General features: G+C 64.4%; 427 protein-coding genes, 7 tRNA genes, 1 other RNA gene, 6 pseudogenes and 1 riboswitch (1 of these 442 cut by a window edge). Of the genes and pseudogenes, 224 read left to right on the top strand and 217 right to left on the bottom strand.

All coding sequences use genetic code 11. The features are described 5' to 3' along the window. The first annotated feature begins 134 nt into the window (after nucleotides 1-134). From SIL87_RS18230 to SIL87_RS18100, 27 genes are all read left to right on the top strand, one after another. The gene (locus SIL87_RS18230; protein ID WP_319615566.1) at nucleotides 135-917 is read left to right on the top strand and encodes a hypothetical protein; all 783 of its coding nucleotides are present in this window, start codon (nucleotides 135-137) and stop codon (nucleotides 915-917) included. Between the two features lie 129 nt (nucleotides 918-1046). Then, nucleotides 1047-2450 carry a phage terminase large subunit gene (gene terL / locus SIL87_RS18225; RefSeq protein ID WP_319615565.1) on the top strand — a complete coding sequence of 468 codons (1404 nt, stop codon included), beginning with the start codon at nucleotides 1047-1049 and terminating at the stop codon, nucleotides 2448-2450. A gap of 3 nt (nucleotides 2451-2453) precedes the next feature. Further along, a complete protein-coding gene (locus SIL87_RS18220) occupies nucleotides 2454-3866 on the top strand; it encodes a phage portal protein (protein WP_405055246.1) in 1413 nt (470 codons plus the stop codon). Continuing rightward, the gene (locus tag SIL87_RS18215) at nucleotides 3863-4267 is read left to right on the top strand and encodes a hypothetical protein (RefSeq protein ID WP_319615563.1); all 405 of its coding nucleotides are present in this window, start codon (nucleotides 3863-3865) and stop codon (nucleotides 4265-4267) included. Before SIL87_RS18220 ends, SIL87_RS18215 begins: the two co-directional genes overlap by 4 nt. Nucleotides 4268-4425: 158 nt before the next feature. Continuing rightward, a complete protein-coding gene (locus SIL87_RS18210) occupies nucleotides 4426-5748 on the top strand; it encodes a DUF4043 family protein (protein ID WP_319615562.1) in 1323 nt (440 codons plus the stop codon). Between the two features lie 13 nt (nucleotides 5749-5761). After that, nucleotides 5762-6070 (top strand): hypothetical protein, encoded by a 309-nt coding sequence (locus SIL87_RS18205; protein WP_319615561.1) that lies wholly within the window; start codon nucleotides 5762-5764, stop codon nucleotides 6068-6070. 1 nt (nucleotide 6071) lies between these two features. After that, a complete protein-coding gene (locus SIL87_RS18200) occupies nucleotides 6072-6476 on the top strand; it encodes a hypothetical protein (protein WP_319615560.1) in 405 nt (134 codons plus the stop codon). 8 nt (nucleotides 6477-6484) lie between these two features. Continuing rightward, a complete protein-coding gene (locus SIL87_RS18195; protein ID WP_319615559.1) occupies nucleotides 6485-7129 on the top strand; it encodes a hypothetical protein in 645 nt (214 codons plus the stop codon). Continuing rightward, complete coding sequence (locus tag SIL87_RS18190; protein WP_319615558.1) at nucleotides 7129-7974, top strand: hypothetical protein; 846 nt, start codon at nucleotides 7129-7131, stop codon at nucleotides 7972-7974. The genes SIL87_RS18195 and SIL87_RS18190 overlap by 1 nt, the downstream gene beginning before the upstream one ends. A gap of 9 nt (nucleotides 7975-7983) precedes the next feature. Next, a complete protein-coding gene (locus SIL87_RS18185; RefSeq protein ID WP_319615557.1) occupies nucleotides 7984-8121 on the top strand; it encodes a hypothetical protein in 138 nt (45 codons plus the stop codon). A 3-nt stretch (nucleotides 8122-8124) separates the two neighbouring features. Next, the gene (locus SIL87_RS18180) at nucleotides 8125-9681 is read left to right on the top strand and encodes a phage tail protein (RefSeq protein ID WP_319615556.1); all 1557 of its coding nucleotides are present in this window, start codon (nucleotides 8125-8127) and stop codon (nucleotides 9679-9681) included. A 12-nt stretch (nucleotides 9682-9693) separates the two neighbouring features. After that, on the top strand, nucleotides 9694-10122 hold the full coding sequence (locus tag SIL87_RS18175) for a hypothetical protein (RefSeq protein WP_319615555.1): 429 nt from the start codon (nucleotides 9694-9696) through the stop codon (nucleotides 10120-10122). Continuing rightward, a complete protein-coding gene (locus SIL87_RS18170; RefSeq protein WP_319615554.1) occupies nucleotides 10119-10424 on the top strand; it encodes a hypothetical protein in 306 nt (101 codons plus the stop codon). Before SIL87_RS18175 ends, SIL87_RS18170 begins: the two co-directional genes overlap by 4 nt. 14 nt (nucleotides 10425-10438) lie before the next feature. Continuing rightward, entirely contained in the window at nucleotides 10439-10591 is a 153-nt protein-coding gene (locus SIL87_RS18165; protein WP_319615553.1) for a hypothetical protein, read from the top strand. Then, complete coding sequence (locus tag SIL87_RS18160) at nucleotides 10588-11601, top strand: hypothetical protein (protein ID WP_319615552.1); 1014 nt, start codon at nucleotides 10588-10590, stop codon at nucleotides 11599-11601. Before SIL87_RS18165 ends, SIL87_RS18160 begins: the two co-directional genes overlap by 4 nt. Before the next feature lie 16 nt (nucleotides 11602-11617). Beyond that, a complete protein-coding gene (locus SIL87_RS18155) occupies nucleotides 11618-12289 on the top strand; it encodes a hypothetical protein (RefSeq protein ID WP_319615551.1) in 672 nt (223 codons plus the stop codon). Continuing rightward, a complete protein-coding gene (locus tag SIL87_RS18150; RefSeq protein WP_319615550.1) occupies nucleotides 12286-12477 on the top strand; it encodes a LysM peptidoglycan-binding domain-containing protein in 192 nt (63 codons plus the stop codon). Before SIL87_RS18155 ends, SIL87_RS18150 begins: the two co-directional genes overlap by 4 nt. Next, a complete protein-coding gene (locus SIL87_RS18145; RefSeq protein WP_319615549.1) occupies nucleotides 12470-13483 on the top strand; it encodes a hypothetical protein in 1014 nt (337 codons plus the stop codon). Before SIL87_RS18150 ends, SIL87_RS18145 begins: the two co-directional genes overlap by 8 nt. After that, nucleotides 13480-14028: a phage baseplate assembly protein V gene (locus SIL87_RS18140; protein ID WP_319615548.1), complete on the top strand. Its 549-nt coding sequence runs from the start codon at nucleotides 13480-13482 to the stop codon at nucleotides 14026-14028. The genes SIL87_RS18145 and SIL87_RS18140 overlap by 4 nt, the downstream gene beginning before the upstream one ends. After that, complete coding sequence (locus SIL87_RS18135; RefSeq protein ID WP_319615547.1) at nucleotides 14028-14390, top strand: hypothetical protein; 363 nt, start codon at nucleotides 14028-14030, stop codon at nucleotides 14388-14390. The genes SIL87_RS18140 and SIL87_RS18135 overlap by 1 nt, the downstream gene beginning before the upstream one ends. A gap of 39 nt (nucleotides 14391-14429) precedes the next feature. After that, nucleotides 14430-15554 carry a baseplate J/gp47 family protein gene (locus SIL87_RS18130; protein WP_319615546.1) on the top strand — a complete coding sequence of 375 codons (1125 nt, stop codon included), beginning with the start codon at nucleotides 14430-14432 and terminating at the stop codon, nucleotides 15552-15554. A 1-nt stretch (nucleotide 15555) separates the two neighbouring features. After that, nucleotides 15556-16251 carry a hypothetical protein gene (locus SIL87_RS18125; protein WP_319615545.1) on the top strand — a complete coding sequence of 232 codons (696 nt, stop codon included), beginning with the start codon at nucleotides 15556-15558 and terminating at the stop codon, nucleotides 16249-16251. Nucleotides 16252-16297: 46 nt separating this feature from the next. Next, on the top strand, nucleotides 16298-17554 hold the full coding sequence (locus SIL87_RS18120) for a glycine-rich domain-containing protein (RefSeq protein WP_319615544.1): 1257 nt from the start codon (nucleotides 16298-16300) through the stop codon (nucleotides 17552-17554). A 13-nt stretch (nucleotides 17555-17567) separates the two neighbouring features. After that, entirely contained in the window at nucleotides 17568-18059 is a 492-nt protein-coding gene (locus SIL87_RS18115) for a phage fiber-tail adaptor protein (protein WP_319615543.1), read from the top strand. A gap of 10 nt (nucleotides 18060-18069) precedes the next feature. Further along, complete coding sequence (locus SIL87_RS18110; protein ID WP_319615542.1) at nucleotides 18070-20613, top strand: right-handed parallel beta-helix repeat-containing protein; 2544 nt, start codon at nucleotides 18070-18072, stop codon at nucleotides 20611-20613. An 83-nt stretch (nucleotides 20614-20696) separates the two neighbouring features. Next, a complete protein-coding gene (locus SIL87_RS18105; RefSeq protein WP_319615541.1) occupies nucleotides 20697-22592 on the top strand; it encodes a collagen-like protein in 1896 nt (631 codons plus the stop codon). A 10-nt stretch (nucleotides 22593-22602) separates the two neighbouring features. Beyond that, entirely contained in the window at nucleotides 22603-24063 is a 1461-nt protein-coding gene (locus tag SIL87_RS18100; RefSeq protein WP_319615540.1) for a hypothetical protein, read from the top strand. 9 nt (nucleotides 24064-24072) lie between these two features. Here the strand turns inward: SIL87_RS18100 and SIL87_RS18095 are convergent, their stop codons facing one another. Beyond that, nucleotides 24073-25341, bottom strand: coding sequence for an IS256 family transposase (locus SIL87_RS18095; protein WP_319615534.1), 1269 nt, complete (start codon nucleotides 25339-25341; stop codon nucleotides 24073-24075). 98 nt (nucleotides 25342-25439) lie between these two features. Here SIL87_RS18095 and SIL87_RS18090 point away from each other — a divergent pair, with 98 nt between their 5' ends. From SIL87_RS18090 to SIL87_RS18065, 6 genes are read left to right on the top strand one after another with little or no spacing between them, the layout of a single operon-like run. Beyond that, on the top strand, nucleotides 25440-26141 hold the full coding sequence (locus tag SIL87_RS18090; RefSeq protein ID WP_319615539.1) for a hypothetical protein: 702 nt from the start codon (nucleotides 25440-25442) through the stop codon (nucleotides 26139-26141). 40 nt (nucleotides 26142-26181) lie between these two features. Then, the gene (locus tag SIL87_RS18085; RefSeq protein ID WP_319615538.1) at nucleotides 26182-26499 is read left to right on the top strand and encodes a hypothetical protein; all 318 of its coding nucleotides are present in this window, start codon (nucleotides 26182-26184) and stop codon (nucleotides 26497-26499) included. Between the two features lie 16 nt (nucleotides 26500-26515). Next, a complete protein-coding gene (locus SIL87_RS18080) occupies nucleotides 26516-26737 on the top strand; it encodes a hypothetical protein (RefSeq protein ID WP_319615537.1) in 222 nt (73 codons plus the stop codon). Between the two features lie 2 nt (nucleotides 26738-26739). Then, nucleotides 26740-27129: a hypothetical protein gene (locus SIL87_RS18075; protein ID WP_319615536.1), complete on the top strand. Its 390-nt coding sequence runs from the start codon at nucleotides 26740-26742 to the stop codon at nucleotides 27127-27129. Further along, nucleotides 27126-27455, top strand: coding sequence for a hypothetical protein (locus SIL87_RS18070; protein ID WP_319615535.1), 330 nt, complete (start codon nucleotides 27126-27128; stop codon nucleotides 27453-27455). The genes SIL87_RS18075 and SIL87_RS18070 overlap by 4 nt, the downstream gene beginning before the upstream one ends. 24 nt (nucleotides 27456-27479) lie before the next feature. After that, nucleotides 27480-28748 carry an IS256 family transposase gene (locus SIL87_RS18065; RefSeq protein ID WP_319615534.1) on the top strand — a complete coding sequence of 423 codons (1269 nt, stop codon included), beginning with the start codon at nucleotides 27480-27482 and terminating at the stop codon, nucleotides 28746-28748. A 33-nt stretch (nucleotides 28749-28781) separates the two neighbouring features. Here SIL87_RS18065 and SIL87_RS18060 read toward each other — a convergent pair whose 3' ends face one another. The 3 genes from SIL87_RS18060 to SIL87_RS18050 are packed head-to-tail and all read right to left on the bottom strand — an operon-like array spanning nucleotide 28782 to nucleotide 32847. Then, on the bottom strand, nucleotides 28782-30965 hold the full coding sequence (locus SIL87_RS18060; RefSeq protein ID WP_319615533.1) for an RNA degradosome polyphosphate kinase: 2184 nt from the start codon (nucleotides 30963-30965) through the stop codon (nucleotides 28782-28784). Between the two features lie 30 nt (nucleotides 30966-30995). After that, on the bottom strand, nucleotides 30996-31760 hold the full coding sequence (locus tag SIL87_RS18055; protein WP_319615532.1) for a P-loop NTPase family protein: 765 nt from the start codon (nucleotides 31758-31760) through the stop codon (nucleotides 30996-30998). Next, on the bottom strand, nucleotides 31753-32847 hold the full coding sequence (locus SIL87_RS18050) for an AI-2E family transporter (protein WP_319615531.1): 1095 nt from the start codon (nucleotides 32845-32847) through the stop codon (nucleotides 31753-31755). Before SIL87_RS18050 ends, SIL87_RS18055 begins: the two co-directional genes overlap by 8 nt. Before the next feature lie 243 nt (nucleotides 32848-33090). Between SIL87_RS18050 and purM the strand changes: the two genes are divergently transcribed. From purM to SIL87_RS18035, 3 genes are all read left to right on the top strand, one after another. After that, entirely contained in the window at nucleotides 33091-34161 is a 1071-nt protein-coding gene (gene purM / locus SIL87_RS18045) for a phosphoribosylformylglycinamidine cyclo-ligase (protein WP_319615530.1), read from the top strand. Continuing rightward, nucleotides 34158-34778 (top strand): phosphoribosylglycinamide formyltransferase, encoded by a 621-nt coding sequence (purN, locus tag SIL87_RS18040; RefSeq protein ID WP_319615529.1) that lies wholly within the window; start codon nucleotides 34158-34160, stop codon nucleotides 34776-34778. Before purM ends, purN begins: the two co-directional genes overlap by 4 nt. Before the next feature lie 88 nt (nucleotides 34779-34866). Then, nucleotides 34867-35028 carry a hypothetical protein gene (locus SIL87_RS18035; protein ID WP_319615528.1) on the top strand — a complete coding sequence of 54 codons (162 nt, stop codon included), beginning with the start codon at nucleotides 34867-34869 and terminating at the stop codon, nucleotides 35026-35028. A 114-nt stretch (nucleotides 35029-35142) separates the two neighbouring features. On the opposite strand, the gene argF is transcribed toward SIL87_RS18035, so the two are convergent. Continuing rightward, on the bottom strand, nucleotides 35143-36081 hold the full coding sequence (argF, locus tag SIL87_RS18030; protein WP_319615527.1) for an ornithine carbamoyltransferase: 939 nt from the start codon (nucleotides 36079-36081) through the stop codon (nucleotides 35143-35145). Further along, entirely contained in the window at nucleotides 36078-37274 is a 1197-nt protein-coding gene (locus SIL87_RS18025; RefSeq protein WP_319615526.1) for an aspartate aminotransferase family protein, read from the bottom strand. Before SIL87_RS18025 ends, argF begins: the two co-directional genes overlap by 4 nt. 139 nt (nucleotides 37275-37413) lie before the next feature. On the opposite strand from SIL87_RS18025, the gene SIL87_RS18020 reads away from it, so the two are divergent. After that, entirely contained in the window at nucleotides 37414-38889 is a 1476-nt protein-coding gene (locus SIL87_RS18020; RefSeq protein ID WP_319615525.1) for a Ppx/GppA family phosphatase, read from the top strand. A 13-nt stretch (nucleotides 38890-38902) separates the two neighbouring features. Here SIL87_RS18020 and SIL87_RS18015 read toward each other — a convergent pair whose 3' ends face one another. The 4 genes from SIL87_RS18015 to SIL87_RS18000 form a co-directional block, all read right to left on the bottom strand. Further along, nucleotides 38903-39991, bottom strand: coding sequence for an MraY family glycosyltransferase (locus SIL87_RS18015; RefSeq protein WP_319615524.1), 1089 nt, complete (start codon nucleotides 39989-39991; stop codon nucleotides 38903-38905). A gap of 110 nt (nucleotides 39992-40101) precedes the next feature. Next, complete coding sequence (locus SIL87_RS18010) at nucleotides 40102-41151, bottom strand: glycosyltransferase family 4 protein (RefSeq protein ID WP_319615523.1); 1050 nt, start codon at nucleotides 41149-41151, stop codon at nucleotides 40102-40104. A 260-nt stretch (nucleotides 41152-41411) separates the two neighbouring features. Beyond that, entirely contained in the window at nucleotides 41412-42329 is a 918-nt protein-coding gene (locus SIL87_RS18005) for a LysR family transcriptional regulator (protein ID WP_319615522.1), read from the bottom strand. 50 nt (nucleotides 42330-42379) lie between these two features. Next, entirely contained in the window at nucleotides 42380-42790 is a 411-nt protein-coding gene (locus SIL87_RS18000; protein WP_319615521.1) for a DUF2784 domain-containing protein, read from the bottom strand. Here SIL87_RS18000 and SIL87_RS17995 point away from each other — a divergent pair. Beyond that, nucleotides 42780-44000, top strand: a complete 1221-nt coding sequence (locus SIL87_RS17995; RefSeq protein WP_405055245.1) for a BaiN/RdsA family NAD(P)/FAD-dependent oxidoreductase — start codon at nucleotides 42780-42782, stop codon at nucleotides 43998-44000. The two genes, SIL87_RS18000 and SIL87_RS17995, sit on opposite strands and share 11 nt — an antisense overlap. Here the strand turns inward: SIL87_RS17995 and SIL87_RS17990 are convergent, their stop codons facing one another. From SIL87_RS17990 to SIL87_RS17960, 7 genes are all read right to left on the bottom strand, one after another. After that, the gene (locus tag SIL87_RS17990; RefSeq protein ID WP_319615520.1) at nucleotides 44001-44663 is read right to left on the bottom strand and encodes a phosphatase PAP2 family protein; all 663 of its coding nucleotides are present in this window, start codon (nucleotides 44661-44663) and stop codon (nucleotides 44001-44003) included. Then, nucleotides 44660-45382 (bottom strand): ABC transporter ATP-binding protein, encoded by a 723-nt coding sequence (locus tag SIL87_RS17985; RefSeq protein ID WP_319615519.1) that lies wholly within the window; start codon nucleotides 45380-45382, stop codon nucleotides 44660-44662. Before SIL87_RS17985 ends, SIL87_RS17990 begins: the two co-directional genes overlap by 4 nt. Beyond that, entirely contained in the window at nucleotides 45379-46161 is a 783-nt protein-coding gene (locus tag SIL87_RS17980; RefSeq protein ID WP_319615518.1) for an ABC transporter ATP-binding protein, read from the bottom strand. The genes SIL87_RS17985 and SIL87_RS17980 overlap by 4 nt, the downstream gene beginning before the upstream one ends. Beyond that, nucleotides 46158-47099 carry a branched-chain amino acid ABC transporter permease gene (locus SIL87_RS17975; RefSeq protein WP_319615517.1) on the bottom strand — a complete coding sequence of 314 codons (942 nt, stop codon included), beginning with the start codon at nucleotides 47097-47099 and terminating at the stop codon, nucleotides 46158-46160. The genes SIL87_RS17980 and SIL87_RS17975 overlap by 4 nt, the downstream gene beginning before the upstream one ends. After that, nucleotides 47099-48001 carry a branched-chain amino acid ABC transporter permease gene (locus SIL87_RS17970; RefSeq protein ID WP_319615516.1) on the bottom strand — a complete coding sequence of 301 codons (903 nt, stop codon included), beginning with the start codon at nucleotides 47999-48001 and terminating at the stop codon, nucleotides 47099-47101. Before SIL87_RS17970 ends, SIL87_RS17975 begins: the two co-directional genes overlap by 1 nt. A 12-nt stretch (nucleotides 48002-48013) precedes the next feature. Further along, nucleotides 48014-49168 (bottom strand): branched-chain amino acid ABC transporter substrate-binding protein, encoded by a 1155-nt coding sequence (locus SIL87_RS17965; RefSeq protein WP_319615515.1) that lies wholly within the window; start codon nucleotides 49166-49168, stop codon nucleotides 48014-48016. A 150-nt stretch (nucleotides 49169-49318) separates the two neighbouring features. Beyond that, nucleotides 49319-49394, bottom strand: a tRNA-Asn gene (locus SIL87_RS17960). 162 nt (nucleotides 49395-49556) lie between these two features. Here SIL87_RS17960 and SIL87_RS17955 point away from each other — a divergent pair. Beyond that, nucleotides 49557-49856, top strand: coding sequence for a hypothetical protein (locus SIL87_RS17955; protein ID WP_319615514.1), 300 nt, complete (start codon nucleotides 49557-49559; stop codon nucleotides 49854-49856). Here the strand turns inward: SIL87_RS17955 and SIL87_RS17950 are convergent. From SIL87_RS17950 to gltX, 4 genes are all read right to left on the bottom strand, one after another. Then, nucleotides 49839-50597, bottom strand: coding sequence for a hypothetical protein (locus SIL87_RS17950; protein ID WP_319615513.1), 759 nt, complete (start codon nucleotides 50595-50597; stop codon nucleotides 49839-49841). The genes SIL87_RS17955 and SIL87_RS17950 overlap by 18 nt on opposite strands. 38 nt (nucleotides 50598-50635) lie before the next feature. Then, a complete protein-coding gene (locus SIL87_RS17945; protein ID WP_319615512.1) occupies nucleotides 50636-51166 on the bottom strand; it encodes a hypothetical protein in 531 nt (176 codons plus the stop codon). Further along, on the bottom strand, nucleotides 51163-51702 hold the full coding sequence (locus tag SIL87_RS17940) for a hypothetical protein (protein WP_319615511.1): 540 nt from the start codon (nucleotides 51700-51702) through the stop codon (nucleotides 51163-51165). The genes SIL87_RS17945 and SIL87_RS17940 overlap by 4 nt, the downstream gene beginning before the upstream one ends. Before the next feature lie 218 nt (nucleotides 51703-51920). Then, nucleotides 51921-53267 carry a glutamate--tRNA ligase gene (gene gltX, locus SIL87_RS17935; protein ID WP_319615510.1) on the bottom strand — a complete coding sequence of 449 codons (1347 nt, stop codon included), beginning with the start codon at nucleotides 53265-53267 and terminating at the stop codon, nucleotides 51921-51923. Between the two features lie 92 nt (nucleotides 53268-53359). Between gltX and SIL87_RS17930 the strand changes: the two genes are divergently transcribed. The 6 genes from SIL87_RS17930 (at nucleotide 53360) to SIL87_RS17905 (ending at nucleotide 59211) form a co-directional block, all read left to right on the top strand. Beyond that, the gene (locus SIL87_RS17930; protein ID WP_319615509.1) at nucleotides 53360-54562 is read left to right on the top strand and encodes an MFS transporter; all 1203 of its coding nucleotides are present in this window, start codon (nucleotides 53360-53362) and stop codon (nucleotides 54560-54562) included. Between the two features lie 145 nt (nucleotides 54563-54707). Further along, nucleotides 54708-55931, top strand: coding sequence for an amino acid ABC transporter substrate-binding protein (locus SIL87_RS17925; RefSeq protein ID WP_319615508.1), 1224 nt, complete (start codon nucleotides 54708-54710; stop codon nucleotides 55929-55931). A gap of 67 nt (nucleotides 55932-55998) precedes the next feature. Continuing rightward, the gene (locus SIL87_RS17920; protein WP_319615507.1) at nucleotides 55999-56880 is read left to right on the top strand and encodes a branched-chain amino acid ABC transporter permease; all 882 of its coding nucleotides are present in this window, start codon (nucleotides 55999-56001) and stop codon (nucleotides 56878-56880) included. Beyond that, entirely contained in the window at nucleotides 56873-57808 is a 936-nt protein-coding gene (locus tag SIL87_RS17915; protein WP_319615506.1) for a branched-chain amino acid ABC transporter permease, read from the top strand. Before SIL87_RS17920 ends, SIL87_RS17915 begins: the two co-directional genes overlap by 8 nt. Then, entirely contained in the window at nucleotides 57798-58505 is a 708-nt protein-coding gene (locus tag SIL87_RS17910; protein ID WP_319615505.1) for an ABC transporter ATP-binding protein, read from the top strand. Before SIL87_RS17915 ends, SIL87_RS17910 begins: the two co-directional genes overlap by 11 nt. Nucleotides 58506-58509: 4 nt before the next feature. Further along, entirely contained in the window at nucleotides 58510-59211 is a 702-nt protein-coding gene (locus SIL87_RS17905) for an ABC transporter ATP-binding protein (protein ID WP_319615504.1), read from the top strand. Nucleotides 59212-59267: 56 nt separating this feature from the next. Here SIL87_RS17905 and SIL87_RS17900 read toward each other — a convergent pair whose 3' ends face one another. The 8 genes from SIL87_RS17900 to SIL87_RS17865 form a co-directional block, all read right to left on the bottom strand. Then, nucleotides 59268-59933: a hypothetical protein gene (locus SIL87_RS17900; RefSeq protein ID WP_319615503.1), complete on the bottom strand. Its 666-nt coding sequence runs from the start codon at nucleotides 59931-59933 to the stop codon at nucleotides 59268-59270. A gap of 164 nt (nucleotides 59934-60097) precedes the next feature. Continuing rightward, nucleotides 60098-62806 carry a glycosyltransferase family 2 protein gene (locus SIL87_RS17895; protein WP_319615502.1) on the bottom strand — a complete coding sequence of 903 codons (2709 nt, stop codon included), beginning with the start codon at nucleotides 62804-62806 and terminating at the stop codon, nucleotides 60098-60100. Between the two features lie 166 nt (nucleotides 62807-62972). Next, nucleotides 62973-64154, bottom strand: coding sequence for an IS256 family transposase (locus tag SIL87_RS17890; protein WP_319612316.1), 1182 nt, complete (start codon nucleotides 64152-64154; stop codon nucleotides 62973-62975). A 288-nt stretch (nucleotides 64155-64442) separates the two neighbouring features. Next, complete coding sequence (moaC, locus tag SIL87_RS17885) at nucleotides 64443-64916, bottom strand: cyclic pyranopterin monophosphate synthase MoaC (protein ID WP_319615501.1); 474 nt, start codon at nucleotides 64914-64916, stop codon at nucleotides 64443-64445. Continuing rightward, nucleotides 64913-65722, bottom strand: coding sequence for an indole-3-glycerol phosphate synthase TrpC (trpC, locus tag SIL87_RS17880; RefSeq protein WP_319615500.1), 810 nt, complete (start codon nucleotides 65720-65722; stop codon nucleotides 64913-64915). The genes moaC and trpC overlap by 4 nt, the downstream gene beginning before the upstream one ends. Beyond that, nucleotides 65719-67344 carry a bifunctional anthranilate synthase component II/anthranilate phosphoribosyltransferase gene (locus SIL87_RS17875; RefSeq protein ID WP_319615499.1) on the bottom strand — a complete coding sequence of 542 codons (1626 nt, stop codon included), beginning with the start codon at nucleotides 67342-67344 and terminating at the stop codon, nucleotides 65719-65721. Before SIL87_RS17875 ends, trpC begins: the two co-directional genes overlap by 4 nt. Beyond that, nucleotides 67341-68852, bottom strand: coding sequence for an anthranilate synthase component I (gene trpE, locus SIL87_RS17870; RefSeq protein ID WP_319615498.1), 1512 nt, complete (start codon nucleotides 68850-68852; stop codon nucleotides 67341-67343). Before trpE ends, SIL87_RS17875 begins: the two co-directional genes overlap by 4 nt. A gap of 9 nt (nucleotides 68853-68861) precedes the next feature. Then, the gene (locus SIL87_RS17865; protein WP_319615497.1) at nucleotides 68862-70748 is read right to left on the bottom strand and encodes a peptidylprolyl isomerase; all 1887 of its coding nucleotides are present in this window, start codon (nucleotides 70746-70748) and stop codon (nucleotides 68862-68864) included. 145 nt (nucleotides 70749-70893) lie between these two features. Here SIL87_RS17865 and tpiA point away from each other — a divergent pair, with 145 nt between their 5' ends. Then, nucleotides 70894-71622, top strand: coding sequence for a triose-phosphate isomerase (gene tpiA, locus SIL87_RS17860; protein WP_319615496.1), 729 nt, complete (start codon nucleotides 70894-70896; stop codon nucleotides 71620-71622). 48 nt (nucleotides 71623-71670) lie between these two features. Here the strand turns inward: tpiA and SIL87_RS17855 are convergent, their stop codons facing one another. From SIL87_RS17855 to SIL87_RS17825, 7 genes are all read right to left on the bottom strand, one after another. Next, nucleotides 71671-72024 carry a DUF971 domain-containing protein gene (locus SIL87_RS17855; protein ID WP_319615495.1) on the bottom strand — a complete coding sequence of 118 codons (354 nt, stop codon included), beginning with the start codon at nucleotides 72022-72024 and terminating at the stop codon, nucleotides 71671-71673. Then, on the bottom strand, nucleotides 72021-72206 hold the full coding sequence (locus SIL87_RS17850; RefSeq protein ID WP_319615494.1) for a Trm112 family protein: 186 nt from the start codon (nucleotides 72204-72206) through the stop codon (nucleotides 72021-72023). Before SIL87_RS17850 ends, SIL87_RS17855 begins: the two co-directional genes overlap by 4 nt. A 26-nt stretch (nucleotides 72207-72232) precedes the next feature. Continuing rightward, nucleotides 72233-72309, bottom strand: a tRNA-Arg gene (locus tag SIL87_RS17845). Between the two features lie 71 nt (nucleotides 72310-72380). Continuing rightward, nucleotides 72381-74825, bottom strand: a complete 2445-nt coding sequence (gene gyrB / locus SIL87_RS17840; protein ID WP_405055244.1) for a DNA topoisomerase (ATP-hydrolyzing) subunit B — start codon at nucleotides 74823-74825, stop codon at nucleotides 72381-72383. 61 nt (nucleotides 74826-74886) lie between these two features. Then, complete coding sequence (locus tag SIL87_RS17835; protein WP_319615493.1) at nucleotides 74887-76323, bottom strand: efflux transporter outer membrane subunit; 1437 nt, start codon at nucleotides 76321-76323, stop codon at nucleotides 74887-74889. 167 nt (nucleotides 76324-76490) lie between these two features. Further along, nucleotides 76491-79502 carry an efflux RND transporter permease subunit gene (locus tag SIL87_RS17830; protein WP_319615492.1) on the bottom strand — a complete coding sequence of 1004 codons (3012 nt, stop codon included), beginning with the start codon at nucleotides 79500-79502 and terminating at the stop codon, nucleotides 76491-76493. Further along, nucleotides 79499-80674: an efflux RND transporter periplasmic adaptor subunit gene (locus SIL87_RS17825; protein WP_319615491.1), complete on the bottom strand. Its 1176-nt coding sequence runs from the start codon at nucleotides 80672-80674 to the stop codon at nucleotides 79499-79501. The genes SIL87_RS17830 and SIL87_RS17825 overlap by 4 nt, the downstream gene beginning before the upstream one ends. 424 nt (nucleotides 80675-81098) lie before the next feature. Here SIL87_RS17825 and SIL87_RS17820 point away from each other — a divergent pair, with 424 nt between their 5' ends. The 12 genes from SIL87_RS17820 to SIL87_RS17765 all read left to right on the top strand — a co-directional run bounded on the left by SIL87_RS17820 (nucleotide 81099) and on the right by SIL87_RS17765 (nucleotide 91924). After that, nucleotides 81099-81800, top strand: a complete 702-nt coding sequence (locus tag SIL87_RS17820; RefSeq protein ID WP_319615490.1) for a Crp/Fnr family transcriptional regulator — start codon at nucleotides 81099-81101, stop codon at nucleotides 81798-81800. A gap of 78 nt (nucleotides 81801-81878) precedes the next feature. Beyond that, nucleotides 81879-82580 carry a CBS domain-containing protein gene (locus SIL87_RS17815; RefSeq protein ID WP_319615489.1) on the top strand — a complete coding sequence of 234 codons (702 nt, stop codon included), beginning with the start codon at nucleotides 81879-81881 and terminating at the stop codon, nucleotides 82578-82580. Nucleotides 82581-82740: 160 nt separating this feature from the next. Then, on the top strand, nucleotides 82741-83607 hold the full coding sequence (locus SIL87_RS17810; RefSeq protein ID WP_319615488.1) for an MBL fold metallo-hydrolase: 867 nt from the start codon (nucleotides 82741-82743) through the stop codon (nucleotides 83605-83607). Between the two features lie 167 nt (nucleotides 83608-83774). Continuing rightward, complete coding sequence (locus SIL87_RS17805; RefSeq protein ID WP_319615487.1) at nucleotides 83775-84074, top strand: alkylphosphonate utilization protein; 300 nt, start codon at nucleotides 83775-83777, stop codon at nucleotides 84072-84074. Between the two features lie 47 nt (nucleotides 84075-84121). Beyond that, complete coding sequence (locus tag SIL87_RS17800) at nucleotides 84122-84475, top strand: DUF167 domain-containing protein (protein WP_319615486.1); 354 nt, start codon at nucleotides 84122-84124, stop codon at nucleotides 84473-84475. A 132-nt stretch (nucleotides 84476-84607) separates the two neighbouring features. Continuing rightward, the gene (locus tag SIL87_RS17795) at nucleotides 84608-84865 is read left to right on the top strand and encodes a helix-turn-helix domain-containing protein (protein ID WP_319615485.1); all 258 of its coding nucleotides are present in this window, start codon (nucleotides 84608-84610) and stop codon (nucleotides 84863-84865) included. Next, nucleotides 84862-86886, top strand: coding sequence for a hydrogenase 4 subunit B (gene hyfB / locus SIL87_RS17790; RefSeq protein WP_319615484.1), 2025 nt, complete (start codon nucleotides 84862-84864; stop codon nucleotides 86884-86886). Before SIL87_RS17795 ends, hyfB begins: the two co-directional genes overlap by 4 nt. After that, nucleotides 86877-87833, top strand: a complete 957-nt coding sequence (locus SIL87_RS17785; protein ID WP_319615482.1) for a respiratory chain complex I subunit 1 family protein — start codon at nucleotides 86877-86879, stop codon at nucleotides 87831-87833. Before hyfB ends, SIL87_RS17785 begins: the two co-directional genes overlap by 10 nt. Next, complete coding sequence (locus SIL87_RS17780) at nucleotides 87833-88519, top strand: hydrogenase-4 component E (RefSeq protein ID WP_319615480.1); 687 nt, start codon at nucleotides 87833-87835, stop codon at nucleotides 88517-88519. The genes SIL87_RS17785 and SIL87_RS17780 overlap by 1 nt, the downstream gene beginning before the upstream one ends. Next, on the top strand, nucleotides 88516-89964 hold the full coding sequence (locus SIL87_RS17775) for a hydrogenase 4 subunit F (protein ID WP_319615479.1): 1449 nt from the start codon (nucleotides 88516-88518) through the stop codon (nucleotides 89962-89964). Before SIL87_RS17780 ends, SIL87_RS17775 begins: the two co-directional genes overlap by 4 nt. Before the next feature lie 7 nt (nucleotides 89965-89971). Then, the gene (locus tag SIL87_RS17770; protein WP_319615478.1) at nucleotides 89972-91372 is read left to right on the top strand and encodes a hydrogenase large subunit; all 1401 of its coding nucleotides are present in this window, start codon (nucleotides 89972-89974) and stop codon (nucleotides 91370-91372) included. Nucleotides 91373-91378: 6 nt separating this feature from the next. Next, nucleotides 91379-91924: an NADH-quinone oxidoreductase subunit B family protein gene (locus tag SIL87_RS17765; protein ID WP_319615477.1), complete on the top strand. Its 546-nt coding sequence runs from the start codon at nucleotides 91379-91381 to the stop codon at nucleotides 91922-91924. A gap of 5 nt (nucleotides 91925-91929) precedes the next feature. Here the strand turns inward: SIL87_RS17765 and SIL87_RS17760 are convergent. The 3 genes from SIL87_RS17760 to apaG all read right to left on the bottom strand — a co-directional run bounded on the left by SIL87_RS17760 (nucleotide 91930) and on the right by apaG (nucleotide 93269). Further along, nucleotides 91930-92014, bottom strand: a tRNA-Leu gene (locus SIL87_RS17760). Nucleotides 92015-92093: 79 nt separating this feature from the next. After that, nucleotides 92094-92738 carry a GTP cyclohydrolase I FolE gene (gene folE, locus SIL87_RS17755; protein ID WP_319615476.1) on the bottom strand — a complete coding sequence of 215 codons (645 nt, stop codon included), beginning with the start codon at nucleotides 92736-92738 and terminating at the stop codon, nucleotides 92094-92096. 111 nt (nucleotides 92739-92849) lie between these two features. Beyond that, complete coding sequence (gene apaG, locus SIL87_RS17750; protein WP_319615475.1) at nucleotides 92850-93269, bottom strand: Co2+/Mg2+ efflux protein ApaG; 420 nt, start codon at nucleotides 93267-93269, stop codon at nucleotides 92850-92852. A gap of 152 nt (nucleotides 93270-93421) precedes the next feature. On the opposite strand from apaG, the gene SIL87_RS17745 reads away from it, so the two are divergent. Both SIL87_RS17745 and SIL87_RS17740 read left to right on the top strand, forming a co-directional pair. Beyond that, entirely contained in the window at nucleotides 93422-95122 is a 1701-nt protein-coding gene (locus SIL87_RS17745) for a tetratricopeptide repeat protein (RefSeq protein ID WP_319615474.1), read from the top strand. 10 nt (nucleotides 95123-95132) lie between these two features. Then, nucleotides 95133-95960, top strand: a complete 828-nt coding sequence (locus SIL87_RS17740; protein ID WP_319615473.1) for a 4-(cytidine 5'-diphospho)-2-C-methyl-D-erythritol kinase — start codon at nucleotides 95133-95135, stop codon at nucleotides 95958-95960. Nucleotides 95961-96017: 57 nt separating this feature from the next. On the opposite strand, the gene SIL87_RS17735 is transcribed toward SIL87_RS17740, so the two are convergent. The 4 genes from SIL87_RS17735 to SIL87_RS17720 form a co-directional block, all read right to left on the bottom strand. Beyond that, complete coding sequence (locus SIL87_RS17735) at nucleotides 96018-96836, bottom strand: hypothetical protein (RefSeq protein WP_319615472.1); 819 nt, start codon at nucleotides 96834-96836, stop codon at nucleotides 96018-96020. A gap of 12 nt (nucleotides 96837-96848) precedes the next feature. After that, nucleotides 96849-97988 (bottom strand): NAD(P)/FAD-dependent oxidoreductase, encoded by a 1140-nt coding sequence (locus SIL87_RS17730; protein ID WP_319615471.1) that lies wholly within the window; start codon nucleotides 97986-97988, stop codon nucleotides 96849-96851. Nucleotides 97989-98110: 122 nt separating this feature from the next. Further along, nucleotides 98111-98344, bottom strand: a complete 234-nt coding sequence (locus SIL87_RS17725) for a sulfurtransferase TusA family protein (RefSeq protein ID WP_319615470.1) — start codon at nucleotides 98342-98344, stop codon at nucleotides 98111-98113. A 15-nt stretch (nucleotides 98345-98359) separates the two neighbouring features. Beyond that, nucleotides 98360-98749: a DsrE/DsrF/DrsH-like family protein gene (locus SIL87_RS17720; protein WP_319615469.1), complete on the bottom strand. Its 390-nt coding sequence runs from the start codon at nucleotides 98747-98749 to the stop codon at nucleotides 98360-98362. 350 nt (nucleotides 98750-99099) lie between these two features. On the opposite strand from SIL87_RS17720, the gene SIL87_RS17715 reads away from it, so the two are divergent. Further along, entirely contained in the window at nucleotides 99100-99567 is a 468-nt protein-coding gene (locus SIL87_RS17715) for a rhodanese-like domain-containing protein (RefSeq protein ID WP_319615468.1), read from the top strand. Between the two features lie 18 nt (nucleotides 99568-99585). On the opposite strand, the gene SIL87_RS17710 is transcribed toward SIL87_RS17715, so the two are convergent. The 15 genes from SIL87_RS17710 to SIL87_RS17640 form a co-directional block, all read right to left on the bottom strand. After that, complete coding sequence (locus SIL87_RS17710) at nucleotides 99586-100653, bottom strand: NAD(P)/FAD-dependent oxidoreductase (protein WP_319615467.1); 1068 nt, start codon at nucleotides 100651-100653, stop codon at nucleotides 99586-99588. Between the two features lie 7 nt (nucleotides 100654-100660). Then, nucleotides 100661-101158 carry a sulfur carrier protein DsrE2 gene (gene dsrE2, locus SIL87_RS17705; RefSeq protein WP_319615466.1) on the bottom strand — a complete coding sequence of 166 codons (498 nt, stop codon included), beginning with the start codon at nucleotides 101156-101158 and terminating at the stop codon, nucleotides 100661-100663. 89 nt (nucleotides 101159-101247) lie between these two features. Next, entirely contained in the window at nucleotides 101248-101730 is a 483-nt protein-coding gene (locus tag SIL87_RS17700) for a DUF302 domain-containing protein (RefSeq protein ID WP_319615465.1), read from the bottom strand. Between the two features lie 64 nt (nucleotides 101731-101794). Continuing rightward, nucleotides 101795-102016, bottom strand: a complete 222-nt coding sequence (locus SIL87_RS17695) for a sulfurtransferase TusA family protein (protein WP_319615464.1) — start codon at nucleotides 102014-102016, stop codon at nucleotides 101795-101797. Nucleotides 102017-102055: 39 nt separating this feature from the next. Then, complete coding sequence (locus SIL87_RS17690; protein ID WP_319615463.1) at nucleotides 102056-102499, bottom strand: glycine cleavage system protein H; 444 nt, start codon at nucleotides 102497-102499, stop codon at nucleotides 102056-102058. Between the two features lie 12 nt (nucleotides 102500-102511). Beyond that, nucleotides 102512-103009 carry a hypothetical protein gene (locus SIL87_RS17685; RefSeq protein ID WP_319615462.1) on the bottom strand — a complete coding sequence of 166 codons (498 nt, stop codon included), beginning with the start codon at nucleotides 103007-103009 and terminating at the stop codon, nucleotides 102512-102514. Further along, on the bottom strand, nucleotides 103006-103923 hold the full coding sequence (locus SIL87_RS17680; RefSeq protein WP_319615461.1) for a CoB--CoM heterodisulfide reductase iron-sulfur subunit B family protein: 918 nt from the start codon (nucleotides 103921-103923) through the stop codon (nucleotides 103006-103008). Before SIL87_RS17680 ends, SIL87_RS17685 begins: the two co-directional genes overlap by 4 nt. A 2-nt stretch (nucleotides 103924-103925) precedes the next feature. After that, nucleotides 103926-104708 carry a 4Fe-4S dicluster domain-containing protein gene (locus tag SIL87_RS17675; protein WP_319615459.1) on the bottom strand — a complete coding sequence of 261 codons (783 nt, stop codon included), beginning with the start codon at nucleotides 104706-104708 and terminating at the stop codon, nucleotides 103926-103928. Further along, nucleotides 104695-105570: a hypothetical protein gene (locus SIL87_RS17670; protein WP_319615458.1), complete on the bottom strand. Its 876-nt coding sequence runs from the start codon at nucleotides 105568-105570 to the stop codon at nucleotides 104695-104697. Before SIL87_RS17670 ends, SIL87_RS17675 begins: the two co-directional genes overlap by 14 nt. Next, a complete protein-coding gene (locus tag SIL87_RS17665) occupies nucleotides 105570-106622 on the bottom strand; it encodes an FAD-dependent oxidoreductase (RefSeq protein ID WP_319615457.1) in 1053 nt (350 codons plus the stop codon). The genes SIL87_RS17670 and SIL87_RS17665 overlap by 1 nt, the downstream gene beginning before the upstream one ends. Next, nucleotides 106619-107995: a heterodisulfide reductase-related iron-sulfur binding cluster gene (locus SIL87_RS17660; RefSeq protein ID WP_319615456.1), complete on the bottom strand. Its 1377-nt coding sequence runs from the start codon at nucleotides 107993-107995 to the stop codon at nucleotides 106619-106621. The genes SIL87_RS17665 and SIL87_RS17660 overlap by 4 nt, the downstream gene beginning before the upstream one ends. 151 nt (nucleotides 107996-108146) lie before the next feature. Beyond that, a complete protein-coding gene (locus tag SIL87_RS17655; protein ID WP_319612316.1) occupies nucleotides 108147-109328 on the bottom strand; it encodes an IS256 family transposase in 1182 nt (393 codons plus the stop codon). After that, nucleotides 109280-110125 (bottom strand): 4Fe-4S dicluster domain-containing protein, encoded by an 846-nt coding sequence (locus tag SIL87_RS17650; RefSeq protein WP_319615455.1) that lies wholly within the window; start codon nucleotides 110123-110125, stop codon nucleotides 109280-109282. Before SIL87_RS17650 ends, SIL87_RS17655 begins: the two co-directional genes overlap by 49 nt. Before the next feature lie 50 nt (nucleotides 110126-110175). Then, nucleotides 110176-110556 carry a DsrE/DsrF/DrsH-like family protein gene (locus SIL87_RS17645; RefSeq protein WP_319615454.1) on the bottom strand — a complete coding sequence of 127 codons (381 nt, stop codon included), beginning with the start codon at nucleotides 110554-110556 and terminating at the stop codon, nucleotides 110176-110178. A 266-nt stretch (nucleotides 110557-110822) separates the two neighbouring features. Then, nucleotides 110823-111515 carry a type 1 glutamine amidotransferase gene (locus tag SIL87_RS17640; protein WP_319615453.1) on the bottom strand — a complete coding sequence of 231 codons (693 nt, stop codon included), beginning with the start codon at nucleotides 111513-111515 and terminating at the stop codon, nucleotides 110823-110825. 71 nt (nucleotides 111516-111586) lie between these two features. On the opposite strand from SIL87_RS17640, the gene SIL87_RS17635 reads away from it, so the two are divergent. The 3 genes and pseudogenes from SIL87_RS17635 to SIL87_RS20185 all read left to right on the top strand — a co-directional run. Then, nucleotides 111587-112618 carry a radical SAM protein gene (locus tag SIL87_RS17635; RefSeq protein WP_319615452.1) on the top strand — a complete coding sequence of 344 codons (1032 nt, stop codon included), beginning with the start codon at nucleotides 111587-111589 and terminating at the stop codon, nucleotides 112616-112618. A gap of 39 nt (nucleotides 112619-112657) precedes the next feature. After that, entirely contained in the window at nucleotides 112658-113908 is a 1251-nt protein-coding gene (locus SIL87_RS17630) for a radical SAM protein (RefSeq protein ID WP_319615451.1), read from the top strand. Between the two features lie 3 nt (nucleotides 113909-113911). Then, nucleotides 113912-114508, top strand: a pseudogene (locus SIL87_RS20185) (lipoate--protein ligase family protein); the annotation flags it as partial. Nucleotides 114509-114726: 218 nt separating this feature from the next. Here SIL87_RS20185 and SIL87_RS17620 read toward each other — a convergent pair. Together SIL87_RS17620 and SIL87_RS17615 are read right to left on the bottom strand one after the other, a co-directional pair. After that, nucleotides 114727-114930: a hypothetical protein gene (locus SIL87_RS17620; RefSeq protein ID WP_319615449.1), complete on the bottom strand. Its 204-nt coding sequence runs from the start codon at nucleotides 114928-114930 to the stop codon at nucleotides 114727-114729. An 86-nt stretch (nucleotides 114931-115016) separates the two neighbouring features. Then, nucleotides 115017-115092, bottom strand: a tRNA-Ala gene (locus SIL87_RS17615). 86 nt (nucleotides 115093-115178) lie between these two features. Between SIL87_RS17615 and SIL87_RS17610 the strand changes: the two genes are divergently transcribed. After that, nucleotides 115179-115253 (top strand) — tRNA-Thr (locus SIL87_RS17610). 27 nt (nucleotides 115254-115280) lie between these two features. On the opposite strand, the gene rnpB is transcribed toward SIL87_RS17610, so the two are convergent. The 4 genes from rnpB to SIL87_RS17590 all read right to left on the bottom strand — a co-directional run bounded on the left by rnpB (nucleotide 115281) and on the right by SIL87_RS17590 (nucleotide 117332). Then, nucleotides 115281-115682: RNase P RNA component class A (rnpB, locus tag SIL87_RS17605), an RNA gene on the bottom strand. 1 nt (nucleotide 115683) lies between these two features. Further along, nucleotides 115684-116061, bottom strand: coding sequence for a hypothetical protein (locus SIL87_RS17600; RefSeq protein WP_319615448.1), 378 nt, complete (start codon nucleotides 116059-116061; stop codon nucleotides 115684-115686). Further along, nucleotides 116061-116264 (bottom strand): hypothetical protein, encoded by a 204-nt coding sequence (locus SIL87_RS17595; protein ID WP_319615447.1) that lies wholly within the window; start codon nucleotides 116262-116264, stop codon nucleotides 116061-116063. The genes SIL87_RS17600 and SIL87_RS17595 overlap by 1 nt, the downstream gene beginning before the upstream one ends. A 72-nt stretch (nucleotides 116265-116336) precedes the next feature. Further along, nucleotides 116337-117332 carry an Ig-like domain-containing protein gene (locus SIL87_RS17590; RefSeq protein ID WP_319615446.1) on the bottom strand — a complete coding sequence of 332 codons (996 nt, stop codon included), beginning with the start codon at nucleotides 117330-117332 and terminating at the stop codon, nucleotides 116337-116339. A gap of 88 nt (nucleotides 117333-117420) precedes the next feature. Between SIL87_RS17590 and SIL87_RS17585 the strand changes: the two genes are divergently transcribed. Then, entirely contained in the window at nucleotides 117421-118005 is a 585-nt protein-coding gene (locus SIL87_RS17585; RefSeq protein ID WP_319615445.1) for an LOG family protein, read from the top strand. Here the strand turns inward: SIL87_RS17585 and SIL87_RS17580 are convergent. The 4 genes from SIL87_RS17580 to infA are packed head-to-tail and all read right to left on the bottom strand — an operon-like array spanning nucleotide 117960 to nucleotide 119764. Then, entirely contained in the window at nucleotides 117960-118115 is a 156-nt protein-coding gene (locus SIL87_RS17580) for a DNA gyrase inhibitor YacG (protein WP_319615444.1), read from the bottom strand. The genes SIL87_RS17585 and SIL87_RS17580 overlap by 46 nt on opposite strands. After that, the gene (locus SIL87_RS17575; protein WP_319615443.1) at nucleotides 118112-118972 is read right to left on the bottom strand and encodes a ribonuclease E/G; all 861 of its coding nucleotides are present in this window, start codon (nucleotides 118970-118972) and stop codon (nucleotides 118112-118114) included. The genes SIL87_RS17580 and SIL87_RS17575 overlap by 4 nt, the downstream gene beginning before the upstream one ends. 10 nt (nucleotides 118973-118982) lie before the next feature. Then, complete coding sequence (locus tag SIL87_RS17570; RefSeq protein ID WP_319616011.1) at nucleotides 118983-119555, bottom strand: Maf family protein; 573 nt, start codon at nucleotides 119553-119555, stop codon at nucleotides 118983-118985. Next, nucleotides 119546-119764: a translation initiation factor IF-1 gene (gene infA, locus SIL87_RS17565; RefSeq protein WP_029311525.1), complete on the bottom strand. Its 219-nt coding sequence runs from the start codon at nucleotides 119762-119764 to the stop codon at nucleotides 119546-119548. Before infA ends, SIL87_RS17570 begins: the two co-directional genes overlap by 10 nt. A gap of 187 nt (nucleotides 119765-119951) precedes the next feature. Here infA and kdsA point away from each other — a divergent pair, with 187 nt between their 5' ends. From kdsA to mrdA, 3 genes and pseudogenes are all read left to right on the top strand, one after another. Continuing rightward, complete coding sequence (kdsA, locus tag SIL87_RS17560) at nucleotides 119952-120782, top strand: 3-deoxy-8-phosphooctulonate synthase (RefSeq protein ID WP_319615441.1); 831 nt, start codon at nucleotides 119952-119954, stop codon at nucleotides 120780-120782. Nucleotides 120783-120816: 34 nt separating this feature from the next. Continuing rightward, nucleotides 120817-121242, top strand: a complete 426-nt coding sequence (locus SIL87_RS17555) for an OmpA family protein (protein ID WP_319615439.1) — start codon at nucleotides 120817-120819, stop codon at nucleotides 121240-121242. Nucleotides 121243-121323: 81 nt separating this feature from the next. After that, nucleotides 121324-123054: pseudogene (mrdA, locus tag SIL87_RS17550) on the top strand (penicillin-binding protein 2); the annotation flags it as partial. Here the strand turns inward: mrdA and SIL87_RS17545 are convergent. After that, nucleotides 123006-125885 carry a glycosyltransferase family 2 protein gene (locus SIL87_RS17545; RefSeq protein WP_319615438.1) on the bottom strand — a complete coding sequence of 960 codons (2880 nt, stop codon included), beginning with the start codon at nucleotides 125883-125885 and terminating at the stop codon, nucleotides 123006-123008. The pseudogene mrdA and the gene SIL87_RS17545 sit on opposite strands and share 49 nt — an antisense overlap. 206 nt (nucleotides 125886-126091) lie before the next feature. On the opposite strand from SIL87_RS17545, the gene SIL87_RS17540 reads away from it, so the two are divergent. Continuing rightward, a complete protein-coding gene (locus SIL87_RS17540) occupies nucleotides 126092-127384 on the top strand; it encodes a hemolysin family protein (protein WP_319616010.1) in 1293 nt (430 codons plus the stop codon). Between the two features lie 9 nt (nucleotides 127385-127393). Here the strand turns inward: SIL87_RS17540 and SIL87_RS17535 are convergent, their stop codons facing one another. Both SIL87_RS17535 and aspS read right to left on the bottom strand, forming a co-directional pair. Next, a complete protein-coding gene (locus tag SIL87_RS17535; protein WP_319615437.1) occupies nucleotides 127394-127567 on the bottom strand; it encodes a hypothetical protein in 174 nt (57 codons plus the stop codon). A gap of 67 nt (nucleotides 127568-127634) precedes the next feature. Next, nucleotides 127635-129419 carry an aspartate--tRNA ligase gene (gene aspS, locus SIL87_RS17530; protein WP_319615436.1) on the bottom strand — a complete coding sequence of 595 codons (1785 nt, stop codon included), beginning with the start codon at nucleotides 129417-129419 and terminating at the stop codon, nucleotides 127635-127637. 83 nt (nucleotides 129420-129502) lie between these two features. On the opposite strand from aspS, the gene rnd reads away from it, so the two are divergent. Next, nucleotides 129503-130681, top strand: coding sequence for a ribonuclease D (gene rnd / locus SIL87_RS17525; RefSeq protein ID WP_319615435.1), 1179 nt, complete (start codon nucleotides 129503-129505; stop codon nucleotides 130679-130681). Between the two features lie 206 nt (nucleotides 130682-130887). Here rnd and SIL87_RS17520 read toward each other — a convergent pair whose 3' ends face one another. Further along, nucleotides 130888-131379, bottom strand: a complete 492-nt coding sequence (locus SIL87_RS17520; protein ID WP_319615434.1) for a hypothetical protein — start codon at nucleotides 131377-131379, stop codon at nucleotides 130888-130890. On the opposite strand from SIL87_RS17520, the gene SIL87_RS17515 reads away from it, so the two are divergent. From SIL87_RS17515 to SIL87_RS17500, 4 genes are all read left to right on the top strand, one after another. Then, nucleotides 131360-131581 (top strand): hypothetical protein, encoded by a 222-nt coding sequence (locus tag SIL87_RS17515; protein WP_319615433.1) that lies wholly within the window; start codon nucleotides 131360-131362, stop codon nucleotides 131579-131581. The two genes, SIL87_RS17520 and SIL87_RS17515, sit on opposite strands and share 20 nt — an antisense overlap. A 254-nt stretch (nucleotides 131582-131835) precedes the next feature. Next, nucleotides 131836-132099, top strand: coding sequence for a DksA/TraR family C4-type zinc finger protein (locus tag SIL87_RS17510; protein WP_319615432.1), 264 nt, complete (start codon nucleotides 131836-131838; stop codon nucleotides 132097-132099). A 198-nt stretch (nucleotides 132100-132297) separates the two neighbouring features. After that, nucleotides 132298-133470 carry an IS4 family transposase gene (locus SIL87_RS17505; protein ID WP_319612376.1) on the top strand — a complete coding sequence of 391 codons (1173 nt, stop codon included), beginning with the start codon at nucleotides 132298-132300 and terminating at the stop codon, nucleotides 133468-133470. A 731-nt stretch (nucleotides 133471-134201) separates the two neighbouring features. Continuing rightward, nucleotides 134202-135809 carry an ORC-CDC6 family AAA ATPase gene (locus SIL87_RS17500; RefSeq protein ID WP_319615431.1) on the top strand — a complete coding sequence of 536 codons (1608 nt, stop codon included), beginning with the start codon at nucleotides 134202-134204 and terminating at the stop codon, nucleotides 135807-135809. 135 nt (nucleotides 135810-135944) lie between these two features. On the opposite strand, the gene SIL87_RS17495 is transcribed toward SIL87_RS17500, so the two are convergent. After that, the gene (locus SIL87_RS17495) at nucleotides 135945-136229 is read right to left on the bottom strand and encodes a helix-turn-helix domain-containing protein (RefSeq protein ID WP_319615430.1); all 285 of its coding nucleotides are present in this window, start codon (nucleotides 136227-136229) and stop codon (nucleotides 135945-135947) included. Nucleotides 136230-137559: 1330 nt separating this feature from the next. Here SIL87_RS17495 and SIL87_RS17490 point away from each other — a divergent pair. The 13 genes from SIL87_RS17490 to SIL87_RS17430 all read left to right on the top strand — a co-directional run bounded on the left by SIL87_RS17490 (nucleotide 137560) and on the right by SIL87_RS17430 (nucleotide 152180). Beyond that, nucleotides 137560-138261, top strand: coding sequence for a CBS domain-containing protein (locus tag SIL87_RS17490; RefSeq protein ID WP_319615429.1), 702 nt, complete (start codon nucleotides 137560-137562; stop codon nucleotides 138259-138261). 15 nt (nucleotides 138262-138276) lie between these two features. Next, on the top strand, nucleotides 138277-140046 hold the full coding sequence (gene cydD / locus SIL87_RS17485; RefSeq protein ID WP_319615428.1) for a thiol reductant ABC exporter subunit CydD: 1770 nt from the start codon (nucleotides 138277-138279) through the stop codon (nucleotides 140044-140046). After that, entirely contained in the window at nucleotides 140034-141812 is a 1779-nt protein-coding gene (cydC, locus tag SIL87_RS17480) for a thiol reductant ABC exporter subunit CydC (protein ID WP_319615427.1), read from the top strand. Before cydD ends, cydC begins: the two co-directional genes overlap by 13 nt. A 136-nt stretch (nucleotides 141813-141948) precedes the next feature. Beyond that, entirely contained in the window at nucleotides 141949-143565 is a 1617-nt protein-coding gene (locus SIL87_RS17475) for a cytochrome ubiquinol oxidase subunit I (RefSeq protein ID WP_319615426.1), read from the top strand. 12 nt (nucleotides 143566-143577) lie between these two features. After that, on the top strand, nucleotides 143578-144717 hold the full coding sequence (gene cydB, locus SIL87_RS17470; protein ID WP_319615425.1) for a cytochrome d ubiquinol oxidase subunit II: 1140 nt from the start codon (nucleotides 143578-143580) through the stop codon (nucleotides 144715-144717). A 14-nt stretch (nucleotides 144718-144731) separates the two neighbouring features. After that, nucleotides 144732-144929 carry a hypothetical protein gene (locus SIL87_RS17465; protein ID WP_319615424.1) on the top strand — a complete coding sequence of 66 codons (198 nt, stop codon included), beginning with the start codon at nucleotides 144732-144734 and terminating at the stop codon, nucleotides 144927-144929. Between the two features lie 80 nt (nucleotides 144930-145009). After that, nucleotides 145010-145219: a hypothetical protein gene (locus SIL87_RS17460; protein WP_319615423.1), complete on the top strand. Its 210-nt coding sequence runs from the start codon at nucleotides 145010-145012 to the stop codon at nucleotides 145217-145219. 10 nt (nucleotides 145220-145229) lie between these two features. Beyond that, nucleotides 145230-145697 carry a VOC family protein gene (locus SIL87_RS17455; RefSeq protein WP_319615422.1) on the top strand — a complete coding sequence of 156 codons (468 nt, stop codon included), beginning with the start codon at nucleotides 145230-145232 and terminating at the stop codon, nucleotides 145695-145697. Between the two features lie 202 nt (nucleotides 145698-145899). After that, entirely contained in the window at nucleotides 145900-147087 is a 1188-nt protein-coding gene (locus SIL87_RS17450; protein WP_319615421.1) for a thiolase family protein, read from the top strand. An 8-nt stretch (nucleotides 147088-147095) separates the two neighbouring features. Further along, on the top strand, nucleotides 147096-148148 hold the full coding sequence (locus tag SIL87_RS17445; RefSeq protein ID WP_319615419.1) for an efflux RND transporter periplasmic adaptor subunit: 1053 nt from the start codon (nucleotides 147096-147098) through the stop codon (nucleotides 148146-148148). Continuing rightward, nucleotides 148132-149952, top strand: a complete 1821-nt coding sequence (locus SIL87_RS17440; protein ID WP_319615418.1) for an ATP-binding cassette domain-containing protein — start codon at nucleotides 148132-148134, stop codon at nucleotides 149950-149952. The genes SIL87_RS17445 and SIL87_RS17440 overlap by 17 nt, the downstream gene beginning before the upstream one ends. Continuing rightward, nucleotides 149949-151064, top strand: coding sequence for an ABC transporter permease (locus tag SIL87_RS17435; RefSeq protein WP_319615417.1), 1116 nt, complete (start codon nucleotides 149949-149951; stop codon nucleotides 151062-151064). The genes SIL87_RS17440 and SIL87_RS17435 overlap by 4 nt, the downstream gene beginning before the upstream one ends. Before the next feature lie 3 nt (nucleotides 151065-151067). Then, nucleotides 151068-152180: an ABC transporter permease gene (locus SIL87_RS17430; protein WP_319615416.1), complete on the top strand. Its 1113-nt coding sequence runs from the start codon at nucleotides 151068-151070 to the stop codon at nucleotides 152178-152180. Here the strand turns inward: SIL87_RS17430 and SIL87_RS20180 are convergent. From SIL87_RS20180 to SIL87_RS17410, 4 genes are read right to left on the bottom strand one after another with little or no spacing between them, the layout of a single operon-like run. Continuing rightward, complete coding sequence (locus SIL87_RS20180) at nucleotides 152169-152489, bottom strand: hypothetical protein (protein ID WP_405055243.1); 321 nt, start codon at nucleotides 152487-152489, stop codon at nucleotides 152169-152171. The genes SIL87_RS17430 and SIL87_RS20180 overlap by 12 nt on opposite strands. A 20-nt stretch (nucleotides 152490-152509) precedes the next feature. Continuing rightward, a complete protein-coding gene (locus SIL87_RS17420) occupies nucleotides 152510-154861 on the bottom strand; it encodes an HAD-IC family P-type ATPase (RefSeq protein ID WP_319615415.1) in 2352 nt (783 codons plus the stop codon). Continuing rightward, nucleotides 154858-156216, bottom strand: coding sequence for a hypothetical protein (locus SIL87_RS17415; protein WP_319615414.1), 1359 nt, complete (start codon nucleotides 156214-156216; stop codon nucleotides 154858-154860). Before SIL87_RS17415 ends, SIL87_RS17420 begins: the two co-directional genes overlap by 4 nt. Nucleotides 156217-156250: 34 nt before the next feature. Continuing rightward, on the bottom strand, nucleotides 156251-156778 hold the full coding sequence (locus SIL87_RS17410) for a hypothetical protein (protein WP_319615413.1): 528 nt from the start codon (nucleotides 156776-156778) through the stop codon (nucleotides 156251-156253). A 277-nt stretch (nucleotides 156779-157055) separates the two neighbouring features. On the opposite strand from SIL87_RS17410, the gene SIL87_RS17405 reads away from it, so the two are divergent. From SIL87_RS17405 to SIL87_RS20175, 3 genes are read left to right on the top strand one after another with little or no spacing between them, the layout of a single operon-like run. Next, nucleotides 157056-158846 carry a PHA/PHB synthase family protein gene (locus SIL87_RS17405; protein WP_319615412.1) on the top strand — a complete coding sequence of 597 codons (1791 nt, stop codon included), beginning with the start codon at nucleotides 157056-157058 and terminating at the stop codon, nucleotides 158844-158846. A gap of 10 nt (nucleotides 158847-158856) precedes the next feature. After that, nucleotides 158857-160269, top strand: coding sequence for a bifunctional enoyl-CoA hydratase/phosphate acetyltransferase (locus SIL87_RS17400; protein ID WP_319615411.1), 1413 nt, complete (start codon nucleotides 158857-158859; stop codon nucleotides 160267-160269). A gap of 2 nt (nucleotides 160270-160271) precedes the next feature. Continuing rightward, complete coding sequence (locus tag SIL87_RS20175; RefSeq protein WP_405055242.1) at nucleotides 160272-160511, top strand: class II glutamine amidotransferase; 240 nt, start codon at nucleotides 160272-160274, stop codon at nucleotides 160509-160511. Nucleotides 160512-160658: 147 nt separating this feature from the next. On the opposite strand, the gene SIL87_RS17395 is transcribed toward SIL87_RS20175, so the two are convergent. After that, on the bottom strand, nucleotides 160659-162950 hold the full coding sequence (locus SIL87_RS17395) for an FdhF/YdeP family oxidoreductase (protein WP_319615410.1): 2292 nt from the start codon (nucleotides 162948-162950) through the stop codon (nucleotides 160659-160661). Between the two features lie 159 nt (nucleotides 162951-163109). Between SIL87_RS17395 and SIL87_RS17390 the strand changes: the two genes are divergently transcribed. Next, on the top strand, nucleotides 163110-163739 hold the full coding sequence (locus SIL87_RS17390; RefSeq protein ID WP_319615409.1) for a hypothetical protein: 630 nt from the start codon (nucleotides 163110-163112) through the stop codon (nucleotides 163737-163739). A gap of 39 nt (nucleotides 163740-163778) precedes the next feature. Then, the gene (locus tag SIL87_RS17385; protein ID WP_319615408.1) at nucleotides 163779-167381 is read left to right on the top strand and encodes a hydantoinase B/oxoprolinase family protein; all 3603 of its coding nucleotides are present in this window, start codon (nucleotides 163779-163781) and stop codon (nucleotides 167379-167381) included. 209 nt (nucleotides 167382-167590) lie between these two features. Here the strand turns inward: SIL87_RS17385 and SIL87_RS17380 are convergent, their stop codons facing one another. From SIL87_RS17380 to SIL87_RS17370, 3 genes are all read right to left on the bottom strand, one after another. Then, nucleotides 167591-169198, bottom strand: a complete 1608-nt coding sequence (locus tag SIL87_RS17380; protein WP_319615407.1) for a glycosyltransferase family 4 protein — start codon at nucleotides 169196-169198, stop codon at nucleotides 167591-167593. A 3-nt stretch (nucleotides 169199-169201) separates the two neighbouring features. Further along, the gene (locus SIL87_RS17375; protein ID WP_319615406.1) at nucleotides 169202-170767 is read right to left on the bottom strand and encodes a Hint domain-containing protein; all 1566 of its coding nucleotides are present in this window, start codon (nucleotides 170765-170767) and stop codon (nucleotides 169202-169204) included. 183 nt (nucleotides 170768-170950) lie between these two features. Next, on the bottom strand, nucleotides 170951-172918 hold the full coding sequence (locus SIL87_RS17370) for a peptidoglycan D,D-transpeptidase FtsI family protein (protein ID WP_319615404.1): 1968 nt from the start codon (nucleotides 172916-172918) through the stop codon (nucleotides 170951-170953). 127 nt (nucleotides 172919-173045) lie between these two features. Here SIL87_RS17370 and SIL87_RS17365 point away from each other — a divergent pair, with 127 nt between their 5' ends. Continuing rightward, nucleotides 173046-173549 (top strand): hypothetical protein, encoded by a 504-nt coding sequence (locus tag SIL87_RS17365; RefSeq protein WP_319615403.1) that lies wholly within the window; start codon nucleotides 173046-173048, stop codon nucleotides 173547-173549. A gap of 160 nt (nucleotides 173550-173709) precedes the next feature. Further along, a complete protein-coding gene (locus SIL87_RS17360; protein WP_319615402.1) occupies nucleotides 173710-174006 on the top strand; it encodes a hypothetical protein in 297 nt (98 codons plus the stop codon). An 82-nt stretch (nucleotides 174007-174088) separates the two neighbouring features. Here SIL87_RS17360 and SIL87_RS17355 read toward each other — a convergent pair whose 3' ends face one another. Beyond that, on the bottom strand, nucleotides 174089-174520 hold the full coding sequence (locus SIL87_RS17355) for a CBS domain-containing protein (RefSeq protein ID WP_319615401.1): 432 nt from the start codon (nucleotides 174518-174520) through the stop codon (nucleotides 174089-174091). 142 nt (nucleotides 174521-174662) lie between these two features. Further along, nucleotides 174663-175499, bottom strand: a complete 837-nt coding sequence (pdxY, locus tag SIL87_RS17350; RefSeq protein WP_319615400.1) for a pyridoxal kinase — start codon at nucleotides 175497-175499, stop codon at nucleotides 174663-174665. A 205-nt stretch (nucleotides 175500-175704) separates the two neighbouring features. Here pdxY and lexA point away from each other — a divergent pair, with 205 nt between their 5' ends. Genes lexA through SIL87_RS17335 form a run of 3 tightly spaced genes read left to right on the top strand, consistent with a single transcriptional unit; the run spans nucleotide 175705 to nucleotide 177899 of the window. After that, complete coding sequence (gene lexA, locus SIL87_RS17345; protein ID WP_319616008.1) at nucleotides 175705-176403, top strand: transcriptional repressor LexA; 699 nt, start codon at nucleotides 175705-175707, stop codon at nucleotides 176401-176403. Between the two features lie 54 nt (nucleotides 176404-176457). Beyond that, entirely contained in the window at nucleotides 176458-177231 is a 774-nt protein-coding gene (locus tag SIL87_RS17340) for a TerB family tellurite resistance protein (protein ID WP_319615399.1), read from the top strand. Further along, the gene (locus tag SIL87_RS17335) at nucleotides 177228-177899 is read left to right on the top strand and encodes an N-acetylmuramoyl-L-alanine amidase (protein WP_319615398.1); all 672 of its coding nucleotides are present in this window, start codon (nucleotides 177228-177230) and stop codon (nucleotides 177897-177899) included. Before SIL87_RS17340 ends, SIL87_RS17335 begins: the two co-directional genes overlap by 4 nt. 102 nt (nucleotides 177900-178001) lie before the next feature. Here SIL87_RS17335 and SIL87_RS17330 read toward each other — a convergent pair whose 3' ends face one another. Beyond that, a complete protein-coding gene (locus SIL87_RS17330; protein WP_319615397.1) occupies nucleotides 178002-179672 on the bottom strand; it encodes an EAL domain-containing protein in 1671 nt (556 codons plus the stop codon). Between the two features lie 380 nt (nucleotides 179673-180052). On the opposite strand from SIL87_RS17330, the gene SIL87_RS17325 reads away from it, so the two are divergent. From SIL87_RS17325 to SIL87_RS17300, 6 genes and pseudogenes are all read left to right on the top strand, one after another. Beyond that, nucleotides 180053-181333, top strand: a complete 1281-nt coding sequence (locus SIL87_RS17325) for an ABC transporter substrate-binding protein (protein WP_319615396.1) — start codon at nucleotides 180053-180055, stop codon at nucleotides 181331-181333. 102 nt (nucleotides 181334-181435) lie between these two features. After that, nucleotides 181436-182308, top strand: coding sequence for a branched-chain amino acid ABC transporter permease (locus tag SIL87_RS17320; protein WP_319615395.1), 873 nt, complete (start codon nucleotides 181436-181438; stop codon nucleotides 182306-182308). Continuing rightward, nucleotides 182305-183291, top strand: coding sequence for a branched-chain amino acid ABC transporter permease (locus SIL87_RS17315; RefSeq protein ID WP_319615394.1), 987 nt, complete (start codon nucleotides 182305-182307; stop codon nucleotides 183289-183291). The genes SIL87_RS17320 and SIL87_RS17315 overlap by 4 nt, the downstream gene beginning before the upstream one ends. Next, complete coding sequence (locus SIL87_RS17310; protein WP_319615393.1) at nucleotides 183288-184037, top strand: ABC transporter ATP-binding protein; 750 nt, start codon at nucleotides 183288-183290, stop codon at nucleotides 184035-184037. The genes SIL87_RS17315 and SIL87_RS17310 overlap by 4 nt, the downstream gene beginning before the upstream one ends. Further along, nucleotides 184034-184744 (top strand): ABC transporter ATP-binding protein, encoded by a 711-nt coding sequence (locus SIL87_RS17305; protein WP_319615392.1) that lies wholly within the window; start codon nucleotides 184034-184036, stop codon nucleotides 184742-184744. The genes SIL87_RS17310 and SIL87_RS17305 overlap by 4 nt, the downstream gene beginning before the upstream one ends. A 1008-nt stretch (nucleotides 184745-185752) precedes the next feature. Continuing rightward, nucleotides 185753-186755 (top strand): annotated as a pseudogene (locus tag SIL87_RS17300) (thiamine pyrophosphate-binding protein); the annotation flags it as partial. Between the two features lie 525 nt (nucleotides 186756-187280). Here SIL87_RS17300 and SIL87_RS17290 read toward each other — a convergent pair. The 8 genes and pseudogenes from SIL87_RS17290 to SIL87_RS17255 all read right to left on the bottom strand — a co-directional run bounded on the left by SIL87_RS17290 (nucleotide 187281) and on the right by SIL87_RS17255 (nucleotide 198163). Beyond that, nucleotides 187281-188270: pseudogene (locus tag SIL87_RS17290) on the bottom strand (sensor histidine kinase). A gap of 203 nt (nucleotides 188271-188473) precedes the next feature. Continuing rightward, the gene (locus tag SIL87_RS17285) at nucleotides 188474-189811 is read right to left on the bottom strand and encodes a sigma-54-dependent transcriptional regulator (RefSeq protein WP_319615389.1); all 1338 of its coding nucleotides are present in this window, start codon (nucleotides 189809-189811) and stop codon (nucleotides 188474-188476) included. Beyond that, nucleotides 189804-189926 carry a hypothetical protein gene (locus SIL87_RS17280; RefSeq protein ID WP_319615388.1) on the bottom strand — a complete coding sequence of 41 codons (123 nt, stop codon included), beginning with the start codon at nucleotides 189924-189926 and terminating at the stop codon, nucleotides 189804-189806. The genes SIL87_RS17285 and SIL87_RS17280 overlap by 8 nt, the downstream gene beginning before the upstream one ends. Further along, on the bottom strand, nucleotides 189923-192346 hold the full coding sequence (locus tag SIL87_RS17275) for an ABC transporter permease (RefSeq protein WP_319615387.1): 2424 nt from the start codon (nucleotides 192344-192346) through the stop codon (nucleotides 189923-189925). The genes SIL87_RS17280 and SIL87_RS17275 overlap by 4 nt, the downstream gene beginning before the upstream one ends. 4 nt (nucleotides 192347-192350) lie before the next feature. Next, nucleotides 192351-194774, bottom strand: a complete 2424-nt coding sequence (locus SIL87_RS17270) for an ABC transporter permease (protein WP_319615386.1) — start codon at nucleotides 194772-194774, stop codon at nucleotides 192351-192353. Continuing rightward, nucleotides 194771-195517, bottom strand: coding sequence for an ABC transporter ATP-binding protein (locus tag SIL87_RS17265; RefSeq protein WP_319615385.1), 747 nt, complete (start codon nucleotides 195515-195517; stop codon nucleotides 194771-194773). Before SIL87_RS17265 ends, SIL87_RS17270 begins: the two co-directional genes overlap by 4 nt. After that, complete coding sequence (locus tag SIL87_RS17260; RefSeq protein WP_319615384.1) at nucleotides 195510-196898, bottom strand: TolC family protein; 1389 nt, start codon at nucleotides 196896-196898, stop codon at nucleotides 195510-195512. Before SIL87_RS17260 ends, SIL87_RS17265 begins: the two co-directional genes overlap by 8 nt. Further along, nucleotides 196895-198163, bottom strand: a complete 1269-nt coding sequence (locus SIL87_RS17255; RefSeq protein WP_319615383.1) for an efflux RND transporter periplasmic adaptor subunit — start codon at nucleotides 198161-198163, stop codon at nucleotides 196895-196897. The genes SIL87_RS17260 and SIL87_RS17255 overlap by 4 nt, the downstream gene beginning before the upstream one ends. Before the next feature lie 308 nt (nucleotides 198164-198471). On the opposite strand from SIL87_RS17255, the gene SIL87_RS17250 reads away from it, so the two are divergent. After that, nucleotides 198472-198864: a hypothetical protein gene (locus SIL87_RS17250; protein WP_319615382.1), complete on the top strand. Its 393-nt coding sequence runs from the start codon at nucleotides 198472-198474 to the stop codon at nucleotides 198862-198864. Here the strand turns inward: SIL87_RS17250 and SIL87_RS17245 are convergent. From SIL87_RS17245 to SIL87_RS17175, 15 genes and pseudogenes are all read right to left on the bottom strand, one after another. After that, entirely contained in the window at nucleotides 198854-199831 is a 978-nt protein-coding gene (locus SIL87_RS17245) for an ABC transporter substrate-binding protein (RefSeq protein ID WP_319615381.1), read from the bottom strand. The genes SIL87_RS17250 and SIL87_RS17245 overlap by 11 nt on opposite strands. After that, entirely contained in the window at nucleotides 199828-200673 is an 846-nt protein-coding gene (locus tag SIL87_RS17240) for an ABC transporter ATP-binding protein (RefSeq protein ID WP_319615380.1), read from the bottom strand. Before SIL87_RS17240 ends, SIL87_RS17245 begins: the two co-directional genes overlap by 4 nt. Then, entirely contained in the window at nucleotides 200670-201530 is an 861-nt protein-coding gene (locus tag SIL87_RS17235; RefSeq protein WP_319615379.1) for an ABC transporter permease, read from the bottom strand. Before SIL87_RS17235 ends, SIL87_RS17240 begins: the two co-directional genes overlap by 4 nt. Further along, the gene (locus SIL87_RS17230) at nucleotides 201518-202294 is read right to left on the bottom strand and encodes an N-acyl homoserine lactonase family protein (protein WP_319615378.1); all 777 of its coding nucleotides are present in this window, start codon (nucleotides 202292-202294) and stop codon (nucleotides 201518-201520) included. Before SIL87_RS17230 ends, SIL87_RS17235 begins: the two co-directional genes overlap by 13 nt. Nucleotides 202295-202406: 112 nt before the next feature. After that, a pseudogene (locus SIL87_RS17225) lies at nucleotides 202407-202901 on the bottom strand (cysteine hydrolase family protein); the annotation flags it as partial. A 29-nt stretch (nucleotides 202902-202930) separates the two neighbouring features. Next, nucleotides 202931-203932 (bottom strand): fatty acid desaturase, encoded by a 1002-nt coding sequence (locus SIL87_RS17220; protein ID WP_319615377.1) that lies wholly within the window; start codon nucleotides 203930-203932, stop codon nucleotides 202931-202933. Next, nucleotides 203929-205722 carry an allophanate hydrolase gene (atzF, locus tag SIL87_RS17215; RefSeq protein ID WP_319615376.1) on the bottom strand — a complete coding sequence of 598 codons (1794 nt, stop codon included), beginning with the start codon at nucleotides 205720-205722 and terminating at the stop codon, nucleotides 203929-203931. Before atzF ends, SIL87_RS17220 begins: the two co-directional genes overlap by 4 nt. Next, nucleotides 205719-209189 (bottom strand): 5-oxoprolinase/urea amidolyase family protein, encoded by a 3471-nt coding sequence (locus SIL87_RS17210; protein WP_319615375.1) that lies wholly within the window; start codon nucleotides 209187-209189, stop codon nucleotides 205719-205721. Before SIL87_RS17210 ends, atzF begins: the two co-directional genes overlap by 4 nt. A 4-nt stretch (nucleotides 209190-209193) precedes the next feature. Then, complete coding sequence (locus SIL87_RS17205; protein ID WP_319615374.1) at nucleotides 209194-209826, bottom strand: urea amidolyase associated protein UAAP2; 633 nt, start codon at nucleotides 209824-209826, stop codon at nucleotides 209194-209196. Nucleotides 209827-209834: 8 nt separating this feature from the next. Next, nucleotides 209835-210653 (bottom strand): urea amidolyase associated protein UAAP1, encoded by an 819-nt coding sequence (locus SIL87_RS17200; protein WP_319615373.1) that lies wholly within the window; start codon nucleotides 210651-210653, stop codon nucleotides 209835-209837. Beyond that, the gene (locus tag SIL87_RS17195) at nucleotides 210653-212206 is read right to left on the bottom strand and encodes an amino acid permease (protein ID WP_319615372.1); all 1554 of its coding nucleotides are present in this window, start codon (nucleotides 212204-212206) and stop codon (nucleotides 210653-210655) included. The genes SIL87_RS17200 and SIL87_RS17195 overlap by 1 nt, the downstream gene beginning before the upstream one ends. An 84-nt stretch (nucleotides 212207-212290) precedes the next feature. Then, nucleotides 212291-212403: riboswitch (guanidine-I (ykkC/yxkD leader) on the bottom strand. Nucleotides 212404-212526: 123 nt separating this feature from the next. After that, entirely contained in the window at nucleotides 212527-212958 is a 432-nt protein-coding gene (gene hpxZ / locus SIL87_RS17190) for an oxalurate catabolism protein HpxZ (protein WP_319615371.1), read from the bottom strand. Between the two features lie 120 nt (nucleotides 212959-213078). Next, entirely contained in the window at nucleotides 213079-213756 is a 678-nt protein-coding gene (locus SIL87_RS17185; RefSeq protein WP_319615370.1) for a cysteine hydrolase family protein, read from the bottom strand. Next, nucleotides 213746-214447: a biuret amidohydrolase gene (gene biuH / locus SIL87_RS17180; RefSeq protein WP_319615369.1), complete on the bottom strand. Its 702-nt coding sequence runs from the start codon at nucleotides 214445-214447 to the stop codon at nucleotides 213746-213748. The genes SIL87_RS17185 and biuH overlap by 11 nt, the downstream gene beginning before the upstream one ends. After that, the gene (locus tag SIL87_RS17175; protein WP_319615368.1) at nucleotides 214444-215757 is read right to left on the bottom strand and encodes a purine-cytosine permease family protein; all 1314 of its coding nucleotides are present in this window, start codon (nucleotides 215755-215757) and stop codon (nucleotides 214444-214446) included. Before SIL87_RS17175 ends, biuH begins: the two co-directional genes overlap by 4 nt. 169 nt (nucleotides 215758-215926) lie before the next feature. Between SIL87_RS17175 and SIL87_RS17170 the strand changes: the two genes are divergently transcribed. The 3 genes from SIL87_RS17170 to SIL87_RS17160 all read left to right on the top strand — a co-directional run bounded on the left by SIL87_RS17170 (nucleotide 215927) and on the right by SIL87_RS17160 (nucleotide 219135). Continuing rightward, nucleotides 215927-216832 carry a LysR family transcriptional regulator gene (locus tag SIL87_RS17170; RefSeq protein WP_319615367.1) on the top strand — a complete coding sequence of 302 codons (906 nt, stop codon included), beginning with the start codon at nucleotides 215927-215929 and terminating at the stop codon, nucleotides 216830-216832. A 343-nt stretch (nucleotides 216833-217175) separates the two neighbouring features. Then, nucleotides 217176-217970 (top strand): polyprenyl diphosphate synthase, encoded by a 795-nt coding sequence (gene uppS / locus SIL87_RS17165; RefSeq protein ID WP_319615366.1) that lies wholly within the window; start codon nucleotides 217176-217178, stop codon nucleotides 217968-217970. Nucleotides 217971-218049: 79 nt separating this feature from the next. Continuing rightward, the gene (locus tag SIL87_RS17160) at nucleotides 218050-219135 is read left to right on the top strand and encodes a phosphatase PAP2 family protein (protein ID WP_319615365.1); all 1086 of its coding nucleotides are present in this window, start codon (nucleotides 218050-218052) and stop codon (nucleotides 219133-219135) included. Nucleotides 219136-219297: 162 nt separating this feature from the next. On the opposite strand, the gene SIL87_RS17155 is transcribed toward SIL87_RS17160, so the two are convergent. From SIL87_RS17155 to SIL87_RS17135, 5 genes are all read right to left on the bottom strand, one after another. Next, on the bottom strand, nucleotides 219298-220071 hold the full coding sequence (locus tag SIL87_RS17155; RefSeq protein ID WP_319615364.1) for a COG4705 family protein: 774 nt from the start codon (nucleotides 220069-220071) through the stop codon (nucleotides 219298-219300). A gap of 71 nt (nucleotides 220072-220142) precedes the next feature. After that, complete coding sequence (locus SIL87_RS17150; RefSeq protein ID WP_319615363.1) at nucleotides 220143-220454, bottom strand: PepSY domain-containing protein; 312 nt, start codon at nucleotides 220452-220454, stop codon at nucleotides 220143-220145. 90 nt (nucleotides 220455-220544) lie between these two features. Beyond that, on the bottom strand, nucleotides 220545-221864 hold the full coding sequence (locus SIL87_RS17145; protein WP_319615362.1) for an ATP-binding protein: 1320 nt from the start codon (nucleotides 221862-221864) through the stop codon (nucleotides 220545-220547). Further along, nucleotides 221861-222553 carry a response regulator gene (locus SIL87_RS17140; RefSeq protein WP_319615361.1) on the bottom strand — a complete coding sequence of 231 codons (693 nt, stop codon included), beginning with the start codon at nucleotides 222551-222553 and terminating at the stop codon, nucleotides 221861-221863. The genes SIL87_RS17145 and SIL87_RS17140 overlap by 4 nt, the downstream gene beginning before the upstream one ends. Nucleotides 222554-222776: 223 nt before the next feature. Next, nucleotides 222777-223241, bottom strand: a complete 465-nt coding sequence (locus SIL87_RS17135; protein ID WP_319615360.1) for a hypothetical protein — start codon at nucleotides 223239-223241, stop codon at nucleotides 222777-222779. A gap of 394 nt (nucleotides 223242-223635) precedes the next feature. Between SIL87_RS17135 and SIL87_RS17130 the strand changes: the two genes are divergently transcribed. Both SIL87_RS17130 and SIL87_RS17125 read left to right on the top strand, forming a co-directional pair. Then, entirely contained in the window at nucleotides 223636-224391 is a 756-nt protein-coding gene (locus tag SIL87_RS17130) for a sulfite exporter TauE/SafE family protein (RefSeq protein WP_319615359.1), read from the top strand. 164 nt (nucleotides 224392-224555) lie between these two features. Next, nucleotides 224556-224759 (top strand): YgaP family membrane protein, encoded by a 204-nt coding sequence (locus SIL87_RS17125; RefSeq protein WP_319615358.1) that lies wholly within the window; start codon nucleotides 224556-224558, stop codon nucleotides 224757-224759. 269 nt (nucleotides 224760-225028) lie between these two features. On the opposite strand, the gene SIL87_RS17120 is transcribed toward SIL87_RS17125, so the two are convergent. The 4 genes from SIL87_RS17120 to SIL87_RS17105 all read right to left on the bottom strand — a co-directional run bounded on the left by SIL87_RS17120 (nucleotide 225029) and on the right by SIL87_RS17105 (nucleotide 230009). After that, nucleotides 225029-225847: an iron-sulfur cluster assembly protein gene (locus SIL87_RS17120; protein ID WP_319615357.1), complete on the bottom strand. Its 819-nt coding sequence runs from the start codon at nucleotides 225845-225847 to the stop codon at nucleotides 225029-225031. Further along, nucleotides 225844-226860, bottom strand: coding sequence for an amidohydrolase family protein (locus tag SIL87_RS17115; RefSeq protein WP_319615355.1), 1017 nt, complete (start codon nucleotides 226858-226860; stop codon nucleotides 225844-225846). The genes SIL87_RS17120 and SIL87_RS17115 overlap by 4 nt, the downstream gene beginning before the upstream one ends. A 33-nt stretch (nucleotides 226861-226893) precedes the next feature. Continuing rightward, on the bottom strand, nucleotides 226894-227937 hold the full coding sequence (locus SIL87_RS17110; RefSeq protein WP_319615354.1) for an NAD(P)-dependent alcohol dehydrogenase: 1044 nt from the start codon (nucleotides 227935-227937) through the stop codon (nucleotides 226894-226896). Between the two features lie 176 nt (nucleotides 227938-228113). Next, nucleotides 228114-230009: a sigma-54-dependent Fis family transcriptional regulator gene (locus SIL87_RS17105; protein WP_319615353.1), complete on the bottom strand. Its 1896-nt coding sequence runs from the start codon at nucleotides 230007-230009 to the stop codon at nucleotides 228114-228116. 251 nt (nucleotides 230010-230260) lie between these two features. Here SIL87_RS17105 and SIL87_RS17100 point away from each other — a divergent pair, with 251 nt between their 5' ends. The 8 genes from SIL87_RS17100 (at nucleotide 230261) to SIL87_RS17065 (ending at nucleotide 239796) form a co-directional block, all read left to right on the top strand. Further along, complete coding sequence (locus SIL87_RS17100; RefSeq protein WP_319615352.1) at nucleotides 230261-231364, top strand: WD40 repeat domain-containing protein; 1104 nt, start codon at nucleotides 230261-230263, stop codon at nucleotides 231362-231364. After that, nucleotides 231361-231540 carry a hypothetical protein gene (locus tag SIL87_RS17095; protein WP_319615350.1) on the top strand — a complete coding sequence of 60 codons (180 nt, stop codon included), beginning with the start codon at nucleotides 231361-231363 and terminating at the stop codon, nucleotides 231538-231540. Before SIL87_RS17100 ends, SIL87_RS17095 begins: the two co-directional genes overlap by 4 nt. Before the next feature lie 261 nt (nucleotides 231541-231801). Then, the gene (locus SIL87_RS17090) at nucleotides 231802-233472 is read left to right on the top strand and encodes an aromatic/alkene/methane monooxygenase hydroxylase/oxygenase subunit alpha (protein WP_319615349.1); all 1671 of its coding nucleotides are present in this window, start codon (nucleotides 231802-231804) and stop codon (nucleotides 233470-233472) included. A gap of 75 nt (nucleotides 233473-233547) precedes the next feature. Then, complete coding sequence (locus SIL87_RS17085; RefSeq protein WP_319615348.1) at nucleotides 233548-234588, top strand: NADH:ubiquinone reductase (Na(+)-transporting) subunit F; 1041 nt, start codon at nucleotides 233548-233550, stop codon at nucleotides 234586-234588. Between the two features lie 26 nt (nucleotides 234589-234614). Next, complete coding sequence (locus tag SIL87_RS17080) at nucleotides 234615-235697, top strand: aromatic/alkene monooxygenase hydroxylase subunit beta (RefSeq protein ID WP_319615347.1); 1083 nt, start codon at nucleotides 234615-234617, stop codon at nucleotides 235695-235697. A 15-nt stretch (nucleotides 235698-235712) separates the two neighbouring features. Continuing rightward, entirely contained in the window at nucleotides 235713-236078 is a 366-nt protein-coding gene (locus tag SIL87_RS17075) for an MmoB/DmpM family protein (protein WP_319615346.1), read from the top strand. Nucleotides 236079-236190: 112 nt separating this feature from the next. Beyond that, nucleotides 236191-237822, top strand: coding sequence for a chaperonin GroEL (groEL, locus tag SIL87_RS17070; protein WP_319615345.1), 1632 nt, complete (start codon nucleotides 236191-236193; stop codon nucleotides 237820-237822). Between the two features lie 36 nt (nucleotides 237823-237858). Further along, nucleotides 237859-239796 (top strand): sigma-54-dependent Fis family transcriptional regulator, encoded by a 1938-nt coding sequence (locus tag SIL87_RS17065; protein ID WP_319615344.1) that lies wholly within the window; start codon nucleotides 237859-237861, stop codon nucleotides 239794-239796. A gap of 193 nt (nucleotides 239797-239989) precedes the next feature. Here SIL87_RS17065 and SIL87_RS17060 read toward each other — a convergent pair whose 3' ends face one another. The 3 genes from SIL87_RS17060 to SIL87_RS17050 form a co-directional block, all read right to left on the bottom strand. Next, nucleotides 239990-240280, bottom strand: a complete 291-nt coding sequence (locus SIL87_RS17060; protein ID WP_319616025.1) for a hypothetical protein — start codon at nucleotides 240278-240280, stop codon at nucleotides 239990-239992. Next, nucleotides 240192-240659: an SDR family NAD(P)-dependent oxidoreductase gene (locus tag SIL87_RS17055; protein WP_319615343.1), complete on the bottom strand. Its 468-nt coding sequence runs from the start codon at nucleotides 240657-240659 to the stop codon at nucleotides 240192-240194. The genes SIL87_RS17060 and SIL87_RS17055 overlap by 89 nt, the downstream gene beginning before the upstream one ends. Nucleotides 240660-240720: 61 nt before the next feature. Beyond that, entirely contained in the window at nucleotides 240721-241200 is a 480-nt protein-coding gene (locus SIL87_RS17050) for an Lrp/AsnC family transcriptional regulator (protein ID WP_319615342.1), read from the bottom strand. Between the two features lie 147 nt (nucleotides 241201-241347). Here SIL87_RS17050 and SIL87_RS17045 point away from each other — a divergent pair, with 147 nt between their 5' ends. From SIL87_RS17045 to SIL87_RS17030, 4 genes are all read left to right on the top strand, one after another. After that, nucleotides 241348-241824, top strand: coding sequence for a siroheme synthase (locus tag SIL87_RS17045; RefSeq protein WP_319615341.1), 477 nt, complete (start codon nucleotides 241348-241350; stop codon nucleotides 241822-241824). Between the two features lie 4 nt (nucleotides 241825-241828). Further along, nucleotides 241829-243577 carry a diflavin oxidoreductase gene (locus SIL87_RS17040; protein ID WP_319615340.1) on the top strand — a complete coding sequence of 583 codons (1749 nt, stop codon included), beginning with the start codon at nucleotides 241829-241831 and terminating at the stop codon, nucleotides 243575-243577. Continuing rightward, entirely contained in the window at nucleotides 243577-244257 is a 681-nt protein-coding gene (locus SIL87_RS17035) for a phosphoadenylyl-sulfate reductase (protein ID WP_319615339.1), read from the top strand. Before SIL87_RS17040 ends, SIL87_RS17035 begins: the two co-directional genes overlap by 1 nt. Nucleotides 244258-244523: 266 nt before the next feature. Beyond that, the gene (locus SIL87_RS17030) at nucleotides 244524-246182 is read left to right on the top strand and encodes an NADPH-dependent assimilatory sulfite reductase hemoprotein subunit (RefSeq protein ID WP_319615338.1); all 1659 of its coding nucleotides are present in this window, start codon (nucleotides 244524-244526) and stop codon (nucleotides 246180-246182) included. Here the strand turns inward: SIL87_RS17030 and SIL87_RS17025 are convergent, their stop codons facing one another. From SIL87_RS17025 to SIL87_RS17015, 3 genes are all read right to left on the bottom strand, one after another. Beyond that, nucleotides 246183-246575 carry an energy transducer TonB family protein gene (locus tag SIL87_RS17025; RefSeq protein ID WP_319615337.1) on the bottom strand — a complete coding sequence of 131 codons (393 nt, stop codon included), beginning with the start codon at nucleotides 246573-246575 and terminating at the stop codon, nucleotides 246183-246185. 64 nt (nucleotides 246576-246639) lie between these two features. Next, nucleotides 246640-247725 carry a c-type cytochrome gene (locus SIL87_RS17020; RefSeq protein WP_319615335.1) on the bottom strand — a complete coding sequence of 362 codons (1086 nt, stop codon included), beginning with the start codon at nucleotides 247723-247725 and terminating at the stop codon, nucleotides 246640-246642. 200 nt (nucleotides 247726-247925) lie between these two features. After that, the gene (locus SIL87_RS17015) at nucleotides 247926-249575 is read right to left on the bottom strand and encodes a pyrroloquinoline quinone-dependent dehydrogenase (protein ID WP_319615334.1); all 1650 of its coding nucleotides are present in this window, start codon (nucleotides 249573-249575) and stop codon (nucleotides 247926-247928) included. A gap of 158 nt (nucleotides 249576-249733) precedes the next feature. Between SIL87_RS17015 and SIL87_RS17010 the strand changes: the two genes are divergently transcribed. The 20 genes from SIL87_RS17010 to thiL all read left to right on the top strand — a co-directional run bounded on the left by SIL87_RS17010 (nucleotide 249734) and on the right by thiL (nucleotide 264106). After that, nucleotides 249734-249949, top strand: a complete 216-nt coding sequence (locus SIL87_RS17010; protein ID WP_319615333.1) for a hypothetical protein — start codon at nucleotides 249734-249736, stop codon at nucleotides 249947-249949. Nucleotides 249950-250023: 74 nt separating this feature from the next. Further along, nucleotides 250024-250200: a pyrroloquinoline quinone precursor peptide PqqA gene (gene pqqA, locus SIL87_RS17005; RefSeq protein ID WP_319615332.1), complete on the top strand. Its 177-nt coding sequence runs from the start codon at nucleotides 250024-250026 to the stop codon at nucleotides 250198-250200. A 58-nt stretch (nucleotides 250201-250258) separates the two neighbouring features. Further along, nucleotides 250259-251182 carry a pyrroloquinoline quinone biosynthesis protein PqqB gene (gene pqqB, locus SIL87_RS17000; protein ID WP_319615331.1) on the top strand — a complete coding sequence of 308 codons (924 nt, stop codon included), beginning with the start codon at nucleotides 250259-250261 and terminating at the stop codon, nucleotides 251180-251182. Next, a complete protein-coding gene (gene pqqC / locus SIL87_RS16995; protein ID WP_319615330.1) occupies nucleotides 251179-251919 on the top strand; it encodes a pyrroloquinoline-quinone synthase PqqC in 741 nt (246 codons plus the stop codon). The genes pqqB and pqqC overlap by 4 nt, the downstream gene beginning before the upstream one ends. Next, nucleotides 251916-252191 carry a pyrroloquinoline quinone biosynthesis peptide chaperone PqqD gene (gene pqqD, locus SIL87_RS16990; RefSeq protein ID WP_319615328.1) on the top strand — a complete coding sequence of 92 codons (276 nt, stop codon included), beginning with the start codon at nucleotides 251916-251918 and terminating at the stop codon, nucleotides 252189-252191. Before pqqC ends, pqqD begins: the two co-directional genes overlap by 4 nt. Beyond that, entirely contained in the window at nucleotides 252188-253270 is a 1083-nt protein-coding gene (gene pqqE, locus SIL87_RS16985) for a pyrroloquinoline quinone biosynthesis protein PqqE (protein WP_319615326.1), read from the top strand. The genes pqqD and pqqE overlap by 4 nt, the downstream gene beginning before the upstream one ends. A gap of 341 nt (nucleotides 253271-253611) precedes the next feature. After that, a complete protein-coding gene (locus tag SIL87_RS16980; RefSeq protein ID WP_319615325.1) occupies nucleotides 253612-253878 on the top strand; it encodes an AAA family ATPase in 267 nt (88 codons plus the stop codon). A gap of 16 nt (nucleotides 253879-253894) precedes the next feature. Next, nucleotides 253895-254392, top strand: a complete 498-nt coding sequence (locus SIL87_RS16975) for a VWA domain-containing protein (protein WP_319615324.1) — start codon at nucleotides 253895-253897, stop codon at nucleotides 254390-254392. Then, complete coding sequence (locus SIL87_RS16970) at nucleotides 254389-255195, top strand: VWA domain-containing protein (protein WP_319615323.1); 807 nt, start codon at nucleotides 254389-254391, stop codon at nucleotides 255193-255195. The genes SIL87_RS16975 and SIL87_RS16970 overlap by 4 nt, the downstream gene beginning before the upstream one ends. Nucleotides 255196-255212: 17 nt before the next feature. Continuing rightward, entirely contained in the window at nucleotides 255213-255572 is a 360-nt protein-coding gene (locus tag SIL87_RS16965) for a hypothetical protein (protein ID WP_319615322.1), read from the top strand. Beyond that, nucleotides 255569-257128 carry a hypothetical protein gene (locus tag SIL87_RS16960; RefSeq protein ID WP_319615321.1) on the top strand — a complete coding sequence of 520 codons (1560 nt, stop codon included), beginning with the start codon at nucleotides 255569-255571 and terminating at the stop codon, nucleotides 257126-257128. The genes SIL87_RS16965 and SIL87_RS16960 overlap by 4 nt, the downstream gene beginning before the upstream one ends. Then, complete coding sequence (gene rpiB, locus SIL87_RS16955) at nucleotides 257097-257546, top strand: ribose 5-phosphate isomerase B (protein ID WP_319615320.1); 450 nt, start codon at nucleotides 257097-257099, stop codon at nucleotides 257544-257546. Before SIL87_RS16960 ends, rpiB begins: the two co-directional genes overlap by 32 nt. Before the next feature lie 11 nt (nucleotides 257547-257557). Then, nucleotides 257558-258856: a serine hydroxymethyltransferase gene (glyA, locus tag SIL87_RS16950; RefSeq protein WP_405055241.1), complete on the top strand. Its 1299-nt coding sequence runs from the start codon at nucleotides 257558-257560 to the stop codon at nucleotides 258854-258856. A 6-nt stretch (nucleotides 258857-258862) separates the two neighbouring features. Continuing rightward, a complete protein-coding gene (nrdR, locus tag SIL87_RS16945) occupies nucleotides 258863-259318 on the top strand; it encodes a transcriptional regulator NrdR (protein WP_319615318.1) in 456 nt (151 codons plus the stop codon). Then, entirely contained in the window at nucleotides 259315-260409 is a 1095-nt protein-coding gene (ribD, locus tag SIL87_RS16940; protein WP_319615317.1) for a bifunctional diaminohydroxyphosphoribosylaminopyrimidine deaminase/5-amino-6-(5-phosphoribosylamino)uracil reductase RibD, read from the top strand. The genes nrdR and ribD overlap by 4 nt, the downstream gene beginning before the upstream one ends. Further along, complete coding sequence (locus SIL87_RS16935; RefSeq protein WP_319615316.1) at nucleotides 260409-261023, top strand: riboflavin synthase; 615 nt, start codon at nucleotides 260409-260411, stop codon at nucleotides 261021-261023. The genes ribD and SIL87_RS16935 overlap by 1 nt, the downstream gene beginning before the upstream one ends. Continuing rightward, entirely contained in the window at nucleotides 261023-262144 is a 1122-nt protein-coding gene (ribB, locus tag SIL87_RS16930) for a 3,4-dihydroxy-2-butanone-4-phosphate synthase (RefSeq protein WP_319615315.1), read from the top strand. Before SIL87_RS16935 ends, ribB begins: the two co-directional genes overlap by 1 nt. Next, entirely contained in the window at nucleotides 262141-262623 is a 483-nt protein-coding gene (ribH, locus tag SIL87_RS16925; protein WP_319615314.1) for a 6,7-dimethyl-8-ribityllumazine synthase, read from the top strand. Before ribB ends, ribH begins: the two co-directional genes overlap by 4 nt. Further along, nucleotides 262620-263120, top strand: a complete 501-nt coding sequence (gene nusB / locus SIL87_RS16920) for a transcription antitermination factor NusB (RefSeq protein ID WP_319615313.1) — start codon at nucleotides 262620-262622, stop codon at nucleotides 263118-263120. The genes ribH and nusB overlap by 4 nt, the downstream gene beginning before the upstream one ends. Next, nucleotides 263117-264106, top strand: coding sequence for a thiamine-phosphate kinase (gene thiL / locus SIL87_RS16915; RefSeq protein WP_319615312.1), 990 nt, complete (start codon nucleotides 263117-263119; stop codon nucleotides 264104-264106). Before nusB ends, thiL begins: the two co-directional genes overlap by 4 nt. Nucleotides 264107-264122: 16 nt before the next feature. Here the strand turns inward: thiL and SIL87_RS16910 are convergent, their stop codons facing one another. The 5 genes from SIL87_RS16910 to SIL87_RS16890 all read right to left on the bottom strand — a co-directional run bounded on the left by SIL87_RS16910 (nucleotide 264123) and on the right by SIL87_RS16890 (nucleotide 269366). After that, nucleotides 264123-264998 (bottom strand): SDR family oxidoreductase, encoded by an 876-nt coding sequence (locus SIL87_RS16910; protein ID WP_319615311.1) that lies wholly within the window; start codon nucleotides 264996-264998, stop codon nucleotides 264123-264125. Next, nucleotides 264995-265969: an NADPH:quinone oxidoreductase family protein gene (locus SIL87_RS16905; RefSeq protein ID WP_319615310.1), complete on the bottom strand. Its 975-nt coding sequence runs from the start codon at nucleotides 265967-265969 to the stop codon at nucleotides 264995-264997. The genes SIL87_RS16910 and SIL87_RS16905 overlap by 4 nt, the downstream gene beginning before the upstream one ends. Beyond that, nucleotides 265969-267252: an acyl-CoA dehydrogenase family protein gene (locus tag SIL87_RS16900; RefSeq protein WP_319615309.1), complete on the bottom strand. Its 1284-nt coding sequence runs from the start codon at nucleotides 267250-267252 to the stop codon at nucleotides 265969-265971. Before SIL87_RS16900 ends, SIL87_RS16905 begins: the two co-directional genes overlap by 1 nt. Before the next feature lie 98 nt (nucleotides 267253-267350). Next, nucleotides 267351-268331: an aldo/keto reductase gene (locus tag SIL87_RS16895; protein ID WP_319615307.1), complete on the bottom strand. Its 981-nt coding sequence runs from the start codon at nucleotides 268329-268331 to the stop codon at nucleotides 267351-267353. A gap of 225 nt (nucleotides 268332-268556) precedes the next feature. Continuing rightward, a complete protein-coding gene (locus SIL87_RS16890) occupies nucleotides 268557-269366 on the bottom strand; it encodes a pentapeptide repeat-containing protein (RefSeq protein ID WP_319615306.1) in 810 nt (269 codons plus the stop codon). Between the two features lie 20 nt (nucleotides 269367-269386). Here SIL87_RS16890 and SIL87_RS16885 point away from each other — a divergent pair, with 20 nt between their 5' ends. Further along, complete coding sequence (locus SIL87_RS16885) at nucleotides 269387-269770, top strand: RidA family protein (RefSeq protein ID WP_319615305.1); 384 nt, start codon at nucleotides 269387-269389, stop codon at nucleotides 269768-269770. A 27-nt stretch (nucleotides 269771-269797) separates the two neighbouring features. Here the strand turns inward: SIL87_RS16885 and purB are convergent, their stop codons facing one another. The 12 genes from purB to SIL87_RS16825 form a co-directional block, all read right to left on the bottom strand. Next, entirely contained in the window at nucleotides 269798-271132 is a 1335-nt protein-coding gene (gene purB / locus SIL87_RS16880) for an adenylosuccinate lyase (protein ID WP_319615304.1), read from the bottom strand. Nucleotides 271133-271243: 111 nt separating this feature from the next. Next, entirely contained in the window at nucleotides 271244-271936 is a 693-nt protein-coding gene (locus tag SIL87_RS16875) for a hypothetical protein (RefSeq protein WP_319615303.1), read from the bottom strand. Between the two features lie 157 nt (nucleotides 271937-272093). Next, nucleotides 272094-272378, bottom strand: a complete 285-nt coding sequence (locus tag SIL87_RS16870) for a hypothetical protein (protein WP_319615302.1) — start codon at nucleotides 272376-272378, stop codon at nucleotides 272094-272096. Nucleotides 272379-272527: 149 nt separating this feature from the next. Further along, complete coding sequence (locus SIL87_RS16865; RefSeq protein ID WP_319615301.1) at nucleotides 272528-273229, bottom strand: P63C domain-containing protein; 702 nt, start codon at nucleotides 273227-273229, stop codon at nucleotides 272528-272530. 2 nt (nucleotides 273230-273231) lie between these two features. Further along, nucleotides 273232-274392: an IS4 family transposase gene (locus tag SIL87_RS16860; protein ID WP_405055207.1), complete on the bottom strand. Its 1161-nt coding sequence runs from the start codon at nucleotides 274390-274392 to the stop codon at nucleotides 273232-273234. A 167-nt stretch (nucleotides 274393-274559) separates the two neighbouring features. Further along, nucleotides 274560-274979 carry a hypothetical protein gene (locus SIL87_RS16855; protein WP_319615300.1) on the bottom strand — a complete coding sequence of 140 codons (420 nt, stop codon included), beginning with the start codon at nucleotides 274977-274979 and terminating at the stop codon, nucleotides 274560-274562. A 248-nt stretch (nucleotides 274980-275227) separates the two neighbouring features. Then, entirely contained in the window at nucleotides 275228-277330 is a 2103-nt protein-coding gene (locus tag SIL87_RS16850) for a TonB-dependent receptor family protein (RefSeq protein WP_319615299.1), read from the bottom strand. Continuing rightward, nucleotides 277330-278439 (bottom strand): S-(hydroxymethyl)glutathione dehydrogenase/class III alcohol dehydrogenase, encoded by a 1110-nt coding sequence (locus SIL87_RS16845; RefSeq protein ID WP_319615298.1) that lies wholly within the window; start codon nucleotides 278437-278439, stop codon nucleotides 277330-277332. The genes SIL87_RS16850 and SIL87_RS16845 overlap by 1 nt, the downstream gene beginning before the upstream one ends. Nucleotides 278440-278458: 19 nt before the next feature. Beyond that, nucleotides 278459-279031 (bottom strand): S-(hydroxymethyl)glutathione synthase, encoded by a 573-nt coding sequence (gene gfa / locus SIL87_RS16840; protein WP_319615297.1) that lies wholly within the window; start codon nucleotides 279029-279031, stop codon nucleotides 278459-278461. Between the two features lie 35 nt (nucleotides 279032-279066). Beyond that, on the bottom strand, nucleotides 279067-279816 hold the full coding sequence (locus SIL87_RS16835; protein WP_319615296.1) for a c-type cytochrome: 750 nt from the start codon (nucleotides 279814-279816) through the stop codon (nucleotides 279067-279069). 30 nt (nucleotides 279817-279846) lie between these two features. Next, entirely contained in the window at nucleotides 279847-280719 is an 873-nt protein-coding gene (locus SIL87_RS16830; RefSeq protein WP_319615295.1) for a transporter substrate-binding domain-containing protein, read from the bottom strand. A 119-nt stretch (nucleotides 280720-280838) separates the two neighbouring features. Next, the gene (locus SIL87_RS16825; protein WP_319615294.1) at nucleotides 280839-282689 is read right to left on the bottom strand and encodes a methanol/ethanol family PQQ-dependent dehydrogenase; all 1851 of its coding nucleotides are present in this window, start codon (nucleotides 282687-282689) and stop codon (nucleotides 280839-280841) included. 275 nt (nucleotides 282690-282964) lie between these two features. Here SIL87_RS16825 and SIL87_RS16820 point away from each other — a divergent pair, with 275 nt between their 5' ends. Next, on the top strand, nucleotides 282965-284932 hold the full coding sequence (locus tag SIL87_RS16820; RefSeq protein WP_319615293.1) for a sigma-54-dependent Fis family transcriptional regulator: 1968 nt from the start codon (nucleotides 282965-282967) through the stop codon (nucleotides 284930-284932). A 589-nt stretch (nucleotides 284933-285521) separates the two neighbouring features. After that, entirely contained in the window at nucleotides 285522-286574 is a 1053-nt protein-coding gene (gene tnpC, locus SIL87_RS16815; protein WP_319613188.1) for an IS66 family transposase, read from the top strand. Nucleotides 286575-286757: 183 nt separating this feature from the next. Here the strand turns inward: tnpC (SIL87_RS16815) and SIL87_RS16810 are convergent, their stop codons facing one another. From SIL87_RS16810 to SIL87_RS16775, 8 genes are all read right to left on the bottom strand, one after another. Further along, a complete protein-coding gene (locus SIL87_RS16810; RefSeq protein WP_319615292.1) occupies nucleotides 286758-287372 on the bottom strand; it encodes a 2-dehydro-3-deoxy-6-phosphogalactonate aldolase in 615 nt (204 codons plus the stop codon). Further along, nucleotides 287363-288244: a 2-dehydro-3-deoxygalactonokinase gene (locus tag SIL87_RS16805; RefSeq protein ID WP_319615291.1), complete on the bottom strand. Its 882-nt coding sequence runs from the start codon at nucleotides 288242-288244 to the stop codon at nucleotides 287363-287365. Before SIL87_RS16805 ends, SIL87_RS16810 begins: the two co-directional genes overlap by 10 nt. A 27-nt stretch (nucleotides 288245-288271) precedes the next feature. After that, on the bottom strand, nucleotides 288272-289042 hold the full coding sequence (locus SIL87_RS16800; RefSeq protein WP_319615290.1) for an SDR family NAD(P)-dependent oxidoreductase: 771 nt from the start codon (nucleotides 289040-289042) through the stop codon (nucleotides 288272-288274). A gap of 6 nt (nucleotides 289043-289048) precedes the next feature. Beyond that, a complete protein-coding gene (locus tag SIL87_RS16795) occupies nucleotides 289049-289807 on the bottom strand; it encodes an ATP-binding cassette domain-containing protein (RefSeq protein ID WP_319615289.1) in 759 nt (252 codons plus the stop codon). Beyond that, the gene (locus SIL87_RS16790; protein WP_319615287.1) at nucleotides 289804-290781 is read right to left on the bottom strand and encodes an ABC transporter permease; all 978 of its coding nucleotides are present in this window, start codon (nucleotides 290779-290781) and stop codon (nucleotides 289804-289806) included. Before SIL87_RS16790 ends, SIL87_RS16795 begins: the two co-directional genes overlap by 4 nt. A gap of 82 nt (nucleotides 290782-290863) precedes the next feature. After that, nucleotides 290864-291970 carry a sugar ABC transporter substrate-binding protein gene (locus tag SIL87_RS16785; RefSeq protein WP_319615286.1) on the bottom strand — a complete coding sequence of 369 codons (1107 nt, stop codon included), beginning with the start codon at nucleotides 291968-291970 and terminating at the stop codon, nucleotides 290864-290866. A 153-nt stretch (nucleotides 291971-292123) separates the two neighbouring features. Beyond that, on the bottom strand, nucleotides 292124-293413 hold the full coding sequence (locus SIL87_RS16780) for an adenylosuccinate synthase (protein WP_319615285.1): 1290 nt from the start codon (nucleotides 293411-293413) through the stop codon (nucleotides 292124-292126). A 5-nt stretch (nucleotides 293414-293418) separates the two neighbouring features. Further along, entirely contained in the window at nucleotides 293419-294558 is a 1140-nt protein-coding gene (locus SIL87_RS16775; protein WP_319615284.1) for an ATP phosphoribosyltransferase regulatory subunit, read from the bottom strand. Nucleotides 294559-294706: 148 nt separating this feature from the next. Here SIL87_RS16775 and SIL87_RS16770 point away from each other — a divergent pair, with 148 nt between their 5' ends. The 4 genes from SIL87_RS16770 to SIL87_RS16755 all read left to right on the top strand — a co-directional run bounded on the left by SIL87_RS16770 (nucleotide 294707) and on the right by SIL87_RS16755 (nucleotide 299519). After that, the gene (locus SIL87_RS16770; RefSeq protein ID WP_319615283.1) at nucleotides 294707-296164 is read left to right on the top strand and encodes an MBOAT family O-acyltransferase; all 1458 of its coding nucleotides are present in this window, start codon (nucleotides 294707-294709) and stop codon (nucleotides 296162-296164) included. Then, nucleotides 296164-297186, top strand: coding sequence for a hypothetical protein (locus SIL87_RS16765; protein ID WP_319615282.1), 1023 nt, complete (start codon nucleotides 296164-296166; stop codon nucleotides 297184-297186). The genes SIL87_RS16770 and SIL87_RS16765 overlap by 1 nt, the downstream gene beginning before the upstream one ends. A gap of 103 nt (nucleotides 297187-297289) precedes the next feature. Beyond that, the gene (gene secG, locus SIL87_RS16760) at nucleotides 297290-297820 is read left to right on the top strand and encodes a preprotein translocase subunit SecG (protein ID WP_319615281.1); all 531 of its coding nucleotides are present in this window, start codon (nucleotides 297290-297292) and stop codon (nucleotides 297818-297820) included. Between the two features lie 67 nt (nucleotides 297821-297887). Then, nucleotides 297888-299519 carry a CTP synthase gene (locus tag SIL87_RS16755; RefSeq protein WP_319615279.1) on the top strand — a complete coding sequence of 544 codons (1632 nt, stop codon included), beginning with the start codon at nucleotides 297888-297890 and terminating at the stop codon, nucleotides 299517-299519. Between the two features lie 15 nt (nucleotides 299520-299534). On the opposite strand, the gene hisD is transcribed toward SIL87_RS16755, so the two are convergent. Both hisD and hisG read right to left on the bottom strand, forming a co-directional pair. Continuing rightward, nucleotides 299535-300821, bottom strand: a complete 1287-nt coding sequence (hisD, locus tag SIL87_RS16750; RefSeq protein ID WP_319615277.1) for a histidinol dehydrogenase — start codon at nucleotides 300819-300821, stop codon at nucleotides 299535-299537. Further along, nucleotides 300818-301528, bottom strand: a complete 711-nt coding sequence (gene hisG / locus SIL87_RS16745) for an ATP phosphoribosyltransferase (protein WP_319615276.1) — start codon at nucleotides 301526-301528, stop codon at nucleotides 300818-300820. Before hisG ends, hisD begins: the two co-directional genes overlap by 4 nt. Before the next feature lie 171 nt (nucleotides 301529-301699). Between hisG and SIL87_RS16740 the strand changes: the two genes are divergently transcribed. From SIL87_RS16740 to SIL87_RS16700, 9 genes are all read left to right on the top strand, one after another. Continuing rightward, the gene (locus SIL87_RS16740; RefSeq protein ID WP_319615275.1) at nucleotides 301700-304039 is read left to right on the top strand and encodes a TonB-dependent receptor; all 2340 of its coding nucleotides are present in this window, start codon (nucleotides 301700-301702) and stop codon (nucleotides 304037-304039) included. Between the two features lie 48 nt (nucleotides 304040-304087). Beyond that, nucleotides 304088-305008 (top strand): hydroxymethylglutaryl-CoA lyase, encoded by a 921-nt coding sequence (locus SIL87_RS16735; protein ID WP_319615274.1) that lies wholly within the window; start codon nucleotides 304088-304090, stop codon nucleotides 305006-305008. Further along, nucleotides 305005-306186: a CaiB/BaiF CoA transferase family protein gene (locus tag SIL87_RS16730; protein WP_319615273.1), complete on the top strand. Its 1182-nt coding sequence runs from the start codon at nucleotides 305005-305007 to the stop codon at nucleotides 306184-306186. Before SIL87_RS16735 ends, SIL87_RS16730 begins: the two co-directional genes overlap by 4 nt. A gap of 88 nt (nucleotides 306187-306274) precedes the next feature. After that, the gene (locus SIL87_RS16725; protein ID WP_319615272.1) at nucleotides 306275-306892 is read left to right on the top strand and encodes a TerC family protein; all 618 of its coding nucleotides are present in this window, start codon (nucleotides 306275-306277) and stop codon (nucleotides 306890-306892) included. Further along, the gene (locus tag SIL87_RS16720) at nucleotides 306886-307974 is read left to right on the top strand and encodes an ABC transporter permease (protein WP_319615271.1); all 1089 of its coding nucleotides are present in this window, start codon (nucleotides 306886-306888) and stop codon (nucleotides 307972-307974) included. Before SIL87_RS16725 ends, SIL87_RS16720 begins: the two co-directional genes overlap by 7 nt. After that, complete coding sequence (locus SIL87_RS16715; protein ID WP_319615270.1) at nucleotides 307971-308753, top strand: ABC transporter ATP-binding protein; 783 nt, start codon at nucleotides 307971-307973, stop codon at nucleotides 308751-308753. Before SIL87_RS16720 ends, SIL87_RS16715 begins: the two co-directional genes overlap by 4 nt. Further along, nucleotides 308753-309745, top strand: coding sequence for an MlaD family protein (locus tag SIL87_RS16710; RefSeq protein WP_319615269.1), 993 nt, complete (start codon nucleotides 308753-308755; stop codon nucleotides 309743-309745). Before SIL87_RS16715 ends, SIL87_RS16710 begins: the two co-directional genes overlap by 1 nt. Nucleotides 309746-309752: 7 nt before the next feature. Then, a complete protein-coding gene (locus tag SIL87_RS16705) occupies nucleotides 309753-310370 on the top strand; it encodes an ABC-type transport auxiliary lipoprotein family protein (protein ID WP_319615268.1) in 618 nt (205 codons plus the stop codon). 71 nt (nucleotides 310371-310441) lie between these two features. Then, nucleotides 310442-311074, top strand: a complete 633-nt coding sequence (locus tag SIL87_RS16700; protein ID WP_319615267.1) for a glutathione S-transferase family protein — start codon at nucleotides 310442-310444, stop codon at nucleotides 311072-311074. Between the two features lie 31 nt (nucleotides 311075-311105). Here the strand turns inward: SIL87_RS16700 and SIL87_RS16695 are convergent, their stop codons facing one another. Beyond that, nucleotides 311106-312149: an aliphatic amidase gene (locus SIL87_RS16695; RefSeq protein WP_319615266.1), complete on the bottom strand. Its 1044-nt coding sequence runs from the start codon at nucleotides 312147-312149 to the stop codon at nucleotides 311106-311108. A gap of 219 nt (nucleotides 312150-312368) precedes the next feature. Between SIL87_RS16695 and SIL87_RS16690 the strand changes: the two genes are divergently transcribed. Further along, nucleotides 312369-313880, top strand: coding sequence for an AMP nucleosidase (locus SIL87_RS16690; protein WP_456304835.1), 1512 nt, complete (start codon nucleotides 312369-312371; stop codon nucleotides 313878-313880). Beyond that, a complete protein-coding gene (locus tag SIL87_RS16685) occupies nucleotides 313880-314839 on the top strand; it encodes a nucleoside hydrolase (protein WP_319615265.1) in 960 nt (319 codons plus the stop codon). The genes SIL87_RS16690 and SIL87_RS16685 overlap by 1 nt, the downstream gene beginning before the upstream one ends. A 134-nt stretch (nucleotides 314840-314973) precedes the next feature. On the opposite strand, the gene SIL87_RS16680 is transcribed toward SIL87_RS16685, so the two are convergent. Then, nucleotides 314974-318264, bottom strand: coding sequence for a transglutaminase family protein (locus SIL87_RS16680; RefSeq protein ID WP_319615264.1), 3291 nt, complete (start codon nucleotides 318262-318264; stop codon nucleotides 314974-314976). A 45-nt stretch (nucleotides 318265-318309) separates the two neighbouring features. After that, a complete protein-coding gene (locus SIL87_RS16675; RefSeq protein ID WP_319615263.1) occupies nucleotides 318310-319197 on the bottom strand; it encodes a transglutaminase family protein in 888 nt (295 codons plus the stop codon). A gap of 292 nt (nucleotides 319198-319489) precedes the next feature. On the opposite strand from SIL87_RS16675, the gene SIL87_RS16670 reads away from it, so the two are divergent. After that, nucleotides 319490-320395 (top strand): transglutaminase family protein, encoded by a 906-nt coding sequence (locus SIL87_RS16670; RefSeq protein ID WP_319615262.1) that lies wholly within the window; start codon nucleotides 319490-319492, stop codon nucleotides 320393-320395. A gap of 14 nt (nucleotides 320396-320409) precedes the next feature. Next, nucleotides 320410-321216 (top strand): transglutaminase-like domain-containing protein, encoded by an 807-nt coding sequence (locus tag SIL87_RS16665; RefSeq protein WP_319615261.1) that lies wholly within the window; start codon nucleotides 320410-320412, stop codon nucleotides 321214-321216. A 7-nt stretch (nucleotides 321217-321223) separates the two neighbouring features. Here SIL87_RS16665 and proC read toward each other — a convergent pair whose 3' ends face one another. The 4 genes from proC to SIL87_RS16645 form a co-directional block, all read right to left on the bottom strand. Beyond that, nucleotides 321224-322039, bottom strand: a complete 816-nt coding sequence (gene proC / locus SIL87_RS16660; protein ID WP_319615260.1) for a pyrroline-5-carboxylate reductase — start codon at nucleotides 322037-322039, stop codon at nucleotides 321224-321226. Continuing rightward, on the bottom strand, nucleotides 322036-322539 hold the full coding sequence (locus SIL87_RS16655; RefSeq protein WP_319615259.1) for a type III secretion system chaperone family protein: 504 nt from the start codon (nucleotides 322537-322539) through the stop codon (nucleotides 322036-322038). The genes proC and SIL87_RS16655 overlap by 4 nt, the downstream gene beginning before the upstream one ends. Before the next feature lie 181 nt (nucleotides 322540-322720). Beyond that, a complete protein-coding gene (gene rpmB / locus SIL87_RS16650) occupies nucleotides 322721-323023 on the bottom strand; it encodes a 50S ribosomal protein L28 (protein WP_319616004.1) in 303 nt (100 codons plus the stop codon). Between the two features lie 286 nt (nucleotides 323024-323309). Continuing rightward, nucleotides 323310-325181, bottom strand: coding sequence for an IS1634 family transposase (locus SIL87_RS16645; protein WP_319612784.1), 1872 nt, complete (start codon nucleotides 325179-325181; stop codon nucleotides 323310-323312). 188 nt (nucleotides 325182-325369) lie between these two features. On the opposite strand from SIL87_RS16645, the gene SIL87_RS16640 reads away from it, so the two are divergent. Beyond that, nucleotides 325370-327499: an amylo-alpha-1,6-glucosidase gene (locus SIL87_RS16640; RefSeq protein ID WP_319615258.1), complete on the top strand. Its 2130-nt coding sequence runs from the start codon at nucleotides 325370-325372 to the stop codon at nucleotides 327497-327499. Here the strand turns inward: SIL87_RS16640 and SIL87_RS16635 are convergent. Together SIL87_RS16635 and SIL87_RS16630 are read right to left on the bottom strand one after the other, a co-directional pair. Continuing rightward, complete coding sequence (locus SIL87_RS16635; protein ID WP_319615257.1) at nucleotides 327463-328692, bottom strand: MFS transporter; 1230 nt, start codon at nucleotides 328690-328692, stop codon at nucleotides 327463-327465. The two genes, SIL87_RS16640 and SIL87_RS16635, sit on opposite strands and share 37 nt — an antisense overlap. Next, complete coding sequence (locus tag SIL87_RS16630) at nucleotides 328689-329183, bottom strand: PRC-barrel domain-containing protein (protein ID WP_319615256.1); 495 nt, start codon at nucleotides 329181-329183, stop codon at nucleotides 328689-328691. The genes SIL87_RS16635 and SIL87_RS16630 overlap by 4 nt, the downstream gene beginning before the upstream one ends. Nucleotides 329184-329290: 107 nt before the next feature. Here SIL87_RS16630 and SIL87_RS16625 point away from each other — a divergent pair, with 107 nt between their 5' ends. After that, nucleotides 329291-330040, top strand: a complete 750-nt coding sequence (locus SIL87_RS16625; RefSeq protein WP_319615255.1) for an FkbM family methyltransferase — start codon at nucleotides 329291-329293, stop codon at nucleotides 330038-330040. A gap of 20 nt (nucleotides 330041-330060) precedes the next feature. On the opposite strand, the gene rlmN is transcribed toward SIL87_RS16625, so the two are convergent. From rlmN to SIL87_RS16605, 4 genes are all read right to left on the bottom strand, one after another. Next, nucleotides 330061-331218, bottom strand: coding sequence for a 23S rRNA (adenine(2503)-C(2))-methyltransferase RlmN (gene rlmN / locus SIL87_RS16620; RefSeq protein WP_319615254.1), 1158 nt, complete (start codon nucleotides 331216-331218; stop codon nucleotides 330061-330063). 3 nt (nucleotides 331219-331221) lie between these two features. After that, nucleotides 331222-331746, bottom strand: a complete 525-nt coding sequence (locus SIL87_RS16615) for an invasion associated locus B family protein (protein ID WP_319615253.1) — start codon at nucleotides 331744-331746, stop codon at nucleotides 331222-331224. 37 nt (nucleotides 331747-331783) lie between these two features. After that, nucleotides 331784-332026, bottom strand: a complete 243-nt coding sequence (locus SIL87_RS16610) for a hypothetical protein (RefSeq protein WP_319615252.1) — start codon at nucleotides 332024-332026, stop codon at nucleotides 331784-331786. A gap of 174 nt (nucleotides 332027-332200) precedes the next feature. After that, nucleotides 332201-332833, bottom strand: a complete 633-nt coding sequence (locus tag SIL87_RS16605; protein WP_319615251.1) for a hypothetical protein — start codon at nucleotides 332831-332833, stop codon at nucleotides 332201-332203. A 191-nt stretch (nucleotides 332834-333024) separates the two neighbouring features. Here SIL87_RS16605 and SIL87_RS16600 point away from each other — a divergent pair, with 191 nt between their 5' ends. Then, a complete protein-coding gene (locus SIL87_RS16600) occupies nucleotides 333025-334896 on the top strand; it encodes an IS1634 family transposase (protein WP_319612791.1) in 1872 nt (623 codons plus the stop codon). Nucleotides 334897-335169: 273 nt separating this feature from the next. Here SIL87_RS16600 and SIL87_RS16595 read toward each other — a convergent pair whose 3' ends face one another. Further along, nucleotides 335170-335610, bottom strand: coding sequence for a MerR family transcriptional regulator (locus SIL87_RS16595; protein WP_319615249.1), 441 nt, complete (start codon nucleotides 335608-335610; stop codon nucleotides 335170-335172). Between the two features lie 142 nt (nucleotides 335611-335752). On the opposite strand from SIL87_RS16595, the gene merA reads away from it, so the two are divergent. From merA to SIL87_RS16580, 3 genes are read left to right on the top strand one after another with little or no spacing between them, the layout of a single operon-like run. After that, complete coding sequence (gene merA / locus SIL87_RS16590) at nucleotides 335753-337396, top strand: mercury(II) reductase (RefSeq protein ID WP_319615248.1); 1644 nt, start codon at nucleotides 335753-335755, stop codon at nucleotides 337394-337396. 29 nt (nucleotides 337397-337425) lie between these two features. Beyond that, nucleotides 337426-338001: a TlpA family protein disulfide reductase gene (locus SIL87_RS16585; RefSeq protein WP_319615246.1), complete on the top strand. Its 576-nt coding sequence runs from the start codon at nucleotides 337426-337428 to the stop codon at nucleotides 337999-338001. A gap of 11 nt (nucleotides 338002-338012) precedes the next feature. Further along, nucleotides 338013-338519 (top strand): hypothetical protein, encoded by a 507-nt coding sequence (locus tag SIL87_RS16580; RefSeq protein ID WP_319615245.1) that lies wholly within the window; start codon nucleotides 338013-338015, stop codon nucleotides 338517-338519. A 106-nt stretch (nucleotides 338520-338625) separates the two neighbouring features. Here SIL87_RS16580 and SIL87_RS16575 read toward each other — a convergent pair whose 3' ends face one another. Both SIL87_RS16575 and SIL87_RS16570 read right to left on the bottom strand, forming a co-directional pair. Continuing rightward, entirely contained in the window at nucleotides 338626-339042 is a 417-nt protein-coding gene (locus SIL87_RS16575; protein WP_319615244.1) for a type II toxin-antitoxin system HicB family antitoxin, read from the bottom strand. Between the two features lie 9 nt (nucleotides 339043-339051). Then, complete coding sequence (locus SIL87_RS16570; RefSeq protein WP_319616003.1) at nucleotides 339052-339231, bottom strand: type II toxin-antitoxin system HicA family toxin; 180 nt, start codon at nucleotides 339229-339231, stop codon at nucleotides 339052-339054. Between the two features lie 169 nt (nucleotides 339232-339400). Between SIL87_RS16570 and purQ the strand changes: the two genes are divergently transcribed. From purQ to SIL87_RS16545, 5 genes are all read left to right on the top strand, one after another. Further along, nucleotides 339401-340093, top strand: coding sequence for a phosphoribosylformylglycinamidine synthase subunit PurQ (purQ, locus tag SIL87_RS16565; protein WP_319615242.1), 693 nt, complete (start codon nucleotides 339401-339403; stop codon nucleotides 340091-340093). After that, a complete protein-coding gene (gene purL, locus SIL87_RS16560) occupies nucleotides 340093-342270 on the top strand; it encodes a phosphoribosylformylglycinamidine synthase subunit PurL (protein ID WP_319615241.1) in 2178 nt (725 codons plus the stop codon). Before purQ ends, purL begins: the two co-directional genes overlap by 1 nt. Nucleotides 342271-342289: 19 nt before the next feature. Next, on the top strand, nucleotides 342290-342523 hold the full coding sequence (locus SIL87_RS16555; RefSeq protein ID WP_319615240.1) for a BolA family protein: 234 nt from the start codon (nucleotides 342290-342292) through the stop codon (nucleotides 342521-342523). 26 nt (nucleotides 342524-342549) lie between these two features. Further along, on the top strand, nucleotides 342550-342897 hold the full coding sequence (gene grxD, locus SIL87_RS16550) for a Grx4 family monothiol glutaredoxin (protein ID WP_319615239.1): 348 nt from the start codon (nucleotides 342550-342552) through the stop codon (nucleotides 342895-342897). 82 nt (nucleotides 342898-342979) lie between these two features. Continuing rightward, entirely contained in the window at nucleotides 342980-344110 is a 1131-nt protein-coding gene (locus SIL87_RS16545; protein ID WP_319615237.1) for a glycosyltransferase, read from the top strand. A 29-nt stretch (nucleotides 344111-344139) separates the two neighbouring features. Here the strand turns inward: SIL87_RS16545 and SIL87_RS16540 are convergent, their stop codons facing one another. Continuing rightward, a complete protein-coding gene (locus tag SIL87_RS16540) occupies nucleotides 344140-345123 on the bottom strand; it encodes an aldo/keto reductase (protein ID WP_319615236.1) in 984 nt (327 codons plus the stop codon). Nucleotides 345124-345243: 120 nt separating this feature from the next. After that, nucleotides 345244-348606 (bottom strand): bifunctional diguanylate cyclase/phosphodiesterase, encoded by a 3363-nt coding sequence (locus SIL87_RS16535; RefSeq protein WP_319615235.1) that lies wholly within the window; start codon nucleotides 348604-348606, stop codon nucleotides 345244-345246. 183 nt (nucleotides 348607-348789) lie between these two features. On the opposite strand from SIL87_RS16535, the gene ffh reads away from it, so the two are divergent. The 8 genes from ffh (at nucleotide 348790) to leuB (ending at nucleotide 355630) form a co-directional block, all read left to right on the top strand. Then, nucleotides 348790-350163 carry a signal recognition particle protein gene (gene ffh, locus SIL87_RS16530; RefSeq protein ID WP_319615234.1) on the top strand — a complete coding sequence of 458 codons (1374 nt, stop codon included), beginning with the start codon at nucleotides 348790-348792 and terminating at the stop codon, nucleotides 350161-350163. Nucleotides 350164-350246: 83 nt separating this feature from the next. Beyond that, nucleotides 350247-350591, top strand: coding sequence for a 30S ribosomal protein S16 (gene rpsP, locus SIL87_RS16525; RefSeq protein WP_319615232.1), 345 nt, complete (start codon nucleotides 350247-350249; stop codon nucleotides 350589-350591). Nucleotides 350592-350594: 3 nt separating this feature from the next. After that, nucleotides 350595-351101, top strand: a complete 507-nt coding sequence (gene rimM, locus SIL87_RS16520) for a ribosome maturation factor RimM (protein ID WP_319615231.1) — start codon at nucleotides 350595-350597, stop codon at nucleotides 351099-351101. Continuing rightward, nucleotides 351098-351799 carry a tRNA (guanosine(37)-N1)-methyltransferase TrmD gene (trmD, locus tag SIL87_RS16515; RefSeq protein ID WP_319615229.1) on the top strand — a complete coding sequence of 234 codons (702 nt, stop codon included), beginning with the start codon at nucleotides 351098-351100 and terminating at the stop codon, nucleotides 351797-351799. Before rimM ends, trmD begins: the two co-directional genes overlap by 4 nt. 24 nt (nucleotides 351800-351823) lie before the next feature. Next, nucleotides 351824-352198: a 50S ribosomal protein L19 gene (rplS, locus tag SIL87_RS16510; protein ID WP_319615228.1), complete on the top strand. Its 375-nt coding sequence runs from the start codon at nucleotides 351824-351826 to the stop codon at nucleotides 352196-352198. A 231-nt stretch (nucleotides 352199-352429) separates the two neighbouring features. Then, the gene (leuC, locus tag SIL87_RS16505; RefSeq protein ID WP_319615227.1) at nucleotides 352430-353830 is read left to right on the top strand and encodes a 3-isopropylmalate dehydratase large subunit; all 1401 of its coding nucleotides are present in this window, start codon (nucleotides 352430-352432) and stop codon (nucleotides 353828-353830) included. Next, a complete protein-coding gene (leuD, locus tag SIL87_RS16500; RefSeq protein ID WP_319615226.1) occupies nucleotides 353830-354450 on the top strand; it encodes a 3-isopropylmalate dehydratase small subunit in 621 nt (206 codons plus the stop codon). The genes leuC and leuD overlap by 1 nt, the downstream gene beginning before the upstream one ends. 67 nt (nucleotides 354451-354517) lie before the next feature. Beyond that, entirely contained in the window at nucleotides 354518-355630 is a 1113-nt protein-coding gene (gene leuB, locus SIL87_RS16495) for a 3-isopropylmalate dehydrogenase (protein ID WP_319615225.1), read from the top strand. 227 nt (nucleotides 355631-355857) lie between these two features. Here leuB and SIL87_RS16490 read toward each other — a convergent pair whose 3' ends face one another. From SIL87_RS16490 to SIL87_RS16470, 5 genes are all read right to left on the bottom strand, one after another. After that, entirely contained in the window at nucleotides 355858-356190 is a 333-nt protein-coding gene (locus tag SIL87_RS16490; RefSeq protein WP_319615224.1) for a helix-turn-helix domain-containing protein, read from the bottom strand. Between the two features lie 114 nt (nucleotides 356191-356304). After that, nucleotides 356305-357711, bottom strand: a complete 1407-nt coding sequence (locus SIL87_RS16485; RefSeq protein WP_319615223.1) for a glutamate decarboxylase — start codon at nucleotides 357709-357711, stop codon at nucleotides 356305-356307. Nucleotides 357712-357800: 89 nt separating this feature from the next. Further along, on the bottom strand, nucleotides 357801-359060 hold the full coding sequence (locus SIL87_RS16480; RefSeq protein ID WP_319615221.1) for a transcription antitermination factor NusB: 1260 nt from the start codon (nucleotides 359058-359060) through the stop codon (nucleotides 357801-357803). A 24-nt stretch (nucleotides 359061-359084) separates the two neighbouring features. Further along, a tRNA-Ala gene (locus SIL87_RS16475) sits at nucleotides 359085-359160 on the bottom strand. A gap of 54 nt (nucleotides 359161-359214) precedes the next feature. Next, a complete protein-coding gene (locus SIL87_RS16470) occupies nucleotides 359215-360138 on the bottom strand; it encodes a formate/nitrite transporter family protein (RefSeq protein ID WP_319615219.1) in 924 nt (307 codons plus the stop codon). A 204-nt stretch (nucleotides 360139-360342) separates the two neighbouring features. On the opposite strand from SIL87_RS16470, the gene SIL87_RS16465 reads away from it, so the two are divergent. Further along, nucleotides 360343-360648: a YggT family protein gene (locus tag SIL87_RS16465; RefSeq protein ID WP_319615218.1), complete on the top strand. Its 306-nt coding sequence runs from the start codon at nucleotides 360343-360345 to the stop codon at nucleotides 360646-360648. Beyond that, entirely contained in the window at nucleotides 360645-361490 is an 846-nt protein-coding gene (gene folD / locus SIL87_RS16460) for a bifunctional methylenetetrahydrofolate dehydrogenase/methenyltetrahydrofolate cyclohydrolase FolD (protein WP_319615217.1), read from the top strand. The genes SIL87_RS16465 and folD overlap by 4 nt, the downstream gene beginning before the upstream one ends. A 49-nt stretch (nucleotides 361491-361539) precedes the next feature. Here folD and SIL87_RS16455 read toward each other — a convergent pair whose 3' ends face one another. Next, nucleotides 361540-362889: a lytic transglycosylase domain-containing protein gene (locus tag SIL87_RS16455; RefSeq protein ID WP_319615215.1), complete on the bottom strand. Its 1350-nt coding sequence runs from the start codon at nucleotides 362887-362889 to the stop codon at nucleotides 361540-361542. 275 nt (nucleotides 362890-363164) lie between these two features. On the opposite strand from SIL87_RS16455, the gene SIL87_RS16450 reads away from it, so the two are divergent. The 5 genes from SIL87_RS16450 (at nucleotide 363165) to SIL87_RS16430 (ending at nucleotide 367857) form a co-directional block, all read left to right on the top strand. Continuing rightward, the gene (locus SIL87_RS16450) at nucleotides 363165-363590 is read left to right on the top strand and encodes a hypothetical protein (RefSeq protein ID WP_319615214.1); all 426 of its coding nucleotides are present in this window, start codon (nucleotides 363165-363167) and stop codon (nucleotides 363588-363590) included. Between the two features lie 44 nt (nucleotides 363591-363634). Next, nucleotides 363635-364654, top strand: a complete 1020-nt coding sequence (locus SIL87_RS16445) for an ABC transporter permease (protein WP_319615213.1) — start codon at nucleotides 363635-363637, stop codon at nucleotides 364652-364654. A gap of 4 nt (nucleotides 364655-364658) precedes the next feature. After that, nucleotides 364659-365480, top strand: coding sequence for an ABC transporter ATP-binding protein (locus tag SIL87_RS16440; protein WP_319615212.1), 822 nt, complete (start codon nucleotides 364659-364661; stop codon nucleotides 365478-365480). Nucleotides 365481-365534: 54 nt separating this feature from the next. Then, the gene (gene pcaF, locus SIL87_RS16435; RefSeq protein WP_319615211.1) at nucleotides 365535-366737 is read left to right on the top strand and encodes a 3-oxoadipyl-CoA thiolase; all 1203 of its coding nucleotides are present in this window, start codon (nucleotides 365535-365537) and stop codon (nucleotides 366735-366737) included. 124 nt (nucleotides 366738-366861) lie between these two features. After that, the gene (locus SIL87_RS16430) at nucleotides 366862-367857 is read left to right on the top strand and encodes a FliM/FliN family flagellar motor switch protein (RefSeq protein WP_319615210.1); all 996 of its coding nucleotides are present in this window, start codon (nucleotides 366862-366864) and stop codon (nucleotides 367855-367857) included. Between the two features lie 61 nt (nucleotides 367858-367918). Here the strand turns inward: SIL87_RS16430 and SIL87_RS16425 are convergent, their stop codons facing one another. The 3 genes from SIL87_RS16425 to SIL87_RS16415 are packed head-to-tail and all read right to left on the bottom strand — an operon-like array spanning nucleotide 367919 to nucleotide 370107. After that, nucleotides 367919-369115 carry an FAD-dependent oxidoreductase gene (locus SIL87_RS16425; RefSeq protein ID WP_319615209.1) on the bottom strand — a complete coding sequence of 399 codons (1197 nt, stop codon included), beginning with the start codon at nucleotides 369113-369115 and terminating at the stop codon, nucleotides 367919-367921. Beyond that, the gene (locus SIL87_RS16420) at nucleotides 369112-369801 is read right to left on the bottom strand and encodes a DUF6969 family protein (RefSeq protein WP_319615208.1); all 690 of its coding nucleotides are present in this window, start codon (nucleotides 369799-369801) and stop codon (nucleotides 369112-369114) included. Before SIL87_RS16420 ends, SIL87_RS16425 begins: the two co-directional genes overlap by 4 nt. A 3-nt stretch (nucleotides 369802-369804) precedes the next feature. Further along, nucleotides 369805-370107, bottom strand: coding sequence for a hypothetical protein (locus tag SIL87_RS16415; RefSeq protein WP_319615207.1), 303 nt, complete (start codon nucleotides 370105-370107; stop codon nucleotides 369805-369807). 121 nt (nucleotides 370108-370228) lie between these two features. Between SIL87_RS16415 and SIL87_RS16410 the strand changes: the two genes are divergently transcribed. Both SIL87_RS16410 and SIL87_RS16405 read left to right on the top strand, forming a co-directional pair. Then, a complete protein-coding gene (locus SIL87_RS16410) occupies nucleotides 370229-371623 on the top strand; it encodes an MFS transporter (protein ID WP_319615206.1) in 1395 nt (464 codons plus the stop codon). Next, a complete protein-coding gene (locus SIL87_RS16405) occupies nucleotides 371616-373370 on the top strand; it encodes a radical SAM protein (protein ID WP_319615205.1) in 1755 nt (584 codons plus the stop codon). Before SIL87_RS16410 ends, SIL87_RS16405 begins: the two co-directional genes overlap by 8 nt. 161 nt (nucleotides 373371-373531) lie before the next feature. On the opposite strand, the gene pepN is transcribed toward SIL87_RS16405, so the two are convergent. After that, nucleotides 373532-376195, bottom strand: coding sequence for an aminopeptidase N (pepN, locus tag SIL87_RS16400; RefSeq protein ID WP_319615204.1), 2664 nt, complete (start codon nucleotides 376193-376195; stop codon nucleotides 373532-373534). Between the two features lie 169 nt (nucleotides 376196-376364). Between pepN and SIL87_RS16395 the strand changes: the two genes are divergently transcribed. After that, nucleotides 376365-377510, top strand: coding sequence for a GNAT family N-acetyltransferase (locus tag SIL87_RS16395; RefSeq protein ID WP_319615203.1), 1146 nt, complete (start codon nucleotides 376365-376367; stop codon nucleotides 377508-377510). Then, nucleotides 377507-378391: a DMT family transporter gene (locus SIL87_RS16390; protein ID WP_319615202.1), complete on the top strand. Its 885-nt coding sequence runs from the start codon at nucleotides 377507-377509 to the stop codon at nucleotides 378389-378391. The genes SIL87_RS16395 and SIL87_RS16390 overlap by 4 nt, the downstream gene beginning before the upstream one ends. On the opposite strand, the gene SIL87_RS16385 is transcribed toward SIL87_RS16390, so the two are convergent. After that, complete coding sequence (locus tag SIL87_RS16385; RefSeq protein ID WP_319615201.1) at nucleotides 378361-378756, bottom strand: CsbD family protein; 396 nt, start codon at nucleotides 378754-378756, stop codon at nucleotides 378361-378363. The genes SIL87_RS16390 and SIL87_RS16385 overlap by 31 nt on opposite strands. 212 nt (nucleotides 378757-378968) lie before the next feature. Between SIL87_RS16385 and SIL87_RS16380 the strand changes: the two genes are divergently transcribed. Both SIL87_RS16380 and SIL87_RS16375 read left to right on the top strand, forming a co-directional pair. Next, nucleotides 378969-380582: an APC family permease gene (locus tag SIL87_RS16380; RefSeq protein ID WP_319615200.1), complete on the top strand. Its 1614-nt coding sequence runs from the start codon at nucleotides 378969-378971 to the stop codon at nucleotides 380580-380582. Nucleotides 380583-380679: 97 nt separating this feature from the next. Next, a complete protein-coding gene (locus SIL87_RS16375) occupies nucleotides 380680-381270 on the top strand; it encodes a pyridoxamine 5'-phosphate oxidase family protein (RefSeq protein WP_319615198.1) in 591 nt (196 codons plus the stop codon). A gap of 9 nt (nucleotides 381271-381279) precedes the next feature. Here SIL87_RS16375 and SIL87_RS16370 read toward each other — a convergent pair whose 3' ends face one another. Further along, nucleotides 381280-382692 (bottom strand): FAD-binding oxidoreductase, encoded by a 1413-nt coding sequence (locus SIL87_RS16370; RefSeq protein ID WP_319615197.1) that lies wholly within the window; start codon nucleotides 382690-382692, stop codon nucleotides 381280-381282. 106 nt (nucleotides 382693-382798) lie between these two features. Between SIL87_RS16370 and SIL87_RS16365 the strand changes: the two genes are divergently transcribed. Next, nucleotides 382799-383578: an IclR family transcriptional regulator gene (locus tag SIL87_RS16365; RefSeq protein WP_319615196.1), complete on the top strand. Its 780-nt coding sequence runs from the start codon at nucleotides 382799-382801 to the stop codon at nucleotides 383576-383578. A gap of 104 nt (nucleotides 383579-383682) precedes the next feature. Here SIL87_RS16365 and SIL87_RS16360 read toward each other — a convergent pair whose 3' ends face one another. Next, the gene (locus SIL87_RS16360) at nucleotides 383683-384282 is read right to left on the bottom strand and encodes a precorrin-2 dehydrogenase/sirohydrochlorin ferrochelatase family protein (protein WP_319615195.1); all 600 of its coding nucleotides are present in this window, start codon (nucleotides 384280-384282) and stop codon (nucleotides 383683-383685) included. Between the two features lie 231 nt (nucleotides 384283-384513). On the opposite strand from SIL87_RS16360, the gene SIL87_RS16355 reads away from it, so the two are divergent. Together SIL87_RS16355 and hydA are read left to right on the top strand one after the other, a co-directional pair. Beyond that, the gene (locus SIL87_RS16355) at nucleotides 384514-385320 is read left to right on the top strand and encodes an SDR family NAD(P)-dependent oxidoreductase (protein ID WP_319615194.1); all 807 of its coding nucleotides are present in this window, start codon (nucleotides 384514-384516) and stop codon (nucleotides 385318-385320) included. Nucleotides 385321-385385: 65 nt separating this feature from the next. Next, on the top strand, nucleotides 385386-386828 hold the full coding sequence (gene hydA / locus SIL87_RS16350) for a dihydropyrimidinase (protein ID WP_319615193.1): 1443 nt from the start codon (nucleotides 385386-385388) through the stop codon (nucleotides 386826-386828). 156 nt (nucleotides 386829-386984) lie between these two features. On the opposite strand, the gene SIL87_RS16345 is transcribed toward hydA, so the two are convergent. The 3 genes from SIL87_RS16345 to SIL87_RS16335 form a co-directional block, all read right to left on the bottom strand. Continuing rightward, on the bottom strand, nucleotides 386985-387995 hold the full coding sequence (locus SIL87_RS16345) for an outer membrane beta-barrel protein (RefSeq protein ID WP_319615192.1): 1011 nt from the start codon (nucleotides 387993-387995) through the stop codon (nucleotides 386985-386987). Nucleotides 387996-388951: 956 nt separating this feature from the next. After that, on the bottom strand, nucleotides 388952-389152 hold the full coding sequence (locus SIL87_RS16340; RefSeq protein ID WP_319615191.1) for a hypothetical protein: 201 nt from the start codon (nucleotides 389150-389152) through the stop codon (nucleotides 388952-388954). Between the two features lie 57 nt (nucleotides 389153-389209). Continuing rightward, on the bottom strand, nucleotides 389210-390667 hold the full coding sequence (locus SIL87_RS16335) for an NCS1 family nucleobase:cation symporter-1 (RefSeq protein WP_319615190.1): 1458 nt from the start codon (nucleotides 390665-390667) through the stop codon (nucleotides 389210-389212). 126 nt (nucleotides 390668-390793) lie between these two features. On the opposite strand from SIL87_RS16335, the gene SIL87_RS16330 reads away from it, so the two are divergent. Next, nucleotides 390794-391564 carry a GntR family transcriptional regulator gene (locus SIL87_RS16330; RefSeq protein ID WP_319615189.1) on the top strand — a complete coding sequence of 257 codons (771 nt, stop codon included), beginning with the start codon at nucleotides 390794-390796 and terminating at the stop codon, nucleotides 391562-391564. On the opposite strand, the gene SIL87_RS16325 is transcribed toward SIL87_RS16330, so the two are convergent. Next, entirely contained in the window at nucleotides 391551-392438 is an 888-nt protein-coding gene (locus SIL87_RS16325) for a glycosyltransferase family protein (RefSeq protein ID WP_319615188.1), read from the bottom strand. The two genes, SIL87_RS16330 and SIL87_RS16325, sit on opposite strands and share 14 nt — an antisense overlap. A 45-nt stretch (nucleotides 392439-392483) precedes the next feature. On the opposite strand from SIL87_RS16325, the gene pcp reads away from it, so the two are divergent. Further along, nucleotides 392484-393128, top strand: coding sequence for a pyroglutamyl-peptidase I (pcp, locus tag SIL87_RS16320; RefSeq protein ID WP_319615187.1), 645 nt, complete (start codon nucleotides 392484-392486; stop codon nucleotides 393126-393128). 356 nt (nucleotides 393129-393484) lie between these two features. Here the strand turns inward: pcp and SIL87_RS16315 are convergent, their stop codons facing one another. Together SIL87_RS16315 and trxB are read right to left on the bottom strand one after the other, a co-directional pair. Then, nucleotides 393485-394372, bottom strand: coding sequence for a LysR family transcriptional regulator (locus SIL87_RS16315; RefSeq protein WP_319616002.1), 888 nt, complete (start codon nucleotides 394370-394372; stop codon nucleotides 393485-393487). 58 nt (nucleotides 394373-394430) lie between these two features. After that, the gene (gene trxB, locus SIL87_RS16310) at nucleotides 394431-395405 is read right to left on the bottom strand and encodes a thioredoxin-disulfide reductase (RefSeq protein ID WP_319615186.1); all 975 of its coding nucleotides are present in this window, start codon (nucleotides 395403-395405) and stop codon (nucleotides 394431-394433) included. A 194-nt stretch (nucleotides 395406-395599) separates the two neighbouring features. Between trxB and SIL87_RS16305 the strand changes: the two genes are divergently transcribed. From SIL87_RS16305 to dnaE, 3 genes are all read left to right on the top strand, one after another. Further along, nucleotides 395600-396121 (top strand): Lrp/AsnC family transcriptional regulator, encoded by a 522-nt coding sequence (locus SIL87_RS16305; protein ID WP_319615185.1) that lies wholly within the window; start codon nucleotides 395600-395602, stop codon nucleotides 396119-396121. Next, nucleotides 396118-397080, top strand: coding sequence for a cytochrome c oxidase assembly protein (locus SIL87_RS16300; protein ID WP_319615184.1), 963 nt, complete (start codon nucleotides 396118-396120; stop codon nucleotides 397078-397080). Before SIL87_RS16305 ends, SIL87_RS16300 begins: the two co-directional genes overlap by 4 nt. 232 nt (nucleotides 397081-397312) lie before the next feature. After that, a complete protein-coding gene (dnaE, locus tag SIL87_RS16295; RefSeq protein WP_319615183.1) occupies nucleotides 397313-400732 on the top strand; it encodes a DNA polymerase III subunit alpha in 3420 nt (1139 codons plus the stop codon). 6 nt (nucleotides 400733-400738) lie between these two features. Here dnaE and SIL87_RS16290 read toward each other — a convergent pair whose 3' ends face one another. Further along, the gene (locus tag SIL87_RS16290; RefSeq protein WP_319615182.1) at nucleotides 400739-401302 is read right to left on the bottom strand and encodes a hypothetical protein; all 564 of its coding nucleotides are present in this window, start codon (nucleotides 401300-401302) and stop codon (nucleotides 400739-400741) included. Continuing rightward, nucleotides 401295-401561 carry a hypothetical protein gene (locus SIL87_RS16285; RefSeq protein WP_319615181.1) on the bottom strand — a complete coding sequence of 89 codons (267 nt, stop codon included), beginning with the start codon at nucleotides 401559-401561 and terminating at the stop codon, nucleotides 401295-401297. The genes SIL87_RS16290 and SIL87_RS16285 overlap by 8 nt, the downstream gene beginning before the upstream one ends. Nucleotides 401562-401760: 199 nt before the next feature. Between SIL87_RS16285 and SIL87_RS16280 the strand changes: the two genes are divergently transcribed. Continuing rightward, complete coding sequence (locus tag SIL87_RS16280; RefSeq protein WP_319615179.1) at nucleotides 401761-405009, top strand: PAS domain-containing protein; 3249 nt, start codon at nucleotides 401761-401763, stop codon at nucleotides 405007-405009. A 797-nt stretch (nucleotides 405010-405806) separates the two neighbouring features. Beyond that, nucleotides 405807-406223 (top strand): DUF6998 domain-containing protein, encoded by a 417-nt coding sequence (locus SIL87_RS16275; protein WP_319615178.1) that lies wholly within the window; start codon nucleotides 405807-405809, stop codon nucleotides 406221-406223. Between the two features lie 160 nt (nucleotides 406224-406383). On the opposite strand, the pseudogene SIL87_RS16270 reads toward SIL87_RS16275, so the two are convergent. The 5 genes and pseudogenes from SIL87_RS16270 to SIL87_RS16250 all read right to left on the bottom strand — a co-directional run. Then, nucleotides 406384-406560: pseudogene (locus SIL87_RS16270) on the bottom strand (transposase); the annotation flags it as partial. 79 nt (nucleotides 406561-406639) lie between these two features. After that, nucleotides 406640-407695, bottom strand: coding sequence for a hypothetical protein (locus SIL87_RS16265; protein WP_319615177.1), 1056 nt, complete (start codon nucleotides 407693-407695; stop codon nucleotides 406640-406642). Nucleotides 407696-407858: 163 nt separating this feature from the next. Further along, nucleotides 407859-409274, bottom strand: coding sequence for an NAD(P)(+) transhydrogenase (Re/Si-specific) subunit beta (locus SIL87_RS16260; RefSeq protein WP_319615176.1), 1416 nt, complete (start codon nucleotides 409272-409274; stop codon nucleotides 407859-407861). A gap of 13 nt (nucleotides 409275-409287) precedes the next feature. Beyond that, nucleotides 409288-409683, bottom strand: a complete 396-nt coding sequence (locus tag SIL87_RS16255) for a proton-translocating transhydrogenase family protein (RefSeq protein WP_319615175.1) — start codon at nucleotides 409681-409683, stop codon at nucleotides 409288-409290. A gap of 184 nt (nucleotides 409684-409867) precedes the next feature. Next, nucleotides 409868-411007 (bottom strand): Re/Si-specific NAD(P)(+) transhydrogenase subunit alpha, encoded by a 1140-nt coding sequence (locus SIL87_RS16250; RefSeq protein ID WP_319615174.1) that lies wholly within the window; start codon nucleotides 411005-411007, stop codon nucleotides 409868-409870. A gap of 203 nt (nucleotides 411008-411210) precedes the next feature. On the opposite strand from SIL87_RS16250, the gene SIL87_RS16245 reads away from it, so the two are divergent. Continuing rightward, the gene (locus tag SIL87_RS16245; RefSeq protein ID WP_319615173.1) at nucleotides 411211-411870 is read left to right on the top strand and encodes an ATP-dependent Clp protease proteolytic subunit; all 660 of its coding nucleotides are present in this window, start codon (nucleotides 411211-411213) and stop codon (nucleotides 411868-411870) included. Nucleotides 411871-412005: 135 nt separating this feature from the next. Here the strand turns inward: SIL87_RS16245 and pgm are convergent, their stop codons facing one another. Beyond that, complete coding sequence (gene pgm / locus SIL87_RS16240; protein ID WP_319615172.1) at nucleotides 412006-413649, bottom strand: phosphoglucomutase (alpha-D-glucose-1,6-bisphosphate-dependent); 1644 nt, start codon at nucleotides 413647-413649, stop codon at nucleotides 412006-412008. A gap of 88 nt (nucleotides 413650-413737) precedes the next feature. Continuing rightward, nucleotides 413738-414628, bottom strand: coding sequence for a LysR family transcriptional regulator (locus tag SIL87_RS16235; protein ID WP_319615171.1), 891 nt, complete (start codon nucleotides 414626-414628; stop codon nucleotides 413738-413740). A gap of 168 nt (nucleotides 414629-414796) precedes the next feature. Between SIL87_RS16235 and SIL87_RS16230 the strand changes: the two genes are divergently transcribed. Continuing rightward, nucleotides 414797-415690, top strand: a complete 894-nt coding sequence (locus SIL87_RS16230) for a GntR family transcriptional regulator (RefSeq protein WP_319615170.1) — start codon at nucleotides 414797-414799, stop codon at nucleotides 415688-415690. 226 nt (nucleotides 415691-415916) lie between these two features. Here SIL87_RS16230 and SIL87_RS16225 read toward each other — a convergent pair whose 3' ends face one another. From SIL87_RS16225 to SIL87_RS16210, 4 genes are read right to left on the bottom strand one after another with little or no spacing between them, the layout of a single operon-like run. Next, nucleotides 415917-416816: an S-methyl-5'-thioadenosine phosphorylase gene (locus SIL87_RS16225; protein WP_319615169.1), complete on the bottom strand. Its 900-nt coding sequence runs from the start codon at nucleotides 416814-416816 to the stop codon at nucleotides 415917-415919. Next, complete coding sequence (locus tag SIL87_RS16220) at nucleotides 416813-417280, bottom strand: cytochrome c1 (RefSeq protein WP_319615168.1); 468 nt, start codon at nucleotides 417278-417280, stop codon at nucleotides 416813-416815. The genes SIL87_RS16225 and SIL87_RS16220 overlap by 4 nt, the downstream gene beginning before the upstream one ends. Then, nucleotides 417277-418401, bottom strand: coding sequence for a cytochrome b N-terminal domain-containing protein (locus tag SIL87_RS16215; RefSeq protein WP_319615167.1), 1125 nt, complete (start codon nucleotides 418399-418401; stop codon nucleotides 417277-417279). The genes SIL87_RS16220 and SIL87_RS16215 overlap by 4 nt, the downstream gene beginning before the upstream one ends. Continuing rightward, complete coding sequence (locus SIL87_RS16210) at nucleotides 418398-418529, bottom strand: hypothetical protein (protein ID WP_319615166.1); 132 nt, start codon at nucleotides 418527-418529, stop codon at nucleotides 418398-418400. Before SIL87_RS16210 ends, SIL87_RS16215 begins: the two co-directional genes overlap by 4 nt. Before the next feature lie 65 nt (nucleotides 418530-418594). Between SIL87_RS16210 and hemF the strand changes: the two genes are divergently transcribed. Beyond that, nucleotides 418595-419500 carry an oxygen-dependent coproporphyrinogen oxidase gene (hemF, locus tag SIL87_RS16205; RefSeq protein ID WP_319615165.1) on the top strand — a complete coding sequence of 302 codons (906 nt, stop codon included), beginning with the start codon at nucleotides 418595-418597 and terminating at the stop codon, nucleotides 419498-419500. A 114-nt stretch (nucleotides 419501-419614) separates the two neighbouring features. Here the strand turns inward: hemF and SIL87_RS16200 are convergent, their stop codons facing one another. The 4 genes from SIL87_RS16200 to SIL87_RS16185 all read right to left on the bottom strand — a co-directional run bounded on the left by SIL87_RS16200 (nucleotide 419615) and on the right by SIL87_RS16185 (nucleotide 423181). After that, nucleotides 419615-420118 (bottom strand): PEP-CTERM sorting domain-containing protein, encoded by a 504-nt coding sequence (locus tag SIL87_RS16200; RefSeq protein ID WP_319615163.1) that lies wholly within the window; start codon nucleotides 420116-420118, stop codon nucleotides 419615-419617. A gap of 200 nt (nucleotides 420119-420318) precedes the next feature. Next, on the bottom strand, nucleotides 420319-420621 hold the full coding sequence (locus SIL87_RS16195) for a hypothetical protein (RefSeq protein ID WP_319615161.1): 303 nt from the start codon (nucleotides 420619-420621) through the stop codon (nucleotides 420319-420321). Further along, complete coding sequence (locus tag SIL87_RS16190; RefSeq protein WP_319615160.1) at nucleotides 420618-421733, bottom strand: WD40/YVTN/BNR-like repeat-containing protein; 1116 nt, start codon at nucleotides 421731-421733, stop codon at nucleotides 420618-420620. Before SIL87_RS16190 ends, SIL87_RS16195 begins: the two co-directional genes overlap by 4 nt. Nucleotides 421734-421882: 149 nt before the next feature. Further along, entirely contained in the window at nucleotides 421883-423181 is a 1299-nt protein-coding gene (locus SIL87_RS16185; protein ID WP_319615159.1) for a methyltransferase domain-containing protein, read from the bottom strand. A gap of 206 nt (nucleotides 423182-423387) precedes the next feature. Here SIL87_RS16185 and rpsT point away from each other — a divergent pair, with 206 nt between their 5' ends. Then, nucleotides 423388-423654 (top strand): 30S ribosomal protein S20, encoded by a 267-nt coding sequence (rpsT, locus tag SIL87_RS16180; RefSeq protein WP_319615158.1) that lies wholly within the window; start codon nucleotides 423388-423390, stop codon nucleotides 423652-423654. Between the two features lie 365 nt (nucleotides 423655-424019). Further along, nucleotides 424020-425567: a chromosomal replication initiator protein DnaA gene (dnaA, locus tag SIL87_RS16175; RefSeq protein ID WP_319615157.1), complete on the top strand. Its 1548-nt coding sequence runs from the start codon at nucleotides 424020-424022 to the stop codon at nucleotides 425565-425567. Between the two features lie 13 nt (nucleotides 425568-425580). On the opposite strand, the gene fghA is transcribed toward dnaA, so the two are convergent. Both fghA and SIL87_RS16165 read right to left on the bottom strand, forming a co-directional pair. Further along, nucleotides 425581-426432 carry an S-formylglutathione hydrolase gene (fghA, locus tag SIL87_RS16170; RefSeq protein WP_319615156.1) on the bottom strand — a complete coding sequence of 284 codons (852 nt, stop codon included), beginning with the start codon at nucleotides 426430-426432 and terminating at the stop codon, nucleotides 425581-425583. Beyond that, nucleotides 426429-426566, bottom strand: coding sequence for a hypothetical protein (locus SIL87_RS16165; protein ID WP_319615155.1), 138 nt, complete (start codon nucleotides 426564-426566; stop codon nucleotides 426429-426431). The genes fghA and SIL87_RS16165 overlap by 4 nt, the downstream gene beginning before the upstream one ends. 179 nt (nucleotides 426567-426745) lie before the next feature. Here SIL87_RS16165 and SIL87_RS16160 point away from each other — a divergent pair, with 179 nt between their 5' ends. The 9 genes from SIL87_RS16160 (at nucleotide 426746) to SIL87_RS16120 (ending at nucleotide 436634) form a co-directional block, all read left to right on the top strand. Next, entirely contained in the window at nucleotides 426746-426949 is a 204-nt protein-coding gene (locus SIL87_RS16160; protein WP_029312631.1) for a cold-shock protein, read from the top strand. A 184-nt stretch (nucleotides 426950-427133) separates the two neighbouring features. Then, nucleotides 427134-428825, top strand: coding sequence for a long-chain-fatty-acid--CoA ligase (locus SIL87_RS16155; RefSeq protein ID WP_319615154.1), 1692 nt, complete (start codon nucleotides 427134-427136; stop codon nucleotides 428823-428825). A 125-nt stretch (nucleotides 428826-428950) separates the two neighbouring features. Continuing rightward, on the top strand, nucleotides 428951-429415 hold the full coding sequence (locus SIL87_RS16150; RefSeq protein WP_456304834.1) for a MerR family transcriptional regulator: 465 nt from the start codon (nucleotides 428951-428953) through the stop codon (nucleotides 429413-429415). A gap of 24 nt (nucleotides 429416-429439) precedes the next feature. Beyond that, complete coding sequence (locus SIL87_RS16145) at nucleotides 429440-430576, top strand: thiolase family protein (protein WP_319615153.1); 1137 nt, start codon at nucleotides 429440-429442, stop codon at nucleotides 430574-430576. After that, nucleotides 430576-432936: a 3-hydroxyacyl-CoA dehydrogenase/enoyl-CoA hydratase family protein gene (locus SIL87_RS16140; RefSeq protein WP_319615152.1), complete on the top strand. Its 2361-nt coding sequence runs from the start codon at nucleotides 430576-430578 to the stop codon at nucleotides 432934-432936. Before SIL87_RS16145 ends, SIL87_RS16140 begins: the two co-directional genes overlap by 1 nt. A gap of 21 nt (nucleotides 432937-432957) precedes the next feature. Next, nucleotides 432958-434742, top strand: a complete 1785-nt coding sequence (locus SIL87_RS16135; protein WP_319615151.1) for an acyl-CoA dehydrogenase C-terminal domain-containing protein — start codon at nucleotides 432958-432960, stop codon at nucleotides 434740-434742. After that, entirely contained in the window at nucleotides 434732-435307 is a 576-nt protein-coding gene (locus SIL87_RS16130; protein WP_319616000.1) for a nucleoside 2-deoxyribosyltransferase, read from the top strand. The genes SIL87_RS16135 and SIL87_RS16130 overlap by 11 nt, the downstream gene beginning before the upstream one ends. 71 nt (nucleotides 435308-435378) lie before the next feature. Beyond that, nucleotides 435379-436425, top strand: a complete 1047-nt coding sequence (locus SIL87_RS16125; RefSeq protein WP_319615150.1) for a glycosyltransferase family 4 protein — start codon at nucleotides 435379-435381, stop codon at nucleotides 436423-436425. After that, nucleotides 436425-436634, top strand: a complete 210-nt coding sequence (locus tag SIL87_RS16120) for a hypothetical protein (RefSeq protein WP_319615149.1) — start codon at nucleotides 436425-436427, stop codon at nucleotides 436632-436634. The genes SIL87_RS16125 and SIL87_RS16120 overlap by 1 nt, the downstream gene beginning before the upstream one ends. 444 nt (nucleotides 436635-437078) lie before the next feature. Here SIL87_RS16120 and tnpC (SIL87_RS16115) read toward each other — a convergent pair whose 3' ends face one another. The 3 genes from tnpC (SIL87_RS16115) to SIL87_RS16105 all read right to left on the bottom strand — a co-directional run bounded on the left by tnpC (SIL87_RS16115) (nucleotide 437079) and on the right by SIL87_RS16105 (nucleotide 442452). Then, nucleotides 437079-438131 (bottom strand): IS66 family transposase, encoded by a 1053-nt coding sequence (tnpC, locus tag SIL87_RS16115; RefSeq protein WP_319613188.1) that lies wholly within the window; start codon nucleotides 438129-438131, stop codon nucleotides 437079-437081. A gap of 955 nt (nucleotides 438132-439086) precedes the next feature. Beyond that, nucleotides 439087-440259, bottom strand: coding sequence for an IS4 family transposase (locus tag SIL87_RS16110; RefSeq protein ID WP_319612376.1), 1173 nt, complete (start codon nucleotides 440257-440259; stop codon nucleotides 439087-439089). A 321-nt stretch (nucleotides 440260-440580) separates the two neighbouring features. Further along, nucleotides 440581-442452 carry an IS1634 family transposase gene (locus tag SIL87_RS16105; RefSeq protein ID WP_319612784.1) on the bottom strand — a complete coding sequence of 624 codons (1872 nt, stop codon included), beginning with the start codon at nucleotides 442450-442452 and terminating at the stop codon, nucleotides 440581-440583. Between the two features lie 23 nt (nucleotides 442453-442475). Here SIL87_RS16105 and SIL87_RS16100 point away from each other — a divergent pair, with 23 nt between their 5' ends. Further along, complete coding sequence (locus SIL87_RS16100) at nucleotides 442476-442958, top strand: PH domain-containing protein (protein WP_319615148.1); 483 nt, start codon at nucleotides 442476-442478, stop codon at nucleotides 442956-442958. A 67-nt stretch (nucleotides 442959-443025) separates the two neighbouring features. Continuing rightward, nucleotides 443026-443622: a hypothetical protein gene (locus tag SIL87_RS16095; RefSeq protein WP_319615147.1), complete on the top strand. Its 597-nt coding sequence runs from the start codon at nucleotides 443026-443028 to the stop codon at nucleotides 443620-443622. Here the strand turns inward: SIL87_RS16095 and SIL87_RS16090 are convergent. The 4 genes from SIL87_RS16090 to SIL87_RS16075 form a co-directional block, all read right to left on the bottom strand. Further along, complete coding sequence (locus SIL87_RS16090; RefSeq protein ID WP_319615145.1) at nucleotides 443564-444733, bottom strand: acetyl-CoA acetyltransferase; 1170 nt, start codon at nucleotides 444731-444733, stop codon at nucleotides 443564-443566. The two genes, SIL87_RS16095 and SIL87_RS16090, sit on opposite strands and share 59 nt — an antisense overlap. A 41-nt stretch (nucleotides 444734-444774) precedes the next feature. Continuing rightward, nucleotides 444775-444850, bottom strand: a tRNA-Glu gene (locus SIL87_RS16085). 35 nt (nucleotides 444851-444885) lie between these two features. Continuing rightward, complete coding sequence (locus SIL87_RS16080; protein ID WP_319615144.1) at nucleotides 444886-445056, bottom strand: DUF2256 domain-containing protein; 171 nt, start codon at nucleotides 445054-445056, stop codon at nucleotides 444886-444888. Further along, on the bottom strand, nucleotides 445053-445388 hold the full coding sequence (locus SIL87_RS16075) for a DUF6476 family protein (protein WP_319615143.1): 336 nt from the start codon (nucleotides 445386-445388) through the stop codon (nucleotides 445053-445055). The genes SIL87_RS16080 and SIL87_RS16075 overlap by 4 nt, the downstream gene beginning before the upstream one ends. A gap of 26 nt (nucleotides 445389-445414) precedes the next feature. Here SIL87_RS16075 and SIL87_RS16070 point away from each other — a divergent pair, with 26 nt between their 5' ends. Continuing rightward, complete coding sequence (locus tag SIL87_RS16070; protein WP_319615142.1) at nucleotides 445415-446380, top strand: RluA family pseudouridine synthase; 966 nt, start codon at nucleotides 445415-445417, stop codon at nucleotides 446378-446380. A gap of 293 nt (nucleotides 446381-446673) precedes the next feature. Beyond that, a complete protein-coding gene (gene rpoH, locus SIL87_RS16065; RefSeq protein WP_405055240.1) occupies nucleotides 446674-447585 on the top strand; it encodes an RNA polymerase sigma factor RpoH in 912 nt (303 codons plus the stop codon). 61 nt (nucleotides 447586-447646) lie between these two features. On the opposite strand, the gene SIL87_RS16060 is transcribed toward rpoH, so the two are convergent. From SIL87_RS16060 to SIL87_RS16045, 4 genes are all read right to left on the bottom strand, one after another. Continuing rightward, entirely contained in the window at nucleotides 447647-447892 is a 246-nt protein-coding gene (locus SIL87_RS16060; protein WP_319615141.1) for a hypothetical protein, read from the bottom strand. Nucleotides 447893-447965: 73 nt separating this feature from the next. Further along, nucleotides 447966-448784, bottom strand: a complete 819-nt coding sequence (locus SIL87_RS16055; protein ID WP_319615139.1) for an MBL fold metallo-hydrolase — start codon at nucleotides 448782-448784, stop codon at nucleotides 447966-447968. Continuing rightward, a complete protein-coding gene (locus tag SIL87_RS16050) occupies nucleotides 448784-449629 on the bottom strand; it encodes an FAS1-like dehydratase domain-containing protein (RefSeq protein ID WP_319615138.1) in 846 nt (281 codons plus the stop codon). Before SIL87_RS16050 ends, SIL87_RS16055 begins: the two co-directional genes overlap by 1 nt. Before the next feature lie 44 nt (nucleotides 449630-449673). After that, on the bottom strand, nucleotides 449674-449859 hold the full coding sequence (locus SIL87_RS16045; protein WP_319615137.1) for a hypothetical protein: 186 nt from the start codon (nucleotides 449857-449859) through the stop codon (nucleotides 449674-449676). A gap of 112 nt (nucleotides 449860-449971) precedes the next feature. Between SIL87_RS16045 and SIL87_RS16040 the strand changes: the two genes are divergently transcribed. Further along, nucleotides 449972-451252, top strand: coding sequence for a DUF445 domain-containing protein (locus SIL87_RS16040; protein ID WP_319615136.1), 1281 nt, complete (start codon nucleotides 449972-449974; stop codon nucleotides 451250-451252). Nucleotides 451253-451254: 2 nt separating this feature from the next. Beyond that, nucleotides 451255-452235 (top strand): D-2-hydroxyacid dehydrogenase, encoded by a 981-nt coding sequence (locus SIL87_RS16035; protein ID WP_319615135.1) that lies wholly within the window; start codon nucleotides 451255-451257, stop codon nucleotides 452233-452235. A 144-nt stretch (nucleotides 452236-452379) separates the two neighbouring features. On the opposite strand, the gene SIL87_RS16030 is transcribed toward SIL87_RS16035, so the two are convergent. Continuing rightward, nucleotides 452380-453170 carry the 3' portion of a sulfotransferase domain-containing protein gene (locus SIL87_RS16030; RefSeq protein ID WP_319615134.1) on the bottom strand. The gene runs 37 nt beyond the window's last position, so the window shows 791 of its 828 coding nt (coding positions 38-828); the start codon falls outside the window, past its right edge — the gene reads right to left on this strand; its stop codon occupies nucleotides 452380-452382.

The following is a 453170-nucleotide window of genomic DNA, read 5'->3' as shown; positions in this document are numbered from 1 at the left end:
GCGCCGTGGTCTTGATTGTTAAGTGAATTTTAACGATTCGGTGCGATAAGTGTCGGGTGGCACGGGATCGGATCATGGCGCGCTTGGGACGACGACTCAGACTGATTGTCGGGATTTTGGCTTTGGCGGAGGCCATGCCTGTCGCCCGGGCCGATGGTGGGGCCAATGCGCTCAATCCGGCGGTGGTGGCGGCTGAGACTAGGGTTTCGCTCGGGTTTGCGATTCAGGGCACACGGTATGGCGAGAATTTCGCGGGTACGTCCGATCAGGAAAGCGGAGTGTTGCCCGGTTTGACCGCAGGGATTTCGCGGTTGGGGCCGCTGCTGGGGATCTCGGGGGTCTATACCGGCGTGGTGTACGATTTCGCGGGTGGCCCGCTCACCTATGACGGCTATGTTCAGGGCGGTCCGGGCGCGGGGCTGGCACCGTATACCGCCACCGATCATGCGCGGTTCAATTCGCTTGAAGTGCGGCTGGGGCGCGGGGTGGCGCTGTCGCCCCGGGTGGATATTATTCCGTTCGTCGCGGCGGGTTATCAGAACTGGTATCGCGATATCGGCGGGGCTGGTGGGTATAGCGAGTTCTACCGGGCGGCGGTGGCCGGGTTGGGGGCACGGGTGGATGTGGCGGTGACCGACCGGCTGGTGGTGTCGGCGACTGCCGAAGGACTGGCGGTGATCGGCGGGCGGGCATCGGCACCGGCGTTGGGGTTTGCGGGAGATTTCGGGACCAGTGGCGAGGAGGCGGTGCATCTCGGCGCGGATTGGCGGCTGGGCAATGCGCTTCATCTGTTCGCCGGGCTCGGGCTGCGGCATTTCGATTATACCGGTTCGGGGCTTGATAACGGGATTTATGAGCCGCCGAGCAGTACGTTGATCGTGCGCAGCGAGGTGGGAGTCACGTTCGGGTTCCGGTGAAGCCTGCAAAACCGCGATTTTCCGGTGATTTGAAAATAATTTCTAACTATACGTTATTTTAGCTTTCCCACCCGCCCCGCTTTGGACTATAGGTTCTTTCATGATGAGGCTTTGTGTACGGACACCGTGGTGAGGTGTTCGAGGGCAGAGGCCGCAGGGCCGGTTCATGCCGGAGCGATCGAGGCGGGGGACTTCAAGTCATTTGCCGGGATCATTCTCGCCGGGTCGGGTCAGACGCCGGCGAAGCATCACGTCGCGTTGATCGATGCATTGCAGCGTGTGGCGTGCGGAACCGTCGACCGGTTGATGGTGCAGATGCCGCCGGGTGCCGCGAAGTCGACCTTCGCATCCGTGATGTTTCCGGCGTTCTGGCTGGCGGCGAAGCCACGGGCCGAAGTGATCGCGGTGTCGCATACCGCCTCGCTGGCCGAGCATTTCGGGCGGAAGCTGCGCGGCTTGATCGCGGAGCAAGGGACCGGGTTCGGATTGACGTTCGAGGCGAACAGCCGGGCGGCGACGCGGTTCGGCGTGGCGAATGGCGGGCAGTATTTCGCAACCGGCATACGCGGGCCGATCACTGGCCGGCGCGCCGATCTGATTTTGATCGATGATCCTATCAAGACCTGGGCCGAGGCGGATAGCCGGGTGGCGCGGGACGCGGTGTATGACTGGTACCGGGCGGAGTTGCTCTCACGGCTCAAGCCGGGGGGGCGGATCGTCTTGGCGATGACCCGTTGGCATGAGGATGATCTGGCGGGGCGGTTGAGCCGCCATGACGGGGACTGGACCGAATTGCGGTTTCCAGCTCTGGCTGAGGCCGGCGATCCGCTCGGGCGGCCTGTGGGTGAGGCGCTGTGGCCGGAATGGGAGACCACCACGTCGCTCCTGCGCAAGCGGGCATCGGTTGGCGAGCGGGTGTTCAGCGCGCTCTACCAGCAGCGCCCGATCGGGGCCGAAGGGCGGGTGTTCGAGATTACCGGGCTGACGGTGGCGATCGACGTGCCGCCGGTGGTGCGGACGGTCAGGGCGTGGGATCTGGCGGCGACTGTTGCGGTCGGCCGGCGTGATCCGGACTGGACGGTGGGGCTCAAGCTCGGGCTGCTGGCGGATGCGCGGCTGGTGGTGCTTGATGTCGTCCGGTTTCGGGCGGGGCCGGCGGACGTCGATCGGATCGTGCTTGAGACGGCGCGGGAAGATGGGAGTGCCACGACGATTTCGCTGCCTCAGGACCCGGGGCAGGCCGGGATCTCGCAGATCGTGCATTTCAAGCAGAGGCTGGCGGGTTTCAATGTCGTTTCGAGTCCGGAGACCGGCTCCAAGATGGTCCGGGCGTCCCCGGCGGCGGCGATGATCGGGTCCGGGCAGTTGTTCGTGCTCGACCGGGCGTGGACCCCCGCGCTGATCGACGAGATTCAGGCTTTTCCGGATGGAGACAAGGATGATCAGGTTGATGCGCTCTCACGCGCGGTGGCGACGATTGCGGCACTACCGACGGGCAGCCGGATGGTTCGGCACACTCTGATGGGGCGGTGAAGAATGTTCGAGACGATCTGTCAGACGATACCGGCGGACCCGCATATGGCACCGCGGGCACGGCGGTTGGAGATTTATCGGCGCGTGCTGGACGGGACCATCTATGATGGGCTGCCCTATGCGTTCGGCGATGAGCGGAACGGGGCGGGAGAGTATATTCCGCTGCGGGCGCGGAGGCCTTCGGTGCGATACGGGCTGTGCCGGATCGTGGTCGAGGATTCGGTGTCGCTGCTGTTCAGCGCGGGACATTTTCCCGCAGTGGATTGCGCGGATGCCGGTGTCGAGGCGTTGCTCGGCGAGGTGCTGCGCGAGTGCCGCCTGAACGAGGTGATGATCGATGCGGCGCTGCGCGGCGCCGTGGGGTCGGTTGCGGTGCTGATGCGGGTATTGAAGGGCCGGTTGTTTTTTTCGGTGCTGGAGACGCAATATCTGACGCCGGTATGGCAGGTGGATGCGCCCGATACCCTGGCTTCGGTGACCGAGCGCTACAAGGTGCGGGGCTCGGAACTGCTGGCGCAGGGCTATGGCGAGGTCGATCCCGCGCAGTATTACTGGTTCCAGCGCGTCTGGGATGGGGCGGCCGAGATCTGGTATCGGCCGCAGAGCGTGGTCGAACCCGCGCCATTGGAAGTGGATAACGAGCGGAGCGTGCGGCACGGGCTGGGGTTCGTGCCGATCGTGTGGATCCGCAATCTGCCGGGGGGCGACGGGATCGACGGGGCGTGCACGTTTCGTGCGGCGATCGAGACCGGGATCGAGATCGATTATCAGTTGTCGCAGGCGGGGCGCGGGTTGAAATATGCGTCCGACCCGACCTTGCTGATCAAGGAGCCGGCGACGACCGATCGGGAACTCGTCAAAGGGGCGGGCAATGCTTTGATCGTGTCCGAAAAGGGCGATGCGAAGCTGCTGGAGATCGGCGGGACGGCATCGGCGGCGGTGATCGAGTATGTGCGGACGCTCCGGGAGATGGCGCTCGAAAGCGTGCATGGCAATCGGGCCAATGCAGACCGGCTGAGTGCGGCGCAATCGGGGCGGGCGCTGGAGCTGATGAACCAGGGGTTGATCTGGCTCGCCGATAATTTGCGGATTTCATATGGCGAGGGGGGATTGCTCGCGTTGCTGCGCATGGTGTTGCGGGCGCGGGCGCGGTTTCCCCTTGCCGTCATGGGGCGCGCGGTGCCGCCGGTGGATGCCGATGTGCGGCTGAGTTTGCGCTGGCCGCGCTGGTATCCCGCTTCGGCGGATGACCGGCTCAAGGAGGCACAGGCGATCGCGACGCTGGTGAATGCCGGGCAGCTTTCACGCGAGACGGCGGTGAAGAGCCTGGCGGCGACGCATGCGATTGCCGATGTCGCCGCCGAGATCGATCGGATCGAAAATGACGGAGATCAAATGCAGCAGGATGGGCCATGACGAACGAAATCGAGCGTGAGGATGCGGCGCCGGAGGACTGGCAGACCAGGGCCGAGGCGGCGGAGCAGGCGTTGGGGCAGATGCAGCGCGAGCATGGTGAAAAGCTCAAGCGGGCCGAACTGAAGATCGAGGCGGTGCGCGCCGGGATGGTGGATCTCGACGGGCTGAAGCTCGTCGATCTCGACCGGGTGGCCCTGGCCGAGGATGGTTCGGTGCCCGATGCGGCTGCGGTGATGGCGAAGCTGAAGCGGGACAAGCCGTGGTTGTTCGGCGGAGGGTCATCGTCCTCGACCGCAGCGGTGCCGCGGGCCGAGCCGGCGCGGGCACGCCATGCGCGGGACCTGAGCGAAGCCGACTGGCGGGCAGCCAGGGCCGAGATGTTGCGGCGATCCGGCGGGTAACCGTTACCTGACGTGTCGATCTGGTCTGATGGTTCAACATTACAGACCAGATAAATAAAAGTTTCCGGTTCTTTTTCACAAGAAAGAGCTTCTGTCTTCACCAGCCGCGATCCTCCGGGATGCGCGGTTTTTTTGCGTTGTTCGCAAGGGGATCAAACATGGGTATTTCGAATTTTCCGGCTTCGCTGCAGCCGATCATTCAGCAGGGGTTTCTGGAGCGCGAGTTCGAGCAGGCGCTGCGGTCGCGGCTGGGGTATCGGATGGTGGCGGATCGGGAGAGTTTCTCGGTTGGCATCGGTGAGACGCTGACCAAGACGCGGGCCGGGCTGATGCCGTCGGTGACGACGCCGATGGCGGCGAGCACCAACACCAATCTCGACAATGGACTGACCCCGCAGGGCTGGGGGGTCGAGCAGTATACCGTGACGCTGAATTTCTACGCGGCGACGCAGGACCTCAACATGGTGACGAGCCGGGTGGGGATTGCCTCGCAGTTTCTGCAGAACGCCTCGACCAATGGCGAGCAGGCGGCGCGGAGTCTGGACGAACTGGCGCGGAATGCGTTGTTTGCGCCGTATTTCGGTGGGAATACCCGGGTTCTGACGACGCTGGCGAGTGCAGGGCCGACCATTGCCGTCGATGATATCCGGGGGTTCACCACCGTGTACGTCAACGGCGTGCAGACGGCGGTTTCCGCCGTCAACCCCCTGACCGTGATCGTTGGTTCGAATCCGTACAGCCTGATTTCGGTGACACCAGCCCTCAGCGACCAGTCGACCGCGCCGAACGGCATTTCCGGCCAGCTGACGTTTGCCACTGATGTCAGTGTTACTGACGCTGCGGCCGGCAATCCGGTGGTTGCCGGTACGGCGAGCGCCATCGTGCGACCTTCGGGGCGTGCGACGACGGCGATGTTGCAGGCGGGGGATACCTTGTCGATGTCGGTGCTGCTCGACGCGGTGGCCACCCTGCGGATGAATGCGGTGCCGGAAGTCGATGGTGCGTATAATTGCTACCTTGATCCGGTCTCGGCGCGCCAGTTGTTTTCCGATCCCGATTTCCGGCAACTCTTTCAGGGCGCGACCTCGACCAATCCGGTTTTCCGCCAAGGCATGGTCAATGATTTTCTCGGTCTGCGGTTCATCACCACCACCGAGGCCTACGTCCAGACCGCCGGGATCACGAACGGGCTTGCAGTGCGGCGTCCGATCATTTGTGGCAAGGGCGCATTGATCGAGGCCGATTTCGCGGGGATCGGGGCGGAGGATGTGGCGCCGAAAGATGCGCTGGTCAGCATCATTGACAATGTCGCGATGGTGACGCGCGAGCCGATCGACCGGTTGCAGCAGATCATTGCGCAGTCATGGTACTGGATTGGCGGGTTCTGTGCCCCGTCCGACACCACCACGACGCCGACGACGGTTCCGACCGCGACCAACTCGAATTTCAAACGCGCCGTCATGATCGAGCATATCGGTTGAGGGGTAACTGAGCATGTCAATCGGGGCATCGTTACCGTTCCGGCCTGCCGGGACGGCATCGGTTGCGGCGTCCACCAGCGCGGCTGCGGTCGCGCTGGTGGGGGGCGGATCGAGTGTTCTCGTGTTCAATGCGGCGAACGGGATCGCGTTCGTGCGGTTCGGGATGGCGGGCGTGGCGGCTTCGGCGGGGAGCGACCTGCCGGTGCCGCCGGGCGGGCTGATGCTGGTGGATGCCGGGCGGCTCGCGACCTATGCCAGCGCGGTCCTGGCATCGGGCAGCGGGTCGGTTTTCTTCACCCGTGGTGATGGCTCGGTGTATTGAGATGTCGGGCGTCTATGACAGTGCGCCGGGGGTTCTGACCGAGGCGCAGAAGGTCGATGTGCGGCGGTTCTGCGGGTATCCGGCATATGGCGCGGGGGCGGCCGGATTCGAATCCTGGCGGTTTTTCCAGGCTTACGGGACGCTCGAATACCGGATGAACAATTTCGCGCCGTCGGAGGTGACCGTGGTGGTCAATTACCTCGCGACGCTCAATGCGCTCGAAGCGGCGGTGCCGCTTGCGAGCGGCAACCTCGATACCGATGCGGCGGCGAGCTGGCAGCATAACCGGCAGGAAGTGCGTGACCGGGATGCGTTGTTCGATGGCTGGCGGCGACGGTTGTGCGGCTTCATCGGGATTCCGCCGGGCGGCGCGCTGGAATCGACCGGCATTACCCTGATCGTTTGAGGATTTTCATGGACGGTGTGAGGCTGGCGGACCGGATCGCCTATGGCGGCGGCATGGCGGCGCGCAAGGCGGGGGTGATCTGCGATGCGTTCCGACCGCGTGACGGGGCGTGTCCGGTGGTGGCGGTGAACCGGACGGTGCGCCTGGCCGTGCTCTCGGTGCCGGTTTCGGGTTCCGCGCGGGGGCCGGCACCGTTCGGGGTGCCGTATCGGCAGCTGGTGCTCGATCAGGCCTATGTCCTGCCGGGGGATTATGTGGTCGGGCCGCTCGGGACGTTGCTGGTGGCGACCAATGAACCGCCGGCGCCGGTTCTGGGGGTGCAGTGCAACGAGACCGTCAGCGTGTGGCGGCCTGCGGGGCCGGTGCTGGCCGGGGTCAATCCGTACGGGGCGATCCTGAGCGGCGGGGCGCGGGCGATTCTGGCCGGGTTTCCGGCGGCGCTGCTGCCGGGCGGTGTGAGTGACCGCTCGCGCACCGGCCTGCCGGATGACACCAAACTGCCGGGATATGTCGGCGCGGTCGCGGCGGTGGCCGGGCTGGCGCCGCAGGTTGCCGATATCGTGCGCGATGCGCGCGGGCGGCAGTTCGTGGTCGATGCGGTGATCGCCTATGGCGGGATCTGGCGGCTCGCGCTGACCGAAAGTGTGATGTGATGGCGGATCAGTCGGATGTCGAGGCGGCGCTGGTGTCGCTCGTTGCGGCGGCGGTTTATCCGGACGGCACCGCGGCACCTTCGGTCGTGGTGGGACCGGGCGGCAACGTTGTGTGCCGGGTGTATCGGGGGATGCCGAACGGACCGACGCTGGAGGCGGATATCGCGCAGGGGGTGATGCACGCCACGGTATTCCCGGCGGATACTGCGGTGAAGAATACCACGCGGTTTCCCAGAGTGTGGCAGGCGGTGGCGCCGGTGCCGGATACGTTGACGGTGAGCGTTGACAATCTGACGGCAAGTTTTTCGGGCGTTTGCGCGGCGGGGCAATTGGCGGGGATTGCGGCTGACGGGACGATTTTTCCCTATGCGGTTCAGGCGCGGGATACACCGCCCACGGTTGCGAGCAATCTGGCGGCGCTGATGCGCGCGGCCGGCTGGCTGGTGGATTATGGCGGGACGGCGCTGACCGTGCCGGCGGCGCGGCTGTTCACCGCGCGGGTGGTGGCAGGCGGGATGTCGTTGCAGGAGATCAAGCGCCAGGTTCAGGCCTTTCGGATTTCGCTGTGGTGTGGCGATCCGCTGACGCGGGATGCGGCGGCATCGGTGATCGAGCCGGCGCTGGCGACGCCCAACTTCGTCGGGCTGGCGGACGGGTCGAGCGGGCATATCGTTTACGCGGGTGGAACCACGACGGATGCGGGCGCGGATGCGGCGCTGTATCGGCGGGATATTATTTATACTGTCGAATATCCGACAACATTGGCCGATATGACGCCGGCGATGATGTTCGGCGTGGGCGGTATTGAAGCGGATGGTGCGTTTATTGCCGGATTGTCCGGCTGAGGAGACTTCATGACAATCAAGTTCGTGGTGGTGAAGCCGTTCGGCGGCTTCAAACGGGGTGACGTGATCACCGATGCAACGACGATGGCGACGATTCTGGCGGAGGGCCATGCCCAGTCGGTCGTGCGCGTCATGGCGGGGGAATAAGGCATGCCGATTTCGCAAGCGGGTGCGTTGAATACCACAGCGCTGATCGTTCCTGACCTGTATGTCCAGATCGTGCCGCCGCAGACGTTGCTGCTCAACGGGGTGCCGACCAATGTGATGGGCGTGGTGGGCAGCGCGAGCTGGGGGCCGGTGGATCAGCCGATGATCGTGGGCTCGATGGGCGATTATGCCACCGGGTTCGGGCCTGTGATGCCCCGGCAATACGACATGGGGACGGTGGTTGCGATCGGGGTGCAGCAGGGGGCGTCGAACTTCCGGTGCGTGCGGGTGACCGACGGGACCGACACTGCCGCTTCGGTCTCGATTCTCGGCGCGCTGACGCTGACCGCGCTTTATACCGGCAGCCTGGGTAATTCGCTGGTGGCGACGATATCGACCGGGTCGGCGGCGAATTCGTGGCAGGTGACCATCGCGATGCCGGGCGGCACGGTGGAGGTGTTCAACAATATCGTCGGGACCGGTGCGGCGTTCTGGGCGGCGGTTGCGACGGCGATCAATAACGGGACCGGACCGCTGCGCGGGGCGTCGCAACTGGTGACGGCAACGGCGGGGACCTCGTCGCTCGCCCCGTCGAGCGGGGTGTTTCCGTTCTCATCCGGCACGCCGGGGAGCGATGGCGCGACCGGGCTGACCTCCGGGATGGTGGTGGGGCAGGACGTGTCGCCACGATCGGGGATGTATGCGTTGCGGGGGCAGGGGTGCAGCATCGTTGTGCTGGCGGATCTCGATGATTCGACGCAGTGGAGCGTGGCGGTTGCGTTCGGGCTCGACGAGGGCTGCTATATGATCCTGGCCGGGCCGCCGGGTGACACGATTGCGAACGCCGTGACCACGATGCAGACCGCCGGGATCGATTCCTACGCGGCGAAGCTGATGTTCGGCGACTGGATCTGGTGGTACGATCAGGCGAACGGCATCACCCGGCTGGTATCGCCGCAGGGGTTTGCCGCAGGGATTCTGGCCAATCTGTCGCCTGAGCAATCATCGCTCAACAAGCAGCTTTATGGCGTGGTGGGTAGCCAGAAATCGGGCCAGGCGGTGGCGGGAAGCAGCAGTACGTATTCGACGGCGGATTTGTCGGTGTTGCTGTCAGCCGGGATCGACGTGATCAGTAATCCGCAGCCGGGTGGGGCGTATTGGGGTGTGCGGGGCGGGCATAATACCTCGTCGAACAGTGCGACCAACGGCGATAACTATACCCGCATGACCAATTACATCGCCGATACGCTGTCAGCCGGCATGGGGGCGTATGTCGGGCAGCTCGTGAACGCCACGCTGTTCCAGAATATCCGCTCCACATTGCTGTCGTTTCTCAATGCGATGCTCGGGCAGAAGATGCTGGGTTCGACCGATGGATCGCTGCCGTTCGCGGTGGTGTGCGATATTTCGAACAACCCGCAATCGCGCACGGCACTCGGCTATGTGCAGGCGGATGTACAGGTTCAGTATCAGTCGATCAATGAGAAATTCATCGTCAATGTCGAAGGCGGGCAGACTGTTCAGGTCAGTCAGCAGACGTTGCCGCAGGGTACTGTATAAGGACGATAGAACATGCCGTATAATAGTTTTTCTGTTGGAAATGACTGCCAGATTGTCGTCATGGGGCCGTTCGGGCGGATCGATCTGGCTTACGTGACCGGTTTCGAGGTCAGCCAGGTGACCCAGAGCGTGCGGGTGGACCGGCTCGATGGGGTGCAGCTCGGGGCCGAGCTGCCGCGCGGGTGGCAGGGGAGTTTCGCGCTCGATCGGGGGAGTTCGGCGGCGGACGATTTCATGGCGCAGATCGAGCTTGCGTATCTCGCGGGGCAGGCGATCGCGCCGGGGACGCTCTATCAGTATGTCAGTGAAGTGGATGGCTCGACCTCGACCTATCAGTATGAGGGCGTGGTGTTCAAGCTGACCTCGGCGGGGATGTTCCGGGGGGACATGCCGGTGGCGCAGAAGCTCGACTTCTTTGCCTCGACCAGGAAGCGGGTATGAGCGAACGGCGGATCGAGGACGCGCGGGGGCGGCAGCTGACGCTGCGGGATCTCACGATGCTGGACCGGCTGCGGTTGTACAAGGCGTTGGGTGCGGAGCTGGCGATGAACGAGGTTTACCTCGGTGTCGCCTCGCTGGCCGCGGCGGTGACCGCGATCGATGGGGTGCCGCTGCTGTTTCCGGCGAGCGAGGCGGCGGTGGAAAACGCGGTCGAGCGGTTGGGCGAGGATGGCATCGAGGCTGTGGCGCTGGCGAGTGCGCCGGATGATCCCGCGACAGTGAAGGCCCTTGCGGGAAACTGAGCCGGCACCCTGCGTTGATCGACTGCCTGTATCTGGTCGGGCGCGGGGTGCCGTTCGACGTGGCGATGACGCTTGGCGAGGCGGAGCGCGTGGCCTTCGTCGTTGCCTGCGGTGAACTCGACGGGTTGGATTTCGACTGGGCAAGCATGACGTGGGTGGATCGATGAGGACGACACGCGACACGACCGGCGCACACTACGCCCGTTATGTGCGCAAATGGACGTCGCTGGTCAGGCGGAGCCGCAGGCTGGAGGGACGCTTTGCACCGCGGTGCGCGGTGCTCGCTACGGGAAAGCGCCAGGCGACGCCGGGGATGCGGGGGTATGCGGGGGTCGATTTCGGTCGCGCGATGCGCGGGTTGGTCTCGCCGGTGGCGGCTCGCGCGGCGGCGGTGAAACGAGGGGATCGCGTGGCCTGGTATAAGGGCGAACGGGCGCTTCGGGGCGGTGCCGAGGCGACGGCGCATGAGCGGGTGGTGCGATCGGTGGTGGCGCGCTTCGCCGGCTCCGGGCGATGGCGCGAACGGGGGGCGGATGCGGGACCCGGTCTGGCGCGGTCGATGCGCGCTCGGTGGCAGCTCGCAGGTATGTTTCGTTCCGGCTCGGGATGGACGATGCGGGAGGGGATGCCGGCGATCCGAATGCCGATGGGCAGGGGCGTGTCCGGCCTGCTGCCGGGGGCGAAGCGGTACCGGTGGGAAGACTTCGGCGAACGAGCAGGGACGGATGCGGGGCTGAGGTCGGGCAGGACGGGCGGGTTCGGTCAGGGGCGGCGGGCTGTTGGCGGAGGGTGGCGTTCTGTACGGGGACAACCCGCTTCGGGACGCGCTTTTGCACCGGTTGGGCGTTCGCGGGGGATGTTTGCGGAGGGTGCGGCGGAGTACCGGGCGCCATACGCCGGGACGGACCGGATGAAGGAACGGTACCCGCGCGATGGGGATTGGCACAAAGGGGCTGACGATCCGCATCGGGCCGGGCGGACTGGATGGTCGCGGGCGGGACATGCCGATGATGCTGCGAGCGGGGTGATGAAGGTGCCTGCAGCTGTGGCGCCACCGGACATGATGCGGATCATGGGTGAGTTGTTCGGGGACGAGGCGCGGCGGCCACCTTCGGGCGTCACGGGGTTCGATGCCCGGATGTCGCCGATCTTTGCCGGGCGCAAGCCGGGATTCTGAAATCGGGAGAATGTTCATGGCGACTGTCGCGGTCACTCTGGGTGGCGTGGCGTTCCGGGATTTCGAGATCCCGGCGGAGATTACCTTCGGCGGCGTGCAGCGCCTCGCGATTCATCAGCCGGTGGGGGGTGGGCGGATCGTGGATACGTTGGGCGCGGCGGCCACAGAGATCGGGTTTGCCGGGGTTTTTTCCGGGCCGGATGCCGAGACGAGGGCTCAGACGCTGGGGATTGCGCGCGATGCGGGGATTGCGCTGCCGCTGGTGTGGGGCGGGTTCGCCTATGAGGTGGTGATCGCCTCGTTCGAGGCGGCGTATCGCAAACCGTGGTGGATCCCGTTCAGAATTGCCCTCGTCGCGGTTGAAAACCTGGTGACGGCTTTGCCTTCTGCTCTGGTGCAGGCTGGCCTGGATATTGCGAGTGCAGCGGGATTCGCGGGATTGAGCGGGGTTTCGAGTACGGCGGCAGCCGGAGTGACGGCGGCGCAGACCGAGGTTTCCGGCGTGATCACCGCGGCGGGTGCGTCGCTCGATGGCGCGGTTACGGCGTTTTCGGCAGGTGTGGGTGCCGCGGTGCCGATCGCGGCGATGGGGGCGATCGGGGCGTCTTCCGCCATGCTGGCCGGGGCGGCAGCGGCCCAGGCCTATCTGGGCCGGGCGGTGGCGAATATCGGGATAGGTGCGCTTTGAGCGGGACGGTGGTGACGGTGGCGGGCGGCAATCTGTTCGCGATTGCCGCGCAGTATCTTGGCGATGCGACGCAGTGGATCCGGATCGCACAGCTTAACAACCTCGATGATCCGGTGTTGAACGGCGTGGTCGAACTGGTCATCCCGGCGGTGGACCCGGCTGCGGGCGGGGGGATCGCGGATGTCTGAGAGTGCCACGGCGCGGATGGTTTCGCTTGCGGTGACGATCGACGGGATGACGGTGGGTGGTGCGATCGAACTCGAACTGGTGCAATGCGGGCATTTTTCGGCTGATCGCTTTCGGGTGGTGTTTGCGACCGGCGCGGTGCCGGGCGGGGCCGGCTATTTCGCCGGGCTTGGGTCGGGTGTGGTTTCGGTCGGTGTCGGGATCGGGGGCGGGTTTCTCGCCGGGATCGGCGCGGGGGGCGGGGCGTTGCTGGTCGGGCAGATCGATAATGTCGCCGTGGATTTCGGCCGGGGGCAGGCGGTGGTGAGCGGGCGCGATCTGTCGGCGCGGTTGATCGATGCCGAGGTGACCGAGAGTTTCGCCAATCAGACCGCCAGCCAGATCGCATCGCAGTTTGCCGCCGATGCGGGGCTGGCGGCGGCGGTGACCGCGACGAGCACGCCGGTCGGGCAATATTACGAGTTGGCGCACACCCGGACGGCACTGGCGCTGCATTCGCGGCATATGACGCGGTGGGATCTCTTGGCCGGGCTCGCGCTCACGGAGCAATTTGCGCTCTCGGTGACGGGAACGACGTTGAATTTCGCGCCGGTGAGCGATGCGGTTCAGACCGTGTTGCACTACGGGCAGGATTTTATCTCGCTGGTCGTGGATCGGGCGGTCGGGCTCGGTACGCCGAAAGTGACGGTGGCGAGTTGGAACCCCAAATCGAAACATGCTGTTTCCAGCAGCGTCGGTTCGTCCGGCGGAGTCACGTTGGTGCGGCCGAACCTGACGCAGGGGGAGGCCGCGCAGCTGGCCAGCGCGCATCAGGCGGAACTGGCGGCGCAGGCGGTGCTTTTGCGGGGCAGCATGCCGGGGGACTTATCGCTCATGCCGGGCAGCGTGTTCGTGCTGGCGGGGACCGGAACGGGGTTCGATACGTCGTATCGGATCCGGACGATCGAGCGGCATGTCGATGTGATTGGCGGGTTCGTGCAACGGTTCGAAGCGCTGAAGGTGATATGATGGATGCGTTCTGGAATGCCGTAAAGGCGCGGGCGGCGGCACTCGACGGGTTGAGTGGACAGGCGCGGTTCGGTGTCGTCGCGAGTTTCGATACGGCGGCTTATGCCGCACGGGTGATGATGCAGCCGGAAAATCTGCTCTCCGGCTGGTTGCCGGTGCTGACGTCCTGGGTCGGGGGCGGGTGGGGGATGGCCGCACCGCTTTCGCCCGGGGATCAGGTGCTGGTGTTGGGTCAGGAGGGGGATTCGGAGCAGGCGGTGGTGCTCGGGCGGGTGTGGTCGAGCGCCGATGCGCCGCCGGCGACGCCGGTGGGCGAGTTCTGGCTGGTGCATCAGAGCGGGTCGTTCATCAAGCTGCGGAATGACGGCACGATCGCAATGCAGGCGAGCACGGTTTCGATCGAGGGGAATTTGATGGTCAGTGGCGAAATCTCGGATCTGGGCGGGCAGCATGGCAGTGTCGATGCGCTGCGCCAGGCCTATGACGGGCATGTTCATCCGGACCCCCAAGGCGGGCAGACCGGCACGACATCGGCGGTGGTCTGATGGCGGACGCGGGATTGGTGTTCGGGGGGGATCTGGCCATCGATGCCGGGGGGGATCTGGCTCTGGCTGCGGGTTCGGCCCTGACCGAACAGCGCGTGCTCCGGCGGCTGCTGACGAATCCCGGCGATTACATCTGGCAATTGAGCTTTGGTGCGGGGCTGGGTCAGTTCGTCGGTGCGGCGGGCGCGGAGGCTGCGGTGGCGGCGATCGCGCGGGCGCAGATTGCGGCTGAGAGCAGGGTCGCTTCGTCACCGTTGCCGCAGATCACGGTCGCTGCCGGTAATCCGGCGGGGATCGGGCTGACGATTGCCTATCAGGATGCGGTGAGCGGACAGAGTGCGGCGTTGACCCTGCCGTTGTGAACGGTGGGTTCGCGCATTTGACGTTTCAGAGGAAATTCCATGCAGTTATCGTTGCAGAACTTCACGGCAATGGTGGAGCAGATGGCGGCTGCCGTGCAGGGCGCGGCCACGCAGGTGCTGGATTTGACTGTGGGTTCGGTCCTGCGCGCCATTCTGGAGGCGAATGCGTCGTTGGGCCTGTGGTTGCAATGGCTGATCGTTGAGGTATTGCAGACGACGCGTCTCGCGACCAGCAGCGGTAGCGATTGCGACAGTTTCGGGGCGGATTTCGGGTTCGTGCGACTGCCGGCATCGACTGCGGCGGGCATTGTGACGTTCGGGCGGTTTGCGCCGGTTCTGGCCGCTTTCATTCCGGTTGGGACCACGGTGATGACCAGCGACGGCACGCAGAGTTTCGCGGTGACCGCCGATGCGGCCAACCCGGCGTATGGGCCGGCGCCGCCGGGATATAATTTGGCGGCGGGGATCGGGTCGATCGACCTGCCGGTTGCGGCCCTGGTGGCAGGCGCGGCGGGTGATGTGCTGGGTGGCACGATCGGGTTACTGACGTCGGCGATCCCGGGGATCGATACCGTGACGAATGCGGCACCGACGAGCGGCGGACTCGATGCCGAAAGCGATGCGGCATTCAAGGCGCGGTTCGGAAATTATCTCGCAAGTCTGGCGCGCGCCACGCCGGGTGCGATCGAGGCGGCGATTGCGGGGGTTCAGCAGGGGCTTTCGGTCGAGATCGACGAAAATGTCGACCAGACCGGGGCGCCGAGCCCGGGGAGTTTCGTGGTGACCGTGGATAACGGCACCGGGGCGCCGCCGGCCAGCCTGCTGGCGACGATTGCCGCCGTCGTCAACGCGGTTCGTCCGGTCGGGACGCGGTTTGCGGTGCAGGGGCCGGTGGTGGTGGTGGCGAATGTATCGTTGACGCTGAGCCTCGCGACCGGGGCTCAGTCCGCTGCTGCGATCGCCGCCGTGACCAACGCGATCGCCTCCTATATCGAGGCGCTTCCGGTGGGAGCGAGCCTGCCGTACTCGCGGCTCGTTCAGTTGGCTTACGATGCGTCTGCTGCCGTCGTGAATGTCACGGATCTGACGCTTAACGGGGCGGCCGCCGATATCGTGCCGCCAATCTTCGGGGTTGTGCGCACCGGCACGATCAGTGTGGGTTGAGATGAGCGGCACTCAATCCAGCCAGGTCGGCGGCGTGGCCAAGGGCAGTACTTCCGACATGATCGCCCGGTTGAAGCTGGTTCTGCCGGCGCGATGGTTCGCGGACCAGACGCCGGTGCTCGATCTGGTGCTCGGTGGTCTCGCGGCGCTCTGGGCTACGCTTTATGGGCTGATCGGCTTTGCTGCCAGCCAGACGAGAATCGCGACGGCGAGCGGGGCGTTTCTGGACATGGCCGCGCAGGATTATGGGGGGCCCGGTCTCGCGCGCCGGGTGGGCGAGACGGATGCGGCGTTCAGTGCCCGCATTCGCGCCGGGTTACTGGCACCACGGGCGACACGAGCGGCGCTGATTGCGGCGGTGACGGCTGAGACAGGCCGGGCGCCGGTGGTATTCGAGCCGTTCAACACGTTCGACACTGGCGGGTACAATTCGAATACACTCGGATACAATACAGTTGGAGGATATGGCAATCTTGATTTGCCGTATCAATGCTTTCTTACCGTCTATCGTCCCGTCGTGGCGGCAACCGGCAATGATGGCGGATATAATCTGGGCCCGGGCGGCTATGGCGTGGCACCGCTCGCCTGGAGCGATCTTGCCGACGATCCGGGGCTGATCGACGATAACGATATCTATGCCGCCATCGTCGCGGTGCTTCCGGTCAATGCGGTCGCGTGGACGCGTTTGTCCGACTGAGGCGCCGCCTGACGACAATCATCGACAGTCAATCAAAGGAATATTCATGGATCGCACCATTGTCTATCCGGGCGCCATTCCGCTCGACACCGATATACTTAACATCAATCGCAACGTGCTGGTCGGGATCGGTGCTTTGAGTGCTGCCGTGCTTGGCACCGCGATGGTAGCGGACGGGCTGGGCTGCCTGCCGAGTGTGCCGGCGTCCTTGACCATCACGTTGGCACCGGGTTCGATCACCCAGTTCGGGCCGGTCGATGCCAACGCCTATGGCAGTCTGGCGGCGGATACATCCGAGCAGATCGTGAAAATGGGGATCAATCTCGATCCGGTGACGTTCACTTTGGCCGCGCCGGTCAGCTCGGGGCAGTCGGTGAATTATCTGATCGAGGCGACGTTTGCCGAGACCGATGCGGGGCCGGTGGTTCTGCCTTACGTGAATGCCGCCAATCCTTCGGTCCCGTATTCGGGACCGGGCAATTCGGGAGCGGCGCAGAACACGGCCCGGATCGAGCGGGTTCAGCTTCAGGTCAAACCGGGTGCGGCGGCGGCGGCGGGGACACAGACGACGCCGGCGGTGGATGAAGGCTGGGTAGGACTTTACGTCGTTACCGTGAATTACGGACAGAGTGCGATTACCGCGTCTGATATCGCAGCACTGCCCCAGGCGCCGTTCATCGGTTTCAAATTGCCGCAGTTGAGGCCGGGATTTTCGTCGATCCAGGTGTTCGAGAGTTCGGGAGCCTTTATCGTGCCAGCGGGGGTGACGCAGGTGAAGGTGCGCGCGGTCGGCGGTGGGGGTGGTGCGGGATACCACGCGACCCTGCCCGGGGGCGGGGGCGGCCAGGGCGGCACCGCGATCGACATTATCGGCGGGCTGACGGCGGGGCAGATCGTCGCGGTGACCGTCGGCGCGGGCGGAGCGCCGCCCTCATCACCGGGTGATGGCGGGGCGGGCGGTACGTCGAGTTTCGGCAGCTATTTGTCGGCGTCAGGCGGGGGCGGAGGCGGGGGTGGCACGGCGGCGCTGTTCGCGACTGCCGGGGGCGTCGGCGGGATCGGATCGGGGGCGCGGATCAATCAGGCAGGAGCGATGGGTGGCGACGGCATCGCGGTGGCCTGTCGTGGCGGTGATGGCGGCGGTGACGGGCGCGGACGGGGTGCCAGCGGGCCGGTGACCGGATTTTCGGCCTCGGGATTCGGCGGCGGCGGCGGCGGCGGCGGGACGACGACCGGGGGGACCAATCCGGTCGGCAGCCCCGGTGGGCTGGGAGCGCCCGGCATCGTCATCGTCGAATATTGACGGAGTGGAGAGCATGAGCGGAACGACGACGCCGACGAGTTACGTCTGGCAGGTATCTTCGGCGCGGTTGATCGAGATCGACGGGTTCATTCCGACGCCGCGGGGGTTGGCTCTGCTGCCGCCGCAGCCATTGACCTGGCCTGAGAAAGATCCCGGCGATACGCTGGACTACGTGTTCGACATCGCGCCGGCCCTGACCGGGAATCCGGGCGATACGATTGCGAGCCTGACAGTCGCGATAACGCCCGATAATCCGGGGGATCTGGCGCTGGCGTCGTCCGCGATCGATGGCACGAGGGCGGTGCTTTGGCTCACTGGCGGTCAGTCCGGCACCAATTACACCGTGACGATCGGGGTGACGACCGCCTGCGGCCGCAGCCTGGCCCGGAGCATCGCCTTGCAGGTGGTGGCGTTGGCATCGGTGCCGGCGCCCCCCACGGCGATCACGACATTGGGGGGGTTGCCGCTGACCAGCCCATCCGGCCAGCCGATCACCGCCGACTGAGGGGAATTTCATGCCAACGATTGGACAATTGCCTGATGCCGCCTCGGTATCGGATAGCGATATTCTGCCCGTGTTTCAGAACGGGTCGACCGTGGGTGCCACGCGGGCGCAGATTCTGGCCGGGATGCAACAGGCCCTGTCATTGCCGCAGGGAACCTTGTTCGGCGGTGTCGGCCCGGGGGTTGCCAGTCCCGTTGCGATCAGCGTCGGCGCAAATCTGGCGTTGAGTGGAACGACCCTGTCGGCGACAGCGGCCCCGTTCGAGATTGCGACCCTGCCGGCAGGTTCCACGCCCGCCAGTACTGATGTGGTGCCGGTCGGTCAGTCGGGGGTCAATTCCGGCGTATCCTATGCGACATTCATGCAGGGTGTGTCTGGTGTCTCGGGGGTTCAGGCAGGTGGGTTCGAGGCGATCGCGGCAGGGGCCAGCGCTTTGCGCACGTTGTCGGCGATCGCTGCGAATGCCGTGGCCATCGAGGATTTCGGTGCGGTGGGCGATGGCGTTACCAATGACGCGCCTGCGCTGATCGCGGCGCTGGCCTCGGGAAATCCGGTACGATTCGGGCCGCGCACCTATCGAATCGATGGGGAGTGCGATGTCGGGGGAACTTGCGCGGTCATGGTGGGGGTTCCCGGGCAGACGGTGCTGACCAGGGGGGCGCAGAGCGCAACCGGAACCTCGGCCAATCCGGCGTGGATCAGCGTAAGCGCAACCCAGTTTTTCGCGGATGGCCTGGTTTTCGATGCCAATCCGGCGATCACTGCCGATACCTGGGGAGTGGTGGTTCAGGCTTCGTGCACCAATGCCAATATCACCCGCTCGCTGTTTCGCAACGCGATGGGGTCGATCTATGGATGGGGTCTGGCACTTGCACCGAGTGATCCGACGCTGACCCGCCACCATATCCATGACTGTGAATTCACCGCCAATGCGGTCGATGGAATGTGGGTGGCGGCGTGCGATTCGGTGGCGGTGACCTGTTGCCGCGCCCATGACAATGCCCGCAACGGCATATACGTCGACAGTCAGGATCCGACCTTCGTTCTGAAGATCCGGGACGTCCAGATTGTCGGCAATACCTGCTGGAACAATCAGACGGGCATTTCAGTCGGCAATTTCAATGCGACCAACACGGAACCCGGGGTTTATGGCAATGCCAATCCCGATGTTCTGGGTGGATTAGTCGCTAATAATTGCACGTTCGACAATACCGGATACGGTATTTCGATATCGGGGCGTAATATTATTGTTACGGGCAATCTGATCGTCAATAATGGGCCGTCGGGTGGCGGGATGCTGGCGAATACCGGCTACTGCCGGATTTCGGACAATATGATTACCGGGGCAGGGGGGTTCGGCATCGATGCCGGGGGTGCGATCTTCGTCGACCTCACCGGAAATTATATCGATGGGCCGACGATCGGGATCGGGATCGGCGGGACGCAGAACTGCACCGTGCGAGGCAATTACGTGCAGGATTGTGCGATCGGGATCATTGCGCTGAATGTTGAGTCGGACGGTCGCGGCGACAATTTCGGGATCAGCTGCAATAATCTGTCGATCATCGGTAATTATGTCGGTTACGGGGCAGGCGGATCGGGGATTGTTCTGCGTGACGCGCCGCAGCTGGTTGTGGTGGCTGATAATGTCGTGTCGTCCGGGACCGGCGGGAATCCTCTGGATGCACTGGTACCCTATACCGACTCGCTCATTCTTCGCGGCAACCTGATCAATTATGCGGAGTCGTTCGCGGTCAACCCGATCGCATCGGGTGGGGTCAATACACTGGTCTATCCTGATATCGTCGATCGGGTTTCAGTATCGCAGAGTAGTGGTCCGGTTCAGAGCATGATCAGCGCCACGGCACAGAGCATGGCCGGGCAGATCAGTTTCATCAAGGTGACCAATGCGGGGTCGAACTATACGACGGCGACCGTGGCGATCACCGGTCCTGGCAGCGGGGCGACGGCGGGGGTGTGGATCGCCGATGGCGCCGTGATCGGCGTCTATATGACCGCGTATGGCAGCGGGTATGGCCCTGGGACGGTCGCGACGATCAGTGGTGACGGGGTTGGTGCGACCGTCGCGGTGCAGGTGGGGCTACCGGTGATTCAGTCTCGCAAGCTGGCCGTTCATTGCCTGTCGTCGATCGGTTTCGCAGCGGCGGGGAGTGCGCCGGCGCAGGAGAACTGGACCGGGGCACCGGTCACGGTGCCGGCGGGGGCCTCGATCGAATGGCAGGGTGAAGCGGGTGCCTGGCAGGCGGTACGGTTCATGCAGTCGGATTATCTGGAACCGGGCGGCGATGGCAGTGTCACGCTGCAAAGTCAGGCGGGGGATGTCAAGCTGCAGCCGGCATCGGGCGGCGGCGTACGGTATCTGTCGGCGACCGAACCGACCGGATGCCTGACATTGATCGGGCGCGGTGCGCCGAGCGGCGTGATCGCCGCACCTCCCGGCTCGAGTTTTCGGAACCTGAATGGCGGGGTCGGGTCGACCTACTGGATCAAGCAGACGGCGACGGATGCGACGGGCTGGATCGCGGTTGCCTGATGCCACCGCGGCGGGATGCCCGACCTCGTGCTGCAATGACCGGACGCAATCTGCCGGGTCGCGAACTTTGAGGATGTTATTGAATGACAACGATTCCCCAGTTGCCGACGGTGCCCGACGCGGGGCCGACGGACCTGATACCGCTTTCGCAGAACGGCACCCTGTATGCCGCCTCGGTGGCGCAGATCACCGCGGGTCTGCAAACCGAGATTTTGCTTCCGACCGGCGACATATTGGGGCGGGCCAGTGCAGGCACGGGCGAACCCGAGGCCCTCACGCTGGGCGCCGGACTGGAACTGTCGGTCACGACGCTGGCGGCGAACGGCGAGGATCATCTGGGATTTCCGCTGCTCGGCACTTTTCAGCTCGACGCGGAGCTGATTGTGAATGCTTCGGGCTCGCCGGCCCGGCTAGCAATGTCCGAGTTGCGGGGGTTGTTCAGTGCCGGGACGGGCATCGCGATCGATCCGAACGGAACCTTCAGCGTTACGGCGGGTTCGATTGCCGGCCCGGTTGGTCCGGCGGGACCGGCCGGGCCGCAGGGCGAAAGTGGTGCGACGGGCCCTGCTGGACCCGCTGGACCGGGTTTGGCGGCGCCGGCGGTCGCGAATGCGGCGAGTACGATCGGGGCGAGCGATTACATCGCGATCTGGCAGAACGGCGCAAATGCATGGATCACGTATCAGCAGCTGATCGGTGGGCAGACGATCGATCAGTTGCCGGCGGCAGGCGCGGCCTCGGATTCGGATCAGTTGCTCGTGGCACAGGGCGGAAACAGCCTGCTGAGCCAGAGTTTCGCGGCGATATGGACCTATATCGCCCAGAAAGTACCGACGATGCGTGCCGGTGTGGTCGAGCTGACGGCGAATACCGTGCTCGATGCGACCACCCATAATCAGCGTATCCTTGTCGCAAGCCAGCCGATGACGCTGAGTGCGAATTTCACCAACATGGGTAGCGGGTTTTCGTGCCGGGTGATCAATCTTTCGGCTGGTGTGGTGACAATGGGGGTCGGCATCACGTCGGGAAGTGGCGTGACGACCCTCCCGCCGGGGGCCGAGACCGAGCTTGTGGCGCTGACATACTCCGGCGGATCGATCGTGTGGTGGAACGGGGTTGCACCGGCATCGCCAACGATCACGGTCAATGCGATTGCGGGTCAGGCTCCGGGTGTCGCGTTTTCGGTGAGCGGCGGGTTGTTCGATGATACGCCAGCCGGGCTCGATTATTCGACCGATGGGGTGAACTGGACTGCGGCCGTTTCGCCACTGATCGGGGCCAGCGGCTACAGTCTTCAGGTGCCGGGGCTTGCGGCGGGTACATACACGATGTTCGTGCGCGATCATGGCCAGCCGACGGTATTCGGCACCAGCGAGCCATTCACGGTTGCCGCTGCAGGGGTGGCGATCACCAGCGTGCCGGCGAGTGTGGCGGCGGGCGGTGCGATAAACGTGGCTGGTACCGTCACGCCCGCAGGCACTGGGGTGCAGGTGGGCTTGTCGAGCAGTGCGACGGTGGTGCCTGGCAGTTTCGTCACGGCCACGCTCAGCGGGGCGAGCTGGACCGCGAGTTTGACGGCAGGAACCGCTGCGGGGACATTTTATGTTTGGGCGCAGCAGACCGGTGCGCCGAGCGTGACGGCGGTTTCCGGGGCGATTTCCGTTGTCGCCGCTGCGGCGCCAAGCGTTACGTATACGATCAACCAGCCGGCGACGACGACTGTGGCTGCAGGGTCGGGGACGATACCGGTCAACGGCGGAATTTCACCAGCCCAGACGACCGCGACCCAGATTGCATTTTCCACCAGTGCGACGATCGCCCCGACGGGAGGCTGGGAGGCGGCATCGATCATCGACAACGATACGGTCTGGGCCGCCTATGCGACCATCCCGGCGACTGCGGGGACATATTACCTGTGGGTTGAAACGGCGAGCGGGTCGGCGGCGACTGCAGCTTCATTTGCGATCACGGTGACCTGAGATGGGGTTGATGGCGACTGCTGTGGGCTCTCCGCTGATCGGGGGCGCAACGCGGATCCTGGCCCAGCCGCTCGGCACGGCAGGTATCTCGACTGGTGCGACTCTGTTTACGGGACCCTATCCATCGGCAATTCCGGAACTTGCCGGATGGTGGGATGCGGGCATTCTGGGCTCGGTACTCGGGCCCTCCGGAACGGTGCTCGACACGATGAACGCGACGGTGGGCGCTCTGGTCGATAAATCCGGCAGCGGGATACCGTTATTGCCGTTCCATATCGCGGCGGATACGACGCCCAACCCGACCTTGATGGTGCCGCGAGTCAATGGCTTTCTGGGTGCGGTCGGGAGTCCTGACGCGACGATTGCGCAATATGGGCCGACACTCGACCCGGACTGGGGTTTATCACTCGCGCAATTCGACTGCGGAAGCGCGGTCTCCTGGACTCTGTATCTCGTTTGGACCCGACCGAACTGGAGGCAGGGGACGATCGAGGTTAATAGCGATCCGACGCCGTTGATCCATGCGATGGCGACCGGCACCACGATCGTGCAGGCGGCGGGTCCGGCTGGCGGTGGCTTGGTTCTGTTCGCGGGCACGGGAGCCAGCATCGTGCTGACAAGCACGCTCGAACGCCGGCACACCCATGCGCTGATCCTGCGCAATACGCCGGGTGTGGGCGTCGATGTCTGGCTCGATGGTGTGCAGGTGGCGCAGGGAGCCGTCAATCCGCTCGGCGCTTCTGTGCCCGGACAATTGCTGCTGTTTCACGATAACACCATTCAAGGTTCGGCCCAATGCTGGTTTCATGAAGCGGCCTGCTGGAAGCGGGCGATCGATGCCGTTGAAATCTCGACTTTGATTGACTGCCAAGCCCGTTGGGTGCTGGGCGCACGCCGTGGTGTCAATCTTCTGGTGATGGGTCAGTCGAATGCGGAGTGGTTTACCCAAGCGTCGGCGAGCCTCGCGCTGGCACAGGGTGTCGCGTGGTATCTTGGTGCGGCCGCCTGGGGTTCGACCTCCCTTCAATCCGGCGATTATATCAGCCCGGCGCGGTATTCACTGATTGCCGGGCATCCGATATCGAATTCCTCGCCGCCTCTGTTTCCGCCCGGGGCCGGTAACGGGACATTCCTGACGAATCCAGGTGATGGATCGAGTCCTGCGGGATGGTCTTTCGGCCCTGACGGTCAGGCACTGACGGCCTATCTCACCGGCGCGCAGGCGCTGGTTTCGTCCAGCGACGAGAGCGATATCGTCTTTCTTCTGTGGCCGTGGTCCGAACAGGACAGCACGATGCCCTATGCCAACAAGGCCCTCTACAAAGGGAGTATCAGCAGGCTGGCCGGGCTGACACGCGCGCTGTTCAACCGCAGCGCGGCGCAGATGCCGCTGCTGATGTGGAGTGCGATTCCCTACGAGACCGATATCGGTGTCCAAATGGTGCGTGGAGCTATGGTGGAATTTGGGTGACGGCGGTGATCAGGCGGCGTTCTGTGCTGGCGTCTCGATCACCTCGACGCCGTCCCGGAAAGTAATGCCCTGGATGACCTTGGGCAACTGATTTTCTCCGTTGAGTTTGCGCCAGGTTTTGGCGGCTGCAGTGACGAGTTTGAAGACCATAAGGCGGGCGGTGTCCTGTGACAGGGCTCCCTTGGTTCGGATCGTTCTGTGGCGGACCGTGGCGAACACGCTCTCGATCGGGTTGGAAGTCCGCAGATGCTCCCAATGCTCGGCCGGGTAATCGTAGAAGGTCAGCAGCGCATCACGGTCTTTGACCAGACAGGTCACCGCCTTATCGTACTTCAAGCCGTATTTCTCGACGAACTTTGTAATCGCCGCCTCGGCGGCAGCACGATCCGGCGCCGTCCAGATTTCACGCAGATCGGCCTTGGCGGCCGGTTGGAGCACCTTCGGCATCTTGTTCAGCACATTGGCGGTTTTGTGGACCGTGCAGCGCTGATGGCATGTCCTTGGCCAGACCTCCTCGATCGCCTTCCAGAAGCCGAGCGCCCCGTCCCCGGTGGCGACCTGCGGTGCGATGGTCAGACCCCGAGCCTTCAGATCGACGAGCAGTTCGTGCCAGCTCTGCGCACTTTCCCGCATGCCCACCTGAAAACCGATCAACTCTTTCCGGCCCTCGGGGGTGGCGCCGATCAGCACCAGCATGCACTCTGCCTGCGGTTCCATCCGTGCCTGTAAATACACTCCATCCGCCCAGATGTAGACGTAACGCCGGGCTGAAAGATCCCGCCGCTGCCAGCGCTTGAAGTCGGATTCCCATTCGCCGCGCAATCGGGCAACTACCGAGGGCGAGAGGTTTGGCGCATCTTTCCCCAACAACGCCCCCAATGCATCTTGGAAATCACCCATCGAAATACCGCGCAGATAAAGGATGGGCAACAACGCATCCAGGCTCCGGGTCCGACGCGCCCAGGGCGGCAAAAGGGCCGAGGTGAAACGAATGCGCTCACTGCCCGCCTCCGCCCCGCGGTCGCGCAGCTTCACACGCTGCACCTCGACCGGACCAATCCCAGTCTGGATTTCCCTCACCGGACCCAGACCGTGCCGCACAACGCGGTCGCGGCCGTCAGCCAGCCTTTCACCCTTCATCGCGGCCAGAAACGCCTCAGCCTCAGCCTCGATTGCCTGGGCCAGCAGCCGACGGGCTCCGTCCCTCAGGATCGCCGTCAGCGGATCCTCAACGTCTCCGGGCTTGCGGAAGGGAAGAATAGTGCTATCGCTCGTCATAGGCGTATCGCTCCTTCAAGAGGTTCAGGCAGGCTTCCACCCGCCTCGGTACGCCACCTTTCTCACCAAGCCATCACCCAATTCCGGCCATAGCTCTGGTGCGTGAGAGTGTGCTCGATCTTTCGCTCGATCCTTCGCAGGGAATCGCGGTGTTCATTGCCCAGACGGCGGATTCGAACCCGCTCAATGCGACATGGGTTCCGGCGACGGGGTTGTTCTCGGGGGGAGATCCGCAACATCGCGATCAGGCCGATTTGCTGAGGTATGGACAACTCGGCGCCCATACCGCTGCGCGCGCCGCCCTGGCGCTGGGGCTTTCGGATACGATCCCGGCTGGTGCGGTACCGGCGGATACGCTGCCGGTCAAAGGCGGTCCTGCGATCGTGCATGCGTATCAGGCGAGTGCGACCGAGATTATCCTTACTATCCAGCATGATGCGGGGACCGATCTGGTCGTGCCGTTGCAGGCGGTAAACGGGGTGGGTTTCGCACTCATGGATGGCGGATCGGTGGCGGTGCCGGGGCCAATCATCACCGCGACCGCCGCCAGCCGGATCGACGCTACGCATATCGCGGTCACCCTGTCGCAGGCCCCGACCAATCCGGCGGCGCAATGTCTGTTCTATTACCCCTATGGCAGTACCCAGATCGGGAGAGGTGATGCCGTGACCGACAACTTCTCGACCATCGAACAACCGCCCGGCTGGACGATCGGAGCCGACCTCGGGGGCTCGTTTGCGGCCAATATGCCGTTGCAGGCGACTGCCTATGGGCTTCCCCTCGCCACTACACCGACCTGAGATGAGTGCAGAGGACGTGATCGCCCTATGGCGAGACGCCATGACGGATCTACGCTCCGAGGTTGCCTTGCTGCAGAGCGAGGTGGCTTCGGCGCGCCGCGATATCGCATCGATGGAAGCGAGGCATGTGGCGCTGGAGTCCTGGCGCAACCGGTTCGAGATGCAAGTGGCAGCCGCACAGGATCGCTTCGTTGGAAAATCGGATGAGCTTGTCAAGGAATTATCGAGATTCCACGCCGATCTTGCCCAGTTCAGAGGTGAACAGTCCGGCGTACATCGGGTCACGATGATCGTCGTCGGGCTCATCTCGGCGGTGATCGGCAGCGTCGTCGCCTATTTCCTGCACGTTCCGTCCTGATCCGGATCAACGCAACATGAAGAAGTTTCTGTTCGAACTCGTATCGGACCCCAATGGGCGATCCGACGAGATGGCGGTCCTGTCGATCCTCGGCGTGGTGAGCTTCATCGGTCTCGAGGTTTTCACGGTTCTGGTCAGACATCAACAATTCGATCCCGAGCGATTCGGGATGGGGCTGGGTTCGGCCATCGCGGCGGGCGCGATCGGCATGGGACTGGGCAATCGGTTCGGAGGTTGAACATGCCGACGCTATTGGTTTCATATGTGATCAAGTATCTCCCCTGGATTTTGGCGGCGATGCTCGTGACCGGGGGATGGTTGTTCGTGCATCATCTGCAAAGCGAGCTTGCAGCTGACAAACGGTCGATGGCAGCGGCCCAGACGACGATTGCACAATTGAGCGCAACGAATCAGCAGAATCTGACGACACTGAAACGGCTTCAGGCCGAGAGCGCCCTATGGCAGAGCACACTGACGTCGACCCTCGCCTCCGATGCGGGTTTGGCCCGATTTAGCGATGGGCTGCTGGCAACGATCACCGCCGCACCGGCGCAGGATGATGCTGTCGTTGCTCCCGTTCTTCAAGACACGCTTGCATCGATTGCGAAAGAACAGGGAGCACCGAAATGATGAGGGCCATTGTGATTTGTGCGCTGCTCGCCGGCTGTGCGGCACCGCCACCGGTGACCATCACCAAGATCAAACTGGTCCAGCCCGATATTCCTGCAGCATTGCTCGACTGCCCGGGCGATCCCGTCGTGCCGGTTGCCGCCCGGCAGTCGCAGGTGGCCGCGTATATTGCGCAGCTTTGGGAAGCGCATGCGATATGCGCCAATCATCTCGGCGCCGTGCGCCGGACGTTGCAGGCGACCGCTTCTACTCGTGAGCTATGGCCGGAATTGGGTGATGGCTTGGTGAGAAAGGTGGCGTACCGAGGCGGGTGGAAGCCTGCCTGAACCTCTTGAAGGAGCGATACGCCTATGACGAGCGATAGCACTATTCTTCCCTTCCGCAAGCCCGGAGACGTTGAGGATCCGCTGACGGCGATCCTGAGGGACGGAGCCCGTCGGCTGCTGGCCCAGGCAATCGAGGCTGAGGCTGAGGCGTTTCTGGCCGCGATGAAGGGTGAAAGGCTGGCTGACGGCCGCGACCGCGTTGTGCGGCACGGTCTGGGTCCGGTGAGGGAAATCCAGACTGGGATTGGTCCGGTCGAGGTGCAGCGTGTGAAGCTGCGCGACCGCGGGGCGGAGGCGGGCAGTGAGCGCATTCGTTTCACCTCGGCCCTTTTGCCGCCCTGGGCGCGTCGGACCCGGAGCCTGGATGCGTTGTTGCCCATCCTTTATCTGCGCGGTATTTCGATGGGTGATTTCCAAGATGCATTGGGGGCGTTGTTGGGGAAAGATGCGCCAAACCTCTCGCCCTCGGTAGTTGCCCGATTGCGCGGCGAATGGGAATCCGACTTCAAGCGCTGGCAGCGGCGGGATCTTTCAGCCCGGCGTTACGTCTACATCTGGGCGGATGGAGTGTATTTACAGGCACGGATGGAACCGCAGGCAGAGTGCATGCTGGTGCTGATCGGCGCCACCCCCGAGGGCCGGAAAGAGTTGATCGGTTTTCAGGTGGGCATGCGGGAAAGTGCGCAGAGCTGGCACGAACTGCTCGTCGATCTGAAGGCTCGGGGTCTGACCATCGCACCGCAGGTCGCCACCGGGGACGGGGCGCTCGGCTTCTGGAAGGCGATCGAGGAGGTCTGGCCAAGGACATGCCATCAGCGCTGCACGGTCCACAAAACCGCCAATGTGCTGAACAAGATGCCGAAGGTGCTCCAACCGGCCGCCAAGGCCGATCTGCGTGAAATCTGGACGGCGCCGGATCGTGCTGCCGCCGAGGCGGCGATTACAAAGTTCGTCGAGAAATACGGCTTGAAGTACGATAAGGCGGTGACCTGTCTGGTCAAAGACCGTGATGCGCTGCTGACCTTCTACGATTACCCGGCCGAGCATTGGGAGCATCTGCGGACTTCCAACCCGATCGAGAGCGTGTTCGCCACGGTCCGCCACAGAACGATCCGAACCAAGGGAGCCCTGTCACAGGACACCGCCCGCCTTATGGTCTTCAAACTCGTCACTGCAGCCGCCAAAACCTGGCGCAAACTCAACGGAGAAAATCAGTTGCCCAAGGTCATCCAGGGCATTACTTTCCGGGACGGCGTCGAGGTGATCGAGACGCCAGCACAGAACGCCGCCTGATCACCGCCGTCACCCAAATTCCACCATAGCTCTCTACTCGTTGATCAGGAATGTCTTGCGGTACCGATTTTTCTCGCGCTGCTGATGATTGATCGGGTTGCGCAGAGCTGAGCCTCGCCCGGAGAGGGAGGGATTGGTCATGAAATACTCGTGCGCCGAAACCGGATGCTTACCTTCGGGCTGTTTCGACCAACTGCCGTCGGCATGAAGGGTCCAGGAATCGACATCGTCGCGGAGGTTGACCGCCATGATCTGGTCGAGCACCTGCGCGTGAACGGTGGGATTGTGGATCGGCACGAAGGTTTCAATCCGCCAATCCATGTTGCGCGCCATCCAGTCGGCGCTGGAAATGAACACCTTGTTGGCGCGGCTTGGCATTTCGGCACCGTTCGCGAACACGGCGATCCGGGCATGTTCGAGGAAACGCCCGATGATCGATTTAACCGTGATGGTTTCGGACAAGCCGGGCACCCCAGGGCGCAGGCAGCAGATACCCCGGATGACGCAGATGATCGGAACGCCGGCGGATGACGCCCGGTAGAGCTGGTCGATCAACCGCTCGTCGACCAGTGAATTGAGCTTGAGCCAGATACCGGAACTATGTCCGTCCCGGGCGGCGGCGATTTCGGCATCGATCAGGGTTTCGATCGTGCGTCGGGTACTGATCGGACTGAACGCGAGTTGTTCCATGTGTTCGGGCCGCGCATAACCGGTCATGTAATTGAACAGGCGGGCGGCATCCCGGGTCATCTCGGGATCGCAGGTGAAAAATGAAAGATCGGTGTAGATCCGCGCCGTGATCGGGTGATAATTTCCTGTGCCGAAATGGGCATAGGCGCGCATCGAACTGCCTTCGCGCCGGACTACGAGCGAGAGTTTGGCGTGGGTTTTCAGCCCTAGAAACCCGTACACGACCTGCACCCCCGCAGCTTCGAGCGTACGGGCGAGGCGGATGTTGGCTTCCTCGTCGAACCGGGCGCGCAATTCCACCATGGCGGTCACGCTCTTACCGGATTCTGCTGCTTCGATCAGAGCGCCGACGATGGGCGAATCCCGACTGGTGCGATACAGCGTCTGCTTGATCGCGACCACATTGGGATCGCCCGCTGCCTGGCGAAGGAATTGCACCACCACGTCGAAGCTCTCGAACGGATGGTGAACAATAATGTCCTTGTTGCGGATCGCCGCGAAACAATCCCCACCGAAGTCACGGATACGCTCGGGAAAGCGCGGCGTGTAGCCATGAAAAAGCAGTTCAGGCCGATCATCGACGATCATCTCCTTGAGATCGACCAGCCCAAGCATGCCGGACTCGATGAACAGCTCGTCTTCCGGGGCTTCGACCTCGTCGATCACGAAGGTCCGCAAATCCTCGGGCATGTCGCTGGCGAGGGTCAACTGGATCGCCGCCCCCCGCCGCCGCCGCTTCAAAGCCGTTTCGTAGGATTGCACCAGATCTTCGGCTTCCTCCTCGAACTCCACGTCGGTGTCGCGCGAGACCCGGAACAGGCCCGAACCAGCCGGACGAAAACCATGGAACAACCGGTCGAGGAACAGCGCGACCAGATCTTCCAGCATGACGAACCGGATGGTCGCCGGACTCGCATCGGGGAGGCGGATGAACCGCCTGATTTGCGACGGCAGAGGAATCAGCGCGCGCATCACTCCCGCATCGTCCTCGCGGATCAGCTTGAGCGCGAGCACCAGCCCCATGTTTCCGACGAACGGGAACGGGTGGGCGGGGTCGATGGCCAGGGGCGTCAGAACCGGAAAGACCCGTTCCATGAAATACGTGTCGAGAAATCGCAGATCCTCGGCCTTCAGCCCGGAGGTGCCGACGATGGTCAGCCCGACTGCCGCAAGCTCGTCGCGAAGTGCCGAGAACACCTGCTGCTGGGTTGCCATCAGGCTGCGGGCGCACCGGTTGATCTCACTCAACTGTTGTCCCGGTGTCTGGCCATCCGAGGATTGCAGGACCAGCCCGGCACGTGCCTGACCAATCAGGCCCGCGACCCGGACCGAATAGAATTCGTCGAGGTTGGAGGCGCTGATCGAGACGAACCGCAGGCGTTCGAGCAGCGGATAGCGCGGGTTCTCCGCCGCCCCGACCACCCGCAGGTTGAAATCGAGCCAGGACAGTTCGCGATTGATGAATCGCGCCGGGTCGGTCGGCATGATGGTTGCTGCGGCGGGGGCGATGTCGGTGCCATGATCCATCGGCAGATGTTGGCATGAAATCGTCGGCGGCTAAAGCAGTCTGCGCGTGCCGCTTTCATGATTCTCGATATAATCGTCCCCCCTCCCGCGCTTCGGCTCTTCCGGCGCTGACGCTTCCGGCGGGTCCGTCAGTTCGGCGAGCAGACGTTCGGCGATACGGCGGGATGGGGCGGTGCCCAAGGCGAGGGCATAGCGATCCAGCCGTGCAATGGCTTCACGCAGCACGCCGGGCCGGCGCGGCAGCCGATGCAGCAGAAACTGATGCAGGCTGGTTGGCAGAACGAGTTGGCGGTTGGCGGCGAGGCGCAGCAGGAGTCCGTCGAGCAAAGCGGACTCGGCGACCTCGATCGGAATGGCGAGGCTCGCGCGCAAACGGCTCGCAAGATCGGGCAACGGGATGGTGAGCCGTCCCGGCGGCTGGCGACTGGTCATGAGAACCGGTGATCGCCGCCCGGCGGCGGATTCAAGGGTTGCGAACAGTGCGACGGGTGAAGCCATCACATCGATATCCTCGATCACCATCGCGGCGGATGGCGGCTGCCATGCTTCGCGCAGGCGCGCGGCAACGATGGTGGCAGCCCCATGCTCCGCGGCCCAGACACTTGCCAGATGGCTCTTGCCGCACCCGGCGGCGCCCCACACGATCAGTCTTGCGTTGACCCAGGTCTCCGGCGCTGCCAGCGCGGCGCGGGCAGCGGCATTCGAAGGGGCCGCGATGAAATCCTCCGCCGAGAACGGCTCCGGCTCGTCGAAGGGCAGCGCCAACTGGCGGGACGTTGCGGCCGTGTCAGACACCGGGTTTCGGTGGATCCAGATAGAGCGAGCTTTGCAGATAGCGGTGCAGCCAGAACCGCGCGAGCACGCCGAGGGTCGCGGTCACCGGCACGGCCAGCATCACGCCGAGAAAGCCGAAGGTTTCCGCGCCGGCGAACAGGGCGAAAATCACCCAGACCGCCGACAGTCCCAGCCGGTCGCCCAGAAAGCGCGGGGCCACGACGTAGTCGTTCAGCAGTTGCCCCACCACGAAAATCACCGCCACGATGATGATGTGGTCGATCCCGCTGAACTGGCCGAGCGCCAGCACGATCGAGGATATCGCCCCCACGATCGTCCCGACATACGGGATGAACGACAGGAGACCGGCGGTCAGTCCGATCACGAGGCCGAGATTCAACCCCGCAAGGCTCAGTGCCACCGCGTAGAACACCCCCAGAAACAGGCAGCATATCGCCTGCCCGCGCAGCCAGGCGTTCAGGATCCGGCTGATTTCCTGGGCAAGATTGCGGATGACACTCTCATGCGATCGGGGCAGCCAGCTATCCACCCGCGCGATCACGAAGGGCCAGTCCCGCAGGAAATAGAACGCAACGATCGGGGTGATGATCAGCAGGGTCAGGATATTGAACAAGGCGAAGCCGGTGCCGACCACGCGCCGCGCCGCGGTGCCAACGAAGCCCATGATCGTGCCGGCCTCGTTGCTGACGAAGGCCTTCAGCTTGGTCGAGACGAATCCCTGCCCCAGCCGGTGCTGAATGCTGTTGATTTCATGGGTCGCGAATTTCTGCACATTCTCGATCATGCCTGGCAGCTGCTGGGTCAGCAGCCCGATCTGCGCGGTGATCAGCGGGTAAAGCAGCAGCGCGCACAGCACCATACCGGCGATCAGGGCCAGCAGCATGATCGCGGTACCCAGCGCGCGCGGCACCCGGAAACGGGCCAGGGCGGATACCGCCGGGTCGAGAAAATAAGCGATCCCCGACGCCGCGACGAAGGGCAGCAGGATCGGCGAGAACAGGCGCAGGAACAGCACCGCCAGCACGATCACGGCACCGATCCCCAACAGCCGCTGCCAGCGCGGTCCCGGCTCGATCCGCCCGCTCATACCGTTCCGCCATTCTGAATCATGATGCAGCCTTTTGAAAACACCGCAATCACCAAAGGCGGAAGGACGCGGCCGTCAAGTCCGTTCCCTCTGTTCCAGCGACGCGGTTGCGCTGGTCCGGCTGTTGTGGTGATAGACGCGCCGAGCGGCAGCGTGGTGCCGATCCGGAATCGTTCGGCGCGTCGCTGCCGCGTGGTGGGAGCCGTTCGATCATGAAGTGTGATTAGCGCATCGGAGGCTTGCATGACCAGCGGCAACGGCAGGAACGGTGTGACCTATCGCGACGCCGGCGTGGATATCGAGGCTGGCGATGCGCTGGTCGAGGTCATCAAACCTCTGGCGAAGGCGACGGCCCGCGCCGGACTGGTCGGCGGAATCGGCGGCTTCGGCGCCCTGTTCGACCTTCGGGAAGCCGGCTTCGCCGACCCGATCCTGGTCGCCACCACCGATGGTGTCGGCACCAAACTCCGCCTCGCTATCGAGTCCGGCATTCACGATACCGTGGGGATCGATCTCGTTGCGATGTGCGTCAACGACCTGATCGTCCAGGGCGCCGAGCCTTTGTTTTTCCTTGACTATTTCGCAACCGGTCAGCTTGATCCGGCGATTGCCGGCAAGGTCATCGCGGGCATTGCGGACGGTTGCCGCCAGGTCGGCTGCGCCTTGGCCGGCGGTGAGACCGCCGAAATGCCGGGGATGTACGGCAAGGGCGATTACGATCTCGCCGGTTTCGCGGTCGGTGCGGTCGAGCGTGGTGCCACCCTGCCGCGCGACGTCGTGCCGGGCGATATTCTGCTCGGCCTGCCCGGCACCGGCGTCCACTCGAACGGATTTTCCCTGGTCCGCCGGATCATCGAAACCACCGGCCTCGCTTTGACCGACGAGGCCCCGTTCATGCCGGGACAAACTCTGGGTGCGGCGCTGATGGTGCCGACCGCCCTTTATGTGAAGCCGGTTCTGGCGCTCACCCGTGCGGGTCTGCTCCAGGCTGCGGCTCACATCACCGGCGGTGGCCTGCCCGGAAATCTGCCGCGCGTGCTGCCTAATTCGTGCGCTGCAACGCTCGATCGGCCCTGGCCGATGCCGCCGGTGTTCCGCTGGCTGGCGCAGGCCGGCGGCGTTGCGGCCACCGAGATGCTGCGCGTCTTCAATTGCGGAATCGGCATGGTCCTGGTCATTCGTCCCGATGATCTGGCCGCCGCCATTGCGTGCTTGCAGGACGAGGGCATCATCCCGTTCGAACTCGGCCGGATCATCCCGGAAACCGGCAGCGTTCGTGTGCAGATCACCGACCCCGAGGCGCTGTTCGCGTGAAGACGCGGGTCGGAATCCTGATTTCGGGCCGGGGGTCCAACATGGAGGCCCTGATCCGCGCCGCCGCCCGCGACGATTTTCCCGCAACGATCGCGCTCGTCCTGTCCAACCGGGCGGACGCTGCCGGGCTCGATATCGCCCGCCAGCACGGGATCGCCGCGCATGCCATCCCCAGCCGCGACTTCAGGAACGACCGGGAAGGCCACGAAGCGCGCCTGCATCAGGAACTGATCGCAGCCAATTGTTCCCTCGTGTGCCTTGCCGGTTACATGCGGCTGCTGACTCCGGCCTTCGTCCAGTCTTGGGCCGGGCGCATGCTCAACATACACCCCTCGCTCCTGCCGTCCTTTCCCGGGCTCGATACCCATGCCAAGGCCCTCGCCGCCGGCAGCCGGATTCATGGCTGCACGGTCCATCTGGTCACTGAAATCATGGATGAAGGCCCGATTCTCGCTCAGGCGGCGGTGCCGGTGCTCCCCGGCGATACCGAGTCGGAACTCGGCGCGCGGGTACTCGCGCAGGAACACATCATCTATCCGATGGCGCTGCGCCATTATCTCGGTCAACCGGCGATCCCTGCAGACGCTTCGAACGCGCTGGTCAGCCCTTGCGCTTGACTTCAATCCACAATATCCATTGAATATGTCACGAAACCGTGCGACATGAGAATGCGCGAATACAACGCGAAAGGGTCGAGGCGGAATGATGGCTGATACTGAAACACCGAACAATCTTCCCATCGGGCTGGAACAGCTCGAACGTGGCAGTCAGGCTGGTTGGAACGGCTTCACGCGATTCCTCGTCATAACCGTGATCAGCCTGATCGTGATTCTGCTTCTCATTGCGGCGTTCACGGTCTGGAGCTGACCTTCGTTTCGTCCGGCTGCGTGCCTATGTCCGGTACAGCGCGACCTCGCTGAATCGTCGCACACGGCGGAAGATGCGCTGTTCGAGGAGTTTTTGACCGCTACGGCCTTGCCCTCAGCTTCCCAACGCCCAGGCCAGAATACCCTGCTGCGCGAACAGCCGGTTCTCGGCTTCATCGAACACGACCGATTGCGGTCCGTCGATCACCCCTTCGGTCACTTCCTCGCCCCGGTGCGCGGGCAGGCAATGCATGAAAATCGCATCCGGTGCCGCCCGGCGCATCAACGCCTCATCAACCTGATAACCTGCCAGCACACTATGCCGATGCTCCGCATCCTCGTCCCCCATGCTCACCCAGGTATCGGTCACGACGCATCGGACGGCGGCAACCGCCTCGAGAGGGTCCGGTGTCAGCCGGATATCGGCCCCCTGTGCCCGCGCCCAGTCGAGCGCTGTGGCATCGGGCAGCAATTCCGGCGGACATGCCAGGTTGAGCGTAAACCCGAATCGCCCAGCCGCCTCGATCCAGCTTTTGGCCATATTGTTGCCATCGCCGATCCAGGCGACCCTCTGCCCCGCGATCGGCCCATGCCGCTCCTCGAACGTCATCACATCCGCCATCACCTGGCAGGGGTGGGAACGCTCGGTCAATCCGTTGATCACCGGCACGGTCGCATGGCGGGCCAGTTCGCGCAGCTTCGATTCCCGGTCGGTCCGCAACATGATCGCATCGACATAGCGTGAGAGCACCCGGGCGGTATCACCGACCGTCTCACCCCGCCCGATCTGCATCTCCCGCGACGACAGCATCACCACATCGCCGCCGAGGCCGCGCATCGCCATCTCGAAACTCACCCGCGTCCGGGTCGAGGGTTTCTCGAAAATCAGTGCCAGCGCCCGCCCCGCGAGCGGTCGCGAGGCCGATCGCCCCGCCCGTTTGAACCGCACCGCCTGATCGAGGATACGGCGCAGCACCGGGGCCTCGATCATCGCGATATCCAGGAAATGCCGGGGCGTCTCGCCCCGCGCGTCCGACTCAGCGGCGGCGCTCATTTCGCGGCGTTCATCATCAGCGAGGGTCTGCACCGCCGCGCGGCACCATCGAGCCGCAGGAGCGCCTCGTCGATTTCGGCATCGCCGACGATCAGCGGCGGTATCAGCCGCACGACGTTTTCCCCGGCGGCGACCACGAGCAGTCCTTCGTTCATGCACGCCGCCTGCACCTCGCCATTCGGCACGAGGCAGACCAGCCCTTGCAGCAATCCCTGTCCCCGTACCGCGCTGAACACGTCCGGATAGCGATGCACCAGCCCATCCAGCCCTGCGCGGAACCGGTCGCCGGAGGCGACGACCCCATCGAGAAATCCCGGCGCCAGCAGAACGTCGAGCACCGCATTCCCCGCCGCGCAGGCGAGCGGACTGCCGCCATAGGTGGTGCCGTGGCTCCCCGGCACCAGCGCCTTCGCCACCCGCTCGCGCGCCAGCATCGCGCCGAGCGGAAATCCGCCGCCGATGCCCTTGGCGGTACTCACCGCATCCGGCTGCACCCCGGCCCATTCATGGGCGAATAATCGCCCGGTCCGCCCCATGCCGCTCTGCACCTCATCGAACCCCAGAAGCAGGCCGAATTCATCGGCCGCCGCGCGCAATCCCTGCAGATACGCCGCATCCGCCGGCCGGACGCCACCCTCGCCCTGGATCGGCTCGACCAGAATCCCCGCCGTCTCCGGCGTGATCGCCATGCGCAGGGCATTGAGGTTATTGAACGGAACATGGTCGAATCCGTCCACGGCCGGCCCGAATCCCGCGAGATATTTCGCATTCCCGGTGGCTGAAATCATCGCCAGCGTCCGGCCATGAAACGCTCCCTCGGCGCAGATCACCCGGTACCGCTCCGGCTTGCCCTCATCCGCCATCGTCCGGCGAAATGCCTTCACCAGCGCCTCGTTCGCCTCCGCTCCCGAATTGCAGAAAAACACGCTGTCGGCGAAACTCGCACCGACCAGCCGCTCCGCCAGCCGTTCGGCCTGGGGCACCCGGTACAGGTTCGAAACATGCATAACCCGCCCCGCCTGTTCGGCAATCGTGCGGCTCAACCCCTCATGCCCGTGACCGAGCGATGAGGTGGCAATCCCCGCCCCGAAATCCAGAAAGCGTCGCCCATCGCTCGCCACCAGCCAGGCACCTTCGCCATGGCTGAACGAAACGTCGATCCGATTGTAATTCGGCATCAAAGGCGAGATCATGTCCTGTCACTTTCTGTCGCGAGCGTACTATGTTGCGAAGCAATCCACCGAAGTCAAACGCCAAATTCGACGAACTGTCACCTGATTTTCTTGCCCGTTCCCCTATCGCGTGCCGGGCCGACCGGCTATCCAGCGGCCCATGGAGAACAATGCGCGTCGTGCGGTGGTCGATCTCGGATCGAATTCGGTTCGTCTGGTCGTGTTCCAGGGCCAGTCGCGCAACCCGGTCCAGATCTTCAACGAAAAAGCGGTCCTCCGCCTCGCGCGCGGTCTGATCCGCACCGGATTGCTCGACACCGCCTCGATGGACGACGCCGTGACCGTCATACGCCGCTACGGCGCGATCGCGCGCGCGATGAACGCCCACCCGTTCGAAGCACTGGCAACCTCGGCGGTGCGCGATGCCGCCAACGGCCCGGACTTCACCGCACGGCTCGAAGCCGCCACCCCCGGCCTGAAAGTGATCACCCTGACCGGCGAGGAGGAAGCCCGGCTTTCCGCCGAAGGCGTGCTGTGCGGCATTCCGGGCGCGGACGGCATCCTCGCGGACCTCGGCGGCGGCTCGCTCGAAGTCGTGCGCCTCTCGCACGGCGTGATCGGCGAGGCCGCGACCATGCCGGTCGGCGTCATCCGCCTCGCCGAACGCGCGGCGGACGATCCGGCCCGCGCCAAACTCATCGTCGCCGAGGAACTCGAAGCCGTCCCGTTCCTCGCCGAAGGCAGCGGCGGCGATCTCTACGTCTCCGGCGGGGCGTTCCGGGCGCTCGCACGGATTCATATCGCCCAGACCGGCTATCCGCTGAACATGGTCCACCACTACACGATCGGTCGTGACGAAGCGCGCGATCTCGCCACCGTCGTCGCCGAAGCGAGCCGCAAATTCATCGAACGCATGCCCGGCGTCGCCCGCAAACGCATCGACGATCTCCCCTACGCCGCCATCATCCTCCGCCGCCTGCTGCGCGCGACCAATGCCGCCCGCGTGGTGTTCAGCGCCAACGGCCTGCGCGAAGGCTGGTTCCTTCGCCAGTTGCCACCGAAAATGCGCAAACAGGACCCGCTGGTCGCCGCCGGGCGCGACCTCACCGTCGGCCTGCTGCGCGATGCCGCCCTGCCGGACGCGCTGATCGCCTGGACCGCCCCGCTCTTCCCCACCGAGACCGATCCCCAGCGCCGCCTCCGCGAAGGCGCATGCTGGTTCTCCGACATCGGCAATCACGAACATCCCGAATACCGCGCCGAACAGGCGTTCCTGCGCGTGCTCCGCCAGACCGGCGTCGGCCTCGACCATCACGCCCGCGCCTTCCTCGCCCTCACTCTGGCGCTGCGCTACGAAGCGCCGGCCGACAGTGCCTTCCTCGCCCCGGCGCGCGCCCTGCTCGACATGGCCGCCGCCCGCCGCGCCGAAACCCTGGGTGCCGCACTCCGCCTCGCCTACACGCTCTCGGCGGGCACACCGGCCCTCCTTGCCGCCACCGGCCTCGCGACCGAGGGCGACCGTCTGATCCTCACCCTCGATGCCTCCAGCGGCGTCTTCGCCGGCGACCCGATCGAACGCCGCCTCGCCCGCCTCGCCTCGATGGTCGGGATGGAAGCCGAAACAAGGCTGATCTGAAGCCGCCGCTTGCCTACCCCCAGGGCCCCAGCGCCGCGCGCCGCGCCCGCCCGGCGACATAGAGCGCCCAGACCCCGAACGGCAGCAGCGGCGCAAAAATCACCACCGGCTTCAAATCGGTCGGCGCATGCAGGAACGCGACAACCACCGCCCCCCCGAATGCCGCGAACCCCCAGTAGATCGCCGCGATCCACCGCGCATCCATCCCGGCCCGATGCGCCACCTGATACAAATGCCCCCGATGCGCCCGCGCCAGATTCTGCCGCGCCACGGCCCGCCGCACCAGCGTGAAACTCACATCGAGCAGCACCCCCGAAAGCAGCAGCGGCACGACCAGAAACGAGAGCGACACGCGCTGGTAATGCGTCGCGGCAATCCCCAGCACCGCCAGCATGAACCCGCAGAACTGGCTGCCGACATCCCCCATGAAAACCCGCGCGCGCGGGTAGTTGAACGGCAGAAACCCGGCCACCCCGCCCGCCAGCAGCAGCGCCGTGGTATAGACGAAAAACCCGCCATGCAGCCCCGCGATCCCGGCCAGAAACAGGCACGCCACCAGCGTGGTCCCCGCCGCCAGCCCGTTCAACCCGTCGATGAAGTTCATCGCGTTGGTCACATACAAAATCCACCCCAGCGACAGCACCGGCCCGAACCACCCCAGTTCCACCCCGCCGATCAACGGAAAATCGAACTTCCGCGCTGACAATCCCGCCCCCACCGCCACCAGCGCCGCCACGAATTGCGCCCCCAGCTTCACCAGAAACGGAAAATCGAACAGATCGTCGAGCAGCGAAACCACGGCGATCAGCACCGCCGCCGCAATCACCCCCAGAAACAGCGGCGCCGCCAGTCGCGAGACCTCGCCATACCGGTACAGCAGCGAAATCCCCAGCAGAAACGCCGCTACGATCCCGACCCCGCCCGATTTCGGCGTCACTCGCGTATGCGCCTTGCGCGCATCCGGCCGGTCCGGCACCCCCACCGAAATCATGGTCCGCACTACGATGCCCGAAAACAGGGCGAGCCCCGCAAGCAGCGCCAAATGACGCGGCAACGCCAGCGTCGCGAAATCGGGATGGGCAACGAATTGAACAGGGTTCATGCGGCGCGGACCATGGCGGAACTTGCCGCGCGACTCAATCGGCCCCGCCGCCGGTCCCGCCGCCAGTCCTGCACCCGGTCCTGCCTTGACCGGCGCAGGACCGCACCGGTTCAGCCAACCAGGCGCAGGCGCTCGGTGCGCGGCACCATCAGCTTCTCATAGGTCTCCAGATAATCCTCGGCCATCCGCCGTGCGGTAAACCGGCGTTCGAACTCCGCCCGGATCCGGGTGCGCGGCAGCGTGTCGATCCGCCGCAACGCCGCAACCGCTTCCTCCTCGGTCTCGACGATGAACCCGGTCACACCATCTTCGATGATTTCCGGCACCGAGCCATGCCCATAGGCAATCACCGGCGTGCCGCACGCCATCGCCTCGATCATCACCAGTCCGAACGGCTCCGGCCAATCGATCGGCATCAGCAGCGCCTTGGCCCCCGAGAGGAACTCCGGCTTGTTCCGGTCATCGATCTCACCGATCAGATCGGCATCCGGCCCCAGCATCGGCTTGATCGTCGTCTCGTGATACTCGATATCCGCGCGATCGACCTTCGCCGCCAGCTTCAAAGGCATTCCCGCCGCGCGGGCAATCCGGATCGCCCGGTCAGGGCGCTTTTCCGGGCAGATCCGCCCGAGGAACGCCACATACTCCTGCGCCATCGGTCGCGGCGTCAACAAATATTCCGGCAGTCCGTGATGGATCGTGGCCACGAAATTCGCCTCCGGTAGTGGCAGGCGCTGATTATCCGAAATCGACACCACGTTCATCGGCGGCAACCCCGCAAAGACCGGGCGTAACTCCGGCAGATCGAGCCTGCCATGCAACGTCGTCACGAACGGCACCGCTTGGCGCGAAAACAGCGAAGCCGGCCAGTAATCCATATGAAAATGCAACACGTCGAACTCGTGCGCCATCGCGCGCACCCGCTCCATCAGCAGCATATGCGGCCCCATGAAGTCACGGATCGTCGGGTCAAGCCGCAATGCACGCGGCCACACCGCCTCCAGCTTCGCCCGCGTCACCGAATCACCGCTCGCGAACAGGGTCACGTCGTGGCCCATCGCCACCAGTTCTTCGGTCAGAAACGACACCACACGCTCGGTGCCGCCATACAATTTGGGCGGCACGGCTTCGGTCAAGGGGGCAATCTGCGCAATACGCATCGCGTTCAACTCCTGTGAGTGGATCAACAATATTCGACTGTGTTTCCAACCACGGCGAGAGTTAAAACCCGGTGCGGCGAAGGTTGGGCACCCCCGCCACAATCCTGCCGCATTGCTGACCGGCCTATTCGCCGTGTCAGGCAACATCCAATATATAACCACGATTTTTCGCAATACGAGCCGTCATCGTCGCTCGATCCCGTTCCGGCGGCAAATTGAATGTATAATTCGCCACCGTTGCGCCATCTCTGCCGCTCACATCACGGCCGGTTCAACGATTCCATCGCGGCATGGGGCAGAAACCGGCCCCCGTGGTCGCGCAGAAACACCAGCAGCGCTTCCGAGGCCGGCATCATCGCCCGCTCGGCCAGATGCACGACGAACCATTGCCGCACCACCGGCAGCCCCAGAATATCAAGCAGCACCAGCCGGCCATCCGCCACCTCGGCATCCACCGTATGCGCCGAAATGAACGACACCCCGAGCCCCGCCATCACCGATTGCTTGATCGTCTCGTTGCTGCCGATCTGCATGCCGATCCGCGGCGTGATATTGGCCTCGGCACAGTAATACTCCATCAACCGCCGCGTCCCGCTGCCCGCCTCGCGCACCAGCATGGTTTCGCGGTTGAGTTCCGACGGATCGATATTGCGGACCCCGGCGAGCCGATGCCCCGGCTGCGCAATCATCACATGCGGATGATCGCCGATCTCGTCGGCACTCACCTTCATCTCGGTCGGTGGCCGTCCCATGATCGCGAGATCCACCACATGATGCATCAACCCGTCGATGATCTCGTCGCGGTTCCCCACGATCAACCGCAGATCGATCCCCGGATGCGCCTCGGCAAACGCCGCCAGCGCGCGTGGCGCATAATATTTCGCCGTGCTGATGATCCCCACCCGGATCTCGCCCCGCTCCGCCCCGGCGATCGCGGCCAGCGTCGCCGCCGATTCCCGCAGCACTGCCTCGATCCGGCTGGAGGCATCGGCAATCACCAGCCCGCCCTGGGTCAGCACCATCCCCCCCGCCGACCGCTCGACCAGCACGATCCCGAGCTGATCCTCCAGCGCCTTGACCTGCAAGGTCACCGCAGGCGGCGACACGTTCAGCTCGCCCGCCGCGCGGGTGACCGAGCCATGCTTATGCAGTGCAGCAATCGCCCGCAATTGACGCAAAGTGATGTTCATACCGGAAGTTAGTAGAACTTAATGTCGCCCTCGACAAATTAAGGCGTTCTATGCGCCACCCGATGCGTCCCCCAGAACGGCACGAAAAACACCAGCGCCACCACATAGGCGAACACCGCGACATAGATCACCGTGAACACCCAGAGCGGAAAATCCCAATAGATCAGCCCGTTGATGAAATGCATGATCATTGGCGGCGGGTGCGCCGCACCGCCCTCCAGCCGATCCTGCCAGATCGTCAGAATACAGGCCCGCCCCGCCAGTGCCTGCCCCGCCACGATCGCCAGCAGAACGAGATGCAGCAGCCGCAGCCACGCCACGCGCACGATCCGCCAGCCCAGCGCCGCGCCCAGCGGGATCACGATCAGCCCCGCGATGTTGAACGCGATGATCACGAGATGCGACGCCAAAATCGCCTCGGCCAGCCTGACATGTTCCATGCCGATCATGTATGCCTGCGGAATGGATCGAGGAGTAGGGCCCCGCGCACATAGTCACGATGTCATCGTTCTCGGTGCCGGTGCCGCCGGGCTGATGGCGGCAATCACCGCCGGCCAGCGCGGGCGCTCGGTCCTCGTGCTCGACCACGCCGACGAGCCCGGCAAAAAAATCCTGATCTCCGGCGGTGGCCGCTGCAACTTCACCAATCTCGAAACGTCGGCCGACCGGTTCTTCTCCGCCAATCCCCATTTCGCGAAATCCGCCCTGTCGCGTTACACCCCGCACGATTTCATCGCCCTGATCGAACGCCACGACATCGCGTGGCACGAAAAAACCCTCGGCCAGTTGTTTTGCGACGGTTCGGCCCGCGCCATCGTCGCCATGCTGCTCGCCGAAGCCGCAGCCGCCCATGTCACACTCCGCCTCGACTGCCGCATCACCGATGTCGCGAGGCCGGACCGCTTCCACATCGAAACCGATGCCGGAACCGTCATCGCCCACTCCCTCATCCTCGCCACCGGCGGCCTGTCGATCCCCAAACTCGGCGCGACCGGCCTCGCCCACGACATCGCCCGCCGCTTCGGCCTCGCAGTGGTGCCGCCCCGCCCGGCGCTGGTCCCTTTCACCCTTGCACCAAACGATCTCGCCCGCACCCAAAACCTCGCCGGCGTCGCCCAGCCCGTCCTCGCGCGCTGCGGCGGCACTGCCTTCCGCGAAGCGATGCTGTTCACCCATCGCGGCCTGTCCGGTCCGGCCATCCTGCAACTCTCCACCGCCTGGCACGAGGCCGCACCGATCACGCTCGACCTGCTGGACCGCGCGGACCACCCCGCCCTGCGCCCGCGCAAGCGCGCCCGTCCCCGTGCCGCGCTCCGCACCATCATGGCCGACCTCATGCCCGCCCGCATGGTCGATGCCTTCATCCCCGCGAACCTCGCCGCCCAGCCGATCGGCACACTGCCGGATCACACCCTCGATGCCCTCGAATCAGCCCTGAAATCCTGGACCCTGACCCCCGCCGGCACCGAAGGTTACGCGAAAGCCGAAGTCACCGCCGGCGGCATCGACACGCGCGGGCTCTCCTCGCGCACCATGGCCGCCAGCGCGGTCCCCGGCCTCTATGCCATCGGCGAGGCGGTCGATGTCACCGGCTGGCTCGGCGGCTATAATTTCCAATGGGCCTGGGCAAGCGGCTGGTGCGCCGGTCAACACGCCTGATCAACCCTCCCGCCGCCCCAGCACCAGCGTCCCCGCCGCCACCGCAACGCCGAGCCCGAAACCCGCGATCGTATCCGACACGAAGTGCAGATCCGCCCCGATCAACCCGGTCACCACGATCACGATCAACCCGGCCCACACCACCCGGTAACGCGGCGCCAGCACCCACAGCGTCGCCATCGGCGCCGTGATCGCGGTGGTATGGCCCGAGGGAAACGAGCCGTAGCTGCTGCCGCCATGAAACGGGAAAAACCCGAACACATGATCATTGATGAACGACGGATGATCCACGATCCCCGGAAACGGATGCGAGAGCGGCCAAACCCGCCCGAAATCGAATTTGAGCTGGTCCTTGATCATGATCGCGACCACGGTCGCAAGCGCCACCAGCATCAACCGCCATGCCCGCTCCCCGGGCCGCACCCCCAGCGCCACCATCACCGCCATCACCGCGAGCCAGAACGTCGCGAGCGGCGAGGGCAGATTCCCGATCGCCGCCATCGCGATGAACGGCCACCGGTCATGAATATGCATCGCCATGAACCGCGCCACCGGACGATCGACATAAGCGATCGAGACCACAATCGCCCCGATCCCCACCACCATCATCCCGAGCACGGGCACCCCCAGCGCCCGGCGCAGCCGCATCGCAGGCGTCCTCATCCGGCCTGCGCCGCGCGCCCCAGATACGCCTCCCGGATCTGTCCCGATGCCAGCAGCCCCGCCGCACTGTCCGTCTGCACGATCCGCCCGACCTCCAGCACATAGCCCCGATCCGCGAGGCGCAGCGCCGCCCGCGCATTCTGCTCCACGATCAATATGGTCACCCCGGAATCGGCAATCCCGCGCAGACTGCGGAAAATCCCCTGAATGATGATCGGCGCCAGCCCCAGGCTGGGTTCGTCGAGCAACAACAGCCTGGGCCTGGCGATCAGCGCCCGCCCGATCGCCAGCATCTGCTGCTCGCCGCCCGACAAGGTTCCCGCCAACTGCCCGCGCCGCTCGGCAAGGCGCGGAAACATCGCGAACACCGTCTCGATGCTCCCGGCAATCTCCCCGGCAGGCCGGGTGAACCCGCCGAGCTTGAGGTTTTCCGCCACCGTCAGCGTGCCGAACACCCGCCGCCCCTCGGGCGATTGCGCAATCCCCAGCCGCACGATCCGGTCGGCGGCGGTGCGGGTGATATCGGTCCCGGCAAACCCGATCCGCCCGCCCGATCGGGGCAGCAGGCCGGAAATCGCGCGCATCAGCGTGGTCTTGCCCGCCCCGTTCGCCCCCAGAATCGCCACGACCTCGCCAGGCTCAACCGTGAGCGAAACCCCCTTCAGCGCCTCGATCTGCCCATAGGCAACCCGCAGATCCTCGATCACCAGCAGGCTCACGCGGCCACCTCCTCCGCATCCTCGCGCCCGAGATAGGCCTCGATCACCGCGGGATCGGCGCGAACCGTCGCGGCATCGCCCTCCGCGATCTTCCGCCCGAAATTGATCACCACGACATGATCGCTCACCCGCATCACCACGTTCATGTCGTGCTCGACCAGCAATATCGTCACGCCGGTCTCGCGGATCATGAAAATCGTCTCGTTCAGCGCCGCCGATTCGGCATCGTTCAACCCCGCCGCCGGCTCATCGAGAATGATCAGCTTCGGCTGCCCCGCCAGCGTCCGCGCCAGTTCCACCCGCCGCTGCACGCCATAGGGAAGGGAGGTCGCCGGCGCATCCGCCACCCCATCCAGATCGAGCCGCCGCAGAATCTCATGGGTGCGTGCCGCAAGTTCGGCCTCCTCGCGCCGCTGCCCCGGCAGGCCGAGCAACCCCTCCCACCAATGCTGCCGCGCCGCGAGATGACACCCGGCCTGGACATTCTCGAACACGCTCATCTCCGCGAACAGCCGGATCGTCTGAAACGTCCGCCGCAGCCCGAGCCGCGCGATCCGCGCCGGCTTCGCCCCGGTAATCTCGCGACCCTGCCACAGCACCCGCCCGGTTTTCGGGCGGTACACCCCCGTGATCATGTTGAACACGGTGGTCTTGCCCGCCCCGTTCGGCCCGATCAACCCGACGATCTGGCCTTCCGTCACGCTGAAACTCAAATCATCCACCGCGCGCAACCCGCCGAAACTGATCCCGACGCCCTGAAGTTCGAGCAGCGCGCTCACGTCACCGCCCGCCGGCGCGGCAGCAGCCCCTGCGGACGCAGCACCATCACCGCCACCATCGCGATCCCGAACACGAAATACCGGTATTCCGCGAGCCCCCGGAAAATCTGCGGCACCACGAACATCAGCGCGGTGCCGAGCAGCACGCCGGGGATCGAGCCCTGACCGCCCACGATCACGATGGCGAACAACGTCACCGATTCGGTGAACACGAAGGATGACGGGCTGACCGTCGAAAGCTGCACCGCGAACAGCGTCCCCGCCAGCCCGGCCAGCGCCGCCCCCAGCGCGAAGGCCAGCGTTTTCACCGCCCGCGCATCGACCCCCAGCGTCCCCGCCGCGAGTTCATCCTGCTTGAGATACCGCAGCGCCCGCCCGAACTCGCAGCGATCGAGGTTGCGCATCACCAGCAGCACCGCGCCGAGCACCACCCAGTCGAGCCAGAACATCGCGCTCTGGCTCTCCAGTTGCAGCCCGAACAGAGAGGGCACCCCGATCCCGGTGATCCCGTCCGACCCGCCGGTGATCCCGCCCGGATCGTTCTGCATCGCGAGGACGAAAATCGCATTGAACCCGATCGTCGCGACCAGCAGATAATCCCCCCGCAGCCGGATCAGCGGGGCCGACAGCAGCGCCCCGGCGGCGGCAGCGAGCAGCATCGCAAGCGGCAAGGTCAGCAAGATCGGCACGTTCAGCGTCGTGTTCAAAATCGCCGTCACATAGGCGCCGATCCCGAAATACACCGCATGTCCCATATCGAACATGCCTGCCCGCCCCAGGATCACGTCCTCGGAAAGTGCGGTGATCGCATAGATCGCGAAAAACGCCGCGATCGACACCCACGAACTGTCGAGCGCGAACGGCAGCGCCAGCCCCGCCGCCCATATCACCGGCCCCGCGACCGCTCCGGTGGCACCGCCCAGCCGCGCCCCGCGCATCAGACCTTCTCCGCCACGCGCTCACCGAGCAACCCGCTCGGCCGCACCAGCAGAATCGCGATCAGCAGCCCGAACGTGATCGCATCCTGCCACGAGCTCGAAACATACCCGGCGGCGAACGCATTGAACAATCCGAGCAGCACCCCGCCGAGCATCGCCCCCGGAATATTCCCGATCCCGCCCAGAATCGCCGCGATGAACGCATACAGCCCATAGGTCCACCCCATGGTGAAATACGCCTCACGGTAATAGATCCCGATGAACAACCCGCCGATCGCCCCGAGCCCCGGCCCGATGATGAACACGCTGGTGATCACCCGGTTGACGTTGATCCCCATCAGCCGCGCCGCATCCTGATCGATCGCCGCCGCCCGGATCGCGGTGCCGAACCTGGTATGGTTCACGAACGCATACAGCGCCGCCATCAGCACCAGCGAGGCGAGAATGATCATCACCTGCACGAAACTGATGGTCGCCCCCGCGAAATGCCAGGTCGTCGCCGGCAGCAGCCCCGCCGGAAACACATGCACCTGCGGCCCCCACACCAGCATGATCCCGTTCTCGATCATCAGCGACGCGCCGAGCGCCGAAACCACCGCCGCCAGTCGGTCCGCCTTGCGCAATGGCCGGTAGGCGATCCGCTCCAGCACCACCCCCGCCACCGCGATCGCGATGATCGACACCACGAACGCCAGCAGCAGCAGCGCCGCACCCGTATGCCCGCTCCCCGCCGCGCCGGTCAGCAGGCTCAACCCCACGAACGCGCCCAGAATGCACAGATCGCCATGGGCGAAGTTGATCAGCCGCATCACCCCGTAAACCATGGTGTACCCGAGCGCGATCAGCGCATAGATCCCGCCCACCGTCAGCCCGTTGACGACCTGCTGGATGAACGTGCCCATGGTGTGCCGCGCTCAGCCGGCGGTCGGCGCGGGATACAAAATCCGGTAGCTCCCGTCCTTCTGCACCTCGAACGCCACGAACGGGCTGCCGGTGCGTTCACCCTTGGCATTCCACGCGAAGGTCCCGGTCAGCCCCTGAAACGACTTCATTCCGTGCAGATAGGCTTCGAGCTTCGCGGGCTTGACCGATTTGGTCGCGGCAATCGCCTGCATCACCGCGCGCATCCCGTCCGCATTGGTCAGGGTGAACACCGAAGGCGGCAGCGCGCCGTATTTCGCCTTGTACGCCGCCACGAACGTCTTCGCGACCGGATAGGGCAGATCCGCCGGTGCCGGCACATTGATGATCACCGATCCCGCCGCCGCCGGCCCCGCGATCTTGGCGAACGCGACATTCTGGTTGGCATCCCCGCCCACGAACGCCGCCTTCATCCCGAGCTGCACCATCTGCGCGCGGATCAGCCCGCCATCGGAATAATACCCCGAAAAATACAGCACATCCGGGTGCATCGCCTTCAGCTTGGTCAGCACCGGCGAAAAATTCTGCGATCCCGCATTGATGAAGGATTTATCGATGACATCGCCATGATCGGCCTTGACGTCCGCGACCACGGCATCCGCCAGCCCGGTCGCGAAACTCGAATGATCGGTCAGCACCGCGATCTTCCCGAAATGCCGCACATCGACCAGATAATGCGCGGTGAACTTCGCCTCCGCCGAATTCGGCGCGGCATTGCCGAACCAGGTCCTGTAGCCGTGCTTGAGCAATTCGTTGCTGGTGCCGTCCGAGGTCTGGATCACATCCGCCCGCGCATAAATCGGCTGCGCCGCCAGCGCCGCGCCCGAGGTATACGAGCCGATCACCGCGATCACATGATCGTTCACCAGCTGCCGCGCACAAATCGCCGCCTGCGCCGCCTCGCCCTGGTCATCGCAGACCTTCACCTCGATCTTGCGCCCCAGCAGCCCACCTTTGGCATTCTGCTCCGCCGCCAGCAGCTTCACCGCCCGCTCGATCCCCTGACCCTCATCGGCATAGGTCCCGGTGATCGGCGCCTGCACCCCGATCCTGATCGGCGGCGCCGCCCGCGCCACCCCGGTCGCGCCCAGCAACCCGAGCGCCACGCCAAAACCCGCACCCGCCCCGATGGTGATCCGTCTCATCATTCGACTCCCCTTATTGTCCTGATCCCGGATGATCGGTGCCACCCTACACCACGAATCCGCAATGACCAGCCCAAAGCGGCGCCTCAGCGCAACCGGCGGTTCAAACCATCTCGACCATTCTGGAAATGCCCCGAACGGGGCGGGGAAAACTGGCTCCCGGAGCAGGACTCGAACCTGCGACAAAGCGGTTAACAGCCGCTTGCTCTACCAACTGAGCTATCCGGGAACCGTGAGCGGCGTCATACCCAAGCAAGCCGCCCTTGGCAACAGCCGCCACCGCCCGGCGGCATGTCCGGCATGGGCATCCCCGAAACATTGTCTTGATATGACCGCCCCAAGGCAACATCTCTGTCCCACCCGTCACCCCGGACCACACGGAGACTGTACGTTGAAAAAACAGATCGGCCTGGCGGCGGCGATGCTCATTTTCCCGCTCTATTTCATGTACCGCGCCTTCAACGAGATCGAGGCGATGGAATACGGGGCCTCGTTCTGGGTCCACAAAAAGCGCTCGGCGGCCTCCACACCGCAAGCCGCCGAGGATACCTCCCCCGAAGGCGCACCGCCCACCGTCACCGAATCCGCCCACATCCCCGGGCTCGAAATGGCCACGTCCATGGACGACGAGACGAAAAAAGCACCGAAACCGAGAGCGCGAGCGGCGAAAAAATCAGCGACTTCCGATTGACGGTGCCTCACCCGCACCATACCCGAACACCTCCAGATACTCCCTGAAAATCCCGGTCATTTCGGCCTGAACACCCTCCGGCAGATCGCGCCATTTGCCCCTGCGCATATCGCCGATATGAACGTCGTGGATATTCGTCAACCGGTCGAACCTGCCGCCGCCCGCCCCCCGATCGCCGATCCGGTCCGCCGGCAGCGCGGCAATCCCCGCCGCAAACGCCCGCGTCGCCTCGGGGGTATAACGCAGCGCAATCGCCTCCCACTCCGCCGCATCCACCCCCAGCCACGCCGCCACCGCCGCGACCGTTCCGGCATCCCGAAAAAATCCGCTCTCATACCGCAGCAGGAAATGCTCCCGGCGCGCCATCACCCCGTGCAGCCGCCGGCAATCGTTGAACACAATCCGCACGGCATCCCCAAGCCCGATCCCGAACCGCCCCCGCATCGAAAGCGCCGCATCGCGCGGATCGCGCAACGTCAGCAGATACCGCGCCCCCACGTCCTCCAGCCACCTATCCATCCCGGCACTGCCATGATGCGATTTCAGCACGCGCCACACCGTCGCATCCTCCGCACCCGGCGGCAGTTCGCCCAACGCATCGGCATACCCGCTCACCGGCGCCCCGCCGCCCGCGCGCCCCGCCAGCTCCCGCGCGACATTGAACGCCCAGGTCGAGCCGCTGCCATGCAGGCCGATCGTGGCGATCACGCACGGGTGCGGGGCTGGTTCGTCTCGGGTCATTCTGCTCCCATCGGAAAACGTGGCCGGTCCGGACCGGTCTACTCGATATGCTGGAAATATTGCCAGCGCCCCACCGCCGGCTCCGCCAGCGCCCACCGCCACCCCTGCGGATCGCGGCAGATATCGGTGGTATACGGGGTCCGATGCACATGCGGCGCGTGCCCCGTCTGCAAGGTGAACAGTATCTGCCGGCACTGCGCCAACGGCGTATCGATCGTGCGCAGAACCCGCACCGTGCCATGATGATTGGCAAAGAACGGAATGATGTATTTCACATTCCACGATGCGGTCTGCCCCGGTCCGAGCGACCCGGCGGCTTCGGCGACCCGGGTCTGTTCCTTATGATCCCGCGCCCGGGCAATCCGCTTCTGCGCCGTGCTGACCGCGGCATTGACCGCAACGGCGGTGGCATAACCCGCCAGCGGATTGGCCGTCGCCGCCCCGGTCGAGGCCCCGGCCACCGCCCCGCTGATCGCCCCGATCGAGGCGCACCCGCTCAGCCCGAGCCCCATCGCAAGGCAGAGCGATGCTCCGGCAAGCCCCCGCACCGACCGAGCACCCCCCGTCACTGCAGCGTGCCCCAGCGCGCCGTCGCCGGTTCCGCCTGCGCCCAGCGCCAGATCCCGCGCTCCCGGCAGATCGTCGTGACATAGTAATCCGGCCGGTCGGTCTTCACCCCGTGCACGGTCCGGACATGATCGACCGAAAACACGACCTCCTTGCAGGGAAACAGCGTCCCGCCGAATTGCTGGCTGACCGAGACCTCGCCATGTTGGTCATCCTCGATCGGAATGACATGGGTGACGCTCCAGGGGGCAACCGCGCCCGGCGCGAGGGGCCCTGCGGCATCCGCGATCTTCTGCTGCTCCTTGTGATGAACGTCGCGTTCGACATATCCGAGCCCACTCGCCGCGACCGATTGAACCCCGAGCCCGATCGCAGCGGTCACCGAGCCGTTGGTGGTCACCGCACTGGCGATCCCGGCCCCGGCGACACCCGCGGCATCCGAGGTGCTCTGGGTCAAGACCGAACCACAGCCTGAAAGAGCGAGCAACGCGAGAGTGAGCGGCACCAGAAGACCGATGTTGAGAGTCGCCGGCTTCATGATCATCTCCCCGTTCCACCCGAATTCGGAAAGATATGGGGGCGCCCGCGCGATTGTCTATCGGTAATGCCGCAGTCATGCGCAATCATCGGAACGTGAAGCACGACCAAACGGCGCTTGCCTGTTCCGATCCGCCATCAAACGGACCACGACCCCCAGTTATTACTGATATCGAACAAAAGTTCTTTGGTTCTTTCTTACAAGAAAGAACACCTTACTTACTTTACCGCCCGTTCCAACCGCCCAACAACCACATCCCGCCCCATCAGCGGCAGCATCCCCGCCAATTCCGGCCCCTGGGTCTCTCCGGTCAGCGCCAGCCGCAGCGGCATGTACAGCGCCTTGCCCCGTATCCCGGTCGAAGCGGCAATCGCCATCGTCCACTCTTTCCACGTCCCCTCGTCCCACGGCGCGTCCGGCAGCGTCGCCCGCGCAACCTCCAGCATCGCCCGCGCCTCGGGAAGCTCCGGCGGATCGATCCGCCCCCGCACGGTCTCCCACCACTGCCGCGCCTCGGAGAGCAGGTCGATATTATCGCGGATCGCCAGCCAGAACGCCTCGTCCGCCCCCTCCGGCAACCGATCGGCCACGGCCTCGAACGGCTGCGCGTGCAGCACGCGCCGGTTCAGCGCCAGCAACTGCCGCGCATCGAACCGTGGCGCCCCGCGCGAAAACGCATCGAGATTGAACGTCCCGGCCAGTTCCCCCAGTGTCAACGGCTCCGGATCGCGCCGTGAGCCGAGCCGCGCCAGATAGGCCGCCAGCGCCATCGGCTCGATCCCGTCGCGCCGGAACGTCCGCAGCGAAACACTGCCGCTCCGTTTCGAAAGCTTGTCGCCCGACAATTCCGAAATCAGCGGCAGATGCGCAAAATCCGGCAACGCCCGGCGCGGTGCCAGCGCCCGGTACATATCGATCTGCGCCGCCGTGTTGGTGATATGATCCTCGCCCCGGATCACATGGGTAATCCCCATATCGAGATCATCGACGACCGAGGTGAAGGTATAAAGCGGCGTCCCATCCGCCCGGATCACCACCGGATCGGAAACCGTAGCGAGGCGAATGTCGCGCGGCCCGCTCACCAGATCGTCCCAGCCGATCGCGCCGTCGGAAAGTCTGAACCGCCAATACGGCGTCTTGCCATTGGCCTCGGCGGCGGCGCGCTGCTCCGGCGTCAGCGACAGCATCGCCCGGTCGTAAACCGGCGGCAGCTTGCGCTTCGCCCGCAACGCCCGCTTCGCCGCCAACTCCTCCTCGGATTCGAAACACGGATACAAACGCCCGGTCTTTTTCAAACTCTCCGCCGCCTCGGCGTACCGGACCAACCGGTCGGACTGCCGCACCTTGTCATCCCACCCGATCCCCAGCCACGCCAGATCCTGCTCGATCGCCGCCTCGAATTCGGGCCGCGAACGCTCCCGGTCGGTATCGTCGATCCGCAGGGTCAGCCGCCCACCGCGCCCCCGCGCGAACAGAAAATTGACCACCGCCTGCCGCGCATTCCCCGCATGCAGGTAGCCGGTGGGGGAGGGGGCAAAACGGACATGAACGGGTGAAGGAGCCATGGAAACCGGGTTAGCATGGCTTCATTGCGAAGAACAAAGATGCGAAAAATCCCGAACTCCCCTATCCCGGTGCGCCAAGGAGACACCATGCCGTGAGCGCCGTCCTCGAATCGCCTCCCCGCACCGCATCGCGCACCACCTTCGCCGTGCTGGTCGCCATCAGCGTCTGCCACATGCTGAACGACATGATGCAGGTGCTCCTGCCCGCGATCTACCCGCTGCTCAAAGGCGGCTTTCACCTCAACTTCGCCCAGATCGGCCTGATCACCCTGGTCTATCAGGTCACCGCCTCGATCCTCCAACCCGTCGTCGGCCTCTATACCGATGCGAAACCCCAACCCTTCTCGCTGCCCTTCGGCATGGGCTTCACCCTCGCGGGCCTCATCGGCCTCGCCTTCGCGTCTTCCTACCCCGAACTCCTCGCCGCCGCCGCCCTGCTCGGCATCGGCTCCTCGATCTTCCACCCGGAATCCTCGCGCATTGCCCGCATCGCCTCGGGCGGCAAACACGGCTTCGCCCAATCCCTGTTCCAGGTCGGCGGCAATTTCGGCCAGTCCCTCGGCCCGCTGCTCGCGGCCTTCTTCATCCTGCCGCGCGGGCGCGAGAGCATGGCATGGTTCTCACTGGCCGCCCTGCTCGGCATGGCCATCCTCACGGGCATCGGCATCTGGTTCCGCGCCAACGGCCACGCCAAACCCCGCGTGCGTGCCGCCGTCAAACCCAGCGCCGCCCCCGCCCGCGTCATGGTCCCGCTCATCCTGCTCGGCATCCTGATGATGTCGAAATTCGTCTACCTCGCCAGCATCAACTCCTATTACATCTTCTACCTCATGCACCGCTTCCACCTGCCGGTGCAGCAGGCCCAGATCGACCTGTTCATCTTCCTCGCCGCCGCCGCCGCCGGCACCATGATCGGCGGCCCGATCGGCGACCGCATCGGCCGCCGCGCCGTCATCATCGGCTCCATCCTCGGCGTCCTGCCCTTCACCCTCGCACTCCCCTATGTCGGGCTCGACGCGACCATCATTCTCACCATCCTGATCGGCCTGATCCTGTCCTCGGCCTTCTCCGCCATCGTGGTCTTCGCCAACGACCTGATGCCCGGGCGCATCGGTGCCGTCTCCGGCCTGTTCTTCGGCCTCGCCTTCGGCGTCGCCGGCCTCGGTGCCGCCGGCCTCGGCGTCGTCGCCGACTGGACCAGCATCACCACCGTCTACAAAATCTGCGCCTTCCTCCCCATCCTCGGCCTCGCCGCCCTCTGGCTGCCGAAGCCGGTGCGGAATACCGGGGCGTGATCTGTCGCCGGCGACCGCAATGTGTTTTGCAGCACCTTGAAGCGGGTCCCCGCATCTTGTAACCACTTCATAATAGCGAAGAACGCGGACATGTTGCACGATTTTTTGAACTCGACGGGGGAAATCAATGGCTCTGATCCGATCAATGACCGGTCTTGTCGCCGCAACGATGGCGCTGGCTGCCACGTCCATCGCCCACGCGGCAGCACCCCCGGCAACGCTGACCATCGGCACACTCTACGCCAGCAGCGGGCCGTTCGCGGTGTCGTCGGAAGGCCAGTATCATGGCCTGCAATTCTGGGCGGCGCAGGTGAACAAGACCGGCGGAGTGTTCGTCAAGGCGTTCGACAGGAAAATCCCGGTCAAGATCATCGCGTATGACGACCAAAGCTCGACCTCGACCGCGACCACCTTGTACAACCAGTTGATCACGCAGGACCATGTCGATCTGCTGGTCGCCGATTTCGGCTCGGTCCTGACATCGGTTGCGATTCCGCTGGCCGAAGAACATCATATGCTCCTGATCGACCCGACCGGATCGGGTGCGAATTTCTTTACCCGGAAAACCGATTATCTGGCCGATGTCAGTATTCCGGCCTCCACGGTCTGGCCGGTTCCGCTCGGCCATTTCATCAGCGACCAGAAGCAGATCAAGCGCGTCGCGGTCCTGTACGATTCGAACGATTTCGACGCTTCCCAGGCGAATACCCTGAAATCCGTGCTCGCCAAGGCCGGAACCAAGCCGGTCTATTTCCATGCGGTCCCGACCAGCGAGACCAATTATACCGTGCTGATCCACGCCATCGCCGCGCGCCGGCCCGATGCGCTGATCGAGTTCGGCTACCCCGACAACGACATCGCCTTCCTCAAGGCGCTCAAGTCGAGCGGGCTGCATTTCAACATGGTGTTCACCATCTTCCCCGGTCAGCTCCTGACACTGCTGACCAAGAATGTCGGGGCCAAGTCGCTGGCCTATACCTACACCTATCCGGCGCCGCCGCTGGTTTCGTACAAGACGGTCAGTTACGGCCTCAACACGGCGGATTTCGTCGATACGTTCAAGAGCGCCGAGCATCGGTCCCCGAATTTTCTCGACGCCGCCGGCTACAATACCGGCATCGTGATGCAGGACATGCTGGGCACGGCACCGAAATTCACCCAGCTCGATTTTCATGCCGCGCTGATGGACATGTCCGGCCACACCAAGACGCTGCTGGGTCCGTTCAAGCTGAACGCCGAGGGCGCACAGCTCGGCCAGCCCTTCCCGGTCGCGCAGCTGGTGCCGAGCGGTGCCACGAACAAGCTGGTCGTGGTGTATCCGAAGGAAAAGGCGACCGGCAAGCCGGTCTATCCGGCGCCGAAATCCTGAGCCTCGCGCGCCGGGCGCCCGGCAGGTGGCGCAACCGCTTGCCGGCCCCCGCCGGTGGAGACCCAGTTTGAGCCTTCTCGAATACGCCCTGATCGGCGGCATCCTGTACGGCATCTTTTTCAGCCTGGTCGGAATCGGGTTGAACCTGGTGTTCGGGGTGATGCGGATCATCAACCTCGCCCACGGCCAGTTCGTCATGCTCGGCGGGTTCGGTGCCTACGTGCTGGCCCGCGCGCTGCATCTCAATCCGCTGTTCGGCCTGCCGCTCGCCGTGCTCGGCGCGATGGTGATCGGCTGGCCGCTCTACTACGCGGTGGTGCCGCGCCTGCAACGCAGCCGCGATCCCGAGATGCTCTCCTTCATCCTGTTCTTCGGCGTGGCGCAGATCATCGAAGCGCTGGTGACGCTCACGTTCGGCGCCGATCAGCGGTCTCTGCCGAGCGACGCTCTGGGCTCGGGCAACATCGTGATCATCGGCCAGGCTTTCCCTGATAGCTGGGGCGTCACCGTGCTGGTGAGCGCCGCGGCAATCGCCGGACTTTATCTCTACTTCTCGCGCACCCGGCTTGGGTATGCGACGCGCGCGGTCATGGCCGACCGCGACGAGGCCCGTGCCACCGGCATCGATGTCGACCGGGTCTCCGCCATCGCCTTCATCATCGGCCTCGCCCTGGCCGGGATCGCCGGGGTGTTCGTTCCCTATATGCTCGGCTCGGTCTCACCGGGGATCGGCGACAGCCTGACGATCACCTCCTTTGCGATCATCATCATCGGCTCGCTCGGCAATCCGCTCGGCACCGTGGTCGGCGGCCTCGTGTTCGGCATCGGGACCATGCTGATGCAGACCTACTACTCGTCCTGGTCGGACCTCGTGCCCTATGCGCTGCTCGTGATCATCGTGCTGATCCGCCCCTCCGGGCTGCTCGGCAAGGCGGTGCGGGTTGCGTGAGTCAGGATGGCGGCACCCGGCCCGGCCTGCGCTGATCACCATGGCGGTCGTCGGCGCGCTCGCGCTGATCGCGCCGCATATGTATGGCAATACCTCGCTCCTGTTCACGATCATGACCTTCGTCGTTCTCGCCGAGGGGCTGAACCTGATGTACGGGTTCACCGGCTACCTGCCGTTCGGCTATGTCGGGTTCTTCGGGACCGGCGCCTATGGCACCGCGCTGCTCGTGTTGCATACCCATCTGCCGGTGCTGCTCTGCGTTGCCGGGGGCGGGGTCGCCTCGGCGGTCATCGCGCTGATCCTGGGTCCGCTGCTGCGGCTTTCGGGGGCGTATTTTTCGATCGCCAACCTCGCGGCCTCGCAGATCATCTATTTCGTGGTGTCCAACCCCGACCTGTCCTCGATTACCGGGGGGCCTTACGGGCTGAAGCTCCAGCAGATCTATGATCCGCCGGCGAGCTATGCGGCCATGGCGGCGATCCTGCTGCTCGCAATCGCCATTGCCGGGTATTTCCGGATGTCGCGGTTCGGCACCGGGCTGCGGGCGATGACCGAAGATCCGGTCAGCGCCGCGCTCGCGGGGATCGATGTTGTCCGTCAGCGCCTGATCGTGTGGCTGGCTTCGGCGCTGATCGCGGGGCTGGCCGGGGGCACCTATGTGTGGAACCTTTCGGTGTTCTACCCGGAATCGGTGTTCAATCTGCAGATCAGCGTTTTCGCCATCGTGTTCGCCCTGTTCGGCGGGGTCGGCACCGTGATCGGGCCGCTGATCGGTGCGGTGATCCTGTACAGTTTCTATGCGGTGATCGGGGTTTCGGCGCCGCAGTATTTCGAGCTGCTCTATGGTCTGCTCATCGTGCTGCTGGTTCTGTTCCTGCCCAACGGCCTGATTTCGCTGCTCGAACGGAGGCGCATCCGTGTCTTCTGAACCTCTCCTCAGGCTCGATGCGGTCGGCAAGCGATTCGGCGGCCTCACCGTGCTCGACAAGGTGAGCTTCACGGTCGCGGCGGGCGAGATCGTCGGGCTGGTCGGGCCGAACGGGTCGGGCAAGACCACGACGATCAACGTGATTTCCGGGGTCCATCGCGCCGATGCCGGGCGCATCCTGCTCAACGGGACCCCGGTTCAGACGCGGCCCGGGTTTCGGCTCGCGCGCATGGGGATCAACCGGACCTTTCAGGTGCCCAAGCCGTTCCGCAGCATGACGGTGCGCGAGAATATCGAGGTCTCCGCGCATTTCTGCGGCCATGACCAGGTCGATATCGCTGCCATCCTTGCCGAGACCGATCTTGCCGCCCATGCCGGGCAGGCGGCGGGGTCGTTGACGGTCAATCAGCAGAAAATGCTCGACCTCGCCCGCGCGCTCGCCACCGGGCCGCAAATCCTGCTGATCGACGAGATCGGGGCGGGGCTGAACCCGCAGGAACTCGCCGTCGTCGCGATCCTGCTGCAACGGCTGGCGGCGCGGGGGATTGCGATGATCGTGGTGGAACACCTGCTCGACTTTCTCAACCGCATCACCGAACGGGTCATCGTTCTCGGGGCCGGGCGGATGCTGTTCGAGGGCACGTTGCGCGCGGCGTCGCAGGACCCTGAAGTCGTCGCAGCATTCATCGGAGGGTGACGGGATGACCCTGCTTTCGCTCGAAGGCGTCGAAGCCGGCTACGGTCCGCTCCAGATTTTGTGGGGGATCGATCTCGACGTGGCCGCCGGGGAAACCGTGCTGCTGCTCGGCGCGAACAGTGCGGGCAAGACGACGCTGCTGCGCACCATTATCGGGCTGATCGCCTGCCGCGGCGGCACGATCCGGTTCGAGGGCGAGGCCTTGCAAATGCTCGCGCCCGACCAGCGCATCCGCCGGGGCATCGCGTTCATGTCGGAACTCGGGGTGTTTCCCAGCCTGTCGATCGAGGAGAATATCCGGCTCGGGGGTTATTTTCTGGACCGCGCGACCGTCCGCCAGCGCAGCGACCGGCTGTTCGAGATGTTTCCCGACCTCGCGAAAAAGCGCCGCCATGCGGCGGCCACCTTGTCGGGCGGGCAGCGCAAGATGCTCGGGATCGCGAAGGTTCTGGTCTCCGAGCCCCGGCTCCTGCTGATGGACGAGCCTTCGTCCGGGCTGGCGCCGGTTTTCGTCAAGCAGGTGATCAAGATCCTGCAGACCGCGATCGGGGCGGGGACCGCGTTGCTGATTGCCGAACAGAACGTCGCGTTTCTCGAACTGGCGGATCGTGGTTACCTGATCGATGGCGGCAGGGTGCGCCTGTCGGGGACGCGGGCGCAGCTTGAAGCCTCGACAGCGGTGCGGGAAGCCTATTTCGGGCTGTGAAGGGTCCGATATAATTACTATATCGTAACGAATTGGGCGTGCGAAGGTGCGGCGCATCAGAACTGAAAATCGCGGGTGGCGAGGATCTGGTGGAAGGCGAGGTGCTGGTCCCAGGCGGGCGGCGTGCGCGGTTTGGATGGGAAGGGTGAGGGGCGCGGTGCGGCGCGGGGTTGGCGGCGCCGGGGTGGCTCGGCGGGTGGGGTTGGATCGGGTGGGGTCGGGTCTGGTGCGCGCGGGCGTTTCGGGCGGCGCAGGAGCGGTGGGGTCTGGATGCCGAGCATGTGGCAGAGCGGGCGGAACAGGCGGCCGGCGGCGCGGTTGCGGGCGATCAGGGCGAGGAGTTCGGGGTCGTCGAGCAGGGATTGGATGCCGATGCGGCCATTCACGGCGGCGTTGCCCTGGGTGATGGTGGGCGGCACGAGACGGAGGAGCCAGGCGAAATGATAGGGGAGGCGCAAGGGCGCTGGGCCGGGCGGGGGCTCGCGTCCGGGCGTGGGGCGGGGTTTGCGCGCGGGGGTTTCGGCGGGTTGGGCGGGGGTGGCGCGGTCGCGGCTGACGATGGCGGCGAAGCGCTCGATGATGCGGGTGAGGCGGGTGGAGATCAGGGCGAGCAGGAGATGGTTCAGGCCGGTCTGAAAACCGCGCACGCAGACATCGTTGCGGAGCCCGCGGATGATGGCGGCGAAACGGTCGGTCAGGGAAATTGTGGGGGTTTCTGTCACGTCCGCATAACAGCATGTCAGGCGGGGGGTGAGAAAGAGGGGATTTGCACGGATGGCGACAACGGCTGACGCGCCGTTGCCGCCTGTCGTGACCTCAGCTCCTTGCGATCAGCGCTCGTCGCGGGCGACGACACCACATGGCACGATGCAGTGCGGCACGCGCCTTATCGCGGCGTCACCCTCTGATCTTTCGCGCCGCCGCTTTTGGCGCGCGCGGGCGGCGCCACCGGCTTTGCCGCCCGCGCGGGCTTTGCGGGCCGGGACGGGGCGGGGGTGCGGGGTGCGTGCACCGGGGCGATCGGGTAGGGCTGCGCCGGGGTTCGCGCGATCGGCGTTTCGTCCTTCGGGTCGAGGGAGCGCAGATCGCGGTAAAGCCCGCCCTCGCGGGTGAAATGGCGATTGTAGAACGGATCATGCGCCAGCAGATGCCCCCAGCGGCCGCGCATCGCCTCGTTCTCGCGCATGAAGCGGGAGAGTTTATCCTCGTCGAGATCGTCGCCCCGGCTCATGCTCTCGCGATGTTCGCACACCACGTCCGGCGTGAACACGATCCGGTAGCCGGCCTCGCGGATCTTGATGCACAGATCGACATCGTTGAACGCGATGCCGAGTTCGGCCTCGTCGAACCCGCCGGCGGCCTCGAACGCCTCGCGCCGGACCAGCATGCACGCCGCCGTCACCGCCGCGACCTCGCGCGCCGCGATCGCGTGGGCGATATAGCCCGGCGCGCTGCTGGGGAGGCCGCGAAACGCATGGTCCGCCACGCCGCCGACGCCGAGCACCACGCCGGCATGCTGCACCGTCCCGTTGGGGTAGAGCAGCTTGGCACCGACGGCGCCGACCCTCGGGTCGGTCAATGCCTCGTTCAGCAGGGTGCGCAGCCATGAGGGGTCATTGACGATGACATCGTTATTCATGAACAGCAGGAACGGATGCGCCGCCGCCGCGACCCCGCGATTGTTGATCAGCGAATAATTGAACGGCTCGGCGATCCGCAGCACTTTGGTATCGGGTTCGTTGCCCTGCTCGGTGCAGAAGGCCTCGGCCTCGGCACCCTGGGACCAGTTGTCGAGCAGGAGGATCTCGATTTTCATGCCGTCGGAATGGGCGCGGATCGCCTCGACGCATTGGCGGGTCAGGTCGATATGGTTGCGGAACGGGATCAGGATCGAGATCCCGGGATTTTCGGTCAGCCGGAAGCTGGTCTGGTAGCAGGTCAGGCTGCCGCGCCGCTCGACCTTGGCGGGCAGATTGCGCCGTTTGAGATGTTCGGCCACCGCGACCTCGCCGGCCAGCGCCGCGCGTGGCTTCGCTGCGGCGCCCCCGGCGGTCGATTGCGCGGTGATGCGCCAGTGATACAGGATTTCGGGGACGTGATGGATTTCGTGCGCCAGCAGCTTTTCGGCGAGCCGCAGCAGCAGGTCGTGATCCTGTGCTCCGTCGAACCGGGGGTCGAGCCCGCCGGCCTCGCGCAACAATGCGGTATCGGCGATGACGAGGTGACAGATGTAATTGAGGTCGAGCAGGAAGCGATAATTGAAATCCGGCTTGAAGTTCGGCTCGGAGACGCGCCCGCTGCGGTCGATCTTGTCTTCGTCCGAGTAGAGCAGCCGGGCACCGGTTGCGGTGCGGGCGCGCAGCATGACGTCGAGCGCGAAGGGTTCCAGCACATCGTCGTGATCGAAAAACGCAGTGACCTCGCCGGTGGCGGCTTCGAGGGCCTTATTGGTCGCTGCCGCGATGCCGCCATTGCGGGGCAGGACGATGAGCCTGATCCGTGGATCGACCCTGGCCATCCGGTCCAGCGTTTCGGAGAGCGCCTCGTCCTTGCTCGCGTCATCGACCAGGATGAGTTCCCAGTTGGGATAGGTCTGGGCCCGCACCGAGTCGATCGCGGCCAGAAATTCCGCCTGGTTGGGGCGGAATACCGGGCACAGGATCGATACCAGCGGCGATCCGCCGATCGCGCCGTAACGGGCGGTGGCGCGGGCCGGAACGTGTTTCCGGCTCTGGCGAACCCAGCTTTCGTAATTGCCGAGCGTCAGCCGTTCCGCCAGCATCGCCGCCTTTAATTCCCGCCGCAGATGGTAGGCGTAGCGGAACAACTCATCGGCCCGGTCGATCAGGCTGCTCAGCCGGGCGCGTTCGGCTTCGGCGGGGATCGCCAGTTCGAGCGGGCTGCCGCGCAGCAGAATACGGTCCGGCATGGCGTGGAAATCGAGCACGATCGATTTGCCGGTGCGCAATTCGGGGGGCAGCGCGTAGGAAAACCCGCAGGACGGATCGGCGCCGGTTGCCTCGGCGACATCGGCGCGGAATTCATTGGCGGTGAGTTCGGCGAGCGGCTGTCCCTTGGTCGAGATCAGGACGCGGACGCCGCCCATTTTTGTGTTCGTTCGTTCATCGACGCGGACGACCCAGCCCTGGATCATGCCATCGACCAATCCATCGAGCACGCCCTCGATATGGATGCGGGTTTTCAGGCAGAAATGGAGTTCGGGCAGGACGAGGCCACCGCGCGTCGGCAGGCTGATCGGGTCGCCGTCGAGCGTGGCAAAGGACAGGACATGGCGCAGACCGTCCTGAAACCGCAGCGGGATCATGTAGTCGAAACCGACTCGGGTGGTCGGGAGATTCAGCGGCGCGGTATCGGGCCGGTTGACGTCGCAGGAGATCACATCGGCGATCTGGCCGTCGATCAGCACGCGCATGGTCAGGGTGCGATCGGGCACCAGCGAGTCCACGGCCCAGCCGACCAGCGAGGCATCCTCGATCCGGTCGAGATAGCCGAGGATCACACGGCCGGGCCGCACGAGGGGAAGGTCGGAGCGCTTCGTGCGGTCCACACCGTTGGTGTCTGGCTGTTTCGCCATTCAGTCTATCCTTTTTGGTCGCCGGAAGCCCAACCTGTGATCCGCGTCCGCGTGAACCCGGTCGCCTCAGCAATAGATAGAATTCCCGCATCATTCAAATGTTTTCACCGCAACGAGGCTGTAACGATTGAGCAACCTGATGTCTGGAAAATAGGGCGAGCGGGGGTCAGGCATCCTGGTAGTCCCACTTGATGTAGCCCTTGGTGTCGGCGGCCCATTTTTCATCGATTTCGACGAGGACGGCGCTGACGAGGCGTTCGAGGGAGGCTTCGTTGGGGAAGACCCTGATTTTGGTGGTGCGGCGTTTGAGTTCCTGCTGGATGCCGCGTTCCATGGGGTTGGAAGTGCGAAGCCGGCGCTGGTGGGGTTCTGGCAGTGTGAAGACGGTGAGGCCTTCGGGGATATTTCGTTCGAGCCAATCGGCGAGCTTTGGTGCGGTGTCGCGATAGGCATTGACGAGGGTTGTGAGAGCGATCTGGGCAGCGGCGAGGGAATTTGCGTTCCAGACGGTCCGGAGTTCTGCGCCGATGCGTTTGCGGATGGCGTGGTTGGGGGCGTGGTGGATGGCGTTTTGGGCGAGGTGGAACTGGCATCGTTGCCAGTGTGCGGCGCCGAAGACGGCGCGGCGTGCGGCGTGCAATCCGGCATGGTCATCGGAGACGATGAATTCGACGCCTCGCAGGCCACGCTGATGGAGGCTTTCGAGGAAGGCACGCCAATGGACTTCGGCCTCGGAAAGGGCGACCGAGACGCCGAGGACACGGCGGCGTTCATCGGGTCCGATGCCGATGGCCGAGAGCACGGCGGCATCGCGGACGACGCCATTATCGCGCATTTTTTCATATCTGGCGTCGAGGATGAGGTAGCGGATCTCGGCGAGGGGTCGGGTGCGCCAGGCGGCGAGTTCGTCATCGAGCAGCTTGCTGGCGCGGCTGACCTGAGCGGAGGAGAGGCTTTCGATGCCGAATTCGCGCATGACGGCCTCGACGTCGCGGGTGGAGACGCCTTTGATGTACATTTCGGCGACGGCGACCATGACGGCGCGGACCGAGCGTCGGCCGCGTTCGAGGGACTGTGGGTAGAAGGGTTCGCCCACGTGACCGGCGGTTTTGGGGACATCGACGGTGATCGACCCGGCCGGGGTATCGATCCGCTTGGGCTTGTAGCCATTGGCGTAACCCTGACGATCGGGGTTGCGCTCGTAGTGACTGGCGTGGAGGAAGCGTTCGCGCTCGATCTGCATGGCGAGTTCGAAGGTCCTGGCAAATACCGTGGCGATATCGCCTGCGCCGTTTTCGATCAGATGTTCCAAAAGTGCCTCGATAATCGTATCCTTTTTGGCGTCCATTCATCGGTCTCCATGTTGGTGTGAACAACTGCATGGAATACCAGAATGAACAGCCCTTGCCGGGGCATGCCCCGGCAAGGGCACCAACTCCCAACCCAAAATGAATTTCCAGACGTCAGGTTACACCACCGGCTGTAACGGCAGCGGAAACTGCATACGGATTTGTCATTTATGACGGTTGAATGACACAACGATCTCAATAAAGACGCAATATTTATAATTTTTATTCACGAATGACTAAATATTGGGCGTGTGCCCGGCCTCGATCACTGAACCGTCCCGCAACGCTCACTCCTGGGTGAAATCGCCCGACTTGCCGCCGGATTTCGCCACGACCCGCAGCGCCTCGATCCGCATGGCGCGATCGGCTGCCTTCAACATGTCATAAATCGTCAGCGCCGCGACCGAGGCGGCGGTGAGCGCTTCCATTTCCACCCCGGTCGGTCCCGTGGTGCGCACGACGGCGCGGACATGGATGCCGGGCAGCGCCGCATCCGGCGTCAGGTCCACCGTCACCGAGGCAATCGCGAGCGGATGACATAACGGGATCAGATCCGCCGTGCGTTTCGCCGCCATGATGCCGGCGATCCGCGCGGTTGCCAGGACATCGCCCTTTTTCGCGGCGCCGTCGAGGACGAGAGCGAGGGTTTCCGGCCGCATCGTGACGTGACAGGAGGCTGCGGCATCCCGCACCGTGGCCGGCTTGGCCGAGACATCGACCATGCGGGCCGCGCCGGTCGCATCGATATGGGTGAGGCTCATGACCCCACGCCGAGCAGCGCGCGGGTCGCTTTGGTGATGTCGTCCTGACGCATCAGGCTTTCGCCGACCAGAATGCCCTGGACCCCGGCGGCCTTGAGCCGTTCGATATCGGCGAAATCGCGGATGCCGCTTTCCGCCACCACGAAACGCTCCGGCGGTATAGTCGCGGCCATCCGCTCGGACAGGCTGATATCGGTGGTCATGGTCTTGAGATCGCGGTTGTTGATCCCGACCAGCCGTGCCCGCAGCCCGAGCGCCCGTTCGAGTTCGGTATCGTCATGGACCTCGGCCAGAACGGTCATGTCGAGTGCGGTTGCCAGTTCCTCGAAGCGGCGGGCCTCGTCATCGGTGAGGGCGGCCATGATCAGCAGGATGCAATCCGCCCCGATCGCGCGGCTCTCGTAAATCTGCCACTCGTCGAGGATGAAATCCTTGCGCAGCATCGGCAGATCGACCGCCGCGCGCGCCGCCGTGAAATGCGCGATGTCGCCCTGGAAATATTTGCCGTCGGTCAGCACCGAAAGGCAGACCGCGCCGCCCTCCTTATACGCGCGCGCGATCGCCGCCGGATCGAAATCGGCGCGGATCAGCCCGGCGCTCGGCGAGGCTTTCTTGATTTCCGCGATCAACCCGGTGCGGCCCGACGCCGCGGCATCCATCAGCGCCCGCGCGAACCCACGGGGTGGCTCGGCATCCCGCGCGAGGCCCTTGACGGTATCGAGATCGCATTCGCTCCGCCGCCGCGCGGTTTCGGTGCGGGTATCGTCGCAGATCCGGCGCAGGATGTCGGTTTGGGCGTCGTTCATCGGGCGGGCTCCAGGGTGGTTGTCGCACTTGCCCGCCGCAGCCGCTCCAGCGCCGCGCGCGCCGCGCCGCTGTCGATCGAGCCGGCGGCGATTTCCGCACCGGTGCGGAAATCATCGGCCCGGCCCGCCACGATCAGACCTGCCGCCGCGTTGAGCAACACGGCGTCGCGATAGGCCCCGGCCTCGCCATCGAGCAGCGCGCGGAGCCGCCCGGCATTATGCGCGGCATCCCCGCCGATGATCGCGGCGAGCGGGGCGCGCGCCAGTCCGGCCTCCTCGGGGGTCACGCTGGTCTCCGAGATCGCCCCGTGATCGAGCAGCACGATCCGGCTTTCGCCCACCAGCGTCAATTCATCGAGGCCCTGGCCGTGCACCACCATCGCCCGCTCGGTTCCGAGCTGGGCCAGGCTCTCCGCCATCGGCCGCGCCCAGACCGGGTCGAACACGCCGACCAGCTGTCGCCGGACGGAGGCGGGGTTGGCGAGCGGGCCGAGCAGGTTGAAAATGGTGCGGGTGCCGAGCGCGATCCGTGCCGCCGCCGCATGGCGCAGCCCGGCATGATGGCGCGGCGCGTACAGGAACACACACCCGGCCTCGTTCAGGATGGCCGAGAGCCGCTCGAACGGCGGTTCCACCGCGACGCCGAGGGCGGTCAGCACATCCGCCGCGCCTGCGCGCGAGGAGAGCGCGCGATTGCCGTGCTTGGCCACCGGCACGCCCAGTCCGGCGAGGACGAAGGTTACCGCGGTCGAGATATTCAGCGTGCCCACGCCGTCGCCGCCGGTGCCGCACACGTCGATCGCGCCCTCGGGGGCCTTGATCGCGCGCATCCGCTCGCGCATCGCGCGTACCGCTCCGGTGAGTTCGGCCACGGTCTCCCCGCGCACCCGCATCGCGAGCAGCATCCCGGCAATCTGGGCGTCGTTCGATTTTCCGTCGATGATCGCGCCGAAGGCGGCTTCCGAGAGGTCTTCGCTCAGCTTGTCGCCCCGTGCCAGACGGTCGAGCACCGGTTTCAGATCGGCCAGAATCTCGGCGGAACCCTGGTTGCGGCCCCGTGCCAGCGCCAGGAAATTGCGCAGCAACGTGTGGCCATGCGCGGTCGCGATGCTCTCGGGGTGGAACTGCACACCGAAAATCGGCAGGTCGCGATGCCGCATTCCCATGATCAGCCCGTCTTCGGTGAAGGCGGTCGGTACCAGCGTTTCGGGCAGGGTGTCGCGCTCGACGATCAGCGAATGATACCGGGTCGCCTCGAACGCGTCCGGCACGCCTGCGAAAATGTCGCTGCCCTGATGGCGGATCGCGGCCATCTTGCCGTGCATCGGCTGCGGCGCGCGTTTCACCACGCCGCCGAACGCCTGGCCGATCGCCTGATGACCGAGGCAGACCCCGAGGATCGGCACCTTGCCGGCGGCGGCGTGGATCAGGTCGAGGCAGATCCCCGCCTCGTTCGGGGTGCAGGGGCCGGGCGAGAGCACGATCGCCTCGGGCTGCAGGGCCAGCACTTCCTCCGGGGTGATCCGGTCGTTGCGCCGGACCACGCAATCGGCCCCGAGATCGCCGAAGAAATGCACGAGGTTGAAGGTGAAGCTGTCGTAATTGTCGATGATCAGGATCATGGCGCGCTCCGGTTCACGCTCACGTAGTTCACCGCATCCTCGGCGGCGCGGAACAGCGCGCGGGCCTTTTGCAGGCTTTCGGCATATTCCGCGTCGGGATCGGAATCCGCGACGATGCCGACGCCCGATTGGACGTAGAGTTTATGGTCCTTGATCAGCGCGGTGCGCAGCGCGATGCACGTGTCCATCGTGCCGTTCGCGGCGAAATAGCCGATGCAGCCGCCGTACAGGCCGCGCCGCGAGGGTTCGAACTCCTCGATGATTTCCATCGCCCGCACTTTCGGAGCGCCCGAAAGCGTCCCGGCGGGGAACCCGGCGATCAGCGCGTCCAGCGCATCGGCGTCGGGCCGGATCGTGCCTTCGACCGTGGAGGAGATGTGCATCACATGGGAAAACCGCTCGATCGCGAAGCTCTCGGTCACCGCCACCGAGCCGATTTTGGCGACCCGGCCGACATCGTTGCGCGCGAGGTCGAGCAGCATGAGGTGCTCGGCGCGTTCCTTGGGGTCTTCGAGCAGTTCGCTCTCCATGGCCTCGTCCTCGGCGCGGTTGGCGCCGCGCCGGCGGGTTCCGGCAAGGGGGCGGATCGTGACGGTGCCGTCGCGCAGGCGCACCAGGATTTCCGGGCTCGATCCCACCGCCTGATAGGCGCCGAAATCGAGGAAAAACAGGAACGGGGCGGGGTTGATCCGCCGCAGGCTGCGGTAGAACGCAAAGGGCGGGGCGGTGAAGTCCTGCGCGAAACGCTGGCTCGCCACGACCTGAAACACGTCCCCGGCGACGATATACTCTTTCCCGCGCGCGACCATCGCCTTGAAATCGGCCTCGGTCATGTTGGGCACCGGCACACCGGCGGGGGCGAGCGAGCCGGTGAGGTGGGGGGTCGGCTGCTCGAGCGCTGCCTGCGCCGCCTCGATCCGCGCGGTTGCGGCTTGAAAGGCATCCGCCGCCGTGACCCCCTCGCGCCGCCAGGCGGGGGCGGCGAGGGTGATTTCGTCGTTCACCGAATCGAAAATCGCGAACAATCCCGGCCGCATCAGCACCGCATCGGGAATGCCCAGCACATCGGGATTATCCGCCGGCAGCCGTTCCATCAGCCGGACCATGTCGTAGCCGAGGTAGCCAACCAGCCCGCCGGTCATCGGCGGCAGATGCTCCGGAAGGTCGAGCCGGGTTTCCGCGAGCAGGGCGCGCAGGCTGGCGAAGGCATCGCGATGATCGGCGACGAAGGCCCCGGTATCGTGCGCCGCGTCGCGATTGATGCTGACGACCCCGCTCTCGCAGCGCCACACGAGGTCCGGCGCGAACGCGATTACTGAATATCGCCCGCGCGCCGCGCCGCCTTCGACGCTTTCGAGCAGCAGGGAATAGGGCCTGCCGTGGGCGAGCTTGAGGAACGCCGCGACCGGTGTGATCAGATCCGCCGCGAGCACCCGCCACACCAGCGCGCCCGATCCTGCTTCATAGGCGGCGCGGAATCCGGTCATCGGGTCGGGCACGGCGTTCATAACCTCTCCTCAGTCACTGATCTGGTGCAGTTTCGCGGCGTTGATCTTTACATGATAGCGGCTGCGCAGGGCGGTCGCGTAGGTCTGCAGGATATCGGTCTGCATCGCATTGTCGAGCGAGGTCTGAATGCGGGCCACGATGGCGGGATTGCTGCCCGGTTTGGGTTCGGTGATGCTTTTCACCACCCCCACGACGAACTCGCTCTCGGTTTCAACCATGGTCGGCTCGCCCGGCTTGAGCGTGAAGATGATCGGCAGCAATTTGGCCGGAACCCCGGCGGCGGGCTTTGCGCGGGTCATCGGCGGCGAGGTCGTGATCGGCTGACCCGCCGCGTTCGCGGCTTGCGCGAAGGTTTTGCCGGATTTCACCGCACTGATCAGGGACGCGGCGGCAATCTCCTCCTGGCGCTTGACCTGATCGCCGGTCCAGTCGCTCAGCACTGCGGTTGCGACCTTGTCGTAGGGTTTCAGCGCGGGGGGGATCAGCTTCTGCACCGAGATCGCGTAGTAGCTGTCATCCGGCCCGGTGATCGCGCGCGGCTGCGCCCCCGGCGCGGTATCGAACGCGGATTTCACGATCGCGGCGCGCAAGGCCTTCGGGCCGGGGATCGGTGCGGGCTTGCCTTCGGCGGTCATGCCCTCCGCATCGAGCGTTCCCTCGACCGCCACGAGGTGCAGATCCCCCGGCAGATGATCGAGCGAGGTGTTGCCCGCCAGCGCATCCTGCAATTTCGTCACGCTGGCATTCACCACGTGACGCGCCTTGCGCAATTGCACCGCCGCCTTCACCTGCGGTTCCACCTGGGCCAGCGGGGTCGTGCCGCCCGGATTGGCCTTGGTCACCTTGAACACATAGGTGCCGAGCGCGCCGGTCACCGGCGCGGACACCTGATCCGGCGTGGCGGCGAACACAGCCTTGGCCAGACGCCCCGAGGGGAACTGGTCCGGCTGGGCGTCGTTGAACGTCACTGCCGTTGCGCTCGCGGCATTGGCGGCCTGTTTCATTGCGGCCCAGCTCGTGCCCTTGTTCCACAGGGCCGCGAGTTTCGCCGCGCTCGGTGCGTCCTCGGCGGTGATGATCTCGACCGATCGGCTGGCGATGCGCCCGAATTTCGAGGCCTCATCCTTGTATTCGGCGTCGAGTTCCGCCTTCGTCACGGTCTGGTCCGCCGCGAGCAGGGCGGGCGAGAGAATGACCACCTGGACTTTGCGCAGCGCCGGGGTTGAAAACCGCCCGGGGTGATCGCGCCAGTACCGCCTGAGCACCGCCGTCGCGGGCGGGGGCGGGGGTGTTGCGGCGGCGAAGGGGAGTTGCGCGTACTCGATCGTGCGTTCCTGACCGACATAATCATAGATCTGCTTTACCAGCGGCGCGGGGGCCACGGCTCCCACGGTGATCGCCTGCACGATCTGGCTCGCGTTGAGGCCGCGCGAAATATCCGCCATGAACGCCGCCGGGGTCAGGTTATGCTGGGCGAGCACCTGATTGAAGGTCGCCTTGTCGAACTTGCCGTCCGGACCGTCGAACACGCTCATCGCGAAAATCTGGGCCCGGAGTGCCTCGGGCGGTGCCACGACGCCGAGATGGCGGGCATCCAGCGCCATCGTCGCGCGGTCGATGGCCTGGCCCAGCGCGGCCCCGGCATAGAGGCGGCGCTCGCCCTGGCTCGGCTCCGCGCCGTTATGCGCCTGCGCATAGGCGGTGACCTGCTGCTGATACGATGAGTTGATGTCCTCGGCCTGGATCGACTGGCCGCCGACGGTGGCGACCGCCTCGCTCGACCCGTGCTGGGTGATCACGCTGGAGACCCCCCAGAAGATGAACACGGCGATCAGCACCATGAAAAAGGCGCGAACCAGCCAGTTGTCGAGCAATTTGCGGATCGTCGAGAGCATCCGTTTCCAACCTTGTGCAGCGAGAGACCGGCGTATTACCACGCGCGCCGCCGATTGCCACCCGGCCCATGCTGAGGCTACGAAGCAGCCTGCTCATTCCCGGCCGGTCGCACCGGCCCTGCCTGATAACCGAGGACACGATCCGATGCGCCAGATGATTGCGGGTAACTGGAAAATGAACGGCACCCTCGCCGGCCTCGCTGGCTTTGCCGCTCCCCTTGCGGCGGGCGTGGACGGGGTTGACCTGCTGATCTGCCCGCCTTTTCCCCTGATCGGGCCGATGATCGCGGCCTTCGCCGGTGCGCCGGTCGCGGTCGGGGCGCAGGATTGCGCGGTCGAGGTCGCGGGCGCCCATACCGGCGATGTCTCTGCCCCGCTCCTCGCCGAGATCGGGGCCAGCCACGTCATTCTCGGTCATTCGGAACGCCGGGCCGATCATGGCGAGCGCTCCGCTCTGGTGCGCGACAAGGCCCGCACTGCCACCGCCGCCGGGCTGATCCCGATTATCTGTGTTGGTGAAACTCTGGCCGAACGCGAGTCCGGCGAGGCGGAAACCGTGGTCCGTGCGCAGCTTGCCGGGAGCGTGCCGGACGGGTTTGCCGGCCTGATCGCCTACGAGCCGGTCTGGGCGATCGGCACCGGCAAAACGCCCACCGTTGCCGATGTCGCGGCGATGCACGCCAGCATCCGCGCCTCGCTGAAAAAGCAGCTGGGGGATGCCGGCACGGCCATGCTCATTCTCTATGGCGGGTCGGTGAAACCCGCCAATGCGGCGGAACTTCTCGCCATTCCCGAAGTCGGAGGCGCCTTGATCGGCGGGGCCAGCCTCGAAGCGGATGATTTCCTTGCGATTGCCCAAGCCGCGCAGCGATAGAGGGCCGCGCAGCGATAGAGGGCGGCGCAGCGATAGAAGGCGGCGAAGTCAGCGGCTCAGCCCGGCCGCCTCGATGGCCTTGAGATAGGCCGCCCATCGGAACTCCTGCTCCCGCCCGAGGCGATGCAGGTAGTCCCACGAGAATATGCCGGTCGAGTGCCCATCGTCGAAGGTGATGCGAATGGCATAATGCCCGTTCGGCTCCAGCGACGTGATGCCGACCCCGGATTTTCCGCCCACCAGCTGACGCTGCTCCGGGCTGTGGCCCTGAACCTCGGCGCTCGGGCTTTCGACCCGGAGATACTCCGCCGGTAAAATGAAATGCGACCCGTCGGCGAAACTGATGTCGAGCACGCGTTCCGCGCGCTTGAGGCGGATTTCGGTCGGCTCGGGCAGGGTCACGAGTCGATCTTCCGCGCCTCGTCGATCAGCATGATCGGAATCCCGTCGCGGATCGGAAAGGCTAGCCCGGCCTGCGTGCTGATCAATTCGCCCTGCGCCCGATCGTAAACCAGCGGCCCTTTGGTGAGCGGGCAGACCAGAACTTCGAGCAACCTCGGGTCGATCGGCGCCGGATCGGTCATGGCGCGTATCCTTTGCGATGGTGGAATGGCGCACCCGAAGAGACTCGAACTCCTAACCCCCAGATTCGTAGTCTGGTGCTCTATCCAGTTGAGCTACGGGTGCGCTGTGCGGGCCGGATTAGCGGATCGCCCCGAAAACCGCAACCCCGCGCGAACGCGGTGCCGCCATCGGCCTCATACGTCCAGATTGGCGACTTTCAGCGCATTGCCGACGATGAATTCCCGGCGGGGTTCCACCACGTCGCCCATCAGGGTCGAGAAAATCTGGTCGCTCTCCTCGGCGTCCCCGATCCGCACCTGAAGCAGGCGGCGCACCTCCGGGTCGAGCGTGGTATGCCAGAGCTGCTCGGGGTTCATTTCGCCGAGACCCTTGAAGCGCTGGATCGACAGGCCCTTCCGCCCGATCGCGAACAGCGCCTCCACCAGGCTCGACGGTCCCTGCACCGGCTTCGCGGTCTCGCCCTGCCGGAGCGCGGGGGCGGTGGTGAACATCGCGGCGAGGCGTTCGGCGCGTTCGGCCAGCCAGCGCGCCTCGGTCGAACGAAGTGCGGCAAGGTCGAGGGTGAAGCGCTCGGCCACACCGCGCACGGTGCGCCCGATCACGATCCCCCCGGCATCCACCGCAACCACCCAGCCGCGTTCGTTGGGCGGCGAGATCGCATCGAGCCTGCCGGCGAGCGCCGGTGCGCGGTCGGTCATCTGGGCGGGTTCCGCCCCGAGCACGCCGACGATCGCGGCCTGTTCGATATAGGCAACCGGCATGTCGCGGGCGAGATCGGTGATCCGCCGGGAGGCTTCGCGCAGGAACGGCAGTTCGGCGGCGAGATCGATCCCGTCGATCCGGGCTTCGTTGAGGGCGCGCTCGAACAGATACGCCTCCATCGCGTCGTCGTCCTTGAGGTAGCGTTCCTCGTTGCCGCGCTTGGCCCGGTAGAGCGGCGGCTGCGCGATATAGAGATGCCCGCGCTCGATCAGTTCGCGCATCTGGCGGAAAAAGAAGGTGAGCAGCAGGGTGCGGATGTGCGAGCCATCCACGTCCGCATCCGTCATGATGACGATGCGGTGATAGCGCAGCTTGCTGATGTCGAACCCGCCCTGCTCGGGCCCGGAGGGGCCGATGCCGGTGCCCAGCGCGGTGATCAGCGTGCCGATTTCGGCGGAGCCCAGCATCCGGTCGAACCGTGCGCGCTCCACGTTGAGGATCTTGCCCTTGAGCGGCAAAATCGCCTGCGTCTTGCGATCGCGCCCCTGCTTGGCCGAACCACCCGCCGAATCACCCTCGACGATGAAGATCTCGGATTTCGCGGGATCGCGTTCCTGGCAATCCGCGAGTTTGCCGGGCAGGGTGCTGATATCGAGCACGCCCTTGCGCCGGGTCAGTTCGCGCGCCCGCCGCGCCGCCTCGCGGGCCGAAGCTGCGTCCATCACTTTCTGGACGATCAGCCGCCCCTCTTTCGGGTGGGTCTCGAACCAGTGCTCCACCGCATCCGCCACCGCCGCCTGCACCAGCGGCTGGACCTCGGACGACACCAGCTTGTCCTTGGTCTGCGAGGAGAATTTCGGGTCCGGCACCTTGACCGAAAGCACCGCGGTCAATCCCTCGCGCATATCCTCGCCGTTGAGCGACAGATTGTCTTTCTTGCTGACCGATTCCGCGATTTTCGAGACCACCCTCGTCAGCGCGGAGCGGAACCCCGCCAGATGCGTGCCGCCGTCGCGCTGGACGATGTTGTTGGTGAAACAGAGCATGGTTTCGTGATAGGTCTCGTTCCAGGCCAGAGCGAACTCCACCCGGATGCCGCCGACCGCATCGACCTTGTAATCGGTGATCGGCGGGGAAAAAATCTGGCTTTTCGCCCGGTCGAGCCAGTTGACGAATTCGATCAGACCGCCCCGGTAGAGAAAATTGGCCTCCTGCACCGGGGTATGGCGCTCGTCGCGCAGATTGATCGTCAGCCCCGAATTCAGAAATGCCAGCTCGCGCAGCCGCCGCTCGAAAATCGCATAATCGAACTCGGTCTGGGTGAACGTTCCCGACGAGGGCTTGAAACTCACCTCCGACCCGGTCGGATGATCGGACGGCCCGACAATTCTCAGCGGCGCCACCGTCTCGCCGTGCTCGAAGCGGATGAAATGCTCCATCCCCTCGCGCCAGATCCGCACCTCCATCCATTCCGACAGCGCATTGACCACGGCCGCGCCCACGCCATGAAGGCCGCCGGAAACCTTGTAGGAGTTCTGGTTGAACTTGCCCCCGGCATGCAGACGGGTCAGCACCACCTCCGCCGCCGAAATCCCTTCCTCATGATGAATATCGGTCGGAATCCCCCGCCCGTTATCCGTCACCGTCATCGATCCGTCGCCGTTCAGCACGACATCGACCCGGTCGCAAAATCCCGCCTGCGCCTCATCGACCGCGTTATCGATGATCTCGGTGCCCATGTGATGCAGCCCCGACCCGTCATCGGTGTCGCCGATATACATGCCCGGCCGCTTGCGCACGGCGTCGAGCCCACGCAAAACGCTGATCGAGGCCGCGTCGTAAGCGGCATCGGCCAGCGCTTCCTGCGGCAATTCGGGGGGAATGGGCATAGGGGTCGCGTCGGCGGAATCGGTCATGCCGGAATTGTGCTCCAAGGTGCGTATTTCGCGATTTTATAGCAGAAAACCGCCGAAATGCCTAATGAGCCGACGCGTCATCCCCCGCCAGCGCCGCGCGCAACGCCGCGTCGTCGAGCAATTGCTGGGTCTGCGCCTGAACCGCCGCCAGCTGCGCCTGCCGCCATGCGATTTCGGCGGTCAGTACCGTATTGTAATCCGCTGCCCCGAGCTTGAACTGCTGGCGCGCCAGCGTATACGCCGCATCCGCCGTCGCCGCCGCCGCGTCGCTCTCGCGCACCGACTCCCGGTCCGCCGCCACCTTGCGCAACCCGTCCGCGACCTGCTGGAACGCGGTCAGCACCGTCCCCCGATAGGTCGCGAGCGCGTTCGCGAGCGTCGCCTGCGCCGCCCGCTCATGCGCGCGCAATACCCCGCCATCGAATACCGGCGCCAGCAACGACCCCGCCAGCGTCCATAACGCCGCCCCCGGCTCGAACAAGGTGTTGAACGTCTCCGACGCGTAACCGCCCTGCGCCGACAGCGTCACGCTCGGATACAACGCCGCCACCGCCTGCCCGACCGCCGCATGATCCGCCGAAACCAGGGCCCGCGCCGCCACAATGTCCGGCCGCCCCGCCACCAGCGCCGAAGGCACCGCCGGCACCACATCGCGCGGCACCGTGAAATCGGCCAGCCGGTAATGCCCGCCCCTGAACTCCGCCGGGGCCACCCCGCTATCCACCGCCATCGCATGGCGCTCGGCACTCGCCTCGGCCAGCAACGCGGGCAAAGCCGACATCGTCGCCTGATACTGCGCCCGCTGCTGCAATACCGGCAGCCGCGCAATCGCGCCCGCGCCATACTCCCCGTTCAGCAGATCCAGCAGCCGCTTCTCGCTCGCCGCAATCGCCCGGTCGGTCCGGATCTGCGCATTCAACCCCGCCTCGGTGATCGCCGCGACCACAATGCCGTCCGCCACCGTCAACCGCGCCGCACCCACCTCCGCCCGCTGATACGCCACCAGCGCCGCGCCATTCCGGAACGCATAGGCCCGCGCCCCGAACAACCCGGGATTATACGAAATCGTCCCGTCCATCTCGTCGATCGTGTACGCCCCATACCCGTTCGGCCCGGTGGGAAACGACTGGCGCGACACGTTCGGGTTCAACGAAACCTGCGGCAGATATGCCCCGGTCGCCGCCGCGCGGTTCGCCGCCGCCGCCCGCACCAGAGCCGAAGCCGCCACCACCCCCGGCGCCCGCACCACCCCCGCCGCCACCAGCCGATCCAGCGACCGATCGCCAAACCCCCGCCACCACGCCCCCACCAGAACCGATCCCGCCACCGGCCCGCCCCGCACATACGCCCCCGGCACCGAACCCACCGCCACCGGCCTGATCGGCACGGCACAGCCGGCGAGGATCAGGGCGGTGAGCAGAACGGGGCTTCGCCCCCAGCCCCACCAGGGGGCTTTGCCCCCTGGACCCCCACTAAGGGCGGGGCCCTTAGAACCCATGAGTTTCCGTCCGGAGTAGGGCGATCCAGACCAGATCGACGGAACCACCGTGGCAGCGCCCTCCTCCGGACGGAAACTAGCGGATTCCAAAGGCTCCGCCTTTGGCGGGGTGCAGGGGCAGCGCCCCTGCTGGGGTCCGGGGCGAAGCCCCGTCTTGCGCACGTCCCTCATCGTTGCCGTCCGTGGACGAGGCAATACATTGCCGGCACGGCGAACAGGGACAGGATGAAGCCGGAGGCCATGCCGGTCGCGAGGATGGCGCCGATATCGTAGCGGATCACGGCCTGGGGTCCGTTGGCGAGCATCAGCGGGATGGCGCCGCCGATCAGGGCGAGGGTGATCATCAGGATCGGGCGGAAGCGCAGTCGTGCGGCGTCGCGGGCGGCTTCGGTGATCGGGTGGCCGTCGCGGGCGCGTTCGTGGGCGACCTGGACGAACAGGATGCCTTGTCGCGCGATCAGGCCCCATACGGCGAGGAGGGCGATTTCGGTGACGATATTGAGGGTTGCTCCGCCGAGGGCGATGAGGGAGAGCGGGCCGAGGCTGGCGAGCGGCACGGTGGTGATCACCACGAACGGGTCGCGGAGCGAGCGGAACTGACCGGCGAGCAGAAAGAACAGCCCGGCGAAGCCCATGAGGAACAGGAGGTTGTTTTCGTGCTGCGAGCGCCGGAAGGTGGCGGAGGGGCCGGCGTAGCCGAACGACATGCCCAGGGTGTGCTGGGCGGTGAATGCCTTGTTGAGGGTGGCGAGCGCATCCGAGAGCGAGACGCCGAGTTTCGGCTGGCCCTGGATGGTCACGGTCGGCAGGCCCTGCCACGAGCCGATCGCGTTGGGTTCCTGACGCAGTGCGATCCGCGTGACATCCGCGAGCGGCACGATCCCGCCTTTGGCGGTCTGCACCGTGTAGGTCCCGATCCCGGCGGGGGTGGTATTGCGCGGCCCGGTTGGGATCACATCGAGCGTGGTATGCCCGAGGCTGACATGGCCGATCGTGCCGCCGGAGAGTGAATCGGCCAGTGCATTCCCGATCGCGCTGGTTGGCACATCGAGTGCGGCGGCGAGGTTGCGGCGGATCGAGATGGCGTATTGCGGCTGGCTCGCCCCCGGCGATTCCTGGAGAAAGTCGAACTTGCCGCTGGCGTAGCCGGCATCGATCACCTTCTGCGCCACCGCGAGCAGCTTGCCGTAGCTGGCCTGCCCTGAGATCAGCACGTCGATCGGCAGCCCGTTGAGGCCGGGTAACCCGTTGTTTTCGTTGACATAGGCTTTGACTCCGGGGAGTTTGCCGAGGGCCGCGCCGAGGATTTTGGTGGCGTGGAGCGCTTCGTCCGGCGTATCGAAGCTGTAGCCGCCGAACAGGCCGTGGGCGTTTTCATCGGCGACCATCCAGTCCGGCATACCGGGTTCGAGCCGGTCGAGCACGGCCTGGATCTGGTGATATTGCGCCTTGAGGTAGGTGATCGAGGCGCCGTAGGGGCCCTGGGCGAAAATATTGACCGAAAGACCATCGGCGGCGGGCGTGAGATTGCGCGGGGCCTGCGTGTAGAGAAATCCGCTGACCCCGGCGAGCACCGCCGCGACCAGCACGACCATGCCGGGGTGGCGCAGCGCGGGTGCGAGCATGCGGGCGTAAAGGTCGCGCAGCCGGTCGATCGGCCCGGTATCGGCTTCGCGGGTGGAATGCCGTCCCGCCCAGAGTGCGATGAGCGGCACCACGGTCAGCGCGATCAGCAGCGAGAGCAGAAACGCGGTGATCAGCACGCTCGCGAAGGGGCGGAACAGTGCGGCGGTCAATCCCTGCAGAAACAGCAGGGGCAGGAAGGCGACCACCAGCGTCGATGAAATCGCGGCGAGCACCGGGGCGAGCCGGGTGACGCTGGCCGAGGCGGCGTCGAGCGGGGTTTCGCCTTCGTTGATCCGGCGGAAAATATCCTCGACCACCACGATCGCATCATCGACCACGAGCCCCACGGCCAGGACGAGCGCGATGATGGTGAACAGGTTGAGGCTTTCCCCGCGCAGATGCATCACGATCGCGGTGCCCAGCAGCGACAGCACGATCGCGAGGAACGGGGCGGCGGCGGCGCGCGTGGTGCCGAGGGAGAAGCGCACGATCACCACGACCAGCGCGATGGTGATGAGCAGGGTGAAGCCCAGATCGCGCAGGGAGCGGGTGATGCTGATCGATTCGTCATAGATCAGCGGCAGTTCCAGCCCCGGCGGCGCGGTCTTGCGAATGGTGGCGAGCATCCGGCGGACATCGCGCGACACGTCCAGAATATTGCCGCCCGGTGCCACGCCGGCGGCGAGGTAGACCGCCCGCCGCCCCTGCCACCAGTTCTCGAAGGTCTTGGATGGCGGGCCGAGGGCGACATCCGCGACCGATGAGAGCGGGATCGTGACCCCGGAGCGCGTCACGATCGGAATCCGCTGGAAATTCCCGATCGCGCCGAGCCCGTTGCGCGCTTCCACGGGGATCACGCCCGCCGCGTTGCGCAGCGAACCGGCGGCGGACAGGTTGGCGGCATTGGTCAGCGCATCGGTGATTTCTCCCGGCGTGACGCCGAGTGCGGCCATCCGTGCCGGGTTCATCGCGACGCGGATGGCGGGGTCCGGGGCGAATACCGTCACCGGCCCGATATTCGGCACGGTTTCCAGCCGGGGGATCACGTCGGTCTTGAGGTAGCGGGTGACGGCGGTTTCCGAAATTCCCGGCGCGAACAGGGCGGCGACGTTGAGTTCCTGATTGGCGCTCTGCCGCCCCACCAAGGCGACCTCCGGCAACCGCGCCGCGCTCGGCAGATCGTTGCGCGCGGCATTCACCGCCGAGAGCACTTCGGCATAGACCGTGTTGGGATCGACGCCGCCGCCGAGATAGGCGCGGATGACCGAGCGTCCTTCGCGGGACGTGCCGGTGACGTATGACACGCCGTTCACCGCCGCGACGCTCGCTTCGGTCGGGATCGTCACGAAGCGGTTGACCACCGAGGCCGAGGCGCCGGGGTAGCGTGTGACGATCTTGATCCGGTTGGCCGGGATCGGCGGGCTCGGGCGGATCGGCAGGGTCAGCAGCGAGATTGTCCCGAACAGCATGAGCGCCGCCACGCCGAGACCCACGAGGATCGGGTGGTTGAGCAAACGCGCCCACGGGCTAGTCCATCCCCGCGTCGGGCTCATGATTTCGCGCCCGGTTTCACCCGCGCCGCCTGGAGCGCGCCGGCGGTTTCCGGCACGATGCCCTCGCCATCCTGAAGTTTGAATCCGCCGATCGCAACGATGGTGTTCAGCGGGGTCGCCTTCGCCGCGCGAATGATCGTGGTCGCTCCCGCGGTGGACAGGATTTTGACGTAGACCGCCCGCACCACCGATTTTGATGCGTGCTGATCGACGGCATAGACGAAACTGCCGAGCGGCCCGTAATCCACCGCGGTCGCCGGCACCCGATACGCTGCAACCGGCGTGCCCGTCGCAATCGTCACGGTGCCGAACGCACCCGGCATCAGGGTATGATCGGGATTGGCGATCCGCCCCTCGACCATCCGCGCCCGCGTCGTTGCGTTCAGCTGCGGGCTGAGGGCGAGAATGCGCCCGATTTGTGCCGCTGCCGCATCCGTCCCGTCATTCCCGCCGGCGCCGGGCGCGGTAAACCGGAACGCATCGCCGAAGCCGATCCCCGCAAGTTCGGTTTCCGGCACGGCGAACAGCACGCGCAGCGGATCGGTCTGGGTGATCGTCGTGATCGTGGCCCCCTGCGCGAGGTAATCCCCTGCGGAAACCCGGCGGATTCCCAGAATTCCCCCGAACGGGGCCCGCACGATCCGGCGGTTCTCGCGCGCGGTATCGAGGGCCAGTTGCGCGGCGGCTTCGGCATAGCCCGCCTGATCGGTTTCCACCTGCGCTTCCGACACGCCCGAGATCGCGCGCAATTTCCGGTCCCGCGCAATGGTCCGGCCCGCCTGATCGAGTTTCGCCCGATCGAGCGCGACCTGCGCGCGTTCCACCCCATCGTCGAAGCGCAGCAGCACTTCGCCCTTGGTGACGGTCTCGCCCGAATGAAACAGCACGGTGCCGATCACCCCGGCGCGCTGCGCGGCAATGGTGGCGGACTGCACGGCCGCAATCTGACCGGAAACCTCGACCGTGGCACGATACCGGGTCGGATGAACCCGCGTCACCGGCACCTGTGGCGTTGCTTCGCCCGCCGCCTGCGCCACCGCGACACTCAGCGCCAGCGCGACCGCCGCCGGTCCAACGACGGCCCGCGCGGCCCGGCGTGTCCGTCCCGCCTGCACGCAACACAGTCCGGCGGGCGCGCGGCCGCGCAATGGGTCCGGTTGACCGCCGGGCATGGGAACTCTCCTTGGTGAAGCCGAAGCAGGTTGGGCCGCAGACGAAAAGCGACCGGGATCAAGTGTTTCGCCCAGGTCGGGGGGGGTGGTAAAGACACAACCATACGGAATATCGAATTGCGCGAGATCGCAATTTGTTGGTTTCTGTAGAGCCTTTTCAGCATCCATCGCGATATTAAGTTGCGTCGTCCTGTCCGGTGGCCCGACCGCACCGGATCCATAACTGCGCGCGCCGAAAAAACAGCTAGCATTCCGGATCGCGTGAACCCGCTCGATCCTCGATCAAGCATCACGTTTGCAACCGCGACGGGAAAACGACTTGGTTATGATGGTACAATAATATAATGTCGTTTTTGGCCATGACGGTTGGGGGGTCGATTTGTCTGGATCTGCGACAATAGTGCGCCCGGCGGCGATTAATATATTGTCGCGGCACGAGCTCGAAGCCTGCAAACGGTGCGATGCCAGGCATCAGGGCTTGTGCGATGCGCTGCACGACGACGACCTGCATTTTCTGTCGGATGCCGCCCACCGGAGCGCGATCGCGAAGGGCGAGGTCTTCGTGACCGAAGGCAATCCTGCGCGCAACTTTTTCAACATCAATCAGGGCGCCGCAAAACTCTACATGGACCTTGCGGACGGGCGGCGGCAGATTACCGGTTTCGTCGGCGTCGGCGATTTCGTCGGACTCGCGGCGGGCACCCGTTATGCCTTCAGCGCCGAGGCAATCGAACCGGTCCAGCTCTGCCGGTTCGACCGGATCGAACTGCGCGCGGTATCGGCCCGGTTTCCCGTGATCGAACGGCGTCTGCTCGAAATCGCCTCGCATGAGCTGGTCATCGCGCAGGAGCAGATGCTGCTGCTCGGCCGTAAAACCGCGATCGAACGGGTCGCCTCGTTCCTGGAGGGCTGGTACCGGCGGACGCTGTGCGCCGATCCGGGCGCGCCGCTCGATCTGCCGATGTTGCGCGGCGATCTCGCTGAATATCTCGGCCTTACCATCGAAACCGTCTCCCGCGTGCTGGCCTCGCTGCGCAGGCAGGGCGTTGTTGCGGTTGCGGCCGATCACCGGATTTCGATCCTCGACCATGCGCGGCTCGCAGCGATCGGCCAGACTTTCGCGTGATGACCCTCGCTTGATCTGGATCAAGGCGCAAGGTCAGGGATCCCGCTAATCCTCGGATCACATCCTGAGGAGGGTAAAATGGACATCAAGGATATCATGACTGTCGCGCCCACCACCGTGGGTCCGGAGACCACGATCGCCGATGCGGGGCGTGTCATGCTCGACCGGCATTTATCGGCCCTGCCGGTGATCGACCGCGACGGGCGGTTGCTCGGTATCGTGACCGATGGCGATCTGCTGCGCCGCCCGGAACTGGACACCGCGCCGGAAATCGGCTGGTGGCGCGGCTTTCTGACCCCTGAAACCTCGGCCCGCGCTTTCGTTCGCACCAGGGGGCGGCATGTCGGCGAGATCATGACCGAATCGGTCGTCACGGTTGCCGAGACGACCCGTCTGGTCGATGCGGTCGCCGTGATGGAGGAGCGCCGGATCAAACAACTGCCCGTGGTCAATGATGGCCTGCTGGTCGGCGTGCTTTCGCGGCGCGACATTCTCGCCGCCCTGCTCGATCGGCTGGTGGTTTCCAGCGGCGGCGCGATGACGGACGAGGCGATCGCGACCATGATCCGCACCGCCATCGCGCGGTCGAACTGGGCCACCAAAGGTAATGTGACTGTGAGGGTTGTGGCCGGGGTCGCGTCGCTCGGCGGCACCGTGTTCAGCGAGGCTGAACGCAATGCTCTGCGGGTGCTGGCGGAGAACACCGCCGGGGTCAAAAGCGTCCATGACGATCTCGCGCTGATCGACCCGATCGCCGGCGTCGCCTATGGGCTCGGCTGACCGCACGATCACGTCGTAACAATCGAGCCAGCGGGTTGATCGCGTTCGGGCATAACCTCCCGAAACTGTCTATATACCATCACGGGGACCAACCTGCCCGCCATACAGGTAATCCCCGCCATAAAGGTAATCAAGGAGCGCCGCCATGCAGGATGAAGTCATGACCAAACCCGAAATCCAGGGGTTTTTCGACGAACCGACCAATACGGTCAGCTACGTTGTGCGCGACCCGGCCTCGACCACCTGCGCGGTGATCGATTCCGTGCTCGATTTCGATGCCGCCTCGGGCCGGACCTCGACTGATTTCGCCGACCGCATCATCGCCTTCGTCAAGGCGAACGGCCTGACCGTCGAATGGGTTCTGGAAACCCATGTCCACGCCGATCATCTCTCCGCCGCCCCCTATATCCAGCAGGCGCTCGGCGGCAAAATCGGCATCGGGGCCAACATTACCATCGTCCAGAACATATTCGGCAAAATCTTCAATGCCGGCACCGAATTCGAGCGGGACGGCAGCCAGTTCGACCGCCTCTTCAGCGACGGCGATCGCTTCACCATCGGCAGCCTTCAGGGCCATGTCATGCACACGCCGGGCCACACCCCTGCCTGCATGACCTGGATGATCGGCGATGCCGCCTTCGTCGGCGATACTCTGTTCATGCCCGATTACGGCACCGCCCGCTGCGATTTTCCCGGCGGCGATGCCCGCACCCTCTATCGCTCGATCCAGAAAATCTTCGCGCTGCCGCCCGAAACCCGCCTGTTCATGTGCCACGACTACCGGCCCGTCGGCCGCGACGTCACCATGTGGGAATCCTCGGTCGCCGCCGAAAAATCCGGCAACGTCCACGTCCATGACGGCATCACCGAAGACGCTTTCGTCGCCATGCGCGAAGCCCGCGACGCGACACTCGGCATGCCGCGCCTGATCCTGCCCTCGATCCAGGTCAACATGCGCGCCGGCGACATGCCTCCCGCCGAAGACAACGGCACGACCTACCTGAAAATACCGATCAACATGTTGTAGGCGATCCGGATTCATCGGGAAGGCCATAACTGTCCATGGTGCGCGGCGCAGCTTGCCGCCGCCATCAACCGGACGATCCGGTTCGATCCACCGCCGCCCGGGTCCTATAGCGGCCCTGCGGGCACCGCGCGGTGCGGGTCGGACGGCAACAGGAACAAGACGTCGCGATGAGTGAATCCGAAGATTATGTCTATGACGAAACCACCGGCGAATGGCGGGCGGCCTCCGCCACCCCCACACCCGCCGAACCAGCCGGCACCGTGCGCGACAGCGTCGGCAACGTTCTGGCCGATGGCGACAGCGTCATCCTGATCAAGGACCTCAAGGTCAAAGGTACCAGCCAGACCCTGCGGCGTGGCTCGGTCATCAGATCGATCCGCCTGACCGACGACCCCGAAGAGATCGACTGCCGGCACGAAACCATCAAAGGCCTCGTCCTGCGCGCGGAGTTCGTGAAAAAACGCTGATCGCCCGACTGTCGCACCCCCGCACCTCACCCCCCGGCAAACCCGCAATGGCCAAAGCCAGAGCCAAAGCCAAAGCGAAAGCCAAAACGCCCACCCCCGAACCCGACCGCCCGGCGGAAGACGGATTTTTCCGCTGGGACGGCACCACCCTCGTGGTCAACATTCTCGGCAAACCCGCCGCCCGCGAAGACGCCATCGGCAAGGTCCGTGGCCGCCAGCTCATGGTCAGCGTCACCGCCGCTCCCAAACTCGGGCGTGCCACAGACCATATGGTCCGCTTCCTCGCCCGCGAATTCGGCGTCCCGCCCGCCGCCATCACCGTCGTGTTCGGACGGATGAGCGTCAACAAACAGCTCCGCATCGAAAACCCCACCCGACTGCCGGATGTATTCGGGACGTGAGGGACGGGAAGGGGTGCCGCAGGATCGGCGGCGGGATTGCGGCGTGACCGCATTGCAGCGATGCGGATTCAGCGCGCCTATGGAGAAAAAATGGTTTATGATGCTTTCTATGGTGTTATTGATGCATAAAACATGATTTCTGCGGGTCAACTCAAAGCCGCTCGCGCGCTTCTGGGTATCGATCAGAAGGAACTCGCCGAGCTTTCCGGCCTGTCCCTGCCGACGATTCAGCGGATGGAAGGGAGTGAAGGCGTGATCCGCGGCAATGTGGACTCGCTGATGAAACTGCTCGATGCGCTCGACCGTGCCGGTGTCATCGTGATCCGGCCGGGTGACATCTCCGACGCGGCGGGCGGCCGCGGGGTTCGCCTGAAGAGCGATCCGAAATGACGCCGATCATCCTCGTCTGTGCCATGGCCTTCCTGTTGCTGGGCGCCCTCGGTGCGGTTCTGGGTCGCCGCCCATCGGGGCATGTCGTGGTTTACGGCGGCTCGCTCGCGGTTGCCGGCGTGGCGCTGCTGGCGTCGCTGACCCAGCTTTGCTTTGGCATTGCGCCGGTACCCCGGGTCCTTCTCCCGATCGGCCTGCCGGGGCTCGGCATGCATTTCACGATGGATGACCTCGCGTCACTGTTTCTGATCATCACCAATCTCGGGGCGGCCGCCGCCAGCCTGTTCGCGCTCGGCTATGGCCGGCACGAGCATGAGCCCTGGCGCATCCTGCCGTTCTATCCGGTGTTTCTTGCGGCGATGAATCTGGTCGTCATCGCGGCTGACGCCTACGGGTTTCTGCTGTGCTGGGAGTTGATGTCGGTCGCGTCATGGGGGTTGGTCATGGCGCACCATACCGATGCGGCGATCAGACGGGCGGGGACGATCTATCTGTTGATGGCCAGCGCGGGCACGCTGGCGCTTCTTCTGTGCTTCGGCCTGCTCGCGGGCGCGCACGGGCATTACGCCTTCGCCGCGATGCGCAACGCGCATCGATCGTCCTGGATCGGGGCCCTCGTGATCATCCTCGCCCTGATCGGCGCCGGATCGAAGGCGGGGCTGGTGCCGATGCATGTGTGGCTGCCGCATGCCCATCCCGCCGCGCCGAGCCATGTTTCGGCGCTGATGAGCGGGGTGATGACCAAGGTGGCGATCTATGCGTTCATCCGCATCGTGTTCGATCTGGTCGGACCCGCCGCATGGTGGTGGGGGCTGGTCGTGCTGCTGGTCGGCGGGATGACGGCGGTGCTCGGCGTGCTGTATGCGTTGATGGAAGACGATATCAAGACGATCCTGGCCTATAGCACGATCGAGAATGTCGGGCTGATTTTCGTGGGGTTGGGGCTGGCGCTGGCATTCAAGGCCGATGGCATGATGATCGCCGCGGCGCTGGCGCTGACGGCGGCGCTGTTCCACGCGCTGAACCACATGCTGTTCAAATCGACGCTGTTTTTCGGGGCCGGTGCCATTCAACACGCCACCGGCACCCGCGATCTCGCGCAGCTGGGCGGCCTGATCCACCGGATGAAGATCAGCACGGTGCCGATGCTGATCGCGGCGATGGCGATAGCGGCACTCCCGCCGCTCAACGGCTTCGCCTCGGAATGGCTGCTGTTGCAGGCGATCCTGCTGAGCCCGGCCTTGCCGCAGTTCGGCCTGAAGCTGGCGGTGCCGGCGATCGGGGCGCTGGTGGCGCTCTCGACCGCGTTCGCGTCGGCCTGTTTCGTGCGGTTCTACGGGATCGCCTATCTGGGCCGGGCGCGGAGCCCGGAGGCCGCCACCGCCCATGAGACCGACAGGTTTTCGCGCGGCGCCATGATCGGACTCGCGGGGCTGTGCCTTGCCGCCGGTGTGCTGCCTGGCCTGGTGATCGATGTTCTGGCCCCGGTGACCCACGCGCTGCTGGGGGCGCGCCTGCCTGCCCAGGCCGGCCTCGCGTGGCTGGCGGTCGTTCCGGTTGCCTCCAGCCAGAGCTCCTACGACCCGCTGCTGATCGCCGTTTTCATCGCGATCAGCGGCGGGCTGACCGCCCTGACCCTCTATCGTTTCGGGTCTCGCGTCACGCGCCGTGCCCCGGCCTGGGCGTGTGGCTATCAGGAGCGCGATCCCGCCGCCCTGCGGGGGACGGGTCAATACAGCCCCTCGGGCTTCGCGCAGCCGATCCGGCGCGTGTTCGCAACGCTGATGTTTCGCGCCCATGACGATGTCGTCCTCCCACCGCCGGGCGACATCGGGCCGGCGCGCCTGACGCATCACTGGACCGATCCGGTCTGGGCCGCGCTCTATACGCCGCTCGTCAGCACGATTGGTCTGATCGCCGAGCGGATGAACCGGCTGCAGTTCCTCAGCATCCGCAAATATCTCGGATTCGTGTTTGTGGCTCTGGTGGTGCTGCTGATGTGGACCGCGTTATGGACCTGATCGTTCCGCTCCTGCTTCAGTTGTTTCAGATCGGACTGGTCATCCTGGTGGCGCCGCTGCTTGCCGGGTTCGTGCGTCTGCTGAAGGCGCGCCTGCAACGCCGGTCGGGACCACCGCTGCTGCAGATCTATCGCGATCTTGCCAAGCTGACCGGCAAGGATGCCATCGTTGCCGGCGATGCGTCATGGCTGATCGTTCTGGCACCGTATGCGATTTTCGTCCTCACATGGATCGCCGCCGCGCTGGTTCCGAGTTTTGCCACGGGTCTTCCGTTTTCCGGCGCTGGCGATCTCATCGCGGTCGTGGCGCTACTCGGCACCGCGCGGTTTTTCCAGATGCTGGCGGCACTCGATGTCGCTACGGCGTTCGGTGGTCTGGGAGCGAGCCGGGAAGCGATGTTCGCCTCGCTGGCCGAGCCGGCAATGCTGATGATCGTGTTCACGGTGGCGGTCGTTGCCGGGTCCAGCCAGTTATCGGCCATTGCCGATTTCATGCACTCGCAGGCCGCCGGGCTCCGGCTTTCGCTCGGTCTTGGCCTGGTGGCGCTGGTGATCGTGGCCCTCGCCGAAACCGGGCGTTTTCCTGTGGACAATCCCGCGACCCATCTGGAGCTGACCATGGTGCATGAGGCGATGGTGCTCGACTATTCCGGCCGGCATCTGGCCCTGATCGAGCTTGCCCATGCGCTGAAACTGACCCTGTACATGTCGTTGATCGCCTGCATCTTTGTCCCGTTCGGCATGGCCGGACCCGGCGCCGCCTTGCCGGCCCTCGCGATCGCGTTGGTCGGCTACGTCGGCAAGCTCGCCGCCGGTGCCGTGCTGCTCGCGGTTTTCGAGACCACGATCGCGAAGATGAGAATTTTCCGGGTCCCGAATTTCATTGGTGCCGCACTGATGCTCGGTCTGCTCGGCACGCTGCTCCTGTTCGTTTCGGCGACGCTGTGATGACCGGTCTGGGCAGCCTGATCTCTCCCGCCGCGACGCTGAGCATCGCGCATGTTCTGGCCGGGGCGCTGGTGCTGGCCAGTTTCATGATGCTCTATCAGGACCGGCTCTCCTCCGTGATCAACGTGCTGGCCCTGCACTCGACGGTGCTCGGGGTTGCGGTTGGCTGGCAGGCCTATATCCAGCATGCGCCGGAACTCTATATCACCGCGGGGCTCGCCCTCGGGTTCAAGGCGGTGGTCATTCCGATCGCGCTGCAGCGGATCGTGATCCGGCTGGGCATTCATCACCAGATCGAGGCGGTCGGCGGTATCAGCGTGACGATGCTCGCCGGGATCGGATTGGTTGCCTTGTCGCTGGTGGTGATGCTGCGTACCGCGGCCCATGCGGATGCGCTCGCGCGCGAGGATGTGGCGCTGGCGCTCGCGGTCATTCTGCTGGGGATGCTGATGATGGTGACGCGGCGCAACGCGGTCAGCCAGATCGTCGGCTTCATGTCGCTCGAAAACGGCCTGATCCTCGCCGCTGCGGGCGCCCAGGGGATGCCGCTGGTGGTCGAGATCAGCGTGGCATTTTCGATCCTGATTGCCTTCATCGTGATCGGCGTGTTCCTGTTTCGCATCCGGGAGCGGTTCGACACGGTGGATAGCGCGGCACTCGATGCGTTCCGGGGAGAAGCCCAGTGACCGGCATCGCCTACGACGCCGTGATCGCCACCATTGCGATCCCCACGCTCGCCGCGCTGATCCTTGCCGTGGTGCCGTCCTGGCGTCTGGCGGCGGGGATTAATGTCGGTGCGACCTTCCTGACCCTCGCGGCCTCGTCCGTCCTGCTCCGGTACCGGCCGGTCCCGACCGAGCTGTTTCTGATCGATGATCTGAACATCGTGTTTCTGTTGCTGAACGGCTTCGTGGGCTTCACCACGAGCGTGTTCAGTGCGAGCTATATCGCGCATGAACTGCAAACCGGGCATCTGACGCCGCGGTACCTGCGGTTCTATCATGCGATGTACCAGGTGATGATGGTGGGGATGAACCTCGCCCTGATCACCAACAATCTCGGCCTGATGTGGTTCGGCGTCGAACTCGCGACACTCTCGACGGTGATGATGGTGGGGATCTATCGCACGCCGGCTTCGATCGAGGCGTCGTGGAAATATCTCATTCTCGGCAGCGTCGGCATCGCCCTCGCGCTGTTCGGCACCATCCTGATCTATCTGGCGGCCAAGCCGGTGCTCGGTGTCGGCATGGGGGCGATGCAATGGACCAATCTGCTGCACCGCGCGGCGGAACTCGACCCGGCGATGCTGAATGTGGGGTTCATTTTCCTGCTGATCGGCTACGGTACCAAGGCCGGGCTGGTGCCGATGCATGCCTGGCTGCCGGACGCCCATGCCGAAGGGCCGACGCCGATTTCAGCGGTGCTGTCGGGTCTGCTGCTCAACGTCGCCCTTTACGCGATCCTGCGGTTCAAGATGTTGCTGGCGATGAGCCATGCGACGGTCCAGCCGGGGATACTGATGATCGGGGTCGGGCTGCTCTCGCTGTTTTTTGCCGCGATCATGCTGTATCGCCGCCGCGACATCAAACGCATGTTCGCCTATTCCTCGATCGAGCATATGGGCATCATCGCCTTCGCGTTCGGGATCGGCGGGCCGCTCGGCAATATTGCGGGTCTGCTCCAGATGATGATGCACTCGCTGACCAAATCGGCGATCTTTTTCTCGGTCGGGCATATCGCCCAGGCCAAGGGCACCCAGAAGATCGCGGCGATCACCGGCCTCACCAGGAGCCATCCGCTGCTCGGCTGGACCCTGGTGGCCGGGGTCGCCGCGATTGCCGGCCTGCCGCCCTTCGGTATTTTCACGTCCGAATTCCTGCTGATCACCTCCACCTTCGCCCGTGCCCCGCTCCTCGCCGTGCTGCTCGGTTTCGGGATCCTGCTGGCGTTCGGCGCGTTGCTGATGCGGATGACCTCGGTCTGCTTCGGCGAACCGAGCGAGGTCTCGTATCCGATCACCGCCTCCTCGATTTCGATTTTCCTTCATCTCGGTATCGTGCTGCTGGTCGGCCTCGCGATGCCGGCGTTTCTCTATGCCTGGTTCGCCCATGTCGCGACCTTGCTGGGATGAGGCGCCGATGATGATCGATCAGGCAACCTGGCAGGAAGCGGCAGCCGATCTGGCAAGCGGCGCATCGGTGTTCGTCGCTCTCTGGGCGGAACCGGCGGGCGATGGCTGCGTGGTGCATCTGGCGGGTCGCCCGCGCGGATCGGGGGACGTGGGGGTGCTCAGCCTCATGGCCCATGACCGGCATTTCCCCTCGATCGCGCTTCATCATCCGGGTGCGATCCTGATGGAACGCGCGCTGTGCGACCTGCACGGGCTGATCGCGGATGATACGCCCGACCCGCGCGCCTGGCTCGATCACACGGCCGCCTATGCGTTCAAACCGGCGATCGGCCCCGGTATCCATCAGATTCCGGTCGGCCCGGTCCACGCGGGGATCATCGAGCCGGGGCATTTCCGATTCTCGGTCAATGGCGAAACCATCGTCCGGCTCGAAGCCCGGCTGGGTTACGCCCACAAGGGTACGATCGGCTTGATGCGGGGTCAGACCATCGGGCATGCGGCGAAGCTCGCAGGGCGGATCTCCGGTGATTCCACGGTGGCCTATGCCTACGCCTTCGCCTGCGCGGTGGAGCGGGCGCTCGGGATCGTGGTGCCGCCACGCGCCGCCGCGCTACGCGGCATCATGGCCGAGCTTGAACGCCTCGCCAATCATTTCGGCGACATCGGCGCGATCTGCAACGATGGCGGTTTTCCATTGATGAACGCTCTGACCGCCGCCCTGCGCGAACGGGTGCTGCGCCTGTCCGCCGCATGTTTCGGCCATCGGCTGATGATGGACCGTATCATTCCCGGCGGGGTCGAGGCTGACCTCACGGAGGCCGCTGCGGCATTGATCCGCACCACGCTCGCCGATCTGCTCACGCAGTGGGGGCGCCTGTCCGAGCTTTACGAAAAGACGGCGTCGTTGCAGGACCGCATGGTGACCAGCGGTCGGCTCGATCCGGCAATCGCCCGCCGGCTCGGCTGCGGCGGCTATGTCGGTCGTGCGTCGGGTCAGGATTTCGATGCAAGGCGCGATGCTCCCTACCAGCCTTACGACACCTGCCGGTTCACCGTACCGGGCGTATCCGCCGGCGATGTCGATGCGCGGATCCAGATTCGCATGGCGGAGTTGGACCAGAGCATTTCGCTGATCCGCGACCTGCTGGCGACGCTGCCGACCGGCCCGTTGCGGGCCGCTCTGCCCGATACCCCCATCACCACCGGCCACGCGCTGGTCGAAGGGTTTCGCGGCGATATCTTTGCCCATGTCAGGCTGCGTGACGGCCTCGTCGAGGCTGCGATGCTGCGCGATCCGTCCTGGTTTTTCTGGCCGGCGCTGGAAACCGCGATCGAGGGCAATATCGTCGCCGACTTCCCGCTCTGCAACAAATCGTTCAACCCGAGTTATTCCGGCTGCGACCTGTAGGACCCCATGCGCAGAACCCTGATCGAGAGCCTGTTTCGTGGCAAGCTGACCGAACCGGCACCGCGGGTGGGCGAGGCCGAACCCATGGCGCTTCTGACCGAACTCGGAGAGACTGCGCGGGGCCGTCTCGGCCGTTCGCTGGCGATCCGCGAACTCGATGCCGGATCATGCAATGGCTGCGAGCTTGAAATCACCGCACTCGGCAACGCCTTCCACGATCTGGAACGGTTCGGGCTGAAATTCGTCGCCTCGCCCCGCCATGCGGACGTGCTGATGATCACCGGCCCGTTGACCCGTAACATGCTGGAGGCCATGCGATCGGCCTATGAGGCGATGGCGGCACCAAAATTCGTGATCGCCGTCGGCGATTGCGCCTGCACCGGCGGCGTGTTCGCCGGAAGCCCTGCCTGCATCGGCGCGGCGGCGCAAATCCTCGATGTCGATCTGCGGATTCCCGGCTGCCCGCCCGATCCGGTCACTCTGCTGAAAGGGCTGATTGGTTTCGCCAACGCCCTCGCTTCAGCTCCGACGCATCGATCGACGCAATCCTGACCGGGTGGTGCGGGCGGTCGGAATCGAACCGACACTCCTCTCGGAACCGGATTTTGAGTCCGGCGCGTCTACCAGTTCCACCACGCCCGCAGCGGAATTCGGGCCTTAGCATAACTCCGGTGGCGGCCCAAGAGGGGCTCACCGGGCGCTGACCCTGCGGGCTGGCGCCTCAGGTTTCCACTCCGGTGCAGCGCCGGCCCTGGATCATCGAGAGGAACTCGCGCCGGGTGGAGGGGTCGTCGCGGAAGGCGCCGAGCATGCGGCTCGTGACCATCGAAACCCCGGTCTTGTGAACGCCGCGGGTCGACATGCATTCGTGCCCGGCCTCGATCACCACGGCGACGCCGCGCGGCTGGAGCACCTCGTTGATCGTGTTGGCGATCTGGGCGGTGAGTTTTTCCTGGATCTGCAGCCGCTTCGCATAGGCATCGACCACGCGGGCGAGCTTGCTGATGCCGACCACCCGCAAATTGGGCAGATAGGCGACGTGGGCCACCCCGATGATCGGAACCATGTGATGCTCGCAATGCGATTCCAGCCTGATATCGCGCAGGATCACCATTTCGTCATAGCCTTCGATTTCCTCGAAGGTGCGGGTGAGGATCGCTTCGGGATCTTCGGCGTAACCCCGGAAGAAATCCTGATAGGCACGTGCGACCCGCGCCGGGGTATCGTGCAGCCCTTCGCGCGCCGGATCGTCCCCCGCCCACTGGATCAGCGTGCGGATGGCGGCTTCCGCCTCCGCCTGGGTCGGACGAGCCTCATGTTGCGCGCTGTTCAACTCATCGCGCGGGCTGTGAATATCCACCGGCATTCTCCCTTGTTCAGCGCGCGATGCGGACGCATCGTAACGCTCCGATCGGCATATGGTCGGAGACCGCAACCCCGCAACCCGCCGGGGCTTTGCCGGTGCCGGATGATGAATTCAGTGCAACCGGCTGTCGGCATGCGGCGAATCGAGGCTGAACGGCGGGGTCGGCACATCCTGAACCTCGCCGCTGTCCACCACGAGCATGTGATAGAAGCCGGACATGAAACCGCTCGGCGTTTCGAGCGGGGTGCCGGAAGTGTATTCGAACACATCGCCCGGATCGAGCACCGGCTGTTCGCCGACCACGCCGGGACCGTGGATCTGCTGGAGATGGCCGTTGCCGTCGGTGATCGTCCAGGTCCGGCGGAGAAGCTGCATCGTCCGGGTACCGGTGTTCTCGATCCGCACATGATAGGCCCAGACGAAATGGCGATCATCGGGGCGTGACTGGTCGGCGAGGTAGATCACCCGGATGGTGATCCGGATTCCGGCGGTTTCACGCGTGTAAAGCTCGTTCGCCGAAAGGCGCGCCATGGGTCAGTCCTAACCTGTCGGCGCGCGAAGGCACCGCGCCGCTGTGCCGATGGTTTAACCCCCGTGTCATGGCGAGACAAGGCGGCTAGAAAAGGCAAGCAGACAGGGCAGGGCGGGCGTGACCGCATCGGCGATCCGGGTTAGGGAGTTTCATGCTCACCGGATCGAAAACGCTGCGGCGTGCCGCCTGTTCCCTCGTGCTGCTGCTCTCCTCCTGCGCGGGCGGCCTGGCCCAGACGGCCTCGACCCCCGCAGCGCCGAACCCGCCAGCGCCGAACCTGGCGGCGTCGATGCCGCTCTATGCCGCTTTCATGGCGGGCAATTACGCGGCGGGAACCGGGCACGACCATGAGGCGGCACAGTTTTTCGATCGGGCCTACAGCCTCGACCCCACCAACCCGATGCTGCTGCATCAGGCCTTCGTCACCGCGCTGCTCGCCAACAGCCCGAATGCGCCCGCTCTGGCGCGGCGGATGGGCACCGATCCGCTGGCGCTGATGGTGCGCGGCAATGCGCTGCTCGCATCCGGCCATAATGCGAAGGCGGCGGCAGTGTTCAAAACCATGCCGCCCACCGGGGTGACCGGCTTGATCCGTCCGTTGCTGCTGGCCTGGACCGAGGCGGGCGAGGGTGAGTTCGATCGGGCGATCACCCGGTTGAAGCAGAGCGAGGCGACGGCGCCGTTCGGCCCGGTCTATGCGCTCAATGCCGCGATGATCGCGGAACTCGCGGGGCGTGAGGCCGAGGCGGCCCCGCTTTATCTGATCGCCGAACGCGCGTTTCCCGCGCCCAACCTCCGGCTGGCCCAGGCCCTCGCGAGTTTTCGCGCGCGGCAGGGCCAGCATCAGGCCGCCGATGCGATTCTGGTGCGGATGGTCGCAAGTCATCCCGATCTGCGCCTCGCGCTCGATGCCCTCGAAGCCGATGCCAGCCGGCCGATGGTCGAGTCCGCGAAGCAGGGTGCCGCCGAGGCATACCTGACCCTTGCCGGCTCGCTGGATCAGCCCCAGCAGATCCTGCTGCGCCAGTTGCTGCTCCGCTTCGCGCTCCGGCTGCGCCCCGATCTGTCGGCGGCGCGGTTGCTTGCCGCCAATCTCGACATGGCGCGCGGGCAATCCGCCAAAGCCGCCGCGACGCTGGGGCGGATACCGGCCAGCGATCCGCTCTACGGTCCCGCCGTGGTGCAGAGGGCGCAGATCCTGGCGGGCATGGGCAAGGGGGCCGCGATGGTTCCGGCGCTCGAAGCGCTTGCCGCCGCTCATCCGCACGTATCGACGCCCATCGTGCTTGCCGCCGATATCGAGCGCGATGCCGGGCATTATGCGTCTGCGCTGCGGCTTTACGATCAGGCGCTGGCAAGGCTCGGTCCCAATCCGCCCGGCTCGGCCTGGGCGATTTATTACGGGCGGGCGATCGCGGAGGATAAGAGCGGCCACTGGCCGGAGGCCGAAGCCGATCTGAAGCAGGCCCTCGCGATCGAGCCGGGCCAGCCTTTCGTGCTGAATTATCTCGGGTATTCCTATGCGGTGCGCGGCATCCACCTTGCCAGAGCGCAGAGCATGATCGAGCAGGCGTTGCAGATCGACCCGAACGAAGGCGCGATCATCGACAGTCTCGGTTATGTGCTGCTCAAGCGTGGCAAGCTCGCGGAGGCGATGCGCGAGCAGATCCGCGCGGTTCAGGCCGCACCCAACGATCCCGAGGTCAATGCCCATCTCGCCGATATCTACGCCGCCGCCGGGGACTATCTGGCCGCGCGCAACCAGTGGGCGCGGGCTTTGTCGCTCCACCCCGACCCCGCCGAGGCCGCGAAGATACGGGCGGCGCTGGAGCGGGACGATCACGGGTCGTGACCCTGCCGCGATGAAGCTCACCGAATTCGCGCCTGCCAAGGTCAATCTCCATCTGCTCGTCACCGGCAGGCGGCCCGATGGCTATCATTTGCTCGATAGTCTCGTGGTGTTTCCGCCGGTCGGCGACGATGTGAGCATGACGATTGCCGATCGGGCCTCTCTCACGATCGCCGGCCCGTTCGCGGGGTCGCTCACCGCCGATCCCGACAATCTGATCCTCCGGGCGGCGCGGCGGTTCGGCGATGCCCGGCAATGCACGGCGCCGTATGCGTTTCATTTGATCAAATCCCTGCCGGTCGCATCCGGGATCGGCGGGGGATCGGCGGATGCGGCGGCGGCGTTGCGGCTGCTGGCCCGCATTTGGGCCTGCGAGGTGCCGGACGGGCTCGCGCTCGGGCTCGGCGCGGATGTGCCGGCCTGCCTCGCCAGCACGCCCGCGCGCATGGGCGGCATTGGCGAGGTGCTCGAACCGGCACCCGATCTGCCGCCTTATGGCATGGTGCTGGTCAATCCCGGGGTGGCGGTCTCGACCCCGGCGATCTTCAAGGCGCGGCATGGGGCGTTCTCGCCGCCCGCCCTGCTGCCGCGCGGCTGGAACAGCGCGGCGGCGATGGCGCGCGATCTTGCGCGGTTCGGCAACGATCTCGAAGCCCCGGCGATCGGGTTGCAGCCGGTGATCGGCGATGCCCTCGCGGCGATCCGGGATCAGCCGGACTGTTTGCTCTCACGAATGAGCGGCTCGGGTGCGACGTGTTTTGGTTTGTTTCCAACCGTCGCTCACGCGAAACGGGCCGCAATCGGCCTGCGCCGCGAGGGGTGGTGGGTGTGGGGCGGGTGAGGTCGGCCGGGGGTGACGATCCGCACGATCATCGCCCCCGGCCGGTTTGCGCCGGCTTCAGCTCCGGGGGTGGGAGGGCTGGCGCAAGGCGGTGCCGATGTTCAGCATGAATTGAAGCGTTTTCTGGGTTTCCGGTTGCTTCATCATCGACCACAGTCCCGATAACCCGCCCGAAGGGGCGGGCTCCGTTTGGGATTTTTGCACGGCGGACTCGATGGCGGGACCGATATTGTCGAGCATCGACATCATCGATTCGTCATTGAGCAACGCCATCATCCGGTCCACCACCCGGTTACGGACCAGACGATCGGCGATGCAGAGCGCATCGCCCGCGAAGGCGGCCATGCGGCTGACCATCTCGTCGGACATCGCATCCTGCGCGCTGCCGACCAGGCGGGCGAGGCCGACGATGCGGTCGAGATCGCCATGCTCGACCAGCGCCGAGATGGCGGGAAGGGCGCGCGACAGCCCGCTGCGGTTGACCTTGTCGAGCAGGTCGAGCCCTTCGCCGGCAATTGCGGCGAAGCGCGCGACCGTTTCGTCACCGGTTGCGTCCTGCGCGCTGCCGATCAGCCGTGCGAGGCCGACGATGCGGTCGAGATCGCCATGTTCGACCAAAGCCGAGATGGCGGGAAGCGCCCGGGCGATGCCGCTGCGATTGACCTTGTCGAGCAGGTCGAGCCCTTCGCCGGCAATCGCGGCGAAGCGCCCTACCGTATCGTCGCTGGTCGCATCCTGCGCGCTGCCGACCAGACGGGCGAGGCCGACCAGCCGGTCGAGGTCGCCGTGCTCGACGAGCGTTGCGAGGGCGAACTCGGCGTGCTGGCGGCGCTCATCGGTCAGATGGGAGCCTGGGGGGTCGAGTATCTGATCCATGACGGCCCCCGCTCACAAAAGACCGCGCGCGGTCGCCCAGTACAGCTGGTTGTAGGCCATCTTGAAGGCGTGGACGGCGTGGTTCGGCGCACGCGGCTGCGGCGGGGTGGTGTAGTTGAACATCGCGTAGGTCGCGCGGTCCTTGCCGGCTTCGATGAAGCAGAACACCTTGCCGTCGTAGCTGCGAACCGGGCGGCCCATCTTGATGACGGCGGCGACATTCTCGGCGGCGACCTCGGCCTCGAAATGCGCGGTCGAACCGGCCTTGCTGATCGGCAGATTGGTGGTGTCGCCGATGACCAGCACGTTCTTGCCGTGCTCGCCTTCCATGTGGAGGTTGAAGCGATTGGTCGGGATCCAGCCGTTCTTGCCGAGGCCGTTCTTTTCGATGACCTCCTGGCCGCGATGCGGCGGGACGGAAACCGCGAGGTCGTATTTCAGCTCGGAGCCTTCCTCGCTGCGGACCACGCCGTTATTCGCGTCGACTTCCTTGATATTGAAAAGGGTTTCGTACTTGATTCCCATCCGGTCGAATTCCGGGGCGGCCCATTTCGCGACGTTTTCGAGCGAATGGACCCGGCCGATCGGGTAGGTGTAGTGGAACTCGGTTTTGTCGGCGAGGCCGCGATCCTTGAGGAAATCATGCATCGCGAAGGTGATTTCGAGCGGGATCATCGGGCATTTGTGCGGCAGGCCGACCGCGACGACGATGCGTCCGCCCTTGAAATCGCTCAGCTTGCCGAAGAAATCGACCGCAGCTTCAGCCGAGTAGCAGTTGATCGAGTGTTCGGCCATGCCGGGGATATCGCTCGGCATCGGGCGCGAGCCGGTCGCGATGATCATGAGATCGTATTCGTGGGTCTTGCCGCTGGCGGTGACCACGTTGTTGTCGGCGAGGTTGAATGTTTCGACCGGGTCGACATGAAAGGCGATGCCGGGTTCGAGCAGGCTCGCCTGTTCGCGCACCAGTTCATCCGGGGTCATCCGGCCCATGGCGACGTAGAGCCAGCCGGGCTGATAGACGTGCTTGTCGGTTGCGGACAGCATGGTGATCCGCGCCTTGCCGTGCTTCATTTCGGAACTGACGCGGCGGGCCAGGTGATTGGCGAAAATGGTGCCGCCCATGCCGCCACCGACGACGAGAATACGCATGATTACTTCCTCCGTTTTTGTGGTACCGTTATCTGTAGTGTCAGCGATCGGTCTCTTGTCTGTCTTTACGCGCGCCCGGCGGCGGTGGATGCACTACCCTCGTGCGCCGTGGTCAGGTGCGGCTATTTCGCCTTCTCGACCACGATGTGCCAGACGCCCTCGGCATCCTTCGAGGTCGGGCCCATCTTGTGGCCGACCTTGTGGACCCATTCGGGAACATCGGCGGCGGAGCCTTCATCGGTCGAGAGCAGTTCGAGCGATTGGCCGACCTCGAGGGTTTTCAGCGTCGCGATCAGTTCCATCAGGGGGCCGGGGCAGAAGCCGCCACGGGCATCGACGAGTTTGGGTTCACTCATGTTCAGGTCTCCAGATCAGAAAATCAGCAACTGGCCGGATTCGGCATCGCTGAGGAATTTGGTCAGGCCGAGCGCGCCGGCGACGAAGGGTTTGAGATCGTCCTTGCCGATCCCCATCACATCCATCGCCATCGAGCAGGCGAAGATCTCTGCGTCCCCGAGTTCGACCGCGTTGTCGAACAACTCCATGAACGGGGGCAGTTTCTTGGTGGCCATGAGGTCGCCGAATGGGCCGGTGGTGGGCGGCGTCTCGGCTGACTTGTTGGTGAAATGGGGAAAGGCGTTCATGCTGACGAAGATCGAGACCTTGCGGCCCGATACTGCCGCGACCGAGGCGGTCATGGCGCAGAACTGCAGATGTTCGATGTTGCCGCTCAGGCAGATCACGTAGAGCGGAGTGTTCATTCAGTCATCCTCCGGATTATCGTTTTTTGTTGGTCAGGCTGTAGCAATCAGAGAGGGGACGCACGCATTCGAGGCCCGGCATCGTAGGGCGAAACAGAGGTAAGCCGGATACTTAGCCAGAATCAGTTAAGCATATTCAGACATCGACTAAGCGGAGCCTAGCGCACCCGAAACCATCGGGAAAGCGAAAATATCATCTTTTGATCAGATATCATGAAAATAGATGAAATTGATCGTCTCGCCGATTTGATCACGACGTTGTTGACCGGTAAGATAATCGTGATCTCTACTTGTGCGTGTTCTTGCACCGCAACAGAGACCCCACCCGACGCTACCGGAGATATTGGCCCATGAGTGAGCTACGATGCGAAGTCTCGATCCCGACTGCGCGCGAAATGATCGCGATCGGTGCGGGTCTGCTGATCGACGTAAGGCAGGCTTTCGAACTCGAACTTGAGGGGCATATCCCCGGAGCGGTGCATGTGCCGCTGTTCACGTTCAAGAATTCGCTCGGGAAGCCCCTCGATCAGGACGAGCAGGAAATGCTGGATGCCGAGGAGCCGGACCGGAAGAACGCGGCGATGTTCGTGATGGACCTCAACAAGCTCTATTTCGCCAAGGAGCGCCCCTGTTTTCTGTGCTTGTGCAACAGCGGCCGGCGCAGCCTGTATGCCGCGAAGCTGCTGAGCGATCTTGGTTATACCCATTCGTATTCGGTGCGGGGTGGCTGGCGCGACTGGCGCAGCCCGGATCATGCGGCACCGGAATTCCTGCCGGCGGGTATCCTCGACGCCCGCGACGGCGTTGCCGCCGCGTAACCGGACCGGGCGGCCGGCTCAGGCGGCCTGAGCGAAATACTGTTCGAAGGCGATCCAGCCGTGGCGCATCACGGTGTCGTCCTGCGTGGCTGTGCTGTGCCAGAGTGGCTGGAAGCGCGACCGGCACTGAACGCCGCGTTGGAGCGTCGGCCCGAACAACTCCTGCATGTCGTCTTCCATCTCGACGAAGGCCTTGGGCTCGCCCGCACACCAGCGTGCGGCGGCGTGGCCGGCGGCTTCACCGCTGATCACCGCGGCGGAAATCCCGGCACCGGTGATCGGGTGGGTCAGGCCCGCGGCGTCGCCGACCAGAACCGTGTTGCCATGCACCATTCCCCGGGCACCGCCCACCGGAATCGCGCCCCCGGTGCGGTGGAGAATATCGGTGCCGACCAGACCGCTCGCCGCGAGATCGCGGTGGAGTTGGTCGAGCGGGGTCTTGAGATCGGGTCCTAGCCCGCGATCGGCCCCGACGCCAAGATTGGCCACCGTGGCTTTGGGAAACAGCCAGCCGTAACCGCCGGGGAAACGATCCGAGAGATAGATGTCGGTCGCGGTATGGGGACGGCGCAGGGGGACGGTGTATTGCCGCGTCTGCACGATCGGCTGGGGTTTCAGGCCGAGGGCAGCGGCGACGCTGCTGTGCGGGCCATCGGCGCCGATCAGGCAGCGTGCTGAAACCGGCACGGTGCGTTCGCCCTGTTGCAGGGTGGCGACCTTGCCGTTCCAGCCGAGAAATCGGCAATCGGTCCAGATCGTCGCACCGGCAGCGCCCGCTTCGGCCGCCAAAGCGCGGTCGAAGGCACCGCGATCGATGATCAGGCCGGGGAAATCACTGATATCCTGCGCACCCGAGGGCAGAAAACTCGTCATGGTGGCGATGGTCTGAACCAGCGTGCCGGTGCGTTTGACGTGACGCGCCATCGGCAGGGGCACGAATTCCGCGCACTGAACCGGATCGCCGATTTTGGACCGGCGATCGATCAGCAGGACGGAAAGCCCGGCCTCGGCTGCGGTGCGCGCCGCCGAGGCTCCCGCCGGCCCGCAACCGATCACCAGCAGATCGACCTGATGACCGGTCGCCATGTCCGGATCAGATGTAGAGATTGATCCCGGCCTTCTGGGCGACCTCGATATAGGAGGCGGCACCGCCGAGGCTGGGGCCGGGGATCAGATCTTCACGCTTGTACTCGAAGAGGTCGAGCGTCATCTGGCAGGCGATCATGTTGACATCGGCCTCGATGGCCATTTCGCGCAATTCCTCGATCGAGGCGACGCCTTTTTTCTTGATCAGGTTTTTCATCATGGAGGTCGCCATGGCATCGACCCCCGGCAGCATCGAGACGATGTTCGGCATTTTCACGTGCATGCCGCCCATCGGCATTTCCATGCCGGGGTTGCCGAGGGTGCTGACGCCGAGATCGAGCTTTTTCTTCAGCAGGTTGAGGCCGTAGAACGTGAAGAACATCGTGACGTCGAGCCCCATCGCGGCTGCGGTGGTCGCGAGAATGAAGGGAGGATAGGCCCAGTCGAGGGTTCCCTTGGTGACGATGATCGACATAGCCTTGGCGTTCGCGGTGGGTTCGGACATCGAACTGGTTCCTTCATTCTGTTGGTGTTATGCGCGGCGGGAGGGGCAACGCTCGTCCGCCGCGAACGGGGCGTGCCTGTTTGGGTTCATTACAGTGACCCGTCCGCCCCGGCCTTCAGGATGCTCAGGAGCGATGTGTTGACATCCTGCGCAGCCTTCAAAAGGGGTGAGTTTTTCGGGATCTGGGCGATCAACGGGTCCAGATTGAGCATTACCACGCCGAATTCGTTCGGTTTGGCTTCGAGCAGCGTGATGCGGCAGGGCAGGTAGGCCCCGAAGGCGTAGTTGGCCTGGACCATCTTCACGGCGGTCAAAGGATTGCAGAACATGAAGACCTCGATCAGAGGCTGCTTCTTGCCGAGCATCATCTCGACCTGTTTCGACAAGGGCAGATGACCGACCTGCTTCATATTGACGGTATCGGCCTGGGTGGTCATCGAATCGACGCAAAGGCTGGGCGTGACCCCAGCCTTCAACGGCATCCAGACGACATTTTGAGCGAATGAACTGCTATCGGCGGCCTGGGCGACATTCATCACCCCTGCCGCCATGAAGCCGATCGGTGCGGTCATTGCCGCGTTTATTAGCGAGCGTCTTTCCATAAGACCCTCCTCCCCCACCTGTTTGATGTTGCCGCTAGGCCGTATGTTTGATCTGGAAGATATAAACCTTTCCTTCGACCCGATGACCCAGCAATTCGTTCCCCGTGGTACGGCAGAATGCTTCGAAATCCTTCACCGCGCCCGGATCGGTCGCGTGGATTTCGAGCACTTCGCCGGAGGGGACGTCCTTGAGGGCCTTTTTAGTCCGCAGGATCGGCAAAGGGCAGTTCAGATCCTTGGCGTCGAGCATGTGCATTGCGTGAGTTCCTCCGTTTTATGTTGACGATCAGGCGGCTCAGGGTGCGCAGCCGGCAAAGCCGTCCGCGACCATTTTGGCTTCGTATGGGGCGGCAACCTGCGCACCCGGCGTGAGTTTCGGTTTGACTTCATCCCAACCCGGGGATTTGACGCGGACCAGCCAGCCCTTTTCGTAGGGGTCGGCGTTGGCGAGTTTGGGATCGGAGACCACGGCATCGTTCACGGCCACGACTTCGGCATCGAAGGCGATTTTCGCCGGCCCGACCCATTTGCCGGATTCGATGGTGGCGCAGGATTTGCCGGCTTGGACCGAACGCCCCACCTTGCGGGGGGTGAACGCGACGAGCTGGCCCGCGAGGGCGGCGGCCACCGCGGTCATGCCCAGAGTGATCGTGCCATCGGCTTCGGCTCGGTACCACATGTTGTTGTCGACATCGTAGATTAGATCGTCAGGAAGGTTGCAGCCGCGGACATTTGCCATGTTCGATTTCCCTCAGGGCGTTGTCATTGTCGTGTCGAAATCATGGCCTTGGGTCCGATCGGCGTCTTCGCTGCGAATACCTTTCGCGGAGCAGCAGAATTCGCCAAGGCCGGCAACTTCGAGTTTGCCATTTATGAACAAAGCAAGATGTCTGGCAACCATGATTGCGAGCCGGACGTGCCGGGCGGCTTCGGCATCGTCGGTTGCGGCCTTCACCATGTTGGTCTGATAGATCAGTTCGCGGCAGGTTTCGCGGCAGGCGTTGAAGCTGGCATCGCCCTGCGCGGCCTGACGATGCAGGCCGAGCAGGCGAAATCCCTCGACCTCGGCATCGCCCGGAGTCTTGCCCTTCGACATCAGCCAGACCGAAACACGGTCTTCGGCAAAGGCCACCAGATCGTGAATGATCGCGAACCGGGCCTGCGCGAGAACCGCCGGATCGAGCGCCAGCAGGTCGTCACAGGCCTCGCCGCGCGGGTCGATCACCGGCAAGGCGAGATCGGTGGTCATCCGAGACCTCGCGCCTTGAGCAGATCGCCCGAGTCGGAGAAGTTTTCATGGACCCCGACATTGCGCTTGGACAGGCCCATGGCCATGCCGAGCAACTGGGTGAAATAGAGGATTTTCACCGAGGTTTTTTTGCCGAAATTGGTCTCGGCGCGCTTCTGGTGCATTTCGAGCCCGGTATGGCAGGTCGGGCATTCGGTGGCGATCACATCGGCGCCGCAGGCTTCCGCGGCCATCAGGATATTCAGAACCAGCTTGGTCGAGGTGTCGGAGTCGGAGAGGGTGTGCGCCCCGCCACAGCAGGCGGTCTTGAGCGGGAAATCGACATTGGTGGCACCGGCGGCGGCGAGCAGATCGTCCATGAAATGCGGCTTCGAGGTCGATTCAGAACCCGGTCCCTGATCTTTTTCAGGAAAGATGTGACGGGGGCGGGTATACATGCAGCCGTAGTAATTGGCGACCTTGAGGCCCTTCAGCGGCTTTTTCACCAGCTTGGCGAGACCTTCCTCGCCGACCGACTCCTTGATCCAGTCCAGGGCGTGGATCGTGGTGACCTTGCCGGCTTCATAGGTCTTGTGACCCGCCTTGGTCGAAATCCGGCTCACCACGTCCTTCGAGCCCTGATCGTGCTCAAGATCGTATTCGGCTTTTTTCAGATTGTGGTAGCAGCCGTTGCAGGGCGCCATAACGGTGTCGAAGCCCATGTCTTCGGCGATGGCGAGATTGCGGGCGGAAAGATAGGTCTGCAGTTTGGGGTCGACGTTCTTGACCTCCATGGCGCCGCAGCAATTCCAGTTCTCCAGCTCGACGAGGTCGAGCCCCAGCGCCTTGCCGACCGCCTTGGTGGAGCGGTTGTAGGCGTGGCCGGTGCCTTCGAGGGCGCAACCGGGATAATAGGCGACTTTTTTGTGTTTCATGTTCACGATCCTTTGGTGCTGATCGGCTCGCCCTGCGCCGCTTTGGCGTGGGAGATCGGCATGCCGACCGTCGCGTGGTCCTTGACTTTCCGTTCAGTGACATATTCGCCGATCGCCTCGCGGGCGCGCGACCAATCCCGTGTGCGGGGGCGGATGACAGTGGAAATGCCGAGTTTCATCAGCAACGTGACCGGCATGCGGCTGGCCAGGGATTTCACCATCGCGATCAGCCAGGGCTGGGTGATGCTCTGATTGGTCGCCTTGAAGTAGTCGCGCATCACCAGACCGTCTTCGATCTTGCCGGTGGCGAACACCTGATTCGAGAACACGTCGTCGAACTTGGTGGAGTTGGACGGCTCGGTGTGGCCCTTGAGTTCCAGCCAGTGCGCGGTGGCTTTCATCACGCCTTCGGGCACCACGTCACGCGGGCAGGCATAGGTGCATTTGTTGCACGACACGCACTGCCAGATGATGTCCTTGTCGCGCAGCAGTTCCGATTCGTAACCCATGCGGATCAGGTAGATCCAGTATCGCGGGTTGAAGTCCGGGTTGATCGCATTGACCGTGCAGGAATTGGTGCACGAACCGCACTGCCAGCAGCGATGGATGTTTTCGCCGCCGGGCAGGGCAGCGATCTCGTCCTGCATCGTTTCGTTATAGTCGGTGATCACCCGGGAATCGATGAAGGTGCTCCAGTCGCCCGAGACATCGACGCCTTCGATGATCAGCGACTCGTTGCGACGTAAATTTTCCGGCCTGATCAGCGATTTTTCATGAATCGGCATGGCGTGTCCTGTTGATCTGGAGAGGTTCGGGCACTGAATCCTGCGCAATGGCAGTGGCGGCGCGGCCTTTTTTGGCGCCGGGGGCATCGAGGCCGAGCATCCGGCGGGTATGGGCCATACGATCTTCCGGGCCGCCGAAATCCCCTTTGAGGAACTGGTTGCCGCGATCGTTGATGTAGCGGGCATAGACATGCGCGAACATCACGTCCTGGCAGAGAGCAAGCTCGCGGAAAAAACCGTTTTCCCGCAGGAACCCGGCAATCTCGTCGGCCAGCACCTTGAAGGTCGCGAAATCATCGCGCACGACCACGCGTTTTTCATCGATGGCATCGTCGAACCAGATTTCGCGCAAGACCCCGGTTTTTGCCTTGGCATCCCAGATCCAGCGGGTCATCAGCGGGCAGCGGTCGGGGGCGGTGAAATGCAGGATTTCCGCCGCCAGATCGCGGGTCCAGCGATAATCGTTGCCCTCCGGGAACTGGGCGGTGAAATTCGCGATCAGATCGTCGATCGGCTGTTCCCGCCCGTGACCTTCCATGAGGGTGATGATGCGCGCGCGAAGGCTCGACGCACCTTCCCGCTCCAGCCACAGCCGGGCCCGCCGGCGAACCGTGGGCATCAACGCCAGAAGGTCGCGCAGCAGCGATTCGTCGAGCCGGCCGATCGCATCGCGGCCCAGCAGGGCGGTGAAAAGCGCGGATTTGACGCCGAGAGCGTTGACATAAACGTCGATGCCGCCGGTGGACGCCGAGGCTTCCACCAGATCCTGCAGGGTGGCGCGCAACTGCGGCCCGCCGAGGTCGAGCACGGGTGCGACGCCGTGCTGACCGCGAAGCGGGACGATGTTGCCCGACCGTCCCACTACTCGGCGGCCTGGCGCACGGCGCTGTGGCTCATGTTCAGCGAGGCGATCGCCGCCGACTGGCCCTGAGCGATGGAATCATCGATGGTTTCGGGCCCGGTCGCGGCACCGGCGACGAACACGCCGGGGCGGCTGGTGCCGCTCATCATCGTGTAGGTCGAGGCGCGATCGATGTAGCCGTATTGCTGAAGCTTCACGCCGAACACCGAGGCGATCACCATATTGTCGACATTCGGGTCCATGCCGATCGCGTGGACCACGAGGTCGAACGGAATGGTGATCGGGCGTTTGACCAGCGTATCCTCGCCCTTGACGATCAGGCGCTTGCCGTTCGAGGTCACCTCGGCGATACGCGACTTGATGTATTTGACTTTGTATTCTTCCTGGCTTTTCCAGTAGAATTCGCCTTCGTAGAGGCCGAAGGTGCGGATATCCATGTAATAGATATACACGTTGCAGTTCGGCAGTTCCTCGCGAATTTCCATCGCCATGTTCGCCGAGACGGTGCAGCAGACTTTGGAGCACCATTCCCGGCCGATCTGCCGATCCCGCGAGCCGACGCACAGCAGGATCGCAACGCGCTCCGGCTTGCGCCCGTCGGACGGGCAACGGACCCCCTGACCGGACGAAATCATCTGTTCGACCTGGGTGGTCGTGACGACGTCGGGATAGGTGCCGAAGCCCCATTCCGGCTTGTTCACCGAGTCGAAATGAGTAAAGCCGGTCGTCAAAATCGCGGCGCTGGCGTTGATTTTTTCGCCGCTCGAAAGTGTCGCGACGAAGGCACCCGGCTGGCCGTCGAACGCCGTTACCGTCGTGTCGCGATGAACCGTGACCATCGGGTTGCTCTCGACCCGCGAGACCATGCCGCCGATCGCGTCCTTCGCCCATTCGTGGCTCGGAACCAGTTTGGCATAGCCGGACAGAATCGGCGCACCGCCGAGCCGGTCCGCCTTTTCCACCAGCACCACCTTGCTGCCGTTACCGGCGGCAGCATAGGCGGCAGACAGTCCCGCCGGCCCTGCGCCGACGATCAGAATTGGATCACTCACGCGTTTGCTCCCGTTCCTTCAATCGACAAGCCGACATAGCCCGGCCCCGAGGTGATCGCGCGTTTCGGGTCGTACAATGTCTCGATCCGGCCCTCAGCGACATCCTTGAGGTAGTCCTCGAATTCCGCCTTCTTCTGTTCCCAGTCGATCCCGATTTTCTCAAGGAGTTTTTCGAAAGGCGAGGCGTGCCAATGCAACTGGGCGAGCTTGTAGGGATGCGCCCCCATGGCGAGCGCGCCGAACTGGCAATCGGCCATCACCGGCAGCTCATAGACCTTGTCGACCGCCTTGCCGATCCACTGGCTCTTGTCGAGCGTGGTGATGCAGCCGGTATCGTGACCGATCATGACATCCGAACGCGCCTCTTCCACCGCGACCTTGATTTTGCGATCGATCGCGAAGGAGCGGGTGAATTCACGCTCGCCGATGATGTGGCGGAAGCCGAAGCCGCAGCAATCGTACCAGGTCGAGTAATCGATCACCTGAGCGCCCAAAGACTGCAACAACCCGGTCGAGACCGCAACGCGGTTACCATCGAGAACGGTCTCGTCATAAAGCACGTCTTCCGGCACCATTTTGTGCACATGGCACGCCGGATGAACCGTGGCGCGGATGTTGCTGACATCGATGACCTGCCGTTCCGCGATCCGGCTGCGCATGACATGCAACCATTCCGAGTAATGAACGATTTCCTCGGGGATCAGCAGCTTGCCATCGACGAGACGGCCGAGCTTGGCGAGGATGGAGCGGACTTTTTCCCGCAGTTCGGCGGAGTGGAGCAGGAAATGACGGATTTCCTTGTAGTTTCCGAACGACGTCCCGCAATGGACCAGCGGGTAGTAATACCCGGCATCCATGCCGAACGCCTTGGCCGAGACATAGGCCTGATGGAAATTGCGCAGGAAGACCGCGGCAAGGCTCACGACATTGCCGATCCCCGACCCATGATAGTTCCATGCGGTGCAGGAGGTCTGGTCGGTCTCGTCCAGATAGCGGATGTCGAGCTGGTTCTGGATCCACAGCAACGAGCTGGGGTAGCCCGGAATATTGCCGCACTGGCCGCAGGATTTGTGGTGCCAGAGCTGATTGGTCGGGATTTTTTTCTCCCAGCCGTACAAGGTGCGGCCGATGACCGGTTCGTGCTGGTCGGTGATGCGGTGGACGACGATTTCACCGTCCTTTTCCAGATCCCACATCACGTCGCGGACATCGTGAACCTTGTCCTTCTGGGTCAGCATCTCGCGCCGGTCGATGCGCTTTTCGACCCAGGCGGTCGCCGTGCGGGCATCTTCCGGAGAGAGGGTGCTGGCGCGCCATTCGGAACCGAATCCGGTGAAGTCGCCTTCGGCAGTCTTTACGGGTTTCTCAGCCATTGTCCTTAACCTTTCGATCGTTTCGGATCAACGCGGTTGATCAGTCGTCCTGCTCGTCTTGCCAATCCTCGAAATCGGCGCGTTTTTCTTCCATGATGTCGCAGATCACGGATTGAGCAACCTGATGTCTGGAAAATAGGGCGAGCGGGGGTCAGGCATCCTGGTAGTCCCACTTGATGTAGCCCTTGGTGTCGGCGGCCCATTTTTCATCGATTTCGACGAGGACGGCGCTGACGAGGCGTTCGAGGGAGGCTTCGTTGGGGAAGACCCTGATTTTGGTGGTGCGGCGTTTGAGTTCCTGCTGGATGCCGCGTTCCATGGGGTTGGAAGTGCGAAGCCGGCGCTGGTGGGGTTCTGGCAGTGTGAAGACGGTGAGGCCTTCGGGGATATTTCGTTCGAGCCAATCGGCGAGCTTTGGTGCGGTGTCGCGATAGGCATTGACGAGGGTTGTGAGAGCGATCTGGGCAGCGGCGAGGGAATTTGCGTTCCAGACGGTCCGGAGTTCTGCGCCGATGCGTTTGCGGATGGCGTGGTTGGGGGCGTGGTGGATGGCGTTTTGGGCGAGGTGGAACTGGCATCGTTGCCAGTGTGCGGCGCCGAAGACGGCGCGGCGTGCGGCGTGCAATCCGGCATGGTCATCGGAGACGATGAATTCGACGCCTCGCAGGCCACGCTGATGGAGGCTTTCGAGGAAGGCACGCCAATGGACTTCGGCCTCGGAAAGGGCGACCGAGACGCCGAGGACACGGCGGCGTTCATCGGGTCCGATGCCGATGGCCGAGAGCACGGCGGCATCGCGGACGACGCCATTATCGCGCATTTTTTCATATCTGGCGTCGAGGATGAGGTAGCGGATCTCGGCGAGGGGTCGGGTGCGCCAGGCGGCGAGTTCGTCATCGAGCAGCTTGCTGGCGCGGCTGACCTGAGCGGAGGAGAGGCTTTCGATGCCGAATTCGCGCATGACGGCCTCGACGTCGCGGGTGGAGACGCCTTTGATGTACATTTCGGCGACGGCGACCATGACGGCGCGGACCGAGCGTCGGCCGCGTTCGAGGGACTGTGGGTAGAAGGGTTCGCCCACGTGACCGGCGGTTTTGGGGACATCGACGGTGATCGACCCGGCCGGGGTATCGATCCGCTTGGGCTTGTAGCCATTGGCGTAACCCTGACGATCGGGGTTGCGCTCGTAGTGACTGGCGTGGAGGAAGCGTTCGCGCTCGATCTGCATGGCGAGTTCGAAGGTCCTGGCAAATACCGTGGCGATATCGCCTGCGCCGTTTTCGATCAGATGTTCCAAAAGTGCCTCGATAATCGTATCCTTTTTGGCGTCCATTCATCGGTCTCCATGTTGGTGTGAACAACTGCATGGAATACCAGAATGAACAGCCCTTGCCGGGGCATGCCCCGGCAAGGGCACCAACTCCCAACCCAAAATGAATTTCCAGACGTCAGGTTACACCACCAGATCACGTCGAACAGATTTTCGTCGATCATTTCGAGCTGCTTCAGCACGCCGGTCTCTTCCCAGATCGTGTAAAGCTCGATCGATGTCTTGATGTTGACTTCCCAGGCGGTGTCCGTCGTATGCATGGTCGGCATCGGGATCGCCTTGCGGAGCAGATCGAGCGGGGCCTTCACTTTCGCGATATTCGGCCCCCAGTCGGGGAATGCATCGGGGGTGATCATGTTCGGCGCAAGCTGGTTGCCGGTCGAGACCAGCTTCATCAGCACGCGGGTGAAGGGACGCAGCACATCCTTGGCGGATTGCATGCCGTGCTGGATCGCGACTTCGCGCATCACCATCACCAGGCCGCCCGGTGAATTATGGAACGGGCAGCGGGCGGCACAGGTATAGCATTGCGCGCAGGCCCAGATTTTCTCCTGCATCGTATCGTAGATGCCTTCGAGATTCTCGGTCCACAACAGCTGCACGATCTCGCGGGGCGAATAATCGTAATAATGCGCCGAAGGGCAGGTCGCGGTACAGATACCGCAGTTAAGGCAGCCGAACAGCTCCTGATCGTAGAGCGGGTGCGCCTTGATATCGTTGAAGATCTCCTCGAGCTTGTCGTAAGACACACCCGAATTGCCGCTCAACGGGTCGCTGATTGTAACTATGCCACTATCCATGGTCCGAACTCCGTTGTCGTTCCAGGCTCATCCGCAATACTTGGGGTCGGTCAGTAAGTCAGGACCTTCACATCATCGTTTTCCATGACTTCCTCGATCACATGTGCGCCACCGACAATGCCGGAACATTCAGGGATCAGGTCGGCTTCCGTCATGTCGAACAAGTCCAGATTGGGCGAGCAACAGTAGAATTTCACGCCGGCGTCATGGGCGTCCTTGATGAAATCATAGACGGATTTGTCCGAACCCGCCTTGACCCGCAACGCTTCGGCAACGCCTTTCTTCATCAACTGCCCCGAAGTCGCGGTGCAGACGATCTCGACCTCATAGTCCATCGCGGCGGCAACGGTCGCCTGAAAGAAAGGCGCGCCCATTTCCTCGCCATTACGCGGATCGCTATTGACCATGATGATCATCAGTTTTCTGGCCACGCATTTCTCCCGATTTTTAATTATAGTCGTCAGGTCATCAGATTTTCGTGGGCCACAAGTTCGCGACCCCGCAAGTCAAAATGTGCTGTTGAATATAACGCTAGCCCGACACGTCGGGCTTGGCAAGACATATTCGGAGATTATGATATGAAAATCGATGGTGCACTGCATCACAACTTCGAAAGCGAAAGTAACCTATTGACCCGCCAGCGTTCGCACACGATCATCGGCAGATCACAACAGGAAACAGCATGAACCGCGCTCGTTCAGCCCATCCATCCGGTGACTTTTATGAGGCCGACCATGATCGGCGTGAGCGCATCGGCAATCGCCCGCTGTTCCTCGCCCAGGCGTACAAGACCGGGCGTGATGTCCTCGGGCGCTTCGTCGAACTCCATGACGAGGTCCTCGATCATGGCGCGCTTGATGCCCGGATGCCCGATGAAGCCGAGACAATTATTGTTGATCCTGAAGACCGCCGGCTCGTTGCCGGTGGTGGTGGCGAGAATTTCAGCGCCCGGCGGCAGAATCGCACGATCGCGCCCATAGATCACGATCGGAAATTCCACCGGCATCATGCCGCCCAGCGCCGCGGGATCGCTGCGACGGGCACGCACAACCTCCAGGCGCAGTCTGGTATCTTCGGCACCGCCTCCCGTTGCGATCGCCAGCATGGCGGCCCCGAGGCCGAGGCCGACGATGGGCAATTGCCGGGCGATCGCATCGCGGATCAGGCGGAGTTCCGGGCCCAGGCTCGCCAGCAGATCGCCGCTGACCGCGCCGCGCGGACCGGCACCGAGCACGATCAGACCCGCGAAACCTTCGGCGGTGGCCGGGATCGTCGCCCCCGGCGTGAACGGCCGGATATAGTGAAACCGGATGTTGCGGCCTTCGAAATGGTCTTCCATGAGGCCGAGATATTCGGAATCGGTGTGTTGCAGAACGCCGAGTGTGATCATGTTATCGTTTCCATATGACCGGATCGTGTTATGATGGATCAGTATAATAATCAAATGAGGGATTTGGAATCGTGACCTGGAACGACAGATTATCGTCAATCGAGATGTTCGAGGATATTGAATTCAATACGGATATCGTCGCGGCGCTGGAGGCTGCGGCAGAAGCCCGTCCGCTCGCGCCGCTGCGGTTTTTCACGCCGACCTTCCGGGCCTATGGGACCGAGGATGTCAAAGGCTGCAACAAGAACAGTTTTCCGGCCTTTTCGATCACGGCGGGCGCGTGCGCGCTCAACTGCGATCACTGCCAGGCGAAAATTCTCGACCCGATGATCCCGGCGACCGACCCGGCGATGCTCGAACGGAAAGTGCGCGATCTGGTTTTGTTGCAGGACCTCCAGGGGTTTTTGCTGTCGGGTGGCTCCAATCGCCGTAACGAGGTGCCGTATGAGCGCTATTACCCGACCGTGGAAAAACTCAAGCGCGAGTTTCCTCACCTGAAAATCGCGATGCACAGCGCCCTGCTCGATGATGTGAAAGCGCGCCGGATGGAGGCTGCCGGCGTCGATGTCGCGATGACCGATATCATTGGCGCGCAGGAGACGATCCGCGACGTCTATCACCTCGATCGGCCGGTCGAGGATTTCGAACGAACCCTGGCGGCGCTGAGCGCGACCTCGATGGACGTGGTGCCGCATATCGTGATCGGGCTGCATTACGGCCGGATTCTCGGCGAATTCAACGCGCTCGACATCATCGCCCGGCACCGGGTGTCCGCACTCGTCCTGGTCGTGGTGATGCCGTATTACGCGCCCTCAAACCGCCCGTTCGAGACCGTGACGCCGGAGGATGCGGCACGGGTGTTCGTGGCCGCCCGCGAGCGGCTGTCGGATGTGCCGGTCCAGCTCGGCTGCGCCCGCCCGGCGGGGATGCACAAACTCATCACGGATGCCTACGCCACCATGGCCGGGTTCGACGGAATCGCCTATCCCGCCGAGGGAATTCGCGCGCTGGCCACCGCGATCGGCCGACCGGTCGAACAGGCCCATGCATGTTGCTCGATCGCCCTCGATGGTCTGCGCGGGCGCACCGCCTGCGCGGCCTGATACCGAAACTCACATGAAAAACCAGAAGGAAACCGGATAATGGGATGTCTCGAAATGCCGCGCGATGCTGCGCCAGATTTCCGGCCCGGCGTGAAGGCGGATCATAACACCGCCGAGGCCATGATCCCCCGCGCCCCCGCGCCGGTTCCCGCCGATGCCCGCAACGGCGGCAGGGTCAAGGAGCGTGACGAGGTGCCGTCCGGCGTTTACTTGCCTAACAACAACATCCTGACGCCGCATATGCGCTCGCCCGCCTATGTCCAGATGTCGACCGCCGCGGCGATCACCCTCGGCGTGATGAACGGCTACATGCATCGCACGAGTTGCACGCGCTGCCTCAATCTTCTGCTGACCTACCCCGAAGGCTGCCGCGCCAACTGCGCCTATTGCGGCCTCGCCCGCCACCGCGAAGCGAGCCGCGACTATGCCGACCGCAACTTCATCCGGGTCGACTGGCCGGCGGTGCCTTATGACGACGTGCTCGACATCATGGAGCGCGGTGGCGACGGCGACCGCTTCCACCGGATGTGCATCAGCATGATCACCCATCCGAATTCCGATGACGATACCAGGGTCGTTCTGAAACGCTGGGTCGAGCGCGTGCCGGACGTGCCGGTTTCGATCCTGTCGAACCCGACCACGATGAGCCGGCTCGACGTGCAGACCCTCAAGGATCTCGGCGCGGATATTTTCACCGTCGCGCTCGACGCCGCCAACCCGGACGTCTTCGACCGCACGCGGGGCCGCGGCGTGCAGTCGCCCCATTCGTGGGACAAGTACTGGGATATCATGAAGGCCGCCGCCGAGATTTTCGGGCCGGAGAAATTCGGCGCGCATCTGATCGTCGGCATGGGAGAGAGCGAGCACGACGTGCTCACCCAGGTCCAGCGCATCCGGGACATGGGCGGCCATAGCCATATGTTCGCGTTCTTCCCCGAAAAAGGCTCGCTGATGGATCATCTGCCCGCGGTGCCCCGCCCGCAATGGCGGCGGGTGCAGCTCGCGCGCTACCTGATCGATTACCGTGACCGGCGGATCGACGACATGCGGTTCGATACCACCGGAAAGCTGGTCGATTACGGCATGCCGCAGGCGGATCTCGACGACATCATCAACGCTGGTGTCGCCTTCCGCACCTCGGGCTGTCCGGGCAAGGAGGCGGAGGACGTCTCGGCCTGCGACCGGCCCTATGGCGATTCGCCGGCGCGCGACATCGCCTCCTACCCGTTCCAGCCGAACAAGCAGGATGTCCGGTTGATCCGCCGCCAGCTTGCATCGACCAAGAGCTGAGCCATGATCCCGCGCCCGGTCTTTCGCGTGATCGACACCGGGATCCGTCCCGGTCAGCGCCACATGGCGTTCGACGAGGCATTGATCGAGGCGCGGGCGGCGAACGAGGTGCCCGACACTATCCGCTTTCTCCGCTTCCGCCCCACCGTGCTGGTCGGGCGTCATCAGGTGCTGCGTGACGAGGTCAAGCGCGACTATTGTGCCGCCCACGGGATCGAGGTGGGCCGGCGCATCACCGGCGGTGGCGCGATCTATCTCGATGAAGGGCAACTCGGCTGGGAGTTCGTGTTCGACCGCCACGCCCTGGGGTTCGGCGACCTGACCGAGACCACGCGGCGCCTGTGCGAAGCCTGCTGCACCGGCCTCCAGCGGCTTGGGGTCGCTGCGGCCTACCGCCCCCGCAACGATATCGAGGTCGATGGCCGCAAGCTCGGCGGCACCGGCGGCTTTTTCGACGGCAGGCTGGTGAGTTTTCAGGGCACCGTGCTGCTCGATGTCGATCCGGTGCGGATGGTGTCGTGCCTCAACGTGGCTGCCGACAAGCTCGCGAAACACGGGGCGGCTTCGATCGCCGATCGCATGGTCTCGCTCGCCATGCTCGGTGGCGGCACGGCACCCCCGGTCGGCGAGGTCATGACCGCGCTGCTGAACGGCTTCGCCGAAACGCTCGGGATCGATCCGGTCCGGGGCGAGATCACCGAGGCCGAGGAAGCGCGCGCGGCGGAATTGTTCGACCATGAGATCGGCACGCCCGCCTTCATCGAAGGCGAAGCGCCACCCGCCGCCAGCGATGCCGCCCGCGGCCATAGTTTCACCGCCTATCCCGGCGGACGGGTGCGGGTCGATCTGCGTTTCGAGGGGGCGGCGCGCGACCGGATCGCCGATTGCGCGATCACCGGCGATTTTTTCGTCACCCCGGCCCGCGCGATCCGCGACATCGAAGCGTCCCTGCGCCGGGCACCGGTCGCGGAGATCGAGACGATCGTGATGCAGGTGCTGACGGCACGCGGGGTCGATTTCATCGGCCTGACCGCCCCACAACTGATCGGATCGATCCGATCCGCAGCGGAAAGCCGGTTCGAGCCGCATCGTTTGCATGAAATGAACCTGGTGGAGCCAAGCGGAATCGAACCGCCGACCTCCTGAATGCCATTCAGGCGCTCTCCCAACTGAGCTATGGCCCCACCGGTTCGCGGCGTATAAACCGCGCTCCGGGGTGAAGCAAGGGGTGGAAACCCTGTGCGGTCGTGATAAGAGGGCGAAGCCGGTCGCCGGGTTAGCACAGTGGTAGTGCAGCGGTTTTGTAAACCGAAGGTCGGGGGTTCAAATCCCTCACCCGGCACCACGCGCCCCACTTCCTCTTACCGATATAGATGCCAGACGGTCTGTAAGCCGGGTTCTGTCCGCATCCTCGCGGATGGTGGACGGCCATTCGTCTGGGACGGGCATTGCTGCACGCCTCACGCGACCAACCCGGGTGACGGGTCGAAAACACCCCTGCGGCCATGATCGCTCACGCCGCCGGCCACCCCTATTCGGTCTTGCTCCCGGTGGGGTTTACCCTGCCGCCTTCGTTACCGAAGGCGCGGTGCGCTCTTACCGCACCGTTTCACCCTTGCCCGCAGGCCGAAGCGCGCGGGCGGTTTGTTTTCTGTGGCACTGTCCCTGGGGTCGCCCCCGCCGGCCATTAACCGGCACCGTGTTTCCGTGGAGCCCGGACTTTCCTCCGTCACACCCTTTCGGGTCTCGTGACGGCGGCCGTCCAACCGTCTGGCTCAGGTCTCTTCGACGATCGGGTAGGGCTGGTCAATGGGCACATTGAAAATGCCGCGCGCCATGATCACCGCGATGGCCCCGAGCTGGACCGTGGTGGCCCCGAGCAGGCTCATGACCACGCTGGGGGTGATCACCCGTGCGGTCGCCGGGATCAAATGATCGGCAATATCGCGCTGATCGAAATAATACAGCACGATCACGAAAACGACGGAGAGAATATTGGTGCCCGCGAACAGCCAGAGCACGATGGTCGCGATCTGGCGGCGGATGCCGGCATCGGACAAAGCGATGCGCTCCGGAACGGTCAGGCTGCGATCGAGGGCCTTGAGCGAAACCCGTGTTTCAGCGGCCGCCGCAACCGGCTCGACCGGAGGCATCAGCCGTCGAGGCTGACGCGGAGCGGATGATCCTTTCCCTGGATCAGGACGGTGTTCTTGTCGTCACGCTGGTCGGCCACGACGCGCGAAAGCGTGATGGCGCGGCGAAGTGCGGCGGCATTGCTCGAAACGCCGAATATTTTGCGCAGATCGGCGATGGCCTGCATGGTCCGTTCGTCGAACGCGAAACTGGTGACGGGCATGGCGATCTCCTTATATGAAATCTATATAGAAATTATATGGACATCGCAACCGGATTCAAGGGGGCGCCGCGTTCAGCCGGAGGTCGTTGCCGGCTTCGGCAGGGCGATATGCTGGCCGGGATAGATCAGGTTGGGATTCTGGATACTCGCCTCGTTGGCACGGTAGATCAGCGAATAATCCGTCCCTTTGCCGTAGAGCTTGCGCGCGATCTGCCACAGGCACTGCCCCTGGGTGATCACGATCTGGCCGGGTGCCAGCTTGCCGACCTTGTGCGGGGCGAAGGCCGTCTGCATCGATTGCAGGACGCTGCCGGTCGGGCTTGTGGTTTCCAGCCTGAAGGTTCCGGGTTTCGCGGGCAGGCTGTCGGTCCGCATGGTCCAGCGCCCGGCTGCATCGGCCTTCACCGTGCCGAGCTTGGTGGTGCCGAGGAACAGCGACACGGTGGCACCGGGCTTCGCGGTTCCCGCGATGACGGCCTTGCCCGAACCATCGTAATCGACCGAGCCGAGGCCGAGAGTGCCGGGTTGCGGCCCCTGGCCGCTCAGCACCTGCGAGGGCGATTTGCCGGTGCCGCTGAGCACCGCGAGCGCCCCCTCGTTCGGCGCCTCCGGCACGGATACCGTGACGCTGCGATTGCTCGCCATCACCTGACCGGTCGGGCTCGATTCCGACAGGGCAAGTTGTTGCCCCCCCGCCGGCAGGGGGGTGGAGGTGACGAAGGCGAAGCTGCCGGAGCGATCCGCCTTCACCGTGCCGATCGCCTTGCCGTTGGCGGTGATGGTGACGGTGCTGCCGGGTGCCGCATGGCCGGCGATCACCGCGTTGCCACCGGCATCCACCCGCACGGTATCGAAGCTCGGCCCCGGGGCGACCGAAGGCGATGCGATGGTGCTGGCCGCAACCTTCGGGGCCGGTTTGGTCGGCTCGAAATGCTGCTGGCCGCCGAGGAACACGAGGCCGAGCAAGGCAACCAGGCCCAGACCCGCAATGGCGGTCGGCGCGACCCACCCGGGAAGGGCAGGGCGACCGGGCTTTTCATTGTCGGTTTGCTGTGCGTTGAGGGCCATGGGCGGACTCTATCAATAACTTGCTTCGATTTGATTACCCTGCCACGAACTTGTCCCTGTCGATAGGTTCAAGAGGTCATTCTGGAATATGAGTCACATTTCGGTCACGGTATTTTGCGGGTCTTCAGTCGGCGTCGCGCCCGATTACATGCAGTCGGCGCGCGATCTGGGCGCGGGGCTCGCCGCGCGCGACATGACGCTGGTGTTCGGCGGCGGCAATGTCGGCCTGATGGGCGCCGTCGCGGGCGCGGCCCTGGGCAGCGGCGGCACGGTGGTCGGGATCATTCCCGATTTCCTGCGCGCGCGGGAGGTCGAGTTTCCCGGCCTGTCGGAGTTGATCGTCACCGATTCGATGCACACCCGCAAACGGCGCATGTTCGCCCGGGCCGATGCGTTCGTGGTGCTGCCCGGCGGGCTCGGCACCCTCGACGAGCTGATGGAGATCGTGACGTGGAAGCAGTTGGAGCGCCATGCCAAGCCCATCATCCTGGTCGATATTCTGGGCTGGGCGGGCAGAGTGGTGGCCTTGCTCGATGCGGTCATCGGCGCCGGCTTCGCCCGGGATTCGGCGCGCCAGCTTTGGGAAATCGTGCCGGATGTCGCGGCCGCGCTGGCCCGGCTCGACGATTATTCGCCCTCGTCCGGCAATGGCTCGATGGTCGAGACCCTGTAATCCTCGCCGAACCAGCGGCCGAGATCGACCTCGCGGCAACGGCGCGAGCAGAACGGCGCCTGTTCGGGAATGCTCGGCTTGCGGCAGATCGGGCAGGGTTTCGCGGTCATGGCAGGATCTCGTGGAGTGGCGGGCGGATACGGGGGCGCAGAATCTCGGCGAAGCCGAGAGAGGTAAAGCCGAGCAGGCGCGGTTTCAACGGATCGCGTGCGAGGGCCTGCGTCAGGTCGGGCGCGAGGCTGGGGCGCGCGCTCGCTTTCATGCCGGCGAAATCGATCAGGATCGCGCCGTTGAGGTTGCGCAGGCGGATCTGACGGGCGAGTTCGGGGATCAGCGCGCGATTGAGTCGCGCCTGCAGCCCGGTTTTTTCGCCCCGTTCGGCGGTTGCGGCCCCCGCGTCGATATCGATGGCGGTGAGCGCCGGGGTCGGGGATATGATCGCACGCGCGCCGCCGGGGAGACGCACGACCGGCTCGGTCAGGCCCGCGATTTCCTCCTCGATCCCGGCAAAGCAGGACGGCGCATGCTCGACACCGGCAAAATCAGGGCGGAGCCGGGCGATCAGCTCGAAATCCTCGGCGAGGATCGGCGCGGCCGGGTGCAGGGCACGGAATTCCGCGATCGGGCCGGGGCCACGGGCGTCGAGGCCAGGCCGGCCCGCCGGTTCACCCGGGGCGCGGGCGAGACGCGGCCCCTTGCCACCCTGCGCCGCGCGGATGATCCGCACCGCGAGCAGATCGCCGTCCGATGCCGATTTGCCGCCCGCGCTGTCGGGCAGGAAGCCGCTGGCGGCGCCGAGATCGACAAAGACGCCGCCGAGCGCCGGGGCCCGGGCGGTCACCCGGCCCGTGTAGCGATCGCCCACCCCATCCGGTTCATCGGGCTGCCAGATCGCGTAATCGACCAGCACTCCCGCCTCCAGCAGGGCGAGATGCACCGCCCCGCGCCGTCGCGCGGCAAGGATCACGGGGTGATCATCACGGCGCGCGCCAGCCGAGGCCGCGCAGGAGGTTCAGGGTTTCGTGCAGCGGCAGGCCGACCACGCCGGTATAGGACCCCGACAGGAAATCGATGAAACCGGCGGCGCGCCCCTGGATCGCGTAGCCACCGGCCTTGCCGCGCCACTCGCCGCTCGTGATGTAATGCTCGATCGCACCCGCTTCGAGCCGCGCGAAGGCGACGACGCTGGCGACGGTTCGCATCGCGATCCTTCCATCGGGGCCCGCGACCGCGACCGCGGAATACACTTTGTGACGCCGCCCCGAAAGCATCGTGAGGCACTGCCGCGCCTCTGCCTCGGTCTCGGCCTTGGGCAGGATGCGGCTGCCGAGACCGACGACCGTATCGGCTGCGATGGTGAATGAACCGGGGATGGCGGCACTATCGAGTTTCGCGCGGGCGAGGCGCGCGGCGAGGCTGCGCGGCACCTCATGAGGCTGCGGCGTTTCATCGATGTCGGGGCTGACGATACGGTCCGGGATGATCCCGATCTGGCGCAGCAGATCGAGCCGGCGCGGGCTCGACGAGGCGAGGACCAGCGTTACTTGAATCGGAACGTGATCCGGCCCTTGGTCAGATCATAGGGCGTCATCTCGACGTTCACGCGGTCGCCGGCCAGAACACGGATGCGGTTTTTGCGCATCTTGCCGCTGGTATGCGCCAGAATGACGTGTTCATTATCCAGCTTGACCCGGAACATGGCATTGGGCAGCAGCTCAGCGACGGTGCCGCTGAACTCGATCATGTCTTCTTTCGACATCTATCCTCGTTATAAGGTCGTTACGTGCGGGCCTCACATGAGCCGTGCGGGCGGCGAGGTCAAGGTTTGCGCGGATCGGAGCAGATAATACCCCCCTGCCTGTCGCTGCGGTCCGGAAGGCAATAAACCCGGTTTCGTCCCTCCCACCGGTCTATCGTGCCCCTCTATCGTGAAAGAATCGAACCCCATGAACGTCACCATCGGCACCCTCACCATCGGCAATGCGCTCCCCTTCACGCTGATCTCCGGCCCCTGCCAGATCGAATCCGCCGATCATGCCATGAGTGTCGCCGGCGCGCTGGTCGAGATGACCCGGGCATTGAATATCGGCCTGATCTTCAAATCGAGCTACGACAAGGCGAACCGCACCTCGCTCGGCACCGGGCGCGGCGTCGGCATGGCGGCGGGGTTGCAGATCCTGGCCGATATCAAGGCGAAATTCGCCATCCCGGTGCTGACCGATGTGCACGACGCCCATCAATGCGCGCCGGTCGCCGAGGTGGTGGACGTGCTGCAGATCCCGGCCTTTCTCTGCCGCCAGACCGATCTTCTGCTCGCCGCCGGCAACACCGGCCGGGCGATCAACGTGAAGAAAGGCCAGTTCCTCGCCCCGTGGGACATGAAGAACGTCGCCGCCAAAATCGCCAGCACCGGCAACGAGCGCATCATGCTCACCGAACGGGGGGCGAGTTTCGGCTACAACACGTTGGTCAGCGACCTCCGGGCGCTGCCGATCATGGCGCAGACCGGCTATCCCGTGGTGTTCGATGCCACCCATTCGGTCCAGCAGCCCGGCGGCCAGGGCGGCTCCTCCGGCGGCCAGCGCGAATTCGCACCTATCCTTGCGCGGGCGGCACTCGCGGTCGGGTGCGCCGCCCTGTTCATCGAATGCCACCCCGACCCGGATAACGCCCCGTCCGACGGTCCCAACATGATCCCGCTGGCCCGCATGCCCGCTCTTCTGGCGCGGTTGCAGAAATTCGATCTTGTGGCCAAGGCCGAGACCGGGCAGGAATGATCCCGTACCGGGAACGGTCCCGGAGGAGATCACGATGCATCGCCCGAACCTGTTATCCGCCGCTGCCTGTCTCGCCGTCGCCGGCATCGGTCTGGCGGGCTGCGCGGACCTGCCGTTCATGCACCCTCAACCGTCCTACGTCGTGTTCTTCGCCCCGTTCAAGACCAATCTGAATCCGCCCGGCATCGCCGTCGTCGCCCAGGCCGCGCACAAGGCGAAAATCGACCTGCTCTCTCCGGTCACCGTGACCGGCGCCGCCGACACGGTCGGCAATACTCCTGACAACGTGGCACTCTCGAACCAGCGCGCCGCCGCCGTCGCCGCCCAGCTCGTCGCGGACGGCGTCGCCCCCGCGCGCATCACCACCGAAGGGATTGGCCCGATCGGCAGCCCGCCGGACAGCAAGCAGGCCAGCCGCACCGCGACCATCGTCATCGGCAGGTCGCACGCACCCCAATAGGATTTCGCCGCAGGCGGGCGGTGGGCGCGCTCGCTAGATCGTGTCTTGGGTTACCGCCCGCCTCGTCGCACAACGCCGCGCATGGCTCGCAGCACGCTCAACCGTCAGGTCTTCACCCGCCGTGCTTTGGTGATCGGCGGCATCCAGACCGTCACCTTCGGCGGCCTGATCGCCCGGCTTTACGATCTGCAGGTGATCGAGCATGCGGGCTACCGGATCAAGGCGCGCGATAACGCAATGTCGCAACGCCCGCTCGCCCCCGAGCGCGGCCTCATCACCGACCGCACCGGCGCCCTTCTCGCGGGCAACCGCCAGCACTGGCGCGCCCTGTTCCTGATGACCGACACGCACGATCCCCGCACGGTGATCGAACGCGTCGCCACCCTCGTCACCCTGTCCCCGGCGGAGCGCGACCGCCTCGACGCTTTGCTGGCCGGCCCCGCGCAATACCTGCCGGTCACCCTGAAGAACGATCTCGACTGGGCCGAGATGGCGCGGCTCGAAGTCCAGGCGACCCGGCTGCCCGGCGTCATCATCGATCGTGGCTTCTCCCGTCATTATCCGCTGGGGCCCATCGCGGCCCATGCCGTCGGCTATGTCATCCGTCCCGACCAGGCGGCGGTGAAGGCGCAACCGGTCCTCGCTTTGCCCGGGGCGCGTATCGGCGGCTCGGGGATCGAACAGGCCCGCAACGAGGTGCTGATGGGCATACCCGGCGTGGTCGAAACCGAGGTCGATGCGCTGGGATCGGTCGTGCGCGTGCTCGATCGCGATTCCGGCCGGCAGGGCAAGACCGTTTCGCTCACCCTCGATGCCGAACTCCAGCGCACCGCGGTTGCCACCCTCAACAGCCGCGCCGGTGCCGCCGTGCTGCTCGACGCGCAGAACGGCGCGGTGCTCGCCATGGCCAGCGCCCCGTCATTCGACCCCGCCTGGTTCGATGACGGGGTGCCGGATGCGGTCTGGCATCGCTGGATGACCAACCCGGAACGCCCGCTCACCAACCGCGCCACCCAGGGTCTCTATGCGCCGGGTTCGTCCTTCAAACCCACCGTCGCGCTGTCCGCCCTCAAGGCCGGCACGATCACCGCCAAAACCCGGTTTTTCTGCCCCGGTCATCTCAAGATCGGCAACCGCATGTTCTACTGCTGGCTGCGCAGCGGTCATGGCTGGATGGATGCATCCCACGCCCTGCAGCAAAGCTGCGACGTGTTCTATTACCATGTCGCGATGCGCACCGGCATCGACCGCATGGCCGCGATGGGCGGAAAGCTAGGCCTGACCGGTCCCGCTCATCTCGATTTCCCGGGTATGGCCGCCGGCTTCCTGCCGACCCATGACTGGGCCCGGCGCCGCCGGATCGACTGGACCATGGGCGATACCGCGGTTCAGGGCATCGGCCAGGGCTACACCCTGTTCACCCCCCTCAACCTCGCCACCATGATCGCGCGGATCGGCACCGGCACGGCGCTCGACCCTCATATCGTGCGCGCGATCGGCGATCAGCGTCCCCACCGCCCGGTCGCGGCATCGCTCGGGCTCGACGATCGCCACCTCGCCACCGTCCGGCGCGGTCTCGATGAAGTGGTCAACACCCCGCTCGGCACCTCGTGGGGGGCGCGGCTGGTTCTGCCGGGCGGCATCCGCATGGCCGGCAAGACCGGCACCGCCCAGGTGATCAACGAGGATGCCGCAATGGAAGCTGCCAATTACAACGACGCCCGGCTCCCGTGGAAATATCGTCCGAACGCCCTGTTCGTCGGTTATGCGCCGGTCGAACGTCCGCGCTTTGCCGCCGCGGTGGTAATCGAACACGGCACCCTGCTCGGGCCGGTGAAAATCGCCCGCGACCTGTTCACCGCCGCGTTCCGCCAACCTATCGCGATCGGCTGAACCGGAATCCCCACCCGGTCGGGCAGGGACGGCGCAGGCTCAATCCCCGCCGCCGAGCGTGCCGAGATTGGCATCCGGGAGACCGGCAGTGCTACATGGGCCGGAGCCGGCAACGCCTTGACCGACCGGGCAGGCAGGGCTGCGATGATCGAAACACTGACCGAGGCGAGGTAGGGCAGCGACTGGGTGAACAGCACAAGGCACCAGAGCTTGGATTCCGGCGTCGCCCAATGGTGGCCGAAGCCGACCCCGAGCAGCGCGCCCCAGGTGAGGGCGAGCAGAACCAGCTCCTCGCGCGCCATCACCAGACCCTGCACCAGAGCGGGCGCATCCTTCATTTTCGGGGTCCGCAGGAACGGCAGCTTGTTGCTGAACAATCCTTTCCATACCGCCTTGCCGATGGTGTGCGACAAAGCGAGCCCGGCCACCGCCGCGCCGATCCGGTCGCCCAGCCCGCACTTCACCCGCGCCGAATAGAGGGCGAGGATCTGCACGATCTTGAAGACGAACAGACCGATCGAGGGCAGCATGAACAGGATGATCGGAAATTCGAACCGCACGGGGTCGAGGATCAGCCCGGCCGACCAGGCGAGACCGAGGAACAGGAAGGCGAGGCCGAGCGCATCGCCCATCCACGGCAGCCAGCCGGTCACGAAATGCCAGCGCTGGCCGAGCGTGAGCGTGCGGTCGAACGGCGAGAGCAGGGCTTTCCAATGCGCGCGGGTGATCCGCATCGCGCCATAGGCCCAGCGATAGCGCTGTTTGCGGAAGGCGTTGAAGTCATCAGGCATCACGCCGCGCCCGAAGCTGCGTTTGGAATAGACCGCCTCGTAGCCGTCGCGGAACAGCCGCATCCCCAGTTCGCTGTCCTCGGTGATGCACCACTCCGCCCAGCCGCCATCCTTTTTCAGGGCCTCGGTGCGGATGAGGGTCATGGTGCCGTGCTGGATGATCGCGTTGCGCTCGTTGCGGTTGACCATGCCGATCTGGAAGAACCCGGCATATTCCCAGAACATCATGCGCTTGAAGATCGAGCCGTCATTGTCGCGGTAATCCTGCGGCGACTGGGTGAAGCCCACCACCGGGTCGGCGAAGGCGGGGACCATGCAGCGCAGCCAGTCCGGATCGACGATGTAATCGGAGTCGAGCACACCGACGATTTCGGCATCCGGCGCGGTTTCGCGCAGGGCGAAGTTCAGGGCGCCCGCCTTGTAGCCGGGATACTGGCCGAGGGTGAAGAACCGGAATTTCGAGCCCAGCCGCGCGCAATGTGCCGCCACCGGCTCCCACACCGCGCTGTCCCTGGTGTTGTTGTCGATCACCAGCACTTCGTAATTCTCGTAATCGAGCGCGGCGAGGGCGTTCAGCGTCTGCTTCACCATGTCGGCCGGTTCGTTGCAGATCGGCAGATGCAGCGAGACCTTGGGCAGTTTCATGCCGTGCGGTGCCGGAACCGGCTCGAAATGGCGCTTGCGCACCCGGCCGAACAGGGTTTCGGTGAGGTCGAAACTATCCGCGATCAGCAGGAACAGCAGCAGGCCCTGGCCCAGCGCGAGGGTGCTCCACACCGCCGCCGCCGACCATGAAAGATAGGTCTCGCCCATCGTCATCAGCAGCATGGCCAGCGCCGTGCCGAACCCCTGAACCAGCACCGCGAAAATGACCTTGCCGATCACCCGCATGTCCGGCCGGCGCGACAGCAGGCCGAGCGTGATCATCAGCCCGAGCAGCGCAGCCCCGGCCGCCCAGGGCAGCCAGGCGCGGTTCGGCAGGACCGGGCCGGTCAGCGAATATTTCATCTCCCGCGAGAGCGACCAGAGGCCCCAATACCCGGCGGCGCGGCCTTCGAAGCTGGTCTTCCAGGGCTGGTCGAACGCTTCCATGACGAAATAATGCAGATGATCCTTCTGCGCGACGTTGAAGAACGTGCGCATGAAATTCGCCTGCAACACCCGCGAGGCGCGCGCGCCGCCGATGTCGATCCCGTCCGACGGCCAGCCGATCTCGCCGATCACCACTTTCTTGCCGGGAAACCGCTTCTCGACCTCATGCAGCCGGTACAGGGCATATTTCACCGCATCGGGTTCCGGCACGCCTTCCCAGTAGGGCAGCAGATGCACGGTGATGAAATCGACCGATTTGGCCAGTTCCGGGTGATGCAGCCAGACATGCCACGGCTCGGCGGTGGAGACCGGCACATGCACGCGCTTTTTGACGTAGTCGATATCGGCGGCGAGTTCCGGCACGGTCAGGTTACGCCGCAGGATCACCTCGTTGCCGACCATGACGGCCTTGACGTCGGCATTCGCGTTGGCAACCTTGACCACCTTGTGCAGTTCGGCCTCGTTGGCCTTGGGGTGCTGGTCGATCCACGCGCCCACCGTGACGTTCAGGTGATATTTCGCGGCGAGGGCCGGAATGTCGCCGAGGTCGTTCTGCACCGTGTAGGTGCGGATGTTGTGGGTTTTCGTCGCGACCAGCGCGAGATCGGAGTCGATCTGCCTGATCGTCGGGTACACGTTGCTCTGCGGGCTTTCCCCGGCATGGAAGGGCGAGAAGGCAAAGCCGCCGATTTCGCCGCGATACGCCGGCATGTTGTCGACCGGGCGATTGAGCGCCGCCCAGATGCCGAATGTCGCCCCCGCCGTCGCCAGCGCAGCCAGCCAGGTGCCCGGGCTGCGCCAGCCGGAACGGCCGCGTGGCCGGCTGACCTGAGGGGCGAGAGGACGAAGCTGGGATTGATGCGTCATGAACAATCATCCGGTTGAGGCGCAGAAACATCCTGCGGCTGCTCTCAGATGCGTGTGCAGTGCGGCATCGCACGGGCCGCATTATGGCGAAACCGGGGCATTTATAACCGTCAGGACACGGCTGCCGTGCTAGGGAGAGGCTATCGGATCATGGGATGCCCATCGCACATGCCGCCGACGATCTGGTCCATAAACTCAGGATATCCATGCAAACGATTGCCGAAATTGGCCTTTTGATCTTTCTGATCCTGCTCAACGCCGGATTCTCCCTTGCCGAGATGGCGCTGGTCTCGTCGCGCAGGGCGGCTTTGGCGCTGATGGCTCAAAAACACATGCGTGGTGCCCTCCGCGCGCGGGCCCTCGCGGATTCCCCCGAGCGGTTCCTGCCCACGGTGCAGATCGGGATCACCGCGATCGGGGTGCTGACCGGCGTGGTCGGCGGGGCGCAGCTCGCGGTCAGGCTCGCGCCGGTGCTGGCCGGTATCCCGGTTCTGGCACCCGTCGCGGGCAGCGTGGCGCTGGTGGTCACGGTGTTCACCGTCACCTTCCTGACCCTCGTGTTCGGGGAACTGGTGCCCAAGCAGCTCGCGCTCCGCAATGCGGAGCGGATCGCCTGCCTGGTCGCCTGGCCGCTCGACATGTTCGCCCGGATCGCGGGGCCGCTGGTGCTGCTGCTCCGCGTCACCTCCAGCGCCGTCCTTCGCGCCTTCGGCCCGATGGATCGCCATCACCGGGCGGTCAGCGAGGAGGAACTCAAGGCGATCCTCGCCGAGGGCACCGAATCGGGCATGCTCGAACACGAGGAGCGCGACATGATGGAACGGGTCATGCGCCTTGCCGACAAGCCGATCCGCGCGATCATGACCCCGCGCCAGGACATCGCCTGGCTCGACCGCACCGCCCCGCGCGGACAGGTCATCACCGCCCTGAAATCGGCCCCGCATTCGCGCTTCGTGGTGTGCGACCGCAGCATCGACAATGTCGTCGGCATCGTTCAGGCCAAGGACATCCTCGATCGCATTCTCGACGGCAAGGATATCGGGCTCGCCGCCAGCCTGCGCCAGCCTCTGGTCGTGCCGGATGCGATCTCGGCGCTCGATGCGCTGGAGCGGTTGAAGGCCGATCCGCTCGGTGTCGCTTTCGTATTGGACGAATACGGCAGTTTCGAGGGCATGGTCACGGTGGGCGACCTGCTGGAGGCGATCGTGGGGGATCACGACGAACCGATCCATTCCGAGGGCGGCACCGAACCCGCCGACAGTTTCGATCTCGACGGGCTGGAACCGGTGGACGAGGTCGCGCATCGCCTCAAGCTGCACGACCTGCCGGCGGAAGGGTCGTATCACACGCTCGGCGGATTCCTGCTCGCCTTGCTGCGGCGGGTTCCGCGCGAGGGCGACGCGATCGTTTTCGGGGGCTGGCGTTTCGAGGTTCTCGGCATGAATGGCCGCCGGGTCGAACGGGTGCGGATCAGCCGCGATCCGACCGCCACGCCCTGAGGACAGGGATCACGATCCGCCCGGGTTGGCTCCCGACATTTCCTGCGACGACACCGCCGAAATCCGCGCGCCGCGCGCGGTGTCGCCATGGTAGGCACCATATACTGCCAGCGCCACGAAGCCGCCGGCGAACAGGGTAATCAGGACGATGCCGATCTTGGCACCACGGGGAAGCGTATGCATGGCTCTTTATGCCGCATCGGCGTCCCGGAGGATCGGAACATCTTTGTGAGCGGCGGCGGCCCGGAATTCAGCCCGGCTTGCGGGGGGGCAGCGCCAGGGCGAGGGAAAGCTCCTTCAGCCGCGCCTGATCGACCGGTGCGGGAGCGCCCATCATCAGGTCCTGACCCTGTTGGTTGAGCGGAAATGTGATGACCTCGCGCAGATTGGGCTCGTCGGCGAGCAGCATCACCATGCGGTCGATGCCGGGTGCGGCGCCGCCATGCGGCGGGGCGCCGTAGCGGAAGGCATTGAGCATGCCGCCGAACCGGGCTTCGACCACTTCGGGTCCGTAGCCGGCGATTTCGAAGGCGCGCAGCATGATTTCGGGCTTGTGGTTGCGAATGGCGCCCGAACAGAGTTCGACCCCGTTGACCACGATGTCGTATTGGAACGCCTTGATCGTGAGCGGGTCCTTTGTGTTGAGGGCGTCGAGCCCGCCCTGGGGCATCGAGAACGGGTTGTGGCTGAAGCCGATCGCCTGGGTTTCCTCGTCCCGCTCGAACATCGGGAAATCCACGATCCAGCAGAATTCGAACGACTCAGCACTGATCAGGCCGAGATCGGTGCCGAGTTTGGTCCGCACGGCACCGGCGAATTTGGCCGCGGTCTCACGCGGGCCGGCGGCGAAGAACACCGCATCGCCCGGTTGCAGGCCCACGGCCTCGCGGATCGCCTCGGCGCGGCCGGGTTCGAGATTTTTTGCAATCGGGCCTTTCGCGCCATCGGCGTCGAACACGATATAGCCCAATCCACCCGCTCCCTCGGCGCGTGCCCACTCGTTGAGCTTGTCGAAAAAGCTGCGGGGGTTCGATCCGGCGCCCGGTGCGGGGATCGCGCGCACCACACCGCCGCCCGCCACGATTTTGGCGAACAGGCCGAAGCCGGAGTCGCGGAACGACTCCGTCACGTCCGTGATCAGCAGCGGGTTGCGCAGGTCGGGCTTGTCCGAGCCGTATTTCAGCACGGCCTCGTCATAGGCGATGCGGGGGAACGGCCAGTCGCTGACCGACCGCCCGCCCGAAAACTCCTTGAACAAGCCGCCGAGCACGGGTTCGATGGTTGCGAACACCTCTTCCTGATCGACGAAGCTCATCTCGAAATCGAGCTGGTAGAATTCGCCGGGGGCGCGGTCGGCGCGGCTGGCTTCATCGCGGAAACACGGGGCGATCTGGAAATAGCGGTCGAACCCGGCGACCATCAGCAATTGCTTGAACTGCTGCGGGGCCTGGGGCAGGGCGTAGAACTGGCCGGGATGGAGGCGCGAGGGCACCAGAAAATCGCGCGCGCCTTCGGGTGACGAGGCGGTGAGGATCGGGGTGGTGAATTCGGTGAAGCCGCGCGCGGTCATTTCCCGGCGCAGCCACGAAATCACGTTGGCGCGCAGCATGATGTTGCGGTGCAGTTTTTCGCGCCGCAGGTCGAGGAAGCGATAGCGCAGCCGGAGATCTTCGGGGAACTGGGCATCTCCGGCCACCTGGATCGGCAGCACGTCGGCGGCGGATTGCACCACGAAATCCTCGACCTGCACTTCGATTTCGCCGGTCGGCAGGCGCGGGTTGATGGTCGCGGCATCGCGCGCCACGACGGTGCCGGTGACGGTCACCACGCTTTCGACCCGGGTGGCTTCGGCGAGGTCGAACACGGCCGAGCCGTTCGGGATCACGCATTGGATGATGCCGAAATGATCGCGCAGGTCGATGAACAGCAGGCCGCCATGATCGCGTTTGACGTTGACCCAGCCGGACAGGCGGGCCGTGATGCCGGCATCGGCCGCGCGCAGGGCGCCGCAGGTATGGGTGCGATATTCGTGCATCGGGGACCAGTCCTGAATGAAATCAGGGGCAAATGGACGGCGCGGGTCTTTCCTGTCAAGACAGGGCGTGGCACTTGCCACGGATGAAGCCGCAAGCAACCTTTGCCGACCCCGTCCTGATCACCACCACCGCCGCCCTCGCTGCCCTGTGCGAGCGGCTCGCGACCGAGGCTTATGTGACGGTCGATACCGAGTTCATGCGCGAGCGCACCTATTTCCCGGAACTCTGCGTCGTTCAGCTCGGCGGGGCGCGGGACGTTGCGGTGATCGACGCGCAGGCCCCGGCGCTCGACCTCGCCCCGCTCGGCGCGCTGTTCGCCAACCCTGGCGTCGTCAAGGTGTTTCACGCCTGCCGCCAGGATATCGAAATCTTTCTGCTGAAATTCGGCGCTGTGCCGACGCCGATTTTCGACACCCAGGTGGCCGCCATGGTCGCGGGGTTCGGCGATCAGGTCGGGTATGACACGCTGGTGTCGTCTCTTGCCGGGGGCAGTATCGACAAGGCGCACCGGTTTTCGGACTGGCAGGCGAGGCCGCTTTCGCCCGCGCAGATCACCTATGCCGCCGCGGACGTGACCTGGCTTCGTCTGGTTTATGAAGCCCTGCGCGAGCGGCTCGTTCGGGAATCGCGGATCGACTGGGTCGCCGAGGAAGCGGCCATTCTCAACGAGCCCGGCACCTACCGCACCGACCCCGCCGATGCGTGGCGCCGCCTGAAACTGCGCGGGGCCAACCGGCGGCAGCTTGCCATCGTGCAGGCGATCGCCGCGTGGCGCGAGCGGGAGGCGATGCGGATCAACATCCCCCGCCAGCGCGTGATCAAGGACGAACAGATCCCTGAACTTGCTGCCCTCGCGCCCACGGATGCCGAGGGTCTCACGCGGGTGCGCGGCATTACCCGTGGCTTTGCCGAGGGAAAATCGGGGCAGGCGCTGCTCGCGGTGATTGCGACCGCCCGCGCTTTGCCGGAACGCGACCTGCCGCAGCTTCCTCGCGTCAATGATGCTGCCAAACCCTCGCCCGCATTGGTCGCGCTGCTCAAGGTGCTGCTGACCGAACGGGCGAATGCCAATCACGTCGCCGCACGCCTCATCGCCTCGGGCGACGATATCGACACGCTCGCGGGGGACACGCCCGCCAACCTCCCCTGCCTGACCGGCTGGCGCGCCGACGTGTTCGGGACCGACGCCCTCCGGCTCAAGGCCGGGAAAATCGCCCTCGCGGCGAAGGGGCGGCGGGTTGAGGTTATCGAGATTGGGTGAGGAGGGGTAGGAAGGCTTCTTTTTTGTAAAAAAGAAGCAAAAAACTTCCCTTCGCTGAGGCACGGGCCTCGAAACCGGCACGGACCCAGATCACAAAGTTTTTTTGCTTCTTTTTGTTCACAAAAAGAAGGCTTGTCTTGCCCGTTGCTTTGGCTCGACTGCCCGGTATTTCGTTACGATATCGTAATGAAATGGGTGTGAATGGGCTATTTCGGGTGGACGATGAAAAAATCGGGTGGGGTGAACCAGGGGTTATGGGTTTGGGCGCGGGGGCTGAAGGTGTGGTCGAGGAGGGATTGGATGGCGTCCAGCGTGGGGGCGCGGAGTGGGGGGTCGGGGGGGTTGGGGAGTCGTGGGTGTGGGTTTTGCGGGCGGGGTTTGGTGGATGGGTTGCGCAATAGGGGATGGCGTTTGGTTTGAGTGGGGTCGTTCGGATGGGGTGGGGGGACCATGCGGTAGATCAAGGTGAGGTCGATGCCGAGGAGGTGGCAGAGGGGGCGGAGGATGCGGCCGATGCGGGGGTCGCTCGCGATGAGGGATTCGGTTTCGGGCTCGCAGAGGAACTGGCGGAGGGTTTGGGCGTGGGCGTTGGCTTCGGGGAGAGGTTGGGCGATCCAGCCGAAGCGGCGGGGTAAAACCGGGGGTTGGTTTGGGTGGGGATTTGCGCGCGGCGCGCTGATGAGGGCCGGGCGCGGCAATGCGGCGGGGCTTGGTGCGCTCGGCCTCGATGCGGGCGAGCAGGTCGCGCAGGCGGGTGGTGAGGCGGGAAAGGCGACCGTAGAGCAGCAGGCCGAGCGGGGTGGGCAGACGTGCGGGACGGCCCTGCACCTTCACGCTGGCGGCGGCGATGGTCTGCTTCAGGCGATCTATGAAGCCCGCGAAACGGGTGAAGAGGGGTGAGGCCGCGGTCATGCTCACGTTAGAGCATGAGGGGCGGGGGGTGGGAAAGGGTTAGTTTTGGTGACGGGCGGGGTGGGGGGAAGTGAGAAAGAAAGTACTTCTTTTTTGGAAAAAAGAAGCAAAAAACTTCTGGTCGTAAAGGGGTGGCTGGGTGGTGGGGGCAGGGGCGGCGGCGTGGGGGATTGGCGGGGTTTTCAAGCGGGGTGATCGGTTCCATGTTGATGGCGGCGAAGCGGAGATAGTGGACAAGGGCAATGGCGAATGGTTGGGCTCCGGATGGGGCGGTTCAGGATCAGATCGACGATACGGTGAAAGACGAGATCATGCGGGCGCGGGCACGGATGCCCAGCGGTGCGGGGCAGGCGACCTGCGTGGAATGCGGCGAGGAGATTCCGCAGGCGCGGCGCAACGCGGTGCCCGGGGTACGGACCTGCATCGACTGCCAGTCCGCCGCCGACCGACGCCCGGTGACGATTGGCTTCAACCGGCGCGGGAGTAAGGATAGTCAGCTTAAGTAGGGGTGGGCGTTTGCTCCGACCGTCGCCAAACTTGTGGTTGCATACATCGTAATTCCGGGTAATAACCTTCGCGAGGGAGCGCAAAGTACGAATGGGATTAGAAGCTCAGGAATCCCCCCATTTTCCATAGGTCCAGGTATTGCGCCGATTCGCTGCGATTCTCTACCAAGCGTTGGAATGCATGGATGAGGGTGGATCATGGGAATTGCAGCATCGAAAAAGCGTGATGGTGGGCGGTTGAAGGACATCCGCGCATTCATTGACGAGTTGTATGCCCACGATCTCCACGCCAAACGCGTTGACTCCCTGTCTGCTGCGACACTGGGCGTGATGACCGGCGCGTCGCTCGCCGTCGCGATGATCGGTCAGGCGTTGGCACAGGCGCGCGGGCTGGTGACCAAGCACGCGATCAAGCAGGTTGATCGCATGCTCAGTAACGAGAGTATCGACGTCTGGGAAAGCTTCGCCCGTTGGGTACCGCATCTGGTGGGTTCGCAGACCGACATCGTCGTTGCCATGGACTGGACGGATTTCGACGGCGACGATCAGGCAACGTTGGCGCTCAACCTGGTGAGCAAGCATGGCCGGGCGATGCCTCTGTTGTGGCTGTCGATGTGGAAAGAGGAATTGAAAGATCAGCGCAACGCCATCGAGGATACTTGCCTGCGCCGCCTGTCGGAGGTTGTCCCGCCCGGCTGCCGCGTGACCATCCTGGCCGACCGCGGCTTCGGTGACCACAAGCTGTTCGCGTATCTTACGGAGCTTGGCTTTGCCTATATCATTCGCTTCCGCGGCAACATCCATGTCACCGATGCCGCAGGCGAGACGCGAACCGCGGCGGACTGGGTCGGCAAATCGGGCCGGGCGCGCAAACTGCGTGGTGCGCGCGTCACCGCCTCGCACGCCTATCAGGTCGGTGCCGTGGTGTGCGTACATGCGCGTGACATGAAGGAGCCGTGGTGCCTGGCGAGCAGTGACGCCGTGGCGTCTGCAGGGACATTGATCAAGCAATATTCCCGGCGCTGGACGATCGAACCCAGCTTCAGGGACGTCAAGGATTTGCGTTTTGGGATGGGGATGGCTGAGATCCGCATCGCCGAACCAGAGCGGCGCGATCGGCTGCTGCTCATCAGCGCGTTTGCGATGGCGCTGCTGACCATGCTCGGGACGGCAGGCGAGAGCCTGGGAATGGATCGACAGCTCAAGTCCAACACTTCGAAGACCCGCTCACACTCGTTGTTCCGTCAGGGGTGCATGCTCTATGAATTGATCCCGAACATGCCGAAGCACCGGCTACTGCCCCTGATGCGGCGGTTCACGGAAATGCTGCGCAGCAGCGGCATATTCGGCAATTCCATGCCGGCTACGTAATGAGGGGATGAGTGAGGATTAGAAGAACATTATAAGAATCTAATCGGACGCTCTAGCGATGCGCTCGAACAACTTCTGCAAGATTCTGAGCGGCTCCTCGAATTTACAGCCGCGCATAATTTTTGGAGTGACTTTGACCAGTTGTTCTCTACGGTCGAAAATCGCACGGAGCACTCCATCTTTCTCTTAGCCGCTCATGAATTTCAGTCAGCGCTTTATGAAGTGGCGTGTGGTGCATACCGGCACGCACACATTAGTTTGCGGCTATTCTTCGAACTTTTTAGCGCTGGCATTCTTTTCTCCGCGTACGAACTTAAATTAAGATCGTGGCTCTCAGGTGCTCCTAACAGCGACATAAGTTGGTCGTTAATTTCGGATCCAGATAAGGGCATCTTCTCAAATTCCTTTCTCAACGCTTTTAATCCCGCTTTAGCTGAGTCGGCAAAGCAATATCGTGCGCTCGCTTGCACGATATATCGCGAATGTTCAGAATTCGTCCATGGCAATTTGCACACGCATGAGCATATTACGGACGCATCCAGCTATAACGGAGATATGCTAATAAAGTGGAAGAACAGAGCCGAAGCGGTGCGACTTTGTATAATCTTCACCTTCGCCGGAAGGTACCTTAACTTTTTGCCTCCCGATGAGCAACGAAAATTGGAAACGATCATGTTGGAAACATTGGGGCATCTATCCGGTATCCAAGAAATTTTTGGAAAGTCTTAGTAATGACCGACTTCTTTTTTCGCACTGAGGATATAAAGCCGGAAGACGTTTATGGCTATTTTGTGGAGAACCCGCAAGATAGACAGCTTATAGACGCCCTGAAAAATCGAAACCCCACTATCTTGGTTGGTAGCAGAGGGGTTGGTAAATCATTTCTACTGAGAGTTGCTCAAAAAGAACTTACAAATAAATTTGCAACGGACCGTGTTTTTCCTGTGTATTTAAGTTTTGTTCGAAGTTCTTTACTGCAATCCAGCGACCCGGAACAATTCAAACACTGGATGTTGGCAAAAATAAGTTCAGCCATTGTCAGGTCACTTCAGAAAGCTGGCCTGATAGCTCATTTGCCGAAAAGCGCAGAGCAACTTGCGGGTAGTTCCGTTTCGGACTCAGGCCCAACGGTTATCGAAGCTATCGTAGAAAAATACGAAAACTCTTGGACAAACGTTGGAGTGCCGATTGACAAAAACAATATTCCCAGTCTCGATAAAATAAAGGAATCTTTAGAAGATTTAGCTGACGAATTAGATATACGGCGGTTTTGTCTTCTGATCGACGAGGCTGCTCATATATTTGTTCCTGAACAACAGAGACAGTTTTTTACGCTTTTCCGTGACTTTAGAAGTCACTGCATAACGTGCAACGCGGCTGTTTACCCTGGCGTGACTAGTTTTGGCGACACTTTTCAGCCGGCTCATGATGCAACGATGTTATCAATTGACAGGGATGTCTTGGCTGCGGATTATGTAAATAATATGCGTGAAATTGTTGAAAAGCAGGCTGATGCCGCAACGCTAAAAAATATAGCGTCTAACGGGCGGAATTTCGCAATTTTAGCATACGCAGCGTCGGGAAACCCGCGTCTTTTGCTGAAAACCTTAGCAGCATCACCAAAAGTAAATTCGGCCCAAGTCAACGAGACCGTACGTGAATTTTACAGGTCAGATATTTGGTCTGAACATTCGGTACTGGCAGCTAAATACACCGGCCACAAAGACGTTATCGACTGGGGGCGTTCATTTATCGAAAATCAAGTATTACCTGATATCAAGAACAAAAATGATTCATACCTTGCGGCCGATAAAAATACGAGTGCCTATCTATGGATTCATCGTGATGCTCCAGCTTCGGTAAAGGAAAGCCTTCGCGTTTTGTCCTACACCGGCATTTTGAGTGAACAAGCATCAGGTATTAAAGCAAGCCGTGGCGAAATCGGTACGCGTTACTTTCTTAATTTGGGTTGCCTCTTTTCGCTTGAAGCCGCTCCGGCTGCGACGGCATACAACGTGGCAAGAGGATTAACTCCCAAAAGAATGACTGAGTTCGGCGCGAACCATCCTGCATATAAATCGTTAGTGGATTTATTGGACAACGCTCCGTCTCAAGTAGGCGGATATGCTCTTAGCGAACAACTTGCGAAGTCAATTGCAGTTCTAGATATTTCTGAATGGCAGCGGGGCAAACTGGAAGAGCTGAATTTAAACACAATTGGAGATGTTTTGGCCGCAACAGAGGAAAAACTGAAAGAAGCAACTTATGTTGGCAATGCCCGCGCGAGGCGTATGCGCAACGCGGCTGTCGCGGCTGTTCTTGAGTATCTCTCTGGCTAAAAGTAAAAAATTTTTATAGGTAATGCTATAACAGAATAAACGTGGTCCGGGTCTACTTACTGTAAATTTTGAAAATCGTCGATCGATCCAGTTTATTGTTGTCGTTTTGTTGCGAACTAGTGGAAGCGATAGGTTCTATGACGCTAACACCTCATCAGCCGTCGAGTGACGGTGAACGATGACCTGCATGTAAGCCACGGCAAAGTCGGGAGGCGTTACGCGGGCTTGTTCCCAGTCCCGGAGGGTTTCGAGGGGGATGCGGTAGCGGGTGGCGAATTCGGGTTGGGATAGGTTGAGTTTGGTGCGGGTTTGGCGGATCAGGCGGGCGTTTTGGCCGCTTTCGAGGGCTTCCCGGGTGGTGGGGACGTCTTCGGGGTCGTGGGGGGCGGCGGGGATGGCGATTTCGGTGGTGTGGTCCATTGGTGGTGTTCCTTGCGGGTGTGGACCGTTTGGGTCTGTTCCGTGTCGGTTTAATGGCTTCCACCGAGATTTATAAGAGTTTTTTGCTTCTTTTTTGCAAAAAAGAAGTCTTGTCTTTGGCTTGCGCTGGGGGTCGTTGCCATTGACGCATCTGGCGGGTGCCTCGGCGTGGATTGCTTTGTCGCGGGGGATTGGTGGGTGGTGGGGTGGTAGGTTGATGGGCGCCGAAGGGGCACCCATCCTACGTTTTGGAACTCATTGCGGGATCGAGTTGGTTTGTGCTCGGGCGGTTTAGCGGCGTTCGGCTCGACTCATGGGAGTTTTTTGCTTCTTTTTTGCAAAAAAGAAGTCTTGTCTTTGGCTTGCACTGGGGATCGTTGCCATTGATGCATCTGGTGGGTGCTTTGGCGTGGATTGCTTTGTCGGGGGGGATTGGTGGGTGGTGGGGTGGTAGGTTGATGGGCGCCGAAGGGGCACCCATCCTACGTTTTGGAACTCGTTGCGGGATCGAGTTGGTTTGTGCTCGGTCGGTTTAGCGGCGTTCGGCTCGACTCATGGGAGTTTTTTGCTTCTTTTTTGCAAAAAAGAAGTCTTTCTTTGGCTTACACTGGGGATCGTTGCCATTGACGCATCTGGTGGGTGCTTTGGCGTGGATTGCTTTGTCGCGGGGGAGTTGGTGGGTGGTGGGGTGGTAGATTGATGGGCGCCGAAGGGGCGCCCATCCTACGTTTTGGAACTCGTTGCGGGATCGAGTTGGTTCGTGCTCGGGCGGTTTAGCGGCGTTCGGCCCGACTCATGGGAGTTTTTTGCTTCTTTTTTGCAAAAAAGAAGCCTTCCTTTGGCTTATACTGAGGATCGTTGCCATTGACGCATCTGGTGGGTGGGCGCGGTGGTGGATTGATGGGCGCTGAAGGGGCGCCCATCCTACGGTTTGGATGTGGTTGCGGGCGCGCTTGCCTTGTCGTGTAGGAGGGCCACAAGTTTCGTGTACCAAAGGGTGCGTCCCGGATCGTTATGCACCTATGCGGCCTTGCGGGCGCGGATGCGTCGCGGGCGGCTGGGGGGGTTGACGCCGCTGCCGCCAAGGGGTTTTGGGCTCTCGGCGTTGCCCGGTCGGAGGGCGAGGCTGCGGAGCATCTCCCGCGTGCTCGCCTCGCTGCGCAGGCAGGGCGTTGTTGCGGTTGCGGTCGATCACCGGATTTCGATCCTCGACCATGCGCGGCTCGCAGCGATCGGCCAGACTTTCGTGTGATGAGCCTCGCTTGATCTGGATCAAGGCGCACGACCGGCGATCCCGCTAATCCTCGGATCACATCCTGAGGAGGGTAAAATGGACATCAAGGATATCATGACTGTTGCGCCCACCACCGTGGGTCCGGAGACCACGATCGCCGATGCGGGGCGCGTCATGCTCGACCGGCATTTATCGGCCCTGCCGGTGATCGACCGCGACGGGCGGTTGCTCGGCATCGTGACCGATGGCGATCTGCTGCGCCGCCCGGAACTGGACACCGCGCCGGAAATCGGCTGGTGGCGCGGCTTTCTGACCCCTGAAACCTCGGCCCGCGCTTTCGTTCGCACCAGGGGGCGGCATGTCGGCGAGATTATGACCGAATCGGTCGTCACGGTCGCCGAGACGACCCGTCTGGTCGATGCGGTCGCCGTGATGGAGGAGCGCCGGATCAAACAACTGCCCGTGGTCAATGATGGCCTGCTGGTCGGCCTGCTTTCGCGGCGCGACATTCTCACCGCCCTGCTCGATCGGCTGATCGTTGCCAATGACGGCGCGATGACGGACGAGGCGATCGCGACCATGATCCGCACCGCCATCGCGCGGTCGAACTGGGCCCCCAGGGGCACTGTGACGGTGAGGGTCGTGGCCGGGGTCGCATCGCTCGGCGGCACCGTGTTCAGCGAGGCCGAACGCAATGCTCTGCGGGTGCTGGCGGAGAATACCGCCGGGGTCAAAAGCGTCCATGACGATCTCGCGCTGATCGACCCGATCGCCGGCGTTGCCTATGGGCTCGGCTGAAAGCCTGAAAGCACCATGGCGCGTGACATAGACCGGCGGCTGATCGCGGCAGGTCATGGGGCGCGGCGCGGGTTGAGTGCCGCCATCGCGCTCGGCTTTACCGCCGGGATCGCGGTCATCGTTCAGGCGTTTTTGCTGGCGCGCATTGTCTCGGCGATCGTTTTCCATGACGCTGGCCTCGTGGCGGAGCGGCGTGATCTGCTCCTGCTGCTCGTTCTGTTCGTCATACGCGCGGCGTTGAGCTATGGTGCGGAGATTGCCGCCTACCGCGCTGCCGCTGTCGTTAAACTGTCCCTCCGCCGGAGTTTGCTCGATCATCTGTTCGCGCTCGGACCCGGTTATGCCGGGGGTGAGCGCAGCGCCGATCTCGCGGCCACCCTGCTCGATGGTGTCGAGGCACTCGAACCCTATCTTGCGCGCTATTTGCCGCAGATGGCGCTCGTCGCGATGGTACCGCTCGCGATCCTGGCAGTGGTGCTGCGATCTGACTGGATCAGTGCGCTGATCCTTGTGGTCAGCGGCCCGATCATTCCGCTGTTCATGGTCTTCATCGGCTACCGGGCCGAAGCGATCAACCAGCGGCAATGGAGGCAACTCCTGGTGATGAGCGCATATTTTCTCGATGCGGTGCAGGGCATCACCACGCTCAAACTTTTCGGTCGGGCGCGCGACGAAATCGCTCTGATCGGGCGGATCTCCGATGAGTACCGCCGCGTCACCATGGCAGGGCTTCGCGTCGCCTTTCTCACCTCGGCAGCGCTGGAGTTCTTTGCGTCGCTCTCGATCGCGCTGATCGCGGTGCTGTTCGGCGCACGGCTGATCCATGGCGACATCACCTTCTTTCCGGCATTCTTCGTATTGCTGCTGGTGCCTGAGTTCTTCCTGCCGCTGCGCGGTCTCGCCACACATTACCACGCGAGGATGACCGCGATTGCCGCCGCCCGCCGCATCTTCGACGTACTCGACGCCACTCCCTCGGTGCGCTGGGGGACGGAAACGCTCTCCGCCGGTGCCATCTCGATCGCCTGCACGGGCCTCACGGTCGAATATACCCCCGGTGTCCCGGTGTTGCGCGATATCACATGCGCGTTTCCCCCGGGCTCCCTCACGGCCATCGTCGGGCGATCGGGTGTCGGCAAATCAAGCCTCGCCACGGCCTTGCTTGGTTTTGCAGCCCCCGCCGCGGGCTGTATCACGATCAATGGCGATATCGCGCTCGATACGCTGGATCGGGAGTCGTGGTGGCGTCATCTCGCCTATGTACCGCAGACACCGCGGCTGTTCGTCGGCAGCATTGCCGACAATTTGCGCCTTGCGCGGCCCGATGCCGATGCTGCGGCGATGCACGCCGCCCTCGCACGCGCCAGGCTCACCGATGTTGTTGCTGCCCTGCCCCACGGACTCGACACCATGATCGGCGATGCCGGCGAAGGCCTCTCGGGCGGCCAGATCCAGCGCCTCGCGCTGGCCCGCGCCTTTCTCAAGGACGCGCCCTTGCTGGTGCTCGATGAGGCGACAGCCCATCTCGATCTCGAAACCGAAGCCGAGCTGACCGAGGCGATCGCCGCGCTCGCGCGCGGTCGCACCACGATCATTATCGCGCACCGGCTCGCCACCGTCCGCCGCGCTGACCGAATTCTGGTGCTCGAAGACGGTCGCATCGTCGAATCCGGCACCCATGCCGAGCTGCTGGCGCGAGCAGGCGTCTATGCGGCGCTGATCGGGCCCGGAGGGCCTGGCGCCGCGCGATCCGTACCGGAACCGGGGGCTGCATGCGCAACCTGATCCGGCTGATGCGTCTCTACGCGCCCTACCGGCGCTGGATGGCCGGCGGCATCGCCCTCGGCCTGATCACCGTGCTCGCGAATTTCGGTCTGCTCGCTCTGTCAGGCTGGTTCCTCACTACCGCCGGAATCGTCGGCCTCGCGGGTTTTGCGGCACAGAACGCCTTCAATTTCTTCACCCCTGCCGCAGGCGTTCGCTTCTTCGCCACCGTGCGCGTGGTCGCGCGCTATACGGGCCGTCTGGTCGATCACGAAACCACCTTCCGCCTGCTCGCGAGCCTGCGTACCGATCTCTATGCGCGGCTCGAACCCCTGGCACCGCTCGGGCTCGCCGGTGATCGCGGGGGCGATCTGCTTGGCCGGCTGGTCGCTGATGTCGACCGTCTCGGGGATGTTTTTCTCCGCGTCATCTCGCCCTTCGCGGTCGCCGCGTCGGGCGCACTTGTGATGGCGTTGGTGTTGTCCGCGTTTGCACCTCTGGCCGGACTGGTGTTGCTGGCCGGGCTGGTTCTGGCCGGCGTGGGTCTGCCGCTCGCCAGTATGCGGCTCGGCCGCAGACCCGGCAGCGATGCCGTGACCCTGCAGACCGCGATGCGCGCCGACCTGATTGATGGTGTCCAGGGCATGTCCGAACTGCTCACCTACAACGCCGCCCCGGCGATGCAGGCGCGGTTCGATCGCGCCAGCACTGCACTGACGGCGCGCCAGGGTCGCCTTGCCGCCATCGCCGGCTTCGGGGTCGCCGGCAATCTGCTGATCGCCAATCTGACCATGGCGGCGATATTGGTGATCGGCGGTGCTCTGGTCTCCCATCATCGCCTGCCCGGCTCCGATCTCGCGCTGCTCACCCTTGGCGCCATGGCCACCTTCGAGGCGGTAGCGCCGCTGGCGACCGCGTTTCGACTGCTGGGCGGCATACAGGACTCGGCCCGGCGCGTGTTCGAGATCATCGATCGCCCGGTGCCGATCCATGATCCTGTGGCCAGCCCGACCCGGCCGGATCACCTCGGTCTCCGGTTCGCCGGCGTGCGTCTGCGCTATCCCGTGCCGGAAAAGACCACCGATCAGAACTGCCAGCTCTGGGCGCTTGACGGGCTCGATCTTGTGATCGAACCGGGCGAACATGTCACGATACTCGGTCGCAGCGGCGCGGGCAAAACCTCGCTGGTCAATCTGCTGCTGCGCTTCGCCGACTATCAGGAGGGCTCGGCAACGCTCGGCGGCGTCGAGTTGCGCGCGATCCGCGGCGATGATCTGCGCTCGCTGATCACCCTGGTTACGCAGCGCACCCGGATGTTCGCCGGCTCGGTGCGCGACAACCTGCTGAAGGCCGACCCTGATGCCGACGACACGGCACTCTGGCACGCACTTGCAATCGCCCGGCTTGATGATTTCGTGCGGGCCCATCCCGATGGGCTCGATGCACTGGTCGGCGAAGGCGGTGTCAAAATCTCCGGCGGTGAGGCCCGTCGCCTGTCGATCGCCCGTGCCGTCCTGCGCGACACGCCGTTCCTGATCCTCGACGAACCCACCGAAGGTCTCGATCCGCTGACCGAGGCCGCCCTTCGCGCCGCCATTATCCCGCTCTGCGTCGGCCGCACCACCATCACCATCACCCATCGGCTCGAAGGGATCGCCCCGACCGACCGCGTGGTCGTGCTCGATCGTGGCCGCGTTGTCGAGGATGGCCCGTTTTCCGTGCTCGAAGGAGCGGGCGGCACTGTCACGCGGTTGAGGCACCTGCAGGATCAATGCGTGCAAATCTGATGGGGGCGGGCCGGGTTTGCGCTCTTGATCCAGATCAAGGAGCCGCGTTGGTGCCTCTGATAGAGACGGAGGTGCATTCATCGAATGCACGGTTGGGGTTCGCCCCTTGTTGCTGCTTCACTCAGGGATCCGGCTCATGATCAATCCGACAATCGTCGATCTGTCACGCCTGCAGTTCGCCCTCACGGCCCTGTATCACTTCCAGTTCGTGCCTCTTACATTGGGGCTAAGCTTCCTGCTCGCGGCGATGGAGACGGTCTACGTCATCACCGGCAAAAAAATCTATAAGGACATGACGCTGTTCTGGGGCAAATTGTTCGGTATCAATTTCGCCATCGGCGTCGCCACGGGCCTCACCATGGAGTTCGAATTCGGCACCAACTGGTCGATGTACTCGCATTTCGTGGGCGATGTGTTTGGCACTCCACTCGCCATCGAAGGGCTGATGGCGTTCTTCATGGAGTCCACTTTCGTCGGTTTGATGTTTTTCGGCTGGGACCGGTTGAGCAAACCGGCTCATCTGGCGGTGACATACATCGTCGCTCTCGGGTCTAATCTTTCGGCACTCTGGATCCTGATCGCCAACGGTTTCATGCAGGATCCGGCCGGAGCGAAGTTCGATCCGACCACCATGCGCATGCAGTTCAGGAGTTTCGGCGCGCTGGTCTTCAGCCCGGATGCCCAGGCTAAATTCGTCCACACCTCGATCGCCGGCTACGTCGCGGGCGCAATGTTCGTGATGGGCATCAGCGCCTACTATCTGTTGCGCAAGCAACACCGTGAATTCGCCCTGCGCAGCTTTCGTATCGCAGCCCTGTTCGGCCTGATCTCGACTCTTGCGGTCGTGACGCTCGGGGATGCGCTGGGGCGGATGGATTATCTGGTGCAGCCGACCAAGCTCGCCGCGATGGAGGGTCTCTGGCACAGCGCCAAGGGCCCTGCGGCGCCATGGAAACTCATTGCCATACCCAATGACGCGAAACAGAAAGATGCTTTCTCGATCGGGATTCCCTACGTGCTGACCCCGCTCGTCGCACACGGCTGGAATGTCACGATCCCTGGCGTCTACGCTCTGGAACGGGATGCCAGGGCCAGGACGATCAGTGGCATCAAAGCCATCATCGCCCTGAAAACCTACGGCACCACCCACGACCCCGCTGCACTTGCCGCGTTCGATCGGCACGAGGCGGATATGGGGTATGGGTTCCTCGCTCAGCGCTATGCACCGCATCAGGATCTGTCCGCGATTACCCCGAAGGAAATGCCCGGGGTGCTGGCAAAGACCGCGCGCGAAACCATCCCCAACGTGTTCGTCGAGTTCTGGTCGTTCCGCATCATGGTCGGACTCGGGCTCGCCTTCATCGTGGTCTTCGCTTTCGGTGCCTATTACAGCCTGAGGAACCGGCTCGATCAGCATCCGCTGGTTCTGAAAGCTGCGATGCTTGCAATCCCGCTGCCGATCCTGGCGTGCGAGTTCGGATGGGTCACCGCCGAGAACGGCAGGCAACCCTGGACCGTCTACGGCTGGCTGCCGACGTTCCAATCCGCTTCGTCGCACGGACTTGGCTACATGATCTTCTCACTGGTCGGCTTCATGCTGCTCTACAGCCTGTTTATCGCGGCCGAATTGTATCTGATGTTCAAATTCGCCCGCCTTGGCCCGGGGGTTCACGCAATACCGGTCCCGCCGGCGTCTGTTGCGGCCCGGCCGCTCTACGGCCAGCCCGGTTACGCCGACAAATCGTGGAAATAAGGACAGTCTGATATGGAACTCTACATCGCGCTCAAGGTGATCTGGGCAGGTCTGCTGGGTGTCCTGCTCTGCGGCCTCGCTATCATGGTGGGGATGGACATGGGGGTCGGCACCCTGCTGCGGTTCGTCGGCCGGACCGACGCTGAGCGGCGCACTGCACTTGCGATGATCGGGCCGCATTGGGATGGTAACCAGGTGTGGTTCATTCTCGGCGGCGGTGCGATTTTCGCGGCGTTTCCGACGCTCTATGCCACGTCGTTCTCGACCTTCTATGTCGTTATGATCCTGCTGCTGTTCGCCATGATCCTGCGGCCGGTCGCGTTCGAATACCGCTCCAAGGTTGCCGCCAGACACTGGCGCGCCGGGTGGGACTGGGCGTTTCTGGTGTCGGGCGCCGTGCCGATGATCGTATTCGGTGCCGCGTTTGGCAATATACTACAAGGTGTCGGCTTTCATTTCAGCTGGGATGGGCAGTACTATCAGGATGAAAGTTTTATCTGGTATCTCCTCAATCCTTTCGCGCTGCTCTGCGGGGTGATGTCGATCTCGCTCGCGGTCTATCAGGGTGGCGCGATGCTGATGATCCGCGGCAGCGGCGACATCGCGGCACGAGCCCGGCGTTTTGCCATGGCGGGGGGCGTGCTGGCCGCCGCGTTATTCGTGATCGGCGGCGTATGGATCACGGTGATCAAGGGTTTCGCATTCACCCAGAAGGTCAATCCAGGCATGCCGGCCACCCCGCTCGGGGGACCGGCAGTCGTCATGCGCGCAGGCGCGTGGCTCGATAATTTCCATAGTGTGCCGATCCTCTGGCTGTTTCCCCTGATCGGCTTGTGCGGCATGCTTGGCGGAGCGCTGGCACTGCGTGCCGGGAAGCCGATTCTGGGGTGGTGGCTGGGCGCACTGGCCTGGATCGGCACGATCGCCACCGTGGGCTGCGCCATGTTCCCGTTCCTGATGCCTTCATCGTCAATGCCGTCCGAGAGCCTGACGGTCTGGAACGCCTCGGGCAGCGCCTATAACCTCGGCTGGATGCTCGGCTTCACATTGGTGTTCGTGCCGATCATCGTGACCTACACTGGCTGGGCGTTCCGGGTCATGAGGGGCAAGGTGAATCCAGAAGCGATTGCCGCCGACGACCATTTCTATTGAAAGCCCGTGAAATCATGAAAAACCTCGTCAAAATCGCCGCCCTCGCCGCCGTACTTGTCCTTGCATTGGCGCTGGCGGTCGTCGCCGGCGATTATGGTCCCTGGTATTTCGCCTGGATGGTCGGCACCGTGATGATCGTGCTGATTGCGGTCAGCGGTGCGGTGCTGTTCGAAACGCAGGCCATTGCCGCCTCTACCCACCCTCAACAATAGGAAAACCGTATCATGCTCGGTGGTCTCGAAGGCCTCATCATCTTCATCCCGTTCGCCTATCTCGGCCTTTACGTTATCGCATGGCGCTACACGAAAAAACGTTTTCCGTGACAGGCGAAAACCATCGCCCGGCAATTTCCCTGACTGGAATGATGGGTGCCAATTCGTTTGATGCCCACCACGACGATATCCAATCCGTCGCCAGTCTCGCTGCCGATCCGGTCACCGCCGCCTTGCCATTGCGCCTGACGGTCGCCGGTTACATAGCCGAACCCCCGATCCACCGATGAGGAGCACCCCATGACCGCGATGATCGCCGAACCTCGCGAATTTCACATGAGCATCCGTGTGGCCGACCTTGGCGCCAGCACGCTGTTCTATGAAGCCTTGTTCGGTGTCCCGCCCCGGGACATGACCTCGCGCTACACCACCTTCATCGTACCACATCTCGCACTCAATTTCGTTCTGCTGGTCAACGATAAGGGCGAGACGTTGGATACCTATTCCCTCTACCATCTCGGCCTCGGCGTCGCTGACCGCGATGCGGTACTCACTTCCTATCACCGGGCCGTCGCCGCCGGTGCGACCATAGTCAAACCGCCACGCACCACCTGGCGCGGCCTCCCCCTGCATGAACTCTGGCTCCGCGACCCGACGGGTTACAGTGTCGAGATCTACGCCCGGCTGACACCGGCGGAACTGACCGCAATGCCGGATGACCAAACGCCGACCTATCTGGTACCCGGCACCGAACCGGTTGCGGCATGATCGACACCGCCGACTCAGTCTCCGACGCCTTGATCGGCGCGGGCGGTTGAACAGCGTCAGGCCGGGGCTCGCTTCCATTCAGTGCCCATCGGCCGTTCGGACGATACCAACCCGGCCGATGACCTCATTGATCGAAATCAAAGACGTACCGCGATGATGGCTCTACGAAACTTTCGGTGATGTCCCTGTTCCGGAGCCTTTCATGTCCCTCAACGATGTCGTCCTCTGCGCCCCGATGCGAACCCCGATCGGCACGTTCAACGGGTCGCTGAAAGATATTGCCGCCCCCACCCTGGGAGCTGCAGCGATCACTGCGGTGCTCAATCGGGCCGGCCTCGCCCCGAACCTGATCGGCACCGTGGTTATGGGCAACGTCATCCAGGCCGGCGTCAAGATGAACCCGGCCAGACAGGCCGCGATCGAGGCGGGACTGCCGGTGAACATTCCGGCAATGACGGTGAACCGCGTCTGCGGGTCGGGCGCGCAGGCGATCGTCTCGGCGGCACAGGATGTCGCGATGGGTCTCGTCGATTGCGCGATCGCCGGCGGTATGGAGAACATGGATCGCGCGCCTTATTTACTGCCCAACGGCCGTTGGGGCATGCGCATGGGCGACGGCGCGGTGTTCGACGCGATGCTGCGCGACGGGTTGAACGATGCCTTCTCTGGCCAGCACTCCGGCTGGCACACCGAGGATCTGGTCGAACTCGACCATATCAGCCGCGCCGACCAGGACGCGTGGGCGCTCCGCTCTCAACAACGCTTTTCCGCGGCGAAAGCGGCCGGGCACTTCAAGGACGAGATTGTCCCCGTCGAAATCGCCGGCAAGCGTGGCCCGGTCGCCTTTGATGCCGATGAACACAACCGTCCGGACACGACGTTTGAAAGCCTGGAGAAACTGCGCCCGGCGTTCCGCAAGGACGGCACGATCACCGCCGGCAACGCGCCGGGGTTGAATTCCGCCGGTGCGGCAATGATCGTCGCCACCAGCGCCTTTGCCAATGCCCACGGGTTGGCGCCGATGGCGCGGCTGGTCGCGTGGGGCATCGGCGCGGTCGAGCCGGGCATGTTCGGCCTCGGCCCGGTGCCGGCCGTCCGGCAGGCGCTCGCCCGCGCGGACTGGACAACGAGCGACATTGAGCGGATCGAGATCAACGAAGCCTTCGCCGCCATCGCCCTCGCGGTTACCCGCCGTCTCGGCCTCGACGAGGCGATCGTGAACGTCGAGGGCGGCGCCATCGCCCATGGCCATCCGATCGGCGCGTCCGGGGCCGTTCTCACCACCCGCCTGCTGTATTCGATGCAGCGCGACCATCTCACCCGGGGCGTGGTGACCCTGTGCATCGGCGGAGGTCAAGGCATCGCGCTGGCGTTGGAACGGATCGGCTGAGTCCGGTCATGGTCTCCGGAAAGCGGCTGATCGGTGTCGCCGTTGTAGGTTTACTCGTCGCTGGTGGCGTGGTCCTGTACCTGCGCACTCGCCCGATCGCCACTGCCAATACCCTCACGCTGTATGGCAATGTCGATATCCGCGAGGTCGATGCCGCGTTCAACGATAATGGCCGGATCGGCAAGCTTCTGGTCCAGGAGGGCGATGTGGTGCATCGCGGCGAGTTGATCGCCCTGATGGACGATCGCCGCTTCGCCGCCTCGCTCGCCGCCGCCCGCGCCCAGGCCACCAACCTCCAGCAGGTTCTGGCCGCCCTGATCGCCGGCTCCCGCCCGGAAACCATCGTTCAGGCCAAGGCGCAAATGGACGCGTTGGCATTCGTTGCCCATAACGATCAGGTGAATTACCAGCGCTACCGCGCCCTGGTGACCGGCAACGCGGCCACCCGCCAGCAGCGCGACGATGCGCTGGCCGCCTATCAGAACGCCGAACAGACCTATCAGGCGGCGAAGCAGACCTATGTGCTGGCGGTGAAAGGACCACGCAAGGAAGACATTGCGGCCAGCGAAGCCGCCTATCGCGCCGCCGTCGCCAACGCTCAACTGGCCGAACGGGAGTTCAAGGATACCAGGCTCTACGCACCGGCGGATGGCGTGATCGAGGATCGGATCCTGGAACAGGGCGATATGGCCTTCCCTGCGACGCCGGTTTACACGATCGCCCTGATCAACCCGATCTGGGTACGCGCCTATGTGCCGGAGAGCGATCTCGGCAAGATCAAACTCGGGATGGCCGCCGACATCACCACCGATTCCTACAAGGGCCGGATCTATCGCGGCTGGATCGGGTATCTGTCACCCACCGCCGAATTCACCCCCAAGAACGTCGAAGCTCCCGATTTGCGGGCACAGCTCGTGTATCAACTCCGGGTCTATGCCTGCGCCCCCCGAAACGAATTGCGGCTCGGCATGCCAGCGACCGTGACGATCGATCTCGCCCAACATCCAAGCCCAGCCGATCAGCGCGGCCCTGGAGTCTGCGGCCATGACGGCGGCCACTGAACCCGCCACGACATCTCCCATACCCCCCGCGCCAACCGCTCCGGCTCTGGCTCTGGAGATCGTCGGAATCACCCGGCGTTTCCACGTCGGCAAACGCCACGTCGTGGCTCTCGATGGCGTGAGCGCGACCACAACGCCCGGCCTGGTCACCGGCTTGATCGGTCCGGATGGTGCAGGCAAGACCACGCTGATGCGGTTGATCGCCGGGCTGCTGCGCGCCGATTCCGGATCAATCTCGGTGTTCGGCATCGATGTCCACACCGACCCGCTCTCCGTGCAGGGCATGATTTCCTATATGCCCCAGCGCTTCGGCCTCTATGATGATCTCACCGTCGCCGAAAACCTCGAGCTCTACGCCGATCTCCAGGGGGTCGTCCCCACCGCTCGGGCGGCGCGCTACGCTGAATTGATGCAGATGACCAGCCTCGCCAGCTTCACCACGAGGCTAGCCGGCAAGCTCTCCGGCGGCATGAAACAGAAACTCGGCCTCGCCTGCACCCTGATCCGCCCACCCCGCCTGCTGCTGCTCGATGAACCGACCGTCGGGGTCGATCCGGTATCGCGCCGGGAACTGTGGTCGATCGTCGACCATCTGGTTCGCAGCGCCAACATGACCGTTCTGCTCTCCACCGCCTATCTCGACGAAGCGGAACGCTGCGACGATGTGCTGCTTCTGCACGAGGGCAACCTGATCGGCGCCGGTCGGCCCGGCGATTTCACCCGCGCAATGACGGGGCGCAGTTTTCACGTCCGCTCGCCCCACCTGCCGAAGCGTCGGCTGCAGGCGACCCTGGCCGCGCTGCCCAACGTAACCGATGCGGTGATCGAGGGCGAGACGGTGCGACTGGTCATGGATGCAGGCAAGACACCGGATTTTAGCGGCCAGCCGACGTTGGAGGACGTTACTCTCACCAGCGTGCCACCGCGCTTCGAGGATCGCTTCATCGATCTTCTCCGCTCCAGGGCCGGTGGCGTGCCCCCGCGCCGGTCAGCCGAAGCCACTCCGGCAACGCCCACAGCCGCCAGCAAAACCGCCCCGGTGATCGAGGTCGATCATCTGGTCAAGCGGTTCGGGCCCTTTCGCGCGGTGGACGACATCAGCTTCGCGGTACAGCGTGGCGAGATTTTCGGCCTGCTCGGGGCGAACGGTGCAGGCAAGTCGACCACCTTCCGTATGCTGTGCGGCCTGTTGCCGGCGAGTGCCGGGCGCTTGCAGGTCGATGGCTTCGATTTGCGTACCGCAGCCCCCACCGCGCGTGGCCGGTTGGGCTACATGGCTCAGAAATTTTCGCTCTATGGCGATCTTTCGGTGATGCAGAACCTCGATTTCTTCAGCGCCGCGTATGGTCTCAGGGGCGCCCGGCGCCGCGCCCGAACCTCCTGGGCGCTCGATGAGTTTGAACTCCGCCCGCTCCGCGATGCCACCAGCCGCGACCTGCCGCTCGGCTTCAAGCAGCGTATGGCGCTCGCCTGCGCGTTGATGCACGAACCCGATATCCTGTTCCTCGACGAGCCGACCTCCGGCGTTGACCCCCTCGCGCGGCGAGAGTTCTGGCAACGCATCAACCTCCTGGCCGACACCGGGGTGACGGTTCTGGTCACCACCCATTTCATGGACGAGGCGGAATATTGCGACCGTCTGGTCATCATGGCGCAGGGTAAAATCCTTGCTCAGGGCACCTCCGAACAATTAAAGCAATCCTGCCGCGACTCTGCCCATCCCGATCCAACGATGGAGGACGCCTTCATCGCCCTGATCCAGGCGGACCAGACGAAATCCCACGCCGAGGCGCGGGCCGTATGAGTGGCTCACTGATGCGGCTGCGCGGCCTGATCCGCAAGGAAACCCTGCAGATCCTGCGCGATCCCTCGTCGATCGCGATCGCCTTCGTACTGCCGGCGGTGCTGCTGCTGCTGTTCGGATATGGCGTCTCGCTCGATGCCCGGCACGTTGCTTTCGGCATCGTGGTCGATCAGCCGAGCGCAGCAGCCGCCAGTCTGACCGCCCAGTTCCGACAGTCGCCGTATTTCGCCCCGCGCGACTTCAGCAGCGCCGCGGCAGCGCAAGCGGCGCTGGCCAACGAATCGATCGACGGTTACATGTGGCTGCGCAGCAATTTCGCCCGCCAACTCGATGCCGGACGCGAGCCGACCATCGGTGTCTTCGTTGACGGCATCAACGCCAACAATGCCCGGATCATTGAAAATTACGTCCAGCAGAGCTGGTTCGTGTGGATCGCGGCCCAAGCCATTCCCGGCACGGCGGCCACCCCGATCGCGATGCAGCCTCGCATCTGGTTCAACCCGGCGGTCAGCAGCCGCGACTATCTGGTCCCGGGACTGATCGCCGTAATCATGACGTTGACCGGCGCCCTGCTGACTGCGCTGGTGATCGCTCGCGAGTGGGAACGCGGCACGATGGAAGCGCTGATGGTCACCAGGGTCAGTATGAATGAAATCCTGATTTCTAAAGTGGTCCCTTACTTCATTCTCGGCATGGGCGGCATGGTGGTTGCCGTGCTGATCGCGGTCTTCCTGTTCGACGTGCCGCTGCATGGCTCGATCCTGGTCCTGACACTGGCGGCCGCGCTGTTCATGCTCGCCTCGCTCGGCATGGGGCTGCTGATTTCCACGGTGGCGAAAAACCAGTTCGTGGCCGGGCAGATCGCCATCATCACCACCTTCCTGCCGGCCTTCATTCTATCCGGCTTCATTTTCGACATTGCGAGCATGCCGGTGGCAATCCAATGGGTCACGCATATCGTGGCTGCGCGATATTTCGTGTCGATCCTGCAAACCCTGTTCCTCGCCGGCACGGTCTGGTCGGTGCTGGTGCCCAATCTGTTCGCTCTGCTGATGATGGCAGTGGTATTTCTCGGTGCCGCCCGCCTCGCCGCGCGCAAGCGTCTGGACTGAGCCATGTTTGGACGCGTGCTGGCCCTCGTGATCAAGGAATTCCTCGCGATCCTGCGCGACGGTAAAAGCCGCATGGTGCTGGTCGGGCCGCCGCTGATCCAGTTACTGGTGTTCGGCTACGCCGCGAGTTTCGACCTCAGCCATGTGCCCTTTGCGGTCTATGATCAGGACCGCTCGATCGCGTCGCGCAATCTGGTCGCCGATTTCGCCGGATCGCGCGCATTCGAGCAGGTCGCCACCCTGCACAGCCCGCGCCAGATCCAGTCGTTGATCGACTCTCGCACGGTTGAGATGGTACTCGATATCGATCCCCGGTTCTCGCGCGACCTGCTGACCAATCAGCCGGCACCGGTGCAGGTCATCGTGGATGGCCGCAACTCCAACACCGCCTTGTTGATCCTGGGCTATGCCAACACCATCATCGCCGATGCCAGCGCGACCTGGGCCGCCGATCACGGGGGCGCCACCCCGCCCACGCAACTCGATCCGCACGCCTTGTTCAACCCCAATCTCGACTCTCACTGGTTCATCATCCCCGGCATCGTTGCCCTGTTGACTCAAGTGATCACATTGCTGGTGGTCGGATTATCCATCGCCCGCGAGCGCGAGGCCGGCACCTTCGACCAGATCCTTGTGACCCCGATGCGCCCGCTCGACATTCTGCTTGGTAAAAGCATCCCCGGCATGGTCATCGGGATGCTTGAAGCGACTGTCAGCATCATCGCTGCCGTTTATTGGTTCGATGTGCCGCTGCGCGGCGGGTTGCTCGATCTCTACACCGGCCTGCTGCTGTTTACCGCGGCCGTGACGGGCATCGGCTTGATGATTTCCTCAATTTCAGCAACCCAGCAGCAGGCGCTGCTCGGCGCGTTCCTGTTCATGGTCCCCTCGATCATCCTCTCGGGGTTCGCAACCCCGATCGCCAACATGCCAGCGCTGGTGCAGGACCTCACCTGGATCAACCCGATGCGCTTCGCCCTGGTCGTGATCCGCCGCTGCTTTCTCGAACAACCCAGCTTCGCCTCGCTGATCACCCAGTACGCCGCCATGGCCGTTCTGGCCGCCATCAGCCTTACCGTAGCCGCCGTGCTGTTCCAAAAACGATCAGTGTCGTAGCGACGACGAATCTTGATCGAGCCGTACCATATCAGCGCGGCGTTCATGGATCAGCTGAAAGGTGGTATCATCGGTCGACAATCCAGGTTGGCGTTGGAACTGGGCCGCGCGGATTTCGGCAGTATCGGTGCGGGACAGGCCCCCCAAACCAGGTGCTGTGGGCATCCGGCTACTGCCGCACCCCGGCGTGTTGCTTTTCTGGTAGCCCACATGCAGCCTTTCCGATCTGATGCTGGGCATGATCACGCCCATGTCCCCGGCATCGTTCGTGCGCCTCAGCATGGCGGTGATGGTGCCATCCAACCGCATCAGGTTCGAATCCCGTGAAGTCACACGATTCCAAGCCAAGTGAAGATCGGGATTTTTATGGTGTCGAGCAGGAGGGTGAACAACGTTGCCGTGAGGAGGGTTGCAAGCACAAGAAGGGGGCTGATGGCGATCATGGCAAAGCCTGCGATCGCCATGATCGCCGCGATGGCGATGGCCGCGACAGAGGATGCAGCGACCCATAGGCTAGGGCGCGACTGCCAGAAGTGGCGGCGTTCGCGGATCGCATAGATCGAGGTCTGACTGGCGAACACCAGGGCGAGGAACGCCAGGGTGCGGATGGCACCGAGGCGGAGCCCGAGCCCAAAAATGCCGACGGCGACAACGCCGGTGCAGAAGCCCAGCAGACCCAGCCCCATCAGGATGCCGGCAATGGTCAGGTTGCCGATGCGCCACACGTTGGGGATCGGTGAGGTATAGACATTGTCGGTGGTCAGCGACATCGAGAGAAAATCGCCAGTGATCAGATAGATCACGATTAGTAACGGGGTCAGGATCGCGTGGCCGGTCATCAGCAGACCGAGGGCGAGGAACAGCACAGTCGCCAGTTTGCGGATGATGGTGTTCAATGTGTAGGTTTGGATGCGCTGGAAGGTGACGCGGCCTTCCTTGACCGCAGCGACGATGCCGGCGAGGCCGGGCGTGGTCAACACCATGCCGGCCGCAGATTTTGCAACGTCCGTCGCGGTCGATACCGCGATACCCATTTGCGCCTGGCGCAGGGCGGGGGCGTCGTTCGCGCCATCGCCGCACATGCCCACAGTGTGATGTGCCTGCTGGAAGGCTTTGACCAGCTTGTACTTGTCTTCAGGCAGCACGCCGGCAAACACGGAGAAGCTTTCCGGGCGGACATCCGCCGGGATGGCACCGGCCGGGCAAACCGGACCGTCGAGTCCGACGGCGCGGGCGACAATGGCCGCTGTGGTCGGGGAGTCGCCCGTGACCATCACGGTGCGGACGCCGAGGGTTTTCAACTGCGCGATCAGAGCGGCGGAATCGTCACGCGGCGGGTCGCTGAGGGCAATCAACCCGACAAGGCGCAACGCCTGTGCCGGACCGAAGGCCACCGCGAGCACCCGGAACCCTTTGGCCTGAAGCGCCTCCGCTGTGGTGGCCGCCTCCGGCATTGGCAGGGTCAGCGCACTCACCGCGGCGAAGGCGCCTTTGACGATACGCCAAGGCGTGTTGTCGGATCCGGTGACATCCGCCGCGGACATTTTATTTGCCGGATCGAAGGGGATGAATTTGACCAGAGCCGGGGCATCGGGGACCGAGGCATGCTGCGCCGCGTCCCGGATCGCTCCATCGACGGGGTCCTGCCCGCCATCGGAACTGGCGAGGGCGGCGAGGGTTATGACATGCGCCTCATCAAAATCGGGCATGGGGGCGATTGTGGTGACCTTCAGTTCGTTGCGTGTGAGCGTGCCGGTTTTATCGGCGCAGAGGACCGTCATGGTCGCGGCTTCATCGACCGCGGAGAGGCGGGTCGGCAGGACGTTCTGCCGCCCGAGGGCACGGGCACCGATGGCGGCGGCGAGGGTGAAGGTGGCGGGGAGGGCGACTGGGACCGAAGCAAGAATCGCGGTGAGCACGAGGGGGGTGATTTCGCGGCCGCCCATGCCGATGCGGATTGCGTAGGCCACCAGGAACAGGGTGACCAAGCCGTTGAAGCCGGCAAGATTGCGTACCACCCGGAGCACCGCCTTTTGCTGGGCGCTGACGACATGGGCGATACGGACCAATTCAGCGGTGCGGCCGAATTTGGTCTTGACGCCGGTTGCCGTGACCAGGGCAACCGCCTCGCCGCGACGCACCAGAGCGCCGGCGTAGGTCTGCAGACCAGGGACGGCCTCGATCGGCACCGATTCGCCGGTGAGCATGGACTGGTCCAGCAGCACCTCGCCATCGATCAGGGTGACATCGGCGGCGACCACACTGCCAAGTGAGAGTTTCACGACGTCGCCCGGCACCAATTCGCGCGCGGGGCGGATGACCCAGGCGCCGTCTCGCTTGACCGATGCACTTAGCGCAAGGCGGGATTTCAGCGCGTCCAGCGTTGCTTGGGCGCGACCTTCCTGCAACAGGCCGAGGGTGGCGTTGAACAGGAGAAGGGCGGCGACGACAGCGGCTTCGATGTCATCGCCGAGAACGATCTGCAGCACGATCGCTGCTTCCAGCATCACCGGCACCGGTGCCCAGAATTTGCCGAGCAGCCGGGGAAGGAACCCGACCGTGGTGTCCGGCGTGGCGTTGGGGCCGTACTGGGCGAAGCGGGCGGCGGCCTGCGCGCTGGACAGGCCGTTTGTGTGGCGAGCGTGATCAGCGGCGGTGGCCGGTGGTGAGGCGTCGTTCAAAATGCCACCCAGACGCCGCTGAATACCGTATCATTCGCGCCGGCGCTGCGGTTCGCGCCGTCGTAATTGTTCGGACCGCCGTTGAATGTCGGGTAGATGGTGTCCTCGACGAAGAATTTCGCGTTCAGCCAGGGAAGCCAGGCCGGACCGCCTTTGTTGAACAGATAATAGTCGAGTTCGGTGGTCCAGCTCCTGGAATCCGGTTTGCCGTCGAGATTGCCGGAAATCGGGCCGGGCGGATAAAGATTGTCGTCGGGGTTACCATCGATTTCATTGTAGGATTCGGTGATGCCGTAGGTCTGGTGGATCAGTTCCGAGGCCGTCACGGTCAGGTCATTGAGGTGGTCGTTGCGATTTGATGTCAGGCCTTGGGCGTAGCTGGCATTCCAATCCTGCGATTCGTGGATCAAGCTGGCCTGGAGCGAAAATGCCTGTTGCGGTTCGATCCACTGGAACTGGGTGTCGACTTCCAGATCGGTGATGTGATTGGTCGCGCCGCTGACCACACCCTCGGGATAGGGATTATCGATCAGGCCATAGCCGCCGAGTTCGAAGGAATAACTGTTCCAGGTGCGCTGGAAGGCGAGGCGAGCGTAGGGGATCACGCCATCATCCTGGGTCGCGGGGCCGACACCCAGCGCGTAGCTCATTTGATTGGGCAGCGATTTATAGAGGTCCGCCTCGGCATAGACCATGTCTTCGGGGGTGACGTTCAGCGCGGCATAGGCGCCGAAGCCATAGACTTCCTGTGCCAGTTGATAGACCTGGGGTGAAGCGACCGGGCTGGGGGCGAGGTAGGAATGGATGAACGGATAACCCCAGTCCGGGGTCGAATTCCACAGATCGGTCACGGTCGGCGCGTTGTTGAAGGTGAAGCCGTAGAACAGAGGTTTGTTGAACAATGTTCCGGGTTCTGCCAGCCTGATGTCGGTATTGTCCCAGTGCCATGATTTGGCGACGTTGTCGTACGTCACCTGGATGAAGGCGCCGAGGCCGAGTTTGGCATCAATTGCACCGCCGTAATACACGCTCGATTGCTGGGCAGCGGCCCAGGCATCGTTTGATTTGTAGCCCGGCTTGAGGCCTCCGGCGATTTTGTCGTGCAGCTGGGTATATCCGGTCTGGGACATGATCGCGATATTTTTCCAGCTCGGGAACATGCCGCCGGCGATGTAGCCTTCGAGTTTGAAATCACGACCATAGGGGGTGAGTTGTGGAAAGCCGATGTGACAGGCGGAACAGGGTTCGCCCGTCTGCGCGGCAAACGCTGGAATCGCGTGGGCGATGCAGGGAAACAAGATGGGCGGTATAGCGACCAGACTGATGAACAGCCTACGCATCGTTGCATTTGTCATCGATAGTCTCCACTAAAAATCTTCTATATCCCGCTCAGGTCAGAAGTTCGAATTTTGTTGGGTTTATGATCCGGGAATTTTCCGTGATCGCATCGTACCGGTCGTTCCCGTTTTCGGGCCCATCGCGGCATGGGAACTCCAGCATTGCAAGGCGGAAATCCTTGAAGCTGGCATGGCGTTTATGTGCGCGGCCTGCCTGTGTACGAGCCCCCGCAATCTTCAACTGGCCTGAGATGGGGGCAGTATGGCTGGAGAAATGACATCTGATCCGGCGATCTGACCGCGCCTGCCACAGTTTGATGAATCTCGCCTGATGGTATCGGACGTTTTCGAGAGGGACGCGGATCAAGCGTTGGCCGGGAGGCGCCGCCATGATCGCCATCGACAACGCGATCGGGCTGGCTTGCGGCTTTCGGGCTGGCTCGCGGTGCCTGATGTTTCCGACGGGCTGATGAGTGGGCAAATGCTCGGATCCCGGGTGATTGGTTCGCGACGTGTTCCGCAAAACAGCGATCCGCGCACCGTAACCGGATCGGTGCATCCGTGCGTTGATCTGGATCAACCCGGATCCCGTTTGTCCCCCCCGATCTTCGGGATCCACGCCGGGCAGAAACTGCCAAATTTTTGATCCTCGACATCGTTCATTTGACCTGGATCAACGACAAACGAACGTGTGCGGAGCACATACGCTGAACTAACAGGCATTCCAACGATAGTCAGGATATTGCTGTGGCCGCGCGATTCGTATCACGAAACCTAATGGATCATCGGCCCGATCATCCCTGGCGATTGCGGCCAGTACATCACGGCGTGAACGATGCCGAGCAGGAGATTTTGTCATGAACATCGATATCAACCGCGCCGACCCCGCAGCTGGCCAGCTGATGCCGCCTGCGCACCGGGTTGTTACCCCCTCACCGTTACCCCGCGAGCGGGTTTCGACGACCGATGCGATCGACCGCGCGCTGCACGCCGCGGAGGCGAAATTCACCGCCGGGCTGTCTCCGGCCGGATTGGCACTCGCAATGCGGGACTGGGCGGTTCACCTGGCAAATCAGCCGATGCGGCGGATGGATCTGGCGCGTCAGGCGATGGAAGATTGGGCCGCGATCGGACGGATCACGCTGGGACTCACCGAAGCGCAAACCGAACCGACCGACGGTGACCGACGCTTCGCCCATCCGCGCTGGCAGGACATGCCCTACCGGATCTACAAGGAACAGTTCCTGCGCGCCGAACGCTGGTGGCGCGATGCGACCACCGGCATCGCCGGGGTCGATCCAGCACATGAGCGCATGGTGAGTTTCATGGCACGCCAGGCGCTTGATGCGTTGGCGCCGACCAATATTCCAGCCATGAACCCCGAAGTCGCGGAGGCGGCTCGCACCAGCCATGGTCAGTCGATCCGCGACGGGTTGAAGAACATGCTGCAGGACACAGCGGTCGCTTTGCGCCGCCAAATCGATCTGCCGCTGACACCGGGGCGCGACGTGGCGGTGACACCGGGCACCGTGGTCTATCGCAATCGCCTGATCGAATTGATCCAGTATGCGCCGACGACCGCGACCGTGCGGCCGGAGCCGTTGCTGATCGTGCCAGCCTGGATCATGAAATACTATATTCTCGATCTGTCGCCGCATAATTCGCTGGTCCGCTACCTGACCAGCCAGGGCTACACCGTGTTCATGATCTCCTGGCACAACCCGACCGAGGCGGATCGTGACATCGGGCTCGACGAGTATCGCGCCGATGGCGTGATGGCGGCACTCGATGCGGTCAGCGCGATCACCGGGGCCACAAAAATCCACGCCGCCGGTTATTGCCTCGGCGGCACGCTGCTCTCGATTGCCGCCGCAGCGATGGCGCGCGATGGTGACAACCGTCTTGCCTCCCTCGCGCTGTTCGCCGCGCAGACGGATTTCACCGAAGCGGGTGAATTGCAGCTGTTCATCAGCGAGGCGCAGCTTGCGTTTCTTGAAGATATCATGTGGCGGCAGGGTTATCTGGACACCACCCAGATGGCCGGCGCGTTCCAGATGCTGCGCTCGAACGATCTGATCTGGTCGCGGATGATCCGGCGCTATTTCATCGGCGAACAGGAACATCCGAATGATCTGATGTCGTGGAACGAGGATGCCACCCGGATGCCTTACCGGATGCATGCGGAATATCTGCGCCATCTGTTCCTGCACAACGACCTGGCCGAAGGGCGGTTGCAGGCGGGTGGCCAGCCAGTCGCGATTGGCGACATCCAGATCCCCTTCTTCGTGGTTGGCACCGAACGCGACCACATCGCGCCCTGGCATTCAGTGTACAAGCTGCATTTGCTCAATCGTGGTCCGCTCACCTTCGTGCTGACCTCTGGCGGCCATAACGCCGGCATCGTGAGCGAACCGGGCCACAGGGATCGTCATTTCGCAATGCAGTTCCGCGCCCCGGGCGAGCGTTATCTATCTCCGGAAGACTGGCGGTGGGCAGCGCCGATCCAGGAGGGGTCCTGGTGGCCGGCATTGCGGAGTTTTCTCGACAGGCTTTCGGGTGAGCCCGTGGCACCCCCACCGCTGGGTCGCGAAGCGGCGGGCTATCCGCCGCTCGGTGCGGCACCCGGCATCTACATCCACGAACGCTAAGAAATCGGATATGGATGCTTTCAACCGCCTCCCGCTTACCGGCGGGACGATCGAGAACCGCGTGTTCGACGAGATCGCGATCGGCGACACCGCCTCGGTCAGCCGGACGCTGACGCTCGATGATATCGCGTTGTTCGCTTATATCTCCGGCGACATCAATCCCGCCCATCTCGACGCCGATTATGCCCGCACCGACATGTTTCATCACATTGTCGTTCATGGCATGTGGACGGCAGGACTGATCTCGGCGGTGCTGGGGACGAAACTGCCTGGTCCCGGGACAATCTATCTCGATCAAACGCTCCAGTTCCGTGCACCGGTCGCACCCGGCGACAGGATTACCGCAAGCGTCACCGTGACGGAGCGGACTGCGGAAAAACACCGGCTCAGCCTCGAATGTCTCGCCGTCAATCAGAATAATGTTACCGTGCTGCGTGGCACCGCGATCGTACAAGCACCGACCGAGAAGATCAGCCGTCCGGCAATGGCGCTGCCGGAGGTGCGGCTGACCCGGCATGAGCGGTTCAATACGCTGCTCGCCGAAGCGAAGTCGCGCGGGCCCTACACCACCGCCATCGCGCATCCGTGCGACGAACTCACGCTGCGCGCCGCCCTCACTGCCGCCGCCACCGGATTGATCATTCCCATCCTGGTCGGGCCGATCGCGAAGATCGAGGCCGCTGCCACTGCCGCCGGGCTGGACCTGACCGGCCTGAGGATCGAGGATGTGCCGCACAGCCACGCCGCAGCCGCCCGCGCGGTGCAGCTGGTGCGCGACGGGACGGCGAAACTGCTGATGAAAGGCGCCCTGCACACCGATGAACTGATGCACGAGGTGATGATGACGGACGGAGGCCTGCGCACCGGGCGGCGTTTGTCGCATGTGTATGTGATGGATGTGCCCAGCTATCCCCGCCCGCTGCTCGTGACAGATGCCGCAATCAACATCGCTCCTGACCTTGCGACCAAGGCCGATATTGCGCGGAACGCGATCGACCTTGCCCATGCGCTCGGCATCGAGAGCCCGAAACTCGCCGTGCTCGCGGCGGTGGAGACCGTCAATCCCGCGATGCCCTCGACGCTCGATGCCGCTTCCCTGTGCAAAATGGGCCAACGCGGCCAAATCACCGGTGGCATCATCGATGGACCGCTCGCGTTCGATAATGCGGTCAGCCCGATGGCGACGGCGGAGAAACACATCGTCTCTCCGGTTGCCGGTCAGGCCGATATTCTGCTGGTGCCAGATATCGAGGCAGGTAACATGGTGGCCAAGCAACTCACCTTCCTCGCCGGTGCCGATGCGGCGGGCGTTGTGGTAGGGGCGCGGGTCCCGATCATTCTGACCAGCCGTGCCGACAATGTGGCGACCCGGCTTGCTTCCTGTGCCGTCGCGTTACTGATGGCGGCGCATCAGGCGCGCTGATCATGTGCGAATTGCTGGGTATTTCCACACGTATTCCCACCCGTGTCGCCCTGTCCATGTCGGCGCTTGCCGCACATGGCGATCCCGCCCGGCATTTGGGCGATGGTTGGGGGGGTGCCTTACATGATGGTGCCGACGCGTTCGATCGTGCCCCATTGCGTGGTGTAGAATTGGCTACCTCATCGCGCTCTCCGGCTGGGTTGGCCGGGTTGATCAGGCTGCCGTCGCGGCGGGCAGCTTGATGATGGGTTGATCGCACAAACCTGCGATGGTTTCAGCGCCCATGGATAGCGACTGACAGGTCACATCAAGCTGTATGTCAATTTCGCACCATGAAGCAACTGACCGGCTGAGCTGTATGCCCGAAGAATTACAGGGCTGTAATTCTGTCAGCCCATTGCCTCTGCTAGTACCGGGATCGACTTTGCCGCTGGCGTTTCTGCTAGTTCATCGTGATGACTCAGCGGCAACAACGCGTTGGTTTCAGGATAATATGCACCTACCGAACCACGCGGGATGTTATATTTTATGGCTGTAAGGTTCTCGACCACGCGTAAGGTTGCGTCAGTCGAGATTGTGCGTAACCGAATCTTGTCACCCGGCATGATTCCGCGCTCCATCATGTCCGCTTCATTCATCAGGACTACCATGCGAGTACCGGTGATGCCACGATACCGATCGTTATTGCTGTAGATGGTCGTGTTGTATTGATCGTGACTTCGCAGCGTGGCGAGGCGAAGAACTTTGGGTTCATTGTTACGGGACTTTTCCTCCGCAACGCCCTTGAACACCAGAAAATTGGCACGTCCGGATTTGGTGTGCCATATTCGTTCACTCGCTGGATTGCGCAGTCGGAACCCGCCGGGTTGACGCACCCGGCGATTGAAATCGTGAAACAAATCGGGATAGACCGCCTCGATATCGTCGCGGATCCGGTCGTAATCCGCAACGTAGCCGTCCCAGTTGATATGGGTGTAACGGTCAGGGAAAATTGCTTTGGCCATGCCGCATACGATCGCGACCTCGGACATCAGATCCGGACTGACCGGTTCGAGCAGGCCGCCAGAGGCGTGCACAAAACTCATACTGTCCTCGACCGTGACCGATTGCAGCACGCCGTCTTGCTCGTCGAGTTCGCTGCGGGCACGGCAAGGCAGAATGAGCGCCTCCTTGCCGTGGACCAGATGGCCGCGATTGAGCTTGGTATTAACCCCGACCGTCAGAGCGACGCTGCGCATCGCCGCGGCGGCCACCGGCGTATCGGGCACGGCGGCGACGAAATTGCCGCCCATCGCCAGGAACACCCGCACCTCGCCGCGGATCATCGCCTCGATGCTGGTGACCACGCCATGCCCGTGCGCGCGGGGTGGCTCGAACTTGAACACCTTGGCCAACTGATCGAGATAGGCTTCGGTCGGTTTTTCATCGATGCCGACTGTGCGGTCGCCCTGCACGTTGGAATGGCCGCGCACCGGTGAAATACCGGTACCGGGCCGACCGATATTGCCCCGCAACAGCAGCAGATTGACGCATTGCTGGATGTTTTCCGAGCCGTGGCGATGCTGGGTGATGCCCATGCCATACATCAGGATGACCGATTTGGCCTCGCAATAGATGTCCGCAACCTGTTGAAGCGTCGCGCGATCGAGGCCGGAGGTTTCGATGATATCAGCCCAGTCGGTCGCGTCGAGATCCGCGACAAAATCCTCGAACCCGTGGGTGTGGGCTGCGATGAAATCATGATCGAGCACACCGCTCCGCCCTTCGGCCTTGGCCGCGCGCTCGGCCTCGATCACAAGTTTCATCACGCCCTTCAGCGCTGCGGCATCGCCGCCGACCTTCACCTGGCAATAGAGATGCGCGATTTTCACGCCCTTGGACAGCATGTCCTGTGTGCTCTTGGGGTCGGCGAATTGTTCGAGCGCCCGCTCGCGCAGCGGGTTGAACACCACGATCCGCGCGCCGCGCTTGGCGGCATCGCGTAGCGTGCCCATCGCGCGTGGCGAATTGGTGCCGGGGTTCTGACCGATGTTCAAGATCATGTCGGCGTGTTCGAAATCCTCCAGCACCGAGGTGCCCTTGCCGATGCCGATCGAGAGCGGCAGGCCCCGACTGGTCGGCTCGTGGCACATGTTGGAGCAATCGGGGAAATTATTGGTGCCGACGAGGCGGCCGAGCAGCGCGAACAGAAACGCTGCCTCGTTCGAGGTGCGGCCGGAGACATAGAACTCGGCCTGATCCGGATGATCCATCGCGTGAATATGGCGCGCGATGGTCGCAAAAGCTTCGTTCCATGCGATGGGGACGTATTTATCAGTGGCAGCATCGTAACGCATTGGCTCGGTCAGCCGACCTTGTTCCTCAAGCCAAAGATCGGTCTCAGCCAGCAATTCGGTCACGGTATGGCGCTCGAAGAAGGCACGCGTTACCCGTTTGTCTGTTACTTCCCAAGCGATTGCCTTGGCACCGTTTTCGCAGAATTCGAAGGACGAAGTATGTTTCGGATCTGGCCAGGCGCAACCCGGACAATCGAACCCCTCAGGTTGGTTCGCGGCCAACAGCGCCTTGCTGCCGCGCGCCACAACGCTTTGCCGGCGTAAGGCTTTTGCGGTTGCAGCCAACGCGCCCCAGCCTCCAGCCGGAGCGTCATACGGGGCGAAAAACTCGTCTTGCTCTGCCATCAGTCGAGATCCTAACCTTATATCATTGGATATCGAAGATTTCCCCTCATGGCGCAAGCTCCTCCAGGCTTTCTGAGGCCATAGGAGGTATACCCCGGTCAGGTCACAGGGCGCTTTCTGCCGCGAGATCCGCGATGCCGGAGATCAGGAATTTCTCGGATGTTTCAGCCCATGCCGCAACGAAACCAAGATCCCGAAGCCGATGGCCGCTCCGTAGCCGGACAAGCCGGCCATTGGCGATATCATCCCGAACGATGGCTGGCGGTATTGCGGCGATCCCGATCCCATCGAGCGCTCAAGCAGACCGGCTACCTCCGCATCGTGTATAGCGGATCGCTTGCATATTCCAACACGCTGGGCATGGTCGGCGTGAAGGACCGGGCGTGGATACGATCGGCGGCGGCAATGGTCGTCGCGGTCGCTGGAGTATTGCTGATCGCGCTCGGCATCTTCACCCATCTGCTTGAGGTGCTGACCATCGAAGGACTGTTCATCATGGCCTGGGGAGCCAGTGTGATTTCATATTACTGGCTGACTGGCAGGCCGGGCGCGCAAACCCCGGAAATCGATCCCGCTCGGTTACGCGGCTTCGAGCCTATTGGGATGATCACTCTGGTGATCAGTCTCGTTGTGTCGATCCCGCTCGAATTACATGTTCTTGGATCGGATCTGTCTGTGCTCGCGCCTTTCATCAACATCATGCTGGCACTCGGCCTGCCGGCGATCCTTTACCGCTGGGTACCTGCCTGCCGGATTTCAAACGTGCAAACAATCGGCGCGGCTTCGTAATCCACCGATTTTGTGACCAAATGCCCTGGAGATTGTTCAGTGACTCACATTGCTACGGACTGGCGCTTCTGGATCGATCGGGGCGGCACATTTACCGATCTGATCGGCGTGGCGTCGGATGGACGGTTCGTCACACGCAAACTGCTGAGTGAAAATCCCGAACGCTACGACGACGCGGCAATAGCCGGAATCAAGGATGTGCTCGGGGTCGCGCACGGCGACCCGGTCCCGTCCGAACGTATCCATTCGGTCCGGATGGGTACGACCGTCGCGACAAACGCGCTGCTCGAACGTAAGGGCACCCGCACAGCCTTCGTCACAAACCGTGGCCTCGGCGACGTATTGCGGATTGGTACCCAGGCGCGGCCCCGCCTGTTCGATCTCGCGATCAAACTGCCTTCGATGCTCTACGAGACGGTCATCGAAGTCGATGGCCGGATCGGTGTCGACGGCACCGAAACCACGCCTCTCGACGAAAAGGCAGCGCGGTCGGCGCTGGACGCCGCAAAAGCGGACGGCATCGAAGCTGTTGCGATCGCTTTGATGCACGGCTGGAAAAATTCAGTTCATGAAAGGCGACTTTCCGACATCGCGCGCGAAGCTGGATTTACCCAGATTTCGGCGAGCCATGACGTCAGTCCGCTGCTGCGCCTGGTGCCACGTGGCGGCACCACAGTGGTCGATGCCTATCTCTCGCCGATCCTGCGCCGCTATGTTGATAAAGTGGCGCAATCGCTCGATGGAACCAGCCTCTATTTTATGCAGTCACACGGTGGGCTTGCGGAAGCGTCGAGCTTCAAGGGCAAGGATGCGATCCTTTCCGGCCCTGCCGGCGGCATCGTCGGCGCCGTGCGTTCAGCCGAGGCCGCCGGCTTCGGCAGCATCATCGGCTTTGACATGGGCGGCACCTCCACCGATGTCGCCTTGTACAATGGCACGTTCGAACGGAGCTTCGATACCGAAATCGCCGGCATCAGGGTGCGTGTGCCGATGATGGCGATCAACACGGTCGCGGCCGGAGGCGGCTCGATCCTGCACTTCGACGGTGCGCGATTCCGGGTTGGTCCTGAATCCGCGGGCGCCAACCCGGGACCGGCGTGTTATCGGCGCGGTGGTCCTCTTACGGTTACGGATGCCAATCTCTGCCTCGGCAAAATTCAGCCCGGCCATTTCCCGGCGATATTCGGCCCGAACGGCGATCAAATGCTCGATGCCGACATCGTTCAGGAACGGTTCGCCGCGGTCGCTCGCGAGGTTGAGCGCTCGACAGGCATTTCCCGCCTCCCCCAGGAGATCGCGGAAGGCTTTCTCGAAATCGCGATCGCAAACATGGTGAAGGCGATAAAGCAAATCTCAATCCAGAAAGGTCAGGATCCACAGCGTTTCGTTCTCACCTGTTTTGGCGGCGCCGGCGGGCAGCACGCCTGTCTGGTTGCCGAAGCGCTTGGAATGGATACGGTCTTCATCCATAAGTTTGCAGGCGTTCTCTCCGCGTTCGGCATGGGCCTCGCTGAACTCGGCACCGTGCGTCAGTGTGCCATCGAACGGCCACTCGCAGCTTCGGCAGCCGAAATCGACACCGCGATCGCCGCTCTCTCCGATGAAGCCCGCGCGGCGGTGGTCGCGCAGGGCGGTGATGCCGCGACAATTCGTGTTACGGCACAGCTTCACCTGCGCTACGACGCAACCGAGGCCATTCTGCTGATCCCTGCCGACGTGACCGACCGCGTGGCTGCTTTCACCGAAGCCCATGAGACCCGATTCGGTTTTGCGATTCCGGGCCGCCCGGTCATCGTCGATGCCGTATCGGTTGAAGCGATCGCGCCGGGCGAGAGCGTTCATGAACAGACCCCACCGAGACGGGAAACGGCTTTGACCCCGGTCGATACAGGGTCGATCTGGAGCCGGGGCGAGGCGCATCATGCCAGCATATTCGACCGGCTCGATCTGCGTTCCGGTGATGAAATTTCCGGTCCGGCAATCATCTGCGATGCCAATGCAACCACGATCGTCGAGCCGGGCTGGATCGCTCAGATCGCCGCGCCCGACAATCTGATCCTGCGCCGCCAGGGCGAGGCGCACGGCAGGGTGCCGGATCCGGATGCGCCACCTGACCCGGTTCTTCTCGAACTCTTCAACAACCTGTTCATGAGTGTCGCCGAACAGGCGGGCGCGGTTTTGCAGAACACGGCACAGAGCGTGAATATTCGCGAAAGGCTCGACTTCTCCTGCGCCGTGTTTGATGCTGAAGGACGCCTGATTGCAAATGCGCCGCACGTGCCGGTCCATCTTGGATCGATGAGCGAAAGTGTGCGCCATATCATCAAGACCCGCGGGGGCACTCTCCGTCCCGGCGACGTGATCGCCCTGAACAATCCGAGCGCGGGCGGTACCCATCTGCCCGATATCACGGTCATCACCCCGGTCTTCGACCCCGAAAGTACCGAAATCCGCTTCTTTACCGGTGCGCGCGGGCATCATGCGGATATCGGCGGCATTACGCCGGGATCGACTCCGCCAAATGCGACAACCCTTGTCGAGGAAGGCGTGCTTATCGACGATTTTCTGCTCCTCGATAAGGGCAGGTTCCGCGAGGTCGAATTGCGCGATCTCCTGCTTTCCGCTCGTTTCCCGGCACGCAATCCAGAGCAGAACATTGCCGACATCAAGGCCCAGATAGCGTCCAATCACGCGGCGGCAGCGGGCTTGGATGCCATCGTCGCCCGGCACGGCTGGAAGCTGACTTCGGCTTATCTGCGCCATGTGATGGACAATGCCGCCGAGCATGTTCGCCGGGTGATCGACCGGATCGGCGAGGGGCGCTTTATCTATCGCATGGATGATTCCAGCGTCATCGCGGTGCGCGTCGCTATCGATCGGGCGGCGCGTCGCGCGACGGTGGATTTCACGGGCACCAGCGCACAGCACAGTGGTAATTTCAACGCCCCGCGCGCGATCACACAGGCCGCTGTGCTGTATGTCTTTCGCTGCCTGGTCGGCGAAGACATCCCGCTCAACGAAGGCTGTCTCGATCCGATCGAGCTCATCATCCCGGAAGGATCGTTCCTCGCCCCCGCCTCCGGTGCCGCCGTTGTCGCCGGGAATACCGAGGTCAGCCAAGCCGTGTGCAACGCTCTGTTCGGCGCACTCGGCGCGGTTGCGTGCAGCCAGGCGACGATGAACAATTTCCTGTTCGGAGATGCGAAGCGACAATATTACGAAACCATCTGCGGGGGAGCCGGTGCGGGCCGAGGTTTCGCGGGCGCCTCTGCCGTCCAAACCCATATGACCAATACACGGATGACCGACCCCGAGGTTCTGGAACTGAATTATCCGGTCACTGTCGAGGAGTTCTCGATCCGGCGCGGCTCAGGTGGTGCGGGAGCCTGGAGCGGCGGCGACGGCGCAATCCGCCGTCTGCGCTTTCATGCCCCGATGACGGCGATGATCGTTGCCTCCCGCCGCGAGGTGGCCCCGTTCGGTCTCGATGGCGGAGATGACGGTGCGGTCGGCCGGCAATGGATCGAACGTGCCGGTGGAACCCGTGAAATCCTGCCCGGCAGAGCGGAGACTTCCATCGCTCCGGGGGACATATTCGGCATCGCAACTCCGGGCGGTGGAGGCTACGGCCGTCGCAGCTGAACAACAAAATCCGGCATCGACGCTTTGCAAGGTTTTGCGAAACGCCCAGGCGCGACAGCGACGCGATCAAAAACGCCATCACCGAACCTTGGAGCAGCGGCCAAACCGAAGGCCAGATCAATCGTTTCAAGATGCTGAAGCGGTCAATGTTTGGCCGGGCGAGCACCGGACTAGTACGAATTCGAATGATGCCGTTATCAAACCTCCTTCTACGTCAATTTCGCCGCAGAGCCTCCTTTTTTCCAGACGGAAGTCCTGGTCTCCCGTTCTCTTCTCTCGCCCACGATCCGCGCCAGAGCGGCGTCGGTCGCGGGTTCGGACCAGCGGGTGCGGATCAGGTCGAGGCCGGCGGTGGCGGCGCGGCGGTGGGCCTGGGGGTTGTCGCAGAGGGCGAGGATGGCGGTGGTGAGGCTTTCATTGTCGGTGGCGATGCAGGGGGCGAGGGTTTCGGGCCAGTCGAGGCCTTCGATGGCGGTGGGGGTGGCGATGCAGGGGACACCGGCGGCGAGGCTGTCGAGGATTTTGCCTTTGACGCCGGCGCCGAAGGTCATGGGGGCGATGGTGAGGGTGAGGCTGGCGAGGAAGGCGGGGAGGTCGTCGATTTTGCCGCAGATGGTGACGCGTTCGGACCGATGGTCGCGCAGGGCGACGGGCATGGCGGAGCCGGCGATGAGGCATTCGATGTCGGGGTCGGCTGCGCGCAGGAGCGGCATGATGTGGTGGATCAGGCGGTGGGCGGCGTCGAGATTGGGGGCGTGGCCGAAATGGCCGATGAAGCCGAGGCGGTTGCGCGGGGTGCGGCGGCGGGGTTTGGCCGCTTCGATCGCCCAGGGGACGATGTGGATTTTTTCGGCGGGGAGATGGCGGCGGAGCAGGGCAGCTTCGGCGTGGGAATGGGTGATGACGGCATCGGCGGCGGCGGCGAGGGCGAATTCGGTATCGCGGACCTTGCGGGCGCGGGCGATGAGGCTGGCTTCGCGCTCGACGAAGCCGCGGCGGGCGAGGCGGATGTGGTGGAGGTCGGCCACGCTGTAGACGATGCGGGCGCGGGGCTGGTGGAGGCGGACCAGGGGCATGTAGGCCGCGGCGGCATCAAGCCGGTGGAGGTAGACGAGGTCGAAGGCGTTGGCTTCGCGGCGGAGCAGGGTTTCGACGGTGGGGGTGATCGGGGCGGCGTGGAAGTCGATGGCGGGTGGCGCCAAGGTCGGGACAAGTGTTGGGGGGACTGAGGCGTCGGCGGCGATGAGGCTGACGGCGAAGCCGAGGCGGGTGAGAGCGGCGGCGTGGGAGAGGATGGCGTTGGACCCGGCATCGCGGCCCGGAGCGGGCATGGTGGTGTCGATGATGAGAGCACGGCGCGACGGGGATTGTGCGTTGGAGAGGGTTTCGGGGCGGCGGGCGGCGAGGCGGTCGATCTGGCGGGCGAGGGTGGCGATGGCGGTGTCGATTGCCTCGGTGGTGGCGAGGCCGTCGAGCAGGGATTGGAGCAGGGAGGCTTCGTGGGCGTCGAACGCGTGGGCGGGGGCGATCAGGGCGGGGGAGCCGGGGAGTTCGGCGCCGTCGCGTTCGCGCACCACGCGGATGAGGTGCTGACCGAGGCCGGGCAGGCCGGATTCGAGGCGGATGTCGAACCCGTGATGGCCGGTGCCGATGCCGCTGGCGGCGAGGTCGGGGCGGGGGACGTTGGCGATGATGCGGTCGAGCAGGGTGTCGTTGTCGATGACGAGGAGGGCGACCGGCTGGTTGGGGAGGCGGTCGTCCTGCGCCCAGCCGGTGAGGCGGGTGCGGGTGGCGAGGTCGAGCCGTCCGCGCAGCATGGGTCAGGCGGCGCGGAGGTTGGCGGTGTGGGGGATGGCGGTGTGGGGGATGGCCGGGTTGGGGAGGATGGCGTGGTCGGCGATGCGGCGGAAGGTGAGGTCGGCGAGGCGCGTGCCGGGCGGGACCGGGATGCGGAAGCCGCAGCGGCCGCTGCCGTGGCCGGCATCCTCGACATCGGGGCGGTGGAGGGTGGCGAGGCCGCGATGGATGACGCGGCCATGGTGGAGGAGTTCGAAGCAGACCGGGACGCCGGGGTGGTCGGGGGCGGCGGCCCAACCGACGGCCCATGATTGCGGCGTGGGGCCAACGTCTACGGTTTCGGGGGCTTCGGTTTCGATGCGTTCGAGCCAGCCGTGGAGCGGGCTGTGATCGGCGGGGGGTGGGGCGATGCCGGCGAGGGCGGCGAGGCGGGTGCGGATGGCGTGCAGGACGGGGCCGGACTCGATGCGGGTGGTGATGTAGGCGGCGGGTTCGGGTGGGGTGGCGCCGTAGCGGGATTCGTAGTCTGCCAGATTGTGGAACATGGCGCGGTTGTTGTCGTCGACATAGGTTTCGGAGGCGGCGCCTTCGGCGAAGATGACGCTGTGGCGGGCGAGTTCGACGTGGATGTAGTCGATCCGGGTTTCGGCGGTTTCCTGGACGATCGAGACGCCGTTGATCAGGGCGGCGGCGGGGATCAGCACGCCGTCGATCAGCATGGCATGGGCCGGGCTGACGCGGAGGGTGCGGCGGGGGCGGCCGTTGCCAAGCGAGAGCGGGGCGAAGCGGATGGGCAGGAGATGGGTTTTTCCGGCGGCGAAGCGTTCGGAATAGGACCGTCTGCCCAGCCATTTGACCGGTTGGGCGGTGCCGTCCGCCGTGAGGACGAGATCGCCGATTGCGAGGGATTCGACGTTGGTTTCACCTGACGGCGTCGCGATGCGGGTGCCGGAATGGTAGCAGGCGACGGTGATGTCGGTCCCGCCGAACCCGTCCGAGGTGATGCTGAACAGGCTGGAGGTGAAGGTGCCGGTGGCGAGGGTGATGTCCGCGAGGTCGACATTGGTGGCGGTTTCGAGGCTGAGCATGCCGCCGGCGGTGCCGGGATTTTGGGTCCACACCGCGCTGGTGGCGCCGGAAATGCCTTGCAGGTCGATCGTGTCGGTCGGGGCGAAATTGGAGATCTGGCTGAGGATGGCGGGGGTGAGGGAACTGCCGAAGACGAGATCGTTGCCGGGGCCGGCGAAATTGAGCGGGGGGCCGAAATTGTCGTTGATGAGGTTGTTGCCGAGGATGAGGGTGCCGTCGCCGGGCTCGGTGGAGGCACCGGGGGCGTAGCCGAGGTCAAGGAACGGGATGACGGTATTGAGCGTGGTGGGGTTGAAGAGTTCGGTGGCACCGCCGCTGACTTCATCGGTGAAGAGGAAGCCCTGTTCGGTGATGGTGAGGATGGTGGTGTCGAGCGAGCCGGTGGTGAAAAGGATGCCGCTGGCGCCTTGCACCACGACATCGTAGGTGCCGGAGGCGGTGATCTGCGTGTATGAGCCGACGGTTGGGTTGTTGCCGACGGTGACGGTGGTGCTGCTCATACCGGGAATCCTGGGGTCAGAAATAAACTTATGGTTGTATCCTATCTCTGAAACTCGCCAAGTCAAATCAAATCTATGGCCCTGCCACCACTCTGAATTGTGGCAATCACCCAACCAACAGCACAGTGCTGAGACCAAAAAGTTTTTTGCTTCTTTTTTCCAAAAAAGAAGCGCTTGCGTTTGCTACCCTTGCCCGGCCCCCGAAGCGACCGTCTGCATCGGCGCGCGGAGGTGGACCGGTCCGCGATCGTTGGTGCGCTGGCCGGGGATGGCGAGTTGGACGCGGTGCAGGGCGGCCGCGGCGGCCTCGGTATCCGGGTGTTTCGGCGGGGTTCGGTTGGCGAGGATATAGGCGTAGCGGTTGGCGCCGGGCGGGAACGGGTTTCCGGGGCCGAGGGCGGGTTGGCCGGGGGGGATTGCGGGTTTGAGCGGGATGCCGAACCGGGCGTTGATCGCTTTCAGGGCGGGTCCCTCGACCGGGGGGATGCCGAGCATCGGGCCGATGCGGGCGATGATGCGCCCGACTGCGGGGGCGGCGACGTAGCCGCCGGTGGTGAAGCCGTAGGAGAAATGCTGCATTTTTTTGGTCGGCTTGGGGTGGATGACCAGGACGTAGACGACGTAGCGGGGGTCGGTTGCCGGGAACATCGCCATGAAGGAGGAGTTGTTGAGGTGGTTGCGGTAGCTGCCGTTACGCCCGACGACCTGGGAGGTGCCGGTTTTGCCGCCGACGAGGTAGCCGGGGACGCGAGCGTAGACCCCGGTTCCCGAGAGGACGACGCCGCGCATGAGGCGGCGCATGGTGACCGAGACGCTGTGGCGCATGACGCGGATGCCGGTGCGCGGCGGGGCACCCCTGGTGCGGGCGAGCAAAGTGGGTTTGTAGAGGATGCCGCCGTTGACGTCCGCCACCACGGCGTTGACCAGGATGATCGGGGCCATGGCGATGCCGTTGCCGAAGCTCACGGTCATGGTGGTGAGGAGTTTCCAGGTGTCTTTCGGGTGCCAGATCGGGGGTTGGACGCCGGGCATCTGGATCGGGGAGGGTCTGAAGAAGCCCATTTTGCGCAGCCAGGCGCGCTGGATTTTCGAGCCCATGATGGTGGCGATGCGCGACGCGCCGATATTGGACGAGAAGGCGAGGATGGCGGGCATGGCGAGCCAGTAATGGACCGGTTCGTAGTCGGTGACTGAAAAACCGTCGACGAAGAGGGGGTGGGTGGTGTTGAAGCGGTCCCAGTAATCGACGAGGCGGGATTGCAGGGCGGCGGGCATGGTCATGAGTTTCATGACGCTGCCGGGTTCGTAGTCGCCGGAGATGCAGCGGTCGAACAAGGCGTGGGTTGGGGCGTCGTGCAGGTCGTTAGCGTTGTAGTCGGGCAGGCTGACCATGGCGACGACGCGGCCGGACATGTTTTCGACGATGCCGCAGGCGCCGCGGGCTTTGTAGTCGGCCATGGCGCGGGCGACTTCGCGGTGGACGATGGCTTCGACGCGGAGGTCGATCGAGAGGTGAAGGGGCTGGGTGGGGTGGGCGATCAGGCGGCGGTCGAAATAATCCTCGATGCCGGCGATGCCGCGCTGGTCCGGCGTGACGCCGCCGAGGACGTGGGCGGCGAGGTTGCCTTCGGGGTAGTGGCGCATCCAGACGTGCTGGAAGTAGAGGCCGGGGATGCCGAGGCGGTTGACCGCGAGTTCCTGCGCGGCGGTGAGATCGCGGTCGAGATAGACGAAGCCGTAATGGCTGAGGCCGAGGCGGTGGGCGATTTCGGCCTGGTTCAGCATGGGAAGTGCGGTTTCGAGGCGGGCGGCGTCGCGTTTCGGGGTGGTGATTTCTTTCGGGTCGGCGAAGAGGGCGGCACCGGGGAGGGATACGGCGAGGATGCGGCCGTTGCGGTCGAGGATGGGCGCGCGGTCGGGCGCGGAGAGCATGGTGCGGAAATCGGGGCGCTGGGCGGCGAGGACGGCGGCGCTCGGCTTGATCGGGGCGATGATCGTGGCGTCGATCAGTTTGAGCGCGAGGAGGGCGTAGATGAGGATGAAGGCCGCCATGCCGAAGCGGGCGCGCCCTTTGAACCGGCTGAACCAGCGCGGGGCGATCGGCGGCGGCGGGCTGAGGGCGGCGCGGTCCTGGTTGCGGTTGAGCGACATTGTGGGGAATTAACACAATCTCTTCACGCTTTTGTATAAGGGGCTGAAAAACTTTATGTTACCACGGAAGACGATTATAGGTCGGTTCGGGGTTGGACCGAAATTGGATCAGCGGAAGGGGACGAGGATGTCGCGATTGAAGCCTGGGCTGGCGGGGTCGGTGCTGTTGCTGGCGGCGAGTGCCGTGCTGCTGGCCGGATGCGGGACCGAGGCGCCGCACCGGATGGGCACCGGGACGGCGGGCGGCGCCGCGACCGGGGCGGCGTTCGGGCTGATCGGCGGGCCGATCGGGGTTGTGGTGGGCGCGGCGGTGGGCGGCGGGATCGGGGCGCTGACCGCTTCGACGACGACGCCGAAACAGATCAATCTCGATAATGTCGGCAAGGTCGGGCCGGCGCCGGGCGGGAGTTACGGGGCGGCACCGCAGGCGGCTCCGGCGCAGGGCTATTCCGGCCCGGGGTTGCGCCAGCAGATCAATTCGTATCAGGCGCAGCCGACCACGGCGTATCCCCAATCGGGTGGGCAATCGTATGGACAATCGTATGGGCAGCCGCAATCGCTGAGTCCGGCGGGCGGGTATGGCGGGCAAGGTGTCGAGTCGCAGCCGCTGCCGCCGCCGACGGTGAGGTAGCTGCGGGTTCGGATGAGCAACGGCATAAACTTCGTTCATTCGGGGTGGGGTGCGGGGTCGCGCGGTTGATACGATGGAGGGTCGTGACCACCATATCGGTCCGTCAACGGTTCCTGACGTCGAGGCGGCGACAGGTTGGCTCTCCAAAATTCCGGAAAGGATGAACGATATGACCTTCAAGAAAACCCTTATTGCCGCGCCGCTGGCGCTCGGCATGGCGCTGGCGCTGGCCGGGTGTGGGACCAGCCAGCCGGAACGCGCCCAGGGCGGCGCGGCGGGTGGTGCGGCGGCGGGTGCCGCGGTCGGGGCGGTCGGCGGGCCGATCGGCGCGCTGGCGGGTGCCGGGATCGGGGCGGTCGGCGGCGCGGTTGCGGGTTCGCAGACCACGCCGAAGCAGATCAATCTCGGGGCACCGCCGAAGGTGAAGATGCCGGGGACCGATACCACCACGCAGTAAAGCCGGATTCCACGCGATATGGAACGCCCGCCGGTGTGATGCCGGCGGGCGTTTTTTATTGCGGTGTCGGGCGGGATACGGGTTAGGCGATGCCGCCGGTGACGTAGCTGCGCAGGCTGCGGACTTCGTGGGCCTGCTGGTCCATCAGGCCGGCCACGACGTCCCCGATGCTGACCACGCCGATGAGCTTGCCGCCGTCCACGATGGGGAGATGGCGGAAATGGCCGTCGGTCATCAGGGTTTCGGCCTCGAAAATGGTGGTGGACGGGGTTGCGGTGGTCGGCGCGCGGGTCATGAGCTGGCTGGTGACCATGTCGAGCGTGGCGGGACCGTTGGCGGCGAGGCTGCGGACCACGTCGCGTTCCGAAAGGATGCCGAGGAGATCCTGGTTGGCGGACTGAACGACCACCGCGCCGATGCGCTTTTCGGCGAGGACCAGCACGACTTCGCGGATTTTCGAGTCCGGCGGGACGGCGATCACGGAGACGGGTTTGCGTTTCAGCAGAGATGCCATTGTTGTCATCATCATCCTCCCAAGGATTGATGCCCGGAAACCCGGGCGGGCGCCGGCGAATTTCCACCGGAAGATATAGACTTATGAATATATGCCGGATGAGCGATCTGAATCAACAAAATTTCATCGCATGGCGCCGTTGTCATGTTTCCGTTGCGGTGGCGGCGGCGAAAGCGGCGGTCCAGAGGTGTTGGGCGGGGACGATGGCGAGTTCGTCGTGACCGCCAGACGCGGTGGCGGCGAGGAGGGCGGCACTGGCGGCGGCGGCGGCGGCGAGGGCGCGCCGGGCGTTGCGGTGGGGCAGATAAGCGGCGAGGAACAGGGCGGAGAAGGCATCGCCCGCGCCGGAAAAGGGGCGCGGCAGGGCTTCGACGGTGTGATGGTACGGGTTTCCGGCTTCGAGCATCAGGATGTCGAGGGTGCCGGGGGTGGTGTCGGTGCCGGTGAAGCCGGTGAGGATGACGAGGCCGGGGCCGAGTTGCGCCATGGCGCGGAAGGCGTGGGCGCGGTCCGGCACGGGCAGGCCGGTGAGGATTTCGAGTTCGAACGGGTTGGGGGTGGCGATGTCGGCGCGCGGCAGGAGGTGGGTGCGGGTGGCGTCGACCAGGGCATGGGGGACGTAGATCCGGCCGGAATCGCCCAGGACCGGATCGCAGAAGTAGAGCGCGCCGGGATGGGACGCGCGGGCGCGGGCGATGGCATCGGTGACTACCGGGACGGCGGCTTCGGCGCCGAGATAGCCGGAGACCACGGCCTCGCAGCGGGCGAAGGCACCGCGCGCGGCGAGGCCGGTGACGAGGGCGGCGAGGCGGGCCTGTTTCACCGGGCCGCCTTCGCTGCCGCCGTGGCCGGGATGGTGCGAGAGGATGACCGATGGCAGGGGCCAGACTTCGAGGCCAAGGCGGGCGTAGATGAAGGCGGCAGCGGTATTGCCGACGCTGCCGTTGAGAACCTGGGACTGGATCGAGAGGATGGCCATGGCGGCACTTGGCGGACCGGGCGGGGGCGTGGCAAGGGTAACCGATCGAGAACAGAAGGTGATTATTTTGCCGCGAGGCTCTTGACGCGACGCGGGTTCGATTCATAGAACATCATGTTAGCGCTTTGTTCCCGGTGGGGATGACGCGATGGTCCGGGCCGCAGGGGCGGTTCGGGTCGGTTCGGGGTTTTCGGACGAGGGAATGATGCTGACGCGCAAGCAATATGAGCTGCTGGTGTTCATCGACCAGCATCTGCGGCGGACCGGCTGTTCGCCGAGTTTCGAGGAGATGAAGGACGGGCTCGATCTGAAATCGAAATCGGGCATTCATCGATTGATCGGGGCGCTGGAGGAGCGCGGGTTTCTGCGCCGGCACAAGCACCGGGCGCGGGCGCTGGAGGTGATCAGGCTGCCGGCGGACAGCGTGCCGGCGGAGCGGGGCGATGCCAAATTCGCGCCGAATGTGATCCGGGGCGATTTTTCGCAGCGGTTCCAGGGCGCGCGGGCGGCGGCGGAGGTGGCGGCGGTGAGCCTGCCGCTCTACGGGCGGATTGCCGCGGGCCAGCCGATCGAGGCGCTGCGGGAGCATCAGGCCGAGATCGAGGTGCCGATCGCCTTTATCGGGCAGGGCGATCACTACGCGCTGGAAGTGGTGGGGGATTCGATGATCGAGGCGGGGATTCTCGATGGCGATACCGCGATCATCCGCAAAGGCGAGACCGCCGAGACCGGGCAGATCGTCGTGGCACTGATCGACGACAACGAGGTAACGCTGAAGCGGTTGCGGCGGCGGGGCAATTCGACGGCGCTGGAACCGGCCAATGTGCGCCACGAGACGCGGATTTTCCCTGCCGAGCGGGTGAAGGTGCAGGGGCGGCTGGTGGCGCTGATGCGGCGATATTGATACCGGTGCAGATCGCCCTTTGACCTTACGGGCCAGCCACCCGATATGGGGGGAATGGCAGTATGGGGTAAGGTGATCGGCGGCGTGGCCGGGTTTGCGTTCGGCGGGCCGGTGGGCGCGATTGCGGGGGCGGCGCTTGGCCACGCGGCGGATACCGGCGATCTCGGATCGTTCGGGGCGCGGCTGGGGCGGGCCTTGCCGCTCGATTCCGCGCGGCTGGCGGCCATGATCGGGCGGCGGGAGCAGGTGTTCGCGATTGCGGCGACGGTGCTGGCCGCGAAGCTTGCCAAATGCGACGGGCCGGTCAATCGCGCCGAGATCGATGCGTTCAAGCGGCAGTTCCGGATCGAGGACGCGGCGGTGCCGATGATCGGGCGGTTGTTCGATCAGGCGCGCAACGATTCGGCGGGGTTCGAGCCCTATGCAAGGCAGCTCGGCGAGAGTTTCGCGGATAACCGGCTTGCGCTCGAACAGGTGCTGGGGGCGTTATACGCGATTGCGCGGGCGGATGAGCCGATCAACGGGCGTGAGGCGGATATGCTCACCCGGATCGGCGTGGCGTTCGGGCTCGATGCGGCGGCGCGGGCGCGGGCGGAGAATCCCTCCTCCTACGCGCTATCCGAAGGCGATCCGTATGTCGTGCTCGGGATCGGGCGCGATGCGAGCAGCGAGGCGATCCGGGCGCATTGGAAACAGCTGATGCGGGAAAATCACCCCGATCAGCTCGCGGCGCGCGGGGTCCCGCCGGAATTCGCCGCACGGGCGACCGACCGGGTGGCGCGGATCAATGCCGCCTGGGACGATATCAAGCGCGAGCGGGGTTTGTGAGGTCGCCCAATCACGACGACCGGCCCGATGGGGCGGTGATCGATCATCTGGTGCTGCATTATACCGGGATGCGCAGCGGGGCCGATGCGATCGCGCGGTTGTGCGACCCGGCTGCGCGGGTTTCATCGCATTACGTGGTCGAGACCGATGGGACATTGATCGCGCTGGTGGATGAGGAGCGGCGGGCCTGGCATGCCGGGGTGAGCTATTGGCGCGGGGTGCGGGGGTTGAACGATCGCTCGATCGGGATCGAAATCGTCAATCCCGGCCACGAATTCGGCTATGTGCCATTTCCCGATGTGCAGATCGAAGCCGTGATCCGGCTGTGCCGGGGCCTACTCGAACGCCACCCGATTCCGGCGCGGAACATAGTGGCACATTCCGACATCGCGCCCGACCGGAAGCAGGACCCCGGCGAATTGTTTCCCTGGGCACACCTCGCGGCGCACGGCATCGGGTTCTGGGCCGATGACATCGGCCCACACGGCGATACCGCGACGGAACTCGCCGCGATCGGCTACGATATGGACCTGAAACACGACCTGGTGGTGGCGGCGTTTCAGCGCCGGTTCCGCCCGGCGCGCGTGGACGGACAGGTCGATGCGGAGACGGCCGGGGTTGTGGCGGCGGTGGCGCGGATGGTCAGTTATATAAAGCTTCCTGTCTGATGACCGTTTCAATCCAGGTGCGTTGGATAACGCCACCGCACCACCCTATCCCGCTTCAGAGCAACGGACCCTCAGGCCGGTATCACGGAAAACGCACAGATGTCATCGTGCTGTAAACAGTATCCGGTTAGGTAGCGGATGAAAATCATTGATCTCTTTGGTGGGCCTGCCGAACAGATAGCCCTGGACGTAATTGCAACCGCAGTCGCGCACGAATTGCAGCGTCTCGGGCGTGTCGACCATTTCGGCGATGGTCTCGATTCCCATGCGCCGGCAGAGCTCGGTCAGGGCCGACAGAAAAGCCCGCCCTTTCTGGGCTTTCTGGGCGTTCCGCACTGCGGACCCATCCAGTTTGACGACATCGACATCAAGGACCGACAGATATTGGAACGACGCCGCACCGGCCCCGAAATCATCGAGGCTGACCTGAAATCCACGCTGCCGTAGCGCCTGGATGAAGCGATCCGCCGTCTCCAGATTGGCGATCCGTGCGCTTTCTGTGATTTCAAACATCAGCCGTCCGCGGAGCCAGTCATTTTCCGCGAGCAGGTTTAGCAGCGCCTCGGTATAGGCGGCCTGTTCGATCGAATAGCCTGATACGTTGACCGCGATCCGCTCGCGCGCGTTGTTAAGCGGTCGGGTGAAGAGCCAGGCGATGACCTTGCGGACCATCGCGAGGTCGAAGGCCGCGATCAGGCCAAGCTCCTCGGCGACCTGAATGGTCGTGAAGGGTGATTCCTGATCCTGGGCCTCAAAGCGGCACAGCGCCTCGAAATGATGGATCCGACCAGTGTTGATCTGCACGATGGGCTGGAACACCACGGTGAACGATTGCTCGTTGATTGCCCGCTTGATGCTTCCGACCGTTATGACCGAATTCTGGAACGCGCTGCGCAGGTTGTTCGCCATCGTGCGCAGATCGGTACCGGACGCTGCACCGAAACGACGCAGCGTGTGCGTCAGGGCGAGTGCGAGATCCACCTCGGCCACCATTACGGTATCGATCGCGAGGGTCGAAGCATCGATGGTCAGGCCGATGCCGGCCGGGTCTGCGGCTCTGGTGATCGCCTCGAGCTGACGGATCAACTGATCGATCGGCGCCCCCGCCTCGTGCAGGAGCGAAAATGTGTCGTCACCGATCCGCGCCGCCATGTCTTCTTCGATCGATCGGGCCTTCAAAGCGGTGCCAACCGCTTCCAGCATGCCGTCCTGGCCAGCGCCCAACCTCTGGCGCAGGTCATGCAGGTCGGGCATTACCACCAGCGTGAGTTCGGGAACCATACCTGCGGCGTGACCGCGCTTGATCCGCTCGGCAACACGATCGACAAAACTGGTACAGTCAGCGAGCCGGGAGGCCGGATCCAGAGTCGGGGTTTTTATCGCATGCGCGCCGGTGTCGCGTCGCTGCAACGCGATATGGATCGTCCCTTCCTCGCTATCGAGGCAGTTTGCCGCCAGCGAAACCCATAGCGGTGCGGCGCCCGGGCCGCTCAGCGTGATTGTCTCTATCATCGCACGACCGACCTCCGGCAGACGCTTCAACCAGGGCTCTATGACAAGCCTGTCGACCGGGGCGACAACATCCCGAAAATCCAGGCCGATCAACGTGTCGCTACCGCATCCCAGCACGGCCTCGCACGTGCTGGACACGTAGGAGATCGCGTAATGCCGATCCAATTCGAACAGAACGTCGCCCCAGCAAAAAGCGAAGGCCAGATATCGGTTCCGTTCGGAGCCCGGCTTGTGCGGGACCGTGGCGGGGCGATGCCTCACGACCAATCTTTCAGAACAGGTCGAGTACGGTGACCCTCGATCAGCATACCAGCATTCGTCATCATCGCAGGTGGGTGTAACGCACGATCATTTCGGAATGGTGAATCCTGACCGGAATCGCACTGCGACAGAGGCATGGCTGCCAGAGGATTTACTCACGAGCGTGGGGGAGTCCCTCATCGCGACTCATTTCCGACTGTTTGTGTCACCCGCGCGCTCAGCTCCAGGTTTGTGCTCGACCTGTGATCAAACCGCAGAGGTCGCACACGATCTCGGCATCAAGATGACCCGCGGTTGACGAAATCGATCTGATGATGAACTATAATTTATAGTATACCGAGTGCCGCCAATGGCACCGCAGAGTGAGGGAGACTGATCCGATGACAACGATAGAGACGGGCATCAACGCGGGTGCCAGGCGCGGTTCTCTGGACCGGCGCGGCCTGATCAAGGCTGGGGCGGCGGTGGGTGCCGCGGGGTTGCTGGCGGCGCCGAAGCCGAGTTGGGCGGCGAGCGAGGTGCCGATCAAGATCGGGTTGGTCGATCCGATCACCAGTATTTTCGCGCCGCTCGGCCATAGCGAAATCAAAGGGGCGCGCTTTGCCGAGGAGGAAATCAACAAGAAGGGCGGCATCATGAGCCGGCCGCTGCAACTGCTGGTCGAGGACGGCGCGGGCAGTCCGGGCACCAGCATTGACAAGGCATCGCGCCTGCTTTCGCGCGACAAGATCGATTTTCTGATGGGCACGGTGAATTCCGCGTCGTCGCTGGCGCTGAGCCAGTTTGCCAACAAGCACGACCTGCTGTTTCTCTGCACCGGCGGCCATGCCGATGCGGTCACCGGCAAGGAGTGCCACTGGAACACGTTCCGCACCTGCTCGACCACCTGGATGCTGACATCGGGGGATTTCGAGACTCTGTTCAAGAAATTCGGCAAGTCCTGGTATTTCATCACGACCGATTATGCATTCGGTCATGCCGAGCAGAGCGACTACACCAAGCAGCTCAAGACGGCCGGGGGGCGCGTGGTCGGGACCGCGCTCGCGCCGGTGGGGACGACGGATTTCTCGTCCTATCTGATCGACGTCAAGGCGAAGAAGCCGGATTTCATCTGCCTGCTGCTGGCGGGGGACGATCAGGTGAACTGCATGAAGCAGATTTCGCAGTTCGGCATCAACAAGCAGATCCCGGTCGGGGGCGCTCTGTTCGAGCTCGAGCAGGCGCAGGCCCTGCCGGAGGCGGCGCGCTATGGCTGGTGGACGATGGAGTGGTACTGGGATCAGCCCCATACCCCTCATGTTGCGGAATTCGTGAAGGCGTATTCGACCAAATACAAAGGTGAATATCCCTCCGCCCGTTCCTGGTTCGGTTACGCTTCGACCTATGCGATCAAGCTCGCGGTCGAGAAAGCGAAATCGACCAACACGATGAAGGTGGTCCGGGCGATGGAGGGGCTGGTGCTGCCGCCGGAGATTGCGTTGCAGCCGAACGCGCCGGAATATCGCGCCGCCGATCATCAGCTGATGCTCAGCATGTTTCCCGGCCATGTCATTCAGGCCGGAAAATATCCCAGTCTGTTCGATGTCTCGGCGATCATTCCGGGCAAGAAGATCGCCCTCTCGGCGGCGGCGGCCGATTGCAAGATGACCTACCCGACCTGAGACGCAGGGTTTCCGGCCCCGGTGCCGGAATGACCGGGCGGATCGGCCGTGACGGCGCGATCCGCCCGGCGACGAACGGACTCTCGATGGGATGGAGGCGGCATGGGGCTCATTCTGTTGTTCAACGTGTTCAACGGCCTGATTCAGGGCGCGTTCTATGCGCTGATGGCGCTGGGGCTGGCGCTCATTCTCGGTCTCAACAACACGATCAATTTCGCTCAGGGCGCGTTCATGGCGTTGGCGGCGTATTTTGCGTTCACGCTGGTGCCGTATGTGGGATTCTGGGGCGGGCTGGTCATCGCGCCGCTGCTGGCCGGGGCGATCGGACTTGGGGTCGAGATGGTGCTGGTGCGGCGGCTCTATAACCGCAAGGACCCGATCTATACGTTGCTGCTCACGTTCGGGCTCGCGTTCATCATCCAGGACCTGATCCGCACCGTGTGGGGTGCGCAGGGACAGCCGCTCGCGATTCCGGCGTTTCTCAACCATCCGCTCAGCAGCACGTATTTCTTTGTCACCGGCTATCGGCTGTTCGTGGTCGCGGTGGCGTTGCTCGGGACCGGTTCGTTGTTTGCCGTCCTGCGGTTCACCCGTATCGGCATCCGCATCCGCGCGGGGAATTCCGACCTTGAAACCATATCGGCGCTCGGCGTTAACATTTATCTGCTGCGCTCGGCGAATTTCGTGATCGGCATTATTTTTGCCGGTGTTGCGGGCATTCTTGCCGCCGGGCAGATCGGGCTGACACCGACCATGGGCGATAGTTTGATCATGCCCGCCTTCGTTGCGATCGTGGTCGGCGGGGTCGGCTCGCTGGTCGGTTCGCTGCTCGGCGGGCTGATCATCGGCCTGGCCTCCGGCATTACCACCGCCTTCTTTCCAGCGGCCAGCGAGGTTGTGATTTATGTCATCATGGGGATCACGCTGGTGGTGCGACCGCGCGGGCTGATGGGGCAGGAAGGGTTGTTCGAATGAGCGGCGTTGCCGGTGCGCCGGCCTCCGTGTCCGGCGGGCCGATGATCTCGCGGCGCATCCTCGGCAATGTGGCGCTCGGACTGGTGCTGTTCGCCGTGCCGGTCTGGCTGCCGCTGGTCGGCGGCTATACCGATCTGGCCTCGCGGGTGCTGATTTATGCGCTGGCCGCGATGGGGCTGAACCTGCTGCTTGGTTTCACCGGCGGCCTCTCGTTCGGTCATGCCGCGTATTTCGGGCTTGGCTCCTACGGGGTCGGGTTGATGCTGAAATATGAAACCCACAGCATATTGCTGGCACTGCTGGTCGGCACCCTGGTCGGTGGCCTCGCCGCCGCGCTGCTCGGGCCGATCGCGGTGCGGCGGCGGGGGATCTATTTTTCGATGATCACCATTGCGATCGGTCAGATGTTCTATTTCATCGCGGTGCGCTGGAACGGGCTGACCGGCGGCGAGGATGGGCTGACCGGGTTTTCCCGCCACCCGATCCATCTGCCGGGGCTGACCCTGCCGATGGGATCGGTCGGGTTTTATTACCTCGTGCTGGTCTGCTTCGGCGTGGCGGCGCTCGCCCTCTGGGTGGTGCTCAACGCGCCGCTCGGGCACAGTTTCGTGGCGATCCGCGAGAATTACAAGCGGCTCACCTTTCTCGGCATCCGCACCCAGCGCTATGTCGCGATTTCCTTTGCGATCTCGGGCGTTGTCGCCGCCCTGGCCGGTGGTTTGAATGCCCTGCTCGATAATTTCACGTCCCCGAACACGTTGAACTACACGCTCTCGGGCGATTTCCTGATCATCGCGGTGCTCGGCGGGATGCGCAATTTCTGGGGCCCGCTGATGGGGGCGGTGATTTTCGTGCTGGTGCGCGACTATGTCAGCTCGATCACCAACAACTGGATGACGGTGATCGGCCTCGTTTTTGTCGTTTCCGTGATTTTTTTCCCGATGGGGGTCCTCGGATTCTTCAACCGCGGGGCGAAGTCGTGAGCCTGCTGGTGCTGGATCGGGTCGGGCGGCGGTTCGGGGCGTTGCAGGCGCTGTCGGGGATTTCGCTCAGCGTCGAACCGGGCGAACTCCGCGCGATCATCGGCCCGAACGGTGCGGGCAAGACCACGTTGTTCAACCTGATCAGCGGGTTTTTCCCGCCCTCCGAAGGCAGTATCGTGTTCGCAGGGGAGACCATCACCGCGGTCAATCCGGCGGCGCTGGTCAAACGCGGCATTATTCGCACGTTCCAGATTACCGAGATTTTTCTTGCACTTTCGGTGCATGACAATCTGCGGATCGCGGTCGAGACCGCGATGGGGCTGAATTTGCGGCCCTGGATTTCGGCGGCCACGCGCGCGGCGGTGGAGCGGCGGGTCGAGGAACTCGCCGAGATCGTGCGGATCGCGCCGAAGCTTCATCGGATCGCGGGCGAATTGTCGCATGGCGATCAGCGTGTGGTGGAAATCGGCATCGTGCTGGCCAAGTCGCCCAAGCTGCTGCTGCTCGACGAGCCGACCGCCGGGATGGGTGATGAGGAAACCAATCACATGACCGACCTGATCCGCCGGCTCAACCGCGAGCAGGGGATTACCATGCTGTTCGTCGAGCATGACATGGCGATCGTGTTCGGGATCGCGGACCGGATCACGGTGCTCGACAACGGGCACATGCTCGCCGAGGGCAATGCCGAGGAAATTGCCGCCGATCCCCGCGTGCAGTCGGCCTATCTGGGGCAGGCGGCATGAGTGCGGTGCTCGAGGTCGACGGGCTGCAGACCTATTACGGCAAGAGCCACATTCTGCATGGCGTTTCGCTCACTGTCGGGGCCGGCGAACTGGTCGCGCTGCTTGGCCGCAACGGGGCCGGTAAGACGACGACGATGCGCAGCATCATGGGACTCACCGCGCCGCGTGCGGGCCGGGTCAGGCTGTTCGGCCAGGAGACGACCGGCAGGCCACCCTACCGGGTTGCTTCGCTCGGCGTCGGCTACGTGCCGGAGGGGCGCAAGATTTTCGGCCATCTCACCGTGCATGAAAATCTGCTGGTCCCGCCTGAAACCAAAGGGCCGTGGACGATCGAGACGGTCTATCAGCTGTTTCCCCGGCTCGCCGAGCGGCGCACCAGCAAGGGGGGGCGGCTTTCGGGCGGCGAGCAGGAGATGCTGGCGATTGCCCGCGCGCTGCTGCTCAACCCCAAACTCCTGATTCTCGACGAACCCTCGCAGGGCCTCGCACCGGTGATCGTGCAGGAGGTGATGCGCACCGTGGAGCGGATGAAAGGGGAGGGGATGTCGATCCTGCTGGTCGAGCAGAATGCGTTTCTCGCCCTGCAACTCGCGGATCGTGCGTATGTGCTCTCGGATGGCGCAGTGGTTTATGACGGCGCAGCGGCGGTCCTGCAGGCCGACCGGGACCGGATGGAACAACTGGCAGGTGTCAGTCATCACGGCTGAGACAGCCCTGTTGTTGCGCAACAGGTTCCGGTTGCGAACTGATATGCTCCGATCGCCGTGAACGGGTCCTGTCATCGAAGGTAGCCGAGGTGGAGCCGGTGGGGGTGGCGGCACGGCGAGGGGAATGTCATCGCCGGGGAGTTCCGCCAGTACGGCTGGCGCAACCGGGGCGAGCGGTTCAGCCGGTCGCTTCTGCGCTTGTTTTCCTTCGCGAGTGCGGCCTCGTGGACCTCGCGTGTTCATCTCCATCATCGAAGGGCGGATGGCGTTCAACGTGTGATAATCAATCACGTCTAAATCGTTATGATATCGTAACGATTTAGACGTGATTGATCGTGCGCGAGGTATGGCGAATTTTCGCTTTGGGGGGCGAAAGCGGGAACGGGGCCTGTGCGGGGCGGCGATGGGATTATTGCCGGTCCGGGTAATGACGGGGACGCACTCGCCGCCGCATTTTGCTGCGGTCGGGGCGACCGGTGGCAAGGTTTCGACCGGATCGATCGGTTCGGAATTGGTCGATGCGGTGGGAATTTGGGTTGGGGGCCACGGATCGTCCCGCCAGTCGGAATCGAGCGGACACGGCGCGGGGACGCGCTTGCGGCGGGGATTGGCGGGCGTGCGCTTGGTGTCGCACGGTTGCCGGGCGGGCGCGAGCGGATTGGACAAGGCTGCGACGGCTTTGGCGAGACTGGCGGCGATGCTGTCGAGCAGGAGGAACAGAAGTTCCATGAACTTCACGATGGCGGGATGATGGTGATCGGCGTCCGCCTCGCAGGCATGGCGGAAGTCTTCAAATATGACTTTGAAGTTTTCGGCCAAGGCTTCACGAGGGGGAGATGCTTGGGTCACATGGGACTATAAGCATAGGATCAGGGGGGTGAGAAAGCAGAGGAAAGGGAAGGAAGGACTACTTTTTTGAAAAAAAGTAGCCAAAAAACTTTTGTTATCTGGGCTACGGGCGTTGTCAGGGGGCACGGGCTCAGAGTCAGAGAGTTTTTTGGTTCTTTTTTGCAAAAAAGAAGAGCTTGCCTCCCCTGCCTTTCTGCCGGTCAGCCTGCCGCCGGTCGCGGCGGCGTTGATGTCCAATGCGGCGCTCGGGCCGTCGCGCCATCCGCGCCGGTTCACGCGGTTCTGGGTCCGGGCCACGGCGGTGATGGGTTTAGCCGGTGCCAAGTTCACCGGCGAGGTCGGGCTGTGCTACGCCACCTCCGGTCCCGGTGCGATCCATCTGCTGAACGGGCTCTACGATGCCAAGCTGGATCACATGCCGGTGGTCGCCATTGTCGGCACGCAATCGCGGATGTCGCTCGGGGCCAGCTACCAGCAGGAAGTCGATCTGCAGAACCTGTTCAAGGATGTGGCGGGCGATTACGTCATGACCGCGACGCTGCCGGGGCAGGTCAGGCACCTGATCGACCGCGCGGTTCGGATTGCCCGGACGTTGCGGGTGGTCACTACCGTCATCGTGCCGCACAAGGCCGCTGCCGTGCTCAATGCCGGGATCGCCAAGGCCCTGCTCGGCAAGGCCGCCGTGCCCGACGATCTGGCCTACGTGACCGGCTCGCTCGGATTGCTCGGGACCAAGCCGAGCTGGGACATGCTGAAGAATTGCGATACGTTTTTCGTGATCGGGTCGTGCTTTCCCTCTTCCGAGTTTCTGCCGAAACCGGGCGATGCCCGTGGCGTTCAGATCGATATCGACGGGCGGCACCTCAGCCTGCGCTATCCGATGGAGGTGAATATCGTCGGGGATGCCGCCTCGACCCTGCGCAAGCTTCTGCCGATGCTGGAGCAGAACACCAACAGCGATTGGCGCGCGACCATCGAGAAGAACGTGGCGGAGTGGTGGAAGACGCTCGAAGGCCGGGCGATGCAGCCTGCCGAACCGCTCAACCCGCAGCGGGTGTTCTGGGAACTTTCGCCCAAGCTGCCGGAAAACTGCATTCTGCCCGCCGATTCCGGGTCGGTCGCGAACTGGTATGCGCGGGATCTGAAGATACGGCGCGGGATTGTGCGCATGGAATTGAACCGGCGCGATCTGCGACCGACCGGTTCCCCGAGGGGCTCGCCAACGGGTCGGGGCTGGTGGGCCGGAACCTGATGACCCAGTCGAACCAGGCGGCGTGGGGCCGCATACAAGACGAGGTGCGGTGGAACAAGGGCCCGCCGTCGCTCGCGCTGACCGAGGACGGGTTCGTCCGACGGAAAAGACCCGAGGGCGAGGTTTCCGAAGGCAGCTTCATCGCCTGCACGTTGTGGCTCGCCGACTGCCAAAACATGCAGGGCCGAAGCGCAGAAGCGCGGCAGACGCTGGAACGGGTGCTGGCCATTCGAAATGATCTCGGGCTGCTTTCCGAGGAGTACGATGTGCCTGGCCGGAAACTTCCAGCAGGCATTGAGTCATCTTGCGCTCGTTACCGCAGCGCTCGGCCTTTCCGGGCCGGTGCTGCAACGCGGTGGCGGATGATCAGGAACCGGGCGAGGACGTCAAGGCCGAGCGCCACATCACCGGCCCGGATAGATGTTGGTCCCGTAACTATTCCAGATCTGTCGCCCGACATTTCAGGATCACGATCGCCTCGGCACCGGGCGCATCTTCCCGGTTCTTCAATCGCAACGTTCCGCCATGCGCCTCGATGATTTCGCGGGCCAGGATCAGGCCGATGCCGCTGCCGCCCGGCTTGGTGGTGAAGCCCGGCACGAACAGGTTTTCCTAGCGGGGAAGACCTTCGCCGTCATCGGTGATGACGATGCGGATACGCGATTCGATGAGGTCGAGCGTGATCGCGACACGGCCATTGGTTTCCAGCGAGGCGTCGGCGGCGTTACGGATCAGGTTGATCAAAGCCTGCTCGATCTGGGCCGGATCGAGCATAGTGGCGCCCTCGTCTGCGATCGTCGCGATCACCGGAACCCGGGTTTCGAGATCGGCGATGCGCTGCACCAGCGGGCCGAGTAAGACCGGTTCGGGAACCGGTGGCGGCAATCGGGCGAGTTCGGCGTAGCGGCGGATGAAGCTGGCGAGGCTCCGCGAGCGGCGCTCGATCAGGGCGAGGCCGGCACGCGTCTGGGCCGGGTCGTGCGCATGCTGTTGCAGGGCTTCCGCCGTGGCCTGAATCGGGCCGAGCGAGTTACCGGTTTCGTGGCTGAGCACCCGGATCAGCCCGCGCCAGACGCGGCGTTCCTCATCGCGCAGGGCACGGGACAGATCGCTCGCAACCACGATCAGGTGGTCGCGCCCGCCGCGCCGGAACGGCACGCGCCGCACGTCCCACGGGCCGGTCCCGCCGGGTAACGGGGTCTCGAAACGATGGGGGCCGGCGAGGTCGAGCCAGTCGCCGATGCCCAGCGCATCGGGGCGCCGGCCGGTCAGTCGTTCGGCATCGGTGCCGAGCAGCGATCCCGCGGCACCGTTGCCGCCGACGATGGTACCGCCGGGTCCGATCACGATGATCGCGAGATCGACCGCGCCGAGCAGTTTTCCGAGCAGGGCGTCAGACTCGATACCCGCCCGCCGGGTTCCCATCAGGCTGTCGGCCAGAACGTTGAACGCAGCGAACGCGGTCCCGGGGGCACCGCGCGCCGGAACCGCCCGCAGCGTGTAATCGCCCTCCCGCAACCCGAGCAGCAGGGCCGCGATCTGACGGTGATCGCGCCCCGATCGTCGCCGCGCCAGGACGTAGCCGAACAAGCCTGCGATACCGGCGCCGGCAAGCGCAAAAATGATCGTCATGTGCGGATCTGGGACAGCCGGCGATAGAAGGCGCTTCGCGACAGGCCGAGCCGTCTTGCCGCGGCCTCGACATCGCCGCCCGCCTCCGCCATCGCGCGCTGGACGAGGTAGCGCTCGGCCTGATCCAGGGTCATGCGTTCGAACGGTGCCTCCGGTTGCGGATCGAGGCTGAGATGGGCGCGGGTGATGGTTCCGTCGTCGGCGAGCAGTACGGCCCGCTCGATTACATGCGCCAGTTCCCGAACATTGCCCGGCCAATGATGGGCAGCGAGCGCAGCCAGGGCATCCGGTGCGAAAGCGGTTACGTCGCGGTTATGGCGGGCGGCGGATCGCGTGAGGCAGTCGGCGGCGAGGAGAACGATGTCATCGCCGCGCATGCGCAAAGGTGGGAGCGCAATTTCGACGGTATTGAGGCGGAACAGCAGATCGCGCCGGAACCGTCCGGCCTCGATCAGCCGGTTCAGATCGGCGTTGGTTGCGGCGATCACGCGAACATCGACCCGACGGGTCGCGGTTTCGCCGACGCGGGTGATCATGCCGTCTTCCAGAACCGAGAGCAGGCGGGCCTGAGTGGCAAGGCTGGCATTGCCGATCTCGTCGAGGAACAGCACACCGCCGCTCGCGATTTCGAACCGGCCGATCCGGTCCGACTTCGCATCCGTGAAGGCCCCGCGCGCGTGGCCGAACAATTCGGATTCGATCAGGCTTTCAGGAACCGAGCCGAGATCGAGCGTGACGAACGGCTTGTCGCGGCGCCGCGACAATGCGGCGATGTGGCGGGCGACCAGCCCTTTGCCGGTGCCGCTCTCGCCCGTGATCAGCACCGGAACATCCGCCTGCGCGATCTTCGCGACCAGGCTCAACATGGCACGCATCGCCGCACAGGTGCCGATAATCTCGCCCTGCGCCGCCGGGCGGGTGAGGCTGGCTGCCGTGCTGCGCGCGCGGAGCAAGGCGAGCTGGCTGCGGAGCACGGTGATCAGACGGACGTTTTCCCACGGCTTTTCGAGGAAATCGGCTGCCCCGGCGCGGAGCGCGCGCACGGCGAGATCGACCGACCCCCAGCCGGTCAGGACCACCACCGGCAGGTCGGGGTGAACGGTTTTGACCGAGGCGAGCAGGCGCATACCCTCCTCGCCGGATGTCGTGTCAGAGCTGAAGTTGAGGTCGAGCAGGAGGGCGTCGATCCCGCCGGCATCGAGCAGCAGGGCGGCCTCGGCGGGGGATGCGGCGCCTTTGGTGGCGAAGCCTTCGGCGCGGAGCACCAGGGCGAGGGCTTCGCGGATATCGGCCTGATCATCGGCGATCAGGATTGTGCCGATGGGATCAGCCATGATCGGAGGCGGAGGGTGCTGCGCCGGCGCGTCGAAAGGCGGTGAGCGCCAGCCGGACGAACACGGCGAACATCCCGAACGTGGCGCCGATCAGCGTGAGAAAGTTGCGATTCACGAGGCGTCCAGCATGGATTTGACCGGCGTGTTTGCGGCAAGCGAGGCCGGCTTCCATGCCGCGCCCAGCACGATCAGGCTGACCACGATCATCGCGAGGATGAACACCAGGGGTTCGATCCGCTCGATTTCGAACAGCAAGGGCGACATCGCCCGGATCAACAGGTAGCCACCCAATGCACCGCCCCCCAGACCGAACGCGAGTAGCCAGGCCGCATCGCGCAAGGCGAGGCGCAGCAGCCGCGCCGGGCTTGCCCCCAGCATCGCCCGCATGCCGAATTCCGGCAACCGGGCCCGGGCGATGAAGGCGTTTACCGCATAGACGCCAAGCCCCGCCACGACCAGGGCGATGAGTGCGAAACTCAGCGCCATCCACGCCGCCAGGGTGCGAAACGCGGTCTCGATGAACATCAGCCGCCGGTAGGGCAGCACCCGGCTTACCACCGCCCCCGGCACCGCCGACGCGACTGCGGCAGTCACATGACGTTTTGCTGCAATCACACTGCCCCGATAATGCACCACCAGATGGACTTCCTGCAGGGTGGCGCCGGGAAATTTCACCGATGCCACCGGGAAATACATCGTCCCCGGTGTCTGGTGCCAGGGGGCTACCCGCCAGACCACCGGTTGGGCGACGCCCACGATGCGATATTTGCCGAGCCCGTACAAATTGAGGGTTTTGCCCATTACGCGGTCGGTCCCGAAGACGCGTCGGGCCAGACCCGCTCCGACGATCATGACCCGGGCCCCGCTGCGATACTCGGTTTTGGTGATCCGCCTTCCTGCCCGCAACGATATGCCCATGGCGCGAAAATATCCCCGATCCGGCGTCACCATATTCGCATGGAATCGCCGTGCGAGGGGCTGATTGCGGCTCATCAGTGAATAGTAATGGCTTTGCGAAAACGGGTAGGCTGCAAATCCGAAGCCACCGACGGCGACAATACCGGGCTCCTTGCCCACGCTCGCTTCGATCGCTGCCAGGGAGCCGGTGTTGGCCGCGACTTGCGGCAACAGCACCGAGGCGATCAGCCGGTGCGCGGATTGAAATCCGAGCGGCCGGCTCAGTGCCGCATAAAGGCTGCCACCAAGTGCGAAACCGGCGATCAGCAATGACAGCGCGAGCATCACCTGCACGATGCCCATCAGCCGCTGCGCCCCTCTGGCGCCACGATCCATCGTGGACTTGCCACCCTGGCCGATCCCTTGCCCCGGTGCCCGGCGCGACACCTGCGCAAGCGGGATCGCGGTAACCATCAGGACCGACATCAAGGTAAGCGCGAATACGGTCAGCACCGCGGGCCAACCAAAACCGAAGTGAAACGGCGTCACCCCGAGCGCTGTACCCAATGGGGCGATCCCGCCGCGCTCGGCGGCGAACGCAATCGCGAGCGCCAAGGCTGCGACGGCGATGCCGATCGGCACCTGTTCGAGCAGCAGCAGGCGCATCACCGCGCCGCGCGAGGCGCCGATGACGCGGCGCAAGCGGTATTCGTTGATGCGGCCGCGCTGGCGGACCAAAGCGAGGTTGGCAGCGTTGGCAATCGCCAGAACCAGCAGCAGCAGGGCCATGCCTTGCAGCACGAGGGGCAGAACAGCGAGATTATCACTCCCGATCAACACGGGCCGCAGAAATCGGGCGTCGAGGATATCCACGCCGGCGGAGGCGGCGGTATTCGGCTGCTGGTATGCCAGCACGAAGCGTTTGACCTCGTCGATCTGGCGGTCGAGATCGGCCAACGTGACCCCCGGCGCCAGTCGGGCGACGCCGAACTCGTTGACATTCTGCATGATCGGCCTGGCCATGGGCAGCGGCACGACTTCGAGGACATCCTTGTGATCGGCAAACGCATAATCGCGCGGCAGCACACCGACGATCCGCTTCGCGCCCGCGCCCACATCGATCGTGCGGCCGATCACCGAGGCTGCGCCACCAAACGCCGACTGCCAGAACTTATAGGATATCATCGCCTCCGGTGGTCCGCCCGGCCGCCCTGAATCGAGACCCGGCAGCGCTCCCAGAGCCGGCACCAATCCCAACGTGCGAAACCACGATGGCGTGACCTGCGCGAAGGAGACGCCGCGTGCCACGCCGCCGATCATCGCCGTCGCTTCACCGCCCTGCACATAGAGCCCCGTATCCTCGATGCCCTTCAAGGATTGCGCAAGCCTGACATAATCATCCGGCGAGATCAGGGGCTGGGTCAGCCCGGTCCGCGGTCGCATATGGCGCAGCAATACGAGCCGACCGGGATTGTGATACGGCAGGGGGGCGACATAGACATCATGGACAATACCGAACGCCATGGCATTTGCCCCGATCGCCAGCGCCAGCATCACCACCGTTGCCACGGCAAAGAACGGCCGGCGCACCAGGCCGCGCCACACCAGGGCAGCGTCGTTGGTGAGGATTTCTCTCATCGGACTATCCTGCATCCAGCAATGTCTTGACCGGCGTAGTGGCCGCCCGGGCGGCTGGCCGCCAGGCTGCGGTGAGGACAATGACGGCGATGATTGCAAAAGCCGCGGCGAATACCAACGGTGCGATCCCAGCCTCGTGAAACAGCAGGGGCGACATGGCGCGGATCAACAGATAGCCGCCGATCGCCCCGCCGGCGAGGCCGAGGCCAAGAAGCCAGGCCGCGTCGGTCATCGCCAGTCGCAGCAGGCGTGACGGGCTGGCTCCAAGCATCGCCCGCATGCCCAATTCGGGCAGACGGGCACGGGCGATGAAAGCATTGACCGCATAGACACCGAGAGCCGCGAGGATCAGCGCGAGACCGGCGAAGATGGCGACGATCGATGCGGCCATGCGCCGCAGGCCCAACCGACGATCGATGGTTGTGGAGTAAGCGTGGATCGACGCGACCACGCTGCCGGGAATCATGGTCTGGATCAGGGTTTTGGCATCGTGCGCGGCGGCTGGAATCGAGCCGCGGACGTCGACGACGATACCTGCGACATCCATCGGGTAGCCAGGAACGGCGAAGGCCGCCATGGGCAGATAGATCGTACCAAGAGACTGGCGCCAGGGAGCGATGCGCCATACCACCGGCGCGGCAACCCCGATGATCCGGAATTTTCCGATCGGCTCGATCTTCACGACATGTCCGGTCGGGTCGACCTTGCCGAACAGACGACGGGCGACCCCGCTGCCGATCATGACGACTCTGGCACCAGACGCCTGATCCAAATCGTCGATATCGCGGCCGCTTCGAACCGTGATGCCGAGCGTCGATACATAGTGTTCCGCCATGATCGCGACGTTGACCAGACCGCCCTTGGCATCGGCGTGGTCGCGCTCGATCGCGAGACCGGCTTTACTGGAACTGAAAGGGATGGTCATGAACCCCGCCGCAGTGGCGTCGCGTACATAGCTCGCGCTGCGCAAGCGCGTGAGCGTCGCCTCCAGCGCCGGTACGAGCACCGTTGTTTTCGGAGCGATCACCTGAGCGATGATCCGATGGGTCGGCGTGAACCCGAGCGGACGGTTCAAAAATTCGAACTGGCCGATGCCGAGCGTCAGACTCCCCGCGAGCAAGGCGAAGGCCAGGGCGATCTGGATAATGCCGAGTAGACGCTGGACGCGCCTCGTCGCGGGGCCGAGGGTCGCCTTCGCCCCGCCGCTGAGCGCGGCATGCAACTGATATCGCATGGTCATGATCGCGGGGGCAATGCCCGTCACGGTTACTGCGACCACGCTGAGCACAGCCGCAAACCCGACCTCGTCCCATCCGAATCCGAACCGAAACGGCGCCACCACGATTGCCGGCCCGTAGGAGAGAATGAACCGGGAGCCGATCCATGCCAGAAGGCAGCCAAGCCCGAAGACGACCAGCAGGATCGGCAATTGTTCGAGCAACAGCCGGCGCAACATGAGGGCGCGTGAACCACCGAGAATGCGGCGGAGCGCGAATTCGTGCACCCGTGCCCGATGGCGGATCAGGGCGAGGTTGGCGGTATTGGCGATTGCGAGCAACAGCAGGAGCAATGCTGTACCCTGCAGAACAAAGGGCAGGACACCGAGATTCGTCTCGCGTTCAAGCGCGGGGCGCAGCGGCACGATATCCAGTTCCGCATGACGCAATGGCTGTCGGAAGAAAGGCGACAATCGCGCGATCACTGCAGGGAGCGCCTGCTTCAAGTCGTTGTCGATCCGCGTGCGTGACTGCCCGTTCGCCAGCCGCACGACCATCGCCGCCTCTGGATTTTGTTCAGCAAGCCCCGCTTGCGGGAACCGAAGGGGGGTCAGGACATCAGCGCCTTGAGTGAAGGCGTAGTCGGGCGGCAGAACCCCGACGATCCGGTAGCTGCCTCCGTCGAACGTGATCCGCCGGTCGAGCACGGACGGGCTGCCACCATAGGATTTCTGCCAGAATTTGTAGGAAATCATCGCTTCGTCCGGCCCGCCACGCCGACCGGCGGCAAGACGCGGGAGCCGCCCGATGACCGGCCGAACCCCGAGCGTGCGCAAAAAGGACGGCGTGACCCGGTTGAACGTCACCGGCGTCGGATGCCCGGCAATGGTCGCGGGCTCGACGCCGCCCGCGAGAAACAGGCCCGAATCGGCGAACGCCGGACTGTTTCGCCGGATCGCCCGATAGGCGCTGGGCGAGAGCTTATCGGCATTATATGGTGTGGCCGGCGCATGTTCGTTGACCAGGAAAAGCTGGTCGGCAGCATGATAAGGCAAGGACCGGATCAGAAACCCGTAAGTGATCCCGAACGCCGTTGCATTGGCCCCGATCGCCAGCGCCAGCATCACGATGCTGGCCACGGCATAGAAGGGGCGGCGCGCGAGACCGCGCCAGGCGGTGGCAATATCGTGACCGAGCGTGCCGCCCATCATTTGCCTCCGTTGGGCAGATCATCGTCCTCCGGGTGCAGCGCCACTACCGCTTCGCCGAAGCTTTCATCGACCACCTGACCGTCGGAGAGCCGCACGATACGGCGGGCGCGGCGGGCGTAGTGCAGGTCGTGCGTGACCATCAGGATGGTCGCACCCTTGTTGGTGTTCAGATCTTCGAGCAGCGTCATCACCGCCTCGCCGGCTTTGGAATCGAGATTGCCGGTGGGTTCGTCGGCGAGGATGATGTCGGGCTCGGTGACCAGCGCACGCGCGATCGCGACGCGTTGCTGCTGACCGCCCGATAATTGCGCCGGGTAATGCCGGGCGCGGTGGGCCATGCCGATATCGGCCAGGATGGCGGCGACCCGCTCATCGCGCGCGGCCTTGGCGATGCCGCCACGATAGACCAGCGGCAGGGCCACGTTTTCAGCGACGGTCAGATCGCCGATCAGATTGAACGCCTGGAACACGAAGCCGATATGCCGGTTGCGGAACGAGGCCCGGTCGCGTTCGCGCAGATGTGCCGCATCCTGACCGGCGAGACGGTAGCTCCCGGCGGTCGGGTCGTCGAGCAGGCCGAGAATGGCCATCAGCGTCGACTTGCCACACCCCGACGGTCCGGTGACCGCGACGTATTCGCCGCGTTGAACCAGGAGATCGACGCCGGCCAACGCGTGGGTCTCGACCTGATCGGTGCGGTAGATTTTTTTCAGATCGACGACATCGATGACGGTTTCAGCCATGCTCGTGACTCCCGGATGAACGGATGATGGTGGTCGAAATCTGCCGGACCAGCAGGGGCGTGGCACTGCCCGCCGCCTCGGCCAGCCCGACCTCGTGGGTAATTGCCGCAACGATCGCGCGATGCAGGGCGAGTTGGGCGGACAGGAGTTGCTGTCGGTCCGCGATCAGGTCGCTTTCGCTGATCAGACCGGCGCGAACACCGTCCCCCGCGGCCCGCACCGCTCGCGCGGCAACCCTCGCCGCCGATCGCGCGGCTTTCAGCCGGGCGCGATCGAGCATCACGGCGAAATAATCGGTTCGCACCGTGCGGATCACGGTGAGCCGGGCGGTGGCGGCGTTGGCGAGGGCTTCATCGCGGATGGCGCGGGCCCGGTCCGTCGCCGCTCGGGTCGCCCCGCCGGAAAAGACGTTCCAGTTCAGTTGCACGGTCACGGAATTGCCCTGCTGCGCCGAGTACCCCGGCCCGTTCAGATCCTGCCCGAAGAAGGCGTAGCCTGCGGTCCCGGCCTGCGCGGCCTGGGTGTGCTGGAGCTGTAACGAAATATCGGGCAGATCGGAGCCGCGTGCGGCGGCGACCAGTTCGGCATCGTCCCGCGCGGTGAGGCGCGATGCCGCAAGCGTCGGGTTGCCGGATCGGGCCCGATTGAGCCACGCGCCGACCGAGCCGGGTGCAGGAAGATGCAGGACAGTCGGCAGGTCGCCGGCTGCGGCGATCCCGGCAGTGCCGGTGATCGCGGCGAGGTTTTCGCGCGCGGCGATCAGCTTCGCCTGCGCCTCGATCACTTGTGCCTTGATCGATTGATCGGCGGCACGCGCTTCGTCCGCACCGATCACGCCGGACAGGCCCGCGCGGTACCGGGCCTCGGCGTCGTGATATTGCGCCCCGAATCCCCGTGCGGCCTGGCGCAGCGCGGTCAGATCGCTCCGGGCGGCCAGTACCGCGACATCATCGCCGATCACGGTGGCAACCAGATGCTCCAGCGTCGCCTGGTAGGTGGCGGCGGCGGCCTGCACCGAAAAGCCTGCGGCCTGGAAGGATTTGATCTGGCTCCAGTCGAACAGGGTCTGGGTCAGGGTCGCCTGCCAGGTGGACGTGTTCAGGTGCTGCGTCTCGGCGATCGGCTCGAACCCGCTGCCATAGAAATCGGCCCCGCTGAAGGATTGGTTCTGCGGTCCGGCACCGGCCGCAACCACGAAATGCGGCAGGAGCACCGCGAGAGCCGAAGGTGATGCTGTCGCCGCTGCGCGCAGCCGCGCCGATGCCGCGACAAAGGCAGGATCGTTGGCCCGCGCTGCCTGCCAGACCTGCCAGAGGGATGACGCGCGTGCCACGCCAGGCAGGCTCGCCAGCATCACGGCGATCAAAACCAGCGGCCTCATCGGATGCGCACCATCGCCTTGCCGGCGAAGTCGCCGGTATCGGACACGATGATCCGGTCGCCCGGCGCGAGGCCGGAGAGCACCTGGATCGCATTGGCCGAAGTGGCGCCGAACCGTACCGCCACCGGGATCGCCCGCCGTCCGCCATCGATCAGCTTATAGACCCGCGCGGAACTGTCGGGCCGGGCATCGACCGGACGGGCAACGAAGATCGTGCGGGCAATGGTTGTCACGTCGATATCGCCCAGCACCGCCAGATCGGGTCTCGTCCCCGGCGGCAGGCGGGCAGGGAGTTTCACATCGACCCGCACGCTGCCCTTTTCCACCGACGGAGACACGCGGCTGACAATCCCCGCGATCCGGCTCTCGCCTTCATCGTTCAGGCGGATGCTGGCGGTCTGGCCGGCCACGACCTCACCGGCTTCGCTGGGCGCGACATCGAGTGCGGCCTTGAGATCGGTCAGGCTGGCGATCCGCGCGATCGCGCCGCCGAGAGCGAGCGTCTGCCCCGGATGGGCGGCTACGCTCTGCACCACCCCTGCTTCGCCGGCGGTCACCGTCAGGGCCGCGACATTCGCCTGCGCCTCGGCGAAAGCCGCCTGAAATGCGGCTACCCGGGCCCTCTGCGCCGCGATCTGGGCGACCTGATTACGTGCAAAGGCAGCGATCCGTTGTTCGGTCAGCCCGACCTGCTCGCGCGCCGTGGTGGCATCGAGCACGGTCTTGCGGTAATCGAGTTGTGCGACGACGTGTTCGGCGGCCAGCCCGCGCTCGGCCCGCGCGCGCAACGACGCCGCCTCCGCCGCATCCCGCGCGGTTGCCAGTTCGGCCTCCATGCTCAGGCGGGTATTGTCCAGCATTGCGGCGGTGGAGGCCAGTGTGGCCCGGGCATCGGCCAGATCCGATCGGGCGGATATCATCGCCGAGTCCAGATGAGGATCGACCAGCCGGACCAGCACGGTGCGCGGTGCCACGGAGTCACCGGGCCGGACCTCCACCCGTGCGACCGTTCCGGGGACGGACGCCGTAACGAAACGTTCCCCGCGCGGCCGAAGCACGCCGGGTGCCTGCACCCGCACCCGGAAGACCCCCTGACGCACGCGAGCGATCACCAGCGAATCCCGCGCGACCGAGGGGCCGGAGGGCAGCAGGACCACCAGGGCCGCCACCACAACGACACAGAGCGCCGCTATACCGACCCAGGCGACCTGACGCTTCCGCCGATTACGGCGTTGCACATCGGCAGGAATCTGAAAATCAGGCATTGCGGTTCCCGAACGGTTGGCAGGCGATCGGCGTAGTGGACAGCAAATTCCATGCCAGCCCGCGATTGCCCTGAATACCAGCCGAGCCGGGCGGGACGGATCAATTCCGACGTCGACTTATCCCGGAAATGGGATTGACGTCCCGATTTCGGGATGGATGATGGTCTCGCGAGGATCGCAAGCCGCGCGGTCCATATCGATAAGCTGCGGCGGCGCCTGCGATGAGGCGCCCGGAAACCTGTTGGCCTCTGATCATAAATGCGGTGTTCTATCGATAATGATCGAATACGAACTCAGGGGAGAGACACATGACAATCGATGCCACCCGCCGCACCGTGCCTGCCGGGCTCGCTGCCGGGGCGGGAGCCGCAGCACTTCCGGCCATCTCGTTCGACAATGTGGTCACCACCCCGGCGGCCCTGAAGGTCGATACCGATCAGGTCGAATTCGGCCGCCCTTTCAGGAGGCAACCAGCAGAAGGTTCTGCTGGCCTGCGGCAGAGACCAGAACTGACCTGGCACCACAGTGGGATGGGAATGATCCTGACCCTCCATCCCATGCGGATCATTTATCTCTATCTCGATCGCCCGCAGGCTTGCCAGCCGTCACGACGCGTCCGGGCAATGCCACGTATGCTTTCAAAGCCCAGGCGGATCGATGCCCCGGTAGAGTGCGATCACCATCGTACGCTCATTTCATAGCAGAGATATATTTTGCATCAAACAGATCCGGTTCCGTCACACTCTGGTTTGACTTGATTTCGCCTTGAAGTCTCATCAATTTCGTTACCAGTGCGACATTCGATTTGTAGGGTATGATTTTGAAGTGACCTGATCCGGTCATCATGTATTTCATTTCCGGGAGATTTGGATTGATGACCAGCTTGTACTGTGAACTTGCATCCGCTGGTGAGATACCGAGGGCCTTGCCGATGATGCCGTAGGATTCCGCCGGGTGGGATTTGATATAGTCTTCGCCTTCGAGAAATCCCTTGATGATTGCCGGCATGGCATCGGGGTGGGCTTTCAGGAAGCTCGTCTTCACCGCGAAATTATCGGTGATGAGGCCGGGGGCCGCGGCCGATGTGAACAAGGCATGGAATTTGGGGTTGCCCGTGACCATCGATATATGCGGTGCCCACGTGACTCCCGCTACCGCATGGCCGCCCAACAGGGCTGCCGGCACATCGGATGCCGGCATATTGGTCGATTTCACATCTGCCAATGTCAGTTTTGCCTGATGCAATGCGTAGGCGAGCAGAAGCTCGGAATACGACGTCGTATCGAGCGGGATCGTCTTGCCACGCAGATCGGCCACCGACGTGATCGATTTGCGCGCCACGATGGCGTCCGCACCGTTCGAATAGTCGATCGGCATGACGATCTTGATGTCGAACCCCTTGAGATGGTCGCCGATCACCTGGTTCATCGACAGATCGGCGGAATCGACCGATCCGGAGACGACGGCTGCGTTGATGCCGGTTTCCATGTGGACGAACCTGATCGGGTAGGCGCCGAAGAATTTTTTGTCCGCCGCGACGAAGAGCGGGGCGAAGCCGATCCAGGCGTTCATCGCGAAGGTGACCGGAGTAGCAGCCCGGGCCGCAGGTGCGGCAAGCACCGTGGTGGTGGTGGCGAGCGCGGCGATGACGAGTTTGTATGATTTCATTGCTGATTCCCAGGATGATGTGAGGTTGCCGGTTCAGTGAGAGACCTCATTCCGTCGAGGTCGGCGGACATGCCAGCGGTCGCGCGAATGCGGTCGGTAATGATGCGTTTCAGGGCAAGAAAGGCGGGGTCGAGGCGGAGGTCGCGGTGACGGCGGGCGAACGGGACATCCTCGATCGCGTCGATCCGCCCGGGGTGAGGGGCCATGACCACGACGCGGTCGGCGAGGTAGATCGCTTCCTCGACGTCGTGGGTGACGAAGAGGATGGTTTTCCGCTCCGCGGATTTCACGTGCAGGATGAGGTCGTGCATGACTTCGCGGGTCTGGGCATCCAGGGCGCCGAACGGTTCGTCCATCAGCAATACCGCGGGCTTTGCCATCAGGGCACGGGCGATGGCGACGCGCTGGCGCATGCCGCCCGAAAGCTGGTTCGGGTAGGCGCGCTCGACCCGTGCGAGACCCATCAGGTTGAGCAGAGCGACGCTGCGCCGCGTCGCGTCGCCGATTTCGCTGTCGGTCGCGTCGCGGGCGTGGGCGGCGAGCGAACGGCAGAAGCGGATGTTTTCCATCACCGTCAGCCATGGGTAGAGGCTGTAATCCTGGAACACCATGGTGCGATCGCGCCCCGGGCCGGTGACAGGTTGGCCATCCACCAGAATCCGGCCGGTGCTTCGGGTTTCCAACCCGGCGATGATGCGCAGCAGGGTGGATTTGCCACAGCCCGATGCGCCCACGATGGCGGTGAAGCTGCCTTGTGCAATGGTCAGGTTGATCGGTTGCAACGCCTCGAAACCGCCGGGGAAGGTTTTCGACACGCCCTGCAGGATGACGGAATTGGTCATTGCAGCCAGGGAAACATGAAGCGGTGCAGACGGCGCAGAACCTGATCGGTCAGCAGGCCGATCAGGCCGATGAGGATGATTCCAACGAAGATCTTGTCGGTCTGGAGGAACCGCTGGGCGCGGAGGATCGCGTAGCCGAGCCCGGAATTGGCGGCAATGAGTTCGGCGACCACGAGATAGGTCCAGGCGAACCCCAGGGTGATGCGCAACGTGTCGAGCATCGCCGGCATGGCCGAGCGGAGCAGGACAAGGCGCATGATTTCGCGATTGGTGGCACCGAGGGTGCGGGCCGCCTCGATCTGGGCCATCGGCACGCGGTTGGCATCCTCGGAGATCATCAGGACCATCTGAAAGAAGGTTCCGATCCAGATCAGCGCGATCTTCGAAGACTCGCCGAGGCCGAACCACAGCAGCACCAGCGGAACGAACGCGACCGCGGGCAGATAGCGGGCAAACTCCATCATCGGTTCGAACAGGGCGCGAACCGGTTGATACGCACCGATATACAGGCCGAGCGGCACCGCCATGATTGCGGAGAGGGCAAATCCGGCCATGACGCGATAGACCGAGATTCCGATATCGTTGACCAGATTGCCGGTCTGCCACCAGTCGATCAGGGCGCGGACCACTGCGACCGGACCGGGCAGGAACAGCGGATTGACCGAACCGCTCGCCGCGACGACCCACCATAAACAGAGCAGGCCGAGGAAGCTCGCGGTTGCCATGCCGAGATAGCGTCGGCGGTCGAGCGAACCGCGCACGACCCAGATCGGCGGGCGGATCGGCTTGTACCGTTCCGCAGCGGGGGGCGCGGGATCGGCCATGTCGTCAGTCAGGTCGTCAGTCAGTCCAGCCATTGGGGGAACCTGTCCTGGGTGCGAAAAAAACCGATGTCATGGTTGGGCCATAGATGCGCGCCGCACGAGCAGGCGCGGGATTTCAATGCCCGGAGTGAGGCGAGTGCCGCCGTTTCATCATCGCGGTAGCAGAGCCCGGGCGCGATTTCGTCCTCAAGGTTCTCGATGAGGTCGGCGGCGTCGCCACAGAGCAGGATGGGAGCACCGCGCGGGAGTTCGATCAGCATCGACATATGGCCAGCGGTGTGGCCGGGGCTCTCGATTGCGGTGACGCCGGGGGTCAGGTCGTATTCACCGCGTTGGAGATGCCACCGGTAGTCGGCGGCAAAATCATCCGGGAAATAGCCGCGTGCGCCGGGCTCCCCGGCCGCAAGTCGTTCGGCCTCGTGGACGTGGATGTCGGCATGGGCGAAGTCGTGCAGGCCACCGACGTGGTCGAAATGCAGGTGGCCGAGAAAGACCAGATCGATATCGCGCGGGTCGAGCCCAAGGGTGCGAAGGCGGGCGGGAAGCCGATGGTCGGCCGGCATGTCCGGCGGTGGAAACGGCAGATCGCCGTAGTAGCGGGCGCGCAAGGCGGGATCGTCGATCTTGCGATAGTCGCAGCCGACATCGTAGAGAATCCGGCCCTGGGTGGTTTCGATCAGATAGGCGAGGATCGGCGCTTCGATCGCAATACCCATACCACGATTTCGGGTGGAGATCGACTTGTCGTAAGTATAGGTGCCGGTGAGCAAAGGCCAGAATTTTCGGACGGCCGTCATGCGAACACCTCCTGATCATCAAGTGCAGCACAGAGAGGTCACAGGCCATGACTCGTCCAAAGATGTTGGACTCGCCCTCGATCAACTGAAGCATTGCATGCTGGATGCGCGGATCGTGGCAGGCTGTCGCGTCGGAAACCGTCAGACAGTCATAACCATGATCAATCGCCGATCGCAGGGTCGAATGGACGCATACATCCGTCGTCACGCCGGTCAGGATCAGGGTCTCGATCGCGCGTGCCCTGAGGATATGATCGAGGTCGGTCGCGTGAAATGCCGAATAGCCAGGCTTGTCGATCATGATATCGCCGGGCTGCGCCGACAATTCATCGACGATGTCATGGCCGTATTCGCCCCGCACGAGCGCGCGACCCAAGGCTCCTTCGGAGCCGATCGCCGCGCCGGCCAGGACGGAGCGGCGCAGCTTGCGTGGCGAACAATCCGACAGATCGCGACGATGCCCTTCGCGCGTGTAGATGACCGTCATCCCCTTCGTCCTGAAACGGTCGAGGAGGCGGACGATTTTGGGAATCGGCGCGGCGAGCTGCTCGACATCGAGGCCGGCGCGATCGGCGTATCCGCCGGGGCAACAGAAGTCACGCTGCATATCGATGATGACGAGAGCAGCCGATTTCATCATGAAGCCGTAAGGAAGGAAACGCCGACCGCACCGAGAAACCCTGCTGCCCGGTCCCCTTCGGGCGCCACGCTGCCGTAATGCGCGGCCATCACGCGGGTCACTCGATGGCGGTGATAGCTCGCGAGCAGCATGCGGACCGGCAGGACCTGGGTGCTGTCCTCCGCGTAGAGCTTCCGGTGCAGTTTTCCGAGGCGATACCAGGGTTCTGCGGGTTTCGCGTGATGCGCGTTGTGATAGGCGAAGTTCAGAACCAGAGCATTCATCCAGGGATGATCGGCGCTGACCACGTCGGAGTAGGTGTTGGCCTGCTCGTAGGCACGATCCCGCACCAATGCCGCGGGGGCCGCTGCTAGATCGGGCGCATGATAGACGTCGAACGTATGCTGGAACGCATCCTGAAACCGCAGGATGTGGAGAAAGACCGCATAGGCGATCGCGTAGGCGATCAGGGCCGCCGGGGCGGCGATGCCGAGGGCTGTGAACGCCGCCAACCGGATGGCCAGCACCGTCACGATCCTGACCCGCGATGAACCGCCCAGTTGCCAGCGGTGACCGATGATCAGCCCGCGCATCAGATACTCGACCGCGGGAATGTAGGCATATTCCAGCGCAAGCACGGCGGTCCGGAACCAGGAAGGTCCGGCCTGAAGTACGGCGCGATAGTCGAAGCTGACCACATCCAGCCGGTCGGCATGATGGCGAAGGTGCTTTTCCTTGAGCCCGGCATAAGGCGCGATGCAGGCGCCTGACATCCAGGCCAGTGCAGCGCCCAGACGGTCGTTGTGGCGGGTGCGCGCGAAAATCGTGCCGTGTTCGCATTCATGGATCAGATAGGCGCTGATCGCGAGGGCGTGAGCAATCAGCAGAATCCCGCAGATCGACCCGATCGGTCCTGCGGCAACGATCAGGGCGATGCCACCGACCCAGCCTGAAACGGCATACCCCAGCGCGGCGAGGTTAAGGACGATGCCGTCAGGGTAGCGAAAAAGACGGGTCATGTGATTGCCTCCTGAACGGGGGGTGCCGAAATACTGGCGCGGTAGGCCCGCCAGCCGCCATGGTCAGTGATGTCGGTGGCATGGGCGATGGCGGTGGGCTCGCAGCAGAAGCCCGGATGGAGAGCGCCATCGGCGAGTTCGACCTTGCCGATGGTCATGGGGGCCGGGAGTGAGGCGACGAAGCTGGCGAAAGCCGCAGGCGTCAGCGACCAGCGTTCGACCGCGATCGCGGTGGTGCTGGTCTCGTCGCGGACCAGTCCGGGCTTCGGCGGCGTGGTCGAAAGGGCATACAGGCGGTAGGCTGGCGCGGTGGTTGTGACGTCCTCAAGAATCGCACCGCGGTCGGTCAATTCGTGGTTGAGCGCCATACCGGACAAATGGGCGCCGGCGACGATGAGGGAGATGCGGTCGTCCACGGGGCGGGGCAGGGTCGTCGTCGGGTGCGCGCGGGTCGCTCCGGCACCGGCGCCGATTGCGTCATGCAGCACATCCGCGAGGTGAAGCAGGGCGCGGTCGCTGAACGCGGGGCCGATCAGGGTCATGCCGAACGGCAGCCCGTCCGGCCGGAAACCGGCGGGCAGCGCCACCGCTGCGAGATCGAGCAGGTTCACGAAATTGGTGTAGCGCCCGAGCATGGCGTTGCGGGCGATGGGCTGGGCGCGCAGTTCGGCCACGGTGTAGATCGTCGGGCTGGTCGGCAGCAGCAGCGCATCGATGCCCGCGAGAATGGCGTCGGTCTGCTGGCGCAGCGCCATCAGGCGGGTGGCGGCAATGAACGCGTCCGCTGCGTCGAAACGTTCGGCACCCCCGATGATTGCGGCGACGACAGGGTCCATCGCGTCGGCATGGCCGTGGAAGAACGGCCGGATCGCAGCGAGGCGTTCGGCGACGAAGGCATCCTCGTAGAGCAGGGCCGCCGCCGCGCGGAACGGCGCGTAATCGATTTCGACCAGCGTCCATCCCAGGGCGGTGGCCCGGGTGAGCGCGGCTTCGTGGAGGGCAGCGTAGGCGGCATCATCGGCGAAGACCCGCTCTGCGGGGGCGAGAACGCCGATCCGGGGCCGGGGCGGCAAGGCAATGTCGGCGGGTACGCGGCTGTAGGGATCGTCAGGCTGATGGCCTTGGGCGATGGCAAGGAGCAGTGCCGCATCGGCGGCGGAATTGGCGAAGATGCTGACGCAATCGAGGCTCTGGCAGGCCGGCACCACGCCGCTGGCGGGGATGCGGCCGCGCGTGGGTTTCAGGCCGATCAGATTGTTGAACCCGGCTGGAACCCGACCGGAGCCCGCCGTATCGGTGCCGAGGGCGAAGACGCAAAGCCCGGCCCCCGCCGCGACGGCCGAGCCCGATGACGAGCCGCCCGAGACATAGGCGTTGTCGAATACCGAGCGTGGCGCGCCATGAGGGGACCGGGTGCCGTTCAACCCGGTGGCGAACTGGTCGAGATTGGTCTTGCCGAGCGGGATTGCGCCCGCCGCGCGCAGGCGGGCCACGACGGCGGCATCCTTCACCGGCACATAGGAGAAAGCGGGACAGGCTGCGGTCGTCGGCAGCCCTGCCACGTCGATGTTGTCCTTGACCGCGAATACCATGCCGGCGAGCGGCAGGCCGGGGTCGATCGACGCGGCTTCGGCCAGCAGGTCGGCCCGGTCGCGCAAGGCGATGAAGACCGCAGGATCGGGATAGGCGACGGCGCGGTCGTGCAACATCCCCGCCAGTTCCGGCACGGTCAGTTGTCCTTCGCGGATCATCCGGCGCAGGACCGCGATTTCGAGCGGATCGGGGATCATGCCGCTTCGTCCATGGCGATCACCGCCACGCGCTGGCCGGCACGAACCACCTGACCGGGCACCGCTGCGACCGAGACGACAACGCCTGAAACATCCGCAGGGATCTGGACCTCCATTTTCATCGATTCCACGATCATCAGCGAGTCTCCGGCTTCGACCCGATCGCCCGGCCCATGCAGAACCTGCCAGATACTACCGGGAACCGGCGCGGCGACGCCCCGGTTCCCCGGGGGCAGCGGCGTATCGACGGTGATCGGCGCAATCTCGGGCAAGGGCGCTGTGTCGAGCCCGGCCTCGGCCCAGGCCGCGCGTTCGGCAGCGAAGGCCGCGCGCTGGCGGGTCTGGAACGTCGCGATCGCGGTGGTGTTGGCGGCAACGAACGCCTCATGTGCCGCGAGGGAAAAATGCCCGTCCTCGATCGTGATCGGGTAGCGTCCGTGGGGGAAGGCGGCGCGGGCTTCGGCGAGCTCCTCCTCGGTCACCGGATGGAACCGCAGGCGGTCGAAATTGCGCAGCAGCCACGGGGTATCGCCGAACGGCGGTTTGCCGTTGGGGAAGCTGTTCCACATCTGGATCGTGCGGCCGAACAACTGATAGCCGCCGGGACCCTCCATGCCATAGACGCAGAGATACGCGCCACCAATGCCCACCGCGTTCTCCGGCGTCCAGGTGCGGGCGGGGTTGTATTTGGTGGTGACCAGGCGATGGCGCGGGTCGATCGGCGTGGCGACCGGCGCGCCGAGATAGACATCGCCGAGGCCGAGGACGAGGTAATCGGCGTCGAACACGATCCGCCGGACATCGGCTTCGGAGTCGAGACCGTTGATGCGACGGATGAATTCGACATTGTCGGGGCACCAGGGGGCGTCTTCGCGCACGGTCTCCTGATATTTCCGCATCGCCAGCAGCACCGTGCTGTCCTTCCACGACAGCGGCAGATGGACGATGCGGGAGGGCACGATCATGGCGGCGGGATCGGGCAGGTCCGGCTCGAGGGTGCGGATCAGGCCGAGCAGGGTGGCGCGGTCGAGGCGGGCGGGGTCGAAATGGACCTGCAGCGAGCGGATGCCGGGGGTGAGGTCGATGATGCCGGGCAGGTTCTGCTCGGCGAGGGCCCGTTGCAGGGCGTGGGCGCGCAGGCGGAGGGCGAAATCCAGCGTCATCGCGCCGAATTCGATCAGGATGTTCTCATCGCCGGCGCGCCGGATGGTCATGGTGTCCGAGCGGTGCAGGATGATCGGGTCGGAGTCGGCGCGGGTGAAATGAACGATGTTGCCCGGGCGGAGCTGGCCGAGTTTCCACAATTCGTCGGACGCGATGACGCCGGGACACACGAAGCCGCCGAGCGAGGGTCCGTCCGGGCCAAGTAATATCGGCATGTCGCCGGTGAAATCGACGGCGCCGATCGCATAGGGCGTGTCGTGGATGTTGGAGGGGTGCAGCCCGGCATCGCCACCATCCGCCCGGGCCCAGGCGGGTTTCGGGCCGATCAGGCGCACCCCGGTGCGCGATGAGTTGTGGTGGACCGCGTAGGGGGCGGTGAACAGGGTGGCGATGTCGGCCTGCGTAAAGAAATCGGGCGCGCCATGCGGGCCGGGAATCAGCGTAATCTGCCATGTGTCGGTGATAGGGGCTGCGGCAATCGGGATCGACGGGATCGCGGGCTCCTCCGCGAGGCCGATGACATCGCCGGTCCGCAGCGCGCCGGTGGCGTGGCCGCCGAAGCCGCCGAGGGTGAAGGTTGCGGTTGAGCCGAGGCAATCGGCGGCGACGAATCCCCCCGCGACGGCGAGATAGCTGCGCTGGCCCGGGCCGGCGATAGCACCGATCGCGAGGATCCCGCCGGGTTCGATCGTGACGGCGGCCTCATGCGGGATCGTCACGCCATCGATGCTCGCGGCCATGGCGGCACCGGTCAACGCGATGACGGCCCGGCTGCGAAACTGCAGGCGCGGGCCGGCGAGGGTGCATTCCAGCACGGCGGCATCGGGCCGGTTGCCGACGATGGCGTTGGCGCGGGCGGCGCTGCGCGCGTCCATCGGGCCGCTGGGCGGGATGCCGACATGCCAGTAGCCACGCCGCCCCGGGATCGATTGCAGCGATGATTGCGCGCCGGGCTCCAGCACCCGGACGCTGCGGGACGGCGCAGCGTGGTCCGCAAGGCTCCGTGTGGTCATGGTGCCGGCGCGGAAATCCGGACGGTCGAGCGCCGCGATCAGATAGTCACGATTGGTCGCGGCCCCGTGGATGGTGGTGGTGGCGAGGCCGGTGCGCAGGCGGGCGATGGCGGCGTCGCGGGTGGGGGCGGTCGCAATCAGCTTTGCGAGGGTGGGGTCGTAGAACGGGGTGATCGGGGTCCCGGGCTCGATCCAGGTATCGACCCGCAGATTGTCGGGAAACCGGGCGACGGTGATCCGGCCGGTTGCGGGGGTGAAATCGTGGGCGGCATCTTCGGCGTAGAGGCGGGCCTCGATCGCATGGCCCGTCTGGTGGACGCGCGGCAGGGTGAAGCCGCCGGCGGCCTCGCGGATCATCCATTCGACGAGGTCGATGCCGTAGATCGCCTCGGTGACGCCATGCTCGACCTGCAGGCGGGTATTCACCTCCAGGAAGTGGAAATCGCCGCTTGCCTGATCATAGACGAATTCGACCGTGCCGGCGGAGGCGTAGTTCACACTGGCCGCGAGGGCATGGGCAGCGTCCTGCATCGCGGCGATGGTGGCGGGCTCGACCCCGGGCGGCGGAGATTCCTCGATCACTTTCTGGTTGCGCCGCTGCAAGGAGCAATCGCGCGCGCCAAGGGTGAGGATGGAGCCTGCGCCGTCCCCGAAGATCTGGACTTCGATGTGCCGGGCGTGCTCGACGTATTTTTCGAGGAAGAGCGCCGCATCGCCGAAATTGGCGCGGGCGAGATGAGCGATGGCGTCGTACCGCGCGGCAAGTTCGGCGGCATCGCGGCAGATCGCCATGCCGATGCCGCCACCGCCGGCACTGCTCTTGAGCATCACCGGGTAGGCGATCCGCGCGGCCTCAGCCAGGGCATCGTCGCGACCGGCGAGAACGTCCGAGCCCGGGAGCAGCGGGACACCTGCGGCGGCGGCCAGGGCACGCGCGGTGTGCTTGAGGCCGAAATCGCGCAGATGGGTGGGGCGGGGCCCGATGAAGGTGATGTGTTCGGCGCCGAGCGCCTCGGCGAAATCGGCGCGCTCGGCAAGGAAGCCGTAGCCGGGATGCACGGCATCCGCCCCGCTGCGATGGCACGCCGCGATAATGGCCTCGATGTTCAGGTAGCTCGCAGTGGCCGGGGAGGCACCGATCGGCTCGGCATGATCCGCCGCGAGCACCGGGGGCGCGAACCGGTCCGCATCGGCATAGACCGCAACGGAGGCGATGTTTATCCGCCTGAGGGTGCGGCAGATCCGGCCGAGAACCTCCCCGCGATTGGCGATCAGGACGCGCTTGAACACCGGTCTAGCGATCCCACACGACGCAGCGGATCGGAGAGGGCCGGAAGCCGTTGCAGGGGTTGTTGACCTGCGGGCAGTTCGACAGCACCACCAGCAGGCGCATCTCGGCGCGCAGATCGACATAGCCGCCGGGTTCGGAGACCCCGTCATCCACGGTCAGTTCGCCGTCCGGGCGGATCGGCACGTTCATGAAAAAATTGACGTTGGCCACGATGTCGCGCTTGTCCATGCCGTATTTTGCCAGTTCGGTCAGGAAGTTCTCGCGGCAGGCGTGCATGTACCGGGTTTCGTGACCGAAGCGGACGGTGTTGGATTCGCAGGAGCACGCGCCCGCGCTGGTATCGTGAAAGCCGCAGGTATCTCCAATGATCGTCGCCATCGGACGATCCTCGTTGGAGCGCAGGATCGCGCCGGTGGTGAGGTCGTAGCGCCCGCCCGCCCGCGCCTGGGCGAGCAGCGTGTCCTGCGCGGAATAGCGCTCGGTGTGGTCATCGGCGTTGTAGAACAGCGCATCGACCGCCTGCTGGCTTTCGAGGTCGATGATGCGCAGCGTCTGGCCCGGGTCCAGCACCGCCGAGAAGGGGGCGCGGGCCGGTACGGTGACATCGAGCAGGGCATTGGTGCGGGTGGTCAGCATGATGGTCCTCAGGCGAAGTAGGCGTCGTTGTTTTCGAAGCCGCGCCGCGCTTCCTCGCTGAACGCGCGGCAGAAGGCGGCGGCATCGGCAGCGGTGCGATAACGGGTCACGATGATCGAGCCGGTCGCGCCGCCTGCTGCCAAGGGGTGGGGTGTGTTGGACAGGGCGACGAGCAGGTTCATCTCCGCGCGCAAGGTGACGAAACTTCCGGGCGACGGCGCGCGGCGCAGGCACATGGTGCCGTCTTCACCCACCGCGAGATCGGCGAACAGCGTGAGGCTGGTGGCGAGATCGCGCCGGCTGAGGCCGAATTTACCGGCGGCGTTGCGCAGATTGTCGCGCCCGTTGCGCCCGGCACCGCGATCGGGCGTCGAAGGACCGGGAACGGCATCGGTCGAAGGACCGAGAACGGCATCGGTCGAAGGACCGAGCACCGCATCATGACCGGAACCGCTATCGGCGATGATCGCGGCGAGGATGCGCCCCATGTCCGAGAACAGCACACGCCCGGTGGTGAGGCGCGTGGTCCATTGCAGCTTGAGCGTATCGCCGGCGTTGAAGCGTTCCGAGGGATCATCGGCGTTCCACAGCATCAGGCTGGCACCCGGCGTACCGGCGGGATTGACGATGTGCAGCGCCTCGCCCCGGCGGATACGAAAGCTGGCATAGGCGCCGGGCGGGATGGTCTCGGTGGCGATGACGTCATCCGGGGGGATCATCGGCAAATCGGTTGGGCTCGATGCACCGGCCCTCGCGCGGGCGCGGAACTGAAGTTCGAGATAGCGCGTGCGATACTCGTCAGGTGTCAAACGATCGAGGTCGAGCATCAGGCCGGGTCCTGGCCGAGTGCGGTGGTAAGGCCGGTCGCGTCCGGCATGATTACCGCTTTCGAGGCCGCCTGCCGGCGCATCATGGGATACGCGATGGCGCCGACGATCGTGGCCCCGAGAATGAACAGCGGCGCAAACCAGGTCATCGGCCACGGGCCATTGCCGGTATTATAGATCTCCGCGCGCGGCCAGGCGACATCGACCATCAGCACCGCGCCGAACACCACCGCGACGAGGTTGACCGGCAGGCCCCATCTGCCCAGCGTGAAATGCCCGGCGAGCGGCGGTTTGGAATAGACCGGATGACCCCGCAGGCGCTGGATCAGCAACGGCAGCGTCACGAGGAGATAGGCCAGATACACGATGACGACGGCGACGCTGGTGATATCGCCGAACACGCTGGCTGAACCGAGGCTGAGCAGCAGGATCCCGATCGCGGTCATGCAGACCACGAAGCTCGGCAGCAGCGGCGTCGCCGTGCGTTTCGAAACGGTGGACAGCGCGCGCGAGAACGGCAGGCGGCCATCGCGCGCCATGCTGAACATCACCCGGGCCGCCGAAGCCTGGATCGCGAGGGCCGCCGAAAAGATCGACACGCTGACGATCGCCAGCATGATCCGCCCGAGAACGTTGCCGGCCTGCGCGGTCAACACATAGGCGATGCCGTTATTGGCGAGATCAGCGCCGAGGCTGGGAGAGGCCATCAGCGTGCCGAGCAGAACCAGTCCGCCGCCGACCGCCGAAACGAGCATGCAGCGGGTGATCGCCGAGGGCGCGGTCCGGCGCGGATCGCGGGTTTCCTCCGAAAGTTCGGCGGCGGAATCGAACCCGTACATCACATAGGTCGCCATCAGCATCGAGGCGAGAAACGGCCAGATGTAGGAACCGTGGCCCTCGACGCCGCCGGTGGTCATGATCACGCCGGGGCCGCGCACCGTATGGGTGAACAGGATGACGATGAGCAGGCAGACCCCGAAAATCTCGGTGGACACTCCGATGATGGTGAGGGTGGCGAGCCGCTTGATGCCAAAGGCGCTGATGAGGCCGCAGATCAGGATCACGATCGAGCCGAGAACGATGGCGTTGAGCGCGCCGGTCGGACTCGTCGGCGAGGCGTTGCCGCCGACGAGCTGAAAGCCCGACCACACGCCGGGCAGGGCGGCCTGCATCGCAATCGCGATGGCCGAGACGCTCACGATATACCCGATCAGCATGAACCAGCCCGCGAACCAGCCGAGCGGGTCGGTCGCGACCCGGCGGGACCATTGGTAGATCGCGCCCGAGACCGGAAAGCGGACCGAGAGTTCGGCAAACACCAGCGCGACGCAGAACTGGCCGATGAACACGATCGGCCAGGTCCAGAAGAACGCCGGTCCGCCAAGTCCGAAGCCGAAAGCGAACAGCTCGAAAACCGTGGTCAGGATCGAAACGAAGGAAAACCCAGAGGCGAAGGAGGCGAACGGGCCGAGTTCGCGCCTGAGTTCCTGAATGTAGCCGAGATCGCGTAGCCCGTCGGCGTGATCGGTCGGGGTGATGGGGGTATCGCTCATTCGGTCGGAGCCTCCTTCAGATCGGTCGTCGATGTGAAGCGAGGATCGGATGTGGACAGCGCATGCAACCCCCGCATGAAAACGCTCTCCCGGGCTTTTGTCCCGCCGTGTACCGCGCGGATGTCTCCCGCCCGGCTGTTGCTCTCGGACCAGCATCGGCACTGTAGACACCAACCGGAACCCTAGCGACGGATCAATAACAGCAAAATCCATGCCAAGATCCATTTGTAAGCAGATCGGCTAAAAATAGCGGGTCTCTTCTGCTAGATGGCCATTTTATGAGCGATAAATGGTTAATCAGTGATCATACAATACACTGATTAGGCAGTATTATCGGCGGCCGCCGATCGTCGTTGCCCTGAATCGGTATCGTGGCTGACAGGCATGCTCACATGGGCAGCGACAATCCGCCAGCCATGGTTCAGGCGCATCCATGTCTGACTTTGACGGCCCCTGCCGCCTTCGACAATGAATTCGGTGTTGACGGTCCCGAAATTGTTGCCGAATGTCGTGATGACTGTGTTGCCCAGGCTGCGCGACGCCTGTTTGTTGACGACGCGCCTCCGATATTCGGCGATTTCACTGAAGCCGTGCAGGTTCTCCGAGATTCCATAGCGGATGGTGTGATCCGATTGCCAGAACAACTCGTTCAGGACATCGATATCGTTTTCGATCAACGCCCGCTCATAACGATCGAAAATGGCCGAAAGCTCGGCATGCACCTCGGGGAGGTTGATTTCGACATCGCTCAATCTGGGTCTCCCGCAATGGGTTGTCCGGCCCGCCGATAATGTCCGTTCAGGGACATATCATGTCCGTGAGGCAAAAGACCCGACCGCCCGACCAAACACAGAGCCCGGTTGGTCGAACAGCTAATGAAAACACCGTGCCAGACCGCTTTCGAAAGCGGACAGGGTGCACGTCCACCCGACGATGGCACCCTGCGCGCGGATCATATCGAGCGTGACACGCTTGAATTCGGGCACGTAGCTTTCCGTCGCCTCTTCGATCAACAGGCAGTCATATCCCCGGTCGTTCGCCTCTCGCAGGGTCGTCTGCACGCAAACTTCCGTCGTCACACCACCGACCACGAGCGTCGTTATCCCATTGTCACCGAGATATCGGTTCAGGTCCGTGTTGTAGAACGCGCCCTTTCCCGGCTTGTCGATGACCAGCTCACCCGCCGCAGGAGCGCATTCGGTGACGATCTCGGTGCCCGCGTCTCCCGCGATCAATATTCGTCCCATCGGTCCCTCGTCCCCAATCCGCAGCAACGGTGTCCCGCGCAGCCGTTTTGCGGGCGGACAGTCGCTCAGATCGGGCCGATGGGCCTCGCGCGTGTGGATGACCGGCATCCCGCTTGCCCTGAATGTCGCTAATAGTCGCCCACATGCGGCCACCGCCGGTCGCAACAGGCAGACATCGTTGCCCAGAGCGGCACCGAAGCCCCCGGGGTCGAGAAAATCCCTTTGCATGTCGATCAAAATCAGCGCGGTGCCATCGATCGGCATCCGAAAGGTGAACGGCCTGGCATCGATTTCAGCGATCATCGAGAGCGTCGCAAAAATCGGCTGCCGAGGCGGTCGCACCGAATACGCCGCCCTGCATGTGGATCATCTCGATTGCCGCCAGCTTGTTGCTTTCCAGGGTCGCGGCGGTGCAATCGGTCAGCATCAGACATTCGAAACCCCGGTCGTTGGCTTCGCGCATGGTGGTATGCACGCATACATCGGTGGTGATCCCGGTGAGGATCAGGTGGGTGATGCGGTTTGCGTGGAGGATCAGTTCGAGATCGGTGGCGTAGAAACTGCCTTTACCCGGTTTGTCGATCACGATTTCGCCCGGTATCGGGGCAAGTTCCGGAATGATTTCCCACCCCGGCTCGCCTCGAACCAGCACGCGCCCGCACGGCCCGGGATCGCCGATGCCGGCGCCGATGGCGCGACTGCGCCAGAGTTTGTTCGCCGGCAGGTCGGCGAGATCCGGGCGGTGGCCTTCGCGGGTGTGGATGACCATCATGCCGGGGATGGCGCGAACGCGTTCGAGGGTGCGCCGCAGGGGGTCGATCACCGCGCGGGTGAGCGCGATGTCATAACCCATGGCGTCCACGTAGCCGCCCACGCCACAGAAATCATGCTGCATGTCGATCACGACAAGGGCGGTGTGCCGTGGCTGGGCTTTTCCGTCATAGGGCCACCGGTACGGTTTGGCAGCAACGCTGAAACCATCGGTCGCGCTCATTCTTCATCGAGGATCAGCGTGGAGGTAGTCAGCCGCCGCTGTCCGCCCTTCACCGAGGCGAGCACGCCCATGGCCATCGCCGCGGCCACAAAGGAAACAATGGGAACGGGAAGGTAGCGCACCGCGGCACTGTAGTTCACAATCAGCCCGCAGACCCATCCTGTCCCCAGCGATAGCCAGGGAGCAACGGCCATACCGGAAAGCTCACCGCTGCTGCGCCGCGCCAGGTAGCCGCTGTAGGACGCAACGATGACCACCGCCCCAATCGGAGGCACCAGGACCCCGATGATTTCCAGCCAGTCGAGCAGAAACGCCCATACCCCGGTGGCCGCGATGATGACGCCAATGGTTCCGACAATTGCCGTCGTTACCAGATACCGTTGCCGGAACAGCTTCGAAAACCCGAGCGCGCTGTTGTAAAGGCAATGGGTTGCATTCGACCCCTGATTGATGATCGCGACCAAGACGGCGAACACCGCGAATACCCCCCCTAGACCCACGAGGTATCCTATCGGATTGGCCGACTGAAACGGATCGGCAATCCCGAGCCCATGCATGGCCAGCATCGCCGTGAACCCAACCCCCGCCAGCATCGCGATGCCGAAGCCGAGCGGGAAGGCCGCGAAAACGGAGATCCATGAGGCACGCCGACTGGTCGCCCACCGATTGAAATCCGGCGCGAGAGTTCCGCTATCGGCGAAGGATGCCAGAACACCCGCCAGGATTTCCTGAAATGTCAGTGAATGATCGCCGACCGTGGTATAATGCGGATGCGCTCCGGCATTACCACGATCGGCGAGCATGGCGAACGCGATCAAAATAAGTGCGAAGAAAAGAGGTACGGAAAAATTTGAAATGACGTTCATCCCGATGATCCCCCGCGCCGTCACCAGGACGAAGGCAATCCCCAGGATTGTTGCGACCAGATAATAAGGCACGCCAAACGATGTGGCAAAAATCTCTGCCGGCATTGCAGTGTTAATGGTGAACCAGCCTAGTACAAGGAACGATAACAACCCGGCCACGAACAAATAACCTACGTCGCCGAAAATCATCTGGGCGATCTGGGAGAAAGATCGACGTTCTCTCCACCCGATTTCACCGAGCAAGCCGACATAGACAAACATAATCAAGCTGCCGATTCCAATTGCTGAAACCGCAGTCAACAGACTTGACTTGCTGGCAAATACCGATCCCGTAATCGTAATGGCTATTATGAATGGAAAACCGGCCCATACCATTCCCAATTTGAATGTACTGAGACCTTCATGCTCCGATATCTGGCCGGCGGTATACTCTTTATGTGACAAGGGAACTTACCTTTGCACTTAACTGCGGGATTTCGGTGATTATCTGTTTACGAGGTGTCCACTAATATTGTGAACGGTCGGCATGATGGTGCTTGTGGGCGCTGCTGCATACTGCTAATTCACCCCTAGGGCGCTGCAGAAATTGCACCACGCCAGCCGGAGGCACAGGATGCGCCATCTTCTTCCGCTTCGTTATATCGAAGTTGTTGCAACCGCAGGTTCCATTCGAAAGGCCGCGGAAAATCTGTCGATAAACTCTACCGCGCTCAACCGCCGCATCCTTGCCATGGAAAAGGATCTGGGGGTGCCGATCTTCGAGCGTCTCCCCGGCGGCGTGAGACTCTCTGCCGCGGGCGAAATTCTGCTCCATCATATCCGCCAGCAGTTGGGCGATATGGAACGGGTGAAGGGAATGATCGCCGACCTTTCCGGAGAAAGGCGCGGCCATGTCGCGATCGCGTGCAGCCAGGCCATGTTGCCCTATTTTCTTCCCGAGCAGATTTCGGTCTATCGCCGCGCCCACCCGGGCGTTACGTTCAGCGTCTATGTTCGCGACCGCGAAGCGGCGGAGCAGGCGCTGACCACGCGGGAGGCCGATATCGCGCTGGTATTCGAGCCGGTCCGGATGTCCGATCTCCAGTTGCTGTTGGCGGTGCGCCAACGAGTTGAAGCAGTGCTGCACCCGGAGCATCCGCTCGTGAGCGCTGGTATGCTCCGCCTTCGCGACTGCCTGCGGTTTCCCATCGCTCTTCCAATCGCCACATATGGGGTGAGGCACCTGCTCGAGACGGCGACGCGACGGAGTTCACAGAAGCTTCAACCGGTCGTCGAATCGGACAGCTTCGAATTTCTTCGCCATTATGCGGTGGCGGAAAACATCGTTACGTTGCAGATACCGCTGGGATTGCCCTCGGTCGACACACCCGATCTGGTCCGGCGTTCGATCGATCCGCGCGATGTCCCTGACGGGGTGTTGTATGTGGGACAGTTGAAAGGCCGCACCCTGCCGGTCGCCGCCGCGCGTTTCTGCGACCAGATTCTGTCGGTGTTCTCCGAACGCTACGACTGTTTTTGAAAGGCGTTATCGGTGCCCACGCCCCTGCTCCCCGGGAATCCCGGCGAGCGACTATTATGCGGCAGGGCAGGTGCAGCAACCGTCGCCAGAATCGTCACCGCGACATAACGCCCGGACCGGATCTGAAAACGTCGTGTTCATTCTTCAGCCGGTGGAAACGGGTGGATCGAAATCTGTCCTCGGGCCGTATGGGCTAAGCTGGCAGGTTTGTGTACGGTCGTCCGCTCAACGGGGTCGGCAGAACGGGAGCATGAAGGAAACGTCTCTATCGCACACGGCCGGGCAAGAGAGCCAATCCGCTCTGAAACCGCGGCCGGGCGGGTTGGCCGGGTTGAGGCGTGGGGTGCGGTTGATTTCGGGGCCTCTCTGGGGGTTGGTCTATGGCATCTATGAGCGCCAGCTTGGGCGACAGGTGCAGGCTTTGCCAATTCCCGGACATATTGGCATCATCCTCGACGGCAACCGCCGTCACGCGCGGGAGAGCGGCCTGCGGGACCCGGAGGCAATCTATCGCCTTGGTGCCGCCAAACTCGACGATATTCTGGCCTGGAGCGTTGAACTCGGCGTGCGCAGGGTCACGCTCTGGGTATTTTCACCCGACAATCTGCGCCGACCGGAGACCGAGATCGGCGGCATTTTCGGCGCGGTTGAAGCCAAGATGCGCGCCCTCGCGGCGGACCCGCACATTCACAGCCGGGGTGTGCATATCGCCGCCATGGGCCGGCTTGACCTCCTGCCTCCGGCGTTGGTTGAAGCCATCGACGCTGCCGAAGCCGCGACCAAAGGCAATGACCAGATCACCGTCACGCTGGCCATCGGCTATGGCGGGCGCGAGGAGATCGCCGACGCGGTGCGGGCCTTGGTGGCTCATTGTGCGGAACAGGGATTGTCCACGGCGCAAACGGCCTCCCACATCAGCCCGGAGGCGATCCGGCGGCATCTCTACCTCGCTGACATGCCCGACCCCGACCTGATCATCCGCACCAGCGGCGAGGTCCGGCTCTCAGGCTTCATGCTCTGGCAGAGCGTACACAGCGAACTGTATTTCTGTGACGTGAACTGGCCGGTGATGCGCCGGATCGACTACCTCCGCGCCATCCGCGCCTTCCAGCGCCGCGACCGCCGGTTCGGCGTCTGAACCGAAACCATGTCGCTTTCCGGCACATGACCGTTTTCATCTCCGGTATTTTCGACGTCGCCACCGCGCTGGCGCAGTGTTGACGGATATCCATGCGATTGCCGCCCGTCTTGTGGTGCTGATGTCGCTTCTGGCAGTGGCGGCTGGGTTGGTAATCTGGCTGACGCTCCGGGCGGCACGGCTCCGGGCGGCACGGCTGCGGGGGCTCATGCGACAATGGGCCGCTGCCGGGGATGACGACTGGCGGCGCCGGCTGGTGCGCTCGCTGATCGACCCGGATCGGCCGGACGTGCCGGGGCTTTTGGTGCTTGGTCTCGCCCTGATCGGCGGGTTGTGGCTGTTTCTCGGGGTGGTGCAGGATGTTGTGTCCGGCGGCCCGTTGGTGCGTGTTGACCGGGCGGTGTTTCATCTGCTGCAGGCGCTGCGCGTGCCGGTGGTGGATCAGGCCATGGTGGCAGTCACGGAGTTGGGCGATGCCGCGGTGATTATCCCCGTCACCCTGGCAGCGCTGGCCTGGCTGGTCTGGCAGAGGGCCTGGCGCGCGGCATTTTACGCGCTGGCGTCCGTGGGCGGCGCCAGTGCGTTTGCCCTGCTGCTGAAGGTGACCGTGCACCAATCAAGGCCGGGGGCGCTTTATGACGGATGGAACGCCTATTCCTTCCCGAGCAGCCACGCGACCGTGAGCACGGCCCTGTTCGGATCTCTGGTGGTGCTGATCTGCCGTGAGGTCGGCACCCGCGCCCGCGTGGCGGTGACGCTCGCCGCAATCGCCCTGGTTGGCGCCATCGCGTTTTCCCGCCTCTATCTTGGTGCGCACTGGCTATCGGATGTGATAGCCGGTCTGGCATTCGGTACGGTTTGGACTGCCCTGCTTGGGATTGTCTATCTGCGGTACGCCAACACCAACGTCGAGGCCCGTGGGTTGGCAGGGGTGTCCCTTGCCGCACTGCTCGCCGCTGGAAGTCTGCATATCGCCATGGCCCATGCGACCGATATGCGGCGTTACGCGGTAAATCTGCCTGTCGATCATGCTGATACCGACAGGTGGCCATGTGCCGGTGGATCAACGGCTCATTCTGCGGCTTTGGCGGTCCGGGGTGGTGCTGTCGGGAACTGCAACGGCGCGGCCCGTGTGGAGCGGGACGGTCGTCGTCGAGACGAGTGAACATTTGACGCCGCTGGCCACGATGGGCGGTGAGCTTCAGAACGTGAACGCCGCGCTGGGGACCTCAAAAGCCGCCCTGCCGGCGGCACGGCTGGAAAACCGTGGCCCGGCCATGGCCGGCCCGAATTGGAACGGTACGGTCATTCTCGGTCAACCTGGCGGTCAGTTCGCGCGTTGCACCGCCGGATGCCGCCCTGGCCGCTGGGGCAGAACAAGAATGAGCAGGATAATGGCGACCGTCAGCACAGTAGAGGCCCCTACGCGGCTCAGGTCCAATCCGCCGAGCGCAAGAGGCTTGTCCAGCAGGTCGCCAACCGTCGCGCCGAGCGGGCGGGTGAAGATGAATGCCGCCCAGAACAGCGCGACGTGAGAGATGCGGGTAAAATAATACCCTGCCGCCGTCACCGCGATGACCGCACCGAACACCAGCGCGCCACCGCCAAAGCCGAGGCCGTTCGTGTCCGCCATCCAATCGCCGAGCGCTGTACCCAGCGTCTGCGAGAACAGGATGGTGACCCAGTAGAAGGCCTCCGTGCGCGGCGTCGCCACCGTGTTCACTGATACGCTGCCCTCCACCCCGTGCCAGATGGCGAGTGAGGCCCCCAACAGCAGAATCAAAATCGACGTCCCGCCCGCATAGCCGATGCCGAGCGAACGGTCGGCGAAGTCGGCCATGGTCGTGCCAACCGTCGTGGTGGCCACAATGGTCAGCCAGTAGAGATAAGGGTTAAAGCGAGTGGCGCGAATTTGCGCGATGACCGCGGCCACGAACACCGCCAGAAAAATCAGCGTACCGACGGCATAGCCCAGATGCATCGACATGGTGACGGCATCGCCACCGGTCTCGCCAAGGGTCGTCGCCAGAATTTTGATGATCCAGAATCCCAGAGCGATTTCCGGCACTTTGGTCAGGCCCTGTTTCAACGTATCGGTCATTTTCTTGTCCTGTGCATGAAGCGCCCGCCCCATGCGCGATGGAGCGGGCCGGCAACGACGGGATGGACGGGTCAGTCCGCGTTCGGACCTTCGGCGCTGTTCTCCAGCACCGCGCCGGTTACGGCACCAATGCCGACTTCATGCGTGACCGCGCCGTTCTTGATGTCGAAAGAGTAGCGCAATCCGCTGCCGCCGGACTCCTTCTCAAGTTCCTGATCGGCCACCGTGCCGGGCTGGGCCTTGAGGGCGGTTGCCTTCGCGGCATCGAGGCTGATTTTGGCACCGCCAGCCAGGTCCTGGCCGGTATAGGCGAGGGCAGGAGCGACGAACGCCGCCAGTATCGCCATCGCGCCAAGTGCGCGGACGGGATTTGAAAGTTTCATGTTCATTCTCCAGATAAGGTTCCAACCAGAGCGCCGGGCTTCGCGCCGGACGCTTGAGGTCTGTTGTGCCGGAGCAGACTTAGGAGAAACTTAGGTCGGGCAATCCGGCATGGTTACCCGGGCCAGGACCCCGCTTGCGCCATCCGCGCGGTTCCTCACCTCAAGGCCGAAACCGTGGCGTTCGGCGATGCGGCGGGCAATAGCGAGGCCCAGCCCCGAACCCTCCGCTGCCTGCGGCGCGGCGCGGTAGAATCGCTCGAAAACATGCGCCTCGGCTCCCGGGGGCAGGCCGGGACCGGCATCGAGTATCTCGGCTGAAAATCCTGCCTCCGTATGCCGGAGCGTGACATCCACCTTGCCGCCCGCCGCGCTGTAGGTGAGCGCGTTCTCGATCAGATTGGCGAATAATGTACGGATTTCCTCTTCGTCTCCCCAGATCATCGCACGCGGGGCGATCGCAGCGCCGAGATCGATGCCCTTGTGGCAGGCGAGCGGCGAGTGATCCGCAACGCAATCGAGCAGCAATGCGGCGGTATCGAACTTGGCGCGGCGCGGTTGAGCTGGTTCATCGAGCCTGGCCAGGCGCAGAAGCTGGTTAACCAGTGCCCCCGCCCGCCGCGCCCCCGCCGCCAACGCGTCAAAACGTGGGCGCTGGCTTGTGGCCATCGCATTGGCGGCGAGATTGCCGATTTCGATCTGCATGGCGGCAATCGGCGTGCGCAGCGTGTGCGCGGCATCGGCCAGAAACTGTTTCTGTGCGGCCAGCGCGGCGTTCAGTCGCAGGATCAGTCCGTTCATCCCTTCCACCAGCGGCCTCAGCTCGGCGGGCAAATCCGCGAGCGGCAGCGGGTCCTTGGCCAGGGCGCCGCGCGTCGCGAGGTCGTGGGCAAGGCCATCGAGCCGCCGCAACGTGCGATGCAGCGCCAACCCGACGACCAGCCAGGAAAGCGGGATCAGGAGCAGCACAGGCAGCGCCGCGCCCATTGCCGCGTTGCCGGCGATCTCGTCGCGCACTTTCATGCGTTGGGCCACCTGCACGGCTCCGGTTTTGCCGTACAGCGTGTAGACGCGCCATGTCTCGCCGCCTCCTTGCGCATCGGCAAAGCCGGATCTGGGCTGGAGTGGAATATCCGCACCGGGGAGCGATCGATGCACCAGATGCCCCGCCACATCCCAGATGGTGACGGCAAAACTGTCTTCCGGGTCCTGGTCGGGGGCGGTGGGCGCGTTGTCGACGGCGAGTCCCGGCCCGGCGTTCAGGGCGATCTGGCGGAGCTGACCGTCGAGAAATCCCGCCATCTCGCTCTCATTGTACCGATATGCCGCGCCAGCAGTGATAACGCCTGCAACCGCCAGCAGGGCGGTAATCCAGACCAGGGCGGTGCGGCGCAGCGACCGTGCGCGGGTCATTTCGGCACCATCCACCCCGCGCCACGGACGTTGAGAATGACGCCCTTGCCGAATTTACGCCGGATGGAGTGGATCAGCACTTCCATGGCGTTGCTCTCCACCTCCTCGCCCCAGCCGTAAATCCGCTCCTCGATCTGTGCGCGCGACAATATATGGCCCGGCCGTTCCATCAGCGCCTGCATGAGCGCATATTCTCTCGCGGGTAGTGTTTCGGTCCGCCCGCTATGAGAAAGTTCATGTGTCCCGGTATCGAGCGCCGCCTCGCTTGTCGTCAGCATGGGCGTGGCCCGCCCCGCGCGGCGGCGCAACAAAGCGCGCATTCGGGCCAGGAGCTCGGGCACCTCGAACGGCTTCACCAGGTAGTCATCGGCGCCCAGATCCAGCCCCGCCACCCGGCTTTCGACCGCATCGCGCGCGGTGAGGATGAGCACCGGCGTTTCGACACCGTGGCGCCGGGTGGCTCTCAGCACCGCCATGCCGTCCATCCCGGGAAGTCCGAGATCGAGCAGCGCGATCGCATATCCCGTATCACGCAGCGCCTCCTGAGCCGCCAAACCATCGCGGACCCAGTCCACGGCCATGCCGGCCGCCTTTAGTGCTGCTACCAGCCCGTCGCCAATCAGAACGTCATCCTCGATAAGCAACACACGCATGGCCGGAGCATTGCGGCAATGGTCGACGCCGGGCAAGGGCGGTCCGCCACCGGTTCATTGAGCAACGACGTAACCACCCGCGGCACCGTCCCGCTTCCCGCCGCACCCGTCCGGAGTGCGACGGTTGCTGTAAGCGCATCGACAGAACGTTGGTCAACCTGACGGGATCTGCTCGGCATGCAGCGCCGCAGACGAGCATCGATACCGGCGGCGGCGGTTCGGGCAGCGCCGGGGGGATAATTCGAAAGATCTTCCGCGCTTACCCCGGATCAGGAACCTCAGCTTCAGGCGGGTCAAGGAGGCCCATCCACTGCGGATGATGGTGCTCCACCCACTTCAGGATGCGACCGGTCATATTCCGCAGGAATTGCAGGTCATCCGAAAGGAGGACGATACCGAGCGGCAGCATCCAGAGGCCGAGAATGGGGAGGATGCTGAGCACACCGCCCAGGATGAGCAGCAGGCCAGCAGGAATTCGCGCCCAACGCCTGGAAGGCTGCCGCAACCAGCGCACGGCTTTTCGGATGCGGGGCGGCAGGCGTCCGATCAACAACTCCAACCGCCTCTCCCGGTGGTTGTCATCCTCGGCCGAACGACTGTTCATAAGTTTACAATCAACACTGCAATTTTCCACGCGCCGATGTCTCCACAGTTGATGCACCGTGAGCGCGGAAGCCGCCAGAATGGTATGATCCGATCGCGAAAAAAAATTGGTGCGGATCACATTCCGTCTCAGCCACGCGTCGAATTAGGTACGGTGATCCGACATCGCGAGGTTGGACGACACCATGTCATCGTCCTCGCCAGAGGGGCCCGGATAGTTATATTAGTAAAATGAGTAGCTTTGTCGGCATCGTCAAGCGCTCGTCGGCGGGTGTCATCCGCTTTCGGCGGATCGACAGCTCTCGACCTGCGGATTCTGGTGCGGAGGCGGTGTAGGCGCGGCACGCCGGTGAATGTTCAGCCTTTCACTCGATCTGCGTATGGCGGTTCCGGGTTTGCCATTCGTCGTTCGAGGTCGTGGGGGGTTCCATGCGTTCAATGATCGCAATTTCAGGCGCGGGGGGCGCGCTGCGCCGGTCTCGTGGTATACCGGCCATATGGCGTGGCCGGAAATAATGGCGGGTTTCGTGGTCGGGTGTGTAGTCGGACTGACCGGGGTCGGTGGTGGCGCATTGATGACGCCGCTGCTGATCCTGCTGTTCGGGGTACATCCCTCCCGGGCGATCGGAACCGACCTGCTATTCGCGGCCGCAACGAAATCGGTCGGAACGATCGTTCATGGCCTCAAACATACGATCGAGTGGCGGATCGTTGCGCGGCTCGCGACGGGAAGTCTTCCCGGCGCCGCGCTGGCACTCCTTGGCCTGGGATATCTCGGTGTCCATGGGGACGCAGCCAATCGCCTGAGTGCTGTCATACTTGGTCTGGTGCTCATTCTTGCCGCGACGGCCCTGATCGTCCGGCCATGGATACTGCGTGCGCCGGCGTTGCTTCCGGCGGAGCCGGCAGCCGGGCCTCGCCCCGGCCTGACGATCGGGCTGGGCTTCGCTCTCGGGGTTCTGGTCAGCGTGACGTCGGTTGGCTCAGGGGCTCTCGGGACCGTTGCGCTTATGCTGCTCTACCCGCGAATGGCCACCTCCAGGATCGTCGGGTCGGACCTCGCGCACGCGGTGCCGCTCACCGTGCTGGCCGGGATGGGCCATTGGGCGCTTGGCACCATCTCGTTCAACTTGCTGTTGCCGCTGTTACTCGGCTCGATTCCAGGGATCATTCTTGGCAGTGTTACAGCCCGATATTTGCCCGACGCGTTGCTACGGATCGGGCTCGCAGCGGTACTTGCAGTCTCCGGGTACCTGATTTTGATCGGATAACCGGAGCCTTGCCGCGTCACACTCAGCATGAGACTTGTATAATGCCAACGCTCCGGTTAATTTTAACGCGCCGGGCTGCATTTGGGGCACTCTGGCGAACGCGCTTGGCTGAGGCCTTACCGCTAATCCCCTTCGTCCCAATAAATGTAAATCAGGAACTGAGAATGAATATCGACAAATCAGTCTTCGCGTTAGCCGGCTTCATGGTACTGCTCAGTGTGGCGTTGACTTTAGCCTTTTCCCAGTGGTGGCTGCTGCTGACCGGATTTGTGGGCCTGAACCTGTTTCAGACCGGGTTCACGGGCCTTTGTCCCGCTGCGATGATCTTCAAACGCCTGGGCGTCAAACCGGGTTGCGCCATCAACTAAGCTCGACTTTCCGCATTTCATGCAGCGAGCGATAGAGTTTGCACGCGTATTTTTAGCAAGCGTGTTGGCATCATGACGGCAGCGGTCATTGTCCGGGACATCGAAAAATCCGGTGGTGACAGGACGCGGCGGATGGCGGCGACTGCGTCGGTGAAGGTTGGCTCATTTTTGTTGTACCACGAGGCGACATGGGGTCGGAGGAGTTGGTGGTCGGACGCCGCCAATGCGCGGGCATTCGAATGGCTTCGCCAATGGAACCTTTGCCAGCTTCAGCACGCGCCGATGAAATCCGGCGTTGCCGCCGGCGTGGTTCCGGGATAGCGGCTTGCCAGCAGGCCACGGCAGAGCGCGCCGTTGAACTCCGCGTTGAGGCCGATCCGCCGGATATGCCGCAGATAGATGCCGAGGGTTTCAGGCATCAGCCGCTCACCGTCGCGGGTGACGAAGGCGAATGGTGACACCCCCTCTCCGACCGTCATGACGTCCTGCGGCCAGTGGCGGCGTTCGAGGTACCGGGTGCGCAGTACGGTTCCCTCGGCATCGAGCTTCAGCGCCTCCAGGGCGGCGAGGCTGATTGCCGCGATCGTTTCCGGGGGGTGGCCAGCGGCCAGCAGGTGGCGCAGCAGCATCTCCTGTCGGCGTTCGAAGGATTTCAGCGCGAAATTGCGCCTGATCGCCGAAAGATCCTGACCGTCCCCGGCGGGAAATACCTCGGTGAAATCCTTGCCCTGCGCGATGCCCTCGTTGATCGCCTCGACATACATGTGGTCGTCGAGGTGGATGACGGCGCGCCGGACCCAGGACAGGCCGAGCACCGCCTCGCGCATGTCAGAGGCCATCAGGTACGAGAAATTGGCGGCGCACCAATAGGTCGGCAGGCGGAACGCGACATCGACTTCATCCGGCGCGGTCACGGTGATCGCGGTGATGAAGCCGAGATCGACCACGCTTTCGTCGAGTTCGGGGTCGGTCACCCGGTCGAGGGTGGCGCGCACCTCCGCGATGCGCGCCTCGTTCCCCGTTGCCTCGTTCCCCATTGCCTCGTTCCCTGCCGCTTCGTGCCCCTCTGCATCGTGGCGCGCGTTCATGCGGCGGCCATCTCGATCCGTGAGAGCTTGGCGCGCTGGCTCGCGATATCGACATCGTAGAGCCGGGCCGCGTTCTCGCCGAGAATCTTGCGCTTGGCCGTCATGGTGAGTTCCTTGCCGGTCTCTTTCATCACCTCCTCGGGCAGTTCGAAATTCATGAACCGCTCGACCAGCCATTGCGGCGTCCAGATACCATAATCCGAGCCGAACAGGATGCGATCCTCACCGAGCCAGAACAGAAGTTCGGAGATCACTTTTGCAAAATAGCCCGGCCGCGAATGGATGAAGGGCAGCACCACCGCAAGGCCGCCATAGACATTGGCCTCCTGCACCGCGATCCAGCAGAAATCATCGAGGCGCGGCAGTCCGCAATGCTCGACGATGAAATTGAGGTTCGGAAAATCGGTGGCGCAGTGATCGATGTCGGCCACGTCGAACGCATCGCGGTCGAGCGGAATGATCGTCGGGCCCTTGTGGACATGGATGTTCTTGATACCGAGTTTCTCGCATTTTTCGAAGTATTTGTAGGCAGCAGGGTCGGAAAGTTTGTAACCCCGGCTGTCGCCCTTCCACTCGGCGGTGTAGAGTTTCACGCCCTTGAGCTTGTAGGTTTCGGCCTGCGCCTCAAGCGCTTCGAGCCCGCCTTCGCCGTCACGCGGGTCGAACGCACCGTTCAGGATGAACCGGTCGGGGTAGCGCTTCTTGAGGATCGCATTCTGTTCGAGCGTGTTGAACCCGGTCTTGTAGAAATCCTTGAGATAGGTCGGCTGGAAGATCGCCATATCGTCCGGTCCGTCGATGAACAGATCCTTGACCATCTGTTCCGCGCCGTATTTCGCGAATTTCTCCGGGGTCCAGAGTTGTTCGGGCGGCGAGAGCGAGGCGTGGTAGCCGTAGAAGCAGTCGATGAACTGCTTGCCGTGGATATTGCGGATGTTCTCGGGGCTGGCATCCCACAGATGCACGTGACCGTCGATGATGAAAAGTTCCGAACCGTCTTTTGCCTTGTACATTGTAACTCCGTTCCTCCGTTGATGTTCAGCGTATCAGGGGATCAGCACGGCGCGCCCGCGCACCTTGCCGTGGTGAAGGTCGTGCAGGGCGGTATTGGCGTCCTCCAGCCGGTATTCCCGGGTCGCCAGGGTCACCTTGCCCTGATCGGCCAGCGCCATGAGCTCGATCAGCTCGGCGTAGGTGCCGACCAGATTGCCGACGATGGTCTTTTCCGAGGTGATCATGTCGATGGTCGGGATATCGATTTTCCCGCCATAGCCGACGATGTAATAGAAACCGGCGTTGCGGGTCATGGCGAGCCCCTTGGCCACGGCATCGCCCTCGCCGACAAAATCGATCACGGCCTCGGCACCTTTGCCATGGGTGATCCGCAAGACCTCATCGACTTCCGACCCATCGGCCTTGACCGCGAAATCGGCACCACATTCCTCGGCGAGCTTCAGGGCCATCTCGGCGCGATCGACGATGATGATCCGGGCGGCGCACAGGGCGCGCAGCACCTGGATGCCGATATGCCCGAGGCCGCCCGCGCCGATCACCACCGCGAACTCGCCGGGCAGCAGATGGCGCGAGGCCTTCTTCGCGGCGCGATAAGCGGTCAGCCCGGCATCGGTGTGCGGGGCGACATCCTTGGGTGCGAGATCGCCCGGCAGCTTGATGATCGAGCGTGCGCCGGTTCGCAGATATTGCGCGTAGCCGCCATTGACGTTGATGCCCGGAAACTCGCTCTCCTCGGCGTGCATGTCATCGCCGCGCCGGCAGGCGAGGCAATGGCCCGACGTGATCAGCGGGTGGCAGATCACCGCATCGCCCGGCTTGAGATGGGTGACGCCGGGCCCTACCTCCTCGATCCAGCCGGCATTTTCATGGCCGAGGATATGCGGCAGCGCGAGATCGACTTTCGAGCGCCAGATCCCCTCGATCACGTGAAGATCGGTGCGGCAGACCCCTGCCCCGCCGATCCGCACGATCACGTCGTTGGCCCCTTCGATCTCCGGGTCCGCGACGTCCTCATACGTCACGTAGACGGGATTGTTCAGCGATTCGTCGTAGGCGTGTAGGACAGCCGCTTTCATATTGGTTTCCCCGCTTCCTCGATCGGCACGTCGCGTGCCCGCTGCGGAGGCTTGCATGGTTCGTGCCAAATGCGGCTGCGGCGCTGCGTGGCGGTTGCGCGCGCGTCTTCCGGGCGTCGGCGTTCAATAGTGCAACAGCGTCGGGGACATTTGCGCCGTTGCTGAACAGCACGGGGTCAGTGATCCGCGAGACCGCGATAGACCGTGTTGCGCGACACCCCGAGATTGCGGGCGGTGGCGCTGATATTCCCGCCGTTATCGCGGTAGGCCGCCCGGATTTGCGCCTTGACCACATCCCTCAGATCATGCGGCGCGGCGGATGGTTCGGGCGAAGCCGTCGCGCCGAGCGCAGCCTCGATCGTGCCGATGTCGATGGCGGCATCGGCCGCAACGAGGGCCAACCGCAGCAGGATGTTCTTCAACTCGCGGATATTGCCCCTCCATGTGCGCCCGCGCAGGTCCGCGAGGGCGGCATCGGTGATAGATGTGCCGGGCGCGAAGCGGGCGAGCAGATGGCGGGCGATCAGTACGAAATCGCCGCGTTCGTCGAGCGGCGGCAGGAGGATTTCGGCGGCGTTCAACCGGTAGAGCAGATCGGCCCGGAACCCGCCCTCGCTCACCGCGCGCGCAAGATCGGCGTTGGTCGCGGCGATCATCAGCACATCGACGATGCGGCTCCTGCCACTGCCGATCGGCCGGATCGTCCAGTCGTCGAGCAGGCGGAGCAGCACGGCCTGGAGCGGGCGTTTCATGTCGCCGATCTCGTCGAGGAACAGGGTGCCGCCATCGGCCTCGGCGACCAGCCCGGCCGCGCCGCCGCGCCGTGCCCCGGTGAACGCGCCATCGGCGTAGCCGAACAACTCGGCCTCGATCAGGGTTTCGGCGAGGGCCGCGCAGTTCACCGGCACGAAGGCCCCGCGCCGGCCACTTGCGTCATGGGCGTGGCGGGCCAGCAACTCCTTGCCCGTGCCGGTCGCCCCCCGGATGAGAATCGGCAGGCCGCGCCGCGCCGCGGTGACCGCGAGCCCTACCCCACGGGCGACCCGCTCATCCTCCGCCACGAACTCCGGCACCACGAACCCCGGCGCCACGAACCCCGGCGCCACGAACCCCGGCGGGCCGGATGGCGGCGATAAGGCTCGCGCGTTCAAGACGCGCGGTTCGGCGCGCGCCGGGCTTTCGGCAACCGCGAAATACACGCTGCCGACCCCGTCTTCCATGGTGACGACCGCCCCCTTGGCAGCGGCGTCGCGCACCACGCCGAACCCGGTGCGGAAAATCTCCTCGAACTGGCGGCCCATGACCACGGGTAGCCCGGCAAGCAGGAACCGCGCCTGCCGGTTGGCCGCGATCACCCGGCCGGAGTCCGAAATCACCATGATGCCGGCACTCAGCGTGGCGAGGTATTCGCGCCGGCTGTGGAACGAGACGATGACATGACGCGCATGGGTTTCGCGCAGCAGCAGATTTTCGATCTGGGTTGCGGCCATGCCCACCAGGGCACGGGTGTGGCTCTGGCGCGAACGGCAGTCCGACGAGGCATCGAGCACGCAGGCGAGGTTGCCATCGGGCCCGAATACCGGCGCTGCGACACAGGTGATTCCCTCATGCCGGCGAAAGAAATGCTCGCCGGCATGAATGCTCTGGGGCCGACCGGTCGCGATCGTGGTCCCCAGCGCATTGGTGCCGCAATGGCGTTCGTCCCACACCGTGCCGGGTTCGATCGCGGCGGCGCTCGCCTCGTGGGCGAAGCTGGGATCGGCGATCGCATCGAGCAGCAGCCCATCGGGCGCCGCGAGGGCGACCATGAAATTACTGCCGGCGATCTGGTGATACAGCGCCTGCATTTCCGCGATGGCGAGGCGATGGACCATCGCGCGTTGCTCGCGAGCCTCGCGCAGCCGGGCGGCGCCGACATTTTCGATCCGCGGCGACTTCACCGGGTCAAGCCCGGCCTCCAGACAGCGTCGCCAGGACGAGTGGATGTCGTCGGAGAGCAGGTCCGCGACGACGAGGCCGTTGGATTCGAGCGCAACCCGTGCCTGGACGATACGCTGGTCGTCGAGCATCATGGATATCCCCTCCTTCGAGCACCATTCTGGAGCACGGCACTCTGGCGGGCCGTTTCGGCGATCGGGTGCCGGTTTCAGCCTGATTAGAACGGCACGCCCGGAATTCATAGAAAATTCGGCGGCGGCTCCGTGAATTGTTCATAATCGGATCGATCAAGTTCAGTTGTTGTTGCCATCGCCAACAGTCGGGCATCATGCTGCATTGCAAAATCGACAATATTGGGCCGCGTATCCCGGCATGCCGGGCTGGCATGGCGCTTGCTTACTGGTTGAGCATGGATATTGCCGCCGCACGCACCGCACCGCCATTGCACGATCTGCTCGGGGTCAGCTTCGTATTCAACGCAGCGATCAACGCCCTGGCCTGGGATGGCGACCTTGCATGTTTCGGGCTGGCGGATGGCGCTGTCGTGATGATGGCAGCGCACTGGCCGGGGGCGCCGCATCTGGCTCCCCGGCCTGGCGGGGGCCTCGCGATCGTGCCGAGTGCGGCGCCGCCGCCACCGCCCATGATCACCGGGGCGCATCGGGGGCCGGTACTGGCATTGGCGCCCGATCCGGTGGGCGGCGTGGTTTCGGGCGGCGCGGATGGAAAATGCCTGCGGCTGGCGGGGGGCGAGATCACCCTGCTCGCCGAGCGGGTTCGACGGCGGATCGGGGTGGTGGCGGCGGGACGTGGCGGGCGGCGGGCTTTTGCCGCGGGCCGGCAGGTCGACCGGGTCGGACCTGATCGGAAGCGCCTCGCTCTGCCCGGTCCCGTCACCGCGCTGGCGTTCGATCCCTCGGGCCTGCATCTGGCGGGAGGCTATGAGGGTGGGGTCTCGCTCGAGGCCTGTGCCATTCGCGTGGCCCCGCGCCGCGAGTTGTCCGGTGCCTGCCGCCTCCTGTGCTGGAGCCATGACGGCAGCATGGTTGCCGCCGCTGCGGGGCCGGTCGTCGCGGTGCGCCGCCGCACCGAGGAGGTCTGGATCATGCTGAAGGGGGATGACCGTGTCGAGGCGCTCGCGTTCAGTGCCTGCGGCGCGCTCGTCATGGCATCCTCGGCGGGGTTGCACATCTGGCGTGCCGGGGAGGACCCTCACCCGGTGCCGGCGGGCCGTCACGCCGAAGAGTGCCGCGCCCCGATCGCCTGCCATCCGCGCATACCGCTGGTGGCATGCGCCGATCGGGCCGGGCGGATCGTGCTGCGGCATCCGCGCCTCGGCGACACGATCGTGGTGCGCGAGGCCGGGGCCGCGCCGGTCGCGCTGGGGTTCGCGCCGGACGGGGAAGCACTCGCCTTTGCAGCCAGCGATGGCGAGGCCGGCACCGTGATCCTGCCTGCCGCCCTGTTCCGCACCGGAGAAAGACAATGAGCGACGAAGACGCCTCGAAAGACCGGTATTTTCGTGAGATCGGCGCGATTGCGGAACACATGATCGCGGACCATGGCAAGGATTTTGCCATGGGCGCGCTGGTGCTCGCAGCCCGCTGGATCGCCGAAGGCAAGAGCTTCGCCGATCACCGCACCGAACCGGGCGACGCGCGATGAACCCGGTGTCGCAGACTGCGACAATCGTCCCGCCTGTCTGTCGCGTGATGCGACAGATGACGGAACTCGAATACAATATCATGCACCAGATTCGGCCAGTTTCTCCGATCGCGCACGCTGGCACCGAAGTTGCAATGCCGATTATGACGGATCGCGGTCAGTCATACCGATCGGCTCCGTCGGCTTTCAATAGAGTTTTCATGCGAGATCTTCAGATCGAACACTGTAGTTCGGCACACCAGATGACAGGAGACCACCAAGATGCCTGATAGCCTGACGCTCAACAAAATCACTGCCCAGAAGGGAATGAGCATCACCGATGCCACCCGCCGGGTCGCCGATCTCGGCTGGACGCCGAGTTATGTTCAGGAGGCGATGACCTTCCCGACCGACTACAAAATCAAAAAGACCCCGCGCGATCCGATGAAACAGGTGCTGCGCTCCTATTTCCCGATGCAGGAGGAAAAGGACAACCGGGTTTACGGCGCGCTCGATGCGGCGCTGCGCGGCGACATGTTCCGCAACGTCCAGCCCCGCTGGGTCGAGTGGATGAAGCTGTTCCTCGCGATCATCCCGTTCCCCGAAATTTCGGCGGCGCGCTCGATGGCGATGGTGGGACGGCTCGCCCCCGGCGAGGAACTGCGCACCGGCTTTGCCATGCAGATGGTCGATGAGTTCCGCCATTCCACGATCCAGATGAACCTGAAGAAATGGTACATGGAAAACTACATCGACCCGGCGGGATTCGACATCACCGAAGCCGCGTTCGGCAAATGCTATGCCTCGACCATCGGGCGACAGTTCGCCGAAGGCTTCGTCACCGGCGATGCGATCACCGCGGCCAATATCTACCTCACCGTCGTCGCCGAAACCGCCTTCACCAACACGCTGTTCGTCGCGATGCCCTCGGAAGCCGCGCGCAACGGCGACTATGCGCTGCCGACAGTGTTCCTGTCGGTGCAATCCGATGAGAGCCGCCATATCGGCAACGGCCATTCGCTGCTGATGTCGCTGATCAACGATCCCGACAATCATCTGCTGCTCGAACGCGATATCAAATATGCGTTCTGGCAGAACCACGCGATCGTCGATGCCGCAATCGGTACCTTCGTCGAATACGGCACGACCGATCGCGACAGGAACAAGGAAAGCTATGCCGAATTGTGGCATCGCTGGATCTACGAGGATTACTACCGCACCTACATGCTGCCGCTCGAAAAATACGGCATCAAGATCCATCACGACGATGTCGCGGCGGCGTGGGACCGGATCGTCAAGAAAAACTACGTCCACTACACGGCGCAGTTCTTTTCCGTCGGCTGGCCGGTCAATTTCTGGAGGATCGAAGCGCAGACCGAGCGGGACTTCGAATGGTTCGAGCATAAATATCCAGGCTGGTACGCCGAGTTCGGCAATTACTGGAAATGGTACGAAAAGCTCAGCCATCGCGGTGAGACCAACATGCTGTTCAACACCGATACCGGCTACGTCTATCCGCACCGGTGCTGGTCCTGCATGGTCCCCTGCCTGATCCGCGAGGATTTCTGCTACGATGAGGTCGATGGGCAGACCTACACCTACTGCTCGGAGACGTGCCGCTGGACCCATAAGGTCGCCTTCGCCGCCGAATACGAAGGCCGGCCGACACCGGCGATGGGCCGTTTCAGCGGCCGGCGCGAGTGGGAGACCTGCTATGATGGCTGGGATCTCGCGGATGCGATCACGGATCTCGGCTTCGTGCGCAACGACGGCAAGACCCTGGTACCGCAACCGCATCTGCATTTCGAGGACAGCAAGATGTGGACCCTCGATGACGTGCGGGGTCACACGCTCGGCAGCCCGCTGATCAACTTCCGGAAGCTTTCGCCGGAAGGCAAGGCGGCGGCCGCGGCGGAATACCGCAAAGGCTTCACGATCAACCCGCTGAACTGACGGCGCGCTTCCCGCCGGGCATCGTCGCGTTGCCCGGCGGTTCTGTTCCGAACGATGAAACCAACGGGAAACGTCATGACTGTAATGACCACGCACAAGGTCCGGTTCGAACCGGTCGGCATCGACATGGAGGTCGAGGAAGGCGAGACCGTGCTCGACGCGGCCTTCCGCCAGGGCATTTCGGTGATGCATGGCTGCAAGGAAGGGCAATGCTCGTCCTGCAAGTCGTTGCTGCTCGACGGCGATATCGAACTGCTCAAGTATTCGACCTTCGCGCTGCCCGATTACGAACGGGAGTCCGGTCATATCCTGCTGTGCAAGACCCACGCCTATAGCGATCTCGCGATCGAGTTGCTGAATTACGACGAAGACCTGCTGCGCCGTTCGATCCCGGTGAAGTCGTTCGATGCGACGGTGACCGGGGTGGTGCACCTGACCCATGATATCCGCCGGCTGGAGCTCGATATCGTGGAGCCGATGAAGTTCTGGGCGGGCCAGTACGTCGATATCACGTTGCCCGACGGCAGCGTGACGCGCTCGTTTTCGATGGCCAATCCGCCGGGCGAGCCGCATCGTCTGGCGTTCATCATCCGGAAATATCCCGATGGGGCGTTTTCCGCAGCACTCGATACCGCGCTGCAACCGGGGGACCGGGTGAAGCTGAAAGGTCCTTACGGTACGTGCTTCCGGCGCGAGGATCGACCCGGTCCGATGCTGCTGATCGGCGGCGGGTCGGGCATGTCGCCGTTATGGTCGATCCTGCAGGATCACCTAGCCTCGGGCGAGCATCGGGCGGTGCGGTTTTTCTATGGTGCCCGCACCGAGGCCGATCTGTTCTACCGCGATGAATTCGCCAAACTCGAAGTCTCGCTGCCGGACTTCAAATTCATTCCGGCGCTTTCGCACGCCACGGATGGCAAGGGGTGGACCGGCGAACGCGGCTTCATTCACGAGGTGGTGGCGCGCCATCTGCGCAGCGAGGGGCTCGACGGCGAGATCGATGCCTATTCTTGCGGCCCGCCCCCGATGATCGATGCGGTCCTGCCGGTCCTGCAAATGGCCGGGGTCGAGCCCGATCATATCTTTTTCGACAAGTTCACCACTGCCGTCCGTTGAACCAATCATAAACGAGGAGCGAAACCATGAGCGTTACTGAAGGCCTGTCGCCACACCGGTCGGGAGCTGCGGGCTCTGCGACTTTCGCAGGCTCGGACAGCCGGAAATACAATTATTTCACGCCCAAGGGCCGCAAGGCGAGCCACTACGAGGACATGACCGTCGATGTCCAGCCCGACCCGGAGCGGTATCTCCTGCAGGACTGGATCATCAACTTCGCCGACGGCACGCCGACCTATGACAAGCGCTGGACCCACGCCAAATCCTCCAACTGGCATCAGTTCCGCGCGATCGATCAGGAATGGGAGCGCACCCATTATCAGCGCCAGTCCACCATCGTCGGCATGATCAGCAACCTGATCGAGAACGGCCGGCGTTCCGGCGCGCCCAAGCGATTCGATCGCGCCTGGCTCAAGATTCTGTCCGATCATCTCGGCGCCTACAAGCACGCCGAATTCGGCCTCGGCACCGCGACCATGCAGGCGCAGCGCTACGGCTACACCCAGATGATCAACAACGCGATCCTGACCAATTCATCCTACAAGCTGCGGTTCGCGCAGGACATCACGCTGTATCTCGGCGAAATCGCGCTCGATACCGATGGCATCGACCTTGATGCCGGCAAGATCCATTGGCTCGAAGACCCGATCTGGCAGGCGACCCGCCATGCGGTCGAGGCGATCATGGGGGCGGAGGATTATCTGGAACAGTATTTCGCGACCAATATCGTGTTCGAACCCCTGGTCGCCGAGTTGTTCCGCAGCGGCTTCATCATGCAGATGGCGGCGGCGCAGAACGATTTCATGACCCCGGCGGTGGTCTCGGCGGCGGAGGGCGACTATGAGCGCAACCTCGCCAATGCGGTCGAGCTGTTCCATATCCTGGTGCTCGATCAGGAGCATGGCGAACATAATCGCCGCCTGTTCGGTACCTGGATGCACAAGCACGGCGCGCTCGCGCTGGATGCCGCGCATCATCTGCAGCCGATCTGGTCGCAGCCGCGCGTGAAGGTGGCGCAGTTCCCCGAAGCGCTCGGTGTGGCCAAAGACCGGGTGCGCGCGATTGCCGCCGAGATTGGTTTCGACGTTCGTTCCACGCTCGATCAATAACAAGGACAGATAGACATGGCACAGGCCCATACCGCGACGATCTTCAAATCGATGAAGGACGTGCAGTTCGAGGAGACCATTTCGCACCAGTGCGGCGTGACGATGAACGACAGTGTCGAAGCCCGCGCGATCGCCGATGTGATGGCGGAGAAATCCGGTATTACCGTGACCTATCAGCCCGCCCTGATCCGGATCGACGGTGAGGGCAAGATCACGTTCAGGATGGACGAGATTTCCGAAGCGCTCGGCCGCACGATGACCCCTTATCTGTTCGAGATCTCGACCTCGACCCATTATGGGCGGATGGTCATGGTCGACGACAACACGGTGGTGTTGTTCGGCGACATGGATGAGGCGATGCAGTATATCGAATACCGGTGATCGTTCAGCCCGGTGCCCGCGCGTCCAACGGGCATCTGGCTGAATCAAGAAAGTGTTTTGCTTGTTTTTTTCAAAATACAAGCGATTGCTGAACAATAATAATGAGGAAACCATGGCCAAGATGATGCTGCACGACGATGAAGCACGCGCCGCCCTCGGGCGCGGTGTCGCGCAACTGGCCCGTGCCGTGCGCGGCACGATGGGGCCGCGCGGCATGAACGCGATCATCGATCGGCCGATCGGCACGCCGCTGGTCTCGCGCGACGGGGTTTCGATCGCCGCCGAAATCGATCTGCCCTGCAAGTTCGAGAATATGGGGGCGCAGATTTTGCGCGAGGTCTCGGCCCAGACCAATCTGGAAGCCGGCGATGGCACCACCACCGCGACCGTGCTGGCCGATGCCCTGGTCCAGAAAGGTCTGGCGCGGATGGCGGCAGGGGATAATGCGGTCGAGCTGGTCGCCGGGATCGAGGCGGCGGCAGAGGAGGTGATCGCGGCGCTGCGCGCCCGGGCACGGCCGCTGCGCGATGCCGCCGAGATGCGCGCGGTCGCGACCATCGCCGCCAACGATGCCGCCACCGGCGCGCTGGTGGCCGAGGCGATCGAGCGGGCGGGGCCGCAGGGCATCGTGACGGTCGAGAACAGCGCCACCGTCGCGACCCTGCTCGATGTGGTGGACGGCATGGGCTTCGACCGGGGCTATATTTCGCATCATATGGTCACGGATGTGGAGCGGATGCAGGCGGTGCTCGACGATCCGTTGATCCTGATGACCGATTTGAAGATCACCACCCCAGCCGAGATCGAGCAGATCCGCGCCATCGTGGGGGCAAGCAACCAGCCGTTGCTGGTGATTGCCGAGGAAGTCGCCCCGGCGGCGGTGGTGGCGCTCCTGGCAGATCGGGCCGGGGGCGTGCCGGTCGCCGCGATCCATCCGCCGGAATACGGCCATTGGCGCAAGGCGATGCTCGAGGATATCGCGATCATCACCGGTGGCCGGGTGATCGCGCGGGATCTGGGCGGGACCATCGCGAACGCCACCCGCACCGATCTCGGCAGCGCGCGACAGGTGCGGGTCGGCGCCAACATGACGTTGATTTCCGGCGGCGGCGGCGATGCCGCGGCCATCGCGGCAAGGCGGGTGCAGGTGCGGCGGCAGCTTGAACTGGCACCGAACGACATCGATCGCGACAAGCTGGAGCAGCGTCTTGCGAAACTATCGGGCGGCACCGCGACGATCATGGCCGGCGGGGCGACGCCGGTGGCCCAGAAACGCCACGCCCAACTGATCGAGGATGCGCTCGCCGCCGCTCGTGCCGCGATCGCCGAGGGGGTGGTGGCCGGTGGCGGCACGGCACTCGCCCAGATTTCACCAACGCTCACCACCAACGCAAAACTGCTGAACGGCGCGCGGGCCGGGGCGCTGCTGCTGCGCGATGCCCTGACCGCCCCGCTCGCCGCGATCGCCACCAATAGCGGTTTCAACGGCGAGGACATGGTCGCGCGGGTGATCGGCTCCATTCAGGGCACCGGTCTCGATGCCCGCACCGGCACGATGGTGGCGATGGAGGCCGCCGGGATCATCGACCCGGTGCTGGTCAGCATCAGCGCCCTGCGCAACGCGGTTTCGGTGGCATCGTTGATCTTGACCACGCATACCTTGATTGCCGACCGGCCGGAGTATCACGACCCGACATCGGGTCCGGCGCTGGGCGGTGGCGCGGAATTGCTCGGGAGGGCATGATCGGGGGTAAATTTGCCGAACCGGCGGATCATCGAAATGGGCGAGCACGACACGGCGCAGGCGGCTGACCCGATCGCCTGCGGCGAGGCACTGCCGGATCGGCAGACGATGTGGGCGTGGGAGCGGTTTCTGACCGGCGAGCCGGAGGCGGCGATCCCGCTCGGCAACGTCGTCATCTCGTCCTGGCAGCGCAGCCTGGCACGTGGCGTCAACCCGAGCGGCCGGGAAGCGCCCATCGCGGCGCGCGGCGATACGATCCTTGCGTTGCGCCATCGCAACCGGGATCTGATCGCGGCCTCGCGCGATCTGTTCCACCGCATCGCGGAGGTGTTCGCGGGTGCCAACTGCATGATGCTGCTGACCGACCCGGACGGTGTGGTGCTGGAGGCGGTGGGCGATCATCGCACGCTCGGGCAGGGCGAACGGATTCACCTGGTCGCGGGCGGCCACTGGCGGGAGGATGTGATCGGCACCAACGGCATCGGCACCGCGCTCGCCACCGGCCAGCCGGCGCAGGTGCATGCGAGTGAGCATTTCTGCGAGGGAATCAAAAGCTGGACCTGTGCCGCCGCCCCGGTGCGCGAGCCGGGTAGCGGGCGGATACTGGGCATTGTGGATATTTCCGGCCCGCCCTCGACCTATCAGCGAGGCAATCTTTCCCTCGCGGTGGCGACGGCGCGGCAGATCGAGACCGCGCTTGCCGAGCGGATCGGGCGAGAGCGGATGCGGCTGCTGGAACGCTGCCTGGAACGTATGCCGACCATTGGCAATTCGGAGCTGCTCGTGATCGACCGGACCGGGCGGATCATCTATTCCAACGGCAAGGGTGGCTTGATCGGGGTTGGCGAGACCGTCGCGGGGTTCAACCCCGAACAGCCGGTGGAGCGCTGGTTCGACCGGATGCCCGAACCCTTGCGCGCCGATGGCGCGTTTCATCCGGTCATTCTCGACGACCGCACCGTCGGCGCGATGGTCGTGCTGCCGGCCCGCAACCGCCCGGCGAAAACCGCTGCCCTGCCCGCCGGTTCGGAAGCCGATGCCAGCCGCAGCCTGTTTCATCATATCATCGGGTCGAGCACGGTGATGGCGGAAACCATCCGGCGGGCCACGCAACTCGCCCGCCACCGCGTTCCGGTGCTCATTCAGGGTGAAACCGGTGTCGGCAAGGAATTGCTCGCGCGGGCGATGCACGGCAGCCTCGATTTCTCGGCACCCTTCGTCGTGTTCAACTGCGGTGCCACCTCGAAGGACCTGATCGGGGCGGAACTCTTCGGCCATGTGAAAGGCGCCTTCACCGGCGCGACGACCGAGGGCCGGCCCGGACGGTTCGAACTCGCCGATGGTGGTACGCTCTGCCTCGATGAAATCGGCGAACTGCCGCTCGAATTGCAGCCGATGCTGCTGCGCGCGCTTGAGGAAGGCGTGATCTACCGGCTTGGCGATACCACGCCGCGCAGGGTTTCGGTCCGGCTGATCGCGATCACCAATCGCGACATGAAGGCCGAAGTCGCCGCCGGGCGGTTCCGCCGCGACCTGTTCTACCGCATCGATGTCGCCTCGATCACGGTTCCGCCGCTGCGCGACCGGCTCGACGACATTGCGGACCTGCTCGCCTATTTCAACCGGACCCTTGCCGCCCGCCACGGTGTGGCACCGCGCATCTTTCCGATCGCGGCGCTCGACCGGCTCAAATCCCACGACTGGCCCGGCAATGTGCGCGAATTGCGCAATCTGGTCGAATGCCTGCTGCTCACCGGGAGCGGCGCGGTCACGATCGAGGACTTCCCCTGCGGTCGACCCTGGCCCTCGGGATCGGCCGCGCCATCCGCGTTGTTGGCGAACCTCGAACAGAATGCCATCGACACCGCGATCCGCGAGACAGGCGGTAATCTTTCGGTAGCATCGCGCCGGCTCGGAATCTCGCGCAGCACCCTGCATCGGAGATTGACGCGTATGCGTAAAAGCACTGAGTGACGGTATTGAGTGGGGGGGGGCCGAATTGACAGTGGTTCCATAAGTCGGTGAGAGCCTGACTCACAATTATAAAATAATCATATCATGTCACCCACGAACAGACTCTGACCCGACCGACACTGTGCCCTTCACGCGCGTGAAAAAGTCCTGAAATGCCGCGGTTTTTTGAACGGACAAACGAAATGTGGTGCTATTAAAAATAACTGACAAACCGTGATAGATCCGCAAACCCACCGGTGTCATCGACGTCGGGCTGATCCAGAGCCTGGTTCGCAGAAGCGAGGTTGATGATATCGTTGCCAATTGCGGCTATCTTGTCGTCGATGAGTGCCATCATCTGTCCGCCGCAAGCTTTGAGCTTGTCGCCGGAAAGGACGGGCATAACCCGATCATCTTTATGCGATGCGGTCCGGTGCGCCATCAGGTGAGCGCCAAGTCGCAGGCCGCCGAAAGCGGCATCCATCATCGGGCGCGGGAACGTCACACAGGATTCCGGCTGCCAGAAGCCCTCGCGATCGCCGAGCGCCCATCAATGCCCGCGATCTATGCCGTTCTGGATGAGGACGAGGCCAGAAACGCGGCCACGGCGGCGATTTCCGCGGCCTCGGCGGCGCGGCCCATCGGAATATGGCTTTGTGATCGGTGACATCGGCGGGCTCCGCCGCATGCGGCCCTTCCGGATTGATCGCCCGCAGCGCGGCGAACACGGCGGCGGCATCCCCGCCATCCGGCAGGTGGGTGATGGTCACACCCGCTCCCTCCGCCGCGAACCGTTCCGCGATGGCGCGCCCGATACCGGTGGCGCCACCGGTGACGAGGGCGCATCGGCCGGCAGGGCGGCGGCATGCGGGGTTCGGGGCCATGAAGGTTCACCTCGGTCGGATCGCGAAGGGCCCTGCTTTATTCGAACCGCGCCGTGTGCTGTCAAATCGGCGGCGGGCTCGCCTTCATCCGCTCCATCGCGAAGCGCGACGAGACGTTTCGTAACGGAATCGCCGCGATCAGGCGGCGATAGAACGCATCATAAGCCGGAATATCCGGCACCATGATATGCAACAGGTAATCGACATCGCCGCTCATCCGCCAGGCGCCGACGATTTCCGGCATGGCGGCGACCACGCCGGCGAACCGGCTGATCCAGTCTTCCGAATGATCGGCGGTTTCGATCGAGGCGAACACCGAGACCGGGTAGCCGAGGCGTGCGGGCGAAAGCAGCGCCACCCGCGCGGTGATGACGCCCGCTTCCTCCATGCGTTTGATCCGCTTCCAGCACGGCGTCGCCGACAGGCCGACCTCGCTTGCGATGGCTGCGAGGGGAGTGGTGGAATCATGCGCGATCAGCCGCAGGATGCCACGGTCGATCTTGTCGAGCATCAAGGGTGGAGTGGCCGGTAACTCTGACATGGCGTGAAAACTCCGGTATGGAAGCTTATTTTCTCCTTGCGACGTCGAGATTGGAAAATCAATCTTATTTATGGCGTTTTTGGGCCTACGGGGAGAATGGGATTTCATACGCCCGCCTGTCCCGCTATGTTTTGCCCAGGAGATGACATGATCCCGATTGCGCTCGATCCTCGTTTTGTCCGCCTCGCGGTTGCCGGTAACGGCCCTCTGGCGCTGCGCCGGTTTCGCGCCCTGCGGGCTGGCGGGGCCGCCGATGCGCTGCTGTTTTCCGATGCGCCGGATGATGAGGCCGTTGTTGAAGCCGGTGCCGCGTTGCGCCGCGCCATGCCCGGACCCGATGATCTGGCGGCGCTGCACGTGCTGTGGGTCGGCGATCTGCTGCTCACCATTTCCACCAACTGCCGCGCCCCCGGCCTGGCCGGCGTGATCCGGCGGAATCTCGAATTGCGCTACGGGCCGGAATGGGCCGGGCGCGTCGCCGAGATCGGCGCGCTCCGGGAAGGCTGGCGGCGCGAGGGGGTCACGATGCCGGAAGCCGCCAAACGCATCGCGACCCTCGCCTCCGAGCGGAACTGGCTGTGCGACCGGGTCTGCGATTTCACCACACCACAATCCCGAGGCTGACCCGATGACCCGAACCACCGCTCTGCCCCGCACCGCCCCGTTCGCGCCCGAGGACATCAGTGCCCTCGATCAGGTGATCGGGCGCGCCTCAGCCGTGCAGCGTGCGTGGCTGACCGGGTTTCTCGCCGGGATCGATGCCGCCAACAGCGAAGTGGCGCCGCCCGCAGCGGCGCCGGCGGTCAAAACCAAGCTCACCATCCTGTACGGCACCGAATCCGGCAACGCCGAAGCCCTCGCCGGTGCCGCCAGGCGCGATGCCCAGAAGCGCGGCTTCGCCCCCCGCCTGCTCGACATGGCGGATGCCGACCTCGCCACGCTGAAAGACACCGTCAACCTGCTTGTCATCGCCTCCACCTGGGGCGAAGGCGAGCCGCCGCAACGCGCCGCCCCCTTCATGCGCGCCCTGATGGCCGAGGGCGCACCGACGCTCGATGGCGTGAATTTCGCGGTGCTCGCGCTGGGTGATTCCTCCTACGCGCAGTTCTGCGAAACCGGCAAACAGATCGACGCACGGTTCGAAGCGCTCGGCGGCGTCCGCATCGCCGAACGGCTCGATTGCGACCTCGATTACGAAACCCCGGCCGCCGGCTTCATCGCGTCCCTGCTCGAAAAACTGACCCCCGCCGCCGATGCCGGCTCGGTCATCCATGTCGATTTCCACCGCGCCGAAGCCGAACCGGTCGGCAAGACCGCCCCCTTCGTCGCCGAAATCGCAGCCCTGCACGCCATCACCTCGTCGCGTTCGTCCTCGGAAACCCTGCATCTCGAACTCGACCTGACCGGCTCGGGCATCGCCTACCAACCCGGTGATACCCTGGGCATCGCGCCCGAAAACGACCCCGCCCTGGTCGGCGCGGTGCTGCGCGCCACCGGCCTGTTCGATGACAGCGCCGCCCATAGCGCGCTCACCCGCGAACGCGACATCACCACGCTCAGCGGCAAATTGATCCAAGATTACGCCGCCCTCACCGGCGATACGAACCTCGCCACCCTCGCGGCCGATGCAGAGGCACGCGGCCGCTTCATCGCCGGGCGCCAGCCGATCGACCTGTTCGAAACCTACCCCCACACCCTGACCACCGCGGAACTCACCACCCTGCTGCGCAAGCTGCCGCCCCGCTATTACTCGATCGCCTCATCGCAACGGCTGGTCGGCGAGGCCGCCCATCTCGCGATCGCCAAAGTGGCCTACGAAAGCCAAGGCCGCGCCCGGCTCGGCGTCGCCTCCGGCATGATCGCGGAACGCCGCAAAACCGGCGGCAGCGTCAATGTCCACGTCAAGGCCAATCCGCATTTCCGCCTGCCCGAAAGTGCCGAAACCCCGATCGTGATGATCGGCGCCGGCACCGGCATCGCGCCCTACCGCGCCTTTCTGCAGGAGCGCGAAGCCCTCGGCATCGCCGGCAAATCCTGGCTCATCTTCGGCCACCGTCACTTCCTGCACGATTTCCTCTACCAGCTCGACATCCAGGATTGGCTGAAATCCGGCGTGCTCGGCCGGCTCGACCTCGCCTTTTCGCGCGACCAGCCCGAAAAACGATACGTCCAGCACGTGCTCTGGAACCAGCGCCACCACCTGCGCGCCCAGCTCGACCAGGGGGCCACGCTCTACCTCTGCGGCGACGCCAAGGCGATGGCCCGCGACGTCGATGCCACCCTCGTCCGCATTCTCGGCAAGGACGATGCCGATCGCGGCCAGCACGAACTCGATGCGCTGATCGCCGCCGGTCGCTACAAAAAGGACGTCTACTGATGCTTGAAACCCTGACAAAACCGGAAGCCGAAGCGCTCGATCTGCTGCGCACCAGCATCGCGGCCCACCCTGGCCGCATCGCCCTGGTCTCATCCTTTGGCACCGAATCCGCCGCGCTGCTCGACCTGGTCGCGCGGATCGACCGCACCCTGCCGGTCATCTTTCTCGATACCGGCAAACTCTTCCCCGATACCATCGCCTATCGCAACGCCCTGATCACCCGGCTGCGCCTGTCGGACGTGCGGACCATCCGCCCCGACCCCGCCCACCTCGCCAGCTTCGACCCTAACGGCACCCTGTTCGCCCGCGACCCCGATTTATGCTGCACCCTGCGCAAAACCATGCCGCTCGACGACGCGCTGCTGCCGTTCGAAGCCTGGATCAGCGGGCGCAAACACACCCAGTCCGACAGCCGCGCCACCCTGCAAGCCACCGAAACCGGCCCCGATGGCCGCATCATCGTCAACCCGCTGCGCGCCTGGACCCAGACCGATATCGAAACCTACTTCACCAGCCGCAACCTGCCCCACCACCCGCTTCAGGCCGATGGCTTCGCCTCGATCGGCTGCCATACCTGCACCCGCCGCATCCAGCCCGGCGAACCACCACGCGCCGGACGCTGGAGCGGTACCGGCAAAATCGAATGCGGCATCTTCCTCACACGGCCGGTCGCGGCATGAGCCGGCAAGGCGGGGCTCCGCCCCGGACCCCGACCAGGGGGCTCTGCCCCCTGGACCCCCGCCAGGAACTTAGTTCCTGGACCTCATTAGTTTCAGATGAGAGGGGGCTTACCACGCCCTTTGAAAGGCAACGGAATTGATGCCCCCTCTCATCTGAAACTAGCGGGGTCTGGGGCCTAAGGCCCCAGCGGGGTCCAGGGGCGGAGCCCCTGGTGGGGCGTGGGGCGAAGCCCCACCCTTCGGCACATATCGCGAAAGGACGCACGATGGCTGATTTAGCGCGCAATGAAACGATCAAGGCGCGGAGTGATTTTCTACGTGGCACTCTGGCGGATGAGCTGGATGTGCAGGCGTTCGGCGGGTTGGGCGAGGACGATGGCCAGCTCATCAAGTTCCATGGCGTCTATGTGCAGGACGACCGTGATTTGCGGCCGGAGCGTGCCAAGCGGAAGCTGGATCTGGCGTATATGTTCATGGCGCGTTTGCGGGTTCCCGGCGGGGTTCTGACGCCACGGCAGTATCTGGCGATGGACCGTCTGGCGACCGAGCGCGGCAATGCCACGGTGCGGCTCACCACGCGGCAGACGATTCAATTTCATGGCGTGATCAAGAGCAACGTGCGCGAGGCGATGCGCGCGATGGATGCGGCTTTGCTCGATACGATTGCGGCGTGCGGCGACGTTAATCGCAACGTGATGGCGGCGGCGAACCCGTATTTGTCGCGCGCGCATGGCGAGGCGGTGGAGGCGGCGCGGCAGTTATCCGCGCATTTCCTGCCGCGCACGGGGGCGTGGCGCGAGATTTTCATTGGTGACGAGCGGGTGCTGGGCGGCGAGCCGGAGGCCGAGCCAATTTATGGGCCAACCTATCTGCCCCGCAAGTTCAAGATGACCGTGGCGGTGCCGCCGTCGAACGATGTCGATGTGTTCGCGCATGATCTGTCGTTCATCGCGATCGTCGAGGGCGAGGCGATCGTCGGCTACAATGTGGTGACGGGTGGCGGCATGGGCGCGTCGCACGGCGAGCCCGCGACGTATCCGCGGGTGGGTGATGTGATCGGCTATTGCGCGGCGGCGGATCTGATTCCGGTGGCCGAGGCGGTGGTCACGGTGCAGCGCGATTACGGCGACCGCACCAACCGCAAGCACGCGCGGCTGAAATACACGATCGACACGCACGGGCTGGACTGGTTCAAGCGCGAGGTAAACGCCCGGCTGGCCACACCGCTGGCGCCGGCGCGGCCGTTCGAATTCACCGGCAACGGCGATGCGCTCGGCTGGCTGACCGATCATGAGGGGCTGCATCATCTGACGCTGTTCATCGAGAACGGGCGGATCGCGGACGTCGGGGCGTGGCGGCTGAAATCGGCCCTGGTCGCGATCAATTCGATGCCCGATTTCATCGATCGTGGCGCGATCATCATGACCGCCAACCAGAACATCATCATCGCGCGCGCGAGCGATGCCGAGCGGGCCGCGATCGAGCGAATTCTGGCCGAGCATGGCGTGGTGCAGCATGTGTCGGTGCTGCGCGAGGGCGCAATGGCCTGCGTCGCCCTGCCGACCTGCGGTCTCGCTTTGGCCGAGAGCGAGCGGTATCTGCCGCATCTGATCACCGCGATCGATGGATTGCTGAACGAAAACAACCTGTCCGATCAGCGGATCACGGTGCGCATGACCGGTTGCCCCAATGGCTGCGCCCGGCCCTATCTCGCCGAGATCGGGTTGGTCGGGCGCAATCCGGGCCGGTACAATCTGCTGCTCGGCGGTGCTGCGGACGGATCGCGGTTGAACACGATCTACCGCGAAAACGCTGACGAGGCCGAAATCCTGGCAGCACTGCGCCCGTTGTTCACCCGGTACGCGCAGCAGCGGAGACCGGGCGAAGGCTTCGGCGATTACATCAGGCGGGCCGGGATCGTTTGATCAGCGCTGCCCGGCGGGCGGGATGTAGAAGCCTTCCTGCGCAGTAAACCGGATCGGCAGCAGGCGGAACACCTGCTTGCCCTGCGCCGCCGGATCGAAATGGGTCGCCTCGATCGCCGCGATCGCCTTGTCATCGTCGATCACATCGCCGGCGGAGCGGGCAATCCCGATCTTGGTCAGCTTGCCGGCGGCATCGACGACGAATTCGTAGAACCCGACCCGCGCAACCCCCGGCTGCTTCAACATTTTCGCCGCCGTCTGGTTCATCGCCATCACGGTGGCATCCGGCAGCGGCGGAAACGTGGAGGGCGGGATGAAATCATCCTGCCCGGCCCAGGCGCAACTGCCGCCGAGCATCGGCGCGACGGCAAGGCAGATCAGCAGATACTTCATCTTGCGGCTCCGGCGCTGTGAGAGATCAGAGGTAGATGCCCGCGCCCGATCTGGCAAACCCCCCTTATTTGACCGGACAGACGCCTTTGGCATCGGGCGTTCCCGCCGGATGGGCCTGGACCCCGACGATCGCGGTCCCGAATCCAGGTTTCGGATCGGAGGGGAAGGCCATCTTCCCGGCCGGATAACAATTGGAGGCAAGCAGATAGGCCATGACGTCGGCATATTGGCCCGGCTTGAGCGAGGCCGGATTGTTGAACGGCATGTTCTGGGTCACGATCGTGTCGAGGATCGAGACGGTATATTTATTGGTCGTGGCGGTCTTCAGGAAGGCCGAACCGGCGATCGCCGGTGCCGCCACGCCCTGAAGGTTGGTGCCGTGGCAGCTGGCGCAATTGGCGGCGTACACCGCCTTGCCCCGCGCGGCCTGGGCCGTGGTGTAGAGCGGGGTCGTGGCTGCCGGTACCGCAGCCTTTATCAGTGCGGGAGCCGCTGCCGCCTTGGCGTCGGCATGGCGTGTGCAATGCTGCTGCACCATCGGCGCCGCCGTCGTGTAGAGGATCATCATATCGTTCTCCATTTTGACAGAAGCATAACCGCCGGTCGCGACCGGCGTGTGGCCGCGCTTCACCGCCCTCCACGCCAGCCAGCCGTGGCTCACACCAAAGCCGGGGCGATGCGGTGCGGCGCAGCCATCGGCTATGCGCGCGTCATCGGGCACACCGAGGCGGGTATTGGCGATCGCGCCGGCAATTCCGCCGAGCACATCGTACTGGCTCGAGCGCCCCTGGGCGATTTCGAGGTTTTCCAGCGCATCGGAGGCGTTTTCCTGGAACCCGTCGAGGCTGCGCGCCTTGAGCGCATCCTGCAGCGACGCCACCGCCGCGAGCAGGTTGATCTGCACACCGTGCAGGGCCGGAACGAATGGGGGGGTGGCTTCATGATCGAGCAGATCGTTTAACTGTCCCAAAGCCCCGCGCGCATCCCCGGGATCGGGGCTGCGCGCGTCGAAAGCCGGGTCGTTGCGTCCCACGAGCGCATCAACCGCCGAATGTGCCGCCGTGATGTAATCGGCCGGCCCGCTGGACGTGCCGTTTTCGGCCGCCAGCACGGCGGCGATGGCGGCCCTGATATCATGCAGAACCGCCATCGCTTCATCGTGTTCGGATGGGGCCGAAACTCCGGTCCTGGAAACACCGGTCCTGGAAACACCGGTCCTGGAAACACTGGCCGCTGAGACCTTGGCCGCCGACACCTTGGCCGCCGGGGCCCCGACTGCCGGAGCGCCCAGCGTCGAAGCCCCGACGGCCACCAGCGCCGCCACCCCCACCCGCGTTAAGATCCGAGCACTCACTTCGTGAGAGCGAACATCGTGAGCATCGTGCCCTTATTGTCCTTGGGCATGTTGGGAAGTTGCTGGTTACCCGCCGGCCCGGATGCCACAGCGACGTATTCGGTCCCCCCTTCGGTGAAGGCGACCGGCGGCGCGATGATCGGCGAACCGGTATCATACGACCATAATTGCTTGCCGCTCTTCGCATCGAACGCCGCGAAGTCGCCGTTTTCGAGACCGGTGAACACGAGGCCGCTGGCGGTTGCGAGCGCACCCCCCGCCATCGGCAGTTTTTCCGGATGGCGCCAGGCAAACACCCCGGTATCGACATCGATGGCATTCAGCTGCCCGGTATTCGGCCCGACGAATTTCGGAAACGCACCGCCGAGGTAGAACTGACCGGCAATATAGACCACCGATTTCGTCGCCCGCCAGAAGCCGCATTCGTTGCTGCTGGGCAGATAGATCATGTTGGTCTGCGGATCGTAGGTTCCGCCGTTATACTCCACCCCGCCATTGGTGTTCGGACAGGCGATGTTGCCTTTGAGCGAGGGTTCGGATTTCTGGTTGTACTGCATGCTCACGGCCAGATGATTGACCAGCGCGCCGGTGTGCGAATTCAACAGCCAGAAATTACCGGCCTTGTCGCCATCCGCGACCAGCGGCATCGTTTTTCCGCCGACCTTGCCGTTGAACAGCACCGGCGGCATCACCGGGTCCCAGTCGTGGGTGTCGTGAGCGATGAACTGGTGATACCAGACCAGCCTGGGCTTGGCGCCCGAGATATTCAGCGCCACCAGAGAATCGGTATAGAGGTTCGATCCCTTGCGCACCGGCCCGTTGAAATCGGGCTGCGGGTTGCCGGTATTGGCATAGAGCATGTCGGTCTTGGGATCGATCGCCATCATGGTCCAGATCGCGCCGCCGCCGCGTTTCCAGCTGTCGCCGCTCCACGTCTTGTGGCCGGGCTGGCCGGGCTTGGGCACCGCGTCCCACTGCCAGAGCTCGTTGCCGTTTTTCGGATCATAGGCGGCGATGTTGCCGATTCCGCCCCAATCGCCATCCGACACGCCGAGAATGAGAACGGCCTTACCGGTCCTTGGGTCTTTATAGGGCATCGGCGCCATGGTATAGAACGAGTTCGACGGATCGCTGACCAGCAATTTGCTGAATACCACCTTGCCGGTCTCGGCATCGAGGGCGATCAGCTTGCCATCGAGCGTGGCAAGGTAAACCTTGCCGTCGAGCAGCGCGACTCCGCGATTGGCTGCGAACGAAATGACATGCGGATCGTCCGAGAACTGCCATTTCAGCTTCCCGGTCTTGACGTCGATCGCATAGACATGATCGTGCGCGGACGTGATGTAGGCGATCCCGTGCCAGATGATCGGCGTGGCCTCGATCGGACCGTTATCATCGATCTTGAAGGTCCAGGCCGGCTTGAGCTGGCCGACATTGGACGGTGTGATCGCGCTTAGATCGACATACCGGTCGTTGTCGTAATTCTTGGCCGGCAGGATCCAGTTGGCGTGATCGCCCTGGGTCGCGACGTAGTCATTGATCGAGGGTGTCGTGGCGCTCGCCATCGCCCCGGCATGGGCGACACTCGCCATACCGGCGGCAAGCGCCATGCCCGCCAGCCCGTTGACGAGACTGCGTTTATGCAAAATCGACCTTATGTTCGGCATCGTTCCCGTTTCCCCTTTTTTTGATGACCGCGATCGGCCCACCACGCGGGCCAGCGTTCGGAACGATGGTAACGCTATCATAACGCGCGCGTGATGCAAGCAGTTTTTTATCAGGCCATCATCTTTGCGATCAGAGCGTGCAGTTCGTGGCGATCGCGTCGGCTGAAATCTGCCGGGCAGCGCTTGACCTCGGGGGGCAGCGCCGCAACCCCAAACCCAAACGCATCATCTGGCCGATCCCCCTCGACCCCGCCGATATCCGTATCCCCGATGCCAACTACCACGGCGTCCATTTCGGTCCCGGCAACCGATCCTGGCCCCCACGACGAAAACACCTGAAAATCACCTCCTGACCGAACTCACCTTCGCACGCTTATACTGTTACGATCTCGTAATTTAACATCCGCCTCCAGACAAATGATTGCGCTTGCATTCGCCGGGACTCGCTTTATGGTTGCGTATCTTCGCATTCGCGGAGACTAAGGCGGGCAACACCGCCATTGATGAATATCGAGGAGAAACAACCATGTGGACCAAACCGAAACTCGTCGAAATCGCCGTGGGAACCGAAATCAACTGCTACGCCTGCGCCGATATCGATTGAACGACTGACCAGTGCCGGGCGCGGTCGCTACCGCCGGGTCCGGCACGCTCCGCCGACCATGAAACTGATCATCCTGGGTGCTGCCGCCGGTGGCGGCTTTCCGCAATGGAACTGCGCCTGCGCCAATTGCACCCGTGCCCGGGCGGGCGACCCGCATGCCAAACCCCGCACCCAGGCGGCTCTCGCGGTGACCGCCAACGGGCAAGACTATGTCATCTTCAACGCTTCGCCGGACCTGCGCCAGCAGATCCTCGGAACCCCGGCACTCCACCCCCGCACCGGTCAGCGTGACAGTCCGATCGCCGCCGTGGTCCTGACCGGTGCCGACGTCGATTTCACCGCCGGTCTGCTCAATCTGCGCGAGGGCCAGCCCTTCGCCCTCTACGCCGGTCAGCGCACCCTCGACCGTCTGGCCGAAAGCGCGATCTTCCGCGTCCTCGCCCCCACCACCGTCCCGCAGCGCCGCATCGAGATCGACACGGCAACCCGCCTGCTCGATGCGGCGGGCCATGACCTCGCGCTCACGGTGGAACCCTTCGCGGTCCCCGGCAAAATCGCCCTCTACGCCGAAAATACGGACCGCCCCGATCTCGGTTCGACCGAAGGCGACACGCTGGGCCTGAAAATCACCGGTCCCGACGGCGCATTCTTTTACTACATCCCCGCCTGCGCCGCGGTCCCGCCCGAACTCGCCGCCCGGCTCCACGGGGCCCCGCTCCTGCTGTTCGACGGCACACTCTGGCATGATAACGAAATGATCGATGCCGGGCTCCTGCCCAAAACCGGCACCCGCATGGGTCACATCAGCGTCGGGGGGGCCGGCGGCACGCTCGAAGCCTTCGCCAATGCCGCGATCGGGCAGAAAGTTTTCGTCCACATCAACAACAGCAACCCGATGATCCTCGATGATTCGCCCGAACGCGCCGCAGCCACGCACGCCGGGTGGATCGTCGCCCATGACGGACTGGAACTGACCCTATGACCGTTCTGATGAGCGCCGATGAATTGGAAGCCGAGCTTCGCAGCGTTGGTGCAGCGCGCTACCACAACCGCCATCCCTTCCATCAATTGCTCCACGGTGGCGCGCTGAACCGGCGTCAGGTTCAGGCCTGGGCGCTCAACCGCTATTGCTATCAGGCCGCCATCCCGATCAAGGACGCCACCCTGATCGCCCGCACCGACGACCCCGATCTTCGCCGCCTCTGGCGCCAGCGCCTCATCGACCACGACGGCACCGCCCCCGGCGAAGGTGGCATCGTCCGCTGGCTCGCCCTCACCGAAGGTCTCGGCCTTGACCGCGACATGGTCACCAGCCGCACCCGCGCCCTTCCCGCCACCCGTTTCGCGGTGCAGGCCTATGTCGATTTCGTGCGTGACCGCCCTTTGCTCGAAGCGGTCGCCTCATCCCTGACCGAGATGTTCTCTCCCACCATCATCTCCGAACGCGTCGCCGGCATGCTCGCCAACTACAACTTCATCACGAAGGAGACCCTGTCCTATTTCAACGCGAGGCTCGATCAGGCCCCGCGCGATGCCGATTTCGCGCTCGACTACGTCAAGCGTCACGCCCGGACCCCCGATCAGCAACAGGCCGTGATCGCCGCACTCGGCTTCAAATGCGATGTGCTCTGGGCCCAGCTCGACGCGCTGCATCATGCCTATGTCATGCCGGGCATGATCCCGCCCGGTGCCTTCGGCTATCGCGACACCTGGTCATGAACCTCACCCCAGCCAGCATCCCCCGCCTCGCCCGGCATGTCCGGTTCCGGTTCGATACGGCCCGGAACTGCCACGTCCTGCTCGCCCCCGAACGCGTCGTCATGCCGGACCCCATCGCCGTCGCCATTCTCGAAGCCTGCGACGGCACCACCGACATCACAACCATCGCGGACCGCCTCGCCGCCCGCTATCAGGCGCCGATCGAGGCCGTGCTGGCCGACTGCCTCGAAATGCTCGACGATCTGGCCACGAAAGGCATGATCGCCTCATGACAATGTTGCCCCCGCCGCTGGCGATGCTGATGGAACTCACCCATCGCTGCCCGCTGAAATGCCCCTACTGCTCCAACCCGCTCGGGCTCGACCGCGCCCGCGACGAACTCGACACCGCAACCTGGCAGCGCGTGATCTCCGAGGCCGCCGGCATCGGCATCCTGCAGGCCCATTTCTCGGGCGGCGAACCGATGGTGCGCCAGGACCTCCCCGACCTGATTCGCCACGCCCGTACCGAGGGCCTCTACACCAACCTGATCACCTCGGCGGTCCTGCTCGACCAACGGCGCATGACCGCCCTCGCCGAAGCCGGGCTCGATCATGTCCAGATCAGCTTCCAGGGCGCCGAGCCGGACATGGCCGATCGCATTGCCGGCCTCGATCGAGCCCACGAGAAAAAGCTGGCCGCGGCCCGCCTCGTGCGCGAGGCAGGCCTTGCCCTGACCATCAACGCCGTTGTGCACCGCCAGAACCTCGATCAGCTCCCCGCCATGCTCGACCTCGCCATCGCAAGCGGTGCCCAGCGGATCGAGGTGGCGCACGTCCAGTATTACGGATGGGCCCTGAAAAACCGCGCCGCCCTGATCCCGACCCGCACCCAGCTCGACGAGGCAACCCGCATCGTCGAGGACGCGCGCCGCCGCCTCGCGGGCCAATTGGTGATCGATTATGTCGTTCCGGACTATTATGCCTCCCGCCCGAAGGCCTGCATGGGCGGGTGGGCACGGCAATTTTTCAACATCACACCCAGCGGCAAAATGCTGCCATGCCATGCCGCCGAAACACTCGATCTTCCGTTCGAACGGGTCACCGAGCGCAGCGTCGGCGCGATCTGGGCCGATTCGCCCGGCTTCAGGGCCTATCGCGGTACCGACTGGATGGCCCCGCCGTGCCGGGGCTGCGCCCGCGCCGAGATCGACTGGGGCGGCTGCCGCTGCCAGGCCCTCGCACTCACCGGCAACGCCGCGGCCACCGATCCCGCCTGCGGCCTGTCACCCGACCACGCGATGATGGCCGACCTCGCCGTTGCCGAAAGCGCGGCAGCCTCCGATAATTTCGCCTACCGGATGATCTCGTAAAGCGCGACAGCCGCCGCCGTGGCCTTCACAAGCCGCTACACCCATCTGGCGAGGTTCGTTTCGTCGTGGAGACGAAAACGTGAGGGTGTCAAGAGGAAGGCAACATCCAATCTGTTCGTCCTGCTCGCGCGGGCCCCCGTGACGGGCCGTCAGATATCGCCCCCGATGGCGGCCATGCACTGCATCAAACCATGCAAGCAGCTGATGGTGCGAAAGCTCTGTCAGAAACAAATTGATCCCGGATGGACTCTGAGGGAAACTGATACCCGTCAGGCCGTGCGGGCAGCACCAGCAGGTTCAAAGATGGTGTTGAATGCGCGGATTTGCTGTAGTGCCCCTGCATGACCGCCACAGCTTTCGTCCATCAGCCCGCTATCGCGATTTTGCGTGCCCAGCTTGGCCAAACCATCGTCGGGCAGCACGCCCTGCTCGACCGGCTGACGCTCGCGTTATTGACAGGCGGACATCTGCTCGTTGAGGGCTTACCGGGTCTGGCGAAGACCACGGCGGTGAAAACGCTTGCCGCCGCGGTGCACGCGAGTTTCCAGCGCATCCAGTTCACGCCTGACCTATTGCCGGGTGACTTGACCGGAACCGACATTCGATAACCTGACCGCAAGCCGCATGGTCGAGCGTGCCCGGATCGGCGTGCTCGGGGACAATACCGCGCTCGGCGATGCGATCGGGCTGGCATTGCGGCAGATTACTCCGAGATCCGGGCTGAAGCCGGTGCTGATCCTGTATTCCGATAACGGCACCAGCAATGCCGGGCAGGTCAGTCCGGCACAGGCGGTCGCGATCGCGCGGCATCTGGGGGTAAAAATCTTCAGCGTGCAGGTCGGCGGCGATCCTGCCAAAGGCCGGCCGTATAAAGTTTCATCCTATGAGGGGGAGCAACCGGACATGCGGTTGATCGCCAGCGATACCGGGGGCCGGTTCTTCTACGCCGCCAGCACGGGCGCCGAACGGGCGGCGATCCGCACCATCGGCACCATCGTTCCACGTCTGCGTCCACCCGGCGGGCGACATCGGCTGGCCACCGCACTCTACTCAGGGCCCCTTGTGGTTGCTGCGCTGCTATGGCTGCTCGGCGGCATCTGGCAGGCGGATCGAAGCCGATGACCTCGCTGCACTGGGCGCATCCTTGGGCCTTTCTGTTCGGCGCTGGATGTCTGCTGGTTCCAGCCTGGCGAATGGTCCGCGCGCGGCGGCTGATCGCAGGAGCGGATGACTATGCAGATAAGGCGCTGCGGCCCTGGGCGGTCATTGCCCGGCCACTGCGGCAAAGATGGCCACGCTCGATCGCGGAAGTGCTGGTCTGGCTTCTGCTCGCCACAGCTATGGCGGGTCCGCGCGAGCGGCTGGTGCAATCGCTGCACGGCGTGATGCAGAGCGTGCACGCGGTGAACATCATGGTGGTGCTCGATACGTCCGCCGGCATGTATCTCAGGCGGAGCCCGGCACCGTTGGCCGTCGAGGCGCGCAGTGACCTGCTGACCTTGCAGCAACTCCTGCGAGGCGAGCGGCTCGGCCTTGTGGTCTATGGCCGGGCCAGCGGAGAAATAGTGCCACCGACTGATGATCCGGCCCTGTTTGATTATTATCTCGATCACGTCGGACCCGACCTCGCGCTGACGACGTGGCGGCCAGATGTCGCCGCCGCCATCCCCCGGGATTCCGGTTTGGCCGGGGCGCTCTATCTGGCGCGCCACGCGCTTCGGCGCATGCCGGGCCGATCCGATGCGATCCTGCTGATCGCCGGCACAGCCCCCTGCGCCTTCTGGCGCGGCAGACCGGCGGCAGGCTGGTCACGGGGCAGGACGGCTGGACGGCGCTCTATCGAAACGGCATCGCCCGCCTCAAATCCAACAGGCCACCGGTCGATGCGCAATCGTCCTGGTACGATCTGTTCACCTGGCCGCTGATCCCGGCGCTGATCCTGATGGCGGTGCTCGCTTGGCCCCGTCGGCTGAACAAGGCCGGGCATGTTGCGAAGTTGCTTGTCCTTGCCCTCGTGGTGTTCCTGCCCACGCAGGCGAAGGCGGGCGCGCGATCTGATCTGCGCCGCGCATGGCAGAGCTGGTTGGCACATGACGACCGGCGCGCCGCGTCCCTCTACGCGATCGGGCCGGGCTGGGCGGCGCGCATGGGCGAGGGCGACAGCCTCTACCGGCTTGGTAACTATATCGCCGCTGCGCTGCGGAAGATCGCGCTGTTGCATGACCAGAGAATCCCGGTCATCGCCAGCCTGCTGCGCGCGGATAATCGCGATGCGGCAAATGTGCTTGGGCAAAGCCGATGACCCGGAAATTCATCTGTCTCCTGCCGACCGCGATAGGATTGATGGCAGCGCCGAGCGCACACGCCAATCCAGGCCTGCGCTGCGTGATCGATGCGCCGCATCGCTGGCTAGGCCAAGCGGTAACCTGGCATTTGCGCCGTGACGGCGCGGGGTCGCCTCTACCTGAGATCATGCCCTCACAGCTCGCTCCCGATTGGCATATCGCCTACCAGAGCGAATCCCGGTGGACCGACGCACAAGGTCGTGCTCGTGAGAGCGCCGAGATCACCCTCTACCCGATGCGCGCGGGCATTCTCGCTCTGCCGGCGGTACGCGCGGGAGGCATGATCTGTCCGCCGCGCGACCTGACCATCGCCGCCCATGCGCCCGGCCAATCCGGCATGACCGTCACCACGCGGCTCGACCCGCCGCATCCCTATCGGGGCCAAGCCGTATATCTGACGATGGAGGTCGCCTATGCGGGCGATCTTACCTGGGATTCTGTCACTCCACACAGCACGAATGCCGAATTACGGCCGATCCACATCGCCCAGGGCAAACAGACCGGGCCGCTCATCAACGTTCGGCATTTCGCCTGGACCATCCTGCCGCTGAAGTCCGGCCGCCTGACGGTGCGGTTCGGCCGGCTTACCGCACGACACGCGGGTCCCATCGAAATCTGGCCGGCACCGCCGTCGGTGCAGGTCAATGTCCGCGCCGTGCCGGCTTTCATGCCGGCGGAGAGTTTGATCGGCGCGCCCACCGCCACCATCCTGGCCGCATCGCATCGGCTTGATATCGGGGGCACCGGCCTGTTGGCGGTTCGGCTGGGCGGTGTCGGCCTGACCCGGCCGATGGTGGCCGCGGTGTTCGATCCCCCTCCGATATCTCCCGGCCTGCGTTTCGGTCCTCCATTGATCAGCCGGGCGACATCAGGCGATGGCTCCCTCGCGGATGTCTGGCAGATCGATCTGCCGTTCAAAGCGGTGCGGGCAGGGCACCTCATCTACCCACGGCTTCGGATCGACTACTTCGACCCGCTGGATGGGGTTCCCCGCACAATATTTCTGCAACCCCGATCGCTTCGCGTGGGTGACCCGATGAAACGGGAAATCGGGATTGCGGTCATGGTCGCCGCCGTTATCCTGCTCAGCCTCGTGACCGGCTGGTTTGGAGTCCGCGCGGCATGGCGATTGATGCTGGTTGCTCGCGCCCGGGCACGGCTGCGCAAGGCCTCCACGGCGATGCAAGCCCGCGATCTTCTGCTCTCCTCCCCCCGGCGTCCCGCCATCGGCAACCTTGCGCCAATGGTTAAATCGGACGGCTCCCGCCGACCCTGGCATGACGGCTGTCATAGCGCAGATCGAGCACGAGCTATACGGACTGGGCGGATCCAACCGACTTTCACAAACACATGCCGAAGCCCTTGCCCGTCAGATCGGGTGGATCCCTTAGCCTGCCGCCCGTCCGTCTCGTCGTCTTCATCATGTCCTCCCGTCGCACGGGCAGGTTTCGCGTGTGGGGGTGGCGTGCTAAAGCGCGGGGATGAGCACGAAAACACTGGTCGTCGGCGCTGATCATGCCGGCTTTGCCCTGAAGGACACTCTGGCCCAGGCCGCGCGCGATGCCGGCTGGTCGGTGATCGATTGTGGAACCAATTCGGCGGCGAGCGTCGATTATCCCGATATTGCGCATGCGGTGAGCGCGCGGATCGAGGGGGGCGAGGCCCAGCTTGGTTTGCTGGTGTGCGGTTCGGGTATCGGCATGGCGATTGCGGCGAACCGGCATGCCGGGGTGCGGTGTGCGCAGGCGCATGATGCGACCGAGGCGCGGCTGTCGCGTTCGCACAACAATGCCAACATGCTGGCCCTCGGGGCGCGGATTACCGGCGAGACCCTGGCGCTCGATGCATTGCGGGCGTTTCTGACCACGGATTACGAAGGCGGCCGCCATGATCTGCGCGTCGCGAAACTGACTCCTGCACCCAAGGCATAGGAACCGCCCCGATGAACCAGCACGCCCCGATCGCCAGCATGGACCGGTTTTTCAATGCGGGCCTCGCCGAAACCGATCCCGATCTGGCCGCCGCGATCGCGCAGGAGCTTGCCCGCCAGCAGGACGGGATCGAGCTGATCGCCTCGGAGAACATCGTGTCGCGCGCGGTGCTGGAGGCGCAGGGGTCGGTCCTGACCAACAAATACGCCGAGGGTTACCCCGGCAAGCGCTATTACGGCGGGTGCGCGGCGGTCGATATTGCCGAGCAACTGGCGATCGACCGGGCGAAGCAGTTATTCGGCTGCGAGTTCGCCAATGTTCAGCCGCATTCCGGCGCGCAGGCGAATCAGGGCGTGTTTCTGGCCTTGCTGCAGCCCGGCGATACGATTCTGGGCATGTCGCTGGCAGCGGGCGGGCATCTGACCCACGGGGCCGCGCCCAACCAGTCCGGCAAATGGTTCAACGCCGTGCAGTACGGGGTGCGGCGCGAGGATGGCACGCTCGATTACGAGGAACTGGAATCGCTGGCCCGCGCGCACAAGCCGCGCATGATCATCGCGGGCGGGTCGGCCTATCCGCGCGTGATCGATTTCGCGCGCATCCGCCGAGCGGCGGATGAGGTCGGCGCGTATTTCATGGTCGATATGGCGCATTTCGCGGGTCTGGTCGCGGCGGAGATTTTCCCCTCGCCGCTGCCCCATGCCCATGTCGTGACGACGACCACCCACAAGACCTTGCGGGGTCCGCGCGGCGGGATGATTCTCAGCAACGATCCCGAACTCGGCAAGAAGATCAATTCGGCGATTTTTCCCGGGCTTCAGGGCGGGCCGCTGATGCATGTGATCGCGGCCAAGGCGGTGGCGTTCGGCGAGGCGCTGCGGCCCGAGTTCCGCGCCTATCAGAAGGCGCTGGCCGAGAATGCGAAAGTGCTGGCGGCGACGCTGGTGGAAGGCGGGCTCGATATCGTGACCGGGGGGACCGATTCGCATCTGATGCTGGTCGATCTCCGGCCCAAGAACGTCACCGGCAAGGCGGCGGAGGCCTCGCTGGAGCGGGCGCACATGACCGCGAACAAGAATGCGATCCCGTTCGATCCGGCGAAGCCTGCGGTGACATCGGGCATCCGGCTCGGCACGCCGGCGGCGACCACGCGCGGCTTCGGCGCCGAGGAGTTCCGCATGGTCGGGCGCTTCATCGTCGAGGTGCTCGATGGGCTGGCCGCGTCGAATGACGGAGCCAACAGCGCGGTCGAGCAGGCGGTAGGGGCGAAGGTGCAGGAGCTGTGCGCGAAGTTCCCGATCTATCGGTAGGCCGTCATGCGCTGCCCGTTCTGCGGCGAGGCCGACACCCAGGTGAAGGACAGCCGCCCGACCGACGATGGCAGCGCGATCCGCCGCCGCCGGTTCTGCCCGCAATGCAGCCAGCGGTTCACCACGATCGAGCGGGTGCAGCTCCGCGAACTCGTGGTGGTCAAGGCCGATCAGCGGCGGGTGGCGTTCGACCGTGACAAGCTGGCCCGGTCGGTGCGGATCGCGCTGCGCAAGCGCCCGGTCGAGGAGGAGCGGATCGAGCGGATCGTCAATGGCATCGTCCGCAAGCTCGAAGCCTCGGGCGAGGCCGAGATCGCGTCCACCGAGATCGGCGAGCTGGTGATGGATACGCTCAAGGAGGTCGATGCGGTGGCCTATGTCCGGTTCGCCTCGGTCTATCGGGATTTCCGCGAGACCAAGGATTTCAAGGCGTTTCTCGGCACGATGGACCCGCCGAAATGACCGATGACGAGTATATGCGCGCGGCCCTGTCGCTCGCGCGGCGGGGCCTGGGCGAGACGGCGCCGAACCCGACCGTGGGGTGCGTGATCGTGAATGAAGGGCGCGTGGCCGGGCGCGGGCGCACCGGCCCGGGCGGGCGGCCCCATGCCGAGACCGAGGCACTGGCGATGGCGGGCGATCGGGCCACCGGGGCGACCGCCTATGTTTCGCTCGAACCCTGCGCGCATCATGGCCGGACCCCGCCTTGCGCCGATGCGCTGGCGGCGGCGGGGATTGCGCGGGTGGTGATCGCGTGCCGCGATCCCGATCCACGGGTGGATGGCGCGGGGATCGCGCGGTTGCAGGCGGCGGGGATCGCGGTGGTCGAAGGGGTGCGCGCGGCGGAGGCGATGGCGCTGAATGCCGGGTTTTTCGCCCGGATCGGCCAGGGGCGTCCGATGGTCACCCTCAAGCTCGCGACCTCGCTGGATGGGCGGATCGCAACGAAAGGCGGCGACAGCCAGTGGATTACCGGCGAGGCCTCGCGGCGCACCGCCCACGCGCTGCGCGGATCGCATGATGCGGTGATGATCGGCGTGGGTACCGCGCTCGCCGATGATCCGGAGCTGACCTGCCGGATCGATGCCTATCGGGACGCGCCGATGACGCGGGTGATCGTGGATTCGCATCTGCGCCTGCCGCTGAGCGGGCGGCTCGCGCGGGGGGCGGCGGAGCATCCGCTCTGGATTTTGCATCGCAGCGGGGCGGACCCGGCGCGGATCGAGGCGTTCGGGACGATCGGGGCGCGGTTGATCGAGGTGGCGCCCGCCGAGATCGGGGTCGATCCGGCGGCGGCGTTGCGGGCGCTGGGCGAGGCGGGGCTGACCCGGGTTCTGGTCGAGGGCGGTGGCACGCTGGCGGCCTCGCTGCTGCGGGCCGGGCTGGTCGATGACATCGCCTGGTTCACCGCGCCGCTGGTGATCGGCGGCGATGGCGTTGCGGCGGTGGCGGGGTTCGGCGTGACCGCGCTGGCCGAGGCGATCCGGTTTGCCCATAATGCAACGCGTGCGAGCGGCGGCGACCGGCTCACCACCTATCGGAGACTGGACTGATGTTCACCGGCATTGTCAGCGCCATCGGGCGGTTGCGCGAGGCCTCGCGCCCGACCGCCACCAACGATGCCCGCTTCGTGATCGAGGTGCCGGTGCGCAACGAGCGCTGGAACGATCTCGCCTCGATCGCGCTCGGGGCCTCGATCAGTTGTTCGGGATGCTGCCTCACCGTGGTCGAGGCCGGGGCGGACTGGTTCGCGGTGGATGTCTCGGGCGAGACCCTGTCGAAAACCACGCTCGGGAGTTGGGCGCCGGGCGCGCCGGTCAATCTGGAGCGGGCCCTGCGGATGGGCGACGAGTTGGGCGGCCATGTGGTTTCCGGCCATGTCGACGGGGTGGGACATGTGGTATCGGTGCAGCCCGAAAGCGGTTCGACCCGCTGGCGGTTCGCGGTGCCGCGCGCGCTGGCCCGGTTCATCGCGCCGAAAGGCAGTGTGGCGATCAACGGGGTGTCACTCACCGTGAACGAGGTGGACGGGGTGGAATTCGGGGTCAATATCATTCCCCATACCGAACTCGTCACCAGTTTCGGCACGCTCGCCGTGGGGGATGCGGTGAATATCGAGATTGACATGCTGGCGCGCTACGTCGCGCGGCTTGCGGAGTTTTCCTGATGGATCAGATCAAGACGGCCAGTTTGCAGACCTATTTGTCCTCCGCCTCCGAGATCATCGACGAGGCGCGGGCGGGGCGGATGTTCATTCTGGTGGATGACGAGGACCGCGAAAACGAGGGCGACCTCGTGATCCCGGCGCAGTTCGCCACGCCGGATGCGGTGAATTTCATGGCCAAGCATGCGCGCGGGTTGATCTGCCTCGCGCTGACCAAAGCGCGCTGCGACACGCTCGGGCTGAAAATGATGACGCAGTCGAACGGTTCGCGCCACGAGACCGCCTTCACGGTCTCGATCGAGGCGCGCGAGGGTGTCACCACCGGGATTTCGGCGGCGGACCGGGCGCGGACCATTGCGGTGGCGATCAACCCGGAATCGACCGGCGCGGACATTGCCACACCGGGGCATATTTTCCCGCTGATGGCCCGCGATGGCGGCACGCTGATCCGCACCGGCCATACCGAGGCGGCGGTGGATATCGCGCGGCTCGCCGGGCTGACGCCGGCGGGGGTGATCTGCGAGATCATGAACGAGGACGGCACCATGGCGCGGTTGCCCGATCTGGTCGCCTTCGCGCAGTACCACAATCTCAAGCTCGGCACGATCGCCGACCTCATCGCGCACCGGCGGCGGACCGAGAAGCTGATCCGCCGGTCCGGCGAGGGCAACGTGACCGATGGCGCCGGGCATCAATGGCGCATGGTGAGTTTCGAAAACTCGCTCGATCATGTCGAGCATCTCGCGCTGATCAAGGGCGATATCGCCGCCGAGGAGCCGGTGCTGGTGCGGATGCACGCGATCAGCACGATCGACGATATTCTGGGCGGCGATCATATCCGCGACCTCCGGCGCGCGATGGCGCAGATCGCGGAGGCGGGGCGCGGCGTGGTCGTGCTGATCCGCGAGACCCGGCCCGATGCGGTTTCCGCCCGGCTGGCGCAGATCACCGGCGGGGCGCGGACCGGCAGCGTGCTGCGCGATTACGGCATCGGAGCGCAGATCCTCAACGATCTCGGAGTGCGGGACATGATTCTGCTCTCGAACCACAAGCGCGCTTTGATCGGCCTCGACGGGTACGGGCTCAACATCGTGGATCAACTGCCGATCGAAGCCGGGTCATGAGCACCGCCGACGCGCCACTGCCCGAAGCCCCGGTGCTCGATGGGCCGCCGCCGCGCATCCTGATGATCCGCGCGCCGTATTATCGTGCGATCGTCGATGGCATGACGGTCTCGGCGCAGGCGCTGTTCGCGACGGTGGGGGCGCATGTCGAGACGGTGGATGTCGCCGGGGCGTTCGAACTGCCGCAGGCGCTCGGCATCGCCATGCACAGCCGCACCCGGTTCGACGGGTTCGTGGCGCTCGGCTGCGTGGTGCGCGGCGAGACCGATCATTACGATTACATCTGCGACAGCGCGATGCACGGGTTGATGAGCGTCGCGCTGGAGCATGGCATCTGCCTCGGCACCGCGTTGCTCACGGTCGATACCATCGCGCAGGCCGAGGCGCGGTCCGCCGAGACCGGGGCGAACAAGGGCGCCGAGGCGGCGGTGGCGTGCCTCAAGCAGATCGTGCTCGCGCGCCGGCTGGGGGCGGCATGACCGCCTCGCCGGGCAAGGGCGTGCGGGCGCGGACGCTGGCGCGGGTGGCGGCGGTGCAGGCGCTGTATCAGACCGAACAGGCGGGCGAGACGGCGGAAACCGTGATCGGGCAGTTCATCCGCCACCGGATCGGCGCGCTGCCGGGCATGCCCGGTGTGGCGGACGGGCGGGTGCCCGAGGCGCATGCGCCGCTGTTCGGGCGGATCGTGCGGGTCGCGACGCAGCAGCAGGATGTGATCGATCCGATGATCGTGAGCCTGTTGCCGGAGGCGTGGCCGCTCGAACGGCTCGACCCGGTGCTGCGGGCGCTGCTGCGGGCCGCCGGGGCCGAACTGTGGATGAGCGACGGGCCACCACCGCGCGTGGTGATCAACGAATATCTCGATGTCGCGCATGGATTCCTCAAGGAGGACGCGGTGCAGCTCGGCAATGCGGTGCTCGACCGGATGGCGCGGATTCTTAGGCCGCAGGATTTCGCCGAAAGCGCGCCGGGGTGACCGGGGCCGCCCACGGCGGGGATTCCGGTGGGCGCGGAGATTTCGCCGGGTTAGGGGAGTTCGACCGGATCGCCCGCTATTTCGCGCCGCTCGCGCACCCGGCGGGGCTCGGCCTCGCGGACGATGCGGCGGTGTGGACCCCGCCTGCGGGCCTCGCGGTGGTGATGACCGTCGATCAGATGATCGAGGGGGTGCATTTCCTGCCGGATGATCCGCCCGATGCGGTGGCGCGCAAGCTGCTGCGGCGCAACCTGTCCGATCTGGCCGCGATGGGGGCGGCACCGGTCGGGTATCTGCTGACGACCGCCTTGCGGGCGGATACGCCGGAGGCATGGCTCGCCGGGTTCGCCGGGGGATTGCGGCGCGATCAGGCGGAATTCGGGATCGGCCTGTTCGGCGGGGACAGCAGTTCGACCGCGGGGCCGGTGATGAGTTCGGTGACGATGTTCGGCACGGTGACGCCGGGGGCCGCGTGGCGGCGGCACGGGGCGGTGGCGGGCGATGCGATTTTTGTCACCGGCACGATCGGCGATGCGGCGCTGGGACTCGCGGCGGCGCGCGGGCAGCTTGCCGATCCCGACCGGTCGTTGCGCGAGCGGCGGTTGCTGCCGTCACCCAGGGTGGGGCTCGCGCTCGGCGGGCTGGTTCATGCGGTGATCGATGTGTCCGACGGGCTGGTGCAGGATGTCGGGCATCTGTGCCGGGCGGCGGGCTGCGGGGCGGTGATCGAGGCGGCGCTGGTGCCGGCATCGGCGGCGGCGCGCGCGGCGGGGCCGGACTGGCTGGAACAGCGCCTGACCGGGGGCGATGATTACGAACTCGTCCTTGCCGCCCCGGGGGCGAACGAGCAAGCGTTGCGGGCGGCGTGCGGCGCGGTGCCGCTCACCCGGATCGGGCAGTTCACCGATCGGCATACCGATGTGGTTGTGTGCGACGCGACCGGCCAGCGCATCAGGCTCAGCCGGTCGGGCTGGACCCATTTCTGAACCGGCCCAAACCGGCTCAAACCGGTGCGGTGAAGGCGACCTCTTTTTTCTGGGCGAACGGATCGCTCGGGCTGCGGTCGTGCAGGATGTCCTGCAGCCGGAGTTCGACCGCACCGAGAATTTTTTTATGGGTCAGGCAATAGAAGCGCTCCGCCTCGATCGCGGCGAAGGTCATGGCGGCGACCTCGGCGGCGGAGGTACGGCCTGAAATCACCGCCTTGCGGGTCTGGGCCTCGGCCATGAGCTGGCTGGCGGTCGGCGGGGTCGGGCTTGCGAGGTCGGCCGGGCGGTTGCGGGCGGCGTCCTTGATGCCGGTATCGACGAAAGCGGGGCACAGCACCGTCACGCCCAGGCGCGCGCCGGTGATCCGCAAATCCTGGAACAGGGTTTCCGACAAGGTGACCACGCCGTGCTTGGAGACGTTATAGGCACCCATGGTCTGCGCCGAGAGCAGCCCGGCGACCGAGGCGGTGTTGACGATGTGGCCTTCGTCGCCGCCCTCGATCATGCGGGGGACGAAGCAGCGGATGCCGTGGATCACGCCCCAGAGATTGACGTTGAGCACCCATTGCCAGTCGGCGACCGTGTGTTCCCAGATCAGCCCGCCCAGTCCGACCCCGGCATTGTTGAACAGGAGATGGATCGTGCCGAACCGGGCGAACACCGCATCGGCGAACCCGTCCATCGCCTCGGCATTGCCGACATCGACGATGAAGGGGGCGACCTCCGCGCCGGTCGCGCGCAATTCGGCGGCCACGGCGTCGAGTGCCGCGGGTTCGATGTCGGCGAGGGCGAGTTTCATGCCCCGCGCGGCGGCGATGCGGGCGAATTCGCGGCCGAAGCCGCTGGCGGCGCCGGTGATCACCGCGACCCGGTTTGCGAAGGTCTTCATGGCGTGATCACGATCTTGCCGGTGACCTTGCGGGCGGCCATGTCGGCCAGCGCCTGGGGGGCCTGATCGAGCGGGTAGGTTTTCGAGATCAGCGGGCGGATGGTTTCGGCGGCGAGCATTTCAAACAGGTCCTGCATCATCGCGATCTGGTTTTTCGGCTCGCGGCGGGCGAATTCGCCCCAGAAGACGCCGACCAGCGAGGCTCCCTTGAGCAGAGGCAGGTTGAGCGGCAGGCGGGGGATGTCGCCGTCGGCGAAGCCGATCACGAGGTAGCGGCCCCGCCACGCGATCGAGCGGAAGGCGGGTTCGGCGTAGCGCCCGCCGACCGGATCGAACACGATGTCCGGCCCGCGTCCTTCGGTGTGGGTCTTGATCGCCTCGCGGAGGTCTTCGGTGGTGTAGTTGATCGTGGCATCGGCACCGCGCTCGCGGCAGATCACCAGTTTCGCATCGGTCGAGGCGGCGGCGATGACTCTGGCACCGCGCGCCCTGGCGATCTCGACGGCGGCGAGACCGACCCCGCCGGCGGCACCGAGGATGAGCACGGTATCGCCCGATTTGAGCTCGCCGCGATCGATCAGGGCGTGATGGGCGGTGCCGAAGGCGAGGATGAAGCCGGCGGCGATTTCGTAGGGGATGTGCTGCGGGATCGGAATGCAGAGATGCGCGTTCAGCGCGATTTTTTCCGCGAAACCGCCGATCGAGCACAGGGCCGAGACCCGGTCGCCGACCTTGAAACCGGTGACGCCCTCGCCCACCGCCTCGATCTCGCCGGCGATTTCCGCACCGGGGATGAACGGGAGGTCGGGCTGGACCTGATATTTTTTCTGGATGATCAGGACATCGGGGAAATTGACCCCGGCCGCATGGACCCGGATGAGGATTTCGGCCTGTTTGGCCACCGGGTCCGCCACGTCGCGGACATGCAGGGTCTCGGGGCCGCCCCAGGTTTCACAGACGATGGCGCGCATCAGAGCGGGGCTCCCGGGGCGGAAATACCGTCCGCGATCATGACCTCGGCGAAACCGCCGGTGCGGGCGGGGTCGGTGTTGTGGTGGCGGCGCTGTTCGAGCCGCGCGATCTGGTCGCGGTGGACTTCGTCGGGTCCGTCGGCGAGGCGAAGGGTGCGCTGATGGGCGTAGGCGGTCGAGAGCCAGGTGTCGGCGACGCCGCCGCCGCCGAAGGCCTGGATCGTCCAGTCGACGATTTTGCAGGCGATGTTGGGGGCGACCACCTTGATCATCGCAATCTCGGCGCGGGCGGCCTTGTTGCCGACCGTGTCCATCATGTGGGCGGCTTTCAGGGTGAGCAGGCGGGCCTGATCGATCATGATGCGGGATTCGGCGATGCGCTCGCGCCAGACGCTCTGGTCGGCGACCGGCTTGCCGAAGGCGATGCGGGAGTCAAGGCGGCGGATCATGCGTTCCAGCGCGCGTTCGGCGACGCCGATCGAGCGCATGCAATGGTGGATGCGGCCCGGCCCGAGGCGGCCTTGAGCAATCTCGAAGCCGCGCCCTTCGCCGAGCAGGATATTGGCGGCGGGGACGCGGACGTTCTCGAAGATGAGTTCGGCGTGGCCGTGCGGGGCATCGACATCGCCGAACACCGGCAACGGGCGTTTCAGGGTGACGCCGGGATGCGGGAACGGGACCAGGATCATGGATTGCTGGCGATGCCGGTCCGGGTTGGCGGGGTCGGATTTGCCCATCACGATCAGGACGCGGCAGCGCGGATCGGGCGCGCCGGAAATCCACCATTTATGGCCGTTGATGACGTAATCATCGCCGTCGCGGCGGATTTCGGTTTCGATGTTGGTCGCATCCGAGGAGGCGACGCCGGGTTCGGTCATCGCGAAGGCGGAGCGGATGTCACCGGCGAGCAGGGGGGCGAGATAGCGGGCTTTGGCTTCGGGCCCGGCGTAGCGGGTGAGCACTTCCATGTTGCCGGTATCGGGGGCGGAACAGTTGAAGGCTTCCGGGCCGAACGGACTGCGGCCCATGATTTCGGCGAGCGGGGCGTATTCGACATTGGTGAGCCCGGCGCCGTGTTCGGAATCGGGCAGGAACAGGTTCCAGAGGCCCTCCGCCCGGGCTTTCTGCTTGATCTCATCGAGGAGTTGGAGCGGCTGCCAGCGATCGGGCTGGGTGTGGGCGGTGTGGAACAGGGATTGTTCGTTGGGATAGATGTGCGCGGCCATGAAATCCGCCACGCGGGTCCGCAGGGCTTCGGTTCTGGCGGAATAGCGGAATTCCATGGCGATCGTTTCCCTCGATTATTGGGCGCGAGTTTGCGGCTTGCGCATGGGTTACGCAAGTCCCCCATGCGGCACGCGGGCCGCATGGGAGCGAGGGCTCAGAGGTTGACGGCGCGGAGTCCGGCTTCGGGGTAGCGGGTGCCGGCGACGCTGCCTTTCGGCATGATGCGGTCGATCGTGGCGAGGTCGTCCGGGGTCAGGGCGATGTCGAGCGCGCCGATGTTTTCATCGAGGTATTTGCGGCGCTTGGTGCCGGGGATCGGCACGATGTCCTCGCCCTGGGCGAGCACCCAGGCAAGGGCGAGCTGGCTCGGGGTGCAGGATTTTTCGGCGGCGAGGTGTTTGACCTGCTCGACCAGCTTGAGGTTCTTCGCGAAATTATCGCCCTGAAAGCGGGGGTTGTTGTGCCGCCAGTCATCGCCCGCGAGATCCTCCGGCTTGGTGATTGCGCCGGTCAGAAAGCCCCTTCCGAGCGGGGAGTAGGGCACGAACCCGATGCCGAGATCGCGCACGGTTTCGAACAACTCGCCTTCCGGCTCGCGCGACCAGAGCGAGTATTCGGTCTGCAATGCCGTGATCCGGTGAACCTTGTGGGCGCGGCGGATGGTGGCGGGCGAGGCTTCGGACAGGCCGAGATGCCTGACCTTGCCCGCTTTGACCAGATCGGCCATCGCCCCGACGGTCTCTTCGATCGGGACATCGGGATCGACGCGATGCTGGTAATAGAGGTCGATCGTATCGATGCCGAGGCGCCGGAGCGAGGCATCGCAGGCGGATTTCACGTAGGACGGCTTGCCGTTCACGCCGAGGCGCTTGCGATCGGCGCTGAATTCGTTGCCGAACTTGGTGGCGAGAACGATCCGGCTCCGGTTGGCCTGGAGGAAGGGGCGAAGCAATTCCTCGTTATCGCCCATGCCGTACATGTCGGCCGTATCGAAAAAGGTGATGCCGGCCTCGAGCGCGCGGTCGAGCGTGGCGCGGGCTTCGGCCTCGTCGCGCCCGGAATAGAAGTCGGACATGCCCATGCAGCCGAGGCCGAGCGCGGAGACGGTGAGTGTGCCGAGTTGACGGGTTTTCATGCGGGCTCCTGAAATGGTTCGAGCGGTATATGTGCGCGCGACGGCGGGGTGCAAAGGCGGGGGCGGCGAATCAGGGAGGACGGGAAGCAAGAGCTACTTTTTTGAAAAAAAGTAGCAAAAAACTTCTGTCATTTGGGCTCCGGGCGGTGTGACCAGCACGGTCCCCGGTCAGGGAGTTTTTTGGTTCTTTTTTGCAAAAAAGAACCCTTCTTCTTGCCTGCGCTTTCAAACCGCAGGCTCAGGATGAAGCTCGATCCGCAAGGTCCGAAGCAGAGTGTCGCCCTGGCTCTGGGTGATTTTCATGCGGGCGAAGCTGGCGAGAGTGAGGAGGTTGATGGCACCGAGGTCGGACCCGCGCAGATCGGCTCCGGCGAGGGCGAGGCCGGGGGTGAGGGCTTCGGTGAAGTCGCATGCGGTGAGGATGGCATGGGTGAAATCGACGCCGCCGAGATCGGCTTCGCGGAAGCGGCAGCGGGCGAGATCGCAGAGCGGCAGTTTCGCGTCGGCGAGCAGGGCGAACTCGAAATTGCAGTCGTTGAAGACCGCGCGGGTGACGATGGTTTTGCGGGCGAAGGCGTGGCTGGAGTCGACCTGATGAAACCGGGCGCCGCGCAGGGTGCAGCCGTGCATTTCGATCGCGTGGAGGTCGCTGCGTTCGAAGACGGCGAAGGCGAGATCGCAGCGGCGGAAGCGGGCGTTGCGGAGGTCGGCGATGGCGAAACTGGTCCCGCTGGGCGGGTTGCCGGGGAGGGTGAAGCGGCAGTCTTCGAAGGTGGCATCGCGCAGGATGGTGCGGGAGAACCGGCAGCGGTGGAACTGGCAGCGTTCAAAGCGGCCGCCCGTGAAATCGGTGGCGCTGAAATGGGAGTCGGTGAAGGTGCAATCGATGAAACTGGCGTCTTCGCAGGCGGCGTCGCTCCAGGGAAGGTCGATGCAGGTGAGGTTGGCGACGGGTTTGTGATCGGCGATGCGGGCGAGGATGTCGTCGAGCATGGGGTGACTTTCGGTGCGCGTGGCAGGTGGTATGATCTTCATCCGGTTTCAGGAGGTTGTCGATGCGCAGGCTGGTATCATCGGGGTCTTCGTTCGAGGCGGATATCGGGTATTCCCGTGCCGTGATCGATGGGGATTGGATGTTCGTGTCCGGCACCACCGGGTTCGATTACGCGACGATGATGATATCCGACGATGTGGGGGAGCAGGCCGAACAGGCGCTGCGTAATATCGGGGCGGCGCTGGCGGAGGGCGGGTTTTCCTTCGCGGATGTGGTGCGGGTGCGTTACATTTTGCCCGAGGCGGGCGAGTTCGAAACGTGTTGGCCGGCTTTGCGCCGGGTTTTTGGTGAGATCCGCCCGGCGGCGACGATGATCGCGGCGGGGTTGTCCGATCCGCGCATGAAGATCGAGATCGAGGTGACCGCGCGACGGGGGCGAGGCTGAGGGCGGGACCGGTGCGATCGGCTGGCCTTATGCCTCGAAGACCCGTGCGAAAATGGTTTCGATCCGGGCGAAATGGAGGTTGGGGTCCATGGCGGTGTCGATCGCTTCGGGGGTGATCCGGCCGGCGACTTCGGGGTCGGTGGCGAGGTGGTCGCGGAAGCGTTTGGCGTCGGGGTGGCCGAGGGTGGTCCAGGTGGCCATGGCGTTGCGCTGGATGATTTTATAGGAATCTTCGCGCGAGATGCCGGAGCGGGCCAGGAGCAGCAGGATTTCGCCGGAGTGGACGACGCCGCCGAGGCTTTCGAGGTTTTCGGTCATGCGGTCGGGGTAGATCGTGAGTTTGTCGATCATGCCGGCGAGGCGGTTCAGCGCGAAATCGAGGGTGATTGTGGCGTCCGGCGCGATGACGCGTTCGACCGAGGAGTGGCTGATGTCGCGTTCGTGCCAGAGGGTGACGTTTTCGAGGGCGGGGGTGGCGTAGCCGCGGACGATGCGGGCGAGGCCGGTGAGGTTTTCCGACAGGACCGGGTTGCGCTTGTGCGGCATGGCCGACGAACCCTTCTGGCCGGGGTGGAAGAATTCCTCGGCTTCGCGGACTTCCGAGCGCTGGAGGTGGCGGATTTCGGTGGCGAGGCGTTCGATGCCCGAGGCGATGACCGCGAGGGTGCAGAAATAGGCGGCGTGGCGGTCGCGCGGGATGATCTGGGTCGAGACCGGTTCGACCGCGAGGCCGAGTTGGGCCGCGACATGGGCTTCGATGCTGGGGTCGAGATGGGCGAAGGTGCCGACGGCGCCGGAGATGGCGCAGGTGGCGATTTCGGTGCGCGCGGTGAGAAGTCGGGCGCGGTTGCGGGCGAATTCGGCGTAGTGGCCGGCGAGTTTGAGGCCGAAGCTGGTGGGTTCGGCATGGATGCCGTGGCTGCGGCCGATGGTGGGGGTGAGTTTGTGTTCGAGGGCGCGCTTTTTCAGGGCGGCCATCACGGCATCGATGCCGGTGAGCAACAGGTCGGTCGCCTGGGTGAGCTGGACGGCGAGGCAGGTGTCGAGCACGTCCGAACTGGTCATGCCGAGATGGACGAAGCGGCTGTCCGGGCCGATGGATTCCGCGAGCCAGGTGAGGAAGGCGATGACGTCGTGGCGGGTGACGGCTTCGATTTCGGCGATTTTGGTGACATCCGCCTCGGTCATGGCGGCAAGGGCGGCACCGCCTTTTTCGCGGATGGCGGCGGCGGCGGCGGCGGGGACATCGCCGGTGGCAACCATGGCCTCCGCCGCGTGGGCCTCGATGTCGAACCAGATGCGGTAACGGTTGAGGTCCTGCCAGATGGCGACCATTTGCGGGCGGGAATAACGCGGAACCATGGGGGATGCTCTCCTTGCTTGCCCGCATTTGGGGCAAGGCGGGCAGGGCTGGCAAGGGTTGCGCCGGGGGTTATATTGTTATGATAACGTAACGAAATGGGCGTGGTTCGGCTATTTCGGGTGGACGATGAAAAAATCGGATGGGGTGAACCAGGGGTTATGGGTTTGGGCACGGGGGCTGAAGGTCTGGTCGAGGAGGGATTGGATGGCGTCCAGCGTGGGGGCGCGGAGTGGCGGGTCGGGGGGTTTGGGGAGTCGTGGGTGTGGGTTTTGCGGGCGGGGTTTGGTGGATGGGTTGCGCAGGAGGGGGTGGGGTTTGGTTTGAGGGGCGTCCTGCGGATGGGGTGGGGGGACCATGCGGTAGATGAGGGTGAGGTCGATGCCGAGGAGGTGGCAGAGGGGGCGGAGGATGCGGCCGATGCGGGGGTCGCTCGCGATGAGGGATTCGGTTTCGGGCTCGCAGAGGAACTGGCGGAGGGTCTGGGCGTGGGCGTTGGCCTCCGGGAGAGGTTGGGCGATCCAGCCGAAGCGGCGCGGTAAAACAGGGGGTGGTTTGGTTGTGGATTTGCGCCCGGTGCGTGGGGCGGCGATGCGGCGGGGCTTGGTGCGTTCCGCCTCGATGCGGGCGAGGAGGTCGCGCAGGCGGGTGGTGAGGCGGGAAAGGCGACCGTAGAGCAGGAGGCCGATCGGGGCGGGCAGACGTGCGGGACGGCCCTGCACCTTCACGCTCGCGGCGGCGATGGTCTGCTTCAGGCGATCTATGAAGCCCGCGAAACGGGTGAAGAGGGGTGATGCCGCGTTCATGCTCACGTTAGAGCATGAGGGGTGGGGGGTGGGAAAGGGTTAGTTTTGGTGACGGGTGGGGGTGGGGGGAAAGGAAGAAAGAAAGCGCTTCTTTTTTGGAAAAAAGAAGCAAAAAAAACATAGCGGCCTCGCAGTTCGAAAATCCTTTGGATTTAGACTATTCTTCTCCTGTTGTCGGAATGCCTAGTTTTTTGGCGAACTCGCTAACCCAAGCACCGATCGAACCCTCGATATCAAAATAATTTTCTACCACCTTACGTTTGGCTGCAAGATCATCTTTGGTTAAAGCCATATATCTAATGATGCTAAGAATGTTCGATCGAGTGGAAAGCACTACGCCTAAAATTTTAGGGTCGTAGCCCCATCCTAAAATAGAAGCTACGTCTCTCGCCGTAATTTCAACTCGGGTATATATCTCTACCAATTCATCCTTTTTACTCATGCGGATTTCGACCAGCGAGGAAGAGAACGTGTTACCCGCGTCCAGCGCGGGGGTTACTCTTGGCAAATTGGGAGGCAAAGCTCGCGCCGCGGGCATGACGCCAGAGCGACGTGCTGAGATCGCTAATAAGGCGGCGACTAAGAGGTGGGCTAAGTAAGGCGTTTCGTTCCGTTATTACCTCCAGCCAAGGCCAACTCAATCGTTGTTCCAAATTTCGGATATGCCCGATCTAACCCGCGTTTGAACGCGCCCCAATTCTCAGCCGCGCGAAGCAGAGCAATTACCCCAGAGATATGCTCTTTAAGGCTAGGATGGCCTCTTTCCGGATTAAACCATTGATGATGTTTATGTGTGCGCCTACCAGTTTCTACAATAGGATTTTTATTACGCAACTCTTCAGTCAGCCCTGGAGCAAGTCTGTCGTAAACAAAATCATCCGTCCACGCTGCAATTACACTCGGTCTCTTCGTATTCCAAGGTTCAAATTTCCAGCCCCGCAAACGATATATTTCCTTGTAGAACGCCAAAGGGAATGTTGGAGTCCATTTTTGTCGCTCTTTTGCTAAGAAAGTAGTGAAAATCTTTGCTAAAGCGTCTTTGGCCCTGTCGTCTTGATAGCCTGTCGCTTCGTCAATTAATGCGACAACCCCAGTCTCGGCCAACGCAAGCATCAAGTTTTCAGCTTTTTGGGCTTTTGAGAGTTGCTGCTTTTGAAGCCTCTTATTTTCGCGAGCTTTTAGCCAGACCCCGCAAACTGCTACCAGAACTGACGCGTCATATCCACGAACAACCCGATCACCTTCGATATAATCAACGGGCTTTAGGGGGCCGTCCCTCAGGACTCCCCTCATTCCTATATCGTACCGAAGGTTCCATTGAAAACTGACTGTTGAGCGAGGTTTTGGGCGAAGTTTTCGATCAATGGGCGGAGACGATGCTCTGGCATATTGGGGATGAGCTCGTAGAGCATGCATCCTTGCCGAAAGAGCGAGTGGGTCCGCCGCTTTGAGGTATTGGATTTGAGGTGCCTGTCATAGCCAAGTTCTTCTCCGGTGGCACCGAGCAGAGTGAGCAGGGCGACAGCGAAGGCATTGAGCAGCCACAGGCGATCGCGCCGCTCCGGGGTGCTGACGTGGAGGGCGCCCATCCCCATGCCGAAGCGCAAATTTTTGGTGTCGCGGAAACCCGGTTCAATGGTCCAGCGTTTCGCGTAGAGATTGATCAGTTGGCGCGCGGTATCATCGGTGGTGCTCGCGGCCACGCACCACGGTTCCTTCATACCTTTGTCCCGCACGCAAACCACCGTGCCGACGGTGAACCGTTCCGCGGTGACGGCGGCTGCGCGGAGTGTTCTGGCGCGTCCGGCGGCCATCACCCACTCAGCGGCTGGTCTGGCCTCGCCGCTCGCCGCGGTGACCAGGATATTGCCGCGAAAGCGGATCACGTAGTCGAACTTCAACTCCTCCGTCAGCACCCGGTAGAGCTTATGATCGCCGAACCCACGATCGGCGACGATGCAGACGCTTGTTTCGGCCGGCACGATTTCCGCCAGCGCGACCAGCAAGCGGTATTCCTCTTCATTGCGCCGGTTCTTCAGATTGGCCTTATCAACCGTATGCCAGATCAGCGGCGTCGCGCGACCGTGCGAACTCAGCAGCGAGAGCATCAGCGTCGCCTGCCCATCGGCGTCGAATTCGGTCCAATCCATCGCGACAACGATACGCTCACGCGTCCCGATCACGAACGATACCCACCGCCGCAGCACGACGTCCAGATCAATCCCGGGGTTCGAGAGCATGCGATCGACCTGCTTGATCGCATGCTTGGTCAGTCGCCCACGTGCCAGAGCCAGCCCCTGGCCAATCGCGCCAATCGCCAGCGATGCGGTCTCGATGACCCCCAGTGTTGCTCCTGCCAGGGACAGGATCCGCTTGGCATGCAGGTCCTCCCCCAGCAAACCTTCCAGAAAGCGCTGAACATCGTCAAACGACATGGGTCTCCTCCTGGCAGCCATCCGATCCTCCAGAAACCAGACTGATTGCCGGGCAACCTTGGAATCGTGCACCGAGGAACAAGGGCAGCCAGAAAATTCGAACGAAAAGAACCTGGATCAACCGATCCCGATTCCTTCCGAAAATCCAACCCGGCCCTCTCGATTCTCTTTAAACGATAGTTGCGAATTCAATATGAGGGGATGAATGAGGGGCCGTCCAATAAATCATTGGTAATAAACTCATTTAGCTGACTTGGGGCAACAAAAAGGGGTAAGAGGGCACCATCTTCTTCGGCTGCTTTCTTGAGACGTTTTGAAGCGCCGCTCCGTGTTCCTAAAATTGCGTTGGTGATGCCACTTTCGCTTAGAACCCGCTGCACACCATTGGGCCCCTCAATCACGGCGCAGGGTAATTTTGTCCCCGCAAGTTCCAGCGAACTCGAATAGCCCTCTAATACGCACGGCAAATGTTGAGGCAAAGGTTCTACAGGTGCCCAGCGTTTTTTGGCGGCATTCGACGCGATCAAGGAGCGCTTTTTCGCGGTTAGCTTTTTAGCTCTAGCCAAACCACCTCTAGCCCGGCCAGTTGGTTCGTTTACATCGCTCATATTGCAAGCAATCCAGAAAATTATGCTTGCACCATACAACCAAACGAAGGTTTATGCAAGCATGTTTTTACAAATGTGCTTGCATGTTGCTTGACGCTAAAATTCTCCTCCTTCTGGTTGAGGATTCTTCCAAGTGCTCCCTCTTGCGGGCGGGGGTGACTCCGGCGGCACTGGGCGTCGGCACGGGCCCTGAGTCAGAGAGTTTTTTGCTTCTTTTTTGCAAAAAAGAAGCGCTTGCCTTGCCTACTTCAGAACTTCACTTTCCCCGTCATGCCGATGATGAAGTTCCGGCCCGGTGAGGGTTCGTAGTATTCGCCGTTGCTGGCGGCGATGACGACGGCGCCGACATAGGTTCGGTTGAGGATGTTGTTGACGCGGGCGAATTCGTTGAAGGCGAATTTGCCGAGGGTTTGGCGGAAGCCGCCGGCGATGCCCGCGGTGAAGTAGCCGGCGGCGTAGGCGGAGTTTGCATTGTCGACATACATGCGGGTCTGCCACTGGCCGTTGAGCGAGGTGTAGAAGCCGCTTGCGGGGTCGTGCCAGTCGAATTCGCCGTAGATGCGCTGGGCGGGAACGCCGGGGAGGAATTTTCCGGCGACCGGGCTGTTGGTGAAGACGGCCTTGAGCAGGCTGTAGGCGCCGTAGAGTTCGATATGGTGGGGGAGGAAGCTGTCGATGCTGGCATCGACGCCGTTGCGGTCGGTCTGGCCTTCGTTGGCGTAGGCGGTGCGGCCATCGGTCGAGGAGGAGACCACGATCTGGTTGCTGGTGTGGATGTGAAAGCCGGCGAGGGTGAGGTAGGTGCGGCTGCCGAGCAGGGATTTGATGCCGGCCTCGTAATTTTCGCTGGTGGTGGGGACGAGGGCCGAGTTGAAGCCGGCTTCGCCGTTGGGGAGGTAGGCGAGCTGGTCGAGGGTGGGGGTTTCGAAGCCTTCCCCGTAGTCGGCGAAGAGGTTGGTGGTGGGGGTGAGGTGGTAGGTGACGCCGGCGACGAGGCTGGTATGGCCGTAGGTGACGCTGCCGGTGTCGTTGGTGAGGGTGGGGGTGACGTAGAGATCCTGAACGGTGAACTGATCCTGGCTGTGGCGGATGCCGGCGTCGAGGATGAGTTTCGGGGTGAGGTCGGCGTTGAGCTGGGCGTATTCGGCGATGTTGCGGGCGGTGTCCTGTTCGTTGCGGCGGAGGGCGCCGATGGTGCCGTAATTGTTGACGTAGCCTTTGCGGTGCTGGTCTTCGTAGCCGAAATCGATGCCGGCGACGGCGGTGATCGGGATGCCGGCGATGTCGTCCTTGTGGGTGAAGCGGGCGCCGACGCCGCCGGATTTGCGTTCGAGATCGACCACGCCGCCGCCGGATGCGGCGAAGCTGCCGGTGAAGGGCAGATATTGCAGGACCGAGTGATCGACATCGTAGACCAGCAGGCGGATGCTGTTGTTTGCGTTGAAGCGGTGGCGGAGGATGAAGCCGAACTGGAAGTGGCGCAGGGTTTTGCGGGTGTCGAACTGATCCGCGCCGGTGCCGGCCTGCCGGGGGTCGGCGTGGTACTGGGCGGCGGTGAGGGCACCGGGGTCCTGGGAATTGGGTTCGTCGAGGCCGTCGATCAGGAGGGTGTAGCTGGTGTCGGCATCGACCTTGACGCGGTATTTGCCGTAGAACTGTTGGCGGCGGGCGGCGCTGTGGTCGCGGTAGCCGCCGGAGTAGAAATCCGAGGCGTTCATCATGTAGTTGAACGAGCCGTCGGTGCCGATTTTTTCGTTGCCGCCGTAGGAGGCGCTGGCGCGCCATGAGCCGTAGCTGCCGGCGAGGATGCCGCCGCTGAGCGTGGGTTCGGCGGGGCCGTTTTTGCTGAAGACCTGGATGACGCCGCCGGCGGCGTTGCCGTAGAGGACCGAGAAGGGGCCGTTGAGAACCTCGATGCGCGAGACGTCGCCGAGGTCGATCACTTCGGAATCGCCGGTGCCGTCGGGCTGGGTGGCGGGGATGCCGTCGATCAGGATTTTGACGTTGCGGGTGCCGAAGGCGGTCTGCGCGCCGAAGCCGCGCGAAGTGATGCGGATGCCCTGAGCATAGTCCTGCCGGTTCTGGACGTCGAGGCCGGGGACGCGGCGGAGGCTTTCGGTGAGGTTTTCCTGTTCGTTGGCCTCGCTGACCTCGCGCCCGGTGACGGTGTAGATCGAGGCGGGGACGTTGAAGCTGGATTCCGGCGTGCGGGTGGCGCTGACCACGATCCGCTGGATGGCGACGGAGCCGGGAACAGGGATGGCTGGCGGGGCGACTTGGGCCATGGCCACGGCGGTCAATGCCGTGCTTGCCCACAACGACAACGCGCTGGCCGCCAGCCGGTGTTTCATCAGTAGACGACGACGCTGCGGATGCTTTCGCCTTTGCGCATCAGTTCGAATCCTTCGTTGATCTGCTCGAAGGGCAGGACGTGGGTGATCAGGTCGTCGATGTTGATTTTGCCGTCCATGTACCAGTCGACGATTTTCGGCACGTCGGTCCGGCCACGGGCGCCACCGAACGCGGTGCCGCGCCAGTTGCGGCCGGTGACGAGCTGGAACGGGCGGGTCGAGATTTCCTGCCCGGCGCCGGCGACGCCGACGATGATCGAGGTGCCCCAGCCGCGATGGCAGCATTCCAGCGCCTGACGCATGACCTTGACGTTGCCGATACATTCGAAGCTGAAATCGGCCCCGCCATCGGTGAGGTTGACGAGGTAGGGGACGAGATCCTCGCCGATTTCGGACGGATTGACGAAATGGGTGAGGCCGAATTTTTCCGCCATCGCCTTGCGGCCATTGTTGAGATCGACGCCGATGATCTTGTCGGCGCCGGCGATGCGGGCACCCTGGATGACGTTGAGCCCGATGCCGCCGAGGCCGAAGATGACCACGTTGTCGCCGGGCTGGACCTTGGCGGTGTTGATGACCGCGCCGATGCCGGTGGTGACGCCGCAGCCGATGTAGCAGATTTTGTCGAAGGGCGCATCCTCGCGGACTTTGGCGAGCGCGATTTCGGGCAGGACGGTGAAGTTCGCGAAGGTGGAGCAACCCATGTAGTGCATGATGGTTTCGCCCTCGCACGAGAAGCGGGAGGTGCCGTCCGGCATGACGCCTTTGCCCTGGGTGGCGCGGATGGCGGTGCAGAGATTGGTCTTGCGCGAGAGGCAGGATTTACACTGGCGGCATTCGGGCGTGTAGAGCGGGATGACGTGATCGCCCTTTTTGAGGGTGGTCACGCCCGGCCCGATATCGACGACGATGCCGGCCCCTTCATGGCCGAGGATGGCCGGGAACAGACCTTCCGGGTCCGCGCCGGACAGCGTGTATTCATCGGTGTGGCAGATGCCGGTGGCCTTGATTTCGACCAGCACCTCGCCCGCTTTCGGCCCTTCGAGCCTCACCGTGCCGAGGTCGAGCGTTTTGCCGGCTTTCCACGCAATCGCAGCGCGAACGTCCATTGGTTTCGGTTCCCTTCGGTTAAGCCGCGAGAGCGCCTGATGCTTTCGCGAGATGAGTCGCGATAGCGTCCATCAGCGGTGGCGACAAGCAATCATAGGGTTCGAGGCCGAGTTCCTTGAGGCGGTTGCGGATGGCGGCCATTTCGGAGGGCGGGGTGCCCTGTTCGATGACCGAGGAGACGAAGGCGGCGAATTCGGGCTGGGACCAGCCTTGCTCGTCCGACAGTTCGGTGTGGACGAAATCGAGCCCGTAGAAGGGATGGGATTTGTTTTCGATGCGGCCGAACATGTGGACGCCGCATTCGCGGCAGGCGTGGCGCTGGATGGTGGCGTTATGGTCGATGATGTGGAGTTTGTTGCCGTTGGCGGTGACATGGACGGCGTCACGCGGGACGACGGCGACGACCGAGAATTTGGCCCCTTTCGGCTTCCAGCATTTCGAGCAGCCGCAGGCGTGGTTGTGCGCGGTTTGCGCATCGATGCGGACTTCGACCTTGTGGCTCGCGCAGTGGCAGTGGAGCGTGCCGCCGTGGAAACCGGGGTTGCCGTGTTTGATCCCGTTATCGATCGACGGGTGGAGAGCGATAGGCATTGACGTGTCCTCCCTGGACGTTGGTTGATCGGATGTCAGTGCTTCGGCGTGCCCTGGTGGACGACGTCGACCGCGCGGGCGGCGGTGTACTGGTAGATCGCCTTGATCTGGTGGGGGGTGAAGAAGCCCGCCCAGCTCGGCATGCCCTTCGCTTTCACGCCGGTCATGGCGATGCTGAGGAATTTGCTTTCGCTCATGCCGTTGTTGAGCGAGGCACGCAGGTTGGGGGCGTAGGACCCGCCATCGGCGTCGGCGCCGTGGCAGCGGAAGCAGTAGGAGTTGAACAGCTCGTAGCCGCGGAAGACCATCGGGGTGACCTTGTCGGTGCCCTTTTGCAGGATCGGGAAATCGGTCGTGACGGTTTTGCCTTTGACGGTGTAGGTGAATTTCTGGCCGCTGGCTGCGGAGGCGGTGGTGCCGGGTTTTTTCAGGCTGAGAATCCAGGAGACGATTTCCTTGGCATCCGTCTGGGTGATTTTGGGATGCGGGGGCATCGGCACGTTGCCCCAGGTGCCGACATGGCCCTTGATGATCGCGTCGCTCAGGGTGGTTTCGGCACCGGGTTTGCCCGCGAATTTGGCGGCGACCGCGGTGAAGGCGGGACCGACGACTTTCTGGTCGACCGCGTGGCAGGAGAAGCAGTCGCTGCCTTTGGCGAGGGTTTCGCCTTTGGGCGTGGTGGTGCCCGATGGGTCGGCGGCGTGGGCGGCGAGGCTGAGCAGGGCGGCGGCGGAAAGGCCGATCGCGGTGGTGGCGATGATGGTGCGGAATTTGGGGATCGTCATGCGTGCGGCTCTCTTATCCTTGGGTTCGGCTTACTGGTTCGGGAAGTTGACGTGGCGGGGATTGGGCAGCAGCTTGACGTCGTATTTCGCGAGGGTCGCCGCGATTTCGCCCTTGTTGGCCGCGATGACCTTGTCGAGCGCCAGTTTCAGGGCAGTGTCGTGCTTGCGCACGCCCATCGACATTCCGTAGGTGTAATCGACCGTGGGCAGGCCGGGGCCGTATTCCTCGGAGGGGACGCGGGCAATCTTGAGATCCGGGTAGTCCTTCAGGAAATCGCCGATCGCGGGTTCCCAGGTGATCATGACGCCGACCTTGCCGTCCTGCACGGCCTGGAGCAGCTCCTTCGGCGAGGATTGCGGGTTGCTCGCGACGTTGAATTCGACCGCGTTGTTGATGAGGTCGAGCAGCTTGATCGCGGTTTCGGGCGTGGTATCGGCCTCGAAGCCGATTTTGATGCTGCGCATCGAGACCGAGTTCATCGAGCGGATGTGGAGGTGTTTGTCCTTGCGGGTGATGAACACGTAGGAGGATTGGTAATAGGGCTTTGTGTAGGCTTCCTCGTGATCGCCGAAGGGGAGGTTCATCACGACGTCGCATTTGTGTTTGTCGAGGTTGAGCGCGAGGAAATTCGAATAGCCGCCGTGGCCGCGATAGCTGGCCCAGGTGTATTCGAGCTTGCGGCCCATGGCCTTGGCCACGAGTTCGGCGACCTTGTTTTCGAAGCCCTGACCGGCGCGGTTGGAGTAGGGCAGGTAATTCGGGTCGGCGCAGACGCGGAGGACTTTGCCGTTCGCGGCGGGGGCGGCGTTGGCGGCGGTGGCGGCGGGGGAGACGGCGAGGGCGGCGGCGGTGGCGAGCGTCATGCCGGCCAGGGTCGCCCGGCGAAGGGCCGAATGTTTCATGGTTTTCACTCCATTGGGCGGTAAGGCGGATCGGGAGGTCGAGGGGGGACGGACGGGAAAAAGAAGGACCAGCCCGGGCAGGGGAGAAAACCCGGGCTGGTTAGTTCAGTCGGTCGATGTCAGTTCGCGCTGGCCACTTTCGAGGGCAGTGCGAACACCATCAACGTGCCGCCAAGGTTGGTGTAGTCGGTCAGCGTTGCGTTGAGACCGACGGCACCAAGACCCGCACTGGCCTTGTGCAGGTTGTCAGCCATGCCGATCGCGGCCCAGCCGCCGACCCCGCTGAGGATCGCGACGTACTGTTTGCCATCGTGCATGTAGGTGATCGGGTTGCCGATGATGCCGGACGGGGTTTTGAACTGGTAGAGCATTTTACCCGTTTTGGCATCGACGACGCGGAACATGCCTTTCAGCGTGCCGTAGAAGGCGAGGCCGCCGCCCGTGGTCATGGCGCCCCCCCAATCCTGGAACATGTCGTGATGCTGCCAGATGGTTTTGCCGGTCATCGGGTTGTAGGCGATGAAGCGGCCACGATAGCCGCCGGGGCCGGGGATCATGTTCACGATGGCGCCGACGAAGGGGAAGCCGGCTTTGTATTTCACGTTGAACGCCTGATAGCTCATGCACAGGTGGTTCAGCGGGGCGTAGAACAGTTTGGTCTGGGGATCGTAGGAGACCGGCTGTTCGTCCTTGTCGCCCTGGGAGGCGGGGCAGATGTCCTTCACGTCCTTGTTGTTGCCGGTCATTTTTGCCGGATCGACGATCGGTTCGTTGGTTTTGGGGTTGATCCCGGTCGCCCAGTTCACCGAGGGGTCGTATTTGTGGATCGCGATCGGCGCGCCGGTTTCGCGGTTCATGACGTAGGAGAAGCCGTTGCGGTCGAAATGGACCAGAGCGGGGACTTCCTTGCCTTTGTCATCGACGTTGACCAGCACCATTTCGTTGACGCCGTCATAGTCCCAGCCGTCATGCGGGGTCATCTGGTAGACCCATTTGGCTTCGCCGGTTTCCGGGTTGCGGGCCATGATGGTCATGGACCAGCGGTTTTTGCCGGGGCGCTGGCTCGGGTTCCAGGTGCCGGGGTTGCCGGTGCCGTAATAGAGCAGGTTGAGTTTGGGATCGTAGGAGAACCAGCCCCAGGTGGTGCCGCCGCCGACTTTCCACTCGTTGCCCTGCCAGGTCTTGAGGCTGGAATGCGGGCCGATCGGCTTGCCGGTAGCGCCGTTGATGGTGTGGGTGGCGCTCATCAGCATGTCCTTGTTCGGACCTTCGCTGTAGGCGCGCCAGACCTGCTTGCCGGTTTTGGCGTTGTAGGCGGTGAGGTAGCCGCGCACGCCATATTCGCCGCCGGCGACCCCGGTGATCACGTTGTCACCCACCACCATGGGCGCGCCGGTCATGGTCTGACCCTTTTGCGGGTGGGCGTTTTTGGCCTGCCAGACGACTTTGCCGGTTTTGGCATCGAGCGCGTAGAGGACGCCGTCGAGCGCGTTGGCGTAGACCATGCCGTCCGCGTAGGCGGGGCCGCGATTGACCACGTCGCAGCAGGCGACCGGGGGGGCGTTGGAATCGTGCGGGGGGGAATATTTCCAGGCGATCTGGTCGGGGTGGTTGAGGTCGATCGCGTAGACGTAGTTCGGGTAGGAGGTTTCGAAATACATCATGTTGCCGATCACGATCGGTTGGCCTTCGAGGCCGCGATCGGTGCCGGTGGACATCGACCAGGCGACCTGGAGGTTTTTGGCGTTCGAGGTGTTGATCTGCTTGAGCGGGCTGTAGCGCCAGTTGTTGTAGGTGCCGGTCGGCATCACCCAGTCATTCGCGTTCTTCTGCATCGAGACCAGCGAGGCGTTGGATGATGGGGCGTTCGATTGGGCGTGGGCGCTGAGCATGAGCGCGGATGCGCCGAAGAGGCCGAGCGTCGTCACTTTCAGTGAACGACTTAACGATTTCCGTTTCAGTCTTTCCATTGTGTTCCCTCCAAATGCGCGGTGTCACCCGGTGGTGAGCCGCAAGTCGTTCATTGCGAACCGGATTTGTCCGGCTGAACGACTACAGCAAGGATCGTGCCAAAGGGGTGTGGGCGGGGCGGAGTGGCGGCGTGACTATGATCTGCGCGCCGAGGTCGATCACAATCGCTCACTTGTGAGTGACAATTCGTGTCATCGGTGGGACAATCTGCTACGCTCGGTTGAACAAGTCGTGACTATACATCACGATTATTGAATAAAAGGGGGAAATCGACATGACCCAGGCCACGAGAGCGGGACCGTTCGGCGCTGGCGGGCGCGTGTCGCAGGAGGGCGCGGCGGGACGGGCGGCCTATATCGAGGCGGCCTGGCAGCGGTGCCGCGACGAGTACCGGCTCGATCCCGACCGGCCGCCGCCGGGGGAGCATATCGGCGGGGCGGCGCTGAAGCGGTTGCGCGAGGAGCGCGGGTTGTTCGAGCGGGTCGGGCGGGTCGAGATGCACCGGCTGCACGGGCAGATCGAACATCAGGTGACCCAGTCCGCCGCCGGGTCGCGCTACGTGCTGATGCTGGCCGATGCGTCGGGCGCGCTGCTCGATGTGTTCACCGACAATGCCAACGCCGATCACGCGCGCAATGCCAATATGGCGCCGGGATTTCTGTGGGGCGAGCGGCATGCCGGGGTCAACGGGCCGGGAACCTGCCTGCATGACCGGCGGGCGCGGGTGGTGCATCGCGACGATCATTATTTCACCCGCAATGCGCGGATGACCTGTTCCGCCGCGCCGATCTGGGGCGCGAACGGGGCGTTGCTCGGGGTGCTCGATGCCTCGTGCCTCGATTGCGACGACAGCCGGGCGGCCCAGGTGCCGACGATCGCGCTGGTGAGCATGTCGGCGCGGATCATCGAGCAGCTGCATTTCACCCACTTCTATCGCGATTGCCTGATCCTGCGGTTTCATGAGCGGCCCGAACTGGTCGGGCTGCCGTATGACAGCCTGCTGGCAATCGATGAGCAGGGGAATATCCGCGCGGTGGACAGCACGGTGCCGGGGCAGCTCGGCAAGCCGGATCACAGCGGGATGATCGGGCGCAGCGTGGGGGAATTGTTCGACATTACCGCCGACCGGCTGTTCGAACACGCCGAGACCCAGCCTTTCGCGATCTGGCCGATCGCGCATGGCGCGGACCGGCACGGGTTCGCCAGCATCTGGCCGGCCAAGCAGGCGCGGCCACGCCCGCGGCCACGGGCGATTACGCCCGCGCCACGGACGCCGGCACCACGCGCCCGACCCCGCGAGACCGCCGGACCCTCGCTCGCGAGCTTCGCCGGGACCGATCCCGTCATGGTGGAAAATGCCTGGCGGGCGGAACGGGTGATGAACCGCGACATCAACATCCTGCTGCTCGGCGAGACCGGGACCGGCAAGGATAGTTTTGCCCGCACGATCCACCGGGCGAGCGACCGGCGGGATCAACCCTTCATTGCCATGAGCTGTGCCGCGATTCCCGAACAGCTGATCGAGAGCGAATTGTTCGGCTACGAGCCGGGTGCCTTTACCGGCGCGCGGGCGGGCGGGATGCGCGGCAAGGCGCTGGCGGCGCATGGCGGCACGCTGTTTCTCGATGAGATCGGCGATATGCCGCTCGCGATCCAGGCCCGGCTGCTGCGCCTGCTCGAAGAAAAGGAGATCGTGCCGCTCGGCAGTTCCACGCCGATTCCGGTGGATATCCGGGTGATCAGCGCGACCCATCGCGACCTCGAAACCCTCGTCGCCGACGGGCAGTTCCGGATGGACCTGTTCTACCGGCTCAACGGCATCGCCCTCACCATGCCGACACTGCGCGCCCGCACGGACCGCGCCGCGCTGATCGAGCAGATCTGCCGCGAGGAAGCGCCAAGCCCGGTCACCCTTGCACCCGAGGCGAAAGCGGCATTGCTGGCGCATCACTGGCCCGGCAATATCCGTGAATTACGCAACACATTGCGCACCGCCATCGCCTTCGCGGATACCGGGATCATCGAGCGCAACGACCTGCCGCAACTGGCACAGGCGCGCCCGGCGATTTCCGCCGCGCCGCGCCGCGCGAGCGCGACGCCGGATGAAAAGGGGAGACTTCTCGCGAGCCTCGAAGATCATCACTGGCGCATCGCGGCGACCGCGCTGGCACTGGGGATGAGCCGGAATACGTTGTATCGGAAGATGCATCATTATGGGTTGATGGCGGCGGGGAAAACGTAAGTAACCATTCACACCCCCCCTTTCTTGCCTCGAATGAAGCGTTAGCCAACGGCCGGTAAAATGTCGAAAGGCTGGGCTTGCTTTTCCACCCGAACCGGACTCTACGATTCTGATGCCCCGTCAGAGAATCCCCGGCCTGAAAGACATTAAACGTACTGATTTATCTGCGATGTCGCGCGTCGAGCTTGAAGAACTGACCTGGGATTTACATGAATTGGCGCGAGCGCTGGCAAACCATGCCGGCGAGGATTCAACAACCAGTTCCCGTCCGCCTTCCAGCGACAATCCCTACCGGCGTAACACCAAGAGCGGGCAAAGTTCTGAGCGCTCCGACCGGGACGACAAAACCGATGGGGGTGGTGGTTCCGCGCCGGGCGGCAACGCTTCCGCCGGCAACCCTGGACCCAAGCCGGCCGGCAAACGGCCAGGGACGAAAGGGTTTTGGCGCCGGTTGCCGATTATAGTCAGCGGTGAACTCCTGCATGCGCCGACAGCGTGCGACGCATGCCGTGCAGTTTTCGGATCTTCCACCGTCTCGCAAAGCCGCCAAGTCAGCGCTCATCTGAGCTTTGAACTCACCCGCGGCGACATGAGCCTTCATGTCGCAGCCACGAAACATTGCTATCTGGCGATACGCTGCGACTGTGGCCACGAGACCATCGCACGCCCCGCAACCGGACTGTGCTCACATGTCGAGGGGCGCCGGCGCGACCTGCTGATGAGCGAGCGCTGCCTGGTTGGCCCGATGCTCGCCACCTTCATCGCGGCGCTGTCGCTGCGTTTCCGCCTCTCGCGCGTCAAGATCGCTGAATTCCTGGCTGACTGGCTGGGCGTTGAGCTCGGGATTGCCACCATCGAACGCTGCATTCACGAATTCGGTCTGGCGAGCGAACCCGTGGTCGAGCAATTGATCGAAGATGTGCGTGCGGCTGACATCGTCCATCTCGACGAAACCCCGTGGTATCAAAAGGCAAGTCTGCTGTGGCTCTGGGTTGCGGTGACGGCAACCACGATCGTCTATCGGATCGGCAGCCGCAAGCACTGCGAATTGGCCGCGCTGATCGGCGAGGCCTTTCTGGGTTGGCTCGTCACCGACGGTTACGGTGCCTATCGCGATCATCCACGCCGCCAGAGATGTCTGGCGCACCTGATCCGTAAGGCCCGCGCGCTGGCAGAGGGGCATTACGGCGCGGGATCAGGCTTCGGCAGCGATCTGGTCCGCGATCTGCGCCGCCTGATCGAGCGCGTGCATGACGGCGACGACCCCGCCGCCATCAAGCGCCTGACCGCGAGCATCAAATGGAACTGTCAATGCAATCGCCATGAGATCGATGCGAAAGTTCGCGGGCTGGCAGGTGAAATCCTCAATGACTGGGACGCAGTGGTCGCCTTCGTCGCCGATCGGGATTTACCGCCCACCAACAATGATGCCGAACGTGCGCTCCGCCACGCGGTGATCTCGAGGCGCATCAGCTTTGGCACGCGATCCGATGAAGGGAGCCGGTTCTATGCCGCCGCGCTCAGCGTCATTGACACCTGCCGCAAGCGTGGCACTGATCCATGGGCCTATGCCTGCGCCCTCATCACCGCCGCACGAGCTAACAATCTGCTGCCCACAATCCCTGCCCAGGTAGCGGTCTGACCCGGGGGGTGTGAACGGTTACAAACGTAAAGGGAGGGGCAAGAAAAAGACTTCTTTTTGTGAACAAAAAGAAGCAAAAAAACTTTTTTGATCTGGGCCGGTGCTGTTCGAGCGCCCGTGCCCAAGTAAATAAAAGTTTTTTGGTTCTTTTTTACAAAAAAGAACCGCTTGCTTTTACTTTCCTTATTTAGTCACGCCAGCAAACCGCCCCGCCTTCGCCGCCACGTCTGCCGGGGTATCGCCGCGCTGGTACAGGGCGCTGCCGATGCCGAAGCCTGCGGCGCCGGCTTTCTGCCAGGGGGCGATGGTGTCCGGGGCGATGCCGCCGACGGGGAGGATCAGGGTTTCCGGCGGGAGCACGGCGCGGATGGCGCGGAGCATGGCGGGGCTGGCGGCTTCGGCGGGGAACAGTTTGAGGGCGTCGGCGCCGGCGCGGAGCAGGGCGAAGGCTTCGGCGGGGGTGAAGAAGCCGGGGGCGGCGAGGAGGTTGTGGGATTTGGCGGCGGTGACGATGGCGGGGTCGGCGTGGGGGGTGATGATGATGCGGCCCCCGGCATCGGCGACGCGTGCGACATCGATTCCGGTCATGACGGTGCCGGCGCCGATCAGGGCGGTGGTGCCGAAGGTTCGGGCGAGGCGGGCGATGCTGTCGAACGGGTCGGGCGAGTTGAGCGGGACTTCGATGATGGTGATGCCGGACTCGATGAGGACGGCGGCGATGGCTTCGACTTCGTCGGGGCGGACGCCGCGCAGGATGGCGATGAGGGGCGAGGCGGCGAGGCGGGATTTCAGGTCCATGGCGCGCGGGCTCCGAGATGGGCGAGGCCGGTGGCCCCGGCGGTTTCGTCGATCGCGACGGCGGTGCCGCCGAGGGTCTGGATTGCGGTGACGTAGAGGCTGGTCAGGGCGGGGGCACCGACGACTGCGACGGTGCCGGACTGATCGTCGAGCGCCGCGTTCAGCTCGTGCCCGATCAGGAGACCGGAGAGGTAGGCGTAGGACTCGGCCTCGCCGATGCCGAGGCGCAGGGAGCGGGTGCGGACACCGAAGGCGTGGTGCAGGAGGCCGCCGGGTTCGCGGGCGCGGGCGAGGCCGGCGGCGAATGAGGCAGGGTCGATCGCGGCGGGGCGGATGGTGCGGGCGAGGATGGTGTGGGTGGAGAGTGCGGCGAAGGCCTCACCGGTCATGAAGGTGCGGAATTGTTCGATCCGGCCCCCGGCGACGAAGGCCCATTTGGAATGGGTGCCGGGCAGGCAGACCATCATGGGGGCTGCCGCGTCGGCGGTGACGCCGAGGATCTGGGTTTCCTCGCCGCGCATGATGTCCGGCACGCCGTTGCTGTCGCTGGTGACGAGGCCGGGGACGATCATGATGTCGGCATCGGGGAACGCCACACGGGTCAGGTGGGAGGCGATGTCTTCGATGCCGGCGGGGCAGGGCAGATAGGGCGCTTCGACCCAGCCCTGGCGGCTGCCGATCATGCCGCAGAGCAGGATCCGGGTTTCGCCTCCTGTCAGCCAGTCCCCGACGGTTTCGCGCAGGACCGGCTCGAATTCGCCATCGGGGATGGTCATGATCCCGCGTGGCGAGGTTCGGGCTTCGATGATCGCGCCGTCGCGTTCGAGGCGCCATGCCCGGAGCGAGGTGGTGCCCCAGTCGATGCCGATCATTGAAGCGGGCCGGGATGTGGGCGGGGGTCAGACCGCTCCGGCATCGACGTAGAAATTGTGGGCGGTGATCAGGCGGCTGTCGTCGGCGGCGAGCCAGAGGGCCATGCGGGCGCAGTCGGCGGGGTCGAGTTTTTCCTTGAGGCATTGCCGCTTGAGCAGGTCGGCCTCGCCTTCCGGGGTCAGCCATTTCTCGATCTGGCGCTGGGTCATGATCCAGCCGGGGAGGATGCAGTTGGCGCGGATGTGGTCGGGGCCGTAATCGCGCGCGAGGCTGCGGGTGAGGGCTTCGATACCGGCCTTGGCGGTGACGTAGGCGGGCATGCCGCCCTGGCTGAGGTGCCAGCTTGTCGAGCCGAAATTGACGATGGCGCCGCCGCCGGCGCGCTGCATCATCGGGATGATCGCCTGCGCGGCGAAGAACTGGTGGCGGAGGTTCACCGCCATGCGTTCGTCCCAGTAGTCCGGCGTGACGTCCATGGTGTCGTGGCGTTCGTCGTGGGCGGCGTTGTTGATCAGGACGGTGAAGTCGCCGACCGCATCGTGGCCTCTGGCGATGGCGGATTTGAGGGCGGCGATGTCGCGCAGGTCGCATTCGATGAAGTGCGGGGCGGGGAAATCGCCCTGACATTCGGTGACGACGCGCTGGCCGCCGGCAGGGTCGATATCGACGAAGACGACCTTGCAGTGCTGTTCGGCGAAATGGCGCACCAGGGAGGTGCCGATGCCGCCGCCGCCGCCGGTGATGAAGACGGCGCGGCCATGCAGGCTGGGGTAGATCGCTTTTTTGATGTCAGTCATGGTCTCTCACTGTGCTGCCGCGCGCATGGCGCGGTATTCGCGCCGCACGATATCGAGCAGCGCCTCCACGGATGTGTCTTTTGCCGCGCCCTCGAAGGTGACGGTGCCGCGCTGCATCATCATGACGCGATCGGCGATTTCGAGGGTCTGGGCGTAGTTGTGCATGATCATGATGATCGAGATGTCGCCGCGCGCACGCTGGCGCTGGATCAGGTCGATGATCAGGCCGGCTTCGCGCGCGCCCATGGCGGCGAGGGGTTCGTCGAGCAGGAGGATTTTGGCGTTGGAATAGACCGCGCGGGCGATGGCGATGGCCTGGCGCTGGCCGCCGGAGAGCAGGGCAACCTCGTCATCGACCAAGGGGACGGTGACGCCGATATCGTCGAGGGCGGCGGCGGCGCGTTTGCGCATGGCCTTGTGGTCGAGCATGCCGAAGGAATTGCGCAGTTCCCGGTTGAGGAACATGTTGTGATAGATCGGCAGCGTGTTGATCAAAGCGAGATCCTGATAGACGCATTCGATGCCGAGGCTGCGGGCGTGATCGACCGAGTTGAGGCTGACGGCCTCGCCGTTGATGAACATCTGCCCCGAACTCGGCTTGTGATAGCCGGTGATGATTTTCATCAGGGTGGATTTGCCGGCGCCGTTATCGCCGAGGATGCCGAGAACCTCGCCCTTGTTGACATGCAGGGAAATGCCGGAGAGTGCCGAGATCGAGCCGAAATTCTTGGTGATGTCGGTGGCGCGCAGGGCTTCGGTGCTCATGAGCGGCCTCCACGGTTGAGGCGGCCGACATGGATGTTGGCGATCATGGCGATCAGGATCGCGCCGCCGATGATCATGTCGAAGGTGAAGGCGTTGATGCCCTGGAGGGTGAAGCCGTCCTGCAGGACGCCGAGCACGGTGGCGCCGATCAGGCCGCCGATGATGGTGCCGGAGCCACCGGCGAGCGAGGTGCCGCCGATGACGCCGGAGGCGACCGCGAGGAACATGATGTTGGTGCCGCCGGCGAGCGGGTCGGTCGAGCCGATCCGGAAGGCTTCGAGGATGCCGGTGATGCCGCCGAGCATGCTGGTGAGCATGAAATTGCCGATTTTTATGCGGGCGGCGTTGATGCCCGCCTCGGTGGCGCCGGTCAGGTTGCCGCCGACCGCGATGGTGTGCAGCCCCCAGCGGCGGTGGCGCAGCACCATGTGCATGATCGCCACGATCAGGAGCGCCCAGAGGAATTCGTTATAGCCGGCGGCGCCGAAGATGTTCGCGATGGTCTGGCCGCCGGGCGTGTTGATCGGGTAGCCGCGCGAGATGGTGAGGGTGAAGCCGTTGATCAGGAACAGGGTGCCGAGGGTGGTGACGAAGCTCGGCACTTTCAGCAGCACGGTGATGGCACCGTTGATCAGCCCGACCAGGGCCGAGACCACGATGGCGAGCACGATGCCGACGCCGATGCCGAGACCGGCGTGGACGCTGAAGGCCATGACGAAGGGGGCCAGCGCGAAGACCTGACCGACCGAGAGGTCGATTTCGCCGCAGATCAGCAGGAACACCTCGCCGCACGCGATGATCGCCGGCGGGGCGATGAATTGCGAGAGGGTTTCGAGATTGGGCGTGGTCAGGAAATTGCCGTTGACCGACGCGAAATAGACGAACAGCAGAATCGCGACGACGACGATACTGGCCTCGCGCAGCGCGAAGATCTTGCGGCTGCGCTGACGGAACGTGAGGGCGGACGCGCTCATGGCATCTCCAGATGGCAGCGGACCATGCGAGACATGGCGGCACCTTCCGGTGCCGCCATGGCAGGTTCAGGGGACGGCGTGGTCAGGTGGCGATCGGGCCGGTGTGGGGCACGATCGTCGGTTTCGAGGAACTGCCTTCGTAGCGGTTTTTGCTGACCATGTAGGGCTCGACCGTGGCTTTGGTGATGAATTCGAGGCCGGTGTTGATGTCGGCCGGGCCGACCAGCCCGCCCGAGACCTTCCACATGAACATTTCCATCACGGTGTAGAAGCCCTGAAGATAGGGCTGCTGGTAGATCGAGAAATCGAGATCGCCCGACTTGATGAGGTCGAGGGTTTTGGGCAGGAGGTCGAACCCGCCGGCGTGGATGCCTTTTTTGGCGAGGTTGAACTGGCGCATCACCTCGCCGACGCCCTGGGTGCTCCCGGCATCGACCGCGAACATGCCTTTGACCTTCTGGTGGCCGAGGTAATACGCCTTGATTTTGGTCAGTTCCTCGTTGACGGTCGGGCCGGTGGTGATTTCGTGATAGGTGATGCCTTTGCCGAGTTTTTTGATGGCGGCGGCGGCACCGTCGATCCGGGGCTGGATGTTGAGCTGGCCGGGGGTGGCGATGAACAGGGCGACCTCGCCCGAGCCGACCAGTTTGACGATTTTTTCGCCCATCTGATAGCCGGATTTGAACAGGTCCTGCCCGATATAGGCGAGGCGCTTGTTGGGTGAGTTGGCCGGGGCATCGGCATTGTAGGCGAAGACCGGGATGCCGGCTTCCATGGCTTTCGCGGTGGGCGCGTTGAAGGCGGTGGGATCGACGATCGGCACCGCGATGGCATCGGCCTTGCCGGCGATCGCGACGTTCATGGCATCGACCATGTGCGAGACGTTGGAGGTTTGCGAGCCGGTCCATTGATAGTCGCAGCCGAGCAGGGCGCAGGCGTCGTGGATGCCGTACTGGGTCGGCACGAAGAACGGGTTGGTGGTGACGTGATTGACGAAGACGAATTTCCACCGCTTGTGGCTCGGGAACGGCGTGGCATCGGCGGCGGCGGCGGTGCGGGTGCCGGCGGCGATGAGAGCCGCGGCACCGGCCAGCGAAACACCGTTCATCACGGCGCGGCGTGGCAAATGCGAGGCGGCGCGCTCGGCGGCCTGCTCCTGAATTTTTTGATCCTCGATTTTAACTGGCATCGGTTTCCCCCTTGAGATGTTATCCCGGTCGTGGCGCGATTTTAGTGCAGCGGACGTTTTTTAACGGTTTCGACCATAGTGACATCCGAGCGTTCTGGCAATTCCTGGACTTTTGTTTCGTATCACGGAACCGGCATGATGGCGGCATCGTGATCAGTTGGCGAACGGGTCCTGCATCAGGATGGTGTCGTCGCGTTCCGGGCTGGTCGAGAGCAGGGTGACCGGACATTCCACCAGTTCCTCGATGCGGCGGATGTATTTGATCGCCTGGGCCGGGAGTTCGGCGTAGGAGCGGGCACCACGGGTCGAGCCGGGCCAGCCTTCGATGGTCTCGTAGATCGGCTTCGCCTTCGCCTGCGCGGCGGCACCGGGAGGCAGGTGTTTGAAGGTGGCGCCGTCGATCGTGTAGCCGGTTCCGATGTTCAGGGATTCCATGCCGTCGAGCACGTCGAGCTTGGTCAAGGCGAGGCCGGTGATGCCGCCGACCTTGACGGCCTGACGGACCAGAGCCGCGTCGAACCAGCCGCAGCGGCGGGGGCGGCCGGTGACGGTGCCGAATTCGCGGCCGCGTTCGCCGAGGCGGCGGCCGGTTTCGTCGAACAATTCGGTCGGGAACGGGCCGGAGCCGACGCGGGTGCAATAGGCTTTGGCGATGCCGAGGACGCGGCCGATCGCGTCCGGGCCGATGCCCGAACCGGCGGCGGCCTGACCGGCGACGGTGTTGGACGAGGTGACGAAGGGGTAGGTGCCGTGATCGACATCGAGCATGACCGCCTGCGCGCCTTCGAACAGGATGCGCGCGCCGGATTTGCGGGCGGCGGCGAGGCGTTCCCACACCGGTTCGGCGAAGGGCAGGATCTGGGGCGCGAGAGCGAGGAGTTGCGCGCGCAGGGCAGCCTTTTCGAAGGTCGCGGCACCGAGGCCGGCGAGCAGGGTGTTGTGGTGGAGCAGAAGCTCGTCGAGCCGCCAGTCGAGGGTTTCGGGTTCGGCGAGGTCGCAGACGCGGATGGCGCGGCGGGCGACCTTGTCTTCGTAGGCGGGGCCGATGCCGCGACCAGTGGTGCCGATTTTGCGCTCGCCCCGGGCGGTTTCGCGCGCGGCGTCGATCGCGGCGTGGACCGGCAGGATCAGGGGGGCGTTGTCGGCGATGCGCAGGGTTTCCGGCGACACCGAAAGACCCTGGGCGCGTACCCGCTCGATTTCGGCCAATAGCGCGACCGGATCGATCACGACACCGTTGCCGATGATGCCGAGCTTGCCGCGCACCAGCCCGGACGGCAGCAGGGAGAGTTTGTATTCCTGATTGCCGACCACCAGCGTGTGCCCGGCATTATGGCCGCCCTGGAAGCGGACCACGATGTCGGCGCGCGAGGCCAGCCAGTCGACCACCTTGCCCTTGCCCTCGTCGCCCCATTGCGCGCCGATGATGGTGACATTTGCCATGAGTTTTACGATCCTTGCAGGGGCAGGGCGCGATCGGCGCGCCAGAGATGGGTGCAGTGCAGGCGCCGGGCTTCGGCGGCGTCGTCGGCGGCCGGGACCAGCCCGATGATGGTGGCGAAATCCTGCGCGCGGCAGGAGGCGGCGATGGCCGGGGCGGTGCCGTGGGGCAGGAAGATGCGCGGGCGGGGGGCGTGGCGCGGGGCGACGGCGAGGATGGTGTCCGGATAGAGGGTGATGCCGGTGGCGGATTCGCCGTTGTCGCACAGATAGCGCCCGCCGCGCCCGAGTTCGGCCTGACGGCCCGGGGCGAAGATCGTGACCGCGATGCCGGTGTGGTAGCGATAGCCGCGAAACTCGACCGGGTCGATCGTGAGGCGGAGGTCGGGGGCTTCGGCGCGGATGGCGGCGACCGTGGCGGCGAGACGGTCGGCCAAAAGGCGGATCTGGGGCGGCAGGGCGATGGCAGCGAGGGCGGCGAGGCCCGGTTCGGCGGGGCCGGCGGCGTGGAGCAGGGCGAGCAGGACCGGGGCGAGGCTGCCACCCTGGGCGGTGATGTCGGCGGCGTCCTTGCGGTCGAGCGCGCGGATGAGGGCGGCGTGGGGCGCGGCATCGCCGAGCAGGGCGGGGATCAGCGGCGGCATGGTGAGGTCGATGCTGATGCTCTCCAGCCCGGCGGCGTGGAGCGCGGCGGCGGCGGCGGTGATGATTTCGGCATCGGCGGCGGGGAGATCGGGGCCGATCAGTTCGATGCCGGCCTGGGCGACCTGCCGTTCGGGGGCGAGATGGGAGCCACGGACCAGCAGGCATTGCCCGGCATAGGCAAGGCGCAGCGGGCGGGGCGCGTGGGCGAGGCGGGTGGTGGCGATGCGCGCGATCTGGGGGGTGGTGTCGGCGCGCAAGCCCATCATGCGCTGGGATTCGGGGTCCATGAAGCGGAAGGTCTGTTCGGCGACCGCGGCACCCGATCCGGCGAACAAGGTGGATTCGAACTCGACCAGCGGCGGTTTCACCCGCTGGTAGCCATGGGCGGTGAAGCTGGCGGTGAGGGTTTCGGTCAGCCGCGCTTCGGCTTCGGCGTCCGGCGGCAGCAGATCGGTGAACCCGGCCGGGAGCAGCGCGGGGTGGGGCGGCGGATCGTCAGTCATGGCGGCGTTTCCTAATGCAGCGGGCGTATAGCACCGGGGGTCGCGAGGGCAAATCGGGGGCAACTTGGGGCAAATCGGGTGAGGAAAGGGACTGGTCAGGTGCGCGCGGGTATGGCATCAGGAATACAACCTGTGCGGGCATTATCTCATGCTGTTCAACTCACCGGTCTTTGTGGTTGCGTTCCTGCCGCTGTGTCTCGGGCTGTTCGCGCTGGCGGGGTGGCGGTTCGGCCCGCGCGCGGCGCTGGTTGTGCTGCTGGCCGCGAGTCTGGTGTTTTACGGCTGGTGGAAGCCGGTGTTTCTGCCGCTGCTGGCCGGCTCGATCGTGGGGAATTATGTATGGGTGAGGGTGATGCGGCGCGCAATGCGGCGCAAGCCGCTGCTGGTCGCGGGGCTGGCGGCGAATCTCGGCCTGCTCGGCTGGTTCAAATATGCCGGGTTGTTCGCGGCGACCGGGGCCAGCCTGTTCGGGGCGCGCGCACCGGATTTAGGCATTGTTCTGCCGCTCGGGATCAGTTTTTTCACGTTTCAGCAGATCATGTATCTGGTCGATTCCTATCGGGATGAAACCCCGGAGTGCGGCTTTGTGGATTATGCCTGTTTCGTCGGGTTTTTCGCTCATCTGCTGGCGGGGCCGATCGTGCGGCCACGCGAGATCGTTCCGCAATTCGTGCGCCATGACGGGCGGGTGCGGTCGGGCGATCTGGTCGCGGGGATCGAGATGTTTCTGCTCGGGCTCGCGAAGAAGCTGGTTCTGGCCGACAGCCTCGCGCGCTTTGCCGATCCGGGGTTTCGCGCCGCCGCCGCCGGGCATCCGCTGTCGCTGGTCGAGGCCTGGGTCGCGCTGCTGGCTTATGGCGCGCAGATCTATTTCGATTTCTCGGGCTATTCCGACATGGCGATCGGGCTGGCGCGGATGATCGGCATCCGGTTTCCGCTGAATTTCCGCAGCCCCTATCAGGCGCGCGACATCAGCGATTTCTGGCGGCGCTGGAATATCACCCTGTCGGGGTTTCTGCGCGATTACCTTTATATTCCGCTCGGCGGCAACCGGCACGGCGAGGCGCGGCGCAACGCCAATCTGATGATCACCATGCTGCTTGGCGGGTTCTGGCACGGGGCGGCGTGGAGTTTTCTGGCCTGGGGCGGGCTGCACGGGATTTATCTGATCGTGCATCAGCAATGGCGGCGGTTTGGCGGGCAGATGGGGGCGCGGCTCGCGCAGGGGATCACGCTGCTGGCGGTGCTGGTGGCGTGGGTGCCGTTCCGGGCGGAGAGCCTGCGGGCGAGCTGGATCATGCTGCGCGGGCTGTGCGGCGCGGGGGGGCTGCTGCTGCCGGACCTGATCGTCAAGGCGGTTCCGGCATTGAGGTTGGTTGCGACGCCGGTTGCGGTGCTGCCTTACCTTGGCGCGGCGCGCACCATGAGCGTGGTGCAGGGGGTGGCGCTGGTGGGGCTCGCCTGGGGGATCATTCTGTTGGCACCGGATGTTCACAGTCTGCGGGTGCGGGGGCGCAATGCCGCCCTGATCGCCGGGTTCGCGTTTTCGGTGCAGGCGCTGTTTTTCGCGCCCTTCGCCCGCCCGTTCATTTATTTCCAGTTCTGATGCGCCGGCTGGTTCTCTGTGCCGCCGCCTCGCTCGCGCTCTATTTCGCGGCGTTCGCCTTCGTGCTGCATCGCCCGCTTTCGGTGGGACTGTTGCGGATGGAAATGGACCGGAAACTGGCGCGCGGGGCGCGGCTCGCTTCGCCCAAGCTGGTGGTTCTGGCAGGGTCGAACGCGCCGTTCTCGCATTCCTGCCGGGTGATCGGGGCGATGCTCGGCCTGCCATGCGAGAATGGCGGGGTGGCCGTGGGGATCGGGCTCGATGATCTGTTCGCGCGCTGGGGCCCGCTGCTGCACCGGGGCGATAGCGTGTATCTGCCGATCGAGATCCAGCAATACGACATCACCGCCGCGCAGAACCGCATGGATATGGACGGGGCGTGGCTGTTTTATCGCAATCGCGCGCTGCTGTGGCATCTCGGTGCGCTGCGGGTGCTGGCCGGGGCGTTCGGCAGCACCATGCCGGACGGGCTGGAGGCGCTGGCCGAAATGGCGGCGCATGCGGCGGGGCTCGGGCATCGGCGCGCGATGCTCGCGGCGCAGTTCGACCGGGAGGGCGACCGGATCGGCACCACGCTCGCGACCGCCGATCCTGGCTTTCTGGCGACGCTGCATCGCATCGAGCCCGGGCCGCGCGCGATTGCCGATGGGTATGGGGCGCGCGAAACCGCCCGCTTCGTCCGCCGCTTATCGGCGCGCGGCGTGATCGTGATCGGCGGTTTGCCGACCGATTTCGATACGGTGCGGCTGCCTGAGGCCGATATCGTGGCGATCAGGCGGATTTTTACCCGGCATGGCGGGCACTTCGTCGAACTGCCCGATCGCAGCCGCTATCCGCGCGCGGATTTTTACAACAGCGAGGATCACCTCGCGCAGCCCTGCCAATATCTTCACTCGATCGCGGTGGCGCGCGCGCTGGGGCCGCTGCTCGATCGGGCGGTGCGGCCGCCGAGTGCCGCGATGCGCGCTTTGGCGGCGACCTGCCCTTCGGCGCGCATGACGATCGCGGCGCGGGTTGAATAAGGCGCCGGAGCGGCGCGTGCCGGATGAGGCGCCGGATGCAGGGGGCCAGATTGCCACCGGCGCTGCGGCGGATTAGAAGGCGCGCCATGTCTGGAATTTTCCCATGATTACGGTTCTGCTCGTGCTGCAAGCGTTCGTGACCCTCGCGCTGATCGGCGTCGTGCTGATCCAGCGCAGCGAGGGCGGCGGGTTGGGGCTTGGCTCCAGCCAGGGCATGGGCAATTTCATGACCGGGCGCGGCACGGCGAGCTTTCTGACCCGCACCACGGCGGTGCTGGCGACCGCGTTCATGGCGCTGAGTTTGATTCTCGCGCTGCTTTACAAGAATGGCGGCACCAGCAGCGGCGAGTCGATCCTCAACGGGCCGGTTCCCGCCACCAGCGCCCCCGCTTCGAGCAGCCCGGCCAGCACCAAGGCCCCGGCGACGCCCTTGGCCCCGCTGCCGCCGATTCCGGGTGAATCCGCCGGGACCACGACGGCGACCCCGCCGGCACAGAGTGCGGGCACGACGCCTGCGCCCGATTCCACGACGTCCACGACGGCCACGACGCCGGTTCCTACCAAAACTCCGGCCAAGACTTCGACCGAGACTCCGACCAAGACCCCGGCCACCTCCGCGCCCGCCAAAAACTGATGGCTGACCCGCGATACCGACGGTGCGGGGTTTTGCGCCGCGCCGCGCTCTGTTATGGGGAGCGTCCATGACCCGGTATGTCTTCATCACCGGCGGCGTGGTCTCCTCGCTTGGCAAGGGTATCGCTTCCGCTTCGCTCGGCGCGCTGTTGCAGGCGCGCGGTTACAAGGTCCGGTTGCGCAAGCTCGACCCGTATCTGAATGTCGATCCCGGCACGATGAGCCCGTATCAGCACGGCGAGGTGTTCGTGACCGATGATGGGGCGGAGACCGATCTCGATCTCGGCCATTACGAGCGGTTCACCGGGGTTCACGCCACCAAATCGGATAATGCGACCACCGGGCGGATCTATTCCGAGGTGATCGCGCGGGAACGGCGGGGCGATTATCTCGGCGCGACGGTGCAGGTGATTCCGCACATCACGGATGCGATCAAGCAGGTGGTGGTGAACGATACCGAGGGGCTCGATTTCGTGCTCGTCGAGATCGGCGGCACCGTGGGTGACATCGAATCACTGCCGTTTCTGGAGGCGATCCGCCAGCTCGGTAACGAGCTTGGGCATGATGGCGCGATGTTCGTGCATCTGACGCTGGTGCCTTATATTCCGAGTGCCGGTGAGTTGAAGACCAAGCCGACCCAGCATTCGGTCAAGGAACTGCTCAATGTCGGCATCCAGCCGCAGATGCTGATCTGCCGCTGCGACCGGCCGATCCCCGATGGCGAACGCCGCAAGATCGCGCTGTTCTGCAATGTCCGCCCCGAGGCGGTGGTGCCGGCGCTCGATGTTTCGACGATCTATGAGGTGCCGATTTCCTATCATGAGGCGGGGATGGATCGCGAGGTGCTGCGCCATTTCCATCTGCCGCACGATGTTCCGCCCGATCTGTCGCGCTGGCGGCGCATTGTCGATACCGTCAATGCGCCGGATGGCGAGGTGACGATTGCCGTGGTTGGAAAATATACCAACCTGCTCGACAGTTATAAATCGCTCGCGGAGGCTTTGGCCCATGGCGGGATCGCCAACCGGGTCAAGGTCAGGCTGGACTGGGTCGATTCCGAGATTTTCGAGCGTCCCGGTGCGGTTTCGCGGCTCGATGGGGTGCATGGGATTCTGGTGCCGGGCGGGTTCGGCGAGCGCGGCACCGAGGGCAAGATCGAGGCGGTGCGCTTCGCCCGCGAACGGCTGGTGCCGTTTCTCGGCATCTGTTTCGGCATGCAGATGGCGGTGATCGAGGCGGCACGCAACCTCGCCGATCTGAAGCTGGCGTCATCGACCGAGTTCGGTCCCTGCGAGACCCCGGTGGTCGGCCTGTTGACCGAATGGGCGCGCGGCAATGAGATCGAGCGGCGGGCCGCCGAGGGCGATCTGGGCGGGACCATGCGGCTCGGGGCGTTTCCCGCGACGCTGGCGGCGGGCAGCCTGGTTCGTTCCGTGTATGGGGATAACGTGACGATCGAGGAGCGGCATCGCCATCGCTATGAGGTGAATATCCATTACCGCGAGACGCTCGAAGCGGCGGGGCTCAAGTTTTCGGGACTGTCGCCTGACGGGATTCTGCCTGAAATCGTGGAATATCCCGATCATCCCTGGTTTATCGGGGTGCAGTATCATCCTGAACTCAAATCAAAGCCGTTCGACCCTCATCCGTTATTCGCGGGCTTCATCGGGGCGGCGGTGCGGCAGATGCGGCTGGTGTGAAGGTTGCGCCGGTGTTCAGGCCAGTCTTGCCGTGATCGATCGCCCGTGGCCTTCGAGATGTTCGGCTTCGGCGAGGGTTACTGCCGCCGGGCCGATCGCGGCGAGGGCAGCGGGGGTGAGCGAGGTTGTGGTGGTGCGCTTGAGGAAATCGAACACCGATAGTCCCGAGGAGAAACGCGCGGTGCCGGCGGTGGGCAGGACGTGGTTGGGACCGGCGGCGTAATCGCCGATCGCGGTGGGGGCGGAGCGGCCGAGGAACGCCGATCCGGCATGGCGGATGGCCGCGAAATCGCCTTCGGGATCGGCGGTCATGATCTGGAGGTGTTCGGGTGCGATGCGGTTGGCGAGCGCGATGGCTTCGGCACGATCGGCGACCTCGATGATCGCGCCGTGGGCCGCGAGGGAGGCGGCGGCGATGGCGGCGCGCGGCAGGGTTTGCAGTGCCGAGGCCAGTGCGGCGGCGACCGCTTCGGCGAGGGCGGGACTGTCGGTCACCAGGATCGACTGGCTGTCTTCGGCGTGTTCGGCCTGGGCGATCAGGTCGAGCGCGATGTGGTGGGGGTCGTTGTCGGCATCCGCGATGATCAGCACCTCGGAGGGGCCGGCGATCGAGTCGATGCCGACGCGGCCGAACACCTGGCGCTTGGCTTCCGCGACATAGGCGTTGCCGGGGCCGACGATGCGATCGACCGGCGCGATGCTGGCGGTGCCCCAGGCGAGAGCGGCAACCGCCTGGGCGCCGCCGATCCGGTAGATTTCGGTGATGCCGGCGCGGTGGGCGGCGGCGAGCACCAGATCGTTCATGATGCCGTCCGGTGTGGGGACGACCATGGCGATGCGGGCGACGCCGGCGACGCGGGCGGGGATGGCGTTCATCAGCACCGAGGACGGGTAGGACGCCTTGCCGCCGGGGACGTAGAGGCCCACCGCATCGAGCGCGCCCCAGCGCAGGCCAAGGGTGACGCCCTGATCGTCGGTGTAGGAAAAATCGCGCGGCAGTTGGGCGCGGTGGAACGCCTCGATCCGGCGGGCGGCAAGATCGATCGCGTCGCGCTGATCGGCGGGGATGGCGGCGAGGGCCGCGGCGGTTTCGGCGGGGGTGACCGCGAGCTGATCGAGGGTGATCGGGAAACGGTCGAACCGGGCGGTGAGGTCGAGCAGGGCGGCATCGCCTTCGGCGCGGACGCGGGCGATGATGGCGGCGACCGGGGCGGCGACATCGGTTGCGGTCGCGCGGTCCGCGATCAGCGCGGCGAGGGATCGGGTGAAATCGGGATCGCGGGTGGCGAGGCGGTTGATCATGTGGCGGCGGGGACGGTGGCGGCGAGGGCGGCGCGGAACCGGGCGATCCAGCCGGAGATGGCTTCGGGGCGGGTTTTGAGCGCGGTGCGGTTGACGATCAGCCGCGAGGTGACATGCGCGATCACCTCGGTTTCGACCAGCCCGTTGGCGATCAGGGTCGAGCCGGTCTGGACCAGATCGACGATCAGGCGCGAGAGGCCGAGGCCGGGGGCGAGTTCCATCGCGCCGTTGAGGGCGACGATTTCGGCCTGGATGCCGCGCGCCGCGAAATGCCGGCGGGTGGTGTTGGGGTATTTGCTGGCGACGCGGACCCGCGAGAGGCGGGCGAAATCGGTGGTGCCCGCTTCATCGGCGGGTTCGGCCACCGCGATCCGGCAGGCGCCGATGCCGAGGTCGAGCGGGGCGTAGATTTCGGGATAATCGAACTCGCCGAGCACGTCGCCGCCGCAGATGCCGATATCCGCCGCGCCGAAGGCAACGAAGGTGGCGACATCGAAGCTGCGGACGCGGATGATGTCGAGATCCGGCGCGCTGGTGTGAAAGCGCAGGCGGCGGCTGTTTTCATCGGTGTAGTCGGCTTCGGGGACGATGCCGGTGCGGGCGAGCAGGGGCGCGCATTCGGCCAGGATGCGGCCTTTCGGCAAAGCGAGGACGAGGGTGCGGCTGCTCGCTTCGCTGGCGGGCATGGTGGCGGTGACGGCGGTCATGCGCCGCGCTTTAGCATTGGCGGGGCGGGCTGCCAAACGGTGGCGATGTCTTGAAACTGACGCGATACGTTCGTCGAAGCTTCACGCACAGCGGGGAGCGGTTCGATTATGTCGCCATGCCATCGACCGGGGTTACCAACCGGTTACATCCACGACAGGAAAGATGGCGATATGATGCGGCTGGAACACAAGGATGAGACGATTGGGCGACGGTTTCGTCTGGGCCTGCTCGGCGCGGTGAGTGTGCCGGTGCTGCTGGGCGCGGGGATGAGCCCGGCGGCGGCGCAGGCGGTGAATGCCGGTACGGTCTCGGCCACGGGACCGGCGGTGGCGCCGGGCGGGTTCGCCAGCCGGGTTCTGACGCGCAAGGCGATCAAGCATCAGGCGCAGTCGGTTTCGGCGGTGAGCAAAGGTACGATCGATCTGCTCGCGCCGATCGCTTCGGGAACCCAGGCGATCTCGACCCTGCCGGGGGTGGTGATTTCGGGCTATTCCTCGAATGCGGGCACCGCGCGCTCGACGATTTCGATTCGCGGCGTCAAGGTCGGGTTCAACTCGGTGCCGGGCGATATCGAAACCGATGGCATCACCAACCTGTTCGATGGCGTCCCCCTGAACAGCCTGATCCAGGGTACCGGATTTCATTCCGTGCAGATCCCGTTCGGCGCGCTGCTCGCCGGGGTGAATGTGATTTATGGTCCGGGCAATCCGCAGGACCGCTGGTATGACAGTCTGGGCGGCACGGTGAATTTCATTCCGGTGCAGCCGAGCGCGCGGGCCGGGGCCACGGTTTCGGCAAGCTACGGCAGTTTCGACAGTCAGGTTTACAGCGCCGTGGCCCAAAGCGGCCTGCACGATGGCTGGGAAGCCGTGATTGGTCTCAACCACGCATTCAACCACACGTTCCGCCAGGGCGAGTATGACTGGCCGGCGCGCAACGACCAGGTTTATTTCAAGATCACCCGGCATTTCGACGGCGGCCATATCAGCCTTGGCGGCTATTACATCCATAACCGCGAGTTCCGACCGAACCAGATTCCGGTGAACCCCGTGGCGGGTGTCACGCTCGGTGGACTCGATGCCGACGCGCCGCTCTACAGCCAGAAGACGTCGGGGTTTTATTCCGATCTGCCGAATAATGTCTGGTTCAAGGAAAATCAGGTCATCGACTATATCGGCTATGCGCGCCTCACCAGGCGGATCAGTGCCGATACGACGCTGCACGATCTGTTCTGGTACCGGCATGGCGACATCATTCATTACCGGATCAATGCCGGTTTCATCGGGACAAGCTCGCAGGATACCGAATATTATGCGCCGTTTTCCGATACGATCGGAGACAAGCTGTATTTCGATACCGACCTGAAATACAATAAATTGAGTTATGGTGCCTATATCATCAACGCCCACACGCATGATGTATACGACGGTTACAATACCGCTCTCGGCACCAGCCGGCAGTTGCCGGCATCGATTTCGCGCGATGTCTATAACAATCTCTACATCGCGGGCTTCGCGCAGGATCGGATCGAACCCGTGGCCGGGTTGCGCATCGTGCCGGGGGTGCAGATCGTCAATTACGATACCGGCTACGATAATCTGGCACCGCAGGCGGCGATCGATTTGCCGGGGGCTTCGTTCAATGCGTATCCCAGTGTGAGCAAGGATTTCAACCGGGTGCAGCCCTCGATCGGGGCGAGCTACGATGTGCTCCCCTGGGCGACGCTGTATGGCAATTTTGCTGTGACGTACCAAAATCCGACCGCAGGGAATTTCGCCAACAACCAGACCAACCTGCCCGCCCTGAAACCGGTGAAGAGCACCGATTATGAAATCGGCGTGCGGATGGATCGCAAGGGCCTGTTCGGCATTCAGGACGCGTCTGCGGATATCAATTATTTCCGCGACGATCTGGAAGACGAAACCGTTCCGATCGCCAACCCGAACAATCCGACCCAGACCACGTTCGGCTTCGGTTCGGGCAGGTTGCAGGGGGTGAACGCCAGTTTGCGGGCGCGGTTCGATTTCAACTGGATGGCGTTCGCCAACCTCGGCTATCTCGATGCGAGGTACCTTACCTATACGTCGAATTCGGGGGCGGTTTATAATAACCTGCCCGACCCGGCATCGCCGCGGGATACGGCTGACATCGGCATCCGTTACCGCCGGTTCGTCGGCTCGACCCTGATCGCGACCAATGTATGGGATCAGTATGTCGGCAAGCGGTATCTGTTCAGTAACGCGATCGGCGCGCCGACCCATATCGCCATCGTTCCCTATAATCTGCTCAATGCCTCGATCACTGTAAAGACCCCTTATTTCAATCGGTTCGTCTCGCATCTCGGCGAGGTCGATGTCAGTTTTTACGCAACCAATCTGCTCGGGCGGAAATATAACGCCACCGAATACATTTCTGCCGGCGGCTACTTCAACACGCCGAATGGTGGTTACGCGATCGCCAATCCCGGCGCGCCGCGCGCCTTCTACGGGACGGTGACTGTGAAGTTCTGAGCCGGAGTCTCTCTTGCCCCGGTCCGCGCGCCGGGGCAGATTGGGGGGATGAGCGAGATGGTCACGATCTGCGAAGTCGGTCCGCGCGATGGGCTTCAGATGGCGAAGTCGATTATGGCGACCGAGGCGAAATGCGCGTGGATCGCAGGGCTCGCCGCTGCCGGGGTGCGCGAGATCGAGGTGGGGAGCTTCGTGCCGGCCCGGCTGATCCCGCAGATGGCGGATACCGGGGCGGTGGTTCGCTTTGCACGCACTTTGCCGGGGCTGACCGTGGTGGCGCTGGCGCCGAATTTGCGGGGGGCGGAGGCGGCGGTGGACGCGGGGGCGCATCGGGTCAGTGTGCCGGTTTCGGTGAGTGCGGGGCATTCGCGGGCCAATTTGAACCGCACGCCGGATGAGCAGGTCGCCGTGGTCGGTGCGATCGTGGACTGGATGCGCGCGCATGCGCCGCAGGTGGAGCTTGAGGTTGCGTGTTCGACCGCGTTCGGCTGCTCGATCGACGGGGTGGTGCCTGAGGATGAGGTGGTGCGGATCGCGGCGGCGCTGGCGGCGGCGGGGGTGAGCCAGATCGGGCTGGCCGATACCGTGGGGTATGCCAATCCGGCGCAGATCAGATCGGTGGTGCGGGCGGTGCGGGCGGAGATTGGACCGGCGCTGGTCGGGCTGCATCTGCACGACACGATGGGGCTGGGGATCGCCAATGCGCTGGCGGGGCTGGAGGAGGGAATCCGCGACTTCGATTCGGCGCTGGCCGGGCTGGGCGGTTGCCCGTTCGCGCCGGGGGCTTCGGGCAATATCGTCACCGAGGATCTGGTGTTCATGCTCGAAAGCATGGGGTTTGTCACCGGGATCGATCTCGACGGGCTGATCGCGGCCCGCGCCCTGCTTCATGCCGGGCTGCCGGGCGAGGCGATGCACGGTCAGGTGGCAAGGGCCGGGATTCCCCGGACGTTCCAGCGCGCGGCATGAGCGCCACGCCGCTTGCGGGGCTCCGCGTCGTCGAGTTCGCCCATATGGTGATGGGGCCGACCACCGGGCTTATTCTCGGTGATCTGGGTGCCGATGTGGTGAAGATCGAGCCGACCCCGGCGGGTGATAACACAAGGCGGCTGACCGGCTCGGGCATCGGGTTTTTCACCATGGCGAGCCGGAACAAGCGCAGTGTCATGCTCGATCTGAAATCCGAAGCGGGGATCGAGGTGGCGCGCCGGTTGATCGGGCGGGCGGATGTTCTGACCGAGAATTTCAGGCCGGGGGCGCTGGACAAGCTCGGTCTCGGCTATGCGGCCTGCGCGGCGGCCAATCCACGGTTGATTTATTGTTCGCTGAAGGGATTTCTGCCCGGGCCTTACGAGCACCGCACCGCGCTCGATGAGGTGGTGCAGATGATGGGCGGGCTTGCCTATATGACCGGGCCGGTGGGCCAGCCGCTGCGTGCCGGGGCCTCGGTGATCGATATCATGGGCGGGACGTATGGGGCGGTCGCGATTCTGGCGGCGCTGGCCGAGCGTGAGCGCACCGGGCGCGGGCAGCTCGTGCAGTCCGGCCTGTTCGAGAGCGTGGCGATGCTGATGGCCCAGCACATGGCGCAGGCCGCGATAACCGGCACCGCGCCGCCGCCGATGAGCGCGCGGGACGTGGCGTGGCCGGTCTATGATATTTTCGCGACCGCCGATGGCGGGCAGATTTTCATCGGCGTGGTGACCGATACCCAGTGGCAGGTGCTGTGCGCGGAATTCGGGCTGGTGGAACTTGCCTCCGACCCGACGCTGCGGACCCAGGCGGAACGGCGCGCGGCGCGGCCCCGCACGCTGAAAGTGATCGCCGAGGCGTTCGGGCGGTTCGGCACGGCGGATCTCGCGGCGCGCTGCGAGCGGCTCGGCCTGCCTTTCGCGCCGATTGCCCGGCCGGCGGATCTGTTCGAGGACCCGCATCTGCGGCAATCGGGCGGGCTCGTTGAAGTCAGCCTGCCGGATGGCCGGAAGATCGGCCTGCCGGGCTTGCCGATCAGCATGGATGGCGAGCGGCCCGGCGCGCGGCGGGATGTGCCGCAGCCGGGGGCGGATACGCGCGATGTGCTGGTGGAACTGGGGTATGACGAGGCGGAAATCGCCGGGATGAGGGATCGTCAGGCGGTTCTGTTTTGAACGAAGGCGGGGTCTGGCCTGACACGGCCGCGCGAGGGATCACAGCGGCGCGATTGACAATATCCGGTGCAACCCCGAACGACGCGCGATGAACATGGCCGTTGCTGATTTCATCGTGCTGGCGCAGGTGCTGATGATCGACCTCGTGCTGGCCGGGGACAATGCGATCGTGATCGGGCTCGCGGTCGCGCGGCTGCCGAAGGCGCAGCAGAAGCAGGCGATCCTGATCGGGGTCGGGGCGGCGACGGTCCTTCGGATCGGGCTCGCGCTGGTCGCGCTGCGGCTGATGGCGGTGATCGGGCTGACCCTCGCGGGCGGGATATTGCTGCTCTACGTGGTGTGGAAATCGTGGCGGGAGTTCCGCCGCGCGCCGCTGGCCGAGGGTGCGGTACCGGCGGCGGGCAAATTGCGGGATGCCGCGATCCGGATCATTGCCGCCGATCTGTCGATGAGTCTGGACAATGTGCTGGCGGTGGCGGGGGCGGCACGGGATCATCCGGCGTTGCTCGCGGCGGGGCTGGTGTTTTCGGTGGCGCTGATGGGGCTGGCCGCCAATCTCGTGGCGAAGCTGCTGACGCGGCATCGGTGGCTCGTCTGGATCGGGCTGGCGATCGTCCTATATGTGGCGCTGACGATGATCCATGCCGGAGGCCTGCAGGTTGCGACGCATTTTGGCTATCACGTGCCGGGGTGGCTGAAATGGTAGCGGCGAGGCTGGATGTTGCGCGTGACGGGGCGGGGACCGTGATCACGCTCGGCGGTCCGCTCACCGCGACCTCGCTGGCGCCGGTGTGGACCCGGGCGGTGGATGCGGCACGGCGGGCGGATGGAGGGCTCGCGATCGATCTCGGCGGGGCGGATCTGGTCGATACGTCCGGCGCGGCGCTGCTGCTCAAGCTGGAGCGGGATCATCAGGGTACCACCGAGTGGCGCGGATTGGCCGAACGGCCCGAGGCTTTGATGACGCGGCTGCGCGAGGCAGTGCCGGATGGGGCGACCGTGAAGGTGCCGGCGCGGACGGTTGTGCGCGGCAGCCTCTGGCGGACCTTCATCGTTCGCGTGACGTTTTTCGGCGAGACGATTCTGGCGACGCTCGGATTGCCGGGGAAAGTGCGGTTTCTGCGCGGCGGCGATTTTTTCCGGCTGACCGAGCGGGCGGGCATTCAGGCCATGCCGCTGGTGGGGATGATGGGGTTCCTGATCGGGATGATCCTCGCGTTCCAGTCCGCGATTCCGATGCGCCAGTTCGGCGCGGATATCTATGTCGCGGCGCTGGTTTCGCTCTCGCTGTTCCGCGAGTTGGGGCCGTTGCTGGCGGCGGTGATCCTGGCGGGTCGCACTGGCTCGGCCTTCGCGGCGGAACTCGGGACCATGGTGGTCAATGAGGAGGTCGCGGCGCTGACCACCATGGGGATCGATGCCGAGACCATGCTGGTGATCCCCCGCATGGCGGCGGCGATGGTCGTGATGCCGGCGCTGGCGATCGGGATCGATATTTCCGGCGTGATCGGGATGGGGTTCGTGATGATGATCCTCGGGTTTCCGCCCGCCGCGATCCTGCATCAGATCCAGCTCGCGACCGGGCCGGAGGATTTGTTGCTCGGGCTGTTCAAGGCGGTGGTGTTCGGTGCGGCGATCGGGCTGATCGGGTGCCGGGCGGGGTTGACGGCGGGCGGCGGGCCGCGCGCGGTGGGCGAGGCGGCAACCTCGGCGGTGGTGGGCGGGATCGTGGTGACGATTTTGCTCGATGGGCTGTTCGCGGTGATTTTCTATCGGCTGGGCCTGTGAGCGCGGACGCGGGCGGACGCATCAACGCGATCGAGGTCGATCATGCCGGGCAGAGTTTCGGCGGGCGGGTGATTTTCCAGGACGTGACGTTCAGCGTGGCGGAAGGCGAGGTGTTCGTGGTGCTCGGCGGGTCGGGCTGCGGCAAATCGACGCTGCTCAAACAGATGATCGGGCTGCTGACGCCGACCAGCGGGCGGATTTCGGTGGGCGGGCATGACGTGGTGAGCGAGGTGCGCGCGGTCCGCCGCGAGATCGGGGTGATGTTTCAATCCGGCGCGCTGTTCGGCTCGATGACGCTGCTGGAGAACGTGATGCTGCCCTTGAGAATGTTCACCGACCTGCCGGCGCGGGCGCGGGCCGAGATCGCGCGGATCAAGCTGGCGCTGGTCGGGCTCGGCGAGGCGGTCAATCTGCTGCCGTCCGAGATTTCGGGCGGGATGGCGAAGCGGGCGGCGATTGCGCGGGCGCTGGCGCTCGACCCGCCGATCCTGATTCTCGATGAACCCTCGGCGGGGCTCGACCCGATCACCGGCGCGGGGCTGGATCGGCTGATCCTGGACTTGCGGGCGGCGCTGGGCTGCACCTTCGTGGTGGTGACCCATGAGCTGATGTCGATTTTCGCGATCGCGGACCGGTGTGTCATGCTCGACCGCACGGCGCGGGGCATGATCGCGCTGGGGACGCCGCGCGACTTGCAGCAATCGAGCGATCACCCCACGGTGCGCGCGTTTTTCAACCGGGATGCGGAGAGCATGGACGTTCAGAAGGAACTTCGCTGATGGAAGGCAAGGGCGCGGCGCTGCGCACCGGGCTGTTCGTGCTGGCCGGAATCGTCGTGCTGATCGCGATGATTTTCGTGCTTTCGGGCAATGCGTTCCGCTCGGGCGTGGAATATGAATCGTATTTTTCGGAATCGGTGCAGGGGCTGGATATCGGCTCGACCGTGAAGTTCCGGGGTGTCACGATCGGGAAAGTCACGGATATCGGGCTGGTTTCGGCGGAATATCCGCCGGCGAACCCGAAGGATCTGGTTCAGCCGATCTATCATCAGGTCGTGGTGCGGTTCCGGGTCGATCCGCGCAAGCTGGGGCCGGATTCCAATTTCGCCGGGGCGATCGCGCATGGGCTGCGGGTGCAGGTGGCCCCGCAGGGGATTACCGGGCTTGCGTATCTGGAACTCAGCTTCGTCAATCCCAAAACCCATCCGGTGCAGGCGGTGCCGTGGCATCCCCGCACGCTGGTGATCCCTTCGATCCCGAGCACGCTGACCCAGGTGCAGGATGCGGTGCAGACGTTTCTGACCAATATGAGCGGGGTGAAATTCGACAGCACGGTGAAGCTGCTCACCTCGATGATCAACACGCTGAACGAGGAAATCACGACCGGGGATGCCCATCAGGCGATCGCCAACGCCAATGCGCTGCTCGGCGAGTTGAAGACGCAGGTGGGCAAGGCCGATCTTCCGGCGACGACCGCCTCGATCCGCAACCTCGCGGACGGGGCGCAGACGCGCGACATCCTGACCAAGCTCGACCAGACCAGTGCGGCATTGGCGCAGGCAACGGCGGCGATGCCGAAACTTCTGGCGCAGACGCAGGCGACCATCGCCGATGCCAACCAGACCACCGCCAACCTGAATCGCCAGATGATCCCGATTTTACGGAATCTCGATCAGGCATCGTCGAATCTCAATGAATTGTCGGAAACGCTGAAGAACAACCCGGCGGTGGTCCTGCGCGGCGGGCCGCCACCGCCCCAGACCCCACGGTGACATGCCCATGACCCTCAAGCGCCGCCACGTTCTGCTCGCAACCCCGCTGGCCCTGGCCGGGTGCGGCGGGATTCTGGCCAAGCAACCCTATGTCGCGCGGTCCGACTGGCCCCTGGCGCCGCCGCCGCCGGGTTCGGGCGGTGTTGCGGGCGGGCGCGGCGTGGTGCTGGTGCGCGGGATCAGCGCGGGGCCGACGCTGAGCGAGCGGGGGCTGATCACGCAACTGGCCGATGGCAGCGTGCATGTCGGGTATTACAATCGGTGGGCGACCTCGCCGGCGCAGGCGACCACGGCGGCGCTGATCGCGTGGTTGCAGGCTTCGGGCCGGTTCGCGGCGGTGGTGGGCGACGGCAGCGCGCTGACGCCTGATGTCATCGTCGAGGGAACGCTCGATACGCTGCTGGCCGACCCGACCACCCACGTCGCGCGGGCGGCGCTGACGCTGGTGGTGGCAAAGCCGGTCGGGATCAGCGAGCGCCCGCTGGCGCAGCGGCGGCTGACCGCGACCGCGCCTCTGGCGGGACCGACCGCGCCTGATCTCGTGGCGGCGCAGCGGGCGGCGCTCGCGGCTGTGCTGGGGCAGGCGGTCGGGATGGTCGTGCGGGCAGAGTCCCGGCGGGGGTGACGCGGGTGGCCTTGCCACGATGAGACGAAGGCTGGCATTCAGGGTCCGGAATATATCTTTCAGGAATCCCGATGAACCAGATGCCAGCCGAAAAACTCTATTTCTCGACCACCAGCCCCTATGCCCGGAAGGTGCGGATCGCCGCGGCGGAGAAGGGCGTGCCGTTCGAGGCGGTGCTCGATGTGCCGTGGAACGAGGATACCAGGACCATCGCGCTCAATCCGCTCGGCAAGGTTCCGGTCTGGGTGATGGCGGATGGGACGGCGCTGTTCGATTCGCGGGTGATCGTCGAGTATGTCGACAGCCGGAGCGAGGAAAACCCGTTGCTGCCGCGCGCGATCAAGGAGCGGATCATCGTGCGGCGCTGGGAGGCGATGGCGGATGGGGTGATGGATGCGAGCCTCGCGATTTTTTCCGAGCGGCGCAAGCGGCCCGAGGAATTGCAGTATCCGGCGTGGTCGGAGCGGCAGTTCGGCAAGATCCATCGCGCCTTGCAGGCTTTGAACGACGAACTGGGCGCGCGGGACTTCTATCATGGCGACCGGCTCGGCGTCGCCGAGATCGGGGTGGCGAGCGCGCTCGGTTATGTCGGGCTGCGGTTCAGCGACGATTTTCGCTGGCAGGACAAATATCCCAAACTGGCGGCGCTCTATGAGCGGCTGATGCAGCGGGAGGCGTTCAGCACGACGGTGCCGGTGCTGTAGCCCGGCACCCTTCGCTTCGGGACGCGCGGCTTCAGCCGGGGGCCGCGCGGTTGCTCTGGTTGGGCAGGCCCTCGATCGGGCATTCCTCGACGCCGACGGTGGGGCGGGTCATGGCCTCCACCATGTCGCGGGTGCCTTCGGGGTCGCTGATCCATTTCCGGTAGAAATCGTAGGGACATTCCGCAACACCGGTAACGCCTTCGCCGGAATTGATCTTGCCGGTGTAGCCCCGGTGCAGCAGCTTGAAGATGTGGTTTTCGCTCTGCATGGTGCGGCGGGCATCGCGGATCAGGGAGACCGAAAGCTGGGCGTAATTGATGCCGTATTCCTCGGTGCCGCATTCGCCGAGGGTGCGGCCATCGAACCCGATGATCGCGGAATGGCCGAAATAGGAATAGACGCCGTCGAACCCGGTGGCGTTGGCGACCGCGACATAGGTGTTGTTGGCCCAGGCCATCGCTTTGGCCATAATGATCTGCTGGTCCTTGGCGGGGTACATGTAGCCCTGGCAGCGCACGATGAGTTCGGCGCCCTTCATGGCGCAGTCGCGCCAGATTTCGGGGTAGTTGCCGTCATCGCAGATGATCAGGCTGATTTTCAGGCCTTTCGGCCCGGGGCTCATATAGGTGCAGTCGCCGGGATACCAGCCTTCGATCGGAACCCAGGGCATGATCTTGCGGTATTTCTGCACGATCTCGCCGGCATCGTTCATCAGGATGAGGGTGTTGTAAGGCGCTTTGTTCGGGTGATCCTCATGGCGTTCGCCGGTCAGCGAAAATACGCCCCAGACCCGGGCTTTGCGGCAGGCGGCGGCGAAGATCTCGGTTTCCTCGCCGGGGCAGGACGAGGCGGTTTCGTACATCTCGGCGCTGTCGTACATGATGCCGTGGGTCGAGTATTCGGGAAACACCACGAGGTCCATGCCGGGCAGGCCGGTCTTCATGCCGACCACCATGTCCGCGATCTTCTGTGCATTGGCCAGCACTTCGGCGCGGGTATGCAGACGCGGCATTTTATAGTTGACGACGGCCACGCCGACCGTGTCGTTGCTGCTGGAAATATCGCCATGAATCATCGGTATCGTCTCCGGATCGGGGAATGATGAAAAAATGTCGAGGGGTCGCGCGCGCTGCGGCGCTCTGCCCTTCGATTCCGGTTATTGTGATGATCCGTGTGACACGATCACATTGGCGTAATCCGCCCGCCCTCGCAAGCGGGTGCCGGACGCGAGGGGTGTGCTCAACATTCCGGGCGGGATCGCTTATAGGTTGGCCATGAACATCGCGACGCGACGGTGCCTGACGATCGAACGACACGCCGGCTGCAACCGGGCCGGGTGGGGTTCATGATGCCGGGTGGTGCCGAGCCGGCGTTCGAGCGCCTCACCGCTTATGATGACGCGGAGGCGGCGGTCGCGGCGATCCGCCGGATCTATGATCGCAGCGTCGCGCTGATCCGGCAGGGCTTCGCCGCCGCCATGGCCGATCCGGCGGGCACCGCACCGGTTGCCGCGCCCTACCCGTATGTCGCCTTCCGGGTCACGCCCGCGCAACTGAATGTCGATGCGCGGCTCTCGCACGGGGTGTTTCTCGAACCCGGCATTTATGGCAGCACCCTGACCCGCCCGGATATTTTCGCCGATTACTATACCGAGCAGATCGGCCACCTGATGCATCACCACGGCTGTGCGGTTCATGTCGGCCCGAGCGACACGCCGATCCCGATCGCTTTCGCGGCACCGGATGTTTCGGGCGCGGCTTCGGGCTTCGATTACGATACGCTGCTCGACCGGGCGACCCGGCCGGATTTGTGGGCGATCAATGATTCCATCGCCAACAGCGCGACGCGCCCGCTCCCCGATGCGCCCAATCCGCTCTCGCTGTTCACCGCCGAGCGGGTCGATTATTCGATCGCCCGGCTGCACCATTACACCGGCACCGCGCCGGGGCATTTTCAGTCCTTCGTGCTGTTCACCAATTACCAGCGCTATGCCGACGCCTTCATCGACTATGCCCGGTCGATGCTCGCCTCCGGCGAGGTGACCGGGTTCGTCGGTCCCGGCGACCGGGTGACGGCACCGGGCGAGACGATCGACGCCGATGCGTTCAGCCGCGATCTGCCGCAGATGCCGGCGTACCATTTGAAGCGGGCGGGCGGGGATGGGATCACGCTGGTCAATATCGGGGTCGGGCCGAGCAATGCGAAGACCATCACCGATCATATCGCGGTGCTGCGCCCGCATTGCTGGCTGATGGTCGGGCATTGCGCCGGGCTGCGCCGGGGGCAGGTGCTCGGCGATTATGTGCTGGCGCACGGCTATGTGCGCGCCGATCATGTGCTCGACGACGATCTGCCGCTCTGGGTGCCGGTGCCCGCGATTGCGGAGGTTCAGGTCGCACTCGCCGAAGCGACCTCGCTGGTCACAGGGCTGCGCGACCATGAGCTGAAAACCCGGCTGCGGACCGGCACGGTCGCGACCACCGACAACCGGAACTGGGAAATCCAGCTCGGTACCTATTTCGCCGCGTTCAACCGCAGCCGGGCGATCGCGGTGGACATGGAATCGGCGACCGTGGCGGCGAACGGGTTTCGTTTCCGGGTGCCCTACGGCACCCTGCTCTGCGTGTCCGACCGGCCGGTTCACGGGCAGCTCAAGCTGCGCGGCATGGCCAATGAGTTCTACCGGACCAGTATCGACCAGCACATCATGATCGGGATCGAGGCGATGAACATTCTGCGCCGGCAGGGGGTCGAGCGGCTCCATTCGCGCAAGCTGCGCGGGTTCGTGGAACCCGGGTTCCGGTGATGCGCCATATCATCATCGATACCGATACCGCCTCGGACGATGCGATCGCCCTGATCATGGCGCTCCGCGCGCCGGGGGTGATCGTCGATGCCATCACCATCGTCAGCGGCAATGTCGCGGTGGCGCAGGGGTCGGTCAATGCGCGGATCGTGCTCGATCTGTGCGGCGCGGCGATTCCGGTTTTCGAGGGGGCGGACCGGCCTTTGGTCAAGCCGCGGGCGGATGCGAGCTATTTCCACGGGATCGACGGGCTGGGCGATGCGGGATTCCCCGCCCCGGTCCACGGTGTCACGCCGGGGCATGGCGCGGTGGAACTGGTGCGCCGGTTCGGCGAGGCGCCGGGGGCGATCGACCTCGTCACCCTCGGGCCGCTGACCAATGTGGCGCTGGCATTGCGGCTGGAGCCGCGCCTCGCGCAATGGGTGCGCCATTGCACGATAATGGGCGGCAATCCCGGCGGTATCGGCAATGTCACCCCGGCGGCGGAATATAATATCTGGTGCGATCCCGAGGCGGCGGCGATCGTGCTGGAGTCCGGTATGGCGATCACGCTGGTGGGGTGGGATCTGTCGCGCGATGCCGCCTGCCTCGATCAGGCCGACATGGCGCGGTTGCGCGGCTCGTCCCATGAAGCCGCCCGGTTCGCGATGGCATGTTCGGAAACCGCGCTGCGCGCCGCGACCGGAACCCAGGCGGAGCCGGGATTGCCGCTGCCCGATCCGGTGGCGATGGCGGTGGCGCTCGATGACCGGATCGTCACCGATCGGGTCGATGCGCGCGTCGCGGTGCCGACCGAAGGATATGCGCGGGGTGCTACCCTCGTTGATCTGCTCGGCGTCGCGGGCGGGGATAATTCCGATCCGGCATGGCGGCATGCTGGGCCCGGCATCGATGTGATCCGCCGGATCGATATCGGGGGGTTCAAGTCGATGCTGTTTGCGGCGGTTGAACGGGATTAGGGTAGCAGACTTCTTTTTTTGAAAAAAAAGAAGCAAAAAAACTTTGTTCCTCTGGGCCCGTGCCGGTGAAGCCGCCCTTGCCCTGACTCATGGAAGTTTTTTGCTTCTTTTTTACAAAAAAGAAGTCTTCTTTCCTAAGCGAAGCGGCGGAGATCGAGGGTGATCGGGTGTTCCGCCGAGACCGCGCCGGTGACCGGTTCGATCTCGCCCGGCGTGTGGCCGAAGGCAAGGAAGCGGGAGCGGCGGCGGGCTTCGGCCTCGTTGGCGTTGACCGGGAATTTCTCGTAGCCGCGTCCGCCGGGATGGACGGTGTGATGGGTCATGCCGCCGAGGGCGCGACCGGTCCATTGGTCGATCACATCGAAGATCAGAGGGGTTTGCGGCTTGATCATCGGGTGGAGCGATGAGGGCGGCGACCATGCCTTGAAGCGGATGCCGGCGACGCGCTCGCCCGCGATGCCGGTTTCGGTGAGGGGAACGGCGATGCCGTTGCAGGCGAGGGTGAAGCGCTCGTCGTTCCAGTCGGTGAGTTTGACCTGCACCCGCTCCACCGCGCTGTCGACATAGCGGGCGGTGCCGGAGCCGCTCTGTTCCTCGCCGAGGACGTGCCAGGGTTCCAGCGCGTGGCGCAGTTCGAGCCCGATGCCGGCGATGGTGACCGCGCCGAGTTTCGGGAACCGGAATTCCTGATGTGGCGCGAACCAGGCGGGGTCGAGCGCGAAGCCGCGCATCGCCAGTTCCTCCAGCGCGTCGCGCAGATCGGCGGCGACGTAGTGCGGCAGCATGAAGCGGTCGTTGAGCCGGGTGCCCCAGCGGATCAGCCGGCGCTCGTACGGGGTCTGCCAGAATGCGGCGACGCAGGCGCGCATCAGCAGGGCCTGGGCGACCGACATCCGCGCATCGGGCGGCATTTCGAAGGCGCGGAATTCGACGAGGCCGCGCCGACCCGAGGCGGCACCGGGGGCGTAGAGCTTGTCGATGCAGAATTCGGTGCGGTGCAGATTGCCGGTCATGTCGCACAGAATGTTGCGCAGCAGCCGGTCGATCACCCAGGGCGCGGTTTCCTCGCCCGGTTTGATCTGGCGGAACGCGGTTTCGAGTTCCAGCACGGTGTCGTCACGCGCTTCGTCGATCCGCGGGTGCTGGCTGGAGGGGCCGATGAACAGGCCGGAAAACAGATAGGACAGGCTGGGGTGGTTATGCCAGAAGCCGAGCAGGGATTTCAGCAGGTCCGGCCGGCGGAGAAACGGGCTGTCGGCGGCCTCGGCGGCCCCCATGACCACGTGGTTGCCGCCGCCGGTGCCGACATGGCGGCCATCGAGCATGAATTTCTCGGCGGCGAGGCCGGTTTCGCGGGCGAATTCATAGAGTTCGAGGGTGCGGTGGACCAGAGTGGGCCAGGTCGCGGCGGGGGGCAGGTTGACTTCGATCACGCCGGGGTCGGGGGTGACCGAAAAGCTGAGCAGGCGGGGATCGTCCGGCGGCTGGTAGCCTTCGAGGAAAATCCGGCGGCCGGAGGCGGCGGCGGTTTTCTCGATCGCGGCAATCAGGACCAGAAAATCCTCGACGGCGGCAAGCGGGGGCAGAAACACGTGCAGGTACCCGCCGCGTGCCTCGACCGCGAGGGCGGTGCGGACGATGCCGGGGGCTTCGCCGCGCAGCTTCTGCGGCAGGGCGGCGACCGGCGCGGTGGGGAGACCGGCGTGGAGCGCCGCCGCCGAGGGCAGCCGGGGGTGCGGGGCGAAAGGATCGTCGGGGATGTCGGTTTCGGTCTCGGCGGGGTCTTCCCAGGGCAATTGGTCGAGCGGGAGGCGCAGGCCGATCGGGGAATCGCCGGGGATCAGCACGAGGTCGCCGCCGCGCAGGGTCCACCGGGCGGATTGCCAGAGCCGGGCGGCACCATCGGCGACCCGCCGCAGCGGCAGGACGGCACCGCTCGGGGCGGTGAGGTCGCCGGTGAACAGGCGGGCGAGGCGGGCGCGCTCAATCGGGTCGGCGATCCGGCTCGCTTCGGCGCGGACATTGGCGGGGAGTTTCGACTCGCGCCAGAGGTAGTAATGCACGTCCTCGTAGGCTTGCATCACGAAGGCGGGGTCGATCCCCAGCGCTTCGGCAAGGGCGGTGGCGAAGGCGGTTGCGGTTGCGGCGGTGGCGTCGCCGGGGTGATCCGCGATATCGTCGTCGCTCGCGAGCAGGGCCGGGTTCTGCCAGACCGGTTCGCCATCCTCGCGCCAGAAGGCGTGGAGCGCCCAGCGCGGCAGCGGCTCGCCCGGGTAGAGCTTGCCCTGCGCGTATTGCAGCACGGCACCTTGCGCCCAGACCGGGGCGATCCGGCGGAGCAGGCGCCCGGCCATGGTGCGCTTGGTCGGGCCGAGCGCATCGATGTTCCATTCCGGGGCGTCGATATCGGTGGCGGAGACGAAGGTGGGTTCGCCGCCCATGGTGAGGCGGACATCGTTCACCGCAAGGGCGGCATCGACCCGCTGGCCCATCGCGAGGATCGCCTGCCAATCGGCCTCGTCATAGGGGCGGGTGACGCGCGGGGTCTGTTCGATCCGGCGGATCGTCATGGCGAAATCGAATTCGACGCCGGCGGGTTCGACCCCGCCCGAGATCGGCGCGGCGGAGATCGGGTCCGGGCTGGCGGCCAGCGGGATATGGCCCTCGCCGGTCAGCAATCCGGACGTGGCATCGAGCCCGATCCAGCCCGCGCCGGGGAGATAGACCTCGGCCCAGGCGTGAAGATCGGTGAAATCCTCGGTCGGGCCGGCGGGGCCCTCGACCGGTTTCACATCGGCGACCAGCTGGATCAGGTAGCCCGAGCAGAAGCGGGCGGCGAAGCCGAGATGGCGCAGCAGGTGCACCAGCAGCCAGGCGGAATCGCGGCAGGACCCGCGCGCTTCGGCGAGGGTGTGCTCGGGCGACCAGACGCCGGGTTCCATCCGCACCACATAGGCGACGCGGGATTGCACCAGCGCGTTGAGCGCGACCAGCTTGTTCACCGTGCTCGCCTCGATCGCGGCGCCCTGTTCGATCAGGGCGGCGAGCAGGGGGCCGGGGGTTTCGGTGCGGCGGAACGGGGCGAGTTCCTGTTCCAGCACCGGGTCGTAGGCGAAGGGCCAGGTCTCGGCTTCGGGTTCGAGAAAGAAATCGAACGGGTTGATCGTTGCCATATCGGCGATCAGGTCGACCGTGACGCTGAATTCGGTGACCGCTTCGGGGAACACCACCCGGGCGAGGAAATTGCCCTGCGGGTCCTGCAGCCAGTTGAGGAAATGGGGTTTCGGCGCGACTGCCAGCGTGTAGGCGAGGATGGGCGTGCGGGCGTAGGGCGCCGGGCGGAGGCGGATGGTCTGCGGTCCCAGCCGCACCGGACGGTCGTATTTGTAGCTGGTGCGATGCGTCAGGGCGACTTGGATCGACATGCATTGCCTTTGTGACGGGGGGTGGAGCGGGTCATTTTGGGTGGTTCACGCCGGGTGGTCCGCCACCGGGGCGAGCACGACGCTGACTTTCAGGGTATGACGCCGGCCACCGAGAATGATGCCGCAGGTCGGGCTGACATCGGTGAAGTCGCGCCCCCAGGCGAGGGTGACGTGCTCCCCCGCGACGATGAGATCGTTGGTCGGGTCGAAATCGACCCAGCCGTGCTGCGGGCCGAACCAGACCGAGACCCAGGCATGGGTCTGCTCCGCACCGGAATAGCCGGAGTCAGGATTGCCGGAGTCGGGACTCACGGTCTGGCTGCGCAGATAGCCCGAGACGTAGCGCGCTGGCAGGCCGATCGCGCGCAGGCAGGCCAGCATCGCCTGGGCGTAATCCTGACAGACCCCTTCGCGCTTCGCGAGCGCCGCCGGGCCGGTCGTGGTGACCGAGGTGACGCCGGAGCGGTAGCGGAAGATCTCGTAGAGATGATGGCTGAGCCCGGCGGTCGCGGCCATCATGTCCGCCTGCGGGGTGAAATGCCGGCGCGCGAGGGCCAGCACCCCGTCATCCGCGCCGGTCAGCCGTGTGGGCACCGCGAACTCGGCAATGTCCGGGGGCAGGGCCGTGTCGTTTGCAATCGACTCCCAGGCGAGTCCGGCATGCTCCAGCGGCGGGCGCGGGTCGAGCAGGATGTCGGCGCGGACGGTGGCGTGAAACATGTCGTGCGGCGCGTCGATATCGACCGAGGTGATGCGGTTGCCGAAATAGTCGAACTCGTCATACCGGTCCGACGGGGCGGGTTCGATCGCGAGGGTGGCGACGTCGAGGATCTGGCCGGGGCGGGCGCGGGGCAGCAGATGCAGGAAATGCCGCGCCCGGATCGCTTTGGTCTGGTAGGTATAGAGTGTGCTGTGGGTCAGGCGGTATCGCATCGGCTCGGCATCCACGCGGTTCGACTGTTTCGATATCACCGCTCCGGGCGCGCCGATAGCCGTGTCGTCGGGTCAAAAGACGCTGCGCGGCCCGGTCTGGTGCAAATATGGGCATAATCTGCCCGCACGATGCGCAGCCCTGCCTCACCGAACGATTACGTTTCGGCAGACTCGACAATTCACATGGAACTCGGCGGTTGATCATCACATATTCGGGTTGATCGTTTCGTACAGGACAGCAATGAACCCGCCGGCGCCTGCGATGCCTCGACCCGTCCGGTGGCGCTGACCCATGACGGTGCTCGAGGTTCGCCATATCACGACCTATCGTTACCGCCGTCCGGTGGCGCTCGGCGAGCATCGGATGATGTTCCGCCCGCGCGAGGGACACGACCAGCGGGTGCTGGCCGCCAATGTGGTGATCACGCCCGAACCGGCGCGCCAGCGCTGGATGCTCGATGTGTTCGGCAATCATGTCGCCTACGCGAGTTTCGGGGCGCGCGCCGGGGAATTGACCTTCGACAGTCTGGTCCGGGTCCAGCACAGCCCGAGCCATGTCTATGACGGGCCGCTCCCCGATCTCGCGATCGAGGATTACGCCGCCACCTATCCGTTCACCTATGGCGGCGACGAGATGCCGGACCTGATGCGGCTGATCGAGCGGCAGGACCCCGACCCGCATCACGAGGTCGATCACTGGGTGCGGCGGTTTCTGTCGTCGAGCGGGGCGACCGGAACACGATCGCTGTTGATCGCGATCAATCAGGCGATCTGGCAGGGGTTCACCTATGTCGCTCGCGAGGAAAAGGGGCTGCAATCGCCGACCACCACGCTGCGGCTGGGCAGCGGGAGCTGCCGCGATTTCGCGGTGCTGATGATGGATGCGGTGCGCGCCCTCGGCCTCGCCGCCCGCTTCGTCTCGGGTTACCTGCACGTCCCGCCGCGCGGGGGGCGCTATGCCGGCGGCGGTTCGACCCATGCGTGGTTGCAGGTCTATCTGCCCGGTGCCGGATGGGTCGAGTTCGATCCGACCAACGGCATCGTCGGCAATCACGATCTCATCCGCGTCGCCGTGGTCCGGGCGCCGGCTCAGGCGATCCCGCTTTCCGGTACATGGACCGGTGCGCCCTCGGATCATTTGTCGATGAACGTGACCGTCTCGGTCACCGCCGCCGATCAACCCGCTTTCACCTCGTAATGGAATCCCGCCCGATGAAAATCCGCACCGGCTTCGATATCTCGTTCGATTGCCCCACCCCGATCCCGATGCTGCTGATGCTCAACATCCATCCCTCGCGGGAGCCGGACCTGCTGACCGAGCATAAGATCGTGTTCGACCCGCCGGTGCCGGCGACCGATTACAATGACGGGTTCGGCAATCGCTGCACCCGGATCGTCGCGCAGCCGGGCCGGCAGTCGATGCGGGCGGAGTTTCTGGTACGCGATTATGGCGATCCCGACCCGGTCCCGCATGGCGCGCCGCAGGTGGCGATCGAGAACCTGCCCTCGGATATTCTGGTGTTCCTGCTCGGCAGCCGGTATTGCGAGACCGACCGGCTTTCGGATACCGCGATTTCGCTGTTCGGCCATATCGAGCCGGGCTGGGCGCGGGTCGCGGCGATCTGTGCCTATGTCAATAACCGGATCACCTTCGATTACCAGAGCGCCCGGCCGACCAAGACGGCGTGGGACGCCTATATGGAGCAGCGCGGCGTGTGCCGCGATTTCGCCCATCTCGCGATCACTTTCTGCCGGTGCATGAACATCCCGGCGCGCTATTGCACCGGCTATCTCGGCGATATCGGCGTGCCGGTCTCGCCCGACCCGATGGATTTCAGCGGCTGGTTCGATGTGTTTCTCGGCGGGCGGTGGTACACCTGCGATGCGCGGCACAACCAGCCGCGCATCGGGCGTATCCTGATGGCAAGGGGCCGGGATGCCACGGATGTCGCGATCACCACGACCTTCGGCACCTGCATCCTGACCGGGTTCACCGTGATCACCGATGAGGTGACCTGAGCGGGGATCAGCCGGTCTCGCCCAGTTCGCGGGACCGGGCGGTGGCGGCTTCGATCGCGCGGGACATCGCGGCGGGCCAGGCGTCATGGTCCATCAGAACGGCGAGGGCGCGCTCGGTGGTGCCCTTGGGGCTGGTGACCGCGCGGCGCAATGTGGCCGGAGGATCGTCGCCCGCTGCGAGCAGGGAGGCCGAGCCGATCACGGTCTGGCGCGCGAGGCGGCGGGCGAGATCGGGCGGGATGCCCTGTTCGATCGCGGCGGTTTCGAGCAGTTCGGTCAGCAGGAACACATAGGCGGGACCGCCGCCGGAGACCGCGGTGACGGCATCGAGCAGGGATTCCGCGGTGACGAATTCGACCGCACCGACCGCGCCGAGCAGGGTTTGTGCGAGCGCGTGCTGGTCGGGCGTGACCGTTCTGGCGGCGCAGGCGACGGTGATGCCCTGACGGATCGCGGCGGGGGTGTTGGGCATGGCGCGCACGATCGCGGCGGCGGGACCGAGATGCCCCGCGAGAAACGCGATGGTCTTTCCGGCCATGATCGAGACGAACAGGGCGGTCCCGGCGAAGCGCGCGAGGCCAGGGATGACATCCGGCGCAACCTGGGGCTTGACCGCGAGGATGACGGCGCGGGGCGCAAAGCCGGGGTCGAGCGCGGCGATCGAGGGGATGACGGTGATGTTATCGGCCGCAAGCGCAGCGGCATCCGGCCCGGGGTCGATCACGACGACCTGCGAGATGCCGCGTTCGCGCCAGCCCGCGAGCATCGCCGCCCCCATTTTGCCGCCGCCGATCAGCAGCAGCGGCGGCAGCGTCGCGGTCATGCCTCGCCCACGCACTCCAGCATGGCGGCGGCGAGGGCTTCGTCCGGCGATTTGCCGCCCCAGAGGACGAACTGGAAGGCCGGGAAAAAGCGTTCGCACTCGGTCACCGCGATATCGACCATGTCCTCGACGCTTTCGGCGGAGGCGGCGGTGGCTCCGCGCAGCAGGACCGAATGGCGGAACACCGGCATGCCGTCATCCTGATCCATGCCGAAATGGCCGATCCAGAGCTTCTCGTTGGCGCGGGCCAGCAACTCGTAAAGCGCCTTGCGGCGGCGTTCCGGGGCTTTGAGGTCGAAGGCGCAGGAGAAATGCATGACCGAGATTTCATGCGACCAGGAGAAATAGAGCCCGTAATCGCACCAGCGGCCAGGGGCCTCGGCGGCGATTTCACTGTCGCTCCGGCGGTCGAACGCCCAGTCGTTGGCGGCGATGACCTGTTCGACGATATCGAGGGGGTTGCCGACCGGATCGGCGGTCTGGGTGGCCAGGGAGGTCATGATCGGGGTCTCCTCCTGAATGCATAAGCCGAGCAGACGGCGGGATCGCCGGCGCCGAATCGGAGTCTACCGGAGTTTTGCACCGCACCGCAATCACATGATGTCAGTGGAGCGTTACAAAACGACAAACCCGCCACATGGGGCGGGTCGTTTCGGCCGGAACGGCGGCGCGGAGGCGGGATCAGGCCGATTTGGCCTCGCGCTTCGCGGCGGCCTTGATCACCCGGCGCTTGAGCGTGAGCGCTTCCACGGTCAGTTTGCGGTTCGGGGTGGTGAGCAGGAAGGCATCGAGCCCGCCTTTGTGTTCGATGGTCGAAAGACCGCGCGGGGTGACCCGCAGCTTGACCGAGTGGCCGAGCGCTTCGGACTGAACCGAACTGTCCTGCAGGTTGGGCAGGAAACGGCGGCGCGACTTGTTGTTCGCGTGGCTGACGTTATTGCCGGTGAGCACGGATTTGCCAGTGATTTCGCAGCGACGGGTCATGACGAAAGCCTCGATCCAGAGAGCCCGGCTCACGCCAGGTTGATGACAGATAACAAAAATGCAACCGCGCCACGATCGCCGTGGAGCGGCTCTGGGGGGTATATCGCCAAAACCGCTCGCGCGGTCAAGCTCTGCGTTCGGAAAGCGGGATCGGGGCGCGGGTGGTCGAACCCGGGGATGCGCCGTGCTAGCCCATATTTAGCAGTGCCTCGAATAAACCACATAATATCAGCATCTTACACTCTTAAAAAAATCCGAGTGGCACTACAAACATATCCAAAGGGGATCAGACGGTGAGTTTCTGGATCCCTCTTGGCGAGGCATTGAGTGCCAACGCATCATAAATCCGGCGCAAGGCTGGTTCGGCGACTGTGGCCTTGCGGACATGCAGGGTGCGACCGTCGCGCTGCTGGAAGGTTGCGGTGATCCGTTGCTGCACCGAGATGATTTCGCGCAATCGGGTCCATGACAGGGGCTCCCCTGCCGCTTTCAGTTTATGCCGGATTGCCTGGACCAGTTGATAGGCCAGCACGGTGATGAACAGATGCCCTTCGGTGCGGTCCGCTTTGTGATGGAACACCGGTCGGAGGCCGAGTTCCGATTTGAGACCGCGGAACACCGCCTCCAGATCGGTCAACATGGTGTAGGTGTGCCACAAGGTGGCGGCGTCCCAGGTGGTTTCATTGCTGCGCAGACAATAGACCCCGGGATGTGTCAGCATTGAACCCTCGAGTGGAACCTTGACCCAGGTGATCGACGCGGCCTTGGTTCCGGTCTCATCGGGAGTCACGATGATCTCGTAGTGTTGCCCGATGCCGCTGCTCTTCTCTATCAATCGGCCGATGCGTCGCTGGATATCAGCCAGGTTTTTCTGTCCGTGGGGTTTTGCCAGTCCGTCGACGAGCGTGGTGAGACCGGCCTCGAACCGGGTGATGAACCGATCAGTGATTGCGGTCTCCTTGGTCTTGCGCCCCTCGGAATGGCAATAGAGCCGAACCTCCGTGCCATCCTCGCTCAGCACACGTTGCAATTGGACCGTCTCGTTCGACGCGGTCAGCGTGCTGATCGCCTGATCCGGATCGAACTGGCGGGTGCGTTCGCGGCTGACCACCAGGTAACGGTATCCGTGTTTTATGAGCCAAGCGACGTTGGCTGCGGTCGCGATGCCGGCATCCATGATGACCAGCGCCCCCTTGGGAGCGGTGAGGCCGTCGAGCATCTCCTCAAGGGTCGTGGCTTCACCGACATTGCCGGCGAACATCTTTGAGCGGCGCACGAAGCCGCTGCCATCGAGGACCAGGCCGAGGGTAACCAGAGGGCAGTCGGTTCGCTTCTCCTTTGATCGACCGCGAGCAGCCTTGGCGTTACCGCTGGCGGTACCTTCGAAATACGTGTTGGTCAGATCGTAGAGGGTGACGGTAACCGGCAGTCCAAACAAATCCTGGATCCGGCTGAACAGTGCGGTCTCGATCTTGTCACGGTGTCGCACAAGAAGGTCGGAGGTCCGATACAGACGGATCAACGGCATGGCTTCGAAGTCCACGTCCAGCAGTTCGCCGAGGGCACTGCGCTCGCGCAGCCAGCGCCAGGTTGCGAGTTCGCTGCCCGGCGCTGCCATGCGACCTATGAGGCTGCCGACCACCGCGGCTCGCTGGACACCATTGAAATCGAGATCGCGGAGAATCTGATCGATTCCCAACCAGTTCATCGCTGCAAGGCCGACCGCTTCGACCCCGACCGACCGGGGCCGGATGAGTTGCAGCGAGGCGATGTCGACCTCGGCGTAAACTGCAGATGGCGCGGCAGGTGATGGGAATAAGGATGCCTGAACGGCGGTCGACGGGGTCGGTGGAGCTTGGTGTCCAGCATCCGATCGGGCTGCCCCTGGCTGGGCCGCAATAAGACGGGCGGCATATCGTTGAGCCAAGGTCTCGATGATCTCGGGTTCTGCGAGCATACCGACCTGTCCGGCAAGCAAGGCGTCTATCCTGGCGCACAGGGCCTGCCAGTCGCTCTGTGGCAGGTCGAACTGGCGGCCAAGGTTGAGCAGGGTGATCTGGCGGACCTGCTTACCGATGCGCTCGGAGGCGACGAGGCGATAGGTGAAGTATGTTTCGTTATCGGACTTATTCCGGGTTTTTGTTTTGCGGATAAACATTGCCGAGACATGAGGCTGGTGCCGTGGGGGGTCAAGGGATCATCAATAATATTATGGCACTACAAATAAAAGCAAAACATAAAGTATACAATATCAATATGTTATGCGCTTTGGTTGCAAATTATGATCGTTTTAGTGCTAAAGATGGGCTAGGCTGCGCCGGTCCCTCACAGCCACAGGAGTTTGCCATGCACGATCGTTCGCTGCCGGACCTGATGGACGACAAGACTTTCCCCGTGGCCGCCGGTGCGAGCAACGCGGAGGACCGGCCCCATACCCTGAAGTCGGACGATTGCTTTGCGATCTTCGCGGTCAACGGCGACATGAGCGGCAGGAGCGAGGGGGTCTTTTACCACGACACAAGGCATCTGTCGCGGATGACGGTGATGCTCGATGGTGCGCGGCCACGGCTGCTGACCGGCGCGATCAGCACCGATAATGCGACGCTGGTGTGCGATCTGGCCGGCCCTGCCCCCGAAGGACGCACCGACATGGGCGACGAGGGCAATGAAATCTCGCTCCGGCGGGAAATTTTTCTGTGGCGCGACACCCGCCACGACCTGTTGACCATCGGCAACTGGGCGCGCACCACGCAGACCATCACGCTCGATATCGCTTTCGCCGCCGATTTTGCCGATCTGTTCGAGATTCGCGGCACGCCGCGCCAGCGTCATGGCACGATGGAAGCCGCGGGGGTCGCGCCGCACGGAGCCACCCTGGCCTGCACCGGCCTCGATGGGGTGCGGCGCTGGACCCGGCTCGATTTCGAGCCGAAACCCGACCGGATCGAGCCGGGAGCGGCGCATTATCGCCGTCGTCTGGAACCGGGCGAGACGATCCGCATCGCGATCGCGGTGCAATCCGGGGCCGAGGACGACCGGCCCGCGATCACCCGGTTCGGCACCGCCCGCGAGGCCGCGCGGCGGGCGCGGCGCGACCTGCGGCGGCAATCGGCGCGGATTGTTTCGGATAATGCGGTTGCGAACGCGGCGCTGCTGCGCGCGCGGGACGATCTGATCATGCTGACCACGCAGACCCCGCACGGGCCCTACCCCTATGCCGGGGTGCCGTGGTTTTCGACCGCGTTCGGCCGCGATGCGATCATCACCGCGATGCAGACGCTGTGGCTGGCACCCGCTCTGGCGCGCGGGGTGCTGGCCTATCTCGCGGCCAATCAGGCGCAGGGGTTCGACCCGGCGGCGGATGCCGAGCCCGGCAAGATCCTGCATGAAGCGCGCGATGGCGAAATGGCGCGGCTCGGCGAGGTGCCGTTCCGCCGGTATTACGGCTCGGTCGATGCGACGCCGCTCTTCGTGATGCTGGCCGGGGCCTATCATGCCCGCACCCATGACACTGCGTTCATCCGCGAGATCTGGCCCAATATCGAGGCGGCGCTCGGCTGGATCGACGGGCCGGGGGATGAGGATGGCGACGGGTTCGTCGAATATGGCCGCAAGACCGGCCACGGCCTCGCCAATCAGGGCTGGAAGGACAGCCGGGATTCGATTTTCCACGCCGACGGCGCGCTGGCGACGGGGCCGATCGCGCTGTGCGAGGTGCAGGGCTATGTCTATGCCGCGAAAAGTGCTGGCGCCGCGCTCGCCCGGGCTCTGGGCGCGCCGGATCAGGCCGCGCGGCTCGCGGGCGATGCGGCCGGGCTGCGCGAGCGGTTCGACCAACGGTTCTGGGACGAGGAACTGGGGTTCTATGTTCTGGCGCTCGACGGGGCGAAGCGGCCCTGCCGGGTTCTGGCCTCCAATGCCGGGCATGCTTTGTTCAGCGGGATCGCGCTGCCGGAGCGGGCGGGGCGGGTTGCGGCGCGGCTGATGGGTGAGGATTTCTTTTCCGGCTGGGGCGTTCGCACCCTCGCGCGGGGGCAGCCCCGGTTCAACCCGATGTCCTATCATAACGGCTCGGTCTGGCCGCACGACAATGCGCTGATCGGCCTCGGCCTCGCGCGGTACGGGCGGCACGCCGAGGCTGCGCGATTATTCGACGCGATGCTGGCGACCGCGGCGTGGGCGGATCGCTACCGGCTGCCGGAGCTGTTCTGTGGCTTTCCCCGGCAGCGCGGGGTTTCGCCCACCGCCTATCCGGTCGCGTGCGCGCCGCAGGCCTGGGCGGCGGCGACCCTGCCGGCTTTGCTCGATGCCTGCCTCGACCTGAGGCTCGACCCGGCTTGCGCCACGGCGGTTTCCGGCGCGCCGTGCCTGCCCGCGACGATGGGGCGGCTGAGGGTCGATCGGCTTGCGGTCGGGGGCCAGCGGCTCGCGGTTTCGTTTCAGCGCGGGTCGGAGGGGACGGTGACGGTGACCTGATCGCGCGCGGTTTCCGGCATCAGGAACCAGACCAGGATGGTGCCGATCAACCCGGCGCCGGCGAGGGCGAAAAACGCGGCGTGGTCGCCGATCCGGGTTGAGATCGCGCCGGCGGCGGCGGTGCTCACCGTCGCGCCGAGGCCGACGGCGAGGCCGATGGCGCCCATGATCAGGTTGAAATGCCCCCGCTCGCGCGCGATGTCGGCGGCGATCAGCGGCAGCAGCACACCGATGACCGCGGCGCTGATCCCGTTGATCGACTGGATCAGCACCACCGGGATCGGCGCCGAGATCAGGCCGAACAGCAGCCCGCGCACCGGTTCGGCACCGAAGCCGAGCAGGAGCACGGCGCGGCGGCCATAGCGCTGGGCGGCGCGGCCGACCCAGGGCGACATCAGCGCGACCACCGCCTGGGGCGCCACGATGCAGGCGGCGATGACGAGGTTGGCGATACCGCCCGCTTTGGCCGCGAGTTCGCTGCCGACGAAGGGCAGCATCGCGGCGTCGGCCATCTGGAACATCACGATGCAGGCCATGAAGGCGAGGAGCCGGCGGTCGAGGAACAAGGCGCGCAGTTCCGCCGCAGTGCTGCGATGGGGCCGCGCGGCATCGGCTTGGGCGCGGACCACGCGGCGGGATTCGATCCGCGAGAGGGCGAACAGCGAGGGGACGCCGAGCAGGGCGGTGAGCCAGAACACCGAGCCCGGGGCGAAATAATAGCCGAACCCGCCCATCACCGCCGCGGCGACGCCGTTGCCGAGCGAGCTGTAGCGGGCGTTGCGGCCCAGTCGTTCGCCCAGAGCCGCGCTGCCGACCAGGCTGATGGTGATGGCGGCGATGGCGGGATTGAGCATGCAGCTTGCGAATCCGTGCATCACCTCGGCAAGGCCGATGCCGAAATGGGTCGGCATCAGGACGAAGAGCAGGGCGCTGGCGGTGATGGCGGCGATGGCGAGGGCGGCGGCGAGGCGCTTGCTCGGCATCCAGTCGACCAGGGCACCGGCGGGGAGCTGGCTGGCCATGGCGACCAGGGTGCCGAGCGAGAGGACACTGCCGATCGCGATGTCGGTCCAGCGCTGGGTGGTCAGGTAGATCGCGATGAACGGGCCGAACCCGGTCTGGACGTCGGCGACGCAGAAATTCAGCCAGTCCAGCCCCTGCAGGCTGCGCTTCGAGCCGGGGGACGACCTCAAGGCGCGGCTTTGGTATCGGGTTTGGCCGGTTTTGCGACCGCGACGGGGACGGATTTGTCGTCGGGTTTGTATTCAGGCAGGGCTTTGAGCTTGTCGGCATCCAGCGTGACGGTGATGACGATCTGGCCCTTGGCCACCGCGAAATGCAGGGCGTCCCACGCGATCGCGATTTTCCGGTCGCCGAGGCCGAGGAAGCCGGCGAATTCGACCACGGCGGCCTTGGGCATGCCGGTCTGGTCGATCAGCACATCGACGACATGGCCGATGATTTTTCCGCCTGCGTTGGTGACCGGCTGGCCGAGCAGGCCTTCGGCGTGGACTTTCTCGATGTGTTCGAGCTTGGGCGGCACCGGCTTCGGGGGCCGCACCACGGGTGGTGGAGGCGGCAACAGGGCCGAGGGGCTGGCATCGTAGGGCACCGATTGCGCGCGGGCGGCGGGCATGGCGATGAGACATGCGAGCGCCACGCCGGTGCGCACTTTGTTATTCATGGCGGGCTTCGTCGATCATCCGTTCGACATGGCTTGGCCACCCCTGGTTTCCAACCCGGCAGTGTGTTGTTGATCGGGCGTTAAGCAATTTCGGTCATGCTGACGGGATGATCGAGGTCGAAGCCCAGTCACCCCCTGCAGCACCACGCCTTCGGCGGCTCCGATCCACGTTCGGGGCGATTGCCGGGGGGTTGGGGGTGGCCTCCGTCCCGCCGGTCCTGCCCGACCGTTCCGATATGACGAGGGCGCTTGCGGCGGTTTTCAAGGTGTTGGCGATCGATCTCGTGATCGATATCGGGGCGGGGTCTGGCGCGTTCGGCACCATGGCGCGGGCAGGCGGGTATGGCGGTCACATCGCCTCGTTCGAGCCGGTTCCAAGCCTGTTCGCCGGCGTCGAGGCTTTGGCTGCGGCTGATCGACGCTGGGAGGTGAGCCCGGTCGCGATCGGTGCCGGGGCCGGGACGCTGCCTCTCAACATCATGGATCTGGGCGCGGCTGCGGCGCGGCGGGCGACCATCACCCGCCGGGATGTGGCGATGCGCAGCCTCGATCAGGTGCTGCCGCCGCTGCTCGCCCGGCATGATGCGCGGCGGGTTTTTCTCAACATCGATGCGCCGCTGCGCGAACGGGAGATTCTCGCCGGGGCGGAGCAATCGCTCGGGTGGATCGGCGCGGTTCAGACCCGGTTGGGCACCACCCTGAAATCGGACGGGATGCCGCATTACCTTGCGATTCTGTCCCTGTTCGAGGCCAAGCATTTCTCGCCGCACCGATTTTTTCCGCTGGGGGAGGATCTGGCCGGACCGGTCGATTTTACCTGCTGCCTCGTGAGCAACGCGAAAAACGGGACCGGTTGATGAGCGGGGTCGGACTGGTGTCAGCTCGGCGCGAGGGTGGATTTCAGCTGACCGCAGGCGGCCAGGATGTCCCGCCCGCGCGGGGTGCGCACCGGGGCCGCGTAGCCCGCATTCATCACGATGGCGGCGAACCGGTGGATGGCGTTGCCGCTCGATGTTTCATAGGTCGAGCCGGGCCAGGGGTTGAAGGGGATCAGGTTGACCTTGGCCGGGATGCCTTCGATCAGCCGCACCAGCTCATGGGCATCGGCTTCGGAATCGTTGATGCCTTTGAGCATGACGTATTCGAAGGTGATCCGCCTTGCGTTGGAGGCGGCGGGATAACGGCGGCAGGCGGCGATCAGTTCCGCGATATTGTATTTGCGGTTGAGCGGGACGATGACGTCCCTGACCTGGTCGCGGACGGCGTGGAGCGAGACTGCGAGGTTGACGCCGAGTTCGGCGCCGCAGCGGTCCATCATCGGGACGACGCCGGAGGTCGAGAGGGTGATGCGGCGGCGCGAGAGGCCGATGCCTTCCCCATCCATGATGATCTTCATCGCGGCGGCGACGTTTTCATAATTGTAGAGCGGCTCGCCCATGCCCATCAGCACGATGGTCGAAAGGAGGCGCGGGGTGTCGCCTTTCGGGCTCGGCCATTCGCCGTAGGCATCGCGCATCGCCATGAACTGGCCGACGATTTCGGCGGCGGACAGATTGCGGGTGAGGCGCTGGGTGCCGGTGTGACAGAAGCGGCAGGAGAGGGTGCAGCCGACCTGCGAGGAGATGCAGACTGCTCCGCGATCTTCGGTGACATCGGGGATATAGACGGTTTCGACCGCTTCGTTGTCGCGAAACCGGAACAGCATTTTCCGGGTCTGGTCGGCGCTGAGCTGATCGGCGGCGATGCCGGGGCGGCCGATCACGAAATGTGCGGCGAGTTTTTCGCGCATCGGTTTCGCGATATTCGCCATGGCGGCGAAATCGGTGACGCCCTGATGATAGATCCAGTGCCAGATCTGCTTGGCGCGGAACGGGGCTTCGCCGATCGAGGCCACAGCTTCGGCGAGTTCGGCGCGGGACATTCCGACCAGGTCGCGGCGCCCGTCATCCAGCAGCGCGGGCGGGGGCGCGAAGATCGCGGCTTTGGCCAGGATGCGGGTGCGCTCGGCCTCGTCGAGATCGAGCGTGGCGGACATGATCTAGCTCTTTTTCGGGGTGGGAGCGCTGGCCGGGCAGGCTTTCTGGATTGCCTTGTAGGCATCCGAGAAGCCATCGAGCCCGAATTTGTCGCTCACCGGCTTGGCATTCGGGGCGCTGGCAGTGGCGGTGACGGAGGAGCCGCCGAGAAAGGCTTTGGTGGTTTCGGCCCCTTTCATCGCGTAGGCCATGTTGTCCTTGGTGAAGAATTTCAGCTTGGTGCCGCCGACGGCGAGGTCGACCTTGGCGTCCTTGGTGTAGGTGATGCCCTGGCTCAGGGAGATTTCATCGCGGAACGCGGCGCGTTCGGTGACGGTGAGCATTGCGGGGGTGGCTTTGCTGCCTTTGGGCAGGGTGCTCAGGGCGAAGGCGTAGCACGCCTTGTCGGCTCCGGTGCCGTAGGTTGCGGCGGTCCATGATTTGAAGACGCCGAGGGGTTTCGGCGCATCGGCGGCGGGGGTGGTGGCTGCGAAACCGAGGCCAGGGGCCGCCACGGCGAGCAGGAGCAGGAGGGGTGCGTGTTTCATGGTGGCTGAAATACGCGCCCCACGCTGCGCCGACAAGTTATCTTCCGACGCGGATGCCGATATTCACCTGACGAATGGCGGCATCGACGGCCCGGAGTGCCGCGACCCGGTGGCCGCCCTTGTTGTGAGCGGAGGCGATAAGCTGGGTCCGCGCCGCGTAGAGGGCGTTGCGTGCCGCGAACATGTGGCCCTGATAGGCCATGGCGACGCCGCCCATCGCGGCTCCGGCCAGCAGGGTCGCGCCGAACATGGCGGCGAGGCGGGATTTGGTGAAGGTCATGGCGAGTCTCCATTTATGCTGAAGTCACGGAGGGTTTACTGCCGTTCGATCATGGCGGGGATTGGGCACAGGGGTAACGAAATGCAATCGTTGCCAGACCGGGGGGGAGCGACGGAAAATTCTGTAATTTTATTATTATATCGTAACAAAAAGGACGTGTTGGGGCGTTGGTGTTCAGGGTCGTTTTCGCGGGGCTTTGCGTTGGGGTGGCCAGAAGCGGTTGCCGGGGCCGAAATGGACGCCGTGGTAGTGTTTGTCGGGGATGCGGATGTCGGCGGGGTCGAGGGGGATCGGCCAGGGCGCGGGTTTGGGGCGCGGGCGCTGCGGCAGGCGGAGGAGTCCGGGGGGCTTGATGCCGAAGGCGCGGCAGATCGGGCGGATGGTGCGGCCGAGTTTGGGGTGGCGCGCGACGAGGGATTGGAAAGGTTGGCCGGCCAGCAGGGTGGTGAGTTCGGTGCTGGTGATGCCGATGTCTTCGGCGATGTCCGACAGCCAGTAGGCGGCGAGGGCGGGTATCCAGCCGAGGATGTGCATGATCTCGCGGGGTTTGTGCGGCTTGGTCGATGCGGGGCGGGTGCGGGGTGCGGGCGGGCCGAAGACCGTGGGTTTGGCCAGCGTGATCGCGGCGCGGGTGAGGCGGTGGAGGAAATATTCGAGGTGCCGGCAGAGACTGTCGAGGACGCTGACCGCGAGAAAGGGGCTGGGACGCTTGCGCGCGATGACGGTCAGAAGATCCCGCAGGATCTGGATGAACTGGCCGATCGGATCGGCGGCGGCGTGAGGGTGAGGGGGCGTGATGCTGGACACGCATGCCATTCATCACATGGGGTGGGGGGTGAGAAAGCTTAGCCCATCTTTAGCACTAAAACGATCATAATTTGCAACCAAAGCGCATAACATATTGATATTGTATACTTTATGTTTTGCTTTTATTTGTAGTGCCATAATATTATTGATGATCCCTTGACCCCCCACGGCACCAGCCTCATGTCTCGGCAATGTTTATCCGCAAAACAAAAACCCGGAATAAGTCCGATAACGAAACATACTTCACCTATCGCCTCGTCGCCTCCGAGCGCATCGGTAAGCAGGTCCGCCAGATCACCCTGCTCAACCTTGGCCGCCAGTTCGACCTGCCACAGAGCGACTGGCAGGCCCTGTGCGCCAGGATAGACGCCTTGCTTGCCGGACAGGTCGGTATGCTCGCAGAACCCGAGATCATCGAGACCTTGGCTCAACGATATGCCGCCCGTCTTATTGCGGCCCAGCCAGGGGCAGCCCGATCGGATGCTGGACACCAAGCTCCACCGACCCCGTCGACCGCCGTTCAGGCATCCTTATTCCCATCACCTGCCGCGCCATCTGCAGTTTACGCCGAGGTCGACATCGCCTCGCTGCAACTCATCCGGCCCCGGTCGGTCGGGGTCGAAGCGGTCGGCCTTGCAGCGATGAACTGGTTGGGAATCGATCAGATTCTCCGCGATCTCGATTTCAATGGTGTCCAGCGAGCCGCGGTGGTCGGCAGCCTCATAGGTCGCATGGCAGCGCCGGGCAGCGAACTCGCAACCTGGCGCTGGCTGCGCGAGCGCAGTGCCCTCGGCGAACTGCTGGACGTGGACTTCGAAGCCATGCCGTTGATCCGTCTGTATCGGACCTCCGACCTTCTTGTGCGACACCGTGACAAGATCGAGACCGCACTGTTCAGCCGGATCCAGGATTTGTTTGGACTGCCGGTTACCGTCACCCTCTACGATCTGACCAACACGTATTTCGAAGGTACCGCCAGCGGTAACGCCAAGGCTGCTCGCGGTCGATCAAAGGAGAAGCGAACCGACTGCCCTCTGGTTACCCTCGGCCTGGTCCTCGATGGCAGCGGCTTCGTGCGCCGCTCAAAGATGTTCGCCGGCAATGTCGGTGAAGCCACGACCCTTGAGGAGATGCTCGACGGCCTCACCGCTCCCAAGGGGGCGCTGGTCATCATGGATGCCGGCATCGCGACCGCAGCCAACGTCGCTTGGCTCATAAAACACGGATACCGTTACCTGGTGGTCAGCCGCGAACGCACCCGCCAGTTCGATCCGGATCAGGCGATCAGCACGCTGACCGCGTCGAACGAGACGGTCCAATTGCAACGTGTGCTGAGCGAGGATGGCACGGAGGTTCGGCTCTATTGCCATTCCGAGGGGCGCAAGACCAAGGAGACCGCAATCACTGATCGGTTCATCACCCGGTTCGAGGCCGGTCTCACCACGCTCGTCGACGGACTGGCAAAACCCCACGGACAGAAAAACCTGGCTGATATCCAGCGACGCATCGGCCGATTGATAGAGAAGAGCAGCGGCATCGGGCAACACTACGAGATCATCGTGACTCCCGATGAGACCGGAACCAAGGCCGCGTCGATCACCTGGGTCAAGGTTCCACTCGAGGGTTCAATGCTGACACATCCCGGGGTCTATTGTCTGCGCAGCAATGAAACCACCTGGGACGCCGCCACCTTGTGGCACACCTACACCATGTTGACCGATCTGGAGGCGGTGTTCCGCGGTCTCAAATCGGAACTCGGCCTCCGACCGGTGTTCCATCACAAAGCGGACCGCACCGAAGGGCATCTGTTCATCACCGTGCTGGCCTATCAACTGGTCCAGGCAATCCGGCATAAACTGAAAGCGGCAGGGGAGCCCCTGTCATGGACCCGATTGCGCGAAATCATCTCGGTGCAGCAACGGATCACCGCAACCTTCCAGCAGCGCGACGGTCGCACCCTGCATGTCCGCAAGGCCACAGTCGCCGAACCAGCCTTGCGCCGGATTTATGATGCGTTGGCACTCAATGCCTCGCCAGGAGGGATCCAGAAACTCACCGTCTGATCCCCTTTGGATATGTTTGTAGTGCCACTCGGATTTTTTTAAGAGTGTAAGATGCTGATATTATGCGGTTTATTCGAGGCACTGCTAAATATGGGTTAGTGAAGGGAAGAAGGCTACTTTTTTGAAAAAAAGTAGCAAAAAACTTTCGCTCCTCGGGGGCACGGGCCTTTTCACGGGCACGGGCCCAGATTCCAGAGAGTTTTTTGGTTCTTTTTTGCAAAAAAGAACAACTTCCTTCCCTTTCCTACCGCGCCCTCCTTCCAACCATTGCATTCAGGCGCCGCGGTGTCGGCGGTCGTCCGAGAGGGCGGCGATCAGGGGGCAGGTGGGGTTGGTGCCCTGGGCGCATTGGGCGACCAAGGCGTCGAGGACGGTTTGCATTGTGGTCAGGTCGGCGATTCGGGTGGCGATTTCGTCGAGGTGGTGGCGGGCGAGGGATTGGACCTGGTCGCAACTGTCCCCGGTGCCTTCGGCGAGGGCGAGGAGGCCGCGCACTTCATCGAGGGAGAAGCCGAGTTCGCGGGCGCGGCGGATGAAGGTGATGCGGGCGATGTCGCTCTCGTCAAAGACCCGGCGACCGGCTTCGGTGCGGCGTGCCTGGGGCAGGATGCCGGTTTTTTCGTAGAACCGGATGGTATCGATGCTGCATCCGCTGCGCCGGGAAACGAGGCCGATCGGGACGGTTGATCCGGACGGTCGGGGGTTTGGGGACATCGGTGAAATACCTCTTGCTCCTGAAGTGACTCCAGCATCCATACTCCGATCCGATGGAAGGGCCAGTCCGATCGCGGCGCCTGAACGGGCGATGTTTCGCAATGGTCGGATGGGCGGCTCGGGATTTCAGAGGGGTGGGCGGATGACGGATTTATTGCTGCGGGTGACCGGAATGACGTGCGTGCATTGTGCGCGACGCGTCGAGGAGGCGCTGAACCGGTTGCCGGGGGTGGCGGCGTCGGTTTCGTTTCAGGACCGGACCGTGGAGGTTCGTGGCGATGGGCCTGGCGGGTTGGATGCGCTGCGGGCGGCGGTGGCGCAAGGTGGCTATGGGCTGGAGCGTATCGACGCCGAATTGTCCGATGAGCGCGGCCCGGGGCTGCATGTGGCGATCATCGGCAGCGGTGGGGCTGCTTTTGCCGCCGCGATCCGTGCGGTGGAGGCGGGGGCGCGGGTGACGATGATCGAGCACGCGGCGCGCATCGGCGGCACCTGTGTCAATGTGGGGTGCGTGCCCTCGAAGATTTTGTTGCGGGCGGCGGAGATCAGGCACGATCAGGGGCATCATCGGTTCGAGGGGATCGGGCGGCTGGATCTGCCGGTCGATCGGGGGGCGTTGCTTGCCCAGATGCGCGACCGCGTCGATGCGCTGCGCGGGGCGAAATATGAACGGATCATCGAGGGGATGCTGGGGATTGCGCTGCTGCGCGGCACGGCATGGTTCGAGGATGCGCGGACGCTTGTGGTGGAGGATGCGACCGGGGGGAGGACGCGGCTGACGGCGGACCGGGTTTTGATCGCGACCGGGGCCTCGCCGGTGATTCCGCCGATTCCCGGCCTGGAGGGTACGCCCTACTGGACTTCGAGCGAGGCGTTGTTCGCCGCGATGGCGCCGGCCAGCCTGATCGTGATCGGGTCGTCTTTCGTGGCGCTGGAACTGGCCCAGGCTTATCATCGGCTCGGGACGGAGGTGACGGTTCTGGCGCGTGCGTCCCTGCTGACGCGGGATGATCCGGAGCTCGGGGCCGGGTTGCTGGCGGCGTTCGAGGCGGAGGGGATCACGGTGTTGACCGGGACCACGGCGCAGGCAGTGCGGCATGAGGCCGACCGGTTCGAGGTGACGCTGCAATGCGGGAGTCGCGACGGAATGACGATGTGCGCCGCGCAACTCCTCATTGCGGCGGGGCGGCGGGCCAATACCGGGGCGCTCGGCCTCGATGCCGCGGGGGTGATGGTGGACCGGGACGGGGCTGTGGTGGTCGATGATCATATGCGGAGTTCGGTCGCGCGGATTTATGCCGCCGGTGACTGCAGCACGATGCCGCAACTGGTTTATGTCGCGGCTGCGGCCGGGACCCGTGCCGCGATCAATATGACTGGCGGGGATGCTGCGCTCGATCTCGGCATTGTGCCTGCGGTGGTGTTCACCGATCCGGCGGTGGCGACGGTGGGCCTCGATGAGGCGCAGGCGCGGGCGGCGGGGATCGAGCCGGTCAGCCGTCGTCTCGATCTGGAAAACGTGCCGCGGGCCTTGGCCAATTTCGATACGACCGGCTTTGTGAAGCTGGTGGCGGAGGCGGGGTCGCAGCGGCTGATCGGGGCGCAGATACTCGCGCATAATGCGGGGGAGATGATCCAGACCGCGGCGATCGCGATCAGATATCGCATGACCGTGGAGGAACTCGGCAACATGCTGTTCCCTTATCTGGTGATGACCGAGGGGCTCAAGCTTGCCGCCCAGACCTTCACCCGTGACGTTTCGCAACTCTCCTGCTGCGCGGGTTGATCAGTGTATTCATCGAAGGAGTTTTTGCCATGATCGCGTCCCTGATGCCGACCCTGAACAATGTGCGCCGTCTTGCGCTGCTTGCCGGTGTGATGGCGCTGCCCGGGCTTGCGGTGGCTTCGCCCTCGGGCGTGATGGGGCCGAAGGATGCGCCTGATCCGGGCAATCAGCCGGCACCCGTTGCCTCGTTCATCAGCGGGGGCAGGGCGGTTTCGCTGCGTTCGTATGCGGGGCATCCGATCATGCTTTGGCAGGTCGCCACGTGGTGCGGCAGTTGCCGGGCCGGGCTGCGGGTGTTGGCGCGGAATCAGGCGATGATCGACAAGACCGGCATCAGGGTGATCGTTCTGCGCGATTACCGGAATGGCGGCTATCCGGGGATCGGCATTACCAAATTCGCGGAGCGGGCGGCGCCGGGGCTGATGCACGATCCGCATTTCATCTTCGGTGACGACACCCGGGCGTTGTACACGCTCTACAACCCGCATCATTATGTCGATGTCTATGACCTGATCGGCAAGGATCGGAAGATCAAGGTGGTGTCCTCGACCCCTTCGGCGACTTTCGGCAGGATCGAGGCGTTCATCGCGGCTGAACGCTCATGATGACGGCGACGATGAGCAATATCGTCAGGATGCCGGTTGCGATCCGGATGGCGTTCGCTGACCGGCGGGCGCGGCTCTGGGGGGTGGGAACGGTGCTGATCGGGTTGGTTTTCTATCTGCTGATCCTGCCCGCGACGGATACCGGCGGTGCGATCGGGCTGGTTTCCCTGCAATTCCTGACGTTCGGGGAGGCGGTGCTGGCGGTGGTGATGGCGGTGCTGCTGGGGCTGACCATGGCGCTGGGGATTTACGGGCTGCGGCAGGGGGGAAGCGCGGCTTCGGGCGGATCGGTGCTCGGCGCGATCGTTGCGGTGCTGCCGACGCTGCTGTGCTGTTCCCCGGTGCTGCCCCTGGCGGTCGCGGCCATCGCTTCGGTGCTGCCGGCGGCGGGGGCGCTGGGCCTGCCGGTTCAGGGGTTTGTGGCTACCCATGAGGCGCTGCTCTACGGTGTTGCCATCGCACTGATGGTGTGGGGACTGTACGGCAATGCGCGCCGGGCTCTGCAGTGCGTCTGTTGACGGGCGGCGTGTCGCTTGTTTGCCCTCATTGCCTGAAATTGAGTGCAGGGTAGCACGGGCCGAACGGAGGCATCGTCAGCGCTCCCGCCTCATCATCCGATAATGATCATTGCGGATCGTAAAATGTCTGCGTGTGATCTTCCAGGGTCATGTGAGCGATGAAGCCGGACCGGGTTTCGCCGGTTGCTGCGGCCAGGGCGTCGAGGCGTTTCAGGATGCGCCGGGGGAGGGTGATGTTGACGCGGGTGGTCGTATCATCGAGCAGGGCGGGGTCGACTGTGATGACGCCGAAGCTCCAGCCTGCGTAGGCGGGGTTGCTGCTGAGGGCATCGAGGCTGGTGGGTTTCGGAATGGGTTTACCCTGATCGAGCGTGGCGTCGATCCAGGCGGCGGCGGCTTGTTCGGCGGCGGACAGGGCATCGTCGAGCGTGTCGCCGGCGGAGAAGCAACCGGGGAGATCGGGGACGACAATGCCGAAGGCGGTTTGATCGGTGCCGGGTTCGATGGCGATGGGGTAGCGCATGATGATCTCCTATAGGCCCGCCTGTTTGCGGATGGCGGCAACGAGGCCGGTGCCGAGGTCTTTTTTCGGGTGTGGCACCACGACGTGACCGGGACGCGTCGGGTGCTTGAACACATGGTGGGAGCCGCGAACGCGATCGAGTTCCCAGCCGGCGCTTTTCAATTCGCGGACGAGGTCGGCGCTCTTCATGATGCGCATCATACACATTTTTTCATGCTGGTCCAAGACGGCTCCACGGCACCACCCCGGATTCAAAAGAGTTTTTTGGTTCTTTTTTGCAAAAAAGAACGCCTTGCTTCCCTTCGCTTGCCCAACGCGCACGGGCAGGGCAAGACGCGCGGGACGGAGATGTGAACCCATGCATGCAGGCGTTGTTGTTTTTCCCGGGATCAATCGTGAGCGCGATATTGCGATTGCGCTGGAGGGGAGTTTGGGGCGGCGGCCCCGGATGATCTGGCATCGGGAGACGGATTTGGCCGGGGTTGATCTGGTGGTGATCCCGGGCGGGTTTTCCTATGGGGATTATCTGCGGTGCGGGGCGATGGCGGCGCAGTCGCCGGTGATGCGGGCGGTGGCGGATCATGCGGCGCGGGGCGGGTATGTGCTGGGGGTTTGCAACGGGTTTCAGATTTTGACCGAGGCGGGGATGTTGCCGGGGGCGTTGCTGCGCAATGCGGGGCTGCGGTTTTTATCGATGGAGTGCCGGTTGCGGGTGGAGCGGGCGGATACGGTGTTTTCCGGGGCGTATGCGCGCGGGCAGGTGTTTCGGGCGCCGATGGCGCATGGCGATGGCAATTATTTCGCGGATCAGGCGACGCTGGATCGGCTGGAGGGCGAGGGGTTGGTGGCGTTCCGGTATGTCGATGAGCGGGGTGCGGTGACGGCGGCGGCGAATTTGAACGGGTCGGCGCGCAATATTGCCGGGGTGTTGTCGCCGAATTTGCGGGTGCTGGGGTTGATGCCGCATCCGGAAAATCTGGTCGATCCGTTGATGGGTGGGGTGGATGGCAAGCCATTGTTCGACAGTCTGACGGCGATTGGAGTGGCGTGATGGATCAGGTGATCGATGCGGCGCTGGCGCGGAGTTTCGGGCTGTCCGGTGAGGAGTATGAGCGGGTGCTGGCCATTATGGGGCGCACGCCGAACCTGACGGAGCTGGGGATATTTTCGGTGATGTGGTCCGAGCATTGCTCGTATAAATCATCGCGGGTGTGGCTGAAGACGCTGCCGACGAGCGCGCCCTGGGTGATCCACGGGCCGGGCGAGAATGCCGGTGTGGTGGATATCGGCGAGGGGTTGGCGGCGATTTTCAAGATGGAGAGCCATAACCATCCGAGTTTCATTGAGCCGTTTCAGGGTGCTGCGACCGGGGTGGGCGGGATTTTGCGCGATGTGTTCACCATGGGGGCGCGGCCGATCGCGAATTTGAACGCGTTGCGGTTTGGTGATCCGTCGCTCGCGGTGACCAAGCGGGTGGTTGATGGCGTGGTGCGCGGGATTGGCGGGTATGGCAATTGCGTGGGCGTGCCGACCGTGGGTGGTGAGACCAATTTTCATCGCTCGTACAATGGCAATCCGCTGGTCAATGCGATGACGGTGGGGATTGCGGCACAGGACCGGATTTTTCTCTCGGCGGCGGCGGGGATTGGCAATCCGGTGGTGTATGTGGGGTCGAAGACCGGGCGGGACGGGATTCATGGCGCGACCATGGCTTCGACCGAGTTTGCCGCGGATTCCGAGGAGAAGCGGCCGACCGTGCAGGTGGGCGATCCGTTCATTGAAAAGTTGCTGATCGAGGCGTGTCTGGAGTTGATGGCGACGGATGCGATCGTTGCGATTCAGGATATGGGGGCGGCGGGGCTGACCTCGTCCTCGGTGGAGATGGCGGGCAAGGGCGGGGTGGGGATCGAGCTTGATCTCGATGCGGTGCCGCAGCGCGAGGCGGGGATGACGGCGTATGAGATGATGCTGTCGGAGAGCCAAGAGCGGATGCTGATCGTGATCGATCCGGCGCGGGAGGAGATGGCGCGGGCGATTTTCGAGAAGTGGGAGCTGGATTTCGCGGTGATCGGGCGGATTACCGATACCGGGCGGATCGTGGTGACGCATAAGGGTGTGGTGGAGGCGGATATCGCGCTCGATCCGCTGGCGGAGCAGGCGCCGCTCTATGAGCGGCCTTATGTCGAGGCGGCGAAGCCCGGGGCGCTGGGGGATGTGGATGATCCGGTCGGGATTGCGGCGGGGCTGATGCGGTTGATCGGGTGCGCGGATGTCGCGTCGCGCAAGTGGATTTGGGATCAGTATGACGGGACGGTTGGCGGGCAGACGGTGAAGCGGCCCGGGCAGGCGGATGCGGCGGTGGTGAAGATCCCGGGGAGCCGGCGAGCGCTGGCGCTGACGACCGATTGCACGCCGCGTTATTGTGCGGCGGACCCCGAGGCGGGGGGCGCGCAGGCGGTGGTGGAGGCGTGGCGGAATATCACCGCGACGGGCGGCTTGCCGCTGGCGGTGACGGATAATCTGAATTTCGGCAATCCGGAGAAGCCCGTGATCATGGGGCAGATCGTCGCGGCGATCCGGGGGATGGGGGCGGCGTGTGCCGCGCTCGATTTCCCCGTGGTTTCGGGGAATGTGTCGCTTTACAATGAAACCGAGGGGTCGGGGATATTGCCGACGCCGGCGATCGGCGGGTTGGGGGTGATCGAGGATGCGGCGACGGCGGTGGGGATTGCGCTGAGGCCGGGGCTGGATCTGGTCGTGGTGGGTACGACGCGCGGGGAATTGGGGCAGTCGCTCTGGTTGCGCGAGGTGCTGGGGCGGGAGGATGGCGCGCCGCCGACGATCGATTTCGCGGTGGAGCGGCGGAATGGCGAGTTCGTGCGGGGCTTGATCGGGGCCGGGCTTGTGGCCGCGTGCCATGACGTTTCGGATGGCGGGTTGCTGGTGGCGGTGGCGGAGATGGCGCTGGCGGGCGATGTCGGCGCGGCGGTGACGCTGATGCCGGAGGGGGCGGCGCATGGGTTCTGGTTCGGCGAGGATCAGGCGCGGTATGTGCTGGCGGTGGCGGATGGGGCCGCGGTGATCGCGGCGGCGCGGGAGGTCAGTGTGGTGGCGGCGGCGCTCGGGACCAGCGGCGGGGATCGATTGACACTGCCGGATGGCAACGCCATATCTGTCGCAGAAATGCGAACGGCGCATGAACATTTCTTCGCGCGCTGGTTCGCCTGATCGTTCCGAGGATTGCCCCATGGCCATGTCGGTCGCCGAGATTGAACTTCTGATCAAATCCGCCCTGCCGGATGCGCAGATCACGGTGGAGGATCTGGCGGGGGATGGCGACCATTATGCCGCGACGGTGACCAGCGAACAATTTCGCGGGATTTCGCGGGTGCGCCAGCATCAGATGGTGTATGCCGCATTGCAGGGCAGGATGGGGGGCGCGCTGCATGCGCTCGCGCTCCAGACTTCGGCACCCGACTAAGCTGCCCTTTCGTTTAGGAGAGTTTCATGAGCCAGACCACAGATACCGCCGCTGCCGCCATCAAGGCTGCGATCACCGAAAATCCGGTGATGCTGTTCATGAAGGGCACCGCGATGTTTCCGCAGTGCGGGTTTTCCGCACGGGTGGTGCAGATTCTGACCCATAGCGGGGTTCCGTTCAAGACCGTGAATGTGCTGGAAGATCCGGAATTGCGCGACGGGATCAAGGCATTTTCGAATTGGCCGACGATTCCGCAGCTTTACGTGAAGGGTGAGTTCGTCGGCGGCTGCGACATCGTGACCGAGATGTTCCAGTCGGGCGAATTGCAGACGCTGTTCGAGCAGAACGGCATCGCGAAGACCGCTGCGACCTAAACGCTTCAGCTTCGTCACCGACGAACTGCCACGGCCCGGTTCTGCCGGGCATCTGGCCTATAATCATGCGCTGATCAGCCATTTGAGCGCGCGCGGGCATCGGGTCGATCTGTATCTGACCCGGCCTCGCCTGCCGGGGCCGGTGATGCGGATCGACCAGGCCGCGCCGTTCGCCAGTCTGGCCGGGCCGCGATTGGTGCGGGCGGGGCGGTATGTCGCGGCGACCGAGCCACGGGCGGCGGTGGCATCGATCGCGCGGGCGGTGCTGCCGGGCGGGATGATGCGCGGGGCGCGGCATCGGCACAACGATGTGGTGCTGGGCAGCTATATCACCAACGATGAGGCGGGGTGGATCGCGCGGCGGATCGCGGCGGACCGGCCCGATGCGATCCTGATCGATACGGTGTTTCGCGCGGCCTTGCTCGAACGGCCGGAACTTGGGGGCGAGGATCGCGCCCGGTCGGTGGTGATCACGCATGATGTGTTTCATCGCCGGCACGCGGCGCTGAAGCTTGCGGGGTATCGGGTCGAGCCGGCGGAGTTGAGCCGGGCGCAGGAGGCGGCGGCGCTGGGGCGGGCCGGGGCGCTGGTGGCGATCCAGCCGGATGAGGCGGGGTTGCTGCGGGAGATGTGCCCGGGGGTGCAGGTGATCAGCGTGCCGATGCCGGCAGCGCCCGCGCCGCGCCCGGCGGGGGTGATGCGCAATCCGGATCGGCTGGTGTTCGTCGGCAGTGACAATCTGCCCAATCTCGACGGGTTGCGCTGGTTTTTCGAGGCCATCTGGCCGGGGTTGCGTTCGGGCCGTCCGTCGATCCGGCTGGATCTGGCCGGGGATTGCGGGGCGGCGATCGGGCGGTTGCCGAGCGGGGTGCGGCGGTTGGGACGGGTGGCGGATCTGGCGCCGGCGCTGCATCGGGCGGCGCTGGCCATCGCGCCGTTGCGGGCGGGGTCGGGGCTCAAGGTCAAGCTGCTCGATTATGCGCGCCACGGGTTGTGGACGGTGGCGACCGGGGAAGCCCGGTCCGGCCTGGCGGATGACCGGCGGGCACCGGTATTCGTTGCCGAATCCCCGTCGAGTTTCGGGGCGACCGTGCTGGCGGCGCTGGCGCAGCGGCCCGAGGATGCCGATGCGCTCGGGTATGTCACGCGCCATTATGCCGCGGCACAGATTTTTGCGCCGTTGACCGCCTTGCTGGAGGATGCCCCGGGCTAAGTTGTGGCAGGCTGAGTTGTGCGGGGGGATTACCGGTTGAGGGCGCTCATCTGGCCGGCGGCGTAGCGGGTGCCGGAGGCCGAGCCGGGAGGCATCGCGCGGTCGAGTTTCGCAAGATCGGCGGCGGAGAGCGGCACATCGAGCGCGGCGAGGTTTTCATCGAGATGGGGGCGTTTGCCGGTGCCGGGGATCGGCACCACGTCGCTGCCCTGGGCGAGGACGAAGGCGAGGGCGAGCTGGCCGGTTGTGCATTTGAGGCGCTGGGCCATTTCCTCAAGGATGGTGACGAGGGTGAGGTTGCGCGCGAAATTCTCGCCGGTGAAGCGCGGCTGGGCGCGGCGGGAATCGCCTTCGGGGATGTCCTCGGGGGATTTGAACGCGCCGGTCAGGAAGCCGCGACCGAGCGGCGAATACGGCACGAAGCCGATGCCGAGTTCGCGCAAGGTGGGCAGGACATCGTGTTCCATGTCTCTGGTCCAGAGCGAATATTCGCTTTGCAGGGCGGCAATCCGGTGGGTGGCGTGGGCGCGGCGGATGGTGTTGGGCGCGGCTTCGGAGAGGCCGAGATGGCGGATTTTGCCCTCCGCGACCAAAGTGGCCATGGCACCGACCGTGTCTTCGATCGGCACTGCGGGATCGACCCGGTGCTGGTAATAGAGATCGATCGTTTCGATCCCGAGGCGCTTGAGGCTGGCCTCGCAGCTTTTGCGGACATACTCGGGCCGGCCGCAGACGCCGCGGAAACTGCCGTCCGTGTCGCGGACATTGCCGAATTTGGTCGCGATGACGACATGATCGCGGAACGGGGCGAGGGCGCGGCCGACCAAGGTTTCATTGGCGCCCATGCCGTAGATGTCGGCGGTGTCGAACAGGGTGACGCCGCGTTCGACCGCGTGGCGGATGGTGGCGATGGATTCCGCCTCGTCGCGCCCGGCATAGAAATCGGACATGCCCATGCAGCCGAGGCCGATGGCCGAGACGACCAGCGACGGTCCCAGTCTGCGTTCGTTCACTTTCGGTCTCTCCTCGGAAGGGGGCATCCGCTCGTGATCATCATAGCAGAATGTGGGCGGTCAGGGTGGTTGGCAAGCGTTGCAGGATGAAACAATCTGCGAGGGGCGGCGGCGCGGCGGTCAGGGAACCAGGGCGGTGGCGGGGCGGGTTTGCCGAATCCACGAGGTTTTCAGCCAGGAGGCTGCGGCTTCCGGCCGGCCGAACAGATAGCCTTGCATGGTCTGGCAATTCCGGTCGCGCAGGAAAGTGGCCTGGGCTTCGGTTTCGACGCCTTCGGCGACGGCTGCGAGGCCGAGGTGGTTGGCCATGGCGAGAATCGCCTCCGCGAGTGCGTAGTCGCGCGGATTGTCCGGCAGGCTCTGGACGAAGCTGCGGTCGATCTTGAGTTCGGAGACGGGCAGGCTCTGAAGGTAGCCGAGGCTGGAATAGCCGATGCCGAAATCATCGACCGACAGGCGGATGCCGAGGCCAGCGAGATGGTTGAGTTTCGCGATGGTCGGCTCGCCGCGATCGATCAGCGCGGTTTCGGTGATTTCCAGGATGAGGTCGTGCGGATCGGCACCTTCGCGGGCGAGGGCGTCCTCGAGCTCGGTGGTGAAGGCGGGATCGTGGAACTGGGCGGCGCTGACATTGACCGCGATCCGCAACGGATGGCCTGCGGCGCGCTGTTCGGCGAGGATGCGACCGACGGCGGCGAAGACCCAGCGGCCGAGCGCGAAGATCATCCCGGTCGCTTCGGCCACCGGGATGAAGGCGTCGGGCGGCATGATCGTGCCGTCCGGCTGGCGGAGGCGGATCAGGGCTTCGGCGCCGGTGATGGCCCCGTCGCGGTCGACCTGGGATTGCAGCCAGAGTTCCAGGCGGTCGTGATCGATCGCGTGACGCAGCGCGATCTCGATGGCGTGGCGATGGGCGACCCGGTCCTGCATGGCCGGTTCGAAAAACATGATGGCGGTGTGCGCGGCGAGCTGGGCCTGATGCACCGCGATATCGGCCTCGTGGAACAGGCCCTCGACGGTGGATGAGAGGGGGTTGAGGAGGGTGATCCCGACATCCGCCGTGACGTGGCATTCATGGGCGGCGACGTGGATCGGCGCGGTCAGGGCGCGCAGGAGGTCTCCGGCGATCCGGCGGGCGATGGCGGCGGCCTGGGGCGATTCCTCGGCGAGACCGGGGAGAAGAATGCCGAATTTATCGCCGCCGAGCCGGGCGACCAGATCCTTGCGGCGCACCCCGATGGCGAGGCGGGTTGCGACCTCGCCGAGCACCAGATCGCCGATCGCGTGGCCGTGGCGGTCGTTGATCGCCTCGAAGCCTTTGAGATCGATGAACATCAGCGCGCCGATCCGGGCGGGCGGCTCGGCGAGTGGGACCAGCGCCGCCTTGAGGCTCTGGTGCAGCGAGGCGCGGTTGGACAGGCCGGTCAGCGGGTCGAAATAGGCGAGGCGGTGGATTTCCTCGTTGGCCTCGTACTGGTCCGTCACGTCGACGGCGGCGCCGACCACGCGGTCGATGCCGCCGGGGGCGCCGCGAACCAGCATTTGCTCATCACGCATCCAGCGGTAGATGCCGTCTCTGTTGGCGAACCGGTAGTGCTGGACCAGCCGCCCGGTCTCGTGCAGGCGGCGTTCGGCGGCGATGACGGTTTCGCAATCGTCCGGATGCACGTGCCGCAGCCACCAGCCGGGTTTGACGACGTCGTCCGGCGCGTGACCATAGAGGCGCTGGATGTTGGGGCTGACCTCGACGATGGTCCAGCCGTGTGGCGCCAGAACCCCGGCGCTTTGTTCGAGGGCGTAGACTACGGTCGGGCTGGCATCGAGCAGTCGGGCGAGCCGGCGTTCGGCGCGGCGCTGATCGGCGACGGCGTGATCGCGCGCGATCCGCGTGCGCAAGGTGCCGATGCCGAGGGCGAGGTGGCGGGCCAATTGGGTGAGGACGCGGACTTCCTCGGTGTCGAACCCCGGATCGCTGGTGGCGACATGATCGGCGCGATCATCGGCGAGGAGGGTGAGGCAACCGAAGGTCTGGCCGGTTTCGTCGCACAAGGGCAGGGCGATCGCGGAGGTGTAGCTCTGGAATTCGGTCTGGCGGCTCCAGGGTTCGGTTCGCCGGTCGTTCAGCACGTCGTTGACGATGACCGGGCGGTTTTCCCGGACGGCGGTGCCGGAGGGGCCGCGACCGAACCGATTGTCGCCCCAGGAGATGAAGATCTCCCGGATGCGGCTGATCCCTGTTCCGGCCAAAGCGACCGGGCGCAGGGTTGCGGCGTCGTCGGCTTCGGCGAAGCCGACCCAGGCGGCGGTATAGCGGCCGATTTCGACGGCATGCTGGCAGATTGCGTGGCTGAGAGCGACTTCATCGGTGGCACGCGCGACCGACTCGTTGGCGGCGAACAAGGTCTGAAGCGCACGGTTGGCGCGTTCGAGCAGGGCGCGGGATCGGGCCAGCGCCTCCTCGCGCAGGCGGCCGCGCAGCACGGTGGTCAGGCCGCTGGCGAGGTCGGTGCGGCGGGCAGCGTGATCGGGTGAAATCTCGTCATCCGGATAACCCACCGAGAGCTCGAAGCGGCGCGCATCGACGGTGATCGGCACCGATATCTGGCGGCGGGTGCCGCAGGCGGCGGCCAGGGCGAAGCCGGGGTAGGTCTCGATATGGGCGACCTGCGAAACCGGGCCGGAATCGACGCTGACCTGGCTGGTGAAGACCTCGGCGCAGCTGAGTTCTGACAGGGGACGCCACGATGAGCGCCGTTCCTCGAGCAGGCGGGCTTCCACCTCGGGGTGACGGGCGTAGCTGGCGATGACGCGGAACGCACTGGCGGCGATATCGCCTTCCGAGACGCTCAGATAGGTCAGGCCGAGCATCAGGCCGGCATGGCGCAGCATGTCGTCGAGCGCGGCACCGAGATTGGGCGCGGCGGCGGCGATGTCCGCAAGTCGCTGGCGGAATGATAATTGTTCCGTCAGGCTGCGCTTTTCGGCGAGGCGGCTGAGCAACTCCATCTCGCCGACCACGGCGCGGGCGAGTTCGGCCAGCATCGCCTGTTTCGCCGGGGAGAAATCGTGACGGGCCTTGATATCGGCGATTGCGAAGGCGCCGAGGCGGTGCCCGTTCGGATCGATCAGGGGGGCGCCGGCGTAGAAGCGGATCCCGAGATGAGCCGCGGGTTCGCTGGCGAGCATTCCGCAGTCGCAGGCGGCGTCCTCGACGACCAGAACCGTATCGCTGTCGATCACGGCATCGCAGAAATAGCCGCCCCGGGGCAGGGGTGGGGGCTGAAAGCCGAAGGGGGAGCGGAATTGGACGGTTTGTTCGCCAACCAGGGAAATCACTGCCATCGGAACGTCGAACATCGTGCCGGCGAGGCGGGTGAAGCGCGCGCATGTGGCTTCGGCATCGGGGCAGCCGCCTTCGAACCGGGACACCGCCTGTAGGCGCCGCGCTTCGCTCACATCGAGGCCATGCTCAAAAATACCCATGCTATCTCATATATTGCAAATTTTTTGTCGAACGCCAAATGGATTCGGGAGTGATATGTTCGTGATCATGCCTCTTGTGGAATGGGACGGATTACGGCATACCTCGCCGCTCTGATCCGTCGCGCTGCGAGTTTCGCACCGCGGCGTCTTTTTCGTTGTGCCTTGTACGGGCAGGAGTGAGCGATGTTCGACGCCCTTTCGGGCAAACTTGGCGATGTGTTCGACCGGTTACGCCGGCGCGGAGCCTTGTCCGAGACCGATGTGATCGAGGCGATGCGGGATATTCGTCTTGCACTGCTCGAAGCCGACGTTGCTCTGCCAGTGGTGCGCGATTTCATCGCCAAGGTGCGGTTGCAGGCGGTCGGGGCCGAGGTGTTGCGGGCGGTTTCGCCCGGGCAGCAGGTGGTCAAGATTGTCAACGACGCGCTGGTCGAGGCGCTGGGCGGCGAGGGCGTGGTGCCGCTCAACCTCAATGCGGCGGCGCCGATTCCGTTTTTGATGGTCGGGTTGCAGGGGTCGGGCAAAACCACGACGTCGGGCAAGATCGCGCTTTATCTGAAGGACAGGCAGCGCCGGAAAGTGCTGCTGGCGAGTTTGGATACCCAGCGGCCTGCGGCGCAGTTGCAGCTGGCGCAGCTGGCCGAGCGGGCGGGGGTGGCGTCGTTGCCGATCGTGCCGGGCGAGACGCCGGTGCAGATCGCGAAGCGGGCGATGGAGACCGGGCGGCGCGAAGTGTTCGACGTGGTCATTCTCGACACCGCAGGGCGGCTTTCGATCGATCAGGCGTTGATGGACGAGGTCAAGGCGATCCGTGCCGCCACCGATCCGGCCGAGACGCTGCTGGTGGTCGATGCGATGACCGGGCAGGATGCGGTGGTGACCGCGACCGCGTTCAACGAGGCGGTGAGCATTACCGGCATCGTGATGACGCGGCTGGATGGCGATGCGCGCGGCGGTGCTGCGCTGTCGATGCGGGCGATTACCGGCGCGCCGATCAAGCTGATGGGCATGGGCGAGAAGCTCGATGCGCTGGAGCCGTTTCATCCCGAGCGAATCGCCGGGCGGATTCTCGGCATGGGCGATATTGTGTCGCTGGTCGAGAAAGCATCGGAAAACGTCGATCAGGCGAATGCCGAGAAACTCGCCAAGAAAATGGCGAAGGGCAAGTTCGACCTTGAGGATTACGGCGAACAGCTCAAGCAGATCACCAAGATGGGCTCGCTTTCCGGCATCATGGGGATGTTGCCGGGGGTCGGGAAGATCAAGCAGCAACTGGCCGATGCCGATCTGGATACCTCGATCCTCAAGCGGCAGGGGGCGATTATTTCCTCGATGACCAAGGCGGAGCGGGCCAATCCGGACATTATGAAGGCAAGCCGGAAGAAGCGGGTCGCGGCGGGGTCCGGTACTTCGGTGCAGGAGGTCAATCGGCTGCTCAAGCAGTTCGATATGATGAAGGACATGATGAAACGCGCGTCGAAGCTGGGCCAGAAGGGGCTGGCGCGCGGGGGGTTGGCGGCGTTGATGCCGCAAGGCGGCGGGAGACGGCCGTTTTAAAGGCTGGCGGCGGGAGATGGCCGTTTTAGGTTTGCCCTTTTTTCGGGGATTCAGTTTTTGTTTACTTTGGAGAGTTATAGACAATGTCGTTGAAGATCAGACTAGCCCGTGCGGGTGCGAAAAAGCGGCCTTTCTATCATATCGTGGTCGCGGATGCGCGCAGCCCGCGGGATGGCAAGTTCATCGAGCGGCTGGGGAGCTACAACCCGATGCTGCCGGCAGAGCATGAGGACCGGGTGCGGCTGGTCGATGAGCGGGTGACGCATTGGCTGAGCCAAGGCGCGCAGGCGACCGACCGGGTGGCGAAATTCCTCGGCAAGGCCGGATTGGCGCCGATGCCGGTGTATCGCGAGCAGCCGATTCAGGCGGCGCCGAAGAAGAAGGCGCAGGAGCGGGCCGCCGAGCGCGCCAAGGCTGCCGCGGCGTAATCGATGGATCAGGCGCTGATCCTGATGGGCGTGATCGGCAAGCCGCATGGGGTGCGGGGGGCGGTGCATGTGCACGCCTATACCGACAACCCTGCGTCGCTCGCCGCATTTGCGCTCCGCGATCAGCGCGGACGCCGGATCGAACTGGCCTGGGTGACCGAGGGTGTCGCGCGGGTGACGCTGCATGAGCCGGGCGGTAAAGTCACCGTGGCGGATCGGGATGCGGCGGCACGGCTCGTGAACGTTCAACTCTTTGTTGAACGCGCGGCGTTGCCTCCGGCGGATGACGAGGAGTTCTATCTCGCCGATCTGATCGGGCTCGCCGCGATCGGGGCGGATGGCACCAGCCACGGCACCATCACCGCCGTGCACGATTACGGCGCGGGAGCCAGCATCGAACTCGATGACGGCTCGCTCCTGCCGTTCACCCGTGCGGTGGTGCCGGAGATCGATCTGGCGGCGAAGCGGGCTATCGTGGTGCCGCCGATCGAGATCGAGGTGCGGGGGTGATGTTTCGCGCCACCATCCTCACGCTGTTTCCGGAAATGTTTCCCGGGCCGCTCGGCTGTTCGCTGGCGGGACGGGCGCGGGAACAGGCGATCTGGTCGCTCAATTGCGTCAATATCCGCGATTTCGGCCAGGGACGGCACCGGGCGGTGGACGATACCCCGTTCGGCGGCGGCGCGGGGATGGTGATGCGACCGGATGTGCTGGATGCGGCGATCGGGTCGGTTGCCGATGATCGGCCCCTGATCGCACTCACGCCGCGCGGCACGCCGCTCACCCAGAGCCGGGTGAAAACCCTGTCCACCGGAGGCGGCGTGATCCTGCTGTGCGGGCGCTACGAAGGCTTCGATCAGCGCGTGCTCGATGCCCGTAACGCCGAGGAAATCAGCATCGGCGATTACGTGCTCTCGGGTGGGGAAATCGCGGCGCTCGCTCTGCTCGACGCCACTATCCGCCTGCTGCCGGGCGTGATGGGGGCGGCGGAAAGCGCCGACGAGGAGAGTTTTTCAGCGCCCCTGCTGGAATATCCGCACTACACCCGCCCGGCGGACTGGAACGGGCACGCGGTGCCGGAAACCCTGCTTTCGGGCCATCATCAGGCCATTACCGCATGGCGGCGCAGCCAGGCGGAAACCATTACACGAACCCGCAGACCCGATCTGTGGGCCCACCATATTGCCAGCCAGCCGGCTCGGCCATAACGCTCTCTCGAAAGGACAAACCCCATGAACGTCATTCAGACGATCGACGCCGAACAGATCGCCAAACTGAGCGAAACCCGAGCTATCCCGACCTTCCAGCCGGGCGATAACCTGCGCGTCTCCGTGCGGGTCAAGGAAGGCGAACGCACCCGTATCCAGGCATTCGAGGGCGTGTGCATCGCGCGGTCCAACCGCGGGATCAACTCCAACTTCACCGTGCGGAAAATCTCGTACGGCGAAGGAGTCGAACGCGTGTTCCCGCTCTACTCGCCCAACGTCACCGAAATCGCGGTGACCCGCCGGGGCGATGTCCGCCGCGCGAAACTCTATTACCTCCGCGGCCGCCGCGGTAAATCGGCACGCATCGCCGAAGCCGCACGTGAGACGCCGGCGGCTTGAGGCGGCTAGAAAGGCAAGGGGCGCTGCCCCTTGACCCCGCTGGGGCCTTAGGCCCCAGACCCCGGTAGTTTCAGATGAGAGGGGGCATCAATTCCGTTGCCTTTCAAAGGGCGTCGCAAGCCCCCTCTCATCTGAAACTAATGAGGTCCAGGAACTGAGTTCCTGGCGGGGGGCCAGGGGGCAGAGCCCCCTGGCCTTGCTACTCCCCTCAAACCACCGGAGGACTCTCGCATGGCTTCGACGTTGTTTGACAAGATCTGGCAGGCGCATGTGGTTGATGTGATGCCGGATGGGACTGCGGTTTTGTATATTGATCGGCATCTTGTGCATGAGGTGACGTCGCCGCAGGCGTTTGAGGGGTTGCGGCTGGCGGGGCGTTTGGTGCGGCGGGTTGATGCGACGATTGCGGTGGCCGATCATAATGTGCCGACCGAGAATCGTGCGGCGGGGATCGATGAGCCGGAATCGGCGTTGCAGGTGGCGACGCTGGAGCGGAATGTCGTCGAGTTCGGGGTGCCGTATATTCCGGTGACGGACGCGCGGCAGGGGATTGTTCATATCATCGGGCCGGAGCAGGGGATTTCGCTGCCGGGGATGACGATTGTTTGCGGGGATTCCCATACATCGACGCATGGGGCGATGGGGGCGCTGGCGTTCGGGATCGGGACATCCGAGGTCGAGCATGTGCTGGCGACGCAGACCTTGTTGCAGAAGCCGGCGAAGAACATGCTGGTGCGGGTGGATGGGGTTTTGCCGGCTGGGTGTTCGGCGAAGGACATCATTCTCGCGGTGATCGGGCGGATCGGCACGGCGGGCGGCACGGGTCATGTGATCGAGTATGCGGGTGAGGCGATCCGGGCGCTCGACATGGCGGGGCGGATGACCGTGTGCAACATGTCGATCGAGGCCGGGGCGCGGGCCGGGTTGATCGCGCCGGATGATGTGACGTTCGAGTATGTGCGCGGGCGGCCGTTCGCGCCGAAGGGCGAGGCGTTCGAGCGGGCGGTTGCGCATTGGCGCGGCCTGGTATCGGATGAGGGCGCGCATTACGATAAGATGGTGGTGCTGGACGCGGCGGCGTTGGTGCCGCAGGTGACTTGGGGGACCAGCCCGGAGGCGGTGGTGCCGATTACTGGGCATGTGCCCGATCCTGCGGATGAGGCCGATGAGGGCAGGCGGGCGCAACTGGTGCGGATGCTTGAGTATATGGATTTGCGGCCGGGGCAGGCTTTGGCGGGGACGCGGATCGACACCGTGTTCATCGGGTCGTGCACGAATGGGCGGATCGAGGATTTGCGGGCGGCGGCGGATATGGTGCGCGGTCGGCGGGTGGCTGCGCATGTCCGGGCGATGGTGGTGCCGGGGTCCGGGCTGGTGAAGTTGCAGGCAGAGATGGAGGGGTTGGCGGATGTGTTCCGCGCCGCCGGGTTCGAGTGGCGGGAGGCCGGGTGTTCGATGTGTCTCGGTATGAATCCGGACAAGTTGAAGCCGGGCGATCGGTGTGCGAGCACCAGCAACCGCAATTTCGAGGGGCGTCAGGGGCCGGGGGGGCGGACGCATCTGGTCTCGCCTGCGATGGCGGCGGCGGCGGCGGTTGCGGGCGCGCTGGTCGATGCGCGGGAGATGGCGTGATGGAGAAATTCGACCGGTTGCAGGCGATCGCGGCGCCGTTGAAGATGGCGAATGTCGATACCGACAAGATCATTCCGGCGCGGTTTTTGAAGACGATCAAGCGCAGTGGGTTGGGTGTTCATGCGTTTGCCGGGTTGCGGTATCGGGAGGATGGCTCGGAGAATCCGGATTTCGTGTTGAACCGGGAGCCTTACCGGCAGGCGCGGATTTTGATTGCGGGCGAGAATTTCGGCTGTGGGTCGTCGCGCGAGCATGCGCCGTGGGCGTTGCTCGATTTCGGGATCAAATGCGTGATCGCGCCGAGTTTCGCCGATATTTTTTTCAACAACTGCTTCAAGAACGGAATTTTGCCGATCGTGCTGCCGCAGGCGGCGTGCGATGCGTTGATGGCGGATGCCGAGGCGGGCGCGAATGCGCGGATCATCGTCGATCTGGAGGCGCAGAGCGTCTCGCGGCCGGATGGGGAGACGTTCGGTTTCGAGATTGACGGGTTTCGCAAGCGTTGTCTGCTCGAAGGGCTGGACGATATCGGGCTGACGCTGGAGAAGGCCGGGTCGATCGACGCCTACGAGGCGCGTACCGAAGGTGAGCCCTGGTTGCCCGCGATCGAACAGGTCTGATTTCAAAACTTCTCCGGTTCTTTCTGTCGGGAAAGAACTGCTTGCTTCCTACCTTCGAGGAACCGCCATGATCGCGAACAAAAAACTGCTTCTCCTGCCCGGTGACGGCATCGGCCCCGAGGTGATGGTCGAGGCGCATCGGGTGATCGACTGGCTGGGCCGGACCGGGCGGGCGCGGTTCGACATTGCCGAGGATCTGGTGGGTGGCGCCTCGATCGAGGCGCGTGGCACGCCGATCACCGAGGCGGTGATCGAGCGGGCGCTGGAGGCGGATGCGGTGTTGTTCGGGTCGGTCGGGGGACCGCAATGGGACAGCCAGGGGTTCGACAACCGGCCTGAGATCGCGATTCTGGAGTTGCGCAAGCGGTTGGGATTGTTTGCCAATCTGCGTCCGGCACCGGTGTTCGATGCGCTGGTCGATGCGAGCCCGTTGAAGGCGGAGATCGTGCGGGGGCTCGATCTGATGATCGTGCGGGAGGCGACGGGGGGGATTTACTTCGGTGAGCCGCGCGGGATCGAGACGCTGGCGGACGGTACGAAGCGGGGGATCAATACCGAGGTTTATACCACGGCCGAGATCGAGCGGGTGGCGCGGGTGGCGTTCGAGCTGGCGCGCAAGCGCGCCGGGCGGGTGACCAGTGTGGAGAAGGCGAATGTGATGGAGAGCGGGCTGCTGTGGCGGCAGACCGTGACCGCGCTCGGGGCGGCGGAATATCCCGATGTGCAGCTGTCGCACATGTATGCCGATAATTGCGCGATGCAGCTGGCGAAGAATCCGCGCCAGTTCGATGTGATCGTGACCAGCAATCTGTTCGGGGACTTATTGTCCGACCTAGCTTCGATGCTGACCGGCTCGCTCGGGATGCTGCCGTCGGCGACGTTGGGGGCACCGGATGCAAGCGGGCGGCGGCATGCGCTGTATGAGCCGATTCATGGCTCGGCGCCGGATATCGCGGGCAAGGGGCTGGCCAATCCGCTCGCGCAGATTCTGAGTCTCGCGATGTTGCTGCGGTATTCGTTCGACATGCAGGAGGATGGCGCGTTGATCGAGCAGGCGGTCGCGGGGGTTCTGGCGAGCGGGATGCGCACGGCGGATATATTGCAGCCGGGGACGGCGCGGATCGGGACGCGGACGATGGGCGATGCGGTGTTGCGGGAACTCGATAAACTGGCGGGATAACAGCCCCTAATTGCAGAAGTATGGAGGACCACAATCTAACGGTGTGTTTGTTATCTGGAATGTATTGTAAATCAACATATATTTGGCCCGAAACTAACGGGCGTTAAGTGTGCCTATGAAATTCTCGTGGTGCGAACATGACTTTTTGGAAATCATTCGATCATCTGGCGATAATCTTTCGGAAGTTGTAACGTTCTGATGGTGACTGTTACAATACTTGCGGTCCGCTAGCTGCGGGCGAGGCGTTTGGCGGTGCGGAGGAGTATCTGGCGGTCTTCCGGGGCGCAGGCGCGGTAGAGACGCATCAGCGCCAGCTCGTCGCCCTGCAACGACCCGGTTTCGCCCGAAACGAGGTAGGCGAGCGAGGTTCCGAGAACTTTTGAGATTCTTTCAAGGTTTTCACGAATTTGCCCGGCGCGGTCGGTCTCCCATTGGGCAATCGCGGAGCGGGAGACGCCGAGTTGCGCGGCGAATTCGTCCTGGGTCAGGTTGTTCGCGAGGCGCAAGGCCCTGATCCGCTGACCAACCGAATCCGTGGTGACTTGTTTCTTTCCTGACATGACATGTTCATACCGATTCTATGCGTCGATGACCAGCGTTTGTTATCGTGTTAGGTGCGGTATTCTGTCCTGAATCGTAACTTTGAAACGTCTGCATGGCGCTGGAACGTCCAATTATCTGCCTGAATGATCGAAACCTTGATGGTCGGGCGGATTTTGCTGCGTGGCAGGGGGATTTGTCTGAAAATGATGAACGGCGTCCTCGATGTCGGCGATCAATCGGGACCCGAGATCTTCAGTGAAGCCGTGGCGGATGAGGATGCGTTGCACGACGAGATCGGTGCGGTCGGCGGGCATCGCGTAGGCGGGCACCTGCCAGCCCCGCATGCGCAGCCGGTCCGCCAGGTCGTAGAGGGTGAATCCGGGTTCGGCCCGATCGGCGAAGGTCCAGCAGATCGCGGGCAGGGCGGTGCTGCCGTCGTGGATGAGGCGGAACAGGCCCATGCCATCGAGCGCGCGGGCGATGGTGGTCGTGATCTCGGCGCTCCGGGTGAGGATGGCGCGATACCCCTCGCGCCCCAGACGGGTGAAATTGTAATACTGGCAGATGATCTCGCCGCCGGGGCGGGAGAAATTGAGCGCGAAGGTCGGCATGTCGCCGCCGAGGTAGTTGACGTGGAAGGCGAGCTCGTCGGGCAGGTCCGCGCGGGTGCGCCATAGCGCCCAGCCGACGCCGAGCGGGGACAGGCCGAACTTGTGGCCGGAGGCGTTGATCGATTTCACCCGTTCGAGGCGGAAATCCCAGTGCAGGTCGGGCGTCGTGAAGGGGGCGATGAAGCCGCCGCTCGCGGCATCGACATGGATCGGGATATCGAGGCCGGTGCGGGATTGCAGATCGTCGAGGGCGGCGGCGATGGCGGCGACCGGTTCATACTGGCAGGTGAAGGTGACGCCAAGGGTGGGGACCACGCCGATCGTGTTTTCGTCGCACCGGGCGAGCGCGGTTTCGGGGGTGAGGAGCAGGCGGTCGCCAGCGAGCGGCACCTCGCGCAGCTCGACATCGAAATAGCGGGCGAATTTGTGCCAGCAGACCTGAACCGGGCCGGTGACGATGTTCGGGCGGTCGCCGGGTTGGCCGGCTGCGGCGCGGCGGGCGCGCCAGCGCCATTTCAGGGCGAGGCCGCCGAGCATCGCGGCTTCCGACGAGCCGGTGGTGGAACACCCGATCGCGGTGGCCCCGTCCGGTGCGTTCCAGAGATCGGCGAGGAGGCGGACGCAGCGTGCCTCGATTTCGGCGGTCTGGGGATATTCGTCCTTGTCGATCATGTTCTTGTCGATGCAGTCGGCCATCAACGCGGACACTTCGGGCTCGGTGAAGGTGGTGCAGAAGGTGGCGAGGTTCTGTTTGGAATTGCCGTCGAGCATCAATTCGTCGCGGATCGCCTGATAGGTGGCGCGGGGCGGGGCGATCCGGTCGGGGAAATGCGTGGTGGGCAACGCGATGCCGAGATCGGGGGCGTCGGGGTAGGGGCGCGTGCCATGATGGCGGGCGTGGCGCGGGGTGCGGCTGTACAGGGCCATCGGCGTGCTCCTCGGGGGTTAGGAGCGGATATGGCGTTGGCGGGTGCCGGTTGCACTCACATCATGTTGAGGCGTCCGGCGGAGAGGTCTCAGGCGGGACGCGTCAAGCGGGCGGCGTAGAACCCGTCCATGCCGCCCCATTCGGGCCAGAGGCCGGGATGGGTGCGCAGGTCGCCCTGCGGGGTGATGGCGGTGGCGAGGCCGGGAACGTCCTCGGCGGCGAGCGGCGCGCGGATCAGGCCGAGACGGGCGCAGGCGGCAGCGACGCGGCCATGCCCTTCCTCGTCCTGCAACGAGCAGACCGCGTAGACCAGCGTGCCGCCGGGGGCGAGCATGGCGGAGGCGGCATCGAGCAGGCGGTCCTGCATCGCGGCGCAATCGTCGATATCGGCGGGGCGGCGGAGATGCGGGATTTCGGGGTGGCGGCGGATCGTGCCGGTGGCCGAGCAGGGGGCGTCGAGCAGGATGGCGTCGAAAGGCTGGTCGGGACGCCAGGCGAGGGCATCGGCGGTGACGACGTCGACATCCATGCCCATCCGCGCGCAGTTCTGGCGCAGCCGGTCGAGCCGCCGTCCGTCGCGGTCGAGCGCGGTGACGCGCGCACCGGCGGCGGCGAGCTGCATGGTCTTGCCGCCCGGGGCGGCGCAGAGGTCGAGCACGCGGCGGCCCTTCACATCGCCGAACAGGCGGACGGGCATTGCGGCGGCGGCGTCCTGCACCCAGAGCGTGGCGCCGGTGAAGCCGGGCAGGGTCGTCACGTCGGTGCCGGTGGGCAGGCGGATCGTGGCGTTCGGCAGGATGATGCCGCCTTCGGGAGGCTCGCTGCCCGGCAGGATCGACAGGTCGAGCGGAGCTTCGGCGCGATGGGCCACGGCGATCGCACGGGCATCCTTGCCCCAGGAGGCCCAGAGCCAGGACGGGGTATCGAGCCGGGGCTGGTCGAAAGCGTCGAGCGTGGCGGGGCCGGCGGCGGTGACGCGGCGGAGTACCGCGTTGACCAGACCGGCGAATTTGCCCATGCCGACCGCGTGGGCGAGAGCGACCGAGGTGCTGACCGCCGCATGGGGCGGCGCGCCGAGAAACAGCGCCTGGGCGGCGCCGATTCGCAGGACATGGCGGATTTTCGCCGGGGGGGCCTTGGTCAGATGGGTTTCGAGGGCGGCGTCGAGCGTGCCGAGATGGCGCAACACGCTGGCGGCGATGCGGTGGCCGGCGGCGCGGTCACGCGCGGGGACATCGCGTTTGCCGAGTTGGTCGATCGCCTGATCGAGCGGGCGGTGCTTGTCGAGCACGGCGCTGAGCAGCGCGAAGGCGGCGTCGCGGGTGGGGTCGCGATCAATCTCGTCCATCGGAAACCTTTTGCGGGAGCGGGATGGTGGAGCTGAGGGGAATCGAACCCCTGACCTCCTCATTGCGAACGAGGCGCTCTCCCAACTGAGCTACAGCCCCATCCCGGCCCCGCGCATCGCGCACCCGGGGCGATAAGTCAAGCCGGTCGTGCGCTCAGGATGAAATCGGGCGCGGGGTCCGGAGTTTCACGATGGCGGTGAACACCAGGATGACGCAGACCGTGCCGCCGATCAGATTGCCCGCGCCGGAGAGAATTTCGTTGCGGAGCAGCCCGTAGCGGCCGAAGCCCCAGGTCAGCGCGGCGAGGGGGCCATTCGCAGCCAGGGGATGGCCGATCACCTGGGCGAGTTTTCCCTGCATGAGCAGGGGGAACCCGATGAAACCGATATTGGCGATGCAGTGCTCGGTCATGCCGGCGACGAAGGCGAAGGGGCCGTAATAGGCGAGCATCATGCGCCCGACATCGGTGCGCGCCTTGAAATAAAGGAACATCGCGGTTTGCAGGAACCACGTGCAGATGATCCCGAGGGCAAAGACCGACATGCCGTCCGGCGCGGTTTTAGCGATGGCGATCGCGTGCGCGCGCAGCAGGAATACGGGTGTGCCGTAGGGACCGGCACCGATCGCGATCACGCCGATGAAGGCGAAGGCACCGAGGATGTTGCCGATCCATCCCACTGCCATGAACCCTAGATAGTTCGGGAGCGACATCAGACGCTGGGTGACCGCGACGAAGCCGGCTGCCATGTCCGACGTGATCAGGGTGGTCTGCGAGACCATGATCAGGACAAACGAGAAGCCGAACACGAGGCCGCTGATCAGATTGGCAAGGCCCGGTGTCGCGATCCCGGCGCTGACCGCGATCGCGAGCACGACGCCGAAGCCGACCATGGCGCCGCCGGCGATCGCCTGGAAGAAGTAGCTGGCGGGGAACAGCCATTTGCGGACCGCGATGGCCGCCAGCCGGTCGAGCGTGGTTTCGATCGAGTGGGGCTCGAACGGATCGGCGTCATGCAGGGCGTGAGGCTGAGGGACCGGACCCTGGGGGGCCAAAGTCAGATTATCGATCGTGTTCAACTTTTGACCTTTCCGTTGGAATGTCAGCAGTCCGAGCACGGGCTTTCCTGATCCGGCCTTGAGACACCGGTTGTTGGCGTTGCTAGCGCGTATATGCCGGCGAGGGCAAGCCTGTTGCATGATGGCGCGTGGGCGGCGGTCGGAGGGGCGCATTGCGCGATCGCGCGGGCTTCGCTAACCCGGCAATGACCAATGGAGGCATCAATGCTCGCAGCCGTGTTCTGGTTTCTCAACGAGATCATCCAGATCTATATCTATATCATGATCGCCGCGGCGATTTTCAGCTGGTTGCTCGCGTTCGGCGTGCTCGATACCCGCAATCGGATCGTCTACCGGATCGAGGATTTCCTGATCCGGGCGACCGAACCGGTGCTTGCCCCGTTCCGGCGGTTCATTCCGTCGATTGGCGGGATCGATATTTCGTTCATCATCGCCTTCCTGTTGCTGCGCGCGTTGCAGATTTTCCTGGCCGGGCTTTACGGGCATCTCGTGGTGATGGGCTACCAGTGACCGCGCGGATCATCGACGGCAAGGCGGTTGCGGCGGAGTTGCGCGCGGCCGTGGCGGGCCGGGTCGCGACGCTCGGCTACCGGCCGGGGCTGGTGGTCGTGCTGGTCGGCGATGACCCGGCGAGTGCGGTCTATGTCCGTAACAAGGATCGCGCGGCACACGGGGCGGGGTTCGAGTCGCGGACGATCCGCCTGCCGGCGGCGACCAGCGAGGCCGAATTGCTCGCGGTGATCGCCGGGCTCAACGACGATCCGCAGACCGACGGGATTCTGGTGCAGTTGCCGCTGCCGCGCCATATCGCGACGGCGGCGATCATTCGGGCGATCGATCCGGCCAAGGATGTCGACGGGTTTCATCCCGAGAATGTCGCGGCGCTGGCGCTGGGCGCGCCCCGGCTGGTGCCGTGTACCCCGCGCGGGGTGATGCGGCTGCTGGAGGTTTCGGGCACGCCGGTCGCCGGGCGGCGGGCGGTGGTGCTGGGGCGATCGAACATCGTGGGGCGGCCGATGGCGGCGCTGCTGCTTTCCGCCGATGCGACGGTGACGATCGCCCATTCGCGCACCCGCGATATCGCAGCGGAATGCCGGCGCGCGGAGATTTTGATTGCGGCGGTCGGACGCGCCGAAATGGTCAAGGCGGAGTGGATCGGGCCGGGGTCGACGGTGATCGATGTCGGCATCAACCGGACCGAAGCGGGAACGCTGGTGGGGGATGTGGATTATCAGGCCGCGCGCGAGGTGGCCGGGGCGATTACGCCGGTGCCGGGCGGGGTCGGGCCGATGACGATCGCCTGCCTGCTGGAGAATACCCTCGACGCTGCGATCGCCCGGCGCTCGTGCTGAGCGGCTTCCCCCGTTTTTTGTCAAATGCGGCGAGCGTTGCCCGCTGCGGTCACTGGGCGGCGGGAGAGAGCACTTCGCAGCCGGTCGGGCCGTGGTTGAGGCGCTGGCAGGCGGCGATCGCCTGCTGGTGCGGCAGGTCGACGAAGCGGGCGCGGTAGAACAGGCCGTGCGCGGTGGTGATCGACTGGACGACCGCCTGACCCTTGATCAGCGAGGAGACCGCCGAAAGCTCGGCGATGCCGAGAGCGGCCTTGGCATGGGCCGGCGTATCATACGCGCCGACCTGGATGCCCCAGCGAGTGCCGGTGCCGAGATTGCCGGACGGTGCCGGAGCGGCGTGGCGGGCGGGCTGCTCGATCGGCGGGGGGGTGGCGGCTTCGGCGGTCGGGATCAGGGAGAATCCGGTATCGTGGTGGACCGGCGGCATGACGCGGGCGGCGGGCGGGGTGTAGCGCGCGCGTTCGACCACCGGCGGCGGCGAGATCGTGGCCATCTGGACCGGGGCGCGCTGCGGCACGGGTGGGGGCATGGGGGGCGCGGCGGGGCGCGGTGCGACCGGTGCGGCGGCCATTTCCATTTTGGGACTGATCATGGCGGTTTCGACCCGCGGCGCGGCGGGGCGGCCGATCACCGGGTTGGGGAGCGGGCCATTGGCCGCGAGCTGGATCGCGTTGAGCGATTCGGTCGAGCTATCCTGATAGCCGGGGCGCAGACCCGGGCGGATATGGGCCGGCATGGCGTTCATCGCGAGATCGACGGCGGCGGGCTGGCTGGCCGGATAGACGCCTTCGATGTTCGGCGCGATCATCGCGACATACTGGCGGGTCTGGTTCGGCAGGGGTTCCTTGTAGTCGAGATAGGAATCGAGCCGCCCGGGCCCGGCATTGTAGGCGGCGAGGAAGCCGGGCGAGCCGTAGATCTGGTACATTTCATGGATGTAGGCGGTGCCGGCCATGATGTTGTTGTACGGGTTGTAGGGGTCCGACCCCAGGCCGTAGCGGGCGGCCATTTCGCGGTAGGTTTCCGGTTCGAGCTGCATCAGGCCCATGGCGCCGGCATAGGAGACCGTGAGATGGCCGTTCATGTATTCGTGCCCGCCGGATTCGACGCGCATGACCTGGCGGATCCAGCGGGTGGGAACGTCGAACCGGGCCGAGGCCTGTTCGATATAGGGGCCCCAGGGGTCGCTCGGCGGGCCGGGCGGGTTGTAGTTGCCGGGGGATTTGGCTGCGTAATTCGCGGCCTGCTGGGTGGGCGGCAGGCTGGATTGGTGGGAGGCGCAGGCGGACAGCAGGGCGAGCGCGGCGACGCCGCCACATTTCAGGGCAAGGTTTCGGGTGCGCGAGAGGGTCGTGGCGGAGGGGGCAGTGCTGATCGCCAGTGTCGCGCTTTGAGTCACTCTGAAGTCTCCCGTTCGGCGGCATGCGATGCCGTCTGCCGTGTCGTTTCGCATCGTTTTCGTGCACCGGTGCCCGATGCTGACGGGGGCCGTGCACGTTCCGCCGCAAGCCTCGAACGGCGAATTAAAGTCAGGCCATAAACCCCTAACTTAATGGTGATTTCAAGGCAACCTCGAATGTGCCGGGATCACGAATTTGATGGCGCGGGAACGGCGATTGCGCCGCATGTGATTGGCGGGTGGCGCGATCGGGCCTATGTGGATGAGGAGTTCTGTTGGCCCGCCGGGGCCTGATGGGGGTTTCGATGCTCGATCCGTTCCGCCTGCAAGATGTGCCGCATCGCGCGTCGACCGGCGCGCTGGTCGCCGCGATGGTTGCGGTTGCGGTGCTCGGCGGGTGTGCCGCGCAACACGCGGGAGCGGTCGCGGTGGCGCCGGTTGCGACCCGGACCGGGACAATCGTGTCGTCGCGCACCGTCATGCTCCAGATCGGCGGGGCGGAAGGCGGCGTGCTCGGGGCGCTCGGGGCACCGGCGAGTGCCGGGGAGACTTTGGCCCCGGCGACCGAATTCATCGTGCGCGAGACCGACGGGCGGGTGATTTCGGTGATGCAGCCGCAGCCGACCTCGCTTCATCCCGGTGAGCGCGTGGCGATCATCAGCGGTGTGACGACGCGGCTGATGGCGCTGCCGTCGGGTTGAGCGGCACCTAAAATCGCGGCAAGTTTAGCGTTCGGGATCATGCTTTGGTTGAAGCGCCCCGCCGGTTCCTGTATCGCGGCATGATGAGCACGACGGCAACGCGGCCCACTCCCGACACCATAACCCCGGATCCGGCTGCAGCGAACGCGCTATCGGCGGCCGGTGCCGTGCCGGACCCGTTGCCGATACCGGCGGCGTCGGACGAGGGGACGCTGCTCAACCGGCGCGATGCGCATCTGGTGATCACCGCCGGGGTCGGTTGGGGCGGACTGATCGTGCAGGCCTGGCGCGATCTCGCCGAGACCTGGAGCCTGCGCCGGCTGATCTGGACGCTGGCCTTCCTCGACATCAAGCTGCGCTATCGCGGCTCCCTGCTCGGGCCGTTCTGGCTCACGCTGTCGACCGCGGTGATGATCGCCGCACTCGGCTTTGTTTATTCGCATCTGTTCAAGACCGATCTGCACACATATCTGCCGTTTCTGTCGCTCTCGCTGGTGTTGTGGAACAATTTCATCACCTCGACCGTGACCGACGCCTGTGTTTCCTACACCTCGGTCAACACCACGATCCACGCGATGCGGATGCCGCTGTCGATGCATGCGGCGCGGTCCGTGGTGCGCAATGTGATGGTGCTGGCGCATTCGATTATCGTGATCGTGGTGGTGTTCGCGCTGGAGGATACCTGGCCCGGGCATATCGCGCTGCTGTCGATCCCGGCGTTCCTGCTCTGGCTGGTCGATGGGATGGCGGTGTCGGTGCTGCTCGGCGGGTTCTGTGCGCGGTTTCGCGATGTGCCGCCGATCGTGGCGAGCATCATGCAGATCGCGTTTTTCGTCAGCCCGATCATCTGGAGCCCGCAGATTTTGAAGGATCGGGGCATCGGGGTGATCCTGCTGAACTGGAACCCGTTCTATTCGTTGCTGGAGATCGTGCGGGCACCGTTGCTCAATCAAATACCGTCGATGGCGACGTGGGATTCGGCCCTGGGCTATTCGGCGGGGCTGATCGCGATTTCGGCGTTGTTTTTCATCCGCTCGCGCGGCCGTATCGCGTTCTGGGTCTGATCCGATGGCCATGATCCGTGCCGACGGGCTCTCGATCGATTTTCCGCTGTATCATGGCGAAAGTCGCAGCCTCAAGAAGACCATGTTCGCGGCGGCGTCCGGGCGCGGTCGTCTTGGGGCGGATGCGCGCAACCGCATCGTGGTTCAGGCGGTGCGGAACGTCGATTTCGAGCTGAACTCCGGCGATCGGCTCGGGCTGGTCGGCTCGAACGGGGCCGGCAAGACCACGCTGTTGCGGACCCTGGCCGGGATTTATGAACCGAGCGGCGGGCGGATCACGATCGATGGCGCGTTGTCCGCTTTGCTCGATGCCGGGCAGGGGATGAACCCGGATCTAACCGGGCGCGAGAATATCCGCCTGCGCGGCCTGTTCAGCGGGTTGAAGGCCCCGGAGATCGCGCGGTTGCAGGACGATGTCGCCGCTTTTGCCGAATTGTCGCATTTCATCGATCTGCCGGTGCGGATCTATTCCTCGGGCATGCTGGTGCGGCTGGGGTTTGCGCTGGCGACCGCGATCCGGCCCCAGATTTTGTTGATGGATGAATGGATTCTCGCCGGCGATGCCGCCTTCATGGGGCGGGCACGCCAACGGCTGGAAACAATGGTGCGCGGGGCCGAGATTCTGGTGCTGTCGAGCCATTCCGCCGATGTCATCATGCAGTGGTGCAACCGGGTGATCTGGATGGAGCAGGGTCAGGTGCGCGCCGATGGCACGCCGGACGAGGTGCTGGGCCAGTATCTGCCGCCGGATCAGTTCCTGCAGGCGAAGGCGGCGATCGCGGTGCGGGCCGAGACTTCGGCCGCAGCGGCGGCACAGGCCGCCTGAGCGCGCGATCAGGCCGACGCTTGCGCTGGTGGCCGGTGGGTTTATTCCAGCGGGATGACCGAAGCATTCATTTGTGAGTATCGCCGCTCGCCGTTCGGGCGTTATGGCGGGTCGCTGTCCGGGGTTCGCCCGGATGATCTGGCGGCGGGGCTGATTGCGGCGCTGGTGGCGCGGTGTCCTTCGCTCGATCCGGCGGCGATCGATGAGGTGGTGCTCGGCTGCGCCAATCAGGCGGGTGAGGATAATCGCAACGTCGCGCGGATGGCGGGATTGCTGGCCGGGTTGCCGGAGACGGTGCCGGGGGTGACGATCAACCGGTTATGCGGCTCCGGGCTCGATGCGCTCGGCACGGCGGCACGGGCGATTCGCGCCGGGGAGGCCGAACTGGTCGTGGCCGGCGGGGTCGAGAGCATGAGCCGCGCGCCGTTCGTGATCGGCAAGGCGGGGGAAGCGTTCAGCCGCGATGCCGCGATGTTCGACACCACGATCGGCTGGCGCTTCGTCAATCCTGGCTTCGCGGCGCGGTTCGGGACCGACTCGATGCCGGAGACCGCCGAAAACGTGGCGGCATCGTTCGGGGTGAGCCGGGCGGATCAGGACGGGTTCGCGCTGGCGAGCCAGCGTAAATGCGCGGCGGCGATGCAGGGAGGATTTTTCGCGGGCGAGATCGAGCCGGTGACGATCAGGACGCGGAAGGCGGAGCACCGGGTATCGGCTGACGAACACCCGCGCCCCGAGACGACTCTGGCGGGGCTTGCTGCCTTGAAGGCACCGTTTCGTGACGGGGGAAGCGTGACCGCGGGCAATGCCTCGGGCATCAATGACGGGGCGGCGATGCTGCTGGTGGCGAGCGAGCCGGTGGCGCGACGGTTCGGGTTGACCCCGCGCGGGCGGATCGTGGGGATGACCACGTCGGGCGTAGCACCGCGCCTCATGGGCATTGGGCCGGCGCCGGCGATCGAGAAACTGATGGCGCGGACCGGGTTGGGGCTGGCGGATATCGATGTGATCGAACTCAACGAGGCCTTTGCCGCTCAGGCCCTCGCGGTGACGCGCCGGCTCGGGCTGGCCGATGACGATGCGCGGATCAATCCGCATGGCGGGGCGATCGCGCTGGGCCATCCGCTCGGCGCCTCGGGGGCGCGGCTGGCGGGCACCGCGTTGCGGGCTCTGGAGGCGAGCGGGGGACGGCGCGCGGTGGCGGCCATGTGCATCGGGGTCGGGCAGGGGATCGCGTTGATGATCGAACGCGTTTGACCGGGCGGGTTGGATAAAATCGGCGGCTGGGGCCGGGCGGGTTAACCGGCGGTTAAGGTTTATCGGCGATACTTCGCGTTATCGGGTTCGGTGTTCGGGCCGGCGGGTGGCGGGAGGAGTACGCATGTCGAATGCCGAAGCGGAACAGGCGGAGTCGCTGCTGGGGCAGGACGAGATCGACATGATTTTCGGCACCGATGCGGGGAAGGTCGCGGCGGATGAACCGGCGCCGATCAGCCGGCTGATCCATGGCACGGCGGTGCGTTACGAACGCCTGCCGATGGCCGAGATCGTGTTCGAACGCCTCTCGCGGATACTGGGGACGAGCCTGCGCAACCTGTTTCAGGACAATGTCGAGGTGCGGCTGGCAGATTTGGCGTCGCAGCGCCTCGCCGACAGTTTCCCCGCGATCGGGGCGGCCTCCCTGCTGGCGGTGTTCCGGGCGCGCGAGTGGGATAACCTTGGTGTGATGGTGATCGATTACGACACCATCTATAATCTGACCGAAATCCTCCTGGGCGGGCGCAGTGTCGTGCCGAACCGGCCACGTTTCATGCGACCGCTCACCTCGATCGAGCGGAATCTGACCGAGCGGATGATCCGTCTGGTTCTGCATGATCTCACCGAAAGTTTCGCGCCGATCTGTGCCGTGACGTTCGAGTTGGAACGCACCGAGACCGATCCGCGCTTCGCCTCGGTGGGGCGGAATGCCGGGGCGGCGCTGACCGCACGGATCGGGTTGACCACGGCGAACCGCAACGGTTCGGTCGGCATCATCCTGCCCTATGCGACGATCGAACCGGTGCGCGAATTGCTGCTGCAGCAGTTCATGGGCGAGAAATTCGGGCGTGATTCGATCTGGGAGGCGCATCTGGCCGACGAACTCTGGCACACCGACATCGAGCTCGAAGCGGTGCTCGATCAGCAGACCATGAAGCTGAGCGCGCTGATGGCGCTGAAGGAAGGCGATGTGATGCCCCTCGATGCGCCGAAGGGGGCGGCGATTGCGCTGCGCTGTGGCGATGTCGATCTGTTCAATGCGCGGATCGGGGTGCGCAACGGGCGGATCGCCGCAGAGATCGGCAATGCGATCGATCCGGCCGCGCGGCGCGGTGGGTGAGGGCGAATGGCGCGGGCTCGGGTGCGAGGCCGGTCTTGCCGTGTCAATCGGGCTCGACGCGTCAATCGACCCGGTAGCGGCGCATGAACCGCCGGTCGATCCGGTCTTTCCAATGCCAGAGAAGCCGGGCCTGAAAGCTCCAATTGCCCCGTGTAGCGATCACGTTCCGCTCGCCGGTGGTGATCAGCGCGAGGGCGCTTCGTTGCGGGCGGTAAGGGCGCAGGGGCCGGTCCTGAAGGGCGCGGCGCAGATTATCCGCGAGCGGTGGGCCCTGGCGCACGGCGTAAACCCCCGATTTGGGCCGCTGATCGCCGCTCATCGTCGCGATATCCCCTGCGGCGAAGACCGAGGCGTGGGAGATCGAACGCAGATGGCGCGTGACGGCGATGAAACCGTCCGGTGTCAGCGCGAGGCTGGTGCGGCGCAGCCAGGGCGCGGCGCTGGCGCTGGTGACCCAGAGCACGGCATCGAAATCGGCGATGCTGCCGTCTGCCCGGCGGAGGCGGCCATCGCCGAGCCCGGTAACGTCCTCGCCGGTGATGACCGTGATGCCGCGGGCGGCGAGCACGGTGGTGAAGCGGTGCCCAGCAGAGGCCGCGTGCTGTGGCAGGATGTGCGGGGCGCGGCCGAACAGGGTGAAGGCGGGCGGGGGAATGGCGGTCGCCGCGGTCGCAAGCAGCGCATTGAGGCGGTATTGCATGGCGAGAACCATTTCGACCCCCCCGGCCCCGGTTCCGACGACGGCGATGCGGAGTTGCGCGGGCGAGGTACAGGCATGGGCGCACAGATCGGCCCATTGGCCGAGAAAACGCCCGATCGGCTTGACCGCGATGTCGGCGTGGATGTCGGCGTGGATGGGGGCGTGGATGCGCGCGCGATCGGTTTCGTTGGGTTCCCTGGGCGCGTCGAGGCCGGCGGCGGGGCTCGACCCGATATTGAGGGAGACGATATCGTAGCGGTACATCGCGCCGCTGCGGCAGAGCACGGCGCGGGCGGCGGGATCCAGCCCGATCGCTTCGTCCTGAACGAATTCGGCCCGGGCGGCGCGGCAGAGCGGCGCGAGATCAATATGGGTTTCATCGAAGCTGTAACGCCCGGCGACCAGGCCGGGCAGCATGCCGGAATAAGGGGTGTAGCGGTCGCGCCCGATCAGCACGATCCGCACGCCCGCCATCGGACGGCGCGCGAACCGGCGCAGCACCTCGACATGGCTGTGGCCACCGCCGATCAGGACGAGGGTGCGCGAAGATGGGGTCAAACGGTTCGGGTTCCGACCATTGCAGGATCGGTGCCGGTCTCGGGGATCAGGCTTCGCAGGTCGGCGAGGCGAGCGGGCAGGTCGATCGGCAGGGATGAGGTGATTTCGAGATCGCGGTGCTCAAAGGCCTCGACATGCGGGCCAAGTTCGGCCTGGGCAGCGGCGATTCTGGCATCGCGCGCGGTGAGGAGGGCGGCTATTTCCGTCGCATACAGGATCAGGAGCGCATCGATCACCCGGCTGGCTGGTGCGGTGCCGCGCAGACGGAGGCGTCGGGCGAGAGAAATCGCCGCCGGGGCCGGAAGGAAATCCTCGCCGGTGACCCAGCGGTTGGTGGTGAACAGCCCGCACGGGCGGCCGCAGGGGTCGAGTGCGATGGCGATCAGATGATGGATCGGTGGCATCCCGGCGCCATTGGGCCGGGCGAAGACGTGGATGTGGCCGATCTCCGATGCTCCGGCATTGATCCGGTTGCTGGAGTGCGCATTATGCGCATGGAAATAATACTGGCAGCCGGAAGCGGAATCGAACACGTCCGGAGCCGGATAGTGGGCCTCGGCGATGAATCTCCGGCCCCTGATGAAATTGGCGGCGAGATTGCTGCCGCGATCCTCCAGGCGGCGCAGCGCGGTGACCAGCCGGGCCGCTGCCGCGAGTTGCCGCGCTGGGGATCGCGCTGCCTCCATGCCTCAGTTGGCGGCGCAGGGATGCGCGGTCTTGCCCGCCGATTTACCGGTTTTCGAGGCGCGGACCGGGGATTTTTTCATCGCGCCGCTCATCTGGCTTTTGCCGTGTGCCGGTTTGCACGGGGTTTTCGCCGGCGTGCCCATGTCCATGCCCGCGCAGGGATTGGAACTCGTTGCGGCTTCGGCGGGCGCGGCGGCGACCATCCCGGCGATGGCGACGGCAGAGCCGAGCATCAGGGCGGAACGGGACAGATTGCGGGTACCCGCGCGGTGGCCCGCTTTGCGGTCAGCTTTGTCGTGGTTCATGGACGGGTCCTTCCTGAAAACGATTGTGACATGATATATTCGCGATCCCTTCATCTACCAGTCGGGAAGCCGCTTTGCCATCCGGCAGGTCGGATCGTTTCGCGCTCAGGAGACGTCACGCATGAACGCTGCGCCATCCGATCCGCGCTCCGATCGGGACCTGCTCGAAACCCTGTCCGAATTGCGATGGAACCGGTTTCATACCGTGGTGGTCCTGCTGTTCGGGCTGGGCTGGGCGCTCGATGCGTTCGAGGTCACGCTGATCGGCAATGTGCTGGGGGCGCTGCGCCAGCATTTCGGGCTCGGCGCCTATGCGATGTCGTTCATCCTCGCGGCGTGGTTTGCCGGGTTGATGCTGGGGGCGAGCGGGTTCGGGCTGCTTTCCGACCGGTTTGGCCGGCGGCGGGTGTTTCTGGCGAGCCTCGTGCTTTACGGGGTGGCAACGCTGGCGACCGCGTTCGCGCCCGATTTCGCCAGCCTGATCGCGCTGCGGCTGATCGCGGGGATCGGGGTTGGGGCGGAGTATTCCGCCATCAATGCGGCGATCGCGGAATTGATGCCGCGCAAATCACGGGGGCGGGCTTCGGCGCTCGTGCTCAATTTCTGGCCGGTGGGAAGTTTCGCTGCGGCGGTGCTGGCGTGGCTGGTGCTGTCGGCTTTGCCGCCGGATATCGGCTGGCGGGTGGTGTTCGGCCTCGGGGGGATGATCGCGCTCTCGGCGGCGTGGTTCCGGCGGTATCTGCCGGAAAGCCCGCGCTGGCTGATCGCGGCGGGGCGGGGCGATGAAGCGCGGACGGTGATCGCGGGGATCGAGGCCGGGCTGACCGATATCCGCCCGGCAATGGTCGCACCTTTGCATCATCGGGTCCGGCGCGAGGCCGGTCAGTTCGCGACGCTGGTGCGCGATTATCCGGGCCGCCTTGCGCTCGGCGCGTTGCTAGATTTCGCGGAAGCGTCAGGGTATTACGGGTTGTTCGCGTTTCTGCCGATCGTGGTGCTGCCGGCGCTCGATCTGCCGGCAGACCGGTTGCCGGTCTTCTATCTGGTCGGCAGCGTGGGCGCGCTGATCGGCGGGTTCGCGGCGGCCTTCCTGCTCGATCGGTTGGGCCGGAGCGTGACCGTGGCCGGATTCTACCTCGCCACGGCGGCGGGACTGGTCGGGTTCGCCGCGATCACCGGATTGGGCGCGGGGGCGATCATGGTGGGGTTCGCGCTGGTCAATCTGCTGGCGACCGGCAGCTGGATTGCGGCCTATCCGACATTTTCCGAATTGTTTCCGACCCCGCTGCGCTCGACCGGGATCGGCGCGTCGGTCGCGATCGGGCGGATCGGGGCGGCGATGTCGCCGTTTCTGGTCGGGTATGTCGGAGCCCGCAGCATGCAGGCGGCCCTGATCATGCTGGCGGGGTTCTGGACGCTGGGGGCGATTGCGATCCTGATCTGGCGATGGGGCGGCGGGGTCGAGGCACGCGGGCTCGGGCTGGAGCTGATCGATGGCGTCGTGCAGAATGGCTGACGCGGTTCTGGACGCGGTGGATGGGCCGGTGCTGTTATTCGGCGGCCCCTACAGCAATTTACCGGCGACGCGCGCGGTGTTCGCCGCTGCGGCGGACCACGGGATTCCGGCCGGGCGGATGATCTGCACTGGCGATGTGGTTGCTTATGGGGCCGATCCCCAAGCCTGCGTCGAGCTGATCCGGGCGCGGGGCGTTGTTACGGTGATGGGCAATTGCGAGGAGCAGCTCGCGGCTGATGCGCCGGATTGCGGCTGCGGCTTCGCGCCCGGATCGGCGTGCGATACCGCTGCTTCGGCCTGGTTCGGGTTCGCGCGCGCCCGGATCGACGGTGATGCGCGGCGCTGGATGGCGCAACTGCCGCGACGGGTCGATCTGCTGATCGCAGGGCGGCGCTTCGCGGTGGTTCATGGCGCGCCGAGCCGGATCAACCGCTTCATCTTCGCCTCCGATCCCGATGCGGTGTTCGCGGCGGAGTTCGATGCCGTGGCACCGGTGGATGGGGTGATCGCGGGACATTGCGGGTTGGGGTTCACGCGCGGGATTGGCGGGCGGATCTGGCATAATGCCGGAGCGATCGGCCTGCCGGCGAATGATGGGACGCCGCGCGGCTGGTATTCGGTGCTGACGCCGCAGGGCGATGGGTTGCGGATCGAGACCTATCCGCTCGCCTATGATCACCGCGCTGCCGCCGAGGCGATGCGCGTGGCCGGGCTGCCGGATGATTACGCCACGGCGATCGAAACCGGGATCTGGCCCAGCCTCGACATCCTGCCGCTGCCCGAACGCGCGGCGACCGCGATGGCGCGGCGCAGCGATCGCGTCGATCTGCCGGGGGCGGTGCCGGATACGGCGATGGCGGAGACCGATGCCGTAGTGGCCCCCGATGCGCTGGAGACGCTGTGGGTCAATACCGGGACCTTATGCAACCTCACCTGCGCGGGATGCTACATCGAGAGCAGCCCGACCAATGACCGCCTGGCCTATTTCGGATTGGCCCCATTCCAGACCCTGCTCGACGAGGCACGACGCGATCATCCCGCATTGCGCACGATCGGGCTGACCGGGGGCGAGCCGTTCATGAACCCGGCGATCATGGCGATCATCGGGTCGGCGCTGGCGGGTGGTTACGACGTGCTGGTGCTGACCAATGCGATGCGACCGATGCAGCGGCATATGGCCGCGCTGATCGCCTTGCGTGAGGAGTGCGGATCACGGTTGCAAGTGCGGGTATCGCTCGATCATTTCACCGCGTCGGGGCATGAGGCGTTGCGCGGCAAGGGGGCGTGGGCGCCGGCCATCGCGGGTGTGCGCGCGCTCGTTGAAGCGGGGTTCAAGCCCTCGGTGGCGGCGCGGTTCGATCCGGCGGTCGAGGATGAACTGACCACTCGGGAAGGGTTTGCCGCTTTGTTTGCGCGGGAAGGATTTGCGATCGAGGCCGTCGACCCGGCGCAATTGGTTCTGTTCGCAGAGATGAGCCGCGATCATAGTGTGCCGGGGGTGAGCGCCGCCGCGTGGCGGGCGCTGCGGGCGCACGGCGCGGATGCAATGTGCCGGACCGCGCGCATGGCGGTGCAGCGGCGGGGCGAGACGGCGGCGACGATCGTGGCCTGCACTTTGTTGCCCGAAGAGGAGCGGTTTTCATTGGGGCGCACGCTGGCCGAGGCGATGCGGCCGGTGCGGCTCGATCATCCGTATTGCGCGCAGTTCTGCGTGTTCGGGGCGTCTTCGTGCATGACGGCGCGGTGAGGAAGGAAGCACTTCTTTTTTTGTAAAAAAAGAAGCAAAAAAACTTCTGATCTTCTGGGCTTTCACTGCTGAAAACACCCCAGACCCAAACCAACAAAAGTTTTTTGCTTCTTTTTTACAAAAAAGAAGTCCTTGTTTACTTTTAAATTCTCAGATTTGCCTTACCCATGGCGTGCGCGTGTCGCCATTTCGCGGGCGTTGGGCGAGAGTGTGTTCGCAGCCAGAATCCGGTCCAGGGCGGCACGCATCTTGTCCTGACGGGCAGGGTCGTAGCGTTGCCAGCCAGCGAAGACTTCGACGGTGCGGGCGGCGATCTGGCGGTTGACCTGATCGATCGCGAGGATCATGCGGGCGACGAAATCGTAGCCTGCGCCGTTGGCGGCGTGGAAGCGCAGGGGATTGGCCATGCCGAAGGCGCCGACCAGAGCGCGGACGCGGTTGGGGTTTTTGAGGTCGAAATCCTGGTGGTGGCTGAGGGCTTCGATGCGTTCGATCGCGTCCGGCGCGGTCGACAAGGCCTGGATGCGGAACCATTTATCGGTGACCAGAGCGTCGTCGCGCCATTTGGCGTGGAAGGCGGCCAGGGCATCGTCGCGTTCGGGGGTTGCGGTATCCGCGAGCAAGGCAAGGGCGGCGAGAACCTCGGTCATGGTGGGGGCGGCGCGGGTTTGTTCGAGGGCGAGGGTGATGCCGGTGGCGGGATCGGCGGCCATCAGGTAGGCGAGGGTGATGTTGTGCAGCGCGCGGCGCCCGACGCTGGCGGGGTCGGTGCTGAAGCTGCCGGTCGTGCCGGTCCGGGCGTAGGTGGCGCGGAAGCGTTCGATCATGGCCTGGCCGATCGCGGCGCGGGTTGCGGTCTGGACCGCGTGGATCGCATCGGGATCGACGATGGCCATCCGGGCGGCGAGGTCTTCGGCGCTGGGCAAGGTCAGCATCCGGGCGGCGAGGGCGGGGTTGGTGTCGGCGAGGCCGAGGGCGGCGCTCATCGCCTCGCGCAGGCCGGAATCGAGGGTGAAGCTCTCGCCGCGCTGTTCTCCGGCGATGGCATCGAGCAGGATCTGCGTGGCGTGTTCGTGCCCGGCCTCCCAGCGGTTGAACCCGTCGGTGTCGTGGGCGGCGAGGGTGGCGAGCTGGGCGCGGCTGTAGCCGGTGAGGCGGACCGGGGCGGAAAAACCGCGCAGGAGCGAGGGCGTGGGTTCTGCGGCGACATCCGTGAAGGTGAAGCGGGCTTCGGCGGCGTCGAGCATCAGGAGCCTCGTGCCCATGACGGGTTCGGCTTCGCCGTGCAGGCGGGTCGGGGTTTCATCGCCGTTCGGGCCGAGCAGGCCCATGGCGACCGGGATGACGAAGGGGGTGCTGGCGGGCTGGTTGGTGGTGGGCGGCAGGCTCTGGCGGAGGGTCAGGTGGTATTGGCGCGCTGCGGCGTCGTAGCGTCCCTCAAAGGACAGGTTCGGGGTGCCGGACTGGTCGTACCAGCGCATGAAACCGGTGAAGTCGAAGCCTGAGGCCGCATGCATCGCGGCGACGAAATCCTCGATCGTCGCGGCGGTGTTGTCGTGGCGTTCGAAATAGATGTCGATCCCGCGGCGGAAGGCCTCGCGCCCGATGATGGTGCGGATCATCCGGACGACTTCGGCACCTTTTTCATAGACGGTCGCGGTGTAGAAATTGTCGATCTTGCGATAGGCGGGCGGACGGACCGGGTGGGCGAGCGGGCCGGCATCCTCGGGGAACTGGCGGAAGCGGAGCATCTTGACGTCATCGATCCGCGACAGGCTCGCTTCGGTGGTGTCGGCCCCGTATTCCTGATCGCGGAAGACGGTGAGGCCCTCCTTGAGCGAGAGCTGGAACCAGTCGCGGCAGGTGATGCGGTCGCCGGTCCAGTTATGGAAATATTCATGGGCGATGACGCGGTCGATCCGCTGGTAGTCGGAATCGGTCGCGGTATCGGGGCGGGCGAGAACGAGGGAGGTGTTGAAGATGTTGAGGCCCTTGTTTTCCATCGCCCCCATGTTGAAATCGGAAACGGCGGCGATGTTGAAGATGTCGAGGTCGTATTCGAGGCCGAAAGCGGTCTCGTCCCAGCGCATTGAACGTTTCAGGCACTCCATCGCGTGGGCGACGCGGTCTTCATCGCCGCGCCGGACATAGATGCCGAGGGCGACCGTGCGGCCGGAGGCGGTGGTGAAGGTGTCGTGCACCGATTCGAGGTCGCCCGCGACGAGGGCGAACAGATAGGAGGGTTTCGGGTGGGGATCGACCCATTTGACCCAGTGCCGCCCATCCGGATTGGTGCCGCGATCGACCGGATTGCCGTTGGAGAGCAGGACCGGGTAGCGCGCGGCATCGGCGATCAATGTGGCGCTGTAGCGGGCCATCACGTCCGGGCGGTCGGGGAAGAAGGTGATGCGGCGGAAGCCTTCGGCCTCGCACTGGGTGAAGAAATCGCCGCCCGACACGTAGAGGCCGGAGAGCTCGGTGTTGCGATCGGGTGCGATGGTCACGGTGGTGTCGAGGGTGAAATCATCCGGCACGCCGGTGAGCGTGAGCATGTGATCCGCGATGGTGAGTTGGGCCTCGGGGCAGGGTTCGCCGTCGATCGCGACGCTCTCCAGCGTGAGGTCCTCGCCGTCGAGCACCAGCGGGGCGGCGGGGTCGCCATGAGCGGGATTGCGGCGGAGGGCGATGGTGGCGCGGACGCGCGTGGCAGCCGGATCGAGGTCGAAGATCAGATCGACGGTATCGACCAGGAACGCCGGAGGCCGGTAATCGGCGAGGCGGTGTTCGGCGGTGTCGTGCGCGATCGGGGCGGTGTGGTCGGCCATGCTGGTACTCCTTGCGGCATGTTTTGCAGCGCACCGGGGCGTGGCGCAACGCCTGATCGATTGAGTTATCCCGCCCACCGCGAACGATTGAAAATTTCAGGAAATCCGTGCGGACACTATTTTTTGCCAAGCCGCTATGCAGAGCCCGTGGTCGCTGCATATTGGGAGGATGGACGGCACCGAGCGCGACCTGACGATGACGCTGCACCAGAGCATCCACGATGTCGCGGCGGCGGACTGGGATTCGCTTGCCGGCGGGGGCAATCCGTTCGTCAGCCACGGGTTTCTGGCGGCGATGGAGGATAGCGGGTCGGTCGGCGGCCGGAGCGGATGGTATCCGTATCATGCGGTGCTGCGCGACGGCGCGGGCCGGGTGGTTGCGGCGGCCCCGACCTATGCCAAGGCGCATTCCTACGGCGAGTATGTGTTCGACCATGCCTGGGCCAATGCGCTGGAGCGGGCGGGCGGGCGGTATTATCCCAAATTGCAGGTCGCGGCGCCGTTCAGCCCGGTGCCGGGGCCGCGCCTGCTCACCGCGCCGGGGCTGGATGTCGCCACGCTGGGCGATGCGCTCAAGGTCGCGATGGCGGAACTCAAATGCTCCTCGGTCCACGCGACATTCTGCACCGAGGCGGAGTGGCACGCGCTGGGCCGGGCGGGGTGGCTGCAGCGGATGGGCGTGCAATATCACTGGCATAATCGGGGCTATGCCGATTTCGAGGGGTTTCTCGCCGCGCTGTCATCGCGCAAGCGCAAGGCGATCCGCCGCGAGCGGCGCGAGGCGCAGGAGGGGCTCGAAATCCGCGCGCTGCGCGGCAGCGAGATGGGCCGGCGCGAGTGGGCGGCGTTCCATCGGTTCTATCTCTCCACCGTGGACCGGAAATGGGGCGGGGCTTATCTCACCGAGAGTTTTTTCGCCTTGCTCGGGCAGCGGCTGGGGGATGCGGTGGTGGTGGTGATGGCGTTCCGTGGCGGCAAGCCGATTGCGGGGGCACTCAACCTGCTTGGCGCCGATGCGCTCTATGGCCGCAACTGGGGCGCGACCGAGGATGTGCCGTTCCTGCATTTCGAACTCTGCTATTATCAGGCGATCGAGTTCGCGATCGGGCTGGGGCTAGCGCGGGTCGAGGCGGGTGCGCAAGGGCAGCACAAGATCCAGCGCGGCTACCTGCCGAGCCGGACCTATTCGGCGCACTGGCTGGCGCATCCCGGCCTGCGCGATGCGGTCGGTGATTTTCTGGAGGCGGAACGCCCGGCCATCGTCGATGAGATGGCCATGCTCGGTGAACAATCCCCGTATCGATCCGAGGCATGATCGCGGCCTACGCCGCGCTCGCCGCCTCGATGGCGATGGTGGGCGCGAATGTGGTCATTCTCAAAATCCTTGCGGAACATCTGCCTATTTTCGTGATCCTGTTCCTGCGCTCGGGGCTGGCGGCGGTGCTGATCGCGCCGTTCGCGCGGGTGCGCCGCCTGCCGCCGCGCCGCGTGCTCGGCAATCTTATGCTTCAGGCGGCGTTCGGCACGCTGGCCTATAACATTCTGTTATTGGCCGGACTGCAGCGTACCGGTGCCGTGCAGGCGGGGCTGGTGCTGGCGACCTTGCCGAGCGTGATCGCGCTTGGTGCGGCAATCGGGCTCGGCGAACGGTTGATGCCGCGCCAATGGCTGGCGGTGGGACTGGCGGCGCTCGGGATCGCCGCCCTCGCGCATGGGGGTGGCGGGTTCAGCCTGACCGGCGATGGTCTGGTGTTCGGGGCGGTGTGCGGCGAGGCGGTGTATGCGCTGCTGGCGCGGCGCGCGGCGGGATCGTTGCCGATCATGCAGGCGACATTCTGGATGCAGGCGGCAAGCGCCGTGCTCTGCCTGCCGATCGCGCTCGGGCAGTTTCCCGAGGCGCGCTTGACGTTCGCAGTGGTCGGCCTGCTGGTGGTGCACAGCCTGACCGCGAGCCTGTTGGCGCTGCTGCTGTGGTATCACGGCATGAAGACGGTGAAAGCCGGAGTGGCCGGGGCGTTCACCGCGCTGCTGCCGGCAACCGCGACGCTTGCGGGCGTCGCGGTGCTCGGCGAGGCGTTCACCGGCTCGGATGCGGTGGGGTTGGCGGTTTTGCTGGCCTCGATCCTGCTGATCGTGCTGCCGGACCGCGCCCCACCGTTCGAGGTTCAGCGGCGGCTGCGGCCATGGAGCAGGTAGGCCGTCGCGTAGCCGACGAGCGCGGTGCCGAGCAGAGCGAGGATCGGCTGTTCCTTGACCATTGCGGTGGTGCGACCGAGCATCGATTCGTCGACGTAGGAGTTACCGGTCGGCTGATAATGCGATTTGGGTTGGCTGAAAGCCTCGCTCGCCGCTCCGGCTGCGTTGCCCACGGCTTCCTTGGCTGACTCTGCGGCGTCGCTGACCGCGTCTTTCGCCGAGCCGTAGAGCTTCTGGGCTTTGCCGGCGAGCTGGTCGGTCTTGCCTTCGGCCTGGAGCGATTCATCGCCGGTCAGGCCGCCGATACCGTCCTTGATTTTGCCGCCGATATCCTTGGCGGTGCCTTTGACTTCGTCTTCATCCATGAGTGAGGTCCTCGATCTGCTGGGCCGGAAATGGCGCGTCGTGCAGATGGTCCGCGCCCCGGATGGAAACAAGCGGATCGACCATTACGTTGCAAAACCAAAATGATACGATTCGTAAAGACCTTCGCTCACATGGCTGTCATTTATTATCTTTCCATCGGGATTAAAAATGCGTTAACGTCGAGGGATAAACAAATACAGGGGTCTTGTTGATGGCTGAAGGTGCTGGAATCAAATTGAAACGCGATGCCGGCGTGATCGGGCTGTTGTTTGCCAGCCTCGGCGGGATCATCGGGTCGGGGTGGCTGCTCGGGCCGCTCACGGCGGCAAAAATCGCCGGACCTTCCGCGATCATCGCCTGGATGATCGGCGGCGTCGCCGTGTTGCTGCTGTCCTTCGTGTACGCCGAACTCGCCACCGCGTTTCCGCGTGCGGGCGCGGTGATCGCGTTTCCCAAACTCTCCCACGGCAGTCTGATGGCGACGATTTTGAGTTTCGTCGTGTTTCTCGGCTATGCCTCGGTGGCACCGGCGGAAGCCTCCGCGGTGATCACCTATGCCAGCAACTATATCAGCGGTCTGGTGGACAAGGCCGGGGTGCTGACGACCACAGGCTTCATCGTATCAGCGGCACTGCTTGCGATTTTTGCCGTGGTGAACATGCTGGCGATCAAGACCGTGCTGGCGATCAACAGCGCGCTGACCTGGTGGAAACTGGCGATTCCGGTCCTGACCATCCTTGTGTTCCTGCTGTTCGGCTTCCACAGCTCCAATTTCAGTGCGCAGGGTTTTGCGCCGGCCGGCGCCTCGGGCATTTTCTCGGCGGTGGCCACCTCGGGCATCGTGTTCTCGTATCTCGGGTTTCGCCAGGCGGTGGAACTCGCGGGGGAATCCAGCAATCCGAAACGCAACCTGCCGATCGCGATCATCGGGTCGGTGATGATCGGGCTGGTCATTTATGTCGGCCTGCAGGTCTCGTTCATCGGGGCGCTCAACCCGTCCGATATCGCCAAGGGCTGGGGCCATGTGAACTTCAAGGGCGCGTTCGGGCCGTTCGCCGAGCTCGCCTCGCTGATCGGCATGGGGTGGCTCGCCGTGCTGCTCTACATCGATGCGTTCATCTCGCCTTCGGGCACCGGCATCATCTATTTCACCACGACCTCGCGGGTGCTCTACGCCACCGGCAAGGAAGGGCTGATCGGCGGTGACACTTTTGCCAAACTCTCCGTGGCGGGCGTACCGATCGTGGGGGTGGCGGTGACCTTTCTGGTCGGCCTGCTGTTCCTGGTGCCGTTTCCCTCGTGGCAGGGGATCGTGACGTTCATTTCCTCGGCCACGGTGCTGTCCTACGGCACCGGACCGGTGGTGATGATGACGTTGCGCAAGACCATGCCGCCGTCGCGTTACAAACGCCCCTATCTACTCGCGGGGGGCAACATCATCGGCTCGCTCGCCTTCATTATCTCGAACTTCATCATCTTCTGGAGCGGGACCGCGACCGATACCTTCCTGTTCGAACTCATCCTGGCCTTCACCGTGGTCTATCTTGTTTACGAGGCCGCCGCCGGGGTCGGGATCGCCAACCTGCACTGGCGCGGTGCATGGTGGCTCGCACCTTACTTTTTCGGGCTCTGGCTGATAACCGCGCTGGGGCCGAAGGCTCTCACCGGCGGCTCCGGCGTGCTGGGACAGGTGACGGCCTCGATCATTCTGATCGTGTTCAGCATCGTCATCCTGTTGATCGCAACCAATTCGGGCATTCTCGATCCCGAGGAAGCGAAGGCGACCATTCTCGCCGGCGAGCCGGAGCTTTACGCCGCGGACTGACGATCCGCTTCGGCGCCGGTTGACTACGCGCAGACGGGCAGGGTCATTCCCTGCCCGTTTTGCGTGAGGCAGGGTTGCCGGATCGGGCAGGCCGACCATGTCGGTCGGCATGGACCTGCCCGCCGCTCCGACCGATCCCGCCGTCTTCATCGAACATGCGTTGCGCCGCCTCGAAACCGGGGTGACCGACCGGCGGAGCCCGTTCCATGTCATCGGGCTGTCGAGCGTCGCCCCCTCGGGGTTGCCGCGCGCACGATCGGTGGTGCTGCGTGACTGCGCACCGGGCGAAATCAGGTTCCATACCGATCGGCGCTCGGCGAAATGCGCCGAACTCGCGGCCGATCCGCGCGCAGCGATGCTGGCTTATGCCGCGGTGGATCGCCTGCAGATCCGGGCCGAAGGGCTCGTGGCGCTGCACACCGGGGACGCGGTCGCCGAGGCCGCGTGGCAAAATCTGGGCCCGTCCGGACGGGAGATTTATCGCACTGCCGCCGTGCCCGGCGCGGCAGTGGCGGCGGATCGGGCGGATCGCCTCGCGGAAGCGGCGGCGATCATTCACTTCACCGTTGCGGTCATGCGGTTCGATGTCGTCGATGTGCTGTCGCTCCGGTCGGGCGGGCATCAGCGGGCAAGCTGCCGCTTCGATGCGGCCGGGCGCGTGACGGAGGCCGCTTTCATCACCGCCTGAACGTAGCCACTATGGTTCGAAGATCTTGCCCGGGTTCATGATCGCGGCGGGATCGATGGCGGCTTTGATCCGCAGCATCACATCGCGTTCCACCTCGCCGCGCCAGGTGGCGAAGGCATGGCGCTTGAGCAGGCCGATGCCATGCTCGGCGGAAAAACTGCCGCCGAGATCCGCGATGATGGTGTTGACGCGTTCCATCAACTCATCCCCCTGCGCCTCGAACCGGGCAGGGTCGGCACCTTCGGGCTGGATGACGTTGAGATGGATGTTGCCGTCGCCGATATGGCCGAATGCGGCCATGCGGGCGCCGGGGTAGTGCTGCGCCAGCATGTCGGCGGCACGCGCGAGCAGGGCAGGGACCGCCGCGACCGGCACCGAAACATCGTTCTTGATCGAAGCCCCCGCACGTTTCTGGGCGTCCGCCATGTGCTCGCGCAGCGACCAGAAGGCGAGGCGCTGGGCTTCGGAGTTCGCGATCGCGGCATCATCGAGGCTCCCGGCGTCGAGCGCTTCGCCGAGAACGGTTTCGAGCGTGGCGCCGAGATCGCCGGCGCGGCGGGTGGTGGCGAGTTCGACCAGGACATAATGCGCGGCGGCCCGTTCGAGCGGCAGCCGTGCGCCTGGAAGATGGCGCAAGGCGAGGTCGAGCGCAGTGCCGGAAATATATTCGAAAGCGTAGAGCGCGGCTTCGTCTTCGTCGCGAAGGCGGCGATACAGGTCGAGCACGGCCCCGATGCTCGGCAGGCCGCAGAAACAGGCGATCCGGCTGCGCGGCATCGGGGCCAGCCGCAGGACGGCGGCGGTGATGATGCCGAGGGTGCCTTCCGCGCCGGCGAACAGATGGCGGAGCGCGTAGCCGGTATTGTCCTTGCGCAGGCGGCGCAGCCCGTTCCAGATCCGCCCGTCCGGCAGCACCACCTCCAGCCCCAATACGAGGTCGCGGGTGTTGCCGAACCGGAGCGTGTTGTTGCCCCCCGCATTGGTCGAGATCACGCCGCCGATCTGGGCCGAGCCTTCGGCACTGATCGAGAGCGGCAGGAATGCGCCTGCCGCTTCCGCCGCGAGTTGCGCGGCGCGAAGCGTGACCCCCGCTTCGATCTCCAGCGTCAGACCGGAACGATCGATCGTGCGGATCGCATTCATCCGGGCGAGCGACAGCACGATCTGGCTGCCTGCCGTGCCGGGCACCGCGCCTCCCACCATCGAGGTGTTGCCGCCCTGCGGCACGATGGCGACCCCCGATGCAGCGCAGAGGCGCACGGCGGCAGCGACCCCGGCGGTGTCGGCGGGCCGGACCACGGCACGGGGGCGATGATCGAACAGGCCGCGCCAATCCGTGCCATAAGGCGCAATATCGCCAGCCGCGTCGAGCACGCCGCCATGCCCGAGAATCGCCCGCAACTGATCGACCAGTTCATCCATGGACCGGTTATATCGGGCCGCTGCCGCGATCGAAAGGGTGGATATTTTCATAGTTCGGAACCGGTTTCCGAATTGACAAAGGGTGGCCGCTCCGTACTCTGCGCCGATGACCACGCCGATCTCCGACCTGCCGACCAGCATTGCCAAGGCCTTCGCTCTGTTGCGCGCGGTCAGCGTGAGCGAACCGCCCAGCAATTTTTCGGTCCTGCTGGAACGGACCGGCCTGCCCAAAGCCAGCCTGCACCGGTTGCTTCAGGAACTGATCACCGCCGGGCTGATCCGCACCGCGCCGGATCGCACCTATCGCCCCGCGCTCGGGCTGCTCGAACTCGCGTACCGGGCGTGGGAATCGATCGACCTCAAGGCAGTCGCGTCGCGCCATGTCGATACGCTATGGCGCAGCACGGACGAGACGGTGCATCTGGCGGTGCGCGACGGGCATGAAATCATTTACATCGACAAGCGCGAGAGCCAGAAAACCCTGCGTCTGTTTTCCTCGGTCGGCCGGCGGGGGCCATTGCACTGCACCGGGGTCGGCAAGGCGATCCTCGCGCATCTGCCGCAGCCCGAACGCGATGCGATCATCGATGCGATTCCGCTGACCGGTCACACGCCCCATACCATCACCTCGCGCCATCTGCTGCGCGCGGCCTTCGATGAAATTCGCGGCCAGGGCCTCGCTTTCGACCGCGAGGAGCACGAGGTGGGCATTATCTGCGTCGCCGCGCCGATTGTCGACCGCAACAACTACCCGTTCGCGAGCCTCAGCGTCACCGCCCCGGCGATGAGGATGGATGGCGCCCGCCTCGCGGTGCTGGCCCCCGAGGTCAAGCGCGCCGCCGCGCAGATTTCAGCCGACGCGATCGCCTCCAACTGCACGCTCTGATCGCGGGGTTCGGGCTCACCCGTCAAACGAGGGGCGCATGAGGGTTTGCCAGATCGGGGCCGGACGCCGCCGTTCGGGCAGGCGGGGCGGTGCGGGGCATCGGGTCAGCTTTGGGATTGTGGTGTGGTGAAATCGCAGACCCGGTCGCACAGCCAGTTCCGCTCGGAGGCGAGGGTCGCGATGCGTTTGGCGGCTTCCGGCATCGTGACCCCCTCGCGCCGCCAGCCTTCCCGGAGCGCGCCGATCTCGGCGACGCGCCCGGCCCATTCCGGCCCGTAGCGCAATTCGAGATTCCGCCGGATCACCCCCGCGAGGCCGGGGGCGCGGCCATTGGTGGAAATGGTCAGCAGCAGGTCGCCGCGCCGCACTTCGGCCACCGAATGGAAATCGCACAGTGGCGGAACATCCTCGACATTGACCAGCAGGTGCCGCGCGCGCGCTGCAGCAGCCAGCGCCTCGGCGCGGTCGCGCGGCAGATCCACGATCCACAGCACGTGCAGGACGGCGAGATCATCGGGTCCGGGCATGGCGCGGCGCAACGCGGTACCGGCTTCAACAACGGCCTCGTCATCCGGCGCATCGGAGAACAGCAGCGCATCGGCGGCTCCGGCAGCCCGCAGGGCGCGAAACCGGCGCAGCGCCAGAGGGCCGTTACCGGCAACCGCGAGACGGGCAAAACGAGGATCGAGCGCAATCGGGATCATGTCATCTCCTGGGCAAAACATAGCGGGACAGGCGGGCGTATGAAATCCCGCTCTGCCTGCCGCCATGCCGGAAATCGTCGGCGCCTGGCGGATGAGCGGCGATTCCGTTACGAAACGTCTCGTCGCGCTTCGCGATGGAGCGGATGAAGGCGAGCCCGCCGCCGATTTGACAGCACACGGCGCGGCTCGAATAAAGCAGGGCCCTTCGCGATCCGACCGAGGTGAACCTTCATGGCCCCGAACCCCGCATCCCGCCGCCTTGCCGGCCAACGCGCCCTCGTCACCGGTGGCGCCACCGGTATCGGGCGCGCCATCGCCGAACGGTTCGCGGCGGAGGGAGCGGGTGTGACCATCACCCACCTCCCGGATGATGGGGATGCCGCCGCCGTGCTCGCCGCGCTGCGGGCGATCAATCCGGAAGGGGCGCATGCGGCGGAGCCCGCCGATGTCACCGATCACGCGGCGATGGACGCGGTGGTGGCGCGGGCGATCGCGCTGACCGGGCGGCTCGATACTCTGGTCAACAACGCCGGCATCCAATACGAGCAATCAAGCGAGCAGTTCGATCCGGAGCGCTTCGCCCGGGTCATCGCGGTCAATCTCACCGCCGTCGCGCACCTGTCCGCCCGCGTGCTCGCCCATATGGCCGAACATCGCCGTGGGACGATCGTGAATATCAGCAGCGTGCACCAGACCGTGCCGAAACCGGGATTTCTCGCCTACTCGGCCAGCAAAGGCGCGATCGGCAACATCACCCGCACCCTGGCGCTCGAATTCGCGGGGCGCGGCATCCGGGTCAATGCGGTGGCACCGGGGGCGACCATCACGCCGATGAACGCCTCCTGGACCGACGATGCCGAACGCCGCCACGCCGTTGAAAGCCATATTCCGATGGGCCGCGCCGCCGAAGCCGCGGAAATCGCTGCCGTGGCCGCGTTTCTGGCATCGGACGATGCCAGCTACGTCACCGGCCAGACATTATATGTGTGCGGCGGATTGTCGCTGCATACCGAGTTTGCGCGGAACTGGACGACATAGGGAAGACCAGGGCTTCTTTTTTGCAGCAAAGAAGCAAAGACGTTTTTTGAAGGTGAGGCGGGGCTATGAGTGACTATGAGCTTGTGATTGCCGGCGGCACGGTGGTGACCGGAGACGGGCAGTTTCGTGGCGATATCGGCATCGACGCAGGGATGATCGCAGCAGTCGGCACCGGCTTGCGCGGGGTTGCCACGATCGATGCTTCGGGCCTGCTGGTGATGCCGGGCGGGGTCGATACCCATTGCCATGTCGAGCAGTTGCGGAGCGATGGCACGACGGATGAAGAGAGTTTCGTCACGGCCAGCACCTCGGCCTTCGTCGGCGGCACGACGACCGCGATCACTTTCTCCGCCCAGTTCAAGGGACGCCCGATCGGCCCGAGTCTGGCGGACTATCGCGCCCGCGCCGCGCACGCGATGATGGATTACAGCTTCCACCAGATCATCACCGACCCGACCGACGAGGTGATCCGCGATGAAATTCCCGCCCTGGTCGCCGAGGGGATTCGCAGCCTCAAAGTGTTTCTCACCTACGATCCGCTGCACGTGGACGATCGCGGGTTCCTGCGCATTCTGGCGGCGGCGCGGCGCCATGGCGCGTTGGTGACGGTTCATTGCGAGAATTACGCGGCGATCGGGTGGATGACCGAGGCGCTGCTTGCGGCGGGCCTGACCGCGCCGAAATATCATGCCTGGTCGCGGCCCGTGATGGTCGAGCGCGAGGCGACCTACCGCGCCATCGCCCTCGCCGAACTGGTTGACCAGCCGATCCAGATTTTTCATGTCTCGTGCAGCGAAGTCGCCGAGGAAATCGCCCGGGCCCAGGCGCGCGGCGTCAAGGTCTGGGCGGAAACCTGCCCGCAATATCTCACCCTCACCGAAAGCGACATGGATCGTCCGGGATTCGAGGGTGCGAAATTCATGTGCAGCCCGGCCCCGCGCGGTGCCGATGCCGCCGAGGGTCTGTGGGCGCAGATCCGGCGCGGCACTATCGACGTGGTCTCCTCCGATCACAGCGGTTACGGGTTCGAGGGAACCCGCGGCAAACGGATCGCGGGCGCCGAGGCGTCGTTCCGCGATATCCCCAACGGCGTGCCCGGCGTGGGCGCGCGGATGATGCTGATGTTCAGCGAAGGCGTGGCCACCGGCCGGATCACCGCATCGGAGTTCGTGCGCGTGACCGCGACCAACCCGGCCCGGCTGTTCGGCCTGACCGGTAAAGGACGGCTGGAACCGGGTGCTGATGCCGACGTCGTTTTGTGGGATGCCGGGCGCCGCTCGATCATTACCAACGCAGCGATGCAGCACGCGATCGACTATACCCCCTACGAGGGCCGCGCCGTGACCGGTATGCCGGTAATGACCCTGCGGCGCGGCGTCGTGGTGATGCGCGACGGCGTGGTCACCGCGGAACCCGGCACCGGGCGCTTCATCCCGCGCGGCCCGTATGACCTGATCGAGCCGAGCGGGCGTGTGGCCAACGGGTTCGAGGCGGCTTCGTTTGCGTGAGGAAGGAAGCGCTTCTTTTTTGTAAAAAAGAAGCAAAAAACTTCCACGAATTGACGCAACTGCGTTTTCGACAGCTATAGCCCAATTATAGAAAGTTTTTTTTGCTTCTTTTTTTACAAAAAAAGAAGTGCTTTCTTTAATCTGACTTCGTCCAAATCAGTAAAGTATCCCCACCTCGGCAATCGCTGAAACCTGTGTTGTAATGCCGCCGGTGCCTTTGTTGATATGGACGAATGCGAGATCGGTGCGGGCGAACAGGTTCTTGAATTGCCAGGTCGGGGTGATCGCGGTGCCCCACAGGTTGGTTCCGGGGCCGTAGCCGAAATAGTCGCCGGCGTTGCCGTCGCGATGGGCGGGTGTTTCGGTGGCGTATTCGATGAAGCCGCCGAGCGAGTATGGCGATTTGCCGAACGCGTAATCGGCGAAGACGGCGGAGGTGAAGTTGGCGGCGGCCCCTGCCAGTTCCGCCTGTGGGGCGTAACGGTGGATCGGGCCGGTGTATTCATACTGGATTTCGGGGGTCACGGTGAAATTGCCGCCCGTGTAGGTGACCCAGCCGCCGTAGAGCGAGGAGTTGTTGTAGAGCAGGTTGCCGATCCCGGTGACATCGGGTCCGGTGGTGCCGAGGTGGCTGGCGCCGTTGAGGGTCACGCTCAGGGTGGGAGAGGCGACGTAGGTGACCAGCCATTGGAGGTAGTTCAGGCGTCTGGTGTAATATCCGTCATCGAGCTGGACCACCCCGTTGAACGCGCCGTAGGAGCCCGAGGCGTTGACGCCGCGGGACTGGGCAGGTTCCACGAAAGCGATTTCGCTGTGGTAGATGCTGTAATTGTTCCAATCCTGAGCGGATTCGAAGCCTTCGGGCGTGCCGAGTTGCCCGGCCGATATGGTGAGGTGGCTGTTGAACACCAGCGAGAGGTAGCCAGCATAGAGGCCGCTGAACGGCAGGTAGTTCTGGCCGCCGGGGGTGGCGGAACCGGGGGGATAGCCGAGCACGAGGCCGGAATAGGCGCCCACGCGCACCGTGGCGCGCAGAATGCCCGTGGTGGTGCTGACGCCGATCAGGGCGTTCTGCAACTGAAAGCCGCTGCTTTTGTCGCCGGGGGCGGCGTTGTGTTGGCGGCGGTGAGAATCCGCGCATAAACGGCGCGTAGCTGCCGAGTCCATTTAAATGGACGGCACTGACCGGCCTTTACGGCAACCTGGACCCGGCGCCTAAATCACACGAGAACCAGATCGGCCGGGTACGAGGTCCGTCAGGAAACGCAGAACGTTCGAGGATTTGAATCAGCTGGGGAAGTGAGCAGTTGTTGGACCAGATGACCAAAGACAGTGTGAATTGCGTCAGCAGGTCATGCTCGGCCGCAGGCGTTGATGGAATAATCTGCAGAATGTTCGTTTGCAGTCGCTGTCTGTGCCAAGTGCTTGTCTGCCCACAGTGCGACCGAGGTCAGATCTACTGCATGCGAACTTGCGCCCGGGAAGCTCGTCGTGAACGGCAAAGAGAAGCTCGCCGACGTTATCAGGCAACCCCGCGAGGACGTGTCATGCATGCGGCGAGAAATCGCCATTACCGCGCTCGGGCGGTCCGCGTGACGGATCATGGTCCTGCTAAGCAACCGGAAACCGCGCTTTCGCGTGGATTGGCAATCGCCGGGGCTTCGCGAAAGCCCTGGACCAGCAGTACTCCCCCAGGACATCACCTCTGTCATCGTTGCGGTCGCTCCGTTTCACCTTTCGTGCGCTTGACAGGTCTCCGGCCTCAACGTCGCCCGAGCCGGATTGCCAGGATTGATCAAAACGACACCGGCGCGCGACGCCCACCCTGAAAGCGCCAGCGCCACTGATACAACACCAATCCTGTAGTTCGATCAGCACGGCCATCCTGTCGTCCCGACCTGCGAATTCCGACGCTGTCGCGCGCAGCGGCGGTCAAGGATGGCCGAAGGCCACCGCGCTCTTGCGCGGCGCGAAGCGTCCTTGACGGCTGCGAGCACGGCAGCAGCCTCAGAGCAGAGGGACAGCTACCCACTGCCACTGCCTCCTCCGCCAACTCTCCCACACCGTGTCAAACTGCCCCGCACTCATTAAGTCAATTCACTATGGTAACTATCCCGCGCCGTTTATGCGCGGATTCTCACCGCCGCCAACACGTTGTCCATGGCGTAGCCGAAACCATCCGCGCCGATGTTGATTTCGATCGGGCCGAGGGGGCCACCGTCGAGCGCGATCGGTGCGGGCGGGGCGAGGGCAGCCTGCGCGGCGGCGGGCACGAGGACGGAGGCGCAGCCGAGCAGGCGCGCGGCGAAAACCATGCGTTTCATGAAGACCTCAGGTTTGGTGTGGAAAGACCCGGCGGGACCCGCCCGCCGGATGATCGATCAGGCGGCGGCGCGGCGTGACAGGGCGACGTAGAGGGAAGCCGCGATAATGCCGCCGATGAACAGCGAGAAGGTTTTGAGTTCGCCGGGGATGAAACCGGTGGCGATGGCAATCAGGCTCGCGACGATCACGCTTTTGACCGCCGCCGGATTGAAGCCGTTGGCATACCAGTAAGGGTCGCCGGGCCGGTCGCTGAACAAGGCGGGGACGTTGATTTTCTGGGCTTTCACCAGATAGAAATCGGCAAGGATGATGCCGTAGAGCGGCCCGATCGCAGCGGCGAGGAGGTCGACCGTGTAGTGGATCGCGGCGGGGTTGTTGAACAGGTTCCACGGCATCAGGAACACCGAGCCGATCGCGGCGATCATGCCGCCCATCCGGAAGCTGATCCGGTGCGGGGCGCAGTTCGAGAAATCGAAGGCGGGCGAGACGAAGTTGGCCACGATGTTGATGCCGACCGTGGCGGTGACGAAGGTGAACGCGCCGAGCAGGGCGGCCGTGGTGTTGCCGATCTTGCCGACGGTCGTGACCGGATCGGTGATCATGTGGCCGAACACCGGGATGGTGCCGGAGACGACCACGACCGTGACGATCGAGAACAGCAGGAAGTTGACCGGAAGGCCCCAGAAATTGCCTTTGCGGACATCCGCATTGGTCCGGCAGTAGCGGGCGAAATCGGCGAAGTTGAGGGTGGGGCCGGCGAAATATCCGGCCACGAGGGCGATCGCCAAAACCATCTGCCAGAGCACCGCAGGGCCGTGCAGGGCGGTGGATGACAGGTTGAAGCTGATGTGATCGATCCCGGCGCGGACCACGATCCATGCGGCGAGGGCGAGCATCACGGCATAGACCGCCGGACCCGCCCAGTCGATGAAGCGCTTGATGCTCTCCATCCCCTGCCAGAACACGACGGCCTGCAACGCCCAGACCACCAGAAAGCTGATCCAGCCGAGTTCGGACAGGCCGAGGAACGAGGTTTTTTCGAGGACAGAGCTGGCGGGGATGAATTTGAGGATCAGGATGTTGAGCGCGCCGGAGGCGAGGTAGGTCTGGATCCCGTACCAGACCACGGCGATCAGCCCGCGGATGACGGCAGCGATATTGGCACCGAACACGCCGAACGAGACCCGCGCGACCACGGCATACGGCACCCCGGCCTGCTGGCCCATCTTGCCGAGCAGATTGGCGAAAACCTGCACGATGGAAATGCCCGCGAGCAGGCTGATCAGCACTTCCCAGCCGGTCAGGCCGGAAGCGAACAGGCTCGCCGCGAAGACGTAGCCACCGACGCTGTGGACATCGGCCATCCAGAACGCGAAAATATTGTACCAGGTCCAGTTCTGGGTGCGGCCGATTGCCGCGTCCGTCCCGAACCGTGCCAGGGGAGCGAGATCGTCATTGTACAACCGGTCCGAGAGCGGTTCGGCGAGCGGGGTGGCGATCGTGAAGTCACTCATAACGGGCTCCCTTGGGGTCGGGTGGGGATCGTGGGATCGGGGCGCCGTCGTGCTATTGTTTCCTTAACTTCTTGTCCCCATAGTCCATGAGATCATGCATATCTGTCAACAAAAAACTTCAGGATTGTGAACAATATCGCCCCGATTACGGAAGGGCTCGACCCCACCGGCCCGACGCCGCTGCGGGCAATGACCGGGCTGACCGCGCCGGAAACTCTTGTTTTCCAAGCGATTCACGCCGCAATCGTCGAACAGCGCCTGCTGCCCGGTACCCGGCTGACCGAGGAGGAACTCGCGGCGATCTATGCCACCAGCCGGATGCGGATCCGCCGGGTTCTGCTCGCGCTCGCGCATGAGGGGGTGATCGCCCTGCCACCCGGGCGGGGCGCGCAGGTGGCGTGCCCGACCGCCGAAGAGGCCCGGGCGGTGTTCGAGGCGCGGCGGCTGATCGAGGCCGGGTTGATCGCATCGCGGACCATTGCACTCGATGAAGGCGTGGTTCACCGTCTGCGAACCTGCCGCGCGGCGGAGACGGCGGCGGCCCGCGCGCATGACCGGGGGGCGATGATCGGCCAGTCCGGTGCGTTCCACATCGAACTCGCCCGGGGCCTGGGCAATCCGGTGATGGCCGACATCATTGCCAATCTGGTCGCTCGCTCCTCGCTGATCATCGCCCTGTTCCAGCGGGACGGCGCGGTGTGCTGCCGGGCCGACGATCACGATCGCCTGATCGAGACCTTGTCGGGGCCGCGTCCGGCGGCGGCGGCGGCGATGATGCGCGCCCATCTGGCCTCGATCGAGGCCGGTCTGGAAATGGCGACCAAGCCCGCACCCGGCGGCGATTTGCGGACGATTCTCGGCGGGCGGCGCGGGGTCGAGCCGGTCAGGGACGCATGAACGACAGATCGTGGGTCCGGGGCGCGCCCGACCGCGCATGAACGGCAAGTTGTCCCGCCAGGCGGTGGAGGCGGAGTGCTGTGTCGAGATCGATCATCTGCAGCCGTTCCGCGAGATCGGACAGCCACGCGACGTACCGGGTCGGGTAGGCATCGCATAACGCGCCGATCCGGGCGGCGGTCGGGTCGTCCCAGTTCCAGCCGCCGGTCGCGATCGCGCCCATGCCGCCGAGTTTCGGCCCGTGAAAGTGCAGGATACCGGCCCCGGCATCGTGCGGCCAGTAGGGTTTGGCGTTGAGGCCGGGGTCGAGCCGGGACCAGTGCCCGGCAAACGCTTCGTTGAGCGCCACCTGATCGTCGAAATGCGCGCCGTTGTCTTCGTCGAGCCGGGTGCGGATCACGGTTTCGAAACCGTGCTGGACCGCGCGCATCGCCGCCATATTGAGCACCATGACGCCGGAATTGAAATAATCCCAGCGATCCGGTGCGAATTCCGGTCCGGCGGCGAACAGGTTCGGGCGGATCGCGCCGAAATCGATCGGGCGGAGGAAGGCGATGTCGCAATCGGTGTAGAGGACGAACTCGGCATCGTGGTCGATCAGCGGGATCGCGAGGCGCAGCCAGTGGCCGAGCGAGTAGGCCCGAAACGTGCCGCGCGCGGTCGCCGCTGCCATGGCATCGAGGCAGGGCGGGGCAGCGTCGATCACCATCACACCATGCCGGTCCATCCACTCGGTCAACGCGCCGCGTGCGCCATGATACAACAGCCGCGGCTCCAGCCCCGGGCAGAGGCGGCTTGAGATCACGGCGAGTTTCGCGAGATCCCCCGCCTCGCCCGCCGCGCCCTGTTCGTCGATCGCGAAATACCACCGCATGGCGACCTCATCGCATGATCGCGCGGCTTCATCTATAGGAGAATCATGCAGGTCCTGGTCACCGGCTTCGAACCGTTCGGCGGCGACACCATCAACCCGTCCGCCCTCCTTGCCACCCGCCTCGGCGGCGGCAGGATCGTCGGCGCAATGGTGGCCCATGAAATCCTGCCCTGCGCCTTCGCTCCCCTGCAGGCGCGGCTCCGCGGTGTGATCGCCGCGCATCGCCCCGACCTCGTGATCGCTTTCGGCCTCGCAACCGGACGTGCCGCCATCAGCCTCGAACGGGTGGCGATCAACGTGATCGACGCGCGAATTCCGGACAACAATGGCGACGCCCCGGTCGATCGGCCCGTCATCGCCGAAGGACCCGCCGCCTATTTCTCCACCCTGCCGATCAAGGCGGCAATGGCCGACCTCCATGATGCCGGGATTCCGGTCGAAATCTCGCAGACCGCCGGCACCTATGTCTGCAACGCGGCCTTCTATAGCCTGATGCACCTCGCGGCCACCGAATTTCCAAACTTGCGCGCCGGGTTCGTCCATCTCCCGTGCCTGCCGGACATGCCCGCCGCCTATGCCGGCCAGCCCGCGCTTTCGGCTTCCACCATGCATCGCGCCGCGCGGACGATCATCAAAACGTGTCTTGCCTGCAACACCGACCGTCGAATTGCTGCCGGAGCCGTCGCCTGAGATTGTCCGTGGCGGCAAGTGCTTCTAAATACGCTCTCACAAGAGCAGCGCCGCTCATCCGGTTCGGCTTCACCTGGGGATAAAAAAATGCCCCGCCGGAAAAATCCGGCAGGGCAAGTCAACAGGGAGGCTTCACGTCTGGGAGACGTTGGGACCCGAAGGTCCCCATCCGGCCGGTAAGAGCCGGATATCGGACGGTGCCAAGCACCGAATTCTGTGATCGCCTGAACGATCTGTTCATCAAGTATGTTCGCTATAGCACAATGGAAGGGTTCATCATGTGAACCCGCCATGAAATTGTCGCATAACCCGTCTGCGCGTCCCCCGGATCAGGGACGCGCACGGCTTTCGCGACCTCAGCGGCGGCCGATCTCCTGAACCAGAAAGTCGCGGAACACACCGACCCGCTTGGAATTGCGCAATTCTTCCGGATACACGAAAAACATGTCGATCTTGGGCGTTTTCGCGTCGGGCAGCAGGCGCACCATGCCGGTCGTGTCCTCGGCAAGATATTCCGGCACCGCGCCGATGCCGAGCCCGCTGCGAATCGCGATCAGCATCGCCTGCAACGAGTTCACTTCCAGCGCCCCGGTGCGCGGCGGCGCGGTATCGGCCCGCCCGAGCCCGGCCAGCCAGTTGACATCGCTGACCGGCGGCTTGCGATCACCGAACAGGATCAGGCGGTGCTGGTCGAGATCCTCCGGCTTTTCCGGCTTGCTGCCCGCGCTCTTCAGATAATCCTCGGAGCCGAAAATCTGCCAGCGGATTTCTCCGAGCGAGCGTTGCACAAGGTCCGGCTGACGCGGCGGATGCATCCGGATCGCGACATCCGCCTCACGCATCGCAAGGTCGAGATCGACATCGTCGAGCAGCAGGGTCATGCTGACATCGGGATACTGGTGGAGAAATCCCTTCAGCCGGGGGGCCAGCCACGCCACGCCGAAACTATGCGTGGTGGTGACTTTCAACCGCCCCGCCGGACGCTCCTTGCTTTCAGCCAGCAGCGCCTCGGTCATCGCGAGCTTGGCGAACACCTCGCGCACCGTCCGGTTGAGCTGCTCGCCCTGCTCGGTCAGGATCAGCCCGCGCGCATGTCGGTGAAACAGCGGCACCGCCAGCGCCTCCTCCAGCGCCGAAATCTGGCGGGACACCGCCGATTGCGACAGGTTCAGCGTATCGCCCGCATGGGTGAAGCTGCCGGCTTCCGCCACTGCGTGAAACACCCGCAGCTTGTCCCAGTCCATATGATTGCCTGTCACGATGAGCTTCCCCTTTTGCGGCATGTGTGCCCCATTATGATTGTCACGCCGCACGCCGATCGATCTGCGCGTGCTCGGCAAGGAATTTCTCGGCTTCCAGCGCGGCCATGCAGCCCGACCCCGCCGCCGTCACCGCCTGGCGGTAAATCCGGTCCTGAACGTCCCCGGCGGCGAACACACCGGGCACCGAGGTCCGCGTGCTGCCGGGAACCGTGGTGATGTAGCCTTCGCCATCCATGTCGATCGCACCACGGAACACCTTGGTCGCCGGATCGTGCCCGATCGCGATAAACACGCCGTCCACAGCAATCTCACGAAACGCGCCGGTCGTGGTGTTGCGCAGCCGTGCGCCGGTCACCACCGGCGGCGTGCCCGCCCCGAGGATCTCATCGACCGCGTGATCCCAGATCACATCGACCTTCAGATTCGCAAACAGCCGGTCCTGAAGTATCTTTTCCGCCCGCAGCGAAGCGCGTCGGTGGATCAACGTCACCTTGCTGGCATGATGGGTCAGATACAGCGCCTCCTCGACGGCGGTATTCCCCCCGCCGACCACCGCGACCGTCTTGCCCCGATAGAAAAATCCATCGCAGGTCGCACAAGCCGAAACCCCGGCGCCCTGATAGGTCTGCTCCGACGGCAGGCCGAGCCAGCGCGCCTGCGCCCCCGTCGCGATGATGATCGCATCGGCCAGATAAACCATCCCCGAATCGGCCACCGCCCGCATCGGCCGCGCCGTGAAATCGACCGAGGTAATGATATCGTGATCGATCCGCGTGCCGACATGGCGCGCCTGCGCCTCCATTTGCTCCATCAGCCACGGGCCCTGAATCACATCCGCGAAGCCGGGATAATTCTCGACATCCGTGGTGATGGTCAGCTGACCGCCCGGCTGAAGCCCCGCGACCAGAACCGGTTCGAGATTCGCCCGCGCCGCATAGATCGCCGCCGTATATCCCGCCGGTCCGGCACCGATGATCAACACCCGCGCCCCGGTCGTCTGCCCCGCTTCAGCCATCGTCCTCACTCGTCGCTCGTTTCGATCGCGGCGGGAAGCTGCCGGAATCGTCGCACAAATCCATCATATCGGGCTTGCGCCGCGTCGCACAAGCACCAACCCCACCCCTGCCGCGAGGCTGCAACCTTGCACATCGACCCTCACCGGCGATATGTAATTATATTACGCGTCTAACTCTGTCACCGGTGAAATGAATGCCGAACACTCCGGCCTCTGCAAATTTGTCTGCCACCCCGAACACCGGCCGTGCCGCCGACCTGCCGCAACTCGACGAAATCGACCGCCGTATCCTCACCGAACTGCAGGAAAACGGCCGGATGACCAATGTCGAACTCGCCAGCCGCGCCGGCATCTCGCCCCCACCCTGCCTGCGCCGGGTGCGCCGGCTTGAGGAATCCGGCCTGATCAAAGGCTACCACGCCGAAACCGATCCCCAGAAACTCGGCTGGCAGATCCAGTTCTTCGCCATCGTCGGGCTCGACAGCCAGCGCCAGGCCGTGCTCGACGCGTTCGAGCAACAGGTCGGCGCCTGGGAGGAACTGCGCGAATGCCACATGATCCGCGGCGGCGGCGACTTCCTGCTGAAATTCGTCGCGCGTGACGCCGCCCACGAAAACCGCCTGACCGAACAACTCACCGCCGCCCCCAACGTCACCCGCGTGCAAACCCTGCAAACCATCCGCACCAGCCGCGTCCTCGCCGGAGTTCCGATTTGACCGCTCCACGCTACCGCTTCGATCAGACCGACCGGCGGGCGATCACCGCGATCGTGCTCGCCGGCATCGTCATCGACCTCGCGTGCCGCTACGTCCCCGCCGACCTGCCCTGGATCGCCCCGTTCATCTTCAACGCCCCGATCTTCGGCCTCACCCTGATCTTCGGCTTCTGGTACGCACGCGGCCTGCGCCGCACCGGCCCCGCCGACATGCCCCGGCTCTGGCGGCGGATCTGCTATTTCACCGGCGTCGCGTCCATCTACATCGTGGCCCAGACCCATTTCGAATACGCCGCCCAGCACATGTTCTTCCTCAACCGCCTCCAGCAGATGACGCTCGGCGTCTTCGGCCCGTTCCTGATCGCCTTCGCCTGGCCTCGCGAAACGCTCGCCCGCGGCGTCCCCGCCGAACTCATCGCTCTCACCACCCGCCCCGCTCTTCGCCGCCCGCTCGCGTTCCTGCGCTACCCGATCGTCGCCGCAATCATCATGATCGCAGTAACCGACGTGTGGCTGCTGCCCTCGGTCGATTTCGCCTCGATGATCAACCCACCCCTCTACGCGGTGATGAACATCGCCATGCTCGCCTCCGGCCTGCTGTTCTGGCTCGTGGTGCTCGACCCGCGACCCCGCGCCGAAGCCGGAACCTCCTACCTGTTCCGCATGGCCACCGGATTCCTGGTCATGTTCCCGCAAATCCTGGTCGCCGCCACCGTCGCCCTCTCCACCGTGAACTACTACGATTTCTACGATCTCTGCGGCCGGCTCTACCCCTCGATCTCCCCCATCCAGGACCAGCTCATCGGCGGCATGATCCAATGGATCCCCCCCGGCATGCTCAATACCGCCGTCCTCTTCGTCCTGCTCAACGCCATCCGCAAAAACGAAGATCAACAAACCCGCGAAACCCCCATCCCCACCGGCGCCCGCGTGATCGAAGCGAAATGGACCGGGCGGTGAGGAAGGCCAGGGGGCGCTGCCCCCTGGACCCCCGCTAAGGGCTGAGCCCTTAGAACCCTTTAGTTTTGGTTGGGGGAGGGCGATGCGCCGTGCCGTTGAACGGCAGTTGCCTGGATCGCCCTCCCCCAACCAAAACTAGTGGATTCCAAAGGCTCCGCCTTTGGCGGGGTCGAGGGGCAGAGCCCCTCGCCTTGCTTGCCGCTGCCCGTCCATTTCGTGCTACGCTCGCCTGATGGGGCATGCTGATTTCGTTCATTTGAGGGTTCATTCCGCGTATTCCTTGTCCGAGGGGGCGATCAAGCCGGACAAGATTGCGGCGCTGGCCCGGGCGGAGTCGATGCCGGCGGTTGCGATGACCGACACGTCGAATTTGTTCGGGGCGATCGAGTTTTCCAAGGCATGTGTGGACAAGGGGGTTCAGCCGGTCATTGGCTGTCAGGTGGCGCTCTCCCGCGCCGATCAGCCGCGTCTGCCGCCTGATCCGCTGGTGTTGCTGGCGAAGGATGCGGTGGGGTTCGACAATCTTTCGAAACTGTCGTCGCGCAGTTTTCTCGATTCGGATGCGATGAACCGTCCGCAGATCGGGCTGGATGTATTGCGCCAGCATCAGGCGGGGTTGATGCTGTTGACGGGCGGGCGGTTCGGGCCGTTGGGGCGGATGCTGGGCGAGGGCCAGCGCGCGGAGGCTGAAACGCTGCTGGCGGCTCTCGGCGATGCGTTTGGCGACCGGATTGCGATCGAGTTGGAGCGCCACGGCTTGCCGGCGGAGCGTGCGATCGAGCCGGGGTTGATCCAGTTGGCGGAGGCGGCGGGTTTGCCGCTGGTTGCGACCAACGAGTGTTTCTTTGCCAGGCAGGACATGCACGAGGCGCATGATGCGCTGCTGTGCATCGCCGAAGGCCGGTTGCTGTCGGAGGCCGAGCGTCGCCGGGTGACCACCGAGCACTGGTTCAAGCCGGCGCGGATGATGCGCGACCTGTTCGCCGATCTGCCGGATGCCTGCGACAACACACTGCACATTGCCCGGCGCTGCGCGATCGCCGCACCCACCCGCAAGCCCTTGCTGCCGATCTGTCCGAAGGTCCGCCCCGGCAGCACCGAGGCCGAGACGTTGCGGGCGATGGCGCGCGAAGGTCTGGCCGCCCGGCTCGCCGCGATCGACGCCGATGGAGCGACGGCGGCGCGGTATGCCGAACGGCTCGAATTCGAGCTGAACGTCATCGAGCAGATGGGGTTTCCGGGTTATTTCCTGATCGTGGCCGATTTCATCCAGTGGGCGAAATCGCAGGGCATTCCGGTGGGGCCGGGCCGTGGGTCCGGCGCGGGGTCGCTGGCGGCCTATTGTCTGCTGATCACCGATATCGATCCGATTCCGTTCAACCTGCTGTTCGAGCGGTTCCTCAATCCCGAGCGTGTGTCGATGCCGGATTTCGATATCGATTTCTGTCAGGAGCGGCGCGACGAGGTGATCGACTACGTCAAGCGCGAATACGGGGCGGACCGGGTGGCGCAGATCATCACCTTCGGCAAGCTTCAGGCGCGGGCGGCGGTGCGCGATGTCGGGCGGGTGCTGGGCATGCCTTACGGCCAGGTCAACCGGGTGGCCGAGGCGACGCCGAACAACCCGGCCAAGCCGATCCCGCTGGCCGAGGCGATCGAGGCCGAGCCCCGCCTGCGCGAGATGCGCGACACCGACGATGCGATCCGCCGCCTGCTCGAAATCGCGCTTCAGGTCGAAGGGCTGTATCGCCATGCGAGCACCCATGCGGCGGGTGTGGTGATCGGCGACCGCCCGCTCGCCGATCTGGTGCCGCTGTACAAGGACCCGCGCTCGGACACGCTGATCACCCAGTATTCGATGAAATATATCGAGCTGACCGGGCTGGTGAAGTTCGATTTTCTGGGCCTGACCACGCTGACGATTCTCGACCGGGCGGTGAAGTTCCTGCGCACGCTCGGCACCGAGATCGATCTTGCGCGCATCCCGCTCGACGACAAAAAAGTCTACGAAATGCTCTCCCGCGCCGAGGCCGGCGGGGTATTCCAGTTCGAAACCCAGGGTTTCCGTGACGTTCTCAAGCAGATGCGACCGGACCGGTTCGAGGACCTGATTGCCGCCGTCGCCCTCAACCGCCCGGGTCCGATGGCCAATATTCCGGCCTATTGCGCCAGCAAGCACGGTCAGGCGTGGGAATCGCTGCACCCTGCAATTACCGAAATCCTGGCCGAAACCTACGGCGTCATCGTGTATCAGGAACAGGTGATGCAGATCGCGCAGGTCATGGGCGGCTACAGCCTCGGCGCCGCCGATCTGCTGCGCCGCGCGATGGGCAAGAAGATCCGCTCCGAGATGGACGCGCAGCGCGAGATTTTCGTGAATGGCGCGAAAACCAAAGGCGTCACCGAGGCCAAGGCGATCGAGGTCTTCGACCTGATGGCCAAATTCGCCGATTACGGCTTCAACAAATCCCATGCCGCCGCCTACGCCCTGCTCTCCTACCAGACCGCCTGGTTGCGCGCCAACCATCCCGCCGCCTTCATCGCCGCGTGCATGAGCCTGTCGCACACCAACCACGAAAAGCTTGCCGCGTTGAAACAGGATGCGGTTCGCCTCGGCATCCCGATGCTGCCGCCCGACATCAACACATCAGTCGCCGATTTCACCGTCGAGCGCCAACCGGACGGGACATTGGGAATTCGCTATGCGCTGGCCGCGATCAAGCGGGTCGGCGAGGGGGCGATGAAGGATGTCGCGCGGGTCCGGGCCGACCGCCCGTTCCGCGATCTGGCGGATTTCGCGACACGGGTGGAGCCGAAATCGCTCAACAAGGCGCAGATCGAACAACTGGCCAAGGCGGGCGCCTTCGACCGGTTGGAACCCAACCGCGCCCGCGTCATGGCCGGGGCCGAAACCCTGATCAGGCGTGCTCAGGCCGAGGCGGATAACCGCAATTCCGGCCAGATCAGCATGTTCGCCACCGCCGCCGCGCCCGAGCCGCTGCAATTGCCCGACACGCCGGATTGGCCGGAATTCGAGCGCCTGGGGTTCGAGGCCGACGCGATCGGCTTTCACCTCACCGCCCATCCGCTCGATTCCTATGCTGGCGTGCTCAAGCGCCTCGGTGTGATACCCTCGAACCGGATCGAGCCCACCGGCCGCGCCGGGATCACCCGCGCCAAACTCGCAGGCGCCGTGGTCGGGCGGAAAGAACGCACCACCCGGAGCGGCACCCGGATGGCCTGGGTGATGCTGTCCGACCAGACCGGCGGATTCGAGGTGACGTTTTTCTCGGAGATCCTCGCCACCTCACGCGAAGTGCTCACCGAGGGCACCATGCTGCTGGTGACGGTGGAATTGCGGATGGACGGGGAGAGTTTGCGCATCACCGCGCTCGATGCCGAACCGCTCGACCGCGCCGCCGCCAATGCCGGTTCCGGTATCCGGATCACACTCGACCGGATCGAGGCGGTGGCCTCGTTGCGGGCGTTGCTGGAACGCGAGGGGCGCGGCAAGGGGCGCGTTCTGGTCTCGCCCCGGGTGCCGAGCAATGCGCGGCTCGATATCGCTTTGCCGGGCGGCTTCAACGTCTCGCCGCGCCTCGCACAGGCCGTGAAAATGATTCAGGGCATTACCGAGGTCGCCGAACTTTAGCGCAGCCTAGTCATGGGTGTGCACGTGATGGGCGGCGTGGCGGCGGAGGATGTCGAGGGCTTTCTGCTCGTGCCCGGGGGTCCGCACCCGAACCCAGAGCAGATGGCCGCCCTGGTTTTCCTGGGTCGTCTGAGTGTCGGCTCGCTTGCGGGTCGCCATGTAGGCGAGGGCGCCACCCACCAGCGCACCGACCCCGCCGGTGGCGACCGTTGCGGCAGCGGTGACCGCGACGGCAGCGCCGGTTCCTGCGACCACCGCGGCGGTGCCCATGGCGGGCAGCATTGCGAAGCCGGCGATCAGGCCACCCTGGGCATCGCCGAAGGATTCCGGGGCGACATAGTTTTTGCGCGGGGTGGTCGGGTCATCGGCCAGATGATGGGCCGGCGCATCACGTGCGGCATCGGTATCGACGAGGCCGAGTTCGAACCGGTCGAATCCGGCGAGTTGCAGCTCGTCGATCGCCGCCTGGAGCTGGTCCTGCGTGTCGAAAATCCCCACGGCCTCGCGAACCTCGGTTTGCGCGGCGATATCCTCGCGGTCGATGTCCTCGAACGGTTTGGCGTCAGCCATTGTGATGATCCTCCCTGGATGATGTGGTGGTGGCCGGCTCACGATGTTCGGGCAGCCCGCGCGATTCCGCTTCGAGCGCCCAGTTCATCACGTGTTCCTGATCTTCGGGCAGCTCCGCTTCCCAGCGCCCGTCATCGTTCTTGCCGGTCTCCGCGCACATCCGGGTGATGGCGCTCTGCGCATCATCGGCGGCCCAGAGACCATCGACCTTCGAGATGACGCCATCGTCGTCGCGGCGCAGCACGATCCAGTTTGGCATGTCGGGGCTCCTGCGAATCCTCACGTTTACGTGGTCCTGTCGGCGTGCCCGCTCAAGCCGGGCGGGGGATGACAAGTTGGTCATTCCCGGTCCTGCCTTGTCGGACATGGCGTTTACGGCAGGGGGTGGACAGGGTATATCGAGGCCTGCCGTTCCCGCGACGTCGAGCACGTCCGGTCGCGTGCGCTCAGCCCGAAGGATGGACACCCTGACCAACACTGTCGTTTCGCCCGATGACTGGCCCGAGGGGATACCATCGGGAATGCGTCGTGACGCGGAAGGCGTCTATCGCGCGGTGTTTCGCAGCGCGGTCGATTTCGCGATCGTGGCGATGGATTCCGAGGGCGTGATCATCGACTGGAATACTGGCGCCGAGAAAGTGTTCGGCTGGCCGCCGGACGAGGCGACCGGGACGCATGTTTCGCTGATCTTCACCGAGGAGGACCGCGAGATCGGCCGCCCCGAGACCGAGATGCGCCGGGCGCTGGCGGAGGGGCGGGCGAACGACGAGCGCTGGCATGTCCGCCGGGACGGCACCCGTTTCTGGGCGAGCGGCGAGATGATGCCGCTGCGCGACGAGGCGGACCGGCATATCGGGTATCTGAAGATCCTGCGCGACCGGACCGACCAGCGGGCGGCTGACGCGACTTTGCGCGAGGCGCGGGGGCTGAATACGCTCATCCTGCGGTCGGCGCGCGACTGCATCGTGGTGCTCGACCTCGATGGCCATACCCTGTTCGTCAGCGATGGCGGCATCGAGAGCATGGAGATTTCCGACCTCGACCGGGTGCTCGGCAGTTCGTGGCTGCGGGTATGGAAGGGCGAGGATCACGCGGCGGCGATGGCGGCGGTGGGCGAGGCGCGGGCCGGCGGGATCGGGCGGTTCCAGGGGTTCTGCCCCACCCACAAGGGCACGCCGAAATGGTGGGATGTGGTGATTTCGCCCCTGCCGGGGCTGGATGGCAAGCCGGAGCGGCTGGTTTCGGTCGGGCGGGACATTACCGAGATCCGTGAGCAGCAGCATCGGCAGGAGGCGTTGCTCGACCTCAGCGACCGGCTGCGCCACATGACCGATATTCAGGAGATCGCCTATTGCGCGGCGGAAATCCTGGCGCGGACGCTGGGGGTGTGCCGGGCGGGGTATGGGCTGGTCGATGCCGCGAGCGAGACGATCGAGGTATTGCTCGATTATCACGACCCCGGCGTGCCGACGATTGCGGGGGTGCGGCGGTTTCGCGAGTACGGCAATTATGTCGATGATCTGAACCGTGGCGAGACCGTGGTGATCGTGGACACGGAAAAGGACGCGAGGTCGCGCGCGCATGCCGAGGCGCTGCGCGGGATCGGGATACGGTCGTTCGTCAATGTGCCGATCATCGAGCAGGGCGTGTTCGTCGCGCTGTTTTTCGTGGTCCGGCGCGATGTTCATGTCTGGACCGCCGACGAGATCGAGTTCATCCGCACGGTTGCCGACCGGACCCGCCTCGTGACCGAGCGGTTGCGGGCGCAGCAGGCGCTGGAGGCGCTGAATGCCACGCTGGAGCAGCAGGTCGAGCAGCGGACGCGCGAGCGGGACCGGGCGTGGAAACATTCGCAGGATTTGCAGTTGCTGCTGGATACCGACGGGGTGATCCGCGCGGTCAACGATGTCTGGACGAGTGTGCTCGGCTGGACCCCGCGGGACCTGATCGGGCATAATTTTATCGACTTCGTGCATCCCGACGATCGGGCGATGAGCGAGGCGCGGGTGCGGATGGTGGGTGCGCGGTATCTGCCGTTTCATGAGAACCGCTATCTGCACAAGGATGGGTCGTATCGGTGGATCGCCTGGGTGGCGACGGTGGAGGACGATACGATTTTCGCGAGCGGAAGGCATGTGACGGTCGAGCGGGAACAGGCGGAGGCGCTGGAATTGTCCGAGGCGCGGCTGCGGACGATTTTCGACGGGGGTTCGCAGGCGCAGGGGCTGACGCTGCCGGATGGCACGGTGCTCAAGGCGAACCGGGTGGCGCTGATGCTCGCGAGGGTGACGCTTGGCGATGTGGTGGGCGCCAAGCTGTGGGAAACGCCGTGGTTCAATGCGACGCCGGGGATGCCGGACCTGATCGCCGAGGCGGTGGCGGTGGCGGCGGGGGGTGAGGCGGTCAATCAGGAGATTGCGCTGACTTTGCCGGCGGGGACGCGGATTTTCGACTTTTCGATTCGCCCGGTGCTCAACGATGCGGACGAGGTGATCGCGCTGGTTGCCGAGGCGTTCGATCTGACCGAACGGCGGAGTGTCGAGGAGCAGTTGCGCCAGTCGCAGAAGATGCAGGCGATCGGGCAGTTGACCGGGGGGATTGCGCATGATTTCAACAATCTGCTGACCGGGATTTCGGGCAATCTGGAATTGATGCAGATGCGGCTGAGCCAGCAGCGGTATGACCGGCTGGAGCAGTATCTGGCCGGGGCGCAGGGGGCGGCGGAACGCGCGGCGGCGCTGACGCATCGGTTGCTTGCGTTTTCGCGCCGGCAGACGCTGGCGCCGAAGCCGACCGATGTGAACCGGCTGGCGGCGGGGATGGAGGATTTGATCCGGCGGACGGTGGGGCCGGGGATCGAGCTGGAATTCGCCTTGTCGGCGGATTTGTGGCCGACCTTGTGCGATCCGAATCAGTTGGAGAATGCGTTGCTCAATCTGTGCATCAATGCGCGGGATGCGATGCCGGATGGCGGGCGGCTGACGGTGGAGAGCGGTAACCGGCGGCTCGATGAGCGGGCGGCGCAGGCGTGCGAACTCACGGCGGGGCATTATGTGACGCTGTGCGTGAGCGATAACGGCACCGGGATGACGCCGGAGGTGATTGCCCGCGCGTTCGACCCGTTTTTCACGACCAAGCCGATCGGGCTGGGGACCGGGCTCGGGTTGTCGATGATTTACGGGTTCGCCCGACAGTCGGGCGGGCAGGTCCGGATTTATTCCGAGCCGAACCAGGGGACGATGGTGTGCCTGTATCTGCCCCGGTATCGCGGTGATGCCGAGGCGGACGAGGTGGTGTTGGCGACGATCGAATCGTTGCAGGCCGGGATGGGCGAGACCGTGCTGGTGGTCGATGACGAGCCGATGGTGCGGGCGCTGGTGGTCGAGGCGTTGCGGGAACTGGGATACGGCGCGATCGAGGCGGGCGACGGGGCGGAGGGGCTGGCGGTTCTGCAATCCTCCGCGCGGATCGACCTGCTGGTGACCGATGTGGGATTGCCGGGCGGGATGAACGGGCGGCAGATGGCGGATGCCGGGCGGCTCAACCGGCCCGGGCTGAAGGTGCTGTTCATTACCGGGTACGCCGAGACGGCGGTGGTGAGCCACGGACACCTGGATGCCGGGATGCATCTGCTGACCAAACCATTCTCGATGGACGCGCTGGCGGCGCGAATCCGGCAGGTGATTTCGGGCAGCGTTGCGGGGTGAGAGCGTGTTTGTTTTGATATCGTAACGAAATGGGCGTGATGAGTTGGGCTCCTGTTGGGCAGGATTTTCGTCGGGGCGGTTTGAGGCGACGGCGCGGGGCGCAACAGGGGTGGGCGGTTGGCCGGGTTTTGGGGTCGATGTTCGGGGCGTGACTGACTCGGCGTGCCGCGCGAGCGGTGAGATCGACGGGATCGGGCTCGGTTGGTTCGGTGGGAATGGGGGTTGTGGGGTACGGATCGTCCAGCCAGCCAGAATCGTGCGGGCGCGGCGCGGGGGTGCGCTGGCGGCGGGGTTTCGCGGGTGTTGGATTGGGGACGTGCCGTTGTTCGCGGGTTGGTGCGAGCGGGTTGGATAAGGCCGCGACGGCTTTGGCGAGGCTGGCGGCGATGCTGTCGAGCAGGAGGAACAGAAATTCCATGAACTTCACGATGGCGGGATGATGGTGATCGGCGTCCGCCTCGCAGGCATGACGGAAGTCTTCAAATATGACTTTGAAGTTTTCGGCCAAGGCTTCACGAGGGGGAGATGCTTGGGTCACATGGGACTATAAGCATAGGGGGCGGGGGGTGAGAAAGTGGAGAGAGGGGAAGGAAGGGCTACTTTTTTGAAAAAAAGGTGCACAGAAACTTTCATTAGTTGGGTTATGGGCATTGTCAGGGGCACGGGGTTGCTTTGAGGCAACTGGTGTTCGATGGATGTAGATCGATGGGCCTGAAGGGCGGCCCATCCTACAGCTTGCTGCGGCTCTCTGGTAAACCGAGGTATATATGACTCGAAGGATTCCCCTGCCGCCCGCCGTGGCGCAAATCTATGAAGCGGTTGCGCAATTGGAGCGTGCCTATCCGGGGCGAAAATTCACGCCCGATGGTCATTTGGTTGGATCGATCGGCGAAGTCGTGGCGGCAGAGGCGCTCGGGCTGACGCTGTACGGAATGTCGGAACCGGGCCATGACGCGCTCGACTCCGAGGGGCGCGAGGTTCAGATCAAGATGACGGCGGGACACTCGATTGCGATGTACGCGGATTGTGATCGGCTTGTGGTTTTGCGCGTGGTTTCGCCTCAGGAGGCCGAGATTGTCTATGATGGAGCGGGATCGTTGGCGTGGAACGCAGCAGGAGCCATGGCCAAGAATGGCCAGAGGACGATTCGCCTTTCCACATTAAAAGCGATTTCGGAAGGCGGAAAAGATATGATTGCTCCGATGTTTGGATAAGTCGCAAGCGTAGACGCCCGGATTGGTGCCTTACCTTTTGCGGGCATTGACGCCGGGGTGGATGGCGCGACATGTGGCGTGTTGAGCGGGTCACTTTGAGGCATTTGGCGGTCGAAGGATGTGGATCGATGGGCCTAAAGTGCGGCCCGTCCTACAGCTTGCTCAGGATGAACATCAGCCCGTTGATCACCTGCCGCTCATTCACCGTACGCTTGTTGCCGCCACGCTTGGCGGGCGGGATCAGCGGGCCGATGATCGCTCACTCGTCCTCCGTCAAATCGCTCGGACAGCGCAGCTTGCTGCGATCATACCGGGCGCGGTTTTCGTTCGTCCACATCAGGCTGCTCCTGCGAATCGGGCCGCCGCTATGGAATCACAAGTGACTCCAAAGATTCAAGGTGTTCCCGGATGGACACTTAAGTGCGGCCCATCCTACGGCTTGCTTTTTTGATATAAACTGGCGGACAAAAATTTTGAGTGCTTATCTGCGTCATACTAGAAAATTTATTTTTATGAATAATGCTTTTGATAGATATATTTGAAGCTCGCACAGAATAGAATATGTTGTCGATTGTTCTAGCATGATTTTCGATAGTTTTAATAGGAAAAATATAGTATTGATCTAAATTCATTGCAAATAAACAAAAGTTTTTACTAAATGTTTTATCATTCTTCTTAGATGGATAATGGCTTTCTAAAAATCGTATTTGGTAGAATCCTAAATTTGACTCAAACATCACTCTCTCAGAGAATTGGGAGTAGAAACTAGAGGTAGCAGCCAAGAAAAAAAATACAAATATTATTGGAGGAGACACACCATACAGTAACCCTTTTAAAGGATGATCTCGGTAATACTTTTTAGTAAAAGTAAACGACCAGATTGCAATGAACGAAGGTAATATTATAGCTATGATCGAAATGAAGACAGTATTTAAGAAACTAATTTTCTCCATGCCAATCTTAGATCCCCGAATAAAAATAAAGGGAACTAAAATTGCAACAATCTGCAAATATGCGGGAGAAATCGAACAGACATCCGACCAAGTTTTTCTGGATTTCATAGAGTCATTTCTATCGGTATCGACGTTCTTTATATCAGGCTGATTCGCTTTAAGATCACAATAAACGCATAGCCGGTTTAAAACTGCGAAATCAGGCAATAACAGTTCCGCTAAGTTAACGCCCGAAAACCAAAAAGCTATAACCGGTATTGAAGCAAGGCAAAACAAAAGAGATAAAAACACATAACCAAAGTAGAAAAAAAAAGTAAAACAGAAAGAAAAAGAAATTAATATAATTCCATAAAATATTATCTTTGAATAAGATGGACTGGATGATGAAGGTTGTGAATTATTTTTTTGGTCTGCGTAGTTTAAAGTCCAAATCGCGGACCCTGCCCCAGAAAAAACCGGTAAACTAAAAAAGAAAATAATGGCCGCTGCACTGAGGACTACATAATTTCCAGAATTCATCAAGTACGGTTCAAAGAAACGCATATTTAATTCGTCGACGTAAGACGTAACGATAAAAAATTTCAAAAAAAAGATAAAAAAATTGTCAGAAAAGAAATCACAGAAATGAATGCAGCAATATTCTGCATATTAACTTCGGGCTTTGGTTGATCCTTCATTCTACTTACTTCCCCAGCGACTGCGCGATTTCCTCGGTCATTTTCTTCGCGTCGCCGAACAGCATCATGGTGTTGTCGCGGAAGAAGAGTTCGTTATCGACGCCTGCGTAGCCGCTCGCCATGCTGCGTTTCACGAAAAGGACGGTTTTGGCTTTGTCCACTTCGAGGATTGGCATGCCGTAGATGGGGGAGGCGGCGTTGGTTTTGGCGGCGGGGTTGGTGACGTCGTTGGCGCCGATGACGTAGACGACGTCGGCGGTCGAGAATTCGTTGTTGATGGTTTCGAGTTCGAAGACTTCGTCGTAGGGGACGTTGGCTTCGGCGAGGAGGACGTTCATGTGGCCGGGCATGCGGCCGGCGACGGGGTGGATGGCGTATTTGACTTCGACGCCTTCCTCCTTGAGCAGGTCGGCCATTTCGCGGACGGCGTGTTGGGCCTGGGCGACGGCCATGCCGTAGCCGGGGACGATGATGACTTTCGAGGCGTTGGACATGATGAAGGCGGCGTCTTCGGCGGAGCCGGATTTGACGGTTTTGTCGCCCATTGTGGCGGCGGGGCCGGCCGCGCCGGAATCGGTGCCAAAGCCGCCGAGCAGGACGTTGATGATCGAGCGGTTCATGCCTTTGCACATGATGTAGGACAGGATGGCGCCCGAGGAGCCGACCAGTGCGCCGGTGATGATGAGGGCGTAGTTGCTGATGGTGAAGCCGATGCCGGCGGCGGCCCAGCCGGAGTAGGAGTTCAGCATCGAGACGACGACGGGCATGTCGGCGCCGCCGATCGGGATGATCAGGAGGAAGCCGAGGGTGAGGGCGGCGAGGGCGATCAGCCAGAAGAGGATTTGCGAGCCGCCGGAGGCGACGAAGGCGATGATCAGGATGAGGATCAGGATGGCGATGGCCAGGTTCAGGAAATGCTGGCCGCGGAAGGTGATGGGTGTGCCTTTCATCAGGGCCTGAAGTTTGGCGAAGGCGATGATGGAGCCGGTGAAGGTGATGGCGCCGATGGCGAGGCCGATCGACATTTCGATCAGGCTTTCGAGGCGGAGATGATGGTAGGTGCCGATGCCGAAGCTTTGCGGGGCGTTGAGGGCGGCGGCGGCGACGAAGACGGCGGCGAGGCCGACCAGCGAGTGGAAGGCGGCGACGAGCTGGGGCAGGGCGGTCATTTGAATGCGTTTGGCGACCAGTGCGCCGACGCTGCCGCCGATGGCGACGGCGATGACGATGAGGCCGACGCCGCCGAGTTCCATGCCGGGATGGGCGAGGGTGGCGAGGATGGCGATGACCATGCCGGCCATGCCGAGCTGGTTGCCGCGCCGTGAGGTGACCGGGCTGGACAGGCCGCGCAGGGCGAGGATGAACAGGACGGCGGAGACGAGGTAGGCGAGCGTGATGCCCGGATCGGATGCGTAATTCATGGTTCTGGGCGCCTTACTTGGTCTTTTTACGGAACATCGACAGCATGCGGGCGGTGACCATGAAGCCGCCGAAGATGTTCACCGATACCAGCATGATGGCGAAGAAGCCGAAGGCGTGGGCGGCGAAATCGCCGTGGAGGCCGGCGGCGAGCATGGCGCCGACGATGATCACCGAGGAGATTGCGTTGGTGACGGCCATCAGGGGCGAGTGGAGCGCGGGGGTGACGCTCCAGATGACGTAGTAGCCGACGAAGCAGGCCATGACGAAGACGGCGAACAGATCGATCAGCGGGGTGCCGTGAGGGCCGCGCGCGGCTTCCTGTGCGGCGAAACCGGCGGCGTTCTGGGCGAGGATGGAGGCTTTGTGGGCGAGGTTGGCGGCCTGGCCCGCGAGTTCGGCTGGGGTCATTGTGGGCTCCTGGGCGGGGTAAGCGAATGAGGGCAGGCGAGGTCAGCAAGGGCTTCTTTTTTGTAAAAAAGAAGCAAAAAACTTTTGTTTATCTGGGTCACGGGTGGTTTCACCTGCACGGTCTCATTGAATAAAGTTTTTTTGCTTCTTTTTGTTCACAAAAAGAAGTGCTTGGCTGCCTGGCTTATGCGGCGGCCTGCTGCACGAAATTGGGATGGACCACGGTGCCGCCCCGGGTGAGGAGGACGCCTTTGACGATGTCGTCCTCCGGCGGGAGTTTCGGGGTTTTGCTGTCCTTGTCCCAGAAATTGGTGAGGAAGGTGAGCAGGTTGCGGGCGTAGAGGGTGCTGGCGGCGACGCCGATGCGGGAGGGCCAGTTGCGGTAGCCGAGGATGGTGACGCCGTTTTCGGTGACGGTGCGTTCGCCGGGAGTGGTCGCGCCGCAATTGCCGCCGGCGTCTGCCGCGATATCGACGATGACGCTGCCCATGCGCATGGCGGCGACGGCTTCGGAGGTGACGATGATCGGGGCTTTGCGGCCCATGACGAGGGCGGTGCAGATGACGATGTCGTTTTTCGCGACGGTTTCGGCGATGAGGGCGGCTTGTTTGGCGCGGAATTCAGCGCTCATTTCCTTGGCGTAGGCGCCGGTCTGGGCTTTGCTTTCCTCGTCTTCGACGCCGATGAAGGAGGCGCCGAGGGATTTGATTTCCTCCTTGGCGGCGGGGCGGACATCGGTTGCGGAGACGATGGCGCCGAGGCGGCGGGCGGTGGCGATGGCCTGGAGGCCGGCGACGCCGGCGCCGACGACGAAGACGCGGGCGGGCGGGACGGTGCCGGCGGCGGTCATCATCATGGCGAAGCCGCGCGGGAAGGCTTCCGCACCTTCGATGACGGCGCGGTAGCCGGCGAGGTTGGCCTGGGAGGAGAGCACGTCCATCGACTGGGCGCGGGTGATGCGGGGGAGGAGTTCCATCGAGCAGGCATCGATGCCGGCGGCGGCGTAGGTTTGGGCGAGGGCGGGGTTGCCGGCGGCGCCGAGGGTGCCGATGAGGAGCGCGCCGCGCGGGATTTTCGCGAGGGTGGCTTCATCGGGCGGCTGGACGGTGAAGACGATGCCGGCGCCGGTGAGAGCGGTTGCGGCATCCGGCACGATTTCGGCACCGGCTTCGCGCAGGGCGGCATCGGAGATGGCGGCGGCGGTGCCGGCACCGGATTCGATGACGACCTCGATGCCGAGGGCGGTGAGTTTTTTGACCGAATCGGGCACCGCGGCGACGCGGGTTTCACCCGGCAGGCGCTCTTTCAGTACAGCGAGGCGCATTCATTCCATCCCTTCGTGCAGCACGGGTCACGCATATTATGTCGGCAGGCCCGGCGGTAAGCGACATAAATGCCACAGTCGTGAGGTCTGCTTTGGACGTGTCGCACCATGTGGCGGGGGTTGTGTCAAGACGCCGGGGGGGCTGGTCTCGACAGCGTGGGGCGCATCCATCAGAATAGGGCGGATCAGATCAGGAGTTTCGCATGACACGCGACTATCGCAACTGGATCGCCCCGCGCGCCGATGAAGAGGATGCGCCGGAGACGGAGCCGAATGAGACCGAGAAGAAAGAGGCCAAGCCGATTGGCGGGGAGCTGGAGAACCGGCTGTTCAAGCAGCGCAAGGTGCTGATTTTCGGCGAGATCCATGACCGGATCGCGCGGGCGGTGACCGGGCAGCTGCTGGCTCTTTCGGGCGCGGCGGATGCGCCGATCGATGTGTACGTCAATTCGCCGGGCGGGCATGTGGAGAGTGGCGACACGATCCATGACGTGATCCGGTTTGTCGATGCGACATCGCCGATCCGGATGATCGGGACCGGGTGGGTGGCGAGTGCCGGGGCGCTGATTTATCTGGCGGCGAACAAGGAACGGCGGTTCTGCATGCCGAATACGCGGTTTCTGTTGCATCAGCCGATGGGCGGGGTGCGCGGGCCGGCGACGGATATCGAGATCGAGGCGCGCGAGATCATCAAGATGCGCGAGCGGATCAACCGGATCATCGCGCGCGAGACCGGGCAGAGTCTGGAGCGGGTCGAGAAGGATACCGACCGGAATTACTGGATGGGTGCCGATGAGGCGATCAAGTATGGCATGGTGACGCGGGTTATCAATAGTGCCAAGGAACTTGATGGGGTTGAGTAGGTAAGGAAGCGCTTCTTTTTTGGAAAAAAGAAGCAAAAAACTTTTGTTAACTGGGTCTCGGTCGGTTCAAAGGCTTCGGACTCAAGGAATGAAAGTTTTTTTGCTTCTTTTTTTACAAAAAAAGAAGTGCTTGACTTATCCTTTCTCAAAAAGCCCGGACACCAGTGTCTGCGCCTCCGCCTGCACGGCGTTGAGGTGGTCCCGGCTGATGAAGCTTTCCGCGTAGATTTTGTAGACGTGTTCGGTGCCGGACGGGCGGGCGGCGAACCAGGCGTTGGCGGTGGTGATTTTCAGGCCGCCGAGCGGGGCGTCGTTGCCGGGGGCGCGGTTGAGTTTCGCGGTGATGGGATCGCCTGCGAGGGTGGTTGCGGTGACCGATGAGGGGTCGAGTTTCGCGAGGATGGTTTTCTGGGCGGGCGAGGCGGGGGCGTCGATCCGTTCGTAGTGGGATGTGCCGAGGGTTTCGGTGATTTCGGCGTAGTATCTTGCGGGATCGGTGTTGGTGGTGGCGGTGATTTCGGCGGCGAGGAGGCCGAGGATCAGGCCGTCCTTGTCGGTGGTCCAGACGCTGCCGTCGCGGCGGAGGAAGGAGGCGCCGGCGCTTTCCTCGCCGCCGAAGGCGAGACTGCCGTCGATCAGGCCGGCGCTGAACCATTTGAAACCGACCGGGACTTCGATGGTGGTGCGGCCCTGGGCGGCGACCACGCGGTCGATCATGGCGCTGGAGACGGCGGTTTTGCCGATGGCGGCGGTGGCGGGCCAGTGCGGGCGGTGGGTGCAGAGATAGGCGATGGCGGCGGCGAGGTACTGGTTGGGCGGCATCAGGCCGGCGCTGGGGGTGACGATGCCGTGGCGGTCGGCGTCCGGGTCGGTCGCGAAGGCGATGTCGAACCGGGTTTGCAGGGCGATCAGGCTGGTCATGGCGTGGGGGGATGAGCAGTCCATGCGGATCTTGCGGTCCCAGTCCAGCGTCATGAAGCCGAAAGTGGGGTCAATGAGGGGGTTGGTGAGGGTGGCGGCGAGGTTGTAGCGGGCGATGATCGGGTCCCAATAGGCGGCGGCGGCGCCACCGAGGGGGTCGATGCCGATGCGGATGCCGGAGGCGGCGATGGCCTGCATGTCGATGATGTTTTCGAGGTCGGCGACGTAGGGGGTGATGTAGTCGTGGCGGTGGATGCAGGCGGCGCGGGTGGGGTTGGTGGCGCGTTTGATGGTCGCGGGGGCGGCGAGCCAGGCGTTGGCGGCGTTCTGGATCGCGCCGGTGATGTCGGTATCGGCGGGGCCGCCGTTGGGGGGGTTGTATTTGAAGCCGCCATCCTCGGGCGGATTGTGCGAGGGGCTGATCACGATGCCGTCCGCGAGGCCGGTGGTGCGGTTGCGGTTGTGGGTGAGGATGGCGTGGGAGATGACCGGGGTGGGGGTGTAGCCGCCGGACTGGTCGATCATGGTGTCGACATTATTGGCGGCGAGAACTTCGAGGGCGGTGGTGAAGGCGGCTTCGGACAGGGCGTGGGTGTCCTTGCCGAGGAAGAGCGGGCCGGTGATGCCGGCGCGGGCGCGGTGGTCGCAGACCGCCTGGGTGATGGCGGCGATGTGGGATTCGGTGAAGCTGGCGGCGGCGGCCGTGCCGCGATGGCCCGAGGTGCCGAAGGCGACGCGCTGGGCGGGGTCCGCGGGGTCGGGTTTCAGGGTGAAATAATCGGTGATCAGGCGGGGGATGTTGGCGCGCGACGCGGGGGGCACCTTGTCGCCGGGGCGGGGATGGGATGGTGTGGACATTGGGGTCTCCCGTGGTCGCGGACTGGTTTTGCGATGGCCTACAGGGTGGAGGGTGGGTTCGTCCAGCATCGCCGCCTGGTTCGGCGGATCATTTGGGGCGGAGCATCGCCAGCAGGGCGGCGGCGGCGCGGGTGCGGGTGCGGTCCTGGTGCTGGACCGCGAAATAGCTGCGGCGGGGCAGGTTGATCGGCAGTTCGCGGAGCTTGCCGGCGGCGATGGCATCGACACAGACAAGCTCGGAGAGAATGGTCGCGCCGGCGCCGCCGATCACGGCGGTCAGGACGGAGCCGTTGGCGGGAAGCTCGATGGCGATGTTCAGCGCGGCATAGGCGACCCCGAGACCGGCCATGGCTTCGATGAACACGGCGCGGGTGCCCGAACCATCCTCGCGCAGGACCCAGGTGCCGCTCGCCAGTTCCGCCGGGGTGAGGGCGGTGCGCGATGCCCACGGGTGATCGGCGGCGACGACCATGACCAGACGGTCCTGCGCGATCGGCTCGGCGGCGATGTGCGGGTGGATCAGGGTGTCGCCCGGTCCTTCGACGAAGCCAAGTTCGGCCTTGCCCTCGTCGATCGCCTCGACGACATCGGCGGAATTGCCGATCGAGACCGCCAGGCTGATCCCCGGATAGGCGCGGCGGAATGCCACGAGGCGCACCGGCAGGACATGATTGGCGATGGTCTGGCTCGCCTTGATCGCGAGATGGCCGCGCGCGAGACTCGATACCTCGCGCATCGCCGCAGTTGCTGCCGCGGCGCGGCTCAGAACCGCCCGGGCCTCGCTGAGAAACATCGTGCCCGCCTCGGTCAGCGCGATGCCGCGCCCGACCCGGTGGAACAGCCTGGTTGCGAATTCCCGCTCCAGCGCCGCAATCGCCCCCGAAGCGGCGGATTGGGTCAGATTTAGCGCCTCGGCGGCGCGGGTGACATGTTCACGTTCGGCAACCGCGACGAAAATACGCAACTGATCCAAGGTCATGACCCCGGGCTACCGCGCTGCGGCACAACGGGCAAGCATAATCGCGCGATGCGGAGAACGCGGGGGAGGCTTGCCAATTTGGCCGCAATCGCCGCATTGTTACCGATTATCGTTCCGGTACCCGACCGGACGTCCAGGAACAGTCACGAACAAGAGGCACACGGCCCCATGGCGAAGCCGAATACCCTGCTGAAACGCACGAGCAATGCGCTGCTCGACTATATCGCCTCCCTCGAAACCCCCATCGTCGGCTCGGACAGCGCCCTCGCCCGGCAGTTCAACGTCAGCCGCACCACGGTGCGCGCAGCACTCGAACGATTGGTCGGACTCGGCGTGCTGCACCGCGACGAGCACGGCATTACCATCGCGCGGCCCCCCCGGCACGGCGATTACTACGCGGTCGCGGAAACCAACGGTCCGCAGGAGCAGATCGAGCGCATTTTCATGCGCCGGGTTCTGCTCGGCGACTGGCGGCCCGGCCATAGCTTCTCGGAAGCCGAACTCGCCCGCGACAGCAACGCCAGCACCGTCTCGGTCCGGGAATTCCTGATCGGATTCTCCCGCTTCGGATTGATCGAGAAACAACCGCGCGGCGGATGGATGCTGCTCGAATTCCATGACGGATTCGCAACCGAAGTCGCCGATATGCGCGAATTGATCGAACTCGCCGCCATCGCGCGGTTGCCATCGCCCGCCTCGCCCGAGTGCATCGCCGCCACCGACGCCATGATCGCGCGCCACCACGATATCGACGCCGACCCCGATACCCGCGACGCCGAATTCCCCGCCCTCGACCGCGAATTTCACCTCTGGTTGATCGGACACCTCGAAAACCGCTTCGCCCGCGACTTTTTCGATATCGTATCGTTCCTGTTCCACTACCATTACCAATGGGACAAACAACAGGAAACCGAACGACGCCGCATCGCCGTGCGCGAACACCTCGCCATCCTCGATGCCATCAAAACCGGTAAACCCGACGCCACCCGCCGCGCCATGATGACCCACCTCGCCACCTCCCGCCGCTCGCTGCGCGCCGGACTGCGCCACGGTAACCCGTGAGATCGGAAGATGGGTGGGAAGGAAGGCGAGGGGCTCTGCCCCTCGACCCCGCCAAAGGCGGAGCCTTTGGAATCCACTAGTTTTAGTCAGGAGGAGGGCGCGGCCTCGCTCGTTCCGCCGATCTGACCTGGATCGCCCTCCTCCTGACTAAAACTCCAGGGTTCTAAGGGCTCTGCCCTTAGCGGGGGACCAGGGGGCAGCGCCCCCTGGTCTTGCTTTTCCTGCCCTATCCTCCGAGCACGCGGCCTGCCACGGCGTCGAGTTTGGCGACGAGATCGGGGTCGCGGGCGGCGGGGGCGGTGATCAGGGCGTGGTCGAGGGCGTGGTCGCATCCGGCGGGGCAGGAGGTGCGTGGGGTGTTGAGGTGGGGGGTTACGTGCCGCACCAGGTTGCGGGCGTGATCGGCGTTGCCGAACAGGATTTTGACGACCTGATCCACTGTGACGGCGTCGTGATCCTGGTGCCAGCAATCGTAATCGGTCACCATGGCGACGGTTACGTAGCAGATTTCGGCTTCGCGGGCGAGTTTGGCTTCCGGCATGTTGGTCATGCCGATGACCGAGCAGCCCCAGCTTCGGTAGAGGTTGCTTTCCGCCCGGGTCGAGAATTGCGGTCCTTCCATGGCGAGGTAGGTGCCGCCGCGTGTGACGTCGAGGCCGAGGGTGCGGGCCGCGTGTTCCAGCGCGTCGCCGAGGCGGGGGCATACCGGGTCCGCCACCGAGACGTGGGCGACGCATCCGGCGCCGAAAAAGCTTTTCGCGCGGGCGAAGGTCCGGTCGATGAACTGGTCGACGATCACGAAGTGTCCCGGCGGGAGTTCCTCCTTGAGACTGCCGACGGCGGAGAGCGAGAGGATATCGGTCACGCCGACGCGTTTCAGCACGTCGATATTGGCGCGGTAGTTCAGATCGCTCGGGGCGCGTTTGTGGCCGCGGCCATGACGCGGGAGGAACACCAGCGAGACGCCGTCGAGCGTGCCGAAGAGAAGTTCGTCCGATGCTTCGCCCCACGGGCTGGCGACGCGTTCCCAGCGCTGGTCGGTCAGTCCCGCGATATCGTAGAGGCCGGAGCCGCCGATCACCCCGATCACCGGGGTTCGTGGGGCGTGATGGTCGTGATCGGTCATTTTGATGTCCTTGTTCCAAACGCGAAATACCCGACCGCGCCGAACGCGATCAGAAACGACAGGGCGATGGCCCCGAGCCGCTTGCGCCGGTCGAGCGTGGGGTCGGCGGTCCAGGCGAGATAGGTCGCGACATCGTGCGCCGCGCCGGGGGGCAATAGCGGATGGGCGACGGGCAGCGCCACCCGCCCGCGCAAAATCCGGTAGACCAGGACAGGGCCGTTTCGATGCCGCGCCTCGAACAGGGTCATTGCCGCTGCGTGCGGTGTGGCGAGGCCGATGGCGTGGCAGCGGGCGCAATTATCGTGAAATAATCTGGCCCCGGCCTGCACCTCGGTGCGGTTGTAGGTGCCGAACCATCCTTCGAAGCCGAAATGCGGTTCTGCCGCGCGGCTCGCCGGTGTCATTGCGAGCGTTATTGCCAAGGTTATCGGCAGTATCGGGATGATCGCCAGCGGGGTTTTCACGCGGGCTGCCCGGGGATGGGGCGCGCTACTTCCAGCAGGGTGACCAGCGGCGTCACCACCAGGAAGTGCACGAACACCCAGATTGTCGCGGCGATCATCACGCCGGTCGATCCTGCCGCCGTGGCGACGCCGAGCACGGTGACATCGAGGGCGAACAGCAGCACGAACGCTGCATAGATCGGCCGATACCGCCCGCTCGCCACTGTGCCGCGATCGAGCCACGGTAACGCGCCGAGCAGCAGGACCGCTGCGACTCCCAGCGCCACGCCGCCGCCGGGGCTTCGCCCGGCCTGGCCCAACCCGTCGAATACCAGAAGATACCACGGCACGCCCGCCACATGGGGGGGATAGCCCAGCGCCGGGGCCACGGTGACGATCGCCGCGAAAATCAGGGCGAACACCACGAAGGCGGTGAATATCTGTGCCGTGTAGGCCCGTTGCGGCACCATTTTTCGCGCAGTGGCCGCGCCCACCCCGTCCGGATGCGCCGGGGGGGCCAGCCGGGAGGCCAGATAGCCCAGCATTGCGATCAGGAGGACCAGAAACCCGATCGCGATATGCGTCATTGCCATGTGGGCGATGCTGGTCGGGCCGATCCGGTTGCCGCCGAGAAAATCCCGTGCGACCACCGGGCCGGCGAGCGGAATTGCTGCGATATGCCGCGCCATGGCGAGCATGGCCCGCTGCGCCCCTGCGCCGCCGCTCATCGCGAAGCCGAAGAAGCCGAGGCCGAGAAACACGGCGAACCGCGCCACTTCCAGAATCCACGCCAGTTCCCGCCCGCCGCGATAGCTCCCGTAATACATCCCCCGCAGCAGCCCGAGATAGACCACGCCGAACAGCATCGTCACGCCATCCCGGTGCAGATCGAACACCAGCCAGCCGAACGGAACCTCGTTCGTGTAGCGCGCGATCGAGAGTGCCGCCGCGCCCGGTGCGCCGACATAGGCGAGACCGAGCCAGATTCCGCTCAGTGTGATCACCGCGAGCGCCACGGCGACCATCAGCCCCGCCGAAAATACCAGCGTCAGGTTTCCCGGCACCGGCGCATCCCGCCATCCGGCGCGATACCAGGCGCCGATCGGCAGCCGTGCTTCCAGCCAGCCCGGGTGCGGCTTCATCGGGTTGTCATGGTCGGGGCAATCGGTCGCGCCGGGCCGAGGGCTGTGCCGAAGGCCACCGCCAGCGCGCCCAGCCCCAGCAGCGCCATGCCGACCAACACCCACCGCGCGAGACGCTGCCTGTCCATCCTCGCCCGCATGGCCGTAATCGCCCGAAATTTCAATACGCGGCGAATCGGCTATAATCGATGGCATGAGCACTGAAACCCGCGCGCAAACCGCCCCCATTCCCCACGAAGCCCTCAAACCCGCCGCGCGGGCCTGGTTCGCCGAACTCCGCGACCGCATCTGCGCCGCTTTCGAGGCGATCGAGGACGACTACGCCGGCCCGAAATCGGGCCAGCCCCCGGGCCGATTCGTCCGCACGCCGTGGACCCGCGAGCCCGACGGCAAGAACCATCTCGAAGGCGGGGGCGAAATCGGCCTGATGCGCGGGCGCGTGTTCGAAAAAGTCGGCGTCAACATCTCGGTGGTCGGCGGCAGTTTCAGCCCGGAATTTGCCAAAAATATCCCCGGCGCCGCGGAAGACCCGCGCTTCTGGGCCGCCGGCATCAGCCTCGTCGCTCATATGCACAGCCCGCGCGTGCCCGCCGCGCACATGAACACCCGCATGATCGTGACCAGCAAGGGCTGGTTCGGCGGCGGCGGCGACCTCACCCCGCTGCAACCCGGCACCGCAGCCGCCCTCGAAGATGCGGCTACGTTCCATGCCGCTTTCGAGCACGCCTGCAATGCCCACAATCCTGATTACTACCCCAAATTCAAGAAATGGTGCGACGAATACTTTTTTTTGCCGCACCGAAACGAAACCCGGGGCGCGGGCGGGATTTTCTACGACTATCTCGAATCCGACCCCGAGGCCGATTTCGCCTTCACCCGCGATGTTGGCCTCGCTTTCCTGTCATCCTACCCCAGCATTATCCGCCGTCGGATGAACGAGGATTGGACCGCCGAAGAACGCGAAGCCCAGCTCATCCGCCGGGGCCGTTACGTCGAATTCAACCTCCTCTATGACCGGGGCACCACGTTCGGACTCAAGACCGGCGGCAATACCGAAGCTATTTTGATGAGCCTGCCGCCTGAGGTGAAATGGGTTTAGCGCGGGGAGGTTAAGGAAGGGCTTCTTTCTTGAAAGAAAGAAGCAAAGAACTTTTGCGCGAAGATCAGGGCCGGATGGGCACCGACGGTCGGACTGACCGCCGGTGCCGCGCGATCATACCTGACGCGTTTGGCGGCGGCGAACCACGAGGCCCAGCGCGATGATGCCCGTGCCCAGCAGCAGCAGCGATCCCGGTTCCGGCACGGCGGTCAGTGTAAACCCGGTCACCGGTGTATTTACGGTATCTCCCAATATGAACTGAGCATAACTACCCGACTGGTAGAACAGATTGACGTCGGTGCCGCTCGCATCGAAGAACAAACCATATAAGTCGAAATAAGGTGACGTGGCAAACAACGTATTATCATAACTAGCATAATACCCGTTCTGCGATGGTGAATCGGTGACGGTACCCGAGGGTGCCACGATCCCGGTGATCGGCGTGGACCCAAAAGTGCCGGTAATTCCCGTCACCGAATATCCGCCCAGGCTGTTCAGCGAATTTGCGGTCGTCAGCGTCGCGGTCGTTGTGGTCGTGCCGGAGGTAAAGGACAGATCATACGTACCCGCCTGCGCAATCCCGGTGCCGATCGGCGCTGCGGCGATCAGCGCGGCCATCGTCAAGGTCCGTGCCGACTTGGAGGAAAATAGATGTTTCATGAAGGTATCCCTTTGATCGTTTAGTAGGTGAGATCCAACATAAGCAACAAACATGCCAAAATTTAACGTATTGATTCATAAATAAAATTTGTAGATCTATTTTTGTATGTGTAAAGTTTTCTGACACAATTCCAGAAACGCAGACCGTGAAGCGGCGCTTATCCCCCGGCGATCGCCCCGACGATCAGCAGGGCTTCATCCCCGCTCGCGATTGGCTCCGGCAGGGCCGTGTCCATCGCCGCATGGGAAAAATCCTGCTGGCAGGCGTAGAACCGGATGAAGGGCCGCCGCTTTGCGGTCACCCCGTCCCGGATCGTGCCCCGCAATACGGGATGATCCGCCTCCAGCGCGGCGAGTACCGCGCCGAGCGTTACAGGCCCGGCCACGGCGACCACCACATCGCGCGGCAATCGCGCCAGCACCGCCAGCCCGCCGGGCAATTCGACCCGTACGTCGCTCACGTCAGGGTCTGCACCTCGACCGAAAGCACCGCGGGCAGGTTCTGCACGATCGCCTCCCAGGTGTTGCCGCCATCGGGCGAGACGAAGACCTGCCCGCCTGTGGTTCCGAAATAAATCCCGCACTGATCCAGCGTATCCACCGCCATCGCATCGCGCAGCACGTTCACATAGCAATCCTGCTGCGGCAGCCCCTTGCCGAGCCGCTCCCAATCGCCGCCGCCGCTCCGGCTCCGATACACCGCCAATCGGCCATCGAGCGGAAAATGTTCCTGATCGCTCTTGATCGGCACGACGAACACCGTCTCCGGCTCATGCGCATGGATATCGACCACGAAGCCGAAATCGGTCGGCAGATCGCCGCTGATCTCATGCCAGGTGGCACCCGCATCGTCCGACCGCATCACATCCCAATGCTTCTGCATGAACAGCCGCTCGGGATTGGAAGGATGCAGCGCGATATGATGGACGCAATGCCCGACCGCCGCCTCCGGATCGGGGATATGCGCCGAGCGCAGACCCCGGTTTATCGGCAGCCACGATTCCCCGCCATCGTCGCTCCGGAACGCCCCTGCCGCCGAAATCGCGGTGTAGATCCGCGCGGGATCGACCGGATCGAGCAGGATCGAATGCAGGCACATCCCGCCCGCTCCCGGCTGCCAGGTTGACCCCGTGGTGTGCTGGCGCAGGCCCGACAGCTCACGCCAGGTCATTCCGCCGTCGCTCGATTTGAACAACGCCGCATCCTCGACCCCGGCAAACACCGTGTCGGGGTCCGCCAGCGAGGGCTCCAGATGCCAGACCCGGTTGAACTCCCACGGATGGGGCGTGCCATCGTACCATTGATGGGTTCCGGCGACGCCGTCATAGACGAAATCCTTGCCGACCGGCTGCCACGTCGTGCCGCCATCGTCCGAGCGCTGGATTATCTGCCCGAACCATCCCGACGATTGCGACGCATAGATCCGCCCCGGATCGGCCGGTGATCCCTTCAGATGATAAATCTCCCACCCCGCGAAATGGGGACCGGAGACCGCCCAATCCCGCCGCGCGCCATCGGCGGTCAAAACGAAGGCCCCTTTGCGTGTGCCGACCAGAACCCGAACCCGGCTCATGATGAAGCCCTCCCTGCTTCGAGGTAAAATTCCGCTCTCGGTGGAGTCAAGGGAAATCGGATATTTGGCTGGGCGCAGGTCAGTCAGGGCGGATAGAAGGGGAGTACTTCTTTTTTGTGAACAAAAAAGAAGCGAAAAAAACTTCCTGCTTACCCATGTTGATCAGCCGCGGCGCCGCACTGCTCATCCTCGGTCTTGGGATTTCCCTGTCCGGCTGCGTGGTCTATCCGGTCCGCCCCGGCGGCGGCTGGTGCTACTGGCATCCTTATCGCTGCCGTTGACGCCAACGGCACTCGGCAAAACGGAAGTTTATGCAGCGAATTCAGGCAGGCGATCGGTGACTGGCCTTCCTGATCCAGCCCATGTGCCCGTGCATCCCCTAGAAATGCGGGGACATCGAGGGCGACGAGTTCGTCCACCGTCATCGCGCCGAAACCGGGCGCGACGGCGGCGGGCAATCCGGCCAGGTAGTCCCGCAGCAGCCACTGCACGCCGAAAATCGGATGGCCGTGGGGCGGCACGGTGCAGCTCAGGACCTCGGAATGTCCGGCGAACAGGTTGGCCAGCCCCTGTGCGCTCATATTGTAATAGTGATGGGGAAATCCGTGGACCGGCTGGAGGAACGGCACATCGACCAGCAATTCGCCGCCCGGCTTGACCACGCGCAGCAACTCCTGGGCGCATTTGAATGGATCGCGCACGTGTTCGAGGACCGCGAGGGAGATCGCGGCGTCGAAACTGTTGTCGGCGAAGGGCAAGGCCTCGCCGATCGCGAGGACGTCGGTGGAGGCGTAATCGACGATCTCGACATTGATCACCCCGGTGGTGCGCTGAGGCCGGGACCCTGCGCCGCAATCCAGCACCACCCCGCCGGCATTGGTCACCCGCCCGATCAGGTCGAGCACCGCCGGCGTATAGGGGTTGGCCGAGACGTTTTCGGTTGCGACGATGTTGGCTTCCATGGCGAGCGGCACCGAGATCATGTTGAAGGCGCTGCCTGTCTGGGGGAAGATCGCGCCGCATGCGCGGCAGGTGATGGCGCCGGTGCCGTGATCGAGCCGGTCGGACCGGCAGGACGGGCAGCGCAGCCGGGCTTTGCAAAAGGCGCGGGCGCTCGTGCGCATCGCCGCATCGTCCACCCAGCGGCGGTGGAGGGCCTCGCTGACCTCGACCTGCTGGCGTTCCCGGTCCTGATTGATCGAGATCATGATATCGAGATGGCGCGCCGGGGCGAGGTGCCGCAGATCCGCCATTGCGATCACGCCGGACGTATAGGCAAAGCCGCTCAGCGCGTCCCGTACATCCGGCCGCTCGACCGCGCGGTGCCCGATCGCGATGCCGTTGACCGTCACCATGGTCGCTGCCGCCGTTGGCCCCGCGACCCAGCCGGAAATCACGAGGAATTCCGAATCGATCGTGGTATTCGGGGTATCGATGAAGGCGGGCATGAGGGTGTTGCCTTATATCTGGATTCGTCATGATTAACCGGACCGTGCCGAAATACCAGAGCCGTGATGAGCCGGACATTGCTCAGGGGTGGCTTGACGCGGGGGTGCGGCAACGATAAGCCCTGTCCCACCAATCGGGTTCGCCGGGGTCAATGCGGCGGTCCGATGCTTTTCATGTGTTCCAATCCGAAGAGATCCTTGAGTTCATGGCAAATATCGCATCTGCGCAGAAACGCATCCGTCAGACCGTGGTCCGTACCGCCCGCAACAAGGCGCGGCGCTCGCGGGTCCACACCTTCGTCCGGAAGCTCGAAGAAGCGATCGCCGCCGGCGATCACGCGAAGGCGCGCGAGGCGTTCACCGCTGCGCAGCCGGAAATGCAGCGCGCCGTGACCAAGGGCGTGTTCAAGGCCAATACCGTGTCGCGCCGGATTTCCCGGCTGTCCGCGCGGGTCAAGGCGCTCGCCGCCTGAGACGCTCGTCGGCTCTCGTGGCCGGAGCGTTGTTGAAATAATTCGTGTAAGTTTTATTTTTTGAGAACCAGCCGATCGGGCGTGATCGGCTGGGTGTTGTTGTTGCACGAAAATTCCCGACGGGGGCGATTTCCGCGCCGATCATTTTTTTACGAATCAACAAGGCGGATCAATCGCCTGATTTCATGGATAGTTTTCAAAAGCTCGATATTATAGCAGGAGATTTTCGAAGCGATCGTCTCTTGCGCAGCGGGGCGGACTTGGCCTAGGTTGCTGCTCTCAGACCGAGATTGAACCGTTGAGTGCTTCGGGATAACCGTTGTTCATGCAACTTTTGCGTGTATACGACGGGATGTCCGTTGGAAATGAGGCCGGGCCTGGGGCAGGCTGATGCAGGGGAGGGGATGCTGTTGGAAGCGCAGATGATTCATGTGGCGGATACAGATACATCCTCGGAATCCGGACCGTCGCGGGATCGCCGCTCATCGGCGGAGGTGCGCCGCCGCCACGGAGTGAGTGAAACGCCGGACGATGGCGCGACCGATGCTGCTCTGGCCCTGCAATGGAGCCGGGTACGGGCGCGGTTGCAGGATGAGATCGGCGAGGTCGAATACCGCAACTGGCTGCGTCAGGCCGTTCTGCACGGGCTCGATGGCGACGAAATCACCGTCATGATGCCGACCCGCTTTCTGCGCGACTGGGTCAACAAGGAATATGGCGCGCTGTTGACCAGCTTCTGGCAGGCGGAAAATCCGGTGGTGCGCCGGGTCGATATCCGCACGCGGCCCGCCGGTGCGGCAAATCCGGCCCCCGACCTCGCGGAGCCGCTGCCGGGCGGGGCTGGTGCCGGCAAGACCGCGACCGCCGCCAGGCCGGACGACCGGGCCGATGGCGCCCCCCCGCTCGATCCGCGCTTCACCTTCGATACGTTCGTGGTCGGCAAGCCCAACGAATTCGCCTATGCCTGCGCGCGCCGCGTGGCGGACGGGCCGGCCCCCGGCTTCAACCCGCTGTTCCTGTATGGCGGGGTCGGCCTCGGCAAGACCCATCTGATGCATGCGATCGCCTGGGAACTGTCCCAGCGGGCCGATGAGGTCACGGTGGCTTACATGTCCGCCGAGAAATTCATGCACCGCTTCGTCAGCGCGCTGCGCCGGCAATCGACCATCGAATTCAAGAACGAGCTGCGCAGCGTCGATGTTCTGATGGTCGACGATCTGCAATTCCTGATCGGCAAGGACGGCACCCAGGAAGAATTTTTCCATACGTTCAATGCCCTGGTCGATAGCGGCAAACAGATCATCGTCTCGGCCGACAAATCCCCGTCCGACCTTTCCGGCATCGAGGATCGCCTCCGCACCCGGCTCGGCTGCGGCATGGTCGCCGATGTCCATGCGACCACCTACGAGCTTCGCCTCGCGATCCTCGAAGCCAAGGCATCCCGCGCCGGTGTGCCGGTGCCGGGGCGGGTGATGGAGTTTCTTGCCCAGAAAATCACCGCCAACGTGCGCGAACTCGAAGGCGCGCTGAACCGCCTGATCGCCCACGCCCATCTGTTCGACCGGCCGGTGACGCTGGAAGCCGCGAACGAGGTGCTGCACGATCTGCTGCGCGCCTACGACCGCAAGATCACCATCGAGGAAATCCAGAAACAGGTCTCCGAGCACTATAATATCCGGATCAGCGAAATGTCCTCGGTCCGCCGCGCGCGCAATATCGCCCGGCCCCGTCAGGTCGCGATGTATCTGGCGAAACAGCTGACCACCCGCAGCCTGCCGGAGATTGGCCGGAAATTCGGCAATCGCGACCACACCACGGTGATGCACGCGGTCGCCAAGGTCACCGAACTGATGGCCGCCGATGCCGATTTCGCCGAGGACGTCGATTTGTTGAAGCGGATCCTGACGGTCTGAGACCGCGGAGTGGTTACAGGTACCGCGCGTGATGGCGGATATGATCCGCCATGAAGGTCGCGATGAAGAAATATGAGTGGTCGTACCCGTCCTGCAGCCGCAGTGTCAGCGCGACCCCGCGCGCCGCGCAGGCCTCGCGCAGCAGATCGGGTTTGAGTTCCCGCTCCAGGAAGGGATCGGCGGTGCCCTGATCGATCAGGATCGGCGGCCCGGCCCACCCGCGCGCCTCGACCAGCGCGGTGGCATCATATGCCTGCCATGCCGCCCGATCCGGGCCGAGATACAGGCCCAGCGCCTTCTCGCCCCAGGGGCAGCGCATCGGTGCCACGATCGGCGCGAAGGCCGAGACCGATTTGTAGAGATCGGGGTATTTCAGCGCGAGGGTCAGCGCGCCGTGCCCGCCCATCGAGTGACCGAAAATGCCGGTCCGCGCGGGATCGATCGGTAGATGGGCGTTGATCAGGGCCGGGAGTTCGCGGGCGATGTAGGACGCCATCCGGTAGCCGACCCGCCAGGGGGCTTCGGTCGCATCGACATAGAATCCCGCGCCGGTGCCGAAATCATAGGCATCGTCCTCGCCGGGATAGGCCAGGCCGCGCGGCGAGGTGTCCGGCGCGATCAGCGCGATGCCCAGCTCGGCGGCGACCCGTTGCGCGCCGGCCTTGACGATGAAATTCTCCTCGGTGCAGGTCAGTCCGGCGAGATAATAGAGCGCGGGCACCGGCCCGGCGCTGGCCTGCGGCGGCAGGAACACCCCGAACCGCATCGACGTGCCGGTTTCGGTGGAGTGATGCCGATAGACGGACTGGGTACCGCCAAAGCATTTCTGCGAAGAAACGATCTCCGGTTCTGCCGATGCGGTCACGAACAATCCCCCTTCGATGGTTGTGGGTGATTATTGCGCGCGGCTTCATCTGGCGCAAACCCGGCCTCGATCAATGCAAAAACTGGAATATAGACACGCTCGCGCGGAAACCGCGTCAAACCGGCTTCAGCCATGCGTATTCGCGTTGACAGGCACGCGTCTTTCTGCGTCATTAACCGGGCAATCGACTTTGGCTTGCCTTGTTGCACGAGACGGGTTTCCGTATGCGGCCAAGACGTCCAAAACCCGGTTGTCCCTCTTGAGCCGTGCGGCGGTCGCACGGTGGGTGTGTCTTAGGAGCGACGACGCAACAATGGCGATCGGCACTGTCAAGTGGTTCAACACCACAAAAGGTTTCGGGTTCATCGTACCGCAGGATGGCGGCAAGGATGTATTCGTTCACATCACGGCCGTTCAGGCAGCGGGGATGCGCGGCCTGAATGAAGGCCAGAAAGTCTCATACGAAATCGCGATGGAGCGTGGCAAGGCCGCGGCCATCAACCTGAAAGCGGTCTGAAGCCTCCACTTCGGCGTGACGATCGGCGGGGTCTTTCGGGGCCCCGTTTTTTTTGTTGCCCGTTTCGTGATGGCTGTCTCCTCTTGAACCGCCATGACGTTAACGGTAATATTGCGGCGATAACGGAAGCGCGCCGCAGATCAGCTCGCCGTTCTGCCTGCGGCGGTGGACCCAGGAGGAAAACGTGATCCAAGCCGCCACCGAAACCGCCGCCTTGGCCGCAACCTTGGCCGAACCGGCAGATCCGCTTGCTTTCACCGCAACACCGTGCCCGCTCGGCGCCCTGCTCGACACGGCCGCCCGTGACTACCCCGATCGTCCGGCGATCGATTTTCTCGGCCGTGGCTTGATCTGGCGCGAGGTCGCCCGGCAGGCCGATGCGGCCGCCGCAGGATTGCAGGCGATCGGCGTCGGCAAGGGGGTCTGTGTCGGGCTCTGCCTGCCGAACACGCCCTATGCGGTGATCATGTATTTCGCGGTGCTCAAGGCCGGGGGCACCGTGGTCAATTTCAATCCGCTCTATACCGAGCGCGAACTCGCCAATCAGGTCGCGGATTCCGGAACCCGGATCATGGTGACGCTCGACATCGCGCTGATCCACGACAAGATCGCGAAACTCGCACGGGAAGGGCGGTTCGATCACGTCATCGTCTGTTCGATGGCCGATGCCCTGCCGCCGATGAAGTCCCTGCTGTTCCGCGCGTTCAAATCGAAGACGCTCGCGACCGTTTCGAACGAGGCGCCCTATCTGCGGTTCGCCCGCCTGATCGGGGGTGCCGCCACACCGCGCCCGGTTGCGATCGACCCGGAACAGGATGTCGCGGTGCTGCAATATACCGGCGGCACCACCGGAGTTCCGAAAGCCGCGATGCTGACCCATGCCAACATCACCGCCAATATCCAGCAGGTGCTCGCGACCAACACGATGATCGAGCGCGGCGCCGAGCGGATCGTTTGCGTCCTGCCGCTGTTCCATGTCTTCGCGATGACGGCGGTGATGGATTTCGGCGTCGCGATCGGGGCTGAAATCATCCTGCTGCCGCGCCTCGACATGAAACAACTGATGGCGACCATCGCCCGCAAGCGCCCGACCATGCTGCCCGGCGTGCCGACACTGTTCGCCGCGATCTGCAACGCCGCCGGCACCGGCCAGGATTTTTCATTCATCCGGTTCTGCATGTCGGGCGGTGCGCCGATGTCGCTCGAAGGGATGGAACGCTTCCGTCACCTTTCCGGCTCACCGATCCTCGAAGGCTACGGCCTGTCGGAAACCTCGGTCGTCACCACCACGCCGCCGGACCGGGTCAAGATCGGCTCGGTCGGCCGGGCTTTGCCGGGGACCATCATCGAGATCCGCGATCCCGAACCACCCCATGCGATCCTGCCGCAGGGGGCGCGCGGCGAGATCTGCGTGCGCGGGCCGCAGGTGATGCGCGGCTATTTCAACCGCCCGGACGAAGCCGCGAAAACCTTCATCGACGGCGCGCTTCGCACCGGCGATATCGGCTATCTCGACGAGGAGGGCTATCTGTTCATCGTCGACCGGATCAAGGATCTGATCCTGTGCGGCGGCTATAACGTCTATCCCCGCGTGATCGAGGAAGCTGCCTACCAGCACCCCGCGGTGCAGGAGGCCATCGCGATCGGGATTCCCGATGAGTATCGCGGCCAGGCACCCAAATTATTCGTGACCTTGCGCAAGGATGTATCAGCGACCGAGGCGGAGATCCTCGCTTTCCTGAACAGCCACCTCAATCGGATCGAAATCCCCAAAGCGGTCGAAATCCGCGAAACCCTGCCGAAAACCATGGTCGGCAAACTCTCGAAGAAGGAACTGGTCGCCGAGGAAGCCGCCAAGGCCGCGCAGCGCCGCTAGGGCTGGACAGGAGGGTGGGTATGACCTATACGTTATATCCATGCTCTTTGCGTAAACGCGCGGAATCGTTCATGTTATATCCGACTGAAACCCGAAACTTTGTTTCACGATATCCAGGACGGAACATGACTGTATTGACGACTGAAAGCCCGGCCATGGCGGCGCTGCACGCACGCCACGAGCAGGAGGTGGCCTCATCCGGCGGCGTTTCGCACGCTTTGTATTCGGTCAGCCAGTTGGCGCGCCAGCTCGGCGTGACCGCGCGGACCATCCGGTTCTACGAGGATAAGGGGCTGGTCAACCCCAGCCGCGCCGGCACCACACGGGTTTATACCCCGCGCGACCGGGCGCGGCTGATGCTGATCCTGCGGGGCAAGCGGCTCGGATTTTCCCTGCGCGAGATCAAGGATTATCTCGATCTCTACGATATCGACCCGACGCAGCACACCCAGGTCCGGGTTCTGCTCGCCAGCGTGCGCAAGCGGATCGCGAAGCTGCAGGAGCAGCGCGCCGCCCTCGAACAGAGCCTGGCCGAACTTGGCGACATCGAACGCCAGGCCGAAATCGCCATCCAGAACCTGCAAAAATAAACCGCTCAGGAGCCTGTCACCCTCATGACCAACGCTGTGATTGCCGGCTATGCCCGGTCCCCGTTCGCTCCCGCCCGCAAAGGCGGGCTGACCCGGGTGCGCCCCGACGAGATGGCGGCGGAAGTCTTGCGGGCGCTGATCGCGCGCACCGGGGTGAACCCGGCGGACATCGAGGACATCATCGTCGGTTGCGCCTTCCCCGAGGCCGAGCAGGGGCTGAACGTCGCGCGGCTGATCGCGCTGCTGGCCGACCTGCCGATCACGGTGGCGGGTGCCACGGTCAACCGGTTCTGCGGTTCCTCGATGTATGCGATCCATATGGCGGCGGGCGCGATCGCGATGGGGGCCGGCGAGGCGTTCGTGGCGCTCGGGGTTGAGAGCATGACGCGGGTGCCGATGGGCGGCTACAACCCGATGCCCTCGCCCGCTTTGTATGCCAAAAACCCCGCCGCCTACATGGGCATGGGCGATACCGCCGAAAACGTCGCCCAGCGCTGGCAGATCACCCGCGACGCGCAGGAGGAATTCGCACTCGCGAGCCACCTGAAGGCCGCCGCCGCGCAGAAGGACGGGCGGTTGTCCGGTGAGATTGTGCCGATCACGCTGGGCAACGCGAACGCGACGCAAGATGAATGCATCCGCCACGATGCCTCGCGCGAAGGGCTCGCCGGGCTGAAACCGGCATTCGATGCCAATGGCACCGTCACCGCCGGAACCTCCTCGCCGCTCACCGATGGCGCTTCGGCGGTGCTGGTGTGTTCCGAGGATTATGCCCGCGCGCACGGGCTTGCCATCACCGCGCGGATCGCCTCGGTCGCGGTCGCCGGGTGCGCGCCGGATATCATGGGCATCGGCCCGGTGGCGGCCTCGCGCAAGGCAATGGCGCGGGCCGGGATTTCGGCGAAGGATATCGATGTAGTCGAGCTGAACGAGGCGTTCGCATCCCAGGCGCTCGCCTGCATGCGCGAGCTCGACCTCGACGGGGCCAGGGTCAATCTCGATGGCGGGGCGATCGCCCTCGGCCATCCGCTCGGCGCGACCGGCGCGCGCATCACCGGCAAGGCGGCGCAGTTGCTCCAGCGCGAGGGCGGGCGTTACGCGCTGGCGACCCAGTGCATCGGCGGCGGGCAGGGGATCGCCACGGTGCTGGAGGCGGTGTGATGTCCGAAATCAGATCGGTCGCGGTGATCGGCGCGGGGGTGATGGGGGCGGCGATCGCCGCCCATGTCGCCAATGCCGGGGTGAAGGTCATGCTGCTCGACATCGTCAGGCCGGGCAGCGCGGATCGCAATGCGATCGCCAGAGGCGCGATCGAGCGGTTGAAGAAGATGCAGCCGGCGCCTCTGATGTCGCCGAGGGCGGCACGGCTGATCACGCCGGGCAATACCGAGGATGATTTCGACAGGCTCGCGGATTGCGACTGGATCGTCGAGGCGGTGATCGAGCGGCTCGATGTCAAGCAGGCGCTCTATGCGCGGCTGGCCGAAATCCGCAAGCCGGGTTCGGTGGTTTCGTCGAACACCTCGACGATCCCGCTCGCCGAGCTGATGGGCGCGATGCCGGAGAGCCTGCGGCCGGATTTCGTGATCACCCATTTCTTCAACCCGCCGCGCTACATGCGGCTGCTCGAACTGGTGACCGGCCCGGCGACGAACCCGGAAACCGCAGGCCGGATCACGCAATTCTGCGATGTGATGCTGGGCAAGTCGGTGATTGCCTGCCGCGACACGCCGGGTTTCATCGCCAACCGGATCGGGACCTACTGGATCCAGACCGCGCTGGTGCTCGCGGTCGAGATGGGTCTCGAAATCGAGGATGCCGATGCGATCATGGGCAAGCCGATGGGGTTTCCCTCGACCGGCGTGTTCGGGTTGATGGATCTGGTCGGGATCGATCTCGGCCCGCATGTCAATGCATCGCTCGCGCGGTTGCTGCCGGAGGGCGATGCGTTCCACGCGATCAATCGCGACATGCCCATGATCGGCATGATGATCGATCAAGGCTATACCGGGCGGAAAGGCAAAGGCGGGTTCTATCGCCGCAGCGGGCGCGGGGCGGATGCGCTGCGCGAGACCCTCTCGCTCAAGGCAGCGGCGGCGGGCCGGCTGGAATGGCGCGCGACCGTGAAATCCGATCTCGCCGAAGTGAAGGACGCCAAAAAGGATCTGAAAAAACTCGTCGGCGCCAGGAGCATTGCCGGTCGGTATGCGTGGGGCGTGCTGGGCCGGGTGCTGGCTTATGCCGCATCGCTGGTGCCGGAGATTGCCGATGACATCAGCGATGTCGATGAGGCGATGCGCCTCGGCTATACCTGGAAATACGGCCCGTTCGAATTGATCGACCGGCTCGGGGCCGCCTGGGTGGCCGAAAATCTGGCTGCGCTCGGCATCGCGGTGCCGCCGATCCTCGCGAAGCTGGGCAACGGGACATTTTACAAAACCGTCGATGGCGGCTTGCAGCAATTCGACAGCGCGGGACGTTATCGCCCGGTCGGGCGGCCCGCGGGCGTGCTGCTGCTCGAAGATATCAAGCGCGGCGCGAAGCCGGTGCTGGGCAATAAATCGGCCTCGGTCTGGGATATCGGCGAGGGTGTCCTGTGCTTCGAGTTCCACTCGATCATGAATTCGCTCGACGGCGACATTCTGTCCCTGCTCGACAAAACCATTGCTCTGGTCAGCAAGAGTTACAAGGCGCTGGTGATCTATACCGAAAATCTGCGCGCCGCGCCGGGCCGGGAGAATTTCTCGGTCGGGGCCAATCTCGGCCTTGCGCAATTCGCTGCCAATCTGCGGATGTGGGGGAAAATCGAAGGCACGATCAAGGACGGTCAGAAGACCTACCAATCCCTGCGCTACGCGCCCTTCCCGGTGATCGGCGCCCCGGCGGGACGCGCGCTGGGCGGCGGCTGCGAAATTCTGCTGCACTGCTCTGCGGTTCAGGCCCATGCCGAGACCTATATCGGGCTGGTGGAATGCGGCGTCGGGCTGGTGCCGGGCTGGGGCGGCTGCACCACCATGCTCGCGCGCTGGCAGACCCCGAAGGACGCGCCGAAAGGGCCGATGCCGGCGGTCGCCAAAGTGTTCGAGATGGTCTCCACTGCCAAGGTTTCGACCTCGGCGGCGGAGGCGAAGGATCTGAAATTCCTGAAACCCGATGACGGCATCACGATGAACCGGATGCGGGTGCTGGCCGATGCCAAAGCCCGCGCGCTGGCGATGGTCCAGGGCTATCAGCCGCCCGCGCCCGCCGTTCTGCAACTGCCGGGCGAAAGTGGTCGGGTCGGGCTCGGCATGGCGGTGGCGGAGTATCGCAAAAAAGGTCTGGCCACCGCGCATGACGTGACGGTGTCCACCCATCTCGCCCGGGTGCTGACCGGCGGGGATGTCGATATCATCGATCCGGTGAGCGAGGCCGATGTCATGGCGCTGGAGCGCGCGGCGTTCATGGCGCTGTTCCGCACCAAGGAATCTCAGGCACGGATCAGGCACACGCTCGAAACCGGCAAGCCTTTGCGTAATTGATCGAACCGAACGGAGACCACCATGCCCGTCTATAAAGCCCCGCTTGAGGATATGCGCTTCGTGCTGCACCAGCTGTTCGACAGCAACGAGGTCACGGCGCTGCACGGCAATGAGGAGTTCACCCCCGAACTGATCGACAGCGTGCTGGAGGAAGCCGCGAAATTCTCCGAAGGCGTGCTGTTCCCGCTCAACCAGTCCGGCGATCTCGAAGGTTGCACCTACGAAAACGGTGTGGTCCGCACGCCCGCCGGCTTCAAGGATGCCTACAAGGCGTTCTGCGAGGGCGGCTGGACCGCAATGGGGGCGGACCCGGAATATGGCGGTCAGGGCCTGCCGATCCCGGCGGCGATGATGGTCGAGGAAATGCTCTGCTCGGCGAATGTCGCCTTCGGTCTCTATCCCGGCCTGACCCATGGTGCCTATCTGGCGCTCAAACATGCCGGCAGCGCGGAGCAGAAGCAGATGTATCTGCCCAACCTCGTGAGCGGCAAATGGTCCGGCACCATGTGCCTGACCGAACCGCATTGCGGCACCGATCTCGGCATGCTGCGCACCCGCGCGGTGCCGAACGACGATGGCTCGTACAGCATCACCGGCAACAAGATCTTCATCAGCGCCGGCGAGCACGATCTGACCGAAAACATCATCCACCTCGTCCTCGCCCGCCTGCCGGATGCACCGGCGGGGGTGAAGGGGATCTCGATGTTCGTGGTGCCGAAATTCCTGCTGCGCGAGGATGGCTCGCTTGGGCCGCGCAACGGGGCGCAATGCACCGCGATCGAGCATAAAATGGGCATCAAGGCGTCCGCGACCTGCGCCATGAGCTTCGATGGCGCCAAGGGCTGGCTGGTCGGCGAACCCCATAAGGGGATGCGGGCGATGTTCGTGATGATGAACACCGAACGCCTCTCGGTCGGCATCCAGGGGCTCGGTGTGGCTGAAACCGCCTATCAGAATGCGGTTGCCTACGCGCGCGACCGCATTCAGGGCCGCTCGCTCACCGGCGTCAAGGCCGCCGACAAGCAGGCCGACCCGATCATGGTCCACCCCGATGTCCGGCGCATGCTGCTGACCATGCGCGCCTATATCGAGGGTTGCCGCGCCTTGGCCGGCTGGGTTGCGCGCGAGCTCGAAATCCTCGCCAAATCGACCGATGAGGATGCGCGGCAGGCGGCCGACGATTTCGCCTCGCTGATGACCCCGATCGTCAAGGCGATGTTCACCGATCTCGGCTTCGAAATCGCCTCGCTCGCGGTGCAGACCTATGGCGGCCACGGCTACATCCGCGATCACGGCATCGAGCAATATGTCCGCGATGCCCGGATTTCGATGCTCTACGAGGGCACCAACGGCATTCAGGCGCTCGATCTCGTCGGGCGCAAACTGCCGCAGGATGGCGGGCGGCTGCTCACCCGCTTCCTCGATCCGGTGCTGGAATTCATCGAGGCGCATGAGGACAACGAGGCGCTGGCCGAATTCCTGCCGCCGTTGCAGCAGGCGCTGGAGCACGTTCAGGTCGCGACCGGCTACATCATGGAAAACGCCATGTCCAACCACGATGAAATCGGTGCGGCCTCGGTCGATTACCTCCGTTTGTTCGGCCTCACCGCGCTTGCTTTCGTCTGGGCGCGGATGGTCGCGATCGCCGCTCCCAAAGCGGAGGGCGAGGATGCGCAATTCTACCGAGCCAAGGTGCAGACCGCGAAATTCTTCATGCAGCGCCTGCTGCCCCAGACCGGCGCGCTGCTCGCCGCGATCCAGTCCGGTTCGGCGACCATGATGGAGTTCGAAGACTCTGCCTTCTGATCGCGCGATCACGGCGTATCTCGCCGGCCCCGACGTGTTCCTGCCCGATGCGGCGGAACACGCGGCACGGAAAATCGCGATCGCGGCGCGCTACGGCATCACCGGGCTCGCCCCGCTCGATGATGCCAGCACCGCCGCGATGACCGAGGATGAAGCCTGGCGCGCGATTTTCCACAAGGATATCGCGATGATGGCCGCGAGCGACATCGTCATCGCCAACCTCACCCCGTTCCGTGGCGCCTCGGCCGATGCCGGCACGCTGGTCGAACTCGGCTGGTTCCTCGGGCGCGGCAGAAAAATCTTCGGCTACTCCAACAGCGCGACCCCGTTCGCCGACCGCAGCCGGGCGCAGTCCGCGTTCGTCCCCGATCCGGCAACCGGCCTGATGCATGAAAGTTTCGGCCTCGCGGATAATCTGATGGTCGTGGGTGCCGTGGTGTATGGCGGCCTGTGCCCGATCGTGATCCCCGGCGATGGCCGCGACCGGGCGTTCGATGCGCTCGATGTGTTCGAGCTGTGCGTGGCCCGTGCGGCTGCGGCCCTCGGATTTGAACATCGCAATTGATCTGGATCAACGACCCCGCCGGTGATGCCGCGTAGGACAGCGCGACGTCAATTTTCCCATGGGGTTCCAAAATGTCGCAAACGCAACGGCTCAATCGCCGGATGATCGGGGCTGCCCTGATCGCTGCCGCGACCGGATATTCCGGCACCGCCCATGCCATCCCCGCTTTCGCGGCGCAGACCGGCATGCATTGCTCGGCCTGCCATATCGGGTTTCCGCAACTCACACCCTATGGACGGATGTTCAAGCTCCAGGGCTACATCACCGGCGGCACCTTCCCGACCTGGAAGAATTTCGCCCTGATGTCGCAGACCGGCTTCACCCAGTTGCACGACAAGATCGCGGGCGGCCTGCGCCCCGGCTATAAATCCAACGACGCCTGGGTCGCGGCGCAGCAATCGAGCCTCTATTACGGCGGCGCGATCGATGCCGCTCTCGGCATCGGCGCCTTCATCCAGGTCACCTACGACAATGTCAGCAAATCATGGCACTGGGACAACACCGATATCCGCCTCGCCCGCTCGGCGCATCTGTTCAACCGTTCGCTGATCTACGGCTTCACCTTCAACAACGCGCCGACCGTGACGGATCTGTGGAACTCGACACCGGATTGGGGTTATCCGTTCATTCACTCCTACCTCGCGCCGGCTCCGGCGGCGACCCCGCAGGTCGATCAACTGGCGCAGGAGGTCTATGGCGTCATCGTCCACTCCTCGGCCGAAGCCGAACTCCTCCGCCCCCTCCTGCCCGATACCCATATCGAAACCGTCGCCTGGGCCGTCCCCCTCCGCCCCACCAAAATCCCCTTCGCCGAACGCACCGGCTACGGCTTCGTCGGCGGCTTCCGCCACCCCCCCAACGTCGATGCGGTGAAATACTTCGTCGAAACCATCATGCCCGCCCTCCCGCAGCCCGAATCCCAGCGCTTCACCATCATCGGCAGCAACATGCCGCCCGAAATCGCCCAGCTCCACAGCGCCGGCATCGATGTCCGCGGCCACGTCCCGATCCTGGCGGACGCCCTGAACCACCTCCGCTGCACCATCGCCCCCCTCCGCTACGGCGCCGGCGTCAAAGGCAAAGTCCTCGATCCTTCGCCCACGGCCTCCCCTGCCTGATGTCCGAAATCGCCGCCGAAGGCCTCCCCATCGAAGGCGACCTGACTTGGCTGATCGCCCGATCCCCCAAAGACTTCGCGGAAAAACTTTCGCGACTTCTCACCGATGAGGAATGGAACGAAAAAATGTTGGTCCTGGCTGCCAAGTTGATCGAAAAGATGTTCTCCGAAAAAATCATGATCATGCAATTAAAGCGGGCATTGGAATAAAAATTTTAATGGAAGTAATCCCAAAAATCCGAATTCCTAGAGATCGTATATTGAGCATGATGTCGAACCTGGTAGAGAAAATAACAATTCCAGTAGAGTCCGTATGATCTTTCACCACAAGACCTTCGACGAATTGAAAAGCCATCCGGATTTAACATATATTCCAAGGTCGAGAGTGCTCGCCGCTCAAATTGAGTCGGACGGATTAATACTGAATGACACAGGCGATGATTTAATAATTCTAGATAATGCAATTATAGTTGATCGCGGTGGTGTAATTTGGAAAGATAACTGGATTTCAGATACAATTCATTACATGCCGCCGGACTGGAAAGACGTCCCGTGGCTCCCCGGAATCTACAACAAGGCAGATAAAACAATTGATATATATGAAGAATGTATTAGGGAAACTGGAAATATAGGTAACCGTTCACACCCCCCGGGTCAGACCGCTACCTGGGCAGGGATTGTGGGCAGCAGATTGTTAGCTCGTGCGGCGGTGATGAGGGCGCAGGCATAGGCCCATGGATCAGTGCCACGCTTGCGGCAGGTGTCAATGACGCTGAGCGCGGCGGCATAGAACCGGCTCCCTTCATCGGATCGCGTGCCAAAGCTGATGCGCCTCGAGATCACCGCGTGGCGGAGCGCACGTTCGGCATCATTGTTGGTGGGCGGTAAATCCCGATCGGCGACGAAGGCGACCACTGCGTCCCAGTCATTGAGGATTTCACCTGCCAGCCCGCGAACTTTCGCATCGATCTCATGGCGATTGCATTGACAGTTCCATTTGATGCTCGCGGTCAGGCGCTTGATGGCGGCGGGGTCGTCGCCGTCATGCACGCGCTCGATCAGGCGGCGCAGATCGCGGACCAGATCGCTGCCGAAGCCTGATCCCGCGCCGTAATGCCCCTCTGCCAGCGCGCGGGCCTTACGGATCAGGTGCGCCAGACATCTCTGGCGGCGTGGATGATCGCGATAGGCACCGTAACCGTCGGTGACGAGCCAACCCAGAAAGGCCTCGCCGATCAGCGCGGCCAATTCGCAGTGCTTGCGGCTGCCGATCCGATAGACGATCGTGGTTGCCGTCACCGCAACCCAGAGCCACAGCAGACTTGCCTTTTGATACCACGGGGTTTCGTCGAGATGGACGATGTCAGCCGCACGCACATCTTCGATCAATTGCTCGACCACGGGTTCGCTCGCCAGACCGAATTCGTGAATGCAGCGTTCGATGGTGGCAATCCCGAGCTCAACGCCCAGCCAGTCAGCCAGGAATTCAGCGATCTTGACGCGCGAGAGGCGGAAACGCAGCGACAGCGCCGCGATGAAGGTGGCGAGCATCGGGCCAACCAGGCAGCGCTCGCTCATCAGCAGGTCGCGCCGGCGCCCCTCGACATGTGAGCACAGTCCGGTTGCGGGGCGTGCGATGGTCTCGTGGCCACAGTCGCAGCGTATCGCCAGATAGCAATGTTTCGTGGCTGCGACATGAAGGCTCATGTCGCCGCGGGTGAGTTCAAAGCTCAGATGAGCGCTGACTTGGCGGCTTTGCGAGACGGTGGAAGATCCGAAAACTGCACGGCATGCGTCGCACGCTGTCGGCGCATGCAGGAGTTCACCGCTGACTATAATCGGCAACCGGCGCCAAAACCCTTTCGTCCCTGGCCGTTTGCCGGCCGGCTTGGGTCCAGGGTTGCCGGCGGAAGCGTTGCCGCCCGGCGCGGAACCACCACCCCCATCGGTTTTGTCGTCCCGGTCGGAGCGCTCAGAACTTTGCCCGCTCTTGGTGTTACGCCGGTAGGGATTGTCGCTGGAAGGCGGACGGGAACTGGTTGTTGAATCCTCGCCGGCATGGTTTGCCAGCGCTCGCGCCAATTCATGTAAATCCCAGGTCAGTTCTTCAAGCTCGACGCGCGACATCGCAGATAAATCAGTACGTTTAATGTCTTTCAGGCCGGGGATTCTCTGACGGGGCATCAGAATCGTAGAGTCCGGTTCGGGTGGAAAAGCAAGCCCAGCCTTTCGACATTTTACCGGCCGTTGGCTAACGCTTCATTCGAGGCAAGAAAGGGGGGGTGTGAATGGTTACAAATATAGAATATCCGGTACTGTGGGTTGATTCGTTTCCTGCGAACCATAACTTTGGTCATTTTGTCCACGATACGTTGCCATATGGAATCGTATTCCAAAGAAGTCGAATGCTTGAACCACAAATTCGCCCTCTGTTAGTGCCTATGAACTTCAGAAATCAAAGGTCATTATTTTCTGTCGTTTTTGACTATCCATATGAACAGTGCACATTTTCGCAGGCAGGGTATCGGTTCAAAAAGTTATATTTGGCGAGACGGCAGACAGATATGACCTCCGCCAATTGGACGCTATCCTTTTCGGGCATTCGACACGCCCGAAACGTCGCCCAAAATAAGTGGGGCGTGCAGGCTCACTCATCCCCTCATTACGTAGCCGGCATGGAATTGCCGAATATGCCGCTGCTGCGCAGCATTTCCGTGAACCGCCGCATCAGGGGCAGTAGCCGGTGCTTCGGCATGTTCGGGATCAATTCATAGAGCATGCACCCCTGACGGAACAACGAGTGTGAGCGGGTCTTCGAAGTGTTGGACTTGAGCTGTCGATCCATTCCCAGGCTCTCGCCTGCCGTCCCGAGCATGGTCAGCAGCGCCATCGCAAACGCGCTGATGAGCAGCAGCCGATCGCGCCGCTCTGGTTCGGCGATGCGGATCTCAGCCATCCCCATCCCAAAACGCAAATCCTTGACGTCCCTGAAGCTGGGTTCGATCGTCCAGCGCCGGGAATATTGCTTGATCAATGTCCCTGCAGACGCCACGGCGTCACTGCTCGCCAGGCACCACGGCTCCTTCATGTCACGCGCATGTACGCACACCACGGCACCGACCTGATAGGCGTGCGAGGCGGTGACGCGCGCACCACGCAGTTTGCGCGCCCGGCCCGATTTGCCGACCCAGTCCGCCGCGGTTCGCGTCTCGCCTGCGGCATCGGTGACATGGATGTTGCCGCGGAAGCGAATGATATAGGCAAAGCCAAGCTCCGTAAGATACGCGAACAGCTTGTGGTCACCGAAGCCGCGGTCGGCCAGGATGGTCACGCGGCAGCCGGGCGGGACAACCTCCGACAGGCGGCGCAGGCAAGTATCCTCGATGGCGTTGCGCTGATCTTTCAATTCCTCTTTCCACATCGACAGCCACAACAGAGGCATCGCCCGGCCATGCTTGCTCACCAGGTTGAGCGCCAACGTTGCCTGATCGTCGCCGTCGAAATCCGTCCAGTCCATGGCAACGACGATGTCGGTCTGCGAACCCACCAGATGCGGTACCCAACGGGCGAAGCTTTCCCAGACGTCGATACTCTCGTTACTGAGCATGCGATCAACCTGCTTGATCGCGTGCTTGGTCACCAGCCCGCGCGCCTGTGCCAACGCCTGACCGATCATCGCGACGGCGAGCGACGCGCCGGTCATCACGCCCAGTGTCGCAGCAGACAGGGAGTCAACGCGTTTGGCGTGGAGATCGTGGGCATACAACTCGTCAATGAATGCGCGGATGTCCTTCAACCGCCCACCATCACGCTTTTTCGATGCTGCAATTCCCATGATCCACCCTCATCCATGCATTCCAACGCTTGGTAGAGAATCGCAGCGAATCGGCGCAATACCTGGACCTATGGAAAATGGGGGGATTCCTGAGCTCCTACATGGAATTTTATTCAAAGGTTGGAGCGTGTCATTGGTGTTACTACTCTTCGCCCGTCCCCCACACGCCTCCTTATGATCATTCCGCTGGTCGGAAGCATCGCCATGCTTGCGATCGTCGTTCTAACCCATATTTAGCAGTGCCTCGAATAAACCACATAATATCAGCATCTTACACTCTTAAAAAAATCCGAGTGGCACTACAAACATATCCAAAGGGGATCAGACGGTGAGTTTCTGGATCCCTCTTGGCGAGGCATTGAGTGCCAACGCATCATAAATCCGGCGCAAGGCTGGTTCGGCGACTGTGGCCTTGCGGACATGCAGGGTGCGACCGTCGCGCTGCTGGAAGGTTGCGGTGATCCGTTGCTGCACCGAGATGATTTCGCGCAATCGGGTCCATGACAGGGGCTCCCCTGCCGCTTTCAGTTTATGCCGGATTGCCTGGACCAGTTGATAGGCCAGCACGGTGATGAACAGATGCCCTTCGGTGCGGTCCGCTTTGTGATGGAACACCGGTCGGAGGCCGAGTTCCGATTTGAGACCGCGGAACACCGCCTCCAGATCGGTCAACATGGTGTAGGTGTGCCACAAGGTGGCGGCGTCCCAGGTGGTTTCATTGCTGCGCAGACAATAGACCCCGGGATGTGTCAGCATTGAACCCTCGAGTGGAACCTTGACCCAGGTGATCGACGCGGCCTTGGTTCCGGTCTCATCGGGAGTCACGATGATCTCGTAGTGTTGCCCGATGCCGCTGCTCTTCTCTATCAATCGGCCGATGCGTCGCTGGATATCAGCCAGGTTTTTCTGTCCGTGGGGTTTTGCCAGTCCGTCGACGAGCGTGGTGAGACCGGCCTCGAACCGGGTGATGAACCGATCAGTGATTGCGGTCTCCTTGGTCTTGCGCCCCTCGGAATGGCAATAGAGCCGAACCTCCGTGCCATCCTCGCTCAGCACACGTTGCAATTGGACCGTCTCGTTCGACGCGGTCAGCGTGCTGATCGCCTGATCCGGATCGAACTGGCGGGTGCGTTCGCGGCTGACCACCAGGTAACGGTATCCGTGTTTTATGAGCCAAGCGACGTTGGCTGCGGTCGCGATGCCGGCATCCATGATGACCAGCGCCCCCTTGGGAGCGGTGAGGCCGTCGAGCATCTCCTCAAGGGTCGTGGCTTCACCGACATTGCCGGCGAACATCTTTGAGCGGCGCACGAAGCCGCTGCCATCGAGGACCAGGCCGAGGGTAACCAGAGGGCAGTCGGTTCGCTTCTCCTTTGATCGACCGCGAGCAGCCTTGGCGTTACCGCTGGCGGTACCTTCGAAATACGTGTTGGTCAGATCGTAGAGGGTGACGGTAACCGGCAGTCCAAACAAATCCTGGATCCGGCTGAACAGTGCGGTCTCGATCTTGTCACGGTGTCGCACAAGAAGGTCGGAGGTCCGATACAGACGGATCAACGGCATGGCTTCGAAGTCCACGTCCAGCAGTTCGCCGAGGGCACTGCGCTCGCGCAGCCAGCGCCAGGTTGCGAGTTCGCTGCCCGGCGCTGCCATGCGACCTATGAGGCTGCCGACCACCGCGGCTCGCTGGACACCATTGAAATCGAGATCGCGGAGAATCTGATCGATTCCCAACCAGTTCATCGCTGCAAGGCCGACCGCTTCGACCCCGACCGACCGGGGCCGGATGAGTTGCAGCGAGGCGATGTCGACCTCGGCGTAAACTGCAGATGGCGCGGCAGGTGATGGGAATAAGGATGCCTGAACGGCGGTCGACGGGGTCGGTGGAGCTTGGTGTCCAGCATCCGATCGGGCTGCCCCTGGCTGGGCCGCAATAAGACGGGCGGCATATCGTTGAGCCAAGGTCTCGATGATCTCGGGTTCTGCGAGCATACCGACCTGTCCGGCAAGCAAGGCGTCTATCCTGGCGCACAGGGCCTGCCAGTCGCTCTGTGGCAGGTCGAACTGGCGGCCAAGGTTGAGCAGGGTGATCTGGCGGACCTGCTTACCGATGCGCTCGGAGGCGACGAGGCGATAGGTGAAGTATGTTTCGTTATCGGACTTATTCCGGGTTTTTGTTTTGCGGATAAACATTGCCGAGACATGAGGCTGGTGCCGTGGGGGGTCAAGGGATCATCAATAATATTATGGCACTACAAATAAAAGCAAAACATAAAGTATACAATATCAATATGTTATGCGCTTTGGTTGCAAATTATGATCGTTTTAGTGCTAAAGATGGGCTAAGCATGCCTTTTCCCGGTAGCGCCATGCTGATCGCGTTCTGCGTGTTCGCCTTCGGTCTCATCAGCCTGATCATTCCGGCCCGTTACGCCCTGACGGTGGACGACAGCGGGATCACCCTGCGTGAATTGACTCGTGCGCAATTCGTCCCGTGGAGCGAGGTCGCAGGAATCAGCGTTGTGTCGTGGCGGCCGACCACCACGGCAGGCGTTCCAAGCGGCGTTCGCGTTCGCCGCTGCGCATACGGTCGATCGATGACTGACCTTGTCATCCCCGACATTTTTCCAATCCACCGCGACGCACTCGCCGGACTGTTGCACGATCGTGTCTCGAATAGCGACGGGCCCCGACTATAGAAACACTCGCCGACCCCCAAACCCACCCCACTTTCTCACCCCCCGCCCGTCATGCTTATCTCCCGCTGTGCGAACCGCCCCCACTCCCTCCCAGCAGGCCATGCTCGGCCGCTTCGACCTGGTCATCGCGATCCTGATCCACATCATAATGGATCAGGGCCGCGCCTCCGGTATCGCCTTCCCCCGTCTCATCCAGATCTGGCAGCGCATCACCCGCCTCGCCGCCCGCTTCACTCGCGCCGCCCTCATCGGCCCGCGCCCGCGCCGCATCCGCGCCCCGCAAATCCGCAAGCCGGCCCCAATCAGGCCCGAACCCCCTCTGCCCACAAGCCAGGGCTGGCTCCGCCGCCTGCTCCCCGATAGCGAAACAATGCCCAGCGCCCTCATCTACCCCGCGCAACAGCTCAGCGATCTCCTCGCCGACCCCGCAATGGCCGAACTCATCGAAACCAACCCCGCCATCGGTCGCACCCTGCGCCCCCTCTTCGCCGCCCTCGGCATGGCCCGCCCGCCAATCCTCGCAATCCCCGCGCCCCAGCCCGAACCCCAGCCAGCCCCGCCGCAAGCGCATCACGCCATCGAACCCGCCGAGCCGCCCGGCAATCCTATCGTGAGCGTTCCAATATCGAAACGTAATTGGCGACCGCCGCGCCCCCCATGTTGAACACCCCGCCAATCTCCGCGCGCGGCAACTGCATCCCACCGGCCTCCCCGGTGAGCTGCATCGCGGCCATAACATGCATGGAAACCCCGGTCGCCCCCACCGGATGCCCCTTGGCCTTCAACCCGCCCGACCGATTGACCGGCAACCGCCCCTCCGCCGAAACTACCCCGTCCAGCACCACCCGCGCCCCCTGCCCATGCGGCGCCAGCCCCATCGCCTCGTACTCGATCAACTCCGCGATCGTGAAGCAATCATGCGTCTCCACGAACGACAAATCCCCGATCGTGAGCCCCGCCTGCTCCAGCGCCCGCCCCCAGGCAACCGCCCCGCCCTCGAACCGCGTCACATCCCGCCGCGACATCGGCAGAAAATCATTGACATGCTGCGCCGCCCGAAACCGCACCGCCCGCGCGAGCCCCGCCGCAACCTCCTCATCCGCCAGAACCAGCGCCGCCGCCCCGTCGCTCACCAGCGAACAGTCGGTCCGCTTCAACGGCCCCGCCACATAAGGATTTTTCTCTGAAACGTTCCGGCAGAATTCCACTCCGAAATCCCGCCGCATCTGCGCATACGGATTATCCACTCCGTTGCGATGATTCTTCGCCGCAATCGCCGCCAGCGCATCCGATTGATCGCCGAACCGCTGAAAATAACTCTCCGCAATCCGCCCGAACACCCCGGCAAATCCCCCCGGCGTCTCACCCTCCTCCCGCCGGTACGAAGCCCCCAGCAGAATATCCCCCACCGCAGCCGAAGCCACGCCGGTCATTTTCTCAACCCCCACCACCAGCGCAATCCGCCCCCGCCCCGCCGCAATGAAATCCCGCGCGGCATAAACCGCAGCCGACCCCGAAGCACAGGCGTTCTCGCAGCGCATCGCCGGCTTGAATCGCAATTCCGGCACCCCCTGCATCGCCAACGATGAGGGAAAATCCTGCCGGCTGAACCCATTGTTGAAATTGCCGACGAACACCCCGTCGACCTCCGCAGGATCAACCCCCGCATCGGCAATCGCCGCCCCGGCAACGTCATCGATCAGAGTTTCCACATCGGGCGCCGCGAGCTTCCCGAACGCCAGATGCGCCCACCCGACAATACTCGCCCCGCCCATCTCACATCCCCCGCTGGCAAAACCAGCCCAGCCGATGCATTTGGTATCCCGTACCGGATTCGAACCGGTGTTGCCGCCGTGAAAGGGCAGTGTCCTAGGCCTCTAGACGAACGGGACGTCGAGCCGGTTGATAATCGAGATCGTGCCGCTCTTCAAGAGCCGCGCCCGCTCCGCCGCGAAAGCGCCGCGTCACGGCGGCCCGAACGGCACGCGTCCGAACAATACCTCACATTATCCCAGTCACGCGCCCATTTGCGCCGCCAGTTGAACGGCCGCCCGCAAGCAGCGCAAATCTTGCTGGGCAGAGCGGTTTTTCGGTTCATCGCACCCGTGCGGAGCCCAAAACGGCCCCGCTCCGCGGATCGATGAAATCGATCCGGCCTCCTTTGCCATCATCGATCCAAACCGCCACCTCGCCACCCGCCCCGGCGATCCCCGCGATTTTGCCGCCCGACCCGCCAGGCAGAACCGTCGCAAACGGTGCCCCACTCACGATACTCACCGGTGCGTGTCCGGTTGACTCCATGAACCGTTTGACCACAACCCCGATCACGAGGGCGGTGCCGAGCACGATCAGCACGCCCAGCCCGATCACCAGCGCCTTCAACCCCCGCAAATCCGGTGTCCCTTTCCGTGAGTCCCGAGTCTGATCCATCCAGCCAACTCCCTGATCCGGCCTTATTGTATGGGACGATCCTCGTTTGCGCCACGCCCGCCGATCAGGGTGAGCGGCTGGACCGGTTTCTCGCCGACCATCTCGCCGGACTGTCACGCTCACGGATAAAAATCCTGATCGAGGACGGGGCAGTAACGTGCAATGCCATCCCGAGCCGCACCCCATCGGCCCCGGTGCGCGCGGGCGATACTGTCCAGATCGAGATTCCGGCCCCGCTGCCCGCGACGCCGCGGGGCCAGTCGATACCGTTTCCGATCCTCCATGAGGATGACGACCTGATCGTCCTCGACAAACCCGCCGGGCTCGTCGTGCACCCCGCGCCGGGAAATCAGGAAGGAACGCTGGTGAACGCGCTGATCGCCCATTGCGGCGACAGCCTCCAGGGGATCGGCGGCGAACGCCGGCCCGGCATCGTGCACCGGCTCGACAAGGATACGTCGGGTGTGATGGTCGTCGCGAAAACCGAAATCGCCCACCACGCGCTCAGCGAAGCCTTCGCTGCGCGCGATATCGAGCGTCACTATCTCGCTCTGTGCTGGGGCGCGCCGCAACCGGCATCGGGCGCGATCGAGGGCGCGATCGGCCGCGATCCGCGCGAGCGCAAACGGATGGCGGTGGTGGCACGCGGAGGACGCTACGCCTTGACCCACTACGCCACCGAACGGCAATTCGGGCTGGGGGCGGCGCTGATCGCCTGCCGGCTCGCGACCGGTCGCACCCACCAGATCCGCGTGCATCTCGCGAACGCCGGCCATCCGATCGTGGGCGACCCGGTATATCTGCGGCGCAAACCAGCAGCTGCCATGCATATCACCGAGCCGGCGCGGTCGCTGTTGCTCGATTTTCCCCGTCAGGCACTCCATGCCGCGAGCCTCGGTTTCGTCCATCCGCGCACCGGAAAGGCGCTCAGGTTCGAGACGCCGGCACCTGGCGATTTCGCCGCGCTGATCGATGCGCTGGACGATTTATAACGGTTTTGAACAGGTCTTATACCGGACTTATGCAGTCTGATATTCTTGACTTCTGGCGCGATTTCGTAGTATGAAAACCACTGTCAAGTGAATTATTTGTTTAGACCCCTCAGCTTAACCCCCGATTACCGCGTTTTCAGGTCATATCACGAGACCGTGATGCTGCGAAACCGGTTCTGGGTGTATAACCCTCGCAGCAAGAGACGAGGCATCACGAAGGGTCGGTTGTTGCACACCTGATCCATGTCCAGTCTGAACAGAAGACGACACAAACACGTCGAGAGGAGCTACCAATGGCCTCCGGAATGAGCACTATGGCCCCGAGCGAGGGCAATCTTTCGCGGTACCTTCAGGAAATCCGCAAATACCCGATGCTGGCACCCGAGGAAGAGGATCGTCTGGCCCGTGCCTGGCGCGACAATGAGGATCACAAGGCCGCTCACAAGCTGGTCACCTCGCATCTGCGGCTCGTTGCCAAGATCGCGATGGGGTATCGAGGTTATGGTTTGCCGCTCGGCGAGCTGATTTCCGAGGGTAACGTCGGCATGATGCAGGCGGTGAAGCGGTTCGATCCGGAACGCGGTTTCCGCCTCGCGACCTATGCAATGTGGTGGATAAGGGCCGCAATTCAGGAATACATTCTGCATTCCTGGTCGCTGGTCAAAATGGGCACTACCGCGTCGCAGAAGAAGCTGTTCTTCAACCTTCGTCGCCTGAAGGGTCAGATGCAGGCGATCGAGGATGGCGACATGCAGCCCGAGCAGGTGGCCAAGGTGGCCCGCGTGCTCGGCGTACCGGAGCAGGACGTCATCAGCATGAACCGTCGCCTTGCGGCGCCGGATAACAGCCTGAACGCGCCGATCCGGATGGATGGCGAGGGCGAATGGCAGGATTGGCTGGTCGACGATGCCGACAGCCAGGAAGAGAGCATTGGCGATCGCGAGGAAATGACCGGTCGACGGGCGCTTTTGGCCACCGCGCTCAAGACCCTGAATGATCGCGAGCGGCACATCCTGATCCAGCGCCGGCTCAAGGACGAGCCGACCACTCTCGAAGATCTGTCGCAACAGTATAATATCTCGCGGGAGCGGGTGCGCCAGATCGAGGTCCGGGCGTTCGAGAAGCTTCAGAAATCGATGAAGACCCAAGTTTCGGAACAGCGGGCCGAACAGCGTAATGCGGTGCAGGCGCGCCTCGGGGCCTGATCGCCTCGGTTATTGGAGAGATGAACGGCCGGCCCGAAAAGGGTCGGCCGTTTTGTTTTGCTCAGTTACCGGCGGTGGCGTGCTGTTGGGCGGCTTTCTCGCGGGCGACCCTGGCTTTGTGCTTGGCGAGTTCATGCCCGGCGACGCAGCCGCCGACCGCACCGAGAACGGCATGGTGATGGGCGTAATGGCCGGCGACGCCGCCTACCACGGCACCTTTGAGGCAGCCTTTGGCCTGGGCCTGGGTGAAACTGCCGATCGCCAGAACGGCGAGGGCGGCGGCGAGGGTCGAACGGACGAACGTCATGTGATGGCTCCGGTATTGAGGGATCGCTGATATGGGACGATCCGCCCGGAATATCACGGGGCCGTGAGTAAATTCATATCGCCTGCCAGATATTCGCATGCTCGATGACGATGCCCTCTGCCCGCAGCTTGATCAGATGCGCGAGAACGTTACGTTCCGCCGCGATTTTCAGCATCGGGTCCTGCTTGGCGTAGAGGTGATGTGCCAATTCGGCGACTGTGGTTGGAGCGTTTTGCACCGCCGCCAGAATGGTTTCCTCGCGTTTGCGCCGATGGGCGAGCATTTCCGCAACAAGAGCGCGCGGGTTGGGTAGCAGCGGGCCGTGACCGGGGAGATAAGCGGTGTCGTTCCGGTCGAGCAGGCGGTGCAGCGAGGCGTAATAGGCCTGCATGTCGCCATCCGGCGGATTGACGATCGAGGACGACCACGACATCACGTGATCGGCGCTGAACAGAAAATCTCGATACGCGAAGGCGAGATGGTCGCTGGCGTGGCCCGGGGTGTGAACCGCAACCAGCCCGGCGATCGAATCACCGTCCGCCAGCTTGTGGTCCGGGGTGAATGACCGGGTTGCCGGGCGTTGAAATCCGTAGCTCGGCGCGCCGGTTGCGGCTTTCAGCCCGGCGAGTGCGCCGAGATGGTCGTGATGGGTGTGGGATAGGACGATCCGGGTGATCGGTACGTTGCCCGCTGCGTTCAGAAGGTCGCGGATATGGGCCGGATCGTCGGGTCCGGGGTCGAGCACGGTCAGGCCGTCATCGCCGTCGATCAGGTAGGTGTTGGTGCCGTGATACGTCATGATCCCGGGATTGCGGGCGACGAGGCGGCGGATTCCGGGCAGGATTTGCTGCGCGACACCGCGTTCGGGTTCGGCTTCGGTCAGAAATCCCATCAGCGCGCCCGGCCGACCATGCAGATCGCATCGCTGCTGTCGCGCAGGGCGAGATCGAGGCCGTCCGGGGTGTCGAGAGCGGTGAGGGTTACGGGCCGGCCCTGAAACACCGCGCGGCGGGCGCGGAATTCGAAATGCCCGATCGGGGCGCTGCCCCGGCAGGTTCGGGCGAAATCGGCCAGCCAGGTCGCCTGGAGGGCGCCCTGAACCACGAGGCCGGGATAATGTTCGGTGCCGGTGACATATTCGTAATCGTAATGAATGCGGTGGCTGTTGCCGGTGACCGCGGAGTAGCGGAACAGGGTCAGCGCATCCGGCATGACGCTGCGGGTGCGGGCAGCTTGGGGGATGGGCTCGGGCGTGGCGGCGCTGATGGCGGGGTCATCGGCGGCGCGGTAGACCACGTCCTGTAATTCGGTGATCGCGATTTCGCCGGTCGGACCGATTTCGTGGCGTAGCTGGATGAAGGCAAGCAGGCCGGTGCGGCCGCGTTTCAGCGTGGCACCGGCGATAGTGGAGCGGCGTTCCACCGCCTCGCCGATCCGCAGGGAGCGGTGAAAGGTTATCGCGCTTCCGGCCCACATCCGCCGTTCCATCCCCGCGATCGCGGGCATGAACTCGCCGCGAGCGGCATGGCCGTCGGGGCCGAGGGTGCTCCATTTCGGCCAGTCCTGGAACAGGACCCAGTGCCAGAGCGGCGGCACCGTGCCATCGGACGGTGGATCGGTGTCGAGCGTCGCGGCGAGGGCCGCGATCCGGTGGGCGGAGACGGTATCGCGCACCAGTGCGGTGCGACCCGTCAGGGCGGCGAGGTCGGAATTGATCGCATCTTCGTTTCGGTCCATGGCGCAAGTCTAGACCCGGGTGGGCGAGGTTGCCCAGAGACGTATCAGGTCGTGCCGAACAGGGCAGCCATTACGGCGATCACCGCGGCGGCGAGCAGGAAACCGGCGATCCAGATGGCGGGCGATAATCGTTCGCGATTGCGGCTCGGTCGCCAGCCGGCGGAGCCGGGGCGCCAGCCGGCGGATGATTGTGATGGTGGTTTGACCTGATCCGCGTTGCGCCCGACCATGGCTCGATCCTCCAAGCGCAATTTGCACCATCGGGCGGCGGGTGGGCAAGCAAAACATTCATCGCGCCCGCCGAGCCTTGCCGATCGGACGCCCTCAGGCCACATCTCGCCGATGGCTTCACCGACGACCGCTCCCGATCCCGATGCACCGCTTCGCCGGTCGCTCGCCCGTCACCGTGCATTCGCGACCGGATTGCTGGTGCTCATGGCCGCTTTGGCGGTCTTTGCGTACTGGCTCCCCCCGACTTTGGGAGCGTTGTTTCTGCGCGATGCGGCGAAGGCCGGGGTGATCGGCGGGATCGCCGACTGGTTCGCAGTGACCGCGCTGTTCCGCCACCCGCTCGGCTTGCCGATCCCGCATACTGCGATCCTGCCCGCGCAGAAGGAGCGTCTGGGTGCCGCGCTCGGGCGGTTCGTTGCCAATCATGTGTTTACCGAGGCGGATGTCGCGCGGTTTCTGGAGGGGCTCGATATTCCCGATCTGCTCGGGCGGTTTCTGGCGGACCCGGCACTCGCCCAGCCGATGGCGGAAACGCTGGCGGGGTCGCTGCCGCGATTGTTGCAATCGGTCGAGGATGGCCGGGCGCGCAAGCTGGTCGGGCGGTTGCTGCCCCGGATTGCCGGGGGGCCGGCGGCAGGGCGGGTGGTGGCGCGGGCGCTGGCCTCGCTGGTGCAGAGCGGGCGGCATCAGGAGGTGTTTTCGTTCATACTCGAACAACTTCGCGCGATGTTGCAGACCCGCGAGGCGGAACTCAAGACCATCGTGCGCGAGCGGGTGCGCGAGCAGGGGGGGATGCTGGTCGGCTGGGCGGTGGGGGCGAATATCGCGGCGAAGGTGGTGACCGCGCTGAACACCGAGCTGGATCGGGTGGGGCCGGATGGGTCGGAATTGCGGGCGGCGTTCGATGAATGGGTGGGGCGCGAGATCACCCGGCTGACCGAGGACCCGGCGCGGGCCGCCGAGCTCGGGGCGGCGCTGCGGACGGTGGTGACCCATGAGAGCATGCGGGCCTGGGGGGCGGATATCTGGGCGCGGCTGCGCGATGCGATCGCGGATGATGCGATGCGACCGGGGGGGCACAGTGTCGCGCTGATCCATAACGCGCTGGCCAATCTCGGAGGGATGTTGCGCGATGATCCTTCGACCCGGGCGCGGATTTCGGCGGCGGCGGGGGCGGTGGTCGCGCGGCTGCTGCCGGCGGCGCAGGTGGAGATTGCCGGGTTCATCGGGCGGGTGGTCGGCAACTGGGATGCCGCGACGATCACCGACAAGCTGGAATTGCGGGTGGGCAAGGATTTGCAGTTCATCCGGGTCAACGGGACGCTGGTTGGATTTCTGATCGGCGGTGTGCTGTTCCTGCTGCTGCATTTCGGATTTCATCAGCAGGGGTAGCCATGCATATCCATATCCACGAATTCGCCGACAGCCCGTTTCTCAAGCTGACTGCAGCCGAGTTTCACGAGGCGGCGGCGCTGGCCGGTGCGATCGGGCAGGGGCATTCCCTGACGATGGGGGTCACGCTCGATGATTTCGCGGCGGCGGCACCCACGATGGAAGTGCTGATCGCGACGCCGGGGGCGGTGCGGCGGCTCGATCTGACACGGGCGCCGAGGCTGCGGATCATTCAATCGACCGCGGCAGGGGTGGATGCGCTGGTGCCGTTCGATATGATTCCGGCCGGGGTGAAGCTGCTGAACAATCGTGGGGTTCATGCGGATCGGGCCGGGGAATTCGCGATCATGGCGATGCTGATGCTGGCCGCGCATATGCCGCGTTTCGCAACCGATCAGCGGGCTCATCGCTGGCATCGGCGTCCGTCCGGGGTGGTGGCGGGGCGGCGGGCCACAATCGTGGGTGTCGGCGGGCTGGGTGGCGGGGCGGCGCGGCGGGCGCGGCAGTTCAGGATTCATGTGACCGGGATTCGCAATGGGGATGCACCGCATCCCGATTGTGACGAGACCCGGACGATCGGGGATCTTGATGCGGTGCTGCCGGGGACGGATTTTCTGCTGCTGGCCTGCCCGTTGACGCCGGCGACGCGACATCTGCTCGATGCGCGGCGGATCGGGTTGCTGCCGCGCCATGCCGGGGTGATCAATATCGGGCGGGGCGGGCTGGTGGATCAGCCAGCGCTGGTGGCGGCACTGAACGCGGAGGAGATTGCGGGGGCGGTGCTCGACGTGTTTGCCGAGGAGCCGATACCGCCGGGCGATCCGGTCTGGGAGGCGCGGAATCTGGTGATCACCCCGCATATCTCGTCGGATGATCCGGACCACTACAATGCGGCGACGCTCGCGATGTTCTTTGCCAATCTGACGGCGCTGGCGGAGGGGCGGGAGCCGGGGACGGTGGTGGATTTTGAGAAGGGGTATTGAGGAAGGGGAGGGTTAAGACTTCTTTTTGTGAACAAAAAGAAGCAAAAAAACTTTGTTCCTCTGTGCCCGTGCCTTTGGAGCGCCCGTGCCCCAGGTAAAAGAAGTTTTTTGCTTCTTTTTTACAAAAAAGAAGCGCTTGCTTCCCTACTTATAGTCAAACCGCCGCATCTGCACTGCGTGATCCCGCTCGATCCGGCGGCGTTGGGTGTTGGTGAGGAGGGTGCGCCATTGGGCTGATATGCCGGTGCGGAAGAACGGGGTTTTTGCCTGCGCGGGGCGTTCGGCGAAGCCGGTGGCATGTTCCTGCCGGCTGAGGGTGGCGAAGCTGCTGAAGCTGATGGCGCGCTGGAGGCGGGCGGGGTCGGGGGTCGCGCCGAGGAAGCGGATGACGTCGGTGAAGGCGTCGGTGGGGTCGGCGAGGAGGTCTTCGTAGCGGAGGACGAGGAGTTTGGGGTGGGGGTTGCTGGTCCATGAGGCGACGTGACGGGACCAGGAGCCGATGAATTCGAGGATTTTATGGTCGTTGCCGCCGCCGACCGCGCGATCGTCGGCGAGGAGGGCAATCATGGCATCGAGGGTGATGCCGAGATGGGCGGCGTAGGAGATGGCGATGTCGCGCGGGTCGCGGAGGAGGTAAATCGCGCGGTCGGTGACTTCGGGTGTGATCAACGGGGTGCCGTGGAGGGTGATGGCGGGGTTATGGGTTTTGACGAAGACGCGTTCGGGGTCGTTGCCCATCAGGTCGTGGTGGACGCGGGGGCGGAGGCGGGCGGCATCGGCGGCGGTGTAGGTGCTTGCGGGGCGGGGGTCGTGCCGGTGGTAGAGGGCAGCGCCGCTTTCGCCGGTGGTGAGATCGGTCAGACGGTTGATCGGGTGGGGGGTTGCGGGGTCGGTGAGGTAGTTGTGGAGGAAGGCGCGCAGCCAGGTGTTGCCGG

This window comes from Acidiphilium acidophilum, from assembly GCF_033842475.1.
In the GTDB taxonomy this organism is placed as follows: Bacteria; Pseudomonadota; Alphaproteobacteria; order Acetobacterales; family Acetobacteraceae; genus Acidiphilium; species Acidiphilium acidophilum.
The sequence above is the reverse complement of the archived record's forward strand: the minus strand, read 5'-3'. Positions and strand labels throughout refer to the sequence as shown.

Excerpts from the sequence above, each read along its gene's own strand:
- SIL87_RS18230 (WP_319615566.1), top strand. The coding sequence starts at position 135 with ATGCCTGTCGCCCGGGCCGATGGTGGGGCCAATGCGCTCAATCCGGCG.
- SIL87_RS18220 (WP_405055246.1), top strand. The coding sequence starts at position 2,454 with ATGTTCGAGACGATCTGTCAGACGATACCGGCGGACCCGCATATGGCA.
- SIL87_RS18215 (WP_319615563.1), top strand. The coding sequence starts at position 3,863 with ATGACGAACGAAATCGAGCGTGAGGATGCGGCGCCGGAGGACTGGCAG.
- SIL87_RS18210 (WP_319615562.1), top strand. The coding sequence starts at position 4,426 with ATGGGTATTTCGAATTTTCCGGCTTCGCTGCAGCCGATCATTCAGCAG.
- SIL87_RS18205 (WP_319615561.1), top strand. The coding sequence starts at position 5,762 with ATGTCAATCGGGGCATCGTTACCGTTCCGGCCTGCCGGGACGGCATCG.
- SIL87_RS18200 (WP_319615560.1), top strand. The coding sequence starts at position 6,072 with ATGTCGGGCGTCTATGACAGTGCGCCGGGGGTTCTGACCGAGGCGCAG.
- SIL87_RS18195 (WP_319615559.1), top strand. The coding sequence starts at position 6,485 with ATGGACGGTGTGAGGCTGGCGGACCGGATCGCCTATGGCGGCGGCATG.
- SIL87_RS18190 (WP_319615558.1), top strand. The coding sequence starts at position 7,129 with ATGGCGGATCAGTCGGATGTCGAGGCGGCGCTGGTGTCGCTCGTTGCG.
- SIL87_RS18185 (WP_319615557.1), top strand. The coding sequence starts at position 7,984 with ATGACAATCAAGTTCGTGGTGGTGAAGCCGTTCGGCGGCTTCAAACGG.
- SIL87_RS18180 (WP_319615556.1), top strand. The coding sequence starts at position 8,125 with ATGCCGATTTCGCAAGCGGGTGCGTTGAATACCACAGCGCTGATCGTT.
- SIL87_RS18175 (WP_319615555.1), top strand. The coding sequence starts at position 9,694 with ATGCCGTATAATAGTTTTTCTGTTGGAAATGACTGCCAGATTGTCGTC.
- SIL87_RS18170 (WP_319615554.1), top strand. The coding sequence starts at position 10,119 with ATGAGCGAACGGCGGATCGAGGACGCGCGGGGGCGGCAGCTGACGCTG.
- SIL87_RS18160 (WP_319615552.1), top strand. The coding sequence starts at position 10,588 with ATGAGGACGACACGCGACACGACCGGCGCACACTACGCCCGTTATGTG.
- SIL87_RS18155 (WP_319615551.1), top strand. The coding sequence starts at position 11,618 with ATGGCGACTGTCGCGGTCACTCTGGGTGGCGTGGCGTTCCGGGATTTC.
- SIL87_RS18145 (WP_319615549.1), top strand. The coding sequence starts at position 12,470 with ATGTCTGAGAGTGCCACGGCGCGGATGGTTTCGCTTGCGGTGACGATC.
- SIL87_RS18140 (WP_319615548.1), top strand. The coding sequence starts at position 13,480 with ATGATGGATGCGTTCTGGAATGCCGTAAAGGCGCGGGCGGCGGCACTC.
- SIL87_RS18135 (WP_319615547.1), top strand. The coding sequence starts at position 14,028 with ATGGCGGACGCGGGATTGGTGTTCGGGGGGGATCTGGCCATCGATGCC.
- SIL87_RS18130 (WP_319615546.1), top strand. The coding sequence starts at position 14,430 with ATGCAGTTATCGTTGCAGAACTTCACGGCAATGGTGGAGCAGATGGCG.
- SIL87_RS18125 (WP_319615545.1), top strand. The coding sequence starts at position 15,556 with ATGAGCGGCACTCAATCCAGCCAGGTCGGCGGCGTGGCCAAGGGCAGT.
- SIL87_RS18120 (WP_319615544.1), top strand. The coding sequence starts at position 16,298 with ATGGATCGCACCATTGTCTATCCGGGCGCCATTCCGCTCGACACCGAT.
- SIL87_RS18115 (WP_319615543.1), top strand. The coding sequence starts at position 17,568 with ATGAGCGGAACGACGACGCCGACGAGTTACGTCTGGCAGGTATCTTCG.
- SIL87_RS18110 (WP_319615542.1), top strand. The coding sequence starts at position 18,070 with ATGCCAACGATTGGACAATTGCCTGATGCCGCCTCGGTATCGGATAGC.
- SIL87_RS18105 (WP_319615541.1), top strand. The coding sequence starts at position 20,697 with ATGACAACGATTCCCCAGTTGCCGACGGTGCCCGACGCGGGGCCGACG.
- SIL87_RS18100 (WP_319615540.1), top strand. The coding sequence starts at position 22,603 with ATGGCGACTGCTGTGGGCTCTCCGCTGATCGGGGGCGCAACGCGGATC.
- SIL87_RS18095 (WP_319615534.1), bottom strand. The coding sequence starts at position 25,341 with ATGACGAGCGATAGCACTATTCTTCCCTTCCGCAAGCCCGGAGACGTT.
- SIL87_RS18085 (WP_319615538.1), top strand. The coding sequence starts at position 26,182 with ATGACGGATCTACGCTCCGAGGTTGCCTTGCTGCAGAGCGAGGTGGCT.
- SIL87_RS18080 (WP_319615537.1), top strand. The coding sequence starts at position 26,516 with ATGAAGAAGTTTCTGTTCGAACTCGTATCGGACCCCAATGGGCGATCC.
- SIL87_RS18075 (WP_319615536.1), top strand. The coding sequence starts at position 26,740 with ATGCCGACGCTATTGGTTTCATATGTGATCAAGTATCTCCCCTGGATT.
- SIL87_RS18070 (WP_319615535.1), top strand. The coding sequence starts at position 27,126 with ATGATGAGGGCCATTGTGATTTGTGCGCTGCTCGCCGGCTGTGCGGCA.
- SIL87_RS18065 (WP_319615534.1), top strand. The coding sequence starts at position 27,480 with ATGACGAGCGATAGCACTATTCTTCCCTTCCGCAAGCCCGGAGACGTT.
- SIL87_RS18060 (WP_319615533.1), bottom strand. The coding sequence starts at position 30,965 with ATGGATCATGGCACCGACATCGCCCCCGCCGCAGCAACCATCATGCCG.
- SIL87_RS18050 (WP_319615531.1), bottom strand. The coding sequence starts at position 32,847 with ATGAGCGGGCGGATCGAGCCGGGACCGCGCTGGCAGCGGCTGTTGGGG.
- purM (WP_319615530.1), top strand. The coding sequence starts at position 33,091 with ATGACCAGCGGCAACGGCAGGAACGGTGTGACCTATCGCGACGCCGGC.
- SIL87_RS18035 (WP_319615528.1), top strand. The coding sequence starts at position 34,867 with ATGGCTGATACTGAAACACCGAACAATCTTCCCATCGGGCTGGAACAG.
- argF (WP_319615527.1), bottom strand. The coding sequence starts at position 36,081 with ATGAGCGCCGCCGCTGAGTCGGACGCGCGGGGCGAGACGCCCCGGCAT.
- SIL87_RS18025 (WP_319615526.1), bottom strand. The coding sequence starts at position 37,274 with ATGATCTCGCCTTTGATGCCGAATTACAATCGGATCGACGTTTCGTTC.
- SIL87_RS18020 (WP_319615525.1), top strand. The coding sequence starts at position 37,414 with ATGGAGAACAATGCGCGTCGTGCGGTGGTCGATCTCGGATCGAATTCG.
- SIL87_RS18015 (WP_319615524.1), bottom strand. The coding sequence starts at position 39,991 with ATGAACCCTGTTCAATTCGTTGCCCATCCCGATTTCGCGACGCTGGCG.
- SIL87_RS18010 (WP_319615523.1), bottom strand. The coding sequence starts at position 41,151 with ATGCGTATTGCGCAGATTGCCCCCTTGACCGAAGCCGTGCCGCCCAAA.
- SIL87_RS17995 (WP_405055245.1), top strand. The coding sequence starts at position 42,780 with ATGCCGATCATGTATGCCTGCGGAATGGATCGAGGAGTAGGGCCCCGC.
- SIL87_RS18000 (WP_319615521.1), bottom strand. The coding sequence starts at position 42,790 with ATGATCGGCATGGAACATGTCAGGCTGGCCGAGGCGATTTTGGCGTCG.
- SIL87_RS17990 (WP_319615520.1), bottom strand. The coding sequence starts at position 44,663 with ATGAGGACGCCTGCGATGCGGCTGCGCCGGGCGCTGGGGGTGCCCGTG.
- SIL87_RS17975 (WP_319615517.1), bottom strand. The coding sequence starts at position 47,099 with ATGCGCGGGGCGCGGCTGGGCGGTGCCACCGGAGCGGTCGCGGGGCCG.
- SIL87_RS17970 (WP_319615516.1), bottom strand. The coding sequence starts at position 48,001 with ATGGGCACGTTCATCCAGCAGGTCGTCAACGGGCTGACGGTGGGCGGG.
- SIL87_RS17965 (WP_319615515.1), bottom strand. The coding sequence starts at position 49,168 with ATGATGAGACGGATCACCATCGGGGCGGGTGCGGGTTTTGGCGTGGCG.
- SIL87_RS17950 (WP_319615513.1), bottom strand. The coding sequence starts at position 50,597 with ATGACCCGAGACGAACCAGCCCCGCACCCGTGCGTGATCGCCACGATC.
- SIL87_RS17940 (WP_319615511.1), bottom strand. The coding sequence starts at position 51,702 with ATGAAGCCGGCGACTCTCAACATCGGTCTTCTGGTGCCGCTCACTCTC.
- gltX (WP_319615510.1), bottom strand. The coding sequence starts at position 53,267 with ATGGCTCCTTCACCCGTTCATGTCCGTTTTGCCCCCTCCCCCACCGGC.
- SIL87_RS17925 (WP_319615508.1), top strand. The coding sequence starts at position 54,708 with ATGACCGGTCTTGTCGCCGCAACGATGGCGCTGGCTGCCACGTCCATC.
- SIL87_RS17905 (WP_319615504.1), top strand. The coding sequence starts at position 58,510 with ATGACCCTGCTTTCGCTCGAAGGCGTCGAAGCCGGCTACGGTCCGCTC.
- SIL87_RS17895 (WP_319615502.1), bottom strand. The coding sequence starts at position 62,806 with ATGGCGAAACAGCCAGACACCAACGGTGTGGACCGCACGAAGCGCTCC.
- SIL87_RS17890 (WP_319612316.1), bottom strand. The coding sequence starts at position 64,154 with ATGGACGCCAAAAAGGATACGATTATCGAGGCACTTTTGGAACATCTG.
- moaC (WP_319615501.1), bottom strand. The coding sequence starts at position 64,916 with ATGAGCCTCACCCATATCGATGCGACCGGCGCGGCCCGCATGGTCGAT.
- trpC (WP_319615500.1), bottom strand. The coding sequence starts at position 65,722 with ATGAACGACGCCCAAACCGACATCCTGCGCCGGATCTGCGACGATACC.
- SIL87_RS17875 (WP_319615499.1), bottom strand. The coding sequence starts at position 67,344 with ATGATCCTGATCATCGACAATTACGACAGCTTCACCTTCAACCTCGTG.
- trpE (WP_319615498.1), bottom strand. The coding sequence starts at position 68,852 with ATGAACGCCGTGCCCGACCCGATGACCGGATTCCGCGCCGCCTATGAA.
- SIL87_RS17865 (WP_319615497.1), bottom strand. The coding sequence starts at position 70,748 with ATGCTCTCGACGATCCGCAAATTGCTCGACAACTGGCTGGTTCGCGCC.
- tpiA (WP_319615496.1), top strand. The coding sequence starts at position 70,894 with ATGCGCCAGATGATTGCGGGTAACTGGAAAATGAACGGCACCCTCGCC.
- SIL87_RS17850 (WP_319615494.1), bottom strand. The coding sequence starts at position 72,206 with ATGACCGATCCGGCGCCGATCGACCCGAGGTTGCTCGAAGTTCTGGTC.
- gyrB (WP_405055244.1), bottom strand. The coding sequence starts at position 74,825 with ATGACCGATTCCGCCGACGCGACCCCTATGCCCATTCCCCCCGAATTG.
- SIL87_RS17835 (WP_319615493.1), bottom strand. The coding sequence starts at position 76,323 with ATGGGTTCTAAGGGCCCCGCCCTTAGTGGGGGTCCAGGGGGCAAAGCC.
- SIL87_RS17830 (WP_319615492.1), bottom strand. The coding sequence starts at position 79,502 with ATGAGCCCGACGCGGGGATGGACTAGCCCGTGGGCGCGTTTGCTCAAC.
- SIL87_RS17825 (WP_319615491.1), bottom strand. The coding sequence starts at position 80,674 with ATGCCCGGCGGTCAACCGGACCCATTGCGCGGCCGCGCGCCCGCCGGA.
- SIL87_RS17815 (WP_319615489.1), top strand. The coding sequence starts at position 81,879 with ATGGACATCAAGGATATCATGACTGTCGCGCCCACCACCGTGGGTCCG.
- SIL87_RS17810 (WP_319615488.1), top strand. The coding sequence starts at position 82,741 with ATGACCAAACCCGAAATCCAGGGGTTTTTCGACGAACCGACCAATACG.
- SIL87_RS17805 (WP_319615487.1), top strand. The coding sequence starts at position 83,775 with ATGAGTGAATCCGAAGATTATGTCTATGACGAAACCACCGGCGAATGG.
- SIL87_RS17800 (WP_319615486.1), top strand. The coding sequence starts at position 84,122 with ATGGCCAAAGCCAGAGCCAAAGCCAAAGCGAAAGCCAAAACGCCCACC.
- SIL87_RS17795 (WP_319615485.1), top strand. The coding sequence starts at position 84,608 with ATGATTTCTGCGGGTCAACTCAAAGCCGCTCGCGCGCTTCTGGGTATC.
- hyfB (WP_319615484.1), top strand. The coding sequence starts at position 84,862 with ATGACGCCGATCATCCTCGTCTGTGCCATGGCCTTCCTGTTGCTGGGC.
- SIL87_RS17785 (WP_319615482.1), top strand. The coding sequence starts at position 86,877 with ATGGACCTGATCGTTCCGCTCCTGCTTCAGTTGTTTCAGATCGGACTG.
- SIL87_RS17780 (WP_319615480.1), top strand. The coding sequence starts at position 87,833 with ATGACCGGTCTGGGCAGCCTGATCTCTCCCGCCGCGACGCTGAGCATC.
- SIL87_RS17770 (WP_319615478.1), top strand. The coding sequence starts at position 89,972 with ATGATGATCGATCAGGCAACCTGGCAGGAAGCGGCAGCCGATCTGGCA.
- SIL87_RS17765 (WP_319615477.1), top strand. The coding sequence starts at position 91,379 with ATGCGCAGAACCCTGATCGAGAGCCTGTTTCGTGGCAAGCTGACCGAA.
- folE (WP_319615476.1), bottom strand. The coding sequence starts at position 92,738 with ATGCCGGTGGATATTCACAGCCCGCGCGATGAGTTGAACAGCGCGCAA.
- apaG (WP_319615475.1), bottom strand. The coding sequence starts at position 93,269 with ATGGCGCGCCTTTCGGCGAACGAGCTTTACACGCGTGAAACCGCCGGA.
- SIL87_RS17745 (WP_319615474.1), top strand. The coding sequence starts at position 93,422 with ATGCTCACCGGATCGAAAACGCTGCGGCGTGCCGCCTGTTCCCTCGTG.
- SIL87_RS17740 (WP_319615473.1), top strand. The coding sequence starts at position 95,133 with ATGAAGCTCACCGAATTCGCGCCTGCCAAGGTCAATCTCCATCTGCTC.
- SIL87_RS17735 (WP_319615472.1), bottom strand. The coding sequence starts at position 96,836 with ATGGATCAGATACTCGACCCCCCAGGCTCCCATCTGACCGATGAGCGC.
- SIL87_RS17730 (WP_319615471.1), bottom strand. The coding sequence starts at position 97,988 with ATGCGTATTCTCGTCGTCGGTGGCGGCATGGGCGGCACCATTTTCGCC.
- SIL87_RS17725 (WP_319615470.1), bottom strand. The coding sequence starts at position 98,344 with ATGAGTGAACCCAAACTCGTCGATGCCCGTGGCGGCTTCTGCCCCGGC.
- SIL87_RS17720 (WP_319615469.1), bottom strand. The coding sequence starts at position 98,749 with ATGAACACTCCGCTCTACGTGATCTGCCTGAGCGGCAACATCGAACAT.
- SIL87_RS17715 (WP_319615468.1), top strand. The coding sequence starts at position 99,100 with ATGAGTGAGCTACGATGCGAAGTCTCGATCCCGACTGCGCGCGAAATG.
- SIL87_RS17710 (WP_319615467.1), bottom strand. The coding sequence starts at position 100,653 with ATGGCGACCGGTCATCAGGTCGATCTGCTGGTGATCGGTTGCGGGCCG.
- dsrE2 (WP_319615466.1), bottom strand. The coding sequence starts at position 101,158 with ATGTCCGAACCCACCGCGAACGCCAAGGCTATGTCGATCATCGTCACC.
- SIL87_RS17700 (WP_319615465.1), bottom strand. The coding sequence starts at position 101,730 with ATGACCGCACCGATCGGCTTCATGGCGGCAGGGGTGATGAATGTCGCC.
- SIL87_RS17695 (WP_319615464.1), bottom strand. The coding sequence starts at position 102,016 with ATGCACATGCTCGACGCCAAGGATCTGAACTGCCCTTTGCCGATCCTG.
- SIL87_RS17690 (WP_319615463.1), bottom strand. The coding sequence starts at position 102,499 with ATGGCAAATGTCCGCGGCTGCAACCTTCCTGACGATCTAATCTACGAT.
- SIL87_RS17685 (WP_319615462.1), bottom strand. The coding sequence starts at position 103,009 with ATGACCACCGATCTCGCCTTGCCGGTGATCGACCCGCGCGGCGAGGCC.
- SIL87_RS17680 (WP_319615461.1), bottom strand. The coding sequence starts at position 103,923 with ATGAAACACAAAAAAGTCGCCTATTATCCCGGTTGCGCCCTCGAAGGC.
- SIL87_RS17675 (WP_319615459.1), bottom strand. The coding sequence starts at position 104,708 with ATGCCGATTCATGAAAAATCGCTGATCAGGCCGGAAAATTTACGTCGC.
- SIL87_RS17660 (WP_319615456.1), bottom strand. The coding sequence starts at position 107,995 with ATGGCTGAGAAACCCGTAAAGACTGCCGAAGGCGACTTCACCGGATTC.
- SIL87_RS17655 (WP_319612316.1), bottom strand. The coding sequence starts at position 109,328 with ATGGACGCCAAAAAGGATACGATTATCGAGGCACTTTTGGAACATCTG.
- SIL87_RS17650 (WP_319615455.1), bottom strand. The coding sequence starts at position 110,125 with ATGGATAGTGGCATAGTTACAATCAGCGACCCGTTGAGCGGCAATTCG.
- SIL87_RS17640 (WP_319615453.1), bottom strand. The coding sequence starts at position 111,515 with ATGATCACACTCGGCGTTCTGCAACACACCGATTCCGAATATCTCGGC.
- SIL87_RS17630 (WP_319615451.1), top strand. The coding sequence starts at position 112,658 with ATGGGATGTCTCGAAATGCCGCGCGATGCTGCGCCAGATTTCCGGCCC.
- SIL87_RS17620 (WP_319615449.1), bottom strand. The coding sequence starts at position 114,930 with ATGAAATCGACCCCGCGTGCCGTCAGCACCTGCATCACGATCGTCTCG.
- SIL87_RS17600 (WP_319615448.1), bottom strand. The coding sequence starts at position 116,061 with ATGCCTCCGGTCGAGCCGGTTGCGGCGGCCGCTGAAACACGGGTTTCG.
- SIL87_RS17595 (WP_319615447.1), bottom strand. The coding sequence starts at position 116,264 with ATGCCCGTCACCAGTTTCGCGTTCGACGAACGGACCATGCAGGCCATC.
- SIL87_RS17590 (WP_319615446.1), bottom strand. The coding sequence starts at position 117,332 with ATGGCCCTCAACGCACAGCAAACCGACAATGAAAAGCCCGGTCGCCCT.
- SIL87_RS17585 (WP_319615445.1), top strand. The coding sequence starts at position 117,421 with ATGAGTCACATTTCGGTCACGGTATTTTGCGGGTCTTCAGTCGGCGTC.
- SIL87_RS17580 (WP_319615444.1), bottom strand. The coding sequence starts at position 118,115 with ATGACCGCGAAACCCTGCCCGATCTGCCGCAAGCCGAGCATTCCCGAA.
- infA (WP_029311525.1), bottom strand. The coding sequence starts at position 119,764 with ATGTCGAAAGAAGACATGATCGAGTTCAGCGGCACCGTCGCTGAGCTG.
- kdsA (WP_319615441.1), top strand. The coding sequence starts at position 119,952 with ATGAACGTCACCATCGGCACCCTCACCATCGGCAATGCGCTCCCCTTC.
- SIL87_RS17555 (WP_319615439.1), top strand. The coding sequence starts at position 120,817 with ATGCATCGCCCGAACCTGTTATCCGCCGCTGCCTGTCTCGCCGTCGCC.
- SIL87_RS17545 (WP_319615438.1), bottom strand. The coding sequence starts at position 125,885 with ATGACGCATCAATCCCAGCTTCGTCCTCTCGCCCCTCAGGTCAGCCGG.
- SIL87_RS17540 (WP_319616010.1), top strand. The coding sequence starts at position 126,092 with ATGCAAACGATTGCCGAAATTGGCCTTTTGATCTTTCTGATCCTGCTC.
- SIL87_RS17535 (WP_319615437.1), bottom strand. The coding sequence starts at position 127,567 with ATGCATACGCTTCCCCGTGGTGCCAAGATCGGCATCGTCCTGATTACC.
- aspS (WP_319615436.1), bottom strand. The coding sequence starts at position 129,419 with ATGCACGAATATCGCACCCATACCTGCGGCGCCCTGCGCGCGGCCGAT.
- rnd (WP_319615435.1), top strand. The coding sequence starts at position 129,503 with ATGAAGCCGCAAGCAACCTTTGCCGACCCCGTCCTGATCACCACCACC.
- SIL87_RS17515 (WP_319615433.1), top strand. The coding sequence starts at position 131,360 with ATGAGGGCCGGGCGCGGCAATGCGGCGGGGCTTGGTGCGCTCGGCCTC.
- SIL87_RS17510 (WP_319615432.1), top strand. The coding sequence starts at position 131,836 with ATGGCGAATGGTTGGGCTCCGGATGGGGCGGTTCAGGATCAGATCGAC.
- SIL87_RS17505 (WP_319612376.1), top strand. The coding sequence starts at position 132,298 with ATGGGAATTGCAGCATCGAAAAAGCGTGATGGTGGGCGGTTGAAGGAC.
- SIL87_RS17500 (WP_319615431.1), top strand. The coding sequence starts at position 134,202 with ATGACCGACTTCTTTTTTCGCACTGAGGATATAAAGCCGGAAGACGTT.
- SIL87_RS17495 (WP_319615430.1), bottom strand. The coding sequence starts at position 136,229 with ATGGACCACACCACCGAAATCGCCATCCCCGCCGCCCCCCACGACCCC.
- SIL87_RS17490 (WP_319615429.1), top strand. The coding sequence starts at position 137,560 with ATGGACATCAAGGATATCATGACTGTTGCGCCCACCACCGTGGGTCCG.
- cydD (WP_319615428.1), top strand. The coding sequence starts at position 138,277 with ATGGCGCGTGACATAGACCGGCGGCTGATCGCGGCAGGTCATGGGGCG.
- cydC (WP_319615427.1), top strand. The coding sequence starts at position 140,034 with ATGCGCAACCTGATCCGGCTGATGCGTCTCTACGCGCCCTACCGGCGC.
- SIL87_RS17475 (WP_319615426.1), top strand. The coding sequence starts at position 141,949 with ATGATCAATCCGACAATCGTCGATCTGTCACGCCTGCAGTTCGCCCTC.
- cydB (WP_319615425.1), top strand. The coding sequence starts at position 143,578 with ATGGAACTCTACATCGCGCTCAAGGTGATCTGGGCAGGTCTGCTGGGT.
- SIL87_RS17465 (WP_319615424.1), top strand. The coding sequence starts at position 144,732 with ATGAAAAACCTCGTCAAAATCGCCGCCCTCGCCGCCGTACTTGTCCTT.
- SIL87_RS17460 (WP_319615423.1), top strand. The coding sequence starts at position 145,010 with ATGGCGCTACACGAAAAAACGTTTTCCGTGACAGGCGAAAACCATCGC.
- SIL87_RS17455 (WP_319615422.1), top strand. The coding sequence starts at position 145,230 with ATGACCGCGATGATCGCCGAACCTCGCGAATTTCACATGAGCATCCGT.
- SIL87_RS17450 (WP_319615421.1), top strand. The coding sequence starts at position 145,900 with ATGTCCCTCAACGATGTCGTCCTCTGCGCCCCGATGCGAACCCCGATC.
- SIL87_RS17445 (WP_319615419.1), top strand. The coding sequence starts at position 147,096 with ATGGTCTCCGGAAAGCGGCTGATCGGTGTCGCCGTTGTAGGTTTACTC.
- SIL87_RS17440 (WP_319615418.1), top strand. The coding sequence starts at position 148,132 with ATGACGGCGGCCACTGAACCCGCCACGACATCTCCCATACCCCCCGCG.
- SIL87_RS17435 (WP_319615417.1), top strand. The coding sequence starts at position 149,949 with ATGAGTGGCTCACTGATGCGGCTGCGCGGCCTGATCCGCAAGGAAACC.
- SIL87_RS17430 (WP_319615416.1), top strand. The coding sequence starts at position 151,068 with ATGTTTGGACGCGTGCTGGCCCTCGTGATCAAGGAATTCCTCGCGATC.
- SIL87_RS20180 (WP_405055243.1), bottom strand. The coding sequence starts at position 152,489 with ATGCGGTTGGATGGCACCATCACCGCCATGCTGAGGCGCACGAACGAT.
- SIL87_RS17415 (WP_319615414.1), bottom strand. The coding sequence starts at position 156,216 with ATGACAAATGCAACGATGCGTAGGCTGTTCATCAGTCTGGTCGCTATA.
- SIL87_RS17405 (WP_319615412.1), top strand. The coding sequence starts at position 157,056 with ATGAACATCGATATCAACCGCGCCGACCCCGCAGCTGGCCAGCTGATG.
- SIL87_RS17400 (WP_319615411.1), top strand. The coding sequence starts at position 158,857 with ATGGATGCTTTCAACCGCCTCCCGCTTACCGGCGGGACGATCGAGAAC.
- SIL87_RS20175 (WP_405055242.1), top strand. The coding sequence starts at position 160,272 with ATGTGCGAATTGCTGGGTATTTCCACACGTATTCCCACCCGTGTCGCC.
- SIL87_RS17395 (WP_319615410.1), bottom strand. The coding sequence starts at position 162,950 with ATGGCAGAGCAAGACGAGTTTTTCGCCCCGTATGACGCTCCGGCTGGA.
- SIL87_RS17390 (WP_319615409.1), top strand. The coding sequence starts at position 163,110 with ATGTTTCAGCCCATGCCGCAACGAAACCAAGATCCCGAAGCCGATGGC.
- SIL87_RS17380 (WP_319615407.1), bottom strand. The coding sequence starts at position 169,198 with ATGCTGCGCGGACGGCTCGACCTCGCCACCCGCACCCGCCTCACCGGC.
- SIL87_RS17375 (WP_319615406.1), bottom strand. The coding sequence starts at position 170,767 with ATGAGCAGCACCACCGTCACCGTCGGCAACAACCCAACCGTCGGCTCA.
- SIL87_RS17370 (WP_319615404.1), bottom strand. The coding sequence starts at position 172,918 with ATGTCGCTCAACCGCAACCAGGACCGCGCCGCCCTCAGCCCGCCGCCG.
- SIL87_RS17365 (WP_319615403.1), top strand. The coding sequence starts at position 173,046 with ATGTCGCGATTGAAGCCTGGGCTGGCGGGGTCGGTGCTGTTGCTGGCG.
- SIL87_RS17360 (WP_319615402.1), top strand. The coding sequence starts at position 173,710 with ATGAACGATATGACCTTCAAGAAAACCCTTATTGCCGCGCCGCTGGCG.
- SIL87_RS17355 (WP_319615401.1), bottom strand. The coding sequence starts at position 174,520 with ATGGCATCTCTGCTGAAACGCAAACCCGTCTCCGTGATCGCCGTCCCG.
- pdxY (WP_319615400.1), bottom strand. The coding sequence starts at position 175,499 with ATGGCCATCCTCTCGATCCAGTCCCAGGTTCTCAACGGCAGCGTCGGC.
- lexA (WP_319616008.1), top strand. The coding sequence starts at position 175,705 with ATGCTGACGCGCAAGCAATATGAGCTGCTGGTGTTCATCGACCAGCAT.
- SIL87_RS17340 (WP_319615399.1), top strand. The coding sequence starts at position 176,458 with ATGGCAGTATGGGGTAAGGTGATCGGCGGCGTGGCCGGGTTTGCGTTC.
- SIL87_RS17325 (WP_319615396.1), top strand. The coding sequence starts at position 180,053 with ATGACAACGATAGAGACGGGCATCAACGCGGGTGCCAGGCGCGGTTCT.
- SIL87_RS17320 (WP_319615395.1), top strand. The coding sequence starts at position 181,436 with ATGGGGCTCATTCTGTTGTTCAACGTGTTCAACGGCCTGATTCAGGGC.
- SIL87_RS17315 (WP_319615394.1), top strand. The coding sequence starts at position 182,305 with ATGAGCGGCGTTGCCGGTGCGCCGGCCTCCGTGTCCGGCGGGCCGATG.
- SIL87_RS17305 (WP_319615392.1), top strand. The coding sequence starts at position 184,034 with ATGAGTGCGGTGCTCGAGGTCGACGGGCTGCAGACCTATTACGGCAAG.
- SIL87_RS17285 (WP_319615389.1), bottom strand. The coding sequence starts at position 189,811 with ATGGCTGATCCCATCGGCACAATCCTGATCGCCGATGATCAGGCCGAT.
- SIL87_RS17275 (WP_319615387.1), bottom strand. The coding sequence starts at position 192,346 with ATGAGAGAAATCCTCACCAACGACGCTGCCCTGGTGTGGCGCGGCCTG.
- SIL87_RS17270 (WP_319615386.1), bottom strand. The coding sequence starts at position 194,774 with ATGATGGGCGGCACGCTCGGTCACGATATTGCCACCGCCTGGCGCGGT.
- SIL87_RS17265 (WP_319615385.1), bottom strand. The coding sequence starts at position 195,517 with ATGGCTGAAACCGTCATCGATGTCGTCGATCTGAAAAAAATCTACCGC.
- SIL87_RS17260 (WP_319615384.1), bottom strand. The coding sequence starts at position 196,898 with ATGAGGCCGCTGGTTTTGATCGCCGTGATGCTGGCGAGCCTGCCTGGC.
- SIL87_RS17255 (WP_319615383.1), bottom strand. The coding sequence starts at position 198,163 with ATGCCTGATTTTCAGATTCCTGCCGATGTGCAACGCCGTAATCGGCGG.
- SIL87_RS17250 (WP_319615382.1), top strand. The coding sequence starts at position 198,472 with ATGACAATCGATGCCACCCGCCGCACCGTGCCTGCCGGGCTCGCTGCC.
- SIL87_RS17245 (WP_319615381.1), bottom strand. The coding sequence starts at position 199,831 with ATGAAATCATACAAACTCGTCATCGCCGCGCTCGCCACCACCACCACG.
- SIL87_RS17240 (WP_319615380.1), bottom strand. The coding sequence starts at position 200,673 with ATGACCAATTCCGTCATCCTGCAGGGCGTGTCGAAAACCTTCCCCGGC.
- SIL87_RS17235 (WP_319615379.1), bottom strand. The coding sequence starts at position 201,530 with ATGGCTGGACTGACTGACGACCTGACTGACGACATGGCCGATCCCGCG.
- SIL87_RS17230 (WP_319615378.1), bottom strand. The coding sequence starts at position 202,294 with ATGACGGCCGTCCGAAAATTCTGGCCTTTGCTCACCGGCACCTATACT.
- SIL87_RS17220 (WP_319615377.1), bottom strand. The coding sequence starts at position 203,932 with ATGACCCGTCTTTTTCGCTACCCTGACGGCATCGTCCTTAACCTCGCC.
- atzF (WP_319615376.1), bottom strand. The coding sequence starts at position 205,722 with ATGATCCCCGATCCGCTCGAAATCGCGGTCCTGCGCCGGATGATCCGC.
- SIL87_RS17205 (WP_319615374.1), bottom strand. The coding sequence starts at position 209,826 with ATGCTGACCACCCGCACCAATGCCCTGCTCGATGTCACCGTACCGGCC.
- SIL87_RS17200 (WP_319615373.1), bottom strand. The coding sequence starts at position 210,653 with ATGCTCGACCTCGATCGTTTGACACCTGACGAGTATCGCACGCGCTAT.
- SIL87_RS17195 (WP_319615372.1), bottom strand. The coding sequence starts at position 212,206 with ATGAGCGATACCCCCATCACCCCGACCGATCACGCCGACGGGCTACGC.
- SIL87_RS17185 (WP_319615370.1), bottom strand. The coding sequence starts at position 213,756 with ATGATCGCTGAAATCGATGCCAGGCCGTTCACCTTTCGGATGCCGATC.
- biuH (WP_319615369.1), bottom strand. The coding sequence starts at position 214,447 with ATGAGCGCGACCGATGGTTTCAGCGTTGCTGCCAAACCGTACCGGTGG.
- SIL87_RS17170 (WP_319615367.1), top strand. The coding sequence starts at position 215,927 with ATGCGCCATCTTCTTCCGCTTCGTTATATCGAAGTTGTTGCAACCGCA.
- SIL87_RS17155 (WP_319615364.1), bottom strand. The coding sequence starts at position 220,071 with ATGACCGATACGTTGAAACAGGGCCTGACCAAAGTGCCGGAAATCGCT.
- SIL87_RS17150 (WP_319615363.1), bottom strand. The coding sequence starts at position 220,454 with ATGAAACTTTCAAATCCCGTCCGCGCACTTGGCGCGATGGCGATACTG.
- SIL87_RS17145 (WP_319615362.1), bottom strand. The coding sequence starts at position 221,864 with ATGACCCGCGCACGGTCGCTGCGCCGCACCGCCCTGGTCTGGATTACC.
- SIL87_RS17130 (WP_319615359.1), top strand. The coding sequence starts at position 223,636 with ATGGCGGGTTTCGTGGTCGGGTGTGTAGTCGGACTGACCGGGGTCGGT.
- SIL87_RS17125 (WP_319615358.1), top strand. The coding sequence starts at position 224,556 with ATGAATATCGACAAATCAGTCTTCGCGTTAGCCGGCTTCATGGTACTG.
- SIL87_RS17120 (WP_319615357.1), bottom strand. The coding sequence starts at position 225,847 with ATGAACGCGCGCCACGATGCAGAGGGGCACGAAGCGGCAGGGAACGAG.
- SIL87_RS17115 (WP_319615355.1), bottom strand. The coding sequence starts at position 226,860 with ATGTACAAGGCAAAAGACGGTTCGGAACTTTTCATCATCGACGGTCAC.
- SIL87_RS17110 (WP_319615354.1), bottom strand. The coding sequence starts at position 227,937 with ATGAAAGCGGCTGTCCTACACGCCTACGACGAATCGCTGAACAATCCC.
- SIL87_RS17105 (WP_319615353.1), bottom strand. The coding sequence starts at position 230,009 with ATGATGCTCGACGACCAGCGTATCGTCCAGGCACGGGTTGCGCTCGAA.
- SIL87_RS17100 (WP_319615352.1), top strand. The coding sequence starts at position 230,261 with ATGGCGCTTGCTTACTGGTTGAGCATGGATATTGCCGCCGCACGCACC.
- SIL87_RS17095 (WP_319615350.1), top strand. The coding sequence starts at position 231,361 with ATGAGCGACGAAGACGCCTCGAAAGACCGGTATTTTCGTGAGATCGGC.
- SIL87_RS17090 (WP_319615349.1), top strand. The coding sequence starts at position 231,802 with ATGCCTGATAGCCTGACGCTCAACAAAATCACTGCCCAGAAGGGAATG.
- SIL87_RS17085 (WP_319615348.1), top strand. The coding sequence starts at position 233,548 with ATGACTGTAATGACCACGCACAAGGTCCGGTTCGAACCGGTCGGCATC.
- SIL87_RS17080 (WP_319615347.1), top strand. The coding sequence starts at position 234,615 with ATGAGCGTTACTGAAGGCCTGTCGCCACACCGGTCGGGAGCTGCGGGC.
- SIL87_RS17075 (WP_319615346.1), top strand. The coding sequence starts at position 235,713 with ATGGCACAGGCCCATACCGCGACGATCTTCAAATCGATGAAGGACGTG.
- groEL (WP_319615345.1), top strand. The coding sequence starts at position 236,191 with ATGGCCAAGATGATGCTGCACGACGATGAAGCACGCGCCGCCCTCGGG.
- SIL87_RS17065 (WP_319615344.1), top strand. The coding sequence starts at position 237,859 with ATGGGCGAGCACGACACGGCGCAGGCGGCTGACCCGATCGCCTGCGGC.
- SIL87_RS17055 (WP_319615343.1), bottom strand. The coding sequence starts at position 240,659 with ATGGCCCCGAACCCCGCATGCCGCCGCCCTGCCGGCCGATGCGCCCTC.
- SIL87_RS17050 (WP_319615342.1), bottom strand. The coding sequence starts at position 241,200 with ATGTCAGAGTTACCGGCCACTCCACCCTTGATGCTCGACAAGATCGAC.
- SIL87_RS17045 (WP_319615341.1), top strand. The coding sequence starts at position 241,348 with ATGATCCCGATTGCGCTCGATCCTCGTTTTGTCCGCCTCGCGGTTGCC.
- SIL87_RS17040 (WP_319615340.1), top strand. The coding sequence starts at position 241,829 with ATGACCCGAACCACCGCTCTGCCCCGCACCGCCCCGTTCGCGCCCGAG.
- SIL87_RS17035 (WP_319615339.1), top strand. The coding sequence starts at position 243,577 with ATGCTTGAAACCCTGACAAAACCGGAAGCCGAAGCGCTCGATCTGCTG.
- SIL87_RS17030 (WP_319615338.1), top strand. The coding sequence starts at position 244,524 with ATGGCTGATTTAGCGCGCAATGAAACGATCAAGGCGCGGAGTGATTTT.
- SIL87_RS17025 (WP_319615337.1), bottom strand. The coding sequence starts at position 246,575 with ATGAAGTATCTGCTGATCTGCCTTGCCGTCGCGCCGATGCTCGGCGGC.
- SIL87_RS17020 (WP_319615335.1), bottom strand. The coding sequence starts at position 247,725 with ATGGCGGTTCTGCATGATATCAGGGCCGCCATCGCCGCCGTGCTGGCG.
- pqqB (WP_319615331.1), top strand. The coding sequence starts at position 250,259 with ATGAAACTGATCATCCTGGGTGCTGCCGCCGGTGGCGGCTTTCCGCAA.
- pqqC (WP_319615330.1), top strand. The coding sequence starts at position 251,179 with ATGACCGTTCTGATGAGCGCCGATGAATTGGAAGCCGAGCTTCGCAGC.
- pqqD (WP_319615328.1), top strand. The coding sequence starts at position 251,916 with ATGAACCTCACCCCAGCCAGCATCCCCCGCCTCGCCCGGCATGTCCGG.
- pqqE (WP_319615326.1), top strand. The coding sequence starts at position 252,188 with ATGACAATGTTGCCCCCGCCGCTGGCGATGCTGATGGAACTCACCCAT.
- SIL87_RS16980 (WP_319615325.1), top strand. The coding sequence starts at position 253,612 with ATGACCGCCACAGCTTTCGTCCATCAGCCCGCTATCGCGATTTTGCGT.
- SIL87_RS16975 (WP_319615324.1), top strand. The coding sequence starts at position 253,895 with ATGGTCGAGCGTGCCCGGATCGGCGTGCTCGGGGACAATACCGCGCTC.
- SIL87_RS16970 (WP_319615323.1), top strand. The coding sequence starts at position 254,389 with ATGACCTCGCTGCACTGGGCGCATCCTTGGGCCTTTCTGTTCGGCGCT.
- SIL87_RS16965 (WP_319615322.1), top strand. The coding sequence starts at position 255,213 with ATGGCGGTGCTCGCTTGGCCCCGTCGGCTGAACAAGGCCGGGCATGTT.
- SIL87_RS16960 (WP_319615321.1), top strand. The coding sequence starts at position 255,569 with ATGACCCGGAAATTCATCTGTCTCCTGCCGACCGCGATAGGATTGATG.
- rpiB (WP_319615320.1), top strand. The coding sequence starts at position 257,097 with ATGAGCACGAAAACACTGGTCGTCGGCGCTGATCATGCCGGCTTTGCC.
- glyA (WP_405055241.1), top strand. The coding sequence starts at position 257,558 with ATGAACCAGCACGCCCCGATCGCCAGCATGGACCGGTTTTTCAATGCG.
- nrdR (WP_319615318.1), top strand. The coding sequence starts at position 258,863 with ATGCGCTGCCCGTTCTGCGGCGAGGCCGACACCCAGGTGAAGGACAGC.
- ribD (WP_319615317.1), top strand. The coding sequence starts at position 259,315 with ATGACCGATGACGAGTATATGCGCGCGGCCCTGTCGCTCGCGCGGCGG.
- SIL87_RS16935 (WP_319615316.1), top strand. The coding sequence starts at position 260,409 with ATGTTCACCGGCATTGTCAGCGCCATCGGGCGGTTGCGCGAGGCCTCG.
- ribB (WP_319615315.1), top strand. The coding sequence starts at position 261,023 with ATGGATCAGATCAAGACGGCCAGTTTGCAGACCTATTTGTCCTCCGCC.
- ribH (WP_319615314.1), top strand. The coding sequence starts at position 262,141 with ATGAGCACCGCCGACGCGCCACTGCCCGAAGCCCCGGTGCTCGATGGG.
- nusB (WP_319615313.1), top strand. The coding sequence starts at position 262,620 with ATGACCGCCTCGCCGGGCAAGGGCGTGCGGGCGCGGACGCTGGCGCGG.
- SIL87_RS16910 (WP_319615311.1), bottom strand. The coding sequence starts at position 264,998 with ATGAAGACCTTCGCAAACCGGGTCGCGGTGATCACCGGCGCCGCCAGC.
- SIL87_RS16905 (WP_319615310.1), bottom strand. The coding sequence starts at position 265,969 with ATGCGCGCCATCGTCTGTGAAACCTGGGGCGGCCCCGAGACCCTGCAT.
- SIL87_RS16900 (WP_319615309.1), bottom strand. The coding sequence starts at position 267,252 with ATGGAATTCCGCTATTCCGCCAGAACCGAAGCCCTGCGGACCCGCGTG.
- SIL87_RS16895 (WP_319615307.1), bottom strand. The coding sequence starts at position 268,331 with ATGAAAACCCGTCAACTCGGCACACTCACCGTCTCCGCGCTCGGCCTC.
- SIL87_RS16890 (WP_319615306.1), bottom strand. The coding sequence starts at position 269,366 with ATGAAGATCATACCACCTGCCACGCGCACCGAAAGTCACCCCATGCTC.
- SIL87_RS16885 (WP_319615305.1), top strand. The coding sequence starts at position 269,387 with ATGCGCAGGCTGGTATCATCGGGGTCTTCGTTCGAGGCGGATATCGGG.
- purB (WP_319615304.1), bottom strand. The coding sequence starts at position 271,132 with ATGGTTCCGCGTTATTCCCGCCCGCAAATGGTCGCCATCTGGCAGGAC.
- SIL87_RS16875 (WP_319615303.1), bottom strand. The coding sequence starts at position 271,936 with ATGAACGCGGCATCACCCCTCTTCACCCGTTTCGCGGGCTTCATAGAT.
- SIL87_RS16870 (WP_319615302.1), bottom strand. The coding sequence starts at position 272,378 with ATGAGTAAAAAGGATGAATTGGTAGAGATATATACCCGAGTTGAAATT.
- SIL87_RS16865 (WP_319615301.1), bottom strand. The coding sequence starts at position 273,229 with ATGAGGGGAGTCCTGAGGGACGGCCCCCTAAAGCCCGTTGATTATATC.
- SIL87_RS16860 (WP_405055207.1), bottom strand. The coding sequence starts at position 274,392 with ATGGCTGCCAGGAGGAGACCCATGTCGTTTGACGATGTTCAGCGCTTT.
- SIL87_RS16855 (WP_319615300.1), bottom strand. The coding sequence starts at position 274,979 with ATGAGCGATGTAAACGAACCAACTGGCCGGGCTAGAGGTGGTTTGGCT.
- SIL87_RS16850 (WP_319615299.1), bottom strand. The coding sequence starts at position 277,330 with ATGAAACACCGGCTGGCGGCCAGCGCGTTGTCGTTGTGGGCAAGCACG.
- SIL87_RS16845 (WP_319615298.1), bottom strand. The coding sequence starts at position 278,439 with ATGGACGTTCGCGCTGCGATTGCGTGGAAAGCCGGCAAAACGCTCGAC.
- gfa (WP_319615297.1), bottom strand. The coding sequence starts at position 279,031 with ATGCCTATCGCTCTCCACCCGTCGATCGATAACGGGATCAAACACGGC.
- SIL87_RS16835 (WP_319615296.1), bottom strand. The coding sequence starts at position 279,816 with ATGACGATCCCCAAATTCCGCACCATCATCGCCACCACCGCGATCGGC.
- SIL87_RS16830 (WP_319615295.1), bottom strand. The coding sequence starts at position 280,719 with ATGAAACATTCGGCCCTTCGCCGGGCGACCCTGGCCGGCATGACGCTC.
- SIL87_RS16825 (WP_319615294.1), bottom strand. The coding sequence starts at position 282,689 with ATGGAAAGACTGAAACGGAAATCGTTAAGTCGTTCACTGAAAGTGACG.
- SIL87_RS16820 (WP_319615293.1), top strand. The coding sequence starts at position 282,965 with ATGACCCAGGCCACGAGAGCGGGACCGTTCGGCGCTGGCGGGCGCGTG.
- tnpC (WP_319613188.1), top strand. The coding sequence starts at position 285,522 with ATGAGCCTTCATGTCGCAGCCACGAAACATTGCTATCTGGCGATACGC.
- SIL87_RS16810 (WP_319615292.1), bottom strand. The coding sequence starts at position 287,372 with ATGGACCTGAAATCCCGCCTCGCCGCCTCGCCCCTCATCGCCATCCTG.
- SIL87_RS16805 (WP_319615291.1), bottom strand. The coding sequence starts at position 288,244 with ATGATCGGCATCGACTGGGGCACCACCTCGCTCCGGGCATGGCGCCTC.
- SIL87_RS16800 (WP_319615290.1), bottom strand. The coding sequence starts at position 289,042 with ATGACTGACATCAAAAAAGCGATCTACCCCAGCCTGCATGGCCGCGCC.
- SIL87_RS16795 (WP_319615289.1), bottom strand. The coding sequence starts at position 289,807 with ATGAGCACCGAAGCCCTGCGCGCCACCGACATCACCAAGAATTTCGGC.
- SIL87_RS16790 (WP_319615287.1), bottom strand. The coding sequence starts at position 290,781 with ATGAGCGCGTCCGCCCTCACGTTCCGTCAGCGCAGCCGCAAGATCTTC.
- SIL87_RS16785 (WP_319615286.1), bottom strand. The coding sequence starts at position 291,970 with ATGCCAGTTAAAATCGAGGATCAAAAAATTCAGGAGCAGGCCGCCGAG.
- SIL87_RS16780 (WP_319615285.1), bottom strand. The coding sequence starts at position 293,413 with ATGGCAAATGTCACCATCATCGGCGCGCAATGGGGCGACGAGGGCAAG.
- SIL87_RS16775 (WP_319615284.1), bottom strand. The coding sequence starts at position 294,558 with ATGACTGACGATCCGCCGCCCCACCCCGCGCTGCTCCCGGCCGGGTTC.
- SIL87_RS16770 (WP_319615283.1), top strand. The coding sequence starts at position 294,707 with ATGCTGTTCAACTCACCGGTCTTTGTGGTTGCGTTCCTGCCGCTGTGT.
- SIL87_RS16765 (WP_319615282.1), top strand. The coding sequence starts at position 296,164 with ATGCGCCGGCTGGTTCTCTGTGCCGCCGCCTCGCTCGCGCTCTATTTC.
- secG (WP_319615281.1), top strand. The coding sequence starts at position 297,290 with ATGATTACGGTTCTGCTCGTGCTGCAAGCGTTCGTGACCCTCGCGCTG.
- SIL87_RS16755 (WP_319615279.1), top strand. The coding sequence starts at position 297,888 with ATGACCCGGTATGTCTTCATCACCGGCGGCGTGGTCTCCTCGCTTGGC.
- hisD (WP_319615277.1), bottom strand. The coding sequence starts at position 300,821 with ATGATCAACCGCCTCGCCACCCGCGATCCCGATTTCACCCGATCCCTC.
- hisG (WP_319615276.1), bottom strand. The coding sequence starts at position 301,528 with ATGACCGCCGTCACCGCCACCATGCCCGCCAGCGAAGCGAGCAGCCGC.
- SIL87_RS16740 (WP_319615275.1), top strand. The coding sequence starts at position 301,700 with ATGATGCGGCTGGAACACAAGGATGAGACGATTGGGCGACGGTTTCGT.
- SIL87_RS16735 (WP_319615274.1), top strand. The coding sequence starts at position 304,088 with ATGAGCGAGATGGTCACGATCTGCGAAGTCGGTCCGCGCGATGGGCTT.
- SIL87_RS16730 (WP_319615273.1), top strand. The coding sequence starts at position 305,005 with ATGAGCGCCACGCCGCTTGCGGGGCTCCGCGTCGTCGAGTTCGCCCAT.
- SIL87_RS16725 (WP_319615272.1), top strand. The coding sequence starts at position 306,275 with ATGAACATGGCCGTTGCTGATTTCATCGTGCTGGCGCAGGTGCTGATG.
- SIL87_RS16720 (WP_319615271.1), top strand. The coding sequence starts at position 306,886 with ATGGTAGCGGCGAGGCTGGATGTTGCGCGTGACGGGGCGGGGACCGTG.
- SIL87_RS16710 (WP_319615269.1), top strand. The coding sequence starts at position 308,753 with ATGGAAGGCAAGGGCGCGGCGCTGCGCACCGGGCTGTTCGTGCTGGCC.
- SIL87_RS16705 (WP_319615268.1), top strand. The coding sequence starts at position 309,753 with ATGACCCTCAAGCGCCGCCACGTTCTGCTCGCAACCCCGCTGGCCCTG.
- SIL87_RS16700 (WP_319615267.1), top strand. The coding sequence starts at position 310,442 with ATGAACCAGATGCCAGCCGAAAAACTCTATTTCTCGACCACCAGCCCC.
- SIL87_RS16695 (WP_319615266.1), bottom strand. The coding sequence starts at position 312,149 with ATGATTCATGGCGATATTTCCAGCAGCAACGACACGGTCGGCGTGGCC.
- SIL87_RS16685 (WP_319615265.1), top strand. The coding sequence starts at position 313,880 with ATGCGCCATATCATCATCGATACCGATACCGCCTCGGACGATGCGATC.
- SIL87_RS16680 (WP_319615264.1), bottom strand. The coding sequence starts at position 318,264 with ATGTCGATCCAAGTCGCCCTGACGCATCGCACCAGCTACAAATACGAC.
- SIL87_RS16675 (WP_319615263.1), bottom strand. The coding sequence starts at position 319,197 with ATGCGATACCGCCTGACCCACAGCACACTCTATACCTACCAGACCAAA.
- SIL87_RS16670 (WP_319615262.1), top strand. The coding sequence starts at position 319,490 with ATGACGGTGCTCGAGGTTCGCCATATCACGACCTATCGTTACCGCCGT.
- SIL87_RS16665 (WP_319615261.1), top strand. The coding sequence starts at position 320,410 with ATGAAAATCCGCACCGGCTTCGATATCTCGTTCGATTGCCCCACCCCG.
- proC (WP_319615260.1), bottom strand. The coding sequence starts at position 322,039 with ATGACCGCGACGCTGCCGCCGCTGCTGCTGATCGGCGGCGGCAAAATG.
- SIL87_RS16655 (WP_319615259.1), bottom strand. The coding sequence starts at position 322,539 with ATGACCTCCCTGGCCACCCAGACCGCCGATCCGGTCGGCAACCCCCTC.
- rpmB (WP_319616004.1), bottom strand. The coding sequence starts at position 323,023 with ATGACCCGTCGCTGCGAAATCACTGGCAAATCCGTGCTCACCGGCAAT.
- SIL87_RS16645 (WP_319612784.1), bottom strand. The coding sequence starts at position 325,181 with ATGTTTATCCGCAAAACAAAAACCCGGAATAAGTCCGATAACGAAACA.
- SIL87_RS16640 (WP_319615258.1), top strand. The coding sequence starts at position 325,370 with ATGCACGATCGTTCGCTGCCGGACCTGATGGACGACAAGACTTTCCCC.
- SIL87_RS16630 (WP_319615256.1), bottom strand. The coding sequence starts at position 329,183 with ATGAATAACAAAGTGCGCACCGGCGTGGCGCTCGCATGTCTCATCGCC.
- SIL87_RS16625 (WP_319615255.1), top strand. The coding sequence starts at position 329,291 with ATGATCGAGGTCGAAGCCCAGTCACCCCCTGCAGCACCACGCCTTCGG.
- rlmN (WP_319615254.1), bottom strand. The coding sequence starts at position 331,218 with ATGTCCGCCACGCTCGATCTCGACGAGGCCGAGCGCACCCGCATCCTG.
- SIL87_RS16615 (WP_319615253.1), bottom strand. The coding sequence starts at position 331,746 with ATGAAACACGCACCCCTCCTGCTCCTGCTCGCCGTGGCGGCCCCTGGC.
- SIL87_RS16610 (WP_319615252.1), bottom strand. The coding sequence starts at position 332,026 with ATGACCTTCACCAAATCCCGCCTCGCCGCCATGTTCGGCGCGACCCTG.
- SIL87_RS16600 (WP_319612791.1), top strand. The coding sequence starts at position 333,025 with ATGTTTATCCGCAAAACAAAAACCCGGAATAAGTCCGATAACGAAACA.
- SIL87_RS16595 (WP_319615249.1), bottom strand. The coding sequence starts at position 335,610 with ATGTCCCCAAACCCCCGACCGTCCGGATCAACCGTCCCGATCGGCCTC.
- merA (WP_319615248.1), top strand. The coding sequence starts at position 335,753 with ATGACGGATTTATTGCTGCGGGTGACCGGAATGACGTGCGTGCATTGT.
- SIL87_RS16585 (WP_319615246.1), top strand. The coding sequence starts at position 337,426 with ATGATCGCGTCCCTGATGCCGACCCTGAACAATGTGCGCCGTCTTGCG.
- SIL87_RS16580 (WP_319615245.1), top strand. The coding sequence starts at position 338,013 with ATGAGCAATATCGTCAGGATGCCGGTTGCGATCCGGATGGCGTTCGCT.
- SIL87_RS16575 (WP_319615244.1), bottom strand. The coding sequence starts at position 339,042 with ATGCGCTACCCCATCGCCATCGAACCCGGCACCGATCAAACCGCCTTC.
- SIL87_RS16570 (WP_319616003.1), bottom strand. The coding sequence starts at position 339,231 with ATGAAGAGCGCCGACCTCGTCCGCGAATTGAAAAGCGCCGGCTGGGAA.
- purQ (WP_319615242.1), top strand. The coding sequence starts at position 339,401 with ATGCATGCAGGCGTTGTTGTTTTTCCCGGGATCAATCGTGAGCGCGAT.
- purL (WP_319615241.1), top strand. The coding sequence starts at position 340,093 with ATGGATCAGGTGATCGATGCGGCGCTGGCGCGGAGTTTCGGGCTGTCC.
- SIL87_RS16555 (WP_319615240.1), top strand. The coding sequence starts at position 342,290 with ATGGCCATGTCGGTCGCCGAGATTGAACTTCTGATCAAATCCGCCCTG.
- grxD (WP_319615239.1), top strand. The coding sequence starts at position 342,550 with ATGAGCCAGACCACAGATACCGCCGCTGCCGCCATCAAGGCTGCGATC.
- SIL87_RS16535 (WP_319615235.1), bottom strand. The coding sequence starts at position 348,606 with ATGGGTATTTTTGAGCATGGCCTCGATGTGAGCGAAGCGCGGCGCCTA.
- ffh (WP_319615234.1), top strand. The coding sequence starts at position 348,790 with ATGTTCGACGCCCTTTCGGGCAAACTTGGCGATGTGTTCGACCGGTTA.
- rpsP (WP_319615232.1), top strand. The coding sequence starts at position 350,247 with ATGTCGTTGAAGATCAGACTAGCCCGTGCGGGTGCGAAAAAGCGGCCT.
- rimM (WP_319615231.1), top strand. The coding sequence starts at position 350,595 with ATGGATCAGGCGCTGATCCTGATGGGCGTGATCGGCAAGCCGCATGGG.
- rplS (WP_319615228.1), top strand. The coding sequence starts at position 351,824 with ATGAACGTCATTCAGACGATCGACGCCGAACAGATCGCCAAACTGAGC.
- leuC (WP_319615227.1), top strand. The coding sequence starts at position 352,430 with ATGGCTTCGACGTTGTTTGACAAGATCTGGCAGGCGCATGTGGTTGAT.
- leuD (WP_319615226.1), top strand. The coding sequence starts at position 353,830 with ATGGAGAAATTCGACCGGTTGCAGGCGATCGCGGCGCCGTTGAAGATG.
- leuB (WP_319615225.1), top strand. The coding sequence starts at position 354,518 with ATGATCGCGAACAAAAAACTGCTTCTCCTGCCCGGTGACGGCATCGGC.
- SIL87_RS16490 (WP_319615224.1), bottom strand. The coding sequence starts at position 356,190 with ATGTCAGGAAAGAAACAAGTCACCACGGATTCGGTTGGTCAGCGGATC.
- SIL87_RS16485 (WP_319615223.1), bottom strand. The coding sequence starts at position 357,711 with ATGGCCCTGTACAGCCGCACCCCGCGCCACGCCCGCCATCATGGCACG.
- SIL87_RS16480 (WP_319615221.1), bottom strand. The coding sequence starts at position 359,060 with ATGGACGAGATTGATCGCGACCCCACCCGCGACGCCGCCTTCGCGCTG.
- SIL87_RS16465 (WP_319615218.1), top strand. The coding sequence starts at position 360,343 with ATGCTCGCAGCCGTGTTCTGGTTTCTCAACGAGATCATCCAGATCTAT.
- SIL87_RS16440 (WP_319615212.1), top strand. The coding sequence starts at position 364,659 with ATGGCCATGATCCGTGCCGACGGGCTCTCGATCGATTTTCCGCTGTAT.
- pcaF (WP_319615211.1), top strand. The coding sequence starts at position 365,535 with ATGACCGAAGCATTCATTTGTGAGTATCGCCGCTCGCCGTTCGGGCGT.
- SIL87_RS16430 (WP_319615210.1), top strand. The coding sequence starts at position 366,862 with ATGTCGAATGCCGAAGCGGAACAGGCGGAGTCGCTGCTGGGGCAGGAC.
- SIL87_RS16420 (WP_319615208.1), bottom strand. The coding sequence starts at position 369,801 with ATGGAGGCAGCGCGATCCCCAGCGCGGCAACTCGCGGCAGCGGCCCGG.
- SIL87_RS16415 (WP_319615207.1), bottom strand. The coding sequence starts at position 370,107 with ATGAACCACGACAAAGCTGACCGCAAAGCGGGCCACCGCGCGGGTACC.
- SIL87_RS16410 (WP_319615206.1), top strand. The coding sequence starts at position 370,229 with ATGAACGCTGCGCCATCCGATCCGCGCTCCGATCGGGACCTGCTCGAA.
- SIL87_RS16405 (WP_319615205.1), top strand. The coding sequence starts at position 371,616 with ATGGCTGACGCGGTTCTGGACGCGGTGGATGGGCCGGTGCTGTTATTC.
- pepN (WP_319615204.1), bottom strand. The coding sequence starts at position 376,195 with ATGGCCGACCACACCGCCCCGATCGCGCACGACACCGCCGAACACCGC.
- SIL87_RS16395 (WP_319615203.1), top strand. The coding sequence starts at position 376,365 with ATGGACGGCACCGAGCGCGACCTGACGATGACGCTGCACCAGAGCATC.
- SIL87_RS16390 (WP_319615202.1), top strand. The coding sequence starts at position 377,507 with ATGATCGCGGCCTACGCCGCGCTCGCCGCCTCGATGGCGATGGTGGGC.
- SIL87_RS16385 (WP_319615201.1), bottom strand. The coding sequence starts at position 378,756 with ATGGATGAAGACGAAGTCAAAGGCACCGCCAAGGATATCGGCGGCAAA.
- SIL87_RS16380 (WP_319615200.1), top strand. The coding sequence starts at position 378,969 with ATGGCTGAAGGTGCTGGAATCAAATTGAAACGCGATGCCGGCGTGATC.
- SIL87_RS16375 (WP_319615198.1), top strand. The coding sequence starts at position 380,680 with ATGTCGGTCGGCATGGACCTGCCCGCCGCTCCGACCGATCCCGCCGTC.
- SIL87_RS16370 (WP_319615197.1), bottom strand. The coding sequence starts at position 382,692 with ATGGATGAACTGGTCGATCAGTTGCGGGCGATTCTCGGGCATGGCGGC.
- SIL87_RS16365 (WP_319615196.1), top strand. The coding sequence starts at position 382,799 with ATGACCACGCCGATCTCCGACCTGCCGACCAGCATTGCCAAGGCCTTC.
- SIL87_RS16360 (WP_319615195.1), bottom strand. The coding sequence starts at position 384,282 with ATGATCCCGATTGCGCTCGATCCTCGTTTTGCCCGTCTCGCGGTTGCC.
- SIL87_RS16355 (WP_319615194.1), top strand. The coding sequence starts at position 384,514 with ATGGCCCCGAACCCCGCATCCCGCCGCCTTGCCGGCCAACGCGCCCTC.
- hydA (WP_319615193.1), top strand. The coding sequence starts at position 385,386 with ATGAGTGACTATGAGCTTGTGATTGCCGGCGGCACGGTGGTGACCGGA.
- SIL87_RS16345 (WP_319615192.1), bottom strand. The coding sequence starts at position 387,995 with ATGGACTCGGCAGCTACGCGCCGTTTATGCGCGGATTCTCACCGCCGC.
- SIL87_RS16340 (WP_319615191.1), bottom strand. The coding sequence starts at position 389,152 with ATGAAACGCATGGTTTTCGCCGCGCGCCTGCTCGGCTGCGCCTCCGTC.
- SIL87_RS16335 (WP_319615190.1), bottom strand. The coding sequence starts at position 390,667 with ATGAGTGACTTCACGATCGCCACCCCGCTCGCCGAACCGCTCTCGGAC.
- SIL87_RS16325 (WP_319615188.1), bottom strand. The coding sequence starts at position 392,438 with ATGCGGTGGTATTTCGCGATCGACGAACAGGGCGCGGCGGGCGAGGCG.
- pcp (WP_319615187.1), top strand. The coding sequence starts at position 392,484 with ATGCAGGTCCTGGTCACCGGCTTCGAACCGTTCGGCGGCGACACCATC.
- SIL87_RS16315 (WP_319616002.1), bottom strand. The coding sequence starts at position 394,372 with ATGGACTGGGACAAGCTGCGGGTGTTTCACGCAGTGGCGGAAGCCGGC.
- trxB (WP_319615186.1), bottom strand. The coding sequence starts at position 395,405 with ATGGCTGAAGCGGGGCAGACGACCGGGGCGCGGGTGTTGATCATCGGT.
- SIL87_RS16305 (WP_319615185.1), top strand. The coding sequence starts at position 395,600 with ATGCCGAACACTCCGGCCTCTGCAAATTTGTCTGCCACCCCGAACACC.
- dnaE (WP_319615183.1), top strand. The coding sequence starts at position 397,313 with ATGGGGCATGCTGATTTCGTTCATTTGAGGGTTCATTCCGCGTATTCC.
- SIL87_RS16290 (WP_319615182.1), bottom strand. The coding sequence starts at position 401,302 with ATGGCTGACGCCAAACCGTTCGAGGACATCGACCGCGAGGATATCGCC.
- SIL87_RS16285 (WP_319615181.1), bottom strand. The coding sequence starts at position 401,561 with ATGCCAAACTGGATCGTGCTGCGCCGCGACGACGATGGCGTCATCTCG.
- SIL87_RS16280 (WP_319615179.1), top strand. The coding sequence starts at position 401,761 with ATGGACACCCTGACCAACACTGTCGTTTCGCCCGATGACTGGCCCGAG.
- SIL87_RS16265 (WP_319615177.1), bottom strand. The coding sequence starts at position 407,695 with ATGAATTCTGGAAATTATGTAGTCCTCAGTGCAGCGGCCATTATTTTC.
- SIL87_RS16260 (WP_319615176.1), bottom strand. The coding sequence starts at position 409,274 with ATGAATTACGCATCCGATCCGGGCATCACGCTCGCCTACCTCGTCTCC.
- SIL87_RS16255 (WP_319615175.1), bottom strand. The coding sequence starts at position 409,683 with ATGACCCCAGCCGAACTCGCGGGCCAGGCCGCCAACCTCGCCCACAAA.
- SIL87_RS16250 (WP_319615174.1), bottom strand. The coding sequence starts at position 411,007 with ATGCGCCTCGCTGTACTGAAAGAGCGCCTGCCGGGTGAAACCCGCGTC.
- SIL87_RS16245 (WP_319615173.1), top strand. The coding sequence starts at position 411,211 with ATGACACGCGACTATCGCAACTGGATCGCCCCGCGCGCCGATGAAGAG.
- pgm (WP_319615172.1), bottom strand. The coding sequence starts at position 413,649 with ATGTCCACACCATCCCATCCCCGCCCCGGCGACAAGGTGCCCCCCGCG.
- SIL87_RS16235 (WP_319615171.1), bottom strand. The coding sequence starts at position 414,628 with ATGACCTTGGATCAGTTGCGTATTTTCGTCGCGGTTGCCGAACGTGAA.
- SIL87_RS16230 (WP_319615170.1), top strand. The coding sequence starts at position 414,797 with ATGGCGAAGCCGAATACCCTGCTGAAACGCACGAGCAATGCGCTGCTC.
- SIL87_RS16225 (WP_319615169.1), bottom strand. The coding sequence starts at position 416,816 with ATGACCGATCACGACCATCACGCCCCACGAACCCCGGTGATCGGGGTG.
- SIL87_RS16215 (WP_319615167.1), bottom strand. The coding sequence starts at position 418,401 with ATGAAGCCGCACCCGGGCTGGCTGGAAGCACGGCTGCCGATCGGCGCC.
- SIL87_RS16210 (WP_319615166.1), bottom strand. The coding sequence starts at position 418,529 with ATGGACAGGCAGCGTCTCGCGCGGTGGGTGTTGGTCGGCATGGCGCTG.
- hemF (WP_319615165.1), top strand. The coding sequence starts at position 418,595 with ATGAGCACTGAAACCCGCGCGCAAACCGCCCCCATTCCCCACGAAGCC.
- SIL87_RS16200 (WP_319615163.1), bottom strand. The coding sequence starts at position 420,118 with ATGGCCGCGCTGATCGCCGCAGCGCCGATCGGCACCGGGATTGCGCAG.
- SIL87_RS16190 (WP_319615160.1), bottom strand. The coding sequence starts at position 421,733 with ATGAGCCGGGTTCGGGTTCTGGTCGGCACACGCAAAGGGGCCTTCGTT.
- SIL87_RS16185 (WP_319615159.1), bottom strand. The coding sequence starts at position 423,181 with ATGCCCGCCTTCATCGATACCCCGAATACCACGATCGATTCGGAATTC.
- rpsT (WP_319615158.1), top strand. The coding sequence starts at position 423,388 with ATGGCAAATATCGCATCTGCGCAGAAACGCATCCGTCAGACCGTGGTC.
- dnaA (WP_319615157.1), top strand. The coding sequence starts at position 424,020 with ATGAGGCCGGGCCTGGGGCAGGCTGATGCAGGGGAGGGGATGCTGTTG.
- SIL87_RS16165 (WP_319615155.1), bottom strand. The coding sequence starts at position 426,566 with ATGGCTGAAGCCGGTTTGACGCGGTTTCCGCGCGAGCGTGTCTATATT.
- SIL87_RS16160 (WP_029312631.1), top strand. The coding sequence starts at position 426,746 with ATGGCGATCGGCACTGTCAAGTGGTTCAACACCACAAAAGGTTTCGGG.
- SIL87_RS16150 (WP_456304834.1), top strand. The coding sequence starts at position 428,951 with ATGACTGTATTGACGACTGAAAGCCCGGCCATGGCGGCGCTGCACGCA.
- SIL87_RS16145 (WP_319615153.1), top strand. The coding sequence starts at position 429,440 with ATGACCAACGCTGTGATTGCCGGCTATGCCCGGTCCCCGTTCGCTCCC.
- SIL87_RS16140 (WP_319615152.1), top strand. The coding sequence starts at position 430,576 with ATGTCCGAAATCAGATCGGTCGCGGTGATCGGCGCGGGGGTGATGGGG.
- SIL87_RS16135 (WP_319615151.1), top strand. The coding sequence starts at position 432,958 with ATGCCCGTCTATAAAGCCCCGCTTGAGGATATGCGCTTCGTGCTGCAC.
- SIL87_RS16125 (WP_319615150.1), top strand. The coding sequence starts at position 435,379 with ATGTCGCAAACGCAACGGCTCAATCGCCGGATGATCGGGGCTGCCCTG.
- SIL87_RS16120 (WP_319615149.1), top strand. The coding sequence starts at position 436,425 with ATGTCCGAAATCGCCGCCGAAGGCCTCCCCATCGAAGGCGACCTGACT.
- tnpC (WP_319613188.1), bottom strand. The coding sequence starts at position 438,131 with ATGAGCCTTCATGTCGCAGCCACGAAACATTGCTATCTGGCGATACGC.
- SIL87_RS16110 (WP_319612376.1), bottom strand. The coding sequence starts at position 440,259 with ATGGGAATTGCAGCATCGAAAAAGCGTGATGGTGGGCGGTTGAAGGAC.
- SIL87_RS16105 (WP_319612784.1), bottom strand. The coding sequence starts at position 442,452 with ATGTTTATCCGCAAAACAAAAACCCGGAATAAGTCCGATAACGAAACA.
- SIL87_RS16090 (WP_319615145.1), bottom strand. The coding sequence starts at position 444,733 with ATGGGCGGGGCGAGTATTGTCGGGTGGGCGCATCTGGCGTTCGGGAAG.
- SIL87_RS16080 (WP_319615144.1), bottom strand. The coding sequence starts at position 445,056 with ATGAACCGAAAAACCGCTCTGCCCAGCAAGATTTGCGCTGCTTGCGGG.
- SIL87_RS16075 (WP_319615143.1), bottom strand. The coding sequence starts at position 445,388 with ATGGATCAGACTCGGGACTCACGGAAAGGGACACCGGATTTGCGGGGG.
- rpoH (WP_405055240.1), top strand. The coding sequence starts at position 446,674 with ATGGCCTCCGGAATGAGCACTATGGCCCCGAGCGAGGGCAATCTTTCG.
- SIL87_RS16060 (WP_319615141.1), bottom strand. The coding sequence starts at position 447,892 with ATGACGTTCGTCCGTTCGACCCTCGCCGCCGCCCTCGCCGTTCTGGCG.
- SIL87_RS16055 (WP_319615139.1), bottom strand. The coding sequence starts at position 448,784 with ATGGGATTTCTGACCGAAGCCGAACCCGAACGCGGTGTCGCGCAGCAA.
- SIL87_RS16050 (WP_319615138.1), bottom strand. The coding sequence starts at position 449,629 with ATGGACCGAAACGAAGATGCGATCAATTCCGACCTCGCCGCCCTGACG.
- SIL87_RS16045 (WP_319615137.1), bottom strand. The coding sequence starts at position 449,859 with ATGGTCGGGCGCAACGCGGATCAGGTCAAACCACCATCACAATCATCC.
- SIL87_RS16040 (WP_319615136.1), top strand. The coding sequence starts at position 449,972 with ATGGCTTCACCGACGACCGCTCCCGATCCCGATGCACCGCTTCGCCGG.
- SIL87_RS16035 (WP_319615135.1), top strand. The coding sequence starts at position 451,255 with ATGCATATCCATATCCACGAATTCGCCGACAGCCCGTTTCTCAAGCTG.